The organism is Kribbella sp. NPDC104218 (genome assembly GCF_055584105.1).
Window position 1 is genome coordinate 1,114,829 of sequence record NZ_JBVJMQ010000001.1, and the last position, 450,078, is coordinate 1,564,906.

The window sequence follows — 450,078 nt, forward strand, 5'->3', positions numbered from 1 at the left end:
CGAACGGCCAGCCGGGTCTGGTCGCCGCGCATTTCGAGACGCCGGGCGGCGTCGTCCGGATCTAATGAATGTTCTCGAGCTCGGTCAGGGCCGTCTCGAGGTGGGTGAGTAGCCGCTGCAGATGCGGGACGGTACGGCGGCAGCCGACCAGACCGAAGTGCAGCTGGTGGTCGTAGCTGGTGACGCTGATGTTCAGCGCCTGGCCGTTCATGACGATGCTCGCGGGGTACATGCCGAGCAGCCGGGAGCGGTTCCAGTACAGCGGGCTCTGCGGCGGGCCGGGGACGTTCGAGATCACCAGGTTGTACGGCGGCGCCGTGTGCCCCGCGACCCCCGGGACCACCGCGCCCGGGCCGGCCACCGCGAAGCCGAGCGCGCCGAGCATCAGGTTCTGCAGCGGGCTCAGCTCCGACAGCACGCCCTTGCTGTACGCCGTCGACGCCATGATCCGCCGGATCCGCAGCTCCGGATCCGGCTCGTCCGTCGCCAGATCCGCGATCAGCGTCGACAACGCGTTCCCGCCGCCCGGAGCGTCGTCCCTCCCGCGCAGCGACACCGGCACCATCGCCGTCAACGCCTTGTCCGGCAACGCTTTCTGCTCCAGCAAATAGTTGCGCAAGGCCCCCGAACACATCCCCAGCAACACATCGTTCAACGTGGCGCCGGTGATCGCCCGCACCTTCTCCAACCGCTCGATCGGCCACGACTGCGCCGCAAACCGCCGCGCCCCCGTCACCGGCCCATTGAAAATCGTCCGCGGCGCCCGAAAAGCCACCGAAGAATGCTCATACCGCAAGCTCCGCAGCAGCCCCTTGAGACCGACAGGCGTGAGGCCCGCCAGATCCCCCAGCACCTGCGCCGCCCCACCCACAGCGTTGGCGGCACCCCCAAGGGCCCGACCCGGCGCCCGGCCAACGGCCGCCAGCAACTCCCCCACCGTCGGCATCCCGCCGACCCCCGGCACCCACGGGGAACCCGTCACACCGGAGACGCCAGAACCGGCCACCCCGCCAAGCTGTCCACCCTCATCCCACTCGCCACCTCGCACTCCACCCGCTCCCGCGGGGAGCGCGTAGGTGGCGGGCATGTTTTCGCGGGTGGGGTCCGTCGTCAACGTGTCTTGCATCCACTTGAGGGCGGTGACGCCGTCGATCATGGAGTGGTGGATCTTGGAGTAGACGGCGAAGCGACGGCCCTGGACGCCTTCGATGAGGTGGATCTCCCAGAGCGGGCGGTGGCGGTCGAGGAGGGTGCCGTGCAGGCGGCTGGTGAGCTCGAACAGTTCGCGGTAGCGGCCCGGGCGGGCGAGGCCGGAGAGGCGGACGTGGTACTCGAGGTCGATGTCGTCGTCGTGCTCCCAGGACCAGTAGCCCAGGTCGACCGCGCGATTGCGGACGCGCCGGGCGAACACCGGATTGATCGCCGGCGCGTCCAGCACGTCGTGGTAGAGCCGGGAGACGAAGTCCCGGGTCCCCTCGGGAAAGACCTGATCGCGCCCGGCGCCCTCGGGCAGCTCGAAGAGCATCAGCCCGCCGACGTGCATGGGCTGTTCCCGGCTCTCACCGAGCAGGAACATCGCGTCCAGTGGACCCACTGCGGTCATTTGCGCGCCTCCGCTCCCCGTCTATCCCAGCTAACAGTGCCGAGGGGAGAATTGTTATCCCCTCAGCAACTGAAAGCTCAGGAAAGATCAGTCCAACGGGCGGTAGTTCACACCCAGAGCCTCGATCCGCGCCAGGTGCGGGCGGAGGCGACCGAGGAACTCGTCGTACGAGACCTTCGGTGAGCCCCAGGCGCGCTCGGCGAGGGCGCTGACCCGCGGGAGCAGCATGTAGCCGACCTGCTCGGGGTCTTCCATGTACTCGGTCCAGACGTTGCACTGGGCGCCGATGATCAGCGCGGCCTCGCCGTCGGACAGGCCGGCCGGGACGACGTCGAAGTCGTAGACCTTCTCCAGCGGGATGAAGCCGCCGATCGCCAGCGGCTCGGTGGCCGGGTCACCCTGGTAGTAGTCGAAGTAGACCGATTCACACGGCGTCATGACCGTCTGGTGGCCCGCCTTGACCGCGATCTCGCCGCGCTCGGCGCTGCGCCACGCCATGATGACGGCGTCCTTCGGGCAGTCGGTCTCGACCATCTCGTCCCAGCCGACCAGCCGCCGGTCGTACTCGGTCAGCACGGTCGCGACCTGCTCGGTGAACCAGCCCTGCAGCTGACCGGCGTCGTCCAGCCCGAGGTCGGCCTGGCGCTTCTGCGCCTCCTCCGCGGCCCGCCACTGCACGGTCGGGCACTCGTCGCCGCCGAGGTGGACGTACTGGCTCGGGAAGATCTCCAGCACCTCGCGCAGCACGGTCCGGACGAACTCGACGGTCTCGTCGTTCACGTTCAGCACGTCGTCGCTGATGCCCCAGTACTGACGGACGGTCAGCTGCTGGTCCGGGTAGTTGCCCAGCTCCGGGTACGCCGCGATCGCGGCCTGCATGTGCCCCGGCAGGTCGATCTCCGGGACGACGGTGATCCCGCGCTCGGCGGCGTACGCGACGATCTCGCGCAGGTCGGCCTTGGTGTAGAAACCGCCGTGCCGGACGCCGTCCCACTCGAATTCGGTCTGGCCGTGCGACATCTTGCCGACCATGGTCTCGGTCCGCCACGCGCCGACCTCGGTCAGCCGCGGGTAGGCCTCGATCTCGACCCGCCAGCCCTGGTCGTCGGTGAGGTGGAAGTGCAGCGTGTTCAGCCGGTGCAGGGCGAGCACGTCGATCACCTTGAGGACGAAGTCCTTCGGCATGAAGTGCCGGGCGACGTCCAGCATGACGCCACGCCAGGCGAACCGCGGCGCGTCCGCGATGTGCACCGCGGGCACTGCGACCTGACCGTCCGCGGCCGGCTCGGCGGCGTCCAGCAACTGCCGGTACGTCGTTTCCGCGTGCCGCAGCGCGTCCTCGGAGCCGGCCGTGAGACGTGCGCCGTCCGCGGTCACGTCGATCCGGTACTCGGTCTCACCGAGGTTCTCGACCACATCCCGGATCGCCTCGGCGAGGGGGTCGGAAGTGACCCAACTGCCGTCGCCGGCAGTCAGCTCACGCGGTGCAGGGACGATCGCGATCTCGGGCATCCGGACTCCAAAGAAGACAGGGGAGGATTTATGCAACCCTATTCTAAAATTCCGGCGGCTGCTTTGTCAGGTAGATGAGAGAGTGACCTCGTGACCGCCTCCCTGCAGCAGACCACCGTCCGGGTCCTGGTAGCCGGAAACGTGCTGGGCGGTGTTGCGATGGCCAGCGGCTTCGCCGTCGCCGGTCTGCTCGCCGAGCGCATCTCCGGCTCCACCTCCATGGCCGGGCTCGTCGCCACGTCGACCACGCTCGGTGCGGCCGCCCTCGCCGTACCGCTCGCTCGGCTCGCCCGCAGCCACGGCCGCCGGGTGTCCCTCGCTGTCGGCTATGTGATCGGTACGGCGGGCGCCGTCCTGACCATCGTCGCGGCCCAGGTCAGCTCCCTCGCGCTGCTCCTGCTGGCCGGTTGTCTCTTCGGTAGCGGCACTGCGGCCAATCTGCAGTCCCGGTACGCCGCCACCGACGCAGCGGACCCGGAGCACGTCGCCCGGGCCCTGTCCTTCGTCGTCTGGGGCACCACGATCGGAGTGGTCGTCGGGCCGAACCTGACCGGCGCTGGCGCCACAATCGGCGGCTCACTCGGCATCGTGCCGTTGGCCGGGCCTTACGTGTTCTCCGTAGTCGCGCTGGCGCTCAGCCTGGTCACTGTCTGGCTGGGCCTCCGTCGGCTCCCCCGCCCGACTCACACCACAGTCGAGCGGCAGCCGCTGCTGCAGACCTTCCAGCGAGTGCTGTCCATCCCGCACGCCCGGCTCGGTCTGCTGTCGATCGCTACCGCACACGCAGTGATGGTCGGCGTGATGTCGATGACCTCCGTCCACCTGCAGCACCACGGCGCCTCGCTGACCATCGTCGGCTTCGTCATCAGCGGGCACGTAGCCGGCATGTACGCACTGTCGCCGGTGATGGGCTGGCTGACCGACCGGCTCGGCCGCATCCCCACAGTCGGCATCGGCCTCGCCGTACTGGCTCTGGCGATGACAGTCGCGGCGGTCGCCCCGGACAACGCGCATGGCCTGACTGCGACCGCGCTGGCGCTGCTGGGCCTCGGTTGGTCCGCAGTACTGGTAGCCGGCTCCACTCTGCTGTCGCACTCGGTTCCGGACGACATCCGGACGTCGGTCCAGGGCCTCTCCGATCTGACCATGGGCGCACTGGCGTCGATCTCCGGGACGGCGGCCGGGCCGATCCTTGCGGCGCTCGGCTTCCACTGGCTCGCCGTCCTCTGCGGCCTGCTGCTGATCCCGGTCGCCCTGCTCGCCGCCATGACCAAGCAGTCCGTAGGGTCGGCTGTGTGAGCATTGCGGACGGCGGGATCCCGAGCCCGAACATCTGGCACCACCCGCAGGTCTACGAGGTCGAGAACCGTGCCGTCGACCCGAACGGCGTGATCGCGCCGGCCATGCGCGCCATCCGGGACTGGACCGGCGCGAACGTCCTCGACATCGGCTGCGGGACCGGATTCCACCTGCCGATGTTCGCCGCGACCGCTGCCCGGGTGGTCGGCGTCGAACCGCACGGCACACTGGCCGAGGCCGCGCGCCGCCGGACGAAGGACCTCCCGAACGTCGACGTCCGGCAAGGCACCGCGCAACGCCTCCCGATTCCGGACTCGTCGGTCGATGTGATGCACGCCCGCTGGGCCTACTTCTTCGGCCCCGGCTGCGAGCCCGGCCTGGCCGAGCTCGACCGCGTGATGCGCCGCGGCGGAACCGCCTTCGTGATCGACAACGACGGCAGCCGATCCACCTTCGGCCGCTGGTTCAGCGCGGCCTACCCGATGATCAAAGCCCCCGAAGTCGAGCGCTTCTGGGCATCGAAGGGCTGGCGCCGAACCCCCCTCGACATGGGCTGGCGCTTCACCACCCGAGCCGACCTCGAATCCGTCGTCCGCATCGAGTTCGCCCCCGCCGACGCCGACCGCTTCATCGCCTCCCACACCGGCCTCGAAGTCGATTACGCCGTCAACCTCTGGTCCCGCACCTTCTGAGTTTTGTCCGTGCCGGGCTATAGGTTGGCGGGCATGGCGAAGGTGGCTACGGCTAAGGGGAAACCGGCGTACGCGTGCTCGGAGTGCGGGTGGACTTCGGCGCGCTGGATCGGGCGCTGCGGCGAGTGCCAGGCCTGGGGGACGGTGGCCGAGGTCGGGCAGGCGAAGGCGGCCCGGATCACGGCCGGGCCGGTGACGTCGCCGGCGATGCCGATCGCGAAGGTGTCGGCGATCGAGGCCGAGTCGCGGCCGACCGGGCTCGGCGAGCTGGACCGGGTGCTCGGGGGCGGCGTCGTCCCGGGCGCGGTGATCCTGCTCGCAGGTGAGCCGGGCGTGGGTAAGTCGACGCTGCTGCTGGAGGTCGCGGCGCAGTCCGCGCGCAGCGGCCAGCGCACGCTGTACGTGTCGGGTGAGGAGTCGGCGGCCCAGGTGCGGCTGCGCGCCGGCCGGACGGACGCCCTCGTCGACGAGCTGTATCTGGCGGCCGAGACCGATCTGGGCGCGGTCGTCGGCCAGGTCGACGCGGTCGAGCCGGCCTTCCTGGTGATCGACTCGGTGCAGACGATGGCGCATCCGGAGGTGGACGGCGCTCCCGGCGGCGTGACGCAGGTCCGCGAGGTGACCGGCGCGCTGGTCCGCCTCGCCAAGGAGCGGCACATCGCGGTCGTCCTGGTCGGTCACGTCACCAAGGAGGGCGCGATCGCCGGTCCGCGGATGCTCGAGCATCTGGTCGACGTCGTCCTCGCGTTCGACGGCGACCGGCATTCCGGCTTCCGGATGGTCCGCGCCACCAAGAACCGGTTCGGCCCGTCCGACGAGGTGGGCTGTTTCGACATGGTCGACACCGGCATCGTCGAGGTGACCGACCCGACCGGCCTGTTCGTCTCCGAGCACGCCGAGCCCGTCGCGGGGACGTGCGTGACCGTGATGATGGAGGGCCGCCGGCCGCTGCTCGCCGAGGTCCAGGCGCTGGTCGGCCCGTCGGCGGCGCCGCAGCCCCGGCGGACGACGTCCGGTCTGGAGTCGCAGCGGGTGGCGATGGTGCTCGCCGTCCTCGGCAACCGCGCCGGGCTGAAACTGCACGACCAGGAGGTGTACGTCGCCACCGTCGGCGGGGTGAAGATCACCGAGCCGGTCGCCGACCTGGCGGTCGCGATCGCGGTCGCCTCCTCGGTGATGGACCGGCCGATCCACCCCGGGCTGGTCGCGATCGGCGAGGTCGGGCTGGCCGGCGAGGTGCGCCGGGTCGGCGGTCTGGAGAAGCGGCTGGCCGAGGCGGCCCGGCTCGGGTTCACCAAGGCGATCATCCCGGCCGACGTCCCGAACCGGAGCAAGGACCTGAAGCCGATGGACATCCAGGCCAAGTACGGCCTGCGCACGTTCGCCGCCCCCGACCTGCCGTCCGCCCTGCTCGCCGCCGGGCTCGCCTGACCGGGTTGTGTTCCTGACCACACGCCTACGCCGGGCGTGAGACGCGGGATGCCCAGCCGGTACGACGGGAACGTACTCTGGGGTAGCCCCCTTCGGGTTCAGCGCCGAACCCCGTGACCCCGCCCGGCGTACGCCGGTTGACCGCAGGAGCACCAGATGACCGGATCCAAAGTTGTCGCGCTCGGCCACTACCAGCCCGAGCGGGTGCTGACCAACGCCGAGCTGGCGACGATGGTCGAGACCAACGACGAGTGGATCCAGAGCCGGGTCGGGATCCGTGAGCGCCGGATCGCCGCACCGGACGAGCAGGTCGACGAGATGGCCTGGCGGGCCGCCGACAAGGCGATCGCGAACGCCGGCCTGGACAAGACCGAGATCGACTACGTGATCGTCGCCACCTGTACGGCGCTGGACCGGTCGCCGAACATCGCCGCCCGGGTCGCGGCCCGGCTCGGCCTGGGCAGCCCGGCCGCCATCGACGTGAACACCGCCTGCTCCGGTTTCGCGCACGCGCTGGCCACCGCCGACCACGCGATCCGCGCGGGTGCGGCGTCCAAGGCGCTGGTGATCGGCGTCGAGAAGCTCAGCGACTTCACCGACTGGACCGACCGGACGACGTGCGTGCTGATCGGCGACGGCGCCGGCGCGGCGATCGTGGTCGCCAGCGACGAGCCGCAGATCGGCCCGGTCGTCTGGGGCTCGGTGCCGGAGATGTCGGACGCCGTCCGGATCGAGTCCCCGGCGAACAAGTTCGCCCAGGAGGGCCAGAGCGTCTTCCGCTGGACGACCACGCAGCTCCCGGTGATCGCCCGGCAGGTCTGCGAGAAGGGCGGCGTCACCCCCGAGGAGCTCGGCGGCGTCGTCCTGCACCAGGCCAACCTGCGGATCATCGAGCCGCTGGCCAAGCGCCTCGGCGCGGTCAACGCGGTGATCGCCAAGGACGTCGTGGAGTCCGGGAACACCTCGGCCGCCAGCATCCCGATCGCCTGGTCGAAACTGGTCGAGAAGCGCGAGATCCCGTCCGGCGCGCCGGTGCTGTTGTTCGGTTTCGGCGGCGGTCTGTCGTACGCCGGGCAGGTCGTCCGTACCCCCTGACGCGGCAGCGGACGGCATTGTCTCGGAGTGTCCGCCCGCTCACCGGAGCCTGTTCGGACGGGAATCCGGAACTGCACGGTCCGGATGCACGGGCGCGTGCACGCGCACCTGCAAGGTCTGACCGGCCGGAGCCGCCCCTACGGGGGTAGCGGGCGGACTTCGCGCCCACGACTCGCGGACAACCGCATAGACTCAGCTTCCGTGGCCCCGAACGACAAGAACAGCACTGGCGCCCGGATGCGCGCGACGCTCGCCGCCGTGGCGCCCGGCACCGAACTGCGCGAAGGCCTGGAACGGATCCTGCGGGGGCGCACCGGCGCCCTGCTGGTCCTGGGCCACGACAAGACCGTCGACTCGATCTCGACCGGCGGCTTCGAGATCGGCATCGAGTTCTCCGCGACCGGACTGCGCGAGCTGAGCAAGATGGACGGCGCGATCGTCCTCGACCGCGACGCCACCCGGCTGATGCGGGCAGCCGTGCACCTGATGCCGGATCCGTCGATCCACACCGACGAGACCGGCACCCGGCACCGGACGGCCGACCGGGTCGCCCGGCAGACCGGTTTCCCGGTCATCTCGGTCTCCCAGTCGATGCACATCATCGCGCTGTACGTCGACGACCAGCGCTACGTCCTGGAGGACTCCGGCGCGATCCTCTCCCGGGCGAACCAGGCGCTGGCGACGCTCGAGCGCTACAAACTGCGCCTCGACGAGGTCTCCGGCACGCTGTCCGCGCTCGAGATCGAGGATCTGGTCACCGTCCGCGACGTCGCCGCGGTCGCCCAGCGCCTCGAGATGGTCCGCCGGATCGCCACCGAGATCGACGGGTACGTCGTCGAGCTCGGTACCGACGGCCGGCTGCTCACCCTGCAGCTCAACGAGCTGGTCGCCGGCGTCGCCGGTGAGCGCGAGCTCGTCGTCCGTGACTACCTGCCGCCCGCGGCCGGCCGCAAACCCAAGACCGCGGACGACGTCCTGTTCGAGCTGGACGCCGTCAGCCCCACCGACCTGCTCGACATCGCGCAGGTCGCGCGCGCCCTCCAGCTCGGCGGCGCCGAACAACTCGATGCTGCCGTCACCCCGCGCGGCTACCGCCTGCTGGCCAAGGTCCCGCGCCTGCCCGGCGCCGTCATCGACCGCCTGATCGAGCACTTCGGTCACCTGCAAAAGTTGCTCGCGGCAAGCATCGACGACCTGCAGACCGTCGAAGGCGTCGGCGAGAACCGCGCTCGCACCGTCCGCGAGGGCCTCTCCCGCCTGGCCGAGTCCAGCATCCTCGAACGCTACGTCTGACCCCGTAGTCCCCAGCGGCTCCCGCCTCCACCCGAGGCCGGGGGCCGCTTGCATTTGCCCTCGATGTATTTGATGCTCCTGGCATGGCATCCACGCGGGAAGATGCGAGGCCGTGGCCGGCGCTGTGGGCCCTGGTGGTCGGGTTCTTCATGATTCTGGTCGACTCGACGATCGTGTCGGTGGCGACGCCGGCGATCCTCGAGGACTTCGATACCGATGTCGGCAACGTGATCTGGGTGACCAGCGCGTACCTGCTCGCGTACGCCGTCCCGCTGCTGGTGACCGGGCGGCTCGGCGACCGGATCGGGCCGAAGAAGATGTACCTGACCGGGCTGACGGTGTTCACGCTGGCGTCGTTGTGGTGCGGGCTGACGTCGTCGATCGCGATGCTGATCGTGGCCCGGGTGGTCCAGGGGCTCGGCGCGTCGATGGTGACTCCGCAGACGATGGCGGTGATCACCCGGATCTTCCCGCCGGACCAGCGCGGTAAGGCGATGAGCCTGTGGGGCGCGGCGGCCGGCGTCGCCATCCTGGTCGGCCCGATTCTCGGCGGCGTCCTGGTCGACGGGCTGGGCTGGCAGTGGATCTTCTTCGTGAACATCCCGGTCGGGGTGATCGGGTTCGTGCTGGCGCTGCGGCTGGTGCCGGATCTGCCGACCCAGCGGCACAAGTTCGACCTGCTCGGCGTCGCGCTGAGCACGATCGGGCTGTTCCTGCTGGTGTTCGGCATCCAGGAGGGCCAGAAGTACGACTGGGGCACGATCAACGGGCCGATCTCGGTCTGGTCGCTGATCATCGCCGGCGTCCTCGTGATCGGGTTGTTCGTGCTCTGGCAGGCGCGCAACGGCGACGAGCCGTTGTTGCCGTTGGCCCTCTTCAAGGACCGCAACTTCTCCCTCGCGAACATCTCGATCACCACGGTCGGGTTCGCGGTGACGGCGCTGGCGTTCCCGTTGATGCTGTACGCGCAGGCGGTGCGCGGGCTGAGCCCGACCGAGGCGGCCCTGCTGCTGGCGCCGATGGCGATCATCTCCGGCATCCTCGCGCCGTTCGTCGGGCGGCTGGTCGACACGACACCGCCGCGGTTCATCGCCGGGTTCGGTCTGTTGTGCGAGGTGGGCGCGTTGTTCTGGCTGAGCCAGATCATCTCGCCGGAGCTGCCGATCTGGCAGTTGCTGCTGCCGATGGCGCTGATGGGCGTCGCGAACGGCTTCATGTGGGCGCCGCTCGGGAGCACCGCCACCCGGAACCTGCCGATGCACCAGGCCGGCGCGGGTGCCGGCGTCTACAACACGACCCGGCAGGTCGGTGCGGTGCTGGGCAGTGCGGGTATCGCCGTACTGATGGAGTCGCGGCTGGCGCACAACCTGCCGGCGATGGCCGGTGGCGTTGGGGCGAGCGAGGGTGCGGCCGTCGGCGGCCATCTGCCGGAGCCCCTGCGCCAGGGGTTCAGCGATGCGATGGCGCAGTCCTTGCTGCTGCCGGCCGGCGTTCTGCTGATCGGGCTGGTCGCGGCCTTGCTCTTCACCAAGCCCGTACGCCGGGCGCCGCAGCGGCAATCAGGAGATCTGGAAGGCCTGCGCGGCTGACTCGCGACCGGCGAACTCGGCCTGGACGACGTACGTACCCGGTTTGGCCACCGGCTGACCAGGAAGGCAGCCGGGGCCGGACCGGAACCCGTTCCAGGGCACGGTACTGACACCCTGCTTGCCTTTGGCAACAATCAGCGTGGCGCGCTGGATCGCCTTACCGCAGTGGGCCGACGTCCAGATCTGATCGGTCCCGGAGGTGACGGTGACGGTCAGCGAGTCGGCGTCGACACCGGCCTTGCACTCGTCGGCGACCGCGTCGAGTTTGACCAGGAAGTTGAGCGTCGCGCCGGAGGCGATCCGCCGGACGGCGGGCTGGACGTCGACGCGGACGTTCGACCCGGTGCACTCGACGTCCTTCGGCGGCGTGCTGGACGTCTTCTCGGTCGGTTTCGTCGTGGTCTTCTCGGTCGGCTTACCGGTCGGCTTCGGCGTGGGCGTCGACGTACTGGACGGCGTCTCGGTCGGCTGCGGACCGGCGGCCGCGGAGTTCTTCGGATCGCCGCCGCCCGGGAAAAGCTGCAGGATCAGGAAGAAGAGCAGCGCCAAGACGGCGAGGACCAGTCCACGACGGAACCAGTACACGCTGGCGGGCAGGTGCCCGACCGGATGGAGCAGGCTGCTCATAGTCGCATCCTAAGATCGGGGCTGTGCTCCACCAGTCAGGCTCGCCGCTCCATGCCCCCGTTCTGCAGTGGTACGACGCCAACGCGCGCGTACTGCCCTGGCGCGACCCCACCGCGAGCCCCTGGGCGGTCATGGTCAGCGAGTTCATGCTGCAGCAGACACCTGTCGCGCGCGTGCTCCCGGCGTACGAGCGCTGGCTGGAGAGGTGGCCGACTCCGGCAGACCTGGCCGCGGAGCCGCCAGGAGAGGCCGTACGGGCCTGGGACCGGCTCGGCTACCCTCGGCGCGCGCTGCGCCTGCACGCGGCGGCACAGGCGATCGTGGAGCGGCACGGCGGCGAAGTGCCGGACGACCACGCCGCTCTGCTCGACCTCCCCGGCGTCGGCACCTACACCGCCGCGGCCATCGCCTCCTTCGCCTTCGGCCAGCGGCACGCCGTCGTCGACACCAACGTCCGCCGAGTCCTGGCCCGCGCCATCACCGGCGTCGCCCAGCCCACCATCTCCCCCACCGCGGCCGACCAGCGTCTGGCCGTCAGCGCCCTGCCCGACGACGTCCCCACCGCCGCCCGCTGGGCAGTCGCCGTCATGGAGCTCGGCGCCCTCGTCTGCACCGCCCGCATCCCACGCTGCGCCGACTGCCCCATCCGCCCCCAGTGCGCCTGGGTCCTGGCCGGCAGCCCGCCGTACGACGGCCCACCTCGCCGCGGCCAGACCTACGAAGGCACCGACCGCCAAGCCCGTGGCCGCCTCCTCGCCGTCCTCCGAGCCTCCAACACCCCGGTCCGCAAACAACAACTGGACGCCACCTGGCCCGACCAGTCCCAACGCGAACGAGCCCTCGACGGCCTGGTAGCCGACGGCCTCGTCGAACCCCTCCCCCAAAACCGCTACCGCCTCCCCGCCTGACCAGCAACAACCCGGCCTCGGTGGAACTCCCTCCCCCCGAAGGGGTGGGGTAACAGCAAAAAGCCGGTCCGAGGTGTCGGACCGGCTTTTTGCAGGGTTTTTCAGTTCTTCTTGCCGGCGTCCACTTCTTCGTCGTCGGCGAGGAGGTCGAGCGGCATCGCCGGGGAGCCGGACAGCGTCGCCAGCATCTGGCGGACGTTGGTCAGCTGCGCGTTGATGCTGTCGCGACGCTGGGTCGCGGCCGCGAGCTCACGCTCGGACTCGGCGCGGATCCGCTCGCTCTTGTCCTTGGCGGCGGCAACGATCTCCTGGGCCTGACGGTTCGCGTCGGCCAGCTGCTGCTGGGCCAGGCGCTCGGCCTCGGAGCGAGCCCGGTCGGCCTCGCGCTGCACCTGGGCGGCGCGGTCGGTGACGGCGGCCAGCTGCTGCTCGGCCAGCGCGGTGCGCGCGGCGAACTCCTGCTCGACCTTGCCGCGGCGCTCGGCCAGGGTGGTCTCGAAGGCGGCCGCGGCCTGCGCGGACTTGGCGCGCTCCTGCTCGTACAGCGCCTGCGCCTCGGAGCGGCGGGCGGTCGCGTCGCGCTCGGCCTCGTCCCGCATGTCGTCGGCCTGCGTCCGGGCCTCCTCGAGGATGCGAGCCGCCTCCGCGTCGACCTCGCTCTTCCAGTCGAGGGAGTACTGCTCGGCCTCCTTGCGCACCTTCTTGGAGTGCACCTCGGCGTCGGCGACGATCGCCTCGGCGTCGGTGCGCGCACGGGTCACCAGGTCACGGGCCTCGTCGTCGGCCAGCGACAGGATCTTCGCCACCCGCTCACCGAACTCGGTGAAGGTCGGAGTGCGGTCCTTGTTGTCCTCCTGGGCGGAGATGACGGCCGATTCCGCGGCGTCCGTGCGCTGCTGCAGCTCCTGGACGTGCCGCTGGAGCTGCTCGGACTGCTGCTGCAGCGCGGTCAGCGAGGTGGTCAGCTCACGGATGTGCTGGTCCACCTGAGCGGGCTCGTAGCCACGCAGAACGGTACGGAACGGGGTTGGGCTTTCACTGCTCATGTTTTCCGATACTCACTTCGATGGGTGGGTGGATCACACATTGTCACTGACAAGGATCTGACTGTCACGTCCTCATCCTGATTCCCCCGTGGAACCTTCACTGGAGGACATTCCACCACCTGGGCGGAACCCCGGTACAGCGAGTGCCTCGATCACACCCGAGAGCTGGGTGAGCTCCTTGGTGATCTCGTCGCGACGCTGGTTCAGTGCCGCGACTCTCGCCTCGGCATCGGCGAGAAGTTTACGGGCTTGCGCACGCAGCTCGTCCGCGTGTTCGCGGGCCTGGGCCTCCAGCTGCTGCGCCTCGGCGCGGGACTTGCGAATCAGCTCGTGCGACTGGCGCTGCGCGTCGGCCAGGTCGTTGGCCGCGCGCTCGCGGAGCACCTGGACGCCGGCCTGCGCCTCGGTCTCGCGGCGCTTGGCGCGCTCGACGATCTCCTTGGCCTCGGTCTCCGCGGCGAGTTTCTGCCGGTCGACCCGGGTCTGCGCCTGGACGGTCACCTTGGCCGCCTCCGTGCGCGCGGCGGTCAGCGTCGCCTCCGCCTGCTCGGACGCCGTCGTCAGCGTGGTCTCGGCCAGCTCGGTGAGCTCGGCGTTCTCCTTGGCGATCGCGTCCTGGGTCTGCTTGAGCCGGCTGGTCGAGCGCCCGACGACGCGGCGCAGATGCGCCCGCTTCTGCCGGAGCAGCTCGCTCGCCTCGGCGGCGGCCCGCTCCCGGATCGACTGCGCCTCCGACTCGGCGGCGCCGATCAGGTCGTCGACGGTCTTCTTGCTCCACAGCGTCTGCTTCTCGGCCTCGGCCAGCGCCGTCTCGGCCGCCTTGTTCGCGTCGTCGACGATCCGCTGCGCCTCGCCGGTGGCGGCCCGCCGGTCCGCCTCGATCGAGTCGACGACCAGCTTGGCCTGGGCGCGGGCGTCGGCCATCAGCTGCTCGTTGGCCAGCTCGGCCTCGGCCTTGCGCTCGGCCAGCTCGGCGACCGCCTCGGCGCGCAGCTTGTCCACCTCGAGCGAGATCGCGGCCAGCTTCGCCCGCTCGGTCTCCTCCAGCTCCGCAGTCCGGCGCTCCAGCTCGGTGCGGTTCTCGCCGCGCAGCCGCTCGATCTCGGCATGTGCCTCGGCGATCTGGGCCCGCGACTTCTCCCGCGCGGCCTCGACCTCGAGCTCGACGGCGGCCCGCAGGTCACCGGCCTCGGACTCCGCGCGCTGGATCAGATCGGCCTCGTTGCGGACGGCGGCCTGCGACACGAGCGCGGCCTGCTCACCGGCGTCGGCGACCAGCTGCTGCGCCTCGCGGCCGGCCCGGTCGACCATCTGCTCGGCGGCCTCCCGGACCCGGCGCGCATCCGCGAGCAGGTCGTCGGCCTCTTCCTTCAATCGGCCGGCTTCGGCCTCGGCCGCGGCGATCCGGCGGTCGGCGGCAGCCTGGGAGTCGGCGCGTAACCGATCCGCGGTCGCCTGGCTCTCGGTGCGCAACTGCTCGACGGCGGCCTCGGTCTCCGCCCGCCGCTTACCGACCTCGTCGGCCACGGTCGCGCGCAGCTGCTCGGCCGCGCTCTCCGAGCTCGCCTTCAGCCGCTCCGCCGTCGTGGTCGCCTCGTGGCGGACCCGCTCGGCCTCGGTGGTCGACTCCGCCTGCAGCTTCGCGGCCGCTTCAGCCGCCTCCCGACGTACCCGCTCGGCCTCGGCCGTGGACTCGGCCTGTAACCGCTCGGCCGCCTCGTCCGCCGCGGCGCGAACCCGCTCGGCCTCGGCCTCGGACTCGGCCCGCAGCTGCTCGGCCGCGCGCTCGGCGTCGGTCAGCAGCCGTTGCGCGGACGACGTCGCATCCGCGCGAAGCTTCTGCGCGGCGGCCTCGGCCGTCGCCTGGAGCTGCTCGTTCTCGGCGCGGACGCGCTCGGCCTCCTCGCGGGCGAGGTCGTTCTCGTACTCCGCCTGTTCGCGCAGGGTGTCCGCGATCCGCTGCGCGCGCTCGAGCACTCCGCCGGCTTGCCGCACGCCAAAGGAACCGGTGTCAGCGACCGGTTCCTGGGTCAGCGGCAGACGCGGCGCGTCCATGCGACGAGATGATTCCATCCCCGGCCCCCTTTCCGACAGTCCGGGTCCCATCAACGTGGTCACAGGGTTACAACGCGAAACCTAGGTGCCAGGTAACTGACTTTTCCAGTCGCGTGCGTGTCCAGCACAGCCTGTGAGATCCGGCCGGACCAGAACCCCGAATCAGCCGTGCGAACTCACCGACTGTGATTGGAACACCGTTCGTCAGCTCGGCAGCGCGGTCGGCGTCAGACGCTGCTCGACCCGGGCGGCCAATGCCGCGTGGCCCGAACCGGCGGCCTGGGCATGCGCCTGGCGCAACAGCCGGACGGCGCGGACCCGGTCCGGCGTGCAGTCGGCCAGACCGGTCAACGCCTCCACCATGCCCGGCGTGTGGTGGCCGTCCTGAGAGAGCCGGAGCGCCAGGTCGTACTGCGCCGTCGCCGCGTCAGGTCGCTGCGCAGTGCGCAGACTGCGCGCCAGGTGGAGGCGGGCGTCGATCTCGTCCAGATGGGTGCAGTTCTCGATCGCCAGTGTCAGCGCCTGCTCGTGGATCTCGACGGCGAGCTTCGTCCGCCCCATCCGCCGGTAGGCCTCGCCCTGGTGGCAGAGGGCGTAGCTGAGCGAGAAGTCCAGCGAGTGCGTCGCTGCGAGGCGCTGAGCGGCCCTGGTCGCTTCGAGCGCCGGAAGCGGCTCGTCATCGGCGAGCCGGCAGACGGCGATCCCGTTCAGCAGTTCGGGCTCGAGGCGTTCGTCGCCGAGCTCCCGGGCCAGGTCCAGCGCGCGTTCGTAGTACTCGAGCGCACGCGTGAACTCCTGCTGCCGGACGGCTAGCGCAGCGAGCCGGCCCAGCGTCTCGACGACCGCGCGCTTGTCCCCGGCGAGCTGTCCGAGGCGCAGCGACGTCCGCAGCAGCTCGCTGTGGTCGGACGCCGGCTCCTGCGTGCCCAGTGTGTAGCCGAGCGAGCCGAGAATGCGGGCTTGCAACCCCGGCGCGGTGTCCGGCGCCAGCTCGGCCGCTCGCCGGAGGTCCGTCACACCCTTGTCGCCGCCACACCGGAACTGCCAGATGTGCCCTTGCAGGTACAGCAGCCGCGCCTCCCCTTCGGCGTCCTGCGCACGCGCGGCTGCCGCCAGCCCGGCCGTCAGCACATGGTCGATCTCCTCCAGCCGACCACGCGTATGCAGGTACGGCGCGAGTACCAGAGCCAGCCGGACGACGGCGTCGTGCCACTCCTGCGTGACGGCGACATCCAGCGTGGCCAGCAGATTCGCTCGCTCCAGATCGGCCCAGGCCAGATCCAGCTCCGCGCCGCCGACGTCCAGATAATGCTCGATGACGCGCAGCACGCCGCCGACGTGGTTGGCGTCGGTGACCTCGGCGGCGTACCCGCGCAGCAGGTCGTGGAACTCGTACCGGCCCGGCCGCAGCTCCAGCAGGAGCGAGGCGTCGACCAGCTGGTCGAGCAGCCGCTCGGCGTCCGCAGGCTCCAGACCGGCGAGTGCAGCGGCGGCCGCGGCGTCGAAGTCCTTACCAGGAAAGGACCCCAGGCAGCTGAACAGCAGGCCTTGGTCCGCGGGCAGATGCTCGTACGACACCGCGAACGCCGTCCGGACGCCGTTCGCGTCGCCGTCCAGCTCGCGGAGCCGGCGCGAGCCCTGCAGCCGCTGATTCAGATGCTGCACAGTCCAGGCGGGCCGGTGCCGCAATCGGGCGCCGGCGATCCGCAGCGCGAGCGGCAACCGGCCGCAGAGCTCCGCCAGCTCCCGGACGACGGTCTCGTCACCACGTCCCGGACCGGCCAGCTCGGCGAGCAGTGCGACCGCGTCGTCCATCGGCAACAGCCCAAGACCCAAGCGACGCTTGGCATCCAGCTCGACCAGCAATCGCCGGCTCGTCACCAGCACAGCGCATTCCGGTGCCCCCGGCAACAAAGGCCGGACGGTCGCGGCGTCCGGCGCGTTGTCCAGGACGACGAGCAGCCGCAACCGCGCGGACCGCGAACGCCACAACGCGTACCGCTCTTCGAGACAGTGCGGAATCTTGTCGGCCGGTACGCCGATGCCGCGCAACAGATGGTCGATCGCCTGCTCGCTGCCCAGCGGCGCGCGCCCGGGCGTGTGCCCATGCAGGTCGACGAACAACTGACCATCCGGGTAATGCGTCGCGAGTCGATGCCCGGCCTGGACCGCGAGCGCGGTCTTGCCGATCCCGGCCATCCCGTCGATCGCCAGCACCGGCGGCGCGGAGCCCTGACTCGGACGCAGTGCGGCCACGACCTCGGCGAGCTCAGCGGACCGACCGGCGAACGCAGCGCCGCCGTACGGCAGCTCGTTGCGGACGGGCGCCGCCGGGGCCGGGTCGACGCGCAACAAGGCCTGCTGAGCGGCGCGCAGCTCCGGACCGGGCTCGATACCGAGCTGCTCGACCAGGGTCCGGCGGACGCGTTGATAGGTGTCGAGCGCCTCAGCCTGCCGGCCGCTCCCGGCGAGCGCGTTCATCAACAGGACGGCGAAGCGCTCGTCGAAGGGATGATCGGCGACCAGGCTGATCAGCTCGGGGATGGCCTCGACATGCCGCCCGGCGGCGAGCTGCAACTCGATGCGCGCACCGAGCGCCTTCTCCCGGCGCTCCGCGATCCGGCGTCGCTGCCCGGCCAGGTACTGCCCGGGCAGGCCGCTGAGCGGCTGACCGCGGAACAGCGCGAGCGCCTCGTCGTGCATCGCCAGCGCCTGCTCCGGCGTACCGACTCGACCGGCCGCCGCGATCAGCGTCTCGAACCGCTCCAGATCCAGGACGCCCGGATCGAGCCGCAGGATGTAGCCGGCCGTCGTCCGCTCCAGCCGGACGTCGTCCGGGAGCGACTTGCGGATCCGGTACACGTAGGTCGGAACGACCTTGATCCCGCTCGGCGGCGGATCGTCGTCCCAGACCAGGTCGAGCAACTGCTCCGGCGTCAGCACCCGGTCGGCGTTCAGCGCGAGCACCGCGAACATCGCCTGCTGCCGGAGCGGACCCACGGACAGCTCGGCCGGACCGCTGCGAACCGCAAGCGGTCCGAGCAGATCGATCCGGAGCCCCGACGGCATATCCGCAGTGTAGGAGCGACCGAGTCGCGCCGCGCGAATGCGGACACTTTTCGATCAGGATCGAATACCTTGCCGATCGGCTGCGGGAAAACCTGCGCATCGTCCCGGGGTTCGGACACGTAAAAGGCCCCACACCGAAGTGTGGGGCCTTTTACTACTTACCAGGTCTTACGAGTCCTGGACGCCGGTGCCCCCGGCGGCCAGATCGGTCAGCTCCAGGTCGGAGGCGCCGGCTTTCGGCGTTCCGGTGAAGGTGAAGTACTCACGCAGACCGTCTTCGTTCACGGTGCCCTCCGGGGCGACATCGACCAGGACGATCTGGCCGGGCCGCAGCTCCCCGAACAGGATCTTCTCGGCCAGCACGTCCTCCACGTCACGCTGCAGCGCGCGACGCAGCGGGCGAGCGCCCATCACCGGGTCGAACCCGCGATCGGCGACCAGCGCCTTCGCGGCCGGGGTGAGCTCGATCCCCATGTCCTTGTCCTTGAGCCGCTCCTCCACCTGGGTCAGCATCAGGTCGACGATCTTCACGATGTCGTCCTTGCTGTGCTGGCGGAAGACGACGATCTCGTCGACGCGGTTCAGGAACTCCGGCCGGAAGTGCTGCTTGAGCTCCTCGGTGACCTTCGACTTCATCCGCTCGTACGAGCCCTGGCCGTCGCCACCCTGGGAGAAGCCGAGGCTGCCCCGCGAGATGTCCTTGGTACCGAGGTTCGTGGTCATGATGATGACGGTGTTCTTGAAGTCGACCACGCGGCCCTGGGCGTCGGTCAGGCGACCTTCGTCCAGGATCTGCAGCAGCGAGTTGAAGATGTCCGGGTGGGCCTTCTCGACCTCGTCGAACAGCACCACCGAGAACGGCTTGCGGCGGACCTTCTCGGTCAGCTGGCCGCCCTCTTCGTAGCCGACGTACCCAGGAGGCGAGCCGAACAGCCGGGAGGCCGTGTGCTTCTCCGAGTACTCCGACATGTCGAGGCTGATCAGCGCGTTCTGGTCGCCGAACAGGAACTCGGTCAGCACCTTCGACAGCTCGGTCTTACCGACACCGGACGGCCCGGCGAAGATGAACGAGCCGCTCGGGCGGCGCGGGTCCTTCAGACCGGCGCGGGTCCGGCGGATCGAGCGCGACAGCGCCTTCACCGCGTCCTCCTGGCCGATGTACTGCTTGTGCAGCACCTTCTCCATGTCGAGCAGCCGCGAGGACTCCTCCTCGGTCAGCTTGAAGACGGGGATACCGGTCGCGGTGCTGAGCACCTCGGCGATCAGCTCCTCGTCGACCTCGGCGACGACGTCCATGTCGCCGGCCTTCCACTGCTTCTCGCGCTCGGCCTTCGCGTTGATCAGTTTCTTCTCGTCGTCGCGGAGCCCCGCGGCGCGCTCGAAGTCCTGCGCGTCGATCGCCGACTCCTTCTCCCGGCGCACGTTCGCGATCTTCTCGTCGAACTCGCGCAGGTCCGGCGGAGCGGTCATCCGGCGGATCCGCAACCGGGCGCCGGCCTCGTCGATCAGGTCGATCGCCTTGTCCGGCAGGAACCGGTCGGAGATGTACCGGTCGGCCATCTGCGCGGCGTTCACCAGGGCGGCGTCGGTGATCGTCACCCGGTGGTGCGCCTCGTAGCGGTCCCGCAGCCCCTTGAGGATCTCGATCGTGTGCGCGATCGAGGGCTCGGCCACCTGGATCGGCTGGAAGCGGCGCTCCAGCGCGGCGTCCTTCTCGACGTACTTGCGGTACTCGTCGAGGGTGGTGGCGCCGATGGTCTGCAGCTCACCGCGGGCCAGCATCGGCTTCAGGATGCTCGCCGCGTCGATCGCGCCCTCGGCCGCGCCGGCCCCGACGAGGGTGTGGATCTCGTCGATGAACAGCACGATGTCACCGCGGGTGCGGATCTCCTTCAGCACCTTCTTCAGGCGCTCCTCGAAGTCACCGCGGTAGCGGGAACCCGCCACCAGGGCGCCGAGGTCGAGGGAGTAGATCTGCTTGTCCTTGAGCGTCTCCGGGACGTCACCGCGGACGATCTGCTGAGCCAGACCCTCCACGATCGCGGTCTTGCCGACACCCGGCTCACCGATCAGGACGGGGTTGTTCTTGGTCCGCCGGGACAGCACCTGCATGACCCGCTCGATCTCGGTCTCGCGCCCGATCACCGGGTCGAGTTTCGCCTCCCGAGCGGACTGGGTGTAGTTCCGGCCGAACTGGTCGAGCACCAGGGAGCTGCTCGGCGCACCTTCGGTGGTGGCCCCACCGGCGGTGGTCGGCTCCTTGCCCTGGTAGCCGCTCAGCAGCTGGATGACCTGCTGCCGGACCTTGTTCAGGTCCGCGCCGAGCTTGACCAGGACCTGCGCGGCGACGCCCTCACCCTCGCGGATGAGGCCGAGCAGGATGTGCTCGGTGCCGATGTAGTTGTGGCCCAGCTGCAGGGCCTCGCGCAGGGAGAGCTCCAGCACCTTCTTGGCGCGGGGGGTGAACGGGATGTGCCCGCTCGGTGCCTGCTGCCCCTGGCCGATGATCTCCTCGACCTGCGAGCGGACGGCCTCGAGCGAAATTCCCAGGCTCTCGAGAGCCTTGGCGGCGACACCTTCACCCTCGTGGATCAGGCCGAGCAGGATGTGCTCGGTCCCGATGTAGTTGTGGCTGAGCATCCTGGCCTCTTCCTGAGCCAGGACGACTACCCGACGGGCGCGGTCCGTAAATCGTTCAAACATCGCCAAAGCGCTCCTTGCCTCAGAGGAGTCGGACGTGCCGTGTGGGCCGACCCCCGTACATGCATGCTAGTCCCCGGCGCCGACAAGCTCGCTGTGGGCGAACAAACAATCACTGTTCGATCGGACACCCGGGCGGCATCACAAGGGAACAACCGCACCGATCTCCAGGGTGTTCCCGCCTGACCACGATCGGACAGCGTGTTCGCCACCAGCGAATTTCCGCTGGTGGCTGCCTTGTCAGGCACCATCCGATCATGTTGTCCGCATCCTGAAACAACCGGAATGCGGACGGTCCCGATACCCCAAGGGTACCGGGACCGCGAGAGCCTGAGGAAATTACTTGGCCTCGTTGTACGCCGCGCGTACCTCGGCCGAGATCCGGCCCCGCTCGCTGACCTCGTAGCCGTTGTCCTTGGCCCAGGCCCGGATGTCGGCGGAGTCCGACGCCGAACGGCCGCGGCCGCGCGCGCGTCCGGCCGCACCCCGGCGGCCGGCGACCCGGCGGGCCGAGCCGACGTACCCGGCGAGGGCGTCGCGCAGTTTGGCGGCGTTCTTCTTGGACAGGTCGATCTCGTACGTCGTCCCGTCCAGCCCGAAGGTCACGGTCTCATCGGCTTTACCGCCGTCGAGATCGTCCTCGAGGACCACCTGCACCCTTTGCGCCATCGATGACGTTCCTTTCCGCGCCCGGCACCGGGCACAATCCCCTGCTGAATTGTTCGCACCTGATTTGTACCGTACAAACACCCTGCTTGTCATTCATCTCGGGGAATGAGCCGAAAGATGTGACGGCCGACTCGTGACCTTACGTATTCGAAAGGACCCGGGAAATGAAGCGGGTCGCGCCTGTGCTATGCAGCAGTCGCGACCCGTTCAAGAAATCACCCCGGCCTCACTCCGGGCGCAGCAAGGGGAAGAGAATCGTCTCCCGGATACCGGCCCCGGTGTACAGCATGATCAGCCGGTCCAGGCCCATTCCCATACCGCCGGCCGGCGGCATCCCGAACTCCATCGCGCGCAGGAAGTCCTCGTCCAGATCCATCGCCTCGGGATCGCCGGCCGCGGCCAGCAACGACTGCTCCACCAGGCGATCGCGCTGGATCACCGGGTCGTTGAGCTCCGAGTAGGCGACCCCGAGCTCGACGCCGTTGACGAACAGATCCCACGCTTCGACCAGGCCCGGGATTTCCCGGTGCGGCTTGGCCAGCGGCCGCGCCGACTCCGGATAGTCACGCACAAAGGTGGGCTGGATGAGCGTGTGCTCGCACAGCTTCTCGAACAAGTCGACGGCGATCTCGCCGGCATTCCGGCCGGGCTGCAGCTCGATCTCGTGCTGCTCGGCCAACTTCAGCAGCGCGGGCAGGTCGGTGGTCTGGTCGACGGCCTCGCCGACCGCTTCCGAGAGCAGCCCGAAAAGCGTCGCGTGCCGGAACGGCGCGGTCAGATCGATCTGCGAACCGTCGCGCGCGGTGACGACCGTGCGGCCGATCGCGCGACCGGCGTTCCCGATCAGCTCCTGGATCAGTTCGGCCATCGTGTCGTAATCGCCGTAGGCCTGGTACGCCTCGATCATCGAGAATTCCGCGGCGTGGGTGGAGTCCAGCCCCTCGTTGCGGAACGTCCGGCCGATCTCGAAGACCCGGTCGACGCCGCCGATCATCGCGCGCTTCAGATCGAGCTCGAGCGCGATCCGCAGCTTCATCTCCTGGTCGAAGGCGTTCAGGTGCGTGTTGAACGGCCGAGCCGCGGCGCCGCCGTTGGTCAGCTGCAGCACCGGCGTCTCGACCTCGATGAAGTCGTGCGCGTCGTAGGTCGCGCGCAGCGACTTCAGGACGGCGGCCTTGATCCGGACCATCTCCCGGGCCTCGGGCCGGACGATCAGGTCGACGTACCGCAGCCGGACGCGCGCCTCCTCGTTGAGGGGCTTGTGCTCGTTCGGCAGCGGGCGCAGCGTCTTGGCGGCCATCTGCCAGCCGGTCGCCTGCACGGACAGCTCGCCGCGCCGGCTCGTCACGACCTCGCCCTGGACCGCCAGCAGGTCGCCGATGTCGACCAGCTGCTTGAACCGGGCCAGCTCCTCCTCGCCGACGTCGGCCAGTGACAGCATCACCTGCAGCTCGGTCCCGTCCCCCTCCCGGAGCCGGACGAAGCAGAGCTTGCCGGTGTTGCGCAGGAAGATCACCCGGCCGACCACGGAGACCTGCAGGCCGGTCTTGGTGTCCGGCTCCAGCTCCTGGGCGTCGTACGTCGCCCGCAGCTCCTTGAGCAGGTGCGTGCGGGGCACGGAGATCGGGTAGGGCTGCACCCCCTCCGCCAGCAGGCGGTCACGCTTCTCCCGGCGGACCCGCAGCTGCTCGGGCAGGTCGTCCTGCCCGTCGTCGGGGTTCGTCGGGTTCACGGGTGCGTCAGTCATGGGACAAAGGCTAGTGACTCAACACCTTGACAGCCGAATCGTTTGTCGGCCGGCTGTCCGGCGCGCGGAAAGTGACAATCACTCAGTGTGATGGATCGCAGCCGGCCGTGGCCGCCTCAGGACCCTGGATTTCCCCCGAAGTTGCTCCCGAATCAACTAATAGCTTGCCGGGTGATGTAACTATGGGTACATGGGGGAAGCGCTTGCGATTGGGATTCCGACCGGCGGTCTGGCAGTTCTGGCGTATCTGGTGGTGGGGCTCGTCATCGGCGTCGAGAGCATGGGCGTGCCGCTGCCGGGCGAGACGACGCTGATCGCCGCCGCATTGCTGGCCTCCCAGGGCGACCTGCGGCTGGAGTTCGTGATCGGCGCCGCCGCGACGGGTGCGATCATCGGCGATTCGGTCGGGTACTACATCGGCCGCCGCGCCGGTCGCGGCCTGTTCGACCGGCTCGGCCGCCGGTTCAAACACTTCTCCGCCGACCGGATCGAGCGGGCCGAGAAGTACTTCCACCGGTACGGCGTCTGGACGGTCTTCTTCGGCCGGTTCGTCGCGCTGCTGCGGATCTTCGCGGGCCCGATGGCCGGCACGCTGCGGATGCCGTACCCGAAGTTCCTGATCGCCAACGCGACCGGCGGGATCGCCTGGTCGACGACGATCGGCATCGTCGCCTTCCACATCGGCGACAACGCGGACAAGATCTTCGGCCAGCTGTCGATCTGGGCGCTGGTCGTCGTCGCGCTCGGCGCGATCGCGGCGTACACCTACGTCCGGATCCGCCGCCGGCACCGGCCGGCCGAGCTGGAGCCGACGTCCGCCGAGGCCTAGGGGCGGATGCGCAGGTTGATCGCCGGCGTGGTCAGGCCGCTCATGTTCCGGCCGCCCTGCGCCGCCGGCGGGAAGACCCAGCGGTACTGATACGTCCCGGCCGCGCCGGCCTTGAAGGCGAACACGGCCTGCCCGCGGTTCAGCGCGACGAACTTCACCAACGCCCACTGCCGGGTCTGCCGGTTCCAGACCTGTAGCCGCGCGACCGAGGTGTACGCCGGCGCCACGCGCGCGAACGCCGTCACCGTTTCACCGCTCTTCTTGCTGTTCCCGCCGAGGTAGCCGGCCGCCAGCACGCGCACCACACCGCGGGTGAACACCGGCGGACTAACCGAAGCACCGGTCAGGAACCCCGGCCGCGCGTACTGGTCGACGACGACCTTGTACGGGCGACTGCCACCGACAATGACCGGGATGTCGTAGTGCCCGCCCGCGGTGGTCTTTCCGCGGGCCAACGGCGTCCAGCGCGCCTTCGGCGTGACCTGCGTGAGCACTGTCAGCGGTACGCCGGCCGAGGTGAGCCGCCGCTGGTCGCACAGGGACTCCGCCGCGCAGAACGTCTCCTGCTGGATGACTCGGCCACGCACCCGCATCGCCAGGCTGAACTGCCCGTTCGGCGGTGCGAACGCCGTCACCTCGCTGGTCAGCCCAGCGACCTGACCGCCGAGGTTGCTGCCCCATTCGTTCTCCGTACGGAGCTGGAACAGGAACGGCGGCTTGATGCTGTTGATGACGTGCCGGGTGGAGGTGGTCGCCGGAGCGATCTGCTGCAGCAGCTCACCCGGCCGACCGACCATCGGCACATACTTCTGCGTCTTCGTCCCCTCCACGTCCAGCGGGTCGTTGGGAGTGAAGTCCTGCGGCGCGGACGGCACCGCCCAGCGGATCAGCACTCCACGCCCCTGCGCGGCCACATTGGCCGAACTCGGCCGTACCGGACCGTCGGTGTCGAAAACCGGCGACCGCGCCAGTTTGCTGGTCACACCGGTCTCCGTCGTCCCGATTCCGACCGCCACCCGGTAATTGCCGTCCGGCGGAAAAGCCGACGTCGGAATGTCCCAACTGTTCCCCGCCGTGGCCGGCAGGTAATGCACGTACGACGGCCCTTCGCTGAGCACACCCTCGATCGTGAGCCGGTTGGGCGCATTGTCGTCCTGCCAGGTCACCCGAACAGCCGTCCGGCCAGGCGCCCACACGACACCGACGTCCTCGGGCACCGGATCGCTGGAGCACGCGGTCAGCAACGACGCGCACGCCACCACGCCCAGCGTCCCGGCGAGCACCCGCCGCACTCGGACCACCCCGTCTCAGCTGCCTCACAACCGACGCCGAAACCCTATACCGGAAGAGTTGTACGACGCCCGATCGAGTCCTAGGAGTGGTTACGGGCGAAAGCCTGGTACAGCCCGCGCAGGGGGAGTAGCGGCTCGTGCTGGACCGGTGTCGTGAGGTCGCGGCGCAGTAGGGGCGCGAGAGCGCCGGTCAGCACGACGGGGATGTCCGGGGCGAAGGACTGGTCTGCGGTGATGCGGGCGACCAGACCGTCCACCAGGGCGGCGAAGCCGTGGACGGCGCCGGACTGGAGGGCCTCGACGGTGTTCTTCGCCACCAGTGTGCGAGGGCGGAGCAGCTCTACGCGGCGTAGTTGGGCTGCGGCGTCGCCGAGGGCGTCGGTCGACGTCTCGATGCCGGGAGCAATGACTCCCCCGGCGAAGGCTCCGGCTGCGTTCACCACGTCGATCGTGATCGCCGTCCCGACGTCGACGACGAGGCAGGGCGCGCCGTACAGGTGGACGGCGGCCAGCGCGTTAGCGATCCGGTCTGTGCCGACTTCGCGCGGGTTGTCGACCAGAACGGGCAGACCGGTCTTTACGCCGGGCTCTACGACCACACTGGGCACGTCACCGTAGTAACGCGCCACCACGTCCCGCAGCTCGTGCAGCACCTGCGGTACGGCGGAACAGACCGCGATGCCGGATACCGGCGCCTCACCTGCCAGCAGCCCCTGTAGGAGCACTGCCCACTCGTCCGCCGTCCGTCGGGAGTCGGTGCTCACCCACCAGTGCCGTTTGACCGTGCCCTCGAACACCAGGCCCGCAAGGGTCCTGGTGTTCTCGACGGCGACGGCTAGCAGCATCAGGCGTCTCGCAGGTCCAGCGCGATGTCGAGCACCGGAGCGGAGTGCGTGAGCGCACCGACAGCCAGGTAGTCGACGCCGGTCTCGGCGACCTCGCGGGCCCGCTCCAGCGTCAGACCGCCGGACGCCTCCAGCTTGGCCCGGCCGGCCACCTTCTCGACCGCCTCCCGCAGCAGCGGGACGTCCATGTTGTCGAGCAGGATCAGCTCGGCTCCGACCTCCACCGCGATCAGCGCGTCCTCGATCGTGTCCACCTCGACCTCGATCCCGATGTTCGGGAAGGCCTCCCGGACCAGCCGGAACGCCGGTGCGACGCCGCCGGCCGCGAGGACGTGGTTGTCCTTGATCAGCGCGGCGTCCGACAGACCCATGCGGTGATTGCGGCCCCCGCCCGCGCGGACGGCGTATTTCTCCAGCGATCGCAGCAACGGCATCGTCTTGCGGGTGTCCCGAATGACTGCGCCGGTGCCGTCGACGGCGTCCACCCAACGCCGGGTCAGCGTCGCCACCCCGGACAGGTGGCAGAGCAGGTTCAGCATGGTCCGCTCGGCGGTCAGCAGCTGCCGAGTCCGGCCCCGCACGGTCATCAGCACGTCACCACGCCGTACGGCGGCGCCGTCACGGACCAGATGCTCGATGTCGACGGACTCCGGCTCTGCGACCTGCCGGGCCACCAGCTCGGCGATCTCGAGCCCAGCGACCACTCCGTCGGCTCGGGCGACCAGCTCGGCCACCGAGACCTGATCGGCGCCGATGGTTGCCGTGGTGGTCACATCGACCCCACCGGCCAGGTCCTCGGCGATGGTTGCCCGCACCAGCTCCTCGACCTGTTTGCGGTCGACGGTGTCATCCATTCCGGTGGCTCTCCTCGGCTTGCGGTACGAACGTCGTCCCCGGACGGGCGCGGTCGCCGTCCGCGGGCAGTGTCAGGTCCAGATTGCCCGACCACTGTTCATCGTCGCGATCTGGGTGGTCCTCGCGCCAGTGCGAGCCGCGGCTCTCCTCGCGGACCGTTGCAGCAGCGACCAGCGCGGAGGCGACAGTCACCAGGTTGGTCGCCTCCCAGCCCGGAGTCCCCGGCTCACCGGCCGGAAGCTCGATCAACTTGCCGAGCGCGGCTCCTGCCTCGTCCAGCCCGGTAGCGCTGCGAATGACGCCCGCACCGACCGTCATGATCCGCTGCAGCTCCGGTACGACGTCCGGGTCGACCAGCCCGGGGATGCGGGTGTCGACGACCGGCTCCCGCCATTCCGGCAGCCCCTCGGCCAGCTGGGCAGCGATCCGCCGCGCGAAGACCAGACCTTCGAGCAGTGAGTTCGAGGCGAGGCGGTTCGCACCATGGACGCCGGTGCACGCAACCTCACCGCAGGCGTAGAGACCGGGCACGGAGGTCTGCCCGTTCAGGTCGGTCCAGACGCCACCGGAGGAGTAGTGGCAAGCCGGTGCAACTGGAATCAGCTCCCGGACCGGATCGATACCGTGCGACCGGCAGGACGCCAGAATGGTCGGGAACCGCACCCGCCACTTCTCGTCGCCGAAGTGCCGCGCGTCCAGATAGACGTGATCCTTGCCGGAGGCAAGCATCTGTCGCATGATCGCCTTGGCGACGATGTCACGCGGCGCCAGGTCGGCCAGCTCGTGCTGCCCCTGCATGAACCGGTTGCCCTCGTGGTCGACCAGGAACGCGCCCTCGCCGCGGACAGCCTCGGAGACCAACGGCTGCTGGCCTTTCGCGCTCTTGCCCAGCCACAACACGGTCGGGTGGAACTGCACGAACTCCAGGTCGCGCACCTTCGCGCCGGCTCGCAACGCCAGCGCCATGCCGTCACCGGTGGAGACGCTGGGGTTGGTGGTCGCGGCGTACAGCTGGCCGAGTCCGCCGGAGGCGAGAATGACGACGCGGCTACGGATCGCGCCGATACCGTCCAGCTGACCCTCACCCATCACGTGCAGCGTGACGCCGGCGATCGCGCCGTCCGCTGCGGTGAGCAGGTCGATGACCAGCGCGTGCTCGATGAGCCGGATGTCCGGCGCCCGCTTCACCGCGGCGACCAGCGCGCGCTCGATCTCCGCGCCCGTAGCGTCGCCGCCGGCGTGGGCGATTCGGTTGCGGTGGTGGCCACCCTCACGGGTCAGTGAGATCTCTCCGTCGGCCAGAGTGTCGAATCGCGCACCCAGCTCGATCAGATCGCGGACGGCGTCCGGCCCCTCGGTCACCAACGCCCGGACAGCCTCCGGGTCGCACAGACCAGCACCGGCGACCAGAGTGTCGTGCAGATGGTCCTCCGGGGAGTCCTCCGGGCTGAGAGCCGCGGCGATCCCGCCCTGCGCCCACTGGGTCGATCCGGAAGCGACGACATCTTTCGTCACCACGAGCACGGTGCCCAGCTCACGGGCCTTCAGAGCAGCGGTCAGCCCGGCAATACCGGAGCCGATCACCACTACGTCAACAGTGTCGGTCCAGCCCGGCTCCGGTGCGGACAGCCGTTGTGGGACTGCGGGTGCGGTCATTTGTTGACCGTATCAACCAGGTTCATCGCAAGGTGATGGAAATGTTGTCGATGAGACGGGTCTGGCCGACGCGGGCGGCGATCAGCATCCGGGCCTCGCCGGGGCCGATGACCGGGCCGAGATCGGGGGCGCGGAGCGCGAGGTAGTCGAGTTTGACCGACGGGACGGCCTCCAGCTCGGCCTGGGCCGCGGCCATCACGGCGTCCGGGCCGTTCATCCCGGCCTTGGCGCCGGCGGTCAGCGCCCGGTACAGGACCAGGGCCTCGTCACGCTCGGTCTCGTCGAGGTAGCGGTTACGTGACGACAGAGCGAGACCGTCGGCCTCGCGGACCGTGGGCACCGGGACGATGTCGACGTTCCAGTCCAGGTCGCAGACCATCTCGCGGATCAGCGTCAGCTGCTGGTAGTCCTTCTCGCCGAACAACGCCAGATCGGGCGCCGTGAGGTGCAGCATCTTCGACACCACGGTCAGGACGCCGGTGAAGTGTCCCGGTCGGACCATCCCCTCCAGCTCGTCGGCCAGCGGCCCGGGGTGCACGGTGATCGACGGCTCGTTCGGGTAGAGCTCGTCGCGGGAGGGGTTGAAGACCAGGTCCACCCCCTCGTTCTTGGCGATCGCGAGGTCGCTGGCCAGCGTGCGCGGGTAGCGGTCGAAGTCCTCGGTCGGGCCGAACTGCAGCGGATTCACGAAGATGGTCAGCACCACGCTGCCGTCCGGACCGACCCGCTCGCGCGCCTCGGCCAGCAACGCCGCATGGCCTTCGTGCAGCGCGCCCATGGTCATGACGACCGCTCTGGGCCGCACCGCCGTGGCCGCTCGCAGCTCGGCCTTCGTCTGCGTCAGTCTCATCGCGGTGCCTCCCCTGTCCGATACCGCTCCACCAGGTGCCCGTCCAGCAGGCCGCCGAAGCGGGCCGCCTGATCCGGATCCAGCCGTCCGTCCGCCGCCGCCAACTCCACGGTCGCGTGCGCCAGCTCGGCGTACGTGCTCGCGGTGCGGCCACGCAGTACCGAGAGATGTGCTGCCACCGTGTCGACATCGCCCCGGGCGATGGGCCCGGTCAGCGCATGATGACCGGATCGCAGCGTGTTGTCGAGGGTTGCCGTCAGGAGTGGCCGGAGTGTTGCCGAAGGATTCGAAACCCCGGCCTCCCGCAGTACTGCGAACGCCTGCGCGAGCAGTGTGGTGAGGTGGTTCGCGGCATGCACGACACCTGCGTGGTAACGCGGACGCTCCGCGTCGTCCACCCACTGCACCTCAGCGTCGAGCGCCTGCACCAGCCGCGCCACCAACGCCCGCGCGGACTCCGGAGCGGTCGCCGTGAACACCAGCCCGCGCAGATCCGGCAGGTCGCCGGTGAACGTCATCGGCGGATGCAGCGCTACCGGAACGGCCGGAACACCTCGCAGCGGCGCCAGCCCGTGCGCCCCGGACAGATGGACGACGTACTGCGCCTCGGTCAGCGGCAGCTCCTGGACGACGGACGCGATCACGTCATCCGGCACCGCGACCACAACCACCTCGGCGCGCGCAGTCACCTCAGCGGGCGACAAGACCGGCACATGCGGCAGCCACCGGGCGGCGCGCTCCTGCGACGCACTCGACCGTGCCGACACCCCGACCAGGGAATACCCGACTCCCGCCAAGGCTGCTCCCAAGGCGGTCCCGGCCCGGCCGGCTCCAACCACGCCGATCCGTTCCATACCCACTCTCTTCGTTCCAGTCCCGCACGGGGTACCAGACGATCTCCCGGCCAGCCTAGGCGATGAACTCACCCCATGGTGGCGATCCTGCTCACAGTCACAGGTAGGGCGAGGCGTCGTCGGTCTGGCCGGGCAGGTTTCTGGGCAGGTCGGCCCGGGTGAGAGCGCGGATCTGGTCGGGAGTGGGGTTGGGGAGGGCGGTGATGCGCGTGGCCTGGCGAAGGATGGTCTTCTCGAAGGCGGTGCGGGCCAGCCGGCCGTTGCCGAAGCCGCGGGTGCCCCGGAAGGGCTCGATGAGGCTGCTGACCGCGGAGAGCATGCCGGGCTCCAGCGTGTACCCGGAGGTGCCGGCGAGGCCGCTGTAGATGGTCTCGAGCTCGCCGCGGCTGTAGTCGGGGAAGGTGATCGTGGTGGGGAAGCGGGAGCGGAGTCCGCTGTTGGCGTCGAGCAGGCCCTGCATCTCGAGCTCGTAGCCGGCCATCACCACGACCAGCTCGTCACGATGCTCCTCGATCTCCTGGACCAGGGTCGAGATCGCCTCGGCGCCGTACCCCTGGCGGTCGTTCAGCGTGTAGGCCTCGTCGATGAACAGGACGCCGCCGAGCGCTCGCTGCACCACCTTGCGGACCCGGGGCGCCGTCTGACCGAGGTACTGCGCGACCAGGTCGGTCCGGCTGACCTCGATCAGCTGCCCGGCGCCGAGCAGACCGAGGTCACGGTAGATGCCGGCCAGGATGCGGGCGACTGTGGTCTTGCCGGTCCCCGGGTTGCCCAGAAAGACCAGATGCCGAGTGCGGTCGGTCGGCGGCATACCTGCGCGCATTCGGAGTACTTCGGCTTTCGCCTCCGCCGCCAACTCACGGGCGACCTTCTTCACCTCGGCCAGGCCGACCAGCCGCTCCAGCTGCGCTTCGGGTGCCACTCCATGGACGGCGCCGCCACTCGCCAGCTCAGAACCGGACAGCGGTGGCAGGTCGGCGGTCAGCAACGCTCTGACCACCTCGGGCTCCGGGTCGGTCAGACCGGCGATACGGACCGCCTGGCGCGCTGACATCTGCTCCAGCAGTGACCGCACCGCACGCCCGTTTCCGAACCCAGGTGCGCGCGGCAACCGCCGCAGCGTCGACGTGACCTGCTCAGCCGTCTCGGCCGGTACGTCGAAGCCGGTGCGGCTCGCCAGCAGCCGGAAGATCTCGATCAGCTCGTCATCGGAGTAGTCCGCGAAATGCAGCGTTCGGCCGATTCGGGAGCGCAGTCCGGGATTCTGCTCGATCATCGTCGCCATCTCGCCGGGGTACCCGGCCATCAGGACGACCAGGTTCTCCCGGTGGTCCTCCATCGCCTTGACCAGTGCGGCCAGGGCCTCGTGACCGTAGTCGCGGCCGCTGGCCGACCCGAGCGAGTAGGCCTCGTCGATGAACAGCACACCGCCGAGCGCCCGCTCCACGGCCGCCTCCACCAGGGGAGCCGTCTTTCCGATGTACTCACCGACGAGGTCCGCCCGGCCGACCTCGACCACGTGTCCCGAGGTCAGTGCGCCGTACTTGCGGTAGATGTCGCCGAGCAGCCGCGCGACGGTCGTCTTACCCGTCCCCGGGTTGCCGGTGAAGACGAGGTGCCGACTGGGCGCCGGTGGGCGCACTCCGGCCGCTGAGCGAAGTCCGGCGACCTTGGCCTCGGCCACCAACTCCGCGACCTGCGCCTTGACCGCCTCCAGACCGATGAGCTGGGCCAGCTCGTGCTCCGGATCGGCCTCCGGCTCCAGTACCTCGACGGCTGGGGTCGTGGGGATCGGACGGGGTGTGCTGACGTGTGGCCGCAGGTCGTGCACGGCACGCAGGGAGTCCATGAAGCCGGAGACCATGTTCAGCTCGGTCGGCTCCACCGCTCGGTCAGGTAGCCCTTCCAGCACGCCGCCGAGAAGGTAGACCGACGCCAGCCACTCCTCCCCCAACCGCGCGGCACCGGCCTCGACTGCGCGGGCCAGCCAGGCTTGGTGGCGTTTCCGCCAGGCCTTCCGATCAACAGCATCCGTCTGCTGCTCGAACAGCCGCTGCACCTCCGCAGCGCCGTCGCTGCCGAGCACGGTGTACGACAAACCGGCAGGCACCTCGGTCACCTTGACCTGATGGATCAGCGAAGCCAGCGTCTCGGCAAAGCTACGGTCGTTCTCCGGCGTCACTCCTGCGATCGCAGTGTGCGCCGCTTCGAGACGTGCGACCGCGACCCGCAACAGGTTGAGCGGGCTGGGCGTCTGCTCGGGGAACTGCGCGAACGCCGCGTCATCCGCGAAGAGCTCGGTCTGCCACAACGTGATCAGGTCACTTCGGGAAGCCGTCCGGTGCGCCGACCACAGCCGCTCGTCCCGCTGTACGCGACCCCACAGGTCACTCAGCACCTTCCGCCGCGGCTCCAGCGGCGATACGCCCTCGAACAGCTTCAGGGCGGCTACGTAGAACTCGACCAGCCGCTCGCGCTGCAACGCGTTGCCCTCGACCGTGGTGAATTCTTGCGGCGGCGTCGACGTACCGAGGTTGTTACTGGTCCAGCTGCGGTACGGCTTGACCAGCGTCGGCTGCTTCGTCAGATACGGACCGGTGCACTGGCTGTACAGATCGCGGCCTGGCCCGACCATTAGGGCCAACGGAGGATGAAGCGTCCAGACCAGGTCGTAGAACGCGCTGGCGAGCATCGGCAGTGGTGTGACGAACGAGCCCTTGCGGGTGGTGAACACCTCGGCGAACGCCGGCGTCCGGATCAGCTCGTGCGCCTTGGCCCGCGTCTCCTCCAGCCAGCCCTCCGGGTACTGCCAGGGGTCGCCCACGCCGAAGATGTGCAGAACCGGCGCACCGGTGAAGAGAACGTCCAGCTCGGCAGGCAGTCGCGACATAATGGTCGATCCTAGGATCAGCCTGGTCCACGTCGAACGGCAGCTGATGACCGACACCTTCCGCACCGCCTGGCAGCACGCCCTGTACGGTCCGGACGGCTTCTACCGCCGCGAACGCCCCGCCGCCCACTTCCGGACGTCGGTGCACGTGTCGCCGCTGTTCGGCCAGGCCATCGCTCGACTGGCCCGCCAGGTCGGCGCCGCCCAGGTCACCGATATCGCCTCCGGCTCCGGTGACCTGGCCGCCGTACTGCGCGCCGAAAGCTTGCAGGTACGCGAGATCGAGCTGGACGACGAGCTGCCCGACCAGCTCACCGGTCTGGTGATCGCCAACGAATGGCTCGACAACGTGCCCTGCGAGCTGGCCGAGTGGGACGACGACGGCGTACCGCGTTATCTGACGGCCGAGCTGAGTCTTGGTGATGTTGTCGAGGGCAACGACCTGGAGTGGTTGCGGAAATGGTGGCCTGGTGAGCCGGGCGACCGCGCCGAGATCGGCTTGCCCCGCGACACCGCCTGGGCCGAGGTGGTCGCTCGACTCGACGGCGTCGCCGTGGCGATCGACTACGGCCATACCGCGGCGGACCGCCCGCCGTACGGCACTCTCACCGGCTTCCGCGCCGGCCGCGAGTGCCCACCGACTCCTGACGGCACCTGCGACCTCACCGCCCACGTAGCCCTGGACTCACTCGCCGAAGCCGTCAACGGCCGTCTAGTGACCCAGCACGATGCCCTCACCCAGCTGGGTGTCTCCGCTCGCCGTCCGCCCTTGGAGCAAGCCACCACGGACCCGCACGGCTATCTGACCGCTCTGTCCGCAGCCGGTGAGGCGGCCGAGCTACTCGACCGCGCCGGCCTCGGCCACTTCGGCTGGGTCGTTACCGGCTACTAGGAGTCGTGCGGGCGGGTGGTCTCGATCGCTTGCCGCGCCTGGCGGGCCTGGTTCGACTGGGCGTCGGTGAGCCAGGCAGCCTCGTTGACATCGCGATGCAGCGCGACAGCGTTCGTCGGGCCCAGCGGGGTGTCGATGTGCACGTCGGCCAGGTTGAGCTTGCGCTGCAAGGGCCCCTGCGCGAGGCGGACGGACTGCGTCTTGTGGTGCAGGACGATCGACGTCCGGCGGCTCACCCAGCCGGAGGTGGTGAGGAAGACCTGGTCGTCGGCGCCGTAGGCCAGGAACCGCCAGCCGATCGGCCGCAGCCATTTGGCCCGCTCAGGAGCGCGCTGCAGCTGGATGGCGTCCAGGTTGAAGCCGGGGAGGACACGGGCGAGGACTGCGGCCACTTCGGCACGTTCGCCGACCGGGAGCAGCTGCGCGCCCTGGAGCTCGTCTTCGCCGTCGTCCTTACCTGCGACGCCGGCGATGTCCAGCTCGACGCGGGACCAGCCCAGCAGCCGCCAGATCAGCGGTTCGGTGATCAGCAAGCCTTGGACGCGGCCCGGTGGGATGGTCTGGCGCTGGACGTCGAACAGGCCGCGCTTGGTGCGCAGCCCGTGGTCCGTCTGGGAGAGCGTGAAGCCGTGGTTGCCGACGACCTGCTTCCAGATCGGCTGCACGACACCGAGCAGCAGCGGCAGACCGGCGAACAGACCGATGTGGAAGTCGAGCACCATGGTCGCGACGATCAGCCAGATCAGCGCGCCCGCGCTGCCGATGACCGTGGAGGACAGTAAGGTCGCACCGAGCAGCCGACTGGTCGGAACGACCAGAAGCGCCTCCGGCTCCGGCTGCTCGAGCTGCTGCTCGGCGACCTGCTCGCCCTTGGCCCGGACCAGCAGCAGCGTGCGGAGCTCGCCCGCCTCGGCGTACCGGAAGTAGCTCAGTTTGCCATCGCTCTTACCGCCGCCGGCGACGTCCATCCGCAGCTCGGCCATACCGAAGATCCGGGCGACGAACGGCTGCGCGACGTCGATGGCCTGGATCCGGTCGAAGCGGATGATCCGCGTCCGGCGGAACAGAAAGCCGCTGTCGACCCGGATCGCGTCGTTGGTCAGCTGCCACTTGGTGAACCACCAGGACAGCGCGCCGAGCGCGATACCGCCGAGCAGGACGCCGAGCAGACCGATCCCCGCGATCTCCAGATTGCTCCGCAGGCTCTCGTTGTTCACCAGGATCAGGCCGCCGCCGACGAAGTACCCCCAGCCCTTCACGAACGGCGTCAGCGGATGCAGCCGCGCGCCGGTCGGCTCCAGCTGAGCCGGCGGCATCGGCTCCGGTGTCGGCGGTTGCGGGGTCGGCTCGGTCACAGGCCCCACGCCTGCGCCTGGCCGAGGGCGGACAACCGGTCACGCAGGCGGCTCGCCTCGTCCGGGTGCAGGCCGGGAATCTTCGCGTCGGTGGCCGGCGTCGCGGTGTGCAACTCGACCGTGGCGATCCCGTAGGCGCGCTCCAGCGGCCCGGCGGTGACGTCGACGAACTGCATCCGCCCGTACGGCACCACGATCAGCTCCCGGAACAGGACCCCGTGGCTGACCATCAGCTCGTCGTCGCGCTCGGCGTACTTCCAGGAACGCTGGTTGCGGCCGATCAGCACCCACGACCACACGAACGCCGCCGCGACCACCACAACCGCCAGCCCGCCCCACAGCCAGCTCAGCGTCAGCCCGAGCGCCAGCAACGCCACGATCGCCAGCAGGCCGTACATGATCGCCGCCGTCACGCGACGAACGGTCGCCAGCTGCGGTGAGACCGGCGTCCAGCTGACATCGGAGGGTGCGAAGAGGTCGTCCACGCCCCAAGCCTGTCACGATAGTGGTCATGAGCGTGGAACGAGTGGTCGGCTTGGGCGCGGGAGCGGCTGGATTCGACCCGGCGTACGAGCGGGGCGGGACGGGGAGCGGCTCGCAGCTGGCGACCACGGACATGGTGCTCAACATCGGTCCGCAGCATCCGGCGACGCACGGCGTCCTGCGGCTGCGGCTGACGCTGGACGGCGAGCGGATCGCGGGCTGCGAGCCGATCGTCGGCTACATGCACCGGGGCGCGGAGAAGCTGTTCGAGGTCCGCGACTACCGGCAGATCATCGTGCTGGCGAACCGGCACGACTGGCTGTCGGCGTTCGCCAACGAGCTCGGCGTGGTGATGGCCGTCGAGCGGATGATGGGGCTGGAGGTGCCGGTCCGCGCGGTCTGGCTGCGCACCCTGCTGGCCGAGCTGAACCGCATCCTCAACCACCTGATGTTCCTCGGCTCCTACCCGCTGGAGCTGGGCGCGATCACACCGGTGTTCTACGCGTTCCGCGAGCGGGAGACCGTTCAGGCCGTTCTGGAGGAGCTGTCCGGCGGCCGGATGCACTACATGTTCAACCGCGTCGGCGGCCTCAAGGAGGACCTGCCGCAGGGCTGGCTCGGCCGGACGGCGCAGGCGTCCGCCGCCGTCCGCAACCGGCTGCCCGATATCGAGAACCTCGTCCTCGGCAACGAGATCTTCCGCGCCCGGACCGTCGGCGTCGGCAAGCTCTCCCCCGAGCTCGTCGCCCAGTACGGCGTCTCCGGCCCGATCGCCCGGGCCTCCGGCGTGGACGCCGACCTGCGCCGCGACGAGCCCTACCTGGCCTACGGCGAGCTCCAGGACGTGCTTCGGGTCGTCACCCGGCCGGACGGCGACTGCTACGCCCGGTTCGCCGTCCTGCTCGACCAGGTCAAGGTCTCCCTCGACCTGGTCGACGCCTGCCTGGACAGGCTGGCCGCGATGCCGGCCGGCCCGGTCAGCACCCGGCTCCCCAAGATCCTCAAGGTTCCCGAGGGCCAGACCTACGCCTGGACCGAGAGCCCGCTCGGCATCAACGGCTACTACCTGGTCTCGCGCGGCGACAAGACCCCGTGGCGGCTCAAGCTGCGCTCGGCGAGTTTCAACAACATCTCCGCCCTCCCCGCGCTGCTCCCCGGCACGATGATCCCCGACATGATCGCCATCCTCGGCAGCATGTTCTTCGTCGTCGGCGACATCGACAAGTGACGAGCTAGAACTGGCGGTCGCGGACCGGCGGGCGGTGCGCGGCGGCGATCAGCTTCTCGATGTCGGCGGCCGGTGCGGGTGAGCCGGCGTCCTGGGCGCCGCCGATCAGGTCCTGGAAGGTGACGCCGGCGCCGAGGTAGGGATCGACGTAGACGCCGGTCTCGGGCTCGTGCCGCCAGCTCTCGGTCAGCGGGCCGACGTCGACGGCGTCCCAGCCCAGCTTGTCGAGCAGCTCCACCACGGTCGCGCGCGCCTGCGGGTCGTTGCCGGACAGCGGCAGCGCGCTGCGGTCGGCAGCGCCGGCCGGACGCGGGAGCGACTCCAGGTGGACGGAAGTGATGTTGTTGAAGGTCTTGACCGTGCGGGAGTCCTTGAGGTGCCGCTGGACGAGCTCGGCGGTCGTCGTCGCCTCGTCGTCCAGCTCGGCGATCCGGCCGTCCCGGCTCGGGTAGTAGTTCAGCGTGTCGATCACGACCTTGCCGGCCAGCTGCTCGGCCGGGAGTTCGGCGTACCGGCCGAGCGGAATCGACACCACGACGATGTCCCCTGCTTCGGCGGCCTCGACCGCCGTACCGGCCCGGACGCCGAGCTCGGCCGCCTTCTCGCGCAGGCTCTCCGGCCCGCGCGAGTTCGCCAGCACCACGTCATATCCGGCCGCGACAGCCTGCTTCGCGACAACCGTGCCGATGTTGCCGCTGCCGATGATTCCCAAAGTAGTCATACGAGAGGACAACCGGCGGGGTGCCTCCGCTATTTCGGTTTCGGCGAATCAGATACCGCGGACTCCGGATCGCGCGATCAGGTCGGTGAGCTCGGCGGCCAGGCCCGGCGCCACCGCGAACGTCCCGCGGGAGGCGGGCGAGTGCTGCGTGCCGTCGAGGTCCAGGACCTGCAGACCCGCCTCCCGGCAGATCGCGACGCCGGCCATCGTGTCCCACGGCTTGTTGGAGTACATGATCGTGGCGTCGAAGAAGCCGTTCGCGGTCCAGGTCAGCGCGGTCGCCGCCGTCCCGATCATCCGGAGCCGCTGGACCCGCGGGACGAGCAGGTTGTGGAGCTCGGTCCGCGCCGGGTTGTGGTCACCGGCGTGCGGGCCGATCGCGTAGTCGCCCATCGCGATCAGGGACTCGTTCAGCGTGGTCGCCTGACTGCCCTGGATGGGTTTGCCGTTACAGGTGACCCCGACGCCCTCGGCCGCGGCGTACCGGGTGCCGAGCGGCGGGTGGTCGATCACACCGGCCACCGCGCGGTCGTCGACGATCAGGCCGAGCGAGATCGCCCACAACGGCGTCCCGTGGACGAAGTTCACCGTGCCGTCGATCGGGTCCAGGACCCAGCGGGTGCCCTCGGTCGGGCCGCCCTCCTCCTCGCCCTGGATACCGATCTGCGGCGTCTCCCGCTCCAGGAACTCGCGGATCTTCCGCTCGACCGCGAAGTCGACCTCGGAGGCCATGTCCCGGTCGCCCTTGAAGGTGAGCTCCCCCGGGCCCCGGGAGTCCGTCACGGTCCGTCCCTGGTCGACGGCGGCCTGGGCGACGCTCAGCAGCTGAGAAAGGTCCACGCCCCAGAACCTACCTGAGTCACGGAACGCGTTTGCCGAGTCTTACGAGGCGGCTAGACCACGCAGCTTGAGATCGACCACGGTGGGTGCGTCGGCCTGGGAGTGTTTGTCGCCGGCGGCAACGACCGTGGCGACCTCCTCGTCGATCTTGTCCAGCCGGGCGTCGATCTTGTCCAGGCGGCGCTGCATCAGGTCGACGAACTCGGCGTTCTCGACGACGCGGGCGCTGGTGATCCGCGAGTACTCCTGCGCGACCTGCACACGTTCGTCGGCGTGGGCCAGCCGCTCGACCAGCAACTGGTGGCGGAACAGCACCGAGGCGGCAACGGCCACCGCGACGGCGGCGATCGCCGCGCCACGGAGAACCCAGGTGTTCTGCGTGAACAGCGCCACGCTGACACCGAGACTGACGACGATCAGCAGCGCGTTGGCGACGGTGAGAACGGTGGTCCTGGTTCGACGGCGGCTACCCCTTGACCCCATGGACCGTCATGTTAGGCGGTCTCGTCGGGGTCCTCGGGAATACGACACGCACGTTCCAGCAATAATCCGGCCGTGACGACCAGCACCGAGATCACGGCGGCGAGGCCGGCCATGATCACTCTGTTACGAGGTCCGGAGGCGCTCACGCCTCTCAGGAAGCTTAACGCGAACCCTGCGTACACACCGGTGCACAACGCGCCGACGAAAGCGCTCGCCTTTCCGATCAGCAACAAGAACACGGCGCGGGACGCCTCGACCCGCTCCCGCCGCACCTGCACCCGCTGATGGGTGTTCCGCGCCGCCGCGAACAGCAGCGCGGCCAGGAAGGCCCACGCGAACAGCGTCAGCCAGGAGACCGCCGGCGCGACGCCGCCGCCGGCCTCGATCGCCCGCACCAGCGTGAAGCCGATCGCCGTGCACAGGACGGCGATCGCGACCAGCAGCCGGCGCGACGTCGGCCGTACCGAGCCCGGGCGGGGCGGCTCCTTACCGGAACCAGGCGCCCGGCCGGACTCGGGACCGCCGGTGGCCACTACTGGAGCTCGAGGTCGAGCTTGGACACCCCGTCGGTGCCGACCTTGCCCAGCAGCTCCGCGACCGGGCCGTGCCCGGGCAGCTCGGCGTCCGGCTCGATGTCGAGCCACGGCGCCAGCACGAACGCGCGCTCGTGCGCCCGCGGGTGCGGGATGGTCAGCTCGTCGGACTCGATCGTCTTCTTGCCGTAGGTGATCAGGTCGACGTCCAGCGTCCGCGGCGCGCCCTTCACGCTGCGCTCCCGGCCGAAGGCCTGCTCGACCGCGTGCGCGCGGTCCAGCAGCAGGTCGACCGACAGCGTGGTGTCGGCGAGCAGGACGATGTTCAGGTACGGGCCGGACTCCTCCGGACCGCCGATCGGCTGCGTCTCGTAGACCGGCGAGACATCGACGACGACGACGTCCGGGGTGTCCCGCAGCGCGTCGATCGCGCCCTGCAGATTCGCCTCACGGTCGCCGAGATTGCTGCCGAGCGACAGGATCACCTGGCGGATCGGCTTGAGGCCACCGCTCAGGGTGTCCGCGTCGATGACGTAAGGACTTGGGGTCTCGGTCACGAGGATTCTCCGGCTCTGCGCTGCACGGTCAGGACAACGTCGTCGAACGGCACCGAGATCGGCGCCGAGGGTTTGTGGATGGTCACCGCGGTCGCTGTCACCCGCCGGTCGGCGAGACACAGGTCGGCGATGCGCTGGGCGAGGGTCTCGATCAGATCCACCGGGTCGTTCTCGATCGCTTGGTGCACCTGCTCGGCGACCACGCCGTAGTTCACGGTGTCGGCCAGGTCGTCGGAGGCCGCCGCGGGCCGGGTGTCCAGCTCCAGCCGGACGTCCACGACGAACTCCTGCCCGTCGGCCCGTTCGTGCTCGAAGACCCCATGGCGCCCGAACCCTCGGATACCACGGATCTCGATCACGTCAGGGGAGGCCAAGGGCCCGCTCATTCCGCCTCCTCCTGTTGACCCCCAGACGACAGTACCGGGGAGGCATGGTGGATCCACAACCGCCAGCCGGACGAAGTTCTGCGGAAGACGTTCGTCGCGAGCGCCTTACCCCCCGCGAATCCTTCCTCGGGGGCGCCTTCACCCGACGACAGGACATTCTCCGTACACGTGACGTACGCCACGTCTTCATCCACCCGTACCGAGATATCGGTCAGGAAGAACTGGATGTACGGCGTGTTCGCGAAGATCATCGCCCAGGCCCGCATCATCTCCGAGTAGCCGGAGATGGCCGCGTTCCCCGGATGGATGCAGACCGGGTCGGGCTCCGGCAGCCAGACGGCCGCCATCAGATCCAGGTCGCCGGCCTCGAAGGCGTTGTAGAACGCGGTGTTCGCGTTCAGCACGACGTCCTCGACGGTCGCACCGCGCGCGCCGTCACCCGGCCGCGGGTTGGCGGACCCTTCCGTCATACGGTTCCCCATCTCTTCGCCACCCGGACCGCGTCCACGCTCGGCGCCACGGCGTGGGCCCGGACACACCAGGCTCCTGCCGCGGCGGCCAGGGCGGAAACAGCCGCGCTCGCATCGTCTCGTCGGACGGCGGGCCTGGGCTCGCCGGTCTGCTCGTCGGCCAGCAGCCTACCCAGGAACGCCTTCCGGCTCGCACCGATCAGTAACGGCCGTCCCAGGACGCCGAATTCCCGCAGCCGGCGCAGGATCTCCCAGTTGTGGTCGGCGTTCTTCGCGAATCCGAGGCCCGGGTCCAGCGCGACGCGGCCCAGGTCGACGCCGGCCGCCCGCATCGCGGTGATCCGGTCGGCCAGCTCCGCGATCACCTCGGCGACGACATCGCCGTACTCGGCCTGGTTCTGCATGTCGATCGAGTGCCCTCGCCAGTGCATACAGATGTACGGCGTCCGGCGCTCGGCGACCAGCGCGAGCATCTCGGGATCGGCCTGGCCGCCGGACACGTCGTTGATCACCGCGGCGCCGGCGTCCAGCGCGAGGGCCGCGACCTCGGAGCGCATCGTGTCGACCGAGATCAGCGCGCCCTCGGCGGCCAGCGTCTCGATCACCGGCAGCACCCGGCGGATCTCCTCGGCCGGCTCCGGCCGAGCTGCCCCAGGGCGGGTCGACTCGCCGCCGACGTCCAGCAGGTCGGCGCCCGCGGCCAGCAGCTCCCGGCCGTGCTTGATCGCGGCGGCCGGCTCGAACCACTCGCCGCCGTCGGAGAAGGAGTCCGGCGTCACGTTCACCACGCCCATGACGAGACACCGGTCCAGTACCGGTAATCCGTCCACCTGACCCCGCGAGCCGATTCCCACCCGCCCACCGTAGTGGGCGGCTGGGACACTGGCGGAATCAGCTACCCGGAACGCGGCGTCAGCTGCCGAGGACCAGCTCGGACTGGGTGGCCTGCAAGGCCTCGCCGATCGGCTGCGCGTAGGACTCGTTGGCCCGGTCGTACTGGTCCAGACACTTGCCGTCGATCAGCGCGGCGCCGCTGGTGATGCCCTGCGCCCAGTTCCCCGTCATGGTCGCGCCACCGGAGTCACCCGACTTCACGCACGCGGTGTGCTGGAAGAGGCCGCGGACGACCTTGTTGTTGCCGTAGTTGACCGTGACGTTGCGGGCCACGATCCGGCCGCAGGACCAGCCGGTGCTCTTCCCCGATTTGCAGACCTCGGCGCCGACGGTCGCGTTGGTGTAACCGTGGACGGCGATGTTGCCGCGGCCCCAGCCCTCGATGTAGCCCTGCTGGTCCCAGCCCTCGATCACGTCGACCGAGCCGTAGTCGTTCCCCGGGAAACTCGAGGTGAGCGTGTTGCCGAGGATGTAGCCGTTGCGGGAGAAGGAGGGTTTGCCGGAGGTGCAGTGGCCGGCGGTCAGGAAGATCCGGGTGCCCTTGCTGTTCCGGGCGTTGAAGCCGAGCGAGCAGACGTAGCCGGTGTTCTTGTCGACCTGGAAGCCGCCGCGCAGGCTGAAGTCGTCAGCCGTCGGCACCACCTTGCCGTACGCCGTTCGCACGGTGACCTGGTCGCCGTACTCCTTGGCGCGGCGCAGGAATCGCTCGGTGAAGACATCCCGCGCGCCCTTGGGCACGCTGACGACGACCGTTCCGCTGATCGGATCGACGTACCAGGAGCGGACCTTGCCGGCCGTCTGCCGGTCGGCGAGCTTGTTCAGCGCGGCCTGGACGGCGCCCAGCTCGGCCGCGGTGTGCCGGACCAGCTTCGGCACCGCGCCGGCCGCCCGGACCAGCTCCGCGGTCGCGGCATCCGACACCGCGACGACGAGCTCACCCGTGGAGTCGTAGTACGTCCCGACCGCCCGCTGCCCGACCTGCGCCTCGACCGCGTCCGCGGCCGCCAGCGGCGACTTCCCGACCAGTTTGGTCGGCTCCACCCGCGGCGCGGCCGCGGTACCTCGATCATCAGCGGTGGCCCAGCTCGCGGCCACCAACCCCGCCGCGGTGAGTACTGCAGCGCCGGCGAGTGCGGCGCCGACCCGGTAACGCCCCGACATTCCTTGTCCTCCTCACGGCCGGCGCCCGGTCCCCGTCGAACGAACGCCCCTACGGAAAGTAACGGCAACGCAACGGAATGTCCACAGCCACCAGCTCACAATCCCCAACGATCGAGGTCCGGTGCGGGCTACGGCCGGAACTCAGCCGACGATGAGGCTCATGGCTTCGGCGCGGGTGACGGGGTTGCGGAGCTGGCCGCGGACGGCGGAGGTGATGGTCTTGGCGCCGGGTTTGCGGACGCCGCGCATCGTCATGCAGAGGTGTTCGCACTCGATGACGACGATCACGCCGCGGGGTTCGAGGAGCTCGACCAGGGACTCGGCGACCTGGGTGGTCAGGCGTTCCTGGACCTGGGGGCGCTTGGCGTAGACGTCGACGAGGCGGGCCAGTTTGGACAGGCCGGTGATGCGGCCGTCGCGGTTCGGGATGTAGCCGACGTGCGCGACGCCGGTGAACGGCACCAGGTGGTGCTCGCAGATACTCCACACCTCGATGTCCTTCACCAGGACCATCTCGTCGTGCTCGAGCTCGAAGGTGGTGCTCAGCACGTCCGCGGCCCGCTGGCCGAGCCCGGCGGTGATCTCGGCGTACGAGCGGGCGACCCGGGCCGGGGTGTCCCGCAGCCCGTCGCGGTCCGGGTCCTCGCCGATCGCGAACAGCAGCTCCCGGACGGCCCGCTCGGCCCGCTCGTGGTCGAACCCAGGCGACGTCATACGGCCACCCTAAACAACAGCGCCGCCATCACTTGGATGGCGGCGCTGTCGGTGGTGATCGGTCTTACTCGTTCGGCGAGGGCGGCGTCGGCCCGCTGCCGTAGTTCGGCGGGAGGACGTTCTCGTCCGGGCCGACGGTGCCGCCCGGCAGGACGTCGCTCAGCGAGCCGTTCGGCGAGCGGGCCGGCAGCGGCATCACCGGCGGCTGGTCGGACGGGATCCGGGTGGACGAGCCCGTCCAGGCCGGTCGCCGGTCGCGCTTGACCACGGGGACGAAGATCTCGGCGATCTGCGCCTTGTCCAGGGTCTCCTTCTCGAGCAGCTCCTCGACCAGGTGGTCGAGCACCGCGCGGTTCTCGACCAGGATGTCGAAGGCCTCCTGGTGCGCGTTCAGGATCAGGTTGCCGACCTCCTCGTCGACCGCCGCGGCGATCTCCTCGGAGTAGTTGCGCTGGCTGCCGAAGTCGCGACCCAGGAACGGCTCGCTGCTGTCGGAGCCGAACTTGATCGCGCCCAGCCGCTCGGTCATGCCGTACTGGGTGACCATCGCGCGGGCCAGCGCCGACGCCTTCTCGATGTCGTTGCTGGCGCCGGTGGTCGGGTCGTGGAAGACCATCTCCTCGGCCGCCCGGCCGCCGAGCATGTAGGCCAGCTTGTCGAGCATCTCCGACCGGGTGGTCGAGTACTTGTCCTCGTCCGGCAGGACCATCGTGTACCCCAGCGCGCGGCCGCGCGGCAGGATCGTCACCTTGTGCACCGGGTCGGAGTGCGGCAGCGCGGCGGCGACCAGGGCGTGCCCGCCCTCGTGGTACGCCGTGAGCACCTTCTCCTTGTCGGACATCAGGCGCGTCCGGCGCTGCGGGCCCGCGATCACGCGGTCGATCGCCTCGTCCAGCGCGTTGTTGTCGATCACCTGCATGTTCGAGCGGGCGGTCAGCAGGGCCGCCTCGTTCAGCACGTTGGCCAGGTCAGCGCCGGTGAACCCCGGCGTCCGGCGGGCGACCGCCGTCAGGTCGACGTCCTGGGACATCGGCTTACCGCGGGCGTGCACCTTGAGGATCTGCTCGCGACCGGGCAGATCCGGCGCGTCGACGGCGATCTGCCGGTCGAAACGGCCCGGGCGCAACAGCGCCGGGTCGAGGACGTCGGGCCGGTTGGTGGCCGCGATCAGGATGACGCCGCCGCGGACGTCGAAGCCGTCCATCTCGACGAGCAGCTGGTTCAGCGTCTGCTCACGCTCGTCGTGACCGCCGCCCATGCCGGCGCCGCGGTGCCGGCCGACGGCGTCGATCTCGTCGATGAACACGATCGCCGGGGCGTTCGTCTTGGCCTGCTCGAACAGGTCCCGGACCCGGGACGCGCCGACGCCGACGAACATCTCGACGAAGTCCGAACCGGAGATCGAGTAGAACGGGACGCCGGCCTCCCCCGCGACCGCGCGGGCCAGCAGGGTCTTACCGGTACCGGGCTGGCCGTAGAGCAGCACGCCCTTGGGGATCTTGGCGCCGACGGCCTGGAACTTGCCCGGCTCCTGGAGGAACTCCTTGATCTCGCCGAGCTCCTCGATCGCTTCGTCACAGCCGGCCACGTCGGCGAACGTGGTCTTCGGGGTGTCCTTGGTGATCAGCTTCGCCTTGGACTTCGCGAAACTCATCACCCGCGAGCCGCCGCCCTGCATCGAGTTCATCAAGAAGATGAAGACCACGGCGATCAGCAGGAACGGGATCAGCGTCTGGAACACCTGGCCGATGAAACTCGGCTTCGGGTTCTCGACGTTGTACTTGTCGACCTTGCCGTCCTGGTACAGCTGCTGCAGCTGGGTGCCGAGCGCGTTGGCCTGGCCGTCGACCCAGAAGGCCCGGATCTTGGTCCCGTCGGTCTTCTCGAGCCGGATCTCCTGGTTCGGGTCGATCAGGGTGATGTTCTTGATCACCTTCTGACCCGCCGGGGCGTCGGTAGCCTGCTTGATCACCTTGACGACCTCACCGGTCGGCTGGGCCTTGAATCCGGACGAGCCGGTCAGGAGCTGCCCGATCACCAGCACGCCCAAGAAGGCGATGACGATCCAGAACAGGGGTCCGCGGAAGATACGCTTCACGTCCATGATCGAGGCCTACGCCCCGTCCCTCCTAGCTCGGCAGGCCCGGGTTTCGCGGGCTTGAGACGGTAACACCAGTCCAAGTGTCTCGTGTCGCACAAGACAACACGGCACGAGGGTCAGGATTGGACGGTACGACCTGTTGTACAGGCTGTCACCAAGTCCGCCGGAGCAGGGTGCTCAGGAGTAGACGTGCGGCGCCAGCGTGCCCACGCAGCGCAGGTTCCGGTACTTCTCCGCGTAGTCGAGCCCGTACCCGACGACGAACTCGTCCGGCAGGTCGAACCCGACGTACTTCACCGGCAGCGCCATCTTGGCGGCCGCGTCCGGTTTGCGGAACGCGGTGCAGATCTCGACCGAGGCCGGGCCGCGGGACTGCAGGTTGCTGACCAGCCAGGTCAGCGTCAGACCGGTGTCGATGATGTCCTCGACGATCAGCACGTGCCGGTTGTTGATGTCGGTGTCCAGGTCCTTGAGGATCCGGACCACCCCGGAGGACTTCGTCCCCGAGCCGTACGACGAGACGGCCATCCAGTCCATCTCGACGTGCCGGGTGAACGAGCGGGCCAGGTCGGCCATCACCATCACGGCGCCCTTCAGGACGCCGACGATGAGGAGGTCCTTGCCCTCGTAGTCCTGCTCGATCCGCGTGGCCAGCTCCTGGAGCTTCCCCAGGATCTGCTCCTCGGTGTAATGGATCTGAGCCAGGTCCTTCTCGATGTCCGAAGCATCCACGGGGTTCAGCCTGTCACATCCGCGCCCAGGATTATGAATCCGCCCCGGCGGACGGCGCGGACTCCTTGGGGGAGGTCGATCCAGCGCTGGCCGCGCCAGTCGGTGACGAGCGCGTCGACGGCGGCGACGTGGCCGGCGGTGAGGTCGGTGGCCTTCGAACCGGCCTCCAGGGCGGCCTGGCGCAGTACGCGGGTGCGGAGCGCAACAGGCTCGTCGGCGAGCGCCCCGACCTCACAGTGCACTTCACCATCGGTACGGCGTACTGCGGTCTCGGCGAGGTCCGCAGCGAGCTGGTCGAGCGCATCGGCGTCCGCTCGGAGGAGGCCGGCCGTACGGGCAAGCGCCTCGACCACACCGGGCCCAAGCGCCTCTTCGAGCACCGGCAGCACCTCGTGACGCACGCGCACTCTGGTGTACGTCGGATCGTCGTTGTGCGGGTCGTGCCACGGGCGGAGCCCGGAAGCGATACAGGCAGCGGCCGTCGTCGAACGCGGCACCTCCAGCAGTGGACGCCGGAGCAGACCAGCCACCGCCGCCATCCCAGCCAGCGACCGAGCACCCGAGCCCCGCCCCAGCCCGAGCAGAACGGTCTCAGCCTGATCGTCCCGGGTATGAGCGAGCAGGACGACGTCCGCCCCGAACTCATCGGCAGCCGCCCGCAGCGCGTCGTACCGGGCCGTCCGGGCGGCCGCCTCCGGTCCACCCTCGCTGCCGACCTCCACCGCGCGCACCTGAACCGGGTCGAGACCCAGCCCGCGACACTGCTCGGCCGCGATCTCCGCCGTCCGTGCGGAGTCCGGCTGCAGGCCGTGGTCGACGATCACCGCCCCCGCTCGCACCCCAAGCTTCGGCGCTGCGAACGCGGTAGCGGCAGCGAGCGCCAGCGAGTCGGTGCCACCGGAGCAGGCGACCAGAGCCGTCGTCCCAGCCGGCAGATCGGCCAGCGCGGTCCGCACGGCCTCCCGAACCCGAGCAATCGCCGGATGCAGCCGCCCCCTCCGCTCTCCAGCGACGTCAGCCGTGGAGTCGGGTGATCCAGGCATCGGGATTCGCGATCTCGTTCTTGGTCGGGAGCGTGTTCGGGCCGGTCCAGACCCGGTTGAACCCGTCCATACCGACCTGGTCGACGACCCGCCGGACGAACGCGGCGCCGTCCTTGTACTGCCGCAGCTTCGCGTCCAGACCGAGCAGCTTCTTCAGCAGCTGGTCGACCGGGTTCCCGCTCTGCCGCCGCGAGGTGAACTTGGACCGGATGGCGTCCACGGTCGGAATGACCGACGGCCCGACGCCGTCCATCACGAAGTCCGCATGTCCTTCCAGCAGCGACATGACCGCGGTCAGCCGGTCCAGCACGGCGCGCTGCTCCGGCGACTGCATCAGGTCGACCAGGCTCAGCTCGGCCTCACCTCGGACCGAACGCCCCAGCCGCTGCACGGCCTCCCGGAACATCGCGGCGTACGCCGAAGCGTCCAGCTCGGCCTGGTCGAGGAACAGCCCGATCTCGGAGCGCAGGTGGTCCCGCAACCACGGCACCGCGGTGAACTGCACCCGGTGCGTCTCCTCGTGCAGACAGACCCACAACCGGAAGTCCCGCGGTACGACGCCCAGCTCGGACTCCACGTGCATCACGTTCGGTGCGACGAGCAGCAGCCGCCCAGTAAGCCCAGGGCGCGTCGGGTCCGGCTCAGCCGGGTAGAACGGGTCGAACTGACCCAGCACCCGAGAGGACATGAACGCGAGCAGAGCGCCCGCTTCGATCGCTGTCACCCGCGACCCGACCGCTGACGACAGACCGTTCGTCCGGTCGGCCTTCTCGCGCAGCTTGTCGGTCAGCGGCTTCAGCACGGTCCGGAAGCCGTCCGCGTTCGCCTGGACCCAGCCGGGCCGGTCCACGATCACAACCGGCGCAGTGGCCGACGTGGCCTGCAGACCGGTGAACTCACGCACGTGATGCTCGGAGTCGGCCGCGAACTGCCGCAGCTCGGCAACTACCTGCTCTGCCTCGGCGCGGCTGACCACCGGCCCCGGACGCAGCAGCCGTCGGGCCACACCGGTCGCCAGCTGCCAGTCGACCATCTCAGCCGCTGTATCGCCTTCCGCCGTACTCATACGTCGACACTAGTCGCAGGAACAAGCCTCGGCAGCTAGGTCAGCACCCACAAGCGGCCAACGCGGCTGCCGCACGGTCCAGCGCAGCACGCGCATCGAGCGTTTTCGGCACCGGAACGCTGTCACTGGCCACAGCGAAGGCCAGCACCGTCCCGCTGCGCGTCCGGACCATCCCGGCCAGACTGTGGACGCCGGTCAGCGTCCCGGTCTTCGCACGGACCAGACCGGTCCCAGGGCCGGCGCCACCGGAGCCGAAGCGCTCCTCCAGGCTCCCGGTGAAGCCGGCGACCGGAAGCCCGGTCAGCAGATGCCGCAGCTCCGGGTGGTCCTTCGAAGCCGCCACTCGGACCGCACCGGCCAGCACGTCGAGCGTGACCTTGTTCGTCCGGGTCAGCCCGCTGCCGTCGTAGATCGAGGACTTGTCGACGTCGAGCCCGAGCTTGGTGAGCGTCTGCTCGACCCCTTTGGCGCCACCGGTGTACGAGCCGCCGTTCTTGGTCGCCAGCCCGACATGACGGAGCAGAACCTCCGCACCGTCGTTGTCACTGTGCAAGTTCACGTATTCGACGATCTGACCGACAGTCGGCGACGCCACCCGCGCCAGCGCCTCCGCACCGGCCGGTGCGGTCTTCGGCTTGGCCGTACCGGTGACCTTGATGCCGTTGCCGATCAGAAGCTTGGCGAACCACCCAGCCGCCGCCTGCGCCGGCGACTCGGATCGCTTGGCCATTCCGCGCGCGATCCGACCCTCGTCGACCCACAGCGCCGACGTCCGGGCCGCGATGCCCTCCGGCAGGTAGTTGGGCTCCCAGCGCGCGTTCCCGGCCGGACCGGTGAACAGCGAGGCGTCGTACCCGAGGGAGACGGTGGTCGTCCCCTCGGCCTTCAGCGCCTTCGCCGTGCTGGCGGCCAGGGCCTGCAGGGTCGACCGGGTCGGATAGCCGTCCTTCGCCGATGACTTCACCGTCAGCAACGGGTCACCACCGCCGACCAGCACGATCGAGCCCTTGCCACCGCTGACCACCTTGGTGCTGAACCGGTGCTCCGGACCGAGCGTCGCGAGCGCCGACACCGTCGTCAGCAGCTTGAGGGTGGACGCCGGGGTGTACGGAGTCGATGCTCCGGTGGCGTACACCACTTTCTCCCGGGCGACGTCGTACACGTAGACGCCGCGGTGCTTGCCCAGCGCCGGGTCCGCGAGGATGGCGGCCAGCGCCTTCTGCACACCGAGCGCAGTCGGCGCGGCACCCTCCGCCGTCGCCGGAGCGAGGACAGGCGGCGCGGACTGCACAGATCCGGGTACGGCGCCCGCTCCGCCCGCCAGGCCGAGACACAAGGCCGAGGCGAGCAGCGTGACGAACACCGCACGAGGAGGACGGGCCACCGGGCTGCTCCTGTCATTTGGTCGGTCCGAACCGTGACAGTATCTGCCGTATGGAGTTCGACGTCTTCATCGAGATCCCCAAGGGCACCCGCAACAAGTACGAGCTGGACCACAAGACGAACCGGCTGCGGCTCGACCGCACCCTGTTCACGGCCACTCAGTACCCGTCCGACTACGGCTTCATCGAGGACACCCTGGGCCAGGACGGCGACCCGCTGGACGCGCTCGTCCTGCTGACCGAGCCGACCTTCCCCGGCTGCCTGATCAAGGCCCGGGCGATCGGCATGTTCCGGATGACCGACGAGAAGGGCCCGGACGACAAGGTCCTCTGCGTCCCGGCCGGCGACCCGCGCCAGGAGCACCTGCGCGACATCCACCACGTGCCGGAGTTCGACCGCCTGGAGATCCAGCACTTCTTCGAGGTCTACAAGGACCTCGAGCCGGGCAAGTCCGTCGAGGGCGCGACCTGGGTCGGCCGCTCGGACGCCGAGGCCGAGATCAGCGCCTCGTTCGCCCGGCTCAAGACCGAGGGTCACTGACCCCAGCGACTACCAGCCGACCAGGGAGTACGACGCGTACTCCCGGTCGTCGTTGCTGTCGGCAATGACCGGCGGCGCGGGCGCCGGGGCCGGTAGCGGCGCTCTGCGCCGGAGGCCCGGGCGGAGCCGGGAGAGCGCCGCGGTCCACACTGCTCGGTTGCGTTTCGTCACGTGCATCCCCGTCCTGCGATGGTTCGGTCCCGCGGTGCTTCAGGGCCGGCCGAAGAAGTCCGGCGGCTCCCAGTAGTAGACGCTCTGGATCTGGACCGGCTTGCCCGAGCGAGGGGCGTGGATCATCCGGCCGTCGCCGAGGTACATCCCGACGTGGTGGATGGTGGCCGGGTTGTCCGGGTCGATCGACCAGAAGATCAGGTCGCCCGGGCGCAGCTCGTCCTCGTCGATGTGCCGGGTCTGCTCGTACTGGGCGACGCTGTAGTGCGGCAGCTGGACGCCGGCCCGCTTCCACGCGCCCATCATCAGGCCGGAGCAGTCCCAGCGGGACGGGCCCGTGCCGCCCCAGAGGTACATGTCGCCGCGCTGCGCGAGCGCGAAGTTGATCGCCGCCTGAGCGCCCCGGCCGTGACCGCCGTTGCCGCCGCCGGGACGCTCCTTCCGCGGCTTCTTCTTACCGGGCTTCTTGCCCTGTTCGCGCTCCTCGCGCTCTTCACGGGCCTTCTCGGCCGCCTCGCGGGCACGCTCGGCGGCCTCCCGCGCGGCGATCTTGCGCCGTAGCTCGGCGGCCTTCTTCGCGGCGAGAGCGGCGGCGCGCTGTCGCGCAAGCTCCTCGAGCCCCCGCTGCCGCTGCGCGGCCACCTGGACGGACGTGTTCTGCAGGACGGCGAGCTGGGCGATCGACTTCTGTCGCTGGACGCCCATCGCGGTGACCGCCGCGGACTGCGCGCGCTCGGCCGCCTCGGCCGCCTGCTTCGCCTTCGCGGCCTCGTCGGTCGCGTGCTTCACCTTGACCACGGCCTGATCGGCCTGGACCTTGAACAGATTCGTGACCACCTGGGACGCCGAGTAGCGCAGGTACGAGCCCTGCATCGCGGACGACACCGAATGCGCGGCGCCGGCCGAGTCGAGCAGCTGCTGCGGCCCGTCGGCGGTGAAGAGCGGGCCGAGTTTCGCGATATCGCCGCCGCCTTGGTACGACGCCGCCGCGAACCGGCCGATCTGCTGTCGCTGCTCCGTCAGGGTTTTCTGGGCTTTCGCGGCCCGCGCCGCCGCCGCGGCGGCGTCCTTACGAGCCTGCTCCAGCCGATAGACGGCTCCGTTGTACGCCTCGGCGGCGATCCCGGACTGGATGCCGAGCCGCTCCAGCCGGGCCTCCGCCGCGGCCAGTTGCTGCTCGATCGCCTTGACCTGACCGGCCTTGTCGGCGGCGGCCTGTTTGGCCCGCTCGACTGCTGCCTTGGAAGGAATCACCGGCGGCTCCGGCTTCGCCTGCGCCGTCACCGGCACGATCGTCAGCGAACCGGCCAGACAGACCGTCAACACACCCGGGAGCAGTGTCCGCATGAGGTCGTCCCTTCCGCCAATTGGCCCTCCTGGACCACATACGTGACACTAGTTGCCCTGAGCCCCATTGGGAACAGTTTTCACACAAGTATCTTTGTTTCACCTGCGTGTCGACTTGACAAACTACAAGCTTGTAATTCCAAGAAAACGGCGCCCGCCAGCCTGAGCTGGGGGCGCCGCGATGCTGAATCGAGGTTCAGCGAAGGTTGAACGAGGCAACGACCGGCAGGTGGTCGGAGGCCGGGCTGACCGGTACGGAGGCCCGTAACGGCCGCAGTTGCCGGCTGTGCAGCTGGTAGTCGATCCGGGCCGTGGCGTTGTCCGCCGGGCTCGTGTACCCAGGCCCGACGCCGACCTCGGTCCAGGTGTCGGCCAGGACATCGGTCAGCGTCTCGAGCTCGGGCGTATCGGGCCGCGCGTTCAGATCGCCGACGAGCAGCGTCGCCCGCTTCGGCGTCCCGAGCAGCTCGACCACCTTCTGCGCCTGCTCCAGCCGCTCCGGCGGGTTGATGTTGGTCAGGTGCGTGTTCGCGAACCGCAGCTCGGCGCCGCGAACCTTGAGCGTGGCGACCGCGAGCCCGCGCTGCTCACTGCCCGGATACAACGGCAGCGGCGTGTTCTGGAAGTTCTTGATCGGGAACTTCGACAAGATCGCCGTCCCGTACTGACGCCGCGGCTCCCCCGGGTTCAGCGGCGGCAGGTCGAGGTTGGCGGCGTACGCGTAGTGCATCTTGAGCCGCTTCGCGAACCAGGCGGGCTGGTCGACCCAGTTGCTGCGCTCGCTCCAGTGCCGATCGACCTCCTGCAGCCCGACGACGTCCGCGCCGTTCTGCTCGATTAACGCGGCGATCCGCTCCAGATCGAGGACGCCGTCCGTACCGGCGCCGTGGTGGATGTTGTACGACATCACGGTCACCGACCGGCTGCGGTCCGGCACAGCGGACGCCGTCATCGGTACAGCCATCAGCACAGCAACCAGCAATACCAGCGCCCGCTTCATCGTCCGACCTCCAGTCGTGCAACCGCACCCTTGGCGCCGGAAGCCCAGCACCCTGCCCGTACGCCGTGCCCACCGCACTCGACGCTGTCGAAGCTGCCGTCGTAGAACTGCTTCCAGCTCCGGCCGCCGTCCCGGCTGACATCACTCCCGGACGGCCCGACCGCGATCACCGTTAACGGCGACCAAGGCACGTACGTCGATCCGCTCCGGTAGCCCTTCGGCGCCTTCGCGGCCGGAACCAGCTTCCAGGTGCGGCCGCCGTCGTACGTGATCGAGGCGGCCTTCACGGCTTCGGTCGGCTTCTCGAAGTCACCGCCGACGGCGACGCCGAACAGCGAGTTGCGGAAGGTGAGGCTGAAGATGCCGGCCGCGGCGCCGCTGGCCATCGGCGAGTCGGTGACCGACCAGCGCCGGCCGCCGTCCGACGTCCGGAACACCCGCGGCCGGTCGCCGCCGCCGGTCGCGAACCACGCCGTCCGGCCGCGGCCGGCGACCAGGCAGGTCCCGCTCGCGGCGAAGGCGAACTCACCGGGCAGCGCGGCCGGCATCCCGGCATTCGGCTGCACCTTCCAGGACCGGCCGCCGTCCGCGGTCGCGGCGATCCGGAACTTGCCGTCGACCGGGTCGCTGAGCGCGAGGCCGTTGCGGTCGTCGTTGAAAGCGAGGCAGTCGTAGAACGCGTTCGCGTCCGGGTTGCGGAACGTCTCGGTCCAGCTCTTGCCGCCGTCCGCCGTCCGGTAGACGCGGGAATCGGTACCGGTCCCGATCGAGAGGATCACGGCCCGCTTGGCGTCGAACGCGTGCACGTCGCGGAACTGCAGCGCCTCGGCGCCGGGCGGGCTCACGTTCTGCCAGTGCCGACCGCCGTCCAGCGTGCGCAGCACTTGTCCTTGGGAGCCACCGACCCAGGCGATGTCCTTGCTGACCGCCGACAACCCGCGGAACTGCGCCGTACTCCCCGTAGGCGTCAAGTTCCATCGGTACGACGGTCCGCCACTCGCCTGGGCCGGTGACAGCTGTGTCACCACCATCAGACCTCCTGCCGCGATTGCGGCCACACGCAGGAATCTCATGGGCCGCAATCTACGCAGGTGTCAGGCCGCCGTCAGCTTGAACGACTGGGCCGCGCTGCCATTACAGGTGGATTGGACTAGCTGGGTTTGGTCAGCGGTCGAGCCGCCGGGGACGGTCAGGCACTTGCTGGTGTGCCGGACGACGAAGTGGAAGTAGCCGCCGCCTTCGGAGACCGCCTGCCACTGCTGGTTGCCGCCGTTGCTGTACGTCCACAGCTGCAGACCCGCGTTGTCGTTCGTCGCGACGCCGGCCACGTCGATCGCCTTGGTGGCGTCGTTGCGGTTGTTGACCCGGTTGAAACCGTCCGACGTCGGCTGGAACTGGAAGTGCTGCGCGGTCGTCGAGTTGCAGCTGTACTGCTGGACGACCGTGCCGTTCGTCGTACCGGCGGCGCGGGCGTCGACGCACTTGCCGTTGGCCTTGTTCGCGACCGAGTACCAGGCGTTCGGCGTCGGCTGCTCGACCGGCGGGACCGTGCCGCCGCCACCGCCGAGCCACTTCAGCGCGTCCATCACGAACTGGTTCTGCGCGGGGCTGTCGAAGGTGGACGACGTCCGGGTGTTGGTCTGGTAGTTCATCGCGTTGTGGCCGAAGTTCGCGTAGATCATCTTGAAGTTCTTGTTGGCCCAGATGATCGGGTAGTAGCCCGACGTCCAGATGTTCCCCTGCTGGTTGCCGACCGGGAAGCTCGACGGGTCGATCGAGGCGAGGACCTGGATGTTCGGGTTCTGCCGCAGGTCGTACTGCCAGCTGTACCACTCACTGGTCGCGGAGCGGAACGTCGCGCCGGTGTTCACCAGCGACGGGTGCGACCGGTTCTCGGTCCGCAACGTCACCGGCGACGGGAACCAGGTGTTGGACACGAAGCGGCCGGTGCCGAGCAGCGTGTTGTTGAACCACGGCCAGCCCTGGTTGGCGTCGTTGTAGTTGGTGACGTGCCAGCCGAAGAAAGCGCCGCCGTTCTCCATGTAGCGCTGGAAACCCGCGCGCTGCGACTGGACCCACACCGTGTTGTCCAGGAACATCACGACCTGGTACTGCGAGGCCTGCAGGTTGTTCAGCCGGCTCCAGTCGTTGGTCGCGGTGTAGGTGAAACCGTTCTGCGCGCCGAACTGCGGGAACCGCTCGTTGGCCTCCTTCACCCAGTCGTTGTGCGCGGCGTCCTGGGTGTTCCCGCTGTAGAAGGCGAGCACGTTGAAGGTCGCTTGAACTTTCGCGGTCGCGGCCGAGGTCAGGCCGACGACGATGGCGAGGATCGCGAGCAGCAACGCGGGCAGGCGTAAGCGATCGGAAGGCATGGGGCGGTCCTTTCCGCGGGGGCGGGGTCCGAAGTCCGGGAATGGGCTTTCCGGACTTCGGGACTTAAATTAACTCCCGGCGAAAGTCCTGTCCAGAGCTCATCGCCTGGCTCCCCAAAACGCCGAGCAACCGCAGCTTCTCCGCGCTCTCGCTGCCCGGCTCGGCGGTGAACACGACCAGGGTCTGCTGCTGGTCCCGGTTGTCGATCACCTCGCAGTACAGGTCCAGGTCGCCGACGACGGCGTGCTGGAAGTGCTTCGTCCGGCTGTGCGCGGGCACCACCTCGTGCAGGTCCCAGATCGCGCCGAACTCTGGGCTCAGCTTGCGCAACTCGCGGACGAGGACGGCGGCGTACGACTTGGGGCCGTCGGCGGTCGCGGTCATCCGCAGCAGCGAAACGAGCAGCCGGCTGTGCCGGTCGGCCTCGGCGTCCTGGTAGAGGAGCCGGGTCTCCGGGTGGGCGAACCAGCGGTAGACCTCGCTGCGCTCCATGCCCTCGAAGTTGGTCTGCTCACCGGCCAGCGCGACATGCGCCGGCGTCTGCGCGAGGGTCTCGCCGCAGCGGTTGATCAGCAGCGCCGGGGTGTCCTGCAGCCGGTCCATGATCCGGAGCATGCCGGGGTCGACGTGACAGGCGCGCGTCGTCCGCGGCGGCGTACCGTGCCCGGCGAGGACGAAGAGGTAGTCGCGCTCCTCCATCGTCAGCCGGAGCGCGCGGGCGATCGAGCCGAGCATGTCGACCGACGGCTGCGGGCCGCGGCCGCCCTCGAGCCGGCTGTAGTAGTCGGTCGACATCGAGGCCAGGACGGCGACCTCCTCACGCCGCAGACCCGGCGTCCGGCGGCGGCGTCCGCGTGGCATGCCAACGTCCTCGGGCTGCAGGGCTTCGCGGCGTTTGCGGAGGAAATCGGACAGGTCGGCGTACTCCATGTCTCCAGTGTGCTCGCCCGGCCGGAGTTATCCACTGCCTGCCGAGCAGTGGCTGCACCGAGCCTGGTTGCCGACGGCATCCGGTTCGAGGCTGGAGCCATGAAAACGACTGGCAACACGATCTTCATGACCGGCGGCACCTCGGGGATCGGCCTCGAACTGGCCCGCCGCTTCCGCGACCTCGGCAACACCGTGATCATCAGCGGCCGCCGCAAGGAGCTGCTCGACCGGATCGCCGCCGAGGACGGCATCCAGGGCGTCGTCCTGGACGTCGCCGACCCGGCCGCGCTGGAAGCTCTCCCGGCCCGCTTCCCCGAGGTGAACGTCCTCGTCACGATGGCCGGCATCATGCGCGACGAGGACCTGCGCGCCCCCGACCTGGCCACCGCCGAGGAAACCGTCACGATCAACCTGCTCGGCACCATCCGCGCGATCGCCGCCTTCACCCCGCAGCTCCGCACCCGCCCGGACGCCGCCATCGTCACGGTCTCCTCCGGCCTCGCCTTCGTCCCGCTGGCGATCACCCCGACCTACAACGCCACCAAGGCCGCCGTCCACAGCTACACCCAGAGCCTGCGCCTCCAGCTCGCCGGCACCGGCATCCAGGTCATCGAACTCGTCCCGCCCGCCGTCCAGACCAACCTCCTGAACGGCGCCGCCCCCGACCCCACCTGGATGCCCCTCGCCGACTACGCCGACGAGTCCATCGCCCTGCTCCAACAACACCCCGAAGCCGACGAGATCCTCGTCGACCGAGTCCACTTCCTCCGCGCCGCCGAACGCGAGAACCGCCACCCCGCCGCCCTAGCCGCCCTCAACTCACTCGGCTAACGCCTGCTCGATCCGCTCCACCTTCGCGGTCAGCTGGCCCGTGAACCCCGGCCGGATATCCGCCTTCAGCACCAGGCTGACCCGCGGCGAGACTGCCGCCACCACCTCGACGGCCTCCTTCACCACCGCCATCACCTCGTCCCACTCGCCTTCGATGTTGGTGAACATGGCGTTGGTCTCGTTGGGAAGGCCGGAGGCGCGAACGACGCGGACGGCCGCGGCCACCGCTTCGCTCACGCCTCCGGTCTCGTCACCTGACAACGGGCTGATGCTGAATGCGACGATCATGCGTCCAGTTTGTCAGTCTCCTCGGTGGCGAGGCGCTCGGTGGCGGTGGTGGTGAGGAGGGGTTTCTCCTTGATGAAGAGGACGGCGACGAGGGCGAGGACGGCGAAGGGGACGGAGAGCATGAAGAGCTCCGCGGTGGCGACGCCGTAGGCGTTCTCGACGGCGGCGCGGGCCGCGGGCGGGAGTTCGGCGAGGTTGGGGACGGCGCCCTCGCCGGCGCCGCCGGCGCCGCCGAGTTCTTCGACGACGCGGTTGGCGAGGATGGCGCCGAGGACGCTGACGCCGATGGTGCCGCCCATCGAGCGGAAGAAGCTGACCGCGGAGGTGGCGGCGCCGAGCTCACGGGCCGGGACGTCGTTCTGCGCGGCGAGCACCAGGTTCTGCATGACGAGACCGATGCCGATACCCAGGACGAGCATGAAGGCCCAGAGCAGGTACTTGGACGTGTGCGCGTCGATCGTGCCGAACAGGCCGAGGCCGATCGGGAGCAGCACGCTGCCGATGACCAGGTAGATCTTCCACTTGCCGTACTTCGTGATCAGGCCACCGGCCACCGTCGAGGCGCCCATCATGCCGATGATCAGCGGCAGCCCCATCAGCCCGGCCGCGGTCGGCGAGTAGCCCTGCGCGATCTGGAAGTACTGCGCGAGGAACACCGAGCCGCCGAACATCGCGACACCGACGAGCGCGCTGGCGACGATCGCCAGGGTGACCGTGCGGTTGCGGAACAGGTCCAGCGGGATGATCGGCTCCGGGTGCCGGCGCTCGACGAACACGGCGGCGACCAGCGCGAGGACGGCGACGCCGACGAGCAGGAAGCTCCAGCCCGAGACCCAGTCGTACTTCTTACCGGCGAACGACGTCCAGACCAGCAGCGTGCTGACCCCGGCGGTGATCAGGAAGGCGCCCCACCAGTCGATCTTCACCTCGCGCCGGACGGTTGGCAGGTGCAGCGTGCGCTGCAGCAGGAAGATCGCGACCAGGACGAACGGGACGCCGACCAGGAAGCAGGCTCGCCAACCCAGCGGCGAGTCGACCAGGAAGCCGCCGAGCAGCGGACCGCCGACGGTCGCCGACGCGAAGACCGCGCCGAAGATGCCGGAGTAGCGGCCGAGCTCCCGCGGCGGGATGATCGCGGCCATCACGATCTGCACGAGCGCGGTCAGACCGCCGCCGCCCAGCCCCTGCAGGATCCGGCTACCGAGCAGCACCTCGATATTCGGCGCGAACCCGGCCACCAGCGAGCCGACCACGAAGAAGCCGAGCGAGAGCTGGACGAGCAGCTTGTTGTTGTAGAGGTCGGCGAGCTTTCCCCACAACGGCACGGTCGCCGTCATCGCGAGCAGCTCCACCGTCACGACCCAGGTGTACGACGACTGGCTCGCCTGCAGATCGCTGATGATCCGCGGCAGCGCGGTCGACACCACGGTGCCGGCCAGGATGGCGACGAACAGTCCCATCATCAGACCGGACATGGCCTGCACGGTCTGCCGCGGCGTCAGCGCCGCGACCGAACCGGTCCCCTCGGCCGAGGTGGTCGTCATGAGTGACCTTTCTGATAGTCAGGGTCGATGCCCTGGGCAAGTAGTTGCAGGGCGGCGTCGACGAGGTCGGCGGGCGCGGTGTCCGGGGTGTCCTTGTGCAGCTCGATGGCGATCCGGCAGGCGGCGCCGGCGCTGGTGACCACCAGCCGGGCCCGGAGCGGATCCCCGATCCGCTCGGTCAGCGCCTCGGACAGCTGACGCTCGTCGTCCATACTCGAGAGCATCAGGTGGTACAGCAGGCTGGGCGAGCCCATGATCAGCTCGCCGCGGCGGGACAGCTCACCCTCGCTGATCAGCTCCCGCAGCACCTCGTGCACGATCTGCCGCATCGTCGTCATCGGCGACTGCTCGGCCGGCGCGCTCGCGATCAGCTCGAGCGCGCGCTCCAGATGGGCCGGATTCCGCCCGAGGATCGCGTACTCCTTGTGCGGGAAGTAGTTGAAGAAGGTCCGCACCGACACGTCCGCCGCCGCGGCGATCTCCTCGACCGTGACGTTGTCCGCGCCCTTCGCGAACGCCAGCCGCAGGGCGGCCTCCGTCAGCGCCGCCCTGGTCTGGAGCTTCTTCCGCTCCCGTAGCCCACCCTCGCCCTGTGTCACCCGACCAGAGTAGGCAGATTTTTGCACTCACTGCAAATTAATTATGAGTGCAATTTTGCAGCCCTGCACGAAGAGACAGACAGCGGCTACCGTCCGTTCGGGCGCCGGACGAACTGCGGCATCGCGAGGATGTTGTGCGGGTACGGCAGCGGTCCGTCGCCGGCCTCGGTCAACCGCCGCAGCTGCTCCGCGTCGAGCTCCCAGCCGACCGCGCCGAGGTTGTCGGCGAGCTGCTCCGGCGTCCGGGCGCCGATGATCGGCGCCGTCAGTCCGGGCCGCTGCAGCACCCAGCGCAGCGCGACCTGAGCCGGCGTCTTCCCGATCTCCGCCGCGACGGTTCGCAGTACGTCGAGCACTCGCCAGGTCCGGTCGTTGTCGTGCGCATCCCAGTCGGCCTGGCTGCTCCGACTGCCCGCGGGCGGGCCACCGGCGTCCTTGCTGTACTTGCCCGACAACCAGCCGCCGGCCAGCGGGCTCCAGGCGATCACGCCGACGCCTTCGTTCTGCGCGACGGGGATGAGGTCGAGTTCGGCGTCCCGGTCGAGGAGGTTGTAGAGCGGCTGCAGGCTGACGTACGGCTCCCAGCCGCGGTGGTTCGACAGGTCGATCGCCTTCTGGAGCTGCCAACCGGCCAGGTTGCTGGCGCCGATGAAGCGGACCTTTCCACTGCTGACGAGCGCATCCAGCGTCGACAGCGTCTCCTCCAGCGGCGTCGCGTCGTCCCAGACGTGGATCTGGTAGAGGTCGATGAAGTCGGTGCGCAGCCGGCGCAGGCTGGCGTCGACCCCGGCCAGGATGTGTTTGCGGCCCGCGCCGCGGACGGGCAGGCCGGGCCCGGCCTCGCCGTACACCTTGGTCGCGATCACCAGGTCGTCCCGGTTCTGGCGTTGCAGCCAGCTGCCGATGATCTCCTCGGAGACGCCGCCGGAGTAGGTGTCGGCGGTATCGACGAAGGTGCCGCCCGCGGCGACGAACTCGTCCAGGATGCGGTGCGCCGTCGATTCGTCGGTCCCCGGCCCGAACGTCATCGTGCCGAGGCAGAGCTCACTGACCTGCAGGCCGGTCCGGCCGAGAAAGCGCTTGTCCATGACGGGCACGCTAGCCGCGCGCAGGGCGACATGCCGGGGCCGCTGCGCGCGGGTAATTGGTCAACTACGGTGCGTCAGGTGACTTTCGAGACCATTCCGTCCGCAATGACTCGTCGCCGCTTCGCCGGCCTGACCGCCCTCACCGCGGCCGCCGCGACCGGCCTCACCCGCATCGGCCCGGCCGAGGCCGCGACGCCGTACGTCCCCGCCCTCGTCGTCGGCACCGGGTACGGCGCCGCCGTCACCGCGCTGCGCCTGGGCGCCGCCGGGGTCAAGACCACCATGATCGAGATGGGCCAGCTCTGGAACACCGCCGGCCAAGACGGCAAGGTCTTCTGCTCGACCCTGAATCCCGATCGCCGTTCGATGTGGTTCCACCGCCGGACCGCGGCGCCCCTCGACACCTTCCTCTGGCTGGACGTCGTCAACCGCGACCTCGGCCGCCCGTACGCCGGCGTCCTGGACCGGATCGACTTCCCGAACATGGGCGTGTACGTCGGACGCGGCGTCGGCGGCGGTTCGCTGGTGAACGGCGGGATGGCGCCGACGCCCGACCGCGCGTACTTCGAGAAGGTCCTGCCGCAGGTGGACGCCGACGCGATGTACCGGCGGTACTTCCCGCTGGCGCGGCGGATGCTCGGCGTGAACACGATCGATCCGCGCTACCTGGAGCAGACGCCGGTCTACAAGTACGCGCGAGTCTCCCGGCGGCAGGCGCACCAGGCCGGCTTCCGGACGAGCGTCGTACCGAACGTCTACGACTTCAACTACCTGCGCCGCGAGGAGAAGAAGCAGGTCCCGCGTTCGGCGCTGGCCGGCGAGGTCATCTACGGCAACAACCACGGCAAGCTGTCACTGGACAAGACCTACCTGGCCGATGCCCTCGGCACCGGCAACGTCACCATCCGCACGTTGACCCGAGTGACCACGATCCGCCGCCACGGCAAGGGATATCTGGTCGGGCTCGAACAGATCGATGCCTGGGGCAAGGTCATCCGCCGGAGCGAGCTCGCCTGCCGGTACCTGTTCCTGGGCGCCGGCAGCGTCGGCACCACCGAACTGTTGCTCCGGGCAAGGGAAACCGGCACCCTGCCCGACCTCCCGGCGGCGATCGGCCGCGGCTGGGGCACCAACGGCAACGTGATGACCGCGCGCGCCAATCACCTCTGGGACCCGACCGGCACCCTGCAGTCGACCATCCCGACCCTTGCCATCGACAACTGGCGACACCCCAAGTACCCCGCCTTCGCCGAGATCGCCCCGCTCCCGGTCGGCCTCGAGACCTGGGCCAGCCTCTACCTCGCGATCACCGTCAACCCCGAACGCGGCCACTTCACCTACAACCACGCCACCGACCGCGCCGACCTGCACTGGTCCGCCGCCCAGAGCACCCCCTCGATCCGCTCCGCCCAGTACCTCTTCGACAAGCTCAACAAAGCGATCGGGACGACGTACCGCCGCGACCTCTTCACCGGCAACCGCCCCTTCGCCGCCGACTTCTGCTACCACCCCCTCGGCGGCGCCCTCCTCGGCAAAGCCACCGACCCCTACGGCCGCGTCCGCAACCACCCCAACCTCTACATCACCGACAGCGCCCTCATCCCCGGCACCCTCGGCGTCAACCCCTTCGTCACCATCACCGCCCTCGCCGAACGCAACATCGCCCACATCCTCCCCAAAGACCTCAACCGCCGATAGAATCAGTGCAAAGCCTCCGCCGCCGTCCGTGCGCGCGGAGGCTTTCGCGTATGCCCGTTCTCTACCGAGCCGCCATCGACGATCTCCGCGGCACTCACCTCCTGCCCCTCAACCACCTCCGCGCCGACCACCCCGACCTGTACGAACGCGAACTCGCCAAGTACGGCACCCACCCCACCTACCCGGTCCACCCCCTGAACTGCACCTGGGCCGACGTCGTCTTCCTCTCCCCGGTCCACCCCGCGCCGATCTTCCAGGCCCTGCACGAATCCGGCCGCATCCCCGCCGTCGTCCCCGCCTACTGGACCCTGGACGCCGCCCTCCTCGACCCCGCCACCACCTGCATCCTCCTCAAACGCCACAACGCCGGCCCCCAGCCCCCCGAGGACTTCCTCCCCTACTCCCCCGAAACCGTCGCCACCCTCACCGAGCCCTCCCCGAAAGCCCTACACCGCCTCCGAACCCTCACCCCCACCGAACCGCTCTACCCCTGGGCCGACATCCCCCACATCCTGCACCGCGGCCCCCTCCCCCGCTCCTGGTTCCACTGACACCAGCACCGCGTAATACCCCTCCGGATGCGGCTCGCCGACAGGCTTCCCGCCGGCCTCCACCCACGCATGCGCCCCGAACGGCGGATGCTTCCGCACCCCCACACACCAAACCGGCCACTGCCCCCGCACCCGGCACAACAACGCCACCGCAACCGACCGCGGCAAACACCCCTGCGGCCCCGAACACTGCATGCTCACCGCAACAACCGCAGCCCGCGCCTGCTCAACCAACCCCACCTCAGCCGGCCGAGCCCCCCGCGCCAACCGCTCCATCATCCCCCGCAACCCCTCCGGCGACCGCCTAACCAAAACCCGAGCCACCGGCACCACACACCAAACCCCCACCCGCCACCGCCACGAAACCGACTTCGGATCAAAGGTGATGGCGCCCGTAACACTCATCGAACAACCAGTTTCGCCTGCTGGAGCTCATGAATCAGCTCGTCGACATCAGCGCGTGCGGTGGCGGCGTCCACGGCGTACTCGTCAGTGATCGCCGCGACCGCCTCGTCGGCGCCCCCACCGTCGAGCATTGCCCGCACCGCCAACACACCAGACGGGTTGAGGCTGAAGAACCCGCCGGCCGCTTCATCCAGCAACACCCAGCCGTAGTCCGTCTCGACCATAGTCACCTCGGGCTTCAGCTTCATCGCAGTCCTTTCAGCCAGCCTTCGATTTCGAGTACCCGTTCCACCGGGGCACAGGTCGCTTCGTGATGCGGTCCCTGGCAGATCCGCCGGACGGCGGCCACATCCACCAGCCCCAGCCGCCCGAGCTCGGAGTCGTCGAGCAGCGCAAGGAGTTCGCCGCGGTGCTTGCTCCAGCCGTTGGCGACCGCCATCGAGGTCTCGCCCTTGTCGGCCCGCTGCAAGGTTCGCTCCGGCAACGCACCCGCCATCGCCGTTGTCAGCAACGGCTTGTACCGGCGCGGGTCAAGCACTTCCTCAGGCCGCACCGCGAGGCAGGCCTCCAGCACGCCGTCATCCAGAAAGGGCAGTGCGACCGGCACGCCGTCCGCCTCGCCCTGCTGCGCCACATGCCGCGCGGCGGCCGCTCCGACATGCACCGATTCGAGCGTCGCATGGATTCCGCGCGTCGGGGCCAGTGGTTCGACTTCTTCGCCGAACGCCGCCCGCGCAAGAGCCTTGGCATCAGCCGTCAGCCACTCGGGCAACTGCAGCGGATTGCCCCACGTCAGCAACTCCTGTTGCCCGCCCGGCGGACGATCCAAGCTGGTCGCGAACCAGGCGGCGTACGTCGTCCGATCGGCCAGCACACTCGCGAGCGCACCGGCTGACAACCGATACTTCGCCTGGATCTGGCGCGCGAGCCGAGCGGCGCGAACCGGACTCCGCCGAACCAGGTCCGTCAACCAAGCCGGTGGCGGCAACAGCATCTCGTCGGCTCCGTGCCCGGCGAAACGCAGCTCGGCCTCGTGCCGGATCGCCCGCGCGCTCACCGACTCGAGCAGCCCTCGGTACAACAAGATCGACGTCGGCTCGTCGAACGGACCAGGCGCCATCCCCTGGAACGGCAGCGGCGCGGCCGAGAGCACGTCATGGTCCGCTCCGAAGCTGTCCGCCAGGTATCTCGCGGCGGCGGCATCGCCGTCCATCGGATCGTGGCCCTCGACAGTCAGCCCGACGACCGGCCCGCCACGCGCCGCGATCCCGAACAGCGAGCTCGAGTCCAGCCCGCTGAGATCACTCGCCACCTTCCGTCGACCCAGCTGGCGATTCCGGACGGCGGTCTCCAGCGCCGCACGCAATCCGGCGGCAGCCTCCGCCAGGGGGAGTTCGGGCGCCGGCGGCGTCCACCACCGCTCGACCCGACCCGAACCCAGTTCTACCCAGTGCCCGGGAGCGACCGCAGTCACTCCCGACCACACGGAACGCCACGTCAGCGGCGGCGGCGCACTCGGCCACAACAACCGCACCGCCAGCCCGGCCGGGTCCGGAACGGCGCCCAGAAGTTCTGCCAGCACATCCGCACGATCCGACACGACGCCGACTCCGTCCACGCGGGCATGAAACACCCGCCGCAGCCCGGACGCCGTACCGCGAACCTGCACCTGCTGACCGACGGATTCCACCACGTGTGCGCTGAGCCCGATCTCGCCGATCTCGACCTGCGCTCCACGCTCAACAGAATCGGTCCAGCACCCGAGGACGAACGGCCGCCCGGACGGGTAGCTGACGACCCGCTCCGCGACGCCCCGAACCCGGTCGGCCACGGTCCGCGCCGCCTCCACATCCGGCAGCACGACGAACCACGAGCGCGCCGGAGCAGCCCGCCCGGTCTCCCGGACGGACTGCCGATCGGCTTTGGGGCGCAGCGTCAGAGCCTCAGCTGCGCGATCGACTCGCGGTACTTGCCGCGGCCGCCGGCAGTCACCTGCCGGAAGTCGCCTTGGCGGGTGAGGGTGGGGCGCTCGTACTGCTTCTTCTCGGTTTCTTCGCGCATGGGGATCTCCACATCTCCGCGGATATGACGGGCTCGTTGTACCTCGCGGGTGGAGATCTGCGAAGGGCCTTTCGATGGGGGTCGAAAGGATTGTCAGGTGGGGACGTGCCAGGTGCGGGCTGATAGTTGGGCTTGCCACAGGTGGGCGTAGCGGCCGGTGGGGTCGGCGAGGAGGTCGGGGTGGGGGCCTTGTTGGGTGATGGCGCCGTTCTCGAGGACGACGATCTGGTCGGCGCGGACGACGGTGGAGAGGCGGTGGGCGATGACTACGACGGTCTTGCCTTGGACGAGGTGGTCGATGGCTTGCTGGACGACGACCTCGGACTCGGTGTCGAGGGCGGCGGTGGGTTCGTCGAGGAGGACGACGGGGGCGTCCTTGAGGATGGCGCGGGCGATGGAGATGCGTTGCCGTTCGCCGCCGGACAGGGCGGAGCCGATCTCGCCGACGCGGGTGTCGTAGCCGTGCGGCAGGCGGTCGACGAAGGTGTGGACGTTGGCGGCGACGGCGGCTTGCTCGATCTCGGCGTCCGTGGCGTCGGGGCGGCCCATGGCGATGTTGGCGCGGATGGTGTCGTCGAACAGGTAGACGTCCTGGAAGACGACCGCGACGTGCCGGAGCAACTCGGTCGGCTCCAGGGTCGTCAGATCCACACCGCCGAGCCGAACCGCTCCCTCCTGCGGGTCGGCGAAGCGGGTGATCAGTTTGGTGATGGTGGTCTTGCCCGAGCCCGACGGCCCGACCAGCGCGGTCAGGCTGCGTTCGGGGATGACGAGGTCGAGCCCGCGCAGCAACGGCTCCTGGCCGTCGTAGCCGAACGTCACGTTCTCGAAAGTGATGTCGTACGCCGTTGGCGTCGTACCGCCCGGCCGGACCGGCATCGGCTCGGCGGCGAGCAGGTCGCCGACCCGGCTGAGCGCGGCCTCCGACATCTCGAACAGCTTGACCATCACCGCCGCCATCGCGAGCGGCTCCGCGAACCGGGCCGCGGCGATCACCACCGCCACCACCAAGGCCAGCGACAGCTGCGCATCGACGACCAGCGCGGCGCCGAGGACCACGAGCGCGACGATCGCCAGCTGGACCAGGAGTTGTACGCCGGCCACCGGCGCCGTCGCCGACCGGTTTGCCGTGGACTGCGTGTGCTGCTGGTGCTTCAACACCTCGACGAGCCGTGGCGAGTCCGCACCCGCCTGTCCAGTTGCCTTGAGCACCGGCAACCCCTGCACGTACTCGACGATCCGATCCGCCGCGGCCGCGTCGGCCTGGTCGACTGCCCGGAAGCCGCGGTTCGACAGCCGCTGGATCCGCCGCACCAACGGAACCGCCGCCACTACTGCGATCGCGAGTACGACGCCGAAGCGCCAGTCGACCGCGAAGATGACCACCGCGAGCACCGCCGGGACAGTGACCACCCGGATGAACAGCGTCGACATGGTCGAGATCGCCGTCGCAGCGCTGGTTGCGTTGCTACCGACGACGGTGGTTAGATCGCCGGCCGCACGGCGTCCAAGCTCCTGTTGCGGCATCGCGCGCAGCCGCTCGCCCAGCCGGAGCCGCGTCGACTGGGTCACATACGGCCAGGTGTCGAAACTGAACGCCATCTCCCGCACCCGCAGGAAACCCTCCACGACGACCAACCCGGTGAGCACGAGCACCCACTCCCAGGCCCGCCGACTCTGGACCGGATCGGCTGCCAGCGCCGCGAGCAACGGAATGAAGACCGCGTACGCCGCCGCCTGGACGATCGTCGCCGCGATGGAGTACCGCAACGTCCGCCGATACTCGGCCGTATAGGGGCCGGCGGCAATGAACATCAGCCGCAGTATTCGTCTCATCGAACGACCTCCTCGGCCTTCGTCCCCGACAGCCCCCAGCGCGCTGCCTCTTCGTGCCGAGCCCACAGCGCGGCGTACCGGCCGCCGGCCGCGACCAGCTCGGAATGCTTGCCGCGCTCGGCGATCCGACCCTCGTCGATCACGACGATCTGGTCGACGTCGACGATCGTGGCCAGCCGGTGCGCGATGATCAGCACGGTCCGGCCCGCGGTCAGCCGCGCGATGGCGTTCTGGATCAAGACCTCGTTCTCCGGGTCCGCGAACGCCGTGGCCTCGTCGAGGACGACGATCGGCGCACCGGACAGAATCGCCCGCGCGATCGTGATTCGTTGCCGTTGGCCACCGGACAGCCGGCCACCCCGTTCGCCGACCTGCGTCGCGTACCCGCCCGGCAGTTCGCCGACGATGAAGTCGTGCGCCGCGGCAGCCTCGGCCGCTTCTTGTACTTCGAGGTCCGTCGCCGCCGGCTTCGCCAGCCGGATGTTCTCCGCGATCGTGCCCTGCACCAGGAACGGATCCTGGAAGACCAGCGCGACCTGCTGCAGCAGCACCGGCGAGCTGATCTCCCGGACGTCGACGCCGCCGACCTGGACCGAACCGCTCTGGACGTCGTAGAAGCGCGGAATCAGCCGAGCGACCGTGGACTTCCCGCCACCCGAAGGACCGACGAGCGCGCAGACCGTCCCAGCCGGGATGTCCAGATCGATGCCGTCGAGCACGAGCCGATCGCCGTCGTACCCGAAACTCACGTCCGCGAAGCGGATCGAAGAGTCCGCCGGCAGTCGCGGCGCGACCGGCTCCGGCAGCTCAGGCACGGCCAACAGCTCCTGCAGCCGGACCGCACCCGCCTTGGAATCGTTGATGTAGTTGGTCAAATGCATCAGCGGCGCAACCGCTTCGATCGGCATCGCGCCGATCAGCAACGCGACCATCAGCTCCGGCACCGAGACCCAGCCCGCGGAGAGCATCGGTACGCCGGCCGCCGCGACCAGCAGCAGCGTCGGCAACGGGACGATGAACAGGTGCGTCAGCAGACCGGACGAACGGGACGTCGCCGACCAGGCCGCGACCGCTTCGGTGAAGACGTTCACCCGATCGGAGAACCGGCGGAACGACACCCCGCCGTCGTCGAACGTGCGCACCACCGGCATCCCCTGGACGAATTCGACCAGCGCCGCGTTCACGTCCTCGTTGGCCTGGTTGTAGCGGTCCCGCTGAACGCTGTAGTCCTTCGCCATCAGCGACATACAGATCATCGCGATCGGGGCCATCAGCAACACGACGATCAGCAGCTTCCAGGACACGATGCCCAGGGCAACCAAAGCCGCGATCGGCTGCGCGATTCCCGAACCGAGGAACGGCAACGCGTCCGCGACGACGTTGTGCAGCGCGCGGACGTCGTCCTGCATGATCTTCTTGATCCGCCCCGAACCGAGTCGTTGCACCGCCCCCAGCGGCATCCGGGCCAGCGCGTCGGCGATCCGCCGGCGCAGCACCACCTCGAACTCGAAGCTGGCCTCGTGGGCCAGGTGGTCGGCCGTCAGCCGGAGGACGAACCCGCCCGCCAGCCCGGCCAGCGCTCCGGCCGACCACCACCACACCGGCCCCAGCTCGGGATCGGGACCGACCAGCGATCCGACGGCGAAGGCCACGCAGACGAACCCGGCGACCCCGCTGACACTGCCGAGCACCGCGATCCACAACGCCCTCCCCAGCCGCCGCCGGATCGCCGGCGCCAGCCGAACCAGGTCGGCCACCTGAGCCAACCCGCTCCGCTCTCCCATTCCGCACCCCACTCGTCACGATGTTTAGGTCAACCTAACTTCTTGTTGGACAGTGTGCAACAGTCGTCGGTCGTGGAATCATGCAGCCATGTCGAAATCGCACGCGGCCACGGGGATGACGGCCGCGAAGATCGCCGCGAAGGCGACCGAGCTGACCGCGCGCTCCGGGCTCGACGGCTGGAGTATCCGGGAGCTCGCGGCGGAGCTCGACGTCCGGACGGCCGTCATCTACCACCACATCGGCGACCGGGAGGCGGTCCTGCGCGCGGTGACCGAGCGCGTGGTCGCGCAGATGCCGTGCCCGTCGGCCGACCTGCCGTGGCAGGAGTGGTTCACCGAGTTCCTCTGGGCCGGCCGCGCCGTCGTCCGCCGCTACCCCGGCGTCGCGCACCGGATCGCGATCGCCGGCCCCACGGTCCCCTCGGCCCTGCGGATCATCGACCGCGGCGTCACCGTGCTGCAGCGGGCCGGCTTCGGCGCGCAAGCGGTCGACATCTACGTCTTCCTGGTCGGCACGGCGTTCCTGCACGCCCAGGTCGAGTCCGATCGGCGCGAGCGGGTGGACGAACGCATGGCCGCGCGCGACGTCTTCGAGGCCAACCGCAAACGCCAGGACGCCCCCGGCCTGGTCGCGATGGCCGACCAGCTCACCGCCGCGGGCCGCGGCGCCGACGACCTCGAGGACAGCGACACCCACATGTTCCGCACGGTCGTCGAGCTCTGCCTCGCCGGCGCCGCCACCCGCCTGCCCTGACCACCCGTGACGCGCTTCACGGCTCACCTCGGTAGAGATGCATAGCATTCCTATGTATATTCAGAGCTGTGGAGCTGAACCAGCTGGGTGTGGATGTGGTGGTCGCGGCGGCGCGGTTGACGCGGCTGGCGAGCCGGGATGTGAGCGCGTTGCCGCATGCGGCGATGCGGTTGCTGGGGCGGCTGGACGAGTTGGGGCCGACGCGGATCAGTGAACTGGCCAAGGCCGATCGGTGCTCGCAGCCGACGATGTCCACGCTGGTCCAGCGGCAGGAGGAGCAGGGATGGGTACGGCGGGACGCCGACCCGGCCGACTCCCGGGCCAGCCTGATCAGCCTCACGGCGGCCGGTCTGGCCGAGTTGGAGCGCGCCCGCGCGGAGGCGGGTGCGGCTGTCGCCGCCAGGTTGCGGCAGCTACCGGCGAGTGACGTCGCGACCCTCGCGGACGCCGTCGCCGTCATGCACAGGATTCTCACTTTGGAGGAAACACACCGGTGAGCGGTACGTCGGCATTGCTGAAACAACCCAAATCCGTCTGGGCGGTCGCGTTCGCGTGTGTGATCGCGTTCATGGGGATCGGCCTGGTGGACCCGATCCTGAAGCCGATCGCCGAGCAGCTGCACGCGAGCCCGTCCCAGGTCTCGTTGCTGTTCACCAGCTACATGGCGGTGATCGGCATCGCGATGCTGATCACCGGCGCCGTCTCCAGCCGGATCGGCGCGAAGCGCACGTTGCTGATCGGTCTCGCGATCATCGTCGTGTTCAGCGCGCTGGCCGGGCTGTCGGACTCGATCGGGATGATCGTCGCGTTCCGGGCCGGTTGGGGGCTGGGGAACGCGCTGTTCATCGCGACCGCGCTGGCCACGATCGTGAACTCGGCGTCCGGATCGGTCGCGCAGGCGATCATCCTGTACGAGGCCGCGCTCGGCGTCGGGATCGCGGCGGGGCCGCTGGTCGGCGGCGAGCTCGGCACGATCTCGTGGCGCGGCCCGTTCTTCGGCGTCGCCGTCCTGATGACGATCGCGCTGGCCGCGACCGCGTTCCTGCTCCCGTCGACACCGCCCGAGGCGCGCCGGACGTCGATTCTCGAACCCCTGAAGGCATTGCGGCACCGGTCGCTGGCGACGGTCGCGATCACCGCGCTGCTGTACAACTTCGGCTTCTTCACGCTGCTCGCGTTCACGCCGTTCCCGCTGGCGATGTCGGCCCGGCAGATCGGGCTGATCTTCTTCGGCTGGGGCATCGGGCTGGCGATCACCTCGGTGTTCGTCGCGCCGCGCTTGCAGCGCCGCTTCGGCACGCTACCGGTGGTGATGACCGCACTGCTGCTGTTCGGCGCCGACCTCGCCGTGATGGGGATCTTCGCGCACCACAAGGCGGTGCTGGCGGTCGGCGTCGTCGTCGCCGGGCTGTTCCTGGGCGCGAACAACACGCTGATCACCGAGGCCGTGATGGGCGCCGCTCCGGTCGAGCGCGGGACGGCGTCCGCGGCGTACTCGTTCGTGCGTTTCTCCGGCGGCGCGGTGGCGCCCTGGCTGGCCGGCAAACTCGGCGAGGAGATCAACGTCCAGCTGCCGTTCTACGTCGGCGCGTTCGCGGTGGTGCTCGCGGTCGGCGTCCTGGCCACGGGCTGGAAACCGCTGTCGCACCTGCGGGTTCCGGTCAACCACTCGAAGGGCGAGGCCGAGGCGCTGACCGTCGCCGACGCGTGATTGGTCCACGAAACCGGAGCAAAAGTCCATTCCCCGGCAGGGGCCGCGGCGTCTAGGGTCGATGAGTATGACGACCTCGCCGTGGCCCCTGCTCCGTTCGTACACCGGTCGCCGGCTCCGGCGGATCGCGCTGCCCCTCGGCGGTATCGGCACCGGAACCGTCAGTTTCGGCGGCCGCGGCAACCTTCGGGACTGGGAGGTCGTCAACCGCCCCGCCAAGGGATTCCACCCCGGGACGGCGTTCTTCGCGATCCGCACCGAGACGGCCGACGGCACGGTCAGCACCCGCGCCGCCGAAGGCCCCCTCGACTTCGTCGACTACGAAGGCGCCCACGGCAGCCCCGCCCAGTCCCACGGCCTGCCCCGCTTCCGCGAGGCCACCTTCAGCACCGCCTACCCGTTAGCCCAGCTCGACCTGCAGGACGACGGCGTCCCGGTCACGCTCACCGTCCAGGCCTTCACCCCGTTCGTCCCCACCGACGTCGAAGCCAGCTCCTGGCCGGTCGCCGTCCTCCGCTACGCCGTCACCAACCCGACCGACTCCCCCATCACCGTCTCCCTCGCGGGATCCGTGCAGAACTTCATCGGCCGCGACGGCACGATAGATATTGCCGAAGGCAACTACAACACGCTCGCCGACTCGAACGGCGTGCTGCTGCGCAGCCGCGGGGTCGCGCCGGACGCCGAGCAGTTCGGATCGCTGGCGCTGGCGGTGCTGGACGGCGTGGACGTTACTCGGCGGACGGGGTGGGCCGATCGCAGCTGGGGCGACAGCCTGCTCGACTTCTGGGACGACTTCGGCGCGGACGGGCGTCTCGACGAGCGGGTCAGCGCATCGGCGACGCCGGTCGCGTCAGTTGCGGATCGCCGGACGGTGGCGGCCGGGGCGACCGAGAGCTTCACGTTCTTACTCGGTTGGCATTTCCCGAATCGACTTGCCTGGGACAACAAGCCCGAGATCGTCGGCAACTACTACACGACATTGACGGACGATGCCTGGACGACGATCTGCCGGTTCGCGCCGCAACTGGACGACCTGGAGCGGCGTACCGTCGGCTTCGTCACCGACTTCTTGGGCAGCGACTTACCGGAGCCGGTGAAAGAGGCGGCGCTGTTCAACCTGAGCACGCTGCGCACGCAGACCGTGTTCCGGACGCCGGACGGGCGGTTCTTCGGCTGGGAAGGCTGTTCGGACCACGAAGGCAGCTGTTTCGGCAGCTGCACCCACGTCTGGAACTACGAACAGGCGACGCCCTTCCTGTTCGGTGAGATCGCCCGCTCGCTGCGCGAGGTCGAGTTCGGCCACGCGACCGACGACCAGGGCCTGATGAGCTTCCGCGTCCGCCTACCGCTGGAGACCCGCGCGCAGGACTTCCGGGTCGCAGCCGCCGACGGCCAGCTCGGCTGTCTGGTGAAGCTGTACCGCGACTGGCGACTCAGCGGCGACGACGAGCTCCTGCAGGCGCTCTGGCCGGCCGCCCGCCGCACGCTGGAGTTCTGCTGGATCCCCGGTGGCTGGGATGCCGACCGCGACGGAGTCCTGGAGGGCTGCCAGCACAACACGATGGACGTCGAGTACTACGGACCCAATCCGCAGATGCAATCCTGGTATCTGGCTGCGCTGCGCGCGTCCGAGGAGATGGCACGCCATGTCGGCGCGGACGAGCTGGCAGACGACTGCCGCCGCCTGTTCGAACAGGGCAGCGCCTGGACGGACAAGAACCTCTTCAACGGTGAGTACTACCGGCACGAGATCCGACCGCCGGCCTCCGCAGCCGACATCGCGCCCGGACTGCGTGAAGCCATGGGCGCCGCCGACCCGACCCACCCTGAGCTACAGCTAGGCGACGGCTGCCTGGTCGATCAGCTGGCCGGCCAACACCTCGCACGGATCGCCAACCTCGGCACGCTGCTCGACTCGACCCAAGTCACCACCACGCTGCAGAGCATCCTGCGCCACAACCGGCGTACTGGGTTCCACGACCACTTCAACCACATGCGCAGCTACGTGCTCGGCGACGAGACCGCGGTCCTGATGTGCAGCTACCCGCGCGGCAACCGCCCGGAGCGCCCCTTCCCGTACTTCAGCGAGGTGATGACCGGCTTCGAGCACCTCTTCGCCGTCGGTCTCATCCAGGAGGGCCTGGTCGACGAGGGTGTCCAGGTCATTGCCGACATCCGCGCCCGGTACGACGGCGAACGCCGCAACCCGTATGACGAAGCCGAGTGCGGCCATCACTACGCCCGCGCCATGGCCAGCTGGGGTGCGGTCGTCGCACTGAGCGGCTTCGACTACGACGGCCGCACGGGCGCTATGCGCTTCACCACTCCCGGCACGCACTTCTGGTCCACCGGCAACGCCTTCGGCACCCTGGACGCCGACGGCCTGCACGTCCGCGAAGGCAGCCTCTACCTGACGTCGCTCAGCCTCCCCGGCAGCCCGCCGGTCACTGTCACCGCCGGCACGCTCACCGCGGGCTCGTCGCTGCCACTCGACTAGAGCATACCGAATGGTATGGTACGGTGGCTGCACACCGGACGAGGAGTGCCGCGATGATCGCCCTTCCTGAACTCGACGACCTGCTGCCGACCGCCGACGAGATCGACATCAAGACGTTCCGCGGGCCGGTGACACTGCGGGAGTTCACCGCGGGCTCGCTCGGCTACAGCCCGGTCTGGGTCAAAGGACTGTTCGCCGTCCGGATCGCGGTCGCCAAGGCGCTGCGACTGAACACCGTGGGTGTTCCCGGGGCCCACCGGCTGCGGCCGGAGACGGTCAGCTTCACCCCTGGCGACCCGGTCTCGTTCTTCACGGTCGAGCGCGGCGAGGAGGACCACTACCTGCTGCTGAAGGTGACCGACAACCACCTGGTGGCCTACCTGGCGATCCTGACTGACAACGCCAAGCCGGAGGCGTCATTCACTGTCGTCACTCTCGTCCGCTACCTGCGCCCGGCCGGTCGGTTCTACTACAACCTGATCCGCCCATTCCATCACCTCGTCGTCCGCAGCATGTGTCATGCCGGTCTGAGGTCATCCGCGGGCCGCGAGCAGGGCAACCGGCCGTAACTTCGTCGCCTGATGGGCGGTGGCCGCAGCAGCCGCTCCGACCACCAGCAACGCCAGACCGAGGATGAGGCCGAGCAACTGCCACGGAACGGCCACTGCGGCGAGGCCGTACGGACCGGCGGCGATACCGGCGAGCGCAGCCGCAGCCACCAGCCCACCAAGCAGTACGCCGACCAGGACGACAGTCGCCGACTCGACCAAGGCGACGGCAATCACCTGGAGCCGAGTGAGGCCGGCCATCCGCGCTAGCGCGAACTCACGCCGCCGGTCCGCGGTCGACATCACCACTGCGTTGACCACAGCGACCGCGGTGAAGATGCCGGCCAGTCCCATCAGCGCCGCGAACAGTCCGGTGTTGCCGCGCATTTGCGCCGCGCCACGCGCCGCTGCCCACTCGGCGACGGTCTGCGCACCAGGCAGGACCTTCTGCGGGTCATTGCCAGCAGCAACCTTTACCAGGGTCTCGGTGCGCCCACCGGCCGGGAGCATCGAGTGCGGCACGAAGAAGTTCTCACTCACGTCGAGCGTCTCCGGCATGATCGCGACCACGGTCGCGGTGACCTTCCGCTTCCCCATCGCGACCGTCACGGTCGACCCCAGCTTGTAGCCCTCGGCCGACATCCCCGGCCCGATCGCGATCGTCCGGCCGGTCAGCCGGTCCAGCGAGCCCTTGCGCGGGCGAAGCCGATGCGTCTGCTGGTACGCCACTGGGTCGATTCCGACCGCTTCGGAGTACACAGTCTTCTTTCCACGCGTGACTACGACCGGTACGGCGGTCTGCACCGAGGCGGCCGCGATCGTCGGCCCGACGGTCACTGGGCCGTCTACGACGAGGTCCGCGGTGATGAGGCGTTCCTGTTCGACTCCGACCGCCTTGGCCTGTGAGCCGAAGATGCCCCACAGTCCGACGACCAGACCGACCAGGACTATCAACGGCGCCGCAGTGGCCGCGTTTCGGCGTACGGCATGTAGAACACTCGCGCGGGCCAGGTCGGCGACCAGATGGCCACGCAGTACAACGGCCGGGAGGCGACCCGCGATCGGGACCACGATGGGGCTCAGCTGACTGAGTGCGACCGATCCGCTGATCAGTACGAACAAGCCAATCATCAGACCGGCAACGAGATCCCGTGCGGCCTGTGCGGCGATCACCATCAACACAGTGCCCGCAGCCGCCGACAGCCCCCAGAACCAGCGCCACACCGTCATCACCCGCTGCGCCGCCCGCGATTCGGCGAGTGCTTCGAGCGCATTGATCCGGGACGCCCGCCACGCCGCCGCCAGGACGCCGGTGAGCGCCGTGCCGATACCGATCAGCATGGCGGCCCACATCGCGCCCTGGTCCCAGGGCGCCTCGAACCAGGACGGCAACATGCCCAGCCGCATCATCAATGCGGATTGCGCCCAGGTGGCCAGCAGTCCGATCGGTACGCCGAGCACCGTCCCGAGCATTCCGAGCAGTCCGGCCTCACAGACCAGCATCAGGCACAAGTAGCCGCGCTGCGCGCCTACCAGCCGCAGCAATCCCAGCTCCCGGCGACGCTGGACCACAATGAAGCCGAACGTCGTACTGACGATGAAGACGGTCAGAAAGACCGCCAGCAGGACCGACATGCCCAGCAATGTCGCAGCGCCGACGTACCCCTCACGGACGCGCGCACGGTCGTACGCCGACAGTCCGGGCGGGAGCACCGGCGGATCGCTCGCCGCGAGCATCTGCAACCCGGACTGGACCAGACCGACTCCCAACGCCACTGCAACCACCGCACCGGCGAACAACTGCCATCTGTCCCGAATGGCACCGAACGACAAGCTGAGCATGTTCACCAGCCAACCGGTCGGACTGCGCCGCCGCCCTGGCCTCCGCACTCCACCGGGGGTAGCCCAGGCGCTACCGCAGTACGTCGAGGAGCGCGGCGATGTCAGCCTGGTCGACCTCGCGAGCGCCGATCAGGCCCTGCATCAGCAGGCCGTCCAGCGCCGCCACGAGCAGCTGGGCCTTGCGCGGCTCTGACGTGAACGCTCGGGCTATCTCGGTCAGCGGCTCCAGCCAAGCCGCGGCGGCCGGCCGAAGCTCGGGCCGGCGAGCGGCGTACAGGTAGAGCTCGTAGAGGGCCAGCGTCCGGCTGCGGCGGCGGACCAGGCTGTGCTCGATCAGCCGGGCCAGCTCGTCGGCCGGTCGCGCGCCGAGCTCGCTGCCGCGTCCGTGCAGCTCGGCGGCCAGATCCTCGGCGGCTCCGGTCAGGGTCGCGATCAGCAACTCGTCCAGCGTCGCGAAGTGGTAGGTGATCGACGCGACCGACACCTCGGCCCGCGCGGCCACCGATCGATGGCTCACACCTGCGACTCCGTCGCATCCGATCACCTCGACGACGGCGTCCAGGATCGCGCTCCGGCGCTGCTCGCCGCGGACCCGGCGACCGTCCCTGACCTGCATGGATCGCAAACTACCAGGACATTCGTACGGATTGTTTTTGGTCCCCGAAACCGCGGGATCGGGCCCGTTGGGCGGCCTAGGCTTTGGTGACGTGACAACCAACGAGCTGAGTACGGCGATGCGCCGCGCGCTGAAGCGGGCCGACGACGGCAAGACCCTCGACCCGGCCGAGGTGGAGGTGCTGCTGACCGCCTCCGGCGACGCGCTGACCGCGCTGATGGCGACCGCCGCCCGGGTCCGTGACCAGGGGCTGGCCGACGCCGGCCGACCGGGGATCATCACGTACTCGAAGAAGGTCTTCATCCCGCTGACGCGGCTGTGTCAGGACCGCTGCCACTACTGCACGTTCGCGACCACGCCGGGCCGGGTGCACGCGCCGTTCATGTCGCCGGACGAGGTCCTGGAGGTCGCGCGGCAGGGCGCGGCGCTCGGGTGCAAGGAAGCGTTGTTCACGCTCGGCGACGCGCCGGAGAAGCGCTGGGACGCGGCGCGGATCTGGCTCGAGGAAGCCGGGTACGACAGCACGCTGGACTACGTGCGGGCGATGTCGATCCGGGTGCTCGAGGAGACCGGCCTGCTGCCGCACCTGAACCCGGGCGTCATGTCGTGGCAGGACCTGCAGCGGCTGAAGCCGGTCGCGCCGAGTATGGGCATGATGCTCGAGACGACGTCCCGGCGGCTGTTCGAGGAGAAGGGCCAGCCGCACTTCGGCTCCCCTGACAAGGACCCGGCGATCCGACTGCGGGTGCTGGAGGACGCCGGGCGGTCGAACGTCCCGTTCACCACCGGGCTGCTGATCGGGATCGGCGAGAACCTCACCGAGCGCGCCGATTCGATCTTCGCGCTGCGCAAGATCGCGCGGCAGTACAACGGCATCCAGGAGGTCATCATCCAGGGCTTCCGGGTGAAGCCCGACACGGCGATGCGCAACGACGCCGACGTCCCGCTGGACGAGTGGCTGGCCGCGATCGCCGCGACCCGGATCGTGCTCGGCCCGCGCGTCCGCGTCCAGGCCCCGCCGAACCTGGTCGACCTGGCCGAATGCCGCGCGCTGCTGGACGCCGGCGTCGACGACTTCGGCGGCGTCTCGCCGCTCACGCCCGACCACGTGAACCCCGAACGCCCGTGGCCGATGATCGACGACCTGGCCAAGGTCACCGCCGACGCCGGGTTCGTGCTGCGCGAGCGGCTGACCGCGCACCCGGAGTACCTGCGGGAGCCCTGGCTCGACCCGCGGCTCATCTCGCACGTCGAGGCTCTGGTCGACCCGGCCACTGGGCTCGCCAACGAGGACGCGAAGCCGGTCGGCCTGCCCTGGCAGGAGCCGGACGGCGGCTGGGACTCCGTCGGCCGCACCGATCTGCACACCGCGATCGACACCGAGGGCCGTCGTACCGAGACCCGCTCGGACTTCGACGCGGCGTACGGCGACTGGGACGTCGTCCGTGAGGACGTGGCCGCCCGCCGCGCCGCGGGGACCTCGCTCCCGATCACCGGGAGCTCTGCACCTGTCCGTCTGGATGCGGATGTGAAGGCGGCGCTGGCTGCTGCGGAGGACGACCCCGCCGGCTTGTCGGACGCTCAGGCGCTCACGCTCATCACCACCACCGGCCCGGCCCTCGACGAACTCGCGCGGATCGCGGACGACCTGCGGAAGGAGGTGGTCGGGGACGACGTCACGTACGTGGTGAACCGGAACATCAACTTCACCAACGTCTGCTACACCGGCTGCCGGTTCTGCGCGTTCGCCCAGCGCCGGACGGACGCCGACGCGTACTCGCTGTCGATGGACGAGGTCGCCCAGCGCGCCGAGGAGGCGTGGGTGATCGGCGCGACCGAGGTCTGCATGCAGGGCGGTATCCACCCCGACCTGCCGGGGACGGCGTACGCCGATCTGGTCCGCGCGATCAAGGAGCGCGTGCCGCAGATGCATGTCCACGCGTACTCGCCGATGGAGATCGTGAACGGCTCGGTGCGCACCGGGCTGTCGATCGAGGAGTTCCTGATCTCGGTCAAGGAGGCCGGGCTGGACAGCATCCCCGGCACCGCGGCCGAGATCCTGGACGACGACGTCCGCTGGATCCTGACCAAGGGGAAGCTGCCGACCGCCTCGTGGATCGAGGTCATCTCGACCGCACACCAGGTCGGCCTGCCGTCCAGCTCGACGATGATGTACGGCCACGTCGACGCGCCGCACCACTGGGTCCAGCACCTGCGCACGATCGCCGCCGTCCAGGACCGGACCGGCGGTTTCACCGAGTTCGTCCTGCTCCCGTTCATCCACCAGAACTCGCCGATCTACCTGGCCGGCGTCGCCCGCCCCGGCCCGACGTACGACGAGAACCGCGCCGTCCACGCGATGGCGCGGATCATGTTGCACGGCCGGATCGACAACATCCAGTGCTCCTGGGTCAAACTCGGCGCCGACGGCTGCGTCGCCGTCCTCAACGGCGGCGTCAACGACATCGGCGGCACCCTGATGGAAGAAACCATCAGCCGGATGGCCGGCTCCAAACACGGCTCCCGCAAGTCCATCGAAGAACTCACCGCCATGGCCACCGCCGCCAACCGCCCCGCCCGCCAACGCACCACCACCTACGGCCAAGTCCCCCACCGCCCCAACACCCTCCTAGAACTCGCCTAACCGCGACCTTCACCACCCACCAACATCGCCGAACGACCGGCCGCCCGGCCCGTCCAGGCGTACAGCCGGCCCCGGCCGACAAGTTGGTGGGTGGTGGCGGTCGGCCTACCGGACGACCAGAACCGCCGTCCGACGCACGCCGTTCACGTCAACGGTCACCCACGCTTCGCCTCGACCGAGCGCGGTGATCGTGCCGGTGCTCGCGTCGTACTTCAGGTTTCGGCTGGTGGACCAGTCGGCGCTTACGGGGTAGGCGACGGGGACCTGGCGGCCGGCTTGGGTGAGGGTGGCTTTCACCTGGGCGGACTGGCCGCGTTTCAGCGTGGCGGGGACTTCCAGCGTGAGCCCGTCGACGTGCGGGCGGATCTGGGCGGAGAGCCAGTCGCGACCGTGGCGGTCGACGCCCAGCAGGGTCCAGCCGGTGAAGCCGCCGTCCTCGGGTGGGGTGGCGGGGGCCTTACCGGAGTTGCCGTTGATCAGGTAGGGGATGCCGTCGACGTGCGCGGCGCTGAAGGTGCCGACGTGACCGCCGATGAAGGCGGCGCCCTTGCCGGTGCGGTGCTGGAAGTCGGCGAGCCACTTCTCCAGCAGCGCCGCTTCGTGCCGGTCGGCGAGCTGGCTGTTCTTGGCCGGCGTCGGGTCGCGCGGCGGGTGGTGCTCGATCACGACGACCGAGTTGATCGCGCGGTCCCGCGCCGCGGCGTCGAGGGCGCCGCGCAGCATCGCGATCTGGTCGAACCCACCGCCGCGCAGCGTCCCGGACGACGAGTCGAGCGTGACGAACCGGGTCCCGCGATGGTCGAAGGTCCGGTGCGCGGCGCCGAAGTACTTCTGGAAGTTGGTGATCGCGGCGCCCATCACCTCGTGGTTGCCGGGCACGTAGTAGTACGGCACCGACGTCCCGATCTCCTCGTCCAGCACCCGCTTGGCGAGCTGGAAGTCCGCCTCGGTCGCCTCGTCGACGAAGTCACCGGCGATCACGAAGAAGTCCGGCTTCGCGGCCTTGATCTCGCGGAGCGTCCGCCGCGCGGCCTGCACGAGCGGGGACTCCGGGTCCCGCGCGACGAACTGCGCGTCCGACATGACGGCGAACCGCCAGTCCCGTCCGTCCACCGCTCGCGCGGTCTGGATCAACGGATCCCGCACCTTCGCCGGCGCCGGTGCGCTGACCGCCGGCGCGGCCTTCACATAGGCGTTGTCGATCACGAGCTCACCCTGGTACTGCGCGGCCGCCTTCGTCTCCAGCGCGTACACCCGCCGCAACCGAACCGGCTGCGGAAGCCCTTCCGGGACAGGGAGTTCGACCGTCTGCCACCCGTTCCAGGTCACGTTCGGCCCGTACACCGCGGTCAGTTTCCCGGTCGCATCGACCAGCCCGAACGCCGTCCACTCCCCCTTGCCCTGCCCGAAGATCGACACCCCGAACGCCCGCGCCTGCTCCGCGTCGCCCAGCGGCGCCGGGGCGATCGCGATCGCGTTCCGGGTCAGCGTCGACTGGCCGAAGTCGTAGCTCAGCTTCAGCCCGGGACCGTCCTGACCGTCCGGCGTCTTACTCACCGAAACGGTCGCGCGCGCCGATCCCGACGTCCACTGCTCGGCTTGGTCGAAGGTCTCGATGATCCGCTTCTCGACCCCGACCGACACCGCGATCGCCGCCTGGGTCGCGCCGATCCGCGCGGTCACCACGGTCGCGCCGGACTCCCGCTTCGGCGTCACCCCGAACCGCCCGTCGGACGTCGGCGCGATCGTCAGCAGACTAGCGTCGTAGGACAGCTGGACGTCCCGCGGCTCCACCGGCGCCGAGTTGCCGAAGGCATCGAATCCGACCAGGCCGAAGGTGCCGGCGCCGGTCAGGTTCAAGGTCGTGCTGGTCGGCGCGACCCGGGTCAGCGGACCGAGCACCTCGAGCTCCGTGCTCCCCTGCCCGCCGGCCGTGATCGCCCGGACGGTCGCCTTCCCCGGCGTCCGCGCGCGGAAGACGCCGTCGCGGACGGTCCCGTGTGAGCCGAGCCAGGCCACCCGCGGCTGCCGCTTGACCGGACCGAAGCTCTCGTCGTATGCCGAAGCGGTCAAAGTCCGGGTGGTGCCCGCGAACACGCGGTCCGGCCGTCCGCCGGGAACCGGCGCGTCGCCGGGGGCGGTCCGGCCGTCGGCCGCGGTCTCGACCCAGAGGCCGTGCACACGCCCGCTGCCCTTCGGAGCCATCACGGCCAGGCCGTTCGGCACGGGACGGACGGCGCCGTCGCCGGGCACGTTGTCGACCTGAACCTTCGCCGCACCCGGTCGCCGCGAGACCAGAGTCGTCGAGCCACCGCCGTCCAGCTCGACGCCGACGTACGCGCCCCGGGCCGCGAGCAGCTTGCCCATCTCGGCCAGCGTCGCACCTCGGCTGTGCGTCACGCGGTTGCTGTCGATCGAGACGACGATCAGCTTCTTGCCGTCCGCGGAGAAGCCGAGGGCGGTGCGTCCGGCGTACACGACGTCGTCCACGGCCTGCGGTTTGCCCTGGTCGACGAGTAGCGCGTGGACGCCGACCGCGGTGCGGATCGGGCGGCCGTCGGAGGCACGTGGTTTCAGCGAGATCGGGAGTTTGTCGCCGACCTTGAGCCCGGCGAGATCGTCGGCCCCCGCGTCGCGTCCGACCAGAATCGTCGTCCCGGCTGGGATCTCACCGGCGCCGGGAGTCGGGTTGATCGCGGTGACGGTCTCGCCGGTGACGACGACCTCGATCGACTTCGTCGCACCGGCGACGGCGGACGCGCGCGAGTAGCTGCCCCACAGCGTGGTGAACGCGCCGATCTCGTCCTTGCCGATGATCGGGCTGTTCAGCCGGTCGAGCGTGTGCGGTCCCGCCGTCCCGTCGAACAGCACCTCGAGAATCCGCCCGGCGCCACGCTGGTCGAACGCGACCGCGCGATACGGATCCTCCGACTGCGACTTCACCACCTGCCCGTCCGCCACCGCCGGCCCGAGCGGCGCACCCGAGTTGTTGATGTCAAAGAAGTCCGCATTCACCGCCGCGACCGCACCGGCCTCGTCCGCCTGCCGATCGATCCCCTTGGTCGCACTAACCTTTCCCGCCGACAAGTAATCGATCCGCGCCCCCTTCGTCAGATCAACCGTCAACGTGTTCCCCTGCTGCCACCCCCGCGCATCAAACGTCTCCACCGCCCCCGCCACCACCCCAGGCGCCACCGGCCGGCTCCGCTCATACGTCTGCACCTGCCCAGCCGCCGGAACACCCGCGACCTGCTGGGCACTGGCCCCGCCCACCCCCAGCGCAGGCCCGACCAGCCCAGCCGCCAGAACAATCCCCACCACCGACAAGGCGCGCACAAGACCTCCACCAGTCAACAGTTGACCAGAACAGTCAACCGTCCGGTGAGATGTTTACGCCAGGGTTTCCACGGTGAACGAACCCCAAACAGCAAGCGCGGTGCACCGGCCCCCAGTTCCGCCGGTCCACCACGCAACAAGAAACGCGGTCGCAGGTCCCCAGTCACACCCGCGCTCGCATAAGAAACGCCGGCCGCGCCCGGTGTCGGTCGCCACCTCACTGGCGACCGGCACCGCAAGTGGCGCAGCCGGCGTCCTGCTGTTGCCCCGAGAGGGCATTCGGCCCGAAGGAGGGCGGTCACCGTCTCATTCCGTAACCGGCAGGGGAGGTGCAGTCCGGTCGCGGACGGGAGTACAGCGATCCACCTGGAGCCTTTGTCGGCGACCCGTCCGTCGCTGACAACTGAACGTTGTCACGGGAGCACAGGACGGGGCCATGATCGGCATCAAACATTTGCATTGCCTTTGAACAAGACAACGCTGAGTATTTCTGCAATTACACAGCGTCGATAAGTTGCCTGCCGCAACAACTAGTCAACTGGTCAGAAATCGACCGCACCCAACGCGGCGCTCAACGCCGCAAGGGCCCCGCTCCACGCATGCTGTGGTGGCGCTCCGTACCCGAGGACGAGCGCGGGCGACAGCCCCGCGCCGAAGCGCGACAAGCCGTAGGTGACGATATCGTGCGCCGCGAGCGCCTGCAGGGCCGAGGTTTCGTCCAGGTTCGGCAGATCGAGCGTGAGCTGAATCCCAGCGGCGATCCCACGGACCGAGTGGTTGCCGAGAGCACGGATGAGGTCGTCCCGCCGACGCCGGTAGCGCAGCCGAGCGGCCCGCACGTGCCGGTCGTACGCCCCGGAGTCGATCAGCGCGGCCAGCGTCAGGTGAGTCAGCGAGTCGCTGTGCCGATCACTCCACGCCTTCTCCTCGATCACCGCAGCCACCAACCGCGGCGGCAGGACCAGCCACCCGAGCCGCAGCCCAGGCGCCAGCGTCTTACTCGCCGAACCGGCGTACACGACGACGTCCGGCGCCAACCCCTGCAGCGCGCCGATCGGCTGCCGGTCGTACCGGAACTCGCCGTCGTAGTCGTCCTCGAGCACGAACGCCCCACTCGCCCGCGCCCATGCCAACACCTCGGTACGCCGATGCGGCGTCAACGGCACCCCCGTCGGGAACTGATGCGCCGGCGTCAGCACCACCCCCGCGGCGTCCCCCAGCTCCCCGACCACCGCGCCGTACGCATCAACCGGAATCGGCCGCGCCTCCAGCCCAGCACGCTGCAACTGCCGCGGAATCGCTGGTTGGCCAGGGTGTTCATGCCCAAACGACGTCGCGCCCAAGCTCGCCACAGCACCCGCAACCAACGCCGAAGCCTGCCGAAAACCACTACACAGAACGATGTTCTCGGGTTGCGCCTGCACACCGCGCGCCCGATACAAGTACCCCGCGAGCACCTCCCGCGCGTACGCCGGACCCTGCGGATCGTCGTACCCCAACGCCTCGCCGGGCCGCGACTCGAGCACCCGGCGTGCGGCCGCATTCCACGCCGGTACAGGGAAACTCGAGATATCCGGCCGCCCCGGCCGCAGGTCATGCACCGCCGGCGCACCGACACCCCTCCCAACCACCGGCACCTGGGCCGGCGCGACCGCCGCCGTCCGTGTGCCCGCGCCACGGTCGCCGCTGAGGTACCCCTCCAGGACCAGCTGGCTGTAGACCTCAGCCACGGTGTTGCGCGCTACCCCGAGGTCGATCGCCAACGCGCGCGAGGAGGGCAGTCGCGTGCCCACGGGAAGCTCCCGAATCGCGGCCCGCAGCGCTTGCTCAACCCCGGCCCGGACCCCGCGACTGCGGTCGACGATCAGATGCAGCTCCGACATGGCCCAGGATTCTAGGCGATACTTGGACCAAATCTCCGGGTCAAGTCACCTCTAGCGTTAACTCACGTGAAGTACTCGACCCTGCTCCTCCTCGCCCTCGTCGGCCGCTGCGGGCTAGGCCTGGCGGCAGGCCTGTCCGTCCTCTACCTGACCCAGGTGATCGGCCTCTCCGTCGCCGCCGTCGGCATCACGCTGACCGCCACCGCCGCGGTCGCCGTCGTAGCCAGCATCTGGCTCGGCCATCTGGCCGACCGGCTCGGCGCCCGCGAGGTGTTCGCCGCGATGGCCGGCGTCCAGGCCCTCGCGACGGCCGGCACCCTGCTCGTGCACGACCTTCCGGCGTACGTCGTCGTCGCACTCGCCCTCGCGCTGGCCGACCTCGGCTACCGCAGCGCGTACGGCGCGGTCGTCTTCGCCGTGGTCGAACCCGAGGAGCGGCTCCCGGTCCGGGCCAAGGCGCGGGTCGCGTCGAACCTCGGTTTCGCGGCCGGCGCTGGACTCGCGGGGATCGCACTGGCCGTCGGCGAACCGGCGGCGTATCGGATCGGGCTGGTCGGCAGCGCACTCCTAATCGCGGCCGCCGGCGTCCTCACCTTCCGGCTGCCGCGGATACCGCGCGTCCACAGCCGCACGGTCGGGCCGTGGGCAGTACTGCGGGATCGTCCGTTCGTCGGATTCGTCGGGCTGAACGGCGTCCTCAACATCCACAACACGATGATCAAGGTCGCCATCCCGCTGTGGATCGTCACGCGCACGGATGCGCCGCACTGGCTCGTCTCGGTCGTCCTGATCCTGAACAGCGCGGTCGTCGTCCTCTTCCAGGTCCGCCTGAGCCGCGGCACCGACCACCTCACCGGCGCCGCCCGCGCGGGACGCCGCTCCGGTCTCCTGCTCAGCCTCGCCTGCATCGTCCTGGCCTGCACCACCCAGACCTCGACCGCGCTGACCATCGGGCTGCTGCTCGCCGCGACCGTCTTCCACGTCGTCGGCGAGATCCTCGAATCGGCCAGCGGCTGGGGCACGAGCTTCGCGCTCGCCCCACCCGGTCAAGTCGGCCAGTACCAAGGCGCCCAAGCGATGGGCCGCGGCCTCGGCGACCTCGTCGGCCCCGTACTGATCACGACCGTTGCCCTCCCACTGGGCTCCCTCGGCTGGCTGCTCACGGCCGCCCTCTTCACCACCGCCGCACTGCTCATCCCCGTCGTCCTACGCCGCGCACAAGGAGCCTCCACCGATGACCAACTCCCCCGACCAGCCGCTGGAGTTCCGGCCGGCTCGCGCGGACGAAGCTGACCAGATCCTCGAGTTCTGGGCCGAGTCCGCCGAGGACGCCGACCGCCCGGCCGACACCACCGCCGCCGTCCGCCGCCTCATCCTCCGCGACCCCGACGCCCTCATCCTCGCCCTCGACGGCCCCCAGATCGTCGGCTCGATCATCGCCGGCTGGGACGGCTGGCGCTGCCACCTCTACCGCCTAGCCATCGCCCCCACCCACCGCCGCCGCGGCATCGCCACCACCCTCATCACCCAAGCCCAACACCGCCTGACCACCCTCGGCGGCACCCGAGCCGACGCCATGGTCCTCAACACCAACACCAACACCGAAGCCCACCCCACCTGGCAAGCCGCCGGCTACACCCCCCAACCCACCTGGTCCCGCTGGACCACCCCCCTCCCCCCGCCCCACCCCACCACCCCCGACGCCGCAACCTGGTAACCCCCACCCACGCCCCAAGTGAACGGGCAGGGCTGGCAACACCAGCCGTTAGCCCGGCGCACACAGGCGAACGGGTGGATTGCAGCGCATCGGGGCGAGGCACGGCGACACCGTTCGACAAGCTCGCGCGGGCAGGACAACCGCGAACCGGGCGCAAGAACGACGCGGGCTGTCGGATCAGGTTCAGGACCTGGGCGCGGACCGAGACGTCGAGAGCGCTCACCGGCCGGGAGCTGGACGCGGTCGATGCGCAGGCGGGTGGAGCGAGGAGCGGCGGGGTGCCACCTGGTTGGAACGCGCAGGCGGGCGGAGCGGGAGCGGCGGGGCGCCACCTGGTTGGAATGCACAGGCGGGCGGAGCACGAGAGGCACGGCGGCCACCGCCTAGTTGGAATGCGCGGGCGGGCGGAAGGAGCGGCGGGCCACCGCCTGGTTGTTGGACGGCGCGGGCGGGCGAAGGTGGGTTGGCCCACCCGCCGGCTGCGGCGTGGGGCGGGCCGGGGCTGGTTGGACTGCGCACACCCGCGAGAGAGCGTGAGCAGAGGTGGGCCCGCCCTTACACCGGGTGGACGGGCGGGGTTGGCAACACCAGCTGTTGGACGGCGCACACAGGCGGATGAGTGGGCTGCCGGCTCATCGGGAGTTGGGAGCCGAGCCGGGCCCTCGGCCAGCTCGCGTACAGGGCAGGGAACCACGAACCGGGGTCGCGGGAGCGAGGCGGACGCAGCGACGCGGGGACGACGCGGGTTGTTGAAATGCGCAGGCGGGCGGAGCGCGGGAAGCACGCGGGCGCTACCTGGTGGGAATGCGCGAGCAGGCGGAGCGCGAGAGAAGCCGGCGGGGTGCCGCCCGGTTGTTGGACGGCGCGGGCAGGCGTAGGCCGGTTGGCCCACGCACCGGCTGCGGCGTGGGTCGGGGCGAGGCTGGTTGGACTGCACACCCGCGAGAAGGCGAGGGCAGAGGTGGGCCCGCCCTTACACCGGGTGGACGGACGGGGTCGGCAACACCAGCTGTTCGACGGGCGCACACAGGCGGATCGGCGCATCGGGAGTTGGGGGCCAGGCGACAGCGTTCGGCCAGCTCGCGTATGGGGCAGGGGAACCGCGAGCCGGGGTCGCGGGAGCGAGGCGACGCGGCAACGCGGGGACGCGGGTTGTTGGAATGCGCAGGCGGGCGGAGCACGGGAGGCACGGCGGCCACCGCCTGGCTGGAATGCGCAGGCGGGTGGAGCACGGAGAAGCGCGGCCGGGGCGCCGCCTGGTTGTTGGACGGCGCGGGCGGGCGAAGGTGGGTTGGCCCACGCACCAGGCGCACCCGGGAATCGCGCGACGAAGCTGGATTCCCGGACCACGCAGTCGGGCGAAACGGCGACGGCAGGTTGGTCTGCCGGTGTGGGGTGGTTAGTAGGGGTAGGTGTCGTCTCGGCGGGTGGGGTCTAGGTCCCAGAGGGAGAACTCGACGATTTTGTGGGACTCTTCGCCGCCGGCGGGGACGAGGCCGAACTGGTCGTAGTCCTTGGAGCCGAGGCCGTCGAGGTAGCAGAGGAGTTCGAAGGCGGACTGGGCGTCTTCGATGTCGTCGACTACCTCGTCGTTCTGGGCTTCGTGGGCGCGGGAGCGGACGTAGGCGATGAAGGCTTCGGGGTCGGTGACGACGTAGTCGTAGCGGGCCTGGTAGCTGAGGCGGACGCCGTCTTCGGGGAGGAGGGACTCCTCGAGCTCGAGGTCGTCGATGCTGTTGCCCTCGACGAGTTCGCGGTAGTCCTCGGGGTCGTCGAAGTCGTCGGGGCCGAGGGGGAGGTCGTCCAGCTCGTCGGGATCGTAGGAGTCGATCCCGAGGAAGATGTCGCCCCAGCCGCGCTCGTTGACGGCGTCGGCCAGGACGCGGGCCTGGACCCGGACGTTCTCGATGGCGCCGGTGGCCCGCAGGTCGTGCAGGTCCAGAGCGTCGGCCTGCTCCAGCAGCACCCGGGCGAGTTCGCGGGCGGCGTCGGCGGCCGACGCGGGTTCGATCGACTCACTCATGCTGTGACCGTACAACCATGGGCACCTCGACCGCCGCGCCCGGTACGCCGAACGCGTCCACGAGGTCGACCGCGGCCGGCCGGACGGCGGCGCACAGCTCGTTGACCAGGGCGGTGATCGCCTTGGACCGGCTCGGGGACAACCGGCCGTGTTCGAGGTACCAGGCCCGCTCACCCTCGATCGTCGCGAGCGCGTGCAGGTCGTAGACGTCCTTCAGCACCGGCTGGATCTCCTCCGGCGCCGACGCGACCCCGGCCTGGAACGCTTCGAGGACGACGCGGTCCACATGCGCGCGCCCGGCCGCGATGACGTGGTCCTGGCAGCGGTTGAAGACGTCGAACGCGTCGTCCCCCGCGTCGATCCCGGCCTTCAGCCGGCGCGCGACCCCGGACAGCATGTGCTGCTCGCGGAACCGGAGCAGCCCCGAGTGGTACGCGTCGTCGCGCAGGCCGGCATCCGGGTCGTTGGCGTCGTTCCGATTCGGGACGGCGTCGCGCAGCCGATCGATCAACGGTCGTAGCGCGGCCTTCTCGACGGCGATCTCGACCGCCTGCGCCGCGATGAAGCGGGCCGTCCCGAGCGGGTCGAGTTTGCCGAAGGACTCGCGGTAGTCGGTCAGCAACCCCTTCGCCACCAGCTGGAGCAGCACGGTGTTGTCACCCTCGAAGGTGGTGAAGACGTCGGTATCGGCCTTGAGCGTGGCCAGCCGGTTCTCCGCGAGGTACCCCGCGCCGCCGCACGCCTCGCGGCACATCTGGATCGTCTCGGTCGCATGCCACGTGCCGAGGGCCTTCGTCCCGGCGGCCTGCGCCTCCAACGCGCGCTGGTCGTGTTCATTGCTGCGATCCGCGCTGACCCGGACGAACTCGTCGACGAGCGCACCCTGCGCGAAATGCATCGCGTACGTCCGCGCGAGCAGCGGCAGCAACCGGCGCTGGTGCATCCGGTAGTCGAGCAGCACGGTCTCCTCGGCGCTGCCCGGCGCACCGAACTGCCGCCGCTCCGCGCCGTACTTGATCGCGATCGCCAGCGCGACCTTACTCGCGCTGATCGCCGCGCCGCCGACCGACACCCGGCCCTGGACCAGCGTGCCGAGCATGGTGAAGAAGCGCCGGTCCGGATTCTCGATCGGGCTGGAATAGTTGCCCTCAGCATCGACTTGGGCGTACCGGTCGAGGAGCGCCGACCGCGGCACCCGCACCTGGTCGAACACGATCCGCCCGTTGTCGACGCCGTTCAGCCCGAGCTTCGGCCCGCAGTCCGACAAGGTCACCCCAGGCAGCGCCGACCCGTCCTCGGCGCGGATCGGGACCAGCAGACAGTGCACCCCGTGCCGCTCGCCGCCGACCACGAGCTGCGCGAAGACCGCCGCGAGCCGGCCATGCCGCGCGGCGTTGCCGATGTAGTCCTTCCGGGCGGCCGCATCCGGCGTGTGGACGACGAACTCACCCGTCGCCGCGTCGTACGTCGCCGTCGTCCCGAGCGCTTGGACGTTGGAGCCGTGGCCGGTCTCGGTCATCGCGAAACACCCGAGCAGCCGGCCGCCGATCGCGTCGGCGAGGTACTGCTCGTGGTGCCGCTCGGTGCCCAGATGCAGGATCGCGCCCGCGAACAACCCGAACTGCACCCCGGCCTTCACCATCAGCGAGAGGTCGCCGAACGCGAGCGTCTCGAACCCGGCGATGAACCCGCCCAGATCCCCGCCGCCGCCGAACTCCTTGGGGAAGCCGCGGGCCGGATGCCCCTCGGCCGTGATCGCGCGCAACATCTCCAGCACGCTCTCCCGGTACTCGTCGCGCGGCTGCCGCACGGCGAACTCGAACAGCTCCGCGTTCGCCGCCAGACCGGCGCGCACGACGTCGCGGGCCTGCTTGTGCGGCCCGTCCAGATGGTCCCGAATCCCCGATGCGCTCATACCTTCAACATATGCGGATTCGCACCCACTGTCTGTGACGGATTACGGCTTGTGGACAACCTGAGACAGAGCTGGTCAGGACCCGCAGGTGCGGTTGTATTCTGTCGACCGTGCCGAATTTGCGGATCAATGAGGCGGCGGCGCTCCTCGGCGTCAGCGATGACACCGTCCGGCGCTGGATCGATCAGGGCCGGTTGGACGCCGTCCAGGACGGCGGCCGGATGGCGGTCGAGGGGCGTGCGCTGGCCACCCTCGCCCAGCAGCTGGCGGAGTCGCCCGAGCCGGGGAACACGACCGCGGCCTCGGCGCGGAACCGGATGCGCGGGATCGTCACCCGCGTCGTCAAGGACGGCGTGATGGCGCAGGTCGAGATGCAGGCCGGCCCGTTCCGGGTCGTGTCACTGATGAGCCGCGAGGCCGCCGACGAGCTCGGCCTGGAGCCGGGCGTCGTCGCGGTCGCCTCGATCAAGTCCACCCATGTCGTCGTCGAAATCCCGGAGGCCTGATGTTCCGCCGTACCGCGCTCGCCGCGCTGACCGCCGTCGCCGCGCTGACCCTCGTCAGCTGCGGGAACGACCAGCCGGCCGCTTCCGACAGCCCGAGTCCGTCGACCGTCAGCGGGACGGTCACCGTCTTCGCGGCGGCGTCGCTGACCGGCTCGTTCACCCAGCTGGGTAAGGACTTCGAGGCGGCGAACCCGGGCACCAAGGTCGTCTTCAACTTCGCCGGCAGCTCGGCGCTCGCCCAGCAGATCAACCAGGGCGCCCCGGCCGACGTGTTCGCCTCCGCAGCGCCGAAGAACATGGATCAGGTGACCGACAAGGGCACCCCGACCACCTTCGCGCAGAACACGCTGGAGATCGCCGTACCGAAGGGCAACCCGGGCAAGATCGCCGGCCTGAAGGATTTCACCGACCAGAGCAAGAAGATCGCGCTCTGCGCGGCCCAGGTGCCGTGCGGCGCCGCGGCCGAGAAGGTGTTCAAGGCCGTCGGCCTCACCCCGCAGCCGGACAGCCTGGAGCAGGACGTGAAGGCCGCGCTGACCAAGGTCAGCCTCGGTGAGGTCGACGCCGCTCTGGTCTACAAGACCGACGTCCTCGCCGCGAAGGACAAGGTGGACGGCATCGAGTTCCCGGAGGCGGACAAGGCGATCAACGAGTACCCGATCGCCACGCTGACCAAGGGGTCCAACGCGGCCGGCGCGAAGGCCTTCGTCGAATACGTCCTGTCCGACAAGGGCAAGGCCGTCCTCACTGCCGCAGGTTTCGCCGCACCGTGAGTCGCCGGAGCAGGAGTACCACCGGGCGACTGCCTCTGGTGCTCCTGCTGCCTGCCCTCCTCGGTCTGGCCTTTCTGCTTGTTCCTCTGATCGGTCTGCTGGCCAAGGCACCCTGGTCCACACTGCCGAGCCGGCTGTTCAGCGCAGACGTCTGGACGGCGCTCAGGCTCTCGCTGGTCTGCGCAACCGCCGCCACGCTCATTTGCCTACTGCTGGGCATCCCTCTGGCCTGGCTACTGGCCAGAGGCAACCTTCCCGGCAGAGGACTGCTCAGAGCGCTCGTGACGGTTCCGTTGGTGCTGCCACCAGTAGTAGGAGGCGTTGCGCTTCTCCTAGTACTCGGTCGGCGCGGCCTGATCGGCCAGCACCTCGATGCCTGGTTCGGCATCTCACTACCGTTCACAACAGCCGGAGTCATCGTCGCGGAAGCGTTTGTCGCGATGCCCTTCCTAGTCATCTCTGTAGAGGGCGCACTACGAGCCGCAGACCCGCGCTTCGAGGAGGCGGCCGCAACACTCGGCGCCAGCCGCTGGCTGACCTTCCGGCGCGTGACTCTGCCGTCGATCGCGCCCGGCGTGGTGGCAGGCGCCGTACTGTGCTGGGCCCGGGCATTGGGCGAGTTCGGCGCGACCATCACCTTCGCCGGCAACTTCCCCGGCCGTACGACGACCATGCCGCTCGCCGTCTACCTGGCGCTGGAGACCGACCCGGATGTCGCCGTGGTCCTGAGCATCGTGCTGCTGCTGGTCTCCGTCGTCGTCCTGGCGTCGCTGCGCGAGCGCTGGCTGAGTGGGCTGCGATGACTCTGTACGCCGACCTCAAAGTGACCCGAGGCGCATTCGACCTCGACATCGATCTCACGATCGCTCCCGGCGAGGTGGTCGCGCTGCTCGGCCCCAACGGCGCCGGCAAAACCACTGCGCTGCGTGCCATCGCCGGTCTGCTCCCGCTCAGCACCGGCAGCATCGCCCTCGGCGATGACCAGTGGGACGTACCGCCGAGAACCTTCCGGACGCCGGACCGGCGCCCGATCGGCGTCGTCTTCCAGGACTACCTGCTCTTCGACCACCTCTCCTGTCTGGAGAACGTCGCGTTCGGGCTCCGGGCGCGCGGCGTCGACAAACAGGTGGCCCGCACCGAAGCCGCCCGCTGGCTCGAGACTGTCGGCCTTGCCGAGTACGGACGCCGTCGTCCACGCTCGCTCTCCGGCGGACAGGCCCAGCGCGTCGCGCTGGCACGGGCTCTCGCGACCAGCCCCGACGTACTACTCCTCGACGAACCACTCGCCGCTCTTGACGCCAGTACGACGCTCCACGTGCGCGCCGAGCTCGGACAGCACCTCCAGCGGTTCGCAGGCCGCACCCTGCTCGTCACCCACGACCCGCTCGACGCCATGGTGCTCGCCGACCGTCTGGTCATCATCGAGGCCGGTCGCATCGTTCAGGACGGGACGCCCGCCGAGATCGCCCGCCGGCCCCGCACCGAGTACGTCGCGCAGCTCGTCGGCCTCAACCTGTACCGCGGCACCGCAACCGGCACCAGCGTCTTACTCAGCGACGGCGGTCGCATCACCCTGGCCGAACCCGCCGACGGCCCGGTCCACGTCGCCTTCCCGCCCACTGCGGTCAGCCTCTACCCAGAGCCGCCGTCCGGCAGCCCACGCAACACCTGGCCCGCCACCGTGACCGGAATCGAGCAGCACGCGCACACCGTCCGGCTGACCCTGGACGCCGCACCTGTCGGCCCCGCAACGCTCCTGGCCGACATCACCCCCGCTGCCCTGGCCGACCTGCACCCGACGCCCGGCCAGGTTCTGCACGCCACGCTCAAAGCCACCGAGGTCACCAGCTACCCCACCTGATTGCAGCAACCGGCAAGCCGCTTGCCGGTGACCCTCTGTATATGGCTGGATGCATCTGTGAAGACGACGGGGGCGATTGTGCTGGCGGTCTGCTGTGTGACCGCCTGCTCATGGGGCGACGGTCCACTGCAGGTCGGCGACGGCCACATGACGGTCTGCCAGCCACAAGCGGCGAAGAACGTCGACGCGACGCTTGGCAACGACATCATCACCAACACCGGCAAGGACGCGATGGTGATCAAGAAGGTCACCACGGTCGAGGCCATCGGCCTCAAACTGGCCGATGCGGTCGTCCTGCCGATCCAGGACCAGACTCTGGTCGGAGTGACGAGCAGCTGGCCGCCGAAACAGGCGGCCGGTTGGGGCGCCCAGCAGCCGGCCGTCGGGTACAGCGTGCCGCCGAAGAGCGAGATGAACCTGGTGGTGCACCTCGTCCGCGACCAGACCGTCACCCAGGCAAGTCTCAAGTCGCTGCGCGTCGAGTACACCGTCGGTCACCGTTCGTATCAGCTGGAAACCAACACCACGCTGAATCTGCGGCCGAGGTGCTCCTAGCCCGGAAATGTCCCCTACGGGCGGTAGCGTCTGCTTGTGGATGATGGGGAGCGGATTCAAGAGCTGGCGGGGCGGATCGTCGAGTGGCGCGACTCCTACTACCGGGGTGAGCCGGTCGTGGCGGACGCGGAGTACGACGCCGTCGAGGACGAGCTGCGTGCGCTGATCGCTGCGCATCCGGAGCTGACCCCAGTGCCGAACCCGCTGGACCAGGTCGGCGCGCCGACGGTGCTGCACGCGCCGATCCGGCACTCCAGGCCGATGCTGTCGCTGGAGAAGGCCACCAAGCCCGAGCAGGTGGAGGCGTTCTTCGCACGGTTCCCGGGCCAGCCGGTCGTGGTGATGCCGAAGCTGGACGGCCTGTCGCTGGCGCTGGTCTACGAGGACGGCCGCTTCGCGCGAGCGATCACCCGCGGCGACGGAACGACGGGTGACGACGTCACGCCGCTGGTGCGCGCGCTGGCGGACGGCGTCCCGCAGAAGCTCGACGCTCCGGGCCGGGTGGAGGTCCGCGGTGAGGCAGTCATGCTGCGCTCGACTTTCGCCGCCTACAACGCTGCCCACCCGGACAAGCCGCTGATCAACCCGCGCAACGCCGCAGCGGGCACACTGCGTGCCAAAGACCCGGCCACGGTCGCCGAGCGCCGGCTGCAGTTCCTGGCGTTCGATCTGCAGACCGACCCGGACAGCACCGAGGCCGACCTGGAGCAGGGCCTGCAGACGCTCGGCTTCACCGCAGCGGACATGCGGCACTGCGACGACGCCGCAGCGGCCCAAGAGGTCATCACAGCGATCGAGCAGCAGCGCAACGACCTCGACTACGACCTCGACGGCGCCGTCCTCCGGCTCGCGGACCGCGACGCGTTCGCCGCCGCCGGCACCCGTTCCAACTCGCCCCGCGGCGCCCTGGCGTTCAAGTTCGCCGCCGAGGAGAAGACCACGATTCTCGCGGACGTCGTCTGGGACGTCGGCAAAACCGGCAAGATCGCTCCGGTCGCCTGGCTGGAGCCGGTGTTCGTCGGCGGTACGACGGTCACCCGCGCCACGCTGTCCAACCAAGAGGTGATCCGGGCTCGCGACGTCAAGATCGGTGACACCGTTCTGGTCCGCCGGGCCGGCGATGTGATCCCGTTCGTCGCCGGAGTGCTCGACGCGTCACGGCGTACCGGCGAAGAGCGCGACATCGTCCCGCCGACGCACTGCCCGTCCTGCAGCGAGCCGCTGACCGAGCAGGGCAACAGCCGGGAGCTGTTCTGCACCAACGTCGCCTGCCCGGCGCAGACGGTCCGCCGGCTGATCCACTGGGCCTCCCGGGCCGCGGCGGATATCGACGCCGTCGGCGGAGTCTGGATCGAGCGGCTGGCGGAGGCCGGCATCCTCGAGCACCCGTCGGACTTCTACGGCCTGACCAAGGAGCGGCTGCTCGAGTTCGACCGGATCGGCGAGGTCTCCGCGACCCGGATGATCGAGTCGATCGACACCAGCCGCCAGGTCGGGCTCCGCCGGGCGCTGATCGGGCTCGCGATCCCGATGGCCTCCGAAGGCACTGCCAGCCGGCTCTGCCGGGCCGGCTTCGCGTCGCTGGAGGCCGTCCTCGAGTCAGGTGTGGACGGCGTCGTCGCAGTCGACGACATCGGTCCCAAGGTGGCCACCTCCCTGATCGAGCACCTCACCCGCCTCACGCCCGAGCTGGAGCGGCTGCGCGCGGCAGGCGTCTCCCTCGACGTCCGCGAGGAGGACCTGCCGCCGGTCGTCGCAGCAGGCGCGCCACTGGCCGGCAAGACGGTCGTCGTCACCGGCTCCATCAGCGACCCGCGGACCGGTGAGAAGGTCGCCCGTCCGGTCTTCCAACGGCTCTGCGAGAAGGGCGGCGCGACGATCGCGTCGTCCGTCTCCGCCAGTACCGACATGCTGATCACCGGCGCGGACGTCGGCGCCGCGAAGATCACCAAGGCCGAGAAGCTGGAGGTCGCCGTGGTGGACCAGTCGGAGATCTGGTCCCAGCTACTCGCCGCGGGGGTCACTCCCTAGGGCTTCATGCCTGGATCGAAGAGATTGCTGCCCGGACGGCGAACGATCAGGCTCGACGCACTGTCGAAACTGATCGAGGTGGATTTGTGCGCAAGACAGCAGTACTGATCGCATTCGGGCTCGCAGCGACCGCGCTGGGCGTTCCAGTGCAGGCAACCGCCAAACCGACGGCGGACTGCGTGGCCACCGTGTTGCCGTTCCCACCAGGGATGCCAACCGGTAGCCGGACCGATGTGACGAAGGCCGACGACACCGGCCGGTACATCGTCGGCCGCGTGCTCTCGGACGAGGACACCTGGCCGGTGCTCTGGACGGACGGCGTCGCCCGGCTGCTCGAAGACGCACCGGGGTCGGACGCAAGCGTCGTGGATGTGAACAGCAGCGGCACAGTGCTCGGAGTGAGCCTGGCCAAGGACGGTACGACGCTGCCGTGGGTGTTCGCCAACGGCGTCTACAAAGAGCTGGTCCAGCCGGACTACATGGGCGGTACGACCAGCCCGACGGCCATCAACAACCGGGGCGACGTCGTCGGAGCCGGTATGAGCACAGTGACGGACGCACTGGCGTCGCTGGTCTGGCCGGCCGATGGCCCGGCGCGGGTGCTGTACACACCGGACGACGAGCCGTCGTTCGTCACCGACATCAACGACGCCGGTGTGGCCATCGGGTCGACCAAGATCGTCATCGACGGCTTCCCCTACGACACCGGCGTCCGCTGGACGGACTGGAGCCAGCAGGGCGAGTACGTCTACGGCCAGAACAAGAACCTCAGCCAACTCGTCGAGATCCGCGGCAGCTACACCGGCGGCAACCAACGGTCCATCGAGACCGGCGACTTCGGCGGTCTGGTCTGGGACGACCTGCGCGAGCGGTTCCATTCACTGTCCAGCGCCACGGGCGCGATCAACAGCAGCGGGGACGCCGTCGCGATCGCCGAGGACGGCACCGACCTGGTGGTCGCCTTCGACGGGACGAAGCGCTGGACGTTCCCGCAGCGCACCCGGATCGCGACGCTGATGGACCGGACCCGCGCGCACGGCCCGCAAGCCGCCGGCACCACTGGCGGATTTGGCGCCGAACGGGCCGTGCGCTGGCACGGTTGCACCGACGCGATGCGCTGATCCAAACGGTTGAATCCACTGCTACGAGGCAGGTCAGGCGAAGTTACGGCTTGTGACGGCACTGCGACGGATTGACATCATGTCTCAGCCGATTTCGCGCTCGGAACGCTCGAAAACGTAACGAAGAGTGTTTACTTACCCACTCGTAGTATGTGGATTCTTCACACCAGAGTGATGACATCGTGCACTACGCCACCCTCTCCCGCGGCGCCCAAGATGTTCCGGGGCAACCACGGAAGGGGGGTCGAACAGTTATGCGTGACGAAGCGCAGAGTTACGAGTTTTACTGCCTGGCAGATCGGACTTTCTACGAGACTCCGACCAACCGTGGCGCCGAACACCCGGACTTCGAGCCCGCCACCCGGCCGGTGCCGGCCGGCTGGCAGCACGCCCCCGGCGAGACCTGGATGCACTACGCGCCGGAGGGTCTGCAGCTGCCGCAGCAGGGCTGGAAGATCCACGTGTCGGCCCGCCTGGCGGATGTCGAGCGGACGCTGGAGACCGTGTGGGCGTACTGCGTCCCGCGCGGGATCGCGTTCAAGTTCCTCCGCAACGAGGCCGTCCTGGTGATGGCCAACTCCAAGGCCGCCCCGCGCGGTTCCAGCGGCAAGCTGGTCACCATCTACCCGGCCGACGAGGCCCAGCTGGAGCTCGTGCTCAAGGAGCTCGACGACCTGCTGGACGGCGTCCGCGGGCCGTACATCCTGAGCGACCTGCGCTACGGCGAGGGCGCGCTCTTCGTCCGGTACGGCGCCTTCGTCAGCCGGTTCTGCCTGTCGCCGACCGGTGAGCGGGTGCTCGCGCTGGAGGACGACCGCGGTCAGCTCGTACCGGACCATCGCGGCCCGACGTTCAGCATGCCGCCGTGGGTGGCGCTGCCGCCGTTCCTGCAGCCGCATCTGGAGGCGCGGAACGCCGTCACCACCAACGAGCTGGCGTACTCGATCGAGAGCGTCATCCAGTTCTCCAACGGCGGCGGGGTCTACCTCGGCCACCACAACGAGACGGGTGACCGCGTCGTCCTCAAGGAGGGCCGGCCGCATGCGGGGCTGGACATCTCCGGCCGGGACGCCGTCGCCCGGATCGCCCACGAGCACGAGATTCTCGAGCGCCTGCAGGGCCTCGACGTTGTCCCGAAGACCTACGAGCACCTCGAGCTCGGCGAGCACCACTTCCTCGTCCAGGAGCACATCGACTCGGTGTCGCTGCAGCGCGAGCTGGTCAGCCGCTACCCGCTCAGCCGCCCCGACGCGACCGAGGCCGACCGGGCCGCGTTCGCCGAGTGGGCGACGCAGGCCGTCGAGCAGGTCACCCAGGCCGTCGGCCAGCTGCACGACCGGGGCGTCGTCTTCTGCGACCTGCACCCGGACAACGTGCTCCTGGACGCGAACGGCCGGATGGTCCTGATCGACTTCGAGGTCGCCACCCTCGCGAAGGACAAGGCGCGCTCCACGCTCGCCCATCCCGGGTACGCCGCTCCGGCGGACCGCCAGGGTGTCGACGTCGACCGCTACGCGCTGGCGTGTATCACCCTCGGCGTCTACGCGCCGCAGACGACCATCCTGCTGAACTTCCATCCTGGTAAGGCGTTCCAGCTCGCCGACATGATCACCGAGACCTTCCCGGTGCCGAGGGCGACGATCGACGCCGCCGTGCGCACGGTCGTCGGCCCGGATGTCACGAGCGATCCCGAGATGGTCGATCTGGCCCTCCCCGGCAAGGCCGGGTGGAGCGACGTCCGCGCCGCGCTGACGAAGGCGATCACCGCCTCGGCGACGCCGGAGCGCACCGATCGGCTGTTCCCCGGCGACATCGCGCAGTTCCGCTCCGGCGGTGGCATCAACGTCGCCACCGGCGCGGCCGGCGTCCTGTACGCGCTGGCCAAGACCGGCGCGGGCCGCTTCCCGGAGTACGACGCGTGGCTGCGCAAGCAGAGCCTCGACACCGAGGCCGGGCCGGGTCTGTACGACGGCCTGCACGGTGTCGCCCACGTGCTCGACGAGCTCGGCTACCGGCAGGACGCGCTCGACCTCGTCGACCGCACGCTGGCCGACGACTGGAGCACCCGCGAGCTCGGGCTGCACTCCGGCCTGGCCGGGATCGGGCTCAGCCTGCTGCACTTCGACACCGAGCCCGCCCTGCGGGCCCAGGCGGTCCGGGTCCTCGACCTGGTCGCCGAGCGGCTCGGCGACATCGACGACGTCCCGGAGCTCAGCGGCGGGCAGTTCCCGCGGGCCGGGCTGATGTACGGCTCCTCCGGCCCGGCGCTGCTCTTCCTGGAAGCCTTCGAGCGGCTCGGCGACACCGGCCTGCTCGATCTGGCCGAGATCGCCATCCGGCAGGATCTGCGGCGCTGTACGCCGACGCCCGAGGGCATGATCCAGGTCAACCAGGGCTGGCGGACGCTGCCGTATCTCGAAGAGGGTTCGGCCGGCATCGCCCTGGCGCTCCAGCGGTACCTGCGCCATCGGCCGAGTGACGAGCTGGCCGCGATCCTCGCGCAGCTCGAGCGGGTCACCCACTGTTCTTTCTACGTCCAGCCCGGCCTGTTCATGGGTCGCTCCGGTCTGCTCCTCACCGCCGCGGCAGTCGGCGCGGAGCAGGCGACGGTCGACGACCTGATCTACGGCCTCGGCTGGCACGCGATGCCGTACTCCGGCGGCCTCGCGTTCCCCGGTCAGCAGCTGCTCCGGCTGTCGATGGACCTGTCGACCGGATCGGCCGGCGTCCTGCTGGCCCTGGGATCGGCGCTGCACTCGGCGCCCGTGTCCCTCCCGTTCCTCGGACCTCCCCAGTGGTCCGAGTCAACATCCCGACTATTCGCATCGAAGGAGGTGTAGACAATGGCACTTCTCGACCTTCAGGGTCTGGAGACCCCGGGTTACGGCGGCGGTCACCACCACGGCGGCTCCACGCTGACCGTGCTTGGCTGCGGTTCGCAGCGCCCGAGCAACCTGAGCCTTCTGCTCTGCCACTGATCGATTCCTGGGTAACCAGGTTCTCGAAGGCCCTGGGTGGGCGGCATACCCACCCAGGGCCGAACCTGTCTCCGATCAACCGAAGGAGATGTGTTGTTCGATTCCGTGCAGTCCTATCCATGCGCCGAGCGGCTACCGCTCGTGGAGCAGGTGCACGGCCACAGCGTCGCGGATCCCTACCGAAGCCTGGAAGACGCCGAGTCCGACGCGACCCGGCAGTGGCTGGCGGCCCAGGACGAGCTCTGGCTGAACCACGCGGCCGGCCTACCCGGCCGATTCCGCTTCCGCACGCGCGTCAAGACCCTCTCGAACGTCGGCACCGTCTCCGCCCCGTCGTGGCGTGCCGACCGCTGTTTCACGCTCCGCCGCGAGCCCGGCCGGCAGCATCCCGTGCTGTACGCCGACCAGCGCGCGATCCTCGACCCGATGGCGATCGACCCGTCCGGCAGCACTACGCTGGACGCCTGGCAGCCCTCCCCCGACGGATCCCTGGTCGCGTACCAGCTTTCCCGCGGCGGCTCCGAGGAGTCCGTCCTGCACATTCTGGACGTCGACTCCGGTGAGCTGATCGGCGAGCCGCTCAACGGCTGCCGCTACTCACCCGTCGCCTGGCTCCCGGACGGCAAATCCTTCTATTACGTGCGTTTCCGGCAGGTCCGCCGCTACCACCTCGACCTCGCCGCCGACGTCACGATCCTCGCGACCGAGGCGTCGTACGGGCTGGAGCTCAGCGCCGACGGCCGCTGGCTGACCATCTCCGCCGCGCGCGGCCCCGCGAACGACCTCTGGCTGCAGGACCTCGAGAGCGGCGCACCACCGCGGCCGATCCAGCAGAGCATCGACGCGCTGACGATCATGTCGGTCGGCCCCGACGGCCGCCTGTACGTCGTCACCACCAAGGACGCCCCGACCGGCCGCGTCTGCGTCGGCGATCCGGGCAACCCACTGCTCTGGCGAGACCTCGTCACGCCGGAGTCGCCGCTCACCGGCCTCGCGATCCTGAGCGACGTCCTCCTCGTCGGCACGCTGCAGGGCATCGACGTCCACGACCTGGCCACCGGCGCGCGCCTCGGCGCGGTCGAGCTGCCCGGCGTCGGTTCGGTCGGCGAGCTCACCGCGCGGCCGAGCGGCGGGTCCCAAGCCTGGTTCAGTTACACCGACAGCGTCACCCCGGCCGCCGTGTACTGCTACGACCACAGCACCGGCCGGACGTCGCTCTGGTCGCAGGCGCCCGGCGTCGTCGCCGAAGCCGAGTCGCACCAGCTCGTCGCCACCAGCCCGGACGGCGCCGAGGTCGAGCTGCTCGTGATCAGCAGGCCCGGCGACCAGGGCCCGCGACCCGCGCTCCTGTACGGGTACGGCGGTTTCGGCCAGACCCTGACGCCGACGTACTCCGCGTTCGCGCTGGCCTGGGTCGAAGCGGGCGGCATCTTCGTCACCGCGACCCTCCGCGGCGGCGGTGAGCGTGGCGCGGAGTCCCATCGCGCCGGCATCCTCGATCGCAAACAGCGCGTCTTCGACGACTTCATCGCCGCGGCCGAGGAGCTGATCGCCACTGGTTGGACGACGTCCGAGCAGCTGTCCCTGTGCGGTGAGTCGAACGGCGGTCTACTGGTCGCGGCGGCGGTGACCCAGCGGCCCGAGCTGTTCGCGGCCGCGGTCTGCTCGGCGCCGCTGACGGACATGGTTCGCTACGAGCTGTCCGGCCTGGGCGAGCGCTGGGTGCCCGAGTTCGGCTCGGCGGGCGACCCCGCGCAGTTCGAGACGCTGCTGGCTTACTCGCCGTATCACCGGGTGGCCGAAGGGGTGAAGTATCCGGCGGTGCTGCTGACGGCCTTCGGCAACGACACCCGGGTCGATCCGCTGCACGCGCGCAAGTTCTGCGCCGCGCTGCAGCATGCGACTGCCGGGCCGCGTCCCGTCGTCCTCCGGCTCGACCCGGATGCCGGCCATGGGAGCGGCGCGGCCGGCAAGGGCATCAGCCTCGCGGCCGACATGCTGGCTTTCCTGGCCGCCGAGACCGGCCTGGTCTCATGAGCACCTTCGGCGAGGTTGCGAAACACGGACGCGGCTGGCTGCCGCTGATCGGGCTCAACGCGCTGATCGGCAGCGCGGTCACATTGGCGCTGCCGACGATCCTCGGCCGCTCGGTCGACTCGATCGTCGCGGGGTCCGGCTACAGCCGTTGGCTGATCATCGCCGCGGCGCTGATCGGGCTCGGCATCGTGGCCAGCATCATCGACGCCTTCGCGGGCGCCGCCTGCGTGGCCGCGACGACCGCCTGGCTGCGGCACCGGCTGGTCCGGCAGGTTGTGCACGGCGGGCCCGAGGGCGCGCGCGGCTTCGAGACCGGCGATCTGGTCACCCGGGTCTCCGCTAACGCGAACGACGCGGCTCAGGCCGGTCCGGCCGTGGTCACCGCGCTGGCCGCGATCGCGCCGCCGGTGGGCAGCCTGGTGCTGTTGGCGCTGATCGACCTCTGGCTCGCGGCCGCGTTCTTCGGCGGCGTCGTCCTGGTCATGCTGGTCCTGCTCGCCTTCGCGAAACGGACGGCGGACGTCAGCCTCGCCTACCAGGAGACGCAGGGCCGGATCGCCTCTCGGCTGGCCGAGTCGCTGACCGGTATTCGCACGATCGCCGCCGCCGGGACGACCGCCCGCGAGGAGCGTCGCATCCTCGGTCTGCTCCCCGAGCTGCACAAACACGGCGTGGTCACCTGGCGCATCCTGGCCCGCTCCGGTGCCCAGGCGGCCGTGGTCGGCCCGCTGGTCCTGGTCGCGGTCCTGGCCGTCGGCGGCGTGCAGCTGGTCGCGGGCAAGATCACCGCGGGTGAGCTGTTCGCCGCGTCGCAGTACGCCGTCCTCGGTGCCGGCCTCGGCACGCTGACCGGTGTGATCGGTGAGATCGCCCGCGCGAAGGCCGGCGTCCAGCGGGCTGCCGAGGTGCTCGCGATCGACACCGTCCCGCACGGCTCGATGGCGCTGCCGGGCGGATCGGGTCAGCTCACCTTCGACCATGTCACTGTGGTTGCTGATGGCAACGTTTTGCTCGATGACGTGAACCTCGACCTGCCCGGCGGGCTGACCGTCGCGGTGGTCGGGCCGAGCGGCGCCGGCAAGTCCGTGCTCGCGGCGGTCGCCGCCCGCCTGCGCGATCCGTCCACGGGTCATGTCTCGCTGGACGGCGTACCGCTGCAGGCCGTCAGCCGGCATGCGTTGCGGCGCGCGGTCGGCTGCGCGTTCGAGCGGCCGCAGCTGGTCGGCCGGACGATCGGCGAGGCGATCGCGCCCGAGGCCGTCAGCCCGGTCCGGACGCTGGCCGCGGCCCGCGCCACGCACGCCCACGATTTCGTCAGCCGACTGCCCGACGGTTATCTCACCTCGCTGCGCCGGGCGCCGATGTCTGGTGGCGAGCGCCAGCGCCTCGGGCTGGCGCGAGCCTGGCCCGCGCATCGCCTGCTGGTGCTGGACGACGCAACCTCGAGCCTCGACACCGCGACCGAGCGTCAGATCGGCCGCACGCTCACCGAGGACCGGCACCACCGCACCCGCCTGATCGTCACGCATCGCCCCGCCACCGCGGCTCGCGCCGATCTGGTCGTCTGGCTCGACCGCGGCCAGGTCCAGGCTGTCGCGCCGCATGCGGACCTGTGGCACAACACGTCGTACCGGGAGGTCTTCGGGTGACCTGTCCCGTCTTTCCGCGAGCCCGGCGCATCACGCGTCGGGCTCTTGGGGCGTGGGCGGGATGAAGCGCGAGCTGACGTACGGCGCGCAGTCGTTGCGGAGCCGGGCGACGGTCAAGCTGGCGGTCTGGTCGGTGCCCGAGATCTTGCCGACCGCGATCTACGGCATCGCGGTCGCGAAGGCGACCGACAGCTTCCTGGCCGGCCAGCTCTGGCAGGGCATCGGCTGGCTGGGCGGGCTGATCGCGGCGGCCGGGTTCGGCGCGGTAGGCGCTCGCCAGGTGTACGGGCGGCTCGGCGACCTGGTCGAGCCCGTCCGGGACGATCTGGTTCGCCGGGTGGTCGGTGGCGCGTTGCGCAGCGGGGACGACAGCGCTGTCGCGCGGCTGAACCGGCAGGTCGAGATCGTTCGGGACACGTTCGCCGGGCTGGTGCTGGTGATTCGGAGCTTCGGCGTCACGCTGTTCGGCGTCCTGGCCGGGTTGTTGTCGCTGGCGCCGCTGGTCGCGGCGTTCGTCGTACCGCCGTTCCTGCTCGGGTTCGCGCTTTCGCTCGCCGTCCTCGGGATGGCGGCGGACCGGGTGCGCGCATCACTCCAGGCCGATGAGGAGCTCGCCGCGTCGGCGGGGATGGTGTTCAGCGGCGTCCGCGATCTCACCGCGACCGGCGCCGAGGAGTACGCCGAGCAGCTGGTCGGCGAGCCGATCGAGGCGCATGCGGCGGCCGAGCGTGCGCTGGCCAAGGTCGGGGCGCTGCGGACGCTGTGCTTCGCCGTCGGCGGCTGGTTGCCGCTGCTGATCCTGCTTGCGGCCGGGCCGTGGCTGATCGGGCGCGGTGTCAGCACCGGCACGCTGCTCGGTGGGTTGACCTATGTGCTGATCGGGCTGCAGCCGGCGCTCGGCACGGTGATGGGCGCGCTGGGCGACAGCGGGCTGCGCTTCGTCATCACGCTGGGGCGGATCCTCGACAGCACTCAGCAGAGTGAGCCGGAGCGGCCGCTCGACAACGCGCACGGGCATCGGGTCGAGGCGCACGGGCTGACCTTCGCGTACGGGCCGAAGGCCGAGCCGGTGCTGGACAACCTCGACCTGAGCATTCCCGAGGGCGACCACCTCGCCGTCGTCGGCCCGAGCGGGATCGGTAAGTCGACGCTCGCCGCGCTGATCTGCGGGATGCTGACGCCAACCGGCGGCAGGCTCTCCCTGGGCGGCGTCGCGCCGACCGAGCTGAGTACGTCGAGTCTCGCGGAGACTCGGGTGCTGATCCCGCAAGAGGCCTACGTCTTCACCGGAACCGTCCGCGAGAACCTCGTCTACCTACTCCCCGACGCCACCACCACCGAAGTCGACGCAGCAGTCGAGGCAGTCGGCGCAACTGCGCTGATAGTCCGCATAGGCGGCCTGGAGGCAACCGTCAAACCCGCCGACCTATCAGCCGGCGAACGCCAACTCCTCGCCCTAGTCCGCGCCTACCTCTCCCCCGCCCCCCTCGTAGTCCTAGACGAAGCCACCTGCTTCCTGGACGCCGACTCCGAGCGCCGAGCCGAAGAAGCCTTCGCCCGCCGCGGCGGCACCCTCATCGTCATCGCCCACCGCATCACCTCAGCCCTCCGCGCCCGCCGCATCCTCGTCCTAGACGGCACCCAAGCCGCCCTAGGCACCCACCCCCACCTCCTCCAAACCTCCCCCCTCTACCAAGACCTCCACGGCAACTGGACCCCCACCCACCCCACCCCACCAGCCTCCACGGCTCCACACCCCCAGCCGCCCGCCACCACCCCGCCGACCGCCTCGACCGCTGGAAGCGTCTCGACGGCTCCTCACCACAACCTCGCGGCCGGTGAATAACCACACCAAGCAAACGCCCCGGCCGCCCGCGGCAGACGCGGGGACAGGTGGATCCACCGACAGGTTGCGGGGAACCGCGTGGGGTTAGATCCAGCCGGCGTCTTGGGATTTGCGGATGGCTTCGATGCGGGAGCGGGAGTTGGTTTTGGTGAGGATGCGGGAGAGGTAGTTGCGGACGGTGCCGGCGCTGAGGCTGAGGGTGCGGGCGATCTCTTGGGCGGTGGCGCCGGTGGTGACTTGGCGGAGGACTTCGCATTCGCGGTCGGTGAGGGGGTTGTCACCGGCTTTGAGGGCGGCGACGGCTAGGCGGACGTCGACCACGGGGAGGCCCTTGGCGACGTCGCGGACGGCTTGGACCAGCTGGTCGGTGGTCGAGTCGGTGGCGATCAGGCCGATCCGGGGCGCCTGTTTGACCAGGGCGAGGCTGGTGGCCGCGATCGCCTCGTGGTCGATCAGGACCAGGACGCCCGGGCCGGTGAGTTTGCGGCAGAGCTCCTCGATCCGGATCCGGCCGGGCAGCTGGGCATCCAGCAGCACGACATGCGGCCGTCGGCCGGCGACCTGGAGGACGTCCTCCGAGCGGTCCAGCTCGGCCACCATCTCCAGGTCGTTCTCTCTTGCCAGCACCGCGGCCAATGCGCCTCGCACCATCGTGCCGCGGTGACCGAGAGCCACTCGGATCACCGCATGCCCCCATCACATCCGTCGCCTCATCTGCCGGCCAGCCGCCGCCACGACGGCAGTATCAGCTGCCGGACGGCGGTGCCCGTGTTTCCCTCAACGAGCGAACTCCGCCGAGGGCACGGGGAATACCGATCAACCTGGTTCCGGAACCGGAATCCACGCGTATAAACCGATCAGTTTCTCAGCAGAAAATCCCCCGGAAACCGTTCTGTTGTTGAGCTTTCGGTACGTCAAGGGGCAGAAAAATTCGGGGCAGATTCCGATCTGGCCTTGCGCTCCGGGCGTCGTTCGCACAGGATGACTCACGTCGCGCCGTTACCATGGCGTGATCATCCGGATCTCATTTCGTGACCTGGTCCGGGTGCCCCCTCCCCTGCCTGGGGGGCTGGTGTGCTTCACCATGCCCAAGCTCACGAGGAGCGCCTTACCGATGTCCAAAGCCCGACATGCGCGCCCCCGGCGAAGTACTCGCCGGGTGGTTCGGACCCTCTCCGTCGCCGGTCTCGGCGCCGGGATCACCGTCGCCGCGACCGGAGCGGCCTTCGCCGCCGACTACAAGGTCAAAGCCGGTGACACCCTCTCCGAAATCGCTCAGGCCAACGGCGCCGACTGGCACCAGCTGGCCGAGCTGAACAACCTGAAGGACCCCGACCTCATTCTGATCGGTCAGACCCTCAAGCTCGACGGTGTGAAGACGGCCACCGCTCCGAAGCGGGTGACCCCGAAGAAGGTCGAGACGAAGAAGGTCCGCAAGGCCACCACCGAGCGCAAGACGCGGACCAACCGCTCCGCGGAGCGCCCGGCGGCCAACAACGGCGGCAGCGTGAGCATGAGCGCCGCCTGGCGCAAGGTCGCCAACTGCGAGTCCAGCGGCAACCCGCGGGCCGTCAGCCCGAACGGCAAGTACTTCGGCCTGTTCCAGTTCGACAAGCAGACCTGGCGCAGTGTCGGCGGCAGCGGCAGCCCGGCGAAGGCCTCGGCCGCCGAGCAGCTGATGCGCGCGAAGAAGCTGTACGCCCAGCGCGGCAACCAGCCGTGGCCGGTCTGCGGCCGCTTCCTGCCCTGATCCACCCCGGCCGGCGCGGCGGCGGACCGTCCCGCTGCCGCGCGGCCGGGCCCCTCAGGCCTCCAGGCCCCTCAACTCCGGGTGATGACGAGCATCTCGTCCGCCCCGACCTGGAACTCGTACGGCACCTTGCGAATCTCCCAGCCGACGCCGTCGAGCTGGTCGAGGACCTCCGGCAGGAACGGCACCGGCTCCCCCGCGCCCTGGACGACGAGCGGGAACACCCGAACCTCCGCGCTGCTGACGCGAATCAGCTCCCGCAGCGCGGCCAGATGCCAGTCCCGGTCGAACTTGTCGGCCCAGGTGAACAGCAGATGCGAGCAGAGCACCAGCTCGAAGCGCCCGTCCTCGAACGGCAGCTCCGGCAGGCTGCCCGCGACGTACCGCTCCGGCGTCTCGCCGATGTCCTGCAGGAAGCGGTCGGCGGCCTCGAGCCGCAGCTCGTCGCGCCGCTCCGGCGTCCCGTACCAGCTCCAGACGAACTTCGCCTCGTGATCGTCGATGATGCCGGTCGTGGCCGGCAGGCTGCGCCGGACCGTGTCGACCAGCTCGGCCATCGACAGCTCGTACGCCGGGTCCAGCGCGACGACGTCGACCCCGCGCGCAGCCGCCTCGGCGGTGAAACTCGACCCGCCGGCCGAACAGTCCAGCACGGAGCCGGGTAACGCGGTCAGGTCGAACATCGCTTCGTACTCGGCGTACGAGCGTGATGTCACCAGCAAGGTCTTACCTTTCGACGGTCGTCCGGATCCGGCGATCCAGGGCGGTAGCCCCGGCCGCCAGAGCCAGGAACAGTACCGCGACCAACAGACAGTTCCGCAGAACCTGTCCATATCCGTGCTCGCTCACATCCACGAACGGATACGGATAGAAGCCGACGAACGCGCCGCGGACGAGCGTGAATCCCAGCCACAGCAGGGGAAACACGATCGACCACCGGACGATCCGCCAGTCCGTGGCGCCGCGCGGCCCGAACAGCAGCCAGCCGAGGACGCCGAGCAGCGGCGCGATCGTGTGCAGCAGGAAGTTCGCGACCCAGGCCCAGCCGGCCGGATCGTCCAGCCCGGCGAGCACCGCGTGGTAGACGATTCCGGTGACGGCGATACAGAGGACGCCGTTCAGCCGCAAGGTGCGGAACAGCGTGCCCTGTGGTCGATCCGGGCGGAGCGCGAGTAGTAGCGCCGTCGCCCCGAGCAGCAGATTCGATTGAATCGTGAAGTAGGCAAAGACATTCAGCACCCGGTCCGGATTGGCCGGGAAGAAGCCGCCGGTCCCGTTCGCCGTGACGAAGAGCTGGATGACGATCCCGGCCGCGACCGCCACCGCCGTACCCCAGGCCCAGCCCCGCCCGATCGTCGTCATGGTCGCAATCTACGACGAACGGGCGGGCCGGTCCGGGAGGTCAGGCGACCGAACGCAGGTTCGAGGCCGGGTTCTCCTGTTTCGGGTCGTCCTCGTCACCGTCGAAGGTGTAGCTGAACGAGACGACCGCGTCGATGATCAGCACGATGGTCCACGTCCAGGCCGGGCCGAGCAGAGCGTCGTACCCCTGGCCGGAGAGCAGCCCGAGCGCGATCATGATGCCGACGCCGACGCCGTACGCGAACAGGTGGCGGTACCAGCCGGCGCGCTCGCGGCGGGCCCGCTCCCGGCCGCCCTTGCGCGGCTTGACCGGCCGCGGCGCGCCGGCGAACTTGTACGCCGCCCAGCCGTCGGCCCACTTCAGCGTCTGGTGCCCGAACCCGACGCTGACCCCGATGAAGATCGCGGCCAGCGAGTGCTTGAACGACGGGTCTCCGCCGCGCTGGATGTCGAGCACGCTGGCGACCAGCATGATCACGTCCACCAGCGGCACCATCAGCAGCAGGACCATCCCGGCCTTGGGCATCCGGAGCAGGTAGCGCGTCGCCATGCCGGCGGCGAGCAGCACCCAGAAGCCGATTTCACACGCGGCGATCACAGCGAGCAGCACGATGTTTCCTTCCTGAGATTTATTTAGTACGACCGTGTTGTGAAACGAACATAACACAGGTGTGCTAAAAAGGATACATGCCCAAGATCGTTGATCACGACGCCCGCCGCGAGGAGATCGCCCAGGCCCTGTGGCGAGTGGTTCGCCGCGACGGCATCCGCGCCGCCTCGGTCCGTACCGTCGCCGCCGAGGCCGGCTGGTCGGCCGGCGCGGTGCGCTACTACTTCCCCGACCAGGACGGCCTGCTCAGCTTCGCCATGGAGCTGGTCTCCCGCCGGGTCGGCCAGCGCATCACCGCGCTGACCGAGCGCGGCGGCGCCAAAGGCAACGCGACCACGGTGGCGCTGCGCTATCTGGAGGAAGCACTCCCCCTCGACGAGGAGCGGATGTCCGAGTTCGACATCTGGCTGTCCTTCATGGCCCAGGCACAGGCCGAGTCCGGCGTCGGGGCGCTGCAGGACACCGTCGAGGACGTGCACAACGGGCTGCGCGAGCTCTGCACGGAGTTGATGCACGCGCTGTACTACGCGGGCTCGGTCCGCGAAGGCCTGGAGCTGCACCGCGAGGTGGAGCGTTTGCATGCCCTGATCGACGGCCTCGCGCTGCACGCCGCCATCCAGCCCGCGCACACCACGCCGGCCCGGGTGCGGCAGCTGCTCAGATACCACATCGATTCGCTGCTGACCGAAAACGCCTTACAAACCAAGGATTTCTCGGCAATCGAGGAACAAGTTCACCAGAAACCGGACTAAAACTTGGTCTGTGGTGGCACGATCACACCCATGGAATCCGAGGGCGTGATCGTCGTCAGCGGAATCATGGCGGCCGGGAAGACCGCGGTCTCCCATCTGCTGGCCGAGCGGTTCCAGTACGGCGTCCATCTGCCGGGCAGTCTGTTCCGCCGGATGATCGTCAGCGGGCACGCCTCGATGGCCGAGGACCCGGCCGAGGCGCAGCGCCAGATGCAGCTCGGGTTCCGGCTCGCCTGCACGGCCGCCGACGGGTACGCCGAGGCCGGTTTCACCGTCGTCCTGCAGGACGTCGTGATCGGCGAGCTGCTCCGCGAGTTCCTGGACGGCATCCGGACGCGCCCGCGCTACCTCGTCGTCCTGACCCCGCGGCCGGATGTCATCTCCGGGCGGCTCGGCGGATCGCACCACCTGGTCGACGAGCTCGACTACGAGCTGCACGCGTTCAGCCCGCGGCGCGGCCTCTGGCTGGACAACTCCGACCTGTCCGCGGCCGAGACCGTCGACGCGATCCTCGGCCGCCTCGACGAGGCGCGCTTCGAGTGATGGCGAGCCACGCTACCCGGGGGTAGTTTGGCTGGATGGCGACCACGGTACGGCGGACCTCGTGCAACCTGTGTGAAGCGATCTGCGGTGTGCTGGTGACGGTCGAGGACGGCCACGTCACCGACATCCGGGGTGACGAGTCCGACCCGCTGTCCCGCGGGCACATCTGCCCGAAGGCGGTCGCGCTGCGCGATCTGCAGGACGACCCGGACCGCTTGCGGACTCCGGTCCGCCGGACGGCGAACGGCTGGGAGCCGATCGGATGGACGGCGGCGTACGCGCTGATCGTCGACAAGCTGACCGCGATCCAGCGCGCGCACGGGCGGAACTCGGTCGGCGTCTACCTCGGCAATCCGAATGTCCACAGTCTCGGCGCGCTGACGCATATGCCGACGCTGGTCCGGCAGCTGCGGACCCGGAGCAAATTCAGCGCGACGTCGATCGACCAGCTGCCGCAGATGCTCGCGTCGTACCAGCTCTACGGGCATCAGCTGATGATCGCCGTCCCGGATATCGACCGGACGTCGTACCTGCTGATGTTGGGAGCGAACCCGCTCGCCTCGAACGGGAGCATGATGACGGCGCCCGGGTTCGCCCGGCGGCTCAAGGACGTCCGCAAACGCGGCGGCAAGGTGGTCGTCATCGACCCGCGGCGGACGGAAACCGCCGCGGTCGCCGACGAGCACCACTTCGTCCGGCCGGGAACGGATGCGGCCTTCCTGCTCGCGCTGATCCACGAGGTGATCGCCGAGGGGCACGCGCGGCCGGCGGCGTACGTCGACGGGCTCGCCGCGGTGGAAGCCGCGGTCGAGGAGTGGACGCCGGAGCGGGCGGCCGCCCTGACCGGGATCGACGCGGCGGTGATCCGGCGGACGGCGCGCGAGTACGCGACGGCCGGCCGGGCCGCGGTCTACGGGCGGGTCGGGGTGTCGACGCAGCAGTTCGGCGCGCTGTGTCAGTGGGCGATCCAGGTGCTGAACATCATCACCGGGAATCTGGACCGGCCGGGCGGGACGATGTTCGCGCGGCCCGCGGTGAACACCTTGCTCGGGCTCGGGCGCGGGCACCTCGGGGTCTGGTCGAGCCGGGTGCGCGGGTTGCCGGAGTTCGGCGGGGAGCTGCCGGTGTCGGTGATGGCGGAGGAGATCCTGACGCCGGGCGACGGACAGATCCGGGCGATGGTGACGATCGCGGGGAACCCGGTGCTGTCCACCCCGGACGGGCGCAAGCTCGACGAGGCGTTCGAGTCGCTGGAGTTCATGGTCGCGGTCGATCCGTACATCAACGAGACCACTCGGCACGCGGACGTGATCCTGCCGCCGGCGCCACCGCTCGAGCGCGAGCACTACGACGTGGTCTTCCACCAGCTCGCCGTCCGCAACACCGCCCGCTGGAACGACGCCGTCCTGCCGAAGCCGGCCGACGCCCGGCACGACTGGGAGATCTTCCGCGACCTCGGCATCGCACTCGCCCGCCGGACGCCGCTCAGCCGCAAGCGGCTCCTGGTCGAGGCGCAGCTGCGGCTGCCACCGCGTCGCGTCGTGGACGCCGGGCTGCGGATCGGCCCCTACAAACTCTCGCTCCGCGCGCTGCGCAAGGCACCCGGCGGCATCGACCTCGGCCCCCTTCAGCCCGCTCTCCCGCGAGCGCTCTTTCACAAGACCAAACGCATCAACCTCGACCAGCCGCTCTTCCTCGCCGACCTCCCCCGGCTGGCCGCACTCCCACAGGTCGCCGACGATCAGCTGCTCCTGATCGGCCGCCGGCACCTCCGTAACAACAACTCCTGGATGCACAACTCCGCTCGCCTCACCAAAGGCAAACCCCGCCACCACCTCCTCATGCACCCCGACGACCTCGCGTCGCGAGACCTCACCGAGGGACAGCTGGTGACGATCACCTCCGCGGCCGGCGCCCTCGCGGTAGAAGTTGCCTCCAGCAACGACATGATGCCCGGCGTCGTGTCCCTCCCACACGGCTTCGGCCACAACCGCCCCGGCGTCCAGCTCCAAGTAGCCGGCCGCCTCGCCGGCGTCAGCCTCAACGACCTCACCGACGCCACCCGCACCGACGCCGTAGCCGGCACCGCCGCCGTGAACGGCGTCCCCGTAACCGTCACCGCCACCTGAGCCTCCCCAGACCGGAACAGGCGGCTGCCCCTCCCACCCCACCTGTGGCGGGAGGGGCAGCGACCCGGCTCAGGTGGTGTGGTGAGGGCGAGGCGCGTAGCGCGGGGGGCGGTCGCAGCGGGAGGGACAGGTCGCGGGTGGGCCGGAGCTCTCGCGGACTACGAGGAGGCGGGTGGAGTAGAGGTGGGATTCGGGGGGTGCGCCGTCCAGAAGGTTGAGGAGGCGATGGGTGACCTCGGCGCCGTAGCCGATGATGTTGTGGGACATGGCGGTGAGGCGCGGGTGGGTGATGCGGCAGAGAGTGGAGTCGTCCCAGGCGACCAGGGTGAGGTCGTCGGGGACGACGGCGCCCAGGCCTTGGGCGACGGAGAGGCCGGCGACGGCCATCAGGTCGTTGTCGTAGATGACGGCGGTGGGGCGCGGGTCGGCGGCCAGCAGGTCGCGGGTCGCGGCGGCGCCTTGGTCGGCGGAGTAGTCGGTGTGGACGAGGCTGACGTCGAGGCCGAGCGAGCGTGCGGCGCTGAAGAAGGCGCGGTCGCGGATCCAGACGTCGCCGTACTCCGGCGGTCCGGCGACTCTGGCGACGCGGCGGTGCCCCAGTGCTGCCACGTGTCCCAGGGCCGCGTTCATCGCGGCGGCGGCGTCGGTCCAGACGCAGGGCAGGCCGTCGGCCAGCTGCGGGTCGCCGACCAGGACGGCGGGCAGCCCGAGCTTGCGCAGCAACGGGATCCGCGGGTCGGCCATTCGCAGGTCGACCACGATGACGCCGTCCACGCGGCGCTCGGCCGCCCATTTCCGGTACGTCGCGAGCTCCTCGTCCAAGCTGGACACCACCTGAAGGGCCAGCGCGTACGAGCGATCGGCGAGCACGGACTCCACGCCGGCGACGAAGCCCAGGTAGAACGGCTCCTCGGTCAGCGTCTGCGCCGTCCGGGCCAGGACCAGCCCGAACGTCTCACTGCGCGCCGCGGACAGCTGCCGGGCGGCGCGATTCGGTACCCACTCCAGTTCTTCGGCGACTCTGAGAACCCGCGCACGGGTAGCCGCGGACACTCCGGGCTGGTTGTTCAGCGCGTAACTCACCGCGCCTTTGGAGACGCCGGCGCGGCGTGCGATCTCCTTGATGGTGACTCGGGGCACAACAAACTCCTCACGGGCGGCCGGACCGCTGACGGTCGGTCCGGAATCCTCTAGTGTGCGCCGATTACCACACCGTGTCACCAAGTGAGAGCGGAAAGTGACTTTTTTGATCACATATCGGAACTCGCCGGTTCCGGTCGCAATCGGCCGAGGTGTGGGCGGACCCTAGTCGAGGCGGTTCCGGGTGGGATACGGTTGCCGCTGTTACTTAACCGGTTCGGCACGCAGGTCGGCGACGGCTCCCAAGGGCAGCGGGTCCGCCGCCGGTCACCACAACACCTCATGGAGAAAACCATGGTCGCAGTGGACAACCTGTCCCTCCAGTTGTACACGGTCCGCTACAAGCTCGAGGAGGACTTCGACGCCACCCTGGCCCGGATCGCCGAGATCGGCTTCACGAAGGTCGAACCCTTCGGTGTGCCGGGCGCGGCGGACAAACTGGCCGAGGCGCTGCCCAAGCACGGCCTGACGGCACCGACCACGCACGCGGGCCTGCTCCGCGAGGACGCGGCCCCGATCTACGCGGCCGCGCAGCGGCTCGGGATCGGCACCGTCATCGAGCCCTACATCGACCCGGCCCGCTGGACGTCGGCGGACGACGTCAAGGCCACCGCCGAGGCGCTCAACCAGGCCGCGGTCGAGGCGGCCGAGCACGGCATCACGGTCGGTTACCACAACCACCACTTCGAGTTCGAGAACAAGATCGACGGCGTGCACGCGCTGGAGATCTTCGTCGACCACCTGAGCGACGAGGTGATCCTCGAGGTGGACACCTACTGGGCCGCGGTCGGCGGCGCCGACGTCCCGGCGATCCTGCGCAAGTGGGGCAACCGGGTCCAGGCGCTGCACGTCAAGGACGGCGACGGCACGCTGAACAACAAGGCCCAGGTGGGCGTCGGCGACGGCCAGATCGCCGTCCGCGACATCCTCGCCGCGGCCCCGCACGCGCTGCGCGTCGTCGAGCTGGACGACTACGAGGGCGAGATCTTCGACGCCGTCCAGGCCAGCTTCACGTTCCTGACCGGAGAGGGCGCGCCCGAATGAGTGCTGTCGGTGTAGGTGTGATCGGCGCCGGGGTCATCTCCGACGCGTACATCAAGAGTATGCAGAGCTTCCCGGACCTGAAGGTCGTCGCGATCGGCGACCTGCGCCCGGAGGCCGCCAAGGACAAGGCGAGCGAGTACGGCATCGAGGCCCACGGCGGCCCCGAGACCGTGCTGAACCACCCGGACGTCGAGATCGTGGTCAACCTGACCATCCCGATCGCGCACGTCGAGGTCGCGCTGGCAGCCGTTGCCGCCGGCAAGCACGTGTGGAGCGAGAAGCCCTTCTCGCTGGACCAGGACAGCGGCCGCAAGCTGCTGGCGACCGCCCAGGACGCCGGCCTGCGTCTCGGCTGCGCCCCGGATACCATCCTCGGCCCGGGCCTGCAGGAGTCGCGCCGCATCATCGAGCGCGGTGACATCGGTACGCCGTTGACCGCGCTCACCCTGATGCAGTCGCCCGGTCCCGAGTCCTGGCACCCGAACCCGGCCTTCCTGTTCCAGGAGGGCGCGGGCCCGCTGTGGGACATCGGCCCGTACTACCTGACCACGCTGGTCCAGCTGTTCGGTCCGGTCGCGGCGGTGGCCGGGATCGGCTCGAAGTCGCGCGAGAAGCGCACGATCGGCTCGGGCCCGCTGGCCGGGACGGACTTCGACGTGACCGTGCCGACCCATGTCAGCGCGATCGCGCGGTTCGAGTCGGGGCAGTCGTCGCAGAGCATCTTCAGCTTCGACTCGCCGCTGTCGCGGGCCGGGTTCGTCGAGATCACCGGCTCGGAGGCGACACTCGCCGTCCCGGACCCGAACGCGTTCGACGGCGACATCAAGATCCGCCGCCGCGGCACCGAGGACTGGGAGACGCTGACCACGACGAAGGCGACCGCGCAGCGCGGCACCGGCGTCCTGGAGATGGCGCGCGCCATCCGCGCGGACCGGCCGCACCGGGCCAGTGGGGCGCTCGCGTTCCACGTCGTCGACGTGATGGCCTCCATCACCGACTCGATCGACACCGGCGCGTTCGTGGACGTGACCAGCACTGTCGACGTCCCGCCGGTCCTCCCCGAGGACTGGGACGTGCACGCGGCGACGCTATGACGGCCAAGCTCAGCTTGGATCCCCGGTGGACCGTCGTGTTCGCCGGGGATTCCGTCACCGACTGCGGACGCCGGGACGACCCGGCGCAGCTCGGCGACGGTTACGTCCGGGACCTGTACGACGACTTCGGGGCCGACCGGCCGCGGGTCGTCAACGCCGGGATCAGCGGCAACCGCACGGTCGACCTGGCCGCGCGGTGGTCCGCCGACGTCCTGGCCCACCAGCCCGATCTGGTCTCGATCCTGATCGGGATCAACGACACCTGGCGGCGCTACGACAACGCCAACGACCCGACCACACCGGAATTGTTCGAGAAGTCATACCGCGAGTTGCTCGCGCCGCTGACCTGCCCAGTGGTGCTGATCGAGCCGTTCGTGCTGCCGGTCGACCCCGGTCAGGAGACCTGGTCGGAGGATCTCGATCCGAAACTCGAGGTCGTCCACAAGCTCGCCGCGGAGTACAACGCCATCCTGGTTCGGGCCCAGACCGAGCTCAGCCGGCAAGCCCTGACCGTCGGCGCGGACACCCTCGCGGACGACGGCGTCCACCCGACGGCCGCGGGGCATCGCGCCCTGGCCGATCTGTGGCGCACGACCGTTCTCTGAACTACAGCTCCCCTGACCTCACGGGGGAGCTGTAGTTTGTCCTGACTAAACCGGTTCACGCTCTCTGGAGATTCCGTTGAACACTCTTTCGCTGACCACCGAGGGTGGCGCCAGCTGGACCGTGCAGGCCATCGCCGGGCCGGTGCCCGCGGACGACAGCGCGCTGCTGGGTACGCCGATCGCCGCGACCGTGCCCGGTGAGGTCCACACCGACCTACTCGCGGCCGGCGCGATCCCGGACCCGTTCGACGGGGACAACGAGAGCAAGCTGGCCTGGATCGGCAGCACCGATTGGGTCTACCGGACGACGTTCGACTGGGCGACCGACGGCCACGCCGTCCAGGAGCTGGTTGCCGATGGCCTGGACACCGCCGCCACGGTGACCCTGAACGGCCGGCAGATCGCGCAGACCTGTAACCAGCACCGCAGCTACCGCTTCGACGTCACCGGCCTCCTGGTTGCCGAGGGCAATGAACTGGTAGTCGAGTTCGCGTCGCCGGTCGAGACGGCGAAGAAGCTGGCCGAGACGCTCGGGCTCTGGCCGCACACGAACAAGCACGCCTACAACGCGATCCGGAAGATGGCCAGCAACTACGGCTGGGACTGGGGTCCGGATCTCGCGACCGCGGGGATCTGGAAGCCGATCCGGATCGAGTCCTGGTCCGGCGTCCGGATCGCGAGCGTCCGCCCGCTGGCCGATGGCAACGGCGTCCTGACCGCACACGTCGAGCTGGCCTGGTCGGACGCCGCGACCGAGACGACGGTCGCCTTGGCGGTTGGCGGCCAGACTGTCAGTGAAACGGTTGCCGCAGGCACTCCCGCAGTGGCGCTGACGGCAACAGTTGCCGACGTCAACCTCTGGTGGCCGCGGGGCTACGGCGATCAGCCGTTGTACGACGTGAGCGTGACGGTAGCCGACGACAACTGGACCGGCCGGGTCGGCTTCCGCGATGTCACGATGGATGTTGCCCCGGACAAGGACGGCGGCCCGTTCGTCCTGTCGGTGAACGGCCGGCCGATCTACGTGCACGGCGCGAACTGGATCCCGGACGACGCGTTCGTCACCCGGCTGAACCGGGCGACGTACGAGACGAGCATCCAGGACGCGCTCGACGCCGGGATGAACCTGCTCCGGGTCTGGGGCGGCGGCATCTACGAGACCGACGACTTCTACGACATCTGCGACGAGCAGGGCGTCCTGGTCTGGCAGGACTTCCTGTTCGCGTGCGCGGCGTACTCCGAGGACGAGCCGCTGTGGAGCGAGGTCGAGGCGGAGGCCCGGGACGCCGTCACCCGGCTGAGCAAGCACGCCAGCCTGGCGGTCTGGAACGGCAACAACGAGAACATCTGGGGTTACGTCGAGTGGGGCTGGCGCGCACCGCTGGCCGGCCGCAAGTGGGGCGAGGGCTACTACTTCGACCTGCTGCCGCGGATCGTCGCCGAGCTGGACCCGCGGACGCCGTACTCGCAGGGCAGCCCGTACTCGTACGACCACTTCATCCACCCGAACGACGAGCGCAACGGGACCATGCACGTCTGGGACGTGTGGAACCAGGTCGACTACTCGACGTACCGCAAGTACAAGCCGCGGTTCGTGTCGGAGTTCGGCTTCCAGGGCCCGCCGGCCTGGTCGACGCTGACGTCGGTCGTGCACGACGTCCCGCTCGATCCGTACGGCGAGCAGATGCTCGTGCACCAGAAGGCGTACGAGGGCAACCTCAAGCTGGAGCGCGGTCTCGGCGACCACTTGCCGTTGTGGAAGAACATCGATGACTGGCACTGGACGACGCAGCTGAACCAGGCGCGGGCGATCATCTACGGGATCGAGCATTTCCGCAGCCTGTTCCCGCTGAACACCGGCGCGATCATCTGGCAGCTGAACGACAACTGGCCGGTGGTCTCCTGGGCCGCTGTCGACGGGCACGGGATCCGCAAGCCGCTCTGGTTCGCCTTGAAGCGCGTGTACGCCGACCGCTTGCTCTCCGTGCAGCCACGGGATGAGGGTCTGGTTGTGGCCGCTCACAACGACTCCGACGAGGTCTGGACGACGCAGCTGCTGCTGGCCCGTCGTGCGACCGGTCAGGGCGGTGAGACCTTCGCTCGGGAGAGCATCACCCTGGAGGTACCGGCCCGTTCGGCGGTCACGCTTCCCGTGCCGGCGGCGCTCGTCTCTCTCGACTCGACGCACGAGTACCTGGAGGTCCGCGGCGGCGACGGCTCCACCGCGTTCTGGTACTTCGTCGAAGACACTGCGTTGCTGCTGGCACCTGATGCGTACACGTCGTCCGTCACCCCGACCGACGATGGCTACGACGTCACCGTCACCGCGACCGCATTGGCCAAGGACTTGGCGCTCTTCCCGGACCGCCTCGACCCGGCAGCCCGTGTGGACTCCTGTCTGGTCACCCTGGCCGCCGGTGAGCAGCACACGTTCCACGTCACCGGAGCGGCTGCTCCGACCGAGGTCGGCGTACCGGTCCTGCGGTCGGCGAATGACCTGGTGAGCTGAGCAGAAGGCATACTGGTCCCCCGTGACTGGGGCACGGGGGACAGCGCTGCTGCTGGCAGCTGTACTGATGGTGGCTGGGTGCGCGGAACAAGAGCCGTCGACCGGCGTCGTCCCCCAGTCCGCGCCGACGACGCCGACGCCCGCCCGGACGACTGCGACACCGCCGCCGACCAGCTCGACTCCGCGGCCACCAGCCACGTCGGCTCCCGTCGTCCGGCCCGGCCAGTCGGACAACAAGAACCTGATGCCGGTGATCGACCACGGGCCGCGGGACAAGAAGCAGGTGGCGTTGACCTTCGACGCCGACCTCACTGCGGCCATGCGAAAGCGGCTGCTCAGCGGCAAGGTGTCGTCGTACTACAACACCGCTCTGATCGCGGAGCTGCGCCGACTGAAGGTTCCGGCGACTCTGTTCCTCACTGGGATGTGGATGGAGCAGTACCCCGAGGTGACGCGCGAGCTGGCGGCTGACCCGCTCTTCGAGCTCGGTACGCACAGCTATGACCACAAGGCGTTCACCAAGAAGTGCTACACGCTTGGGACCGTTCCGCGCGCGGACATGCGAGCCGACGTCCAGCGGGCTGTGGTGCAGCTCGACCAGCTGGATCCGCAGGCCACGCGGTGGTTCCGGTTCCCGGGCGGTTGCTACGACGGTACGGCGCTGCACGAGCTCGCACCCACCGGTGTGACGGCCGTGGGGCTCGACTGCCCGGGCGCTGACGGTTTCGCGAAGTCACCGAAGCCCGTCATCAAGCAGGTGCTGTCGACCGTGCAGAACGGGTCGATCGTGGTTCTGCACATGCACGGCGGTGACAACGCGCCGTACACCGATGAGGCGATCGGACCGATCGTGAAAGAGCTACGTACACGCGGTTACCAGCTGGTGACAGTGACACAGCTCATGCACGGGAACCGCTGACATGACTGCAGCGTCAGCCAACACATGACCAACAGGCGGATGCGCAGTGCCGGCATCACGCTCGGCCTCACGGCACTGGTCGCCGCAGCCCTCACCGGTTGCTCCAGCGACGACGACCAACCCGACTACGCGGCCATCTGCGTCGAACCGCAGACCCAGACCCGAGTCGATGACGACGAGTGCAAGGACGAACGTGACTACCAGGGCTCGGGGGCGGCCTTCTTCTGGTTCTACATGGCCACACGGGGTGGTGCGCACGTGCCGGCGGTAGGTGCTCGCTACGCGATGAGCCAGGGCACCTACACCACGCCGCAACGACGAGACGAGTCGTCTGGTGGCGGTAGCGGTTCACCGAGCATTCAGCGTGGCGGACTGAGCAAGAATGGTGGGGACATCGGCACGATCAGCCGTGGTGGATTCGGCCACTCCGGCAAGGGGAGCTCTGGCGGTTGATGTGGCGGCACGCGATCAAACCACGCGAGAACTGGCGCAAGAAGGTCGTTGAGCAGGGCCTGGTGTTTCCGATGACCGACATGCCGGACGGCTCGGAGCGCCCGTACTGGAACGAGAGCGCCTGGTACGAGGTGACCATGGACGAGGTGCTGCACCTCGAACGCGTCACCGAGGAGCTCTACGAGATGTGCCGGCACGCCGCCCGGGTGATGGCGACCGGCGGCAACTTCTCGGACGCCGAGCTCGGTCTGGCGCCCGGCACACTCGCACTGGTCCAGCAGTCCCTGCGACGTGACGACCTGTCCGTGTACGCCCGTTTCGATCTGGTCTGGAGCGGCACCGAGCCCAAGATGCTGGAGATCAACGGCGACACCCCGACCGGTCTGGTCGAGTCCGCAGTGATCCAGTGGAACTGGCTGGAGGATGTCTTCCCGGACGCCGACCAGTGGAACTCGGTGCACGACCGCCTGGTCCAGTGGTGGACGCAGCAGCTCGCGGCCGGCCGCTTCCCGGGGAACGAGGCGCACTTCTTCAACTCCGGCCAGGAGCGGTCCGGTGAGGAGGAGATGACAGTCGCGTACCTGCGCGACACGGCGGCCATGGCCGGACTGGCGACGTACGGGCACGAGATCGAGGACGTCGGCTGGGAGTCGACCCAACGCGCTTTCGTCGACTGGGGCCGGCGTCCGATCCGGACGGCGTTCAAGCTGTACCCCTGGGAGGACATGCTCGACGAGGCGTTCGGCAAGTTCATCCTGGCCGGCACCGAGCGGCAGCCGGTCCAGTGGATCGAACCGGTCTGGAAGACGATGCTGTCCACCAAGGCGATCCTCCCGGTGCTCTGGGAGCTCTACCCCGAGCACCCGAACCTGCTCCCGGCCTACTTCGGCCACCCGGGCGACCTGACCGAGTGGGTCGCCAAACCGCTGCACGGCCGCGAGGGCAGCAACATCGTCATCCACACCGCCGACCAGGACCACACCCAGGACGGCCCCTACGACACGGACGCCATGGTCTACCAGCAGTGGTGCCCGCTCCCCTCCTACGACGGCAACCAGGCCGTCATCGGCAGCTGGATCGTCGACGGCTCGGCCGCCGGCATGATGGTCCGCGAGTCCGACGGCCCCATCACCGACTACTACGCCCGCTTCGTCCCGCACGCCATCGGCACCAGCCCCCGCCCGGACGCCGAAACCGTCCAGCGCTGGCTGACCGAATAGCTAGACGTTGATGGCGACGTACTTGACGTTCAGGTACTCGTCGATGCCGACGGTGCCGCCTTCGCGGCCGAGGCCGGACTGTTTGACGCCGCCGAAGGGGGCGGCGGGGTTGGAGACGATGCCCTGGTTGAGGCCGATCATGCCGGTCTCGAGGCGTTCGGAGATGCGCAGGGCGCGGGTGAGGTCGTTGGTGAACAGGTAGGAGACCAGGCCGTACTCCGTGTCGTTGGCCATCGCGACCGCCTCGTCCTCGGAGTCGAAGGCGGTCAGCGGGGCGACCGGGCCGAAGATCTCCTCCTTCTGCAGCCGCGCGTCGCGCGGGACGTCGGCGAGTACGGTCGGCGGGTAGAAGTAACCGTTGCCATCAGCAACTGATCCGCCGACCAGGGCGCGGGCGCCGCGGGTGATCGCGTCGTCGACCAGCTCGGCGACCTTGCCGCGTTGGGCGCCGTCGATCAGCGGGCCGACGTCGACGCCGTCCTCGGTGCCGCGCCCGACCTTCAGCGCGGCCATCCGCTCGCTGAGCCGCCGGGAGAACTCGTCCAGGACGGGTCGTTCGACGTAGATCCGGTTGGCCGCGGTGCAGGCCTCGCCGCCGTTGCGCATCTTGGCCAGCATCGCGCCCTCGACGGCCTGGTCCAGGTCGGCGTCCGCGAAGACGAGCAGCGGCGCGTTGCCGCCGAGCTCCATGCTGGTCCGCAGGACCTGGTCGGCGGCCTGCTCGATCAGCTTGCGGCCGACCTGGGTGGAGCCGGTGAAGGACAGCTTGCGGGCGCGGCCGTCGCGGATCAGCGGCTCCATCACGCCGCCGGAGTCGCTGGTGGTGATGACGTTCAGGACGCCGGCCGGCAGCCCGGCCTCGGTCATCAGCTCGGCCAGCTTGAGCATCGACAGCGGCGTCTGCGCCGCGGGCTTGATCACCATTGTGCAGCCGGCCGCGACCGCTGGGCCGATCTTGCGCGCACCCATCGCGGCCGGGAAGTTCCACGGCGTGATCAGCAGACAGGGACCGACCGGCTGCCGCATCACGAGGAAGCGGCCCTTGCCATTCGGCGCGACCTGGTAGCTGCCCTCGATCCGGACCGCCTCCTCGGCGAACCAGCGGAAGAACTCGGCGGCGTACGCGATCTCGCCCTTGGACTCCGCGACCGGCTTGCCCATCTCCAGCGTCATCAACAGCGCCAGCTCGTCGACCCGCTCGGTCATCAGCTCGTACGTACGGCGCAGGATCTCGCCGCGCTCCCGGGGCGGCGTCGCGGCCCACTCGGCCTGAGCTGCGACGGCGGCGTCCAGTGCAGCCTTCCCGTCAGCCGGACTGGCGTCAGCTACCTGGCAGAACGTCGTACCGGTGGACGGGTCCTCGACGCCGAGCGTTCGGCCACCCTCCGCCGGCTGCCACTTGCCCCCGATGAAGAGGTCGGTCGGACACGCCTCGACGACTGCCTGCTCACGCTGCTGGTCCATATGACCACCATAGGTCGCTGTCAGGCGGTGGCAATGAGCGGCGGAGCGTGCCGCGGCACAGTGCGGATTGTGCGGGTCAGACCGGCCGCAATGGTCCGCAGGATCGACGACCGGACGAGTCCGTCGAATGCGAGCGGAACGAGCATGACCTCGTCGGCTGTCGTTTCTGCGACCAGTCCGCCGAGTGCTGACACCACCGAGGTCCGGGAGCCGACGATGTGGCCGGGGTCGTCCAGGAGGCGTTCGGCGCGGCCACGCTCGCGGCCGGTGAGCGGAGGCTCGAGTAGCGCCATCAGCTCCGCAGTCGTCGCCCGCGGTGGCGCTACCCGCAGCCGGCTCTTCACCCGGACGTACTCAGCGAAGCGCACGATCGCCTCCGCCTCGGTATCCGCTGCGACCACTCCGACCGTCACGGCTAGGTAGGGCTTCACAGTCGGCCCGCTCGCCTCGAAATGATCTCGGTACGCCGCCACGGCCGCACTGGTCATCGCAGTCGCACTGTGGTGCTGGACTACGACCGGCAGCCCGCGCACGGCCGCGATCGACGCCGCACCGGGATGGTCAGCCGACACCAGGACAGGTGGCGGCAGTCCGGCCAGTGACAGCCGCACTTCACCAACAGGCGCACGACCGGGCAGGCCGTCGCGTAGGAACCCGCACAGCTCGTCGAGCCGCTGCGGGAACGTGTCCCGGGCGCTACCGCCGAGTGCGGCCGCCGTACTGGGCGCGTGGTTGAACTGCTGGCCCACGCCGAGATCGATCCGGCTCGGGTACGCCGCCGCCAGCGCGGCGAACTGCTCGGCGATCACCAGCGGCTGATGGTTGGTCAGCAGGACGCCGCCGGCGCCCAGCCGGATCCGGTCGGTGCGCGCAGCGAGGACAGCTGCGAGGACGGCGGGCGCCGCGCTGCCGACGCCTCGGACGCCGTGCTGCTCCCCCAACCAGAACCGGCGGAAACCGAGGTCGTCGGCAGCCTGTGCGACCTCTGCCGTCTCCCGGAGTGCGGCCGCAGCCGACTGACCGGGCAGCTGCGGAACGGTGTCGAGCACCGAATGCGCCGATACCGGCAGACCAGGAGAGACAGGCGATAGCACCCGTTCACCGTCGCAGCGCCGCGCAGTCCGCACATGGGGGTGACACCCCCATGTTTTGGTCGGGGTGCCCCCATGGTTCAAGCCCTCGATCACCGCCTGAATTTGGGTAATCGGAGCCCTTGCCGCGTCCCTGCGAGGTCAGGCATCGTTCCCGGCGTTCCTTCCAGATTTCGCGGACAGAGGAGGCCGAAGACGAGTGCACACCATGAGCTGGGAGCCGTAGCGCTCCCCACCTGAGCCGGTTCGGGCTTCCACCAAAGACCGCACCGGCCGGGCGTTGCTGCCGCGGGTCGATCAACCCCCAGTCGTCGTCCCGCGGCAGCTACCCCCGTTGTGCCGCCACCCTGTCCGCGACCCAGCTGAGAAATATGGGGGCTCGATACCCATGTGGGGGACCGCGGGCCGATGGCAGCCTGATCGCGTGCTCAACTCACTGACCTCCGGATCGCCCCGGACCGCTCAGCGCGCAGCCGCCGCCTGGTGGTCCGCAGCGCTGCGTCCGGACGAGCGGCCGGATGTCCCGCCGGCCTGGGCACAGTACGTCGACCGCGGCCGGTCGATCCGCCTGGACCCGCCTGTCGCCGGTCCCGACAGTGACTGGCGGCAGGCGTTCATGCGGTGCTTCGGGCCGCTGCTCGCCGTCGCCCGGGCCGACCTGGCCGCCGCCGGGCACACCGGCGTCCTGGCCGAGCAGTTCCTGCAGCGACTCGGACGGCGGCTCGTCCGGCTCGCCTCGCGCACGCTGGTGCTGGAGCTGGCCCGCTCCCGCGACCGCGGCGAGCTGGCCGGCGGTACGTCGGCCGCACGTTTTCTGAACTTCACCCACCGGCTCGACGGAGGGAGCGAGCTGGCGGGGTTCTTGGCCGCATATCCGGTGCTGGCCCGGGTCCTGGGCGAGTCGTGCCGACAGAGCGTCGAGGGACACCTCGAGCTGCTGGCACGACTCGCCGAGGACCGTGAGTCGCTCGTGACCGGATTGTTCGACGGCCGCGACCCCGGCGAGCTGACCGCCGTGGACCCCGGAGGCGACCCGCACCGGGGCGGGCGCTGCACGACGATCCTCACCTTCGCCGGCGGGCAGCAGGTGGTCTACAAACCGCGGCCGCTCGACCTGCACAGCCACTTCAACGGCTTCGTCGGTTGGCTGAACGGCAAAACCGGTCTGGACCTGCGCACTGTCCGGCTCGTCCGCCGCCCTGACCACGGCTGGATGGAGTACATCACCCCCGAGCCGTGCACCGATATGAGCGCCGTCCGCCGCTTCTACCACCGGCAGGGCGCGCTGCTGGCCCTGCTGTACGTCCTCGACGGCACCGACGTGCATTTCGAGAACCTGATCGCCGTCGGCGAGCAGCCGGTACTCGTCGACGTCGAAACGCTCTTCCACCCGACCCATCTGCCCCCGGGCAGCCTGAGCCGCGACCCGGCGTACCGGACGCTGATGAGCTCGGTCTACCGGACCGCGTTGCTGCCGCTGCTGGTCGCCGGTGAGCACGGCGTCGCAGACATGTCGGGTCTCGGCGGGGACGCCGACGAGACGACTCCGATCGACGTCGTCGATTGGGAGGACTGCGGCCTGGACACCATGCACCTGGTCCGTCGGCCCGGAACGACCCGCGGCGGGCAGAACCGACCGCGGCTGGACAACCTCGCCGTCGAACCGCGGGACCACGAGCTCGCTGTCCTGACTGGGTTCCAGGCGGCGTACGAGGCGATCTCCTGGCACCGCAACGAGCTGCTCGGACCGGACGGTCTGCTCGCTCGCTGCGCTGATGCGACCGTGCGCTTCGTACCGCGAAACACCAACCTGTACACGGGCTTGCTGGACGAGGCGACGCATCCGGACGCGCTGCGCGACGCAGCCGGCCGCAGCGGGCTGCTCGACCTCCTGTGGGAGGCCGACGCAACCTTGAACGCGCTGGTCCCGCATGAGCTGGATGACCTGTGGGCCGGCGACGTGCCGCTCTTCACCGTCCGGCCGAACAGCCGGGACGTGTGGGCCTCCGATGGGACTCGCGTCCCAGGTGTGCTCGCTGCCGAGGGACTGCGCACAGTCGAGGCGAAGCTGCTCGCACTGAGCGATGTGGACGCCCACCGGCAGAAGTGGCTGATCTCCGCGACGCTGGCGACCCGGCCGGAGCGGATCGTGCACCTCAGCACCGCCAGCCGTCCCGGGCTCGGCACCGCGGACGCCGACCCCAGCAGCCTGCTCGCCGCCGCAACGGATATCGCCGACGAGATCGTCGCCCAGGTGATCAGCGCCCCGGACGGCGCCGCCAACTGGCTGGGCCTCGAACTGCTCGACGACCACCACTGGGCGGTCCGCCCGATGGGTGGCGGTCTCAGCAACGGCTACCTCGGTACGGCGCTCTTCCTCGCCCAGGTCGGCAATCTGACCGGCGAGAGCAAGTACTGCGAGCTCGCGTGGGACGCAGTCCGCCCGATGCCGCAGCTGCTCGAAGCCCTGGCGTCGGACGCCGAATCGGCCAGCCTGGTCGGCCCTGGCTTCCACGGGCTCGGTGGCATCAGCTACGGCCTGCACCGCCTCTCCGGTCTGCTCAGCGACAGCGCCATCACCGGCTGGCTGCACACCGCGCTGGAAGTGACGTCCGGGATCAAGACCAACCCGACTGACTTCCCGACGTACGCCGAAGGCGCCGCAGGCGGGCTGGCCGCGATGCGATCCCTCGAAGCCATCCCGGCCGCCGCTGCGATCGCGCAGCGGTACGCCGACGACCTCGTACGGGCCGTCGAGCATGGCGTCCGCAGCTGCCGTCCGGCAGCGCACCCAGGCTTCGCCCGCGGCTACCAGGGCGTCGCGTGGGCCCTCGGCCAGTACGGCGTCCCGGGCGACAAGTACCTGGACGCCGCACGGATGGCGACCGATCTGGACCGGAACGGCCAATCGGCCGGCCACAGCTGGTGTTCCGGCGACGCCGGCACCGCACTGGCCCGGCTGGCCGCCGGAGTACCCACGGACCTCGACTCCTACCTGAGGGCCGCAACAGAACGTCCGGTGCTCGCAGACCTGAGTCTGTGTCATGGCGAGCTCGGCGCGGTGGAGCCACTGACGTGGCTCGCCGACAGCGATCACGAAGCTGTTGAGGGGGTTCGGCAACGCCGGACCCGGCTCGTGGTCGCCGCAGTAAGGCAGTACGGACCACAGTGCGGCACACCCCGTGCGGTTCCATCTCCAGGTCTGCTGACCGGTCTGGCGGGAATCGGCTACGGGTTGCTCCGGCTGGCGTTCCCCGAACGCGTCCCGTCCGTGCTGTTGCTCGAAACAACCACCGGGGGGAAGCGCGTTCCGCGCTGACCACAGCACAGGGGAGAACCACCATGACCGCCCAGCACCACGACGACCAGCACAGCCCGCCCACCGAAGCCTGTCCGGATCCGCTCGGCCCGATTACGCTGCCGACGCGCAGCAAGATCGGCGCCCGGGCCTTCGCGCTCGTCGGCACCTTCGGCATGACCGCCTTCGCGGTCGCCGCGGTGGCCAACGACGCGTGCAGCACGTGGCCGACGATCGACAGCCACTGAGAGCCGGGGGAACAAGATGAACCACGAAGAGCCGAACACCCAGCAGGACCTGGACGCCGCGGACCCGCTCGGTCCGATCACGTTGCCCAAGCGCGGCAGGATCGGCGCCCGGGCGATGGCCCTGGTCGGCACCGTTGGCATGGGCACCTTTGCCCTCGCCGTAGCGGTGGAGGACACCTGCAGCACCTGGCCGACCATTCATCACTAACGGTCGTTCCAGCGAGCGTTTGATCGGCGCGGCCCGCACTACTGGCCGCGCCGATCCGCTGCGCGCTCAGCAATCCGTAGTTACAGTTGCGCCTATGCAGACCCGTTCGCCCAAAGTGGTCGGCAGAGACGGGGAGATCGACGGACTCCACCGCCTGCTCACCTCGACCCGTTCGGGACACGGTGGTGCGATTTTTCTGGTCGGCGAGCCGGGAATCGGTAAGAGCAGGCTGGCCGCGGTCGCGACCGCACAGGCTCAGGACGACGGGCTCGCGACGCTCCGTGGCCGCGTCGGCGCGCTCGGTGCAAGTGTGGCCTTCCGGCCGCTGACCGAAGCCCTGCTGTCGTTGATCCGGCGCGGTGAGATGCCCCCGCCGGAGAGCCTCGGCCCTTACCAGCAAGTGCTTGGCCGCCTCGTCCCCGATTGGGACGACGGCCGCTCGCACGACACCGCGACGTCCGCGGTCGTGCTCGGTGAGGCCGTCTTGCGGTTGCTGACGCTCGTCGGCGCGGACCGTGGGTGTCTGCTGGTCCTGGAGGATCTGCACGGCTCCGATCCCGAAACGCTCGCAGTCCTCGAGTACCTGCTCGACAACCTCGAGGAACAACCGATTGCTTTGGTCATCACAGTCCGGTCGGAGAGCAGCGCTGCGCTCGAGCTGGCCCGGCTGTCCGCCCAGCGCGGTACCGCGGGCCTGATCGATCTCCAGCCGCTCAACCACGCCCAGGTGGGTGAGCTGGCTGCCGGGTGCCTCGAAGTACCGGCGGACAGCGTGCCGTCGACGCTGGTCGACCGGCTCTGGCAGGACAGCGCCGGCATCCCTTTCATCGTGGAGGAGTTGCTGCAGGAGGCCAGCCGAACCGGCCAGCTGATGTCCAAGGAGGACGGCAGCGTCCAGGTCGTCGACGGCCTGCACACCAACGTCCCGGCCGCCGTCGTCCGCAGCATCAGCAGCCGGACCAACCAGCTCGGCCCGGAGTCCCGCGACCTGCTGGTGCTGGCTGCCGTGATCGGCCACCGCTTCCCGCTGAGCGTCGTCCGCAAGGCCACCGGCACCGATGAACGGTTGCTGTTGGCCACTTTGCGTGCCGGCCTCGCAGCCCAGCTGGTCGGCCCGGACGAACCCGTGCCGGACTGGTACGCCTTCCGGCATCCGCTGACCGCTGACGCGCTGCTGGCCGGTCTGACGCCGCCCGAGCGGGCGACGTTGGCTCGGCGCTGCGCCGACGCGATCGAAGAGCTACACCCGGGCCTGCCCGGGGAGTGGTGCCCGATGGTGGCCGAGCTGGCCGAGACCGGCGGCGACCACACCAGGGCCGGTCGGCTCTTCGCCGAGTCCGGACGCCGTTCCTTCGACGAGGGCTCGATGGCGTCCGCGGTCAGCCTGCTGCGCCGGGCCAACGGCCTGCTGAGCGGCGAGCCGGACACGGCGTACCGGGCCGAGGTGCTGGGGTCGTTGCTGATCTGTCTGAGCGAGACGGGCCAGTTCGAGGGCAGCACGGAGCACCTCCAGACGATCGAAGAGATGGCCGACCGCGGCCTCGACAGCCGGAAGGTCGCCGCGCTGCACGTCCAGCTGGCCAATCTGGAGCACATGGCCGGCCGCTGGTCCGCTGCGCTGACGCATGTCGCCACCGCTCGTTCGCTTCTCGGGGTGGACGCCGGCGACTCCGACCTCGCTCCGGTCGACGCGATCGCCGCCCACCTGGAGCTGGCCCGTTCCAGCCCAGGCCGGCTGCGAGCCGCCACCGAGCTGGCGACCCGGGCCGCGGCGGCCGCCGAGCGAGCCAAACTGCCGGCCGTAGCCTGTGATTCGCTGCAGCTGCTGGGGATTCTGGCCCGCGAGCACGACCTCGATCAGTCGATCGACTACTTCCATCGGGCCCGGCTGGTCGCCGAAGAGCATCAGATGACGTTCCTGCGGGTCTGCTCGCACATCTACCAGGCCGGCACGATCTGCCTGGCCACCGGCAGCATCACCGAGCTGGAGCGGGCCCGGCAGCAGGCGCTGCGGATCGGCGCCATCCCGCTGATGTACGAGGTGGACGGCATCCTCGGCCAGCAGGCGATCCTGCGCAGCGAGTACGAGCGGGCCGCGGCCCTGATCGACGAATGCCTCGAAGTGACCCGGCGGCTGCGGCTCGGCCGCTCGACGTCGTACTTCCTCGCCACCAAGGCGATCCTCGAAGCGCACCAGGGCCGCCGGGCCGCGATGGAGCAGACGCTGGCCGAGGTGGCCCGGCTGGCCGGTGAGCGCGCGTCGTACGAGCTGCCGTACTCCTACGGCCTGGCCCGGACGTTCTGCGCGCTGCTCGAGGAGAACCGCGAGCTGGCGGACTCCGACCTCGCACAGGCGCTGGCCTTCGACGCGCAGAACCCGACCACCTTCCACACCTCCGGAAAGCACGGTCTGGCGCTGCTGCTCGGCGTCCTGTCCGGGCGGAACGGCTGGGCGCATTTCGAGGCGATCGTCACGACCGCCGCGGCCGGCATGCGCTGGAACCGGCAGTTCGTCCAGATGGCCCATGCGATCCTGCTCGGCCGCGACGGCCAGCACGACGCGGCCAACGCGAAGATGACCGAGGCGATGGAGTCGGCGTCCCTGTACCCGATGGCGCGGCACCTGGGCATGCGGCTGGTCGCCGAACCCGCCCACGCCGACGGCTGGGGCGACCCGATCGCCTGGCTGCGCCAAGCCGAGGACTACTTCCACAACGCGGAGATCCCGGCGGTCGCCGGCGTCTGCCGGAGCCTGCTGCGGCAGCTCGGCGCGACCGTCTCCCAGCGCCGGACCGGCAGCGACCAGGTCCCCGCTCACCTGCGTCAGCTCGGCATCACCACCCGCGAGTACGAGGTCTGCCGCCTGCTCGTGGACCGGATCGGCAACAAGTCGATCGCCTCCCGGCTGCACATCTCGCCGCGGACCGTGGAGAAGCACGTCGCGAGCCTGATGACGAAAACACAGCAGCCCGACCGGGAGGCGTTGAGCAGTTTCGCCCGGACGGTACTGCAAGACTGACCCCTACATTCCCGCCGTCCGAAACGAGACGCGCAGGGGAAGCAATTTATGAACACTCGCTCTGTATATATTGGGCGGGTGGCAGGCAAGGGGTCGGACATGGGCAAGGGAACGGTCGGCGGCGGCGGTACGACGATGCTGCGCCGGATCAACGTGGCCGCGGTCCTGGACGCGGTCCGCCGCTCCGCGCCCGCGCCGCTGCGCGTCGCCGAGCTGGTCGAGCGCACCGGGCTGGCCAGACCGACCGTCGCGCAGGCCGTCGACGAGCTGCTGGACGCCGGCTGGCTGCAGCAGCACGGGCCGGATTCGGCGGACCGCTCGCTCGGGCGACCGGCCATCCGCGTCTCGCTGCGCGGCCGCGCCGCGCCGGTGCTCGGCCTGGACGTCGGCCCGCACCGGGTCACCGTCGGGGTCTCCGACCTCGCCGGCCGCAAACTCGCGCTGGTCCGCCGCTCGGGCCCGGGCTGGACCGCCCAGGAGCTGCTCGGCGTCATCAGCGAGGTGATCACCGAGGCGCTCGCGGAGGCCGAGGTCCCGGCCGACGACATCGCGGCCGCCGTCGCGGCGAGCCCCGGCATCGTGGACGAGCACACCGGCCGGGTCCAGCTGGTCCCGAGTGTGCCGGGCTGGTCCGCGATCGACCTGACCAAACACGTCCGGAGCCTGCTCGACTGCCCGGTCATCCTCGACAACGACGCCAACCTGGCCGCCCTGGCCATCGCCGCGGCCCGCGGCGGCACCGGCACCCTGCTGGCCGTCCAGTGGGGTGAGCGGCTCGGCGCCGGCATCGTGATCGACGGCCGACTGCACCGCGGGACGGGAGCCGCCGGTGAGATCGGCTTCATCGCCACCGCGCCGGACGACGTGATCAACCCCGAGGACAGCCGCGGCCCGCTGGAGCGGGCGGTCGGCTCCGAGGCGATCGCCGCGCTCGGCCGGCAGGCCGCGCTCGACCACCCGGAGTCGCGCCTCGCCGAGCTCGGCGGGGACCAGCTCGACACCGCCGACGTCTTCGCCGCGGCCGCCGAGCGGGACCCGGTCGCCCAGGCCGTCGTCCAGCAGGTCGCCCGGGACTTCGCCCGCGCGCTGGCCCCGGCCGTCCTGGTCCTGGACCCGACGGCCGTCGTCATCGGCGGCGGTGTCGCCCGCGCCGGCGCCGTCCTGCTCGACGCGATCTCCGATCAGCTCCGGCTGCTGACGCTGAACCACCCGAAGCTGGAGCTGTCCGCCCTGGCCGAGGACGCCGTCGTCACCGGCGCGATGCGGATGGCCCTCGACGAGGTCTGGCAGCGCAAGCTCCCGACGCCGGCGCTGACCAGCACTACCTGATCGCGGCGGCGATCGCATCCGGCCGGTCGATGTGTACGAGGTGCGCCGAATCCGGTAGCACCTCGACCGCGCCACCCAAAGCCGTCGCCAGCTCACGCTGCCCGGCGAGCCAGCGGTCGGCGGCGCGGCGCGAGCTCTCACCCGTTGCCACCAGCAACACCGTGGGAACCTTGCCCGCGGCCCCTTCGAGCAGTCGGCCGACCTCGCCGGCGGCCACCCAGCTCGCGGTCAACTCGTCCCAGAACCGTTGCCAGGAACGGCTTTGGCCATAGCGCTTCCTTGCAATTGCCTTGGGCAACGGATCTTTCCGGGTCACGGTACCGAAGCGCACGGTGAAGCTTCGAAGCGTCGGCCCGAGCAGCCTCGGCAATCCGATCAGCCCGACCAGACGCAGGGCCGCGCGGACGACGCGGTCGCCCGTCGTCCCCGGATAGAACCGCTCGTGGCCGGTCTCGGTCGGCAACGTCGAGTCGACCAGCACCACCTTCGCGACCGGCGCCGTCAGCGCCCAGCGCAACGCGGCCAGCCCGCCGATCGAGTGACCGATCAGCCCGACCTCGGCGTCCGCAGGCACCCCGGCGGCAGCCCGCAGTACGGCGGGATCGGCGTGCACCGGGGTCTGCCACGGGTCGATCACCCGGATGTCGGCGTCCGGCGCCAGCTCCAGGACGCGGGCGAACTCCTCGGGCGTCTCGGCCATGCCGGGCAGCAGGATCCAGGTAGTCATCCCCGCAAACCTTGCCGCAAGGCGGGGAGCAACAGCCCCAGAACCAGGCAGACGCACAGGACGGCGATCCGCTGCAGGATGCCGACCGGGTACAGCGCGCTCCCGGTCAGGGCCTCGGTGACCATGTTCACCGAGATCACCGCGTTCGTCACGATGACGCCGGCCGACAGGACCGTGACCGCCTTACCGAGCGCGCCCGCCCCGCCGATCCGGCGGATCACCAGGATCGCGAAGACGCACATCACCAGCGTGCCGAGCCAGGCGACCGACGACGTCACCTCGTGAATCACCAGCCCGGTGCCCTGATGGCCTTTCGCCTCGACCTCCCGGCAGGCCGCGCTGGCCGTCGGCGAGCAGTCCATCGGCCAGAACGAGTCGAACAACGTGCCCAGCCCGAAGATCGCCGTCCCGATCAGCAGCCCGGCCACGTCGCGGTGCATCCGGGCCGCGGGACGCGCGAGGATCGCCGCGATCAGCATCAACACGCTGGCCGCGAGATCCGTCGTCCGCGCGTACAGGCTGGTCGCCTGGTCGCGGGCGCCGAGCTCGCTGAGGAAGGACGTGTGGATGTCCAGCGGGTAGCCGGCGACGGCCTCCAGGAGCAGGCTGCAGTACAGGATCCCGGCAACAATCATCATGTTGCGGGTCAGGCGATACGGAAACCCGGCGGGCACGGCGGACATGACGCCAACCCTCGCACACCGACCAAGGGCTTGGCTGTCGCCTCAGGTATACCCCTTTGGTGGAGCTAGCCCGACCGAAAGTCGGCGCCCGGAGTGGGATGATCGCAAGGTGTCCTCCGAACAGACGAAGGTGATTCCCGCCTGGCAGCAGCGCGCGGCCGTGTGGGTCGGCCGGGTCGTCGTCCTCGCGGCGGCCTGGTCCTTCATTGCGATTCCGTTGCATCTGGCCGCGCCGACCCTGGTGAAACGGGTCGACCAGGGCTTCGATTTCTTCGGGATCCCGGCCGGGCACACGTTCTTCCCGGCGGTCTACCTGGCCGTCGTCGGCAGCGCGCTGCTGCGCGGGAAACGGGCCGCGCTGCTCTGGGTGCTTTGGGTCTTCGAAGGGCTCTGGCTGCTCGGCCTGATCGCGTTCGTCGCGTTCAGCAGCGTCCAGCTGAGCAATCCGGAGTCCGCGCTCGTCGACGACCTGGACCGGATCACGGTCAAGGATCTCGAGTTCGGCATCCTGCAGGTCGTCGTGGTGGCCGCGCTGATCGTGCTGCTGTGGAAGATCCGCGGCGCGTTCCCGGCCCGGCTCGCCCAAGGGAGCCGGCGGCTCGCGATCGGGACGCTCGTCACCGGCATGCTGCTGTCGGTCGCGGTCAGCATCACCCTCACCCAGGTCTTCCCGAAGACGCTGACCGGCCAGCGGCAGAAGATCGGCTGGGCGGTCGGCGCCGCGTTCGGCCAGCCGCACAACAAGATGGACGGGCACGGCGGGCACGCCTGGGTCGGCCTGATCGTCAGCGCGATCTCGGCCGCCTCGCTGATCATCGCGTTCGCGATCTTCCTCCGGTCGGCGCGCCGGGTCCGCTACCTGACGCAGTCCGAGGAGCTCGGCGTCCGGCGGCTGCTGCTCGAACACGGTGAGCGGGACTCGCTCGGCTACTTCGCCACCCGCCGCGACAAGGCGGTCATCTTCAGCCCGGACCAGGACGCCGCGATCGCCTACCGGGTGGTCAACGGGGTCAGTCTGGCCAGTGGCGATCCACTCGGTGATCCGGTGGCCTGGCCGGGTGCGATCGAGGCCTGGCTGGCCGAAGCCCGGACGTACGGCTGGTCGCCGGCCGTGATCTCGGCCAGCGAGGAGGCCGCGCGCGCGTACGTCGACGCCGGCCTGCGCGCGTTGGCGATGGGCGACGAGGCGATCATCGACGTCGCCGACTTCAGCCTCGAGGGCCGGACGATGCGCCCGGTCCGACAGGCCGTCACCCGGGCCCAGCGCGCGGGCTACCGCGCCGAGGTCGTGCGGCACGGCGACCTCTCGCCGGCCGACCTGGCCCAGTACGTCGAACTCGCGGAGAAGTGGCGGGGCGCGCAGACCGAGCGCGGCTTCTCGATGGCGCTCGGCCGGCTCGGCGACCCGACCGACGGCCGGTGCGTGATGGTCATCGCCCGGGACGACGACGGCCACGTCCGCGGCCTGCTGTCGTTCGCGCCGTGGGGTCTGCGCGGCGTCTCGCTGGATCTGATGCGCCGCGACCCGGAGTCCGTGAACGGCCTGATGGAGTTCATGGTCGCGGCGCTGGTCGAGGCCTGCGGTGACATCGGCGTCCACCGGATCTCACTGAACTTCGCGATGTTCCGGGAGATCTTCAGCGACGCCGAGCGGGTCGGCGCCGGACCGGTGCTGCGGCTGACGAACGCGCTGCTCACCGCGGCGTCCCGCTTCTGGCAGCTGGAGAGCCTGTACCAGTCGAACGAGAAGTACCTGCCGCGGTGGTCGCCGCGGCTGATGTGTTACTCCCGCGGCGCCTCGCTCGCGCAGGTCGTGCTGGCGGCCGGGACCGCCGAGGGCTTCCTGCCCGCGCCGCGGCCGTGGACGCGCGTCGACAGCGCCGAGCAGGATCCGCACGGGATGCACGTGATCCACGCGAGTGACGGCGACACATTCGCGGCCGCCGTCCACGCACAGGAGGATGAGCTACTGCGGCCGGCGCTGCCGGAGCGCAACCTGACCGAGCAGGAGCGGATCCGGCGGACCAAACTGGTCGAGCTCGTTGCCGCGGGCATCGATCCGTACCCGGTGTCGGTGCCGCGGACCGAGACCCTGGAACGGATCCGCGAGCTACACCAGAACTTGCCGGCCGATCACCGCACCGGACACACGGTTTCGGTCACCGGGCGCGTGCTGCGGATGCGCAGCCATGGCGGGCTGGCGTTCGCCCAGCTGCAGGACGGATTGGTTCAGCTGCAGGTGATGCTGACCGCCGAGGCGTGCAGCGAGACCGCGCTCAAGCACTGGCGGCATCTGGTCGATATCGGCGATCACGTCAGCATCACCGGTGAGGTCGTGACGAGTAAGCGCGGTGAGCTGTCGATCGCCGCGACCGAGTGGGCGATGGCGGCCAAGTGCCTGCATCCGTTGCCGGACAAGCGCAAGGGGTTCACCGATCCGGAGTCCCGGGTCCGGCAGCGGCACATCGACCTCGTGATGAACCCGGAGTCGCTGCGGATGATGCGGCACCGCAGCGCCGCCGTCCGGGCGATGCGCACCGGATTCGAGAGCCGCGGCTTCATCGAGGTCGAGACGCCGATGCTGCAGGCCGTCCACGGCGGCGCGAACGCGCGACCGTTCCAGACCCATATCAACGCCTACGACACCGACCTGTTCCTGCGGATCGCGCCGGAGCTGTTCCTGAAACGGCTGAGCGTCGGCGGGCTGGGCAAGATCTTCGAGCTGAACCGCAACTTCCGCAACGAGGGCGCCGACGCGACCCACAACCCGGAGTTCACCTCGGTCGAGGCCTACCAGCCGTACGCCGACTACCACGTGATGCGCGAGCTGACCCGGGAGCTGCTGATCGAGGCCGCGACCGCGGTCTTCGGCAAGCCGGTGGTCCAGCGGCCGGACGGCGAGATCGACATCTCCGGTGAGTGGCCGGTGGTCACCGTGCACGACGCGGTCGCGCGGGCGGCCGGCGTCCCGGTGAATCCCGACACGTCGACCGAGGCGCTGCGGGAGCTGTGCGCGGAGCACGGCGTCCACACCCGGATGGACATGTCCGCCGGTGAGCTCGTCCTGGAGTTGTACGACGAGCTGGTCGAGCCGCACACCACGCTGCCGACGTTCTACACCGACTTCCCGCTGGAGACGTCGCCGCTGACCCGCACGCACCGCAGCGAGCCGCGCCTGGCCGAGCGCTGGGACCTTGTTGCCTTCGGCGCCGAGATCGGGACGGCGTACTCCGAGCTCGTCGACCCGGTCGAGCAGCGGCGCCGGCTCACCGAGCAGTCGCTGAAAGCGGCCGCCGGCGACCCGGAGGCGATGTCCCTCGACGAGGACTTCCTCAGCGCGCTCGAGTACGCGATGCCGCCGACCGGCGGGCTCGGCATCGGCGTCGACCGGGTGATGATGATGCTGACCGGCCAGAACATCCGCTCCACGCTGGCGTTCCCGTTCGTCCGTCCGGCCCAGCGGAGCTGATTCTTAACGTAGAGCTGGTTCGTTTCTCGGTGGGTCCGCCCGTACCGTTGGAGTGCGCGGGGTTGGGGCTACTGGGGTGGGTGGAGCGGTGCGGCTCGGGGTGGTTGTGGTGTTGCTGTGCGTGCTCGCGGCATGCGCGCCGGCGCCTGTTGCGGGCGGGCGTGAGCCGACGCCTACGCAGGGCACGTCGGCCGTGGGGTCGGCTCCGGCCCGTGGCCCGCTGGACCAGGCGGCGTACCAGGCCGAGCTGGTGAAGATCGAGAAGGGCCTCGGCGGGAACCTGCGCGCGCTGGCTCGCGCGCAGACGGCCGAAGGGCTCGCGCAGGCGATGGGTGATCTGTCGAAGGCGCTGAACAAAGCGTCGGGTCAGTTGGCCGCGATCACGGTCGCCGCGCGGCTGAGCGGCGTCCATCAGCTGTTGCAGGATCGGATCGGGGTCGCCGCGTACCGGCTGGCCGATTCGGAACAGGCCGAGCTGGATGCGCGCTGTGGTGGCGGCGCGTACACCTCGGAGAAGGTGCAGCGGCAGCTGCGGGCCGATCTGCAGCCCGCGTTCAAGGCGCTGACGGCGCGCGAGCTGGTCTTCGGCGGCAGCCTGCCGAACCCGGGGAAGGCGCCGGTGGCCGAGCGGCCGGCGAACGGCGCGACCGTCGTCCGGCGCGGCGAGGCCGGGACCGGGCGGCTGGAGATCACCAACGGGACGTCGAAGGATGTCGCGATCTCGGTCGTCTCGGACGGGAAGCCGCCGCGGGAGCCGCACGTGATGACCTACATCCGGGCCGGGAAGGCGGCCGCGATCACGCGGATCGGCGGGCCGTACCACCTGTATTACAAGAGCGGCGCGGAGTGGAGCTCGGAGCGGCGGCAGTTCGCGACCGGGTGCTCGTTCCAGAAGTTCGAGCAGGCGTTCGGCGCGGACAAGTCGTGGAAGATCGACCTGCAGCGCACCGTCTCCGGTAACGCGCCGACCAAGTCGGTGGAAGCGTATTAGGGTTATGTGACATCGGCCATGTCACGATGACAGGACGCCGTCCCGCGGTCACGATGAGGTCATGAGCGCAACCGCGACGGTCACCGTGGCCGGGGTCCCTGGGGTCGAGGTCGCCTACCACCGCAAGGGCGCCGGCGAACCGCTGGTGCTGCTGCACGGGATCGGCCACCACTGGCAGGCCTACGACCCGGTGATCGACGAGCTGGCCGAGCACCACGACGTGATCGCGCTCGACTTCCCCGGTTTCGGCGCCTCCCCCGACGTCCCGGACGGCGTCCCGGACGAGCTCGACAGCTTCGCCTACACCGTCGACGCGCTCTGCCGGGCCCTCGACGTCGATCGGCCGCACGTCGTCGGCAACTCCCTCGGCGGCCTGGTCGCGCTCCGCCTCGGCCAGCTCGAGCTGGCCCGCACCGTCACCGCGCTCTCCCCGGCCGGCTTCTGGTCACCCCGCGAGAACCGCTGGGCGATCAGCCTCCTCACCAACCTGCGCCGCGTCGCCCGCCGTACCCCCGAACCGACCGTACGCCGCCTCTCCCGCACCCCCGCCGGCCGCCGCGTCCTCACCGGCACCATCTACCACCGCCCGGCCCTCCGCGCCCCCGAAGCCGTCGTCGCCGAATCCCGCGCCCTCCGCGACGCCCCCGCCTTCGAACGCGTCGCCGCTCACGCCCGAGCCGGCGAAACCTTCCACGGCGACGTCCCCGCCGTCCCCGTCACCATCGCCTGGGGCACCCACGACCGCATCCTCCTCCCCATCCAAGCCGCCCGAGCCCACCTCCAACTACCCAAGGCCCGCTCCGTCCCCCTCCTCAACTGCGGCCACGTCCCCATGAACGACGACCCACCCCTGATCACCCGAACCATCCTCGAAACCACCAAAGGCTGAGGATCAGCACTCGATCACGTTGACGGCGAGGCCGCCGCGGGAGGTCTCCTTGTACTTGATCTTCATGTCGGCGCCGGTTTCGCGCATGGTCTTGATGACTTTGTCGAGGGTGACGACGTGGACGCCGTCGCCGTGCATGGCCATCCGGGCGGCGTTGATGGCTTTGACCGAGGCCATGGCGTTGCGTTCGATACAGGGGATCTGGACGAGGCCGCCGACCGGGTCGCAGGTGAGGCCGAGGTTGTGTTCCATGGCGATCTCGGCGGCGTTCTCGACCTGTTCGGGGGTGCCGCCGAGGACTTCGCAGAGGCCGGCGGCGGCCATCGAGCAGGCCGAGCCGACCTCGCCCTGGCAGCCGACCTCGGCGCCGGAGATCGAGGCGTTCTCCTTGTAGAGGACGCCGATCGCGGCCGCGGCGAGCAGGAAGCGGACGACGCCGTCCTCGGTCGCGCCCGGCACGAAGCGGCGGTAGTAGTGCAGGACGGCGGGGATGATGCCGGCCGCGCCGTTGGTCGGGGCGGTGACGATGCGGCCGCCGGAGGCGTTCTGCTCGTTGACGGCGAGGGCGAACAGGTTCACCCAGTCCATCACCTTGAGCGGGTCGACCGACCAGGGGTCGCGGGTGAGCTTGGTGTGCAGCAGGTGCGCGCGCCGCGGGACCTTGAGCCCGCCGGGCAGGACGCCCTCGGTCTCACACCCCTCCTGCACGCAGTCCTGCATGACCTGCCAGATGTGCAGCAGGCCGGCGCGGATCTCCTCCTCGGTCCGCCAGGCGAGCTCGTTGGCGAGCATCACCTCGCTGATCGACAGCCCGGACTCGCGGCACCGGTCGAGCAACTCCGCGCCGGTCCGGAACGGGTACTTCAGCACGGTCGTGTCCGGGACGATCCGGTCCCCCGCGGCGGCGTTCTCGTCGACGACGAACCCGCCGCCGACCGAGTAGTACGTCCGCTCCCGCAGGACGGCGCCGTCGGCCCCGCGGGCCAGGAACGACATCCCGTTCGGGTGGTACGGCAGGGCTTTACGCCGGTGCATGATCAGGTCGGTGTTGTCGTCGTACGCGATCTCGTGCGTCCCGTTGAGCCGCAGCCGGCCGCGCTCGCGGATGGTCTCCACGCGGGCGTCGACGGAGTGCGTGGCGACGGTCTCCGGGTCCTCGCCCTCGAGACCGAGCAGCACCGCCTTGTTACTGCCGTGGCCGTGCCCGGTCGCGCCGAGCGAGCCGAACAGCTGCGACTCGACCCGGGTGGTCGCGGTCAACAGGCCGTCGGCCACCAGCCCGTGGACGAACGTCCGGGCCGCTCGCATCGGGCCCACGGTGTGTGAGCTCGACGGGCCGATCCCGATACTGAACAGGTCGAAAACACTGATCGCCATCCGTGTGGAGGTCCCTTCCGGTCGTCGTTGACCGAGTGGTGTCCTCCCCACTCTGTTGGACCGATGTCCTCCAGAGGTGCCTCGCCCGTACGGTGAAGGTGCCTGAGAGATTCTTGGGGAGAGTTGCTCCTACGGCGCCCGGGTCGAGCCCAGGTCTCTCCCGCACGGGTTCATGCGGCTGTTGAATTAGCTTCCGCACGCGACGGTACGGCGGCCTGCTGGCCGCCGTCAATCCGGCCGGTCCGCACTGCCCAGATCTCGAAGAACCAGGTGAACAGCGGCGGAACACTCGCGGCCAGCGCGACCAGCGTGACCGGCCAGGACCAGCGCAGCGGGCCGCGGACGAGCAGCACCGTGAGCACGTAGACGACGAAGATGCCGCCGTGGATCGGGCCGAAGATCTTGACCCCGATCTCGTTGTCGGACAGCACGTACTTGAACAGCATGCCGATCAGCAGGCCTGTCCAGGAGACCGCCTCGGCGATCGCCACCACCCGGAACCACCGTGAGTGTGTCATCGCGCCCGACCCTAACAAGCCCCTCAAACGACAACCGGGGTGGTCCAGGGGGCGTTCCCCGATGCCCGCGAGCAAGCGATTACCGAAGACTCGAGGAAATGAGACCCAGAGCACTCGCGTGGACTGTCGCCCTGACCGTCGCCGCTTCCAGCCTCACCGTCCTCCCGGCCTCGGCCGCCGTGCAGTGGAAGGACTGCGTGGCCGAGGGCAAGGACGACCCCGCGGTCGTCCAGGGTTCCGAATGCGCGACGCTGCGGCTGCCGGTCGACTGGCGGAACCCGAACGGTCCGACCTTCGGGTTCGAGATCGCCCGCCGGACGGCGAAGCAGCAGCGCCTCGGCGTCCTCGTCTTCGGGCCCGGCGGCCCAGGGGACTCCGGCGTCGACCGGATCAAGACCGGGATCAGCCGCTTCAGCCCGCAACTGCAGGACCGCTTCGACATCGTCAGCTTCGACCCGCGCGGCATCGGCCGCAGCAACCCGGTGAAGTGCTCGGCCGAGCTGATGGCCGCGATGCCGTCCCCGATCATCAAGAGCGCCGCGGAGTTCACCGCGACCCTCGACTTCAACCGCCGCCTCGCCGCCGACTGCCGCGAGCACACCGGCCCGCTCTACGACCACGTCGACACCTGGCAAACCGTCCGGGACGTCGACGCCATCCGCCGCGCCCTCGGCGAACGCCAGATCTCCTTCCACGGCAGCTCGTACGGGACCCAGCTCGGCGCCCAGTACGCCGAGACCTACCCGCGCAACGTCCGGGCGATGGTCCTGGAGAGCGTGCTCGACCACAGCCTGGCCGGGCCGCGCCAGTTCCTCGACGTCCAGGCCGCCGGCGTCCAGGACTCGTTCGACGAGTTCGTGAAATGGTGCGACCGGACGCCGTCCTGTGCCCTGCACGGTCAGGACGTCCGGGCTGTCTGGGCCGATGCGCTGGCCCGGGCCGGCAACCCGTTCCAGCTCAGTTTCAGCACCTTCCGGATGCTTTACGGACCGCAGTGGAACGCTCTCGCCGACTCGCTGAAAAACCTTGCCCTCAGCAAACAATCCGCCGCGCTGACCGCGCACACTTTCATCCCGTTCTGCCAGGACTGGAACCTGCGCGTCACCAACTACCGCGACTACGCGAGGCTGCTGAACCGGATCGCCGACAAGAACCCGGACATGCCGTACCCCGGCCAGCTGATGGCCGTCTCGGTCTGCCTGGGCGCACCCAAGGCCAACAACCCGCAGCATCGCCTCAACGTCCGCAACCTGAGTACGCCGATCCTGCTCGCGAACGCGTTGCACGACCCCGCGACGGCGTACCCGATGGCCCGGAGCGTCGAGCGCCAGCTCGGCCGGCACGGCGTCCTACTCACCTACGCGGGCTGGGGACACGGCAGCTACAACAAGAGCGCGTGCATGCAGTCGGCGGTCGACAGCTACCTCATCGATCGCACGGTGCCGAAGCGGGGGACGACGTGTGCCGCCGTCCAGCCGACCGGCTGAACCTCAGACCGCGACGCCGGTGATCTCGAGAACCCGGTGCAGGTGATCGCCCCGGCGAGCGCGCTTCGACAAGGCGCTCAGCTCGGTGCAGGCGGCGTCGAGCGCCTGGGCCTGCGTCCGGCAGCGATCGACATACCAGAACGGATCGTCGGGCTGCGGGTCGTCCGCGTCGTCGATATCGGCGTACCAGTGCGCCGGGCCGTAGTGGACGACTCGCACTCGTAGGTTCATCACGGCTCCCCCGTTGGATCTCCCCTGATCCGGAATCCGAATCCGGCCGGCGCGTGACCGCGGCCCCCCACTGTCACGCGCCGGGCCGAGTTCGACCCTCCCCGACGACTACATCGTGCGGCGACCGGTTTGCGTTACCGCACGTGACTACTAATTTTAAGTGATCGATTGACTACTGTCCGTTAAGACACTGCTTGGTCCACGCCTCGAGCCCGTCGGTGGTGATCGGCAGCGCCTCGGTGAGGATCTCCAGCCGGTCGGAGTGCACGACGACGTTGTCCTCGATCCGGATCCCGATCCCGCGCAACTCGGGCGGGACGGTCTCGTCGTTCGGGTGGAAGTACAGCCCCGGCTCGACCGCGAGCGCCATCCCGGCCTCGAGATCACCGGCGAAGTAGGTCTCCGGGCGGGCCGCGTCGCAGTCGTGGACGTCGAGGCCGATGTAATGCCCGGTGCCGCAGACGATGAACCGGCGGTGCTGCTGGCCGTCCGGCCCGAGCAGCTCGTCGATCGACACATCGAGGATGCCCCAGTCCCGCAGTCCTTCGGCCAGCACGACCATCGCCTCGTACTGGAAGGCCCGGTACGGCGCTCCGGCCTTGACCGCGCCCAACGCCGCGAGCTGCGCCTTGTGCACCAGGTCGTGGACCTGACGTTGGGCCGCGGTGTACTCGCCGGTCGCCGGGAACGTCCGCGTCACATCGGCGGTGTAGAGCGTGCGGGTCTCGACACCGGCGTCCAGCAGGATCACGTCGCCCTCGTTGACGGCGCCGTCGTTCCGCACCCAGTGCAGCACCGGGGCATGCTTGCCAGCAGCAACGATCGAGGCGTAGCCGACGCCGTTGCCCAGCGTCCGGGCGCGCCGGTCGAAGGTGCCTTGCAACCAGCGCTCGCCGCCGCCGCGAATCGCCTCCGGCAGCTCGCGCGCGACGTCCTCGAAGGCGACCACGCTAGCCGCCACGGCCTCGCGCAGCTGTTCCAGCTCCCAGTCGTCCTTGATCCGGCGCAGCTCGGCCAGGCTCTGGCGCAGCGCGTTCCCGTCGTACGGCGACGTCTGCACGAGCGCATCCAGCATCGGCTCCACGCCGGGCACCGACAGCATGTACGGAACCGCGCCGCGGACAGCCGAGGCCAGCTCCTCGATCGGCCGGCAGGCGATCTGCAGCGCGTCCGACCAGTCCTTCAGGCCGGGCACCGGGCCGATCCAGAGCTCGCCGTCCCGCGCGTTCGCGAAGAAGTCGGCCTCCTCCGGCCCGGCGGTCTCGCGCAGGTACAGCGTCGCGTCGCCGTCGGCCGACAGCACCAGGACGGCGCCCTCGGCCTGGCACCCCGTCAGCCAGACGAAATCGCTGTCGGCGCGGAAGTCGTAGTCGGTGTCGTTCGAGCGCACCGGCGCCCGGCCGGCCGCGAGCGCGATCCGCCGGCCCGGCAGCGCCGCACTGAGCCGGCGCCGGTGCTCGGCGGCTGCCTCGGCCAGACCGGCGGGCACGCTGATCGAGCGATCGACCGGCCCCCAGCCGCGCGCGATGGACTCGCGGAAACCCTTGGCGTCGATCGGGCGGTAGGACTTGGGCGTCGGGTCGGTCCGCTCTTCCTCGGTCATGCGCTGCGCTCCCCTGGGCTGCTGACGGCTGTACACCTCATCAACGCAGGTCCCGGCGGGCGAAAGCAAGCCTTTAACGGCTTCGGAACGCAGCCAGGATGGCGACCTCGGAGTCGGTCAGGTACTGGTGCAGCTCGGTGGCCGCTTCGGCGTACTTCCGAGCCTCCAGCAACTCGAAAAGCGCACGGTTACGGGCGATGTACGGCTCGTGCAGCTCGCGCGGCGCGGCGATCACGTGGAAGAGCAGCCGCAGCTCGGCGAGCAACCGGCCGGTCATCGCGTCCATCCGGGCGCTGTCGGCCAGCCCGATCAGGTGCTGGTGGAAGCGCATGTTCGCCGTGCCGACGGCGGCCCAGCGGTCGGCGAGTGCGGCGGCCTCGGCGGCTTCGACGTCGGCCAGCAGCGGCTCGAGCCGCGCGGCCGGCAGCTCCGGCTCGCGGTCGGCCAGGCCGCGGACGACGTCCACCTCGAGCACCCGGCGCAGCCGGTAGAGGTCGACGACGTCGTGCTCGTCGAGCTCCGGGACGAACACGCCGCGGTGCAGCTTGTAGATCAGCAGACCCTCGTGGGTGAGCAGCCGGAAGGCCTCGCGCAGCGTGTTCCGGCTGACCTCCAGGACCTCGGTGAGCTCGACCTCGGACAGCTGGGCGCCGGGCGGCAGCGCACCTTCGGTGATACTGCGGCGGAGGATGTCGGCGGCGCGCTCCGCGGAACTGCTGCGATCCAGCCGGGCCACATCGGCGGCCACCGTCCGCAGCCACGTCTGGCGGCTCTCGTCCACCTCACCGGTGCTCATGGGCCGAATCATAGAACAAACCTCTTGCAGGATTGTTCAACAATCTTTTAGCATGGCGTATGGATCTCAACGCGGATCTCGGTGAAGGTTTCGGCTCCTGGCCGATGGGCGACGACAGCGCGCTGCTGGACGTCGTCACGAGCGCGAACATCGCCTGCGGATTCCACGCCGGCGACCCCTCGATCATGCGCCGGGTGACCGGTCTGGCGGCCGAGCGCGGCGTCGCGATCGGCGCCCATGTCGGGTACGCGGACAAGGCCGGCTTCGGCCGCCGGTTCGTCGACATCGAGCCGGCCGCGCTACGCGACGAGGTCGTCTACCAGATCGCCGCGCTGGACGCGTTCGCCCGGATCGCCGGGGCCCGCGTCCGGTACGTGAAGCCGCACGGCGCGCTCTACAACACGATCGGCCACCACGAGGCCCAGGCGGCCGCCGTCGTCGGCGCGGTCGCCGACTACGACCGCTCACTGCCGGTCCTCGGCCTCCCGGGCTCGGCGTGGCTCCGGCTCGCGGCAGAGGCCGGGTTGACCGTCGTCCACGAAGCGTTCGCGGACCGCGCCTACACCTCGGAGGGGACGCTCGTCTCCCGCCGCGAGCCGGGCTCGGTGCTGCATGACGGCGACGCGATCGCGGCCCGCTGTACGGCGATGGCAACCGGCCGGCCGATCAAGGACCACACCGGCGCCGACCTGACCGTCGAGGCCGCCTCGATCTGCGTACACGGCGATACCCCGGGCGCGGTCGACATCGCGCGCCGCGTACGGACGGCGTTGACGGACGCCGGCGTCCAGCTGAGTCCGTTCTGATGCGCATCCTGCCCGCGGGCGACCAGGCGCTCCTGGTCGAGCTCGACGACCTCGACGAAGTCCTCGGGTACTACGCCGCGCTGCTCGCCGACCGTCCCGCGGACGTCGTCGACATCGTCCCCGCGGCGCGGACCGTCCTCGTCACCACGACCGGCGCGCTGGAGCCGCTGAACCGGCATCTCCGCGGCGTCCGGCCGACGAAGACCGCCCGGGACGCCGGTGATCTGCTGGAGGTCCCGGTCGTGTACGACGGCGCCGATCTGGCCGACGTCGCCGAGCTGCTCGGCTGCAGCACCGCCGAGGTCGTCGCCCGGCACACGACCGAAGAATGGACGGTCGCCTTCTGCGGCTTCGCGCCCGGCTTCGGCTACCTGACCGGGACGGCGGACTGGAGCATCCCCCGCCGCTCGTCACCGCGGACCAAGGTCCCGGTCGGCGCGGTCGGGCTGGCCGGCGAGTTCAGCGGCGTCTACCCGCGCGAATCCCCCGGCGGCTGGCAGCTGATCGGCCGGACGTCGTTGCGCATCTTCGACCAGACCCGCGATCCGGCCGCGCTCTTCCACCCCGGCCGCCAAGTCCGTTTCGTGGACGCCGAATGCTGACCATTCTGGAAACAGGGCCGTTGGCAACAATTCAGGACCGCGGCCGGATCGGCCAAGCAGCGTTGGGGATTCCGACCTCCGGCGCCTGCGACCCCACGTCGTACGCGCTCGCCAATCGCCTGGTCGGCAACCATCCGGGTGCGGCCGCGGTCGAGCTCACCTTCGGCGGTCTCATCCTGCACGCGGATGCCGATCTGACCATCGCCGTCACCGGCGCCCCCTGCTCCGGCGTCCCGCTGAACGCGCCGTCCGTCGTCCGCGCCGGGACCGTCCTGCGCTTCGGCCCGCCCCGCTCCGGGCTGCGGACGTACGTCGCCGTCCGCGGCGGTATCGACGTACCGGCCGTGCTCGGCTCCCGGTCGACCGACCTGCTCTCCGGCCTCGGCCCAGAGCCGTTGCAGGCCGGCCAGTCCCTGGCGATCGGCCGCGACTGCGGCCCGATGCCGGGTGTCGACCTTGCCCCGGTCGCCGCCCCGGCCACCGGCAAGGTCGACATCCGGGTCACCCCCGGCCCACGCCGGGACTGGTTCACCGACGCGGGCTGGGAGTCCTTCCGCAGCCAGACCTACACCGTGAGCACCAACAGCAACCGCGTCGGCGCCCGCTTCGACGGCGCCCCGCTGGAGCGCTCCCGCACCGGCGAGCTCTCCAGCGAAGGCATGGCCCTGGGCGCCATCCAGATCCCGCCCTCCGGCCTCCCCGTCGTCTTCCTCGCCGACCACCCCGTCACCGGCGGCTACCCCGTCATCGCCTACGTCACCGGGAAATCCCTACCTGCCTGCGCCCAACTCCGCCCGGGCCAGCCGGTCCGGTTCACTACTTGAACCGCCACTCGTAGTAACGGCACGGCGGCAGCGTCGACTTGCCCGACGGCTTGGACTCCCACTTGTGGCCGTTCGGCAGGGTCCCGCTGGTCGGCCTGATCTTGATGAAACAAGGCTCCCGCTGAGGCGGCTTGCTGCTGTCGAACACCAGCTTGCCGTTCGCGTCGTAGCCCCGGACCACGGAGCTGGTCTTCTCCGGATCGTCGGCGTCGTACGGCCCCCAGCCGACCCGGCCGACCGTCGGCGCGAAGTAGAGCCCGTTCGTCAGGTACGCCGTGACCTCGGCCCGATTCTTCAGCTGCACAGTCACCCGCTCGACCGGACCGGCATAGACGCCGAAGTTCCGGGTGATCCGCCAGACCGGGTCCGGAAAGCCTCCTTCCTCGGCCTCCGTCATCCGGACACTCGACTCGCTGATCTTGCCACCGGCCGTCCGGCCGCAGAGCCAGTACTGGGGTTTCGGCGGCAGCTCGATGTAGCCCGCCGGCACTGGATCCGGCGTCCACTTGTCCTCCATCCCCTTGGCGATCAACCAGGTGTTGACGACCTTCGGATCCTTCACATCGGTGAGCTGGAAGGCCCTGATCGGCTGGTGGCCGCGGAACGGCTTCGGCAACTCCTTGAACGTGACCCGATCGGCCTCGGTCAGGCATTCCTTCTGCAGCTGGGCCGTCTCCTCCGGCGTCAAGTCGCGGACCTGGACACCACCGGCGGCCGGCGTATCGGAGTCGTTGTTCCGCAGGGCCGGCACGGCGATGGCGAGGCCGCCGACGACTGCGACAACAGCCGCCGCGGCGACGATCGGGACGAGCGCCCGGCGCTTCGGCCGGACTTCGTCCGCTTCGAGCGCGTCGAGCAAGTCGGCGCGGTGCTGGTCGTGGCTGGGCAGCGGGCGGTCGGGGCGTCGGTTGAGGAGTTCTCTCATGACAGGTTCTCCAGGGACTGGGTGCTGACGACGCTGAGGTCGCGAAGACGTTTGCGGGCGCGGGAGAGCCGCGACTTGACGGTGCCGAGCGGGATGTCGAGCGCTACGGCAGCGGACTGCGCGTCCAGGCCGCTCCAGAAGCAGAGCTCGACGATCTCCTGCTCGTGTTTCGGCAGTTCGCGCAGGAGCGCGCGGAGGCGCTGGGCCTCGCGCTCGTCGTCGATCCGGGCCGCCACCCCTTCGGCGTGATCCGGCTCGTCGACCGCCGTCTGCCGGAGCAGGTTCAGCCGCCGGAAGCGCTGCCGCCGGAATTCGTTGCGCAGCACATAGTCCGCCGTCCGCAACAGCCACGGCAACGCCGAGTCGTGCACCAGCTCGACCTCGGACCGCCGCCGCCAGCCGTGCAGGAAGACCAGCGACGTCAGGTCCTCGGCGTCACTCCAGGACGCCGTCCGCCGGAACAGGAAGTTGTAGACGGCGGTGGCGTGGCGGTCGAACAGGGTGCCGAAAGCCTCGGTTTCCCCGTCGACCGCCCGCCGCCACAACTCCTGGTCACTCATCGTCGCAGGCAACCCCTCTGGTCCGCCCTGTCTGGCCGCAAGGACCATCACGTCACCACCTCCAGATCGTCCCCCGTGAGGGGGTCTCACTGGATATATGTCGTGAGCAGCGAACCGGGATCCCTCAGTACACCGCGATCTCGTCCACGAAGGCCCAGTCCGCGGCGTTCCCCTGGGCGTACTTCTCGTATTCGACCTGGACGTACCGCGCCGTGGCCTGCACCGGCAGCCGGAACCACTGGGCCGACGAGACCGAGGTCGCCGCCAGCTCGGTGAGCGCGGTCGGGCTGTTCCCCACCGAGATCCGGACGACGTCCGGCGAGTACTTGGTGACCCCGTCGTAGTTGTCGTGGACCTCGACCCGGCTGAACGACTTGGCGGCGCCGAGGTCGACCAGCACCTTCACCCGCCCCGTCGTCCCGACTCCGTACCTGAAGCCGTAACTGAGCGCGTCGTCGTGGTGACCGGCGATCACTCCGTCGGTCGACTCCTTGTTCCCCGTGTCGGGATAGCCCGCCTCGGGCATCGCGGACTTCGTGTACGTCGCTCCGGCCGCCAAGCTGGCCGGCCCGGTCGTCGAGTACGCCTCCAGCTCGTCGATCAGCATCACGCCCGCGTCACCGCCGTACGTCTTCTGCAGCGTGAAGCGGATATAACGCGCACTCGTCGGCGGGAAGTCGAACTCGAACCAGACCCCAGTCTGATCATTGATTGTCCCCGGCAAGAATCCGCGCTGGGTCCAGTTGTTGCCATCGGCACTGGTCGAGACCGTGATCCGATCCGGACGGTACGCCGGGTACTCCTCGTAGGCGTGCACCCGGGCCGAGTCCACCCGCTGGGTCGCTCCGAGATCGAACGTGACGGTCGCCGTCGGCTGCCCGGCCGCGAACCCGTACGTCCGCCCGTCGTCGTGCGCGTCCGCGAGGACGCCGTCCGTGGACTCGAAACCGCTGTCCGGCTTGTTGTTCGGCGCCGGGCTCACCGTGTAGCTCCGCCCGCCGAGCACATTCGCCTTCGCGAGTTTGGCGCCCGCGACCTCGATCCCCTTCAGCGCGTACGGCGTACTCCCGTCGAACGTGATCCGGACCGACCGGGCCTTGCCGTTGATCCCGGCGAAGGCGCCACCGCCGCCGGAGTACGCCGTCGTCCACCGGCTGCCGTTGTAGGAGACCTGCACCGTGTAGTTCGCGGCCGGGGCCCCGGCCCAGTTCAGCCGCAGACCGTCCAGCTGGATCTGGTGATCGAAGGTCAGCTGCAACCACTGGCCGCCCGGAGTCGCCGGCTGCCAACTCGTGCTGTCGTTTCCGTCGATCGCGGCGGCCGCGTTTCCACTCGAGGCGCTCACCTCGGCAGTCCGGGCCAGGTCACCGGCGATCGGCCTGCCGGCCGCGGCGTCCAGCGCGAGCTTGCGGATACGCGCCTGATAGCCGGTGTCGGCGCTGTACTTGTCGGCCGTCTGAGTCAGCGCGGTGGCCAGATCCCTGGCCAGCTTGGGATTGGTCTTCCCCAGGTGGTTGAGGACCTCGTAGTCCTCGATACCGTCGCGCAGGGATTCGTAGCGGATCGAGGACTGGATCGTGTTCCGGTCCTCGTCCGGCCAGACGATGTAGTGGTCGCCCTTCGACTCGGTCAGGTTCAGGTCGGCCAGCCAGCCGCTCATCGAGTAGTGCAAGTAGCCGTTGGCCCCGCGGGAGTAGGCGTACCAGGGGGTCAGCCGCTGGTTGAACTGCGGCTGGTCGATGAAGCGGTTGAGGAAGTTGCCGACCGGGATGTTGCAGTTGTAGAAGTACAGATCCTTGCCCTGGGCCCGCATCTGGTCGTAGACGGCGCGGTTGGCGTCGTAGTTGAGCAGGTTCGGGATGACGACCGCCATCTCCTTCGACACATTCGCCGCGACCGGCTCGTGGAAGGCCGCGTCACCGACCGGGACGGTCGGCCACTTGGTCCGCATCCGGGCCAGGATCCCGCGCCAGGCCGCCTCCTCCTCTCCGCCTTCGATGCCGGGCTCGTCGCCGACGTGCATCCAGTAGTCGAGCCCCGTCGTCCAGCCCTTCGCGTCCAGGTGCTGTTTGAGCGCGGGGATGAACTGGTCGATGAAGTTCTTCGCCTTCGGCGAGTCCCAGTTCACGTAGTTGCGCTGCCCCTTGCCGCCGAGGCCGTCGATGATCTCGACCTCGCGGATGTCGTCCTGCGGCCGGCCCCAGTTGTAGGTGTCGGCCGAGACCCAGAACCCTTCCAGCCGCTTCACCACGCCCCACGCGACCATGAACTCGACGATCTGGTCGATCCGGCTCCAGTCGAAGGTGTAGACGCCGGTGGCGTTGCTGTTGTTGGTGACGGTGGTGTTGCCGTCGATCAGCAGGTTCACCAGCGGCAGCGTGAGCGTGTTCGTCCGGTGCCGCTTCATCTGCTCCGCGACCCGCTCCAGCAACTCCCAGTACTCCGGGGTGTACCGCTCGTACTCGTAGGTCTCCTCGACCGTCCGACCCTCCGGCGCCCAGGACAACTCGCCGAAGAAGGTGTTCCACAAGGTGGTCTCGAAGGTCTGGTCCTTCGGGTCCGGCAGGGTCACCGGCCGGACGTCGATCGAGATCGGCACCTCGATCGGGCCCTTGTTCGTGACCACCTTCACCGTGCCGGCGTACACCCCGGCGGTGGTGCCCTTGGGAACGGCGGCCGTCACCCAGATCGACAGCGACGTCCGCGGCCCGACACTCGCCGTCCGATCGTTGGACAACGGGTCCGGGAAGTCGCCCGGCGCCTTACGGACCGCCGGATACATCTGCTGGGAGCCGAACCGCGTGTTCGCGTTCAGGTACTTGTACGTCACGAAGTTGTACGACAAGTTGCTCGCGGCAATCGACTTCGCGCCGCTGGTCAGCGCCGAGAAGTCGACTCCCTGCACGGTCAGGGTCGAGGCGGAGCGGACGACGATCTGCGCGCTCTCCTCCTCGTTGATCGCGGCATCGAGTGTGATCGCGCGGCCGGACTGCTTGCTGGGCAGGGTGTCCCGGAACACGCTCGTACTCGACGGCTCGGTCCAGTAGTCGACTCCGGGCGCGGCCTGCGCGGAGTGGGCCGACGGCGGTGCCGTGCCGGCCTGGGCTTGGGGGGCGAACACCATCGCGGCGACCACCGCGGCGATGGTGAGACGGCGCATCGTTGGCATAGAGCTGGTCCTCTCCGGGGTGGTGAGCGGCCACCTGATGCTCACCACGATCGGCGTCCGGCGCCGAGCGGTCCAGCAACTCGCTTAGACCATTACCGGTCTAGACCATTGTGTTTCTAGACCACCGTGGCGAACCGCCGTCGGTACTCCGTCGGTGTGGTCCTCAACTGGCGGGCGAAGGCACGCCGCAAGGTCTCGTCGCTACCGAGGCCGCTGAGCTGCGCCGCGAGGGTGATGCTGTGGCCGTCCAGCAGGAGTTGCTGGGCGCGGTCGAGCCGGACGCGCTCGATCCATCGGCCCGGCGTGGTGTGCAGTTCGGTCTGGAACAGCCGGGTCAGGTGCCGGGGGCTGACAGCGGCCAAGGCAGCCAGCGTGGGCAGGCTGTGATCGGCTGCCGGATCGGCGACCACTGCAGCCGTTGCCGTCCGCAACGGATCGCTCCGGGCCGGTGGGGTGGCGATCGCGGTGGAGAACTGCGACTGCCCACCGGGCCGCTGCATGAACACGACCAGCTCGCGCGCGACCTCCCGAGCCGCCTCGGCGCCGTGATCGGCCTCCACCAGCGCGAGTGTCAGGTCGATCCCGGCGCTGATCCCGGCGGATGTGAGGTAGCGGCCGTCGGTGACGTGCAATGCGTCCGGCTCGACCTCGACCTTCGGGTAGCGCCGCGCGAACACCTCCGCATGCCGCCAGTGGGTCGTCGCCCGCCGACCGTCGAGCAGGCCCAACTCGGCCAGGACGAACGCACCGGTACACACCGACGCGACCCGCTGCGCGCGTTCCGCGAGGACGGCGACCGTCGTCCGGACGTCCTCGGGGACCCGCTCGGCCAGGTGGTCCGCGCCGGCGATCAGCACCGTGTCGATCGGGCCGGCCGCGGCGGGCGCGATCGTATCGGCCAGCGTCACCCCGGATGCAGCCGACACCGATCCGCCGGCCGGCGAGACGAGGACCGGCTCGTAGCGCGGAGCCGCCCGGTTCGCCTGATGCAGGACTTCGAGCGGCCCGGTGACATCGAGCAGCGTGACGCCGTCGTACACGACGAACGCGACCCGGCGTGTCCGAATCTGTGGTTGATGCGGCCTCTTGGACATGTCGCCAGCGTAGCCCCGCGGACCACCCTGGAGACATGACCGAAGAGATCGCCGGGATCAAGATCCCCGACAGCGCGCTCGCGCGCGAAGCCACCGAGCTGGTCCGCGACGCCGCGACCGACCTCGTCTACCACCACTCCCGCCGGGTCTACCTATTCGGCGCGCTCCGCGGCCAGGCCGACGGCCTCGCCTACGACCCCGAGCTGCTCTACGTCGGCGCGCTCTTCCACGACCTCGGGCTCACCGAGCGGTACCGGCGAACCGACCAGCGCTTCGAGATCGACGGCGCCGACGAGGCTCGCCGCTTCCTGCACGCCCACGGCGTCCACCCCCTCGACGCCGACAAGGTCTGGACGGCGATCGCCCTGCACACCACGCCGGAGATCCCGCTGCACATGGCGCCCGAGATCGCCCTCGTCACCCGCGGCGTCGAGTTCGACGTCCTGGGCCTCGGCTACGACTTCCTCCCCACCCCGCAACGCGAAGCCGTCACCGCGGCCCACCCGCGCCCCAACTTCAAACCGCAGATCCTCGCCGCCTTCACCGAAGGCCTCGTCGACCGCCCCGCCACCACCTTCGGCAACGTCAAGTCCGACGTCCTCCGCCACTTCGTCCCGCACTTCCGCCCGACCGACTTCGTCGAGATCATCCAGAACTCCCCCTGGCCGGAGTAGCCGACCGTAAGGACAGGAGGTAGTCCTACCTCCTGTCCTTAGCGCATGTCAGCTCCCAGTCGCACGCCGCCGCAACACCGTCGTCGCACCGATCGCCACCGCGAACAGACCAAGCCCAGCCAGCAACCGCAACCAGCTACGCCCACCCTCGCCACTCGCCCCCGCCAACTTCAGCGAGTACGCCGTAGCCCCAGTCGCACCCTCAGGCGCACCGAACGGCATCGACTCCGCCTTAGCCCGCTGCGCGGACGCCGACAACATGCTGTACCGCCGCCCAAAATCAAGCGCCGTCTCGTTCCCCTTCTTGGCCAACGTCTGAGCACCCTCAGCAGACAACCGCCGCGCCCCATCCGGAATCGCCTTGGTCCCCTCAGCAGCCGTGTTCAGCCCTTCAGCCAACTTCCCCGACCCCTCAGCCGCCGCCGTAATCCCACCCGACAACTCCTTGGACCCAGCAGCCAACTTCTCCGACCCGTCCTTGGCCTTCCCAGCCCCATCCGCCAGCTTCCCAGTCCCCTCAGCCAACAAGAACAACCCGTCATCCAACTTCCCAGTCCCATCCGCAAGAACCCCGACCCCGGCTCCGAGGCGGCCCGTTCCAGCGGACAGTTTGTTGGCGCCGTTGCTGAGGAGGCCGGTTCCGTTCGCGAGGACGCCGACGCCGTACTTGAGTTGCCCGGTACCGGCGAGCAGCGCGGCCGCGCCGGTCTGTACCTGCCCGGCACCAGCCGCCAACGTGCCCGTACCTGCCTGTAGTTGACCGGTGCCCTTCGCCAGGTCACCGGCGCCGGCTGCCAACTGGCCAGTGCCGTTCGCCAAGTCGCCTGCGCCCGCCGCCAGCTGCTCAGTGCCCTTCGCCAGGTCACCCGCACCAGCGGCCAACTGCCCCGTCCCAGCAGCCAGTTCACCCGCGCCGGTCTTGAGCTGTCCGGTTCCGACCACCAAGTTGCCTGCACCGGTGTCGAGCTGGTCGGCGCCGTCCGAGAGCAGGTTCAACCCGGTCAACAGGTCCTGGCCGCCCTTCTGGATCTTCGCGACACCGTCCTGCAGCCCGTTGACGCCACCGCGCAGGGACTTGCTCGCGGGAGTGTCGTTCTCAGTACCGATCGCACCCTGCACGTCCTGCACCACGTTCGACACCAATTGGCTGATACCGGCGTCCACCGCCTGAAGACCTTGCGCCAGGCCAGGCTTCGAATCCGGGCAACCGGAGACGCGATTGTCCAGCCCGCACTGCACCTGCTCGATCCCGGGAACGGCCCGCTGCGTCAGCCGGCCCTTGAGGTAAGCGAGCGCCTCCTGCAAGGTCGCCGAGTCCGGCAACGGCCTGTCGAGGTTGGGCGGATTCCCGGGCTCGCCCAGCCTGGTCAGCGCCGCGTCCAAGATCATCTTCTTGACCGCGTTCGTCTCCGGCTCCAGGTTCGCGTCGCCTGCCGCACCGTTCAGCGCCGCGGCTGCGGCGCCGTAGCACTCCTCGCTGTAGCCCTTGTTCGGCTTACCCCTGCTGACGGCCTTGATCGCGTCCTCAAGACAGGTGGCGCCGCGCCGCATCTTGTCGATCCCCGGACCGGAGGCCTGAAGCTGCTGCTTGATTTCCTGCAGCCCGCCGAGCAGGGTGCTGCCGTCGCCGACCGAGCCGATCCCGGCCCGGAGCTGCTGAATCCCCGCATGGAGTGGCTTGGCCTCCTCGGGCAGCTGCCCGATACCGCCGTACAGGAACACGAGCGCGTCTTCGAGGTTCTTGAGGCCACCGCTGACCTGGTTCAGGCCGTCGATGAGGACGGGCGCCTTGCCGGTTGCGTCGGTGAGCCCGGCGGAGAGCTTGCCCGCGCCTGCCTTCAGCTGTCCCGCTCCGGCGTCCACGCCGGTCGCTCCGGTGGCGACCTTGCCCGCACCCGCGTTGACGCCGGTCGCTCCGGTCGCCAGCTTGCCGGCCCCCGCGTTCGCGGTCTTCGCGCCGACGGCGAGCTTGCCCGCCCCGGCGTTCGCGTCCTTCGCGCCCTTGGCCAGCTTGCCCGCGCCCGCATTCACATCCTTGGCGCCCTTCGCCAGCTTCCCGGCGCCGGCGTTCAGGTCCTTGGTGCCCTTGGAAAGACGGCCTGCGCCACCCTCGAGGTCACCGGCGCCCTTCTGCAGCTTGCCGACCCCCGCCTTCGCGTCCTTGAGACCCTTCGCCAGCTTGCCCGCGCCCGCGTTGAGTTCGTTGGCGCCGGCTTTGAGTTGGCCGGCGCCGGCGTTGAGTTTGTCGGCGCCGGCGGCGGCTTCGCCGGTTTTGGTGCGGAGGAGGGAGGCGCCGGTGTCGAGGTCGGCGAGGCCGCCGGCTAGTTGGGCGGCGCCGGAGGAGAGTTGGGTGGCGCCGGGGGCGGCTTTGCCGGCCAGGCCCTCGTTGAGGGTTTTGGCGCCGGCGTTGAGTTGGAGGAGGCCGCTGAGGAGCTTTTGGCCGCCGTCGCGGAGTTTGATCAGGTTGGAGTCGAGGGTGTTGCCGCCCTCGACGAGGTCGACGCCCTTCTCGGCGCCGGTCTGGTAACCGGAGACGGCGGTCTTGAAGGTCGGGCTGTCGAGTGGGCTGACCGGGAGCGCGGTCAGCTCGGCCTCGGGGACGACGGCGTTGTCGACCTCGGCCGACCAGCCGAACTCGGCGGTGGCGGCGCCGACCGGCGGGAAGAGCGTGACGGTGAAGCTGAGCTTCGTGCCGCCCTTGCCGTCACCGGCCTTGTTCGCCTCGTTCGACTGGACGTCGCCGAACTCCGGCGGCAGCACGGTCGTCAGCTGGCCGACCATCGGGATGACGACGTCCGCCTGCTCAGTGACCTTGCGGCCGTAGCCGTCGGTGATGGTCACCGGCTGGGACTTCCCGGAGTTGTTCTCGACCAGGTAGTGCGCCTCGAGCCGCCCCTTCTTGCCGACCGCGTCACTCGGCTTCTTCAGCTTCTTGCCGTTCAGCGTGTACGTGACCGCGACCGTGATCGGCAGCTTCTTCTTGTCGTAGTCGCTGACGGTCCGCAGCCGCTGCTCGCCGTGCACCGAGGTGTCGACGGTCATCTTGCCGTCCTTGACCGAGAACCCGCCGAACCCGTCGAGGTTGCGCAGGCCGTCGGTCGAGACCGGGTTGTCGAGTTTGACCTTGCCGTTGCCGATCAGCGCGAGCTGCTCGTAGACGCGGGCGCCCTCGACCTTGCCGCTGGCATCCAGCCGGGCCTGCACGGTCTCGGTGTTGGTCACGACGACCGGGTCGGCCGTGACGGCCCCCGCCGTCGCCAGGGCTTGCGAGGTGGACAGGGCAAAGGCGATCGGGACGGCGACGCCGACCGCGAGTCCCCGGGTGATCCGTTGGGCGGTCACGGACGCTCTCCTTCGACGGTGGCGAACTCACGGGTCTCGCTGGGCGGAAGCTCTTCGGTCGGCGTGCTGTCCGGTGGCGGCACCGCGGTGCGGTCCTCCGGCTCGGCCGGCGCCTCTGGGCGCGGCCGCTGGATCGACGTCGCCAGGAACCCGATCCCAGCCGCGAGCAGGACGCCGGTCGCCGCGGACGGCGACTGCGCCAGGAACGCCGGACTGTCGGCCGTGTAGGTCTCCTCGTAGACGGCGACCATCGCGGCCGCGCCGAGCAGCAACGTCCACAACGGCAACCGGTTCGCGGAACCGGCCGCGAACAGTACGCAGACGGCGACCACGAGCACCGCCGCGACCGCCCGTCCGGACGCCGAATCGGGCAGGTAAAGCGCCCGGACGGCGAAGCCGAGCCAGGCGACGAAGAGTCCGATCACGAAACCGGCGGCCCGCTGAGCCGGGGTGCGTTCCTGCACCAGCCCCACCACACCCCCCAGGGCCCCGCCGACCAGTGCCACGTGCTGCGTGTCCAGACCGAGGGCTTCCCCCACCAGACACAACAGACCCGCGACCACGGCCAGCAGAGCACCGCATAGCAAGGTACTGCGCTGCATATGAGTCCTCCACCTCACTGCGGATCCCGGGACCCCCTCCGGAAAATCCAAGTTTCATGTACTTGAACTACTGTTCAGTACAAAAGCTGAAGGACGTTCGTACCAGGCGGTAACCTCGGCTTCAAGACCGGAACGGTACCGACTCGGAAATCGCCGGTTTTCAAGTGTTTGAAGGGCTTTCCGCGGCCTGTTTGCCAGGACATAGGATGCCGGTATGACGCAGAATCCTGGGATCGACAGCACGGTTCCGCCGAGCGGCACCGGCTGCGCCGAATGCCTCGACCACGGCGGCTGGTGGTTCCACCTGCGCCGGTGCGCGCAGTGCGGCCACATCGGCTGCTGCGACTCCTCCCCGGCGCAGCACGCGTCGGCGCACGCCGAGGAGACCGGCCACCCGATCGTCCGCAGCTTCGAGCCCGGCGAGGACTGGTTCTGGCACTACGGCGAGTCCCAGTACTACGAGGGCCCGGCGCTCGCGCCGCCACAGGCCCGCCCCGACGACCAGCCGGCGCCGGGCCCGGCCGGGAACGTCCCGGCCGACTGGCAGCAGCACCTCAACTGATCAGAGCACGAAACCGGCCGGGAACGGGTCGTCGGGGTCGAGCAGGTAGTTCGCCGTCCCGGTGATCCAGGCCCGGCCGGTGATGGTCGGTACGACGGCGTCGTACGGGCCGACGGTTGTCTGCTCGATCAGGCGGCCGGTGAAGCGGGTGCCGATGAACGACTCGTTGACGAAGTCGGTGTGCAGGGCGAGCTCGCCGCGGGCGTGCAGCTGCGCCATCCGCGCCGACGTCCCGGTGCCGCACGGGGAGCGGTCGAACCAGCCGGGGTGGATCGCCATCGCGTTCCGCGAGTCGGCGCCGTCCAGGCCCGGCGCGGTGAACTGGACGTGTTTGCAGCTGTGGATACTCGGGTCCAGCGGGTGGACCGGCCGGTCGGTCGCGTTGATCGCGGCCATGATGTCGAGGCCGGTCCGGAGGATCTCGTCCTTGTACTTGCGGTCGAAGCCCCACGCGATCCGGCTGATCGGCAGGATCGCGTAGAAGTTGCCGCCGTACGCCAGGTCGTACGTCAGCTTCCCGTAGCCCGGGACGTCGACCACGGCGTCCAGCGCATGGCTGTACGACGGGACGTTCCGCAGTGTCACGTGCTCCGCACGACCGTTGCGCACGGCAACCTCGACGACGACCAGGCCGGCCGGGGTGTCGAGGCGGACGACCGTGACCGGCTCCTGGACCTCGACCATGCCGGACTCGACGAGCACGGTCGCGACGCCGATCGTCCCGTGCCCGCACATCGGCAGGCAGCCGGACACCTCGATGTAGAGCACGCCCCAGTCGGCGTCCGGGCGGGTCGGCGGCTGCAGGATCGCGCCGCTCATCGCGGCGTGGCCGCGCGGCTCGTTAATCAGGAACTGCCGGAGGCCGTCGAGGTGCTCGACGAAGTACTCGCGCCGCTCGGCCATCGTCGCACCGGGGACGACGCCGACTCCGCCGGTGACGACGCGGGTCGGCATCCCCTCGGTGTGCGAGTCGATCGCCGTGATCGTGCGGACCGATCTCATCGCAACGACTCCACAGCCTTCTGCATGTCCAGCTCCAGTTGGGCGAGGTGTTCTCCGACGAGCGGGCCGCGCGGCGGGCGGCACGGGCCGCCGTACCGGCCGACGTAGTCCATCCCGTACTTGATCGCCTGCACGAACTCCACCCGCGAGTCCCAGCGGAAGGCCGCGACCAGCGGCTCGTACAACGCGCGCGCCTCCTCCAGCTTGCCCTGGACGGCGAGGTCGAACAAGCGCACCGACTCGGCCGGGAACACGTTCGGGAAGCCGGCGAACCAGCCGGTCGCGCCCATCAGCAACGCCTCCAGCGTGAGGTCGTCCGCGCCGGCGACGACGGTCAGCTCCGGCGCGGCCTCGCGAATCTCCAGGATCCGCCGGACGTCGCCGGAGAACTCCTTCACCGCGACGACGTTCTCGATCTGCGCGATCTCCGCCAGCAAGCCCGGCGTCAGATCCACCTTCGTGTCGATCGGGTTGTTGTAGACCATCACCGGCAACCCGGCCTTCGCCACCTCGGCGAAGTGGTGGAGCACCTCACCCCGGTTGGCCCGGTACATCGTCGGCGGCAGGCACAGGACGCCGTCCGCCCCGTCCTCGGCCGCCCGCTCCGCCCAGGCCCGCGCCTGATGCGCACCCACCCCGTGGACGCCGACCACCACGACCCCATCGTTGCCCACAGCATCAATCGCCGCCCGGGCCACCGCCCGCCGCTCCTCGTCACTCAGCGACGAGTACTCCCCCAGCGACCCATTCGGCCCGACCCCACGACAGCCGTTGTCCACCAGCCACCGGCAGTGCTCCTGATACCGATCCAGATCCACCCGCAACCCCGCCGGCGCCGCCGCATCCTCCAGGTACGGCAACGCCGTCGCCACAATCACGCCGTCCAACGTCTCACTCACAGCTCTCTCCCTCATCACTCGCCAAATCACCCAACCGAACCGGCACCGCAACCACCCGCTTCACCACCTCGCCCCCCAAACAAACCCGCCCCTGACACATCCCCAACCCCACCCGGCTCCCCAACCGAAACACCCGCCCCTCCCCCTCAACCCCCGCCAACTCCCCACCCCGAACCTCCTCACACCGACAAACCACCGTCTCCCCCCGAACCCACCCCCCAACCCCACCCCCCACCGGATAGGCCCGCCCCAACACCCCGACCACCCGCTGTAGTTTCTTCAACTGCTGTTGAGGAATCGGGCTGGAACCGCTGACTACGTACCGGGCGGCTGCGGTTCCGGCTTGGTGGCCTTCGGCGGCGGCGAGGGGGGCGCCGCCGATGCCGGTGAGTTCGCCGGCGGCGAAGAAGCCGGGGGTGGTGGTTTGCTGGTGAGGGTCGACGCGGACGACGCCGTCGGACAGCTCGCAGCCGGCGGCGATGGCCAGTTCGAGGTTGGGGGTGAAGCCGTGTGAGACGCAGACGGCGTCGCAGGGGAGGCGGCGGTGGGTGCCGGGGATGGGGGTCCAGGTGGAGTCGAGGCGGGCGACGGTGACGGAGTCGACGTGATCGGCGCCGTGGGCCTCGATGACCGTCCAGCCGTGGCGGACGGGGACGCGGCGCCGAGCGAGCGCACCGGCGTACTTGAGGAACTCGGGGAGCTTGCCTAAAGCAACCAAAGGTTCGGCCGACCAACCACGCCCGATCGTGCGCAGGGTGTTGGCTTCGAACACCCCCGCGACCCCGGCGCCGACGTCCAGCAACGACTCGGCGACAGGTAACAGGAACGGCCCGGTGCCGGCGACGACGACTCGGCGTCCGACGGCGATCCGCTGACCTTTGGCCAGCGCCTGCGCCGCGCCCGCGCTGTAGACCCCCGGCAGATCCCACCCCGGAAACGGCAACACCCGGTCGTAAGCACCAGTCGCCAGCACCACAGCCCGCGCGTCAACCGTGAAGACAGCCCGCCCCGGCGCATCCGCCGCCCCGCGCTGCACCCACAGCCGCTTCCCCTCCAGCGCCCACACCGAGCTCTCCGGCAACCACTCGACCCGCTCGTGCGCCAACAACCGCTCCCGCAGAACCGCAAACCCCTTCGCCGGCCGCCGCACCCCCACCTCAGCCTGCCGGTGAAACTGCCCGCCCACCTCCCGCCCCGCATCAATCAGGACGACGGACGCACCCGCCTCAGCCGCCGCCAGCGCAGCCGCCATCCCACCCGGCCCAGCACCCACCACGACCACATCACCAACAACCCCTGGCCCAGCAACAGAGCCGCCGGCCGCGGACGTCGGGAGCACCGCACCGCGTTGAGTCGCAATCGCATCACCAGCCACGACAGCTCGTTGACAAGCCCGGACATCCGGGATGCCGTTGACAACCACCAAACAGTCGAAGCAAGCACCGATACCGCAGAAGACTCCGCGCGGCCGGTTGTGCACGCGAGTGGTCCGCCAAGTGTCGCGTCCAGTCGCGAGCAGGACGGCGGCAACAGTCTGACCGGCCACCGCAGGAACCGCGCGACCGTCGACGGTGACCGGGATCGGAGTCCCCGGCGTGGAGTCGGCCAGATAAGACGTCATCCGCCGATCACCGCAGGCCGGTCGACGCGGAACGGATGCGGATCCACATGCGGGGATCCCGCCAGCATGAGCTCAGTGATCAACCGCCCCGTGGCCGGAGCCAACCCGATGCCCGCACCTTCGTGGCCGGTCGCGTGCCACAGCCCCGGCACCCGAGGGTCAGGCCCGATCACCGGCAAATGATCCGGAGCGTACGGCCGAAACCCGCCGTACGCGCGCAGCACCGGAACCGCCCGCAGAAACGGGAACAGCCCAACCGCCTTCGCGGCCAACTCACGCAACACCCGCACCCGCAGGCTCTCGTCGAACCCGATCCGCTCCCGGCTCGACCCGATCAACACCGTCCCGGCCCGCGTCGACTCCACCACGGTCGACGTCTGGAGATCGGCGTCCGCACTCCCGACCGCGCCCACGTAGTCCGCGTCGTACACCTTGTGCCGCACGCAGGCCGGCAGCGGCGCCGTCACCAGGATCATCCCCCGCCGCGGCAAGATCCGGATCGGCGCACCAGCCGCCTCCCCGAACGCTCCAGCCCAAGGACCACAAGCATTCAGGACGGCGTCGCACCCGATCGCCCCGGCGTCGGTCTCCACCCCGACCACCCGCCCGGACGCCGACCGCCGGACGCCGAGCGCCTCGACCCCGGACAGCACCGTCCCGCCCCGCGACCGCACCGCCGCCAGCAAAGCCGTTGCCGCCAGCACCGGTTGTAGCTGCGCGTCGTCCGGGTAATGCACCCCGACAGTCACCCGCCGCGTCAGCAACGGCTCCAGCTCGAAGACGTCAGCCGGCGTAAGCACCCGCGCGTCAACCCCCGCCGCAACCTGCGCAGCCGCGAACGCCGTCAGCGCGGCCGGATCCCCCGTCCCCACGACAACGCCGCCCTTGGCGTCCCACTCCACCTCGGCGCCCGGCAACCGCCCGAGCACCGTCTCCCACTCGGCCCGCGAGGCGATCGCCAGGTCGAGCTCCGCGCCCGGCCCCTTGTCCGACACCAGCACGTTGCCCTCACCGGACGCCGTCGTCCCGCCGGCCGGCCCGCCGCGATCGAGCACCGTGACGCGTACTCCGGCGAGCGTCAGCGCCTCCGCGCAAGCCGCGCCGACAATGCCCGCGCCGACCACGACCACCTCGGCACCGGCCACGAGCCCTCCACAGATCGTTCATTAAATTGAACGATCCGAGCGTACGACGCCCCCCAGCCTCAGGTCAACGGGTGCGGACCGGGCCCGCCCGGCGCCGCGTCCGGCGGGTACTCCAGCAGCAGCACCGACCGCACCGGCCCGTCCACCGCCGCATACTCGTGCGGCCCGGCCGCACGGAAGGCGAGATAGTCCCCCGGCCCGAGCTCCTCGCTCCGCCCATGCGAGGTGACCCGCAACCGACCGCTCAAAACAACGTGATGTTCGATGCCAGGATGCCCGTCGGAATGCTGGACGGCGTCCGGTCGCACGTCCTGGGTGTAGATCTCGAACAGCCCGCCCGCCGGCTCGACCCGGCGCAGCATCCGCAGGTCGATCGCGTCCCCGGACAGCACGCCGGTCTCCGCACCCCGGACCACGACCAACTCGGCCGTCGGCGCCTCGTTCAGCAGAGCGGACACCGGCACCCCTAGCGCGTTCGACAGACTGAACACTGTCTCGATCGTCGGATTCCCGCTCCCGGACTCGAGCTGCGACAGCGTGCCCTTCGCGATCCCCGACCGCCGGGCCAGCTCGGACAGCGAGATGCCCTGCTCGTCCCGCCGGGCCCGCAAGTTCGCCCCCAGCACCCGCCCCGCACTCATAGCCCCGGAGCATGCCACATCACTCAGGGAATGACCCGCTGCCGCCGGAGCTCCGCGAAGATCCCGAAGAACATCTCGTCGGTCGCCACGTACTCGTGGAACCCGGCCCGCCGGATCTTCGACGAGTCCGCGAAGAAGTCGTAGTCCCAGCCGAAGACGAAGTCGGCGAACGGCCACGACGAGACCTCGGCGTACGGCGTCGCCGTCAGCCCGTGCACCGCCTGCAGCCGTTTCCAGGCCGGCTCCTTGTCCGCCATCACCTCGGCCAGCGACATCCGCAGCGGCGGCGCGACGTCCATCCCGAACCAGTCGGCGATCCGCGGCCACAGCTCGTTCCACCGGAACAGATCGCCGTTCGCGATGTTGAACACCTGGTTGGCCGCGGACGGCGTCGTCGCGGCCCAGACCGTCGCCTTCGCGAGCAGCCCGGCGTCGGTCACCTCCAGCAGCGCGTCGTACGCCCCCGGCTTCCCCGGGAACCGCAGCGGTACGCCGAACTCCTTCGCCAGCGACGCCTGGACGGCGATCGCGACCGCCAGGTTCATCGGGTTGCCGAGGGCAACACCGCCGACCACCGACGGCCGCAGCGCGGACCACTCCCACGCCTTACCCAGTTGACGATCCGCCAGGAACCGTTGCTGATCGAGGTTGAACTCCGGCGGCAGGATCGGCGGATCGTCCTCCCGCGCGGGCGTCTTGAACGGCCCGAGATGCGCGCCATACACCTTGTAGCCCTGCATCAGGCTGATATGCCGCAGGCCCTTCGCGACCGGCTCGATCGCGTCCACGACGTTGACCAGCATCGCCAGATTCGGCGCGACCAGCTCGGCCCAGCTCGGCCGGTCCTGGTACGCCGCATAGAACACATGGGTCACCTCGGTCAGCCCGGCGAGTTTCGCGCGGGCGTCGTCCGGATCGAGCAGATCGACGGCGACCTGCCGCACCCGGCCCGGCACCTCGACACCGCCCCGCCGCGACAACCCGATCACTCGCCAGTCCCCCGACGCCGCCAGCTGATCGACCAACTTGGACCCGATCACACCCCGCGCCCCCACCACCAACGCCACTTTCGTCATACCGTCGAGCCTGCCTGAGCTGCGGATATAACTCCAACGCATACTCATAAGCGGTCCCATAAACTGTACTCATGACGACGCTGCGGCAGCTCGAGTACCTGGTCACGGTCGTCGACGCGGGCTCGTTCACGAAGGCGGCCGAGCTGCTGCACGTGACGCAGCCCGCCCTCTCGCACCAGATCCGGGCGCTCGAACGCTCGGCCGGCGGCCCGCTGCTGGAGCGGCTGCCGCGCAACATCCGCCTGACCTCGACCGGTCGCGCGATGCTCCCGCATGCTCGCGCCGCGCTCGCCGACGCCCAGCGCGCGGCCTGCGCCGCTCGCCAGGCGGCCGGGCTCGAAGTCGGCGAGCTGCAGATCGCCACCCTGTACTCGATCACCTTGGGCGTCCTCCCAGCAGCGCTGCGCCGCTGGCGCCAGGACCACCCGGACGTCGGCATCCGCCTCTACGAGCACCGGCACACCGATGAGCTGGCCGAGGCGATGAACGCCGGTGAGGCCGACCTCGCGATCGGTCCGGAGCCGGCCGGCTGGTCAGGCGTCGTCCGCCCGATCAGCGTCGAGGAGTTCGTCGTCGTGGTCGCGGCCGACGACCCGGCGGCGTCCGGCGACCGCATCCGGCTGCAGGACCTCGCCGATCGCGCATGGGTCCACTACGCGCCGACGCACGGGTTGGCCGCCGTCCTCGATCGGGCTTGTGCACAAGCAGGTTTCGAGCCGTTCGTTGCCGTCCGCACCGAACAGACCGCCGCCGCGCCAGCTCTCGCGGCAGCGGGCCTGGGCCCGGCGCTCGTCCCCGACAACATCCTCCCGGCAGGCTTCGAGGGGCACGTCCTGCACCTCGATCCGCCGGTCCGCCGTCAGCTGACGGCGTACACCCGCGGCGAGCCCGACCCGCTGGCCGCCGCGTTCATCGCATCGCTCAGCTGACCGGCATCGGCAGCTTGTCCAACGCGTCGACCAGCGGCGCCAGCTCCGGCACCTCGGTCGCCGCGCGCAATGCCGCGGTCAGGACGGCGTCGTGCGTCGGCTGCGCCTCGTCGAGCAGATCGCGGCCGGCCTTCGTCACCTCGGTGTAGATACCGCGGCGGTCGGTCGGGCAGAGATAGCGCTCCAGCAGTTTGCGGTCCTCCAGCCGGTTCACCAGGCGCGTCGTCGCCGACTGACTGAGGACGACGGCGTTCGACAGCTGGTTCATCCGCAGGTGGTGCTCGTCCTGCCGGGCGAGCACATCCAGGACGCCGTACTCACTCACGGACAGCCCGTGCTGCTTCTGCAGCGCGCGCTCCAGCTCGTCCTCGATCCGGGCATGCAGAGCGGCCAGGGTCCGCCACCCTTGCGCCCGCGCCTCGGCGGCGTCATCCGGTAGTCCCATGGCTCCTCCACTTGAACTTCACGATTGCATGCGCAATCATAGCGCTTGTGCAATAGCCCGCGTCTGCAACTATCGCGGACGCCGGTAACAGGTCTAAGACTACATTCGAAGGAGCGCCGAACCCATGCCCGCGATCGAACCCAGCCCCGGAGCGCAGCGAAGGGTCGCCCTTTTCGCACTCGCCATCGGCGCGTTCGGGATCGGAACCACCGAGTTCGTCATCATGGGCCTGCTGCCCGAGGTCGCCACCGACTTCGGCGTCAGCATCCCGTCCGCCGGTCTGCTGATCTCCGGTTACGCGCTGGGGGTGGTCGTCGGCGCCCCGCTGCTGACCGCGCTCGGCGCCAAGATCTCCCGCAAGACCGTGCTGGTCGCGCTGATGGGCGTGTTCATCGCCGGCAATCTGCTCTCGGCCCTGGCCCCGACGTACGGCGTCCTGATGACCGGCCGGATTGTCGCGGCGCTGGCGCACGGCGCGTTCTTCGGCGTCGGCTCGGTGGTCGCCGCCTCGCTCGTCCCCAAGGCGAAACAGGCCGGCGCGATCGCGCTGATGTTCACCGGTCTGACGGTCGCGAACGTGTTCGGCGTCCCCGGCGGGACGGCGCTCGGTCAGCAGTTCGGCTGGCGGTCGACGTTCTGGGCGGTCACCGCGCTCGGCGTGATCGGGCTGCTCGGCATCGTCTTCCTGGTCCCGCGGCAGGACACCGTCGAGGGCCCGGGTCTGCGCGGCGAGCTCGCGGTCTTCAAGGACGTGCAGGTCTGGCTGGCGCTGGCGATGACCGCGCTCGGCTTCGCGGGCGTCTTCGCGTCCTTCACCTACATCGCGCCGATGATGACCGAGGTCGCGGGCTTCTCCGCCGGCGCCGTCACCTGGCTGCTGGTGCTGTTCGGCGGCGGGCTCGTCGTCGGCAACCTGCTCGGCGGCAAGGCGGCCGACCGCTCGCTGATGCCGAGCCTGTACCTGATCCTCACGCTGCTGGCCGCCGTCCTGATCGTGTTCGCCTTCACCGCGCACGCCAAGTTGCCGGCGGCAATCACCATCGCGCTGTTCGGCGCCGCCGGATTCGCGACCGTCGCGCCGCTGCAGAAACGCGTACTGGACAAGGCGTCCGGAGCACCGGCGCTGGCCTCCGCGGCCAACATCGCGGCCTTCAACCTCGGCAACGCGGCCGGCGCGTACCTCGGCGGCCTGACCATCGAGCGCGGGCTCGGTTACACCGCCCCGAACTGGGTCGGCGCCGCGCTGGCCGCCTCCGGCCTGATCGTCGCGATCACCTCCGGGGTACTGGACCGCAAGCGCACCCCTGTTCTCGTCACTGCCTGAACTCTGCAAAGGAAGAGCTTTCTGATGATCCCCACCGTGAAACTCAACAACGGCGTCGAGATGCCGCAGCTCGGCTACGGCGTCTTCCAGGTCCCGGACGCCGAGACCACGCCCGCCGTGGCGGCCGCCCTCGAGGCCGGCTACCGGAGCATCGACACCGCGTCGATCTACGGGAACGAGGCCGGTGTCGGCAAGGCGTTGCATGCCTCGGGCATCGATCGCTCCGAGCTGTTCGTCACCAGCAAGCTGTGGAACGCCGACCAGGGCCACGACGCGACCCTGAGGGCCTACGACACCAGCCTGGCGCTGCTCGGCCTGGACTACCTCGATCTCTACCTGATCCACTGGCCCACCCCCGAGCGCGATCTGTACGCCGACACCTGGCGAGCCCTGGAGAAGCTGGCCGCCGACGGCCGCGTCCGCGCCATCGGCGTCTCCAACTTCCAGCCCGAGCACCTGGACCGGCTGGCCGAGACCTCCGGGATCACCCCGGCCGTCAACCAGGTCGAGCTGCACCCCTTCCTGCAGCAGGACGCCGTCCGCAAGTACGGCGCGGACTTCGGCATCCGGACAGAGGCCTGGAGCCCGCTGGCCAAGGGCGGCTCGCTGCTGACCGACCCCGTCGTCGTGGCGCTGGCCGAGAAGCACGGCCGGACGCCGGCGCAGGTCGTACTGCGCTGGCACCTCCAGCTCGGCAACATCGTCATCCCGAAGTCGGTGACGCCCGCGCGGATCAAGGAGAACCTGGACGTCTTCGGCTTCACGCTGTCCGACGACGACCTCGCCACGATCACCCCTCTGGACCGTGGTGAGCGCACCGGGCCGGACCCGGACACGTTCAACGCCGCGTGAGATAGCAGTCCGCGACGGCATGGAAGGACTTCTTCGGCTCCCAGCGGTACGGCGACGCGGGGTCGTCGGAGTCCTTCCGCAGCACCTTGACCAGGCTGTACGACGCGATGTCCTCGTCGTGCGGCCGGTCCCGCGGGCGGTGTGGAGCGTCCGGTGAGATGAACGTGTACATCGACGCGCCGAGCATCCCCTCCGCGGTGAACACCTCGAGCATGTTCACCAGATGGTCGGCCTGGGCCTGCTCGTCCCGCACGTACTGCGGCGGGATCACCGGGACGTCGCCGCTGTAGTCGACGATCTCCCAGCCCATCCCGCCGAGCTCCGGCGCCCCGGTGAACGTGCAGGAGCCGAACTCCAGGATCAGGATCGGCTTGCCCCACCGGCGGAACGGCGCCAGCTCCTTGGTGTGACCGGCCGGGTCCTCGTGATAGCCGTAGTAGTCCAGCCCGACGATGTCGAACAGCGACCAGTCGACGTTCTCCAGGTCGTGCGCGGCGCCGTAGCTGATCCGGCCGTTGAAGTGCCGCCGGGCCACCTTGACCATCTGGGCGGTGAAGACGCGGAACTTGCGCTGCAGCTCGGGCATGTCGAACTCCCCGGCCGTCAGGTACTCGACCCGCTCGAAGAAGTTCGCACCGGGGATGATGCCCGGCGTGAACAGCATGAATTCGCAGCCGACCACGAGGATCACCTCGCGGTCGTGACGCCGGCGAAGCCGCTCGGCCTCGATCGCGACGGCGCGGAGCTTCGCCAGCTGCGCCTCCTGCGGCTCGTCGAACGCGCGCGGCTGGATCGACACCGTCAGACCTTCGTCGAGTGCCGCTTTCGCCGTCTCGGTGAGGCGGCGGACGTCGCTGCCGTAGATGCTCACCCAGTTGGCGTGCAGCCGGTGCCGGATCGCCCGGATCTCACCGCGCATCACCTCGTCCCGCCACCAGAGCCGGCCGTCCTCGCCGAGGAAACCGGTGCCGACGTCGTACGCGACGCCCTTCAGGGACAGCCGGCGCCGTCGTGGCGCTGCCGCCGCCGAACCGGGAAACGCGGTCAGTCCTGCGGTGCCGGCCAGCAATCCGAGCCCGGCCGTTCGCCGCAGGAACTGGGCTCTGTCGATCTCCGATGCGTTCATGAACCGAGTGTTCGCTCCCGCGACCGCGGATTCGTCGTACCTCCGTCCCTCCTGGCTACGACTTTGGTCGCTAACACAGTGTGCTCCGATCTGACACACTGTTTCAGTGCGAGCTGCAGATGAACCGACGGCGCTGGGCTCGGTCTGGCTCCGGACCGAGGCCGAGGCGACCCGGGCGCCACTGACCCGGGAGCGGATCGTGACCACGGCGATCACGCTGCTGGACGACGAAGGCCTGGACGCGTTCTCGATGCGACGAATGGCGGCCGCGCTCGGCACGGCCGCGACGTCCGCGCTGTACTGGCGAGTGGCGAACAAGAACGACCTGCTCGAGCTGGCCGTCGACGAGATCCTCGGGACGGCGGTCGTCCAACCGGCCGCGGGGGACTGGCGCGACAAGCTGACGGAAGTGGCGACAGCGGCGTACCGGGCCTTGTGGGAGCACCCCTGGGCGCCGCAGCTGCTGGCGACCCACGCCGGGCTCGGTCCGAACTACCAGGCGCTGACCGACCAGTTGGTCACTTTGCTGATGGGCGCCGGCTTCAAGGGCGTGCACCTGGATGCGGCGGTGTCGGCGGTCTTCCACTACCTGATCGGCTCGGCCGTGACCGACTCGGCGTGGTCGGCGATGGTCCGGCGCAGCGGGCTGACCGAGCGGCAGTGGGCGCGCCGGGCCGGTGACCAGCTCGGCGTCGGCGCGGAGAGCCTGGCCGCGTACCTGAACCGGGCCGACCACGCCGGGCCGGAGGCGCGATTTTCCTCGGGACTCCGGGTGATTCTGGTCGGGTTGCGCCCTCGTCAACTCACCTGATCACTCGTGACACAGGGATGACCCGTCACCGATGTGCCCGATCAATCGCTTGCACACGGACCGTCGCCGTACGACTCTTCACGGTTATGGAGCCGCTCCGCCCTGCGGCCCCCTGAGACCACCCTGGAGTGTGAGGCATGACAGGAAAGCTCAAGCTCGCCCGCGCCGCGTTCGCCGCAGTGATCCTGCTGACCGCGTCGGTCGGAGCGGTCGCGCACGCGCAGGCCGCCAAGCCGAAGCCGAACCCGAGTATCGTCGGCGGCACGCTGGGCAGCACCGCGCAGACCCCGTGGGCGATCGCGCTGAACAACAGCCGGTCCCCGGTCCCGAGCGGGCAGTACTGCGGCGCGACGCTGGTCAAGGCGAACAAGATCGTCACCGCGGCGCACTGCGTCACGCAGCCGATGAGCACCTACACCGCGATCCAGGGCCGCGACGACCTGCGGACCTCGGCCGGTAAGACCTCGAAGATCTCCAAGATCTGGAAGGACCCGCTGTACGGCCGGCAGCCCGGTCACGACGTCGCCGTCCTGACGCTTGCCACGCCGTTCACCGGGGTGCCGACGCTGGCACTCGAGTCCAGCACCGCGGCGGACGCCGTCGGCGCGCAGTCCACCACCTACGGCTGGGGCAACACCGAGGGCACCGGCCCGGCGGACCGCTTCCAGAAGGTGCTCGTCCCGGTCCTCGGCGACTCCTACTGCAACCAGGTCTACGCCGGTGAGGGCTACGTCTCCAACGGGGAGATCTGCGCCGGCTACAAGAACGGCGGCAAGGACTCCTGCCAGGGCGACTCCGGCGGCCCGCTCGTCCTGAACGGCCGCCTGTTCGGCGTCGTCTCCTGGGGTATCGGCTGCGCCGACGCCGGCAACCCGGGCGTGTACGCCGAGGTCGCGACGTACTACACGGCGCTGACGCAGCAGATCAACAACTAGGCCGGGTTTCGGGTGGCCGGTCCACGGGGATCGGCCACCCGTTCCTTTTGTTTCAGAGGTCGGCCAGCACCGAGCCGGGGTTCTCGAAGGCGTCGGCGACGAAGCGCAGGAAGCCGGCCGCGGTGCCGCCGTCGCAGACCCGGTGGTCGAAGACGAGCGACAGCTGCGTCAGCTTGCGGACCGCCAGCTCGCCGTCCACGACCCACGGGCGATCGATGATCCGGCCGACGCCGAGGATCGCCACCTGCGGATGGTTGATGATCGCCGCGCTGCCGTCGACGCCGAAGCTGCCGTAGTTGTTCAGCGTGAACGTGCCGCGGTTTAGCTCTTCGGGGGTCAGTTTCCCGAGTCTGGCCGACTCGGTCAGCGCGCGGATCTCGACGTCCAGCTCACGCGCCGTCAGCCGATGCGCGTTCGCGACGGCCGGCACCACGAGCCCACGCTCCGTCTGCGCGGCCAGCCCGAGGTTGACCCCGTCGTACTGGACCAGCTCGTCCCCGTCGACGAACCCGTTCAGCTCCGGGTACTTCACCAGCCCCGCAACGACGAATCGGCCCATATAGGCCAGCAGCCCCGGCCCGTCCTTCGTTGCCTTGCGCAACTCGATCAACGCGGTCGCATCGACATCCACCCACGTCGTAGCCTCCGGAATCTCGGCCCGGCTCCGGCTCAACGTCGCCGCAACCACCTTCCGGAACCCACTCATCCGCTCCCGCCGCAACTCCGGCAGCCCCGTCCGCTCAACCACCTTCGGAGCAGCCAGCACCCCCTCGACATCACGCCGCACGATCAACCCACCAGGCCCACTCCCCCGGACCGCCCGCAGATCAACCCCACCCTCCTTCGCCATCCGCCGAACCAACGGCGAAACCACCCGAACGACACCAGCGCTCTGCACCGGCTCAGCACTTCGCGCGGCCTGCTCGCGTGGCGCGGCGCTTTGTGGCTGCTCCAGTTGCGTGCTTCCCCCACCTCGCACGTGCGGGCGCCGCCGGCGACCTGCCCCGCCGTCCGCCGTCCCATAGCCGACGAGCACATTCCCTGACCCCGCGCGCTCTTCCTCGCGGTACGTCTCACCGGCCGATGCTTCCGCCGCGATGGTGATCAGCGGCTTACCGACCGGAACGACCGTCCCGACCTCACCGTGCAGCTCGGCGACCACACCGGCGTACGGCGACGGCAACTCGACGACGGACTTGGCGGTCTCGACCTCGGCGACCGGGGTGTCGATGGCAACGACGTCCCCCGCGGCGACCAGCCAGCGCACGATCTCGCCCTCGGTCAGCCCCTCCCCGAGATCCGGCAGCAGGAACGTGTTCACGAGTCCTCCCACTGAAGGTTGTCGACGGCATCGAGAATGCGATCGACCCCCGGCAGCTGGTGCTTCTCCAGTTTCGGCGGCGGGTAAGGGATATCGAACCCGGTCACCCGCCGGATCGGCGCCGCCAGCGAGTGGAAACACCGCTCGGTGACCCGCGCGACGATCTCCGACGACACACTCGCGAACCCGCTCGCCTCGGCGACCACGACCGCCCGTCCGGTACGCCGGACCGCCGCACACACCGTCTCGTCGTCGAACGGCACGATCGACCGCAGATCCACGACCGTCAGCTGCCGCCCCTCGGTCGCCGCGACCTCCGCCGCCTCCAGCGCGACCGGCACCGACGGCCCGTACGCGATCAGGGTCGCGTCCGCGCCCTCCCGGCGTACGACGGCCTTGCCGATCCCGGGCTGGTCCTCGGTGAGGTCGACCTCGTCCTTGGCCCAGTAGAGCTTCTTCGGCTCCATGAACACGACCGGATCCGGCAACTCGATTGCCCGTCGCAACAACGTGTACGCGTCGGCGACGGTGCTCGGGGCAACGACCGTCAGCCCGGGCGTGTGCGCGTAGTAGCTCTCCGACGAGTCGCAGTGGTGCTCGACCCCGCCGATGCCACCGGCGTACGGCATCCGGATCACCATCGGCAGCTGGACGCGACCGCGGGTGCGGTTCCGCATCTTGGCGACATGCGACACGATCTGCTCGAACGCCGGGTACCCGAACGCGTCGAACTGCATCTCGACGACCGGCCGCATCCCGTTCATCGCCAGCCCGACGGCCATCCCGACGATGCCCGACTCGGCCAACGGGGTGTCGAAGCAACGATCCTCGCCGAACTCCGCCGTCAGCCCGTCGGTGATCCGGAAGACGCCGCCGAGCGGGCCGACGTCCTCACCGAACATCAGCACCGTCGGGTCGGCGTGCATCGCGTCGCGGAGCGCCTGGTTGAGCGCCTGCGCCATCGAGATCTTCACGTGGGTCATGGCTTCAGGCCTCCTCTCGCGACAGCTCGTCGCGCAGGAACGCCGCCTGCTCGGCCAGCTGCGGCGTCTGTTCGGCGTACAGGTAGGCGAACAGGTCTTCGGGGTTCACACTCGGCTCCGGCATCAGGCCGTCGCGCAACTGCTGGGCGACCTCCGTCGAGACCTGCTCGGCGCGCTGCTTCAGCTCGTCGGTCAGCAGGCCGTTATGGGTCAGATAGGTCTCCAGGCGCTTGATCGGGTCGCGCTGCAGCCACGGCGTGACCTCGTCGTCCTCGCGGTAGCGCGTCGCGTCATCAGCGTTCGTGTGCGCCTGGACGCGGTACGTGTGCGCCTCGACCAGCTGCGGACCCTCACCCGCACGTGCTCTCTCGACGGCCTGCCCGAGAATGGCGAGCAGCCCGGCGAGGTCGTTGCCGTCGGCACGTTCACCGGGGACGCCGTACCCAATGCCCTTGTGTGCAAGGGATGGCGCGACAGTCTGCTTGGACAGCGGGACCGAGATCGCGTACTCGTTGTTCTGCACGAAGAACACGACCGGTGCGTGGAAGACGGCCGCGAAGTTCAGCGCCTCGTGGAAGTCACCCTCGCTGGTGGCGCCGTCACCGCAGAGCGCCATGACGACGGTGTCCTCACCCTTGAGCCGCGCGGCGTGCGCGACGCCTACGGCGTGCGCCAGCTGGGTCGCGAGCGGCGTGGCCTGCGGCGCGACGTTACGCGCGTACGGGTCGTAGCCGGAGTGCCAGTCGCCGCGCAGCAGCGTCAGCGTCTCGATCGGGTCGACGCCGCGGCTCACGATCGACACCGTGTCGCGGTACGTCGGGAACAGCCAGTCCCCATCGCGCAGCACCATCGTGGCGGCGACCTGACAGGCCTCCTGACCGTGCGACGACGGGTAGACGGCCAGCCGGCCCTGCCGGACCAGCGCACTGGCCTGATCGTTGATCCGGCGACCCTTGACCAACTCGACGTAACCGTCGGTCAGGGCCTGCGCGGCAGGCAGCTCGTACGACGGGTGTTCGTGCGGAACGCCGTCCTGGTCGATCAACCGGACAGGTTCGGCGGAGGGGAGCAAACGCTCCTCGACGGTGGTCATGGACCCTCCAGCGCGGGGGAGACGGACGGTGTCCATATCGTCGTCGTTCTGGCCATTCGGATCCATAGCTGGGAGAATTGCTGGACGTTTGGTTCAGTTCTATGGCCTTTGGAGTTCTGTATGTCTGACGACGAGATCCCACATCAGGCCGGTCCTGGACGGATGGTCGTGGCTCCGGCGCTGGACGAGACGGACCGGCAGATCGTCGAGGCGCTCGGCCGGGACGGACGGCTCTCGATCCGGGCCCTGGCCGACCTGGTGCACATCTCCCGCGCGAACGCCTACGCCCGCGTCGAGCGCCTCACCACGACCGGTGTCATCACCGGCTTCACGGTCACGGTCGACCCACTCAAACTCGGTCTCGCGACCTCGGCGTACGTCACGCTGAGTCTCCGCCAGAGCTCCTGGCGGACGCTCCGCGAACAGCTCCAGGCGATCCCCGAGGTCAAACACATCGCACTGGTCGGCGGCGACTTCGACGCGATCCTGCTCGTCCGCGCCGCCGACAACGAGGGCCTCCGCCGCGTCGTCCTCGAAAAGCTCCAGGCCATCCCCGAAGTCCTCGCCACCCGCACCGCCCTCATCTTCGAGGACCTGGGCACCCTCTAACACCCACAGGACCGTCGCACGATCAGCTCCGCCGGATACGCGATCGAATGCGGCACAGTCCCCTCGTCCAACTGCCGCACCACCTCCGCAGCCATCACCTCCACCGGCTGCCGCACCACAGTCAACGGCGGCCAGCAGTACTCCGCCTCCGGCGTCCCGTCGAACGCCACCACCGCAATCTCCACCCCCGCCTCATGAAACGCCCGCAACAACCCCACCCCCTGCAAATCCGACGAAGCAAACACCGCAGTCACCCCCCGCCGTCGCTCAACCAACCTCTTCCCCGCCTCATACCCGCCCTCCCGCCCAAACCCCACCCGCTCAACCACCCGCCCCCGAACCCCCGCCTCCCCCAACGCATCCCGCCACCCCCTCTCCCGCTCCGCCCCGCCCACGCCTACTACCAGTGCGATGTTCTTGTGGCCGTGCCAGAGGAGGTGTTCGACTGCCGCCCGGGCGCCCTCGCGGTACTGCGGGCGTACTGAACTCACCCCCGGGAGAAGGCGATTGACGGCGACGACCGGCACATCGGCTCCCCCGAGCTCCGGTGCCTCCGAGGGTGTCACCAGCACCAACCCACTCACCTGCCGCGCAAGCAGCTCAGCCACCTTGGCACGCTCGGTCGCCGGATCGCCGTCCGTGCTCGTCTGGAGTACGACGTACCCACGCTCGGCCGCCGCCCGGTCGATCGCCTTCGCCAGCTCCGCGAACAACGGATTCCCGCCGTCAGGCGTGATCAACCCGAAGGTCCGCGTCGATCCGACCTTCAGCGCCCGCGCCGTCGCGTTCGGCCGATAACCCAGCACCCGGATCGCCTCGAGCACCCGCTCCCGCGCCGCCGGCGACACCGGCCGCGGCCCGCCGTTCACGACGTAACTGACCACCGCCGTACTGACCCCGGCGTACTCCGCGACCTGATTCCGAGTGACCGTCGACATACCCCGATGATACAGTCTACACGAGTAGATCTACACGAGTAGAAAGGTCCGCCCGTGACCCGCAGATATGCCGTCGCCGGGACCGGCTCCCGCGCCCGTGACTACGTCCGCGCGATCTTCCAGGACCACCCCGCGGACGCCGAGCTCGTCGCCCTCCTCGACCCGAACCCCGGCCGCCTCGCCTTCCACCAGCAGTACATCGCCGAGCTGGGCGGCGGCCCGCTCCCGCAGTACGGCGCCGACGACCTCGAGCGGATGGTGCAGGAGCAGTCCGTCGACCGCGTCATCGTCACCAGCCCCGACTACACGCATGCCGCCGTCGTCTCCCGCCTGCTCCGCGCCGGCGCCGACGTCATCGTCGAGAAGCCGCTGACGATCGACGCCGAGGGCACACGAACGATCGCCGCCGCGATGGCGGAGTCCGGCAAGTCCGTCGTCGTGACCTTCAACTACCGCTACTCACCCCGCAACAGCGCGCTGCGCCAACTCATCGCGGACGGCGCCATCGGCACCGTCACCAGCGTCGACTTCCAGTGGGTGCTCGACACCCGCCACGGCGCCGACTACTTCCGCCGCTGGCACCGCGAGAAGCAGAACTCCGGCGGCCTCCTGGTCCACAAGGCGTCCCACCACTTCGATCTGGTCAACTGGTGGATCGCCTCCGAGCCGACCCGCGTCTTCGCCTCCGGCGGCCTGTCGTTCTACGGTGCCGACAACGCAGCCGCCCGCGGCCTCGGCCCACGCCCCGAGCGCGGCACCATCGACAACTCCGCCGACGACCCCTGGCTGCTGGACCTCCGCGACAACGACGCCAACCGCCGCCTCTACCTCGACAGCGAGCAGTACGACGGCTACCGCCGCGACCAGGACGTCTTCGGCCCCGGCATCACCATCGAGGACAACCTCGCCGTCCTGGCCGACTACGCCAACGGCGTCCGCCTCAGCTACTCCCTCAACGCCCACTCCCCCTGGGAGGGCTACCGCGTAGCCGTCAACGGCACCGAAGGCCGCGCCGAACTGGACGTCGTCGAACGCGCCGCGGTCCTCGACGCCCACATCGACCCCAGCTACCCGGCCGGCAACGTCATCACCGGCGCCATCCGCTCCGACGGCGAACGCCTGGTCCTCCAGAAGCACTGGTCCGCAGCCGTAGAAGTACCAATCCCCCAAACCACCGGCGGCCACGGCGGCGGCGACGCCCTCCTCTACAAAGACCTCTTCCAAGGCCCCACCCAAGACCCCCTAGCCCGCGCCGCCACCCTCCGCGACGGCATCAACGCCGTAGCCCTAGGCATAGCCGCCAACAACTCCCTCCAATCCGGCCACCCCACCCAAGTAACAGCCCTAAACCTCGGCTAGCCCGCTGTCCCGCAGGATCAGCTGGACGGTCGCCTCCAACGAGCTCTCCGCCCCGATCACTCGCTCCACCGGCTGCCCCAGCAGGTCCCGCTCCCGGTACCACTCCGCCATCTCCGCGACGCCAAACGCAGCAGCCTTCTCCCGAGTCGCGTGCCGCCGCACCGTCTCCTCGAACGGCACATCCAGGTAGTAGAAGTACGCCGCCTCTTCGCACTCCGCAGCCAGCTCACCCAACATCCCGCCGTATCGCACCGCCAGCAGAATCCCCTCCACAACCACGTGGAACCCGCGTCGCAACGCGAACCGAGCCATCACGCCGATCAGCTCGATATTCGCCCCGTCGGGCTCAGCCAGCTCCTGAAACACACTGCGCCGCACATAGTCCTGCTCAATGACAGCCACCCCACGCCCGTACGCCGCCCGCACCCCCTCAACCACCGAACTCTTCCCGGCGCCAGAGTTCCCACGCACCACAATCAAACGCGGCTCCATCACAAGCCGCGGAGGTGGTTGGTCAGGTCGCCGGTGAGGCGGATTCGTACGATGCGCTCGACGAAGCGCCAGCTGTGGTTGTGGCGTTCGAAGGTGTCCAGGTAGCGGCCGGTGGCGATCAGCTGTGGGGCTGCCTCGGGTAGTGCTTGGACGACGGTCACGTACGAACGGGCCGCGGCGACGTCGCCGTCCAAGTCGATGGCGATGTTGGTGGTGGCGTGGTGGGTCCGGGGTGTGCCGTCGCCGTAGACGATCAGATGCTCGCGAAACCACTGCTCGATCGCGGACCGCCCCACCAACGGCTCGCCGGCACCGCGGTACGTCGCCGCGGCGAACAGCTCACCGACGCCTGCGAAGTCACCGTCGTCCACGAGCTCGGCGTACCGAGCGATCAGATTCTGAATCTCCCGGTACGAGTCCGCGTCCACGGGTTCGGACTGTACTACCAGTCGGTCGGCTGGCCGGGGCGGTGCGTGCCGAAGGTCCACTCGTACCCCTCGACGTCAGCGACCCGACACCGGTAGTTGCCCCATTCACTCTCTTCAGGCTTCCAGACCGACTCCGCGCCCGCAGCGGTCGCAGTCCGGTAGATCGCATCCACTTCGGCCCGTTCGTCCAGTGCGACGTAGGCACCGTGCCCGACGGTGTCGCCCTTCCGCGCCGGCCGCTCGTAACCCACTTCGTCGGTGAAGAGCGTGAACGCAACCCCGCCGTACCGCACCTCGGCATGCGAGATCCCGCCGTTGCCGTCCGGCACCTCCATCGTCGTCTCGAACCCGAAAGCCTTCTCCAGCCAGCGCAGCGCACCAACTGCATCGCGGTAACCGAAGTAGGCATGGAATGTCGCGGTCACACCGCTGCTCTGACTCATACCTCCAGCATCGCCCCAGTAGCGGACACCTGCCGTCCGCTACCCGAGCGCACTCGGACGACGGGCAGCCCGCTGCCTGCGGAACCAGATGAACAGCGCAACGCAGGGCACGAGCAGACCACCGATACCGAGCACGAGAAAGTCCCACTCCGCACCGATGTGGTCGACCAGCCACCCGAAGTTCTGGCCGAAGAAGCCAGTGACAAAGGTCAACGGGAGGAAAACAGTCGCCAGAATCGTCAGCTGCTCGATCGTCGCGTTCTGCCGGACACTCACCTTCGTCTGCTCGACAGAGATGACCGCCATGTTCGCCTCGAGAACCGTCGCCAACAGATCGCGCTGAGCGGCGACCTCCTCGTTCACCAGCACCAGGTGGTCGTGGACGTCGCGGAAGTACGGCAGCAGCTCAGTGTTCCGCGCACCGCGCTCGATCGTCGCCAGCACAGCGAGCAGCGGGTGCACGGCCCGGTAGAAGTCCGTCACCTCCCGCCGCAGAAAGTAGATGCGCTCCGTCGGCGCGACCGCACCGGCGAAGACCGTCCGCTCCACCTCTTCGATGTCCCGCTCCAGCTCCGCCACCACCGGGCCGTACCCGTCGACGACCTGGTCGAGAATCGCCCACAGCACCGAGTTCGTACCGGCCTCGAGCAGCTCCGGTCGCTGTTCCAGCCGGATCCGCGCCCCGTGCAGATCACTCGCCACCCCTTGCCGGACGGTGATCACGAACGCCGGCCCGACGAACACGCTCACCTCGCCGAACTCGACCTCCTCACGTTGCTCGTCGTACCGGGCCGTGCGCAGAATCACGAGCCGGATGTCCCCCTCGTACGGCTCGACCTTGGGCCGCAGGTGGAACGTCTGGGCGTCCTCGACCGCCAACTCGTGCAGCCCGAAACTCGCACTGACCTGCCGGAGCTCCTCGGCCGTCGGATCGAACATGCCGAGCCAGACGAAGCCGCTCTTCGAACAGTGCGCGGCCGCGTCCTGGACCGACATCGTCCCGACGTGCTGGCGGCGCCCGTCCTGGTAGTACGCGCAGTCGATGATCATCGTTGCCTCCCTGCTCCGATCGTCGTCCACGCAGTGCGACCGAGACAGGGGCGGACAGATGAACTTCGCGCGGGTTCCGGTCGAGTTCCGGCCAGGTTCCGGAAAAGTGCCGGACGGGTTCCTGGTCCGGGTCGAACCCGTCGACAAGAATGTGCGCATGGGACAACCAGTGGTGCTGATGCCGAAGCCGATGCACGCCGCCGTCGCCGCGGGGCTGAGCGGTCACTGTGAGCTGATCAAACTCTGGGAGGAGAGCGATCCGGACGCCGTCCTGGCCGCGCGCCGCGACGAGATCGTTGCCGTCGCCACCGGCGGCACCCCGATCGACGGCCCGTGGCTGGATCAGCTGCCCGCGGTCAAACTCGTGGCGAGTTTCGGCGTCGGTTACGACCACATCGATGCGGTCGCCGCCGCCGAGCGCGGTGTCGTGGTGACCAACACCCCCGGCGTCCTGGACGACGAGGTCGCCGACACGGCCCTCGGCCTACTGCTGATGACCGTCCGCGAGCTGTCCCAGGCCGAGCGCTACCTCCGCGCCGGGAAATGGCAGCAGGAGGGCGCCTATCCGTTGACCAAGGCAACGATGAACGGACGCCGGCTCGGCATCCTCGGCCTCGGCCGGATCGGCCAGGCGATCGCCGACCGGGTGCAGCCGTTCGGCGTCTCCGTTGCCTACCACAACCGACACCCGAAGGACGTCGACTACCCGTACTACGAATCCCTGGTCGAGCTGGCCCGGGCCGTCGACACGCTGATGATCGTGATCCCCGGCGGTGACTCCACCCGGCACCTGGTGAACGCCGAGGTGCTGGCGGCCCTGGGGCCGGAGGGCATCGTCATCAACGTGGCCCGCGGCTCGGTCGTCGACGAGCAGGCCCTGGTCGACGCGCTGCGCTCCGGCGCGATCCAGGCCGCCGGGCTCGACGTCTTCGAACACGAGCCCGAGGTCCACCCCGATCTCCTCACCCTGCCGAACGCCGTCCTGCTGCCGCATGTCGGCTCGGCCACGGTCGCGACCCGCACCGCGATGGGCAATCTCGTCGTGGAGAACGTCGTCAACTGGCTGAGCTACGGAGCACCGCTGACCCCGGTGCCGGAGTCCGTCGGCCGCTAGCCTCCGCGCGGATGCCACGGAGGTGATGTACATTGAGGTTATAAAAACACGATCGTATGAAAAACGGGGACGATGAGCAGACCACTGGCGATTGCGATGACCACACTTCTCACGGCGGGCCTCCTGGTCAGCTGCGGGAGCTCCGACCGATCGACACCCAAGTCGTCGACCAGCTCTTCGGCGGCGGGCTCGACAGCCGGCGCCGCTCCGGCCTGGAAAGCTTGTGGGGTCGAGGTCCCGAGTGAGGTTGTCGCCGGGCTCGACGAACGGCGGGCGGCCGCGGTGCGGGCGCGCGAGTGCGCGACCATCACGGTGCCGGTCGACTACGGCCGGGCCGAGGGCCCGACGATCCAGCTCGCGATCACCCGGGTCCGCTCAGCAGACGAAGGCCGACGGCTCGGGTCCGTCGTCTACAACCCGGGCGGCCCGGGGGCGTCCGGTCTGGATACCGTCGCCGGGATGACGAGCCGGTATCGCGATCTGCTGGACCGCTACGACCTCGTCAGCTGGGATCCGCGCGGCGCGGGATCGTCGGCCCCGCTGACCTGCGGGAGTTCAGGCGACAGCGCCGACGCGTTACCGCCCGGCGTCCCGACAACCGACGCGCAGTGGGCCGCGCTCGGAGCCGCGGCCCAGCAGTTCGGCCGGCAGTGCGCCGAGTCGGGTGGCGAGCTGCTGAAACACCTCGGCCTGTTCGACTCGGCGCGGGATCTCGACCAGGTCCGGGCCGCGGTCGGCGACGACAAACTCCACTACGTCGGCGTCTCGTACGGCGGCCAGCTCGGAGCGGCGTACGCCGAGCTCTTCCCCGATCGCGTCGGGCGAATGGTGCTGGACGGTCCCGGAACACCGGCCCGGACGTACGAGCAGACCTTGCTCGACCAGGCCGCCGGCGCCGAGCTCGGCTTTCGGCAGCTGGTGGCCAGCTGTCTGACCAAGCCACCGTGCGCGCTCGGCCGGGATCTCCCCGATGCCAAGGTGAAACTCGCGTCCTTCCTGACCAAACTCGACGCGAAACCACTGCCGACCAAGCAAGCCCAGCAGCCACTGACCCGTGTCGGCGTCGTCTCCGGGATCAGCACCGGGATCGCGGATCCGCCGCTCTGGCCGCAGCTCGCGCAGTCGCTGGCGGCGGCGTACCGGGGTTCGGGTGACGAGTTGCTCCTGTTCGCGACCGCGATCGGACGCCGCCCGGATGGCTCTCGCTCGAATCTGCCGACGATCAACTCCGCGGCGAACTGTCTCGACCATCCCGGTGCGATCACCGTCGAGAAGGTCCGCGCGGCGCTGCCCAAGTTCGCGCAGGTCTCGCCGCTGTTCGGTCCGGTCACCGCGCTCCGCCTGCTCGAGTGCGTCGGCTGGCCGGAGCCCGGCGTCGGCCGGGAGCGCCCGATCGACGGCGAAGGCGCCGCGCCGATCGTTGTCGTCGGCAACACCGGTGATCCACTCGGCCGCTACGAGTGGGCGCAGGAGCTCACGACCATGCTCCGCTCGGCCAAGCTCCTCACCTGGCAGGGCGAGGGGCACGGCGCCTACGGCCGGATCAACGTCTGCGTCGACAAGGCCGTCAACAGCTACCTGCTCACCGACGAAACCCCAACCACCCAGACCTGTCCAGGTCGCTGATCGGAGGTGACAGCCATGCCAGGCGACGTATCAGGTCGTCGGGAGATCCCAGATCCGCTCGGTCTCCCAGGCGTACTCCCACGCCTGGATATCCGGCGGCTCGATCCCGAGCCCGGTCAGGATCGCGCAGACCTGCTCCCGGTGGTGGTTGGCATGGTTGATCGCCTGCGCGATGAAGATGCCGACCCGGGTGCCGCGGGTGTTGTCGTCAACGATGATCACCCGCTCGACCTCGATCGGCCCGTCGAGAAAGGTCTCCCACAGCGCCCCGGCCTCGTCGTTCCACCGCCCGATCAGCTCGAGATCCGCGCGCTCGCCGCTGTCCACGAAGTCGAGCGGCCGGTCCGCGATCCGGCGCAGGTAGCTGCCGTCGCACCGGACGATGTGGTCCAGCGTGGAGAGGATCCCGCCGTAAGTTCCGACGCCGGTGACTTCGAGCTGATCGGCCGTCAGCGCCTGCTGCCGGCAGAAGCGGACCAGCTGCCCGGTCGCCCAGTTGTTGTGCCGGATCGGATCACGCAGCACGTCATTGGCACTCATACAACTCAAGCTAGCCAGCCGGCAGCGCCCGGCGACACCGGATTTCCCGCACTCCGCCGGGCCGCTGCCGATCCGGGGCCGTCAGGAGCCGGCGATATTCGCCAACCAGCCGATGCCGAACTTGTCCGTCACCATGCCGAACTCGTCACCCCACATCTGCTTCTCCAAGGGGACGGTCACCTTGCCGCCCTCGGACAGCTTGGCGAACCAGGCGCGCAGGTCCTCGGCGTCGTCACCGCTCAAGCTGACGGCGACGTTGTCGCCGGGGTTGTACGGCATGCCCTCCGGGGTGTCCGCCGCCATCAGCGTGAACCCGCTCGGAGTCTCGAGCTGCCCGTGCATGAGCAGGTTCTCGTCGTCCGGGCCGTGCCCCGCCCCGAACTCCCCGAACGTGCTCACCTGCAGCTCCCCGCCGAAAACCTCGCGGTAGAACTCCAGCGCCGCCCGCGCGCTCCCGTCGAACTGGATGTAAGGATTCAGCCGAGATGCCATCAGATCTTCCTTTCCCCCTGCGAGAACCACCCTGTGGCCGCACCCTAGTCCCGGCTCCGGACACCTGGCGAGACTCCGGCCCCGCCGATCCCGCACGGTCATCGCCCGGACGCCGTCCGTTCGCCCGTCCGGCCGTCTCTTCGTTTGCCTCTTCGTTCGCCCGTTCGCCCGCCCGTCCGATGGGCCGGGCCCTGATTAAGGTCTGAACATGATCCTGCGACACATCACGATCGATGCCGAAAATCCGTACGAGCTCGGGCAGTTCTGGAGCACGGTGACCGGCTGGCCGCTCGGCGACGGCGACGAGCCCGGTGACGACGAGGTCCTGGTGGAGGCGCCCGCGCCGGTGCCGGGCCTGCTGTTCATCCGCGTGCCGGAGAAGAAGTCGGTGAAGAACCGCGTCCACGCCGACTGGGTGCCGACCGAGCGCACCCGCGACGAGGAGGTCGAGCGACTGCAGAGCCTCGGCGCGACCGTTCACGACGACCACCGCAAACCCGACGGCCGCGGCTGGGTCACCATGCTCGACCCCGAGGGGAACGAGTTCTGCGTCGAGCGCAGCGAGGCCGAGCGGTCCACCTGATAGCCAACACTCCGCTTCGTTGACCCAAGCAACCTTTTGGCCCCCGAAATGCCTTTAGTGCCCCAGTGGCGCGCAAAGATGGCCTCGATCACGGACACGTTCCGTGATCGAGATCATACTTTCGGAGATTTTCACCGCGCCGCGCAACTTCTCTGATGCCACCCGCATCGTCGGAAGTGTCAAGGGCTAACGGCGCTGCCAACGGCAGCAGGAGCTGGGGGATTCTGGTGTTCACACGGGTACTTTCACTTGCGCTGATCACAGCGAGCGTGAGCGGGACGGCCCTGCTGGCCCCGGCCGCGAACGCCGCCACCACCGGTCCGTCGACGGCCGTTGCCACGGGCACCTACCCGTGCCCCGGCTACAGCACGATCGACGACGCGGTTCCGCTGAAGTCGGTCATGAACGACACCTTCATCTGGAGCAAGTTCAAGCCGACCAAGGTCGGCAACGGGAAGGGCAACATCAACTGGAAGGCCAACCCGTACAAGAACCCGAGCTGGTACATGTGGCTGCACTCCCTGCGCTGGATCGGCCAGGGCATCACCGCCGGCAGCAACGGCGACAAGGCGGCGCTCGCGCACGTCACCGCCATCACCCGGGACTGGGTCAAGGACAACCCGTACTCCTGGAAGGCGAACGCCGGCGCGCACGAGGCCACCATGCACCGGACGAACGTCCTGCTCTGCCTGCGGCAGGCCGTGCTGAAGAGCCTCAAGGTCACCAAGCTGCCGAGCAGCTACGCCTGGCTGGACGCCGCGCTGATCAACCACGCCAAGTTCATGGTCGCCAACTGGGGCGGCCCGGGGAACCACGGCACCGACGAGAGCATCGCTCTGTTCGGCGTCGGGTGCACGCTGAACCGCAGCGACTACAAGAAGACCGCTCAGGACCGGCTCGCCAAGGGGATCACCACGGCGATCGACGCCCAGGGCGCGACCAACGAGCAGGCGACGGGTTACGCGCAGTTCAACTACACCCTCTGGGGCCGCGCCGAGGCCGCGTTGCAGAACTGCGGCGTCAACCCGGGCACGACCATCAAGGCCCGCCGCGCGCTGCTCGGCACCTTCATCGCCCACGCCACCACCCCGCTGGGCATGCTGCACCAGATCGGCGACACCGAGTACGTGAAGACCAACAAGGTCGCCGGCTCGGCGTTCGAGCACGCCGCCACCCAGGGCAAGGTCGGCAAGGCGCCCGCCGACCGGGTCAAGATCTACTCGGCCGGGTACGTGTTCGGCCGCTCGGGCTGGGGTTCGGCCCAGACGCCGTTCGCGAGTGAGTCGGCGTACAGCCTGCGGTTCGGCCCGAAGCGCGCGCTGCACGGCCACAGCGACCACACGTCGCTCACCTACCAGGCCCGCGGCCGCGACATCCTGATCGACCCCGGGTACGCCGGCTACGCGAACAAGACCTGGCGCGCCTGGCTCACCGGCCCCGCCGCGCACAACGCGATGGTCACCCCGAAGCTGGCCGACACGAACCCCGTCACCAAGCTGACCCGCTCCGCCGTGAAGCCGACCGCGGACTTCTACGAGCTGAGCGACGCCCCGGCTGCCGGTGTGACCCGAGTCCGTTCCGTCCTGGTCCTGCGCAAGCCCGACGTCCTCGTCACGCTCGACCGCGCCACCGCCAAGACCTCCCAGCAGTTTCAGACCCTCTGGCACCTCCCGGCCGACCAGCGCGCCACCGCCTCCGGCCGCGGCGGCGCCGTAGCCACCAAGTCCGGCGACAACAACCGCACGGTCCTCATCCAGCTCCCCTACCGGGGCGCACTCCCCGCCGGCGCCACCCAGGTCAAAACCGGCCAGAACAACCCCATCCAGGGCTGGCACCTCCCCCACATCACCACCCGCAAAGCAGCCTCGACCGTCATCTTCAGCCGCGCCGGCAAGTCCGTCGCCATCCTCTCCCTGGTCATCCCCACCCGCGCCAACGGCGCCGTCACCTACAAAGTCCGCTCCGTCGGCACCACCTACGTCGTCGACCTCACCGTGGACGGCGTCAAGGCCTCCTTCGGCATCACCGGCGGCGGAACCCTCCACCGCCGATAGCCGCAGCGGCTGTCTTAGCTGCGGAAGCCTCCGGCACGGTAAGTTGGGAGGGTTCAGGCGGAGCGGTGGAGGGGTGACTTGAGTCGTCGGGAGGCGGGCCGCGAGCTGTTCGTCGGTCCGTGGAGGCTCATCACCGGGCGCTGGATGCTGCTGAGCGGGTCGCTGACCGCGCTGGCGCTTCTGGGCGGTACGACGGTCGCAGTGGTCGGCTCTGTGCGGGAGGAACGGCCGATTGCGAGCGCGGCGGGCGGTGCGCCGACGGCGGCGCCGGCTGACGACAGTACGCCGAAGCCACAGCCGACTCCGGGCCAGGCGTTGCCCTCGGCGACCGCACGGCCCACCCAGCCTGGACGGTCGGACTCCGGGCGGCTGGGACCGTGGGAGAACCTGAGCCACCGCATCTCCAGTCCGGCGAAGATCCGGGCCGCGGTGCGTGGTGACGGCGTGTTCCTATTCGGTGACAGCATCTCCGTGCAGGACGGTCCGGCGCTCGAGAAGCTGGTGACTGCTCAGACCGGCGCCCCGGTCGCCGTCCACGACTGGTCCGGTCAGCCGACGTCAGCCGCGGTCGATGCGCTTGCGGACTGGTCGCGCAAGTACGGGCTGTCCCGGCGGATCGTGATGGCGGTCGGCAGCAATGACATCTTCGACCCGGCGGCGTTCGCGGCCGAAGTCGAGCAGGCGATGGAGCTCGCTGGGCCGGAGCGGACGGTCTACTGGGTGAACGTGCACGCGAACCGGTTCGGAGTTCCGGAGCGAGTGCGGAGCGCTGACCGGGCCAACAGCGCGTCGATCAACCAGACTCTGGATCAGGCGGCCGCACGGCATCCCAATCTGCGCATTGTGCGCTGGTCCGAGTTCCTTGCGGCACGGCCGGGGCAGGTGGCCAAGTATCTCCGTGACGGCATCCACACCACCCAGCCCGCCGGCCAACGCGCTCGGAACGCGCTGATCTCACAGGCGTTGAAGAGCGGCGAATGAAACGCCTGGGGCCCGCTCTGGTCGCTGGTGCGGTGCTGATTGGCACGCTGCTGGTTCCAGGTCGGGTCTCGGAGTCCGAGCCCGGTCCGGTGCCACGGGCGGAGGCGCCACAACCACACTCCGCTCCGACGGCCAAAGCGATGGGAGCGACGTACACCTGCCCGTCGTACTCCGGGATCGACCGGCCGAACCCGGTGCGCGACCTCTACCGGGACAGATTCACCTGGGGAACCGCACCGGCGTACCAGGTGGGCGACGGGCGCGGAAACATCAGCTGGCAGGACAACCCGACCGGAAACCCCAGCTGGTACATGTGGCTGCATTCGCTGCGCTGGCTCGGGCAGGGCATCCGGGCGGCCGGTAGCGGGGATTTGCGCGCGCTGCAGCGCGTGGACGCGATCGCTCAGGACTGGGTGCGCGACAACCCGTTCCCATGGCGGGACCACGCTGGCGCGGCGGAGTCGACCATGCATCGGACGAATGTGCTCATCTGCCTGCGGCAGGCCGTGCTGTCCGGACGACGCACCACGCGGCTCCCAGCGGCGTACGGCTGGATAGACAAGGCCTTGGCGACGCATGCGCGCTTTCTGCAGCTGCACTGGAGTGGCGGCTGGAACCACGGCACTGACGAGAGCCTGGCGCTGTTCGGCGTCGGCTGCACGCTCGGCCGCGCGGAGCTGAAGCAGGTAGCGGTTGATCGGCTCGCCGTTGGGCTTCGGACCTCAATCGACGGCCAGGGCTCCACGAACGAGCAGGCCACGTCGTACGCGCAGTACAACTACTCGCTGTGGGGACGGGCGATCGACGTCCTCACCAGGTGCGGCGTCGACCCCGGTCCGGCGATTCGGGCGCGCCGGAAGCAGATGGCGAGCTGGCTGGCGCTGGCGACCAATTCACTCGGCTACCTGCATCAGATCGGGGACTCCGAGGTCGTGCGGACCACTCCGGTCGCCGGTACGCCATTGGAGTACGCCGGAACGCTCGGACGGCGCGGAGCCCGGCCTCAGCAGCGCGTAGGGATCTTCGCCGCCGGCTACGTGTTTGGCCGGACGGGGTGGGGTGAGCGGCGCGCGTTCGACCAGGAGTCGACGTACAGCATCCGGTTCGGCCCGCAGCGCCGGCTGCACGGGCACGACGACCACATGTCGGTCACCTACACGTCGCTGGGGCGGGACATCCTGGTGGACGGCGGCCACCCGGGCTACGTCGCGAACGCCGCGCGCACCTGGGCCGGCGGGCGGACTGCACACAACGTGATGACAGTTTCGGGGACCGCACCGGTGGGCCCGGCCACGAAGCTGGTCAGGTCGATCGTGCGCGACAACTCGGAGTACTACCGGCTGACTGACACGCTCGGCGGCGTCCGCACGCGCGACGTACTGGTGCTCAAGGACCCGGACCTGATGGTTGTCCTCGACCGCGGCACTTCCAAGGTCAGCCGCACGTGGGAGACGCTCTGGCACCTGCCTGCCGACCAGCAGGTCACCCCACTGGACCGCTACTCGGCAGTGGCCCGCCGTCCCGGCGACAACCGCCAGACGCTCCTTCTACAACTCGGCCCATCGAAAACGCCTGCCCAACTCACCTCCGCCTGGCACTACCGAACGATCGACCACAGCACCGCAGCGCCCGTCCTGAAGCTCAAACGCTCCGGCCGCAGCGCCTCCATCCTGACCGCCATCGTCCCCACCCGCACAGGCACTCCAGTCACACACAAGCAGTCCGCAACCAGCCTGACCCTCACCATCGGTTCCGCAACCGTGCACATCGCCATCGCCCCAGACGGCACACTCCGCCGCGTACGCTAACCAAATGGCCCAGGTGGCTCTACGAGCCGGCATCCACACAGACCACACCCCAGTCCGCTGGCACAACTTCACCGAAGCCCTGCGACAGGTGTCATGAGCGGCTGGCGGTTCGGTGGGGTGGTGGCTGCGCGGGGCGAGTTGGTGGCGTTGGTGCTGGACGACTACAAGGGGTGGGGGAAGCCGCACTGGAGTCTGCCGAGTGGGCGGATCGAGGAGGGGGAGTCGCCGGAGGCGGGGTCGGTGCGTGAACTGCGCGAGGAGACTGGCCTGGTGGTTACCGAGACGGCGCTGCGGCTCGCATGGCGCACGGTAGTCGTCGTGGACGGCGTACCAGCTTCGGAGTGCTGGAACTACGTCGCGTCCGCGGAGGACGGCGTCCTGCAGGTAGATGACCCCGATCTGACCATTCTCGAAGCCCGCTGGTTCTCCCGGTCCGAGGCCACCGAGCTGCTCGAGCAGCTCCCCTACCCGCCCCTCGGCGTACCGGCTGCCGCCTATCTGAAGAATGGCGAGCCGCTCACCTGGACCTTCACCTCAACCGACGGCAACTGGACCTGGCACTCGACTCCACTCATATAGACCTACGGAAGCCACCCGGTCCGCTCATACACGTTCCGATCCCCAAGCCAGGAACGGAAACCGGCGTAGTCGACCACACCGCCGTCCAACACCGCCTGGTACAGCCAGTACCCGTACGCGCGTCCCCCGACCGCAGCCGCCTCCTCCTTGATCGCGAGCACCCGCTCACGCGCCTCCGGCGTCAGCGCCCGCCGTACAGCAGCCGCCAACGCCGCCCCACCAGTCGGCTGCGGACTACCCGCAAACACCCAGGTGTCCACAGTCCAGGTCTCATCCGCCGACAGCTCATACTCCAGCTTCCAGTACTGCCCGCGCTCATGCCGGTCCCGCGCATCCAAGTACGTGACTCGGCGTACCCGAGGCAGCTCAGCCAACGCCCCCACAACAGCGAACCCATCCGCCACCCGCGGCACCGCCGAATAAACCTCCAGATCGATGTCAGGAGCAACCACCACCCCGATCCCCACCGACCCAACCACCACCGGAACGCCGTACCCACCCCACCGCTCCAACAACTCGAGCTCCCGCAAAATCCCCTCCGCCACCCGCAACCGCCCCTCCGCCCGCTCCCCCAAACCCCGAATCACCATCCCCCGAACCTAGCCGCGCAAGCGCTCACTCAGCGTCCTCGTCCGCTCAGCCGGCAGCCGAAGCCGTCGCAACAGCTCACGGGTCGCCGACACATCGACTGAGCCAAGGGTGTCGAACGCCGCGCCCTCCAGCGCCTTCAGCACCGCCTCGTGCCATTCGGACCGATCGCCGAGGCGCTCGAGCAGCGGCGCCTTGACCTCCCACGGCACCGGCCCGGAGACATCCAACACCCGTCGCAGCCGCAGCCCAGTTGCTCCGTCGGTTACCTGGCGCCAGGCGTTGCGAGCTGTGGCCTGCTCGAACGGGCCGCACCACAGCCAGTACGCCATGGGCACGGCGAGGCGGTCGTCAGGGTTGTCCAGCAGCGACCGGACCTCCGCCCAGAACGCCTCATCCTGTGGCTCGAAACCGACGTACATCAGTACGGCGTAGCACGGCATCGCTCGGTACAGCGCGAACCCGAGCGCCGGGTCCCCGTCGAGCAAGTCCGACACCTCGTGCGGGACCTGTGCCTCGTCGTCCGGCCACGCCATCCCGCCTGAACGGCCTGTCTGTGCAGCAGTGGCCCACGCCGTGGAGCATGCGCGTCGGAACAGCTCCGGGCCGACCAACTCGGCCAACTCATCAACAGTCATTGGACTCCGCCCGCAACTCCTTACGCATTTGGGCGCACATGGTTTCGTATCGGGTGATCGAGCCGTCCGGGTTCTGTTGGTCCCAGGCTTCGAGGCGTTCGTCGTACGCGATGTAGCCCAGGCGCTCGTACAACGCGCGGGCCCGCGGGTTGTCCAGCTCGACGCCCAGTTCGGCTCGGCTCAGGCCTCGGGCCACGATTCGCTGCTCGGCGGCCGTGATGAGAAGCGTGCCGATGCCGCAGGACTGCAACGCCGGGTGGACCGCCAGCTGCCATAGCGAACCCGCACCGGGATGTGGCGCGTAGTCGACGCCGCCGATCGCCACCGGCAGATCGGTCTTGGTACAGACAGCCAGATAGTCGATTTCCCCACGCCGCGCCCGCACGAGCTCCCCAGCGACCTGCCTGAGATGCAGTTCGGTGCCGGCGAACCCGCACGCGGGCAGATCGGCGTCCGTCAGATCCCTCACCGTCAGCTCGAGTAGGACCGCACTCATCCACACCACCTCCCCCCGCAGCCTCGTGCGTGACCGCCGAACCTGACAACCGAGTTACGCGCCGAACCTCGGTCTTTGCCGGATCATGGCGAGGACAGGTACCATGTCTTGCATGGTACCTGCGAGCGTAGCGACCCCGTCACAGCGAGGGACGCCGACGCACGCTGTTACAGCGAGAACCCCGTTACGGTTTCGGATTGGTCAAGGCACCCAGCGAGACCAACGGACCGACACCCACTGACGACACGATCTACCCCACCGCTCGGGCGCCCACCCCGCGCCGACCTGAGGCCGAGCGCTGCCCACCCGACGAACTGACGACGACCCGCGCGTCAGTCACCAAGACCTTGCACAGTAGGAGACAGGATGAACCTGGAGACGCCTAGCGGCGCGACCCTGCCGGCCGTCGAACCGCGCCTGCGCCCCCGCGACTGGATCGCCCTCGCCCTCCTGGCGTTCGGCCCGTTCCTCCTCCTGATCGGCTGGGCCGCCGGCGCCTTCCTCCTCTGGACCTCGAACCGCTGGTCAACCCTCTGGAAGATCATCGGCATCGCCGCCTGGCCCATCAGCATCCTCGCCGCCATCGGCGCTGACGCCCTCCACTCCCCCCTCTGGCTGACCATCTTCATCGCCGGCGTCATCGAGCTGGCCATCTACCTCGCCCTCATCCGAGAAGCCCGCTCCTGACCCACCCCCAAGAACCCCAGCTCACGCCACGGTGACCTGGGGTTCTTCACGTTTCCACCCGAAGTCGCCACAGGCACGCCGGCGTCGGCACATTCGCGCCGCGACTGCTCGCTTGATTCAGTCCTGGACCAAGCGACTCAGTAAGTCCAGCAGGGTTTTCCGTTCAGCTGCGGTGAGTGGTTCGAGCAGTTCCGCCTCGGCGGCGAGGATCAACTGATCCAGTTCGGTCAGCAGCTTCCCGCCTTCGGGGGTGATCGCGACGATGTTGCGCCGGCGGTCCGTCGGGTCGGTCCGCCGGACCAGGCACCCGAGCCGCTCCAGCTCGTCGAGCACCGAGACGAGATCGCTGCGATCGAACGCGATCCGGTCCGCCAGCGCAGCCTGCGTCGCCTCGCCGTCGTCCGCGAGACTGGCGAGCACGTGGTAGTACTGCGTGCGCACCTCGGCCGCCGCCAGCTCACGCCGAGCCAGCCGCTGCCACTGCTGGCTCGCCCTGGCCAACTGCCAGACGACCCGACCCGCGAGACGGTGCTGGGACGACTTCACCCTGCTCACTCTAGAGCGGGCGATCGGGCTTCCGTTATCGTAGGAACATCCCATAATTTACTTCTCCCATGATTTGGACAGCAGATGCGCGCGATCCGGTACTACCGTCACGGCGACCCCGACGTCCTCGAGCTGGTCGACCTCCCGGCTCCCGAGCCCACCGCCGGCCAGGTGCTGATCGAGGTCGAGGCGATCGGCGCGAACGCCGTCGACACCACCTTCCGCCGAGGTGACGGCCCGTGGAAACGCCCACTGCCCGGCGCGCTCACCGGTGATGTAGTCGGCCGGATCACCCATCTCGGCGCGAACGTGCCCAGCGGCGTACGGATTGGTCAGCGGGTCGCCGCACTGTCGGAGGATGCCTTCGCCGAGCAGGTGGCCGTCGACGCCGAATGGCTGGCGCCGATCCCCGAGGACACCGACGCCGGCGCCGCGACCACCCTCTCGATGCCGGCGCCCCTCGCGCTCCGGCTGCTCAAAGCCGGGCGCCTCTCCCCCGGCGAGACCGTCCTCATCCAGTCGGCAGCCGGCGGTATCGGGCACCTGGCGGTCCAACTGGCCCGCTCACTCGGCGCCGGAACCGTCATCGGCACCGCATCCTCCCCCGACAAACTGGACTTCATCCGTGCGCAGGGCGCCGATCTCGCCGTCGACCTGAGCGACCCCGACTGGCCGGAGCAACTCCCACCGGTCGACCTCGTTCTCGACTCGGTCGGCGGCAAGACCTTCGACCAAGGCCTGCAAGCGCTCGCGCCACTCGGGCGGATGGTGACGTACGGCGCGATCAGCGGCGAACTCCCGACCGTCTCCGCGAGCAGCCTCTTCCGGCTGATCTCCGTCACCGGCGTCTCCATGCTCGGCTGGCGAGCCGCCCGCCCAACCGAGGCGCGCGCCGACATCACCGAAGTCACCCGCCTACTGCAGGACGGCGAACTCCGCCCCGCCACCAGCACCAGCTTCCCGCTCGCCGACACCCACCGCCTGCACCAAACTCTCGACGCCCGCACCAACCTCGGCCGCCTGATCGCAACACCCTGACCCCCACGCCCTCCGGACATGCAAAACCCCAGGTCATGTAGCCCGTGACCTGGGGTTTCTCGGTGCTCCTGCGTGGAGCCGCCTGTCGGAATCGAACCGACGACCTTCTCATTACGAGTGAGACGCTCTGCCGACTGAGCTAAGGCGGCGGGTGCCGGGGAAGAGTGTAGCGGGCGGGTGGGGGTGAGATCTAATCGGATGTGGGGCGGGGGTGGTGGGGTGGGGGCTACGGGGGTTGGGGGGTGGGGCGGCGCGGTGGAAATTGGTTGCGGGGAATGGGTTTGGGAAATGCGTTGACTTTGTTGGGTCGGGTGGGTGAAACTATTGCCCGCAAGGTACCGAGACGAGGAGAGATCATGCGCGGCAGGATCAACGAGACGAAGGCGTGGCGGCAAAGCCCCATGGCTTTGTCGGCGTGCCTGCGAAGCGGGCGCCTGGATGAGGTTCAGTACCCGTTTCACGCCGAGCTTTCCGTGTGCCCAGGCGGGCCACCTGGCTGATCTCCAGCGGGAGATCGTCCCAGCAGCCGTCTGAGCCGGAGGTCCGGCGCAGGCGGCTCTTTTGTTTGTCCGGCTGCTGAGTGCGGTTGGCCGTCGTCGGTGCGCAATGGTTGCGGACCGGATTCCAAACCCGCGTCAAGAGGGTTCGATTCCCTCCACCGATGCAATTCGGGCATTTACGGATGCCTATTCGAAGAATGACAATTACATGGAATTTTCCAGCCGTGGGCCAGTGGTAGGCCACCTCATTTGGGATGAGGGGGACGGGGGTTCGAGTCCCTCCGGCTGGACCAGGCGCCCGCAGGATGCTTGCTACCGGCCGAGCGGGCGCCCCAGACGTGCCCTGCGCCGGAAATCCGCACCACATCCGGCGCAGGGCGCTGAACGCTCGTGGCTCAACCGGAGAGAGCACCTGCCTACGAAGCAGGAGGTTGCAGGTTCGAATCCTGCCGAGCGTGCTGTGTCCGAGGCCGAAGCGGTCGAGGCGCCGGGATGTGAGCCCGGAAGAAGCGGGTTCGAGCCCCGCCGGACACCCTGCGTAGATGTTTGCTCGACACAACGTAGTACCGGCGTACCGGCCGACACCAAGACAACCGACCTGACGTGGTGGCGTCGGGCACACTGGAGGGGAGGAGGAAGCGCATGAGCGGTGTGATCGTTCTCAACGCCTCGTACGAGCAGCTGCATGTCGTGTCGATCCAGCACGCCATCCGGATGCTGGTGCGCGAGGTCGCCGTCGTCGAGGAAGCGCATGACGGCGCCAGCATCGGACCGTTCCCCCTCCCCCGCGTACTGCGTCTCGTGCGCTATGTCGTCACCAAGTGGCGGTATGCGTCCGGGCGGCTGCAGTACACGCGTTCCGGCGTACTGAAGCGTGACAAGTACACCTGTGCGTACTGCGGCCAGACCGGCGCCACCACGATGGACCACGTCGTACCGCGGTCTCGTGGTGGACGTGGTGAGTGGCTGAACGCCGTTGCCGCGCATGCGAAGTGCAACGAGAAGAAGGGCTCGCGTACGCCCGATGAGGCCGGCATGCCGCTGTTGTGGCAGCCGTGGATCCCCTCACGCGCGGAGTTATCGCTCTGACGTGACACCTACCTGGTGTCGCGTTGGAGCGCGATGCCAGGTGGGCGACGGCGTCCCACCCTCGGTTCTGACCCGAGGTCTCGCAGGTTCGACTCCTGCCCTGGCAGCGTCGGCATGTCGCGGTACGACGTGCCTGCAGCTGAAGTTGCCAATCAAGAAGAGGTGGGGAGATGAACGCGGAGTTTCCGATCGAGCTGAGTGGAGCCAAGAACTCCACGCTCATGTGGGCACACGAACACGAGGTCGGCGCACAGGCGCTGCAGCAGCTGCGGAACATCGCGGCGCTGCCGTGGGTGCACGGCGTCCGGGTGATGCCGGATGTGCACCTCGGCAAGGGTGCGACCGTTGGATCTGTCATCGCGATGAAGCAGGCGGTATCGCCGGCCGCGGTCGGCGTCGACATCGGGTGCGGGATGGAGGGTGTGCTGACGTCGCTGACGGCAGCGGACCTGCCCGACGACCTGTCGGCGATCCGCTCGCGGATCGAGGCCGCCGTACCGGTCGGGTTCCGTGCGCACGAGGACCCGGTGAGCGTACGGCGACTGGGGCTGAACCCACGGGCGTGGGAGTGGCTCTGGGGTTCGTTCACGAGCCTGCACGACGGGGTGCAGGACCGGGAGCGGAAGGCCAAACAGCAGATGGGCTCGCTCGGTGGGGGTAACCACTTCATCGAGGTCTGTCTGGACGACGAGGACCGGGTGTGGCTGATGCTGCACTCCGGTAGCCGCAACATCGGCAAGGAACTTGCCGAGCGGCACATGAAGATCGCCCGGGAGCTGCCGCACAACGCGGATCTCCCGGACCGCGATCTGGCCGTGTTCCTCGCCGGTACGCCGCAGATGACGGCGTACCGGCGGGACCTCACCTGGGCGCAGCAGTACGCATCCCGCAACCGTGCGGTGATGCTGGCCCTGGTGATGCAGGCGATGCGTGAGTCGTTCCCCCAGGAGATCACCTTCGACGAGCCGATCTCGTGCCACCACAACTACGTGGCCGAGGAGCGGATCGACGACGTCGATCTGCTGGTCACCCGCAAGGGTGCGATCCGGGCCGGTCTGGGCGACCTCGGGCTGATCCCGGGGTCGATGGGCACCGGCTCGTACGTCGTCCGCGGGCTCGGCTCGGAGCGCTCGTTCTACTCGGCCTCACACGGGGCGGGCCGACGGATGAGCCGCAACGAGGCGAAGCGCCGGTTCACGGTCGAGGACCTGATCGCCCAGACCGCCGGGGTCGAGTCTCGTAAGGACGCCGGTGTGCTGGACGAGCTGCCGGCGGCGTACAAGGACATCGAGTCGGTCATCGCCGCCCAGTCCGACCTGGTCGAGGTCGTCGCCCACCTCAAGCAGGTCATCTGCGTCAAGGGTTGACATGGTCTGCCGTGCTCAGGGGACACGGCAGACCGAAGCATCCATCACAAAACTAGTTGAGAGGAGGACCGGCTGTGGCCGACGTCAGGAAGAAGAAGGTGCCGGGTGGGCGGAGCGGTTCTCCGGTGCGGCAGGGGCATGCGATGCGGCAGGTGCTGCTGGCTTGTGGGCATGTGCAGCGGGATCGGTTGGCGCATGCGGGGGATCACGTGTGGTGTGAGACCGGGTGCTCGGACTGGGTTCGGGTGGCTTCGGTCAAGGAGTAGATGAGGGGGCGCCGTCGGGCGGAGTGGGTCGGCGGCGCTTCGTTTCGTCTGCGAGGGTTGGGTCGTAGTGGGTGGTTAGGGTGACTTCGGCGTCGGCTCGGGTTGCGAGGAGGCGGACGCGGACGGCGTCGGCGGTGAGCGGGGGGTCGAGGGGGAGCAGGCGGCGGTGGCCGATGGTGGTGCCTTCGGCGATCTGTGACCAGGCGCCGGCGACGAGGGCGTCGACGGCGAAGGACTCGACCTGTTGGCCGTTCTCGATGTTCTCGCGGAGGTCGAGGACGTTGATGGTTGCCGGGAGCACCAAGTCGGTCGAGTAGTGGTCGCGGACGGCGGCGCCGAAGGCGGCCAGGGCTTGGACGTCGGGGTCGGCGAAGCGGCCGCGGCGGTCGGGTGGGATGTTGAGCAGGAGGACGGCGTTGCGGCCGACCGAGCGGCGGTAGATGTCGAGGAGCTCGGGTAGCGACTTCACCGCGGTGTCTTCGGTTGCGTGGTAGAACCAGCCGGGGCGGATCGAGACGTCGACCTCGGCGGGGTACCAGCGGAGTTCGTCGGCGGCGGCCAGTTCGGCGGGGCCGGCGACCGAGGGGGCGGTTTCGGGCGCGACCATGCGGCCGTTCGCGAAGGGGACGACGCTCCACTCGGTGTCCCGGGCGAAGCCGTCCTCGTTGCCGACCCAGCGGACGTCGGGGCCGCCGATGGCGATGGTGGCGTCGGGGGCGAGGCGGCGGATCAGGTCGAACCAGGCGTCGTAGGCGTAGGCCTGGTCGGTCGAGGTCGGGTTCGCGCCGTCGAGCCAGACTTCGGCGATCGGGCCGTACTGCGTGAGCAGCTCGTGCAGCTGGTTCAGGTAGAAGCGGTTGTAGTCGTCGACCTCGTAGCTGAAGTCGCCGATCTGCGACACCACGGCCGGGCTGCCGTTGCCGTAGTAGCCGCCTGGGGCCTTCTCCTGATAGAGGTCGGCGGGCGACAGGTAGAACCCGAATCCCAAGCCCGCTTCGGCGCACGCGCTGGAGAGCTCGCGGACGACGTCGCCGTCGTACGGCGAGGCTTCGACGGTGTGCGGCAGGAAGCGGCTCGGCCAGAGGCAGAAGCCGTCGTGGTGCTTGGCGGTCAGGATCACGCTCTTGAACCCGGCATCGACCAGGCATCGCACCCACTGCGCGCAGTCCAGCTCCGACGGGTCGAAGACCGCCGGATCGTCGATCCCGGTCCCCCACTCGAGATCCGTGAACGTGTTCACGCCGAAGTGGATGAACGCCGTCAGCTCCTGCTGCTGCCAGGCGAGCTGTCGCGCCGAGGGGCGCACCTTCGAGGCATCCATCTAACGCAGTACCTTTCCCGGGTTCAGTAGACCGTGGGGATCGAACGCCGCCTTCACGCGCCGATGGAGGTCGAGACCGACCGCGCCCAGCTCGTCCTCGAGCCAGCGCGCCTTGAGCAGGCCGATCCCGTGCTCGCCGGTGATCGTCCCGCCCAGCGCGAGGCCCAGCTCCATCACCGCGCCGAACGCCTCCAGCGCTCGCTCCTGAGCCGCTGGGTTGTCGCGTTCGAAGATGACCGTCGGATGCATGTTGCCGTCGCCAACATGCCCAGGGCAACAAATCAGCACCTGGTACTTCGAGGCGATATCGGCAATCCCGCGCAGCAGCTCCACCAGCCGGGACCGTGGGACGGCGACGTCGTCCACCAGCGTGATGCCGAGCGGCTCCAGCGCCGGGTTCACCAATCTGCGGGCCTCGAGCAACATCCGCGACTCCTCGGCGTCCGAGGCCTCGGCGACCTCGACGGCGCCGTGGGCGGTGCAGATCGCGGCGATCTGGGCGACGTCGTCCGCCGCGCGCGGCCCGCGATCGGACTGCGCGATCAGCAGCGAGCCCACGTCCGCAGGCAGACCCATATCGCGGTAGTCCTGAATCGCCCGCGCGGTCGGACCGTCCAGGAACTCGAGCAAGGACGGGCGTAGTCCGGACGCCATGATCGCCGCCGCGGCCGCGATCCCGTCCTCGATCGACAGGAACGTCGCCGCCGCGGTCAGCGCGGCCTCCGGCGCCGGGCGGAGCGTCAGCGTCGCCTCGGTCACTACCCCGAGCGTCCCCTCCGACCCCACGATCAGCCGGGTCAGGTCGTACCCGGCCACACCCTTCGCCGAACGCCGGCCGGTCCGCACGACCTCCCCGGAGGCAAGCACGACCTCCAGCCCACGGACGAAGTCCGCCGTGACGCCGTACTTCACACAGCACAATCCGCCCGCGTTGGTCGCGATGTTCCCGCCGATCGTGGACATCTCCCAGGACGACGGGTCCGGCGGGTAGAAGAGCCCCTGCTCCAGCACGGCTCGCGACAGCTCGGCGTTCACCACGCCCGGCTGGACGACGGCCACCTGGTCCTCGGCCGAGATCTCCAGGATCCGGTTCATCCGCGCGGTCGACAGCAGAATGCACCCGTCGATCGCGTTCGCCGCGCCCGACAACCCCGTCCGCGCGCCTTGGGGCACGACCGGGACACCGAGCGCGCCCGCGATCTTGAGCACCTCGGAAACCTCGGAAGTCGTCGACGGCCGGACCAGCACCGCCGGTACGCCGGCCGCGCAGAACGTCGCGTGGTCGTTGCGATGGGTCGCCAGTACGTCGGAATCGTCGACGACGGCCGAGTCGCCGAGCACCGATCGAAGGCGGGTCACCAGATCCGTCATAGCGCTTCGTCCTGTTCGTCCAAGAGTCGCAGAATCAGCTCGGCGCGGCGGACCCGCTCCCGCCCCAAAGCCTCGGCGGTCGCCATCAAGTGTGCACCGACCGGGTAGATGTTCGGCGCGTTCCGCAGCCCCATTTTCAGGTACACCGGCGCGGCCACCTTCACGATCTCCGGGACGTCGTAGAACCGCACGTGCCCGCCCTGATCGTCCGGCACCTCGATGTACATGTCGATCGGCACCGATGTCACCGACCGGATCTCCGCCAGCACCGGCACCGGCAGGTCGGTCGACACGTTCAAACTCGTCGCCCCCAACCGCTCGTACAACCGAGCAGTCGGTGCGTTCGGCAACGGCATCAGCACCGACGTCTTCAACACCAGATCCGCCGGCAACGACCCGTCGACCTTCAGCTGCCCCAGCAACTCCAGTACGCCGAGGTCCCCGACGAGCAGACTGCGGACGCCGAGCTCCACCGCGCGGAACGCATCACACAGCGACGCGGCAACCATCTCGTTGCCACGCGCAACCCCACCGACGGCGGTCGATACCTTCGCCTGCCCGCCGATGTCCCAGGCGCCCCGCGGCCCGAGGAACAGGCACACCTCGACCCCGGCCGAGGCGCCGAGCGCCAGCATCTCCTCGATCTCGGCGTCCGTCAGCATCATCACACCGCTGCCCTGCGAGACCCGATCGATGGTCACGCCACGCGCGGCCGCGTCTTCGAGCACCGCGGTCAGCACCCGCGGCCCTTCACAGGAAGGGATTTCGACCTTGTACGCCGATCCGTCAGCGAAGGTCCGCGTGGACGCGTCACCCGGGCGAAAGCCCCGATCCGCCAGTAGGGCACGAGCTTCGCGAAGGTTCATTCCACACTCCACGGTCCGAGCTGTCCATCGGTCGTCAGGTCCCGCGCGGCGCCGGTGATCTCCAGATCGAACCGGTCGCCCGCCTCGGCGAGCAGAGCGGGCGTGACCAGCAGCTCATGCGGCGTCAGCGTGTCCTTGATTCGTGCGAGCCGCAGCTCCGACCAGTCCCGTCGTCCGCACATCGTGATCGCGGCCAGGACGGCGGCCTCGTCGTCCGCCATCACCATCGGCAGCCGGGAACGTCGCGCTCCCCCGGCGCCCGAGGTCAGTGCGTTCACGTAGCTGGCCTGCAGGTCGATCTGCGAGAGAATTCGCGCCGGCATCACGTCGGCCAGGCCGAGCCCGGAGGCGTTCCCGTGCGACGCCGGCGACAGCGAGTGCACGGTGATCGCCGCGATCGACGGCGACTCGAACTCAGGAATGCCATGGACCCAGCAGCGCCCGATGACGTTGGTATCCATCCCCGCGCCGGACTTGTCCTTGCCCAGTTCGTCGACCACCAACACGTCCAGCGACTCGAACGGCAGCCGCCCGAGCAGACTGTTTGCCCGCTGCAACAACGCGTGTTCAGCCGCGCCCGCGATCCCGGCGGAGTCGACCAGCTCGACCGCCGCGGTCTGGTCGACAGCGTTCTCCAGAATCGCCAGCCCGCCGAGGATCTTGCCACCAGCAACGACCATGCGCGCCGAGGCTTCGATGTTGCCGCCGAGCGTCGGGATGCCGCCCGCGTGCAGGGCCGCGGCGCCGGCATGGTTGCCGAGCCCGATCGCCAGGATCTTCGCCAACCCGCTCTCGATCGGTCCACGGAAGTCGGTGTGCGGTTTGATCCGGTTCACCAGCAGGACGCCGTCCGCCGCGGCCGCGAGCGCGTCGTGGTGTACCGGCGTCCCGTCGTCGAGGTGGCCGACGACAACTGTCTCCATAGTTGCCTCGACGCGGCAACCAATTGTCTCGGCGGTGATCCCCAGCCCAGCAAGCATTTCCTGCTGACCGTCGGCCGTAGCACCGCCGTGCGAGCCCATAGCAGGCACCACGAACGGATCTGCCCCGACCGAAGCCAGCCAGCTGACAGCCGCGCGTACGACGGGTACCAAATCGTGGATGCCGCGACTCCCCGCGGTCACGGCGATCCGGGCACCAGCAGAGATCTGACCGCGCAACGGCTCGAGCGCCGCTCGAGTCGCGGTAACCGGATCGACGGTCGGCAGGTCGGGCAGGAGCCGACGGATCGGCGTCACCTGCGGAATCACCCCGGCCGGCCGGAACCCGCGCACGGCCTCGAACGGCCCCCACCCAGCTGACGACGCCGTCATCAGTGACTCTGCCGAGCCACGGCGGATCCGGTCCGCCCGACGAGGAAGTCGAGGTCGCAGCCCTTGTTCGCCTGGGTGACGTGATCGACGTACAGGCGGGCCCAGCCGCGATCCGTCGGCGGCGCCGGCGGCTGCCAGTCGGCCCGGCGCTTCGCCAGCTCCTCCTCCGAGACGTCCAGGTGCAGGCTGCGGGCGGCGACGTCCAGCTCGATCCAGTCACCGGTCCGGACGAACGCGAGCGGCCCGCCGACCGCGGCCTCCGGCGTCACGTGCAGGATGACCGTGCCGTACGCCGTCCCGCTCATCCGCGCGTCGGAGATCCGAACCATGTCGTCGACGCCGATCGCGGCCAGCTTGCGCGGGATCGTCATGTTGCCGACCTCGGGCATCCCTGGATAACCCCGCGGGCCCGAGTTCTGCAGGACGAGCACGGTGTCCTCGTCGACGTCCAGCTCCGGATCGTCGACCGCCTTGTCGTACTCCTCGATGCTGCTGAAGACCAGCGCCTTCCCGCGATGCCGCAGGAACCGCTCGGACGCCGCCGACTGCTTGATGACCGCGCCGTCGGGTGCGAGATTGCCCTTCAGGACGGCGGTGCCCGCGCCGCTGCCGAGCGGGTTGCCGACCGGCCGGATCACCTGGATCGCCGGCTGCCCTTCCTGGCCGGACCAGTCGATCCGCTCGGCGTTGGCGACGTTCTCACCCATCGTCCGGCCGGTGACGGTGATCGCGTCGGTCTTGATCAGCGGCAGAATCTCGCGCAGGACGGCCGGCAGACCGCCCGCGTAGTAGAAGTCCTCCATCAGGTACTTGCCGGACGGCTGCAGGTCGACCAGCCACGGTACGCCGCGCGCCCACTCGTCCATGTCGTCGAGGGACAGTTCGACGCCGACCCGGCCCGCGATCGCGAGCAGGTGGATGACGGCGTTCGTGGAGCCGCCGATCGCGGCGTTCGCGCGGACGGCGTTCGCGAAGGCGTCCCGAGTCAGGATGTCGGACGGTTTGAGGTCCTCCTGGACCATCTCGACGATCCGGCGGCCGGCCTGCTGGGCGATCGAGTACCGGCGCGAGTCGACGGCCGGGATCGCGGCCGAGCCGGTCAGCTGCAGGCCGAGCGCCTCCGCCATACAGGCCATCGTGGACGCCGTGCCCATCGTCATGCAGTGCCCGTTGCTCCGGGACATCCCGGACTCCGCCGCCGCATAGTCCGCCTCGGACATCCGGCCGGCGTTGCGGTCCTGGGTGAAGCGCCAGACCGCCGTCCCGGAGCCGATGTCGCAGCCGCGGAACTTGCCGTTCAGCATCGGGCCACCGGTGACGACGAGGGTCGGGAGGTCGACGCTGGCGGCGCCCATGATGGAGCCGGGCGTGGTCTTGTCGCAGCCGGTGAGCAGGATGGTGCCGTCGATCGGGTTGCCGCGCAGCGACTCCTCGACGTCCATGCTGAGCAGGTTGCGGAACAGCATCGCGGTCGGGCGCAGCATCGTCTCGCCGAGCGACATCACCGGGAATTCGAGCGGGAACCCGCCGGCCTGCCAGACGCCGCGTTTGACCGACTCGGCCACCCGGCGCAGGTGCGCGTTGCACGGCGTCAGCTCCGACCAGGTGTTGCAGATCCCGATCACGGGCCGCCCGTCGAACACCTCGTCGGTGAACCCCTGCGCGCGCATCCACGACCGGTGGATGAACCCGTTCCGCCCCTCCTCACCGAACCAGTGCTCGTAGCTGCGCAGGTCGCTCGATGACCGCGGCGGCGCCTCGGAGCCCTTCTCCGGCGTCGGCTCCCCCGAGGACGGCGGTACGTCGAGGTCACGCGGGTCGTCGGTCGGCGGTAGGTCGGTCATCGTTTCACCTCACCTGTGCTGATGGCTCCGTCGACTCGGCGGCTGATGCCGAGGGGGTTGGCGTCGCGGAGGACGGCGGGCAGGACGGCGTCCGGCGCGTCCTGGTAGGCGACCGGGCGCTGGAAGCGGCGGGCCGCGGTGACGCCGACGCTGGTGTGGATCGAGCCGACCGTAGAGGGGAACGGGCCGCCGTGGTGCTGGGCCCACGAGACCGCGACGCCGGTCGGCCAACCGTTCCAGAGCACGCGGCCGGCCTTTGCCGTCAGCAACGGCAGCAGCTCGGTCGCGAGGTCGTTGTCGGTCTCCTCGGCGTGCAGGGTCGCGGTCAGGTTGCCGTCGAAGGCGGCGATGGCGGACCGCAGCTCGTCGACGCCGTCGTACTCGACGACGATCGAGACCGGGCCGAAGCATTCCTCGAGGATCTCGTCGCGACGCGCGAGCAGCTCGCCGACCGTTGTCTGCAGCAACGTTGCGGCTCCGGAGCCCCAGACGCGAACGCCTTCGACCTTCTCCAGCCGGGTCAGGCCGGTGTCGAAGCTCTCCTTGATCCGCTCGTTCAACATCGTTGCCTCGGCCACCCCGCCGACGGCCTCGGTCAGCGCAGCCTGCAGGCCGTGACCGACCGGCAGGAAGAGCAGGCCGGGCTTGGTGCAGAACTGACCGACGCCAAGGGTGAACGAGCCGACGTAACCGGTCGCGATCTCCTTGCCGCGGGCATCGATCGCGGCCTGGGTGACGAAGACCGGGTTGAGGCTGCCGAGCTCGCCGTAGAACGGGATCGGCTCCGGTCGGGTGACCGCGATCTCGTGCAGCGCCTTACCGGCCGGCACGGATCCGGTGAAGCCGGCGGCGGTGATCCGCGGGTCCTTCAGCGCGATCACGCCGACGTCGAAGCCCTGGATCAGCCCGAACGCGCCGTCCGGGGCGCCCGCCGTCCGCAGGGCCTCGATCATCACCTCGGCCGTCCGGACCGAAAGCTCCGGGTGGCCCGGGTGCGCCTTCACGATCACCGGGCAACCGGCGGCGAACGCCGACGCGGTGTCGCCGCCGCAGACGCTGAACGCGAACGGGAAGTTGCTCGCCGCAAACACCAGGACCGGGCCGAGCGGGACGAGAACGCGCCGCAGATCCGGTCGCGGGACCGGCTTCGCCGCGGCGTCCGCGGTGTCGATGACGACCTCGAGCAACGATCCCTCGACCAGGACGTCGGCGAACAGCCGCAGCTGCCCGGTGCTGCGCGCGACCTCGCCGCGCAACCGGGCCTCGGGCAACGACGACTCCCGCATCGCGATCGGCACCAGCTCGTCCGCAGCCGCGTCGAGCGCTTCGGCGACAGCGCGAATCCACCCGGCCCGGACGGCGGGCTCCGCGGCGCCGAACGCCGGAGCGGCCGCCGCCGCGGCGGCCAGGGCCTGCTCGAGCTCGGCGGGCGTGGTGTCGGGGGTCATCGGTTCTCCTCAAGATTCTGGGCGGCCAGGAACGCGAACGGCTCCCGTCCGGTGGCCACGGTGTTGGTCAGCGTCCCGAGCTCGGCGATCGTGATCGTGATGACATCGCCCTCGGCGAGCGCGAAGTCGAGCTCCGGCACGATGCCGGTCCCGGTCGCCAGGATCACGCCGTCCGGGAAGTCGTTCGGCAGGAACAGTACGTCGATCAGGTCCGGCAGCTCGCGGATGAGCTTCGCGGTGGACGTCGTCCCGGTGAATACTTCGGCGTCGCCGCGCCGGATGACGAGGTCGATCGCGAGGTCCTTGGCGTCGGCGACCTCCCAGACCGGGCGGACGCCGGTCGCGAGCGCGCAGCCGCCCGCGAAGAGCTTGGCCTGCGGGACGTAGAGCGGGTTGACGCCTTCGATCGAGCGCGAGCTCATGTCGTTGCAGATCGTGTAACCGACGATCTCACCGTGGCTGTTGGCAACGACCGCCAGCTCGGGCTCGGGGACGTCGTGGCCGGAGTCGGCCCGGATGCCGACCGGTTCGCCGTCCGTCACGACCCGCCAGGCGGGCGCCTTCTGGAACAGCTCGGGGCGGTCCGCGCTGTAGACCTTGTCGTAGACGGACTGCTCGGTGCTCTCCTCCATCCGGGCGCCCCGCGATTGCTCATATGTCACGCCGGCGCACCACACCTCGCCGCGACCGTCGAGCGGCGGCAGGAAGGTGAGCCCCTCGACCGGTACCGATGCGCCGGTCTTGGCGACGGCGGCGCGGAGCTCGTCGAGGGTCAGCCGGAGCAGCTCGGCGAAGCTCGCGATGCCTTCGATCGGCGCGACGACGTCGTCGGTGCGGACGCCGACGACCGGACGGCCGTCGTCCGGGGAGCGGTAGCGGACCAGGTGCATGGGTGACCCTTTCACATCGAGGTGCCGAGCAGGCCGCGGGTGATCTGGAAGCCGATGTTGCGGGAGGCAACGGCTTTCGGGACTAGTTGGCGGCTCGCGACTAGGGCGATCGTCTCGAGGGCGATGCGGGCTTGGTCGGCGACGTCTCCGGTGGCGACGGCGTCCAGGTCGTCGCCGTACGTCGCGACCGTTTCGGGGTCGTTGCTGATCTCGACGACGGGGACGAAGCGTTGCGCTGACAGGGTGCCACCGGCGACATGCGCGAGGATTTGCTGGACGCCGGTTGCGCCGAATCCGGTCGCGGTTTCCATCCAGTCGGTGCCGGGCATCCGCATCACGTGCCAGCCCGGGGCGGTGAGCTGCTGGCCGTGAGCGACGGTCGGGCCGACGTCGGCCGGCGTACCGAATGCCGTCGTCCGGAATCGTTCGTGTGCCAGCAGGGCGCCGCGGGAGGACAGGACGACGGAACCGCCGGAGCCGACGATCTCTTGGCCGACCAGTGCGAGGGCCTCGGCGGTCTGATCCGTGAGGCGGCCGCGGGCCTCCAGCCCGAGGGTGAGGGCGCCGAGGTTGCCGGTTTGCTCGGCGGGGGCGGGGAGGTTGAAGCTGCGGAACCAGTCGTGGACTTTGTTGCTGACGGCATCGAGGCCGCCGTCCGCCTGGATGCTGGCCCAGCCGAAGCGGGCCGGGTCCTTGCCAGCGTCGGCGAGTCGGGAGCGGAAGTAGTCGTTGTGGGTCTTTTCGCAGCCGTGTTCGAGGAGCAGGGCGATGCGGGTGTTGGGGTGCAGGAGGTAGCCGAGCATGATCCGGGCGAATGTTTCTTCGGAGGCGCCGCCGCTGCTGCCGCAGCCTTCGGTGTGCGGGAGCGCGACCATCCTGGTGACGGCGTCCCCGGCCCAGTGCTCTTGTTCTGCTTGGGCTGCGAGCCGCAGGGCGATCTGGCCTGAGCAGAGGCTGGTCGGGAGGATCAGGCCGACGGCTTCGGGGAGCAGACGGTCGTCGACCTGCAGAAGTCGGGCGGGGGTTGTGGAGGTCGAGGTGCGGCCGGTCAGGGGGAGGCCGTTGAGGGGTGCGTCGCGGAGGTCGGCGGGGAGGTCGGTCAGGGCGCGGCTCATCCGGCCGTCGGTGCTGACTGAGATGCCGTCGCGTGGGCCTTGCTGTTTCCAGTTCCGCCAGATCGACACCTGGCTGTGGCCGGCTCGCTCCCCCGCACTGGGCTCGCCGGAGGCGACCCGGACGGTGAGGTCGAAGGTTTCGGCGGTGAGGTCGGCCATCGGTGTTCCGGTCAGGTAGCGGCCGGCGTCGACGTCCATTTCGGCGTGCAGGTGTTCGTAGCGGGCGCTGGTGGTGACGAACTTGAGTGTCGGGACGAACGGGAAGTTGGTGATCGAGCCGTTGCCGGTGGTGAAGAAGATCAGGTTGCAGCCGCTACCGATCTGGCCGGCGACCGACTCGAGGTCGTTGCCGGGGCTGTCCATGAAGACGTAGCCGTTGCCCGGGAGCGGTTCGCCGTAGTCGATGACGTGGTCGAGGCGGACCTCGCGCGGGAGCTTGCGCGCGGCGCCGATCGACTTCAGGACGATGTTGTAGAGGCCGCGGTAGACGTTGCCGCCCGATGGGTTGCCCTCGGCGGTGTGGCCGTGCCAGCCGACGCGTTCCTTGAACGAGCGGATCGTGGCGAGGAAGCGGCGGGCGGTGGCCAGGTCGCGGACGTTCTTCAGGACGTACGGCTCGGCCCCGATCAGCTCGTCGGTCTCGGCGAGGACGGCCGTGCCGCCGTGTTTGATCACCTCGGCGCCGACCAGGCCGGAGAGCGGGTTGGCCGAGATACCGGAGAAGGCGTCGGAGCCGCCGCACTGCAGGGCGATCTTCAGGTCGGCGAGCGGGACCTCGGTGCGCTGCTGGGCGTCGACGATCGGCAGCCAGGGCTCGATCAGGGCGCCGGCGGTGGTCAGGTCGTGTTCGAAGCCGGCCCGGCGGGTGAAGAAGGCGTGCGGGACCTGGATGTCGGGGTAGCCGTGGCCGGTCATGAAGTCGCGGATGGCTTCGCCCGAGACGACGTCGTCCGCGGTGTCGACGATCAGGACGGCGCCGACGTTCGGGTTCAGGGTGAAGCCGGCCAGGGTGGCGAGCAGGAAGTGCAGGTTGTTCGGGGCGTCGTCCTCACCGCCCTCGGTGTGGGCGACCGGGACGACGCCGTCCCCGGCGGCCGCGCCGTCGAACCGGCGGGCCAGCTCGGTGACGAAACCGGAGCTGCGGGAGCTGGTCGCCAAGATGACGACGTGGTTGCGGGTGCCGGCGGCGCCCTGCTCGCGGGGGTAGCCGAGGAAGGTGCCGGGCTGCTCGACGCTGGTGACCTGTTGGCCGAGGTGAAGGGCTTGCTCGTCCAGCTCGTACGGGTCGAGGGGCTCGTTGGTGGCCGACGGCTCCGCGGGGAGGCCCTGGACGCCGCGGTCGGTGACTGCTTTGAGGCTGGTCGGCGTACAGACGTAGTCGCCTGGCAGCAGGTCGCGGGTGGCGCGGGCGAAGGGCGTGGTCCAGGAGGTGATCGCGGCACCGCGCGGGATTCGGCGTACGACGAAGCGGTGGCCTTCGAGGACGGTGTGCGGGAGGGTGACCTCGACGCCGTCCAGCTCGATCCGGGTACCGGCGTCCAGGCGGCGGGAGCAGATCGCGGCATTGTCGCCCGGCTCGGGGAGCACCCCGATCTCTTCGAACCTCACCATCGTTGTCGGCCTCCAGTAAATCGTGCATGATGCATGATTACGGGTTCCACCCTGCCGAAGACGACCGGCGGGGTCAAGGCCGCGATCAGGATCCGGAGGTGGTGGGCGTGGACACGGTGGACCGGCGGGTGCTGCGGCGGCAGATGCTCGCCGACGACGTGTACGAGGCGATCAAGACGATGCTGATGGACCACGTCATCCGGCCGGGCGCCCGGATCTCGATCGACGGGCTGGCGCGGGAGTTCCAGGTCTCGTCGACGCCGGTCCGGGAGGCGCTCGCGCGGCTGGAGTCCGAGGGGCTGGCGATCAAGGAGCCGCTGAAGGGCTACCGGGCCACCGCGCTGCTCACGCTCGACGAGTTCGACGACCTCTACCGCTTCCGGCTGCTCATCGAGCCCTGGGCCGCCCACCGCGCCGCCGAGCTCATCGACGACGAAGGCCGGCACCGCCTCCAGGCCGAGCTCGCCACCGCCGTCGAACCCACCGCCGTCGACTACGCCGGCTACAAATCCCTCACCGTCCACGACAACCGCTTCCACACCCTCATCGCGGCCCTCTCCGGCAGCGACCAGGTCCGCTCCGCCTTCGAGCGCACCCACTGCCACCTGCACATCTTCCGCCTCCACTACGACCGCGACATCGGCCCCGAAGTCCTCACCGAACACCACGCCCTCGCCGCCGCCATCGCCTCCGGCAACCCCACCGCCGCCGCCTCCGCCATGACCACCCACCTCCAAAACTCCATGCACCACCGCCTCCGCAAAATCTACGAGTGATCCCTTTCCCACTGGAGATCCCTCCGATCCTGCGGCCGTACATCCTGGAGTTCCTGTGGGACGTGTCGAAGCTGCACGCTCTCGCCCTGCCGGTGGACGAGCTGCCGATCTCGGAGCTCGCCGGGCATCTCGAGCTGCCGTTCTGGGCGTACGACGGCCGCCCGTTCCAGCTGACGCCACGCGAGGTCGCTGCTGACCCAGTGCGTTTCCACGTCCAGTACGCGCGGACGCTCGCGGCCGACCTCGCTTATCCGATCGACGTCGTACGTCGTCCCGATGGGCGCAGCACTGTCCTAGACGGCGTACATCGCCTGTTGCACGCCGAGCTGGACGGGCGGACTGCGCTCGCCGTTCGCGTCCTCGACTGGGAGCGGCTAGGCGAGATCGCTGTCTAGTGGGGGGCCGCCGTAGGAGAGTTCGTTGCCGTCGGGGTCGTGGAAGGTGGCGTGGCGGACGCCGTTGGGGTAGGTCTCGCGGGTGGTGGGGTGGAGGCCTCGGGTGGCGATGGCGGTGAGGGTGGCTTCGAAGTCTTCGATGAAGAGGGTGTGTTGGGCGTGGCCGGCGTGGTCGGGGACTACCTCGATGTAGAGGTAGCGGTGTTCGGCGAGCTCCCAGACGGCTTCGATGTCGTTGGGGAAGAAGGCGGGCGGGGCGCCGAGGAGCTGTTCGTAGAAGGCGACGGCGGTTTCGTAGTTGCTGACGGAGATGCCGGCGAAGAGGTCCATGGTCCACCTTAAGGACAGGAGGTAGTCGCTGGTGGCGACTTCCGCGGGCGCTCGTTGAGCGTGCGGCGGGGCGGCCGGGCGGACTACCTCCTGTCGTTGGCGTCAGGCGGGGGCGTCGCCGTGGTCGGGGATCTCCAGTTGGACGCCGCCTTGGAGGGCGGACTGGTGGGCGTAGATGCCGGGGAGGGTGTAGCGGGCGGCGACCCAGGCGTTGACGGGTGGGAGGGTTTTGGTGGTGACGGCTTGGACGAAGTCGTCGGCGAGGAAGTGATGGGAGCCCTCGTGGCCGTTGTGGAGGCCGTCGAACTCGCGTGGGAGGCGGCTGCGGTCGTGGACGGGTGAGAGGCCGGAGCGGAAGGCGTCGCGGAGGGCGGGGTCGACGTTCGCGAGGTCGTCGTCGTTCAGGTCGCTGCTGGGGGAGGTGCGCATGAGGTCGGTGATGTCCTCGACGCCCTCCTTGTTCTGCCAGACGGTGGTGGTGGCGAGCTGCTCGAAGCTGCCTTCGGTGCCGAAGACGCGCAGGCGCGACTCGCGGATGTGCGAGGGGTAGCCGACGCGGCGCATCTCGTTGGTCCGCATGACGCCGCCGTCCGCGAGTGTGAACAGGGCGGTCGCGTTCGAGAAGTCGTTGTCGAACTGGCTGATCTCCTTGTCGAAGACGCCGTCCCCGCGGTCGTCCTTCACACCCACGCAGGAGACATGGGTCGCGTGCTGGCCGGTCACCGACAAGACGTTGCCGACGGCATGCGTCGGGTAGAGCATGGGCGGGAACGACGCGGTCTTCTTCCAGTCCTCGCCGCCGCTGTACTGGTACGCCGCGTAGAACCCGAGATCCATGTCGTGGACGTAGTCGCCCTCGCTGTAGAACACCCGCCCGAAATCACCCGCGGCCAGCCGCTGCCGGCAGTACACCGACGACGGGTAGTAGAAGCTGGTCTCACCCATCATGTACGTCAGGCCGGTCTCCTTGACCAGCTCGATGATGCGCGCGATCTGGTCCGCCTCGATCGCCATCGGCACCGTCGAGTACACATGCTTCCCGGCCTCGAGCGCCCGGATCGCCATCTCCCCGTGGAACCACCGCTGGGTGAAGATCGCCACCGCGTCCACGTCGGATTCGAGCATCTCCTCGAACGACTGGTACGTCACCGCGATCCCCTGCTTGGCCGCCATCTCCGCCGTCCGCTCCGGCAGGACGTCGGTCAACCGCACCTCCGTCACCTCCGGATGCGCCGACCACAACCGCAGGAACGAAGGAGCGAACTGTCCGGCCCCGACCACACCGATGCTGATTCCCATGCCGCACAGGCAATCACACATTTTTGTTTCATGGAAGAACAAATTCACACGTCGGAACGTGTGAGGTACGCCTCGACGGCTTGGGTGGTGAGGGTGGCGGCTCGGTGGGCGGTTTGGCGGGTGGCGCCGGCTAGGTGGGGGGTGAGGGTGAGGTTGGGGGTGGTGTGGAGGCGGGAGGTCGGGGGGAGGGGTTCGGTGGGGTAGACGTCGAAGGCGGCGGCGGAGAGGTGGCCGGAGTCGAGGGCGTCGGCGATGGCTTCGTAGTCGAGGAGGGCGCCGCGGGCCGAGTTGACCAGGACCGAGCCGCGGGGCATGAGGGCCAGCTGGGCGGCGCCGATCAGGTTGCGGGTTTGGGGGGTCAGGCGGGCGTGGAGGGTGACCACCTGGGAGCGGCGGAGGAGGTCGTCGAGGTCGGTCAGCTCGATCGGGGCGGGGACGTCGGTGACGTAGGGGTCGGCGACCAGGACGTGGGCGCCGAACGCGAGCAGGACGCGGGCTACGCGTTGGCCGATGGCGCCGTAGCCGACCAGGCCGACGGTGGCGCCGTCGAGCTCAGAGCCGCAGTCGTCGTAGGAGTAGAGATCGCTGCGCCACTCGCCGTTCACGACGGTGCGGTGGAGTTGAGGGATCTTGCGGAGCGCCGCCATCATCAGCGCGATGGTGTGTTCGGCGGCGGCGGTTGCGTTGCGGCCGGGGGTGGCGGCGACGGTGATGCCGCGGGCGGCGGCGGCTTCGAGGTTGACGTTGACCGGGCCGCCGCGGCAGACGACCAGATGGCGCAGGTCGGGGGCGGCCTCGAGGACTCGTTCGGTGAACGGGCCCATCTGGGTGATCGCCAGCTCGACGCCGGGGAGCGCGGCGATCAGGTCATCCTCGGCATCCGATGCCTCATCCACCTCACCGACCGGGCCGTACGGTGTCAGCGGCCACGGCAAGGTGAGTTCGCGGACGTCGAAGCGCGCGTCCAGCGGCTCCAAAGCCGCAGCCAGTAAGGAGTTCCGGACGAAGTGGTCGCCGGCGAGCAAGGTCTTGACGATTCTCATCGAGCTCCTGACGTAGGCGCCGGATCGGCCCAGCGCGGGCGAGCATGCGCGATCCGCCGCAGATAATGGGCGTATCCCTCGGCATAGAAGGCGGCCCGCCCCGGATCCGGATCGACCTGCCGAGTCGGCGCCGCCCATTCCGGGCCGACCAGCCGCCGGGCGCAGATCACCGCACCGCGCGCGGCGACCTGCTCGCCCGCGGTCGTGTGCAGCGGCGTATTCAGCACATCGGCCAAGATCTGCGTCCACTCGGCACTCCGAGCCCCGCCACCGCACATCGTCACCCGCCCGGTCCATCCGGCGGCCTCCAGGCAGTGCCGGGCGGCGTACGCAATCCCTTCACAGGTTGCCCGAACCAGATCAGAGGTTGCCGTCGACAACGAAATCCCGTCGATCGTCCCCCGCGCCCGGGTATCGACGAACGGCGCCCGCTCCCCCGCCTCCGACAGGTACGGCAACACCGTCACGCCCCGAGCTCCCGGCGGACTCTCGGCCAGCATCCCCGGCAGCTGACCGACGTCGGCGCCAACCAGCGCGAGGATCCGATCGAGCGCCGCCGTCCCCACCATCGCCGGCATCGCCCGCAACCACACCCCCGGCGTCCACGTCCCGAGCAGCAACCCAGCAGGCTCGCCGTCCACCGGCAGCTCCCGCGTCACGACCTGACAGGCCAACGTCGTCCCAACGGTCAGCAACGCATCGCCAGGCTCGACAACCCCAGCACCAGCCGCAGCGGCCGGCAGGTCGTACGGCCCAGCCGAAACCCGAGTCCCACGAGCCAGCCCGGTCGAGTCATCCCGCAACTCACCCACCGGCCCGTCGACCACGACCGGCGCCAACAGCTCCCGCAGCGACGCCAACCCAGTCGCCGCCAACGCACGCTCGTCATAGTCGCCGGTCCGCGGATCCAGGAACGGCGCCGATGCGTCCGACACATCCGTCGCCCGCACCCCGGTCAACGCCTGCATCACCACGTCCTTGCAGTACGCCGCCGTCGCGGCCCGCTCGACAACGGCAGGCTCCTCAGCCAGCACGGCGGCCAGCAGCGGCCCGGATGCCCCCGGAAACATCCGATTCCCCGTACGCCGAAACACCTCGGCCGCGACCCCATCCGCAGTCCACCGGTCCAGCACCTCGCTGCTCCGCGCATCCAGCCAAGAGATCGCGGGCCGAACCGCCGCACCCACCGCATCGACCAGCCACAACCCATCACCCTGGCCGGTAATCGCCAGCACCCCTGGCCGATCCCCCACCACAGCAGCAAGTTCCCGCACCACCTCGTTGACCGAAGCAACAATCTCGGGGACGTCGTGCTCGAACCGCCCAGCCGCCGGCCGGACCAACCGGGTCGGTCGCGACGCCTCGGCCAGTGGGCGGCCGTCCGCATCGAAGGCGACCGCCTTGGTCACGGTCGTGCCGACATCAACACCGATGTCCATGCCGAACCCTTCTAGAACGCCGCGACCTCCACGGTGACGCCGTGGTCGCGGAGCGGGCGGATGAGGTCTTCCGGGGTCTTCTCGTCGACCACGACGAGGTCGAAATCGCCCAGCGGCGCGAGCCGGTGCAACGCCGTCCGCTGCAGTTTGGCGTGGTCGACGAGCAGCACCTTGGTCTTCGCGGCGCGCAGCATCGCACGCTTCACCAGCACGATCTCCTCCTCCTGGTGGAACGCGTGCGTCGGCGAAACCGCGGAGACCGAGCAGAACAACAGATCCGGATGCAGCGCCTCGACCGCCTCCGCGCACGGGACGCCGCCGAACGAGTCGTGCGTCGGCGAGTAGATCCCGCCAAGTGCGAGCAGGGTGATGTCGCGCCGCGGGGTCAGCCGGGTGATCGCCGGCAGGAAGTTCGTTGCCACGGTCAACGGGGTGATGTCGTCGAGCAGCTCGACCAGGCCGAACGCGCTGGTCGAGTCGTCGAGCATGATCGACATCCCGGGCTCGATCAGCGCGCGGGCATGCCGGGCGAGCGCGGCCTTCTCGGTCTGCGCGGTGGTCAGCCGGTAGGCGACGTTGCTCTCGAAGACGCTGGTCGGCTGCGCGCTGACCCCACCGCGGTACTTGCGGACGACGCCCTGCCGCTCCAGCTCGTCCAGATCGCGATGCACCGTCATCACGCTGACGCCGAAGGCCTCGACCAGGTCGCCGGCCGAGACCGAGCCGTGCTCGACGACGTACGCCGCGATCTCGGCCTGGCGCCGGGCCGGGCGGCTCAGCTCGCCGGCGTCACCGACATCCGCTGTCATGGTGTCTCCATTCGTCCTGCGGGAACGTTGTACGCCTCGAGCCCCACTGTGCCGTCCTGGTGCCGGAAACGCACGAGCGCCGCGGGACCGAGTGCCGGTAGCAGTCTGCGGTAGTCCTCCAAACGCAGCCCGAGCAACCGGCACACCAGCAGCCGAATGAGCGTGTTGTGCGCGACGACCAGTACCTTCCCGCCTTCGTGGGCCCGAGCCACCGCGTGGAAGCCCTCGACCGCCCGTTCGGCTGCCGCGACCGGATCCTCGCCGCCGGGGAAATGGTTCCGGACCGGGTCCAGCTCGAACGCCGTCGCGACCGCGGCCGGCAGCTCCACCAGCCGCTTCCCCTCGGCCGATCCGAAGTCGACCTCCCGGAACCGCGCATCCAGCACCGGCTCCAGCCCGAGCGCCGCGGCGGTCGGCGCGATCGTCTGCCGAGCCCGCAGCAGCGGCGAGCACCACAACGCATCCGGCGCGAAGGAGACCGCGAAATCCCTGACCTGCAAGGCCTGCTGGACGCCGACCTCGTCGATCGGCAGGTCGGACGAACCGGTGTACCGGTTACCGTGATGCCATGCGGTCCGCCCATGCCGCGCCAGCACGATCGTCGTCCTCATCCGCGACAACCCCGGGCGTCGAGTTCCGCGACAAAGGCGGCGTACAGGTCGTCGAGCCCCGACGGCCGCGGTTCGAGCACCCGATCGACCCGGACCATCCGCCGCGCGGTCTCGGTCACCGATCCGCCCCTGGACGCCGCGAGCACCGCCATCCCGTACGCCGGATCCGGCACCGCCGGGAGCTGCACCGGGACGCCGAGCACATCCGCGCGAAGCTGATTCCAGTACGCACTCCGGGTCGCGCCACCGGTCAACGACACCGTCCGAACCGGCTCCGCGCCCAGCCCGGCAAGGTGCTCGAACGCCAACCGCTCGACAAACGCCAGCCCTTGCAGGACGGCGGCATACGTGTCCAAAGGTGTCTCGACCCGGCCGATGGTGAACCGCGCAGCCGTCGGCGCGATGAACGGGAACCGCTCCCCCGGCTTCGACAACGGATAGATCGCCGCCTCGACCGGATGAGCCAGCTGATCGAAGACCGCCAGATCCGCCCCCGGTAGCAACACATTCAGCACGCCGGCGCCACTACTCGAAGCCCCGCCCGGCAGCCACCCGCCGTCCGGATGCCGATGGCTGTACACCGCGCCAGTGGGGTCGTCGAGAAGCTCCGCACTCACCCCCTTGAGCACGAGCGTCGTCCCGAGCACCGAATTCCAGGCCCCCGGGCTGAGCGCGCCGGCCGCGATCTGCGCGGCGCAGCCATCCGTCATCCCGGCGTACACTGGCACGCCGGACGGCGTTCGCCCCAGCTCGGCACCGGGACGCACAACAGCCGGGAACGCCGACAGCGGCAGACCCAGCTTCTCGAAGGCGGCAACCGGCCAGGCATCAGCGACCAGGTCGTATCCGGTCTTCAGCGCATGGCTGGTATCGGTCGCGACCGGCCGCCCGACGAGGTGCGCCGCGACGAAATCGGCGCTGTGGACGACGCGCCGGTCGTCACCCTCGGCAATCAGGTCGAGCACCTTCGGCAGCGCCCAGGTCGGCTGCATCGAGGTCGCCCAGCGGTCCGGGTCGGCGTCCACGATGTGGACACAACGGGCGGTCGACCGGGCGTCGTCGTACATCAGCGCGGGCGTGACCGGGCGCCCGGCGGCATCGGTCAACAGGAAGGTGCCGGACGTCGAACAGATCGCGATGCCCTCGACGGCGGACGCCGGCAGCTCGGCCAGGCAGCTGTCGACGGCGGCCAGCCAGGCCTGCGGATCCTGCTCGTGCCGGACGCCGTCGCGCCGGCTCGTCAGCGGTCGCGCGGACCGGGAGAGGACGGCGCCGGCCGGATCGACCAGCACCGCACGCACGCTCTGCGTGCCGAGGTCGATGCCGATCCAGCCCATCGCACACTCCTGCCGAGGTGTTATCGATGCCGGGAAGATAACACCAGAAGATGTGAAATGAGTCGGCTCCCATCACCGTGAGGGTGACAGGAGCCGGTTCGCCGCGACCGACTGCGCCTGAGCGTCGGGGCGGTGATCCAGGAACTCAGGAGTGCATGAGGACGAGCGCGGGATCCACGATCGCCAGCTCGACCCGGCCGGCGTCGACGGCTCCGAAGGCGCCGATCGGCCCACTGGCCGGGCGACCGGTGCGGCCGACCCAGAACCCCCAGTCGGCCGGGGCCTCCGGCCAGGCGGGGTCGGGCTCCCAGCCGAGCGGCGGCCGCCAGGTATCACTCGGCGGCTCGGGCCATTCAGGTGGCGGATTGAAACGGTACACGGGCGGTCCTTCCCAGATTCCCCAGCAAATCTGTGCCAGCGATCCGCGGTCTGCGAACTGTCTGACATCTCAACGACCTGGCGCGCCGAACGTCACGATCAAACCTTCGTAAAGTTTTTCGGCACCGAGCGATTCCACCACCAGACGCCGGGGACGGCAAGGAGCGGCTCAGCAGGCGGACTGCACATGCAGGTGCGGACGCGTTGAAAAGCGTTGAAAACAAGGCAGTTCGTTGCCTACGGAAACGAGTCGCCCGATCACGCTGCGTTGATGATGGATCGGTTCAGAGATCGGCGAGGCGGTCCCGGACCCGGTGGTGCGAGGTGAGCGATTCGGCGAGGGTGTAGCCGAGCTCGCGGTAGGCCTCGAAGTCCCACTCGTCGTAGAACTGGTCGCTGGTGGTCCGCCGCGGGAAGTCGGAATGGCCCATCGCGTACTGCTCGAGATCCCAGCCCAGCTGCCCGGCCAGCACGGCCTTCACCAGGAAGATCTCGGTCTTGTACGGTTTCGGCTCGCCCGCGGCCTGCGGATGCGTCGCGATCCCGTAGGTCCAGGCCCGGTCGGCGCGCGGTTTGGAGCCGCGGCGCATCGAGCTCGGGTCGATGTCGACCTCGATCCCGTGGTCCATCCGGGCGGTGGCGATCGCCTCGGCCAGCGCGTTGAACCGGTCCTCGGCATCGTTCGAGGCGTCGATCACGATGACCTGCGCGGGCTTACGGCGCAAGGCCTCGACCAGCCCGAGGTTGTCGTAGTGGCCGCCGTCGGTCACGTAGATCCGCCGGTCGTACATGGACGGCGACCCGATCGCCTCCCGCAGCAGCCGATACGGACCAGGTTTGTCGATCACGCTGCCGACGTACCGGCGGATCTTGGCGACGGCGCCGTGCACCTCGGGGAAGGTCGGCTCGGAGCGGTTGTTCCAGTACGGGTTGGGCAACCAGACGCCGAGCCGCGCGTTCAGGACGGCGAGCAGCAGCCGGATCGGCCTGGTCCGCCCGTTGACGCGGCCGGTCAGCGGGCTGACCGCGGCGCCGCTGATCGCCATCGCCGCCGGCACGGTGACCTCGCGCAGCAGCATGTCCGCCTCGCGCTCGTAGTCGTCGGTCCGCCGGCGCCCGCCGTCCGGCAGGGAGCGGTCGCCGACGATGCCGATGCGCTCGGCATCGAACACGAACGGCACGCAGTCGCGCTGGGTCGGGACGAAGTCGGCGTCCTCGACATTCGCGACGCCGGCGATCACGAGCTGCGGACCACCGCTGTCCGGCTTGGCCCACTCGGAGTAGCGCAGGCGTTTGTAGTAGTCGAGCGAGGCCGCGGCGCCGTTCGGCTTGCGGGTGACCAGGAACGCGCGCGACAACCGCTCGCGGTAGAACGAGTGCAGCGACGTCCGGTTCGCGTCGGTGAAGAGTTTGATCGCGGCGGCGATCGCGGCCAGGACCAGCGCGACGCTCCAGTCGTCCGGGCGCAGGTTCTCGCCGATCGCGTACCCGCCGGTCCAGCGCAGCAACACGATGACGGACGCGAGCACGATGATCGCCGTCCCGGCCCAGGGCGCGAGTTTGGTCTGCGCGAACGCGAGCAGCCGGTCCCGCAGCTTGTTCGACTCCTTGCCCTCGGCGGACAACCCGTTCCAGACCGCGCGACCGAGGCCGATCAGGACGACGACCAGCGCGCTGAACGACGCCACCCCTTGTTTGGTCGGGTCGACCAGCGCCAGCAGCTCCGACGGCAGACCGGTGTCGCCCGGCAGTTTGCCCAGCAGATAGAGGCCGCCCGGGACGCCGAGCAGCAGGACGGCGACCGGGACGCCGTACAAGAGCGACACGCTGCCGAGGGAGTTGAGGATCCGGCGGACGACGTCCGGCATCCGCGCCCAGCGGTCCCAGACCTTCTCGACCACGAAGGTCGCCGCGCTGATCCCGAGCAAGGCGGTCGCCGTCAGGAGGAACGTCCAGGAACCACCCGGCAGCAGGCTTACCTGGACATCGGCGAACCCGCGCACGACCACCTCCTGATCGGCGAGGTACCAGCCGAGCACCCAGGCGATCGCGCGCAACATGATGCCGATCAGCAGCAGGTTCACGACCAAGCCGAACAGGACCGACAGCCCGGCCCGGAAGATCGCTGGGCCGCCTTGGAGCAGGTACCGCGTCTGGCGGCGCAGCCGGGCAAGCTCGGGTGAGCCCTGGGCGAACGGGTCGGGGCAAGCGCGCCGCAGGACGTGGAACGCGGCCGCCATGTAACCGCCGCCGCTGACGCCGATCACCGTCGACGCCTTGTCGTACAGCCCCTGCTCCCGCAGGTGTTGCAACGCACCGAGGCAGAACGACGCGGATCGGATCCCGCCACCCGAGCAGGTGATGATGAGCCGGCCCGCGTCGACGCCCGCGTCGCCGTCCTGGGTGAAGGTGGCCGGCGGGTCCAGGCGGACGCCGTACAGCTTGCGCTGGCCGAAGCGGCTGGTGGCGAAGTAGCAGACCGCGAGCACGACCGCGCCGAGGACGCCGACACCCCGCATCACCCAGCTGAACGCACCGGTCGAGAGGTCGGCGCAGGAACCGGCGAACTCAGGCCAGAGCCGGACGTTCTCGATCACGTCCAGGACGGCGGCGGCGCAGACCAGCCAGGAGCCGACGGCCGCGATCTTGTGCCAGGACTGGCGGTTCAGGAACTTCACGTACTTGTACGCGCGGTAGGCCGCGTAGACGTAGGCCATGATGAACAGGCCGTCGACGAGCAGCGACAGCCGGCCCGGGACCTCGCACACCGTCGCGGCACTGGCCACCGCGGCCCGCATCGGCGACTGGACGACGACCAGCACGATCGCGAGCTGCAGTGTTCTCGTGAAGGTCCGGCGCCGCCCGATCTGCTCGATGGTGGCGTCGCCCTTGGTGCCTTCCGATTCCCCCAACATCGCCCCATGATGACGCCGCGTGATCAGGTCGTACCAGCTCTCGGTGGTCTCGATCCGGCCACACCCACCCGCGGTGATCACGTTTCGATCCTGGTGTGAGCTGTTTACAACGTCGTACTGGGCCCGGTACAAGGGTATCTACAACGTTGGCACAGCGGCTCGGAAGAGGTCTTGCCATGAGGTTCGCCCGCCCCATCCTCAGCGTTCTGGTCGCCGCGGTCCTGACCGGCACGCTGGCCGGCCCCGCGCCCGCTGCCGAGCCGTCGGAGGTGACCGCGATGTCGCAGACGTTCCGCAACCCGGTGAACCCGTCGGCCGACCCGTCGCTGATGTTCCACAACGGCAAGTACTACGTCGCGACGACCCGCGGCGACCGGATCGGGATCTGGTCCTCGCCGAGCCTGGCCACCTTGATGGCGCAGCCCGAGCAGGTCGTCTGGCGGGACAGCAATACCAGCCGCAACACCCAGATGTGGGCGCCGGCGTTCCGGCATGTCGGGAACCGCTGGTACATCTACTACACGGCCTCGGACGGCGTCGACGCCAACCACCGGATGTACGTGCTGGAGTCCGCGGGCGACGACCCGCTCGGCCCGTACTCGTTCAAGGCCAAGATCGCCGACTTCGGCGAGTACGCGATCGACGGCGAGCCGATCACGGTCAACGGCCAGCAGTACTTCGTCTGGACCGGTCCCGGCCGCGGGATGGGCGGTCCGCAGCAGCTCTACATCGTCCGGATGAGCAACCCGTGGACGGCGACCGGCGGGCGGGTCGCGATCCCGGCCGACGGCGGGTGTCACGAGGTCCGCGAAGGGCCGACGCCGATCTACGGGAAGAACCGGATCTTCCTGACCTACTCCACCTGTGACACCGGCAAGCCGGACTACCAGCTGTGGATGAAGAGCCTGGCCAACAACGCCGATCCGATGGTCGCGGCGAACTGGCAGCAGCACCCGGGCCCGATCTTCTCCCGTAACGACAGCACTGGTGTCTGGGGCCCCGGCCACCACTCGTTCTTCAAGTCGCCGGACGGCACCGAGGACTGGATCGCCTACCACGGCAAGAACACCAGCACCTACACCTACGACTTCCGCACCTCACGCGCGCAGAAGCTGACCTGGAACGCCGACGGGACGCCGAACCTCGGCAGCCCGCTGGCCGCCGGCGCCACCCAGTCCCTGCCGTCGGGAGACCCCGGCTCGTCGAACTACTGGATCAACGACTTCGACGCCGGCACCGGGATGAACCAGGTCGAGTACGCCGGGAACTGGAGCTCCGGATCCGGATGCGGTAACCAGTGCTTCTGGAGCAACGACCACTGGAGCAACGCCGTCAACGCCACCGCGACGATCCGGTTCACCGGCACCAAGGTCGCGCTGCTCAGCGTCAAGGACCGCGGGAACGGGATCGCCGCGATCTCCATCGACGGCGGGCCCGAACGACGCGTCGACTACTACAGCTCGATCCGCGTCGGCGAACAGCTCACCTATCTGAGCCCCACCTTGGCCCCCGGCCCGCACACCCTCCGCATCCGGGTCACCGGCGAGAAGAATCCGTCGTCCACCAACACGGTCATCAGCCTGGACCGGATCGAGGTCTACTGAGCAAGACCTGAGAGTATGGCTGGGTGAAGCGATTGCTACTGGGCGTCGGGCTGCTGCTCGTGGTCGCAGTAGGCGGCGCCGGCGGCTACCTCGCCGGCGACAGCTGGCCGCAGCGGACGACGTCGTCCGGAGACGCCGCTCCGCTCGAGCCGATCACCGTCGTACCGGTCAAGAAGCCGCTGCCGGTCAAGACGCCGGTGCCGAGCGACATCCCCGCTCTGCAGGCGGGGCTGGAGTATTCACGGCACAGCTTCACCGTGACGCCGGGCGGTCAGCAGGTCCGGCTCGCGCTGGAGACGCCGGACGGCTGGAAGCTCACTCGCGACCCGAAGTCGCCGGGTGAGGTGAAATTCCTGGAGCCCGGTCGGGAGCGCGGGATCCGGGTCGAGGCGGTCGAGCCGGCGACCCAGACCACCGCCCAGATGCTGGCAGCGCTCGAGATCGGCCTGAAGCAGAGCCAGCCGCCGGAGAACGACATCCGCATCGTCGGCAAGACCACCGACCGGCTGCGGACCGACGACGGCGAGCGGACCGTTTCGACGCTTACCTACACCTACATTCCGAACCAGACGCTCCGGATGGTCATCGTGCGCTGGGTGGCGACCGGCGACGATGACCTCGCCACCGTCGAGATGAGTATCTCCGGTCTCCCGCAGGACGCCGCGGCCCTCAAGGAAATCGCCTCGAACGCGACTCGGTCCGTCCGGCCGACCGGTTGAGATTCTGCACCGGATCCACACCGTCGCCCCGATAGGCTGTGCACTTCGCGATCGAGGTGAGGAGGGACGTGGCGAAGACCTGGACCAGGCGCGCGCTGCTCGGGTCGGGGCTGGTCGTGCTGACCGGTGTCGGCGGCGGGGGCGGCTACGTCCTCGGCGAGCTCCTCGACAACGAGGCGACCAGTATCTCCGACGCCGCTCTCCCGGCTGTGCCGCCCAAGGGCGCGCGCTCGTCGTCCTCGACACCGCCGAAGAAGGTGGTGCCCGACACGACCAGGGCGCTGGACGCGGACGGCCTGAGCTACAAGACGCGGGAGTTCGTTGTCACCGACGCGGTGAAATCCGCCGTCCGGGTGCGGGTTCCGTCGAACTGGTCGTACACGTTGCCGGAGCCGAAGGTCGGGCGGTTCACCGATCCGACCGGCCGGCGGTACATCCGGATCGGGGCCGGCTTCGCGCTGGACCGCTCGCCGGAGCAGCGGATGAACACCAAGATGTCGGACCTGAACTCGGTCCCGGCCGACCAGATGCTGACGATCAAGGCCTCGGACGTCGATCCGCAGACCAAGTCGGCGACGCTCGTCTACACCTTCGTGCCGGAGAACGTCGTCCGGCACGTCATCGTCCGCTGGGTGGCGAACGGCAACGGGGACTGCATGTTCGAGCTCGCCGTCACCGGCCTGCCGCAGGACCGGGTCGCCCTGGAGGCCATCCTGAAACAGGCCGAGGAGTCGGCCTTCCGGGAAGATTCCGACCTCTAGCGCCGTCTTCACGAAACTGTTACCCGGTTGACGCAACCGGACGCCGGCCCAGCTAGTCCTTGTTTATGACTGGGGAGGTGGGGCAGGTATGGCACGTCGGGGGACGGCTTTACTGGCATCCGGGCTGATGGCGATCGTCGCCCTCGGCGGCGCGAGCGGGTACGGGATCGGCTGGCTGAGCTCCTGGGAGCGGTCGGCCCAGGCGTCGCCGTCCGGGACGGCGCTGCCGATCAGCCGGCCGGGTGCGCCGAAACCGCCCGCGGGCTCGACCACCCCGACGCCGACGCCGTCCACTACGCCCAGCGGTCCGCTGCGCAAGATCGTGCCGGACGACACGGCGGCGCTGCCGGTCGGCGAGCTGAACTACAAGACCCGGATCTTCAGCGTGCAGAAGGTGCTGAAATCCAAGCTGATCGTGAAGGTGCCGGCCGACTGGACGTTCTCGCAGCCGGACCCGCCGGTCACCGGGCGGTTCACCGACCCGACCGGTAAGCGCTGGATCCGGCTCGAGGCCGGGTTCACCATCGAGCGGCCGCCGGCCGACTCGATGGCGCAGCGCGAGGCGCAGCTGGCCGGGAACCGGCAGCTGACGATCGTCTCGAAGACCGTCACGCAGAACTCCGCGACACTCGTCTACACCTATGTGCCACCGGCGGCGCAGGCGCCGATCGCCAACCTGCGCTACGTGATGGTGCGCTGGATCGCCGACGAGAGCGGGAACGTCGCCGTCGAGATGAGCTCCACCGGGCTGCCCCAGGACAAGGCGGCCCTCGCGGAGGTGCTCGACAAGGCGACGGACACCGTCAGCCGGCGCGACGGCGCGCTCTCGCCGTCCTGAGCGTCGCGCCGGAGTCGGTTGTGCCGGATATCGTTGCGCCGGATTTGGTTGCGCCGGGCATCAATTAGCTGACGACTCAGCAATCAGCGGGCCAGATGGCGCGGAAGATCTGGTAGCGCAGGCGGTAGAACCGGCGGCGGGTGGACTGGATCAGGGCAGGGGACGGCCGGAGCCGTTCCGTGGGGATGCGCACGGGATTCCTCGGACTTACTCGTACAACTGGGCAGGAAGCCCATCCGCCCGAGGTCAGCCGCCGGTCTTCACCGAATTCGCGATCTCGACCGCGCGGTCGCGGTCGTCGCTCGACATCAGGATCTGGATGAGCATCGAGTTGTTGGTCCCCGTCGCCAATACTCGTTGGAGGAGCATACCCTTTCCGCCGCCACACTCTGTCGAGATCTGGTCACGGACGTTGTGACCGTCGGCATCGGTGCCGGTACTCGGCGGCTCGATCCGGCCGCACTGGAAGTTGGGCGACGTACCGAACTGGACCCGGTCGTACCGGGCGCCGGTGTAGCCGAGGAAGATCCCCGAGCCGACCCCGCTGCTCCAGTCCTCGCTCTCGCTGTACCGGATCGCCGGCAGCGCCTTGCCCCCGCCGCCCGGCGGCTCCCATTGCGACTCGGCCCGCGACTGCAGCCAGCCGCGCGGCACCTTCAGCGTCAGATACCCGGCGTTCGACATCACCAACTGCCGGTCCTGCACGTAGTCCTGCGCACGCTGCCCTCCGAACCCGGCGCCCGCCCCCAGCACCAGCGCAGCCAAGCCCACCAGCACCCGCCGCCCCCAACGCCGCTTCTTCTTGGTCGGCGCCGCGGCCGACCCCGACTCCGCAGCCGCGGGCGTTGTGGAGTCAACAGCCCCCATCCCCGCGACAAACCCAACCGCAGAACCCGGCCCAGCAGCCGAACCGTCGACTGGTTCGGTAGTCGCCCCAGCGGTTTCCTCGGTGGTCGAGCCACTGGTCGGTCCGGCGGATGCCTCGGTGGTCCCGGAGGCTCCCCAGGCAGTCGTGCCAGCGGCGTCCCCGACAGTCGATCCAGTAGCCGACTCGGTGGTTCCCTCGGCCGTCGCGTCGGCGGGCGCGCTGGACCCGCCGGAGGCGGACTCGGTCAGCCCAACGGGCGCCCCGGCGGCCGCGCTGATCGCGCCGACTCCCTCGGTGGTCGCGTCAGCGGACGCGCTGGTTGTTTGGGGGGTGGCGGGGGGTTGGGTGGTGGGTTTGGGGAGGGTGGGTTGGTTGGCGTCGGAGAGGGCGGTGGGTTGGCCTTCTTCGGGTGGGGTGGTGAGGGTGATCGGGGTGGCGAAGCCGTGGGTGGTCTCGTCCAGGGCGCCGACGAGTTCGCGGGTGAAGGACTGGACGTCGGGCCAGCGGTTCTCCCGGTTGGGGTCGAGCGCGCGGACGATCGCGGCGTCGATCTTGTCCGGGACGGCGAAGCCCAGTGAGCTCGGCGGCTGGGCGGCGGCGACGCGGCCGGCGGCGCCGAGGCCGTCGACCTGATGCGGCGAGCGGCCGGTCAGGGCGGCGTACGCGACGGCGCCGAGGGAGTACTGGTCGGCGCGCTGGTCCAGCCGCTCGCCGAGCGCCTGCTCGGGGGCGACGTACGACGGGGTGCCGCCGGGGAGCGTGATCCGGGACACCTCGTCCAGCGACTTGCCGAGGCCGAGGTCGGACAGGACCGCGCGCTCGCCGTCGTCGTCGGTGCTGCGGAACAGCACGTTGGCCGGCTTCACGTCACGGTGCAGCAGCCCGCGCCGGTGCAGCGCCTGGAGACCCCGGCCGACCTGGACGACGACGTCCACCGCGACGGGCAGCGGCAGCGGCTCCGTCTTCAGCCGGTCGGCCAGCGTGCCGCGGTCGGCGTAGGTCAGGACCAGGAAGGGGCGGCCGTCCTCCAGCTCACCGACGTCGTGCACCTGGACGACGTGCTCGGACTCGACCCGGCGCAGGAACCGGCCCTCCTCGAGGAACCGGCGCCGGACCGAGTCGTCGTGCCCCCAGTTGTCGGCGAGCACCTTGATCGCGACCTCGGCGTCCAGTTGCTCATCGTGAGCGAGCCATACCGTAGCGAAACCGCCTGAGCCCAGGCGTCGGCGCACGACGTATCGGCCAAGTCTGGTTGGGACCCCCATACAAGGCATTATGTAGTACAGGGAGTCCCTGCCCGGGGCCGATCGACAGCAAAGGCGCAGATGAGCGAGAGCACCAGCCCGACCGACGACCTCGGAGTCCTGGCCGAGCGGGCCAAGGACGGCGACCGGAACGCGATGGACGACCTGCTTCGCCAGGTGCACCCGCGCGTCCTGCGGATCTGCCGCAGCGTGCTGCCGTACTCCGCGGACGCCGAGGACGCCGCTCAGGAGGCGCTGCTCAACATCGCGACCAAGATCCACACCTACTCGGGCCGGAGCAGCTTCTCGACCTGGGTGCACTCGGTCGCGGCCAACTCGGCGCGCTCGACGTACCGCAAGCTGAAGCGCACCGCGCAGGCCGCGCACAACCCCGAGACGATGGAGAAGCCGGACCCGCGGACGACGTCCGTCATCGCCGGCACCCGCCTGGACCTCCTGGAGGCCCTGGAGACGCTCGAGCGCGACCGGCCGCAGATGGTCACCCCGCTGGTCCTGCGCGACGTCTACGGGCTGTCCTACGAGGAGATCGCGGCCGAGGTCGGTGCCCCGCTCGGCACGGTCAAGTCCCGGATCCACGACGCCCGCGAGGTCGTCCGGCCGCTGCTGCGCCCGAAAGACTGACCGCCCGCGGCCTGCTGCGGAACAGCGACTACCTGAAGCTGCTCAGCGGCCAGACGATCAGCTCGGTCGGCTCGGCGATGAGCGGCTTCGTCTTCACCCTGCTCGCGCTGTCCATCACCGGCTCGACCGTCCAGGCCGGGCTCGTCGGTACGGCGTCCGCACTCGGCGGAACCCTGATGGCGCTGCCCGGCGGCGCCTTGGCCGACCGGGTGAACCGCCGCGCGCTGATGCTCGGCTACAGCGCCGCCGGGACGCTGCTGTTCGGCTCGGTCGCGGTCGCCGGGTGGCTCGACGTCCTGACGCTGCCGCACCTGATCGCGGTCGCCCTGCTGAACGGCGCGGGCTACTCCGTCTTCATGCCCGCCGAGACCGGTGCGCTGCGGCAGATCGTCGAGCCAGCCCACCTCGGGACGGCGCTCGCGGCGAACAACGGCCGTGAACACGCGGCCGGGCTGATCGGCGCTCCACTCGGTGGCCTGCTGTACTCGATCGGCCGGACGCTCCCGATCGCGGTCGACGCCGTCTCCTACCTGGTGATGACGTTCCTGCTGGCCTCGATCCGGCACCCGCTCCCGGCCGTGCGGCCCAGCCGCCCGGAGCCGATGCTCGCCGCGATCCGCTCCGGCCTGAGCTGGCTCTTCCGGCAACCTGCGCTGCGGACGATCGGGATCGTCTCGACCGTGCTCAACTTCGCCGGCACCGGGATCCTGTTCGTCCTGATCGTGAGCATGCAGCAGCGCGGCGTACCGGCGTCCGTGATCGGGCTGCTGACGACATCGATGGGCGTCGGCGGCCTGCTGGGCGCGATCGCGGCGCCGAAACTGCTCGCGGTGTTGCCGGTCGGCCGGATCGCGCTCGCCGGCGGCTGGGTGGTCGCGATCGCACTGGGCGCCACGGCGTTCAGCACGGATCCGGTGCTGCTGATCGCGCTGCCGGCGTTCGGGTTCTTCCTGCTGCCGGCGGTGAACTCCGGTCTGTTCGGTTACCAGATGCTGACTACCCCGGACGAGCTGCAGGGTCGCGCCAAGAGCGCGGTGATGTTCCTGGCGAACGGCGTCAACCCGCTGGCGCCGCTGCTCGGCGGGGTCCTGCTCGGCGCGGCGGGTGCGCGCGCGGCGCTGCTGGTCTTCGGGGCCTTGTTCGTCGCCGGTGCGGTACTGCTCACGTTCAGCCGGTCGATCCGAAAGATCCCGTTGCTCTCGACCGTGAGCGATGCTCAGATGGGGGTATGAAGAAGCTCATCAACGACCCTGCCGATGTTGTGAGTGAAGCGCTGCTCGGGATGGCGGCCGCGCACCCGGACCGGCTGCGGGTGGACCACGAGAACCGGATCGTCTACCGCAAGGCCGAGCCGCGACCGGGGAAGGTCGGGCTGATCTCCGGCGGCGGATCCGGGCACGAACCGCTGCACGGCGGGTTCGTCGGGCTCGGGATGCTGGACGCCGCCTGCGCGGGTGAGGTGTTCACCTCCCCGGTGCCGGACCAGATGATGGCCGCGACCAAGGCGGTGGACGCGGGCGCCGGCGTCCTGCACATCGTGAAGAACTACACCGGCGACGTGATGAACTTCGAGATGGCCGCCGAGCTGGCCGCCGCGGACGCCGGGACGGAGGTCCGGTCGGTGGTGACGAACGACGACGTCGCCGTCCAGGACAGCCTGTACACGGCCGGGCGGCGCGGTGTCGGGGTGACCGTGCTGCTGGAGAAGATCGTCGGCGCGGCCGCCGAGGAAGGGCGCTCGCTGGCCGAGGTCGCGGACCTCGCGCAGCGGGTGAACGACAACGGCCGCAGTATGGGGATGGCGCTCACGTCGTGCACGGTCCCGGCCGCGGGGAAGCCGACGTTCGACCTGGCCGAGAACGAGATGGAGGTCGGGATCGGCATCCACGGCGAGCCCGGCAGACAACGGTTGCCACTGGCCCCCGCGCGCGAGGTCGCCGCACTGCTGGTCGACCCGGTGCTGTCGGATCTTCCTTACCAGCAAGGCGATTCGGTGATTGCCTTCGTCAACGGCCTGGGCGGGACGCCGTTGCTGGAGCTCTACCTGATGTACAACGAGGTGGCGCAGCTGCTCGATCGGGCCGGGATCACCGTGGCCCGCTCGCTGGTCGGCAACTACATCACCTCGCTGGAGATGGCCGGCTGTTCGGTGACGCTGCTGAAAGCCGACGACGAGTTGGTCCGGTTGTGGGACGCGCCGGTGAACACTCCAGGGCTGCGGTGGGGCGCGTGATCGATAAATTCGCCGCCTGGCTGCGGGATTCCGCGCAGGTGCTGCACGAGAATGCGGCGTACCTCACAGAGCTCGACTCGGCGATCGGGGATGCCGATCACGGCGCGAACCTGGATCGTGGATTCGGCGCCGTCGTGGCGGTGCTCGACGAGACCTCGTTCGGGTCCGTCGACGAATTGCTGAAGAAGGCCGGGATGACACTGGTGAGCAAAGTCGGTGGGGCGAGCGGGCCGTTGTACGGGACGTTCTTCCTCCGCTTCGGTACGGCGCTCGCGGGCGCCGAGCTGACACCTTTGTCGATCGGCGTGGGACTGCGGGCCGGCGTCGAGGGGATCCTCGCGCGCGGCAAAGCCGAACTGGGGGACAAAACCATGTACGACTCCTGGGCGCCGGCCCTCGACGCGTATGACGCTTCGGTCGCGAGCGGCGGTGATCTCGGGGCGGCCCTGACCGCTGCCGCCGAGGCCGCCGCCAAGGGGCGGGACGCGACCGTGCCGCTGGAGGCCCGGAAGGGCCGCGCGAGCTACCTCGGCGCGCGCAGCGTCGGCCATCAGGATCCGGGCGCGACGAGCACCACCCTGCTGCTCGAGTCGGCCGCGCGGACGCTCGCATGATCGGCATCGTGGTGGTTTCGCACAGCCGCGCGCTGGCGACCGCGGCGGTCGGGATGGCATCCGAAATGGTTGCGGACGGCAATCGGCCGGTGATCGTGGTCGCGGCCGGGCTGGACGAGACGACCTTCGGCACGGACGCGGTGGCGGTCTCCGAGGCGATCGCGGCCGCGGACTCGGCGGACGGCGTCCTGGTCCTCCTGGATCTGGGCAGCGCGGTGCTGAGCGCCGAGCTGGCGCTGGAGTTCATCGATCCCGAGTTGGCATCGCGGGTGCGGTTGACCAGCGCGCCGCTGGTCGAGGGGCTCGTCGCTGCGGCGGTGACGGCTTCGACCGGCGCAGCGCTGGACGAAGTGGCTGCTGAGGCGGAGCGCGGGCTGCTCGGTAAGCAGGAGCACCTCGGTGCCGGCCCCGCGCCATCGGAGCCTGCCGCCGTCGAGGGCGGGCAGTCCGTTGAGGTTGTCGTGAGCAACCAACATGGCTTGCATGCGCGTCCGGCGGCGCGCCTGGTCGGGCTGGTGAACGGGTTCGACGCCCGGGTCACAGTCACGGACGTGGACACCGGGCACGGGCCAGTCGACGCCGGCAGTCTCAGCATGGTCGCGACGCTGAATGCGATTCGCGGGCACTTGCTGCGGTTCACCGCCGAAGGTCCGGAGGCAGAGGCGGCCCTGGCCGCCATCCAGGAGCTCGCCACGGAGAACTTCGGCGACGACGAGCCCGCCCGCTTCCCGGCCCGCCTGAGCGCGCCGACAGAAGGCGACAACGGCGGGTCCGGGCTGGACGTCGCGTTCGGCCCGGCCGTGCTGGCCAGCGGCCTCGTCGACGTCAGCGGATATGTTGCCGGTGACAACGAGTCCGCGCGCCTGGATGCAGCGGTCGAGGCGGTCGCCGAGGAGCTGCGGAGGTTGCGCGACGCGAGTCCCGACCTCGCCGGGATCTTCGAGGCACAGCTGGCGCTGCTGACCGATCGCCAGCAGTTGAAGGAGATTCGCGAGGTCCTGGACCGCGGCGCGTCGGCGGTGAATGTCTGGCAGCTGGTCTACGACCGGCTCGCGCAGCGGTTCGAGGAGCTGCACGACGCGTACCAGCGGGAGCGCGCACAGGATGTCCGGGCCGTTCGTGATCGCGTCCTGCGGCATCTGACGGGCACCACGGAGGACAGCCCGATCGAGGTCGAGACCGATCAGCCCGCCATCCTCGTCGTACCGGAGCTGGATGCGGCGACGGCCGCCATGCTGAACGGTCAGCGTTTCGCCGGCGTCGCAGTCCGGGCGGCTGGGGCGACTGGGCACGGAGTGATCGTGGGCCGGTCGCGCGGGATTCCGCTGATCACCGGGATCGGCGACGTCGAGGTGCCGGCCGGTGCGATGGTTGCGTTCGATGCCCGCAAGGGCTCGTTCGAGATCGAGCCCGACGTGGCGCAGGTCCGGGCGACGATCGCGGAGCGGGTGGCCGAGCAGGAGCAGGCAGCCACGGAGGCGGAGTTGCCGGCCGTGACGGTCGACGGCCGCCAGGTCGCCGTCCTGGTGAACGTCGGAACGGTGCACGACGCGCTCGCGGTGCGGGGCGCGGAGGGGTCCGGGCTGGTGCGGACCGAGCTGCTGTTCGGGGATCGGCGTACGGCGCCGTCCGTCGCCGAGCAGGTCGAGGCCTTCCGGGCCGTGGCCGCGGCGCTGCCGGGCAAGCCGATCACCATCCGGACCTGGGACGTCGGCGGCGACAAGCCGTTGCCGTTCCTGCCGCAGGAGCAAGAGGCGAACCCGTTCCTCGGCGAGCGCGGGCTACGAGCGTTCCGGCGCCAGCCGGAGCTGCTCCGCGACCAGCTCGAGGCAGTCCGGCAGATCGCGGCCGAGATCCCCGTGCAGGTGATGTTCCCGATGGTCACCACCGCCGACGAGGTCGCCTGGGCGCTGGACGAGCTCGGGCCGCGCCCGGAGGGTCTGAAGGTCGGCATCATGATCGAGGTGCCCGCAGCAGCCTTGCGGGTGGCCACGCTGACCACTGGCCTGGACTTCGTGAGTATCGGGACCAACGACCTGACGCAGTACGTCACCGCGACCGACCGGACAAATCCGGCGGTGGCTGCGCTGGCGGACGGGCTGGACCCGGCTGTGCTGCAGCTGGTCGATCACGTCGTCCGCAATGCCGGCGTCCCGGTGGGAGTGTGTGGCGACCTGGCCAGCAACCCGCAGGCCGCCGTCATCCTGGCTGCGCTGGGTGTGCACTCGCTGAGTGCTATCGCGCCGCAGGTACCGCTGGTGAAGGCCAGACTGCGGGAGGCCGATCTGAGACTGATCGACACCGCCGCAGTGCTGGCTGCGCGTGACGGGGATCAGGTACGCGGCTTGCTGTAGTAACGCAGCTCGACCAGGTTGAAGCCGGATGTGCGCTCGGGCTTGGCGGGGAGCGTGTAGCTCTCGCCAGGCTCGAGGTAAGTCACATCCGGGTTCGCCAGGTCGAGGTCGACCACCAGCGCCGGGTAGCCGCCGGTGCGCCAGGTGTAGGACTCCCCCGCGTCCGGCGTCACATGCTGCACCCGGACGTCGTCCTCGTCGACAACCACCTTCGTCGGGACCTCACCCACCTGATCGAACCCGGCCTCGGCGGTGGCTGTGACGCCGTACGGCTCGCCGGAGGCCTCCTCGCCCAGGTCAAGGAGCTCGATCAGCCGGTTCAGGTACAGCGCGCCGCCGTCGTTGGTAAGCATGTGCACCGGCGACACCGGCCGGTAGACCGAGCCGCCCACTGTCTCGCTCAGTTCGCGCGCTGGGCTCCCGTCGAGCCAGTCCATGTGACACGGCGAGGTGGACAGGCACAGGACGACGTACGGGTTGTGGTGCAGGTGCCAGCCCTGCGCCTCGCCCGGCGCCAGCTGCACCTCCCACACGCGGACGCGGGAGTTCTTCAGCAGCACTCGGGTGCCGATCTCACCGAGAACGACCTCGGTGCCATCGGGCGCGGTGACGGCGGTGCCTGCGGTCATGCGGTTTTCTCCTCGATCGCTCGTTCCATAGCGACACCGGCCAGCTTCACGCCGTCCGGCATCGGCAACTCGGCAGTCCCCACCTCGACAAACCCAAAAGCCCGGTAGAGCGGCACTCCGGGCAGTGTGGCCATCAGCGCCAGCCGAGTGAACCCCTCGGCCCGCGCCGCGTCCGTACAGGCCGTCAGAATCGCCCGAGCCAGCCCGCGCCGCGTCCAGTCACTCCGGACGAACATCGCCCGGATCCGCGCCGGCTCCGTCGCCGGATCCAGCAGCCGCTCGTCAGCCCCCGCCGTACTCGCGTTGAACAGCTTGTTCCGCCGGCTCCACCCACCGCACGCCACAATCTCCCCACCGACCTCATGCACGTAATACGTGCCGTCCGCGATCAGCGCCGGGTCCAGCCTCGTAATGTGCTCAGCCGCGCTCGCAGTCTCCACAGCATCGTGAAACGCCGGAAACAGCTCCAGCACCGACGCCCGCCCCAACGCCGCCACCGCACCACTGTCCGCAGCCACCGCCAACCGCAACACAGGCTCCACACCCCCAGGCTATTTCACGACCCTCAGCACGGGTGAAATGGAGGGACCGGCTGCCGGACATCTCCTTGGCATGACGGTGACATCGATTGAGGCTCGGAACGGGCCATGGCAGGAGGGGCTCGTGGTGGGTGCACGGCCTCGGGAGCGGTTCGAGGAGCTGTTCGGAGCGCATCGGGAGGCCGTGTTCGGCTATCTGCGGCGCCGAATGAACAGCGGGGACGACGCGGCTGATGTGCTGGCTGACACGTTCCTGGTCGCCTGGCGGCGGCTGGACGACGTCCCGGACGGGCCACAGACCAGGGCCTGGCTGTACGGCGTAGCGCGGCGGGCGTTGGCCAATCACCGCCGCGGCGAGGGCCGGCGGCACGCGCTGAGCGAGAAGCTGCGGCTGGAGTTCAGCCAGCACGCCGAGGTCGACACGTCGCTGCCGGACAGCTCGGCGGCTGCGCGGGCGTTCCGCGCGCTTCCCGAGCCGGACCGGGAGCTGCTGTCGCTGGTCGCGTGGGAGGAGCTTGACTCCGCGCAGATCGCGACTGTCCTCGACATCTCCCGCAACGCCGTCCGCATCAGACTCCACCGGGCCCGGAAGCGCTTCACCAAGCTGCACGCGGCCATTTCCACTAGCGAGGTTTCCTATGAAGACGCCTGAGGTCGACGCCGCAGTTCGCGGTCTCGCCCCCCAGCACACCGGCACGATCAGCAACGCCGCTTGGGCCGAGCTGGCCGACACTGTGACGAGTACCGACGCCGCTGCCGGCACGGCACCGAGCCGGCGAAGGCCACACCTGCTGATCGCAGCGGCCGCCGCACTGCTGGTTGTCGGCCTGGTCGGTGCCGCCATTGTCAGCCGGCCTGGGCAGGACCAGCCGCAGGCACTGTCGTTCACCGAGCGCGGCGACAAGATCATCGTCCGCGTGGTCGACTTCGAGGCTGACGCCGACCGCTACAACGCGGACTTCAAGCGGATGGGCCTGGACATCAAGGTCAAGGTCGTCCCCGTCAGCCCGCCATTCGTGGGGCAGCTGTCCAGCTTCAGCGGCCGGAACGAGCAGGACACGTCTCAGCTCCGCCTAGTGGCAGCGGGCGAAGCCTGCACTGGGACGCTGACAGCTGCTGACCCCGGCTGCCAGGAGGGGCTGGAGGTGCCGAGGAACTACACCGGTACGTCGACCGTCGAGTTCGGCCGCGCCGCGAAGCCCGGTGAGGACTACTACCACTCCTCGTCGAACGCCACCGACAAAGGCGAACTGCTGGAAGGTCTGAAGCTGGAAGGTCTGACGGTCGGCAACGCCGTCCCACTCATCAAGACGCGTTCGGTGCAACGGATCAGCTATCTCGTCGAGGGAGCGCCCTCGAGGTTCGACACCCGCCAGAGCGTGCCCGGGGACTGGTACGTCCACGGCACCCAGACCTTGCGCCCAGGTGAGGTCAGTGTGTACGTCGGCCCTCGGCCGTCCTGAGCTCAGATGCGGGAACCGCGGCGGGCCCAGGACCAGGCGAAGTAGTTCCAGACGAGGGCGCCGCCGCCGCAGAAGAGGCCGAAGAGGACGTTGTCGAGGTCGCGGGGGTTGGTGAGTAGGCCGTAGCCCATGAGGAGGAAGGGCACGGAGCAGGCGACGGCGATGCCGAAGCCGACCCAGCGCCAGGGGACGCGGCCCGGGGGCGTGGGCGCGGTGGGCGCGGCCAGCTGGTCGAGCGGGGGCATCGGTAGTCCGTCGAAGACGACTGCGAGCTCGGCCCGTGTGGTGGCGGCCTGCAGTCGGACGCTGCGACGCTGGAGCTCGTTGGTGTCGAGGCGGCCGATGCTGAACTGCTCGGCGAGCGCCGCCGAGCATGCTGACCGCTCCGGGTCGCTGAGGCGCAGCTGCTGCAGGTGCTTCTCCCGGCGGATGACCGGTCGCCGCCGCTGGGTGAGAGCCTCTGCAGTCACTTGACCCAGCGTGCTCCAGGGAGCCGCCTGAAATCGCCGGACCAGCTTCAACCGGCCGATACCGGCCTCGGTGAGCCCGTACTCGGTTGGCAGGCCGTCCTGCAGGTAGCTGGCGACGAAGGTCTCCGAGATCAGCTTGTCGAGCAGCTCCTGGACCTTCCGCTCACCAGCCCCCACCCGTCGAGCCACCTCGGCCCGGCTCAGGTCACTGTGTTCCATCGCCTCGAGCATCTGGTGCTCCAGCTCGCCGGTCTGCGGCGGCTCGACGAAACCCACCACAGGCTGCCGGCGCGGAACGTCCTTGAGCCGCTGGACCGGTTCGTCGAGCGGAGCCTTGCGCCACTCGCGCGTCCGCTGCTCCTCCGAGGTGCCACTGCGGTCGCGCAGCTGCTTGATCCCGCGGACGGTGAGGCTGTAGCTCGTCGGCTCGGGCGGCCGCGGCAGCGCGTGCACCAGGGCTCGGGCGACGAATGCGTCGAGCACCTCCTGTACGGAGCGCTCGGACGCACCCGTCCGCCGAGCCAACTCGGCGCTGATCAGCGCCGAGTCTTCGAGATGCGCGAGTACTGCCAACTCCAGAGCCGAATCCCCCACCGGAGAATTATCGCCCGGCTACGGAGAGCTAGTCGAATGTCAATTGCAGCAAACCGCCGGAGTACGTCGGGCGGAGTACAGCCTCCACCCGGACGTGCTGTGCTCGGACCGGCGCGAAGGGCGTGGTGTTGAACCGGTCACGAGCCACGTCGTACGCCGAAGCCGCGCTGACCGGCCGCCACGTCGTACCGTCCAGCCAGAGCACTCGCCAGGAGGCTGGTACCCGGCACTGCCCGAAGCCGGTGTCGTCGAACCAGTACGCCGATACCTGCTTGAGCTCGCGGACTTCGCGCAGGTCGTACTGGATCCACTCGGTCGTGCCGCGCCGGTCCCACCAGGTGAAGCGCGGGATCGAGGTGTCGGCGGACGACGATGGCAGCCGTCCGTCGTCCGCTGCCTCGAGTGAGTCGCCGTCCCAGACGTGGGACGCCGTGACGCGCGTACGCCGGAACCACTGCTGGCCTTGCGCCGCGACCTGCGGGAAGGAGCTCACTCGCAGCCGGGCGGAACCCATGGGGATCAGAGTGACCGTTTCGACCGGCTGAACCGAGCGGGCCGGGCTCTGCTGCAAGAGGCCGACCACGTCCTCGCTGTCGGTCTCCCACTCGGGGATGCGCCGAGCTTGCGTGGTCAGGGCGACCGGAACGCCCGCGGCCGTGAACGGATCCGCTCCGGCGTCCGTGCGTCGGCGTACCGGCTTGAACTGCGCGTCGCGGACCAGACCGTAGTTCCAGGGGGACTCCGGATGGACTGCGAGCTCAGGCCACTCCGCCGTACCGCCGATCTGCTCGTAGCGCTCGTCAATGGCCAGCGAGTAGGTCAGCGGACCCCGGTCGACGGATACCGAGTCCTGGTTGGCGTCCCAGACCCTGGTGCGGACTTCCATCGGGAGCACGAGCCGCACCCGGTCGTTCGTCCGCCACTGCCGGTCCAGCTTGATCCATCCGGCCTCGGAACGGACCCGCTGCCGCTCTCCGTTCACAGCGACGCTGAAGCTGTCTGCCCAGCCAGGAACCCTTAAATACAAGGGGAACCGACCAGCGCCCTGCACAGTGAGGTTGATGGTGTCGCCGAACGGATACTCCGTGTCCTGGACGATGCTGACGGTCTGACCGCCGGCTACCTTGGCCGTCACCTTGCTGGCGGCGTACATGGAGGCGGCCAGCCCGTTGTCGGTCGTGGCCAGCCACAGCTCCTGGACGTAGTACGGCCAGCCCATGCCGTAGTTGTGCGGGCAGCAGCGGTACTGATGTACGCCGTACTTGTAGGCCTGCATGGCGAAACCGTTCTGGAACTGGCCGTGCTTGACCCGGTCGTCCAGGTCCACGCTGTTCGCACAGGTGATGTAGTGCATGACCTGCTGCTGCGGGTCGTACGAAGCCGGCAGCGAGTTGAACGCGAGCTCCTCACACCGGTCCGCCCACACCGGCTCACCGGTGAAGCGGGTCAGCATCTCGAAGCTGTGCATCAGCTCGACGATCCCGCAGGTCTCGAAGCCCTGCCGAGGGTCACCGAAGCCGGGCCGTGAGTTCTCGTCCCCGGCGAACCCACCACCCGGGAACTGGCCGTACTGGCCCATCACGGTGGCGTAGTTCCGGTACGTCGCCGCCCGGTGCTGCTCGTCGCCCGACAACAGCCAGTACTGCAAGGGCTCCCGGAAACCCTGTGCCAGGTTGACGTTGTGCCAGGTGGGGATGCCGTTGACGTAGTCCGCCGAGCCGGAGTGCATCTTGTTGACCAGGTCGAGCAACCACTGGTCACCAGTGCGGTTGTACAGCCAGTACGCACTGTCGATGTTGTCACCCCAACGGAACGCACCCCACGACCGGTTGAACACCTCAGCCGGCTGCGTGTTCTGGAACCGCAGGTACTTCGTCATGAACGGGATGACGCGGTCGTCGCCGGAGTACTCATGCCAGGAGCGGAACGCACCTAGCAACGGCATGCCCGGCCAGAAGTCCGGTCCGCTCTCCAACGACGCCCGTAGCCGCTCTGGGCCGAACCATCCATCTGCGGCTTGGGTACGCAGGATGCCGTCGATCCAGCGGTGCGCACGCGTCAGTACGCCGGAGTCCCCGGTGACGTAGCCGAGGTCGCCGAATCCGCGCAGCCAGTACGGCAGCTCCTCCCAGGCGCCCTTGGCCGGGTCGACCCAGCCGTTGGTGTCGTAGACCAGGAAGTCGGAGATCTCGTCGTACCGGCCGCACAGCCCGCGGACCTGCAGGTCCAGCTGCTGGGCCAGCCAGCCGCGCGGCTCGATCGCGCCGGGCGGCAGCTTCTGGAACGGCACCGGACGCAGCGGGGAACGCTGCGGTACGTAGTGACCACCGCGGCCGGCAGGCGGTGCGAAGGCGGTGGCAGCTTCGGCGGTGGTCGGCTCGAGGGCGCTCACGGCAGCCGCCGCGGCCAGGGTGACGCCAAGGAATTCACGGCGCGGAAGTCCCTTCGATGGGGTCATGACAGGACCTGCTTTCGGGTGATTCGGGGGCGGACGAACACACCGGCACGGAAAAACGGCACACGTTTTCCGTGCTGTTAAGGTAGCACCATGAAGCGGCCGGCGGTACGGATCACGGATGTCGCCGCGTTGGCCGGAGTCTCCGCCGGGACGGCGTCCAAGGCGCTGAACAACACCGGGCAGCTCAGCCAGGACACGCGCGCCCGGGTGCAGCGGGCGGCCGCGCAGCTGGGCTTCACACCGGATGCGCGCGGGCGGGCGTTGTCGTCCGGCCGGACGTACACGGTCGCGTTGCTGACCACCGACAGCTCAGGGCGATTCAGCATCCCGATCATGCGCGGCGTCGAGGACGTCCTGAGCGCGGGCCAGCTGGCGACGGTCCTCTGCGACACCCGCGACGACCCGCTGCGCGAGCAGAGCTACCTGCGGTCGCTGGTGGCCCGCGGGGTCGACGGCATCGTCGTGACCGGCCGGCGGACAGAGCCGCGGCCGCCGATCGACGTACCGCTGCCGGTCGTCTACGCGATGGCGGCGTCTGCGGACCCGCAGGACGCGTCAGTGATCGTGGACGACGCAGCCGGCGCCGCTGCGGCAGTTACGCACCTGCTCGGCCTCGGGCGGAGCCGCATCGCGCACATCACCGGGCCAGCCGACCATCGGTCAGCGGTCGAGCGGGCGCAGGCGGTGGCGGCCACGACCACGCTGGTAGGTGCGCCACTGTTCGGCGAGTGGAGCGAGCAGTGGGGTCGCCAGGCGACGGACGTCGTCCTGCGTACGCACCCGTCGGTCGATGCGATCACCTGTGGCAGTGACCAGATCGCACGCGGCGTCTGCGACCGGCTGCGTGAGCTGGGGCGCGCTGTGCCGTCCGAGATCGCAGTGACCGGCTACGACGACTGGCCGGTGATGGCGCTGGCCAGCCGGCCGCCGCTCACCTCAGTCGACCTGCGGCTCGAGGAGCTCGGACGCCGAGCCGCGCAGCTGCTGCTCGACGCGATCGCGGGCCGCCCGCAGCACGGCGTCCTCGAACTGCCGGCAGTCCTCGTCCCACGGGAATCGACGCTGGGTAGCTGATTGTTGGTCGGAGTATGAGCCTTCCAGGACGTGCGTTGATTGTCGGCGGTAGTGGCGGCCTCGGTCGGGAGATCGCCCGGCATCTGGTCGAGCGCGGCGACGAGGTGATCATCACCAGCCGCTCGGCCGAGCGTGCGGAGTCCGTGGCGGCCGAGCTGGGCGCGCGCGGGCTGGCCATCGACCTCACCGCGCCGGAGACGATCGAGAAGGCGCTGACCGACGTCGGCGAGCTCGACTCACTCGTCGTCACGGCGATCGAGCAGTACAGCAACACCGTGCAGGACTTCAGCATCGAGGACGCCATCCGGGCCTCGACGGTCAAGCTGGTCGGCTACACCGAAGTCGCCCGCGTCCTGCGGCACCGCTTCCGCCCCGGCGCGAGCATCGTCCTCTTCGGCGGTCTGGGCGCCGTCCGCCCCTACCCCGGCTCCACCATGATCACCGCCACCAACAGCGCCGTCTCCGGCGTCATGCGCACTCTCGCCGTCGAACTCGCCCCCGTCCGCGTCAACGCCCTCCACCCCGGCGTCGTCGGCGACAGCCCCGCCTGGCGCGACCGCGACCTCACCCACATCACCGCCCGCACCCCCACCGGCCGCCCCACCACAACCGCCGAAATCGTCGACGCCACCGACTTCCTGCTCCGCAACGGCGCCGCCAACGCCATCGACCTACACCTGGACGGCGGTACCCGAGTCCTCTAGTTCGTCGTGCCCCGCCGGGCCCAGCGGAAGGCGACGGCCGTCCAGAGCAGCGCCGGCACGCCGAAGACGGCCGCAGCCACTTCACGGCCGAAGACCAGGAAGACCAAGCCCAGCAGGAAGAACGGCGCGGCGACCCAGACGGCGCCCACGAAGGCGGCCCAGCGCCAACGGCCGGTCGGGCGGCGGGTGGGCTGGTAGAGGGAGGGTGTGGGGAGGCCGGCGAAGGCCTGCTGGAGGTGGGCGTGGGTGATCGCCTCTTGGACCAGGTCTACGCGGCGGTGGAGTTCGTCCTCGTCCAGCCGGCCCAGGGCGAACTGTTCGGCGAGTTCGTCGATGCCGATTCGGCGCTCTTCGTCCGTCAACCGAATGTTGGCCACCCGCCGCCGAGCGGCCACGACGCGCGCCTCCTGCCCCGCTGCCGCAGCCATCCCCATCAGATCCGCCGGCTTGACCGGACGCCGCTCCACCATCCACCTCCCCTCACACTCTCCCTACGAGTGTGCCAGACACCCAAGCTCGGGTACCGTCTGAGCGGACCACTGCGGCTGGTGAGACGGGGGCTCGTGTGAGTTCAGCGCGTGCGTTGCAGATCCGCCTGCTCGGCCCGCTCGAAGTCCTGGCCGATGGCATCCCGGTGCCGGTGCGCGGCGGCCGTGCCAGAGCGCTCCTGGCCGTACTGGCGTTGTCCGCCGGTGAGCCGGTCTCGACCGAGGCCCTGATCACCCGCGTCTGGGGCGATGATCCGCCGACCGACGCGAGAGGCAGCCTCTACACCTACGTCCGCCGATTGCGGGCAACGCTCGGCCCCACCACGATCGCCAAGACCGCCGGCGGCTACATGCTCGACCTGGCCCCTGGCTGCGTCGACGCCTGCCGGTTCCTGACACTGCTGGACGAGGGCGACTACGAGCACCTGGATGAAGCGCTGCAGCTGTGGCGCGGCGTACCGTTCGGCGATCAAACAGAGTGGCTGAGCCGCTACCAGGCACCACGATTCACCGAGCGCTATCTGACCGCAGTGGAACGCCGTGCGGACCTCGAGCTCGCCGCGGGCCGCCACGCCGAACTGGTAGCAGAGCTGCGCGAGCTGACTACCCACCACCCGGTTCGCGAACCGCTCTGGGCCCGCCTACTACTAGCGCTGGACCGCTCCGGCCGCCCGGCCGAAGCCCTAGAGGCGTACGAGACCGTACGACGTCAGCTGGCCGAGGAGCTAGGCACGGACCCGTCTCTCGAGCTGCAGCAGATCCATGCCGATCTGCTGGCCTGCGCTGTCCGCTCCGAGCCTCAGAAACGCCCGGTACCGCACCAACTCCCAGCGGACCTCCCCCGATTCACCGGCCGAGCCGCAGCCATGACAGCACTCGACGCCCTGCTCAACAGCACCGAAACACCACCCGTCTTCGCACTGCACGGCGGAGGCGGGACGGGGAAGACCACGCTGGCCGTGCATTGGGCGCACCAGGCCGCACATCGGTTCAGCGACGGCCAGCTCTTCGTCGACCTGCGTGGATACGGCCCAGGCCGTCCGACTGACCCATCCGAAGCCATGGACGGCATGCTCCGCGCACTTGGCGTCTCCGGGGAGCAGATCCCGGACGGCGTCGACGCCCGAAGCGCCCTGCTCCGCAGCACCCTGGCCGACCGTCAGGTGCTGATCATCCTGGACAACGCGCGGGACGCGGAGCAGGTCCGCCCATTGCTCCCCGGCGCAGGCCAAACGGCCGTACTGATCACCAGTCGAAGCCAGCTCCGCGGTCTGGCCGCTCGCGAAGGCGCACAGCGCATCGCAGTCGGGACTCTCACCCCCCAAGAGTCAGTCGCGTTCCTAGGACGCCAGTTGAACACCGGGCCGGACGAGGCGTTCGCCGCCCTGGCTGACCTCTGCGGCCACCTGCCACTTGCCCTGGCGGTGGCTGCCGAACGCGCGAGCCGATGTCCCGGCAGCACACTCGAAGACCTGATTCGGGAGCTCCGCGCAGAGCGGGACCGCCTTCAGGTCCTCGAATCCGGTGAGGACACCTCCAGCAACCTCCGGTCGGTCTTCTCCTGGTCCTACCTCGCTCTGGCGCCCGAGTCCGCCCGAATGTTCCGGCTGATCGCGCTGCTGCCCAGCAACCAGTTCAGCACCCCTGCGGTCGCAGCCCTCGCCGGCTGCACCACACCGGCCGCGGCCGGTTGGTTGGACCGGCTGGTGGAGACGAACCTGCTCCAGACTGCCGCGACCAACCGGTATGCGATCCACGATCTGCTCCGGGACTACGCCACCGAGGTCGCGGGAGCATCGTCGTACGCCGAGGAGCGGGCAACTGCGATCGCGCAGCTCGACAGCTGGTACCTGCACACGGCGGCCAACGCACGCAGCATCCTGAACGGTCCGGCGACGTCCATCGAGCTGGAACCAGCGGTGCCCGGCGTACAGCCGATGGAGTTCGCGGACCATCATCAGGCCCGGCAATGGTTCGCCGACGAGAGTGTCGCGCTGTTCGCCCTGGTCCACGCCGGTCTCCGGGACGGGCGATACATGACGACCAACAGGCTCGTTCGGCTGATGTACCGGTACCTGGATCACATCCACGGGCACGCCGAGGCGATTGTCCTGTGCAAGCTCGCGATTGCGGCCGCACAGGCGGCCGGTGACCGTCTGGCCGAGGCGTCCGCGACCAACCAGCTGGGTCTGTCCAACCTGCAACGGGGAAAGTATGCCGAGGCGGCCGTCATCGTCGAGGCGGCGTTGGAGCTGTACCGCGAGGTCGGCTACCGCAGTGGCGAATGCCGCGCGATCGGCGACCTCGGTCTGCTGTGCACGCTGACCGGTGACAACGACCGGGCGGCGGTTCTGCTCGAGCAACAGCTCCAACTGGCGCAGGAGCTGGACATCCCGTTCTACGTGAGTCACGCGCAGAACAACCTCGCCCGCGTCTACGACGATGTCGGCCGTCCGGCGGACGCCGTCCGCGTGGCCCGGCAGGCAGTCGGCGGACACCGCGCCGCAGGACAACAGATGAACCTGTGCATGGCGCTCGACACGCTCGGCACCGCCCACCTTGGCAACAACGACCCGGACGCCGCGACCAGCTGTTTCGCCGAAGCGCTCGGGATCGCCCAGGAGTTCGGCAACCGCTGGGCAGAGGGCATGATCCTGCGCAATCTCGCCGAGACGCTCCTGCACGCCGGTCGGCTGCGGGAAGCTCAGGACGCCGTCGACGAGGCACTCGGCATCCTCGACGAGCTCGGGGTCGATGACAGCGCGGAGCTGCATCGCAGCGACCTGCTGGACATCCAGCATCGGATCAACGCGCTGCCGAGCCATTGAGCAGCGTCTGACCCAGGAGTGATGCTCGGTGGACGACAGCCTTGCCGTGTTGATCGCTGAGGATCAGCCCGGCCTCCCGCAAGATGCGGGTCTGCTGGCTCGCCGACGCCGGTGACAGACCGAGCTGGCCGGCCAGGTCGGTCGTCGTCCGGGCACTGGTCGCCAGCAACTCCAGTGCGTGTGACCTGGTCCGTCCGATCAGCGCGGCCAGCTGATGCCCGTTCGGCAACGCAGACGACGACCAGTCAAGGCGGTGCGGCACCGGATACGCCAGTACGACGGGTTGGCCGGGGACTTGCAGCACACTGACATCGCCGTACGCGAAGAAGGACGGCTGCAGGATCACCCCACACCCACCGGGACTGATGTCACGCTGCCCGGACTTACTAGTGATCAACACATCCGACCCAGCACGCTGGAGGAGTGGCGAGACTTCCGACAGCAGCTGCTCCACACCGCCTCGTGCGAGCTCCTGACTGCACCGGAGCAGTTCTTCGTTGATCTGAGCGTGCACCTGCGGCCAGTACGGCGAGAGCGCGAGCCGGTAGTACCCGTACATCGAAAGCCCCAACTCTCGCAGCGTCTCCGGCCGCCCGGCCGCAAGCGCACCGACCCACGACGGCAACTTGCGATCAGCGGCCAATCTCCGCACGTCGTCCGCAAGCTGTTGCCGAGGTGTTCGCAGGACTGCTTCGACCCCTGCGCCCAACTCGGTCGATCCCCCAGCCGGAGTGAGGAAATCCGGCGAGTACCCCTGACTCGGCGCCACCGTCAGCAACGCATCCAGCCGCCGAATCGATTGCTGCCGGCAACGACGTCGCCAGGCTCCGAACAGCACCTCCCCGAACGACCCGCCGAGTACATGCGCGCTGTGCAGAATCTCCCACAGCGGGTCCGCCCCCCGTGCCAGGCGGACCCGCCCCACGTCGTCCCCACTCAGCTGAATCCGCCACATCCGGAAACCCCCGTCCCCGTCGACTGTCGGCGACGCTACGGCTCCCGTCTGACACTTACCTGACGGAAATCTGACAGCCCGTGCGGATCAGCAGCTCGTCGACCACTTGTGCGAGCTGGCGCGGTTGTCCTTCGACGAGTGCGCCTGGTAGATCTTGCCGCCCACGATCAGGCACCACAGCTGCGTCCCGTAATTGGTGTCCGCGTAGACCCGGACCGCGGACGGCGCGGACGGGTAACCGGCGTTGCGGAACGACGTGCCCTTGTTGTTGATCGTGCTGCCCCAGCTGGAGTCATTGCCTCCCCAGCGCACTCGGTCGCCCGTTCCGCCCGCGCCGGTCCAGGCGCAGAAGAAGCCCGCATCACACGGCATCGCCGGCGCCGCGGCAGCCGTCCGGTCCGGAAGGTCGGAGGCGGCGGCGAAGGTGGGGGTTGCGAGCGGGATCGCGAGAGCGAGAGTCCCGATGGCGGCCAACGCTGTCTTACGCATGGTGATTCCTTTCTGGAGGGTTTACTCCGCTGCGAGAACGGAGCGGGCTCGCGGCAGCGCATCGCGCTCGCCACGCTCGAGGGTTCGGATCTCCTCGAGGTACTGGGTGCGCACGACGGTCCGCGCGCGCTCTTCCTCTTGCCGGGCAACGACGATCAGCCCGGTGCGCTCGGCGCAGACGGCCTCGGCCACCGCCAGCCGACGCTCCAGCGCACGAGTCGATGCCGTGTCCCGCTCACCGGTCTTCTTGGCGAACGCGGACCGGAGACTGTCCGGGCTCGCAGCCGGGTGTCCCGATGCCGTCATGCAGGTCGACCACGGGTGCAAGGCGCGTCGGTAGGTCTTCGACTCGATGACTCGGCGCTGGATCTGCGGCGTCAGGTTGTCGACCAGGACGCGGGCGCGGACCCAGGCGGCGTAGTCGCCGTACAGCTGGGTCCGTGCGCTCGCACGGCAGCCACCCGCGCTCAGCTCGATCCGGTAGTCCCCGGGCAGCGGTACAGTCACGACCGGTTCATCCGGCCGTCCGTTGAGCGCGGCGTCGAACGCCGCCCGTTCGGCATCGGTCAGGTGGTCGTCAGCAGGTGCCGACGCGCTGGGCTCCGGCTGGCCACTGAAGCCGTACTTCGCGGCCCGGGCCGGGTCGTCGAGCCCGTACGGCGAATCGGCCGGTTCGTCAGGTGTTGCGGCCGGCGGCGCCGGTACGACGTACCGGAAGCCGCGGGCAGCCATGCAGTCGCGGATCAGCAGCTGCTCAGCCTCGGCGACCACCGTGCGGGGGTCGCCGAGGGCGGGGGCAGTTGCGTTGCTGCAGCCGGCCAGCAACGCGACAGCCAGTGCTGTGAGCGCCGTCGTCTTCATGACGACGGACGCTATTCATCGGGTTCGGGAACTCCCGAACGTTTTGGTCACAGCTGAATCGAGCACGCTCAGTTCAGGGCGTTCGGGAGGGTTGCGGTCCAGGCTTCGCGGAGGTCGGTGAGGGGGAGCTCGAACTGGTCCTGGACGTCGAGGGTGTCGCCGGTGATGACGCCGATCTTGGTGTGCGGGAAGCGGCGTGCGGTGCACATGTCGGTGAAGCGGACCTCTTCGGTGCGCGGGACGGCGACGACCGCGCGGCCGGCCGACTCGGCGAACAGGAAGAGGAACGGGTCGAGGCCGTCGGGGGCCCAGACGCGGGCGCCGACGCCGCCGCGGAGGGCGGACTCGACCAGGGTCTGGGCGACGCCGCCGTCGGAGACGTCGTGGGCGGCGTCGATCAGGCCGTCGCGGGAGGCGTTGATCAGGATGTCGGCCAACTGCTGCTCGGCGGCCAGGTCGACGGCCGGCGGGCGGCCGCCGAGGTGACCGTGGACGACGTGCGCCCACTCGGAGCCGGACAGCTCCTCGGCGGTCTCACCGAGCAGGTAGAGCTGGTGCCCCTCCATCGCGGCGGTGAAGCCGATCGGCGTCCGCCGGGTGACGTCGTCGATGACGCCGAGGACGCCGACCACCGGCGTCGGCAGGATCGGGGTCTCGCCGGTCTGGTTGTAGAAGGAGACGTTGCCGCCGGTGACCGGCATGCCCAGCTCCTTGCAGCCGTCGACCAGGCCGCGGATCGCCTCGGTGAACTGCCACATGACGGCCGGGTCCTCGGGGGAGCCGAAGTTCAGGCAGTCGGTGACGGCGACCGGGCGGGCGCCGGTGGTGGCGACGTTGCGGAAGGACTCGGCCAGCGCCAGCTTGGCGCCGGTGTACGGGTCGAGTTTCGCGAAGCGGCCGTTGCAGTCGGTGGAGACGGCGACGCCCAGGCCGCTGGTCTCGTCGACGCGGATCATGCCGCTGTCCTCGGGCTGCGCGAGCACCGAGTTGCCGAGTACGTAGCGGTCGTACTGGTCGGTGACCCAGGACTTGTCGCACAGGTTCGGCGAGGCGACCAGCTGCAGCAGGGTGTCCCGCAGTTCCTCGGCGGTCTTGGCGCGCGGCAGCTTCTCGGCGCCGTCGGCCTGCAGCTCGTCCTGCCAGGACGGACGCTCGAACGGGCGGTTGTAGACCGGGCCGTCGTGCGCGACGCTGCGCGGCGGCACGTCGACGACACGCTCGCCGTGCCAGTCGATCTCCAGCTTGCCGGTGGCGGTGACCTCGCCGATCACGTCCGCCTGGACGTCCCACTTGGCGCAGATCTTCAGGAACGCCTCGACGTTGTCCGGCGTGACAACCGCCATCATCCGTTCCTGCGACTCGCTCATCAGGATCTCTTCCGGCGCGAGCGACGCGTCCCGCAGCGGCACCTTGTCCAGTGAGACGTGCATCCCGCCGTCACCGGCGCTGGCCAGCTCGGACGTCGCGCAGGACAGCCCGGCACCGCCGAGGTCCTGGATCCCCTCGACGACCTTGGCCTGGAACAGCTCGAGCGTGCACTCGATCAGCAGCTTCTCCATGAACGGGTCGCCGACCTGGACGGCCGGCCGCTTGGTCGGGCCGCCCTCCGCGAAGGTCTCGGACGCGAGCACCGACACGCCGCCGATCCCGTCGCCGCCGGTCTTGGCGCCGTACAGGATGATCTGGTTGCCCAGGCCGGTCGCGTTCGCCAGGTGCAGGTCCTCGTGCCGCATGACGCCGACGCAAAGCGCGTTGACCAGCGGGTTGCCGAGGTAGGTCGAGTCGAAGACGACCTCGCCGCCGATGTTCGGCAGGCCGAGGCTGTTGCCGTAGCCGCCGACGCCGGACACGATCCCGGGCAGCACGCGCTTGGTGTCCGCGGCGTCCAGCGGGCCGAACCGCAGCGGGTCCATCACCGCGACCGGGCGGGCGCCCATCGCGAGGATGTCGCGGACGATGCCGCCGACGCCGGTGGCCGCGCCCTGGTAGGGCTCGACGTACGACGGGTGGTTGTGCGACTCGACCTTGAAGGTGACCGCGTAACCCTCGCCGATGTCGATGACGCCCGCGTTCTCACCGATCCCGGCCAGCATCTTCCCGGCCGGCGTCTCCTGCGGGATCTCGCCGAAGCGCTTCAGGTGCACCTTGGACGACTTGTACGAGCAGTGCTCGCTCCACATCACCGAGTACATGGCCAGCTCGCAGCTGGTCGGACGCCGGCCCAGGATGTCGCGGATCCGCTGGTACTCGTCCGGCTTCAGGCCGAGGTCCGCCCACGGCTGCTCGACGTCCGGGGTGCTCTCGGCGTTGGTGACGGTGTCAGTCGACACGATGGGACTCCTGCACTAGGTGGGACTCAGGTGGAACGGTAACCGGCGACGCGAGGAGGTGCGCCACCAGCAGCGGTACGGCGAAGCCGGTCATGATCGCGGGCAGCGCGACCCCGGCGTCGTTCAGGAGCATGCCGACCAGACCACAGGTCGACAGCGCCAGCAGAGTCGGCCGGATGATCGGCAGACTCGAGTAGAAGGCCCGGTACGCCGGGAACGGGACGCGGCCCGGGAACACGGTGGCCAGCATCGCGACCACGACCCCGGCGAGCATCGCCCAGCCGGACACCCCGTAGAAGAACTGGACCGCCATCTGCAGCTTGCGGATCAGGACGTCGCTGACGTCGCCGTCCAGGAGGCGGGCGAAGAACGTGCCGAAGTGGCTGCGCTCGTCCTCAGGGCGCAGGTAGTCGAGGTAGGCGACGCCGGTCACGGCCAGGACGCCGGCTGCGCCCACACCGACCAGCGCACGGAACGAGATGCTCCCTCGCCAGGTCAGCCAGGCCATCAGGAGGACGGCGGGCGTCAGCGCGATGATACCGCCGAAGTCCGTCCCCCAGCCCGGTCGGCCGTCCACCACGATCGCAGCGCCGCCAATCGCGAGTACTGCGAGCGCGGCCTGCACACGGCTCTTGCTGACCAGCCGCTGCGCCGCCCAGCCGGCCACAACGAGCGCAGCGACCGCCAGAGTGGCGAACGTCGAGTTGCCGAAGCCGTAGAAGCGCCCACCGATCACAGGGCCGTCGGTGAACATGCTGCCGAACTGGAGCGGCGTACCGAGCACGCCGTCGATCAGCAGGATCACGTACGCCGCCAGCGCGATCCCGAGGAACGCATAGCGCTTCAGGAACACGTGCGCGAGCCCTGCCAGCAGCGCACTGATGCCCAGCACCACGCAGTACAAGGAGAACCCGGGCGCCGGCCAGCGCCACCAGGAGGTGATCGTGGACAGGAAGACCGCAATGAAGAAGCCGGCCTGGGTGAGCAGTGCGAACGTCGCTGCGGTGCGAGAGCGCGGCGTACGCCGCAGCCAGAACCACGCCACCGCCAGCAGCTCGGCCACCAGGATAGTCATCGACACCACGATCAGCATCGGCCGCGGCTGCTCGAACCGCTGGTTCGTGTCCAGCCGCTCTTCGATGACCGAGGCGGCGTCGCCGTGCCGATCACCGTCGACGCGGATCGATGCGCCATCGATGGGCCCGACATCCGCCGGCGACGGGTTGACGAGGATGCGGCTGCCGCCGAGCAGCGTGGCAGTCACATCGGTGAGCTGGATCAGCCGGGGCCGCCGCGTCGATTCACTGGTCAGCCACCGCCCACCGCCGTCGGCGGGGAACTGCATCGCGACCAGGGGCTGCTGGTGTGCGTTCGCCAGCTCTTGGGCGACGCCGACCAGCAGGACCCGGCTGTCGGTCGCCATGGCCTGCTTGACCAGCTCAGCGACCTTCAGACGCGCTTCCTTGCGACCTTCCCGCGGAGGCATTGCCCCGGCGTCGACGATGGCATGAGCGCAGTCTTCGCCGACCACCTTGGCCGGGTCGAACGTCGGGAACCAGTTGGCGACCGAGCCGTCCTTCTTGGCCACCGCCAGCGCGGCGCCCGGACCGAACCCGCAGACGCCGTCCTCCCAGGCGGCCAGCCGACCCAGGCTCGCGTCGGTGTGGCGCTTGGTCTGGAGGTCGACGAAGGACTGCCAGCCGGGGATCTTGCCGTCGACGACCTGCGGCAGCTCACACGGACGGTCGGGGTCGCTGGCCCAGGCACGGGTGCCGGCGCTGAGGGTGAGCCAGCCGTCGACCGGGCAGGTGTGCGGACCGGCGGTCTTGACGGTGATCGACCCGACATCGGCCTGGTCGATCAGCGCGGTCAGCTCGGGGGACGCCTGGACGTCGGCCCAGGTCAGCCCGGGCACGCCGATCACCACGACCTTCGGCGTCACCGCCGCGTGCGCCGTACCGGCTCCGGCGCAGGCCAGCAGACCCGCGACGGCGACAAAGAGGGTGCGGAGCAGGAGGCGCCGCAGCCCTGAGAGGGTCATCAGGAGGCGACGACGGCCTTCAGCACCGAGGTGAAGAAGCCGAGGCCGTCCGTGGTCGGTCCGGTGAGGGTCTCGACGGCGTGCTCCGGGTGCGGCATCAGGCCGACCACGTTGCCCCGCTCGTTGGTGATCCCGGCGATGTCGCGGTACGAGCCGTTCGGGTTGCCGAGGTAGCGGGCGACGATCCGGCCCTCGCCCTCCAGCCGGTCGAGCGTCGCCTCGTCGGCGACGAACGAGCCGTCCTGGTTCTTCAGCACGATCGTGATCTCGTGGTTCGCGTCGTAGTCGCTCGTCCAGGCGGTGGTGTTGTTCTCGATCCGGAGCCGCTGGTCCCGGCAGATGAACTTGCGCTGCTGGTTCTTGATCAGGGCGCCGGGCAGCAGGTGCGACTCGCAGAGCACCTGGAAGCCGTTGCAGATCCCGAGCACCGGCAGACCCTCGCCCGCCTTCTTGATGACGGTCTCCATCACCGGGGCGAACCGGGAGATCGCGCCCGCCCGCAGGTAGTCGCCGTAGGAGAAGCCGCCGGGCAGGACGACCGCGTCCACGCCCTTCAGGTCGGCATCGCCGTGCCAGAGGGCGACCGCCTCGGCGCCGGCCACGGCCGCGGCGCGGCGGGCGTCGGCGTCGTCCAGCGAGCCCGGGAAGGTGACGACCCCGATCTTCACTGCGCGTCGCTCTCGACGTGCAGGGTGAAGTCCTCGATCACGGCGTTGGCCAGCAGGGTGTCCGCGGCCTTGCGGATCTCGGCGACCCGCTCCTCGGTCGCCTCACCGTCCAGGGTGATCTCGAAGCGCTTGCCCTGACGGACATCGGCCACGCCGTCGAAGCCGAGCCGGCCGAACGCGCCGTGCACCGCCTTGCCCTGCGGGTCGAGGATCTCGGGCTTGAGCATGACGTCGACGACAACGCGAGCCACTGACTACTCCAGGTCTCGTTCCGGGGTGACGCACCGAATCCTACCGACCGCCTCCCGGATCGCCCCAATCCGGACTATTCACTCAGTACATACACTCAGTGTATAGTCACCCTATGGCAACCGCTGAACTCGTCCTCGGACTGCTCTCCGGCGGGCCCGCGCACGGGTACGACGTCAAACGCGGTCACGACGCGTGGTTCCCGGACAGCCGGCCCCTGGCGTTCGGGCAGGTGTACACAACGCTCGGGCGGCTGGAGCGGGACGGGCTCGTCGAGGTGGTCGAGAAGACCTCCGGCGGCGGCCCGGACCGGACCGTCTACGCACTGACCGCCAAGGGCCGCGAACACCTGTCCGACTGGCTCACCGACCCGGTCGCACCGGCTTGGGGAAACGCCGACGAGATGCTGCGCAAGCTGGTCGCCGCCGTCCGGACCGGGGGTGACGCCGCGGCGTTCCTGGCCCGGCAGCGGGCCAGTCACCTGCGCCGCATCCGCGAGCTGCAGGACAACCCCGCCGAGCAGGACCCGACCTCACCGATCGTTCGCGACTACATCGTCGCGCACCTGGACGCCGACCTGCGATGGCTGGACGGCGCCCTGGACCGCATCTCCCAGCAGGAGGTATCCGAATGACCGCCCCAGCTCTCGAGCTCACCGACATCGAGTACGCGTACCGCCGCAACGTGGCACTGCGTGGCATCTCGCTGCAGATCAACGCCGGGGAGATCGTCGCCATCACCGGCGCCAGCGGGTGCGGCAAGTCCACACTGCTGCACTGCGCGGCCGGCATCCTCACTCCGGACGCCGGTTCGGTCCGGGTGAACGGCGTCGACCTGACGACCCTGTCGGCGGACAGCCGTGCGGCGCTTCGGCGTACGGCGGTCGGTGTCGTGCTGCAGTTCGGCCAGCTCGTTCCGGACGTGAAGCTGATCGACAACGTCGCCCTGCCGCTTCTCCTGGCCGGCCACGCACGCCGGGAGGCGCACGTACAGGCGCTGGAGTGGCTGAAACAGGTAGGGATCGAGAGCGAGGCGGACGCCGTCCCGTCCGAGCTGTCCGGCGGTCAGAACCAGCGAGCCGCCGTCGCGCGTGCCCTCGTCACCGGCCCGTCCGTCGTGCTCGCCGACGAACCCACCGGCAGCCTGGACAGCCGTGCGGGCAAGGAGCTGCTCGAAGTACTCGTCCAAGCGGCCCGCTACCGCGGAACCGCCTTGGTGATGGTGACCCACGACAACCTGGTCGCCGCCTCCGCCGACCGAGAGATCCGGCTCCGAGACGGCGTCGTCCAACACGAGGTGGTGCTCTGATGACTATCGAATCTCTGGTCCTACTAGCTCGGTCCCGCACGCCGGCGGACCGCAGCCGGATCCGGCTGACCGTTGCGGCGCTGGCGCTCAGCGGCACGTTCCTGCTCGGCGCGCTCCGGGTAATGACCCTTGGCGGCGGCACGTTGTCCGCCGACGTCTACAGCAACTATCTGGCCGAGCCAGGGCTGCGGAGCGGCCTGAGCACGGTCCTGGTCATCCTGGCCGCACTGACCGCCGGTCTGGCCGTACAGGCCTTCCGGCTCGGCACGGCGGCGCGGGAGCGGCGGCTGACTGCGCTCCGGCTGGCGGGCGCATCCGACAAGCAGGTGCGGCGGTTGTCCGCGACAGACGCGGCCGCGGCGGGGTTGGCCGGCGGTCTGATCGCGGGGCCGGTCTATCTAGTGCTCAGCTTGCTGCTGGGTCTCCTGCCGCGGATGGCTCGAATTCTGCCCGGCGCCCAGCTTCTGGACTTGGCGGCGTGGGCCGCGGTCGCTGTGGTCATGACTGGGGTCGGCGTCCTGATCGCGGTCATTCTGCACCGGGATGATCTGACACCTCGCCCCGAGCGCTCGCCGGCCCGGCCGGGGAAGATGCGTCTCTGGATCGGGCTCGTTCTGGTGGCTGTCGGCGCGCTGGCGGCACCTCTGTTCGGCCCGCTCGCCGCGGCCGTGGGTCTCCTCGGCGTCGCGCTCGCGATGCTCACTGGATCGACGGCGTGGATCCAGTCGGTCGGGCGCCGCCTCACCAAGTCGGGCGATCCCGTTGGGCTACTGACCGGTGCGCGCCTCCTCACCGAGTCACGGCCGGCCGCTCGGATCGGCGCGATGCTCGGCTGCTGCGGCGTACTGCTCGGAGCGACGGTCAACGCACTGATGGGCGTGATCCGGTCCGACCGGAACAGGTACGACCTCGAGTTCTACGGAACCGGGTTCGGGCTGGGCATCCTCGCGCTGCTCCTCGTGGCAGCCACGGTGCTGGCTGCCCTGGTCGTCGGCGTCGCCGACCAGTTGGTCGATCAGCGTCGGCAGCTCGCATCCCTGACCGCGTTCGGCGTCGACGAGCCCTTCCTGCGCCGCGTCGTCCAGCGACAGCTTGTTCTGGTCGCCGCTCCGACACTGGGGATCGGAATGGCCGCCGGGATGCTGCTGTCACTCGGCCGGCTCGTCGGTGGCGGCAGGCAGTCGTACGACCCGATCTTCATCGCACTGGCTCCGGGCATGCTCCTGACCGGCGGACTGCTCGCGGCAGGCGGTGCGATGCTGGCCGGCTTCTTACTGCGGAACCAGCTGAGGGATGCGCTGCACCCGGAAAACCTCCGGGCCGCCTGATGCAGTCGTGCTACGCCCCGGCATGGGACTGGGGCTAGGACTACCGACACCGGCTGCCGACTCCACATACGCTCGGGGCATGTGGGTTTGGCAGCTGGTGCTGGCGATCGGGTTCGGGATCGGGTCCGCGATCGTCCCGGTCCTGAACGCCGAGGCGTACGTCCTCGGGGTGGGCGTCTCCGGCAAGCTCGACCCGGTGGTGGCCGCGATCGGCGTCTCGGTCGGGCAGACGATCGGCAAGGTCGCGATGTTCCTCGCCGTCCGCTACCGGCCCGGATACGCCGACCGGAAGTCCAAAGAACCCAAGCCGGTCAATCTGGACAGCCGCTGGGGCCGGTTCGTGCAGTGGAACCGAGACGTCAGCAAACGCCTTCTGGACGCGATGAGCGACCGGCGCTGGGGCATCCCGGTCACACTGCTCAGCTCGTCCGTCGGCATCCCTCCGCTGTACGGCGTCGCCCTCATCGGCGGCGCCTCCCGGATGGGTGTGCTGACGTTCAGCCTGTCCGTGCTGGTCGGCCGGGCCGCCCGCTTCATCCTGCTGGCGCTCGGCGTCGGTCTGTTCTAGGCGGTGAAGGTGTTGCCGGTCAGCTGCTCGTAGGCGGCGATGTACGCCGACCGTGTGCGCTCCACGACCTCGTCGGGCAGCCGGGGCGGCGCCTCGCCGGAGTGCCGGTCCCAGCCCGAGTCGTACTGCAGCCAGTCCCGGATGATCTGCTTGTCGTACGACGGCTGCAGCCGGCCCGGCTCCCACTGGTCGGCCGGCCAGAAGCGGCTCGAGTCCGGAGTGAGGACCTCGTCGGCCAGCACGATCGTCCCGTCCGGCCGGGCGCCGAACTCGAACTTGGTGTCGGCCAGGATGATGCCGCGCTCCTCGGCGGTGGCCCGGGCCCGGGAGTAGATGTCCAGCGTCGTGGCCCGCAGCGCGGCCGCGGTCTCCGCGCCGACCTTCGCCACGACGGCGTCGTACGAGACGTTCTCGTCGTGCTCACCCAGCTCGGCCTTGGTGGCCGGGGTGAAGATCGGCTCGTCCAGCCGGGACGCCTCGACCAGACCGGCCGCCAGCTCGACCCCGCAGACGGCGCCGGTCGCCTGGTAGTCCAGCAGCCCGGAGCCGGTCAGGTAGCCGCGGGCCACGCACTCGACCGGGAACATCGCCAGCTTCTCGCAGATCACCGCGCGCCCGGCGACCTCGGCCGGGACGTCGGTGGACACGATGTGATTCGGCACGCCGAGGTGCTCGAACCACCACAGGCTCATCGCCGTCAGGACCTTGCCCTTGTCCGGGATCGGCGTCTCGAGGATCCAGTCGAACGCGCTCTGCCGGTCGCTCGCGACCATCAGCAGCTCACCGGACTCGAGCTCGTACAGGTCCCGGACCTTGCCGGAGTGGATGTGCTTCGCACCGGGGATCACCGGGGCCTGCGGAGGTGTGGTCACCCGCCGATTGTTTCAGCGGACCGCCGGCGCTTCACAACCGCCTCCGTCAGCGGCTGCCGAGCGTGGGCTTTCGGGCCTGCCGCCATTTGTGTAGCGCTGCAGCTCCGCGCACCGCCATTCCCCCGACCCACATCGCCCCGTCCCGCAGCCAAATCGCCGCCGGGTTGTCGAGCTGGCCGACCTGGCCGATCTGCCGGGAGCGCTTCACCAGCTTGGTGGCGATCGGACGCCGTTCGGCGTCGTACTGCGCCAGCGCGACGACCGGGTCGGGGGTTGCGCGCAGGTGCCGGGCGAGCGCACCGGCGTCCTCGATGGCTGTGCAGGCGCCGCGGCCCAGGTTCGGTGTCATGGCGTGGGCGGCGTCGCCGAGGAGGGCGATCCGGCCGGTCGCGAACGGGACCAGCGGCAGCGGCAGGTCGTAGATGTCGTTCTGCAAGGTGGCCGACGTGTTGGCCAGCAGCGCCGGGATGGGGTCGTGCCAACTGCCGTACCGGCGAATGACCGCCGCCAGGTCGCCGCCTTGCCCAGGGGGCTGGTTGGCAGTCGCGTACCAGTACGTACGGCCGTCGATCAGCTGGGCGATCCCGAAGCGCTGCGCCGGCCCCCAGGTCTCGCCGCCACTGTTCGCCGGGACGCCGGCAATGCCACGGAATGCTGTGTAGCCGGAGTACTGCGGACCGGCGTACTGCGGGTGGAGCGCGCCGCGGACCACACTCCACAGCCCATCCGCCGCGATGAGCAGGTCAGCGCGCAGACTCCCGTCGACGAGGACGCCGTCGTCGTCCTGCGTGACCGTAGCGACCTTGTAGCCCGTCCGGACCTTCACGGCCGGACCGAACTCAGCCGTGATCAGCTCATGCAGCTGTGCGCGGTGGATCATCACCGGCAGCTCCACGCCCAGATCGGGCGCAGCGACGACCCAACTGCCGCGCGGCTTCCGCAGGCCGGTCGGACCGGACAGCGCGGCCGACTTGTCGATCCCCGTCACGCCGAGTTCGTTGAGAACGGCGACCGCCCCCGGCCAGACCGAGATCCCCGCACCGACCTCTCCCAAGGCCGGTGCGCGCTCCAGGACCGTGACCCCCCAGCCACAGCTCTGCAGCGCGACGGCCGCGGTCACCCCGCCGATCCCTGCTCCCACCACGATCGCCGTTCTCATGACCGATACTCTACATCTGTAGAGGACGCCGCGGAAGTGCGAGGATGATCGCCGTGACCAAGCAGGTGCCACTGGGGCCGGATCGCCGGGACGCGATCGCCGACGCCGCGATCCGGCTGGTGGCCGAGCGCGGGTTGCGCGGGCTGACGCACCGCGCGGTGGACTCCGAAGCCGGCCTGCCGCCGGGCTCCACGTCGTACTACCTGCGGACGCGCAGCGCCCTGCTGACCGCCTGCGTGAATCGGATGCTCGATCGCGACCTGACCGTGGTCGCGCCACCGGACACCACCCTGCCGCCGGTCGACCTGGTGACCGCGATGGTCGTCGGCCTGGCCGCAGAGCGGCCGGCGGACCTGCTCGCCCGCTACGAGTTGTCGCTGGAGGCCAGTCGGCAACCAGAGCTGCGGACGGCGATCGACACCGCCGGCCGGCAGCTCCGCATCCTCCTCGGCCAGCTACTCGCCCACCTCGGCGTACCGGACGCCGAAGCCGCCGCCTGGCCGCTGGCCGCGATGCTGGACGGCCTGCTCTACGACCGCGTCGCCGGAGCCGGCACCACCCTCTCGGACGAGGCCTTCACCACCGGCGTCCGGCGTACGGTCGCCGCCGTACTGGACGGGCTGGTCAGCGGCGCCCCGTCACGCTGACCCAGGCCGACATGCGCCGGAGGGCAGGAACCAGGCAGCCGACTTAAAGTCGAACAACCGTCATTTCTGCCCTGGGGGGACACCATGGTCGAGTCGGCTGCGCAACGCTTCGCCCGGATCACCAGCGCGGAGCGGCCGAAGGACAACCGGATCCTGATGGAGCGCGCGGTCGTGCTCGGCGCGAGTATGGCCGGCCTGATGGCGGCGCGGGTGCTCAGCGATCACGCGGACGAGGTGCTGATCGTCGAGCGCGACACCACCGGCGATTCGACCGAACCGCGACCCGGCGTACCGCAGGGCAGTCAGGTGCACGCGTTGCTGCCGGCCGGGCAGGCGCAGCTCGACCGCTGGTTCCCCGGGTTCACGAGGGAGGCCCTCGACGCGGGCGCGACCAATCCGCCGCCCGAGGAGAGCCGCAACTACGTGAACGGCGTACGGCGGCCGCTGCCGCCACCCGACAGCGTCGGCTCCGCCCTGGTCAGCACTCGGCCGTTCCTGGAGTCGATGGTCCGCCGGCGCACGTTGGAGATCGGCAACATCCGCATGGTGCACGGCCGCGCCGACGGGATCGAGATCACCGACGACCGGGTCACCGCGGCGCGGTACCAGCCGGACGGGACCAGCGGCCCGGAGTCCGTCGTCACCGTGGCCGCCGACCTGGTCGTCGACGCGACCGGCCGATCCAGCCGGCTGAGCGACTGGCTCGGCGCAGCCGGGTGGCCGCAGCCGCCGATGCAGCGGATGCCGATCAAGCTCAACTACGCCAGCGCGCTGTTCCGGCGCGATCCGAAGATCTCCGACATCGGCGTCTCGATCGCCTCGAACCAGCCCGGTAGCGGCCGGCCGCTGCGGCAAGGCGGCATCCTGGCCGTCGAGGGCGAGCGCTGGCTGGTCCTCGTCGCCGGGTACGCCGACGACCGGCCGACCCGCGATATCGAGGATTTCCGGCAGCGCTGCCGCAACGACTACCCGCCGGACTTCGCGGAGATCGCCGACCACGGCGAGCTGCTCGGGGACGTGATCACCTGCCACCAGGCCGACAGCCGACGCCGCGACTACCACCTGCTCGACCGGATCCCGGCCGGACTGATCGTGGCCGGTGACGCGGTCGCGTCGTTCAACCCGATCTACGGCCAGGGCATGACGTCGGCGACCCTGCACGCGTCCTGCCTGTCGGCGTACCTGCGCTCGAACCCGCCCCTCGAGTACGCCGCGCGCTCGTACTTCAACGACGTCAGCGTGGTCGTCGACGTCGCCTGGCAACTCTCGACCGCGGCCGATCTCTCGCTGCCGCACGTCGACGGCCCGTACCCGCGCGGCTATCGGCTGACGCAATGGATCTCGGCGATGATCTACGACGCCACGGCCAAGGACCAGACGCTCAACGCCCAGTTCAACCGGGTCGTCACGATGCTCGACCACCCGAGCAAACTCGCCGCTCCGCAGAACCTGCTGCGGGCGCTGCGCTGCAAACTGCTACCGGGTACGACGTAGCCAGAGCAGCCCGAGGATCGGCAGGACCAGCGGCACGAAGCCGTACCCCTGCCCGAAGTGCGACCACACGGTCGCGTCCGGGAAGTCCTCCGGGACGGCGTAGCTGAACGCGCCGATCCCGATCACGCCGACCAGCTCGATCACGATCGCGATCGTCGCGACGCGGCGGGAGAGCACGGTCGCCTTGGCCAGCGCGAACGTCGCGGCGCAGTAGATCACCGCGGCGAGCGCCGACAGCAGGTACGCGATCGGCGCCTCGTCGAACTGCGTAGCGATCTGGACGCCGGCCCGCGCGGTGGCCGCCAACGCGAAGACGCCGTACACGAGGACGAGGATCCGGCCGGGGCCCTGGCGCGTGGCCTCCGGCGTACTCACGCGGCCCAGACCTCGTACAACCGCAGCTCCAGCACCGGGACGACGAAGCAGGCGACGGCGAGCGCGCCCGCGCCCCAACGGCTGCTCTCGGCGAGCGCCCACAGCGTCCCGACGGGCAGCACGAGCAGGGCGCCGATCAGGTAGCCGACGAAGTACGGGCCGGAGACGTCCCGATCGGTGCCGACCAGCTGGATGATGCCGACGACCAGCTGACCGAGCAGCGCGACCTCGATCACGCCGACCGCGCCGAGCAGCGGCCAATCGATCCGCTTGTCCCGAGCGGCCAGGACGACGGCGTACGCCATCGCCAGCAGGCTGAGCGCGACCAGGACCCAGGTGAGCGGTTCGTACACGTTCTAGAGGATGTCACCCGGGGTGTAGGCGGCCGCTTCGGGGTGGCGCTTGGCGAGCTCGTCGATCCGGCCGACGACGGCGTTCACCTGGGCGACGGCCGCGCCGGTGAAGGACAGCGGCTCGCCGACGATGCCGACGATCTGCTCCTCGGTGAGACCGAGGCGACCGTCCGCGCCGAGGCGGTGGAAGAGGTCGTTCCCGGCCAGGCCCCTCCGCAGGTCGAGCGCGGTGGCGACCGCGTGCTCCTTGATCACCTCGTGGGCGGTCTCGCGGCCGACGCCGTTCTTCACGGCGGCCATCAGCACCTTGGTGGTGGTCAGGAACGGCAGGTACCGCTCCAGCTCGCGGCTCACGACGGCCGGGTAAACGCCGAACTCGTCGAGCACGGTCAGGAACGTCTCGAACAGGCCGTCCAGCGCGAAGAACGCATCCGGCAGGGCGACCCGGCGGACGACGGAGCAGAAGACGTCGCCCTCGTTCCACTGGTTACCGGCCAGCTCGCCGGCCATCGAGGCGTACCCGCGCAGGATGACGGCCAGCCCGTTCACCCGCTCACAGGACCGGGTGTTCATCTTGTGCGGCATCGCGGAGGAGCCGACCTGGCCCTCCTTGAACCCCTCGGTGACCAGCTCGTGCCCGGCCATCAGCCGGATCGTGGTCGCCAGGCTCGACGGGCCGGCGGCCAGCTGCACCAGCGCGGAGACGACGTCGTAGTCCAGCGAGCGGGGGTAGACCTGGCCGACGCTGGTCAGCGTGTTGCTGAAGCCGAGGTGCTGGGCGATCTCGCTCTCCAGCCGGTCCAGCTTGGCGGGGTCGCCGCCGAACAGGTCCAGCATGTCCTGCGAGGTGCCGACCGGGCCCTTGATCCCGCGCAGCGGGTAGCGCTCGATCAGCTCCTCGAGCCGGGCGACCGCGACCAGCAGCTCATCGGCCGCCGAGGCGAACCGCTTACCGAGCGTCGTCGCCTGAGCCGCGACGTTGTGCGAGCGGCCGGTCAGCACCAGCGCCGCGTGGTCGGCCGCGAGCTGCCCGAGCCGGACGGCGGTCGCGACCGCGCGATCGCGGACCAGCTCCAGGCCGGCCCGGATCTGCAGCTGCTCGACGTTCTCCGTCAGGTCCCGGCTCGTCATGCCCTTGTGGATGTGCTCGTGCCCGGCGAGCGCGCTGAACTCCTCGATCCGCGCCTTCACGTCGTGCCGGGTGACCCGCTCCCGGGCCGCGATCGACTCCAGGTCCACCTGGTCGACGACCCGCCGGTAGTCCTCGATGACGCCGTCCGGGACGTCGACGCCGAGCTCCTTCTGGGCCGTCAGCACCGCGAGCCACAGCTGCCGCTCGAGCACGATCTTGTGCTCCGGCGACCACAACTTCGCCATGCTCAGGCTGGCGTAGCGCGACGCGAGAACGTTGGGGATCCGGGGCTTCACAGGGCTCGACACGCCACCATTCTCCCAGAAGCTCAGACGGTGATTTCTCCCCGGGCGGCCTTCAGGGCGATGTCGGTGCGGTGCTGGGAGCCCTTGATCCGGATCTGGCCGACGGCGGCGTACGCGCGCTGGCGGGCTTCGTCGAGATCCTTGCCGGTGGCGCTGACCGCGAGGACGCGGCCGCCGGCGGTGACGAGCTCCTCGTCGGCGAGCGCCGTACCGGCGTGGAAGACGCGGACGTCGTCGCCTTCGGCCTGGTCGAGGCCGGCGATCGCGTCGCCGCTGCGCGGGCTGGCCGGGTACTTCTTGGCGGCCAGGACGACGGCGACCGCGGAGCCGTTCTTCCAGCTCAGCTTGTCGTAGTCGCCGAGCTTCCCGGTGGCCGCGGCGAGCAGCAGACCGCCCAGCGGCGTCTTCAGCATCGGCAGCAGGGCTTGGGTTTCCGGGTCGCCGAAGCGGCAGTTGAACTCGATCACCCGCAGGCCGCGCGAGGTCAGCGCGAGACCGGCGTACAGCAGACCGCTGAACGGCGTCCCGCGGCGGCGCATCTCGTCGACCGTCGGCTGCAGCACCTTGTCGGTGATCTCGGCAACCAAACCGTCCGGTGCCCAGGGCAACGGCGTGTAGGCGCCCATGCCACCGGTGTTCGGGCCCTCGTCGTTGTCGCCGAGCCGCTTGAAGTCCTGCGCGGGCTGCATCGGCAGCACCGTCGTCCCGTCGGTGATCGCGAACAGCGAGACCTCCGGGCCGTCGAGGAACTCCTCGATCAGCACCTGCTCGCAACCGGCCGCGTGCGCCAGCGCCTCGTCCCGGTCCGACGTGACCACGACGCCTTTACCGGCGGCGAGCCCGTCGTCCTTCACGACGTACGGCGGCCCGAACGCGTCGATCGCCTCGGCCGCCTGCTCGGGCGTCGTGCACACGTAGGCCCGCCCGGTCGGCACGCTCGCGGCCGCCATCACGTCCTTGGCGAACGCCTTCGAGCCCTCGAGCTGCGCGGCGTCCTTGGACGGCCCGAAGACCGCGATCCCGGCCGCGCGGAGCGGGTCGGCCAGCCCGGCGACCAGCGGCGCCTCCGGCCCGACGACGACCAGATCGACCCCGATCTCGGTCGCCAGTGCGACCACGGCCTCGTGATCGGCGACGTCCACCGGCCGGCAGACGATCGTCTGCCCGTCGTACGCCGGGTGCAGCGCGGCGATCCCCGGGTTACCCGGCGCCGCCACCACCTCTTCGACGTCGCCATCCTGCGCCAGCGCCCACACCAGCGCGTGCTCGCGGCCGCCCGTACCGATCACCAAGACCTTCACGGGCGCTCAGCCTAGCGTGCTTTGTCCGGCGGCGTGCCGTCGTCCCGATGCCGGGGCGGAGCCTGCGGCCGCCGGTGCGCCCAGACCACCCCGACCACCAGCAGCACGAACGCCAGCACCACGCCGACCGTCGCACCGACCTCGGGCCGACCGAACAGGTACCCGAGCAACGCCCCGCCGGCGCCGAGCAGCATGATCGCCACCCAGCCGAGGGCTAATGCGTCGCCGCCCGTGCCGAGGTCGCGCAACCGCTTCTCCAGCGAACGTCCGCGGCTGGTGAACATCAGTACCTGCAAGCTGATGATTGCTGCTAGCAACAAAAGCAGCAGGTAGCCGATCACCCCGGGTAATGCCAGTAATAGCGGGCGTTCGCCGTCCAGGTGACCGGGAAGGTGGTGTGGTTGGTGAAGGCCGGGCCCTTGCCGCGGGCAAGTTCCAGAGTGCGAGTGAGCTGCAGGGCGAACGGGTGCTGGTTGTCGTCCCACCACTGCTCGAACTGGGTGATGCAGGTCTGGTTGGTGAAGTACGGGTTGGAGCAGGAGTGCGGCGGCGACCACTTCTGCAGGTGCCGGAAGTTGACCTTGCCGCCGATCGTGCCGCGCGCGTCCAGGCAGTAGCCGGTGGCCGGGATCGTCCAGCGGACGTAGTGCTGGCGGCCGCCGTTCGACGGGATCGGGGTGAGCTTTCGGCAGTTGGCGTCGCCGATGTACTCCGACGTCACGCGCTGGACGCCGGTGACCGGGCGCCCCGGGCCGTCGCTGTATCCCTCGAGCATGACCCAGTCGCCGTCCCGGACGAACCGCTCGGCCGACTTCGGCGGCCAGGGCTTCGGGTCACCCCAGGAGATGTCCGAGGTGGTCGCGTTCTGCGGCGCCCAGGCCCACTGCCCGGCCGCGGAGTCACCAGCCCAGTACTGACCGGCGGCCTTCTCGAACATCAGTGAGTACTGCCCGTAGTTCTCGGGCGCGGCGGTGGCGGTCGGGGCGCTCAACGACGCCGCCAGGACCGCCACCACCACGACGAGCAATTTCATCCGCATGAGATTCCACGCTAGCCCAGAATCGGGTCTACCCGCCGAGCACCTCGTGCAACTTGACGGCGAACTCGGCAGGCTGCCCCGGCATCCCGTATTCGTCGCCGAGGAACCCGCCGTGGTTGCTCGGGAACGTCACGACCTCGAGCCCGAGCCGCTCCGCGACACCCCGCCCGGCGCGCCCGGCCAGCTGATTCGCGGACTCCTCGCCGACGCCGATGATCAGCAGGTCCTTGACGTCGGCCAGCGCCGCGAAGTCCGGCTCGTACGACGTCGTCCCGCGAAGGTTCTGCGCGAGCAACGCGTCGTCGCGGGAGCCGTCGTCCTCGGTCGGCAGCCCGAACATCGCCGGGTCCGGCGCCGGCTGCTCGGTGTAGTCGGCGGACAGCTCGCCCTCGAACCCGACGATCGCGATGAACTTCGCCATCCCGGCGCCCATCCCGTCGCGGTAGTAGGTCTGGTAGATGTCCTCGGTCGCGGCGGTGACGGCCTCGCGGTCCGGCAGCACACCGACCAGCGGCGGCTCGTGAGCCACCAGCAGATGGATCAGATCCGGCCGGGTCGCCGCCAGTGCGAGCCCGTTCACCGCGCCGCCGCTGCTGGCGAAGATGTCCACCGGGCCGGCGCCGAGCGCCTCGATCAGCGCGACCAGATCGGCCGCGTGGATATCCGGGTTCAACTCCCCCGAGTCCGTCCGCGTGCTCCGCTCGACCCCGCGCGGGTCGTACGTCACCACGGTCCGATCGGTGAAATGCGACGCCAGCGTCGGGAATCCGCTGGCCCCCATCGGCGTCCCGATCATCAGCAGCACCGGCCGCTCCCGATCGGTCAGCTCCCCGCGCACGTCGTACACCAACGTCGCGCCCTCAACCTCGAGCTCCGGCATGTGCCCTCCTCCACTGAGACCTGGTGCTCGCGACCTTAGCCGCCGACCCGCCGGCCGAGGCTCAGGCGCGGGGGCGTTTGAGGAGGACGGCGACCTCGATGGCGGCGCCGGGGGCGACCGAGCCGACGGCTTCCCAGCCTTCGCGGCCGAGGGCGTTGAGCTGTTCTTCGAGTTGCTCGTACTTGAAGCCCTTGAGACCGATCTGCAGTTTCAGCGCCTTGTATTCCCACTGGGTGACCATGAGTCACATGGTGCCGCGTTCCGGGCGTGCGGGTCCGGCGACCCGCCTGGTGGTGGGGGGTGGGTAGCGGCAGGGTGCGGGCTGCTTAAGGTGGGGGGCATGACTGACAAGCCAGAGATCGACTTTCCGGACGGGCCGCCGCCGGCGGATCTCGAGATCACCGACATCACCGTGGGCGACGGCGACGAGGCCAAGGCCGGCTCGCGGGTCAACGTGCACTACGTGGGCGTCGCGCACTCGACCGGCGAGGAGTTCGACGCGTCGTACAACCGCGGCGCGCCGCTGGGCTTCCAGCTCGGCGTCGGCCAGGTCATCCAGGGCTGGGACACCGGCGTCCAGGGGATGAAGGTGGGCGGCCGCCGCAAGCTGGTCATCCCGCCGCACCTGGGGTACGGCGACCGCGGCGCGGGGAACGCGATCAAGCCCGGCGAGACCCTGATCTTCGTGGTCGACCTGCTCAGCGTCGGCTGACACCGGTTCGGCGTACCGCCGAGAGCCCTCGCGATCCGTCACACTGACGAGGATCGCGGGGGCTCTTCGCGTAGTTGTACTCATCCGCCACGCCCAGCGGTCGATTTGACTGAGAGGCATGACGACGATGGCGACAACGACGGCCGCGCGGACCGACTGGACGCGGTACGCCGCACTCGGCGCGAAGGTGCTGATGTTCGCACTGCTGCTGACCGCGCTGATCTGGCCCGACCTGAGCGGGATCAAGGGCAAGGCCTCCACCGCCCGGCTGATCGTGTACCCGATCGGCGCGATGGTGTTGCCGCTGTGGTGGTGGGCCTACGGGCGCGCTCGCAGCAAAATGCACGACTCGTTCCCGTGGCCGGCCGACCTGCTGCTGACCCTGCCCTGGCTGATCGACCTGCTCGGCAACCGGCTCAACCTCTTCGACACGGTCACCTGGTGGGACGACGCGATGCACTTCGTCCTGTGGGGCTTCCTGACCGCCGGCGCCCTGCTCGCCTTCGCACCGCGCAACCTCTCCCGCGGCCTGACCGCCTTCGTCGCCCTCGGCTTCGGCGCCACCGCCGCGGTCATCTGGGAACTGGGCGAGTACGTCGCCTTCGTCCGCAACTCCCCCGAGCTCCAGACCGCCTACACCGACACCCTCGGCGACCTCACCCTCGGCACCCTGGGCGCGCTCATCGCCGGGCTGGTCCTCCACCGCTGGACTTCCACCACCCACTAACCGGCCCGGGCGCCCACCGCGACCGCTCAACATCGGCCGCCGCTCCGCCCTTGGTCGGTGATGCCGGTCGGCCAGGCCATCACAATCGGGGGCTGCGGCCGGCCTCAGGCGGGGCCGCCCGCCGCGGCGGTCATTGTGATGGCGTGGCGGATCGCACTCTCAGCGGTCGGTCGGGCGGCAGACGCCGGTTGCGGCGGCGGAGGCGGCGAGGGCGGCCGCGGCTGTGTTGGCCGCGACCTCGGAGACGCGGTCGGTGCGGGTGGTGTGCCGGCCGATCGGGACGACCATCGGGGAGCCGGCGACCGGGTCCGGGATGATCTTGACCGAGAGGCCGAAGACGTCCTGGACGACGGCCTCCGTGATCACGTCGCTCGGGTTGCCTTCGGCAACGATCGCGCCGCTCTTCATCGCGATCAGGTGGTCGCCGAATCGGCAGGCCTGGTTGAGATCGTGCAGCACCAGCACGATCGTCCGCTGGTCCCGCTTGTTCAGGTCGACGAGCAGGTCGAGGACCTCGAACTGGTGGGTCAGGTCGAGGAAGGTGGTCGGCTCGTCGAGCAGCAGGATGTCGGTCTCCTGCGCGAGCGCCATCGCGATCCAGACCCGCTGCCGCTGACCGCCGGACAGCTCGTCGATCGGCCGGTCCGCGATCGACAGCACGTCGGTCGACGTCATCGCGTCGGCGACCGCCTCGTCGTCCGACTTCGACCACTGCCGGATCCAGCGCGTCCGCGGGTAGCGGCCGCGGCCGACCAGGTCGGCGACCGTGATGCCCTCGGGCGCGGTCGGCGACTGCGGCAGCAGACCGAGCTTGGTCGCGACCTCACGGGTCGGGATCGACTGGATGCTCTTGCCGTCCAGCAGCACGGTGCCCTTCGACGGCTTGAGCAGCCGCGCGAGCGTCTTCAGCAGCGTGGACTTGCCGCAGGCGTTGGCGCCGACGATGACCGTGATCTTCCCGGTCGGGATCCGTACCGACAGGTCGTCGATGATCTGCCGCTGGTCGTAGCCGACCGCGAGGCCCTCGGCCGCAAGACTGTGCTCCACAAGGTTCTCCATCTCAGCCGCCACTTCCCACCCGGTTGGCCCGAGCCAGCAGGAACATCAGGTACGGCGCGCCCACGACGCCGGTGACCACACCGACCGGCAGCTGCGTCTCGCCGAAGGCGTGCTGCGCGATCAGATCCGACAAGGCGATCACCAGCGCGCCGATCAACGCGGACGCGATCATCGCCGGCCCCGGCGACCGGGTGATCCGGCGCGCGATCGGCGGTGCGACGAACGCGACGAAGCCGATCGGCCCGGCGGCCGCCGTCGCGACCGCGGCCAGCAGGACGCCGACCACGATCAGCCCGAGCCGCGAGCTCTCCACCTTCAGGCCGAGCCCGTACGCCGTCTCGTCGCCGAGCTGCAGGATCCGCAGCCGCTGGACCAGGATCACCACCAGCGGCACCGTCAGCACCAGCGTGATCGCCATCGCCCGCACGTTCGTCCAGTCGCGGCCGTTCAGCGAGCCGGTCAGCCAGATCAGCGCCTGCTGGGCGATCTCGACCCGCGCCTTGGTCAGCAGGAACGACGTGATGCTGGTCGCGATCGCGCCGATCCCGATCCCGATCAGGATCAGCCGATAACTCGACACCCCGTGCCGCCAGGCCAGGACGTACATGGTGAAGGCGGTCAGGATCGCACCGACGATCGCGAGCCCGGAGACCGCGGCGCCGGTCAGCCCGAGCGTGACGATCGCGAAGACGGCGAACGCGCTGGCGCCGTACGTGACGCCGATGATGTCGGGGCTGGCCAGCGGGTTGCGGGCGATGCTCTGGAAGATCGCGCCGGACATCCCGAGCGCGGCGCCGACCATCAGGCCGGTCAGGGCCCGCGGCAGCCGGAGCCGGTTCACGATGAACTCGGTCGCCTTGTCGCCGCCGCCGAACAGCGTCTTCACGACATCGATCACCGGGATCTTGAAGTCACCCAGCGACAGCGAGACGCAGAAGGTGGCGAACACCAGGACCGCGAGAACGATCAGGACGACGACGTTGCGCGCGTGCCGGGCCGCGCGGGCCCGGGTGATGAGCTGGACTGCTTCGGCCGTGGTCGTCACAGGTCTGCCAACTTCCGTCGCCGGACCAGCGCGATGAAGAACGGCGCGCCGATGACCGCTGTCACGATGCCGACCTGCAGCTCACCGGGCAGCGCGATGACGCGGCCGATCACGTCGGAGCCGAGCAGCAGGATCGGGGCCAGCAGCATCGAGTACGGCAGGATCCACCGGTAGTCGGGCCCGGTGACCAGGCGCGCGATGTGCGGGATGGTCAGCCCGATGAAGCCGATCGGCCCGGCGGCCGCGGTCGCGGCGCCACACAGCAGGACGACGACGACCGCGACGAACAGCCGGGCGAGGCCGACGCGCTGCCCGAGCGACTTCGCGACCTCGTCACCGAGGGACAACGCGTTCAGGACGCGGCCGGAGATCAGCGCGAGCGCGATCCCGACCAGGACGAACGGCGCCACCTGCTCGGCGATCTCCGCGCCGCGGCCGGCCAACGAGCCGACCGACCAGAACCGGAACTGGTCGAAGGTGTTCACGTCGCCGATCAGCAGCGCGGTGGTCAGCGAGCCGAGCATCGCCGTCATCGCGGCGCCGGCCAGCGCGAGTTTGACCGGAGTCGCGCCTTCGCGGCCGAGCGAGCCGAGGAAGTACACCGCCACCGAAGCCGCGGCCGCGCCGACGAACGCGAGCCAGACGTACGCCGTCAGGCTGGACAGCCCGAAGAAGTAGATGCCGCCGACAACGAAAAGCGCGGCGCCGCCGTTCACCCCGAGGATGCCGGGGTCGGCGAGCGGGTTCCGGGTGACGCCCTGCATCAGCGCGCCGGACAGGCCGAGCGCGGCGCCGACGAGCAGGCCGATCACCGTCCTGGGCACGCGGAGTGAGTGCACGATCACGTGATCGGTGTTCGACTCGTCGTAGTGGCGCAGGGCATCGATCACCGTCGACAGCGGGATCTGCTTGGAGCCGATCGCGATACTGAGCAGGGTGATCAGCGCCAGCAACGCGACACAGACGACCAGCCCGAGCACCAGCGTGGCCCTCCGGGTCCGGCGTGGACGCGGCGGCGCGTCGGCAGCGGTCGTGTCACGACCGGCCGAATCGACAGCGGCACTGGGCGGTGGCATAGGGGTTTCGGAATCCTCTTAGGTAAGGCTAACCTGCAGGTGCCTCAGAATAACCCGGTCGTCCATCGGCCCGCACCTGAGTCCGCCATGCACTGTTGGGGAGAACCGGAATGACCGCTGTCGTCGACCAGCCGATCGTGTTCGATTCGCTGTTCGTGACCGTGTCCGCGATCGAGGATCTGAGCCCGCACCTGCGGCGCGTGACGTTCGTCGCACCACGGCTGACCGAGGCGGTCACCGCCGGCCCGGACCAGCGGATCAAGATCCTGCTGCCGCCGCCGAACGGCGCCCGGACGAAGCTGCCGTCCGGCCCCGAGTGGTACGCCGAATGGTGCGCCCAACCCGTCACGGACCGTTTCATCATGCGTACGTACACGATTCGCGCGCTGCGCCCCGCGGCCGGCGAGATCGACATCGAGTTCGTCCTGCACGGCGTCAACGGGCCGGCTTCGGCCTGGGCGACCGGCGTCCAGCTCGGCCAGGAGATCGGCATGCTGCTGCCGTTCGCGGTCGACACCACCAGCCGCAAGGGCCTGTTGAACTCCGGCGTGGACTACGTGCCCCCGGCGTCCAGTCTGCATCGGCTCCTGGTCGCGGACGAGACCGCGCTCCCCGCGCTGACCGGCATCCTCGAGCAGCTGCCGGCCGACGTCCATGCCACTGTGTTCGCGCAAGTACCCGACCAGCGCGACATCCGCCGGATGCCGACGCCCGGCACCGCTGACATCAGCTGGATCACCGCGCCCGCGGACGAGTCGATTCCGTTGCTGGCGGCACTCGAGTCCGCGGAGCTCGCCGGGAGTCTGGACTTCGCCTGGGTGGCCGGCGAATCCGCGATGATCAAGGCGGTCCGCCGGCATCTGGTCAACGTGGTCGGGTTGCCGAAGTCCGCGATCTCCTTCCAGGGTTACTGGAAACGCGGCGAGGCGATCGACGACTGACAGGCGGTCCGGAGGAGCCCGTAGCTCCTCCGGACCGCCTGGAGCGTCCTGAGTCTGCTACCTCAGGACGGGTTCTCCGCGTGGGTGAGCGTCTCCCACGCGACGAACAAGGCGTTCGTCCCGGCCGGACGGCGTGATTCGGTGATCGCCTGGGTGTTCGCCATCGCGATCCCGAGCCGGGTGTGCAGCGCGTTGTAGCCGACCTCGGTGGTCGGGCCGAGGCCGCGCTTCAGCGCACCGCCGCAGAGCCAGGACGGCACCGGCTCCAGGTTGCGCTCCCACTTGGACTGGAAGCCGAGCGCCTGGCGCAGCCGCTCGCCGTACTCCGGGTACATGTCGATGCCCTGGATCCGGGCGGTCTCCAGCACGTGCGAGATCGACGAGATGCCGTAGCCGGCATGGGTGAAGTCGCGACAGGTCTCCTGAGTCAGACCGGTGACGAACGTGCCCTGCTTCTGCCAGTACTCGACGATCTTGGCGCGGGTGTTCAGGTTCTGGCTCGGCACCGTCCGCGGCAGCGCGCCGTCGGACTCCAGGTACACGTACGCCGGCGCCCGGTTCGCGAACAGCGAGATCGCCTTGTCATAGATGGCCCGATCCTCCAGGAAGACGCCGATTCCCTGCAGCGCCTCGATGATCACCAGTTCCCAGTTGCCGTTGGAGTTCGAGCCGTTGATGATCTCGGGCACGTAGACGTTGCGCAGCATCGTCCCGAACCGGCCCGAGTTCGGCCAGTTTCCGTAGGCGTGCTTGATGATCTCGGCCGCCTTCGGCCAGGACGCGGCCGACCAGCCGGTCTGCAGCGGCGCGTTGCTGTTGGTGTGATCGCGGATCGTCGCCGACCACGCGTCCATCAGCTGGATCGACTTCTGCGCGTACCGCACGTCGCCGGAGATGTACCAGACCAGCGCGGTCGTGTACGCCGCGATCGCGTCCTGCCGCTCGTCGGTGCAGCCGTTGTTGGGGTTCGAGACCGGTCCACACTCGACCACCGCGCGCGGCTTCGGCGTCCGCGACAACGAGCCGTAGGCGCTGTTCCGGGCCTGGTTGTAGGCGTTCGTCCACGGCTGCGCGCCGGCCTGCACCTTCGCCTTCACGAAGTCCAGCTGCGCCCGGCTGACACCGACACCCGGATGCGCGAAAACAGCCGGCGCCTCAGCCGGCGCTGCTTCCACGGGCTTCGCAGTTGCTGGGCTGCTCAGAGCGCCGGCCGCCAGGCCGGCACTCACCACAGCCACGAGAAGAGCCTTCACTCTCATGGGCGGATTCCTTGTTCTCGGGGGCGGAAGGCTCTGCGGCTCCCCCCAGAATCCGCAGAGTCTTTTCGGAAGTTTGACGACGGACGGTAAGCACGTCAACATCTCAGCAGGCATTACTTCACGCTGGAACGATTGACCGTTTCTTCCCAGTTCAGTGGAACAAAGTGAGGATTTGTCCCATGAAAAGACGTCAGTTCCTGACCGTTGGAACCGCAGTCGTGGCCGCCCCGGCACTACCCTCCGTAATCACCTCCGCCGCCGCGGCACCGCCGCCGAGCAGCCTGCCGTCGCGGGCCTCGATCGTTGCCGTGGTCCGCCGGGTCGCGGATCACTGGATCGCCACCCACAGCAACTCCGGCGACAACGGCTGGGCGCGCGCGACCTTCTTCAGCGGCCTGATGGCCGCACACAAGCCGACCGGCGAGGTGCGCTACCTGAACTACGCGCGCGCCTGGGCGGAGCGGCACAACTACGGCATCCCCGGCGGCGTCAGCACCCGGCACGCCGACAACCACAACTGCATCCAGACCTACCTGGATCTCTACGATCTCGAGCCCTCGGCGAACAAGTTGACCGCGGCAACGGAGACGCTGAGCCGGATGGTGAACAGCACCAAGATCGACGACTGGTGGTGGTGCGACGCACTGCACATGGCGATGCCGCCGTTCGCCCGGATCGGCCGGCTGCGCGGCGATCCGGCGTACTGGCGGAAGGTCTACCAGCTCTACAACCACAGCAAGCGGAACCGGAAGCTGTGGATCCCGTCGAACGGCCTGTGGTACCGCGACGAGCGCTTCCTGCCGACCGGAATCCTGTCCCCGAGCGGGAAGCCGGTGATCTGGTCGCGGGGCGACGGCTGGGTCGCGGCCGGTCACGTGAAGACCCTGAAGGCGCTCCCGGCCGATCAGGCCAATGTCGCCGAGTACAAGACCGGCCTGACGCAACTGGTGGGTTCGTTGCGGTCGATCCAGCGCTCGGACGGCTTCTGGAACGTCAACCTGGCCGACCCGCAGCACCTCCCCGGTCCGGAGACCAGCGGGACGGCGTTCTTCGCGTACTCGACGGCGTACGCCGTCCGCGCCGGGTTGTTGCCTTCGGTCACCTATCTGCCGATGGCGGCCCGGGCCTGGAACGGGATGGTCGAGACCGCGGTCCACCCGGACGGGTTCCTCGGGTACGTGCAGAAGGTCGGCGACCGGCCGGAGTCGAACCAGCCGGTCAACTACGAGTCGACGGCGGACTTCGGCGTCGGCGCATTCCTGCTCGCGGGCGCGGAGCTCGCGTTGCTGACGAACTGATCCCGCGGGGCCCAGGTCAGGCCTGGGCCCCTACGGGTGCCCGAGTTGTTTGGTGATCCGCTCGACGACGACGGCCACGGCGTACCGCGGGGTGCCCGGCGGCTCGACGTCCGCCCAGTCGCCGACATACTTGGCCGCGATCGCCTTCTCCAGAGCCAACTCCGGGTCGGGGGTCAGCTCGTCGATCCGGCCGCGCAGCTCGAGGTAGTACGTCGGCCGGGCCGGGTCGACGATCAGCACCGAGATGGCCGGGTTCCGGCGCAGGTTGCGCAGTTTCTGCCGGCCCTCGACCAGGCTGATCCGGACCTGTTCGCCGTCCCAGAGGAACCACTGCGGCGTGATCTGCGGCTCGCCGTTCTTGCCGATCGTGCCGACCACCGCGATCGCGGTCGAGGTCAGCAGGTCGTTGAATTCAGCCGGGATCTCCACAGCGCGAGACACTACCCCCGGCTCAGTTCAGCTGGGTCGCCAGCTCCGGAGCGCGGACGCCGGCGGCGTCCAGCAGGGCGCCCGCCGTCCGGACGCCGATGCCGCCGAGCTCCTGGGCCCGGACGACGGCCCGGGCGGCACCGCCGTCGTAGATCAACGTGAGCTGGATCGCGAGCGTGGCCGCGTCGTCAGCACCGGCCATCAGCAGCTCCCGGTGGAAGAAGTCGGTCAGCTGCTGCTTGAAATGCCGCGCGACCACCGACCCCGGGTGTTCGGGATCCTTCAGCTCGACCGCGGTGGCGACGTACGGACAACCCAGGAAATTGCCTTCGGCAACAATCTCGTCCTGGCGCTCGAAGACCGCGAGGATCCGGTCCCGCGGCGGGCGGTCGTCGGCCGGGCCGGGGCGCAGCATCGCCTCGTACTGCGGGCCGCGATTGGCCAGGCTCTCGGCGATCAGCTCGTCCTTGGAGCGGAACAGCTGGTACATCGACTTCTTCGAGACCCCGGCGGCCTTGCAGAGCGCATCCACACCGATGTTCACGCCGTCGCTGTAGAAGAGATCGCCCGCGGCCTCGAGAAGACGTTCGCGGGGTGTCGCCGAAGTGCTCATACGACGAGGGTACCGGGTCGATTTGAAGTTTGAAACCGATCGGTTTACGTTTGTGGAAACAGATCGGTTTCTAGCTTGGGAGATGTTCGGAATGACCTCACTCGAAGGCGCCGTCGCGCTCGTCACCGGTGGTCAGCGCGGGATCGGCGAGGCGCTGGTCGCTGGGCTGCTCGCCCGCGGCGCGGCCAAGGTCTACGCGACCGCCCGGACGCCGCGGCCGAGCGCGGACCCGCGCGTCGTCCCGCTACCGCTGGAGGTCACCGACGCGGCCTCGATCGCGGCGCTGGCCGCGGCGGCGCCCGATGTGACCGTGTTGATCAACAACGCCGGCGCGGGCGCGCCGGACACCTACCTGGGCGCCACGACCGACGACGTCCGGGCCGTCTTCGAAGCGAACTTCATCGGCCCGCTCGAGGTGACCAGGGCGTTCGTCCCGATCATCGAGCGCAACGGCGGCGGCCACATCCTGAACGCGCACTCCGCGCTGTCCTGGATCGGCCGGCACGGCGCGTACTCGGCGACCAAGGCCGCCCTCTGGCTGCAGACGAACGGGCTCCGGCTGGAGCTGCTCGACCGTGGCATCGCTGTCACCGGACTGCATATGGGGTACGTCGAAACCGACATGACCGCCGGCCTCGACGTCCCCAAGGCGCTGCCGGCCGACGTCGCCCGGCAGGCCCTCGACGGGATCGAATCCGGAGCGTACGAAGTGCTCGCGGACGACACCGCGCGCGGAGCCAAGGCGCTGGCTTCCCGCGACCTCGCCGAGACTTATCCAGAGCTCCTGCGGAACTGACAACGTATGTCCACTGGGCGCACGGTTGGGACCGCTGACCGCAGGACGGCGGTCCCAGTGGAGCGGTCGGGTGCCGGTGTGACCTACCAAGGTGCCTGACATCCCGCCGCCCCCGGAGGTCCGCCCATGCCCCGCCGTTTCGCATCCTTGGTCGCGATCGGAGCGACAGTCGTCGCTTCGGTCGCCACAGCGCACGCCGTCCGGCCCCCGTCACCAGCTGCGGTCCTGGCTGATCCGGGAGCCGGGTGCGCTACTCAGACCGCCGGCTTCACCCCAGTGCTGCAGATCGACCTGCCGGAGCGCGCCGGTTGGCTCGACAGGGAGCTGCCGTACACACTCGACCGGCGCGCCGAGATCGGCTCGAACTTCGACCGGGTCGGCTACTGCTTGGAGCTGAACGGGCCGGACGGCCTGCAGCGGGTCTGGACAGCGATGGAGCCGTTCTCGACGGACGCGCGGGCGATCGGCGTACCGACCAGAACCGGGCAGCTGGTCCGGCAGCGGGTCGACGACCTCGATGTGGCGTCCAACGTGCCGAACGTGACCAGTGGGGCCGGCCAGACCGGCTACCTGGAGATGTGGCCGAACACGTACGCCGAGAACAGCAGCACCCAGGTGGCGAACAGCTCCCCGATCACGTTCGACAGCGACGACAGTCCGACCAACGGCGCGTACGGGTCGTTCCAGATCGCACAGGTCGGGCCGGGACGTCCGTCCAACGTCGCAGCGAAGACCGTGCTCGGGATCAACTCGTTCACGCAGGGCTCCGACGTCCCGCTGTCGATCGGGATCGGTACGAATGCAGCCGGCCAGCCGGACTGGACGTTCGCCAACAATGCCAGCCGGTACAGCCAGCGCAAGCTGACTGCCTTTGTGCGGACGTCGGTGGTGTCGTTGAGTGAGGCGCCACAGGACAGGCAGCTGGTACCGCGGGACGGCCAGAACGGCGCCAACGTGCCAGTGGCCGGGCGGATCACCAGTGCGCAGGTCAGTGAGGTCCAGCTGCGGGTCAGCAGCAATGGGCGCACCGACACCTACACCTCCCGTAGCCGCGACTTCCGGTTCACTCCGCGGATCAACGCGGCGCTGCAGGAGTACACCTTCGAACTGCGCGCAGTCGGCACCGGCTTCAACCGTGTGGTGGCTCGGCGTACCGGTGTGGTGTCTGGTGACGTCTTCGTCGTCCAGGGGCAGTCGAATGCAGAGGCGGCTCGATTCAACGGCGTCGCGAACGCCGAGGAGTCGCCGTACCTACGCAGCTTCGGGACGCCGACGTCCGACGGGAACATCTCCGGTGCGGACCGGGCGTGGCACTACGCGACTGGTGACGTGACGAACCAGTCCGGCTCGGTCGGTCAGTGGGCGATCCGGATGGGACGGCGCATCGTCGACACCTACAAGGTGCCGGTGGCCATCGTCCAAGGCGCGCATGGCGGCCAGCCGATCAGCTTCTTCCAGCGGAACGACGGTAGCCCGGACGACCTCGGTACGAACTACGGCCGGCTGCGGCAGCGGCTCAAGGCCGCCGGTGTGATCAGCCAGGTGCGTGGAGTGCTCTGGTACCAGGGCGAAAGCGACAACGACAACGCAGCGGTGCATGTGAACGGCTTCCGCGCGCTGCTGGCGGACTGGCGGGCCGACTTCGGCACTGCGGCGCGCTACTACGTACACCAGGTGCGGACGTCGCCGTGCGGCAACTCGACCAGCATCAACCTGCGGGAAGCGCAGCGCGCCCTCGGCGACACCGACAGCGTCACACTGCTCTCCACCAACGGCCTACCTGGTCACGACGGCTGCCACTACGCCTACATCGGCGGCTACCGCGATCTGGGCGACCACAACTTCGCAGTCGTCGCCCGCGACCTGTACGGCGGCCCCTCGGCCGGAGTAGCCGCTCCGAACCCGACGTCCGTTACTGCGAACGGCTCCCAGCTCATCGTGAAGCTGCGCTCCACCGACGCTCTGACCGTGCCTAGCGGCGCAGCCGCCAACTTCCGCGTCGAAGGCTCTGCAGTCACGGTGTCGTCGGTCGCGTACCAGTCCGGCAACTTGGTGCTCACGCTGTCCGGCCCAGCCACTGGGGTGACCGCGCTGAGCTACTTGAGCCACAACGGCGCCGGCCCGGCCATCACCAACGCCATCGGTACCGGACTGCTCGCCTTCAGACTGCCTGTGTGATCAGCACATCGCGGTCACGGGTGTACTCCATTGTGGCCGCGATGCCGTCTGCTGTCTGGACGCCGTACTCGCGCTCGACGACGTACAGCGCCAGGTCGATACCGGCCGTGATGCCACCGGACGTCACGACGTCGCCGTCATCGACCACCCGGTTCTGTCGGACGTCGGCGCCGTACGTCGCCAGCTCGTCCCAGGCGCTGCGGTTCGTCGTGGCCGGTCGTCCCGTCAGCAGACCGGCCTCGGCGAGCAGCATCGACCCCGTGCACACCGAACCGATCCAACGCAGTCCCGGCGCCAGCTCGGCGATGCGCTTGGGCAGCTGACCGATGCGCGCTTCGGCCCAGGCCCCCTGCTCGGCGCGGTTCATCCAGCCGCCGCCCGGGACGAACAGCGCGTCCGGAGTACTCAGTCCGCTGGGTGCCCGAAACTGCAGACCGTGCATACCGGTCACCTCCTGCGGGCCGTCCGCACCGACCAGAGCCAGCTCGAGGCCGGTGCGCTTCGCGGCGTGACTCCACACCTCGAACGGACCCATCACGTCCATCTCGTCGACGCCGTCGAAGACCACGATCTCGATTCGCATGCCTCCACCCAACGCGGCCGCCGCGTCACGGGCCAGCGGCCGGATGGCCGACATCCGTCAAGATGTGGCCAGGACGTCGGTGGCGCGGTGCGACCGGTCGACGCCTTCGACGATCATCGCGACGCCGTCGGAGTTCGCGGTGCGCAGCGGCAGGATCGCCTGGTAGGCCGCGGACTCGTACCAGCCGCGCACACTGGCCAGGTCCGGGAACTCGATCACGATCAGCGTGCCGTCCCACTCGCCCTCCAGCGGCTCCGGCTGGTGGCCGTGGACGACGAAGTGGCCGTCGTACGGCGCGAGCGTCGCGTCGATCCGCTCCAGGTACTCGACGATGTCCGCGCCGACGACGACATTGCGCAGGTTGGCGATCGCGTAGTGGGTCATTCGGGCCCCTCCTCGGTGGTTGGTGTCACCAGAGTCGGTCGCGGAACGCGTTTCGGCGATTACCTCCGACGTCATGAGGTCCCGATTGGTCTGCTGCCGACGTACAGTCGATGGCATGTCAGTCACAGGGGGACCGTCGTCTTCACCTGTCGAGAAGGTGGAGGAACGGGTCGGCCCGTACCGGTTGATCCGTCGGCTCGGCCAGGGCGGGATGGGTGTCGTTTACCTGGCCGAAGGGCCGGAGCGGCAAGAGGTGGCGCTCAAGGTGCTGCGTCCGCACGTGGCCCACGACGAGACCGCCCGTGCGCGGTTGCAGCGCGAGGCCAGCACACTGCAGAAGGTGAGTCACCCCGGTGTGGCCGGCATCCTCGACCACGACCTGGAGGGCGACCGCCCCTACCTGGTGACGCGCTTCATCCCCGGCCGCCCGCTGGACGAGCAGGTCGACGACCGCGGCCCGCTGACCCCGCGCAAGTGGCTGCCGCTGGCCGGCTGCCTGGCCGAGTCGCTACAGGCGATCCACGCCGTCGGTGTGATCCACCGCGACCTCAAGCCCGGCAACGTGATGATGCTGAACGGCAAGCCGGTGATGATCGACTTCGGCATCGCCCAGGCCGCCGACGACCTGCGGCTCACTCAGACCGGTCTGGTGATCGGGACGCCGGGCTACCTCGCTCCCGAGCTCATCGAGGGTGAGAACGTCTCGGAGTCCGCCGACTGGTGGGGCTGGGCCGCTACGGTCAGCTTCGCCGCCACCGGACGCCGTCCGTTCGGCAAGGGTCCGTTCGAGGCCGTGCTGCACCGCGTCCACACCGGGCAGGCCGACCTCGACGGCGTCGACCCGCGTCTCAAGGCTCTGCTGGCCGCCGCCCTCGCACCGAAGCGGGCCGACCGTCCGACGCAGGACGAGATCATGGCCGGCCTGAGCCGGTATGCCGAGGGCCGGGACGCGCTGCCTCCCCGTGAGGCGGCGACTACTACTGTCGCGGCGCATCCTCCGACGCGGCAGATGACGCGCGTCCTGCCCACCTCTTCCCCGGACGACGCCGTCACCGAGATTGCGACGCCGACAACGCCGCCCGAGCCCAGCCCGACCGAGGTGGCCAACCTCGTCCCGCCGGTCATTCCGCCGCTGTCTGCCTTCGCACCGCTCGCCGACAAGGTCCGCGACGTCGCAGCGCAGCGCAAGGCCGCGAAAACCGCCGCTGCCGGTGGAGCCGTTGCGGGCGGAGCTGCTGCCGGGGCTACGCTCGGCGCCCATCCGGCGACGTACAGCCCCTCGCCTCTCGCGGCCGCCCCACCCGCGATGCCGCTGCCCTACCAGAGCAACCCGCAGCCGTACCAAACCACCGCACAGCCCTATCAGCCGGTGGCTCAGCCCTACCAGCCTTACCAGTCCCCGGTGGGTACGCCGAAGGCCGTAGTCCCCTACGAGCAGCGCGCAGTCGAGCCGAAACCGGCAGAGCGAGCCCCCGCGACCGGACGCCGTACCGCGGTCGTCGTCGGCTTCATGATCGCCCTGTCCGGCCTCATCGCACTCTTCCCACTAGCCGGCTCGCTGGTGGCCGCCGTCTTCCTAGTAGTGGCCCGCACCGTCGACCGCGGCAGCACAGCCCTGATGCGCCGTCGCCAGGTCCGCGGCCGCGCCGGCAAGTCCGACGGCGTCGTAGCCGTCGCCTCCTCACCAGCCCAACTAATAGCGGCCGCCCTGATCACCCTGGTCTGCCTACTGCTCCCCCTCATCGTGGGCGCCGTAGTAGGCAGCATCGTCACAGCCATCGCCGCCACCGCCCAAGGCCTCGACTGGCGACCCCTCTCCGCCGTCGGCTTCGGCGCCGCCGCCCTGACCGCCCTCTTCACCGCCTGGTGGGGCCCCGGCGGCAGCTCCCTCCGCCGCGGCGCCCACATCACCGCCCGCAACCTCTTCCGCCCCCGCTGGCTGGCCTCCGCCATCGCCGTCCTACTCCTGGCCGGCGGCGCCTGGTCCTTCTACGAAGCCACCCAAGGCGCCGGCGACCCCTGGGCCCGCACCCCCGTCAAAACCCCCCAATTCGAACGCCCCACCTTCTCCGACCTCCGCGAGGCCCCCCTGATCCGCGACCTCCCCATCATCGGCATCAGGTGAGCGCAGCTGTCACAGCGAGATGATCGGCAACTTCCACCGGGTGTTGCCGCGCCAAGCGCCGGTTCGGGCCGCCTCGGCCAGATGAGCAATGTCGCCGCGATCCGAGGTCACACAAGTCGCCGCCTGCTGAAAACAACAGACGACCACGTGGGCATCGACAACATCCGCCCGGCCGGCAACCGCCAGCAACTCGCCTACCCAGGTGGCCGACTCCTGCGTCAACGGCACGACCTCGCAGCCCGCGATCAGCCGTTGCAGGCTGTGCTGCTGCCCCCGCCAAACCTGCGCCAGGACAGCCGCCGGCACCGTCGGCTCGATGCCGCGCGTCAACGCGCGCAGATGCATCGCCCACAAGCGCGAGTCGTTCCGCTCGGCCGCGATCAACGCGCCGGCGTCGTACACCAATCTCGTCACGCCTGAGGGTCTCCAGGCGAGAGGCGGTCGTCAGCCTCGCGTTGCGCATCGGCCAACGCCTTGTCGGCCCACGCGAGATCATCTGCCGTGAGCTCGCCGTGCTCGCCTTCCCAGACCGATACGGCTTCCAGACCGCGGTACAGCCGCTCACTCTTCTCGATCAGCTCGTTGACGTACGCCGACGGCGTCGTGTGCGCGGCGCGAGCGCGTCGTTCGACGGCCGACCAGGTCTCCTCGTCGAACGACAGCGTCTTCTTCTTCACGGCCATGGCGCGAGTATAGCGCGATGGTATGACCGCGGTATGACCATCGGCTGCCGGTGGTCGGCAGCCGATGGATCACCTCAGAGCTGGACCATTTGGGTTCGTTCGGGGCCTACGCCGACGGCGGAGATGGGGGCGCCGCTGAGGGACTCGACGGCGCGGACGTAGGTCTGGGCCTCCTTGGGGAGGTCGTCGAAGGAGCGGCAGGCGGTGATGTCGTCGGACCAGCCGTCGAACTCCTCGTAGATCGGCTTCGCGTGGTGGAAGTCGGTCTGGGTCATCGGCATCTCGTCGTGGCGGGTGCCGTTGACGTCGTAGGCGACGCAGACCGGGATCTTCTCGCGACCGGTGAGGGTGTCGAGTTTGGTGAGGACGAAGTCGGAGACGCCGTTGACGCGGGCGGCGTACCGGGCGATGACGGTGTCGTACCAGCCGCAGCGGCGCGGGCGGCCGGTCGTCGTGCCGAACTCGAAGCCCTGCTGGCGCAGCCACTCGCCGTCGGCGTCCAGCAGCTCGGTCGGGAAGGGGCCCTCGCCGACGCGCGTCGTGTAGGCCTTCACGACCGCCATCACGCGGTCGATCCGCGTCGGCGGGATGCCGGTGCCGGTGCACGCACCCGCGGAGATCGCGCTGGACGACGTGACGAACGGGTAGGTGCCGTGGTCGACGTCCAGCAGGGTGGCCTGTCCGGCCTCCATCACCACGGTCTTGCCGTCGTCCAGCGCCTTGTTCAGCAGGAGGCTGGTGTCGGCGACCATCGGGCGCAGGCGCTCGGCGTACTGGAGCAGCTCGTCGACGACCTCGCGAACCTCGACCGCGCGCCGGTTGTACACCTTCACGAGCAGCTGGTTCTTCTGCTCGAGCGCGCCGGCGACCTTCTGCTCCAGGATCTTCTCGTCGTACAGATCCTGGACGCGGATGCCGATCCGGTTCATCTTGTCGGCGTACGTCGGCCCGATCCCGCGGCCCGTCGTCCCGATCTTGCGGCTGCCGAGGAACCGCTCGGCGACCTTGTCGAGCGTCCGGTTGTACGGCGGGATCAGGTGCGCGCTGGCGCTGATCACGAGCCGGGACGTGTCGACGCCACGGGCCTGGAGCGCCTCCAGCTCCTCGAACAGCACACTGAGGTCGACGACGACCCCGTTGCCGATCACCGGCGTCACGCCGGGGGTCAGGATCCCGCTCGGCAGCAGGTGCAGCGCGTACTTCTCGCTGCCGATCACGACCGTGTGGCCGGCGTTGTTCCCGCCGTTGAACTTCACCACGTAGTCGATGACCGCACCCGTGTTGCCGAGCAGATCGGTCGCCTTGCCTTTGCCCTCATCGCCCCACTGGGCGCCGACGAGCACGATTGCGGGCATTTCAGCCCTCCTCTGAAACGGTGAAGCCCGGAGACGTTCACCGATCGTTCAACCGGCAACGCTTCCAGGCTCTTGCGACCAAAGCCTACCGGACGCCGGTCCACCCACCCGTTTCCTTGTCCACAGCCCTGGAACGATCACTTCAAGTAAGTGTTTCATCACTTGACGGCTTGCGGATCCGGGTAATCACGTGCACACTCTTAGTCAGCGGCCCGCCGAAACTGCCGCAGGGGACGGTTCCGGCGGGCCGCTTCCTCATGTGCCCAGGTCTCAGGCCTGCAGCTCGTCGGGGTTCGAATCAAGCCATTCCTTGACCCGCCGGTCGGCCTCCTCCGTCGAGACGTCCTCGACCTTGGTCAGGATCGCCCAGCGATGGCCGAACGGGTCGATGACCGTGCCGTACCGGTCGCCGGTCATGAACGTCGACACCTGCTCCACCGGCTTCGCACCGGCGGCGACCGCCTTGGCGAACACCGCATCGACGTCCGGCACGTAGTGCACGAGTGACGAGTGCACCCACTCGCCGGTCGGCGCCCGCAGCCCGAACTGCGGCATCTGGTCGCTCAGCTGCAGCATCGAGTTCCCGAACCGCAGCTCCGCCTGGCCGACGCGTCCGTCCGGCAGGTCCTGCCGGCTGACCACCTCCGCGCCGAACACGTCCTGGTAGAACGCGATCGCCGCCGGGCCGTCGGGCACGGCCAGGTACGGCGTGAGCGAGTGATAACCGTCGGGGATGGGGTTTACCGTGTTCTGCGTCATGTCCTCAGTCAATCTCTCGACCGCTCTGCCGGTCTTGTAAGAAAGCGACAGCCGTTGACGCAGCCGCCGGACAGCGAGAAGGGCATCCTGCATCCGCAGGAGCAGGCCCGGCATCGGACGCTGCAGCGGCTCGCGCCCGGCCCCGACGCGGCCCGGTTCGTCGAGTGGTACTGGATCGTCGAGTGGGAGCTGGACGCGCCGTACACGGCCGAGGTGCTGCCGTACCCGAGCGTCAACGTCACCTTCGAGCAGCCGGGCGGCGCCTTCGTGAACGGCGTCTGCACCCGCAAGTTCGAGCGGCAGCTGGTCGGCCGGGGCCGCGTGTTCGGCGTCAAGTTCTGGGCCGGCGGCTTCGGTGCGATCACCGGGCTGGACGTCGGCTCGCTCAGCGACCAGGTCGTCCCGCTGACCGAGGTCTTCCCGGACGGCGACCGCCTCGCCGATCTGATCTTCGCGGAGGAGTCCGACGTCCGGCGGCGCGCGGTGTTCGAGGCCTTCCTCCGCGACCACCTGTCACCGCCGGACGCGTCGTACGAGCTGGTCCGCGCCATCGTCACCGCCATGGCCGCCGACCGCAGCCTGACCCGCGTCGACGAGATCACCACCCGTTTCGACGTCCCCATCCGCACGCTGCAACGCCTCTTCCGCCGCTACGTCGGCGTCGGTCCCAAATGGGTCCTCCAGCGCTACCGCCTCCACGACGGCGCCGAACTGCTCGCCCGCGGCGCCGCAGCCGAGTTGGCCGAGCTGTCGACCGCACTCGGCTACTTCGACCAGGCCCACTTCTCCAAAGAGTTCAAACAACAGATCGGTCTAACCCCAGCGGAGTACGCTGCGCGAACTTCACAGTCAGCCCCATCAGTACGCAGGTGACGGCGGCGGTCAGGGCGACTGCGAAGCCGTAGTGCGGGTTGTGGGCGTCTACTACGCGGCCGGCGAAGGCTGCGCCGAGTGCTATGCCTGCTGCGGCGCCGGAGTTGAGCCAGGTAAAGGCTTGAGTAAGTACGGCCGGTTGGACCGAGGACTCCGCGAGGACGGAGGACATGGTCTGGAAGGGCGCGATCGCCAAGCCTGGAAGGGCTAAAGCGATGCCGACCGCCCACGGGTGCTGCACGATCAGCAGTGGGGTCGTGGTGATGGCCAGGACGCTCAGGGCGAGCACGAACTGGTTTGGAACCGGCATCCGCCAGCGACGGGCGCCGTACGCGAGACCGGCGAACAGACTGACCAGACTGGTGATGCTGTAGAGCGGCCCGGCGAGGGACGGCGTACCGCGGCCGACGGCGTACGCCGTCACTGAAACCTGCATGCTGCCGAAGAAGAGGCCGATGCCGATGTTGGTGCCGACCAGGGCGAGGAATCGCTTGTGTAGCAAGTGACTTGAGCTGATCTGCTGCCCGCGTTGGACGGGTGGTGGTGCTGTACGCCGTTGTGCGGCGAGAGCGAAGCCACCGGTCAGGACCAAGCTCGTAGCGAGCACGGAACCGGCTACTGGGCTCCACAGCGAGCTGACGGTACCGGTGAGGAGTGGGCCGACCATGAAGGAGATGCCTACGCTCAGCGACTCCAGTGCGAACGCAGACGACAGTAGCGGTGAGCCGCTCAGCGCATAAGCCCAGCGCGCGGAGGTCTGCGCGCCTACCTGCGGCAGCGAGGCGCCGGCAAGCACACCGGCCGCTATGAGTGCCGAAAGCGGCGCCTGCGAGACGGTGAGCCCGATGAGTAGTGCGACGGTCGCAGCGTGGATCAGCAACGTGATCGGCAGCATGCAGGTCTGGCCGAAGCGGTCGATGAGTCGGGCGACCTGTGGTCCGGCGAGGGCTTCGGCGACGGCGAAGCCGCCGGTCACGCTGCCGGCGACGGCGTACGAGCCGGTGGCGCTGTGGACCAGCCAGACGATGCCGAGGCTGGTCATGGCGATACCGATACGGGCCGGTGCGGCCGCGAGGTAGAACTTCAACGCTCCGGGAGTACGCAGGACTTCGGCGTACGTGGGCGTGAGGATCCGTCCGGTGAGAGCCGGCACGGTAGGGCCTTCCGCTGCCCGCCGGGGCGGCGACACGGCCGTGGGCGTCCTGCTTCACCGGCCTGTCGATCCACCGACAACCGTCCATATCTCGGGCAGGAAGCGGGGACGCACGCCGCCTGCCGGCTATATCAACGGGCAGAGATCTTGTTCGTTCAGGTTGACCGGAACATCGTACCGTCCTGGAGCACCGGTACGGAGTGGCTCTCGTCGAGCTCAGCCGCGATCCGGACGTCGTCGGCGTACCCGAGCTCGGTCAGCTCGCGACCACCGGCACACTCGGGCAGCAGCGTGGAGAGCTCATCCGCGACGGCGTCGTACGCCGCTACGGCCGCTCTGGCCTCAGGAGACAGGTCAGTACGCCGCAGCGCGCTCAGAAAACCGCCTGCGCCCCATAGGTCCTCTACTGCTGGTCTGAGTGTCCCGCCGGGCCACCGCTCACCAGCTGCGATCGCAGTGACCCGAGCCTCGGGCCGCTGCCGCACCCACTCGGCCGCGGCGAGCCGGTTGCGGAGCGACACCGCAATCACGGTCGCACCGGAGGCGCTGAGCTGCTGGGAGATCGTCGAGCCGTTGGGTGAGGGGAGAACCAGCCGCTGGAGGCCAGGCGCCCGGCGAATAGTCACCGGCGACAGGCTGACGCCGTCCGGACCGGCCTTGGAACGGCCGACGGCGAGGGCAGCGTGGTGTTGCTCGGCGTACGCGACCGCCGTCTCGTCGCGCCAGCGGTACGGGTAGACGTCGATGCCGAGGTCGGCCGCGACCGTCACCGCAGTGGTGAAGGACAGGACGTCGACCACGGCCACGATGTCGCCAGGGACGGCGTCCGCCCCGGTCGGGCCCCAGTCGAAGCCGACACCGAAACCATGTTGCGCGTACGGACTGGTCACCCGCGCATCCTGCGGGCGGGCGACCAGACCGGGCAAGCGGATTTCAGGCCAGGACGTCGGCGGCCGTGGGCGACGAGTCGCGCAGGAAGGTGGCGCAGCGCTCGGCCTCCTCCTTCTCGTCGATCAGACCGGCAGCCTTGCCCAGGACGGCGAGGCAGCGCAGGAAGCCGCGGTTGGGCTCGTGCTCCCACGGAACCGGGCCGTGGCCCTTCCAGCCGTTGCGGCGGAGCAGGTCGAGGCCGCGGTGGTAGCCGGTCCGCGCGTAGGCGTAGGCCTCGATCGTCCGGCCCCCTTCCAGGGAGGCCTCGGCCAGCGTCCCCCAGGCCAGCGAGGACGCCGGGAACTTGGCCGCGACGTCGGTCGCGGAGACCCCGGCGGCGAGTTCCGCCGCGGCCGGGTCCACGGGGAGTAGTGTCTCGGGTGGACCTGAGAGCAGATTGTTCAATTCCATAAGCACATCTTCGCTGATCGCGCATCCGGCTCGGCACGTGACCGTCTGACGAAATCCGTTGACCGTTCACCGACCGGCCACGGATGCTTGAGACCCTGCGTCAAGACCGCCGTGGTTCCCAGCTACGGCCCAGTTGGAGGCACCGGATGAGCGTCATTGTTCTGAATGCGTCGTACGAACCGCTGCACACCGTCTCGATCCAGCACGCCATCCGGATGCTGGTCCGTGAGGTCGCGGTCGTCGAAGAGGCGCACGGCGGCCGAACCATCGGCCCGTTCCCGGTCCCCCGGGTCCTCCGCCTGGTCCGCTATGTGGTCACCCACTGGCGCTACGCCGCCGGCCGGATGAAGTACTCCAAACACGGCGTCCTGCGGCGCGACAAGTTCCGGTGCGCCTACTGCGGTCTCGACAACGCCGACACTATGGACCACGTCCATCCCCGCTCCCGAGGCGGCCGTACCGAGTGGCTGAACGCCGTCGCCGCCCATGCCTCCTGCAACGAGCGCAAAGGCAACCGCACCCCCGGCGAGGCCGACATGCCCCTCCTATGGCAACCCTGGGTACCAACCAGAGCCGAGCTCGTCATAGTCACATGACGAGCCTTTTTTATGCCCGCTGACCCGCTGCCGCCGCTCGAGATCAGCACCGTCGCCGACCGGCCGCAGCTCGCCGGCGCCGATCTCGACGCCGGCGACTGGCCGGAGTTCATGCGCCACAACCGCGTCTCCGAGGCGTACTTCTGGCGCACACTCGACACCTTCCCGGGCACCTGCCTGGTCGCGACCGCCCCCGACGGCACAGTGGTCGCCGACGCCCACGCCGTCCAGCTGGCCGCCCGGCCGGTCCTGCCGACCGGCGGCTGGGAGCAGACCGCGGTCTGGGCCTTCGCGGACGCCGACCGCGGCGTCCGCCCGGACACGACCTGCGCCCTCGACATCAGCGTCGCGCGGCCGTACCAGCGTCAGGGCGTGGCGGCGGCCATGCTCGCCGCGCTCCGCAAAGCCGCCGCCGAGCTCGGCCACCAGACTCTGCTCGCGCCGGTCCGCCCGACCCGCAAGGCCGCCGAGCCGCACACTTCGCTGCGTGCGTACGCCGCGCGTACCCGAGCGGACGGGCTGCCCGCCGATCCTTGGCTTCGCACCCACGTCCGGATGGGCGGCGAGATCGTCGGCATCGCGCCGACGTCGTGGCTGATCGCCGGCTCACTCGACGAATGGCGTCGCTGGACGTCGTTGCCGTTCGACACCACCGGACCGATCGACGTCCCGGGCGCGTTGGTTCCGGTGCAGTGCGACCTGGCGACGGGGACGGCGACCTACACCGAGCCGAACGTGTGGGTGCGGCACCGGCTCTGAAAGTTCTCCACAGGTTGGAAATCGGTCGCGGAATCGGGGGTCGAACGCGGCAGGTTCTAGGGCATGAATGCTCAACTTGCCGTGATGGCCGCGATTCGCGGCGGTGTGTTCACCCGAGCCGATGCCCGGGCGTGCGGATATCACGAGGCGGATATCGACTACTTGCTGCGCGTCGGCGGCTGGTGGCGGGTTCGCCACGGGAAGTACGCCGTCCATCGACTGCTCAGCGTGGTCACCGAGGAGGATGCGTACGTCCGTCGCGTGGCCGCCGTCCTGCGCGCCGGTGGGCCGGCGATCCTCGCCAGCCACCAGTCGGCGGCCGTGCTGCACGGCCTACCCGCCTGGGGTCTCGACCTGACGGCGGTTCACGTCACCTCGCCGTACGACTCGGGGTCTCCACCGGGCGTTCACCGACATGTCCGTGATCCCGTCGGGCCCGGCGTCTTGACCTGGAACAAACTCCGCATGGTCTCGCCGGCCCGCGCCGTCGCCGAAGTTGCCGCCACGGCCGCCACCGTCCCCACCATCGCCCTCATCGACGCCGCCCTGTACTCCGGCCTCGTCACCCCACGCACCGCCGCCCGCGCCGTCAGCCTGCTCCCCCACGACACCGACCGAGCCGCTCATCTCCTCGACCGCCGCACCGGGGCCGCCTCGGTCGCCGAGACCCGTCTCCGCCTCATCCTCACCAAGGCCGGCCTGCCGGCTCCGATCCCACCTCCGCCCTCCGACCCCGAAGCCCCCACCGGAGGCATCTTGTGGTTCCCCGAGGAACGCACCCTCGTCGAGTTCGAGCTACGCCGTCCCTACTGGCGCGAGGAGTACGAAACCGACGACGACCCCGAGCCACCCACCGCCCCCGAACCAGCCGACGCCCCCTATCCGGTCGAGACCTGCTGGGTCTCCTGGTCCGACCTCGACCACCCCCAACTCGTCACCGACCGCCTCCGCACGACCTTCGCCCTGGCCCGCCGCCGCTCCGGCGTCCGCCCCTTCACCCGCATCCGCGCTCGCACCTGACCCAAGGGCCGAATCACCCGTCCGAGCTAGCCGTTTCGCTCGCCGGAGGGATCTACCGCGCGCCCGGATCGACCAGGTTGGTCGCAGAATCCGAAAGCAAAGGAGCCAACCAGTGTTGTCCGCCCGACAGAGAATTTTTCGCATGACCGCCGGTGTCGCCGTCCTCGCCGTGCTGGCCGGCACGCCGTCGTTCGCCGCCGTCGAGCCCACCCGGCAAGCTGCGGCGATGGAGGTGAAAGGCAAGGCCGGTGGAGTTCTCGGCAAGGAGTTCGGGCCGGAGAACGAAGGCGACCCGGTGAGTTTCGAGGTCGATGCCCAGGGCGACAATCCGCTGAATCCGAGCGGCACCTTCCATGTCACCCACCGCAACGCGGACGGGAGCTTGGTCGCCGACTTCAGCGGCAAGGTCACCAGCCTCTACGCCATCGACGAGGTCGGCATCGTCACCGGCACGATCGAGCGCGCCGACAACCCCGGCGTCCCGCTGGAGCTCGTCGGCAAACAGATCTCGCTCACCGTGTACGACGGTGGCCGGAAGGATCGGATCGGCTGGGTGTGGGGCTTCTTCGGCGCCCCGATCAGCCGCGTCCAGGGCACCGCGCCGCACTTCCCCGTCACCTGGGGTGACTTCCGCGTCCGCGGTGACGCCGGTCAAGGGGCATCTGCCGCCACGTCCTCGTCCGAACGGGTCGACCTGAAGTCGGGCGCCACCGGAACCAACGTGCTCGCCGTCCTCGGCGGCACCAGCAAGACCCCGCAGTTCTTCGGCGATCCGCTCCGCTTCACCGTCGCTGCCCGGGTCGCGCCCGGCGGCAACGCCAAACAGGCGAAGGGCAACTTCCACGTCACGCACCACAAACCCGACGGCAGCGTGGTCGCCGACTTCCAGGGCCGCATCACCTGCCTCGCCACTGGCGGCCCGGTCGGCGTCGCCACCGGCATCGTCACCAAGTCCGTCGACGCAAGCCTCGTCGGCAAACCCGTCTCGTTCTCCTTCAAGGACGGCCGCACCGACCGCCTCGGCTGGCTCTGGGGCTTCTCCGCCACCGACGAACCCATCAACGACTGCCAGTCGATCACGCCGTTCTACGCCCCCGACTGGGGAGGCCTGCTTGTCCGCTGAAACCACAACGGACCCGCTGCCCAGGCAGCGGGTCCGTGAGGGGGCGCCGGCAGCTGATGCCGCGGCGCGATCGAGCTCTTGCTCAGGCGTTCAGCGAGGTGCCGGTGGAGCGGAGGCTCTCGCAGGCTTCCTTGACGCGGTCGGCCATGCCGGCCTCGGCGGCCTTGCCCCAGGCGCGCGGGTCGTAGGCCTTCTTGTTGCCGACCTCGCCGTCCACCTTGAGGACGCCGTCGTAGTTGCCGAACATGTGCGCGACGACCGGGCGGGTGAAGGCGTACTGGGTGTCGGTGTCGACGTTCATCTTGATGACGCCGTGGTCGACGGCGGCGCGGATCTCCTCCAGGGTCGAGCCGGAGCCGCCGTGGAAGACCAGGTCGAACGGGCGCTCCTTGCCGATCTTGGCGCCGACCGCGTCCTGGATGTCCTTGAGGATCTCCGGGCGCAGCTTGACCGAGCCCGGCTTGTAGACGCCGTGCACGTTGCCGAAGGTCAGCGCGGTCAGGTAGCGGCCGTGCTCCCCGGCGCCGAGCGCCTCGACCGTGGCCAGGCCGTCCTCGACGGTGGTGTAGAGCTTGTCGTTGATCTCGTTGGCGACGCCGTCCTCTTCGCCGCCGACGACGCCGACCTCGATCTCGAGCACGATCTTGGCCGCCGCGGCCTTGGCCAGCAGCTCCTTGGCGATCTCGAGGTTCTCGTCCAGCGGGACGGCCGAGCCGTCCCACATGTGCGACTGGAACAGCGGGTTCTCACCGCGGGCGACGCGCTCGGCGGAGATCTCCAGCAGCGGCCGGACGAAGCCGTCCAGCTTGTCCTTCGGGCAGTGGTCGGTGTGCAGCGCGATGTTCACCGGGTAGTGCTTGGCGACCTCGTGCGCGTACGCGGCCAGGGCGACCGAGCCGGTCACCATGTTCTTGACGGTCGAGCCGGACAGGTACTCCGCACCGCCGGTGGAGACCTGGACGATGCCGTCCGAGCCCGCCTCGGCGAAACCGCGGATCGCGGCGATCAGCGTCTGCGAGGAGCTGACGTTGATGGCCGGGTAGGCGAAGCGGTTCTGCTTGGCCTTGTCCAGCATCTCGGCGTAGACCTCAGGGGTGGCAATAGGCATGTCTCGCGGTACTCCTCACAACAAAATTCCTGTGGGTTGAGCTCCAGTATCGCCGCCCGGCACTTCGTCGTACCGGGCGGCCCGCCTGCTGACCGGCCAGGTGACCGGGGAGCGAACAGCAGCAGAACAGACCAGTTGGTGACAGGATCGGTCCAGTCGCCCGGACCGCTGCCGTCAGGCCGACCCGGATCGCGGGCCGCGCGGGGTGAGGGCCATGTGCAGCCGGTACCGGTCGGCCCGGTAGGCCGACCAGGACAGCTCGACGACCTTGCGGCCGGCGAAGGTGGTGCGCTCGAGGACCAGCAGGGGTGCCCGCCTGGCCACGCCGAGAACCCGGGCCACATGACCGTCGGCGTTGTCCGCCCGGACGGTCTGCTCACCGGAGGTGACGACGACGTCGTACTCACTCGCGAAGACGTCGTACAGGGTACCGAGCTCGCGGCCGAGCAGGCCGGGGAACAGCGCCGACGGGTAATAGCCGACCTCGTAGGCCATCGGCGAGGCGTCCGCGGTGCGCAGCCGCTCGACGCGGATCACCTTGGTGCCCTTGGCGACCCGCAGGCCCTTCGCGGTCTCGTCGGAGGCCTCGATCTCGGTCGCCGACAGCACGACCGTCCCGGGCTCCAGGCCGCGGGCCCGCATCTCCCGGGAGAACGAGGTGAGGTGCAGCTGGGAGTCGACCTGGGGGCCGGTGACGAAGGTGCCCTTGCCGTGCACCCGCTCCAGCGCGCCGGATTCGACCAGGTCGCTGATCGCCTGCCGCACGGTCACGCGGGACACGTTCAGCTTGTCCACCAGGGCCCGCTCCGAGGGGATCGGATCCCCCGGGTGCAGCTCGACGTCGATCAGTCGTTCCAGCACCGATCGGACCTGGGCCCGCTTCGTCGCCACCATCGCTTCTCGATCCTCCAGACCTGGGCGGGCCTCGGGGGTGCCCCGGGACGCCGCTCACTGCTATCGTGCGCAGCATACCTGTTAAGACCAGATAGGACCAGTGATCGCAGTGGTGTCTGTCCCCGTTCCGGAAACCCAGATGGCGCGCGAGATCGCCGAACAGCCGGCCGCCCTGGCCGCGACGTTCGAGCACGTGCTGCCGCTGCGGCACGACATCACGCGGCTGGCCGCGGGTCGCCGCAACGTCATCTTCGTGGCCCGGGGATCGTCCGACAACGCCGGCGTCTACGGCCGCTACCTGACCGAGATCCACGCCGGCCGCCAGGCCTCGCTGGCCGCGCCCTCGGTCGCCACCCTGTACGGCGCCAACCTCGACCTGTCCAACTCGCTGGTCGTGGCGGTCAGCCAGTCCGGCGCGACCCAGGAGATCGTCGACACCGCGGAGTGGGCCAAGCGCAACGGCGCCGCGATCGTCGGCATCACCAACGACGGCGACAGCCCGCTGGCGTCGACCGCCGACGTCGCCCTGATCACCCAGGCCGGCAAGGAGCTCGCCGTCCCGGCGACCAAGACGTACACCACCCAGCTGGCCGCGATCACCGTCGCCGTCGACGCGCTCGCCCAGAAGCCGGGCACGCTGGACGCCGATATCGCCCGCGTCCCGGCTGCGGCCGCGCAGATGCTCGAAGGGTCCGTCGAAGCGGCCGCCGAGTTGCTCGCCGGCGCCCACGACGTCCTCGCGAGCGGCCGCGGCCTCACCTTCGGCACCACGCTGGAGGTCGCCCTCAAACTCGAGGAGACCTGCCTGCAGCCGGTCCGCGGTCTCTCGTACGCCGACCTCAAGCACGGCCCGATCGCCGTCGTCGACGCCGACCTGGTCACCATCCTGGTCGCCGCCGGCGAGGGCCCCGCGCTCCCCGGGATGACCGAGCTGGCCGGCGTCGTCCGCGAGAAGGGCAGCAAGATCCTCGGCATCGGCGGCGACCCGACCTTCGCCGCCCGCTGCGACGTCAACCTCCCGGGCCCCGACCTCCCCGAGACCCTCGCCCCGCTCGCCCTCGTCATCCCCGCCCAGCGCGCGATCGAGTCCCTCGCCCGCAAACTCGGCCTCGACCCCGACGCCCCCCGCGGCCTCCGCAAGGTCACCCAGACCGACTGATCCCACTCACCCGCGCCCGGCCGGTCGTCCGGTCGGGCTGGTTGAAGCGGTGCTGGTACCGGGGATCAGCACCGCCCCGGGGCGCGCGTCAGTCGGCGCGGGCCTCGTCGTATGTCTGCTGGGCGGCGAGGATGCCGGGCATGCTCGTCGTCAGGTAGCCGATCAGGTCTAGCAGTTTCGCCGCGAGGACGGCGCCGGTCGGCGTCAGGCTGTACTCGACCTTCAACGGAAACGTCGACTGGACGTCGCGATGCACGAGCCCGTCCCGCTCCAATGCCTGCAGGGACTGGGCGAGCATCTTCTGACTGACGCCGTCGACGTGCCGGCGTAGCTCGTTGAAGCGCAAAGGGCCATCGGCCAGCGCTCCGAGCGCGAGCGCACCCCAGCGCCCGGTCACGTCCTCCAGGACCGGCCGGGACGGGCAGGAGGACGAGAACACGTCGTACTCGAGGTCCTCGCTCACGTCTCCAGTGTACGGAGACCAGGTACTTGAGGGTTGTAGTATCTGATGGTAAGCAGTATCTAGCAGATACTACAGAGGGAGATGGACGATGACGATCGATCGGCGTTCTCTGATCAGGAGCAGCGGCGCGGCCGGGTTCGGCGCGCTCGCGCTGGCCGCGGTGAGCAGCGGTACGGCGCTCGCGTACGGCGACTCCGGCGACGCGCAGCGCGGAGCGGGGCATGGCGGCGACGGCCTGCCGCCGCACCTGTCACCCGACGAGCGGCGGCACCTGCGGATCTTCGACGAGCTGGACTTCGAGATCTTCACCGGCCAGAAGTGGAACCGGCTCGACGAGAGTCACGCCCGGAACATCCGCGTGCACTGGCCGGACGGACACTTCACCGACGGCATCGACAAGCACATCGCGGATCTGAAGGCGATGTTCGTCTGGGCGCCGGACACCCGGATCCAGCAGCACCCGCTGCGGCTCGCGACCAACGAGCTGACCGCGGTCACCGGGATCATGGAGGGCACCTTCACCCGCCCGATGCCGGATGGCAAGGGCGGATTCATCAAGCCCACCGGCAAGGCCTACAAGATCTCCATGGCCACGGTCGGCATCTGGAACCGCCGGCACACCATGGACGAGGAATACCTGTTCTGGGACAACCAGTCCTTCAACACCCAGATCGGCCTCGGCTGATCCAGCGCGCGATCGGCGTCCGGCCAGGCTCAGGAGCCGGACGCCGATTCGGCGTACTCGCTGCATTCGGCGCAGCGGGTGAGCAGGTCGTGCTCGCAGCCGATGACGTGCACGAGGAAGCGCTCGGCGTTCGCCAGCTGGTCGCGCTGGGCGCGGATCCACTGCAGGCGGCGCTCGATGACGCCGGTCCGATGCGGTTCGGCGCGGTGCAGCACCTGCTGGATCTCCGGCAGGCTCATTCCGACGGCCTGACAGGCCTGCAGGACGCGCAGGCGATAGAGGTGGTCCTCGGTGTACGAGCGGTGGCCGGTCGCCGTCCGATCGGGGACGACGACGCCGGCGTCGTCCCAGTGCCGGAGCACATGCGTCGCGACCCCGAGCTGGTGGGCGACCTCGCCGATCCTCATCCGGCCATCTTGCCTTCAGGTCGACCTGAAGTTCTAGCGTCGGCGGTATGGAGCCTGAGTACGGCGAGATCGGTGGGGCGCGTGTCGCGACCTACATACTGACGCCGGACGGGACGCCGGCGGGCGACATCGTGCTCTGCCACGGGACGCCGTGGTCCGCGCAGGTGTGGGCCGAGGTGGCGCCGCAGCTGAGCCGCACCCATCGGGTGTTCCTCTGGGACATGCCTGGTTACGGGCGCTCCCCGAAACACGTCCCGGTCGACCTCCGCACGCAGATGGACCGCTTCGCCGCGCTGGTCTCGCACTGGGGACTGGACCAGCCGCACGTCGTCGCCCACGACATCGGCGGAGCCGTTGCCCTCGGCGCCCATCTGCTCCACCACGTCGACTACGCCACCCTCTTCCTCTGGGACGCCGTCGTCCTCGAGCCCTGGGGATCGCCGTTCTTCCGGCTGGTCGCCCAGCACGCCGACGTCTTCGCCCAGCTCCCGGCCGCTCTCCACACCGCCCTGCTCGACGAGTACATCTCCAGCGCAGCCAACGGCCGCCTCCCCCTCCCTTGGCTGGACCACCTGACCCGCCCTTGGCGCGGCGCCACCGGCCAGCCCGCCTTCTACCGCCAGATCGCAGCACTCCACCCCGACCACACCCGCCCAGTCGCCAACCGCCTCTCAGCCGTCCGCTGCCCGGTCCGCATCGGCTGGGGCGCCGAAGACCCCTGGCTCCCCCTCACCCAGGCCTACCAACTCCAGTCCCACCTCCCCCACACCCCCACCGTCATCGAACTCCCATCCGTCGGCCACCTAACCCCCCTCGAAAACCCCACCGCAGTAACCAAAGCCCTAACCACCTGGCTCGCCCCACCCCACAAACCCCAAGCAAGTAAGCCCCGCGGGAGGGGTTAGAGGTGGCCGCGGTGGGTTAGGGCTGTGGTGATTTGGGTGGCGGCTTGGTGGAGGTGGGGGAGGAAGTCGCGGCAGAGGGAGGTGGGGGTGGAGCGGGAGGCGTGGGCGGAGACGTTGAGGGCGGCGATGACGCGGCCGCGGGAGTTGTGGATGGGGGCGGCGATGGAGCGGAGGCCTTGTTCTAGCTCTTGGTCGACCATGGAGTAGCCGTCGGCGCGGGTTTGGTCGATGGCGGCGCGGAGGGCTTCGGGGTCGACGAGGGTGCGGTCGGTGAGGGGTTCGGCGGTCAGGGCGGTGAGGTAGGCGTCGAGGTCGGCGGGCGGGAGGCCGGCCAGGAGGACTCGGCCCATCGAGGTGGGGTACGCCGGGAGGCGGGCGCCGACGCCGAGGGCGACGGTCATGATGCGGCTGGTGGGGACGCGGGCGACGTAGACGATGTCGGGCAGGTCGAGGGTCGCGATCGAGCAGGACTCACGGGTCGCGACGCTGAGCTCCTCCATGAAGGGGCCGGCCAGCTCGCCGAGGTCGAGTGACGACAGGTAGGCCCAGCCGAGCGCGAGGACGCGCGGCGTGAGCGAGAACTGCCGGCCGTCGGTTCGCACGTAGCCCAGCTGCTCGAGCGTCAGCAGGATCCGCCGCGCGGTCGCCGGCGTGATGCCGACCTCGCGCGCCACCTCGCTCAGCGTCAGCGCCGGAGCGGACGCCGAGAACGCGCGAATCACCGCGAGCCCGCGCTCGAGCCCCTGCAGAAAGGTCCCGCTGGACGCCTCACCGGCCATCGACTACCCTACTTTTCGTTGAAAGAAGAACTTTTCGCTCAGCGAAATCATAGTGGAGCTGCGGATGCCCCGTCCAGTACCTCTCGACGAAGCGATAGCGACCCACGTCCGGGACGGCGACACCGTCGCGCTCGAGGGCTTCACACACCTGATCCCGTTCGCCGCCGCGCACGAGATCGCCCGCCAGGGCCGCCGCCACCTGAAGCTCGTCCGGATGACGCCGGACGTCGTCTACGACCAGCTGATCGGCCTCGGCGTCGCCGATGAGCTGGTCTTCTCGTACGGCGGCAACCCGGGCGTGGGCTCACTGCACCGCCTCCGCGACGCCGTGGAGAAGCACTGGCCGCACAAACTCGTTGTGCACGAGCACAGCCACGCAGGTCTCGCCAACGCGTACGTCGCCGGCGCCGGCCGACTCCCCTTCGCCGTCCTCCGGGGCTACCGCGGCACCGATCTGGAGCAGCAGAGCGACATCATCAGCCGCGTCACCTGCCCGTTCACCGGCGAGGAGCTGGCCGCGGTGAAGGCCGTCAATCCGGACGTCACCGTCATCCACGCGCAGCTCGCCGACCACGACGGCAACGTGATGCTGTGGGGTCTGACCGGCGTCCAGCGCGAGGCGGTCCTCGCGGCCGACCGGGCGATCGTCACCGTCGAGGAGATCGTCGACGAGTTCCCCGAGCGGACCGGCGCGGTGGTCCTCCCGGAGTGGGCGCTGGCCGCGGTCAGCGTCGTCCCGGGCGGCGCCTGGCCGTCGTACGCGCTCGGCTACTCGACCCGCGACAACGACTTCTACCAGCAGTGGGACGCCGTGTCGCGCGACCGCGGCGCCTTCCTGGCCTGGGCCAAGGAGAACGGACTGGAGGCGGCCGCAGATGCCTGAGACCTACGACAGCGCCGACATGATGAACGTCGCCGCCGCCCGCGAACTGCATGACGGGGATGTGTGCCTGGTCGGGGTCGGCCCGCCCAACCTCGCGGCGAACCTGGCCAGGCACACGCATGCGCCGTCCTGCCGGCTCGTCTACGAGTCCGGCGCGATCGACGCCAAACCGCGGCGGCTGCCGCTCTCGATCGGGGACGACGACCTGGCCGCGACGGCCACGTCCGTGGTCTCGGTCCCGGAGATGTTCAACTACTGGGTCGGCGCCGGCCGGATCGACGTCGGCTTCCTCGGCGCCGCGCAGATCGACCGGTTCGGCAACATCAACACGACCGTGATCGGTCCGCACGACAACCCGAGGACCCGGCTGCCCGGCGCCGGCGGTGCGCCGGAGATCGCGGCCAACGCCGGCCGGGTGATCGTGATCGTGAAGCAGTCCCCGCGGACGTTCGTCGAGCGCGTCGACTTCGTCACCTCGGTCGGCTACGGCCCGACCGGCCGCGAGCGGCAGGCCCCCGGTGCCGGTCCGACGCTGGTGATCACCGACCACGGCGTCCTCGAGCCCGACCCGGAGACCAACGAGCTGACGATGACGCGGCTGCATCCCGGTGTCACTGCCGAGCAGGCGCGCGCGGCGACCGGTTGGGAGCTCAAGCTCGCGGCCGACGTCCAGGAGGTCCCGGCGCCGACCGAGCTGGAGCTCGACATGCTCCGCCGGCTCCGCGCCCGGGAGGTCATCGATGACTGAGCACCGCGAATGGGGTGGTTGGGAATGAAGTTCGTCCACACGTCCTTCCCCAGCCGGGTCGTCTTCGGCGCCGGCAGCCGGCGGCAGGTCACAGCCGAGGCCGAACTGCTCGGTGTACGCCGGGCGCTCGTCATCGCGACCGGATCGGCGCAACAAGCAGCCGACCAGGTCCAAACCGATCTGAACGAACTCTTCGCCGGACGCATCGACGGCGTCCGGCAGCACGTCCCCACCGAGGTCGCCGAGGCCGCCCGCGCCAAGGCCCGAGAAATCCAAGCCGACGGGGTCATCGCGATCGGCGGTGGATCCGCCGTCGGGCTGGCCAAAGCGATCGCGCTGACCGACGACGTCCGCATCATCGCGGTGCCGACGACGTACGCCGGGTCCGAGATGACGCCGGTGTGGGGTGAGACCAGCGGCGGCAGCAAGACGACCGGCACCGACACCAGGGTCTTGCCGCAAACGGTCCTCTACGACCCCGAGCTGACGATCGGCCTGCCGATCCACACGACCGCGGCAAGTGTCGCCAACGCGCTGGCCCATTGCGTGGAAGCAGTCTGGACCGCCAAAGCCAATCCGATCACCGAGAACACCGCCGTGGAAGCGACGCGGGCATTGAGCGCAGGCCTCCGCGCAGCCGTCGCAGAGCCGAGCGATTTAGATGCCCGCAGCAACCTTCTCTACGGCGCTTGCTTGGCCGGTTCCGCACTCGCCCAGGCCGGCACCGGCGTCCATCACAAGCTCTGCCACCTGCTCGGCGGCAGCTACAACCTCCCGCACGCCGAGACGCATGCCGCGGTCCTCCCCCAGGTGGCCCGCATACAGGCACCGAACGTACCGAAAGCCAAAGCCCGCCTGGAAGACGCGCTTCAAACCGACGACCTGGCGACCGGTCTGTTCGACCTGTTCCAGCAGGCGAACATCCCGACCAGCCTCCAGCAGCTCGGCCTCACTCAGGAGCAGGCCGCGGACGCCGCCGCCCGCTTCCCCGACGACGTCGACGAGATCCTCACCAGAGCGTGGGCCGGGACGCGGCCCGAAGGAGCAGCACGATGAGATCGGCCTACCTGCTGGACGCCGTCCGCACCCCGGTCGGCAAACTCGGCGGCGCACTCGCGGGTGCCCGCCCCGACGACCTCGCCGCCGTCACGCTGCAAGAGCTGGCGCGACGCACCGCGATCGATCCGGGCCAGCTGGACGACGTCGTCCTCGGCAATGCGAACGGCGCCGGTGAGGAGAACCGCGATGTCGCCCGCATGGCCGCGCTGCTGGCCGGCTTCCCGACCAGCGTCCCCGGGACGACGGTCAACCGGCTCTGCGGGTCCGGGCTCGAAGCCGCGATCCAGGCAGCCCGCGCGATCGAGACCGGGGATGCGAGCCTCGTCATCGCGGGCGGTGTCGAGTCGATGAGCCGCGCGCCCTGGGTCCTCCCCAAACCGGACCGCTCCTACCCGCACGGCAGCCTGCAGGCCGAGTCGACCTCGCTCGGCTGGCGCTTCATCAACCCCCGGATGCCGAAGGAATGGACGGTCTCGCTCGACGAGGCGACCGAGCAGCTCGCCGAGAAGTACGGCGTCACCCGCGAAGCCCAGGACCTGTTCGCCCTCGCCTCGCACGAGAAGGCCGCCAAGGCCTGGGCGGCCGGCGCCTTCGACGACGAAGTCCTCCCCTGGGATCGCCTCACCGCCATCCTGCCCGCGAAACACACGCCGCTGACCCGCGACGAGTCGATCCGCGACGGCAGCACGCCCGAGCTGATGGCCAAGCTCAAACCGGCCTTCCGCGACGACGGCACCGTCACCGCCGGCAACGCCTCCACCCTCAACGACGGCGCGTCCGCCGTCCTGATCGCCGACGAAGCCACCGCGCAACGACTCCAGCTGACCCCGCTGGCCAGAATCGTCAGCCGAGCGGTCCACGGCGTCGAGCCGCAGTACTTCGGGATCGGCCCGGTCGAAGCGTCGAACAAGGCGCTCGCCAAGGCCGGTATCAGCTGGAACGACCTCACCCTGGTCGAGCTCAACGAGGCGTACGCCGCCCAGAGCCTGGCCTGTCTCGGGCAGTGGCCCGACCTCGACCCCACCAAGGTCAACGTGAACGGCGGAGCGATCGCCCTGGGCCACCCCCTCGGCAGCTCCGGCACCCGCATTCTCACCACCCTCGCGCACGAGCTGAAGCGGCGCGGCGGCGGCTACGGACTGGCCACCCTCTGCATCGGCGTCGGGCAGGGGCTGGCCATGGTGATCGAAGCATGAAAGGCAGCCCAATGGACCTGCACGGAGACGAGCTGACGGACGCGGTGGTGACCAGCTTCGACGGGAGCCTGGCGCCGCGGACCAAAGAGGTGATGAGCGCGCTGGTGCGGCATCTGCACGCCTTCGCCCGCGAAGTGAACCTCACCGAGGAGGAGTACTTCCTCGCCATCGACTTCCTGACCCGGACCGGTCAGATCTCGAACGACAAGCGCCAGGAGTTCGTCCTGCTGGCCGACACCCTCGGTCTGTCGATGCTGACCGTCGGCCTCGGCAGCCCGGACGCCGACGGCGCGACCGAGTCGACCGTCTTCGGACCGTTCTTCGTCGAGGGTTCGCCGGAGGTCAAGAACGGCGACGACCTCGCCAACGGCGCGCCCGGCGTACCGTGCCTGGTCAGCGGCCGGGTGCTGACCACCAAGGGCGAGCCGATCGCGGGCGCGACCGTGGAGACCTGGCAGGCCGACGAGGACGGCTTCTACGACGTCCAGAAAGACGGCCTGACCGCGCCACAGAACCGCGGCCACCTGAAGACCGATGCTGAGGGCAACTACTCGTTCTGGGCCGTGAAACCGGTCGCCTACCCGATCCCCGTCGACGGACCGGTCGGCGAGATGCTGCGCGCGGCCGGCCGCGGCTGGATGCGCCCCGCGCACATCCATTTCATGGTCACCGCACCCGGCTACCACCGACTGATCACCCATGTCTTCGAGTCCGGAGACCCTTACCTGCAAGAGGATGCGGTGTTCGGCGTCAAGGACTCGCTCGTCACCGAGTTCACCGAACACCCTGATGGCCACTACTCCGTCAGCTACGACCTGGTGCTCGCCGAGGAGTCGCAATGATCACGACCGAGGTGCTGATCGTCGGCAGCGGCCCAGCCGGCGGCGCCGCGTCCCTGTTCCTGTCCACGTACGGCGTCGACAACATCGTCCTGACCCGCTACGGCTGGACGGCGAACACACCGCGCGCCCACATCACCAACCAGCGCACGGTCGAGCTGATGCGCGACATGGGCATCGAGGACCAGATCACCGACAAGGGCACCGCCCATGAGCTGATGGGCCAAACCGCGTTCTGCACCAGCCTCGCCGGTGAAGAGATCGGCCGGATCCGCACCTGGGGCACGCATCCGCGCCGGCTCGCCGACTACACCGAGGCCAGCCCGACCCTCCCCTGCGACCTGCCCCAAACCCTCTTCGAACCGATCCTGGTCAGTACGGCGGCCGCCCGCGGCGCCCGGCTGCGCTTCGACACCGAATACCTCTCGCTGGAGCAGGATGACGACGGCGTCACCGCCACCGTCCGCGATCGACTGTCCGGCGAGACCTACCAGATCAGGGCGAAGTACCTGATCGGCGCGGACGGCGGCCGTAGCAAGGTCGCTCAGGACATCGGGCTGCCGATGGCCGGCGCGATGGACGTCGAAGGCTCGATGAACATCGTCTTCGAGGCGGATCTGGCCAAGTACGTCGCACACCGCCCGAGCGTCCTGTACTGGGTGCTGCAGCCCGGCGCGCAGATCGGCGGGATCGGCGCCGGTCTGATCCGGATGGTCCGGCCGTGGAACGAGTGGCTGATCGTCTGGGGTTACGACATCACCCAGCCCGCGCCAGTGGTCGACGAGGCGATGGCGACCGAGATCGTGCACAACCTGGTGGGTGACGACACGATCGACGTGAAGCTGAAGGGCACCTCGGTCTGGAGCGTCAACCACATGTACGCCGAGCAGGCGTCCAAGGGGCGCGTGTTCTGTATGGGCGACGCGATCCACCGGCACCCGCCGAGTAACGGGCTCGGCTCGAACACCTCGATCCAGGACGCCTACAACCTGGCCTGGAAGCTCGCCCTGGTCCTGAAGGGCCAGGCCGCGCCCGAACTGCTGCAGACGTACGACGAGGAGCGGACGCCGATCGCGCGGCAGATCGTCGACCGGGCGAACAAGAGCCGCACCCAGTTCGGCCAGATCTTCAAGGCGCTCGGCATGACCCCGGACGCGCCCGAAGGCCGGACGATCGAATCCCGCAAGGACGACACCCCCGAAGGCGCGGCGCAGCGCGAGGAGCTGCGGCAGGCGATCGAGCTCAAGGACTACGAGTTCAACGCGCACGGCGTCGAGCTCGGTCAGCGCTACCGCTCGGCGGCCGTCATCCCGGACGGGACGCCGGAGCCGGCGTACGAGCGGGATGCGGAGCTGTACTACCACCCGACCACCTGGCCGGGCGCGCGGATCCCGCACACCTGGCTGACCCGCGGCGACGACACCGTCAGCACCCTGGACGTCGTCGGCAAGGGCCGTTTCACGCTGCTCACCGGTATCGGCGGCGGCGCCTGGGTGAAGGCAGCGCAGACCGTCGCCGAGCGCATCGGCGTACCGCTCGAAGCACTCGTGATCGGGCCCGGCCACGAGCTGCAGGACCTGTACGGCGACTGGGCGCGCGTCCGCGAGATCCCGGACGACGGCTGTCTGCTGGTTCGCCCGGACGCGCACATCGCTTTCCGCGCGTCCGAGCTACCTGCCGACCCGACCGAGACCCTGCAGCAGGCCGTCAGCCGGCTACTAGGCCGCTGACGACTGCTGGGCCTCGCGCAGAATCTGCTCGAGAATCGCCGAGATCTCCGCGGTCTCGGCGTCCAGCAGCGTGATCAGCGCGACCCGGGACGTCTCCGAGCGCGCCTGTAGAGCCGCCGCGCTCAAGGCGCGCACGGTCCCCAATTCGTGGATCAGCTCATCCCACAACGAACTCACCGCAACCCCCTGTTCCCGTCACAAACCCAGCAGGCGCGTGTGAGGACGCGCCGGCCCCGCCCGAGGGGTCTGACTTTGTTTCGAGAAGCCTCACTTCTGTCGCACTCTTCAACGGACGAGGACGCAGGTGAGTTACGCGTCAGGTATCGACTGGCCGAACGTGTGCCGCCGGATCCACCCGTGCATCGCGATCGCGGCGGCCGCGCTGGCGTTGATCGAGCGCGTCGATCCGAACTGGGCGATGGACAGCACCGCCGTACAGATCGCATGCGCCTCGTCGGTCAGGCCGGGGCCCTCCTGGCCGAACAGCAGCACGCAACCGGCCGGCAGGTCGAAGGTCTCCAGCGGGACCGAGCCGGGCAGGTTGTCGATCCCGATCACCGGCAGGTCGCGCTCGGCGGCGTACGTCGCCAGGTCCGCGAGCTGGGGGTGGTGGCGGACGTGCTGGTAGCGGTCGGTGACCATCGCGCCACGGCGGTTCCACTTCCGGTTACCGACGATGTGCACCTCGGTGGCCAGGAAGGCGTTCGCCGTCCGGACGACGGAGCCGATGTTCAGGTCGTGTTGCCAGTTCTCGATCGCGACATGGAACGGGTTCCGCTGCTCGTCCAGGTCCGCGACGATCGCCTCCAGCCGCCAGTAGCGGTACTTGTCGACGACGTTGCGCCGGTCACCGGCGTCCAGCAGCTCGGGGTCCAGGCGGGGGTCATCCGGGCGCTCACCCTGCCAGGGGCCGACCCCGACCTCGTTCGGGCCGACCACGTCGGTCCCGCGGAGGTCCGTCTCATCGCGATTGAGCTCTTGCACAGGTCGGGACGCTACCCTGTGCCGGTGCTTGTACAACTCGCGATGCTGATGCCCAACTGGATGGACCCCGAGTTCCTGCTGAACTGGCTGGGCGATTGGGCACTGTGGGGCACGCTGGCCGTGATCTTCATCGAGTGCGGGGTGCTGTTCCCGATCCTGCCCGGTGACTCGCTGCTGTTCGCGGTCGGCCTGTTCATCGCGCGGGACTCGATCGGCGTCCCGCTCTGGCTGGCCTGTGTACTGCTGACCGTCGCGGCCTTCCTGGGCAACGTGTCCGGCTACTACATCGGCCGGGTGCTCGGGACGTCGCTGTTCACCAACCCGAACGCGCGCTTCCTGAAGCCGAAGTACATCGAGCAGACGCACGAGTTCTTCGAGCGGTACGGCCCGCGCGCGCTGGTGCTGGCCCGGTTCGTGCCGATCGTCCGGACGTTCATCACGATCGTCGCCGGCGCCGGCAAGATGAGCCCGAAGAAGTTCTTCCTGTGGACCGGGATCGGCGCGATCATCTGGGCGCCCGGGATCACCCTGCTCGGGCACGCGCTGGGCAACGTGGAGTTCATCCACGCCCACCTCGAGTCGGCGCTGATCCTGCTGGTGCTGGTCTCGCTGATCCCGATGGTCGTCGAGTTCGCGCTGGCCAAGCGCCGCAAGGCCGCCGCGCTGCTCGCCGCCGCGGATGCGCCGACCGTCGTCGACTGAGCGTCACTGCCCCAACGGGAACACCGGGTCGGTCCAGACCCAGTCCGTGCTGAGGTCGGCGAGCATCGCCACCGCCACCGGACCGCCGACCAGCGGGCCGACCACCTGACCGGATCCGAGTGCAGATGCCACCCGGATCCGGTCTGCCGCCTGGTACCAGACCAGCGCCCCCCGTGGCGCCGTCCCTTCGTGCAGAAGGGAGTGATGGTCGAGCCACCGCACTGCGTCGGCCGCGTCCTGCCAGCCGCTGTCCTGGGCATAGCCGAAGGCCATTCGCTGGAACTTCAACGGCCAGTCCTGCCAGGCCGTCGACCCCACCCGTTCCAGCTGCCAGTCCAGCGCCGCTTCGGTCCCTCGTGGATTCCCCACGTGGAATCGACGCTCCACAGCTTCCGCGACCTCCCCCTGGGCCATAGGTATCCCCCGATCCCCGTAGTACCGTCCGGCCCTTCTTTGCCGTGGTACCAGCAATACTGAGGTGTTGCGATACAGCGGGCGTACATTCAGCCCGCGGCGGCGCTTTCGAAGCCGGCGAGCTCCAGACGGCAGGCGGCGGCGCGGCTGTCGTTGCCGGCCTGCTGCCAGACCCGGGCGGCGCGTTCGAAGGTACGGCGAGCCCAGTCGAGGTTGCCGGTGGTCAGGTAGAGCCGGCCGAGGTCCTGAGCGGCGCGGCCCTCGACACTGCGATCGCCGAGCCGCTGGCCGATCTCCACGGCGTCGATGAGCATCTTGCGTGCCGCTGCGAGCTCACCGCGCTCCATCAGCGCGTGGCCGAGCTCAGCGCGCGCGTGCGCGGCGCAGTGGTCGTCACCCAGGTCGGTGAAGATGGCCAGCGACTGCCGCAACTGCCGGACCGCCTGATCGTGGCGACCTTGGTGCAACCGCAGACCGGCGATCCGGCGCCGTACTTTGGCCACCCGGTGCGCGTCACCGAGCCGGACGCCGAGCAGGTAGGCCTGGGCCAGGTAGCGCCCGGCCGTGACGGTGTCGTCGCGGGACAGCCAGACGGACGCCGCCGCCGTCCGCGCGACCGCCTCGGCATTCGCGTTGCCGACCTCGACAAACGCCTCGATCGCGTTCTCGAACTGGGTCAACGCGTCGTCACGGCTACCGCGTTCGCGTAACCAGGTGCCCATCCCGACCGCGGTGATCCCGGCGCCGAGCCGATCACCGACCTCAGCGAACACCGGCGCCGCCTGGTCGAAGTGCGCCCGGGCGGTCGCCCAGTCGTCCTGGTAGACGGCCAGCTGCGCGAGGTTGCGATGCATGATCGCCTCACCCCACCGGTCCGCGCATTCGATCGCGCTGCGCAGGCCCTGCCGATGCGACTCACCCCAGTCGTCGAACCCGGCCCGCATGTCCAGGTACGGCGACCAGGCGGACGCGATCCGCCACGCGTAGTCGTGCAACCCGTTCTGAGCGGCCGCCCGGATGGCCGGCACGAACGTACTGCGCTCGCTGTCGAACCAGGCGATCGCATCGGTCTCGGTGAACGGCTGCGGATCCGGTGACGTCAACGGACCCGAGTGCTCCAGGACGCCGAAGTACTCGACGCTCAACGCCGCATTGGCCCGGCGGATCTTGTTCAGGATGGCGTCGACCACCGTCGCGACATCCTTGACCGCCTCGGCCCGCTGGCTCTCGTCACCGACGCCGATCGCATGCAGCCGAAGCAGGTCGTGCATCCGGTAGCGGGCCGTCCCGCGGTGGTCGATCGAGCTGATCCGGACCAGGTTGACCTCGATCAGCCGGTCCAGGCTTCGGCGTACCGATGCGGGTGACGCCATCGCCTCCAGAGCGCGCGCGGAGAAGACGCCGACGGCGAAGTGCCCGATGAGCCGGTACAACCTGGCCTCGTCAGGGTTCAGCGCGTCGTAGCTCAGGTCCGCGCTGGTCCGGACGGCGAGCTCGCCGATACTCAGCTCGTCGAGCCGGGAGCTCTCGTCCCGCAACCGGCGGGCCAGCTCGCCAGGGCTCAGGTCCGGGCGCTGGGCGAGCCGGCTACCGACGATCCGGATCGCGAGCGGCAGGTTCCCACAGGCGGTCAGGATCTCTTCGGCGGCGGACGTCGTCCGGTCGACCCGGCCGGCGCCGGCCACCGACTCCAGCAGGGCTGCGGCCTCACCGTCGTCGAAGGTGTCCAGCGGCAGGCTGTCCGCGCCGGCCAGGTCCATCAGCCGGTTCCGGCTCGTCACGACGACAGCTGAAGCACCGGTCCCTGGCATCAGCGGTGCGACCTGGCTGGCCGTGGCGACGTCGTCCAGGATGATCAGCACCCGGCGGCTGGCCAGCTCGGACCGCAGCATCGCGGAGCGGCGTTCGGGGTCGGTTGGGATCGCATAGTCGGGCAGGTTCAGGCTGAGCAGCAGATCGGTCAGCGCTGCGGCCGGATCGCGCGGCTGGGTGGCGCCGTGCATGTCGAGGTAGATCTGCCCGTCCGGAAAGGAGTCCCGGACCAAATGGCCCAGCCGAACAGCCAGAGATGTCTTGCCCGTGCCAGGGGCGCCGGACACAACGGCGATCGGCGGCCGGACTGGGTCGCGCCCACAGACCAGATCCCGCAGCTGCTCCAGGTGGATCTGCCGGCCGCTGAAGTCCGGCAGGTCGAGCGGCAGCTGGCTCGGCGGACGCCGGGTCTCGGTCAGCTCCGGCGCGGCCATCGGGCCCGGTGCGGCCTCGGCCGTGAGCCCCTCCATCGCACGATCGGCCGGGATCCCCGGGTTCGGCCAGTTGGCGGAGCGGCCGTTCTCGGCGCGTACGCCGGCGGCCTCCAGCTCGGGCCCCGGCTTGATGTCCAGCTCGTCGGCCAGGGTCTGCACGGCCTTCTGGTACGCCGCACGCGCCTCGCCGACCCGACCGGCCGCGAGCAGCGCGTCAACCAAGCGACGCCAGAGCTGCTCGTCGTACGGGTCGTCCGTGAGACGCGCACTGAGGAGGACGGCGGCGCCACTGGCATCGCCGTACGCCAGCCGCAGATCGAGGAGGGTGTCGACCAGGCCGCGGTGCTGGGCCTCGAGCCGACTGACCGAGCCCTCCCAGGCGGCCGGGATGATCAGGTCCTCCAGCGGGCGGCCGCGCCACAACGCGTAGGCCCGCGAGAACGCCTGCATGGCCTGCTTGCCATCGCCGGCGTCGCGGAGGTGACCGCCCTCGGCGAGCAGCGACTCGAACAGGCTGGCGTCGAGCTCGTCGACGCCGACCTCGATGCTGTAGCCGGCCGCGGAGGTGTCGATCGGAGCCGACAGACCGGCGTCCTGGAGCACTCCGCGCAACGCGCGGACGTAGGTGCGGATGTTCGCGGTCGCGGAGCGTGGCGGAGTGCCTTCCCAGAGTGCGTCCGCGATCAGGTCGGTGGAGACGAAGCGGTTCGGGTGCAGCAGCAGGGTCGCCAGCAACTGCCGCGGTTTCGCGGCCCGTAGCGGCTGCCCCTGGACGTGGCTGAGACGCAAGGGCCCGAGGATCCCGTACCTCGGACTGTCCACTCGCCTACCCTCTCCACTCTCGAACCGCCCCATCGTGGCATCCCGCCGTACCGCGCGGGAAGGCCGATGTACGCCGGATGTATCTCACTCGGGCACTGTTGACACCGGTACCGGGGGGAGGCAGGGCCCGGGGTACGGCGACCGACCGCCGCCGCACCCCGGACCCGGCACTGGTAGGAGTTCGGGATCGGGGGTCCTGAACCACGGGAAACCGGTGCCGAAGGAGTGCCCGCCAGGCACTCCGTGGGACCGGCTCCGGCTGGTCTCAGTGGCCGCCGGTGAAGGGCGGCTGTCCGTCCTGCGGGCTGGGGGAACCCGCAGGCGGGCCGCCCACCGGCGGCTGCGCGCTGTAGCCGGGCTGGGGCTGGTAGTTGCCCTGCGCACCCGGGATCTGCGGGTGGACCTGCCCCGAGGAGACCTGACCCGGCTGCATCTGCGGCGGCGCCTGCTCCCCCGCGACCGAGCCGATCGTCCCGAACGAGACCTGCGGGACGGCGCGGACCTGCTCGTCGTTCACCTCGAAGTAGCCGGCCTTCTCGAACTTGAAGGCGCCCGCGACGACATTCGACGGAAACGCTTCGATCCGGGTGTTGTAGTCCCCGACGTTCGCGTTGTAGAACCGGCGGCCGGCCGCGATCCGGTCCTCGGTGTCGGTCAGCTCGCGCTGCAGGCCGAGGAAGTTCTGGTTCGACTGCAGCTGCGGGTACTGCTCGACCGAGATCATCATCTGCCGCAGCGCGCCGGACAGCTGACCCTCGGCCTGCGCCCGCTGCTCCGGGGTCGCGCCCTGGACGTTGACCGCCTGGGTGCGCAGCCGGGCGACCTCCTCGAACACGTGCCGCTCGTGCGCGGCGTACGCGCGCACCGTCTCGACCAGGTTGGGGATCAGGTCGTACCGGCGGTGCAGCTCGACGTCGATCTGCCGCCAGGACTCCTGAATCAGGTTCCGCTGCTTGACGAACCGGTTGTACGACGTGATCAGCGCGATGCCGAGAATCACGACGACCACCACGATCGCGATGATGACGAAGGTCATTGCCTTGCTCCCGAGTGTTGGCGATGCTGGGCCCTGACTCTACGGGTTGCGGAGTTCTACCCCTGCGTAGTCACGCCAGACGTACGGCGGGACGTGGGCGACGACCAGCTGGAGCAGTTCCAGCCGGCGCAGCACCTCGGTGGGGTCGTGCGGGCCCGGGTCCCAGCCGATCAGCGAATTGCCCTCGATCCGCCAGCCGATCTCGCCGCGCGCCAGCAGCAACTCCATCAGCTGCGGCGTCACCACGGCATGCCCGAAGCGGTTGTCGCCGGCCTTGACCCGGAACGTCCGGTTGAACTGCTCGCTCTCGAACTCCAGGTCCTGGAAGCCGAAGGCGTTCGCGACGGCGCCGCCGAAGATCCCCTCGTGGGTGACCTCCAGGTGCGGCAGCGCGCCGGGCAATTGCAGGACGACGACGCCGAACTTGTGCGTCGTCGTCCGCCGTCCGCCGCGTCCATTGGAGCTGTGCGTCTGGTAGCTGTAGTCGAAGGCAACCATCTGGTGCCCGTTGAACAGCCCGGACAGGACGTTCAGCACCCGCCAGTTGTCACCGGTACGGAACGGCGTCCCCTGCCAGTTGCCCGACAGCGCGTGGTTGTGCGGCTGGTACGCCCAGCCGTAGTGCGCGGCGAACCCGGCGAACAGCTCCCGGCGCTTCTTCGCCTGATGGCGGAGGAACAGGCCGATCACGACACCGGACCCGATGATCAGCAGCAGGAACAGCAGGAAACTCGGCCCGAAGCGCATTTACAGTCCCAGGTCGTCGAGGCCGAACACGGACAGGTACGTCAGGCCCTCGGCCTCGACCTTCTCCTGCGCGCCGGTCGCCCGGTCGACGATCACGGCCACACCGACCACCTCGGCGCCCGCCGCGCGCAGCGCCTCGACCGCGGTCAGCACCGAACCGCCGGTGGTGGAGGTGTCCTCGACCGCGAGCACCCGCCGGCCCTTGACGTCCGGCCCCTCGATCCGCCGCTGCAGGCCGTGCGTCTTCTCCGCCTTGCGGACGACGAACGCGTCCAGCGCCCGGCCCTGCTGCGCGGCCGCGTGCAGCATCGACATCGCGACCGGGTCGGCGCCGAGCGTGAGCCCGCCGACGGCGTCGTACTCGAGGTCCTTGGTCAGCTCCAGCAGCGCCGGGCCGATCAGCGGCGCCGCGGCCGCGTCGAGCGTGATCCGCCGCAGGTCGACGTAGTAGTCGGCTTCCTTACCCGACGCCAGCATCACCTTGCCGTGTACGACGGCCTTCGTCCTGACCTGCTCCAGCAGTGCGTCCCGGTCGTAGCTCATGAGGCCACAGCTTAGAGGGCGCTCAGGCCTTCTTGCTGACGCGGACCAGCTGACCGAAGGCGACCGAGCGGTCCGGGGAGTGGAAGAGGTCCTGACAGGTGGTCAGGGTGATGATCGACTTGGTTGCCGTCTCACGCGGTTTGCCGGGGACGGGCTCGAGGACCCAGTTGTCGGTGGGTTTCACGGTCAGGTCCTTCGGGGAGCCGTCGAGCTCGTAGGTGTAGATCGCCTCCGCGGTCTCGACGATCACCTGGTCGCCCTTGCGCAGCTCGAGCAGCTTGCGGAACGGCGAGCCGTGCGTGACCCGGTGCCCGGCGATCGCGAAGTTCCCCGGCTGACCGGGCAGCTGGGTCTGCGGGTAGTGCCCGATCCCGCGGGAGAGCTCCCCCTTGCCGACGCCCTCGATGACCGGCTTCTCCCAGTCGTCGCCGAACTTCGGGATCCGGATCAGCACCACCGGATCGCCCGCCGCCGGTTTGGCCGCCGTCGGCTTCTTCCACTGCTCACGCAGCGCGTTCTCCGCCTCGCCCATCTGCTGGTTCGAGGTGATCCCGGTCCCGAAGTACTGCCACCCCACCCAGCCGAGCAGGCCGACCCCGGCCAGCAGCAGGACAATCCCCAGACCCCTGATCACTCCCCGCATGCCGACAAGTATGCAGTTCAACTGCAAAGCCTGTGTACGACGTGTCGATGGACGCCGGGTATTGCCCGGGACGACGATGTGGTCGGTCCTTACGACGGAGGTGTGCAGGTGAAGGCGCTGGTCAAGGCCGAGGCGAAACCCGGTCTGTGGTTGCAGGACGTTCCGGAGCCGAAGATCGAGGCCGACGAGGTCCTGATCAAGGTGTTGCGAACGGGGCTGTGCGGGACCGACCTGCACATCCAGAGCTGGGACGCCTGGGCGCAGAAGAACGTGCCGGTGCCGATGGTGACCGGGCACGAGTTCGTCGGCGAGGTGGTCGAGATCGGCGTCGGCGTCCGGGACGTCGCGGTCGGCGACCTGGTCAGCGGCGAGGGGCACCTGGTCTGCGGCCGCTGCCGGAACTGCCGGGCCGGCCGCCGCCACCTGTGCATCAAGACCCGCGGGCTCGGCGTCCACCACCCGGGCGCGTTCGCGGAGTACGTCGCGCTGCCCGCCGGGAACGCCTGGGTGCACAAGGACCCGGTCGACCTGGACGTCGCCGCCGTCTTCGACCCGTTCGGGAACGCCGTCCACACGGCGCTGTCGTTCCCGCTGGTCGGCGAGGACGTTCTGATCACCGGCGCCGGGCCGATCGGCGTGATGGCCGCGGCCGTCGCGCTGCACGCCGGCGCCCGGAACGTGGTGATCACGGACCTGTCGGAGTACCGGCTGGACCTGGCCCGCAAGATCGGCGTCACCCGCGCGGTCAACATCGGGTCCGAGACGATCGCCGAGGCGCAGCAGAGCCTCGGGATGCGCGAGGGTTTCGACGTCGGGATGGAGATGTCCGGGCAGCCGGCCGCGCTGCGCGACATGCTCGCGAACATGAACCACGGCGGCAAGATCGCGATGCTCGGCCTGCCGGCCGACGAGATCGCGATCGACTGGAGCACCGTCGTCCTGAACATGCTGACGATCAAGGGCATCTACGGCCGGGAGATGTTCGAGACCTGGTACTCGATGTCGGTGATGCTGGAGCGCGGGCTGGACCTGACGCCGGTGATCACGCACCGGTTCGGGTACGGCGATTTCGAGCGGGCCTTCGACGTCGCGCGGGCCGGGCAGTGCGGCAAGGTGATCATGGACTGGACGAGCGAGACCCTGGAGGAGAAGCACTGATGTTCGGGCGGATGCGGGACGACCTGACGGCGACGATCGGCGAGATCCGGGACGCCGGGCTGTACAAGTCCGAGCGGGTGATCACCTCACCGCAGCAGTCGCTGATCTCTGTTGCCTCCGGCAATGAGGTGCTGAACTTCTGCGCCAACAACTACCTCGGCCTGGCCGATCACCCCGAGGTGGTCGCGGCCGCCAAGGACGCCCTGGACCGCTGGGGCTTCGGCCTCTCCTCGGTCCGGTTCATCTGCGGCACCCAGCAGATCCACAAGGATCTCGAGGCCGCGCTGAGCAGCTTCCTCGGCACCGAGGACACGATCCTCTACAGCTCCTGTTTCGACGCCAACGGCGGCCTGTTCGAGACGCTGCTCGGGCCGGACGACGCGATCATCTCCGACGAGCTCAACCACGCCAGCATCATCGACGGCATCCGGCTGTCGAAGGCCAAGCGGTACCGCTACAAGAACCGCGACCTGGCCGACCTCGAGGCCCAGCTCAAGGACGCCGCCGACGCCCGCTACCGGCTGATCGCCACCGACGGCGTCTTCTCGATGGACGGCTACGTCGCCCCGCTGGACGAGATCTGCGACCTGGCCGAGCGGTACGACGCCCTCGTCATGGTCGACGACTCGCACGCCGTCGGCTTCGTCGGCCCGGACGGCGCCGGCACCCCGTCGCTGTTCGGCGTCCAGGACCGCGTCGACATCGTCACCGGCACCCTCGGCAAGGCCCTCGGCGGCGCCTCCGGCGGCTACGTCTCCGCCCGCCGCGAGATCGTCGAGCTGCTCCGCCAGCGCTCCCGCCCCTACCTGTTCTCCAACTCCCTGGCCCCCTCGGTCACCGCGGCCTCCCTGAAGGCCCTCGAACTGATCGCCACCTCCAGCACCCTGCGCGACCAGCTCGCCGCCAACACCGCCCTGTTCCGCGCCAAGATGACCGAAGCCGGTTTCGACATCCTCCCCGGCGACCACCCGATCGCCCCGGTCATGATCGGCGACGCCGCCCAGGCCGGCGTCCTCGCCGACAAACTCCTCGACCTCGGCATCTACGTCATCGCCTTCTCCTACCCCGTCGTCCCCCACGGCAAGGCCCGCATCCGCGTCCAACTCTCCGCCGCCCACACCACCGCCGACGTCCAACGAGCCGTCACCGCCTTCACCGAGGCCCGCGGCTGACCCCGCCGCACTCGGCACCACAGTCGGTACCACAGTCGGTACCGAGTGCGGTACCATCGCATCATGGCGATGAACCTGAGGCTCGACACCGAGGCGACCGTGGCCCTCCAGGCCGAGGCCGAGCGCACCGGCCGGTCCCAGCAGGAGATCGTTCGGGAGGCCGTCGCCCAACATCTGCATCTGGTCGACCACGAGGCGCCGCTGACCGACCGGGAGCGGGCTTGGGCCTCGGGCCTGGTCCGCCCGGCCCGGGTGCCTTATCGGAGGGTGACACCGAGCCTTCGGCTGCCCGCGGGGATGGACAGCCTCGACCTGCTCGATCGAGACGATCGGTTCTGATGCACGTCTACGTGGACAGCAGCGCCCTGATCAAGCGCGTCGCCGCCGAGAAGGAATCCACTGAGCTGCTGAGCTTTCTCGACGCGCACTACCAGCGAGACGATGTGCTCGCGACTTCTTCCCTCGGCCTGATCGAGGTGTCGCGGGCCATCCTCGCCCGCTCGACGTCGCGGATCGCCGCCGGCGACCTGATCGACGAGGCGATGTCCGGGATCGACGAACGCCCGATCACGATCGAGATCGCCAGCGTCGCGCGGCGCCTCGAACCGATGATCCTGCGCAGTCTCGACGCCATCCACCTGGCAACGGCGGTGTTGATCGATGCCGATGTCGTCGTCACCTACGACGAGCGGCTCGCCGACGCCTGCCGCCGGAACTCGCTCGCAGTCGCGACCCCAGGCCGCGGCTAGGGCGTAGCCCATCCACTTTGTCGGTGGGGTGGGTGAGGATGCGGGTATGGCGGTGATGGGTGCGCGGGCGGTTAATCGGGCGACGTTGGCTCGGCAGATGTTGTTGGTCCGGGCCGAGGTTTCGGCGGGGGCGGCTGTGCGGGCGTTGGCGGGGATGCAGGGGCAGGAGGCGAAGCATCCGTACGTCGGGTTGTGGACGCGGGTGGCGGGGTTTGCGGAGAGCGACCTGGATGCGGCGGTCGAGCGTCGGGAGATCGTCCGGGGGACGTTGTTCCGGGGGACCTTGCATTTGGTGACGGCGGCTGACTATCTGCGGTTCCGGGTCACGGTGGGGCCGGTGCTGGAGGCCGGGTTACGGCTGTTGAAGGAGCGGGCGGAGGGGATGGAGCCGGCTCGGGTGGTCGCGGCGGCGGAGCGGATTCTGCGCAAGGAGCCGATGACGTTCACCGAGGTGCGGGACGCGTTGCAGGTTGAGTTTCCGGCTGTGAACGAGCGGGCGCTCGGGTTCTGCACGCGGATGCTGGTGCCGTTGGTGATGTTCCCCACCGGCGTGCGCTGGGGGTGGCCCGCGAACGCGCGGTTCACGCCGGCCGAGGAGTGGATCGGGGCGAAGCTGCACGCGAAGGAGGAGGCGGCCGAGCTGGTGCTGAGGTACCTGGAGGCGTTCGGCCCGGCGACCCCGGCCGACTTCCAGACGTGGTCCGGCCTACCAAAAGCCAAGCCGTTGTTCGACAGCCTCGATCTCGAGGTGTTCACCGACGAAGCGGGGAAGAGCTTGTACGACGTCCCCGGCGGGCCGCGCCCCGATCCGGACGCTCCGGCGCCGGTTCGGTTCCTGCCCGAGTTCGACAATCTGCTGCTGGCACACGCGAAACGCGGGCGAATCATCGCCGACGAACACCGCCCGGCCGTCTTCACGAAGAACTTACGCGTCAAGGCGACGTACACCGTTGACGGCCTGGTGGCCGGGTTGTGGACGGTCGCGACCAAGCGCGGTGTGGCTACTCTCACGCTGACGCCATTCGGGCGGCTGACGAAGCAGCTACGCGGCGAGCTCGAGCGTGAAGCGACCGCCCTGCTGGGGTTTCTGGAGCCGGATGCGCAGACCCACGAGGTGGTTACGGGCAGTTGATGAGGTTGTTGTCACACATCAGATGACTGGGCCAGACCCCGGTTGACCGGTGGAATGGACAGATGAGCACAGTCCCCTCCATCACTCTGGACAACGGCGTCGAGATCCCGCAGCTGGGCCTGGGGGTCTGGCAGGTCGACGACGCGCTCGCGACCGAGGTCGTGTCGACGGCGTTCGAGGCGGGTTACCGCCACGTCGACACCGCGGCGGCGTACGGCAACGAGCCGGGCGTCGGGCGCGCGATCGCCGCGTCCGGCCTGTCCCGCGACGAACTCTTCATCACCACCAAGCTGCAGAACGACGACCAGGGCTACGACAGCACGCTGGCCGCGTTCGATGCCAGCGTGGGCCGGCTCGGTCTCGACTACGTCGACCTGTACCTGATCCACTGGCAGTGCCTGAAGAAGGACAAGTACGTCGAGACCTGGAAGGCGTTCGAGAAGTTGTACGCCGACCAGCGGATCCGCGCGATCGGCGTCTCGAACTTCCACGAGCCCGCGCTGCGCCGGATCTTCGACGAGACCGCGATCCGCCCGGCGGTGAACCAGATCGAGCTGCACCCGGCGCTCCCGCAGGACGAGCTGCGCGCGTTCAACGCGGAGAACGACATCGCCACCCAGGCCTGGAGCCCGCTGGCCTCAGGTGAGCTGATCGACAACGAGACGCTGGCCAAACTCGGCGCGAAGTACGGCAAGTCGGCGGCCCAGGTGATGATCCGCTGGCACCTGCAGCTCGGCAACGTCGTCCTGCCGAAGTCGGTCACCCCGAGCCGGATCCGGGAGAACATCGACGTCTTCGACTTCCAGCTGGACAACGACGACATGGCCGCGATCGCCGATCTGGAGACCGGCGTCCGGACCGGCGGCGACCCGGACACCCTGGGTTAGAGCAGCTCCAGGAACCGCGCCAGGACTGGCGAGCGGTTGTCCGGCGACCAGGCGACGGAGAGTTGCCAGGGTGGTAGGTCGTCGGACAACTCGCGGTACACGACGGCGTCCGGGTTGGACGGCGGCGTCGGCCCGATCAGCAGCGAGACGCCGATCCCGGCCGCGACCAGCGACACGATCGTCTGGACGTCGGCCGCCTGCTGCTCGATCCGCGGCGTGAACCCCACCGCCCGGCAGAACCCCACGATCGTGTCGTGTACGACCGGGCCGCTCGGCCGGTTGTAGAACACGAACGGCTCCTCGGCCAGCTCCGCCAGCCGCAGCCGCTTGCGCCGGACGAACCGATGCCCAGCAGGCAAAGCGACCACCAGCGGATCCGACGACACCACCCGCGAATCGAGCCCCGGCGCCATCCGGACGACGGTCGTCGCGCTGGCCCCGACCGCAGGCGCACTCGGCCGCAGCAGGCCGACGTCCGCGCGTCCGTCGAGCAGCTCTTCCGTTTGGCGCAGCGTGGTCAGCGACTCCAGATCGAGGACGACCTCCGGGTACGCCGTCCGGAACGCGCCCAGCAACCGCGGTAGCGCCTCGAACGTCGCCGACTGGACGAACCGCAGCCGCAACGTGCCCAGCTCCCCGCGTTGCGTTCGCTGCGCGGCCCGAACAGCCTCATCCGATCGCCGCAGCAAATCCCGCGCCTCGGCCAGGAACGTCTCACCCGCCGCCGTGAGGAGGAACCGCTTCTTCACCCGGGCGAACAACTCGACGCCGAGATCACGCTCCAGCGCCGCGATCTGCCGGCTCAACGACGGCTGGGTCAGATGTAACCGCAGCGCCGCCCGCCCGACGTTCAGCTCCTCGGCGACCACCACGAACGACCTCAGCTGGCGCAGCTCCATACGACAGATCATGCACCAGATGCATCAACTACGCGAAGAACTTTCATTGGACGTATCACTGCCGCGATTCTTACCGTCGAAGACATGAGTTACATCCCGTTCTCCGTCATCAAAGCGATCCACGACGACATCCACTCCGCCGAGCCGGACGCGCCCGTCCGCCCGCACCGACCGGCCCGCGACCGCCGGGTGATCCGCTTCATCCGGCGGCTCTTCGACCTCCAGGACGAGGTCGTGTGCCAAGCTGAGGACCGTGATCGAGGTACGACGGCTGCGCGTCCTGCGCGCGCTTGCTGATCACGGCACCGTCACCGCGGCCGCCGAGGTCCTGCACCTGACGCCCTCGGCGGTCTCGCAGCAACTCGCGGCCCTGGAGTCCGAGGTCGGCCAGGAGCTGCTCGAACGCCGCGGCCGCCGGGTCGCGATCACGTCCGCCGGCCGGCTGCTGCTGACCCACACCGACACCATCCTCAGCGAGGTCGAGCGCGCCGAGGACGCGATGCGCCTGTTCGCCGACGGCAGCACCGGCGAGGTCCGCGTCACCGCCTTCGCCACCGCCATCAGCCTGCTCGTCGCCCCGACGCTGACCCGCCTGCGCGAGACCACCCCCGGCCTGCGCCTCGTCGTCCGCGACGCCGAAGGCCACCAGGGCATCACCCAGCTCCTGGACGGCGACGCCGACCTCGCGATCGCCGTCGAGCACCGCGGCTCGCCGCGCCCCGACGACCAGCGACTGACCCGAATCCCCTTGTACGCCGAGCCTTTCGTCGCGGTCCTCCCGTCGACGCATCCGGCCGCGGACGCCGGCGTCCTCGATCTGTCCATGCTCGCCGGCGACGACTGGGTGATGACCGCGCCGGGCAACCCGATCCGCGACGTCGTCCTGTCGGCCTGCGAGCAGGCCGGCTTCCAGCCGCGCGTCGTCCATGAGTCCGACGACTTCCGCGCGGTCGCCGCGTTGGTCGCCGCCGGAGCCGGGGTGTCCCTCGTCCCGCGGCTCGCCGCGCCCACCGAGGCCGTCGTCCGCCCGCTGCTCGACCCGGCGCCGGCCCGCCGCGTGTACGCCGCCGTCCGCAGCAGCCGCGCCGACCACCCGCTGATCACCGCCATCCTCAAGGCCCTGACCGAGGTCGCCGAGACTGTTGTGACCTAGGTCACTCCACCGCCCCGTGGCTCGACGGACCCGGCGAAGGGGACCGGCGAGCCGCTGCGGTGATCAGGGCAGTTTGGCGGCGGCCGCGCGGGTCAGCGCTTCCCAGCGGGCCGGGGCGACGCCCTTGCCCATCTCGCCGAAGGCGAGGACGGAGACGATGGTTCCCTTGCGGGTGACGGCGTACGGGAAGCCGCCGTCCTCGCTGCCGGGGTCGTTGGGCAGCGGGTAGGTGTACCAGCGCAGGATCGCGGTGGCGTCGCCGACGGCGAGCGTGCGGTTCTCGGTCAGCTTCCGGGCGTGGGTCGGGCCGGGCTTGAGCGCCTTGCAGGACTTGATCGTCGCGAGGATGCTCTCGTACGCCGCCTTGGCCGCGGCCGGGCTCTGGTACCGGGTCAGCCACTGGCCGCCGGACGCGTCCAGCTCGGTGGTGTAGTAGCGGGTCAGGTTGCCCTGGACGCCGCCGCCGCGGGTGGACATGGTCCCGCAGATCGCGCGGTTACCGCTGCCGGTCGCGATCCAGCCGCGCTTGGGGTCGGCCTTGGCGACCTCCTTGCCGGTCAGCAGCATCGCGTTCGCGAGCCGGACGGTCGGCGGGTTGGTCGGCGTCGGCTTGGTCGTCGGCGTCGGCTTCCCGATCGGCGTGGCCGTCGCCGTCGGTGTCTGGGCGACCGTCGGGGGCGTCGCCGTCGCGCTGGGCGGCGGCGTGACCGGCGCCGAGGCGGTCGGCGTACTGGGCGGCGGCGTAGTCGCGGCGCCGCCGCCGGTCGGCGCGGCTTGGTTGCCGCAGGCTACTAATGCGAGGGCGGCGACCGCCGGCCCTGCGATTGCCGCGATGCGGCGGGATCCCCGAGTGTTCATGGCTCCAACCCTCCCGTTTCGGTACCAGGTTGGACGCGGAACCGGGCACTGCGGTTGGGACACGAGTTGGTTACAGCACCGCTACGTACGCCGGCGTCCGTCCAGCCCGACCGTCGACAGCCGCGCGATCAGCGTCCGCGGGGTGTAGCGCGCGGCAGCCGCGATCAGCTTGTAGCGCAGGCTCGGGATCGACACGGCCTGGCCGCGCATCAGGTCCTTCCAGGCGGCGTCGACCAGCTCGGTCGCGTCCAGCCACATGAACGACGGGATGATCGTCTTGTCCATCCCCATCCGCTCGTGGAACTCGGTGTGCACGAACCCCGGGCAGAGCGCCATCACCGCGACGCCCTTGGCGTGCAGCTCGATCGCGAGCCCGGCCGAGAAGTTCGTCACCCAGGACTTGTGCGCGCTGTAACTCCCGCGCTGCAGGAACCCGGCCACCGACGACACGTTGACCACCGCGCCCGACCCGCGCTCGATCATCGGCAACACCGCCGCGTGCGTCAGCCGCAGCACCACCCGAACCAGCAGGTCGAACTGCCGCTCCTCAGTCTCCACCGGATTCGCCCAGAACGGCTTCTTCTCCCCGAAGCCGGCATTGTTCACCAGAACCTCGATCGGCCCGCTGCGGAACCGCTCCTCGACCCGCGCCAGCTCCTCGCGGTCGACCAGATCCGCCGCCAGCACCTCACACCCGACGCCGTACCGCTCCGCGATCTCCTCCGCCACGACCTTCAACCGGGCCTCGTCCCGCGCCACCAGCACGAGGTCGTACCCCTCCCGAGCCAGCTTCTCCGCGAAGGCCCGCCCGATCCCCGCCGTCGGCCCGGTGATGAGTGCAGTCGCCACGTCGTCCTCCCATCGATCCAGCCCCCAGTCTGTCACTAGTCTGACGTCGTACTGACCGCGGTCGGCCGGCGCTCCCACCAGCAGCCGGCCGGCACTTCTGCAGCTTGTGACATCTGATGACTGGATGGTTTGACTCGCTATTTGGGGTGGATTAGGCCAATCTGGTGGGGAGTGGTCTGAGGACTTAGGAGGTTGGGGATGGCGGCGACGGATACGGCGCTGGCTGGGCTGCGGCAGATGATCGCGTCCGGGGCGTTGGGGCCGGGGGCGAAGTTCCCGCCGGAGCCGGAGTTGTGCGAGCGGCTGGGGGTTTCGCGGAGCTCGTTGCGGGAGGCGGTCCGGTCGCTGGCGGCGCTCGGCGTGATCGAGTCGCGGCACGGGTCGGGGACGTACGTGTCCGCGCTGGATCCGGCCGAGATCATCAGCCGGTTCTCCCTGTCGGTGCAGCTGATTCCGCTCGAGGGCGTGCTGCAACTGCTCGAGGTGCGCCGGGTTCTGGAGGCGCATGCGACCGCCGCGGCCGCCGCTCGGCAGGACGTCGATCTCGCGCCACTGCTCGACAAGATCCTCGAGCAACTCGAAGCGACCACCGACGCGGCCGAGATCCAGCGCCTGGACGCCGAGTTCCACGACGCCATCTGCGCCGCCGGCGGCAACCCGACCGTGACCGCGCTGACCGCCGTCATCCGCGGTCGCGGCGGCCACTACCGGATCTTCGAGCCCGGCTCCGAGTTCGACGCCATCAAACAGACCAGTGACCGCGGCCACCGCGCCATCCTCGCCGCCATCACCCACCGCGACCCCGCGGCCGCCGCCACCGCCGCCTCCGCGCACATCGCCCAGACCGAGCTCTGGCTGCGCGCCCTTCGTCCCGAACCCCAACCCGACTGACAGCAATTTTCTCAATCCTGTCCAGATCTTGCGGACGGGTGGTCTACTGCATAACCTCCAGGCAGTTCGTCTGGAGGGATCCGCCAATGTCCCGAACACCCCTGCGCGCCCTGGCCGTCGTCGTCTCGAGCGCCCTGCTCACCGGCCTGCTGATCGCACCCGCATCCGCCACCCGCCCGGCGCCGAAGATCACCCGCGCCGGGCTCGACCCCGCGCTGGTCGCCGGCCGCGGCGCGACCGTCCCGTTCGTCGAGCAGGAGGCCGAGAACGCCTTCTCGAACGGCGAACGGATCGGCCCGAGCCGGGAGGCCTACACGCTCCCCGCCGAGGCCTCCGGCCGCACCGCCGTCCGCCTGCTCCCCGAGCAGTACGTCGAGTTCACGCTGACCGAACCGGCGAACGCGCTCACCGTGCGCTACAGCATCCCCGACGCCCCGACCGGCGGCGGCATCCGCGCGCCGCTCGACCTCACCGTCAACGGCAAGCGCAAGCAGACCCTGACGCTGACCTCGGAGTACGCCTGGCTCTACGGGATGTACCCGTTCTCCAACAACCCGGACGTCGACCCGATCCCGGGCTGGTGGAAACCCGAGCCCGACCCGGTCGCCAAACCCTTCCGCCCGAACCACTTCTACGACGAGCAGCGCGTCCGCCTCGACCGGACGTACCGGGCCGGCGACCGCGTCCGCTTCACCGTCCCGAAACGGACGAACGCCGCCTGGACCGTCCTCGACGTCGCCGACTTCGAGCTGGTCAAGGCTCCGCTCCGCCAGCCCGCGCGGTCTCTCGACGTCCGCCTGTTCGGCGCCGACCCGACCGGACGCCGGGACGCCGCGCCCGCCATCGACCGGACGATCGCCACCGCGAAGAAGCTCGGCTGGTCGGTCTTCATCCCGGCCGGCACCTACCAGGTCAACCGGCACATCGTCGTCGACAAGGTGACCGTCCGCGGCGCCGGTAACTGGCACACGATCATCAAGGGCAAGGTGCTGCCACTCGCCGAACCCGCGCCGGACAAGTCCGTCCACAGCGCGCCCGGGTTCTACGGCAAGTACGCCGACGCGGGCGGATCCACCCGCGTGCACCTGGCCGACTTCGCGATCGAGAGCGACGTCCGGGAGCGGATCGACACCGACCAGGTGAACGGGATCGGCGGCGCGATCGGCGGCGGTTCGGTGATCGAGAACCTCTACCTGCACCGGACCAAGGTCGGCATCTGGCTGGACGGCCCGATGGACGGCCTGCTGATCCGCAACAACATCATCACCGACGCGATCGCCGACGGGATGAACCTGCACCTCGGCGTCTCGAACGTCCGCGCCACCAACAACTTCGTCCGCAACAGCGGGGACGACGGCCTCGCGATGTGGTCGGAGAAGAACGACGCCGGCCTGGTCAACCGCGACAACGTCTACGACCACAACACGGTCCAGACGCCCGTCCTGGCCAACAACATCGCCATCTACGGCGGCCGCGACATCGCCGTCACCGACAACCTGGTCGCCGACCCGATCCGCGAGGGCAGCACACTGCACGCGGGCTCCCGGTTCAACTCGACGCCGTTCGAGGGCACGCTGACCTTCGCCCGGAACACCACCGTCCGCGGCGGCCCCCGGGACCTGAACTGGAACATCGGCCTCGGCGCGATCTGGCTGTACGCGCTGCAGTCGACGATGTCGGCCGATCTCCGGATCACCGACAGCAGCTTCCTGGACTCGACGTACAACGCCGTGATGTTCGTCGTCGACTGGCCGGTGAAGGACACCTACGCGATCGAGAACGTTGCCGTGAGCAACATCAAGGTGGACGGCACCGGGACGAGTGTGGTGAACGCCCGGGTCGGCGGCTGGGCGACGTTCGAGAACGTCGACGCCCGGAACGTCGGCGCGCCGTTCGTCAACAACTGCGGCACGTTCCAGTTCAACGGGCCGCCCGAGTTCGACGTCCGGCTGCTGTCCGGGAACGACGGCAACTGGTTCGGCGCCAGCTGGTGCGAGGACCGGCCGGCCGTCGTCCCGCCGCCGCCCCCGGCGCCCTGGAACTGACCGTCGTCCGCGCATGCTCCCAGGTAAGGTCGGGGGCATGCGCGGACACGCTGAGCGGTTGAACGGGCTGGGTACGACGATCTTCGCCGAGATGTCGGCGCTCGCGGTGGCGACCGGGTCGGTCAACCTCGGGCAGGGCTTCCCCGACACCGACGGGCCGGATTCGGTCCTGGAGGATGCGATCGCGGCCATCCGGGCCGGCGCCAACCAGTACCCGCCCGGGCGCGGCATCCCCGCGCTGCGGCAGGCGATCGCCGACCACCAGCAGCGTTTCTACGGCCTCTCGTACGACCCCGACACCGAAGTCCTGGTCACGACCGGCGCGACCGAGGCGATCGCGGCCGCCCTGCTCGCGTTCGTCGAGCCGGGTGACGAGGTGATCGCCCTCGAGCCGTACTACGACTCCTACGCGGCCGGCATCGCCTTCGCCGGCGGACGCCGTGTCCCGGTGACGCTCCGGGCGCCGTCGTACCGGCTCGACCTCGACGAGCTGCGCGCCGCCGTCACCCCGCGCACCAAGGTCCTGCTGATCAACTCCCCGCACAACCCGACCGGCACCGTCCTCACCGACGAAGAGCTCCGCGGCATCCGCGACGTCGCCGTCGAACACGACCTGACCGTCATCACCGACGAGGTCTACGAGCACCTCGTCTACGACGACCACCGGCACCTCCCGCTGGCGACGTACGACGGCATGCCCGAACGCACCATCTCGATCAGCAGCGCCGGCAAGACCTTCTCCGTCACCGGCTGGAAGATCGGCTGGGCCACCGGCACCCCCGCCAACATCACCGCCGTCACCACCGCCAAACAGTTCCTCACCTACGTCTCCGGCTCCCCCTTCCAGCCCGCCGTAGCCAACGCCCTTGCCCTAAGCAACGACTACTACGACACCCTCCGCGCCACCCTCCAATCCCGCCGCGACCTCCTCGCCGACGGCCTCACCACCCTCGGCCTCGACGTCCACCGCCCCGCCGGCACCTACTTCATCACCACAGACATCCGCCCCCTAGGCCACACCGACGGCATCGACTTCTGCCGCCTCCTCCCCCAACGCACCGGCGTAGTAGCCATCCCCACCCAGGTCTTCTACGACCACAAACCCCTAGGCCAACCCCTAGTCCGCTGGGCCTTCTGCAAAAAACCGGCCCTACTCCAAGAAGCCCTGAACCGCCTCCAAAAACTCTGAGCACCCCCACCCCTCACCTCGTACACTGACCCCAGCTCGCCACGCGCCGCTTGGTGAGAAGTGAAGCTGGGATTCCCTCCGGATGAAGGGGCCCAGCTTTCGCGCTTTATCGGGTGCCGCCGCCGACAAACCAGCTTTTGCCCCAGCCCGGCCTGTGCGATACTTGCCTCAGCTCGCCACGCGCTGCTTGGTGAGAAGTGAAGCTGGGATTCCCGCCGGAATGACGGGCCCCAGCTTTCGCGTTTCCGGGCCCTTGACGCTCAGCGGACCGTCACCCGATGGATGCTGACCACGCTCGCCATCGCCCGCAACCACCGGCCGTCGCCGAGGATGTCCGCCGACATCGCACCCGCGACGGCGTCCGGCAGCCAGAGCATCGGCTCCCCGCCGGGTTTCGCGAACCCGACCAGCAGCTCACGCGGTATCAGCCCCTTGCGCCGCGCGCTGTCCACCAGCTGCCGATCGCGCCGATCCTGTGCCGCGGTCCGTGACTCCAACCAGACGTCGGACACTTCCAGCTGCGCCAGCTCGTGCAGGAGCCGCTCGAGGCAACACCTCCGCGCCCGCTCCTGCCGGGAGCGTTCCATCGGCGCACCGACGGTCACGATCGCGGCGATGTCCATCTGACCGACTGCCGTCGAGATCAGCTCGCGGCGTTTGTCTGCCTCACCCCGCCAGTGCAACCGAACTCCGGGCTTGATCGCGAGCCCGAGCAGCTCATGCCGCAGGTCGTCGCAACTCGCGACGTCGGCGACAACCGCCGCCATCGTGTAGGTGCCCGTCCCACCCGCGGGTCCGACGATGACGGATTCGTCGACCCAGGCAGACAGGATGAAGTGGTGACTCGGCATCCCCGAATTCTTCCGGACCGACTGCCTGCGACACGCGGTTATCCACAGGGCATCGTGGGGCAGGGCGGGGCAGATGGGTCAGGGGAGGAATTGGGTCAGGGATTCGGGGTCTCGGGTGATGGCGGTGGTTTGTTCGGTGGTGATGATGGGGCGTTGGATGAGGATGGGGTGGGCGACGAGGGCGGCGATCCAGTCGGCGCGGTGGGCGGGGGTGCGGGGGAGGTTGGCGAGGGGGGCGGCTTCGGGTTCGTTGGGGCGGAGGAGGTGCCAGGGGTCGAGGTTGAGGCGGGTTAGGAGGGTGTCCAGCTCGGCGGGGGTGGGTGGGTCGTCGAGGTAGCGGCGGACGGTGTAGTCGACGCCGGCGGCGTCGAGGGTGTCGGTGGCCGCGCGGCATTTGGAGCAGGCGGGGTTGATCCAGATCTCCATCAGCGGAACCAGCGTTTCGTGGTCGGGTGCAGCATCAGCACGAGGAGGCCGGCGTGGACGACGAAGCCGAGCAGACCGGTGGGGAAGGCGAGCAGGCCGGCGACGATGCCGACGACGGCGATCGCGATGATCAGGTAGCGCGCCCACGGTCGGCGTTTGCGCAGGTAGAGCGCGGGGAGGACGTAGAGGACGGCGCCCGCCAGGGCCGCCAGGCCGACCACGCCGGCCGATCCCTTGGCGCCGAGCACGATCTCGGAGATCTGGTCGCCGGCCGAGGTGAGCGCCATCAGCCCGAGGAGCAGGTAGAGGACGCCGAAGCCGAGGACGACGACGGTCGCGACCGTCACCTGGCGCGGCACCTCCGGGCTGTACGACGCCGCTCCGAACGCCCCCTGGTACCGCCCAGGCGGACGTTCGTCGTCGTACGGCTCGCTCACGCCCCGATCCTCGCAGACAACCCAAGCCGGGCCGGTCATTGCGACCGGCCCGGCTTCGGGTTCAGGCGGTGACGTCCAGCGCGTCCTTGGCCTCGTTGAGGGAGACCCGGACGGTTTCGCCGTCGCGGATGCTGCCGTCGAGGAGGCCGCGGGCGAGCTCGTCGCCGATGGCGGACTGGACGAGGCGACGCAGCGGCCGGGCGCCGTAGACCGGGTCGTAGCCGGTCAGGGCGAGCCATTCGAGAGCATCCTCGCCGACGTCGAGGGTGATCCGGCGGTCCACCAGCCGACGCTGGAGCGCGGAGATCTGCAGGCCGACGATCTGGGTGAGCTCTTCGCTGCCGAGCGCGTCGAAGAGCACGAGCTCGTCGAGCCGGTTGATGAACTCGGGTTTGAAGGACTGCCGGACGACGGCCAGCACCTGGTCGCGTTTGACCTTGTCGTCGAGTGACATGTCGGCCAGGTACGCCGAGCCGAGGTTGCTGGTCAGGATCAGGATGACGTTGCGGAAGTCGACCGTCCGGCCCTGGCCGTCGGTCAGCCGCCCGTCGTCGAGGACCTGGAGCAGGATGTCGAAGACCTCCGGGTGCGCCTTCTCGACCTCGTCGAGCAGGATCACCGAGTACGGACGCCGCCGCACGGCCTCGGTCAGCTGACCGCCCTCCTCGTAGCCGACGTACCCGGGCGGGGCGCCGACGAGCCGCGAGACGCTGTGCTTCTCGCTGTACTCCGACATGTCGATCCGGACCATCGCCCGCTCGTCGTCGAACAGGAAGTCGGCCAGCGCCTTGGCCAGCTCGGTCTTACCGACGCCGGTCGGACCGAGGAACAGGAACGAACCGGTCGGCCGGTCCGGGTCGGAGATACCGGCCCGAGCCCGCCGGACGGCGTCGCTGACGGCCTTGACCGCCGTCCGCTGGCCGATCAGCCGGCGACCCAGCTCGTCCTCCATGCGGAGCAGTTTGCCGGTCTCGCCCTCGAGCAGCCGGCCGGTCGGGATCCCGGTCCACATCGCGATCACCTCGGCGATCTCGGTCGGGCCGACCTCCTCGTTGACCATCGCGTCCGGCCCGTCGGTGACCTCGGGCTCGGCCGCGGCGGCCTCCAGCTCCTTGGTCAGCTGCGGGATCTCGCCGTACAGGATCTCGGAGGCGCGCTGCAGCTCGCCGTCGCGCTGGGCGCGCTCGGCCTGACCGCGCAGCTCGTCGATCCGCTCCTTGATCTCGCCGACCCGGTTCAGGCCGGACTTCTCCTTCTCCCAGCGGGCTTCGAGCGCGCGCAGCTCCTCCTCGCGGTCGGCGAGGTCGGCCCGCAGCCGCTCCAGCCGCTCCTGCGACGAGGCGTCCTCCTCCCGCGACAGCGCGAGCTCCTCCATCTTCAGCCGGTCGACGGTACGCCGAAGCGAGTCGATCTCAACCGGGGACGAGTCGATCTCCATCCGCAGCCGGGACGCCGCCTCGTCGACAAGGTCGATCGCCTTGTCGGGCAGCTGCCGACCGGTGATGTACCGGTTCGACAGCGTCGCGGCCGCGACCAGCGCGCTGTCGGAGATGGCCACCTTGTGGTGCGCCTCGTAGCGCTCCTTCAGCCCGCGCAGGATGGCGATCGAGTCCTCCACCGAGGGCTCGCCGACGAAGACCTGCTGGAAGCGCCGCTCCAGCGCCGGGTCCTTCTCGATCCGCGTCCGGTACTCGTCGAGCGTGGTGGCGCCGATCATCCGCAGCTCACCACGCGCCAGCATCGGCTTCAGCATGTTGCCCGCGTCCATCGCGCCCTCGCCGGACGCACCGGCGCCGACGACGGTGTGCAGCTCGTCGATGAACGTGATGACCTGACCGTCGGACTCCTTGATCTCGGTCAGCACCGCCTTCAGCCGCTCCTCGAACTCACCGCGGTACTTCGCCCCCGCGACCATCGCCCCGAGATCGAGACTGATCAGCCGCCGGCCGCGCAGCGACTCGGGCACGTCACCGGCCACGATCCGCTGGGCCAGCCCCTCGACGACGGCGGTCTTGCCGACGCCGGGCTCACCGATCAGCACCGGGTTGTTCTTGGTCCGCCGGGACAGCACCTGCACCACGCGCCGGATCTCGGAGTCCCGGCCGATCACCGGGTCGAGCTTGCCGTCCCGGGCGCGCTCGGTCAGGTCGACGCCGTACTTCTCCAGCGTCTTGGTCGTCCCCTCGGCCTCCGGCGAGGTGATCCGCCGGTTGCCGCGCATCTTGTCGAACGCCTGCAGCAGCGCCTCCGGCGTGACCGCCAGCGCGGTCTTGGCCGGGCCGTCGACCGTGGCCAGCGCGATCAGCAGGTGCTCGGTGGAGACGAACTCGTCCCCGAGCCCCAGCGCGCGCTGCTCGGCCTGCGCCAGCACCTCGGCCGTCTTCGGCGACAGGCTGGGCGCCTGCACACTGCCTCCGCTGGCCTTGGGCAGCCGGCTCGCCTGCTCGGCCGTCCGCCGGCGGACGCCGTCCAGCTCACCGCCGGCGGCCTCGAGCAGGCCGGTGGTGGCCCCCTCGGGCTGCGCGAGCAGCGCGGACAGCAGATGAATCGGTTCCACGGTCGGGTTGCCCGCCGCGGAGGTCTGACGGATGGCGACCGACAGCGTTTCCCGGGCCAGCGTCGTCAACCGCTGAACATCCATATCTCAGCCTTTCGAGTCCAGACAACAACGTCACTCGGTACAACTTATCCAAAGTTGAGTCCATTCCACTCAACTCTACAAAATCCCAGGGACAACTCAGGGTCGCCAACCTTTCGGGCCGCCATCTCGTACCTCACGGGGACAGCCGCTCTCCCGAGGAGGACCCCTGTGCGCTCTGTGGCAGCCCTGATCGCCCTCACGCTCAGCACGCAAACCGTCACCAGTACGGCAGCGCCCCCACCCGCCAGCACGCCACCGAACCCCACGACCGCGACCGTCACCCTCGTCACCGGCGACTCCGTCCGCATCACCCGGGCGCCAGGTCAGCCCGACCGGACGACGTTCCTGCCCGCCCCGGGCACCCCCGAACAGACCGTCCGCACCACCCGCCGCAACGGCCACACGTACGTCGTCCCGGCGTCCGCGCAGGCCGAGGTGGACGCCGGCCGCCTCGACCCGACCCTCTTCGACGTCACGACCCTGTTGGCCGAGGGCGTCACCGACAGCGTTCCAGTGATCATCCGGTACGCCGAAGCCGCCATAACCGCGGCCAGTTCCGCACTGCCCGGCACCACCGGCGGCCGGGTCCTGAACAGCCTCGACGCCCGGGCGACGCGCGTCCGGCCCGGTGCGTCGTTCTGGAACGCCGTCGACGACTCCGCCGCGGTCGCCAGGATCAGCCTCGACCGCCGGGTGAAAACCAGCCTCGACCGGAGCGTCCCGCAGATCGGCGGCCCGGCGGCCTGGCAGCGCGGCCTGACCGGCAAGGGCGTCAAGATCGCCGTCCTCGACACCGGCATCGACCCGACCCACCCGGATCTCACCGGCCGGATCACTGCCGCCCAGGACTTCATCGGCGCCGGCGACCCGATCGACCGCAACGGCCACGGCACGCACGTCGCCGGGATCGCCGCCGGCAACGGCACGGCGTCCGACGGCAAGTACCGCGGCGTCGCGCCCGACGCGACGTTGCTGAACGCCAAGGTGCTCGGCGACGACGGCGCGGGCACGAACTCCAGCGTCATCGCCGGGATGGAGTGGGCCGCCGCCCAGGGCGCGTCCGTCCTGAACCTCAGCCTGGCCGGCGGCGAGAGCGACGGCACCGACGAGCTCTCCGAGGCCCTCAACCGGATCAGCCGGCGGACCGGCGCCCTGTTCGTGGTCGGCGCAGGTAACTGCTACGGCGGCGCGCCCTGGTCGCCGAACACGGTCACCGCCCCCGGCGCCGCCGACGAAGCTGTTGCTATTGGCAACCTTGTCGACGACGGGAGCGTCGCCGAAGACTCCTGTCGTGGACCCCGAAAACTCAACGGGGCCTTGAAACCCGACCTCGCCGCACCCGGCACCGACATCGTCTCCGCCCGCGCCGCCGGGACCGACCTCGGCACACCGGTCGGCGACAGCTACAGCAGCCTGTCCGGTACGTCGATGGCCACGCCGCACGTCGCCGGGACCGCCGCGCTCCTCGTCCAGCAGCACCCGACCTGGAAGAACGCCGCTCTCCGCGCCCGGCTGATCTCGACCGCGGACCCGCAGCCCGGCAGCGCCGTCGCCGCGCAGGGCGCGGGCCGCGTGGACGCCGACCAGGCCACCGCCGACGGCCCCACCGCCGACGGCATCAGCGTCGACGCCGGCCAGCTCGACCTGGGCCTGCGCACCTGGCCACACCCGCCGACCGACGTCGTCACCCGCGACCTGACCTACCGCAACCCGACCGGTACGCCGATCTCCCTGCAACTCGCCGTCGACTTCGAGCAGCCCGCCGTCGCCCCGCGCTTGAGCGCGGCGCAGGTCGTCGTACCGGCCAACGGCGAGGTCAAGGTGACCGTCGCGGCCGACCGCTCAGCAGGCGGCGTCGGCAACTTCGCCGGCCGAATCACGGCCACCGCACCCGGCGCGGATCCGCTCGTCACCGTCATCGGCTGGTACGCCGAACCCGAGCGCTACGAGCTCACCTTCACCGGCACCACCCGCGACGGATCACCCGTCCCGAACGCCGAGGTCACCCTGCAGCGACTGGACGGCGACCAGCCCGACCTCGGCCCGGACGACGTCGTCCGGATCGTCAACGGCACCGCCAAGCTGCGGCTACCGCCGGGCCGGTACGACGCCGCCGCGTTCATCGACTCACCGGACCGGTCCGACCTCGTCCTGAGCGGCGAGTTCGATCTCCGCAAGAACACCACGCTGACCCTCGATGCCCGCAAGACCCAGGCCGTCGATCTCACCGTCGACGCCGCTGCCCGGCTGCACGGCTCTCAGCTCACCTACGTCCGCGACCTGCCCGAGGACAACGCGTCCATCTCGATCAACACCGGCCCTGAGCCGCATGCCTTCGGTGCGACCCGCACCTCGGCCGGCCCGACCATCGGCGCCGCCGAGACGAGCTTCTCGCGCCGGTTCGAGAGCAAGGACACCGTCTACGACCTGCTGGTCCCGTGGCCGAACAGGCTGCCGAAGGACACCACGCTCTCGTTCAAGCGCAACCAGTTCGCAGTCGTCGACGAATCCTTCGGAGCCCACGTCCCCAGCACTCCGGTCGTCGAGCGGCGGCTCGGTCTCACCCCGGCCAGCGCCATGCACTACCCCGGCGCCGCGGCGGAGCTCACGGCCCCGGCCCGGCGGACGTCGTACGTGCTGGCCAACCAGGCCAGGTGGAGCAGCAGCGTCGTCCTCGACGAGGCGTCGTACCTGGTCCTGTTCGCACCGACCCGCAGCTACCGCGCCGGCGTCCGCACGGCCGAGCGCTGGATGACGTCGGTCCTGAACAGCGGCCTACCCGGTGCGGACGGCGAGGAGCCTGCCGCTGTCGTCCACGATCAGGGCTTCCTGGCCGTGTCGTTCGCGCCCTTCGCCAACAGCACGAGCTATCTGACCCCCTGGACCGGGAGCGGCACTCACCAACTCGAGGTGACCCGCAACGGCGAACAACTGATCTCTACCGACGCTCCCACCGGCTACGGCCGACCGACCGATAACGACCCGGCCAACTACACGATCGATCTCACCAGCAGCCCGGACCCGAAGTACTACCGCTACTCGACCAAGGTCACCTCGCACTGGGCCTTCCGCTCCCTCGGCGGCGAAGAGGAACGACTGCCGCTGGTCCTGGCGGACGTCGCCGTACCGCAGGCCGACCTGCTCAGCCAGGTCCGGACCGGCCGCCCGAGCAGCATCGAGTTGACCCTCCGGCATCAGCTCGGCTCGACGACGACGGCGAAATTCACCAAGCCGAAGCTCGAGCTCTCCTACGACGGCAAGCGCTGGACCGACCTCCCGCTGACCGAAACCGGCAGCAAGTACGTCGCCGAACTCGTCCACCCGACCACGGCCGCAGGCGGATCTCCGTCGCTCCGCCTCACGGCGAGCGACACCGCCGGCAGCACCCTCACCCAAGAGATCACCGCCGCTTACCGCCTCAAGTAGGCCCGCGCCCGCCTTTCGATCGGGTTCGAAAGGCGGGCGGGGCGTCATCCAAGGGGCCTGGCCAAGTGGTTCCCCCGACGAGACCACCCGCCTGGATCAGGAGGATCCTTTGCAACCGACCCGCTGGACAGTGCCCCTCGTGGCGCTCAGCCTGACGCTCGGCGCCGCTCCGGCCGCCGCGTCCCCATCCGGGCCGCCGCCCGCCCGGCCCAAGAATGCCCCGACCGTCTCGACGGTCACGCTGATCACCGGTGACTCGGTCCGAATCACCAGCCGACCCGGCAGCCGGGACCAAGTCACCTTCCAGCCCGGCCCGGGCAGCACTTCGGAGTCCGCGCGGACGACGATCACGAACGGGCACACGTACGTCGTCCCGTCCGCCGCTACAGCCGAGGTCGCCGCGGGCCGCCTCGACCGGACGCTCTTCGACGTCACCACGCTGATCGCCGAAGGCGCGACCAAGAGCACCCCGGTCATCGTGCGCTACTCCGGTAAGAGCGCCGGCAGCCGCGCCCGGTCCGCGATCGCCGGGACGACGGGCGGTCGCGCCCTGACCAGTCTCGGCGCCCGCGCGACCAGGGTGGAGCAGGGGACGACGTTCTGGCGGTCCCTGACCACTGGCGGCGGCGTCGCGAAGGTCAGCCTGGACCGCCGGGTCACGGCGAGCCTCGACCAGAGCGTCCCGCAGATCGGCGGCCCGGCCGCCTGGCAGCGCGGATTCACCGGCAAGGGCGTCAAGATCGCCGTCCTGGACACCGGTATCGACCCCGAGCACCCGGACGTCACCGGCCGGGTCGACGCCGCCGAGAACTTCACCGAAGCCGCCGACAGCATCGACCACCACGGCCACGGCACCCACGTCGCGAGTATCGCGGCCGGCAACGGCGCCGCGTCCGGCGGCAAGAACAAGGGCGTCGCCCCCGAGGCCACCCTGCTCAGCGGCAAGGTCCTCGACGACAGCGGCCAGGGCTACAACTCCAGCATCATCGCCGGCATGGAGTGGGCCACCGCCCAGGGCGCCAAGGTCGTCAACCTCAGCCTCGGCGGCGGTCCGAGCGACGGCACCGACGAGCTGTCCCAGGCGGTCAACCGGATCAGCAAGCAGACCGGCGCCCTGTTCGTCATCGCGGCCGGTAACTGCCGGTTCCCCAACGACGGCCCCGGTAACGTCAGCTCCCCGGCGGCCGCCGACGAAGCCCTTGCCGTTGGCAACCTTCAGCGCGACGGCGCGACCAACGCCGGCTCGTGCCAAGGACCACGCCGCGGGGACGGCGCCCTGAAGCCTGAGCTCTCCGCACCGGGCACCGGCATCGTCGCGGCCCGGGCCGCCGGTACCGGTCTGGGCGATCCGGTCGACGAGCACTACACCTCTCTGACCGGGACGTCGATGGCCAGCCCGCACGTCGCCGGCACCGCCGCGCTGATCGCCCAGGCACACCCGCAGTGGAAGGCCGACGCCCTCAAGGCCCGACTCATCTCGACCTCCGACCCGCAGCCGAACGACCCGATCGGCAAACAGGGCGCCGGCCGCGTCGACGCCGATCAGGCAACCGCGGCCGACGTCACGGTCGACGCCGGTGAGCTTGAACTCGGCGTCCTGGCCTGGCCGTACCCGGCGTCCGACGTCGTCACTCGGGAGCTGACCTACCGCAACCCGACCAGTACGCCGGTCACGCTCGAACTCGCCGTCGACCAGCAGTCCACGAAGCTGAGCGCGGAGAAGCTCGTCGTCCCGGCCGAGGGCGAGGCCAAGGTGACGGTCAGCGCCGACCGCGCCGCCCAGGGCACCGGCAACTTCGCCGGCCGGATCACCGCGACGGCCGACGGCTCCGACCCGCTCGTCACCACGATCGGCTGGTACGCCGAACCCGAGCTCTACGACCTGACCATCACCGGCGTCGCCCACAACGGGAGCCCGGCGTGGGGCGAGTTCGCGCTGAACCGCCTCGACGGCCCTCAGCTCGACCCCTTCGGGACCGTCGTGCCGATCATCGACGGCACCGGCAAGATCCGCGTCCCACCGGGTAAGTACAGCGGCTCGACGGTGTTCTTCACCGCCGCCGTGGACGGCGTCCCCGGACGCGCCGACGTCGTCGTCGCCAATGACTTCGAGGTTCGCAAGCAGACCGCGATCACCCTCGACGGCCGGACGACGCAACCGGTCGATCTCACCGCCGAGGGGCAGCCGGCCATCGCGACCGACCGCGAGACCAGCCTGATCTACGTCCGCACCGCCCCCGGGCTCGCCCACCAGGACGGGCTCAGCAGCATCGGCTCCCGGAGCGTCCACGCGACCAACCGGACCGCGGAGCCGACGGTCGGTACCGCTGAGGTCAGCTTCAGCAAACGGGTCGAGCACCCTGCCTACCAGGTGAAGATCGCGGGCGGCCCGGCCGTCCCGGCGCTCGACTTCTACTTCGGCCCGCGCTTCACCGGCCGCAAGGACCTGCAGGTGTACGACGGCGGCGCCGGTTCACCGGCCGAGCTGGCCGGCGCCAAGGGCAAGGTCGCGATCATCCGGTACGAAGGCGACGCCCTGAACGGTCAGCTCGCGAAGAACGCGGAGGACGCCGGCGCGGCGGCCGCCATCCTCTACAACCCGGCAGTGGCCGGGGACGGCGGCGTCGGCGGCTGGTGGGCGATCGGCGGCACGGACGGCGCGAAGCTGCCCACGCTCCGGGTCTCCCGGGTCAGCGCAAAGAAGTTGCTGGCGGCAACTTCGCTCCGGATCACCGGCCAGGCCGCGACGCCGTACGTCTACGACCTGGCGGTCCCCTGGGCGAAGCGGATCCCGGCCGACACGACCCTCACCGTCAAGCGCGACCAGCTCGCGACGGTCTCGGAGAGTTTCGGCGCCCACGCCGCCGGTCTGGCCACCTCCGAGGTCCGCAAGGCCTACACCCCGGCAGGCGCCGAACTGGGCGGCTTCCTGTGGCCGATCTTCAGCGCACCGGCCCAGCGGACGTCGTACGTCCAGGGCAACCAGATCAAGTGGGGTAGCCAGCTCGTCTTCGACAACGGAAATGCCAATGTCTTCGGGGGTTCCGAGCCGCGGACCTATCGACCGGGATCGACGACCGTCGAGCGTTGGCTGGCGCCGGTGCAGAATGCGAGTCTGCCCGACGCGGCGAACTCGTGGCATCAGGTCGCTCGGGTGGACGGCAGCCTGCACATCTGGCTCCGCCCGACCGGGCAGGGGCCGTCGCAGACCTCCATCGAGCCCGGCGGCAGCCATGAATTCACCGTCACCCGCGACGGGGCCGAGCTCTACACCGGCGACTACCCGGCGGTCTGGCTCGACGTACCGGCCGAGGCGGCCGACTACACGATGAAGCTGACGAGTACGGCTGAGCCGCGGGTGTTCCGCTACTCCACCAGGATCGACTCGCAGTGGAAGTTCCGTTCCAAGGGCGATGAGACCGAGCGGATGCCGCTCGTCCTCGCGGATCTCGACGTCCCGCAGGCGGATGCGGCGAGCCAGGTGCCGACCGGGCAGCCGATCACCATCGACCTTGCCCTGCGGCACCAATTCGGCTCCGGCAGCACGGCCAAGTTCACCAAGCCCAAGCTGCAGCTGTCCTACGACGGCAAGCAGTGGACCGACCTGCCGCTCACGGCCACCGGCACCGCGAAGTATGCCGCGAAGGTCACCCACCCGGCCTCGGCGGCCGGCAAGTCCCCCGCTCTCCGCCTCACCGCGGCCGACACCGAAGGGAGCACGCTCACCCAGGAGATCACCGCCGCCTACGGCGTGAAGTAGGCGACCGCCGGGGGAGACCTTTCCATCAGGATCGAAAGGTCTCCCCCGCCGTGAACCGGATTCCCTCGCCCACCATCACGGAAGTGAAAGGACCCGGCTCAGGAGGTACCCCGTGCACCCGATTCGCTGGCTCGCGCCCGTCGTGAGCCTCAGCCTGACCCTCGGCATCCCGGCCGTGGCGACCGCGGCACCGCCGTCCCCGCAGACCCGTCCACAGACGACGGAGTCCCTGGTCACCTTGATCACCGGCGACCAGGTCCGGGTGACGAGCAGCCCCGGACGGCCGGACCGCGCGACTTTCCTCCCCGGCCCCGGCAGTACGTCGGACGCCGCGCTGACCAGCAGCGTGAACGGACACACGTACGTCGTACCGGTCGCGGCCCAGCCCGACGTCTTGGCGGGACGGCTCGACCGATCCCTGTTCGACGTCACCACATTGATCGCCGAAGGCGCCGCTGAACGCCCGCCGGTCATCGTCCGGTACGCCGGCGCCGCGAAAACGGCCCTCGGTCGCGCGCGATCCGCCGTCCCGGGGACGCGCGGCGGCCGGGTCCTGAACAGTCTCGGCGCCCGCGCGACCCGGGTCGAGCACGGTTCGGCCTTCTGGAAGTCCGTGGCCACGACGTCCGCCGTCGCCAGGATCAGCCTCGACCGGCGGGTCACCGCGAACCTCGAGCAGAGCGTCCCGCAGATCGGCGGGCCCGCGGCCTGGCAGCGCGGCTTCACCGGCAAGGGCGTCAAGATCGCCGTCCTCGATACCGGCATCGACCCGAACCACCCCGAACCACCCCGACCTGGCCGGCCGGATCGCCGCCGCCGAGAACTTCAGCGAGGCCGAGGACGCCGTCGATCGTCACGGTCATGGCACCCACGTCGCGAGTATCGCGGCCGGCAACGGGACGGCGTCCGGCGGGAAGAACAAGGGCGTCGCACCCGAGGCCACGCTGCTCAGCGGCAAGGTGCTCAACGACAACGGACAGGGTTACGACTCCGGCATCATCGCCGGGATGGAGTGGGCCACCGCCCAGGGCGCGAAGGTCGTCAACCTCAGCCTCGGCGGCGATGCCACCGACGGGACCGACGAGCTGTCCCAGGCGGTCAACCGACTCAGCGCGGAGACCGGCACGCTGTTCGTCGTTGCGGCCGGCAACGTTCGTCCGCCCGACACGTCCTGCCGGATCAGCAGTCCGGCGGCCGCCGACGAAGCGCTTGCTGTTGGCAACCTTCTGCGCGATGGCTCGACCAGCGCCCGTTCCTGCCGCGGCCCACGCGTGGGTGACAACGTCACGAAGCCGGAGCTGTCCGCGCCGGGCACCGGGATCGTCGCCGCCCGCGCGGCCGGCACTGAGCTCGGCGAGCCGGTGGACGACAACTACACAGCGGCCTCCGGTACGTCGATGGCCAGCCCGCATGTCGCCGGCGCCGCCGCGCTGATCGCCCAGGCGAATCCGGGGTGGAAGGCCGACGCCCTCAAGGCCCGACTCATCTCGACCGCCGATCCGCAGCCGAACAACCCGCTGACCGGGCAGGGCGCGGGCCGCGTGGACGCCGACCAGGCGACCGCGACCGGCCCGTCGGTCGACCTGGCCGAGCTGGACCTCGGCGCGATCACCTGGCCGTATCCGCAGACCGACCCGGTCACCCGCGAACTGAAGTACCGCAACCCGACCGCGACGCCGGTCACTCTCAGCCTGGCCAGCGATCTCCCCGCAGTCCGGTTCAGCAGCACGAGCCTCGTCGTCCCCGCTCAGGGTGAGGCCGCCGTCACTGTCACTACCGACCGCGCTGCCGCCGGCAGTGGTGCGATCGCCGGGCGCATCACCGCGACCGCGACCGGCGCGGATCCGCTCGTCACCGTTGTCGGCTGGTACGCCGAACCCGAGATGTACGACGTCACCTTCACTGGAATCGGACCCAACGGCGGACCGGCCGATGGCGAGCTCGGCCTGAACCGGCTGGACGGCGAGCAGCCCGATCTCGAGAGTCCGCAACTCGTCGACGGGACGGCGACGGTTCGCCTCGCCCCCGGCCGGTACGACGTGTCGTCGCTGTTCATCACCGACGCGACCGACGCCGCGCCCGGCCGGTTCGATCTGGTGCTGAGCGAGGAGTTCGTGGTCCGTCGCTCCGCAACGGTGACGCTCGACGCCCGTAAGGCCCAGCCGGTGGACGTCGGCGTCCAAGGGCAGGGTGCGGCGACTGCGCGGATGACTGAGCTGTCCTACGTCCGCGAGCTGCCCGGCCTGCGGCGTACGAACGGCGCCAGCGCAAGTGGCGCACGGCGAACCTTCACCGCGACCAGGACGGCCGCGCCGACGGTCGGTTCGGCGGAGATCGCCATCGGCAAACGGCTGGAACAACCGCCGTACCACGCCGAGATCGTCGGCGGACCCGCGTTCACCGCCCTCGACTTCCACACCGGCCCGCGGTTCACCGGTCGCAAGGACCTGCGGGTTTTCGACGGCGGAGCCGGTTCACCGGCCGAGCTGACCGGTGTCAAAGGCAAGCTGGCGCTGATCCGGACCGACGGAAGCCTGCCCAGCGGCGAGCTGGCGAAGAACGCCCAGGACGCCGGCGCGGCCGCCGTCATGCTCTACCGGCCGGACCGGGCCGGGGACGGCGCAGTGTTCAGCTTCTGGGCCACCGGCGAGAACGGCGAGGCGACGCTGCCGACAATGCGAATCTCCCGGATCAGCGCGCAGTCCCTCCTCAAGGGCTCGGTCACCGTCCGCGTCACCGGGCAGGCCGCGACGCCGTACGTCTACGACCTGGTCGTACCGTGGCGCAATCAGGTACCGGCCGACTCCGTCGTGGCCATCCGCCCCGCCGAACTCGCGACGGTTGACGAGACCTTCGGCACCCACGTCCGCGGCGCCCAGGTGTCGGAGTCGCGGAGCGGCACGACCCCAGCAGGCTCGACGCTGAACACCTTCCTCCCACCCGAGTTCCCGACCCCGGGCAAGCGCACCGCCTACGTGCTGGGCAACGACGTCCAATGGTCGAGCGTGGTGTCGTTCCAGGGCGGCACGACCATGCATCTGACCAACACGCCACGGGCCTACCAGCCAGGGGCGAAGACGGTCGAGCGCTGGATGACCGCCGTCCTGAACAGCGGTCTCCCCGATGGCCCGTCCGGCCCGTCGACTCAGGTCGGCCGCATGGAGGGCGGCCTCGGCCTGTCCTTCAGCGCCCTCAGCCGCGGCAGCCAGTACCTCCCGCACATCTACGCCGGCGGCGAGATCAAGGTCAGCCGCAACGGCCGCGAAATCGCCAACGAACCCGGCATCGGCGTCCTCCCCGACGTACCAGCCGACGCCGCAACCTACACCGTCGACCTCACCGCAGCCTCCGACCCCGACGTCTTCCGCTACTCCTCATCCGTCAAGTCACACTGGAAGTTCCGCTCCAAGGGCGGCGCCACCGAGCTGATGCCACTGGTACTGGTCGACCTCGACATCCCCCAGTCCAACGCCCTCAACCAGGTCCCCACCAACCGCTCCATCACGATCGACCTCGGCCTCCGCCACCAACACGGCTCCGGCAGCACCGCGGCCTTCACCAAGCCCAAGTTGGAGCTCTCCTACGACGGACGCCATTGGACGTCGCTGCCGATCACCGGCACCGGCGCCAAGTACGCGGCCACCGTCACCCACCCGGGTTCCGCCGCCGGCAAGGCACCCAGCCTGCGCATCACAGCAAAAGATGCCGATGGCAACAGTTTGAAGCAGGTGATCACCGCGGCCTACGGCGTGCGGTAGGCCGCCTGGCGGGGGTGGCAGTCAGCCACCCCCGCTCACGCCAATACCGCCGTCGCTTCGATCTCCACCAGGTGCTCCGGGACATCCAGCGCCGCCACGCCGATCAGCGTCGCCGGCGGTGCGTCCGTGATGCCCAACCCGGTCCTCGCCCGGTCGATACCGGCGAGCAGGGCGGGCATCTTGTCCGGCGTCCAGTCGACGGCGTAAACGGTCAGCCGGACGACGTCCGCGAACGTCCCGCCCGCCGCCGTCACGGCAGTGTTCACATTGCGGTAGGCCTGCTCGACCTGGGCCGCCAGATCACCCTCGCCAACAGTCTTCCCTTCGGCATCCCACGACACCTGGCCCGCAACGAACACCATCCGACTGCCGGTCGCCACGGCGACCTGATGGTAGACGTCGACGGCCGGCAGTGCGTCCGGATCGATCATTGTGCTCGGCATGGTTTCCCCTCGTGCTCTCTTGTGGTTACTCAGGAACCATAGGAGAGTGTGGAGCAGGACGGAAGAAGGCACTTTTCGGTGATCGGGGAACCAGATGGGAACCAAGCAGGTCAGCGGCCTGTCGGCGGCTGAGCAGGCCGACCTGAGTCGGGCCGATTCGCTGGCGCGGGAGATCTTCTCGGATGTCGCGAACAAGTGGGCGTTCCTGATCATCGAGACGCTCGGCGACGGCACGCTGCGGTTCAGCGAGTTGCGGCAGCGGGTCGGGGGGATCAGCCACAAGATGCTCACGCAGAACCTGCGGATGCTCGAGCGCAACGGGCTGGTCGGACGGACGGTGTACCCGACCGTGCCGCCGAAGGTGGAGTACACGTTGACCGAGGCGGGGCAGGGGTTGCGGGTGACCGTCGACACTATGTGCGCGTGGACGCACAAGTACTTCGCGCAGATCGAGAGCGCTCGGCAGAGCTTCGACCAGGGCTAGCGGCCGGCGGTGACCAGGCCGGCGTCGTAGGCGAGGATGACGGCTTGGACGCGGTCGCGGAGGCCGAGTTTGCTGAGCATCCGGCTGACGTGGGTCTTGACGGTGTGTTCGGTGAGGTGGAGTTCGTCGGCGATCTCGGCGTTGGAGTTGCCTTTGGCAACGAGGACGAGGACTTCGCGCTCGCGGGCGGTCAGGACGTCGAGGCCGGCCGCGACCGTCGGGTCGAGGCGGGTGTCGGCGAAGCGGTCGATCAGGCGGCGGGTGACCGGGGGCGCGAGCAGGGCGTCGCCGCCGGCGATCACCCGGACGGCGTTGATCAGCTCGTCCCGGGAGGACCGTTTCAGCAGGAAGCCGCTGGCGCCGGCGCGGAGCGCGTCGTACACGTACTCGTCGAGGTCGAAGGTGGTCAGGATCAGCACCCGCGGGCCGCCGGCCAGCTGCCGGGTCGCCTCGATCCCGTCCATCACCGGCATCCGGACGTCCATCAGGACGACGGCCAGGTCCAGGATCGCGGCCGCCTGCCGGATCGCGTCCGCGCCGTCGACGGCCTGGGCGACCACCTCGATATCCGGCTGACCGTCCAGGATCATCGCGATCCCGTCCCGGACCAGGTCCTGGTCGTCGACCACCATCACCTTGATCGGGCCGGTTCGGAGGTCGTTCACCGGCTGCCGCCGACCGGGATCCAGGCGGCGATCGTCGTCCCCGCGCCCGGCGTACTGCGGATGTCGAGCGTGCCGCCCTCGATCCGGACCCGCTCGCGCATCCCCGGCAGGCCGTGCCGGTTCCCACGACCGGCCGCCGCGACGTCGAATCCGCTCCCGTCGTCGGTCACCTCGACCCGCAAACCCGCCTCCTTGATCCGCACGGTCACCCGGACGGCGCTCGCCTTCGCATGTTTGACCACGTTCGTCAGCGCCTCCTGGACGAGCCGGTACGCCGTCACCTGCTGGCCCTCCGGCGGTGCGCTCAGGTCGCCGTCCAGATCGAGCTCGATCGTCAGGCGCTCGTCCGAGACATCCGTGACCAACTGTGACAGATCGGCCAGCCCGGGCTGCGGAGCCAGCTGCGGGTCCGGGATGCCGTCTTCGTCACGAAGCGCGGAGAGCAGTCGGTCCAGCTCGCTCAGCGCGCGCCGGCCGGCGTCCCCGATCCGCTGGAAACCGGCCAGGACGTCGTCCTCTCCGCGCCGGATCAGATCCGGACCGGTCTCGGCCTGGATCACCATCAGGTTCACCGCGTGCGCGACGACGTCGTGCAGGTCGCGGGCGATCACGGCCCGCTCGGTCAGCACGACCTGCTCGGCCTCGCGGACCTCGACCTGCTGCTCCAGCTCCGCCTCGCGCTGCGTGGCGACCCGATTCCGCCGGTAGAAGCGCGTCGCGATCCCGGCGGCGATCGGCAGCAGGAACAGCAGCGAGTACGTCAGCGGCCAGCGGTTGTCGACCAGCCCTTCGTACGTGACGTTGTGCGCCCCCGAGCTGTCGAAGGCGAACGGCAGACCGTCGCTCCGCAACCGCGGGAAGATGTACTGCATCACGACGAACCGCATCCGCCAGGTGATGATCGGCAGGATCACCAGGACAGCGACCGCGGTCGGCACCGTCCAGCGCACCGACCGGTCCTGCCGGGGCGTCACGATCAGCCAGTAGAGCGAGAGCGCGAAGGTGGCGTAGTAGGCGTAGATCGGCGACGACGCCTGGTAGTTCACGATCAGCGCCCCGGCCGCGAGTACGACGACCGGGACCACCGGCCAGCGGCGAAGCACGAGCACGAACGCGGCGGCCGCCAGCCCGTAGGGCATCCAACCTGGCGCACTCCACCAGTTCCCGCGGAAGACGTCCTGCGCGAGCTCGGTCAGGGTGAGCGTCGCGAACCCGGCGGCCAGCAGGGTGGTCCGCAGCAGGTCGGCCGGCCCGCGCAGGAACGCGCGCAACTCCAGCCACTGCTCGCCGAGCGACGACGTCTGCGCCCGGCGCCGCCGGATCAGCAGGAACAGCACCACGACCACGACAATCAGCAAGATCTGCCAGCGCGGCCAGTTCCGCCCCAGCAGTACCTCGCGGAAGTACTCGCTGATCCCGCGCCCGCCGACGGCCAGCGGCGGGCCCTCCGACTGCTGCCAGGTCCAGTTGGGATACGGGTAGACGAGCTCGATCAGCCGGTTCCGGTTGACCTCCAGCAGCAGGATCAGGGCGGCCGTCGCGCCGGTCACCGACAGCGCGGTCGGCACCCGGCAACGCCCGGCGAGCGACCATAACGCGAGTACCACGCCGCCGAGCAGAACCCACTTCGGCTGGTTCGCGATCTCCGCCAGGTAAGCGCCGAGCATCAGCCCCGGCACCGCGATCGCCGGCGTGATCCGGCGGATGGCGATCAACAGCGGCAGCACCATCAGCAGCAGCTTCAGCCACAGCGGCAGGAACGGCCAGCCGGCGTTCGTGGAATCGAGGGCACGGTGCTGCAGACTCGCCACGCCCACGACGGCGATGACGGCGTCCACCCAGAGGGCGCGACGCTCGGTCCACAGTTCCTTCACTCGCCCATTGTTGCGCCGCGAGCACCCGAAAGCCGTCACTCTCAGGAGTGACACCCGGGTCACTCCTGAGGACTCGACCGGCGCCGGGATCTCGCTCGCCCCGGCGACCACGGTTGGCTCTCAGCGGCGATGTGGTGACCAGGGGTGCACCGGGATCGTCGAGAACATGACGATCGAGCTGGATACACCGAAGATTCGGCGCCGGGTGCCGACCGGGATTCTGGTGCTGGCGGCAACCATGCTGCCGGTGCTGTGTCTCCTGGTCTGGCATCCCTGGGCGTCCGACATGGGGGATTTGCGGGTGTACTACGCGGCGGCCAAGGGGCTCGTCGACGGGGACGACATCTACACCGTGCACCGGAACTACCCGGGGATGGGACTCGGCTTCACCTACCCGCCGTTCGCGGCGCTGGTGTTCGCGCCGTTCGCGATCGGCCAGGAGTTCGCGCGAACCCTGATCACGCTGGCCTCCGCGCTGTCGCTGCTGGTGATCGGCTGGGCGACGGCGAAGAAGCTCGGCTGGCGGCGCGAGTACGGCGTCCTGCTGGCCTTCGCCGCACTGCTGTTCGAGCCGGTCCGGTCGACGCTCGGCCTCGGCCAGATCAACCTGATCCTGCTGGCGATCCTGATGGTCGACCTGCTCGGCCTGACCCCGCGCAGGTTCCGCGGCGTCCTGGTCGGTGTTGCCACCGGCATCAAACTGACGCCGGGGATCTTCATCGTCTTCCTGATCGTGACCAAGCGCTACCGGGAGGCGGTCGTCGCGAGTGTGACCACCGCGCTCACGATGGTGGTCGCGTTCCTGGTGACGCCGAGCTCGACGATCGACTTCTGGACGAAGTACATCTTCGACCCGGGCCGGGTCGGCCCGCCGCACTACATCGGCAACCAGTCGATCCGCGGCGCCGTCGTCCGGCTGACCGAGAACATGCCCTGGTCCGGGCCGTTCTGGTTGCTGCTGGCAATCACCGTCGGCATCGCCGGCCTGTACGTCGCCCGTCGCCTGCACGATCGTGGATTCGGCTTCGAGGCGGTCGTGGTGACCGCGTTCACCGGGCTGGCCGCCTCCCCGATCTCGTGGTCGAACCACTGGGTCTGGGCCGTTCCCGCGGCCGCGCTCGCCTGGCACCACCGCGGCAAACTGCTCTCGCTGCGGACGGCGCTGGCCGCGGGCTGGACCGCGATGTTCGTGCTCGGTCTGCCGTGGTGGCTACCGTTCGCCCACGACCAGGAGGTCCACTACAACGCCCTGCAGACCCTGGTCGCGGACTGCTACCTGATCGGCGCGCTGGCGCTGATCGCCTTCGGCTACCGGCTGCCTCAGCTGCTGAACTCCGATGCGCGGATGCGGTAGACCTGCAGGTTCAGGTCGTAGTACTTGTCGGTCTCGCCGACCCACTCCATGCCGAGGCGAGCGGCGGTCGCGATGGCGCGCTTGTTGTTCGGGCGCGCCACCGCGAACAGCTCGTCGACGTCGTGGGTGTTGAACGCCCACGACATCAGGGCCCGGCTCGCCTCCACGGCGTACCCGTTCCCCCAGGCGCTCGGCCGCAGCTGCCAGCCGATCTCGAGATCCTCCTCGTACGGCGGCAGCAGCCGGATCAGCAGCCCGCCGACCACCTCGCCGTCCTCGGCGCGCACCACCGCGAAGCGGCCCGCGGGGACGACGAAGTTCGGCTGGGCCTCGATCCAGGCGGACAGGATCATCCGCATCGTGGTCACGTCGGTCACCTTGTCGATGGCCGGCGAGAGCCACTGCGCCACATCGGGCGACCCGTAGATCTCCAGCGCGGCCTCGGCGTCGGTCTCTTCCCAGTCCCGGATCAGTAGCCGGTCGGTCTGCAGGCTCAGCGTCACCTTGCCAGCGTACGTCGGGTTCGCGGTCGATCGGATGGCCGGAAAATGAAGAAACCGCAGGGTGGTCCTCGAAGGGACCACCCCGCGGCGCCGAAGAACACCCGGGGGAGGGTGGTACTTCGGCCGTGGAGACGCCGAGGGGGGATTCGACGGTCTCCACCGGATCCGGAGGCCCCGAGGGGTGGGGTTCGAGAACCTCCGGTGGTTCAGCGTGAGCCCAGCTCCAGCGGCTGGGTCCGGATCCATCGGGTGGTCGTCTGCTGGCGGCCCATGGCGATCACGTCACCGGCCGGCCCAGCCGAGAAGACCCGACTTGCGGTACTGCGTCGCGAGACGCCGACACCGCGCTGCACTTCGGCCAGGAGCTGGTTCAGCTTCGAGCGCAGCTCCTCCACCTCCGACTGTAGCGCGAGGATGTGCCGAATACCCGCGAGGTTCACCCCCTCTTCCTGCGAGAGGTGCTGGACGTAGCGCAGCCGCGCCACGTCGTACGCCGAATACCGCCGGCCACGGCCGGACGCCCGGCTCGGCACCACAAGGCCGAGCCGGTCGTACTGCCGCAGCGTCTGCGGATGCATCCCGGCCAGTTGAGCCGCCACCGAGATCACGTAGATCGGGGTGCGGTCGTCCCAGGTCGGCACCTGGCTGAACGGGCGGCTCCTCGGTCCTGAGGTCATCAGGAACTCCCGAACAACCCGGAGCGCAGATCAGGCTGGTCGGACGCCGAGTTGAACTCCTGCAGCTTCGCGCGCTGCTCGTCGGTCAGCTCGTGCGGCACCTGGACCTGCAGCGTGAGCAGCAGGTCGCCCTTGGTGCCGTCCCGCCGGGCGGACCCCTTACCGCGGACGCGCAGCTTGCTGCCGTTCGCCGTACCGGCGGGGATCCGGACCGTGACCGGGAGGCCGTCGAGCGTGGGGACCTTGATCTCCGCACCCAGCGCCGCCTCGGTGAAACTCACCGGGACGTTCAGCGTCAGGTGCTCGCCCTGACGACCGAAGATCCGGTGCGAGTGGACGTGCACGGTGACGTAGAGGTCGCCCGCGGGGCCGCCTCGCTCACCGGCCGCGCCCTTGCCCTTGAGCCGGATCCGCTGGTTGTCCTGGACCCCGGCCGGGATCCGGACCTGCATGGTCTTGCTCGACTGGCCGCGGCCGGAGCCGTGGCAGGTCTCGCACGGCTGGTCGACGACCAGGCCGCGACCCTTGCACTCGGTGCACGGCTCGGTCATCGCGAACACACCGCCCTGGACCGAGGTCTGCATCCCCGTGCCTTCGCACTTCAGGCAGACCTTCGGCACCGTGCCGTACTTCGCGCCCGTCCCCCGGCAGGTCTTACAGGGCTCGTCGCTGGTCATCCGCAACGCGACGGTGACGCCGTTCACGGCCTCGCCGAACTCGATCGTCGCCTCGGTCTCGATGTCCTGACCGCGCCGCGGCCGCGCCGTCGACGTACTGGTCGACGAGCGACCGCCGCCGCCGAACATGCCGCCCAGGATGTCGCCCAGACCGCCGGCCCCGGCGGCGCCGCCCTGGCCGCCGCCGCGGTTGAACAGGTCACCGACGTCGAAGTTGAACCCGCCGCCGCCCTGACCACCGCCGCCCGGCATCCGGAAGCCGCCGCTGCCGAACAGCCGCCGCGCCTCGTCGTACTCCTTGCGCTTCTTGGCGTCCCCGACGACGTCGTACGCCTCGGAGACCTCCTTGAACTTCGCCTCCGCGGAAGCGTCACCCTGGTTGGAGTCCGGGTGGTACTTCCGCGCGAGCTTGCGGTACGACTTCTTGATCTCGTCCTGCTCGGCGGTCTTGGAGACGCCGAGAACCTTGTAGAAGTCCTTCTCGAGCCAGTCCTTCGTACTCACTCGACGCCTCCCCTCCCGCTACTCCGCGGTGTTAGCCGCGTCTTCATCCGGTGCGCTCTCCGCCGGCTTGTCCGGCAGTTGCTCGGTGGGCTCCGAGACGGCCACCCGGGCCGCCCGCAGGATCCGCTCGCCGTGGCGGTAACCCGGCTGCATCACCATCGTCGCGGTCGGGCCGTCGACCTCGTCGGAGTAGTTGTGCAGCAGGGCCTCGTGGATCCGCGGGTCGAAGGCATCGCCCTTCTCGCCGAACTTCTCCAGGCCGAGCTTCTCGGTGGCCCGCTCCAGCGACTCGGCGACCGCCTTGAACGCGCCCTCCAGCTCACCGGCCTCGCGGGCCCGGCCGACGTCGTCCAGGATGCCGAGCAGCTCGGTCAGCACCGAGCCGGTGACCAGCTCGCGGCTGGCCTCCCGGTCCCGGTCGACGCGGCGCTTGTAGTTCACGTACTCGGCCTGCAGGCGCTGCAGATCCGCCGTCCGCTCGGCGAGGGCCTCGGTGAGCAGCGCCTCCTGCGCGGACGGACCGATCAGGTCGGACGGATCGGCGTCGCCGCGCGGCGGCTGACCCGCGGGAGCCGCGTTCGGCTCCCGCACGTCACCGGTGTCCGGGTCGATCCGGCGCTTGTCCCGGACGACGGGCTCGCCGTCGCCGAACTCGCTGCCAGTGGGTCGATCCGTCACTTGTCCTCCGTCTTGTCCTGCGGGCGGTCCTCGTCCACGATCTCGGCGTCGACGACGTCGTCGTCATTGTCGGCCTTGGTCTCGCCGTCGGCCTGCGCGTCACCCTCGGCGCCGCCCGCGGCCTGGGCGTTCGCGTACATCGCGGCGCCCATCTTCTGGCTGGACTGCGCGAGCTTCTCGGACGCCGCCTTGATCGCGTCGTCGTCGGTGCCCTCGAGCGCCTTCTTCAGCTCCGCGACGCCGTCCTTGACCTCGGTCTTCACGTCGTCCGGGATCTTGTCCTCGTTCTCGGACAGGAACTTCTCGGTCTGGTAGACGAGGCCCTCGGCCTGGTTGCGGGACTCGACCGCCTCGCGGCGCTTGCGGTCCTCCTCGGCGTACTGCTCGGCGTCCTTGACCATCTGGTCGATATCGGTCTTCGGCAGCGCGGAGCCGCCGGTCACCGTCATCCGCTGCTCCTTGCCGGTGGCCAGGTCCTTGGCGTTGACGTGCACGATGCCGTTCGCGTCGATGTCGAAGGTGACCTCGATCTGCGGCACGTTCCGCGGCGCCGGCGGCAGGCCGGTCAGCTCGAAGTTGCCGAGCGACTTGTTGTCGCGGGCCATCTCGCGCTCACCCTGGTAGACCTGGATCATCACCGACGGCTGGTTGTCCTCGGCGGTGGTGAAGATCTCCGAGCCCTTGGTCGGGATCGTGGTGTTCCGCTCGATGATCTTGGTGAAGACGCCGCCCTTGGTCTCGATGCCGAGGCTCAGCGGGGTCACGTCCAGCAGCAGGACGTCCTTGACCTCACCCTTCAGCACACCGGCCTGCAGGGAGGCGCCGACCGCGACGACCTCGTCCGGGTTGACGCCCTTGTTCGGGTCCTTGCCGCCGGTCAGCTCCTTGACCAGCTCGGCGACCGCCGGCATCCGGGTGGAGCCGCCGACCAGGATGACGTGGTCGACCTTGGAGACGTCGACGCCGGCGTCCTTGATGACGGCCTTGAACGGCGCGCGGGCGCGCTCGAGCAGGTCGGCGGTGAGCTTCTGGAACTCGGCCCGGGAGAGCTTCTCCTCCAGGTGCAGCGGGCCGGAGTCGGTCAGGCTCAGGTACGGCAGGTGGATGCTGGTCTCGGCGGCGCTGGAGAGCTCGATCTTCGCCTTCTCCGCGGCCTCCTGCAGACGCTGCATGGCCATCTTGTCACCGGACAGGTCGGTGCCGTTCTTGTTCTTGAACTGCGTCACCAGCCACTGGACGATCCGCTGGTCCCAGTCGTCGCCGCCGAGGTGGTTGTCACCGGAGGTGGCCTTCACCTCGAAGACGCCGTCGCCGATCTCCAGCAGCGACACGTCGAAGGTGCCGCCGCCGAGGTCGAAGACCAGGATGGTCTGCTCGGCGCCCTTGTCCAGGCCGTAGGCCAGCGCGGCCGCGGTCGGCTCGTTGACGATCCGGTGCACGTTCAGACCGGCGATCTCACCGGCCTCCTTGGTCGCCTGGCGCTGCGCGTCGGAGAAGTAGGCCGGCACGGTGATGACCGCGTCCGTGACCTGCTCCCCGAGGTACGCCTCGGCGTCCCGCTTCAGCTTCTGCAGCACGAACGCGCTGATCTGCTGCGGGGTGAACTTCTTGCCGTCGATGTCGACGTTCCAGCTCTCGCCCATGTGCCGCTTGACGGAGCGGATCGTCCGGTCGACGTTCGTGGTGGCCTGGCGCTTGGCCACCTCGCCGACCAGGACCTCGCCGTTCTTGGCGAAGGCCACCACCGAGGGCGTCGTCCGCGCTCCCTCGGCGTTGGGGATGACGGTGGGCTCGCCACCTTCCAGTACGGCGATGACGGAGTTCGTCGTACCGAGATCGATACCGACCGCGCGGGCCATGCTTTACCTCCACGAGTTGAGTGATACAGACTCAATGTTGCCGTTCGGTCGCTCCGGTTTCAAATCCGTGACTGAACAAACTTGAGTTCACTGGACTCAACATTGCACACCGCCCAGGTCATTCCCAAGGCGTACCCCGGATTTCGGGGTCGGGACCGGGGTCGCACCAGGGTGCCCCCTCCCGGGGAAAGGGCTTACCGTGCGACGCTGATCACGTGAGACTCCGCCCCCTGACACCCGCTGACTACGCCGCGGTGCTCGCCCTCAACGAAGCCGCGGCCGGCCAGGTCGACCCGCTCGGACTCGACCGCCTCGACTGGCTCCGCCTGATCGCCGCCCACGCCGTCGTCGTCGAACAGGACACCCGCCCGATCGGCTTCGTCCTCACCTTCACCCCCGGCTCCGCCTTCGACGGCCTCGAGTTCACCTGGTTCACCACCACCTACGCCGACCGCTTCCTCTACATCGACCGCATCGTCGTCGACGCCCCACACCGCCGTCTACCGAGCCATCGAACGCGCCGCCACCCCCTTCGACCGAGCCGTCACCCACCACCGCACCCAAACCCCCGACCCCGCCGCCCCCGCCTTCCACCAATCCCGCGCCTACACCCCCCTGACCACCCACCACCGCCCCGACGGCACCGAAGTGACTCTCCTAGAGAAGCAACTCGGGTAGGGCCCGTTCCGCCAGGCCATTGCAATCGCGGTGCGGCGGCCGCGCGCCGCGGGGCGCGGCCCTCTGCGGCGCATTGTGATGGGCCGGCGATCCGGCTGTGGATAACCTCCCCGCCGCGCGCCGCTGATCCGTCAAGCTCGGTGCATGCCTGGTATCACCGACCTGCTGCGCCGGCGCGGCGGCGCCGCGACCTTCGGGCAGCTCCGCGCGGTCGCCTCGGGCCGCGCGATTCGTGCGGCGCTGACGGCCGGAGACATCCGGCGGATCGCGAAGGGCGTCTACGCGCTACCGCCACTCCCCGACCCACTCGCCGCGGCCCGCGCCCAAGGTGGTTTGGTATCGCATTCGAGCGCCGCACTCGAGTACGGCTTCGCGGTCCTCGACCTGCCCGACCAGCCGCAGGTCACGGTGCCGCGCGGTCAGCACCGACGGCTCAGCCCGATTCCTTGCGAGCTGCACTGGGCGGACGACGTTCCGTCCGACGACTGGTACACGACCAAACTCCGAACCGTGCTCGACTGCGCCCGTACGCTGCCGTTCGCCGCGGGCCTCGCCGTAGCCGACTCCGCGGTGCGGTGCGGCGCCGTCGACCGATCTCAACTCCGCGTCGGGGCCGCTGACCTCGTCGGCCCCGGCTCCCGGCGAGCGCGCCGCGTCGCGGCGGCGGCCGACGGCCGGGCCGAGTCGCCGTTGGAGTCGGCCCTCCGCGCAACGCTGATCGAGGCACGGATCGACGGTTTCGAACCGCAGCTCGTCGTCCGCGACGGCGCGTTCTACGCCCGCCTCGACCTGGGCCACAGCCGGCTCCAGGTCGCGCTCGAGACCGACGGCTTCGGTTTCCACAGCAAACGCGCGGACCTGGCCCGGGACTGCCGCCGCCACGTCAACCTCACGATCCGCGGCTGGCGCCTGCTCCGCTTCACCTGGGAGGACGTGATGTTCGACTCGACCTGGGTGATCGCCGCGGTCCGAGCAGCGATTGCCGGACCGCCAGGCCATCACAACGCGATCGACGTCGGCCGCGGCACGCTCACCGCACTGGCCGGCTGACCATTGTGATGGCGTGGCGGTGCAGCTCGGGCTAGAGGGGGCGGCCGGTGGTGAAGGTTTGGGTGATGAGGGGGACGCCGGGGCGGTAGGGGAGGTGGAGGTAGGAGGGGGCGTAGAGGACGGCGAAGTCGGCTTGGGCGCCGGGGCGTAGGTGGCCTATGTCGGTGCGGCGGAGGGCGGCGGCGCCGCCGGCGGTGGCGGACCAGAGGGCTTCTGCGGGGGTCAGGTGCATTTCGCGGACAGCGAGGGCGATGCAGAAGGGCATGGAGGAGGAGTAGCCGGAGCCTGGGTTGCAGTCGGTGGCCAGGGCGATGGTGACGCCGGCGTCGAGGAGGCGGCGGGCGTTGGGGTACGGCGAGCGGGTGGAGAACTCGATGGCGGGGAGAAGGCCGGCGACGACGCCGGACTGGGCGAGGGCGTCGACGTCTGCATCGGTGAGGTAGGTGCAGTGGTCGGCGGCCGCGGCGCCGACTTCGGCGGCCAGCTGGACGCCGGGGCCCTCGCCGAGCTGGTTGGCGTGGATGCGGGGCTGCAGACCGCGGGCCTGGCCGGCTTTCAGGATCGTGCGGGCTTGGTCGGCGTCGAAGGCGCCCCGCTCGACGAAGACGTCGATCCACTTGGCGTGCGGGGCGACGGCGTCCAGCATCGGGCCGGTGACGAGCTCGACGTACGCCGCGGGGTCGTCGGCGTGGTCGGCAGGGACGACGTGCGCGCCGAGGTACGTCGTTTCGTCGGTGAACTGCCGCGCGATCTCCAGCGACCGGGCCTCGTCGGCCACGCTGAGGCCGTAGCCGGATTTGATCTCGACCGTCGTCGTCCCCTGGCGGCGCATCTCGGTGACCAGGCGGGCGACGTTCGCGGTGAGCTGTTCGTCGGTGGCCTGGCGGGTGGCGGCGACCGTCGTCCGGATGCCGCCGGCGGAGTACGGCGTCCCGGTCATCCGGGCCGCGAACTCGGCGGCGCGGTCACCGGCGAAGACGAGGTGCGAGTGCGAGTCGACGAAACCGGGGATGACCGCGCGACCGCCGACGTCGATCGAGGTGTCCGCCGCGGGGGCCTGCAGGCGCGGGCCCGTCCAGGCGATCTTGCTGCCGTCGACGACGAGCGCGGCGTCGGTGAGCTCGCCGAGCGGACCGCCGTACGCCGGGTCGTTGGTCACCAGCGAGCCGATCCCGGTCACCAGAAGCGAGGTCATGCGGTCACGGCTCCGATCGAAGCGGCCAGCTCGGCGGCCACGTCCAGGTCATTGTGTTTGCCTTCGGCAACCAAATGGCGGCCGCCGGAGATCACGTCGGTGACATCGGCCGCGGAGGCGGCGAAGACCGCGGTCTCGGCGCTGCCGCCGGTGCCCGCGGTGCGAACGCTGTCGAGGCGGACGGCGACCAGGTCGGCGCGGGCGCCCACCTCGATCCGGCCGGCGTCGGGGAAGCCGATCGAGCGGTGGCCGTCGACGGTCGCCGCGGCCAGCAGCTCCGGCGCCGACCAGTGGCCGCGCTCCTGGGAGGCGAGCCGCTCGTCGAGCTCGACCGCGCGCATCTCCTCGAAGAGGTCGATGACGGCGTGGCTGTCCGAGCCGAGGGTCAGGCGGGAGCCGGCGTCACGCAGGGCGACGGACGGGCCGATCCCGTCGGCCAGATCGCGCTCGGTGGTCGGGCAGAAGCAGGAGTACGTCGCCGAGCTGCCGAGCAGGCCGATGTCGACGTTCGTCAGGTGGGTCGCGTGGACGGCGCTCGTCCGGCCGCTGAGGAAGCCGACCTCGTCGAGCACCTGGGACGGCGTCCGTCCGTAGGCCTCCAGGCAGGCGGTGTTCTCGGCGACCTGTTCGGACAGGTGGATGTGCAGCGGGACGTCGGGGAACGCGGAGGCGACCGCGCCGAGCTGATCCTGCGGGACGCCGCGGACCGAGTGCGCGGCCGCGCCGATCACGACGTCGTCCGAGCCCTTCAGCTCCGACACGCGCCCGGCCCAGCGCGCAGCGTCGCCGTCGCTGAACCGCTGCTGGACGTCGTTGAGCGGCTGGTCGATGCCGCCGGCGAGGTAGCAGGTGTCGAGGAGGGCGATCCGGACGCCGACGTCCTGGGCGGCGGCGATCAGCGCCGCGCCCATCGCGTTCGCGTCGTCGTAGCTGCGGCCGCCGGGAGCGTGGTGCAGGTAGTGGAACTCGCCGACCGCGGTGATGCCGCTGAGCAGCATCTCGCCGTAGACGGCGCGGGCGAGCTGGTAGTACGTGTCCGGGGTGAGGCGAGAGGCGACGGCGTACATCTGCTCGCGCCACGTCCAGAAGGTGCCGCGCTCGGTCTGCGTCCGGCCGCGGAGGGCGCGGTGGAACGCGTGGCTGTGGCAGTTCGCCAGGCCGGGCAGGACGAGCCCGGCGAGCCGGATCGCGTCACCGGCGGCCGCGTCGGTCTGCACCGACGCGATCCGGCCGTCGGCGACGGTGATCAGGACGCCCGCGGCGACGCCGGTGGGCAGGAGAGCGGTCGAGCACCAGTACGACGTCACTTCGCGAGGTCCTTCAGTACGGCGGCCAGCGCCTCGACACCGGCCAGACAGTCATCTTCTTCGGCGAACTCGGCCGGTGAGTGCGAGACCCCGGTCGGGTTGCGGACGAACAGCATCGCGGTCGGGATCCCCGCCGCCGAGAACACGCCGGCGTCGTGCCCGGCGCCGGTCGGCAGCACCGGCGCGCCGTCGAGTACGTCGACGATCCGGTCCCGCAGCCCGGCCGGGAAGTCCACGATCGGCGACACGGACTCCGGCGTCACGACCACCGTCGTCCCGTCCCGCTCGGCTCGCTCGACGGCCTGCCGGGTAATTGCCGCCAGCAACGACTCCAGCGTCGCCGTGTCGGCCGCCCGCGCATCCAGCCAGGCGGTCACCGTGGACGGGACGGCGTTCGTCCCGTTCGGCTCCACCGACAACCGCCCGAACGTCGCCCGCGCGCCCGCCAGCCGGGCCTGCTTGTTCGCGGCCAGCGCCGTCATCGCGTACGTGAGCATCGGATCGTGCCGGTCCTCCATCAACGTCGTCCCCGCATGATTCGCCTCACCGGTGAACGTGAACCGGTACCGCCCGTGCGGCCAGATCGAACTGGCCACCCCCACCGGCGCCGTCAACCCGCGCCCCTGCTCCACATGCAACTCGACGAACGTCCCCATCTTCGCCAGTAACGGCGACGGCCCGACCCCAGCCGGATCAACCCCGTCCGCCTCCAGCGCGGCCCGCAGACTGACCCCCTGCCGATCCGTCAGCCCCAGAGCCTTCTCCGCCGGCAACACCCCCGCCGCCACCCGAGACCCCAAACAAGGCATCCCGAACCGAGCCCCCTCCTCCTCCACGAACGCCCCCACCCCGATCGGCACACCAGGCGTAAACCCCTCCGCCCGCAACCGATCAACAGCCGCCAACGCAGAAACCACCCCCAACGGCCCATCAAAAGCCCCACCATCAATCACCGAGTCCAAATGACTCCCGGTAACAACCCCCCGGCGTGCAGCCGGCCCCCCGGCCGGCTCCCCGCCGGGTGCGTGGAGAGATGAGCCCGCGCCGTGCCCGGCGGAGCCGGATCCACGAGCGCCGGACCCGGCGGAGCCGGACGTGTCGGGGCCGTACCCCGGGACTCCGGCGGAGCCGGGGGCACCACCGGTGGGGTCCCACCAGGCGATGAGGTTGCCGATGCCGTCGGATTCGACGGTGAGGTCTCGGGTGGCGCATTCGGCGAGGAACCAGTGGGTGGCTTCGCGTTCGGTGGGGGTCCAGCCGCCTCGGGTGTAACCGCCGGTGTCGGGGTCACGGCCGATGGCGGACTGGGTTGCCCACAGGGATTCGAAACTCAAGGTCAGGCCAGCGGGTTCTTCGACAGCCAGTCCTTGGCGACCGCGTCCGCGCTCTCCTTGCCGACGTCGATGCGCTTGACCAGGTCGGTCAGGCCCTCGGTGGTGAGCTTGGCCTGGACGGCGTTCAGGGTCGAGGCGACGTCCGGGCTCTTGTGGTCGGTGCGGATCAGCGGAACGATGTTGTTCGGCAGGTGGATGTGCTCCGGGTCCTCGAGCACGACCAGGTTGTTGTCCTTGATCACGGACTGCGTGGTGAAGAACTGGGTGACCTGGACGGTGTTGTCGAGCAGCGCCTTCAGGCTCAGCGGGCCGCCCGGGTCGAGCGACTTGAACTCCTTGAACTCGATCCCGTAGACGTCCTTCATCCCGGCCACGCCGGCCTTGCGGGTCTTGAACTCGGGACCGCCGCCGGCGACCAGCTCCTTGCCGACCGGCTTCAGGTCGGCGATCGACTTCAGCGAGTACTTGTCCGCGGTCGCCTTGGTCACGACGATCGCGTCCTCGTCCGCGGCGGCCGACTTGTCCAGCACCTCGAGGCCCTTCGGCAACGCCGGCTGGATCGCCTTGTAGACGGCCTCGGCCTCGTTCTCGGTGGCGTCCTTCTTGAAGTAGACCAGCGTCGCGCCGGTGTACTCCGGGAGCAGGTCGATCGACTTGTCCTGGATGGCGGCCATGTAGACCTCACGGGCGCCGATGTTGAGCTTCTTGGTCACCTTGATGCCCTTGGCCTCCAGCGCCTGGGCGTAGATCTCGGCGAGCACCTGGCTCTCGGCGAAGTTCGCCGACCCGACCGTGATCGAGTCGACCTTGTCGGGTGCGGCGCCGCCGGCGTCACCGCCGCTCGACAGCGGGTCACCACCACCCCCGCAGGCCGCGAGGGCGAAAACCGCCGACGCGGCGATGGCGCTACGGATGAAGGTTCTTCTGAACACGGGGTCCTCCAGGGTCCGTTCTCAGTGCGCGCCGGCCGGTGCCGGTGCGGTCGAGTTCTTCTGGGTCTTGCGAATGCGCCCGGTCAGCCCGGCCGAGACGGCGTACCGCCCGATGAAGGCGAAGGCCAGGTCGAGCACGATCGCGAGCAGTGCGACCAGCACGGCGCCGGCCAGCATCTGCGGGAAATCACGGACCCCCAGTCCGTCGATCACGTAGCGCCCGAGCCCGCCGAGCGCGACGTACGCCGCCACGGTCGCGGTGGACACGATCTGCAGGGTGGCGCTGCGCAGCCCGGAGATGATCAGCGGCAGCGCGATCGGGATCTCCACCTTGGTGAGGATCTCGCGGCCGGTCATCCCCATCCCGCGGGCGGCGTCGATGGTCGCCCGGTCGACCCCCGCGACCCCGGCGTACGTCGAGGCCAGGATCGGCGGGACGCCGAGCACCACCAGCGCGATGATCACCGGCACCTGCCCGATCCCGATCAGCAGCACGATCAGCGTCAGCAGGCCGAGCGTCGGCAGCGCGCGCCACGCGTTCACCGTGTTGATCGCGACGAACGCGCCGCGCCGGGTGTGGCCGATCAGCAGCCCGACCGGGAACGCGATCAGCGCGGCGATCGCGAGCGACAGGAACGTGTAGCCGAGATGCTCGGCCAGCCGGACCGGGATCCCCTCCGAGCCGGACCAGTTCACCGAGTCGCCGAGGAAGTCGAAGAGCCCCTGGATCATGCGATCGCCTCCTTCACCGGCGCGATCGCGCGCGCCCACGGCGTGAGCAGCCGCTGCAGGCCGACCAGCGCGACGTCACAGATCAGCGCGAGCGCCAGCGAGAGGACGACGCCGACGATGATCGGGGTCAGGAAGTCCTGCTGGAAGCCCTGGGTGAACAGCTCGCCCAGGCCGCCGACGCCGATGATCGCGCCGACGCTGACCATCGAGATGTTCGCGACCGTGACGACGCGCAGCCCGGTGAAGATCACCGGGATCGCGATCGGCAGGTCGATGGTGAGCACCCGGCGCAGTGTGCCGTAGCCCACCGACACTGCCGCCTGCAGAACCTCTTCGGGCACCGAGCGCAACCCGTCGATCACGTTCCGGATCAGCAGTGAGACGGCGTAGATGGTCAGCGCGACGATGATGTTGACCGGCGAGAGGATGCCCGTCCCGAGGACGGCCGGCAGCACGATGAACAACGCGATCGAGGGCAGCGAGTAGAGCACCCCGCCGAGCGCGACCAACGGGTTCGCCAGCCAGCTGTACCGCGTCGCGACGTACCCCAGCGGCAGCGAGATCAGCAGCCCGAGCACCATCGGAATCAACGCCAGATAAAGATGCTCGCGCAGTTGCTCCCAGATCAGAGCGGAATTGTCGCCGATCCAACTCATGAGCGAATCGCTTCGGCGAGGGCGGCGTACTCGAGGACGCCGACGACCTTGCCGGTCTCGTCGACGCAGACGCCCTTGCCGACCGGGGAGGTGAGGACGGCGTCCATCGCGGCGCGCAGCGAATCGCCGCGCTGGAAGGTCGCGCCGATCGGCTCGAGCTCACCTGAGCCGTTCGCCCAGCCCTTCGGCGTACCGTCCTCGGCGCGGGCCAGCTCCCCCGGGACGTCGGTCAGCCGCAGTTTGTCGGCGGTGACGAACGTGAGGGCGCGGTAACCGCGGTCCTTACCGATGAAGCTCTCGACGAACTCGTCGACCGGGTTCGCGAGCAGCTCGGCCGGCGGGGCGAACTGGGCCAGCTTGCCGCCGACGCGCAGGACGGCGACGTTGTCGCCGAGTTTGACCGCCTCGTCGATGTCGTGGGTGACGAAAACCATCGTCTTACCGATGTCGCGCTGCAGCCGGAGCAGCTCCTCCTGGAGCTGGTTGCGGACGATCGGGTCGACCGCGCTGAACGGCTCGTCCATCAGCAGGATCTTCGGATCGGCCGCCAGCGCCCGCGCGACGCCGACTCGTTGCTGCTGGCCACCGCTGAGCTGGGCCGGGTAGCGATCGGCGAGTTTGAGGTCGAGACCGACCCGCTCGAGCAGCTCCAGCGCCGTGCTGCGGGTCTTCGTCTTGTCCCAGCCGAGCAGCTTCGGGACGGTCGCGACGTTGTCGAGCACGGTCTTGTGCGGGAACAGGCCCGCGTGCTGGATGACGTACCCGATCCCGCGCCGCAACTGGACGGCGTCCTGGGAGTTGATGTCCTCGTCGTCGATCGAGATCGTCCCGCTGCTGCGTTCGATGGTGCGGTTGATCATCCGCAGCGAGGTGGTCTTACCGCAGCCGGACGGGCCGACGAATACGGTGATCTGGTGGCTCGGGATCCGCAGGGACAGGTTGTCGACGGCGACGGTGCCGTCCGGATACCTCTTGGTGACGTCCTTGAACTCGATCATGGCGCCCTTTCGCGCTTGTCGTCGGTCGCCCGATTGACCCTAGCGGACCGAGCCCCCCAAAACAGGTGATCGGGGGTAATCTCGGTCCGCGGGAAAGTGCACCATAACGGTAGGGAATGAGCCGGTCGCAGCCGGTACTCAGGACTCCTGCATCGGAACCCGCACCCCACGCTCGGCGGCGACCCGCTCAGCAATGTCGTACCCGGCGTCGACATGGCGGATCACGCCCATGGCCGGATCGTTGGTGAGCACCCGCTCCAGTTTCTGCCGGGCCAGATCGGTGCCATCGGCAACCGATACCTGACCGGCGTGGAGCGAGCGGCCGATCCCGACGCCGCCGCCGTGGTGGATCGACACCCACGACGCGCCGGACGACACGTTCACCATCGCGTTCAGCAACGGCCAGTCCGCGATCGCGTCCGAGCCGTCGAGCATTCCTTCGGTCTCGCGGTACGGCGAGGCCACGCTGCCGGTGTCCAGGTGGTCCCGGCCGATCACGATCGGAGCCTCGAGCTCACCCGAGGCGACCATGTCGTTGAACCGGACGCCGGCCTTGTCCCGCTCACCCTGGCCGAGCCAGCAGATCCGGGCCGGCAGGCCCTGGAACGCGACCCGCTCGCCGGCCATCTTGATCCAGCGACTGAGGTGCTCGTTGTCCGGGAACAGGTCGAGGATCGCCTGGTCGGTCTTGGCGATGTCCTTCGGGTTCCCCGACAGCGCCGCCCACCGGAACGGGCCCTTGCCCTCGCAGAACAACGGCCGGATGTACGCCGGGACGAACCCGGGGAACTCGAAGGCGCGCGCGTACCCGGCCTTGCGGGCCTCGTCGCGGATCGAGTTGCCGTAGTCGAACACCTCGGCGCCGGCGTCCTGGAAGCCGACCATCGCCTCGACGTGCCGCGCCATCGACTCCTGCGCGCGCTCGGTGAACCCCTTCGGGTCCTTCTCCCGCGCCGTCGTCCAGTCGTCGAAGTCGACGCCCACCGGCAGGTACATCAGCGGGTCGTGCGCCGACGTCTGGTCGGTGACGATGTCGATCGGCGCGCCGCGCTGCAGCAGGTCCGGGACGATCGTGGCCGCGTTGCCGAGGACACCGATCGACAGCGGACGCCGGGCCTTGCGCGCTTCCTCGGCCAGGCTCAGCGCCTCGTCGACGGACGACGCCCGGACGTCGAGGTAGCGGTGCTCGATCCGGCGGTCGATCCGGGACGAGTCGACGTCGATGCAGATCGCGACGCCGTCGTTCATCGTGACGGCCAGCGGCTGCGCGCCGCCCATCCCGCCGAGGCCGGCGGTCAGCGTGACGGTCCCGGCCAGCGTGCCGCCGAACTTCTTCGCGGCGACCGCGGCGAACGTCTCGTAGGTGCCCTGCAGGATGCCCTGCGTCCCGATGTAGATCCAGGAACCGGCCGTCATCTGGCCGTACATCGTCAGCCCGAGCGCCTCCAGGCGGCGGAACTCCTCCCAGTTGGACCAGTCGCCGACCAGGTTCGAGTTCGCGATCAGGACCCGCGGCGCCCACTCGTGCGTCTGCATGACCCCGACCGGACGGCCGGACTGGACCAGCATGGTCTCGTCGGCCTTCAGTGTGGTCAGCGTGCGGACCATCGCGTCGAAGGAGTTCCAGTCCCGGGCCGCCTTGCCGGAGCCGCCGTACACGACCAGCTCGTCGGGGTGCTCCGCGACCTCGGGGTCGAGGTTGTTCTGCAGCATCCGCAGCGCGGCTTCCTGCTGCCAGCCTTGGGCGGTCAGCGTCGTACCGCGAGGGGCGCGCACGGGACGGGGTCCGGAGGACATGGGGTGATCCCTTCTAGAGGAGCGGGCCGGTGACGGCCTCGGCAGTGTGCAGATAGGTGCCATCGGCAACCAGACGGACCGAGTGCTCGATCTCCGGGGCCAGATGGCGGTCGGCCCCCGGGCCCTCGACGTACGTCCGGAGGGCATTCCGGACGGCCGCCGTGGCCGGGGACGGCGTGAGCGGGGCGCGCAGGTCGAGCGCCCGCGCGGCGGTCAGGATCTCGATCGCGAGAACGCGCTGCAGCCCGTCGATCGACTTGCGCAGCTTGCGCGCGGCGGACCAGCCCATCGAGACGTGGTCCTCCTGCATCGCGCTGCTCGGGATCGAGTCGACGCTGGCCGGGACGGCGAGCCGCTTCAGCTCCGAGACGATCGCGGCCTGCGTGTACTGCGCGATCATGTGCCCGGAGTCGACGCCGGGATCGTCGGCCAGGAAGGCGTTCAGGCCGTGGTTGCGCGCGACGTCCAGGAAGCGGTCGGTCCGTCGTTCGCTGATACTGGCCAGATCCGCGACGGCGATCGCGAGGAAGTCGAGGACGTAACCCACCGGCGCGCCGTGAAAGTTGCCGTTGGACTCGACGCGGCCGTCCGGCAGGACGACCGGGTTGTCGATCGCCGCGGCGAGCTCGCGATCGGCGACCGTGGCCGCGTGGACGGCGGTGTCGCGGACGGCGCCGTGCACCTGGGGTGAGCAGCGCAGCGAGTACGCGTCCTGGACGCGGTTGCAGTCCGGGCCGCGGTGGCTGGCGACGACGCCGCTGTCGGCGAGGATCGTGCGCAGGTTGGCGGCCGCCAGACCTTGCCCGACCTGGGGACGAAGCGCGTGCAGGTCGGCGGCGAAGACCCGGTCGGTGGCGAGCTGGCCCTCGACGCTCATCGCGGCGGCGATATCGGCGGTCTTCACCAGGCGATCGAGGTCCGCGAGCACGAGCACCAGCATGCCGAGCATGCCGTCGGTGCCGTTGATCAGCGCGAGCCCTTCTTTCTCGGCCAGCGTCACGGGCTGCAGACCGTTGGCCCGCAGCGCCTCGCCGGCGTCCCGAAGGTTGCCGTCGGCATCGCGAACCTGACCTTCGCCCATCACCGCGAGCGCGACATGCGAGAGCGGCGCGAGGTCGCCGGAGCAGCCGAGGCTGCCGTACTCGTGGACGACGGGGGTCAGCTTCGCGTTGAGCAGACCGGCGTACGCCTGTGCAGTCTCGACCTTGACGCCGGTGCGGCCGGTGGCGAGCGTGGAGAGGCGGAGCAGCGCGAGAGCGCGGACGACCTCGGTCTCGACCTCGGCACCGGATCCGGCGGCGTGCGAGCGGACCAGGCTGCGCTGCAGCTGGGCGCGGAGTTCGGGCGCGATGTGCCGGGTCGCGAGCGCACCGAAGCCGGTCGAGACGCCGTAGTGCGGGGTGTCCGCGTGGGCGAGGGCCTCGATGGCGGCGCGCGATTTCGCGATCTCCTCGAGCGCCTGGTCGCTGATCCGGACCTGCGCGCCGTCCCTCGCCACCGCGACGACCTCGGCCGCGCTCAGGGGGCCGACTCCGACGATCACCGTGCTGCTGGTCTGTTCCACTCGCTCATTGGACCGCTTGTCGGCACCCGAAGTAAGTCGCTGACACGCCGATTCTGTCTCGAATCTGAGACATCCGCTGGCCCCACACGCGCACTAGAGTCGGCGTATGGGGTTCGAAATTCGGCCGGCGACGCCGGGAGACGCGGCGGGAATCGCCCGCGTGTGGGCGGCGGCGATGCCGCATCTGGTGCAGACGGCGCGGGCGATCGAGGCGGGTCTGCGGACGAATCCGAACCGGGTGGTGCTGATCGCGCTCGTCGACTCAGCGGTGGTCGGCTACGGCAACGTCTACCTGCCGGAGCCGGACGAGTCGGCGCCCCGCGTCCGGATCACGGTGCACGTGTCCCCGGCGTACCGCGGGCAAGGGATCGGCTCGGCGCTTGCTACTCGCATCGAGGCGGCGGCCGCCGAAGCAGGTGCGGCCTCGCTGTTGATCGTGGTGTCGGACGACGAGGCGTCGCGGCGGTTCAGCGCGGCCCGCGGGTACACGCTCGGGCGCGAGCTGAGCCATTCGGCCGCCGATTTGAGCGCCGTACCGGATGCGCCGGCGGCGCCGGAGGGTCTGCGGGTGGCCGATTTCGACGCTGTTGAGCCGCGAGCGCTCTGGGAGGCGCTCGCCGCGACCGCGGACGACGACCCGAGCGGGCTGTCCGAAGCGCCGCCGTACGAGGACTGGCTCGCCAGCGAGTGGAACCACCCGGACCTGCGGCGGGACCTGAGCGTCGCCGTCCTGGACGGCGACACCGTGCTCGCCTTCACCACCACGACGGCCGACCCGGAGCGTCGAGTCACCTGGTCGGCGTCCACCGGTAGCATCCCGGCGGCGCGCGGGCGCGGGCTGGCGAAGCTGGTCAAGGCGGTCGCGCTGAGCCGCGCGCGGGACGCCGGGCTGCTCAGCGCCTTCACCGGGAACGACGCGAACAACAAGCCGATGCTCGCGGTCAACGAGTGGCTCGGGTACCGCGTCGCCGGGACGGCGTGGACCGCGGAGAAGACCCTGTGACCCGGTTGGCGCTGTCGCTGCTGTTCTTCCTCGGGCTCGCGCTGGGGATCGGCTATCTGGTGTCAGGTGACGACTACTTCGACTGGCCGGTCGCGGGCGGTCTGTTCGCGGTCGCTGTCGTCGGCGAGTTGATCCGCTGGCGCCTCCGGCGGCGTCCGGCGAAGAATTCGCCTCGTCAATCGTCCGGAATCTGAGACGGGGCAGTTACCCTGCCGTTGTGAGCGGCAACGTTCCGGCCTCGACCCGCACCCTGCGGGTGCTGACTTTCCTGGCGACCCAACCCGGCCCCGTACCGATGGAGCGCATCGCCTCCGCGGTCGGTCTGCCACGCTCCTCGACGTACCACTTGCTGCGCGCAATGATCGAGGAGGCCTTCGTCGTCCACCTCCCCGAGGAGAAGCGCTACACCCTCGGCGTCGCCGCCTTCGAGATCGGCTCGGCGTACCTCCGCCACGACCCCCTCGAACGCCTCGCCCGCCCACTCCTCGCCCAACTGGTCGCCGAGATCGGCCAAACCGCCCACCTCGGCGTCCTCCACGGCCGTGAACTCGTCTACCTGCTCAAAGAACAACCCCCACGCCCGGTCACCCTCGTCACCGACGTCGGCGTCCGCCTCCCCGCCACCCTCACCGCCTCCGGCCGGGCCCTCCTCGCCGAACTCCCCCCGGCCCAGGTCCGCGCCCTCTTCCCCACCCCCGACTCCTTCGTCCGCCGCACCGACAAAGGCCCCGAGTCCCTCACCCAGCTCCGCCGCCTCCTCGCCGACGAAAAACGCCAGGGCTACGCCTTCGAAGAAGGCCACATCACCCCCGGCCTGGCCTCCCTCGCCACCGCCGCCCTAGACCACGCCGGCCACCCCGCCGCCTCCATCTCCATCACCTTCCGCACCGACACCCTCACCCCCGCCGACCACCCCGCCCTAACCCACCGCCTCCGCCAAGCCGCCACCGCCCTAACCAGACGCCTCCACGGCTGAGGAAGTCCGGTTCCACAGGCCATCACAATGGCGGCCTCGGGCGGCCTTCAGGCGTAGGCCAGGTCGCCGTAGCGGATTGTGATGGGCTGGGCGTCCGGGCCCGAGCCGGTGGGGCGGGTCTGAACGTACGACGACCCTCCGGGCCACCTGAGCTCGGAGGGTCGTCGTCGGCCGCGGCATCCACGTCGCGGCGGGTTCGGGGGGTTACCAGGAGGACTTGGTGATGCCGGGCAACTCGCCGCGGTGCGCCATCGTGCGGAAGCGGACTCGGGAGATGCCGGCCTTGCGGAGGTAGCCGCGGGGGCGGCCGTCGGCCACGTCGCGGTTACGGACCCGGATGGGGCTGGCGTCGCGGGGGAGCTTCTGCAGCCGCAGTTGGGCGGCCTCGCGGTCGGCGACCGGGGTGGTCGGCGCCGCGATGATCCGCTTGAGCTCGGCCCGGCGCTCGGCGTACAGGGCGACGACGCGTTTGCGCTGCTCGTTCTTGGCGATCTTGCTGGCCTTGGCCATCAGCGCTCTTCGCGGAAGTCGACGTGCTGCCGCAGCTTCGGGTCGTACTTACGGATGACCAGCCGGTCGGGATTGTTCCGGCGGTTCTTCCGCGTTACATAGGTGAACCCCGTGCCCGCCGTACTGCGGAGCTTGACGATCGGACGGAGCTCGTTGCTCTTGGCCATACTGTTCCTTTCCTCAAGTACGCGGTTCAGTGTACCTTGTAGTGGTAATCATTTTCAATAAGGCGGGAGTGCGGATGCTGCCGGTGACCTTGCTGACCGGGGTCGACGAGGATTTTCGCGGGACGACAGGGGCCGGCCTGCTGGCCACCGCCGGGCCGACCGGTGTCCTGGTCGAGTACGACGTCCGCGACCTGCCCAAGGGTGAGGTCGTCCGGATCGCGCGGACGGCGACCGGCGTGATCGACCGCGAGGTGATCACGATGGGCCACCCGTGCGTCTCGTGCGCCATGCGCGGCACGCTGGTCCAGCTGCTCCGCAGCATCGCGGCCGTCGATCGGTACGCCGTCGCGATCGTGTCGGTCCCCGGCGCCGGGGACACCCAGGCCCTGGCCGAGGAGATCGCCCGCGACGGCGGCGGCGACCTCCGGGTGGACGCCGTCATCACCGCGATCGACACCGCGACCGTCGTCGTCGACCTGACCGGTGAGGAGCTGATCCAGGACCGCGGGATCGCCACCGCCGCCGAAGACGGCCGCGCGATCGCCGAGGTCGTCGCCCGCCAGGTCGAGTACGCCGACGCCGCCGTCCTGAGCTCGGATGACGAGACCACGCGGGCCCTGGTCCAGGCGATCAACCCGCAGGTACGCGTCCAGACCACCCCGGCCGGCCTGCTCGCCGTCCGCCTGCACGACCCGGATGCCGCCGAGACCAGGACCGAGCCCGGCTCGATCACCGCGCCGATCCACCAGGACGGCCCGGTCCGGACGCTGGTCTGGCAGTCCCCTCGCCCGTTCCACCCCGAGCGTCTGTACGACGTCCTCGAGGAGCTCGTCGCCGGGACGGCGCGCGGTCGCGGGACGGTCTGGATCGCGACCCAGCACCGCAGCCGGCTCAGCTGGGACAGCTTCGGCACGAATATCGCGATCGGCGTCCTCGGCCCCTGGCTCGCCGACCTCCCGGCCGACCGCTGGGCGAGTGTCGGCCAGCAGCACCAGGCCCGCTCGGCCCTGGAGTGGCACCCCGAGCACGGCGACCGCGGGTCGTACCTGTCCATCACCGGCGTCGGCCTCGACGTCCGGGAATTAACCGACCGCCTCGACGGTTGTGTCCTGCGTGCGGACGAAGCGGTTCATCCACTGACCGATCCGTTCGCCCCTTATCTGGAAGGAAGTACCGCAGCATGAAGAACGGCATTCACCCCGACTACCGCCGGGTCGTCTTCCGGGACAAGTCCGGCAACTTCAGCTTCCTCACCGGTTCGACGCGCGAGAGCAGCGAGACCATCGTCTGGACGGACGGGAACAGCTATCCCGTCATCGACGTGGAGATCTCGTCGGCCAGCCACCCGTTCTACACGGGTCAGCAGCGCGTGATGGACACGCAGGGCCGCGTGGAGAAGTTCAAGAAGCGCTACGGCCAGTCGTAACCCCCAGAACTGCGGAAGGGCTCACTCGGGGCGGAGTGGGCCCTTTCGCATGTCCGGACCGATCTGTCTCGGATCTCAGACGCCGATCCGGGCGCGGCGGCTGCCAGGCGAGGCCTACCGGTCGCACACTGGGCCAATGGAGCCGGTGGAGCTTTCCGGGGTTGGATTGGCGCCGTTGGACGCCGTCGCGCTGGCGCAGCGGCGGACCGCGGTGCGGCTGGGTGACGAGGCCCGGAAGCGGATGCAGGAGTCCGCGAGCGCGGTCGCGGAGGTGGCCCAACGACAGCCCGTGTACGGGCGGACGACGGGTGTCGGCGCCAACCGCGACGTCCTGACCGCCGACCCCGAACACGGCGCCCGTCTGCTCGGATCGCACTCGACGACCGGTACGACGTCCTATCCGAACGACGTCATCCGCCTCGGCCTCCTGATCCGGGTGAACCAGCTCGCCGCCGGCGGCTCCGGGCTCGAGCCCGAGGTCGCCGACGCGATCATCACGCTGCTCAACGACGGCGACCTGCCCGACCTGCATCGCGGCGGCGCGATCGGCACCGGCGATCTCGGCCCGCTCGCCGAGCTCGGCCTCGCCCTCGGCGACGTCATCGACGGCACCAGCGCCCTACCCCTGCTCTCCAGCAACGCGCTCACCCTGGCCGAGTGCTGTCTCGCGTACGTCGAGGCCGCGACGCTGATCAACGTCGTCCCGATCGTCGGCGCACTCTCGCATGTCGCGCTGCGCGGTAACGCCGAGGTGTACGACGTCCGCGTGCACGAAGCGCGTCCGCAACCGGGCCAGGTCCGGGTCGCGCGCCGGATGCGCGGGTTGCTCGAGGGGCTGCCGCTGCCGCCGGCCCGGGTCCAGGACCCGTTCGGACTGCGCGCCTTCGCGCAGGTCCTCGGCCCGGCCGTCGACCATGTCGATGCCCTTGGCAACAGTCTTCGCATCGACATCAACGCCTCGGCGGAGAACCCGCTGGTCGCCGGGGACACCGTTTTGCACAACGGCAACTGGCACGCGATGCCGATCGCGCTCGCCCTCGACTCGCTCCGCCTGAGCCTGCACAGTGTCGCGACCCTCTCGACGTCCCGCGTCGCGAACCTGGTCGACCCGGACTTCACCGGCCTCAGCCGCTTCCTGGCCAGTGGCGCCGAGGCCAGCTCCGGCGTGATGATGATCGAGTACGTGGCCCACGACGCGCTCGCCGCCGTCCGATCCGCCGCGCAGCCCGCCACCCTCGGCACCGCGACGCTGTCCCGCGGCGCCGAACACCACGCGAGCTTCGCCCCACAGGCCGCCGTCCTCACCGCCCAGCTCCTCGACGCCCTCCGCGAGGTCATCGCCAGCGAGCTGGTCACCGCCGTCCGCGCCACCCGCCTGGCCGGCCTCACCCCCGAAGCCCTGGCCCCCGCCGCCATCGCCCCCTGGCTCGCCGACGCCCTCGCCGCCCTCCCCGGCGACCTCACCGACCGCTCACTCCGCGAAGACCTCGAGATCGCCCGCGGCCTGTTGACCCAGTGGGGCGACCGCCAAGTCGAACACCCAGCCGAGTCCGCCTAGAAGGCGGACCGCCAACACTCACCAACCTCCGCAGCGCGCGGTCCGGCACGCTCAGCCGACCCCCGAAAACCCCCGTCGGAAGCAGTTGGTGAGTGGGAGCGGTCCGCCCCTTCGGATCAGAGCCGTCCGTAGGCCTTCAAGGTGCGGAGCGCACCGACGGTGACGATGCCGCGGTACTCGAGCGTCGCCGCCTGCCCCGGCGGCTCCCAGGTGATGGCCCAGCCGCCGTCCTCCTGCTGGTCGGCGATCAGCCGATCGAGATGCGCCTCCAGGTCGGCCTCGGTGAACAACCCGGCCCAGACGCTGTCCGGAGTCGGCGCGAGGTGCAGCGGCGTCACGCCGTACGACGGGTCGGCGGCGTCAGCCCGGAAGTAGGAGAGCTTCGGCAGCCACTCCCGAACCCGATCGAGCTCGACCGAACCGGCGTACTCCAAGTACTCCAACGACTCATGCAACGAATGCGCCTCGGTCGGCAACCCATTACGCAGCTGCTCCGCACACCAGGCCCCAGCCAGCTCGACCCACGGGTGCTCGACACCCAACTTCCCCAACCGGCCAACCAACCCAGCAGTGGGATTGAGACTCGGTTCGTAGGTCCACTCGCTCATATGCGCCGCCCGCGGGTAGCCCTCGATCACCGGCGCCGCGAGCGAAACCGCCCCCTCGGCCGTAGCCACCGACGCCAGCCACTCAACGGCCCGCCCGACCATCTCGGCATCCCGAGCCCCGGCCGCCAACAGGATGTCGAACGCCGTCTCGACGTCCAGCCCCAAGCTGTCCGGACACCGCTTGTCCGGCTCCAGCCCATGCCCGAACCCGCCGTCCGCGTTCTGGTACCCGCGCAGCGCGTCGACCACCCCCGCCGGCTCAGCCCCCTCGAAAACCGTCGCGAACAACCGATTCTCGACCAGCCGCGCCTCACGCCGTACGAAATCCCGCCCTGCGCCCAAAATGTCCATACCCATCACCCTCCACTACCCGAGCCGCCCAGGTCTTGAACGAATCGGACGTCAGTGCTCGGGGGCCCAGCCGACGGCTTCCACCCAGAAGCGGGCGAGGAAGGCGCCGGGGTCGGTGGACCAGGTTTGCCAGGCTTGTTCCATCTCGTCGACTTCGGCGGCGGTGGCGATCTGCTGCTGGACGATCAGGTCACGCTGGCCGGAGATCAGGCCGGCGGTGAAGGCGCCGACGCCGGCCACCTCGTCAGCGGTGCCGTGGTGGACGACGCGCGCGTAGGACTCGCAGTTCACGAAGCCGGCCTCGGTGAGGAGGGCGCGGAGTTGTTTGCCGACGTACGGCGAGGTGCCGGCGCGGAGCCGGCGCATCACCTCGAAAGATGCCTCTAGCAACGGATTTACCGGGTGCAGCAACTGGCCGTCCCAGTCGGCGTCGACGAGGCCGACGACGGCGCCGGGACGGGTGACGCGGCGGATCTCCCGCAGGACCGCCGACGGGTCGGGAAGGTGTTGCAGCAGTGCACTGGAGAAGACGGCGTCGAACGAGTCGTCCTCGAACGGCAGCCCTTTGGTCACGTCACCGGCGACCAGCTCGACGGCGTTGTGGTCGGCTCCATCGGGCAGGCCGGGGTTGAGGTCGAAGCCGGTCGCCGGCCCCGGATGCACTCGCTCGGCCAGCCCGATCGTGATGGATCCCGGCCCGCAGCCGAGGTCGAGCAGACTGATCCCCGGACGCAGATGTCTGGTGAAGAAGGCCGCCTGCGTCTCCGCGGTCCGGCGTGCGTAATTGACCCGTCGTGGATCCCCCGTTGTCGTCACGGTTCGAAACGGTAACCCATCCCCGGCTCGGTCAACAGGTGTTTCGGACGGGCTGGATCGAGCTCCAGTTTGCGCCGCAGCTGACCCATGTAGAACCGCAGGTTGCCGCTCGCGTTCTCGTACCCCGGACCCCAGACCTCGGTCAACAGCTGGCGTTGTGACATCAACTTCCCCGGGTGCCGGACGAGCACTTCGAGCAGGTGCCACTCGGTCGGCGTCAGCCGGATGTCCTCGCCGCCGTCCGGGGTCACGCGCTTCGCGGCCAGGTCGACCGTGATCGCACCGACGGTGACCACCGGCTGCTCCTGGACCTGGCCGCTGCGCCGCAGGACGGCGCGCATCCGGGCCAGCAACTCGTCGATCCCGAACGGCTTGGTCACGTAGTCGTCGGCGCCGGCGTCCAGCGCCTCGACCTTGTCGGTCTGGTCGGTCCGCCCGGAGAGCACCAGGATCGGCGCCTCCGTCCAGCCGCGCAGCCCGCGGATCACGTCGATCCCGTCGAGATCCGGCAGGCCGAGGTCCAGGATCACCAGCTCCGGCGGGTGCTGCGCAGCGACCTTGAGCGCCGCCGTCCCGCTCCCGGCCAGATGGACTTCGTACCCGCGCGCCTTCAGGTTGATCTGCAGCGCCCGCACGATCTGCGGCTCGTCGTCGACCACCAGCACTCTCGTCATGCCGTCTCCCCGTCGGATCGCTCCCGTGCCCCCGGCACCGGTACGTCGGTCGCCCGCAGCACCGCAGTCGGCAGCGAGATCACCATCGTCAAACCACCGCCCGGGGTGTCCTCCGGCTGGACTGTCCCGTGCATGGCCTCGGCCAGCCCTCGCGCCAGAGCCAGGCCCAGCCCGACCCCGACCGTGTTGTCGGTGTCACCGAGCCGCTGGAACGGCGCGAACACCCGGTCCCGCTCGGCCCGGGGAATGCCCGGACCACGATCGATCACCCGGATCTCCACGGTGTCACCGAGCACGCTCCCGGTGACCAGCGGCCCCTGCTCGGCGGGCGAGTAGCGCAGCGCGTTGGCGACCAGGTTCGCGATGACCCGCTCGATCAGCGCCGGATCGGCCTCGATCAGCGGCAGCGTGTCCGGGATGTCCACGACCACCCGCTGCCCGTCGTCCCCCAGCTCGCTCAGCACGCCCGGAATCACCTCGTCGAGCGCCATCGGCCGAGTGAAGACGGGGAGGACGCCGGCCTGCAACCGACTCAGATCGAGCAGGTTGTCCACGAGCCGGGAGAGCCGATCGAGCGACTCGTCGGCGTTCTCGAGCAGCTCGGCGCGCTCCTCCGCGCTCCACTCGACGTCCTCGCTGCGCAGACTCGTCACGGACGCCTTCGCCGAAGCGAGCGGCGACCGCAGATCGTGACCGACCGCGCGCAGCAGCGCCGTCCGCAGCTTGTCCGCCTCGGCCAGCGGCTTCGCCTCCGCCGCGGCCTCGCTCAGCCGGGCCCGGTCGACCAGCGCGGCCGCGTGGGCGGCGAAGGCGCCGACCAGACGGCGTTCGTCCGCGGCCAGCCGGCGGCCCTGCAGCACGAGGACCAGACCCTCCCGGCCGGGGATCTCCGCGTCGCCGTCCTCGGGCCGGCGGCAGGTCGGCGTGCCGGCGGACGCGATCGGCCGCCAGACCTCCGTCAGCTCGTCGTCGTCCACCCGCTCCATCAGGCAGGCGCTCGTCATCCCGAAGGCTTCGCGGACCCGCTCGAGCAACGCCGGCAACGCCGTCTCACCGCGCAACACCGAACCGGCCAAGGTCGCCAGCGTCTCTGACTCCGCGGCGGATCGGGCCGCCTGTCTCGTACGCCGAGCCGCGCGGTCGACCACCGAGCTGACCAGCGCGGCGACCAGGATGAAGATGAACAGGGCCAGCGCGTTGTTCACCTCGGCGATCGTGAACGCCCGCGTGGGCGGTGTGAAGAAGTAGTTGATCACCAGCGAGCCGCCGATCGCGGTGACGAGCGCCGGCCAGAGCCCGCCGACCAGGGCCACCACGACCACGGCCAGCAGGAAGGCGAGGACGTCGCTGGTCAGGTTCAGCCGGTCGCCGCCAAGATCCAGGGCCAGCGCCAGAATCGGCTGCAGCAGGATCGACAACAGGAAGCCCTGGATCTTCCGCCGCCGCGACAAGCTCCCGCGCAGCCGCGGCAACCGGCCGCGGCCCATCTGCGCGTGCGTGACGATGTGGACGTCGATATCGCCCGACCCGCGGATCGTCGACGCACCGATCCCCGGCCCGGTCAGCGCGGACAGTCGCGAGCGCCGCGACCCGCCGAGGACGAGCTGGGTCGCGTTCTCCGCGCGGGCGAAGGTCAGCAGCGCGGCCGGGACATCGTCCCCGACCACCTGGTGATAGCTGCCACCGAGGGACTCGACCAGATTGCGCTGCTCGGCCAGCCGCTTCGGATCGGCGCCGGTCAGCCCGTCGGAGCGGGCGACATGGACGGCGAGCAGATCGCCGCCGGCCGAGCGCGCGGCGATCCGGGCCGCCCGCCGGATCAGCGTCTCCCCTTCGGGGCCGCCGGTGAGCGCGACGACCACGCGCTCGCGCGCCTCCCAGGTCGAGTCGATGTCGTGCTGGGCGCGGTACTGCTGCAGCCCGGCGTCCACCCGATCGGCGAGCCAGAGCAACGCGAGCTCGCGCAGCGCCGACAGGTTGCCGATCCGGAAATAGTTGCCCAGGGCAGCATCCACCTTGTCGGCGGCGTACACGTTGCCGTGCGCCATCCGGCGGCGCAGCGCCTCCGGCGTCATGTCGACGAGCTCGACCTGGTCGGCGGCCCGGACGACGCGATCCGGCACGGTCTCCTGCTGCGGTACGCCGGTGATCTTCTCGACCACGTCGTTGATCGACTCCAGGTGCTGGATGTTGACCGCCGAGATCACGTCGATCCCGGCGGCCAGCAGCTCCTCGATGTCCTGCCAGCGCTTCTCGTTCCGGCTGCCCGGAACGTTGCTGTGCGCAAGCTCGTCGATCAGCGCGACCTCGGGCCGGCGGGCGAGGACGGCGTCCAGGTCCAGCTCGGTGAAGCTCGCGCCGCGGTGGTCGATGATGTGCCGCGGTATCACTTCCAGCCCGTCGAGCATCGCGGCCGTGTGCGGGCGGCCGTGGGTCTCGACGAACCCGACGACCACATCGGTCCCCCGGGCCAGCCGCCGCTGGCCCTCGCCCAGCATCTTGTAGGTCTTCCCCACACCGGGCGCGGCGCCGAGATAGATCCGCAGTTGGCCGCGATGCTTCATACAGCGATCATGCCAGCGCCGCGTTGAGCGTGACGACATTGACGTACGGCTCCCCCAGGAAGCCCAGCGCCCGCCCGTGCGTGTGGTCGCGAACCAGCCGCTGTACGTCGGCCACCGACAGCCCACGTTCGCGCGCGACCCGGTTGACCTGCAGGGCGGCGTACGCCGGGCTGATCGCCGGATCGAGCCCGCTGCCGCTGGCCGTCACCGCATCCGGCGGGACCTGCGCCGGGTCCACCCCTTCCAGCTTGGCGATCTGGTCACGCCGTTCGTTGATCAGCTTGAGCAGATCGGCGTTGTTCGGCCCGTACTGCGAGGCGGCGCTCGCCTTCCCGTCGTACTTCGCCGCGGACGGGCGGGAGTGGAACCACTGCGGGCCGTCGTACTGCTGGCCGATCAGGTCGGAAGCGACCTCCTTGCCGTCCACCTTCACGATCGAGCCGTTCGCGTTCCCCGGGAAGAGGAGCTGCGCGACCCCGGTCATCGCCAGCGGGTAGGCGATCCCGAGTACCACCGTGAACACCAGCAGCACCCGCGCTGCGACCACGAACTGCTTCACTGTCTGGCCTTTCAGCTGAGACCGGGGATCAACGAGATCACCAGGTCGAGAAGTTTGATACCGAGGAACGGCGTGATGAGCCCTCCGACGCCGTACACCAACAGGTTGCGGCGCAACATCGCCGAGGCGGACGACGGCTTGTACCGGACGCCGCGGAGCGCCAGCGGGACCAAGGCAACGATCACCAGCGCGTTGAAGACGATCGCCGAGATGATCGCGGTCTCGGGCGAGTGCAGCTGCATGATGTTCAGCTTGTCCAGGCCCGGGTACGCGGCCGCGAACAGGGCCGGCAGGATCGCGAAGTACTTCGCCACGTCGTTCGCGATCGAGAACGTGGTCAGCGAACCGCGGGTGATCAGCAACTGCTTGCCGATCTCAACGATCTCGATCAGCTTGGTCGGGTTGGAGTCGAGATCGACCATGTTGCCGGCTTCCTTGGCCGCCGACGTCCCGCTGTTCATCGCGACACCGACATCGGCCTGGGCCAGCGCCGGCGCGTCGTTCGTACCGTCACCGGTCATCGCGACCAGCCGGCCGCCCTCCTGCTCCTTCTTGATCAGCGCCATCTTGTCCTCGGGCGTCGCCTCGGCCAGGAAGTCGTCGACGCCGGCCTCCTCGGCGATCGCCTTCGCGGTCAGCGCGTTGTCACCGGTGATCATCACGGTCCGGATACCCATCGCGCGCATCTGGTCGAACCGCTCCCGCATCCCGGCCTTGACGACGTCCTTGAGATGGATGACGCCGAGCGCGCGGGCCTTGCCGTCGACGGCCTCGGCCACGACGAGCGGCGTACCGCCCGAGGCCGAGATCCCGTCGACGAGCTCACCGAGTTTCGCGTCCGTCGACCCGCCGTGCTGGGTGATCCAGGCGTTGACGGCGCCGGCCGCGCCCTTGCGGATCTGGCGATCGTCGACGTCGACGCCGGACATCCGGGTCTGCGCGGTGAACTCGACGAAGGTTGCGTGCGGCAACTCGCCGGTGTGGCGCTCCCGCAGTCCGTAGCCGTTCTTGGCGAGGACGACGATCGATCGGCCCTCCGGCGTCTCGTCGGCCAGGCTGGACAGCTGTGCGGCGTCGGCCAGCTCGGTGTCGGTGACGCCGTCCACCGGGAGGAACTCGGCGGCCTGCCGGTTGCCCAGCGTGATGGTGCCGGTCTTGTCGAGCAGCAGGGTGTTCACGTCCCCGGCGGCCTCGACCGCGCGGCCGGACATCGCCAGCACGTTGCGCTGGACCAGCCGGTCCATCCCCGCGATCCCGATCGCCGACAGCAGTGCGCCGATCGTGGTCGGGATCAGGCAGACCAGCAGGGCCACCAGGATGACCACGCTCAGGTCGACACCGGCGTACGTCGCGAACGTCGGCAGCGTGATCGTCGCGATCAGGAAGACGATCGTCAGGCTGGCCAGCAGGATGTTCAGCGCGATCTCGTTCGGCGTCTTCTGCCGGGAGGCGCCTTCGACGAGCGCGATCATCCGGTCGATGAAGCTCTCGCCGGGACGGGTGGTGATCTTGACGACGATCCGGTCCGACAGGACCTTCGTGCCGCCGGTGACCGCGCTGCGGTCGCCACCGGACTCGCGGATGACGGGCGCCGACTCACCGGTGATCGCCGACTCGTCGACACTCGCGACGCCCTCGACGACATCGCCGTCCCCGGGGATGATCTGCCCGGCCTCCACGACGACCAGGTCGCCGAGCTGCAGCTGCGTCGCCGGGACGGCCTCCTCGGCGCCGTCCGCGGTCAGGCGGCGGGCCGTGGTCTCGGTCTTGGCCCGGCGCAGCGTCTCGGCCTGGGCCTTGCCGCGTCCTTCGGCGACGGCCTCGGCCAGGTTCGCGAAGATCACGGTCAGCCAGAGCCAGACCACGATCCACCAGACGAACACGCTGGAGTCGGCGATCGCGATCACCGTCGTCGCGACCGCGCCGACCTCGACCACGAACATCACCGGGTTCTTCACCATCACCCGCGGATCGAGCTTGCGCACCGCGTCCGGTAGTGAGGTGACCAACTGCGTAATCACAATCCCTCCGCGAGGGGTCCGAGAGTGAGGGCGGGGAAGTAGGTCAGGCCGGTCACGATCAGCACGACGCCGATCAGCATCGCGACGAACAGGCCCTTGTGCGTGGGCAGCGTGCCCTGGGTGACCGGGACCGGGTGTTGCTTGGCGAGCGAGCCGGCCAGCGCCAGCACGAGGATGATCGGGACGAACCGGCCGAGCAGCATCGCCAGGCCCAGAGCCGTGTTGTAGAAGGGGATGTTGGCGCTGATCCCGCCGAAGGCGGAGCCGTTGTTGTTCCCGGCCGAGGTGAACGCGTAGAGCACCTCGGAGAACCCGTGCGGGCTGTCGGTGTTGAAGATCGACGCCCGGGCGGTCGCCAGACCCATCGCGATCGAAGCGCCGACCAGGACGACGGTCGGCGTGGTCAGGATGTACAGCGAGACCAGCTTCATCTCGCGGGCGGTGATCTTCTTCTTCAGGTACTCCGGCGTCCGGCCGACCATCAGGCCGGCGACGAAGACGGTCAGCACGGCGAGCACGAGCATGCCGTACAGACCCGAACCCGTACCCCCGGGTGTCACCTCGCCGAGCATCATGTGGAAGAGCGTCGTCCCGCCGCCGAGTGGGGTGAACGAGTCGTGGGCCGCGTTCACCGCGCCGGTCGACGTCCCGGTCGTGGAGCTGGCGAAGAGGGCCGAGGCCCATTCCCCGAAGCGGGTCTCCTTACCTTCCATGGCCGTGCCGGCGGCCTGCGTCGCCGTCCCGGCGCCCTGGTTCTCGAAGAAGGTGGCGGCGAAGGTGAAGGCGGCCCAGAGCGTGGCCATCACGCCGAGGATCGCGTACCCCTGGCGCTTGTCCTTGACCATCAGGCCGAAAGTGCGGGTCAGGCAGACCGGGATGAGCAGCAGCAGGAAGATCTCGAAGAGGTTCGACAGGCCGTTCGGGTTCTCGAACGGGTGGGCGGAGTTCGCGTTGTAGAAACCGCCGCCGTTGGTGCCGAGCTCCTTGATCACCTCCTGGCTGGCCACCGGGCCGCCGGGGACGGTCTGGGTCTGGCCGACGACCGAGGTGACCTCGTGACCACCGGAGAAGTTCTGGACGACGCCCAGCGCGACCAGCGCGAGCCCGCCGAGGACGGCGAGCGGGAGCAGCACCCGCAGTACGGTCCGGGTCAGGTCGACCCAGAAGTTGCCGAGCCGGTCGGTCTTGGCGCGGGCGAAACCGCGAATCAGCGCGATGGCGACCGTCATCCCGACGGCCGCGGAGAGGAAGTTCTGGACGGCGAGGCCGGCGAACTGGACCAGGTGACCCATGGTCGCCTCGGGCGAGTAGGACTGCCAGTTGGTGTTCGCGACGAACGACGCCGCCGTGTTGAAGGCCAGGCCGGACTCGACGTTCGGCAGGCCGAGCGAGAGCGGCAGCCAGTGCTGGAGGCGCTGCAGTAGATAGAGCGCCAGCAGGCTGATCGCGGAGAACGCGAGTACCGAACGGCCGTACACGGCCCAGGTCTGCTCGGTCCGCGCGTCGACGCCGAACAGCTTGTAGAACCCGCGCTCGACCTTGAGGTCCCGGTCGGTGGTGTAGACCCGGGCCATGTAGCCGCCGAGTGGCCGGTAGACCACCGCCAGGCACACGATCAGGAAGCCGACCTGCAACAGGCCGGCAGCGGTGTCGGACATCAGAACCTCTCGGGGAAGATCAGGGCGGCGACCAGGTAGATGACCAGGGCGGCGGCCACGACCAGGCCGGCGATGTTCTCGGCGCTCACAACTTCTCCACTCCACGCAGCGCGCACCAGACGGCCGCGAACACGACGACGCCGACGGCCAGGTAGATCACGTCAGCCACGACTGCACCTCACGGGTTTGTTGCTCATGCCCTCAACTGCACACCGCTCGCTGCCTGGTCAGGAGGGTTCTCACAGCTCTCTCACACCCGCCTGCGGACCTCTCACACGTCTCTCTCATACTTACGGCTGGCAATTGCCCCACCGACTGAGGAACAGCCTGTGACCGATTTGGACATCACCGCCCCCACCGAGCAGTTCTTCTCCGCCGAGAGCCGCGAGGCGCTCGCCGAGGCCAGCCGCAAGCTCGCCGAGCGTCTGCAGGCCCACACCGACGCCCTGCTCGCGATGAACGCCGACGACCAGACCGCGCTCGACGAGCAGAACGCCGCGCTCGAGGAGCTCGTGACCGACTGGAACGACGCCGTCTTCGAGCACACCGGCAGCACCCCGCTCCTGCTGGACGACGACGCCGCGGAGCCCACCGAGGACGACGACCTCGAGCAGGACCACATCCTGTCCGTCGTCTCCCGCTTCGACCTGCGCATCACCGACCTCGACGCCCTCCTCGAAGCCGGCCGCGCCGCCCAGGAGCGGCACCCCGCCGAACTCGAGGACGCCCTCGAACCCGACCCCGTCGACACCGCCGAACAGGCCATCTTCGAGATCAGCCGCGAAGTAGGCGAAGCCTGGTTCGAACTCCCCGGCACCGAACTCCTCGCCGGCGCCCGCGCCTACGTCCTCCCCGAACCCCCCTTCGAGCCCCTCGACCCCGACGCCGAAGACGTCGTCACCGAACTCATCGCCCCCAACGGCACCCCCACCCACGCCGAAACCTGGGCCTGACAACAACCCGAAGGACAGGAGGTACGCCCACCGGCGTGCCTCCTGCCCGCCGCCCACCTGTGCGGCAGCCGCACCCCGAGCGAACTACCTCCTGTCCTTCGTGCCGATCAGTCCCGCTGGCCGATACCGAAGAGGAGAGCGCTGGTCTGGACCAGCTCGGGGTAGTTGTCAGCCAGACGGCCGAGGAGGTCCTGAACCCGGGCCAGCTCCAGCCGCCCCTTGATCGTCGAGCCGAGCCGGCCCGCTTCGTCGTACCGCTCGGAGTAGTGCGCTTCGAGCTCGTCATGAATCGTCATGACAAGCGAGTCTCAGCACAAAACCGCGCCGCGGGGAGGCCAGATCGCGGGGCAGATCGATCTGCCCCGATCTGCCCCGGGGCATGCCCCGACCTGCCCCGGGCTGCCCGGGTGGCGGGTGGTCAGTCGATGGGGCGGAGTTCGTCGGCGTAGGAGACGGAGACTCGGCGGAGGACGTTGTCCTTGACGGAGTACTGGCCCATGCGCCAGAGCGGGGGGCTGTAGGCGTGGACGCTGACGGAGCCTTTGTCGAGGCCGACCATGCGGTGGATGTGGTCGGGGCCGAAGCCGTAGACGGCGCCGGCGGGGACTTCGGTCTCGAGGGAGTCGGCGCCGATGGCGAGGTTGTGCTCGACGAGTTTGCCCTTGGCGACGGCCACGGCGCCGGAGGAGGTGTCGTGGTCGTGCCAGCCGGTGTCGTTGACCGGCGTCCAGCAGATCAGCCAGACGTCGACGTTGGCGTCGCGGTGCAGGGAGGCGTAGACGCGCTCCTCGTCGCTGTAGGCGACCTTGTCCTCCCACAGGTGCGGCTGGGCGGCGATGGACGACGCCAGCTCGGTGAGCTCCTGGATGGTGAGGTCGCGGCCGGGGAGGTTGTCCAGCGACTGACAGTTGTTGAGATCCACCAGACGGCTGGGCTGACGAGCCGGGACGACGGGTGCGTCGATGGGCTGAGCAGTCACTGCACTCTCCTCTCAGGAGACGGACGGCCGGCGCTGGGGTCGCCCCCGAAGAAGAGCCGGTTCGGATTGTCGTGGCGGATCACCGCGGTCGCGGCGTCGCCTTGGCGGAGCTCGGTGACCCCGGCGTACGGACGGTCGGTGCCGTGCACGACCTGGTCGATCCCGAGGACTCGCGCCACCGCGTCGATCCCCTGCGGGCCGTAGCTCGAGGTGTCGACGTACAAGTTGGTGTCGATGGTGCCGAGCCGGCCGCCGCGGGCGGCCAGCCGCTCGTGGTGCACCGGGGCAAGGCCCGCCGCGGCCACGAAGCAGACCCGCAACCGGGGGAACTCCCGGCGGCCGCCGTACGCGTGCCAGGCCCACCAGGCCGCCTGCAGCTGCGCGCTGTAGTCGACAACCGGAACCCACCAGCCCGGTACGCCGGACGTCGGCTCCGCCACCCCGGGGTGCACGAGGACGGGCCGGTCGAACCCTTCGGCGACCGCCAGCACCTCGGCGTACGCCGACCACCCGGCCGGCGTGGCCAGCATGTGAGCCGGCAGCTGGACACCCAGAAACCCCTTGTCCAGCAGGGCTTTCAGCCCGACCAGATCGGGCTCGGGCAGGCGCACCGACGCCCAGGCGCGGAACGGCGCCGGTAGCGCGGCCGCGCCGTCATGCCAGGCGTCGAGCAACGCGGCGTCGCCGAGCGACTCGATCCCGAGCGGGCTGGACAGCGAGACGGCGGCCAGCGTCGTCCCGAGCTCGAGCTCGATGGCAACGCGTCGGTCGACGTCATGCGCGGCCGGGTCGACCTCGTACGGCGCCTCGGTCGCGGTGTGCAGCGTCCAGCCGTCGAGGTACGGCGCCGCCCGGCGGGCGCGGAGCCGGTCGAGGAAGGACTCCGGCCAGAGGTGCTGATGGACGTCGATCACAGCTCCTCCTCACGGGCCGGAATTTGATCAGATTGAAGCGCTTCACTTACGGAACAGTGAAGCGCTTCAAAGCCAGCCTTGTCAAGTTTTTGTCCACGCCGCGGGCTAGGGTGCTGAGCATGTCCGGTACCGGCCGACGGCCAACCCTGAAGGACATCGCCGCGGACACCGGCCTCTCGATGGCGGCCGTGTCCTACGCGTTGCGCGGTCTGCACGGCACCCCCGAGACCCGGCAGCGGGTCCAGGAGGCGGCCGAGCGGCTCGGCTACCAGGCCGACCCGGTGGCCCGCGCGCTCGCCTCCGGCCGCAGCGGGTCGATCGGCGTCCTCTGCGCGTCGCTGGAGGATCTGTGGCAGCAGCGGCTGGCCGCCGCGCTCGGCCGCGAGCTCCTCGCGCCGGACCGGAACGCCTGGATCATCGACTCCGCCGGGGACGCCGCCCGCCAGCTCGAGCTCGCGCAGCATCTGGTCGACCACCGCGCCGACGCGATCGTGGTGATCCCGATCGACCCGTCGGCGAAGGGCTGGGCGCAGATCGCCGACCAGGCGCCGGTGATCGCGATCGGCGATGCGCTGCCCGGTGCGAAAGCGAAGTCCGAGGTGGTCTTCGACAACGAGGCCGGCGTCAGTACGGCGTTGCGCCGGCTCGCGGACGCCGGTCACCGCACGGTCGCGGTGCTCAGCCCGACGCTGCGCTCCGAGATCGACCGCCCGGCCGAGGAGATCGCCCAGCGCGTCGCGCGCGATCTCGGGCTCCGGATCCGGATCACCCAGTGCCCGCACGACCTGGCCGGCGCCACCGAGGTGGCCCGCGGCCTGCTCAGCAGCACGCCGCGACCGACCGGCATCCTCGCCCTGGCCGACTCGATGGCCTTCGGGGTGTACGCCGCCGGCCGTGAGCTCGGCCTCCGCGTCCCCGAGGACCTGTCCCTGCTCGGCTACGACGACCAGCCGATGTCCCAGCTGCTCACGCCGCCGCTGTCCACCTTCCACTGGCCCCTCGACGACCTGGTCAGCCATGTCGTCGACCGCGTCACCTCCGCCGTCGACACCAACCGCCGCGTCCGCCGGACGACCGTCGTCCCCACGCTGATCGAGCGCGGCTCGGTCGCCGCTTCGCCCACCTGAGCGAAGCGGCGACCGGCCACTCTCTGCATCCACCCCTCGAAACTAAACCAACTCAGTAGACTTAATTGCCGCGTCCCACTATCTGGATAGCCGGCAACGAACCCGTGCGCGCCGGCGTCAGACCAGATCTCCCGAGCAAAGGGGCTGGTGCGATGAAGGTTCTGCTGGCGGTCGCGGGCGTCGTCGCGATCTGGGGGACGGCGACCGTCCTGGTGGTCGACAAGTTGCACGGCCCGGCCGGCGCCGAAACCCCGCAGGCGGCCGCGGACCACGCCCTCCGGGCGATCTCACAACAGGACAAAGGCAGCCTGCTCGACGTCGCCGACCCCGAGTTGCACGGCCGTGAGGCCGCCGCCGAGCGCCTGATCGACAGCTGCCGCGGTGCGGACTTCGACGGCGCGCGAGCCGGTGTCCCCAAGCTCAACCCGACCGCCGACCACCACGCGACGACCATCATCGTCGTCCCCCGCGGCCACGGCGAATGCCGTACCTTCCCGGTGTCCCTGCAACAGCGCCAACGCGGCTGGTTCGTCTCGCTCTCCACCCCCAACCCGAACCGCGCCCCGATCCCCACCGCGGCCACCGACCGCTGACAACGAAACGGCGGCCACCCCGCGCAGGGGGTGACCGCCGTTCGTCGGTGCTGAGCTACTACTTCTTGCCGAAGACCTGGATCTCGGTGAAGTCGGTGTACTGGCAACCACCGAACGGCCCCGGGCACGCGGTCGGGAAGTTCGGCACCTGCGGGCTGAGCAGCCAGACGCGGACGTACTGGACGTTCGCGGCGTTACCGGTCGGGGTCAGCACGTTGTACTTCCCCCGGTTCTCGGCGGTGAAGGTGCCCTCGTTCGCGGTCGCCCAGGTGGCGCCGTCGGCCGACGTCTCGATCCGGTACTGGCCGGTCGACGAGCTGCCCGGGTCGCCGCAGATGTTCGACGGGTCGACCTTGAACGACTCGATCGTCACCTTGGCCGGCAACTTGACGTCGATGTGCTTCGGGATCATCGTGCCGGTCGGCGTCCCGGCGTCGTCACCGGTGGTGCTGCCCCAGCCGGTGCCCTGGGCGCCGTCGATGGCCGCGGCCGGGCCGCAGCCGAAGTCGCTCAGGTCCGGGCCGTTGAAGGCCGCGATCGTGCCGCCACCGGACGCCGCCGCCCAGTTCCGGCGGACGGCGTAGTTCGCCGCGGCGCCGACCTTGACGGTGACCGGGTTGACGGCGAGCTCGTAGCCGGGGGAGGCCACCACGAACTTCGGGTAGGTGCCGGGGGCGACCTTCGAGATCGTGTACTTGCCGTTGGCGTCGGTCGTGGCCGAGTAGTCACCGGCGAACCCGGAGGAGTGACCGCCGATGTAGACGAGGGCGCCGGGCAGCGGAGCGCCGGTGTCCTTGTCGGTGATCGTGCCGGACAGCGCGGTGGTCTTACCTGTCGGCGGCTTGTGGAAGTCCTCCGCCGGGTAGGAGTCGCCCGCGTCGATGACACCGGCGTACCAGCCCATGCCGCGGTTGGCGAAGACCTGCCAGATGACGTCGGCGTTCTTGCCGCCCTTGGCGACCAGGTCGGCCTGGACGATCGCGTTGCGCATGTCGAGCATCGTCGGGTCGGCCGGTGACAGCTCCATCGCGCGGGTGATCAGGCTCAGCGCGTACTCGCGACCGAACCGCTCCCGCAGGTCCCACAGCGTCTGGGCCCAGACCTCGCCGGAGGCGTGGACGGCGGGGGCGCCGCCGATGGTCGGGAAGTCGCCGTAGGTGTAGCCGCCCTTCGACCCGTCGAGGCCGACGCACTCCTTGCTGACGGCCTTCACCCGGCAGTCGATCGCCTGGGTGCGGAACGGGCCGCCGTGCGCGACGTACTTGGCCACCCGGATCTCGCCGGGGGCCGTGGTGTCCTTCTCCAGGTTGTGCGCGACGAGGTAGTCGAGCGCGTAGAAGTCGCTCCACGCCTCGCCCATCGCACCGGCCTGGATGCTGTTCAGCGTCGAGTTGCCGGTCGCGTCGACGACCAGGCGGTTCGACAGGCCGTGGGTGTACTCGTGGTACAGGATGCTCGCGTCGTTCGACGAGCTGCTCGGGACGTAGTCGCTGGCGTCGTCACCGGGCGCGCGGAACAGGTACATCTGCATGGTCGGCGGGGTGCCGTCCGGCGGGGTGTTCATGTTCGCGTTGTCGACGTGGTTGGCGTCCGGGCCCCCGTCGGCGCCGGTCGCCGCGCCGTCCAGCGCGTTCAGCAGGACGGGGTCGCCGCCCGCGGCGTCGAACGAGCCGGCCGCCGGGGTGAAGCTGATCGGCTTCTTGGCCAGCCAGTCGTGGAAGTTGCTGGCCAGGTAGAAGCCGTTGGTGACGTCCTGGTTCAGGTTCGTCTTCCAGGAGTCCGGCTTGGCCGGGTCCCAGGTGCAGATGAACGCGGCCGAGCAGAACGCCGACGCGCTCTGGAACGGCACGATCTTGTGCTGGCCGCCGGTCGCCGTCCCCGGGACGCCGACCGTCTCGCCCGCGTTCGGCTGGTTGTCGTCGTTGACGTCGGCCCAGGCCGAGACCGAGGTGCCCTCGAGCAGCGACTTGGCATTCTTCGGCAGCCACTTGTTGTAGACCAGGTTCTCGACCCGCTGCGTTCCGCCCTTGGCGGCGCCGGGGTAGTTGTCCTGGACCAGCGCGTCGCCGTGACCGGCGCTCGACAGGTCGCGGCGGTAGAGCAGACCACCGGTCTGCGCGTCGACGACGTGGGTGTAGATCTTCGTCCCGCCGCCGTTGACGTACGTCGACCAGCCCTTGCGCAGCCCGTCCGCGGTGTGGAACCAGACCAGCTTGGCGGTGTCGCCGCCGGCCCACTTCACCGAGTTGCCGGTGGTCTTCGCGGCGCCGTCGTGGGCCTTGCCGTCGATGTCCTTCAGCGCGGTCTCGCGGGCCTTGCCGGCGTCCACGGCCGGCGCGGCCGACCGGGTCTGGGCTTGCGCGGTCAGACCGGCGACCGGCGAGCCCATGATCGAGATCAGCTGGCCGTTCTTGGTGACGTTGCCCTTCAGGCCGTTGCCGAAGACCTCGATCCCGTCGACCACCTGCGACCAGAACACGTGGTGCGTGCCGAGGTCGTCGACGTAGTCCTTGCGCAGCTTCAGCGTCGCCAGGTCGGCGTCGGTCAGCTTGAAGAGCTCCGGGTGCGCCTTGACGTAGTTGAGGACGACGTCCTGGGCCTTCTTGGCGCTCTTCTGCGTCAGGAAGCCGTCCAGCTTGGTCACCTGGGCCGGCGTGCCGGTGTTCGGGTCCAGCTCGACGACGCCCTGGGTACCGAGCGAGTTGCGGAACTTCTCCGACGCGTCCGACTCCTTGCCGGCCACCTTGGCGGCGCGGTTGTACGTCGTCTTCGCGTTCGGCGTCCGGGCGTCGAAGTTGCCCTTCCGCTCCTTGTCGTCATGGCTCTTGGCCTGGGGCGCCGGAGCTTCGTCCGGGCCGGCGGCCGGCGCGGCCGTCGCGCCACCGGCGAGCGAAACGCCCAGCAGGCTGACAGCGGAGACGGCGGTGACTGCGAGGAGCCCCCGTCGTCTGCGTGATGTGGTCACAGCAACGCTCCATCAAAGTTTGTCTGCGCGGGTCGCCCTCCACGCCCCGTCCGGGCCCGACCTTAAGCCTGCCCAGACACTCCGGGGAAGGGATCTCACCGGTTCGGCGCGGAGTCGAGGGTTGTCCTTCGTACCCGGCACAGTACTCAACGCAACCGCCATTGGTTGCACCCAGCCACCGTTTCATCACCCAATGTGCCTGTTTTACACAGGGGAGTGCCGGCCGCCCGGCAACGCCACCGGACGGTCGGCACTCGCTTCAGAGGAGTCCGAGGGCCTCGGACTCCTGGTCGGTGAAGAGGCGGGAACGGATCAGGAAGCGGACGCCTTCCGGCGCCTCGACGGAGAATCCGCTGCCGCGGCCCTTCACGACGTCCACGGTGAGCTGGGTGTGCTTCCAGTACTCGTACTGCGCGGCCGACATCCAGAAGCCGATCGGCCGCTCGAGCCCCTCGACCATGAGGTCGCCGAGGTGCACGTCCGCCGGTCCGGTCCGGAACTCGCCGTCGGGAAAACACATCGGCGAGCTGCCGTCACAACACCCGCCCGACTGATGGAACATCAGCGGGCCGTGGATCTCGGTGAGGCCGCGGAGCAACTCCTCCGCGGCCGCACTCAAGACAACTTTCGCGACCACGATCAGAAGAACCCGAGCTTGTTCGGGCTGTAGCTGACCAGCAGGTTCTTGGTCTGCTGGTAGTGGTCGAGCATCATCTTGTGGTTCTCGCGGCCGATGCCGGAGTTCTTGTAGCCGCCGAACGCCGCGTGCGCCGGGTAGGCGTGGTAGCAGTTCGTCCAGACCCGCCCGGCCTGGATCTCCCGCCCGGCCCGGTACGCCGTGTTGATGTCGCGCGACCAGACGCCGGCGCCGAGCCCGTACAACGTGTCGTTCGCGATCTTCATCGCGTCCGCGTAGTCGTCGAACCGGGTCACCGAGACGACCGGACCGAAGATCTCCTCCTGGAAGATCCGCATCTTGTTGTCGCCCTCGAAGATCGTCGGCTGGATGTAGTAGCCGCCGGCCAGGTCGCCGGACTGCTCCAGCCGGTCGCCGCCGGTGATCACCTTGGCGCCCTCGGCCTTGCCGATGTCGATGTAGGACAGGATCTTCTCGAACTGGTCGTTACTCGCCTGGGCGCCGATCATCGTGTCGGTGTCCAGCGGGTTACCGGTCTTGATCGCCTCGGTGCGCGCCTTCGCGTCGCCGAGGAACCGGTCGTAGATCCCGGACTGGATCAGCGCGCGGGACGGGCAGGTGCAGACCTCGCCCTGGTTCAGCGCGAACATCGCGAACCCCTCGAGCGCCTTGTCGTAGAACTCGTCGGTGGCGGCCGCGACGTCGTCGAAGAAGATGTTCGGGCTCTTGCCGCCGAGCTCCAGCGTGACCGGGATGATGTTGTCCGAGGCGTACTGCATGATGAGCCGGCCGGTCGTGGTCTCACCGGTGAACGCGACCTTGGCCACTCTGTTGCTTGAGGCAAGCGGTTTGCCGGCCTCGACGCCGAACCCGTTGACGACGTTCAGGACGCCGGGCGGGATCAGGTCCGCGATCAGCTCGATCAGCACGTGGATCGAGGCCGGGGTCTGCTCGGCCGGTTTCAGCACGACGGCGTTCCCGGCGGCCAGCGCGGGCGCCAGCTTCCAGGTCGCCATCAGGATCGGGAAGTTCCACGGGATGATCTGCGCGACCACGCCGAGCGGCTCGTGGAAGTGGTAGGCGATGGTGTCGTCGTCGATCACCGACACGGACCCCTCCTGGGCCCGCAGCGCGCCGGCGAAGTACCGGAAGTGGTCGATCGCGAGCGGGATGTCGGCGGCCAGCGTCTCCCGGACGGCCTTGCCGTTGTCCCAGCTCTCGGCGACCGCGAGCAGCTCGAGGTTGGCCTCGATCCGGTCCGCGATCTTGTTCAGGATGTTCGCCCGTTCGGCCGGCGAGGTGCGGCCCCAGGCGGGCGCGGCACCGTGGGCGGCGTCGAGGGCGCGCTCGACGTCGTCCGCCGTCCCGCGGGCGATCTCGGTGAAGTTCTCGCCGGTGACCGGCGACGGGTTCTCGAAGTACCCGCCCTTGGCCGGCGGGACCCACTCGCCGCCGATGTAGTGCTCGTACCGCGATTTGTAGGTGACCGGGCTTCCATCCTGCCCAGGAGCTGCGAAGATCGTCATAGGTCCTCCTCGGGATACCTGACGGTGGACCGGAATCTACGGAGTGCGACGTTGCACGGACGTTGCAGCGCGAGGTGAGGCGATGGACGCGGCAGAGCAGGCGCGCCGGCTCAGTGAGCTGTACGACGAGGTGCTCGGTGGCGCCCGCATGCCGGGCGTGCCGCGGCCGCTGGTCGCCGCGTCCTGGCAGCGGTCGCTCGCGGCCGCCGTCGACCCCGAGCTCGACGCGCCGCCGGTCGTCGTCGGGGACGACGTCCTGGCCGCGACCCGGGAGAGCCACCCGCTGCACGCCGTCCTGCCGGTGTTGCGGCAGACGCTGACCACGATCGCCGACGAGGCGACGCACATCATGATCGTCACCGACGCCCAGGGCATGATCTTGTGGCGCGAGGGTTCGGCCGCCGTCCGGCGGCAGGCGGACCGGATCGCGTTGTCGGAGGGGGCGGTCTGGTCGGAGGACCAGATCGGCACGAACGGGATGGGGACGGCGCTCGCCGTCGGGCAGCCGGTCCAGATCCACTCGGCCGAGCACCTCGTCCGGCGGATCCACGAATGGACGTGCGCGGCCGCGCCCGTCCACGATCCCGACACCGGCAAACTGCTCGGCGCGGTCGACGTCTCCGGCCCGCTGCGGACCGTCCACCCCGCGATGGTCGCGCTCGTCACGGCCGCGGCCCAGCTCGCCGAAGGCCAGCTCCGGGTCCGGATGGCGGCCGCCGACGAGAAGCTGCGCGCCCGGAACATGCGCCATCTGATGGCACTGGGCGACTCTCCCGGCGCGCTGCTGACGCCGTCCGGCCGGGTGCTCGCCGTCCAGCCGCTCGAGTGGCTGCCGGATCGGCTGATCGTGCCGCCGCACACCGACCGGATCAACCTCGGCGATGGCCGCGAGGGCCTCATCGAGCCGCTCGACGAGGGCTACCTGCTCCGCATCCCCGGTACGCCGCTTCGGCGTACGCGACCGTCGTTGCGGCTGAAGCTGCTCGGGGAGGGTCAACCGATCGCCGTCGTCGGTGGTCGCGGGATCGCGCTCACCTTGCGGCGCGCCGAAGTCCTGACGCTGCTGCTCTTGCACCCGGCCGGTCTGACCGCCGAGCAGCTGATGCTGCAGCTGTACGGCGACGAGGGCAACCCGACCACCGTCCGGGCCGAGATGCATCGCCTGCGAAACCTGCTCGGCGGCGGCGTCCTGGACACCAAGCCCTATCGCATCATCGCCGACGTGACCGGGGACATCACCGATCTGCACACCGCACTTCGCCAGGGCGATCTCCGCGCGGCGCTCGACCTCTACTCCGGTCCGCTACTCGCGCGCTCCGATGCGCCGGCCGTGCGCGCCGAACGCGACGAGGTCGATGCCACCCTGCGCCGCGCCATCCTGACCACCGCGGACGCGGACCTGCTCTGGCGGTTCGCGCAGACCCCGACCGGCGCCGAAGACCTGGAGGTGTTCGAGGCGCTCGCCGTCGCGTTACCCGCCGACGACCCCCGCCGTCCGGCAGCCGCCGCCCGGCTCGATCGCCTGACGGGGTAACGTGAGACGAAACACGCGGGCGTGATCATGACCGCATCGACATGACTCACCAGTAACCAACCAATAACATCGCTGGTATGCAGATCCTCGCCATCATCGTCTCGCTCGCGATCGCCGCGGTCGGCATCGCGTTGTTCGGCAAGACGATCGGGCACCTGGTGTCCGTCATCAAGCTGGGTCAGCCGACGGCCGGGCGGACCGATCAGCCAGGTCAGCGAAGCCTTACCTTAGCCAAGGAAACCCTTGGCCACACGCGGATGTTGCAGTGGAGCCACATCGGCATCCTGCACTGGTTCGTCGCGTTCGGCTTCCTCGGTCTGGTGCTGAGTCTCGTCACCGCGTTCGGGCAGCTCTTCGACGCGCACTTCGCGTTGCCGATCATCGGCCACTGGTTCGTCTTCGAGTGGGTCAGCGAGTTCCTGACCTGGACCGGCCTGATCTCGATCATCGGGTTGATGGCGATCCGGCTGCGGCATCTGCCGAGTGGCTCCGAGGGCCGGTACAGCCGGTTCTTCGGCTCGCGCGGCTGGCAGGCGTACTACGTCGAGTACACGATCCTCGGCGTCCTGATCTGCATCGTGTTGCTGCGCGGGCTGGAGTACGCGCTCGGCGCGGGCAGCAAGTTCCACTTCCCGAGTACGTGGTTCGTCGGCGACGCCTTGTTCGGCGGCCTGTCCGAGCACGCGCTGGAGAACACGGTCTACCTGGTCGCGATGATCAAGATCATCATCTCGTTCGCCTGGATGATCACGATTTCGCTGAACGCGACGATGGGCGTGGCCTGGCACCGCTTCACCGCCTGGCCGAACATCTGGTTCAAGCGCGAGGCGACCGGCGGGACGGCGCTCGGCGCGCTGCAGCCGATCATGGTCAAGGGCGAGCCGATCGACTTCGAGAACATCGACGAACTCGACGAGGACGCCGCACTCGGCGTCGGCAAGGTCGAGGACTTCACCTGGAAGGGCCTGCTCGACTTCACGACCTGCACCGAGTGCGGTCGCTGCCAGTCGCAGTGCCCGGCCTGGAACACCGAGAAGCCGCTGTCGCCGAAACTCGTGATGATGAACCTGCGCGAGCACGCGTACGCCAAAGCGCCGTACCTGCTGGCCTCCTCCGACGACGAGCGGAAGTCGCTGTCGCAGCTGGTGCTCGACGAGCAGGAGAAGCCGCTGGTCGGCGCGGCCGATGTCGCCGTCATCGACGAGGAGGCCCTGTGGGCCTGTACGTCGTGCGGCGCGTGCGTGCAGCAGTGCCCGGTCGACATCGAGCACGTCGACGCGATCATGGACATGCGCCGCTACCAGGTGCTGATCGAGTCGTCGTTCCCGTCCGAGCTGAACGGGCTCTTCAAAGGCCTGGAGAACAAGGGCAACCCGTGGAACATGAGCCCGTCCGGCCGGATGGACTGGGCCAAGGACCTGCCCTTCGAGGTCAAGCAGGTCGGCTCGGACGTCGAGACCCTCGAAGAGGTCGAGTACCTGTTCTGGGTCGGTTGCGCCGGCGCCTACGAGGACCGCGCGAAGAAGACCACGCAGGCCGTCGCCGAGCTGCTGAACATCGCCGGCGTCAGCTTCGCCGTCCTCGGTGACGGCGAGACCTGCACCGGCGACCCGGCCCGCCGCTCCGGTAACGAGTTCGTCTTCCAGCAGCTCGCCATGCAGAACGCCGAGGTCTTCAAGGAGACCGGCGCCAAGAAGGTCGTCTCGACCTGCGCGCACTGCTTCAACACCTTGAAGAACGAGTACTCCCAGCTCGGCGTCGAGCTCGACGTCATCCACCACACCCAGCTGCTGAACCGCCTCGTCCGGGACGGCAAACTCACCCCGGTCGCCCCGGCCGAGAGCTCACTCAACGGCCAGAAGATCACCTACCACGACCCCTGCTACCTCGGCCGCCACAACCAGGTCTACGACGCCCCGCGCGAACTGCTCGAGATCATCCCGGGCGCGGAGTACGCCGAAATGCCGCGGAACAAGACGAAGTCGTTCTGCTGCGGCGCCGGCGGCGCCCGGATGTGGATGGAAGAGAAGATCGGCAGCCGCATCAACGTCAACCGCACCACCGAAGCCGTCGAGACCGGCGCCGACAAGATCGCCACCGGCTGCCCCTTCTGCCGCGTCATGCTCTCCGACGGCCTCACCGCCAAACAAGCCGACGGCTCCGCCCGCGAAGAAGTAGAAGTCCAGGACGTCGCCCAACTCCTCCTCGCCGCCGTCAAGCGGGGGTAGTTGCAACAAGGTGCAAAAACCTTCCGCCTCAGGTGGTACGGACCATAAGATCCACCGTCTTGTACCACCTGGGGAGGAAAGCACCATGAAGTTCCGCGCCGCCGTCGCCACGGCCGCAGCACTGCCGCTGACCCTCGGCCTCGCCGCCTGTGGCGGCTCCGACAAGCCGGCCGCCACTGGCCCGGCCGCGAGTGTGCCGGCCACCTCGCAGCCCGTCGCCGAACCGCAGAAGGTGGCTGAGCCGGTTCGGCTGAATCGGGTTACGTTCCTGCCGGCGATGAACTCGGCGCTGACCAAGCAGAAGTCGTGGCGGACGGTTGGGAAGATGACGGTCGCCGGTAAGCCGGCGCTGACGATCAGCGGCGTCCAGACGGTGGAGCCGTTGGCGCTGTCGTTGCAGCTGGCTGGGCCGTTGTTCGGTGAGCAGCCTGGGCAGGTGATCGTGACCAAGGGCTTGCTGTATGCCTCGATGCCGGGCGTGACCCCGCCTGGCAAGTGGGTGCAGAGCAAGGCCGGTGGCTCGGCTGAGCTGGAGCAGCTGTTGGAGGGCGGTGACCCGACCAAGATCTTCAAGTCGTTCGACAAGTCCATGGTCGACGTGAAGTTCGTCCGCACCGAGAAGGTGGCCGGTCAGCAGCTCAACCGCTACACGGTCACCGTCGACACCGCCAAGGCCCTCAAACTCCAGGGCAAGAAGCTCCCCACCGGCGTCAAGGCGAGCGACCTCCCCAAGACCCTCGCCTACACGATGTGGATGGACGACGCGGACCGCGTCCGTCGGCTCACCTTCACCTTCAGCGGCGTCGCGATGGAAATGACCCTGTCTGACTACAACAAGCCCATCACCATCACCGCACCCCCGGCCAACAAGATCCTCAAGCAGCCGGCGCGCTAGTCGACGAGGCCGGGTGCGCCGTACCCGGCCGGACGTCGATCTGAAAATCGTTGCCCACAGCAACGCCGCGTCGGTGGTGCAGGCAGTCCACGACGGCGAATTCGCGGCCCTGGACCGGCTCAGTGGAGGTAGCTGGCGCCGTTGAAGTCGAGGACGGCGCCGGCGGCCCAGCCGGCTGGGGTGGAGGCGAGCCAGTGGATGGCGGCGGCTACTTCTTCGGGGGTGGCGGTGCGGTTGAAGGGGCTCTGGGCGCGGATGGCGTCGCCGGCCGGGCCTTCGAGCATGGCGGCGGTGAGCTCGGTGGCGATGAAACCGGGGGCTATTGACGTCACGGTGATGTCATGGGGCGCCAGCGAGACGGCAAGGGACTGGCTCATCGAGTGGACGCCGGCCTTGGCGGCGCCGTAGCCGGGCATGTCGGGCTCGCCGCGGTAGGCGCCACGGGACCCGACGTTCACGATCGCGCCGCGCCGGACGCCGTCCGCCGGAGCGACGTCCAGCATCTGGCGGGCGACGCACCAGGTGACGTGCGCCGCCCCTTCGAGGTTCACCGCGAGCGTCCGGCGCCAGACCGAGACCCAGTCCTCGTACGACGTGTCGGCGAGCGGATGACCGATCCGGCGGGAGCCGGCCACCGGTTCGGCGACGAACAGCGCGGCATTGTTGACCAGGACGTCGATCCGGCCGAGCAAGCGAGCCGCTTCGTCAACCAGGACAGGGATTGCGGCCGCATCACCGAGATCTGCCGAGAGCACCGCATGCCCCTCGCCGGGCAACCCGGCGCGGACCTGCTCGGCTTCTTCGACGGCGCCACGGCAATGCAGGACGACTCGGTCGCCGCCCGCTGCGAAGGCAGCCGCGGCTGCCGCTCCGACACCGCGTGACGCCCCGGTCACGAGTACACCTCTGGACACAAGTTCCTCCCGGTCTCCGAGTCTCCCATCCTGGTCCCCGACGGGGTCATGACGGCATCGGGGTTGACAGTGACGTCACAATGACGTCATAGTTGGCGTCATGGAACTCGACTTGTACCTCGAGTCGGTCCGGCGGAGCGTCGAGAACGCCACCGCCCTGGCCGACGACCAAACTCGCTCCGTGGCCCAGCGCCTCGGAGCCACGCTGGATGACGCGGGCCGCCTGGCCCTCATCTCAGCCCTGTCCGATGCCGCCGGGGAGATCAGCCGCGAGCTGTCCCCCGGGTCGGTGGAGCTCCGGATGGCCGGCGGCCGTCCCGAGTTCGTGGTCACGCCGGCGCCGAGCCAGCTGACCGGCCCCGACGAGGTGGACGACGAAGAAGAAGAAGACGACAACGACTCCGAGGTCACCGACCTGGCCCTGGACGCCGACGAGCCGACCGCGCGGATCACGCTGCGGCTGCCGATGTCGGTGAAGAACAAGGTCGACGAGGCCGCGAATGCCGAGGGCATCTCCTCGAACGCGTGGCTGATGCGCACGGTGATGACCGAGCTCAGCGAGAGCGGCCGCGGCCGTCGCGGCCCGGGTCGCCCGCCGCGGCCACCGCGTCCTCCGCGCGGCGGCGGCGTGTTCGGCCCGGACGGCCCGCTCGGCCCGAACGGTCCCCTGGGACCGGACGGCGTCTTCGGACCGGACGGCGTGTTCGGCCCCGACGGCCCCTTCGGCGAGGAGGGCGTGTTCGGCTCCGAGCGCGGCCGACGCGACCGGGACCGCGATCGGGAGGGTCGCCGCGGCGACCGGGACCGGCGGCGGGGCGACCGAGAGCACCGGCGCGGCCAGCACGGCCCGGGCCAGAGCTTCACGGGGTGGGCCGAATGAGCGGCTTCACCAGCAACCTGACCGGTGAGCTCACCCGAGCCCGGATCGACATCGGCTCCGGCACGGTCGAGCTGGTCCCGGCCGAGGGCGCCGAGACTGACGTCACTCTCGAGGTCGAGGGCGGCGTCGAGGACGACGTCCGCTTCGGCATCGAGGACGGCGAGCTGATCGTCGAACAGCGCAAGGACCGTCGGCACGCCACCCGGCGTGGTCCGGAGATCCACGTCCGGATCGCCACTCCGACGGCCTTGGAGCTGCGGGTCCAGACCGGCTCCGGCGACCTGTCCGCCCGGGTGCCGGTCGGCACGACCCGGGTCGTCACCGGCTCCGGCGACGTCCGTCTGCAGAACGTCGAGGGCGACCTCGCGGTCCGCACCGGCAGTGGCGACGTCCGCGTCGGCGCCGTCCGCGGGACGGCGAAGGGCACCACCGGCTCGGGGGCGATCGACATCGCCGCGGCCGGCGCGGCCCTCGGGCTGAGCACCGGCTCCGGTGACGTCCGGGTCGGCGACGCGGCCGGGCAGGCCAGTATCAAGGTCGGCTCGGGTGACATCACCATCGAGCGGATCCGCGATCACTCGATCGCGACCTCCGGCTCGGGTGACGTCGTCGTCGAGGTGGCCGACGGGCCGAGCATCCAGGCCGAGACCGCGCGTGGCGACGTCCGGGTCGGCGTACCGGACGGCGTACCGACGTACCTGGACCTGAAGACGGTCACCGGGCGGATCCGGTGCGAGCTGCAGCCGGGCCAGAAGCCCGCCGGCGACGAGCGTTCGCTGATGCTGCGGGCCCGCACGGTCTCCGGGGACATCACCGTCGTCAAGGTCTGACCAGATTCCGCACGGGGAACACCGAGGGGAGCACGACATGATCAGCGAACAGCAGGAGGTCGCGCGCTACCGCGTCGCCGACCAGATCCGGGCCGCCGAGGCCCGGGCGGCACACCAGGAACGCCCCGCCGACAGCGGCGCCCGGCACGGTCTGGCCATCGCCTTGCGGCGGCTGGCCGACCGGCTGGAGCCGCTCACCGAGCCCGCCGTCCGCCCCCGGCACGCGCGTCCGAACCAGGCTCGTCCGGGGCTGTCCGTCGTCCGCTGAGGCGTGGTGTTGCAGCTTCGTGCAAATGCCTGTGGATAACTACCGACGGCGACCATCGACACTGCTAGGTTTTCAAGCGATCACTTCGGTCGACCTCGGGAGAGAGCAGCACCATGCAGCGTCCGACAGCCAAGGCCGTCGCCACCGCCGCCACCCTGATCGTCCTGCTCGCCGGCTGCGGCGGCGCGGACGACAAGGGTTCCGGCGGCGACAACAAGAGCGGTGACACGCCGACCAGCCCGCCGGCCCCGCAGGTCGCCGCCTTCGACCCGCCCAAGGACTTCACCGCCGCCTCCGCCTTCGGAGCGCCCGACGTGACCGGCGTCGAGGACATGTACTCCTACAAGTCCGGCATGGTCGGCCAGACCGCGCTGCTCTCGGGGAACGGCGGCCTGAAGGGCTACCACATCGCCGCCCAGCGCGAGCCGTGGACGACGCCGTCCACCGACTCGCCGGACACGATCAAGACCACCAGCCACAGCCGGCCGATGCCGCTGCAACTCGACGGCAAGGATGTCGTCGGCATCGTGTACAGCCAGTCCAACAGCGGCGGCGGCACCCAGAAGGCGCACGGCCAGGTGCTGTTCCAGTGGCTCGACGCCGTCGACGGCAAGAAGGTCGCCGAGGCGACGTTCGATGCCAGCAGCATCCTCGGCCCGGGCGGTCAGACCGCCAACATCTACACCGAGGCGTACGACGCCGCGACCGGCCAGATCGCGATCGGCGTCGACCCGCAGGGCGGCAGCAAACCGCTGGACGCGCTGACGGTCTTCGCCGACCCGAAGACGCAGAAGGCGACCGGTATCCCCGGCGTCGCGGCCGGCGGCGTGCTGAACGGCGTCGTCGTCGCGGGTAAGTCCGCGGGCGCGACGAACGCGACCGACAGCGCGATCGTCGTCGCCGACGGCGCGACCGGCAAGGTCAGCAAGACGATCCCGACCAAGCAGAACGAGTTGATGTTCGCCGGGCACGGCGCGAAGCGGGCCTACTTCAGCGGCACGACGTACCAGTCGGATCCGAAGACCGCGGCGACGACGTACAACAACGTGCTGTACGCCGTCGACATCGCGACCGGCGCCGTCGTCGAGACCAAACCCGCGCTGGCGAACACCAAGAAGTACTACTTCAAGTGCCTCGGCGACCAGGCCGCCGCGGTCGTCTGCTCGACCGGCGCGAACGGCGGTACCGACGAGATCGTCGGTCTCGACGACAGCACCGGGAAGAAGGTCTGGGGCTACACGTCCGAATCGGCCAGCCGGGTCGTCCCGATCGTGAGCGCGGCCTTCCACGGCGTCATCTACGGCCAGGCGCAGAACCAGCCGATCGCGCTGACCGCGACCGATGGTCAGGACATCCCGTTGGCGAAGGTGCCCGGCGCGAGCTCGACGCCGACCCCGTCGTCCTCCGGCGGGACGTGGTCCCCGACTCCGGACGCCACCACCAGCGCGCCGACCATGGACCCGGCCACCGACCCGGCCGTCGCCTGGGGTTCGGATCTGTCGCTCTACAACAACCAGCTCGGTGTGCGGACTCCGGATGCCGTCACGCAGTACGGCGGCGTCTACCTGCAAAGTGCCGGAGGCAACGACTTCAAGAACGAGAAGATCCTCGTCACGCTGAAGCCGACCGCCTGATTTCTTGACAACTGACAAGGCCCCCGGGTGTTTCCCGGGGGCCTTCGTCGTTCCGGCTCAGATGTCGGTGCGGTGGAAGTTCTGGTGCGAACGGGACGGCGTCGGGCCGCGCTGACCCTGGTAGCGCGAGCCGTACTTCGCGGAGCCGTACGGGTGCTCGGCCGGCGAGGAGAGCCGGAAGAAGCAGAGCTGGCCGATCTTCATCCCCGGCCAGAGCTTGATCGGCAGGGTGGCGACGTTCGACAGCTCCAGCGTCACGTGCCCGGAGAAGCCGGGGTCGATGAAGCCGGCGGTCGAGTGCGTCAGCAGGCCGAGCCGGCCCAGCGAGGACTTGCCCTCGAGCCGGGCGGCCACGTCGTCGGGCAGCGTCACCAGCTCGTACGTCGAGCCGAGCACGAACTCACCCGGGTGCAGGATGAAGGGGTCCTCCCCCTCGGGCTCGACCATCCGGGTCAGGTCGGGCTGTTCCTCGGCCGGGTCGATATGCGGGTACTTGTGGTTCTCGAACACCCGGAAGAAGCGGTCGAGGCGGACGTCGACACTCGACGGCTGCACCATCGCGGCGTCGAACGGATCCAGCTGGACGCGTTTGGCGTCGAGCTCGGCCAAGATGTCACGGTCGGAGAGCAGCACACCGGTACGGTAGCAAGCGCGCCGGTCGCGCTCCTGTCACCGCCCGGCCCGCGGCCGGTGACAGGGATCTGGTGGTGGATCGTCCGGGGCCCTCAGCTCCCCGGCGTGACACACCACCAGACCTGTTCCTCAGCCGCCCGGAACCCCGGGCCTGAGGCAACGAACTCCTGCTCAGGCCAGCTTGTTGAACTTCGACACCTGGGTGGCGAAGGTCTTCACCTGCGCCGGCGACCAGTCCTTGAGCAGCTCCTCGATCACCTTGTGCCGCTTCTTCCGGGCCGAGGCCAGCTTGCGCTTACCGGCCGCGGTCAGCGTCAGCAGGGTCGCCCGCGCGTCGGTCTTGTCGGCCGCGCGCTTCAGCAGTCCCTCCTCCTCGAGGCGCGCGCAGGCCCGGCTGACCGGACCCTTGTCGACCTCGAGCGCCGCGACCAGGTCGGCCATCCGCACCGGCGCCAGCTCTTCGACGTGGTTGAGCAACGCGTACTGCGCCGGCTCCAGATCCGGATGCGCCTCGTCGGACAGCGTCCGCTGCAGACCACGCAGCCGGCGCGCCAACGTGACGAGCTCCTTCTCCAGGTTCTCCAGCGCGTCACTTGCGTCTGTTGCCACCGTTCACCCCTTCATCCAGTTGCCCCGCAACCATCTTGTCCGGTCCCGGCAAGGACCGCATCCTCACGTTGCGTCAAATGTTGCCCCCGGCAACGCGTTCTAATCTGCCAGAAGATGCCGGGCCTGCCCAGTCCCTGGGCGGACCCTTTGTGGAAAACTGCCCCGGAACCCCCGGCGCAAACCGCTCCCGGCCGCCTTTTCGATGCATTCGGCATCTTCCTGCCGACCGACTCCTGACCGCGCAACAACCCGGCCGGGACCAGCACCCCGCCGTCCCCGGACGCCGACCGGGCCGGATCGGCCGACTTCCACCCGCCGCGCCGGACCCGGCGCGCCCGCGCCCCCACCGATCGGCTATGCTCTTCCCTGCTCGCCCAAGTGGGCGGCACGCGGGTGTAGTTCAATGGCAGAACATCAGCTTCCCAAGCTGACAGTGCGAGTTCGATTCTCGTCACCCGCTCCGTGTTTGTCAGCACAAGTTGGGCCCGGTCCGAAGTTTTTCGGTCCGGGCCTTTTTGCTGGTCAGCGGCTGGTTCAAACGATTGACAGATTAATGCAGCGACTCTCAGTTAGTGATCCAGTCGTAACAGATTCGTAGGGGATCAGTTAGTCAGGACAGCGGGTGGAGTACGGGGCCCCGACCGGCCCCGCGGCCGAGCTCGTTGTCCGGTCCACCCGTCCGTGACCGGGCTCGTCGTACAACGGGAGCCTTTTCATGCGTTTCGCCCGCACCGTCTTGGGCCTGCTGCTGACCCTGATCGGCCTGTTGGCCACCGTGGCCGGAGCCGCGGCCGCGTTCTGGCTGATCGGCCCGGACAACACGATCTCCACCGGCGACCGGGGCCTGAGCAGTTCCGGCCTGGCCGTCGTCACCGCCCCCGAGCTGATCGACCGGCACGGCCCGGTCCTGCATGTCGACGTCACCGGCGCGAAGCCGCTGTTCGTCGGGATCGCGCAGGACCTCGACGTCACCGACTACCTGGCCGGCTCGGCCACCACCCGCGTGATCCGGTACGACGCGCCGTCCACGATCAGCACCCAGACCATGCGCGGCCTGGAGAACAAGCTGACCCCGCCGGGCGAGCTCGACTGGTGGGTCGCGAAATCCGGCGGCGCCGGTGCGCAGTCGATCGCCTGGCCGATGCAGGACGGCCGGTACTCCGTCGTCGTGATGAACGCCGACGGCAGCCCCGCCGTCGACGCCGACGTCCGCTTCGGCATCGAGATCCACCGCTCCTTCGGGATCAGCCTGCTCGTCTTCGGCGCCGGCCTCGTCGCCCTCACCCTCGGCATCGCCCTCGCCTTCCGCCGCGCCCCCCGCGCCGCCGACGAGCCCACCGCCGCCCCAGTCCCCACCCGCGCCGTCCTCACCACCCCCACCTCCCCCTTCGCCCCCACCTCCCCGCAGTCGAACACCCCCTCGGCGTCCAGTTCGGCGCGAGCCGTGCCCGAAGCCAAGACTCCGATGCGGGCGGCGCCCGAGGACGTACCTGCCTACCGTGCGCCAGTTGACGAGCCGCCGGCCGTCGATCCGGCTCCGGCGACGCCTGCTGACCGCGCCCCGCTTGACGAGCCCGCGGTGCCGCTTGCTTCGCCGATTCCGGCGGCGCCGATGTTCATGTCCGCCGCCGCGGTCGCCCGGGCCAAGTCCCGCGCCGCGCTGACCGCGCCTGCTACCGACGTACCGGAGGCTCGTACGAGCGCCGACCTGCCGGGGGCTGACGGGCCGGCTGTGGGGGAGACGCCGTTGCCGTTGCAGGAGTCGCCGGAGTTCGTGAAGAGCGACGAGGCGATGAAGCGGACGGCGGCGCTGCTGGCGAGTGGGGCTTTGTTGCTGACAGCAACGAGCTGCGGGTTGATGCCGCCGAAGAACAGCCTGAGCACGGTCGACCACCGGCCGGCCATCACGGTCGCCGACGCGCAGGCCGTGGTCGCGAAGTACAACGAGCTGAACAACAAGGCGAACCAGACCCGCGACGACAAGCTGGCCGCGACGATCGAGGCCGAGCCGACGCTCGCGCAGACCCGCGCCGGCTACCAGATCGGCCGCAAGCTGGACGCCGCGCGCAAGGTGACCGAGAAGCCGTTCGCGTTCACTGACCCGCAGGTCGGCGCGCCGGAGTTCACGGCGTACCCGATGCGGTTCGTGGTCGCCTCGGGGGTCTCGGGCGCCCCGGACACCCGCCAGCTCGGCGTCTGGGAGCGCGACAGCGCGGGCGCGCCCTGGCTGCTCACGCACTCGGTCTACCCGGGGAACACGATCGACCTGCCGTCGCTGACCGGCCTGCGCGCCCCGACCAAGGCGGATCTGGCGAGCCTGGCGACGCAGCCGTCCGCGGTCGGCGCGACCATGGCGGCGTACCTGACGGGCGGCGCCAAGTCGGCGCAGTCGAAGCTCTTCATCCCCTCCCCGGGGACGACGAAGCTCCTCGACCTGCGCGCGAAGTCGAAGGTCTCCGATGTCGCCGAGCCGTATATCGCCGGTGCGACCGACACGTTCCGGTCGACCGGCCGGCAGACGGCGTTCATCACCGGCGACGGCGAGGCGCTGGTCTTCCTGACGCTGACCGAGCAGTACCTGCAGCGCGTCGAGCCGGGCTCGAACGCGTACTGGACCAGCGGCGAGGCGACGGCGTTCAGCAGCATGGTCAAGTACACCCAGACGCTGCACCAGGACTACCTGCACCAGGTCGCGCTGATCATCCCGGCCAAGTCGACCGGCGGCCCGATCCGGATCCTCTCGATGGACGGTCAACTGGTCGGCGCCGGCGGCACCTGAGTCGCTGTAAGCGCTTGCCGAAACTTAGTGACGGCTGATTGACTCCCAGGGTGAGGTTTTTCCCCTTCGCCCGGGAGTACCAGTGCAGATCAGCCGCCGCCACCTGCTGTCCTTCGTCCCCGCCACCGCGCTGTTGAGCGCGGTGCACCCCGTACGCCCCGCCCGTGCCGCCACCGACGCCCCGGGTGGGGCCGGGCTGTTGCTGAGCAACGCGATCGCGATCTACGCCGGTACGGCGGCCTCGAACACCAGACCCGAGGTCGCCGCCAAACTCACCGCGCTGGACGCCACCGCCCGGACGTGGCTGACCGCGATGGACCGCGCCGGCTCCGGTGAGCTGTTCGCCGGCCTCCCGCTCGGGACCAGCGACCCCAACCTGAGCGCGTCGTTCCAGCACCTCTACGAGCTGGCGCTCGCCTTCCGCCGCCCCGGCCCGGCGTCCGAGCTGCAGGGCAATGAGCAACTCCGCGCGCGGATCGCCGACAAGCTCGCCTGGCTGCATGCGACGTACTACGGCGACCAGTCCCGCGGCTACTACGGCAACTGGTTCACCTGGGAGATCGGCATCTCCACCTTCGTCTCCAAGACTCTCGCCCTGATCGACGCCCCGGCCGAGCTGATCAGCCGATACGTCGGCTCGATGGACGCCTACCTCCGCAACGGGACGAACGGCGACGTCAACCTCGACTCGCGCTTCCACACCGGCGCCAACCTGGTCGACATCACCGCGAACCGTGTCCTCCAGGGCGCGCTGCTCGGCGACGACGCGCGGATCCAGAAGGCCCTGCAGGACCAGTTCACCGTCTTCGCCACCGTCGATCCGTACAACCTCCAGCACGGCGTCACCGATGGGTACTACGCCGACGGCTCGTTCATCCAGCACGCCTCGGTCGCGTACACCGGCTCGTACGGCAAGGCGCTGCTCAGCCGCGTCGTCCAGACGATCAAGGTGCTCGACGGGACGCCGTACGCACGCACCGACGACCTGGTCGGCGTCGTCCAGGGCTGGGTCGAGCACGGTTTCGCGCCGCTCATCTTCGAGGGCTGGATGATGGAGATCGTCAAGGGGCGCGCGGTCTCCCGGCCCGGCACCGGGTACGACGACGTCGCCGTGATCGTCGAGGCCGTCGTCGATCTGGCCGACTACGCGACGCCGGCCGACGCGACCCGGCTGAAGGCGTTCGCGAAGTTCACCGCCCGGCCGACGATCAACCCGAACACCTTCGTCTCCCCGGTCAGCATCGCGCGCTTCGCCGACCTCAAGGCCGACCCCGCGATCGTCCCGGCCGATCTGAACCCGCCCGCGAGCAGCACGGCGTACAACGCGATGGACCGGACCGTGCACCGCCGTCCCAGCTACGCGTTCGCGCTGGCGCGCAACTCGGAGCGGATCAGCAAGTACGAGTACATGAGCGGCGAGAACCTGCTGCCCTGGTTCCAGGGCGACGGCGCCCACTACCTGTACCTCACCGGCCAGGACCAGACCCGCTCATACGGCGTCGACTACTTCACCACCGTCTCGCCGTACGCGCTCGCGGGTGTCACCGCGCCGGTCGAGACCCGGCGCTCGATCCCCGAGCTCTACGGGACGGCGTACTACGACCGTCCGCCGGAGTTCACCCCGTCGTCCGAGGCGCAGAACACCTACGTCTACTTCCCGACCGGCACCAACGCGTACTCCGGCGGCGCGACCCTGGGCACGTACGGCGTTGCCGGCTGGGTCCAGTCGGACGACTATGCCTACGCCCACCGCGCGGACCTGCCCGAAGACTTCGTCAGCTACCGCAACGCGTCGGCGACCAAATCCTGGTTCCTGTTCGACGACGAGGTCGTCGTCCTGGCGGCCGGCGTCGGGGACGACGACCGCCCGGTCACCACGACCCTCGACACCCGGATCGCGGCCCCGACCGCGGCCGTCACGATCGCCGGCGGACGCCGAAACGGCGGCAGCTGGTCGGGAGTCGGGGCGGTCGACCCGCGCTGGCTGCGCTACGCCGACGACAATGTTGCCGTCGGCTACTACTTCCTGCAGCCGGGTGAAGTGCACGTGAGCTTGCAGTCGGTGACACGGAGCCGGCGCGTGATCCGGACGTCGAACCCGGACACCCAGGTGACCAAGCAGGTCTTCGGGTTGACCGCGACCCAACCGGCGGGGGCGACCCGGGCTCTTGCCTACGCATTGGTGCCCAACGCAACAGAGTCCGCGCTCCAGGCCTATCGGCACGGTCGGCTCGGCGTCCTCGCGAACACCACTCGGATGCAGGCCGTACAGCACCTCGGGCTGCGGCTGACCGCGGCGAACACCTTCACCCGAGGGCAGCATCACCTGCCCGGGATGAGTATCGACGGCCCGGCGTCCGTGCTGGTACGCCGGGGCGCCGGTGGTCAGGTCGAGGTCGCGGCGTCCGACCCGACCACGGCGCGCGACACGATCTCGGTGACGCTGTGGGCGCAGTACTTGCGCGCGGCCGCGCCGACGCCCGGCGTCCAGGTCGTGCGGACGTTGACCGGGACGCGGCTGACGTTCGCGACCCGGCACACCTACGGCGCGAGCCTGCCGATCAAGCTCCTTCGAGCTTGGTGATCAAGGCCTGCATGGTGGCGAGCGTCGTCCGCAGGTCGTCGACGTCGACCGCGGTGCTCAGCTCGGCCGCCCACGGATGCTGGGCGACCGAGACCTGGCGGATCGCCCAGTAGCCGGCCTCGGTACACGCGAGCAGCTTGGCGCGGCGGTGCGCCGGGTTCGCCCGGTACTCCGCCAGGCCGCGCTCGACGAGCAGGTCGGCGATCCGCTGCACCCCCTGGCGACTGACCCCCATGATCCGGCCGACGTCCGCGACCGAACGCGGCTCGTCGAGCACGCCGCCGAGGACCTGCCACCACGCGGCGGTCAGCTCCCCGTGCGCGGCCAGCTCCTGCGCGGCCTCGAGCAGCCGCGCATTCAGCCGGAACGTGGCGAGGATGACGTCGGTCAGCGCCGCGCCACCCGCCGTCTCCGCAGCAGGCTCCGGCCACTCCGCCCGCGGTGGAACAGTCATCAGCCGACGAGCCCGGCGTACGCCGATGGGTCGGCCCGGTGGAAGACGCCTTCGTACGCCTCGAGCTTGGCCTCATCCGCCAGCCCCAGCCGCGACAGCACCGCCCGCGCGAACTGCACCGGCGAATCCGGCCCGGCCGTGATCAGATCGCCGTCCACCACCGCCCGCGCGTCCACATAGTTGTCGCCACCCGCGTACCCAGTGGCCAACAGATACTCCTTCACCGCACTGGTGTGCTTGCGCTCGTCCAGCAACCCACCCCGCGCCAACCCAGCCGTAGCCCCGCAAATAGCCGCCACCGGCGTCCCAGCCGCCAAGAACCGCCCAGCCAACTCCACAAACCCGTCGCCACCCCCGGCGTCCCACTCCGCCGACCCAGCCAGCACCAGCAGATCCCCACCCCGAACCTCACCCAGCGCCACCTCCGGCACCACCCGCAACCCACCCATCGTCACCACCGGCTCAACCGTCTCCCCCACGGTCACCACCCGCCACTCCTCACCCGTGAACCGCCCCGTCCGCAACTCGACCAGCAGATGCCCGATCTCCCAGTCCGCCCACGTCTCGTAAACACCCACATACGCCGTCTTCGTCATAGACAACATACTGTCATCAAGACAACATGTTGTCAATGCGTCACGACGGCATCTGCACGCCGAGGCCTGCCTCGCGAGCAGCATCGGCCAACCGCTTGTCGTAGGTGACGAACGCATCGAGCCGCTCGATCCGCAGCGCGGTGGCGAGATGGATCGCGTCAAGACTGCGGACGGTCGCCGGCTTGACGGCTTGGGCGAGGATCCGAACCCCGGCGTCGATGTCGACCAGCTCGACGAGATCGAGCACCAGCTGCAAGCGGGGAACCGCCGTCGGGACGTACCGGGCGAGCGCCCGAACCGACTCGACCTCCGCCAAGGCCGAGCTGATCCAATCGAGCTCGGCTCGCTCGTCGAGCCAGTCCCGGAGCGCCTGCGACTCGGACTCGGCGTGCGCCAGCTTCACGATGGCCGCCGAATCGAGGTAGATCATCAGCGCTCAGCCTCCCGATCCCGAGCCAGCTCAGCCCCGACATCCACGCCGTCGGGCTCCCCGAGCGGCATCCGCAACACCGCCCGCCGCATCGCCGCCGCACGCTCTTTTCGCAACGCGGCCTCGATGACAGCCTGCCGAACGGCAGCCGACCGCGAGCCACCGCCATGGGTCAGCACATCGAGCGCGTGCTCGGTTTCAGCATCCGTGCGGATCGTGATCGTCTCTGCCATGAGACAAGTGTAAGACAAATCGTCTTACACATCCCTCGGCTAGCCGCGGAAGCGGGTCCAGAGGTTGAGGGTTTTGCCGAAGCGTTCGCCGCGGATCCAGTCGAGGATGGAGCGGGCGCAGCGTTCGGGGGCTACGTCGCCGCGGACGGAGCGGGGGACGTATTTGCGCATCTCTTCGGCGTCGGCGACGGCGTCTTCGATGCGGGCGGGCGGCCAGCCGCGGTTGGCGAGGCGTTTGCGGCGGACGACGTCCGGGCAGTCGAGGTGGAGCCAGCGGCCTTCGGGGAGTTCGCTGGGTAGGCCGGGGGTGAGGAGGAGGACGGGGATGCCGGAGCGGCGGATCAGCTCGGTGATGCGCAACCAGAGTGCGTTGTACGCCGGCCAGATCGGCGCCGCCGTCGCGCTGGCGATGCTGATGCCGAGCAGGCGGCCCTGATCGTCGAGCAGCTCGTCCATGTCCATCACCACCAAGTTGCCCGGATTCAGCCGGACCAGCTCCGGAACCACGGTCGACTTCCCGGATCCGGGCGCACCTGTCACCACGAACAGCCTCGTCACGAGGACTAGTGTGGCGCGCGGTCGATCAGAAGGCTCGCGGGCGGGCGAACATCGGGCGAGACGTGCGGCACACCGGCGAGGCCGGGGGTGATCGATCCGAGCACGCTCGAGTGCCGCGCGCCGGTGCAGCTCGGGACTGTCCCGCTCAGGCCGTGCAGGGTGAGGAAGCCCAGGACGGCGAACGCGTACGCCTCCTTGGCCGCGGACGGCAGCCCCAGCTCGTCGGTGCTGCGGACCGGCACCGGCCCTAGCTCTGCAGCCAGCATGCGCAGCAACGCCGGGTTGCGTGTGCCGCCGCCGGAGGCGATCACCTCCGTCCCGCCGTGCGAGCGGACGGCGTCCGCGACCGTACGGGCCGTCAGCGCGGTGACTGTCGCGACCAGATCGTCAGCTGGGATCTCCGGCAGCCCTTCCAGCACCCGCGCGAGGTAGGCGAGGTTGAACAGCTCCTTGCCGGTGCTCTTCGGCGCGGGCAGCGCGTAGTACGGCTCGGTCAGCAACCGCGAGAACAGCTCTGCGTGCACCTGGCCGCGTGAGGCCAGTACGCCGTCCGCGTCGAACCCGAGCCGCCCAGCGGTCAGCTCCGCGACGACGGCGTCGATCAAGGCGTTCGCCGGGCCGGTGTCGAAGGCCAGCGGCTCGCCTGCCAGGACTGTCACGTTGGCGATCCCACCGAGGTTCAGCGCGATCGGTACGCCGGGCCGCCCGCGCAACCAGAGCACGTCGAAGGCGCTCACCAGCGGCGCCCCCTGACCGCCGGCCGCGACGTCCCGCGTCCGCAGGTCCGATACGACGGTGACACCGGTCGCCTCGGCGATCCAGGCCGGCTGCCCGAGCTGCAGCGTCCCGTGGACGGCTCCGCCTTCCACCCAGTGGAACACCGTCTGCCCATGCGACACGATCAGATCGGCGTACCCGCCCGTGAGCTGCTCGACCGCCTGCCGCGCGACCCGGGCGAAGGCCTGCCCGATCCCGGTGTCCAACCGGCAGACCTGCTCGAGCGTCGTACTTGCCGGTGGCAAGGAAGCGGCCAACGCCCGGCGCAGCTCGTCGGGGTACGGCTGGCTCAGCATCCCGAGCGGGGTCAGCACCAGCTGGTCCCCGTCCAGGCGCAGATCGGCCGCCGCCGCGTCGATCGCGTCGTACGACGTCCCGGACATCAACCCGATCACTCGCATAGCGGTTCAGCATCTCCTGAGGTCGGCGGACGACTCAACCTTCCGGACCTGCCCGGTGTCATTCTCGGTACCAGAACAGCTCACCAGGAGGGTAGACGGGTGACTCGCGGAAGCGAATTCGACGACTTCGTCCGCGGCAGCGCGACCCGGCTGCTGCGGACCGCAGTCCTGCTGACAGGAGACCGGGCCGCGGCCGAGGATCTTGTCCAGGAGATGTACGAACGGGTCTACGTGCACTGGCGCCGGATCAGCACCGGCGCCCCCGAGGCCTACGCCCGCAAGACGCTGGCCAACCTGGCCGCGAACCGCTGGCGGACCAAGGGCCGCAAACCCGAGGTCACGCTGGCCGACCACCACGACCGCGGCGCCCCGGACGGCTCCGACGCGTACGCCGTCCGCGACCAACTGCTCTCCGCCCTGCAGGAGCTCCCGCCGCGGCAACGCGCGGTGATCGTCCTGCGCTTCTACGAAGACATGACCGAGGCCCAGACCGCCGACGCGCTGAACTGCTCGATCGGCACCGTGAAGAGCCAGACCTCCCGCGGCCTCGACCGACTGCGCCTGATCACCGAACCCGCGCTCCTGGAGGGACTGCGATGACCGAGACCGAACTCCACCAACGCCTGCGCCTCTCGGTCGACGACGTGCACGCCGATGACGACCTGATCATCCGCGCCCGCCAGGGCGGCTCCCGCCGGCTCCGCCGCCGGCGCCTGACCACCGCCGGGATCAGCGCGCTCGCCGTCCTGGCCGTCGGGGCGGTCGCGGTCGCCGGGCCGGCCGTCTACAACAGCCTCGCCGACGCCCCGGTCGCCGGCGAGACCGCCACGAGCGACCCGTACAGCTTCCTGCTGAAGGGCGAGACCCGCGGCGACCTGGCGAACGACGAGATGATCGCCAAGGCGCTGGATACCTGGAAGAAGACCCGCGACAGCTCCCAGCGCAACGGCGCGGGCCTGTTCAAGGACCTGCAGGGCGAGCCCAAGGTCTACTGGGTCGGCACCACCGCGAGCGGACCGGCCGCGATCGTCGCTCAGCGGGCGAATCTGCGCAACGGAAACGGCCTCAAACTCGAGCGCGAGGGCGTCCACACCGTGGTCGGCTTCATCGGGGCCGACGTCCGGGACAAGTTCCACGTCCTGACCGCGCGGTACGCGGCCGCCGGGACGCCGCTGACCACCGGCTTCATGGCCGGGATGGACGATCCGCAGAGCCTCGTCGTCCTGGACGTCGGCAAGAAGACCGGCTGGTCGCCGCGCCGGGTGTACTCCGCCGACGGCTCCAGCAGCAGCCGCGAGTTCGCGCCGGTGACCTTCAAGGACGGCGTCGGCGTGATCGCGCTACCCAAGGGCACCGTCGAGGAGGACCTGTCGATCGCGACGCTCCCGGCCACCGGCCCGTCGGACCAGCGGATCGCGTTCACCGGCTACGTCACCCCGGAGGACAGCAAGGGCCCGTTCGAGATCGACCGGCGGATGTGGGTCACCTCGAAGCCGGAGTACTGGACGATGTCGCCGGGTGCCGAGGGGGTGCGGGCCGGTGCGCGGGCGAAGTTCGAGGACGGGCTCGCCAGGGCGAAGTTCTGGCCGTACTTCGCCGAGCAGAAGGGCACCTGGGTCGGCTACGGCAGGACCGCCGACGGCACCGAGGTCTACCTCGGCCAGCGCCAGCTGGACGACGAGGCGACCCGGCCGTACGCCGTCGTCGTCCCGAAGAACGGCCCGTCGAAGGTCGTCTCGGCGGAGATGGGCAAGGACGTCACCCCGATCCGGATCAAGCTGCCGGACAACCTCGGCTGGGTGATCGCGCAGAAGGACGGCGTCCTGTCGTACCGGGTCGGAACCGGGCCGTGGAGCGCCGGGAGCGCGAACGCCCTGCTGGTACCGCCGGGGGCGAACGTCGAGGCGCGGACGAAACTCGAGGACTCGTTCCTTCCCGTCACGCTGCCGTGACCCCTTGACACCAGGTTGGGCTCGATCCGATGATCGGTCCGCTATACCGGTTTAGTTCAGCCGGTGTGGCGGACCGCCCACCCTTGACAAGGAGTCGATCGAATGAGTTCTGAGCTCATGCGGAGAAGGACCCTGCTGTCAGCTCTCGCCGCCGGTACGGCGGTGGCCGCGACCGGCGCGTCGGTACTGCCGGCGAACGCCGCCTGCCGGGCCGCGAAGAAGCCGACGCTGATCGCCTATATCGAGGTGAACGACCACAGCATGCTGAGCGCCGGCAAGTACAAGCTGGCCAGCACCGGCGCCCCGGCGATCGACGTCGCGATCATCTTCGCGGCGAACATCAACTTCAACACCACCACCCGGAAGGCGTACCTGCACTTCAACCAGCAGGTCACCAGCGTCCTGAACAACCGGCAGACCCAGATCAAGCCGCTGCAGGACAAGGGCATCAAGGTCGTCCTGTCGATCCTCGGCAACCACGAGGGCGCCGGCTTCGCGAACTTCCCGGACAAGGCGTCGGCCGACGCGTTCGCCCAGGAGCTCGCGAACGCGGTGACGACGTACGGCCTGGACGGGATCGACTTCGACGACGAGTACGTCGAGTACGGCAAGAACGGCACCGGCCAGCCGAACGCCTACTCGTTCGTCTACCTGGTCCAGGCGCTCCGCGCGAAGCTCGGCCCGGACAAGCTGATCACGCTCTACGACATCGGCCCGGCGTCCGACCGCCTGACCTACAACGGCCAGAGCATCGCCAACACCTTCAACTACTCCTGGAACCCCTGGTACGGCACCTGGAACGACCCGAGCGGCCCGACCTCCAAGGCCCTCCGCTCCCCCGCGGCCGTCTCCTACACCGCCACCAGCCAGTCCACCGCCGCCTCCCTCGCCCAGCGCACCAAGGACGAAGGCTTCGGCGTCTTCCTCACCTACAACCTCACCGAGTCCAACACCTCCACCTACCTCTCCGCCATCACTCAGAAGCTCTACGGCACCAACACCATCTACACCCCCTAGAGCTCGTACTCCCACCCCGGTCGCCAGTCGAACGGCGCCTCGATCAGCTCCGCCAACGGCGCTCCATCACCCACCAGATGCTGGAGCGCCCACCGCTGAGCCGAGTGCGCCACGACCAGCACCACGCACCCGCCGTACCAGCGCCTGACATCGTCGAGGAACGACGCCATCAGCTCGACGGCGTCGGCGTAACTCTGGCCACCGGGATACGCCGTACGGACGCGCTCGGACCTGACCCCGAGCGCGTCCACCGGCGCACCGTTCAGCTCCCCGTAGTCACACTCCCGCAACCGCCAGTCCCGCAAATACGGCACACCGAGCCCCGCCAGCTCCACCGTCTGCACGGCTCGCCGCAGGTCCGAGCTGAAGACCACGTCGGCGTCCCGTCGCCGCCGGCCCAGCTCGACGGCCTCCCGCCGCCCGCGCTCGGACAACTCCCCCGGCAACCAGCCCGTCGCGACGCCGTTCTCGTTGTCGAGCGTCGTGGCGTGCGTCTCGTAGATCAACCGTGTCCCCATTCGTGACAGTCAATCCGCTTTGCCTTCGTTACTGGTCGGTATATACTTTTGTTACTGGCGAGTAAAGTTGTCGAGCGAGGTAGGGGAACTCTGTGAGCCACTACAAGTCGAATCTGCGGGACATCGAGTTCAATCTGCTCGAGGTTCTGGGCCGGGGCGAGGTGCTCGGGCAGGGGCCGTATGCCGAGATGGACGTCGAGACGGCGCGTGAGGTGCTCGGGGAGATCGACCGGCTGGCCAAGAACGAGGTGGCCGCGTCGTTCGAGGACGCCGACCGGAACCCGCCGGTGTTCGACCCGGAGGCGCACGAGGTGCGGATGCCGGAGGCGTTCAAGAAGAGCTACCACGCTTACATGGACGCCGAGTGGTACAAGCTGGAGCTGCCGCCGGAGCTGGGCGGCCAGCCGACGCCGCCGTCGCTGCGCTGGGCCGCCGCGGAGATGATCCTGGGCGCGAACCCCGCCGTCCACATCTACGCCGCCGGGCCGAACTTCGCGCACGTGTTGTGGCGGAACGGCATCGACCGGGACAAGAAGATCGCCCAGCACATGATCGACCGCGGCTGGGGCGCGACGATGGTGCTGACCGAGCCGGACGCCGGCTCCGACGTCGGCGCGGGCCGGACCAAGGCCACCTTGCAGGACGACGGCAGCTGGCACATCGAGGGCGTCAAGCGGTTCATCACCTCGGGTGAGCACGACATGACCGAGAACATCGTGCACCTGGTGCTGGCCCGCCCGCAGGGCATCGAGGGCGTCGGCGGCCCGGGCACGAAGGGGCTCAGCCTGTTCGTCGTCCCGAAGTTCGACTTCGACCTGGAGACCGGTGAGCTGACCGGCGAGCGCAACGGCGCCTTCGTCACCGGCGTCGAGAAGAAGATGGGGATCAAGGTCTCCACGACCTGCGAGCTCACCTTCGGCGACGGCGTCCCGGCCAAGGGCTGGCTGCTCGGCGAGGTGCACGACGGGATCGCGCAGATGTTCCAGGTGATCGAGTACGCGCGGATGATGGTCGGCACCAAGGCCATCGCGACGCTCTCGTCCGGCTACCTGAACGCGCTGGACTACGCCAAGGAGCGCATCCAGGGCGCCGACCTGACCAACCCGGCCAAGGACGCGCCGCGGGTCACGATCACCCACCACCCCGACGTCCGCCGCTCGCTGCTCACCCAGAAGGCGTACGCCGAGGCCCTCCGCGCGCTCGTGCTGTTCACCGCCACCTACCAGGACCGCGCCGAGCAGGCCCGGTACGCCGGTGACCACGACGCGGTCGCCGAAGGCGTGAACGACCTGCTGCTGCCGCTGGTCAAGGGCTACGGCTCGGAGAAGTCCTGGACGCTGCTCGGCACCGAGTCGCTGCAGACATTCGGCGGCTCCGGCTTCCTGCAGGACTATCCGATCGAGCAGTACGTCCGCGACGCCAAGATCGACACCCTGTACGAGGGCACCACCGCGATCCAGGGTCAGGACCTGTTCTTCCGCAAGATCATCAAGGACCAGGGCAAGGCCCTCGGGCACCTGGCCGAGCAGATCCAGGCCTTCGTCGCCTCCGAGGCCGGCAACGGCCGCCTGAAGGAGGAGCGCGGTCTGCTCGCAAAGGGGCTCGAGGACACCCAGAAGCTGCTCGGCATCATGGGCCAGGCCCTGATGGCCAGCAACCCGCAGGCCGAGAACGGCGACCCGCGCAACGTCTACAAGGTCGCGCTGAACACCTCGCGGCTGCTGTTCGTCCTCGGTGACGTCGTCTGCTCGTGGCTGATGCTGCGGCAGGCCGAGGTCGCGCTGGAGAAGCTGGGCGGCGAGCTCTCGCCGGCCGACCAGGACTTCTACACCGGCAAGATCGCGGCGGCCCAGTGGTTCGTCCGGTCCACGATGCCGTCGGTCCGGGCCGAGCGGATCAAGGCCGAGCTGACCGATCTCGACATCATGGACCTGCCCGAGTCCGCGTTCTGAGGAATCCCTTACCTGTCAGGGTTTCGGGGCATCGTGGGGCAGATCGATCTGCCCCACGATCTGGCCTTCCCCTGGACCGGTTCCGTGTAGCAGCGTTTCTGCCGTGTGGATAACACCGCGACCCTGGCTTGGCTTCCCCTGTCCTCGCCAGGGTCGCGTCACGTCCGGAACCGGATCGGCCGGTGCTGCGTCCGTGTGGACATGTCCGGACCATCGCCACGTAGGGTGTCGGCGATGCCCGCCCGCCTCGCCACCGCCCTGTTCGCCGTCCTGGCGTTCCTCCCGGCCGTCCCCGCGCACGCCGCGGCGCCGGAGGTCCCCGACCGGATCGTCGCCGCGTGGCGAGCCGACCGGCTGTACGTCGACGAGCGGCTCGCGATCCCCGATTCCGAGCTGGACCGGATCCGCGCGACGGCCAAGACAGCCGATTTCCCCGTCTACGTCGCGCTCGTGCCGCAGACGCCGTACCTGCGCAAGGTGCAGTACGACCTGCCGACGCTGCTCCAGGCGCGGACCGGGCAGCCCGGGCTCTACGTCGTCCAGGTCGTCAGTGACGACTACTGGAACGGGATCGAGGAGCTCTATCGACCGGGTGGGCTGAAGGGCAAGTCGCTGGTCAGCGTGATCTCGGCCGACAAACAGCGCCTGGACATCGTGAACGACCGGCCCGCGCCGCAGGTCGTCCGGACCATCCAGCAGGCGCAGACGGCGTACGACGGCCGTCCGCTGCCCCCGGTCGCCGCGGGGGACCTGGAGCCGGAGCGGCCCGCGCGCGGTCGGTCGGTGACCGATCAGGCGGATCGGGCGGCGATGATCGGGCTCGGGATCGGCGCGTCGATCGGCTTCGTGCTGACGCTCGTCCTCGTCTTCCGCCGTAAGCGCCGGCCGCGCGTCAGCAGCCGGCCGGACAGCTACGTCACGGAGATTCGCCGCCAGGCCGATCTGGGCATCCGGAAGGCGGCGCAGGCCGTCGCCCGGCTGGAGGGCAAGGCCCGGCCCACGCTCGAGCAGCTCGACCGGCGCGACGACGCCAACCGCCGCCTCGCCGCGGCGCGCGTACTCCGCGAAGACGGTCCGGACGATCTGCTCAAGGTCGCCGGCGCCCTCTTGCTGAGCCGGCAGGCGCAGCGGGCCGCCAACGGCGCCGAGGTACTACCGCCGTGCTTCTTCGACCCGACGCACAACTTCGGCACCACGCGCGTCAACTGGGACGACGTGGAGGTGCCCGCGTGCAAGCTGTGCGCGACGCGGATGGCGAACGGCCGAACTCCGCGCGGTCTACGCGTGAAGTCGGTGCTGTACTGGACGCTCGATCCGAAGGACAGCCCGATGGTCGCGACCGGCTTCGGCGCGCTCACCGACGACCTGTCGGAGCGCGTCACCGGACGATTGGACGACGCCCGATGAAGCGGTTCCTGATGTTGCTACTGGCAACTGTCGTGGTGTCGGCGCTCCCCGCGGCCGCCGCGACTCCGACCGATCCGCGGATCACCGCCGCCGTCCAGGCCTGGCGGACCACACCGCTGTACGTCGATCCGGAGTTCGCCGCGATCGCCGACGAGGAGCCGATGCTGGCGGCGATCCGGGACGCGAAGGTGCCGGTGTTCGTCGCGGTCGCGCCGACCGGCGAGTGGTTCCAGGAGAAGGGGGACGCCGCGCTGCTGGCCGGCTGGCTCGCCCACGCCAACGGGCGGCCCGGCCTGTACATCGTCATGGACCGCAACACGACGAACGGCGCCGAGCACGAGCTGGCCGCCTCCGCCGCCGGGCGGACCTGGGCGCGCGACTCGGATCAGCCGCTGAGCGCCCAGCTTCGCGAGTACCTGGACGGCGTCCGCGTCGGCGACCGGTACGAGGCCGAGCCCGCGCGGACGACGCCGTACAAGCGGGAGCCGCGGCCGGAGTCCGAGCCGGAGCGATTCACGGTCGGCAAGGCGATCGGGAACGGTATCGGCGGCGGCGTACTGGGATTGCTGGGCGGCGCGCTGCTGGCCGGCGTGGTGGTCGCGGTCGCCGCGCTCACCGGACGGGGAGGCAAGTCATGAGGTTGCTGTCGATGCTGGGCGCGGTGACGATGCTGCTGGCGACGTCCGTCATCCCGGCGTACGCGCAGACGCCGGCCGAGCGGGCGCAGGAGATCGCGACCGCGCTGCAGAAGGACCGGTTGTACGTCGATCCGGCGTACGGCTCGGCGCTGCCGGAGAAGCAGCGCGCCGACGTCCGCGCGAAGGCCGAGGCGCTCGGCTTCCCGGTGTACTCGATCGTGTTGCCGCTGACGGCCGGGGACGCGTTCCAGGGCAAGGAGCGCAACGCGCTCACGCTGATCATCGACGCGCTCCGCAAGCCGGGTCTGTACGTCGTCGTGAACGGCGGCTCGCGCTTTCCCTGGTACGAGGCTCATGAGCTTTCGCAGGTCAGCGACGACAAGCTCCGCGCGGCCCGGCAGCGGGCGCTCGACGACACCGACTACGACGCCGGGCCCACGCAGGTGCTCGCCCGGATGTACCAGGTACTCGCCGACCCGTCGCTGCCGGTGCCGACCAAGCCGACCCGCCCAAGCCGCACCGAACCCGACCGCGACGACGAATCCTCGGCCGGCAAGGTCGTCGTGTACGTCGTCCTCGGCCTGGCGGCCTTGGTGGGCCTTGGCCTCGTGATCGGGCGGATTCGGTCGGGGCATGGCCCGAAATCGGGGCATGGCCCACGGTTGGGGCACGGGTCCCGGGGAGGGAAGCCCTTCGCCATCCCGCCGCACGTGGCCGCCACCGTCGCGGCCGAGCAGCGCCGGCAGCTCACTCGCGAGGTCAACCGCGAGCTGACCACGCTCGGCTCGCAGCTGGCCGCCCTCCCCGACGCCCGCGGCCTGGCTCTCCGTCACCAACAGTCCGCCCTGGACGCCCACCACGCCGCCGCCAAGGTCCTCGACTCCTCCGAGGACCTTCTCGACGTCGTCGGCGCCAAAGTCCTCCTCGACCAGGCCCACCGCTCGTACGACGCCGCCGTCGCTGTCGCAGCCGATCGCCCGATCCCCGACGTCCCCGGCCTCTGCGCCTTCAACCCCCTCCACGGCCGCGCCGCGGCCACCCCCACTCAGGTCAAGTCCGACGGCGCCACCGTCACCCTGCCGCTCTGCTCCACCTGCCGCCAAGCCCTCAAACGCGGCAAAGCCCCCGCCTCCCTCCCCGGCGAAGACGGCCCCTACTGGCACGACACCGACCTCTGGGCCCGCACCTTCTACGGCGCCATCGGCGACGACCTCGCCGCCGCAGTAGCCCGCGGCGAACACCGCGGACACAAGAACGGGTAGTAGTCCGCCCGGCCCACCGCGGCCCCGCCATCGGCGGCTCGCCCGGAGCCACCTCTACCCGTTCGTCCGTACGTCCCCGGGTTCGGCCAGGGGTGTTCCCGGGGGTCTGCCGGATCCTCGGGACCGTGCGGCCGCCGTACGGTCGTCGCAGGCTAACGGTGGAGGCGGACGATGGAGAGCAAGAAGCTCGGGGTGGCGGTGCTGGTGATCGCGGCCGGATTCGGGTTGTGGCAGTTCGGCGGGCGGGACAAGAACGACGAGCACCGGGTGGACGCGAAGATCGACACCGTGCAACTGGCGGCGGACCGGGCCGACATCAGCATTCGGGTGTCGGACGACGAGCGGACCGTCGTCCGGGAGAAGCGGCGCTTCTGGTTCTTCAATCGGGACGACGCGTACTCCGTCGACGGCAGCACGCTCAAGCTGGACGGCGACTGCGGCTGGAACTGCAGCTCCGACTTCGAGGTGACCGTGCCCAAGGGCACCAAGGTGATCGGCAAGAGCGGCAGCGGCGATCTGAAACTCGTCGGCGTGGCCGGGGTGGACGCCGACGCGCGCTCCGGGGACGTCGAGCTGACGAACGTGAGCGGGGACGTCGATCTCGACCTCACCTCCGGCGACGTCTCGGTCCACGACCTGAACGGCCGGCTCACCGTGAAGGCCAACTCGGGTGATATCGAGGGCAGCGGACTGCGCGGCGGCGCGGTCGCCGTCGAGACCACGTCGGGCGACATGGAGCTGCACCTGACCGAGGCGAACGACGTCCGCGCGAAGGGCACCAGCGGCGACATCGAGATCACCGCCCCGGGCGACGGCTACCGCGTCGACACCAAGACCCGCAGCGGCGATATCGAGAACACCTTCGGCAGCGGCGCCTCCGGCTCCCGCTCGCTGAGCGCCGAAACTGTCAGCGGCGACATCGAGCTGCAACGCAACTGACCGTTTGCCGAGGGGTACTAGAGCCCAGTCAGAGCAATCGGCTGGGAGGCCCTGAGATGAGTATCGGTGTTGGGATCTTCTTGATGGTGGTCGGCGCGATCTTCGCGTTCGCCGTCCGGGACAGCTGGGACGCGGTCAACCTGACCGTGGTCGGCTACATCCTGATGTTGGCGGGTCTGGCCGGGATCGTCCTCTCCTTCTACATCACCAACCGGCGTCGCCGCGTCGAGACCGACGCGATCGACCCGGCGATCGAGGAGGAGTACCGGGTGGTGGAGGAACACCACCGCGACGTCAGGGAGTAGCCGCTCCCGACAGCACCAGCTCCAGACGGGCCGGCCCGTCCGCGCTGACGCGGACGGGTACGCCCCAGTCCTGCCGGTGCATGTGGCAGGCCGGGAACTCGACCGCATCCGAGTCGTCACAGGACGCCGCCTGAACCGCCACGTGCAGGACGCCGTCCCCCACGCGCTCGTCAATCACCAACCGCCGAACCAGGTCGGTCGAATCGCCGGAGCCCTCCTTCAAGAGCCCCTCCGGCGTCGACGACACCAGCAGCCGCGTCGACGGGCCGTAGCGGTGGTCGAGTTTCTGCCCCGGCGGCGGCGTGAAGACCACCTCCAGCGTCACCGCACCGCCGGCGATCTCCATCGGCGGCCGCTGCGTCCGCGTGCTGAACTCGGACGCCGTCGCCGACGCGCCCAGCGGGATCCGGGTGATCCGGTGCGCGGCCGACTCGACCACGAGCAGTTCGTTGCCCACGACAACGGCACCGCTCGGCTCGGCCAGGTCGGTGGCCATGGTGTCGACGGTCTCGGTCCGCGGGTCGTACCGGCGGACGGCGCCGTTGTAGGTATCCGCGATCGCGATCGATCCATCCGGCAGCACGGTCACACCGAGCGGATGCTGCAGCAGCGCCTCGCTCGCCTTCCCGTCCCGCAGGCCGAAGTCGAAAAGCCCTGTACCGACAGCGGTGTGGACGTCGGTGTCGACCCAGCGCAGCGCGGAGATCTCGGAGTCGGCGAGCCACAACCGATCGCCGTCCGCCGCGAGCCCGCTGGTCTGCGCGAACCATGCCGCCCGCGGGTCGCCGTCCTTCAGTCCCTCGTTCGTCGTCCCGGCCGCGACCTCGGTCACCTTGCTGATCGGGTCGTACGTCCACAACTGATGGACGCCGGCCATCGCGATCCAGACCTTGCCGCCCCACCAGGCGACGTCCCACGGCGAGCTGAGGACGTCGGTGCTGTCGCCGTCCATCCACTGCTTGCCGGTGCCGACCAGCGTGGTCACCGCGCCCGACTCCAGCGACACCCCGCGCAGCGCGTGATTGACCGTATCGGCGACGACGACGTCGTACCCGACCTGCGCCGCGAGCTCACTCGGCAGCAGCGTCAACCCGTTCGGCTCCGAGAAACTTGGCGTCGCGCCGTCCGCGAACCCCCGCTGCCCGCTCCCGATCCGGCGAACCAACGTCTCCGCATCCGGCCCCAACTCCGCCAGGCTGTGATTCCCGGCGTCGGCGACCAGCAGGTTCCCATTGCCCAGGGCAATGACCTTCGCCGGGAACCGCAGCTCCGACCACTCCGGCTCCGGGGCGACGTACGGCGATTGCCCGCGCGTCAGCGTCCCCGCGGCCTCGTGCTCCGCGATCAGCTCGGCCAGCAACGCGTCCAGCGCATGCGCGTGCCCCTCCCCCGAGTACTGCGCCACGATGTACCCGTTCGGATCGACCAGCACCAACGTCGGCCAGGCCCGCGCCGTGTAGTTCTGCCACGTCACCAGCTCCGGGTCGTCCAGCACCGGATGCCCTACCTCGTACCGCTCCACGGCGGCCCGAACCGCCGCCTCCTCCCCCTCATGCGCGAACTTCGGCGAATGCACCCCCACGATCACCAGCGCATCGCCGTACTTCTCCTCCAACGGCCGCAACTCGTCCAGCACATGCAGGCAGTTGATGCAGCAGAACGTCCAGAAATCCAGCAGCAGGAACCGCCCCCGGAAGTCCGCGAGCTTCAGCTCCCGTCCCCCGGTGTGCAACCATCCACGACCCTTGAGCTCCGGCGCGCGCACATGCATACCGCCATTGTCCGCCTCGCCGCCAACCGGCCGGCCCGCGGCCCGGGATGCGAGAACTAGCGGGGGAGGATGAGGGTGTCGGTGAGGAGTTTGGCGGTTTTGCGGAGGGTGGCCGGGGAGGAGGCCAGGTCGGTGGCCAGCGCGTAGGGGGTGAGGGGTTCGCCGGGGCCGACCAGGCGGTGGCGGTGGGCGAGGAGCCAGACGATGGCTCGGGGCCAGGTGGAGAGGCGAGCCTTGGCGAGCAGGTCGGGGGCGTCGCGGACGAGGCGCTCGGCGATGTCGAAGGCATCCGGAGCGTAGGCCGTGCCGAGGGTTTCGCCGGCCATCAGCCAGGCATGCGGGGCCAGGACGGACAGGGTGGCGGCCTGGGACTTGTCGAGGCCCTGGAGGTCGGGGCGCGGTGGGGAGCCGAGGCCGGAGAGGGCTCGGTAGGCGTCTTCGAGGTCGTTGGTGGTGTCGTCGAGGAGGACCCGTTCGCCGGGCGGCTCGATGATCGCGGCGGCGTCCAGGGCCGGCGCCCAGATGTCGACGGCGTCGACGGCCTCGTCGATCACGTCGAGGGCGAGCTGGGTGCGATCACCGGCGTACGCCAGCCAGGCCTTGACGACGGGCGGGACGGCGGCGAAGTAGGTGCTGTCGGCAAGGATCTTGCGCGGTAGCCAGTGCGCCAGGAAGAGCTCGGCGAGGACGGCGCTGACCCGCAGCGGGCCGCCGACGGTGTGGTCGACCGCGTGGTCGACCCAGAGCCGGACGATATCGGCGGCGTCCTCGGACAGGCCGGTCGCGAACTCGGAGCCGAGGAACTCGTCGACCAGTTGATCGCGTTGCCGCGGCGAGAGCAGCGGCCGGATCGGCGGGCGGACCGGGCGCTCGGGCAACTGGGTGAGCCGATTCACCAGCAGGGCCGAGAAGAACTCGAAGTCCTCGCTGACGGGCGGGTCGTCGTAATCGTTGGTCTCGCCGAGCGCCTGCAGGATGATGCCGGCGGCGGTCGCCGGGCGCACCGTGCGGATCGTCACCCGGCCGCCGCGCTGGTACGCATCCAGGACGCGGTCGACCGGCGGGCCGACGAACACGTCCTTCACGATCGCACCGATGTTGTTGTCGATGAACACGACCACGGTGTGCGGATGCTGCTCGTCGTCGTAGTCCAGGACGACGCTCAACCCGTCGCCGGTGATGTCCTCGGAGACGATCGCGCTGGTCAGCCGGAAACCGGCGATCCGGGTCACCCAGTCGGGGACCTCGGCCTCCGTCCGCAGGCGGGACAGGTGGGCGCGCTGCAACGGCAGCCGGCCGGCCGGGCCGACCGTCCGCGCGAGCGAGGTGAGCAGCAGGAAGGACTCCGGGTCCCGGCGTTCGCCGAGCACCCGCGCGGCGTCCGCCCAGAAGAAGCGCTCGACCTCGCCGATCTCGTCGGGGCGACCGGCCGGCCAGAGCTGGTCGGCGAGCATCGCGGCGGAGCGGGCGACCGAGGCCTCCGCGATCGCCGGGTGCAGGCTGCGCGGCGCGGCAGCCAGGTCGAGCGTCAGCGTCTCCAGCAGGGTTTCGAGCACGGCGACACTCGGCGTGGTGTCGACATCGACACCAGCGGCCGGGCCGTGGGTCTGGTCCGGGCTCGAATCGACGAGCCGCAGGTGGCTGCGTCGTCCGTCTCGCCCTCGGGGTGACTTGGTCACGTCCGTGAGATTACCGCCCAGTCCCAGCCCGCCGCAGGCCCCTGCGCGCGTCCTGTGGACAACTTTACGGACACGGCGTGAGCAGCTGACGACGGCCCGTACACATTCCCGCTCGGAATGTCTACGGGCCGTCACCACGAATCAATTCAGCCCTTCAGGGCTCCGGCCATCAGACCGCCGATGAACCAGCGGCCGAGCACGATGTAGACCAGCAGCGTCGGGAACGACGTGATCAGCGCCCCGGCCATGCTGGCCGCGTAGTCGACCTTCTGCCCGCCCGACAGCGCCGCCAGCCCGAGCGTGACCGGGCCGTTGTTCTGCTGGGTGAGGAACAACGCGAACAGGAAGTCGTTCCAGACCGAGGTGAACTGCCAGATCAGCGTCACCACGAACCCGGAGATCGAGATCGGCAGGATGATCCGCGCGTAGGTCTGGACCAGCCCGGCGCCGTCCACCCGGGCCGACTCGATGATCTCGGTCGGGACGACGGTCGCGTAGTAGTTGCGGAAGATCAGCGTGCAGATCGGGATGCCGTAGATGACGTGCGCGATCAGCAGCGTCGGCACGCCCCGGGTGACGTCCAGCTCGGTGAACGTCGTCCGCAGCGGCAGCATCACCGCCTGGTAGGGGATGAACATCCCGAACAGGATGAACGCGAAGACCAGGTTCGCGCCCGGGAACCGCCAGCGGGCCAGCACGAACCCGTTGGCCGAACCGATCAGCGACGAGATGATCGCGGCCGGGACTGCCAGCGACAGCGACCGGATCATGTACGGCTGCAGCACTTCCCACGCCTTGCGCCACGGCTCCAGCGTCCAGGTCTCCGGTAACGACCACTGCGCGGCGGCGGTGGTGTCGGCGGAGGTCTTGAAGCTGGTGATGACGACGACGTACACCGGCGTCAGCACGAACAGCAGGAACAACAGCAGGAAGACGTAGCGGACGGTCCGGCTCGTCCGGGTCGATCCGTCCCCGATCAGGCCGCGGCTCTTCGGCGTACGGCGGATCGCGGCCGCGGCCGACCCGGTGGCATCAGCGGCGCTCACTCTTCGGCCTCCTGCCGGACGGTGTACGCGACGTACGGAATCACCAGGACGGCGACCACGGCCAGCATCACGATCGCAATCGCGGCGGCCTTCGCCTGGTCACTGCGCAACAACGTGTTCCACATGTAGACCGCGGGCACCTCGGTGCGGAACTGGTTCGGCCCGGTGATCGCGTAGATCAGGTCGAACAGTTTCAGCGACATGTGCCCGAGGATGATCAGCGCCGAGAGCGCGATCGGCGACAGCTGCGGGAACAGCACGTGCCGGTAGAGCTTGAACTCCGAGGCGCCGTCCACCCGGGCCGCCTCGCGCAGCTCACCGGGGATCCCCCGGAAGCCGGCCAGGAACAGCGCCATGATGTAGCCGGACAGCTGCCAGACGGCCGGTAGCGCGATCGACGCCATCGTCGTCCAGCGGTTGCCCGCCGTCCACCACGGGTTCTCCAGGAACCCCAGGTGCAGGTTCTCGAAGAGGCGGTTCAGGCCGCGCGCGTCCTCACCCTGCGACGGGTTCAGCAGCCAGGCCCACACCACCCCGGACGCGATCATCGAGATCGCCATCGGGAACAGGAAGACCGACCGGAAGATGCTCTCGCCCGGGACGCCCTTCTCCAGCAGCAGCGCCCAGAGCACGCCGAAGATCAGCGTGCCCACGATGAACGCCACCGTGAGCACGCCGAGGTTCTTCAGCGAGTTGAGGAACCGCTCCTCACCGAACAGATTCACGTAGTTCTCGAACCCGACGTAATCGGCCGGGCCCTTGCGGGCCGTGTGCCGATCGGTCAGCGAGGTGTTGAAGGACCACGCGATCAGCCCGTAGACGAAGTACCCGAGCAGCAGCACGGTCGGCAACAGCACCAGGGCGCCAGGGCCCCAGGTCCGGATTCGCCCGTGCACGCTCAGGTCTCCGTCTCGGCAGCGGTCCGCAACCCGCGCATCAGCTCGTCTTCATCGCGGCGCCGAGGGCGGTCTGCAGCTTCGCGACGTCCTGGGCGCCGCTGAACTGGCTCAGCGCGGACAGGATGTCGTTGTTCTGACCCGCCGAGCAGCTCGAGCCGTGGGCGCAGGAGCCCGCGATCTTGTTGCTCTTCCAGTCGGCCATCGCGACCTGCTGGTACTTCGGGTAGTCGGCCGGGCTGGCGTCCGAACGCGCCGGGATCGAGCCCTTCTTGGTGTTGAACGCCTTCTGGCCCTCGGCCGAGCCGACGGTCTTCAGCCAGCACTTCGTACCCTCGGGGTTCTGCCCGTTGGTCGGCAGCGTGAACGAGTCGGCCAGGAACTGGAACGTGCCCGCGGTACCCGGCGACGGCCAGTAGGTGTACGCCGAGTCCGGCACCTTGTCGGCGAGCTGCTGCGCGGCGACCCAGTCGCCCATCAGCGTGTAGCCGGCCTGACCCTTGTTGACGTAGCCCAGCGCGTCCGGCCAGTCGACCGTCTCGCGGTCGGCGTTCGTGAAGCTGAGCAGCGTCTTGTACTTGTTCAGCGCGGCCGTCACGTTGGCGCCGGCCCAGTCGGTCTTACCGTCCCACAGACCGTTGAAGGTGTCGGTGCCCAGCTCGCCGAGCAGCACGGCCTCGACCAGCATCTCCTGGGCGAACCCCTTGGAGATCGCCAGCGGCGCCTTGACGCCGGCGGCCTGCAGCTTCTGCAGATCGGCGATCCACGCGTCGACGTTGGCCGGCGCCTTGGTCGCGTCGATCTTCGCCTTGCCGAGGACGGCGGGGCTCGCCCAGACCACGTTCGCGCGGTGCACGTTGGCCGGGATCGAGTAGATCTTGCCGTCGACCGTCAGCTGGTCGATCAGGTTCTGCGGGAAAGCCTTGTCCAGCCCGAAGTCCTTGTACAGACCGCTCACGTCGTCGACCTGACCGGCGTTGATGTAGTCCTTCAGCTCGGCGCCCGCGTGCGCCTGGAAGGTGGACGGCGGCTTACCGGCCTGCAGGTCGTTGGCCAGCACCTGCTTGGCATTCGACCCCGCGCCGCCGGCGACCGCCGAGTTGACGAAGTTGTAGTCCTTGCAGTCGGTCTTGAACACCGAGACGAGACCGTCCAGACCGGCCTTCTCGCCGCCGTCGGCCCACCAGGTGAAGACGGTGACGTCCTTGGTGGCAGTGTCTCCGCTGCCGCCGCTGTCGCTGTTACCGCAGGCGCTGACCGCGAGAAGACCCGCTGCGCCCAGCACCGCGAAGGTCTTGCTCAGACCACCACGCATTTTCCACTCTCCGATCGGTCGTGTGGCGCCGCCGTGACAACGATGCCCCCTTGACACCGCCCCACTCTGGGCACCGGGCGAGGCACTGTCAACGCTGTGCGCAAGCGCGTTGCGCAACCGTCACCGCGCCGCGCGGCAGCTGTGAGAGCGAGAACATCTGAGCGGTTACGCGCGGTTTTGTTTGTTACTGATTGTTGACTGAGAGTTACGGACGGAGCAGAACCTTGATCGCCCGGCGCTCGTGCATGGCCGCGTAGCCGGCCGCGACCTCGGCCAGCGGAAGCTCCAGATCGAACACCTTGCCCGGGTTGATCGCACCGGCCAGGACGTCGGCCATCAGCTCCGGCAGATAGGCCCGGACCGGCGCCATCCCACCGGCCAGCCCGACGTTGCGCTGGAACATCTTCCGGATCGGCACCTCGACCCCGTGCGGTACGCCGACGAACCCGACCGTGGCCCCGGCCCGCGCGACGTCGAACGCCGTCTCCATCGACTGGCCCGTACCGACGCACTCGAGGACGGCGTCCGCCCCGACTCCGCCGGTCAACTCCAGGACGGCGTCCCGCGCGGCCTCGCCACGCTCGGAGATGACGTCGGTGGCGCCGAACTCGACCGCCAGCTGCTGCCGCGGCTCGTGCCGCGACATCGCCACCACCCGCTCGGCGCCCATCCGCGCCGCCGCCAGGACGCCGGACAACCCGACCGCTCCGTCGCCGACCACGACGACCGTGTCACCGGCCTTGACCCGCGCGGCCCGCGCCGCATGCCACCCCGTGCCCATCACATCGGAGAGCGTCAGCAGCGACGGGATCATCGCCTCGTCCGGCTGCTCCGGCGTCGCGACCAGCGTGCCATCGGCGTACGGGAGTTTGACGTACTCGCCCTGCCCGCCGTCCGCCCGCGAGCTCCCGTAACCGACCAGGTTCTGACAGGCGGTCTGGTAGCCGGCCCGGCAGTGCGCGCAGGTGCCGTCGCTGACCACGAACGGCGCGATCACGAAGTCCCCCGGTTTCACGGTCCGGACGTCGGCGCCGATCTCCTCGACGATCCCGACGAACTCGTGCCCGATCCGGCTCCCCGGTTTGATCTTGCTCTCGCCCCGATAAGGCCACAGGTCCGACCCGCAGATACACGAGGCGACGACCCGGACGAGCGCATCCGTCGGCCCGTCGAGCTTCGGGTCCGGAACCTCGCTGAGCTGAACTTCGTACGGCGCGTGAATCGTGGTGGCTCGCATGACTTCACAGTACGAGAAACACCGCGCACCCCGGAGCAGCTGCGGCGAACTCGTCCGGGAACGCGCGCAAGACCGTCTCCCGGAGCGCCGGATCGGTCACCGGCTCCAGCCCCACCCGGCTGCCTGGGCGTGATCGCCGAGATCACCACCGCGGTGGTGCGGTTCCAGAACGCGACCGAGCGGGTGGACGCGGCGGCTGCGGCCGCGCTCGGGATCAACCGCACCGATCTGGCCTGCATCGGCCTACTGACCATCAGCGGCGGGATGACCGCGGGCCAGCTCGCGACCGAGGCGGGCTTGAGCCCGGCGGCCACGACGACCGTGATCGAGCGGCTGGAGGCTGCGGGGTACGCCGTCCGCAGCAAGGACGGCGCTGATCGGCGCCGTGTCGTCGTCACCACGACTCCGCTGGCCGAGGAGCGGATCGAGCAGGTGTACGGGCCGGTTCTGCCCGCGGGGACGGCGTTGCTGTCGCGCTACACCCGCGTGGAGCTGGAGACGATCCAGCGCTTCCTGACGCAGGGCGAGGAGCTGCAGGATCGCCAGGCGGAGCGGATCCGGAGTCAGAGGACGGTGTAGCGGCCGCGGCGATGCACAATCGGCGGGACGTCGTCCGGGGCGAGTTCTACGTGGGCGATCTCGAGCTGGACCTGGAGGGCCCAGCCGACCTCGGGCGGGTCGGGGTTGACGAGGGTGCAGCCGGCCCAGGTGCTGACGCCGGCCGGGGCGGGGCCCCAGTCGGTGTCGATCCAGTCGATCATCCGGAAGGGGCCGCCGGGGGCGGGGGCTACGTAGCCGAAGGCGTCGGCGAGTTGCTGGTGCGGTTGGCCGAGTAGGGCGACGACGGCGGTTCTTGCCTGGTGCAACAGTTCCCAGAGGTCGGAGTCCGGGTCGATCAGGCCGATCACGGACCCGGGCTCACCGTCGGCGATCAGCATCGACGAGACGGTGAGTCCGGCGCGCTTCCCGGCGGACGCCGTCGTCCACAGGCCCACCGGGGACGGCAACCGCCCGCGCAGCCGGCGGACCGGGCTGCGCTCGGACTCGGGCGGCAGGAACGGGTGGTCGCCGTGGATCGTCACGCCACGACAGTAGCCCGCTCAGACGTGCCGACGGGACTGGATGACCCGGAAGCGGCTCGCGACGTACGCGCCGTCGGTGTAGGTGGCGTTGGCGGCCGGGTTCGCGCCGGTGCCGTGGAAGTCGCTGAACGCGGCCGACTGGTTCACGAAGACCGGGCCGGTCAGGTTCTCGGACAGGGCGACGCCGGCGTCGAGCGCGGCCTCGCGGGCCTGGTCGAGCACCTTGGCGTCGGTCGAGTAGATCCCCGCGGTCATCGCGCCGCCCGCGGTGACCGTGCGGCCGAAGGTCTCGATCGCCTCGGCGGTGTCGGCGGTCCGCACCAGGAACGACACCGGGCCGAAGCACTCGCTGCCGTAGACGTCGGTCGCGGCCGCGTCGAGCGCGACCAGGAGCGGCGTCCGGACGACGGCGTCCGGGAATGCCGGGTGCGTGATCGCGCGCGACTCCAGGACGACGTCGCCGTACTGCGCGGCCAGGTCGAGCCGGTTCACGACGGCCTGGTTGACGATGCCGCCGAGGATCTCGACCGCGCGGGCGTCGTCCCCGAGCAGTTTGCCGAGCGCGCCGGCGATCCCCGCGCCGACCTCGTCAAAGGTCTTGTGTCCCTCGTCGGTCTCGATGCCGCCGGCCGGGACGAAGATGTTCTGGGTGGTCGTGCACATCTGGCCGGAGTACAGGGCCAGGGTGAAGGCGAGGTTCCCGCAGAGCGCCTTGAACGCGTCGGTGGAGTCGATGATGACCGCGTTCACGCCGGCCTTCTCGGTGAAGACGGTCGCCTGGGTCGCGTTCTGCTCCAGCCAGTCGCCGAACTCGGTGCCGCCGGTGAAGTCGATCAGCTTCACCTCGGGCCGGGTCGCGAGCGGCTTGGCCAGGCCGTCACCGGCGCGCTCGACGGCCAGGGTGACCAGGTTCGGGTCGAAACCGGCCTCGGCGAGCACCTCCCGGCAGACGTCGACGGTGATCGCGAGCGGCAGCACGGCCAGCGGGTGCGGCTTCACGACGACGGCGTTCCCCGTGACCAGCGAGGCGAACAGACCGGGCCAGGAGTTCCAGGTCGGGAAGGTGTTGCAGCCGATCACCAGCGCGACGCCGCGGCCGGTGACGGTGAAGGTCTTCTGCATCCGGATCGGGTCGCCCTTGGCCGGCTTCTCCCAGAGCGCCTCGGCCGGGTAGCGGCTCATCTCCTCGTGCGCGTAGGCGACCGCTTCGAGCGCGCGGTCGAGCGCGTGCGCGCCACCGGCCTGGAACGCCATCACGAACGCCTGACCGCTGGTGTGCTGGACGGCGTTCGCCAGCTCGAAGATGCGCTTGTGCAGCCGGTCCAGGATCTCCAGAACGACGCCCGTCCGCCCGTCGATACCGGCGTCCCGCCAGCCGGTCAGGCCCGCGCGGGCCCCGGCCAGCAGCTCGTCGAGGCCGTCCTCGACCGTGCGCGGGTAGGCGACGTTCAGCTCGATGCCGTACGGCGACTCCTCGGTGACGACCGTGCCGCGGGCGCCCGGCGTCCCGGCGGCGTACTCCTGGCCGAGGTGCGCCTCGAAGGCCGCCTTGCCGTCGGCGGCCGCGTTCTCGCCGTAGACGCGCGGGCTGGGGGACTCCGGGAAGGCGGAGTGGTAGCCGCGGGTGCGAATCGCGGTCAGAGCGGCGTCGAGACGGTCACGATGAGCGGCCAGCAGATCGGTCATGGCTGCGATGTTACAGTCGATGGCGTAATCGGGGCTAGGGTGTCACAAGCACTCTTCCTGAAGGGGCAGCACATGGGCGACGATCTGGCCACCCGGGTGGCCGCGGCGATGTGGGCGGAGGACCCCGCCAGCGCCGGTCTCGGGATGCGGCTGGTCGCGGTCGGCGACGGGACGGCGCAGCTCGAGATGCCGATCCGCGCGGATATGGTGAACGGGCACGGGATCGCGCACGGCGGGTTCGTCTTCACGCTGGCCGACTCGGCGTTCGCCTTCGCCTGCAACTCCCGTAACCAGGTCACCGTCGCGCAGGCCTGTGACATCGTCTTCGTGGCGCCCGCCCGGCGCGGTGACGTGCTCGTCGCCACGGCCGCCGAGCGGACGACGTTCGGCCGGAACGCGATCTACGACGTCACCGTCACCCGCGGCGCCGACGTGATCGCCGAGTTCCGCGGCCGCAGCCGTCAGTTGTCCGGCACCATCGTTGAGGAGAAGGCATGAACGAGGCGTTCCTGGTCGACGGCGTCCGGACCCCGATCGGCCGGTACGGCGGCGCGCTCGCCGCGGTCCGGCCCGACGACCTCGCCGCGCACGCCATCTCGGCGCTACTCGCGCGACACACCTTCGAACCAGGGCTGATCGACGACGTCGTCCTCGGCTGCGCCAACCAGGCGGGTGAGGACAACCGCGACGTGGCCCGGATGGCGGCGCTGCTGGCCGGGCTGCCGGTCGACGTCCCGGGGACGACGATCAACCGGCTCTGCGGCTCGGGCCTGGACGCCGTCGCGTACGCCGCTCGGTCGATCATTGCCGGGGACAACGAGATCGTGATCGCCGGCGGGGTCGAGTCGATGTCGCGGGCGCCGTTTGTGATGCCCAAGGCAACTACCGCGTTCTCGCGGCAGGCCGAGGTCTTCGACACGACGATCGGCTGGCGGTTCGTGAATCCGCTGCTGCAGGCGCAGTACGGGATCGACTCGATGCCGGAGACCGCGGAGAACGTTGCCGCCGACTACGAGATCTCCCGGGAAGACCAGGATCTGTTCGCGTTGCGGAGTCAGCAGCGGGCGGCCAAGGCGCAGGCGAACGGACGGTTCGCGGAGGAGATCGCGCCGGTCTCGATCCCGGGTAAGCGCGGCGCGGTCACGGTCGTGGAGGTCGACGAGCATCCGCGGGAGACCTCGCTGGAGGCGCTCGCCGGGCTCAAGACGCCGTTCCGGACGCCGGGGACGGTCACCGCGGGCAACGCGTCGGGTGTGAACGACGGCGCCGCCGCACTGCTGGTGATGAGCGGCGCGATGGTCGAGCGGCTGGGCCTGACCCCGCTGGCGCGGATCGTCGGGACGGCGACGGCCGGCGTCTCACCGCGGGTGATGGGGATCGGCCCGGCGCCGGCGACCCGCAAACTGCTCGACCGCACCGGGATCGAGCTGCGCGACATCGGCGTCATCGAGCTGAACGAGGCGTTCGCCGCGCAGTCCCTGGCTGTCCTCCGCGAGCTCGGTCTCCCGGACGACGCCGACCACGTCAATCCGAACGGCGGCGCCATCGCCCTGGGTCACCCCCTCGGGATGTCCGGCGCCCGCCTCGCTCTCACCGCCGCCCTCGAGCTTCGCCACCGCGACGCCGGGCACGCGCTGGCCACCATGTGCATCGGAGTCGGTCAGGGCATCGCGACCCTGCTTGCTCGCCCTTAGGAGGTTCTTCGTCGTGTTTGGGGACGCTTGCCCTGAAGAGTTGCGGGACGCCGGGGAGCGGTTGTCCGTCGACGAACTGCGCGCGCGGCAGCTGTCGTTACTGCAGTCGACCGTGCGAGCGGCGTACGAGAATGTGCCGCATTACCGCGCGGCGCTGGATGGGGTCGGCTTCGCGCCGGGTGATCTGCGCGAGCTGTCGGATCTGAGCCGGCTGCCGTTCACAACGAAACAGGATCTGCGGGGCAACTATCCGTTCGGGATGTTCGCCGTCCCGCGGACGTCGGTGGCGCGGGTGCATGCCTCGTCGGGGACGACCGGGCAGCCGACCGTCGTCGGGTACACGCAGCAGGACCTGGACACCTGGGCCGATCTGATGGCGCGCTCGATCCGCGCGGCCGGTGGGCGGGCCGGGGACGTCTGTCATGTCTCCTACGGGTACGGGCTGTTCACCGGCGGGCTCGGGGCGCATTACGGCGCCGAGCGGCTCGGGTGCACCGTCGTACCGGTCTCGGGTGGGATGACCGAGCGGCAGGTCGACCTGATCCGGGACTTCGGGGCCCGGATCATCATGGTGACGCCGTCGTACTTCCTCTCGATCGTCGACGAGATGGAGGCCCGCGGTCTCGACCCGCGCGACACCGCGCTCCGGATCGGGATCTTCGGCGCCGAGCCGTGGACCGAGCAGATGCGGGCCGAGGTCGAGCAGCGGACCGGCATCCACGCGGTCGACATCTACGGGCTGTCGGAGGTGATGGGCCCGGGCGTCGCACAGGAGTGCGTCGAGACCAAGGACGGTCTGCACATCTGGGAGGACCACTTCTATCCCGAGATCATCGACCCCGTCACCGGCGAGGTCCTCCCCGACGGCGCCGAGGGCGAGCTCGTCTTCACCACCCTCACCAAACAGGCCTTCCCCGTCCTCCGCTACCGCACCCGGGACCTCACCCGCCTCCTCCCCGGCACCGCCAGACCAGGCCTGCGCCGGATGCAGAAGATCACCGGCCGCACCGACGACATGATGATCATCCGCGGCGTCAACGTCTTCCCCACCCAGATCGAGGAGCAGATCCTCCTGGTCGACGGCCTCACCCCGCACTACCTCTGCATCCTCACCCGCCCCCACAACCTCGACGAACTCACCGTCCAGGTAGAAGCCGCCCCCCACCTCACCAACCACCCCACCGCCGCCCGCCAACTGGCCGACCGCATCAAATCCCGCATCGGCATCACCGCCACCGTAGAAGTCCTCCCACCCCACGCCCTCGAACGCTCCCTGGGCAAAGCCAAACGCCTCAAAGACACCCGCCCCAAGTAACCCGAAAACTGATTGCGGGGAGGTTTGGGGTGTGGGACGGTGTGGGTCGAGCGGAGGGAGGTGAGCACGGTGTTGTATCGGCCTGTTGTGCTGTCCGTCCGCCGTGCTCGCGGCTGAGGGCAGCTCTCGTTCTTGGAGCTGACTGATGAATGAAGTACCACGTCCGCCGCTGGCCGCGCCTGAGCGGGTGCAGTTGGTTGGATGGCTTGACCACCAGCGTTCTTTTGTTCGGATGAAGTGTGCGGGGCTGTCCGAGGCGGATGCGCACCGGGTAGTGGTGCCTACGTCGCCGTTGATGACGCCGGCCGGGATCGTGGCCCACCTCAGGTGGAACGAGTACAGCTGGTTCCAGCTGAATGTGCTCGGGGTGCCCGACACCGGGCAGACGCCGTGGACGGAAGACGGGCATCCGGACGCCGAGATGTTCGTGGACGACGTACCGATCGCGCAGTTGCTCGACGAGTACGACGCCGAGTGCGCGCGCTCGAACGCGGCGATCGCCGACCTGTCGCTCGACACCCTCGAACGCGGCACCTACGCGATTCGCGGCGAGGCCGCGTCGTTGCGGTACGTGCTCTGTCACATGATCGAGGAGACCGCGCGGCACGTCGGCCACCTCGACATCATCCGCGAACTCATCGACGGCCGGACGGGGTACACGCGGCTGGAGTGATCGTGGATAGGATGTCCGGGATCTGACACGGGGTAGCGACAAGAGGTGTGATGAGGGAACCCTCCGTACGCCGTTATTCCGGGCGGTCGGTCGAGGAGTGGAAGGCTGCGCGCCGCGAGCGGCTGCTGGCTGCCGCGCTGGAGCTGTTCGGGACCGAAGGGTACCCGGCGACATCGGTGGAACGCCTGTGCACACAGGCGAAAGTGTCGACCCGGCACTTCTACCACGAGTTCCAGAACAAGGAAGCCGTGCTGCTCGCGGTGCACGCCGAGGTGATCGAGTTGACCGTGCGCAACACGGGTGACGCGATCCGGGACAGCGTCGATCGGCCGGTCCGCGAGCGGGTCACGGCGGCCGTCGACAGCTACCTGCGCTCGATCATGGCCGACCTGCGCCGGGCGCGGATCTCGTTCGTCGAAGTGGTCGGCACCAGCCCGGCCGTCGAGGAGCAGCGGATCGCCTTCCGCGATCTGCTGATCGGGTTCGTCCGCGACCTCGGCGACACCGCCGCCGCGCGCGGCGAGATCGCCGACCGCGACTTCCGGTTCGTCGGCCTGAGCTTCTTCGGCGCGGTCAACGCGGTCGTCCACGACTGGATGCTGACCGAGCCGCGACCACCGGAGCAGAAGGTGCAGAAATCCCTGCGGGAGCTGGCGGTTCAGCTCATCACGAGCTGAACCACTTCCCCAGTTCGGCGAGGGCGTCGTCGCGGCTCACGGCCGCGCCGGCGCCGTACGCCGTCTCGAACGCCGCCGCGCCCAACCTCGCGCGGAGCTGCTCGGTGAGGGCGCGGACGTCGGCGTCCGGCACCGTCCGCATCCCGCGCAACGCGGCCGCCAGACCGAGGGTCCGCGCGGCCTTCCCGGCCGCGCCCGCGGCCAGGTCGATCTCGGCGATCGTCTCGACGATCATCGACGTGACCGGCATGTCCGAGCTGGTCAGCGCGACCTGCACCGCCCGCCGGCTCGCGGCCAGCGCCGCCGCCAGATCCCCTTGCCGGACGGCGATCCGCCCGACCTGGGCATGCATCATCGCCGCAGCCTGCGGCGCGATCCCCTGACCGTTCGGCCCGAGCATCTCCTCGGCCCGCTCGACCAGTCGCTTCGCATCGTCGAGCTCCCCCGCGCGGACCTCGATCCGCGACAGCCCGAACAACGCCATCGCCTCCCCTTCGCGCGAGCCGTTCTCCTCGGCCATCCGCAACGCGAGCCGCTGGTCGTCGCGCGCGCCGTCCAGGTCGCCCAGCTCGGCCCGGCTGATCGCCGCGGCGCCGAGGACCCGCCCGACGCCGTCGGTACTGCCGAGCTCCGCGGACAGACTCATCGACTCCTTGAGCGAGGTCAGCGCGGCCGAGTGATCACCGCTGACCGCCTGATAACTCGCCAGCCCCTGCAGCGCCAGCGCCAGCCCCCATCGATCGCCGACGCCGCGGAACCCGTCGATCGCGACCTGCAGATCGGCGGCCATCTGCTCGGCGCGGCCCTCGTTGTCGTGGAGCATCCCGAGTAGCAGCGCGGCCATGTGCCGGGTCCACGGATCCGGCAGCTCGCGCGCGTGCTCGAGCTCCGTGAACGCCGCCGCGTCCCGCCGCAGCGCCGCCCACATCGCGTTCGTGAAGCGGCCCACGGCCGAGTTCAGCACCTGCTGATGCCGGCGGCCCAGCCACCGCACCTCGGCCAGACAGCGCATCGCTTTCGCGACCGTCGTCGTCTGGTCGCCCTCGAGCGACATGGTGCCGAAGGCAAGCATCATCAACGTCGTCGCCCGCTCGACCGGCACACTCGGCCCGGGGACGGCGAGCGCCGCGCGCATCCAGCCGACCGCCTCGGTCGGGCGGCCGCTCATGTTCCAGAACTCGGCGAGCACCGACACCATCTGCACCGACGTCCGCGCCGAGCCGGCGTCGACCGCGCCGCGCAGCGCGTCGGTGAGGTTGTCGTGGTCGGCCTTCAGCCGGGCGATCCACTCGATCTGCGCCGCGGTCCGCAACCGCGGCGACGCCTGGCGCAGCAAGCGGCTGAAGTACTCCGTGTGCTGCCGCCGGAATCGCTCCCGCTCCCCCGCCGCGTCGAGCTGCTCGGCGCCGTACGCGCGGACCGTCTCCAGCATCCGATAGCGGACCGAGCGCTCCCCGGCGACCGCCTCGACCAGCGATTTGTCGACAAGAGACGCCAGTACGCCGAGGACGGCGTCCGCGGGCAGCTCGTCGTCGCGGCAGATCTGTTCGGCGGCCTCCAGCGTCGCGCCGCCGGAGAACAGCGCCAGCCGCCGCGCGACCGCCTGCTCGTCGGCGTCGAGCAGCTCCCAGCTCCACTCGACCACTGCGCGCAGGGTCTGGTGCCGCGGCAACGCCGTCCGCGATCCGCTGGTCAGCAGGCGAAAACGATCGGTCAGCCGATCCACGATCTGCATCGGGGTCAACGCCCGCAGCCGCGCCGCGGCCAGCTCGATCGCCAACGGCATCCCGTCGAGGCGTCGGCAGATCTCGGCGACGGCTGTCCGGTTCGCGGTGGTCAGCGCGAAGTCCGGGCGGACGGCGCGCGCCCGGTCGACGAACAGCTGCACCGACGGATACTCGTCGTTCGCCGCGTCCTCAGGCGGCAGCCCCAGCGAGCCGACCGGGTGCAGATGCTCGCCGGGGATACTCAGCGGCTCGCGGCTCGTCGCCAACACCCGCAGCCGCGGGCAGGCCGCCAGCAGCGAATCGACCAGCCCGGCGACCTCCTGCACGAGGTGCTCGCAGTTGTCGAGGACCAGCAGGATCCGCCGATCGCCTATCACCTCGACCAGTCGCTCGGTCGCTGCCCGGCTGGTTCGCAACTGCTTCGGCACCAGGACGGACGGCGGCGTCGCGTCCACGAACTCGGACGCCCCGAGCGCCGACAGGACGGCGGGAGCGACGTCGGCAGCGTCGCTGAGCGGCGCGAGCTCGACCAACCAAATGCCGTCACCACTCTGCTCGACGAGTGTCCGGCCGGTCTCCGTCGCGAGCCGCGTCTTACCGGCGCCGCCCGGCCCGACCATCGTGACGAGTCGTGTGCCGTTGCCGAGCAGTCGGCTCAGCTCAGCAACGTCGTCCCGGCGTCCGACGAAGCTGGTCAATGGCGCCCGCAGGTTGCTCCGCGGCTCAGAGCGCGGCGCGGCCGGCGGCGCCGTCACTGGGTCGACCGCGTCACCCCGCAGGACGGCGAGGTGCACCTCACGCAGCCGCGTCCCGGGATCCGCTCCGAGCTCGTCGGCGAGCGTCGTCCGCACCCGTTCGTACGCCGCGAGGGCTTCGGCCTGGCGGCCATCGGCGTACAAGGCCCGGATCAGCAGCTCATGCAGCCGTTCGCGCAGCGGATGCGCACCGGCCAGCTGCTCGAGGTCGGTGGTCAGCTCACGGGCTCGGCCGCAGGTGATCGCGGCCTCGGCGAGATCCTCGACGGCGCCGAGGCGGAGCTCGGACAACCGGTCCGCCTCGCCGGCCGCGAACGGCAGGTCGCGCAGGTCGACGAGCGCCTCACCCCGCCAGAGCCGCTCGGCCCGCGCAAACAGTGCATGTGCCTGCTCCGGGTCACTCGCGAGCACCGCGCGCCCGCGGCGGACCAGCTCCTCGAACTGCAGGACGTCGACGCAGTCCGGCTCGATCGTCAGCGTGTAACCGGCCGGCCCGGACTGCACCGCGATACTCGACTCCGTCGCGGGCAGGCTCGATCGCAGCCGCGAGACCAGCGACTGCAACGCGTTCGCGCTCGGCGCCTCGCTCCCCCACAACCCGTCGACCAGGGTCTCGACGCTGACCGGCCGCCCGGCGCTCAGCGCCAGCCGCGTCAGCAATCCGCGCAGGCGAGCGCCGCGGATGTCGAGCGGAGACCCGTCGGCCGCCCACATCGCGAGAGGTCCGAGCACCGCTATGCGCACACCCCAGCCTGACACATGGAGGCGACCACAACCCCCTGCCTTTTGTCATCGCCGTCACCTATTGTCGGACGACGTGACCTCTATCGATGCGCAGACGCAGACCGCCCTGACCCGACTGGTGGCCGAACGGCAGGCCAAGGGCAGGGTGCCCGGCGTGGTGGGCGCCGTGGCCCGGGCCGGGAGGCTGGCCTGGTCGGGCGGCGCGGGCGCGGCCGATCTGGAGACCCCGGGGACGCCGCCGACCGCCGACTCCCAGTTCCTGATCGCCTCGCAGAGCAAGACGCTGACGGCCGTCGCGATCATGGCCCTGCGCGACGAGGGCAAGCTCGGTCTGGACGACGTCGTCGAGAAGTTCGTCCCGGAGAGCAAGCACGCCGGGGTGACCGTCCGGCAGATGCTCAGCCACGCCAGCGGGATGCAGCGCGAGCCGGTCGGCGACGTGTGGGACCTGATGAAGTTCCCGGACCGCGCCGAGCTGGTCGCCGGCTGGAACGAGGCCGAGCGGGTCGGCAAACCGCATCACCGCTTCCACTACTCGAACCTGGTCTTCTCGCTACTCGGCGAGATCGTCGCCCGGCTCGACGACAAGTCCTGGTACGACGCGATCAAGGCCCGCATCCTCGACCCGCTGGAGATGCGCCGGACGACGGTCGGTATGGACGGCGGCCCGGCCGCGACCGGGTATTACGTGCCGCCGTTCTCCGACGTCCCGGTGCGCGAGCCGCTGCTCGACATCAAGGCGATGGACGCCTGCGGCGGCCTGGCGAGCACGGCCGAGGACCTGGCCAAGTGGGCGATGTTCGTGGCGGACCCGATCGACGAGATCCTGTCCAAGGACACCCTGGACGAGATGTGCCAGGTGCAGATCATGGCCGACACCGCGCGCTGGCAGCTCGCGTTCGGCCTCGGTTTCATGTTGTTCCGCCGCGGCGACCGGGTCTTCGTCGGCCACGACGGCGGGATGCCCGGCCACATCACCTCGACCTTCGTGCACCGCGAGTCCGGGACGGCGGGGATCGCGCTGCAGAGCTCGACCTCGGCCCCCGCGCCGGCGCTGCTCGCGACCGATCTGCTGATCGCCGCCCTGGAGGGCGACCCGCTGCCGATCGACCCCTGGACGCCCGGTACGGCGGTGCCCGACGAGCTCACCGGCGTCCTCGGGACGTGGTTCTCCGAGGGCCAGCCGTTCGTCTTCTCGGTCAAGGGCGGCGCGTTGCAGGCGAAGTCGCCGGCGGCCGCCGAGCACCTGGCCCCGGCGGTCTTCGAGCGGATCGCGCCCGACACCTATCGCGGCGTCTCCGGCCGTGAGGTCGGCGAGCTGCTGCGGATCACCCGCGCCGCCGACGGCGTCCCGGTGAAGTTGCACTGGGCAACTTACTTGTGCACCCGGGAGCCGTTGGCGTTCGCGCAGCTCTGAGCCTCAGGTGCGGCGGCGGTAGGCGCGGATGGCGAGTGGCGCGAAGATCGCGACCAGTCCGACCATCCAGGCCAAGGTGACCAGTAGCGGTTTCTGGATCGCCCCGCCGCTCATCAGGGCACGCTCGAGATCCACCAGGTAAGGGATCGGGCTGACCTTGGCGAAGGCCTGCAGGAATCCGGGCATCGTGCTCGTCGGCGCGAAGATGTTGCTGCCGAAGGTGAGCGGGAACATCACCAGGATCGCGATCCCCTGGACGCCCTGCGCGGTTTTCATGGTCAGCCCGAGCCAGACCCAGATCCAGCACATGGACAGGGCGAAGCCGAGCACGATCAGCAGCCCCAGCAGGCCGTAGCCGATCCCGTTCTCGAACCGGAAGCCGAGCGCGAAACCGCTGACCATCAGGATCACGATCGACACCGTGTAGCGGACGGCGTCGCCGAGGACCGCGCCGATCAGCGGGGAGATCCGCGCGATCGGCAGACTGCGGAAGCGGTCGAAGACGCCTTTGGCGAAGTCGTCGTTCAGGCCGACCCCGGTGCCCAGCGTCGCGAACACGACGGTCTGGACGAGCAGGCCGGGGAGCAGGAACGGCAGGTACCCCCGCCAGCCCGCGCCCTGGGCGATCGCGCCGCCGAAGACGAACACGAACAGCACCAGGAAGATGATCGGCTGGAACGTCACGTCGGCCAGCGCTTCGGGGTTCTGCCGGATCCGGACGATGTTGCGCCAGGCCAGCGTCAGGCTCTGCTGGACCCAGGCGAACGGCCGCTGCTTGGGCCGCTCGAGGACGGCGGTCGTCATCGGGCCGCTCCTTCCAGTACGGCGTCCGTCGGACGCTCTTCGGCGGCGTGGCCGGTCAGCGCGAGGAAGACCTCGTCCAGACTCGGCAGCCGCAGGGACAGTTCGGTGACGACGATTCCGGCCTCGTCGAGGCGGCGGACGACGACCGGCATCGAGGTGCCGTCGCTGACCGGTGCGCTGACGAGGGTGTTCACCACGTCGACACTCGGCCGGACGCCGACGGCCTCGGCCACGATCGCGGCGACCCGCTCCAGATGCGCCGGCTCGGCCGGACGGACGTCGAGGGACTGCTTGCCGGCCTGGGCCTTCAGCTCGGCCGGTCGGCCAGAGGCGACCACGCGGCCCTTGTCGATGACCATCAGCGAGTCGGCCAGGGCGTCGGCCTCTTCCAGGTACTGAGTGGTCAGCAGGACCGTCGTCCCGTCGAGGACCAGGTCGCGGATGGTCTCCCAGACGCCGTTGCGGGCGTGCGGGTCCAGGCCGGTGGTCGGCTCGTCCAGGTAGAGGATGCTCGGGTGGCCGACCAGGCTGGCCGCCAGGTCGAGCCTGCGGCGCATGCCGCCGGAGTACGTCTTGGCGACCCGGTCACCGGCGTCCACCAACTCGAACCGCTCCAGCAGCTCTTCGGCGCGATCCTTGGCCTGCGGCCGGGAGTACCCGAGCAGGCGGCCGATCATCGCGAGGTTGCGCCGTCCGGACATGTCCTCGTCGACCGAGGCGTACTGCCCGGTCAGCCCGATGATCTCGCGAACCTTGCTCGCCTCGCGGACGACGTCGTACCCGCCGACCGTCGCGTGCCCGGCGTCCGGCCGTAGCAGCGTGCCGAGGATCCGGACCGCTGTCGTCTTCCCGGCGCCGTTCGGGCCGAGGACGCCGAGCACGGTCCCGGTGGGGACGGTCAGGTCGACCCCGGCCAGCGCGGTCGTGGCGCCGTACTTCTTGACCAAGCCGACCGCCTCGATGGCGACCTGATGCGATGTGGTCATCAGTTCCTCCCAGTTGGATTACTGAGAGGAGCGTCCATCGAGGCGCTGGCACGGGGCTGGCGCGGCTCTGGCAGGGCGCTGGTTCAGCCCTTCAGCGGGACGACCTTGTTGGCCAGCAGCGCCTGGTACGCCTCCGGGTTGTACCGGGCCAGGTGGCCGCGGGCGCGGCGGCGGTACTTGAGGATCTGCCGGATGCCGATCGCCCACAGCACGTACTGGAAGGCCAGCGCGTACTTGAAGTCGCCGATCGTCTGCGGAGCGCCACCGGAGGAGACATCCAGCAGGATGCCGACCATCCCGATGCAGATCAGCGTGGCGATGAAGCCGCCGGTGTTGACCATGCCGTTGGCCGCCCCGAACCGGGTCGCCGGGTTGAACGTCCGTGCGTAGTCCAGGCCGAGCATCGAGCCGGGCCCACCAGCCGCCTGGACGACGATCAGTAGTAGCAGCACCGGCAGCGGCGCCTGGCCCGGCCAGAGCAGGACGACGGTCCACATCAGCACGGAACCGGCGATGACGGCCAGCACGATCCAGGAGCGGTAGAACGGGAACTTGGCGGCGTACCGGCCGACCAGCGGGCCGTAGCAGAGGCCGGCGAGGACAGGCACGACCAGCATGGCCGCAGCGGTGGCCGGCGGGAGGCCCTGCCCCTGGACCAGGAACGGGAAGCCCCACAGCAGACCGAACGTGCTGCCGGAGAAGCTGGTGGTGAAGTGCGTCCACAGCCCGAGCCGCGTGCCCGGCTCACGCCACGCACGACGCAGGTTCCGCCGGACTTCGCTCAGCGGCTGTTTGGCCCGCTTGAGTGGCTCGTCGTACGGCGTGTCCTTGATCAGGAACAGCACGGTCAGCAAGGCGACCAGGCTGAGCACACTGGCTCCGGCGAACGTCGGCGTCCAGCCGAAGGTGTGGAACGCCGCAGCCATCGGAACGGTCGACATGATCGCGCCGAGGCCACCGAGCATTCCGGTTGCCTGCGACATCACTGGCTGCCGTAGCGCCGGGAACCAGGCCATGACGACCCGCAGCACGCTGATGAAGACCAGCGCGTCACCCACGCCGAGCACCGCGCGCGCAGCGAGCGCGGCCGGGTACGAATCGACCAGACTGAACGCGGACTGCGCCAGAAACAGCAGACCGGACGCCGCGATCAGCAGCCGCTTCGAACCGTACCGATCGAGCAGTACGCCGACAGGCACCTGCATCGCGGCGTACACGGTCAGCTGGACGACGGTGAAGCTGGCCAGCGCCGATGCGGAGATGTCGAAGCGCTCGGCGGCCTGTAGGCCTGCGACGCTCATCGAGCCGCGGTGCAGCACAGTGATGAGGTAGGTGAAGACAGCAGCGGTCCACACCGCCCAGGCACGCCGTCCGCCCAGGGGGAAGAGGAGCTCGGTCACCGAGTGCCTCGCAGGTCCGCCGCGGCGGAATCGATGTGGGCGACGACCAGCTCGCGGAAGCGCTTGACGCTGTTCCCGCCGAGGGCGTCGATCATCTCCTGGTGCGCGGTGATCGACTTGTCCATCCGCGCGGGCTGGACCTCGATACCGGGCACGCCCATCCGGACCTGGCGGTCGCGGAGGCTGTTGTAGAGCTTGGCGAGGATCAGGTTGCCGGCGGCACCGACAATCGCCTCGTGGAAGGCCCGGTCGGCCTCCAGGAACAGTTTGGCGTCACCGGCCTTGCGGTGCGCGCGCATCTCGTCGACCCGCTGCTCGAGCTCCTCGATCAGCCGCTTGCGGCGCGGCCAGACCTTGGCGGCCGCGTGCACCTCGATCAGCTCGCGGGCCTCCAGGACGTCGTCGATCTCCTGCGGCAGCACCGGCAGGACCAGCGCGCCCTTCTTCGGGTACAGCTTGACCAGGCCGGACTCCTCCAGCCGGAGCAGCGCCTCCCGCACCGGCGTCCGGGACACCCCGACCGCGGTGGCCAGCTCACCTTCGGTCAGCAGCTCACCGCCCGGGTAGGTCCGGTCCAGAATCGCTGCCTTCACGTACGCGTACACCCGCTCGGCGGCCGGGATCTTCTCGACCCCCGGCGCCGCCTCGACCACCACGCGGGCGATCTCCGCGGTCTCTTCCCCCAGTTCGAAGCTCACTACCTCACCCATACGACTAGTATCTCTGTTGTATCTATCCTACACCCACAGGAAATCCACCGACTGTCCCCAGCTTCTCCACGAGTTATCCACAGGTCTGTGCACATGATGTGGGTAACTGAGCGTGAATTGATCAACCCTGAGTAGTGACAACCGCAGGGTTTCCCGTGTCTTGTGGACAACTTCTGCGCCACTGCCGACTTCGGATCTAGAGTCACCGGAATGAGCCTGGACCGCCCGTAGCCAGGCCCGCCCTTCTGGAGGCAGCGTGACCCGAACGTCTCGTCCCCGCCGGCTGACCGCCGGTCTGGCCACCGCCGCGCTCGCGCTGACCGCGATCAGCGCCGCCGGCGCCGCGTACGCCGTACCGGCCGCGAGTCAGGCCGAGCCCGGCCCGCTGATGAACTACGTGGTCAACACCAAGGCCTCCCCCGGCCACGTGCGCAAGGTCGAGAAGGCGGTCGAGGCCGCCGGCGGCACCGTCCTGGTCGGCTACGCGCAGATCGGCGTCGTCGTCGCCCAGTCGACGAACCCCGGCTTCAAGGCCGCCGTCCGCTCCGGGAAGTACGGCCGCGAGGTCCAGTCGGTCGGCGCCACCCGGACGGCGCCGGTGTCCGAGGGCCCGGCGACCGCGACGGCGTCCAAGGGGATGGCGGCCGACAGCGCCGCCGCCCCGACGCCGGATCCGCGCGAGAACGAGCAGTGGGATCTGGCCCAGATCAAGGCCGACCAGGCGCACAAGATCTCCGAGGGCTCCCGCCGGGTGCTGGTCGGGATCAACGACAGCGGCGTGGACGACGCCCACCCCGACCTCGCACCGAACTTCGACGCCAAGAACTCGGTCAGCTGTATCAAGAACGGCGTCGCCGACCGGACGGTCGGGGCCTGGCGCGCGACCGGCGCCCACGGCACGCATGTGGCCGGTACGGTCGCCGCGGCCCGCAACGGCGTCGGCATCGTCGGCGTCGCGCCGAAGGTCCGGATCGCCTCGGTGAAGGTGGTGAACTCCGACGGTTTCATCTACCCGGAGTACGCGATCTGCGGTTTCATCTGGTCGGCCGAGCGGCACATGGATGTCACCAACCACAGCTACTTCATCGACCCGTTCGAGTACTGGTGCAAGGACGGCGGTGACCAGGGCGCCGTCCAGGAGGCCGTCAGCCGTGCGGTCGCCTACGCCACGGGTCGCGGTGTGCTCGCGGTCGCCGCGGCCGGCAACTCGAACTACGACCTGGCCAACAAGACCGTCGACAACGGCAGCCCGAACGACTCGACCCCGGTGTCGCGGCAGATCAACAACAACTGCCTGAACATGCCGACCGAGCTCCCGCACGTGGTCACCGTCGCCAGCACCACGCAGGCCGGCGTCAAGAGCGGCTTCTCGAACTTCGGCCTGAACAAGATCGACGTCGCCGCCCCGGGCAGCGGCATCCTGTCCACCGTCCCGAACAACGACTACGCCTCCTTCAGCGGGACGTCGATGGCGTCGCCGCATGTCGCCGGTGTCGCCGCGCTGATGAAGTCGGCGCACCCGCACTGGGGCCCGCTGCAGCTGGAGGCCGCGCTGCGCAAGCAGGCCACCGACACTGCCTGCCCGACCACGCCGGACGCGCGCTGCACCGGCACCACGAAGAACAACGCGTTCTTCGGCGAAGGCATCACCGACGCGCTGGACGCCGTCAAGCGCGGTTGGTGATCCCCTGACCGAGTGGGGGTCTCCCGCCCGAGGCCCCCACTCCACTTACCCCGCGCTGATCAGCACGATCCCGGCGACCACCACGGCCGCCGCCATCGCGCGCCGCGGGCCGAATCGCTCACCGAAGAAGGCGGCGCCGATGATCGCGCCGAAGATGATGCTGGTCTCCCGCAGCGCCGCCACGGTCGCGAGCGTGCCGCGAGTCTGTGCCCACAGCACCAGCCCGTAGGCGACCATCGACACAACCCCGCCGGCCAGCCCGGTCAGCACAGCCTTCTTCGGCAGCCGCAGTACCGCCGGCCCACGCCAGGCGAGGACAGCCAGCGGCAGCACGAAGCCCTGGAGCATGAACACCCAGCCCATGTAGGTCAGCACCGGCATCCGGTGCACCGCGAGCCCGTCGACGACCGTGTAGGCCGCGATCATCAAGCCGGTACCCGTCGCGGCCGCCAGCGCAGGGACCTGCCGTCGCCCCGGCCTGCCGATGAAGACCAGCGCGATCAGCCCGGCCGAGATCAGCAGAATCCCCGCCAGCTCGACCACCGCCAACTCCTGCCCCAGCACCAGGATCGACACCAGCGCCACCACCCACGGCGACGTCCCCCGCGCCAGCGGATACATCTGGCTGAACTGCCCCAACTCGTACGACCACAACAGCCCGCCCAGATACGCCAGGTGCAGAACCGCGGACGCGATGATGAACCCCCACGCCCCCGCCGGCGGCAACCCCTGCACCACCACCATCCCCAGCCCGATCACAAAGGCCGAAACCTCCAGCAACGCCAGCCCCGCGGCCCGATCCACCGCCCCATGCGCCATCGCATTCCACAACGCATGCAACACCGCCGCCGCCAACACCACCCCCAAAACCACCACACCCCACCCTCTCACGCCCACCCCATTGGTCCGGACCACCCCTGCCTGCCCGAGAACGGGTCGGCCCACCGTTGGGCGCGAGGAACCGAGGGGGCGCGAGCGGGCGCCGGAGCCGGAGCGGGAGCCGGGAGCGGGAGCCGGCGCCAGGTGCGCGGCGGGAGCGCGGCTGGGGCGGGAGCCGTAGCGGGAGCCGGGGGCGGGAGCGGGAGCGGGGAGCGGGAGCGGGGAGCGGGAGCGGGGAGCGGGAGCGGGAGCAGGGAGCGGGAGCCGGAGCCAGGAGCGCGGCGGGAGCGCGGCGGGAGCGGGAGCGGGAGCAGGGGGCGGGGAGCGGGGAGCGGGGTGGGGTTAGGTGCAGGTGATGAGGGGGGTTAGCCAGTTGGCGTGGTCGTAGTCGGGGGAGCCTTGGGTGTCGAGGCGGAGTTCGAGGGTTGTGATGTTGGTGAGGGTGGCGGTGAGGGGGAGGGCGGGGGCGGAGCCGGTCGCGTCGGTTTGGGCGAGGCGGGTGGTGTCGCCCCAGATCTCGAAGCGGACTTGGCCGCGGTCGCCGACCTCGTCGTCGATGCCGACCTTGGTGGTGAGGGTGGTGCAGCGTTTGCCGAGGTGGAAGGTGATGGAGCTGTTGGCGTGGGCGCCGAAGCCCTTCGGGTAGACGGTGCCGGCGACGGTGAGGGGGTTGCCGTCACCGGCGGGCTGCTCGCCGACGCTGCGGTCGCGTTCGACCGGGCCCCAGCCGTTGGTGGCTGAGATCCACGGGCGGTCGGAGAGTGGCGTCGTACCGGCTGGGGGTGGCGTGCCGTGGCAGGTGAGCTCGGGCGTGAGCCAGTCGGCATGGTCGTAGTTCATCGTCTCGAGCGGGTCGACGTGCAGTTCGAGGACTTGTACGCCGGTCAGATCAGCGCTGAGCTCGACGGCGCCGCCTGCGCCGGTCGCGGTGGCCTGGGCGCGGCGCGTCCCGTCACCCCAGATCTCGAACCGCACCTGACCTTGGTTACCGACCTCGTCGTCGATGCCGGCCTTCGTCGTCAGCCGGGTGCACTGGGCGTCCAGGAAGTAGCCGACCTGGCCGGGCGCGTGCATACCGAGGCCCTTCGGATAGACCGTGCCGGCAACCGTCAGCGGCTTGCCGTCACCAGCGGCCTGCTCACCGACACTACGGTCACGCTCAACCGGACCCCAGCCGTTCTCCGCGAACGCCCAGGTCTGATCCGACAACGCCGTCCGCCCGATCGGCGGCACGGTGGCCACGGTGAAGCGACCGACTCCGCTGCCGGACTGGCTGGCGCCGTTCCATTTCCAGCTGCCGTTGGCTGCCAGCTGGACTGGGCCGAGCGGCGGGTTCGTCGCCGCGAGGCGGTACTTCAGCGCACCGGTCTGACCAGCCGCGATCGTTCCGAGCTGCGGCGAACCATCCGGCGTCGCCGTCCAGCCAGTCGGCGCAGTCAGCGTCACCTCAGCCGCAGTCAGCGTGGCCGGCCCGTCGTTGTGGATCTGCGCCTGGACGTCGATCCGCCCCGCGTTCGTCACGTACGCCTTCTCCGGCGTCGCCTCCACCAGCACCATCGGCGCCAGCTCGCTGCTCGCTCCCGGCGTCACCCGGAACATCACCGCGTCATGCGACGGCACCTGCGCCCGCACCGCCCCCGTCGACGCCTTAGTCGTGCTGCTCCACAGATCCTTCACCGCGTACGCCGAAGCCGCAGGCAGCCCGAGCGCGGCGGCCGTCGTACCGATCGTGGCTGGGCTGGACCCGCGGTTGAACAGGACGACGGCGGCCGAGCCGTCGGACAGCTTCTTCGACCACACCTCCAGGTCGCCGTCGTCGCGTAGCTTCGCGCCCTGACGACCCGCCCAGTCCTGGTTCACCGCCAGGACGTCGGGGTCGGTGAGCAGATCGCGAGTCGAGGCAGGCATCGACCGCAGGTCGTTTCCGGCGATCAGCGGCGCGTTGAGGATCGCCCAGAGACTCATGTGCGCACGGCTTTCGCCGTACGTCAGCCCGCTGTTGCCGACCTCGAGCATGTCGGGGTCGTTCCACGCGTTAGGCCCGGAGTACTGCTCCAGACCAACCTGCTGGTCGAGCAGCCCGACCACGCTGGACCAGTTGTTCTCGATGTCACCGGTCGTGCGCCACATGTGTCCACCGGTCTCGGCACCCCACAGCCACGGCTGGTTCTGACCCCACTCGCAGATGCTGTAGAGGATGTCGCGACCGCTGGCCTGCAGCGCGTCCGCCATCCGCTTGTAGCGCGTCTGGGCCGGGATGCCGTCCTGCTGACCGCAGTTGTCGTACTTGAGCAGGTCGACGCCCCAGCTCGCCCAGGTCTGCGCGTCGGTCGTCTCGTGGTAGAGGCTCGCGGGCAGGCCCTGGCAGGTGTGCGAACCGGCCGACGAGTAGATGCCGAGCTTCAGCCCACGTGCGTGCACGTAGTCCGCGATCGCCTTGATCCCGCCGGGGAAGCGCACCGGATCCGGCTGGAGCCGGCCGGCGCCGTCCCGCTGTCGCGCCATCCAGCAGTCGTCGATGTTGACGTACTTGTAGCCCGCGGCGGCCATCCCCGAGGACACCATCGCGTCCGCGGTCTGCTTGATCAGGTTCTCGTTGATATCGCAGTGGAAGGTGTTCCAGCTGTTCCACCCCATCGGGGGCGTCGGCGCCAGATTCGGTTTGGCGGCGGGCCGCGCGGACGCGGTCGGCACCAGGACCGCGGACAGGACCAGCGCGAGCAGCACAGCGAGCAGACGGCGCATGAGAACTCCCTGGAGGGCGGTTCAGGGTCGGCTCATCGGACGCTATCCGCCGGACCGGACGGCGGCAATCCCCACGGTCTGGACCAGTGCGCGAAGAACCCGGGCGGTGGTCCACCCGGGTTCTTCGGCGTCCTACGTCAGAACATCAGCGCGCGGGCCGGGTCCTCGAGGATGCTCGCGACGTCGGCGAGGAAGATCGAGCCCTTCTCGCCGTCGATCAGGCGGTGGTCGAAGGAGAGCGCCAGCGTGGTGATCCAGCGCGGGACGATCTCGTCGTTCACCACCCACGGCTGCTTGCGCACCGCGCCGAAGGCGAGGATCGCGGCCTCACCCGGGTTGATGATCGGCGTCCCGGCGTCGACGCCGAAGACGCCGACGTTGGTGATCGTGAACGAGCCGCCGGCCTGGTCGGCCGGCGACGTCTTGCCCTCGCGGGCGGTGGCGACCAGGCCGTTCAGGGCGCCGCACAACTCGGGCAGCGTGAGCTGGTCGGCGTTCTTGATGTTCGGCACGATCAGGCCGCGCGGGGTGGCCGCGGCGATGCCGAGGTTGACCGCGCCCTTGTAGACGATCTCCTGGGCCTGCTCGTCCCAGGCCGCGTTGATCACCGGCGTCCGCCGGGCCGCCAGTGTGACCGCCTTCGCGACGATCAGCAACGGCGACACCCGCAACTCGCGGAACGCCTTGTCCGCCTTGAGCCGCTCCACCAGCTCCATCGTCGCGCTCACGTCGACCGTGATCCACTCGGTCACGTGCGGCGCCGTGAAAGCACTGGCCACCATCGCCTGGGCCATCACCTTCTGCACGCCCTTCACCGGCACTCGAGTATCCCCACGCCCGGCAACCACAACAGCCGGCTCAACCGCCGGCGCCGGCGCGCTCACGTGGTTCTCGACATCAGCCCGGGTGACAATCCCACCCGGCCCGGTGGCAGCAACCGCCCCGAGATCAACCCCCAGATCCTTCGCCAACTTCCGCACCGGCGGCTTCGCCAGCACACGAACGTTGCCTCCGGCAACGGAGAGGGAGGGGGCGGCGGCCGCACCGTCAAGCGCCGCAGGCGCGGCGGCTGCTCCGGGGTGTTGCCCGGGCACGCCCGCAGGCTGAGTAGGAGCCGAGGCGGGAGCCGGCCGGGGGCCGGCGAGAGCCTCGGCGGAGGTACCGGACTTGCGGGGGCGGCGTTTGGCTTCGGTGGTGCGGGGGCCGTAGCCGACGAGGACGGCGGTGCGGCCTTCGTCGGCGGGGGTCTTGGGGGCGGGGGCGGGCTCGTCGGGGGCGTCGGTCAGGACGGCGATGATCGGCGTGCCGACGTCGACCGTCTGACCTTCGGGGACGAGCAGCTCGTGGACGGTCCCGGCGAACGGGACCGGGAGCTCGACGAGCGACTTGGCGGTCTCGATCTCGACGACGGTGTCGTTGAGTTTGACCGTGTCGCCGGGTTTGACCTTCCAGCTGACGATCTCGGCCTCGACGAGACCTTCGCCGACGTCGGGGAGGCGGAACTGCTGGATGCCCATCAGTACTCCATCACGCGGTCGACGCCGTCCAGCACCCGGTCCAGATCGGGCAGGTAGTCCTCTTCCATCCGGGACGGCGGGTAGGGGGTGTCGAACCCGGTGACGCGCAGGACCGGCGCCTCCAGGTGGTAGAAGCACTCCTCCGAGATCCGGGCCGCGAGCTCCGACCCCGGCCCGAACGACAGCGTCGCCTCGTGGACGACGACCGCCCGCCGGGTCTTCTGCACCGACGCGAAGATCGTCGCCAGGTCGAACGGCGAGATCGTCCGCAGGTCGACGACCTCGAGGTTGCGCCCGTCCTCGAGCGCGGCCGCCGCGGCCTGGACGCAGGTCTTCACCATCGGCCCGTAACACAGCAGCGTCGCGTCGGTCCCTTCGCGGACCACCTTCGCCTGGTGCAGCGACAGCGCCGGCGGGACGGACTCGTCCAGCTCGGCCTTCTCGTGGTAGCGCCGCTTCGGCTCGAAGAACACCACCGGGTCGTCCGAGGCGATCGCCTGCTGGATCATCCAGTACGCGTCGACCGGGTCGCCGCAGGTCACCACCTTGAGCCCGTTGACGTGCGCGAACAGCGCCTCCGGCGACTCCGAGTGGTGCTCGACCGCGCCGATCCCGCCGCCGTACGGGATCCGGATCACGACGGGCATCTTGATCTTGCCCATCGACCGGTAGTGCATCTTCGCGACCTGGTTGATGATCTGGTCGTACGCCGGGAACACGAACCCGTCGAACTGGATCTCGCAGACCGGCCGGTAGCCGCGCAGCGCGAGGCCGACCGCCGTCCCGATGATGCCGGACTCGGCCAGCGGGGTGTCGATCACCCGGTCCTCGCCGAAGTCCTTCTGCAGGCCCTCGGTGACCCGGAAGACGCCGCCGAGTTTGCCGATGTCCTCACCCATGATGACGACCTTGGGGTCGGCCTCCATGGCCGCCCGCAGACCGGCGTTGATGCCCTTGCCGAGAGTGATCTTGGTCATCGCTCAGCCCTCCCCGTCGAACGAGGCCGCGTAGGCGGCGTACTGGGCACGCTGTTCGGCCAGCTGCGGCGTCTCCTCGACGTACACGTGCTGGAAGAAGTCGGTCAGCTGCGGCTCCGGCAGCGCGAGGCAGCCGGCCCGGAGCTCCGCGGCGATCTTGTCGCCCTCGGCGTCGATCTCCTCGAAGAAGTCGTGGTCGACGCCGGCATGCCGGGTCAGGTAGGCGTGCACGCGCTCGATCGGGTCCTTGAGCTTCCAGTGCTCGAGGTCCTCGTTCAGGCGGTACTTGGTCGGGTCGTCGGACGTCGTGTGCGCGCCCATCCGGTAGGTGTAGGCCTCGATCAGCGTCGGGCCGCTGCCCTCGCGAGCGCGTTTCAGCGCCTGCTGCGAGACGGCGTACGTCGCGAGCACGTCGTTGCCGTCGACGCGGACGCCGGGGAAGCCGAAACCGGCCGCGCGCTGGTACAGCGGGATCCGGGTCTGCCGGTCGATCGGCTCCGAGATCGCCCACTGGTTGTTCTGGCAGAAGAAGACCACCGGCGCGTTGAAGACCGAGGCGTAGATGAAGGCCTCGTTCACGTCGCCCTGGCTGCTGGCGCCGTCGCCGAAGTACGCGATCGTGGCCTCGCCGGCGTCGTCGCCGCCCAGCACGCCGTCGCGCTGCTGGCCCATCGCGTACCCGGTCGCGTGCAGCGTCTGGGCGCCGATCACGATCGTGTACAGGTGGAAGTTGTTGTCCTTCGGGTCCCACGCGCCCTGGTCGACGCCGCGGAACAGGCCGAGCAGGTTCAGCGGGTTGACCCCCTGGCACCAGGCGACGCCGTGCTCGCGGTAGGTCGGGAAGACCATGTCCTTGGCGTTCAGCGCGCGGCCGGAGCCGATCTGCGCGGCCTCCTGGCCGAGCAGCGAGGCCCACAGGCCGAGCTCGCCCTGGCGCTGCAGGGCGGTCGCCTCGGCGTCGATCCGGCGGACCAGGACCATGTCCCGGTAGAAGCCCTTGATCGCTTCGTCGTCGAGGTCGAACGAGTAGTCCGGATGCTCGACGCGCTCACCTTCGGGTGTCAGCAACTGGACGAACTCGACCTCTTCGGGAGGCTGAGCGGGACTGACCGGCACCTCGACGGGCGCGAAAACTTCCGGGGGAGTCCCCGGCACCGACTCACTCACATGCACTCCTCGGGTTCGAGCGCGGGATCGCCGCGACCGCAACGTTGCACGGGGCCCGGCCCATCCGCCGGGTGAGGCTTCGCAGGCAGGACCGCGTGGATCCAGGGTTGATGCACCACTTTCCGCACACCGTACCGAGCAGGTGCCTGATCCGCTAACAGTCTGGACGCCGACGCGTACGGCGGTACCGAAATTGGTCTCGACACGAGACACCAGTCCATCCACTGGTCAGGTTTCCCGCGCGGCGGCCCGGGATCCGGGTGCCGGAGGGCCGATGTGACATGTGTCTCTATGTTGTTCACCCCTGGCAGGAAAACCCTTGCGCTCCCCGCCGGGCAGTTCTAGCGTAATGACTGTCTTTGCATAACACCCCTGACGCCCGGAGGTACTTCATGGCCGCTCCCGCCCCGGTCGCCGCCCCCGCCACCGGCAGCCGGACGGCGTCGGCGGCGATGATCTGGACCGCGCTGACGATCGTGTACGTCGTCTGGGGGTCGACCTACCTGGCGATCCGGATCGTGGTCGAGGCGGAGATCCCGCCGCTGCTCGGGATGGCCGCCCGGTTCCTGGTGGCCGGCGGCCTGCTGGCGCTGATCCTCGGCCTGACCTCGGGCTGGAGCCGGCTCCGGATCACCCGCCGCGAGGCGGTCGGCGCGGCCGTCGTCGGGCTGCTCCTACTTGCCTTCGGCAACGGCGCGGTCGCGATCGCGGAGCAGACGGTGCCCTCCGGGCTGGCCGCGCTGCTGGTCGCCGCGACGCCGCTGTGGCTGATGGCGTTACGCGTCGGCGGCGGCGAGCGGCCCCGGCTGCTGACCTGGCTCGGCGTCCTGATCGGCTTCGCGGGCGTCGCCGTCCTGGCACTGTCCGGCGGCGGCGACACGACGGCCAAGCCGCTGTCGATCGCGCTGATCGTCTTCGGCACGATCTCCTGGGCGACCGGATCGCGCTTCTCGCCGCGGCTCGGCCTGCCGAAGGACCCGCTGGTGACTGCTCTCTACGAGATGCTCTTCGGCGGGACGGCGATGCTCCTGCTCGGCACGCTCCGCGGCGAACCCGGCGACCTGCACCTCGACCGGATCCACACCAGCGGCTGGCTGGCACTGATCTATCTGGTGTTCTTCGGGTCGCTACTGGCCTACTCGGCGTACTCCTACTTACTGGCGAACGCGCCGATCTCGTTGATCGGGACGTACGCCTACGTGAACCCGGCGGTCGCGGTGCTGCTCGGCTGGCTGATCCTCAGCGAGCCGGTGACATGGCAGATCCTCGCGGGCGGCGCGGTCATCATCTGCGGTGTCGCGCTGGTGGTGACGGCCGAACGCCGGCCCCGAACGATCAGCGCGGAGAAGTAGGGAAGGAAGGACCCGGGCCCGAAGGACCCGGGTCTCCCACCGCTGCCGATGCGCGCGGCAGCGGGCCATGGTGCCGGTCGCGCGCCCTGCCCCGAAAAAACACGGCGCGAAACTCCGGCAATGGTTCCGACGATTCCGAATCTTCGTGGTATTGCCTATTCGGTGGCCACCGAGCCCGCCGAAACAATCTTCCGAATCATCGGTTTTTCCGTCACCCGCGCTCACTCAACGAGGCTCCTGACCAGGCGTTACGGCCGCTTCCACTACAACTTTCCCGCAACTTCTCCTGCTTTGTCAGCGATCTCATTACAGCTGAACTATGACTTCGATAGTTGACGAAAAAGTTTGTAACCGGGCCCGACAGGTGTCGTTACCTCTAAGACGAATCCGTCAAACCCGAAAGGAAACCTGGCAAAATGCAGGTAACTCGTAAGATCGCCGCTGCCGCGGCCGTGGCGACCGTCGCCACCCTCGGCCTGGCCACCGTCGTCAGCGCCAACATGCTCGACGGCGCCACCAAGGGCGCGGACCTGGCCGACGCGGCGTCGGTTGCGTCCGCCAAGGGCTACGCCGGCAAGCTGTACTGGATCAAGAAGAGCGGCTCGCTCGTCGCGATCGATGGCAACTCCATCGGTCCGGTCCAGGCCTGCGACAACTTCGTTCCGGTCAACGGCGTCGGCGGCCAGGTTGTGGCCCACGACATCGTCGGTCTGATCGGCGTTGACCAGAAGGGCAACCAGGCCACCGCGGTCAAGACCTGCGAGACCGACTCGAAGAACAACGGCAAGTGGTACCGCGCGAGCAACGGCATCATCTCCGTGAGCGACAACGCGGTCGGCCCGGTTCAGGCCTGCCACAACACCGTTCCGGTCAACGGCGTCGGCGGCCAGGTTGTGGCCGACGGCCTCAACGGCCTGCTGGGCCTGGGCCAGCACGCGAACTCGGTCGACTCGCTGAGCACCTGTGAGCTCGAGTCCGAGAACAACTGACCCCTCCCTGGTCAGTGATGCAGGACCCGAAAGAATCAGCTCGGTGGGCTGATTGATTCGGTAGTAACACCGGCGGCGCCGGGAGAAAGCCTCACTCCTCCCGGCGCCGCTTCTCACGTCCCGGCCCTCGTCCCAGCGAGGGCCGGATTTTTTATGTCGTCAGCGTGCGCAGATCGACGCAGGACCCGTTCGGCAGCTCTCGGTCCAGCAGGGACCAGATGCCGGCGGCGGCGTCCGCGGGCGCGGTGAGCTCACCGGCGCCGAACAAGTCGTGGAAGCGCTGCACCGCCGGGAAGTCCCGCTCCGAAGTGCCGCGGATCTCGGCCTGCATGGCGGTGTCGACGACCCCCGGCGCGACCGCGAGCACCTGACAGCCGCCGTTCGCCTCCTGCTCGGCGCCGACGGTGCGCACCCAGCTCTCCACGGCCGCCTTCCCCGCTCCGTACGACGACCAGCCGGCGTACGCCTTAGTCGCAGCGCCCGACGACAGCATCACCAGCTGCCGATCGACGTCCAGCGCGGCGGTCGCGCGCAGAAAGGCCCGGCCGAGGATCTGCGGCGCCGCGGAGTTCAACAGGACGGCGCGCTCGTACGCCGAGCCGTCGACGGCGTCCGCCGGCCCGATCGGGGTCACCGTCCCGGCGTTGTGGATGAACACCACTCGCTCACCGGCGAATCCGGCGAGCTCGCGGACGAAGTGCTCCTCGACCCCCGTCCAGTCGGCCGGATCGGACAGGTCGGCCCGGAAGTGCTCGGACGCCGGACCGCCGCCGCGCCGGGACAGATCGATCACCCGGGCCTCGGGGAACGGGACCGCGGCGGCCAGCGCCGCCCCGATCCCGGCCGAGGCCCCGGAGATCCAGACGAGTGCGGTCACCGGCGCCAGGCGCAGGCGACCTGGAGGAAGAGGTCGTTCGCGGCCCGCTCGCCGATGCTGACCCGGACGCCCTCACCCGGGAACGGGCGGATCGAGACGCCCTCGGCCTGGACCGCCGCGGTGAAGTCGAGGGCTTCCTCGCCCAGATCGAGCCAGACGAAGTTGGTCTGGGTGTCCGGCACC

The 450,078-nt window shown here is 69.6% G+C and carries 415 protein-coding genes, 7 tRNA genes, 1 pseudogene and 1 riboswitch (2 of these 424 only partly in view); of the genes and pseudogenes, 185 read left to right on the top strand and 238 right to left on the bottom strand.

Annotated features, from left to right (window positions below; all coding sequences use genetic code 11):
• Positions 1-65: the 3' end of a VOC family protein gene (locus tag ACZ6ZD_RS05300; protein WP_465668556.1), read on the top strand. 568 nt of this gene lie to the left of the window's left edge; 65 of the gene's 633 nt are visible here — the last part of the coding sequence; its start codon lies off the left edge, out of view; it ends in the stop codon at positions 63-65.
• Here ACZ6ZD_RS05300 and ACZ6ZD_RS05305 read toward each other — a convergent pair.
• Positions 62-1,603, bottom strand: a complete 1,542-nt coding sequence (locus ACZ6ZD_RS05305) for a WS/DGAT/MGAT family O-acyltransferase (RefSeq protein WP_465668557.1) — start codon at positions 1,601-1,603, stop codon at positions 62-64. The two genes, ACZ6ZD_RS05300 and ACZ6ZD_RS05305, sit on opposite strands and share 4 nt — an antisense overlap.
• An 87-nt stretch (positions 1,604-1,690) precedes the next feature.
• Positions 1,691-3,115: a beta-N-acetylhexosaminidase gene (locus ACZ6ZD_RS05310; RefSeq protein WP_465668559.1), complete on the bottom strand. Its 1,425-nt coding sequence runs from the start codon at positions 3,113-3,115 to the stop codon at positions 1,691-1,693.
• Positions 3,116-3,205: 90 nt separating this feature from the next.
• Here ACZ6ZD_RS05310 and ACZ6ZD_RS05315 point away from each other — a divergent pair, with 90 nt between their 5' ends.
• The 6 genes from ACZ6ZD_RS05315 to ACZ6ZD_RS05340 all read left to right on the top strand — a co-directional run bounded on the left by ACZ6ZD_RS05315 (position 3,206) and on the right by ACZ6ZD_RS05340 (position 10,514).
• Positions 3,206-4,414 (top strand): MFS transporter, encoded by a 1,209-nt coding sequence (locus tag ACZ6ZD_RS05315; protein WP_465668561.1) that lies wholly within the window; start codon positions 3,206-3,208, stop codon positions 4,412-4,414.
• The gene (locus ACZ6ZD_RS05320) at positions 4,411-5,106 is read left to right on the top strand and encodes a class I SAM-dependent methyltransferase (RefSeq protein ID WP_465668562.1); all 696 of its coding nucleotides are present in this window, start codon (positions 4,411-4,413) and stop codon (positions 5,104-5,106) included. Before ACZ6ZD_RS05315 ends, ACZ6ZD_RS05320 begins: the two co-directional genes overlap by 4 nt.
• A gap of 42 nt (positions 5,107-5,148) precedes the next feature.
• A complete protein-coding gene (gene radA / locus ACZ6ZD_RS05325) occupies positions 5,149-6,537 on the top strand; it encodes a DNA repair protein RadA (RefSeq protein WP_465672626.1) in 1,389 nt (462 codons plus the stop codon).
• A gap of 156 nt (positions 6,538-6,693) precedes the next feature.
• Positions 6,694-7,632 (top strand): beta-ketoacyl-ACP synthase III, encoded by a 939-nt coding sequence (locus ACZ6ZD_RS05330; protein ID WP_171675081.1) that lies wholly within the window; start codon positions 6,694-6,696, stop codon positions 7,630-7,632.
• Positions 7,633-7,833: 201 nt separating this feature from the next.
• Positions 7,834-8,925 (top strand): DNA integrity scanning diadenylate cyclase DisA, encoded by a 1,092-nt coding sequence (disA, locus tag ACZ6ZD_RS05335; RefSeq protein WP_465668564.1) that lies wholly within the window; start codon positions 7,834-7,836, stop codon positions 8,923-8,925.
• 83 nt (positions 8,926-9,008) lie between these two features.
• Positions 9,009-10,514, top strand: a complete 1,506-nt coding sequence (locus tag ACZ6ZD_RS05340; protein WP_465668566.1) for a DHA2 family efflux MFS transporter permease subunit — start codon at positions 9,009-9,011, stop codon at positions 10,512-10,514.
• On the opposite strand, the gene ACZ6ZD_RS05345 is transcribed toward ACZ6ZD_RS05340, so the two are convergent.
• Complete coding sequence (locus ACZ6ZD_RS05345) at positions 10,485-11,141, bottom strand: hypothetical protein (protein ID WP_465668568.1); 657 nt, start codon at positions 11,139-11,141, stop codon at positions 10,485-10,487. The two genes, ACZ6ZD_RS05340 and ACZ6ZD_RS05345, sit on opposite strands and share 30 nt — an antisense overlap.
• 23 nt (positions 11,142-11,164) lie before the next feature.
• On the opposite strand from ACZ6ZD_RS05345, the gene ACZ6ZD_RS05350 reads away from it, so the two are divergent.
• Complete coding sequence (locus ACZ6ZD_RS05350) at positions 11,165-12,049, top strand: HhH-GPD family protein (RefSeq protein ID WP_465668570.1); 885 nt, start codon at positions 11,165-11,167, stop codon at positions 12,047-12,049.
• Positions 12,050-12,150: 101 nt separating this feature from the next.
• Here the strand turns inward: ACZ6ZD_RS05350 and ACZ6ZD_RS05355 are convergent, their stop codons facing one another.
• The 6 genes from ACZ6ZD_RS05355 to lysS form a co-directional block, all read right to left on the bottom strand.
• Positions 12,151-13,095: a DivIVA domain-containing protein gene (locus tag ACZ6ZD_RS05355; RefSeq protein ID WP_465668572.1), complete on the bottom strand. Its 945-nt coding sequence runs from the start codon at positions 13,093-13,095 to the stop codon at positions 12,151-12,153.
• A 72-nt stretch (positions 13,096-13,167) separates the two neighbouring features.
• Positions 13,168-15,150 (bottom strand): kinetoplast-associated-like protein, encoded by a 1,983-nt coding sequence (locus ACZ6ZD_RS05360; protein ID WP_465668574.1) that lies wholly within the window; start codon positions 15,148-15,150, stop codon positions 13,168-13,170.
• Between the two features lie 204 nt (positions 15,151-15,354).
• Positions 15,355-18,219 carry an AfsR/SARP family transcriptional regulator gene (locus ACZ6ZD_RS05365; RefSeq protein ID WP_465668576.1) on the bottom strand — a complete coding sequence of 955 codons (2,865 nt, stop codon included), beginning with the start codon at positions 18,217-18,219 and terminating at the stop codon, positions 15,355-15,357.
• 168 nt (positions 18,220-18,387) lie between these two features.
• Positions 18,388-20,922: an ATP-dependent Clp protease ATP-binding subunit gene (locus ACZ6ZD_RS05370; RefSeq protein ID WP_465668578.1), complete on the bottom strand. Its 2,535-nt coding sequence runs from the start codon at positions 20,920-20,922 to the stop codon at positions 18,388-18,390.
• Positions 20,923-21,258: 336 nt separating this feature from the next.
• Complete coding sequence (locus ACZ6ZD_RS05375) at positions 21,259-21,588, bottom strand: histone-like nucleoid-structuring protein Lsr2 (protein ID WP_171675089.1); 330 nt, start codon at positions 21,586-21,588, stop codon at positions 21,259-21,261.
• A 226-nt stretch (positions 21,589-21,814) separates the two neighbouring features.
• Positions 21,815-23,335: a lysine--tRNA ligase gene (lysS, locus tag ACZ6ZD_RS05380; protein WP_465668580.1), complete on the bottom strand. Its 1,521-nt coding sequence runs from the start codon at positions 23,333-23,335 to the stop codon at positions 21,815-21,817.
• A 190-nt stretch (positions 23,336-23,525) separates the two neighbouring features.
• On the opposite strand from lysS, the gene ACZ6ZD_RS05385 reads away from it, so the two are divergent.
• Positions 23,526-24,164 (top strand): DedA family protein, encoded by a 639-nt coding sequence (locus ACZ6ZD_RS05385; protein WP_465668582.1) that lies wholly within the window; start codon positions 23,526-23,528, stop codon positions 24,162-24,164.
• Here the strand turns inward: ACZ6ZD_RS05385 and ACZ6ZD_RS05390 are convergent.
• The 7 genes from ACZ6ZD_RS05390 to ACZ6ZD_RS05420 form a co-directional block, all read right to left on the bottom strand.
• The gene (locus ACZ6ZD_RS05390) at positions 24,161-25,456 is read right to left on the bottom strand and encodes a hypothetical protein (protein WP_465668584.1); all 1,296 of its coding nucleotides are present in this window, start codon (positions 25,454-25,456) and stop codon (positions 24,161-24,163) included. The genes ACZ6ZD_RS05385 and ACZ6ZD_RS05390 overlap by 4 nt on opposite strands.
• An 80-nt stretch (positions 25,457-25,536) precedes the next feature.
• Complete coding sequence (locus ACZ6ZD_RS05395) at positions 25,537-26,301, bottom strand: type III pantothenate kinase (protein ID WP_465668586.1); 765 nt, start codon at positions 26,299-26,301, stop codon at positions 25,537-25,539.
• The gene (gene nadC / locus ACZ6ZD_RS05400) at positions 26,301-27,155 is read right to left on the bottom strand and encodes a carboxylating nicotinate-nucleotide diphosphorylase (RefSeq protein WP_465668588.1); all 855 of its coding nucleotides are present in this window, start codon (positions 27,153-27,155) and stop codon (positions 26,301-26,303) included. The genes ACZ6ZD_RS05395 and nadC overlap by 1 nt, the downstream gene beginning before the upstream one ends.
• The gene (locus tag ACZ6ZD_RS05405) at positions 27,148-28,812 is read right to left on the bottom strand and encodes an L-aspartate oxidase (RefSeq protein WP_465668590.1); all 1,665 of its coding nucleotides are present in this window, start codon (positions 28,810-28,812) and stop codon (positions 27,148-27,150) included. Before ACZ6ZD_RS05405 ends, nadC begins: the two co-directional genes overlap by 8 nt.
• 22 nt (positions 28,813-28,834) lie before the next feature.
• The gene (gene panC, locus ACZ6ZD_RS05410; protein WP_465668592.1) at positions 28,835-29,662 is read right to left on the bottom strand and encodes a pantoate--beta-alanine ligase; all 828 of its coding nucleotides are present in this window, start codon (positions 29,660-29,662) and stop codon (positions 28,835-28,837) included.
• Entirely contained in the window at positions 29,659-30,516 is an 858-nt protein-coding gene (locus ACZ6ZD_RS05415) for a Rossmann-like and DUF2520 domain-containing protein (protein ID WP_465668594.1), read from the bottom strand. The genes panC and ACZ6ZD_RS05415 overlap by 4 nt, the downstream gene beginning before the upstream one ends.
• Before the next feature lie 97 nt (positions 30,517-30,613).
• A complete protein-coding gene (locus ACZ6ZD_RS05420; protein ID WP_465668596.1) occupies positions 30,614-33,406 on the bottom strand; it encodes an AAA family ATPase in 2,793 nt (930 codons plus the stop codon).
• Position 33,407: 1 nt separating this feature from the next.
• On the opposite strand from ACZ6ZD_RS05420, the gene ACZ6ZD_RS05425 reads away from it, so the two are divergent.
• The gene (locus tag ACZ6ZD_RS05425; protein WP_465668598.1) at positions 33,408-34,298 is read left to right on the top strand and encodes an SAM-dependent methyltransferase; all 891 of its coding nucleotides are present in this window, start codon (positions 33,408-33,410) and stop codon (positions 34,296-34,298) included.
• Here the strand turns inward: ACZ6ZD_RS05425 and ACZ6ZD_RS05430 are convergent.
• Positions 34,295-35,653: a PH domain-containing protein gene (locus ACZ6ZD_RS05430; protein WP_465668600.1), complete on the bottom strand. Its 1,359-nt coding sequence runs from the start codon at positions 35,651-35,653 to the stop codon at positions 34,295-34,297. The genes ACZ6ZD_RS05425 and ACZ6ZD_RS05430 overlap by 4 nt on opposite strands.
• A complete protein-coding gene (locus tag ACZ6ZD_RS05435; protein ID WP_465668602.1) occupies positions 35,650-36,138 on the bottom strand; it encodes a PH domain-containing protein in 489 nt (162 codons plus the stop codon). The genes ACZ6ZD_RS05430 and ACZ6ZD_RS05435 overlap by 4 nt, the downstream gene beginning before the upstream one ends.
• A 26-nt stretch (positions 36,139-36,164) precedes the next feature.
• Between ACZ6ZD_RS05435 and ACZ6ZD_RS05440 the strand changes: the two genes are divergently transcribed.
• Positions 36,165-37,364 (top strand): NADH-quinone oxidoreductase subunit D, encoded by a 1,200-nt coding sequence (locus ACZ6ZD_RS05440; RefSeq protein WP_465668604.1) that lies wholly within the window; start codon positions 36,165-36,167, stop codon positions 37,362-37,364.
• Positions 37,365-37,368: 4 nt separating this feature from the next.
• Here the strand turns inward: ACZ6ZD_RS05440 and ACZ6ZD_RS05445 are convergent, their stop codons facing one another.
• From ACZ6ZD_RS05445 to dacB, 15 genes are all read right to left on the bottom strand, one after another.
• A complete protein-coding gene (locus ACZ6ZD_RS05445; protein ID WP_465668606.1) occupies positions 37,369-38,085 on the bottom strand; it encodes an NADPH-dependent F420 reductase in 717 nt (238 codons plus the stop codon).
• Between the two features lie 48 nt (positions 38,086-38,133).
• Complete coding sequence (locus ACZ6ZD_RS05450) at positions 38,134-38,925, bottom strand: inositol monophosphatase family protein (RefSeq protein ID WP_465668608.1); 792 nt, start codon at positions 38,923-38,925, stop codon at positions 38,134-38,136.
• A 42-nt stretch (positions 38,926-38,967) separates the two neighbouring features.
• Positions 38,968-39,408: a hypothetical protein gene (locus ACZ6ZD_RS05455; protein WP_465668610.1), complete on the bottom strand. Its 441-nt coding sequence runs from the start codon at positions 39,406-39,408 to the stop codon at positions 38,968-38,970.
• Between the two features lie 11 nt (positions 39,409-39,419).
• The gene (locus ACZ6ZD_RS05460) at positions 39,420-39,941 is read right to left on the bottom strand and encodes a DUF3180 domain-containing protein (RefSeq protein WP_465668612.1); all 522 of its coding nucleotides are present in this window, start codon (positions 39,939-39,941) and stop codon (positions 39,420-39,422) included.
• On the bottom strand, positions 39,941-40,498 hold the full coding sequence (gene folK, locus ACZ6ZD_RS05465) for a 2-amino-4-hydroxy-6-hydroxymethyldihydropteridine diphosphokinase (protein WP_171675108.1): 558 nt from the start codon (positions 40,496-40,498) through the stop codon (positions 39,941-39,943). Before folK ends, ACZ6ZD_RS05460 begins: the two co-directional genes overlap by 1 nt.
• A complete protein-coding gene (gene folB, locus ACZ6ZD_RS05470) occupies positions 40,495-40,884 on the bottom strand; it encodes a dihydroneopterin aldolase (RefSeq protein WP_171675109.1) in 390 nt (129 codons plus the stop codon). Before folB ends, folK begins: the two co-directional genes overlap by 4 nt.
• Positions 40,881-41,354: a nuclear transport factor 2 family protein gene (locus ACZ6ZD_RS05475; RefSeq protein ID WP_171675110.1), complete on the bottom strand. Its 474-nt coding sequence runs from the start codon at positions 41,352-41,354 to the stop codon at positions 40,881-40,883. Before ACZ6ZD_RS05475 ends, folB begins: the two co-directional genes overlap by 4 nt.
• On the bottom strand, positions 41,351-42,148 hold the full coding sequence (gene folP / locus ACZ6ZD_RS05480) for a dihydropteroate synthase (protein ID WP_465672628.1): 798 nt from the start codon (positions 42,146-42,148) through the stop codon (positions 41,351-41,353). Before folP ends, ACZ6ZD_RS05475 begins: the two co-directional genes overlap by 4 nt.
• Positions 42,149-42,266: 118 nt before the next feature.
• Positions 42,267-43,409: a S1 family peptidase gene (locus ACZ6ZD_RS05485; protein ID WP_465668615.1), complete on the bottom strand. Its 1,143-nt coding sequence runs from the start codon at positions 43,407-43,409 to the stop codon at positions 42,267-42,269.
• A 141-nt stretch (positions 43,410-43,550) separates the two neighbouring features.
• Positions 43,551-44,123, bottom strand: a complete 573-nt coding sequence (gene folE / locus ACZ6ZD_RS05490) for a GTP cyclohydrolase I FolE (protein ID WP_465668616.1) — start codon at positions 44,121-44,123, stop codon at positions 43,551-43,553.
• Between the two features lie 64 nt (positions 44,124-44,187).
• Positions 44,188-46,227, bottom strand: coding sequence for an ATP-dependent zinc metalloprotease FtsH (ftsH, locus tag ACZ6ZD_RS05495; protein WP_465668618.1), 2,040 nt, complete (start codon positions 46,225-46,227; stop codon positions 44,188-44,190).
• 174 nt (positions 46,228-46,401) lie between these two features.
• Positions 46,402-46,956: a hypoxanthine phosphoribosyltransferase gene (hpt, locus tag ACZ6ZD_RS05500; protein WP_465668620.1), complete on the bottom strand. Its 555-nt coding sequence runs from the start codon at positions 46,954-46,956 to the stop codon at positions 46,402-46,404.
• Positions 46,957-46,961: 5 nt separating this feature from the next.
• Positions 46,962-47,912 (bottom strand): tRNA lysidine(34) synthetase TilS, encoded by a 951-nt coding sequence (gene tilS / locus ACZ6ZD_RS05505; RefSeq protein ID WP_465668622.1) that lies wholly within the window; start codon positions 47,910-47,912, stop codon positions 46,962-46,964.
• A 58-nt stretch (positions 47,913-47,970) separates the two neighbouring features.
• On the bottom strand, positions 47,971-49,065 hold the full coding sequence (locus ACZ6ZD_RS05510) for a zinc-dependent metalloprotease (protein WP_465668624.1): 1,095 nt from the start codon (positions 49,063-49,065) through the stop codon (positions 47,971-47,973).
• Positions 49,066-49,105: 40 nt separating this feature from the next.
• Entirely contained in the window at positions 49,106-50,449 is a 1,344-nt protein-coding gene (dacB, locus tag ACZ6ZD_RS05515; RefSeq protein WP_465668625.1) for a D-alanyl-D-alanine carboxypeptidase/D-alanyl-D-alanine endopeptidase, read from the bottom strand.
• Between the two features lie 50 nt (positions 50,450-50,499).
• Here dacB and ACZ6ZD_RS05520 point away from each other — a divergent pair, with 50 nt between their 5' ends.
• Complete coding sequence (locus ACZ6ZD_RS05520; RefSeq protein WP_465668627.1) at positions 50,500-50,988, top strand: inorganic diphosphatase; 489 nt, start codon at positions 50,500-50,502, stop codon at positions 50,986-50,988.
• A 9-nt stretch (positions 50,989-50,997) separates the two neighbouring features.
• Here ACZ6ZD_RS05520 and ACZ6ZD_RS05525 read toward each other — a convergent pair whose 3' ends face one another.
• The 6 genes from ACZ6ZD_RS05525 to ACZ6ZD_RS05550 form a co-directional block, all read right to left on the bottom strand.
• Complete coding sequence (locus ACZ6ZD_RS05525) at positions 50,998-51,159, bottom strand: hypothetical protein (protein ID WP_465668629.1); 162 nt, start codon at positions 51,157-51,159, stop codon at positions 50,998-51,000.
• Between the two features lie 39 nt (positions 51,160-51,198).
• A complete protein-coding gene (locus tag ACZ6ZD_RS05530) occupies positions 51,199-52,506 on the bottom strand; it encodes a C40 family peptidase (protein WP_465668631.1) in 1,308 nt (435 codons plus the stop codon).
• Positions 52,507-52,702: 196 nt separating this feature from the next.
• The gene (locus ACZ6ZD_RS05535; RefSeq protein WP_465668633.1) at positions 52,703-53,506 is read right to left on the bottom strand and encodes an endonuclease/exonuclease/phosphatase family protein; all 804 of its coding nucleotides are present in this window, start codon (positions 53,504-53,506) and stop codon (positions 52,703-52,705) included.
• Positions 53,503-54,579: a WD40/YVTN/BNR-like repeat-containing protein gene (locus ACZ6ZD_RS05540; RefSeq protein WP_465668634.1), complete on the bottom strand. Its 1,077-nt coding sequence runs from the start codon at positions 54,577-54,579 to the stop codon at positions 53,503-53,505. Before ACZ6ZD_RS05540 ends, ACZ6ZD_RS05535 begins: the two co-directional genes overlap by 4 nt.
• Before the next feature lie 21 nt (positions 54,580-54,600).
• Positions 54,601-55,878, bottom strand: a complete 1,278-nt coding sequence (locus ACZ6ZD_RS05545) for a ThuA domain-containing protein (protein ID WP_465668635.1) — start codon at positions 55,876-55,878, stop codon at positions 54,601-54,603.
• Positions 55,879-55,942: 64 nt separating this feature from the next.
• Positions 55,943-56,809 carry a helix-turn-helix transcriptional regulator gene (locus ACZ6ZD_RS05550; RefSeq protein ID WP_465668636.1) on the bottom strand — a complete coding sequence of 289 codons (867 nt, stop codon included), beginning with the start codon at positions 56,807-56,809 and terminating at the stop codon, positions 55,943-55,945.
• 99 nt (positions 56,810-56,908) lie between these two features.
• Between ACZ6ZD_RS05550 and ACZ6ZD_RS05555 the strand changes: the two genes are divergently transcribed.
• A complete protein-coding gene (locus tag ACZ6ZD_RS05555) occupies positions 56,909-57,640 on the top strand; it encodes an SDR family oxidoreductase (protein ID WP_465668637.1) in 732 nt (243 codons plus the stop codon).
• Here ACZ6ZD_RS05555 and ACZ6ZD_RS05560 read toward each other — a convergent pair.
• The 4 genes from ACZ6ZD_RS05560 to ACZ6ZD_RS05575 form a co-directional block, all read right to left on the bottom strand.
• Positions 57,629-57,928, bottom strand: coding sequence for a thiamine-binding protein (locus tag ACZ6ZD_RS05560; RefSeq protein ID WP_465668639.1), 300 nt, complete (start codon positions 57,926-57,928; stop codon positions 57,629-57,631). The genes ACZ6ZD_RS05555 and ACZ6ZD_RS05560 overlap by 12 nt on opposite strands.
• Complete coding sequence (locus ACZ6ZD_RS05565; RefSeq protein WP_465668641.1) at positions 57,925-59,472, bottom strand: MFS transporter; 1,548 nt, start codon at positions 59,470-59,472, stop codon at positions 57,925-57,927. The genes ACZ6ZD_RS05560 and ACZ6ZD_RS05565 overlap by 4 nt, the downstream gene beginning before the upstream one ends.
• Positions 59,469-60,071, bottom strand: a complete 603-nt coding sequence (locus ACZ6ZD_RS05570; RefSeq protein WP_465668643.1) for a TetR family transcriptional regulator — start codon at positions 60,069-60,071, stop codon at positions 59,469-59,471. The genes ACZ6ZD_RS05565 and ACZ6ZD_RS05570 overlap by 4 nt, the downstream gene beginning before the upstream one ends.
• An 86-nt stretch (positions 60,072-60,157) precedes the next feature.
• Positions 60,158-61,159, bottom strand: coding sequence for an aldo/keto reductase (locus tag ACZ6ZD_RS05575; RefSeq protein WP_465668645.1), 1,002 nt, complete (start codon positions 61,157-61,159; stop codon positions 60,158-60,160).
• Positions 61,160-61,237: 78 nt separating this feature from the next.
• On the opposite strand from ACZ6ZD_RS05575, the gene ACZ6ZD_RS05580 reads away from it, so the two are divergent.
• Complete coding sequence (locus tag ACZ6ZD_RS05580; RefSeq protein ID WP_465668647.1) at positions 61,238-62,857, top strand: GMC oxidoreductase; 1,620 nt, start codon at positions 61,238-61,240, stop codon at positions 62,855-62,857.
• Between the two features lie 50 nt (positions 62,858-62,907).
• Positions 62,908-63,408 carry a hypothetical protein gene (locus tag ACZ6ZD_RS05585; RefSeq protein WP_465668649.1) on the top strand — a complete coding sequence of 167 codons (501 nt, stop codon included), beginning with the start codon at positions 62,908-62,910 and terminating at the stop codon, positions 63,406-63,408.
• Here the strand turns inward: ACZ6ZD_RS05585 and ACZ6ZD_RS05590 are convergent.
• From ACZ6ZD_RS05590 to ACZ6ZD_RS05615, 6 genes are all read right to left on the bottom strand, one after another.
• Positions 63,304-63,813: a lasso peptide biosynthesis B2 protein gene (locus ACZ6ZD_RS05590; protein WP_465668650.1), complete on the bottom strand. Its 510-nt coding sequence runs from the start codon at positions 63,811-63,813 to the stop codon at positions 63,304-63,306. The genes ACZ6ZD_RS05585 and ACZ6ZD_RS05590 overlap by 105 nt on opposite strands.
• Positions 63,810-64,061, bottom strand: coding sequence for a lasso peptide biosynthesis PqqD family chaperone (locus tag ACZ6ZD_RS05595; protein WP_465668652.1), 252 nt, complete (start codon positions 64,059-64,061; stop codon positions 63,810-63,812). Before ACZ6ZD_RS05595 ends, ACZ6ZD_RS05590 begins: the two co-directional genes overlap by 4 nt.
• Complete coding sequence (locus ACZ6ZD_RS05600; RefSeq protein WP_465668654.1) at positions 64,058-65,674, bottom strand: asparagine synthase-related protein; 1,617 nt, start codon at positions 65,672-65,674, stop codon at positions 64,058-64,060. Before ACZ6ZD_RS05600 ends, ACZ6ZD_RS05595 begins: the two co-directional genes overlap by 4 nt.
• Positions 65,675-65,748: 74 nt before the next feature.
• Positions 65,749-65,874, bottom strand: a complete 126-nt coding sequence (locus tag ACZ6ZD_RS05605; protein WP_465668656.1) for a keywimysin-related RiPP — start codon at positions 65,872-65,874, stop codon at positions 65,749-65,751.
• 93 nt (positions 65,875-65,967) lie between these two features.
• Positions 65,968-67,710 (bottom strand): ABC transporter ATP-binding protein, encoded by a 1,743-nt coding sequence (locus ACZ6ZD_RS05610; RefSeq protein ID WP_465668658.1) that lies wholly within the window; start codon positions 67,708-67,710, stop codon positions 65,968-65,970.
• Entirely contained in the window at positions 67,707-69,494 is a 1,788-nt protein-coding gene (locus tag ACZ6ZD_RS05615; protein ID WP_465668660.1) for an ABC transporter ATP-binding protein, read from the bottom strand. The genes ACZ6ZD_RS05610 and ACZ6ZD_RS05615 overlap by 4 nt, the downstream gene beginning before the upstream one ends.
• A gap of 88 nt (positions 69,495-69,582) precedes the next feature.
• Between ACZ6ZD_RS05615 and ACZ6ZD_RS05620 the strand changes: the two genes are divergently transcribed.
• The 5 genes from ACZ6ZD_RS05620 to ACZ6ZD_RS05640 all read left to right on the top strand — a co-directional run bounded on the left by ACZ6ZD_RS05620 (position 69,583) and on the right by ACZ6ZD_RS05640 (position 75,028).
• A complete protein-coding gene (locus tag ACZ6ZD_RS05620; RefSeq protein WP_465668662.1) occupies positions 69,583-70,248 on the top strand; it encodes a TetR/AcrR family transcriptional regulator in 666 nt (221 codons plus the stop codon).
• 68 nt (positions 70,249-70,316) lie between these two features.
• Positions 70,317-70,745 carry a MarR family winged helix-turn-helix transcriptional regulator gene (locus ACZ6ZD_RS05625; protein ID WP_465668664.1) on the top strand — a complete coding sequence of 143 codons (429 nt, stop codon included), beginning with the start codon at positions 70,317-70,319 and terminating at the stop codon, positions 70,743-70,745.
• On the top strand, positions 70,742-71,959 hold the full coding sequence (locus ACZ6ZD_RS05630; RefSeq protein ID WP_465668666.1) for an MFS transporter: 1,218 nt from the start codon (positions 70,742-70,744) through the stop codon (positions 71,957-71,959). The genes ACZ6ZD_RS05625 and ACZ6ZD_RS05630 overlap by 4 nt, the downstream gene beginning before the upstream one ends.
• Positions 71,960-72,026: 67 nt before the next feature.
• On the top strand, positions 72,027-74,459 hold the full coding sequence (locus tag ACZ6ZD_RS05635) for a GH116 family glycosyl-hydrolase (RefSeq protein WP_465668668.1): 2,433 nt from the start codon (positions 72,027-72,029) through the stop codon (positions 74,457-74,459).
• A gap of 53 nt (positions 74,460-74,512) precedes the next feature.
• On the top strand, positions 74,513-75,028 hold the full coding sequence (locus ACZ6ZD_RS05640) for a DUF2867 domain-containing protein (protein ID WP_465668670.1): 516 nt from the start codon (positions 74,513-74,515) through the stop codon (positions 75,026-75,028).
• On the opposite strand, the gene ACZ6ZD_RS05645 is transcribed toward ACZ6ZD_RS05640, so the two are convergent.
• Positions 74,993-76,849 carry an FtsX-like permease family protein gene (locus ACZ6ZD_RS05645; protein ID WP_465668672.1) on the bottom strand — a complete coding sequence of 619 codons (1,857 nt, stop codon included), beginning with the start codon at positions 76,847-76,849 and terminating at the stop codon, positions 74,993-74,995. The two genes, ACZ6ZD_RS05640 and ACZ6ZD_RS05645, sit on opposite strands and share 36 nt — an antisense overlap.
• Before the next feature lie 70 nt (positions 76,850-76,919).
• On the bottom strand, positions 76,920-77,465 hold the full coding sequence (locus ACZ6ZD_RS05650; RefSeq protein ID WP_465668674.1) for a TetR/AcrR family transcriptional regulator: 546 nt from the start codon (positions 77,463-77,465) through the stop codon (positions 76,920-76,922).
• Between the two features lie 91 nt (positions 77,466-77,556).
• Here ACZ6ZD_RS05650 and ACZ6ZD_RS05655 point away from each other — a divergent pair, with 91 nt between their 5' ends.
• Positions 77,557-80,109, top strand: a complete 2,553-nt coding sequence (locus ACZ6ZD_RS05655; RefSeq protein ID WP_465668676.1) for a bifunctional FO biosynthesis protein CofGH — start codon at positions 77,557-77,559, stop codon at positions 80,107-80,109.
• A gap of 105 nt (positions 80,110-80,214) precedes the next feature.
• Here the strand turns inward: ACZ6ZD_RS05655 and ACZ6ZD_RS05660 are convergent, their stop codons facing one another.
• On the bottom strand, positions 80,215-83,445 hold the full coding sequence (locus ACZ6ZD_RS05660; RefSeq protein WP_465668678.1) for a phosphodiester glycosidase family protein: 3,231 nt from the start codon (positions 83,443-83,445) through the stop codon (positions 80,215-80,217).
• Positions 83,446-83,987: 542 nt separating this feature from the next.
• A complete protein-coding gene (locus ACZ6ZD_RS05665; protein ID WP_465668680.1) occupies positions 83,988-85,328 on the bottom strand; it encodes an aminotransferase-like domain-containing protein in 1,341 nt (446 codons plus the stop codon).
• 66 nt (positions 85,329-85,394) lie between these two features.
• Here ACZ6ZD_RS05665 and ACZ6ZD_RS05670 point away from each other — a divergent pair, with 66 nt between their 5' ends.
• Both ACZ6ZD_RS05670 and ACZ6ZD_RS05675 read left to right on the top strand, forming a co-directional pair.
• Complete coding sequence (locus ACZ6ZD_RS05670) at positions 85,395-86,621, top strand: MFS transporter (protein WP_465668681.1); 1,227 nt, start codon at positions 85,395-85,397, stop codon at positions 86,619-86,621.
• The gene (locus ACZ6ZD_RS05675) at positions 86,563-87,045 is read left to right on the top strand and encodes a GNAT family N-acetyltransferase (RefSeq protein ID WP_465668683.1); all 483 of its coding nucleotides are present in this window, start codon (positions 86,563-86,565) and stop codon (positions 87,043-87,045) included. Before ACZ6ZD_RS05670 ends, ACZ6ZD_RS05675 begins: the two co-directional genes overlap by 59 nt.
• A gap of 1,399 nt (positions 87,046-88,444) precedes the next feature.
• On the opposite strand, the gene ACZ6ZD_RS05680 is transcribed toward ACZ6ZD_RS05675, so the two are convergent.
• Together ACZ6ZD_RS05680 and ACZ6ZD_RS05685 are read right to left on the bottom strand one after the other, a co-directional pair.
• Positions 88,445-89,068, bottom strand: a complete 624-nt coding sequence (locus ACZ6ZD_RS05680) for a hypothetical protein (protein ID WP_465668685.1) — start codon at positions 89,066-89,068, stop codon at positions 88,445-88,447.
• Complete coding sequence (locus tag ACZ6ZD_RS05685) at positions 89,061-90,983, bottom strand: acyl-CoA dehydrogenase family protein (protein WP_465668687.1); 1,923 nt, start codon at positions 90,981-90,983, stop codon at positions 89,061-89,063. The genes ACZ6ZD_RS05680 and ACZ6ZD_RS05685 overlap by 8 nt, the downstream gene beginning before the upstream one ends.
• 110 nt (positions 90,984-91,093) lie before the next feature.
• On the opposite strand from ACZ6ZD_RS05685, the gene ACZ6ZD_RS05690 reads away from it, so the two are divergent.
• The 12 genes from ACZ6ZD_RS05690 to ACZ6ZD_RS05745 all read left to right on the top strand — a co-directional run bounded on the left by ACZ6ZD_RS05690 (position 91,094) and on the right by ACZ6ZD_RS05745 (position 106,340).
• The gene (locus ACZ6ZD_RS05690) at positions 91,094-91,489 is read left to right on the top strand and encodes a TOBE domain-containing protein (protein WP_465668689.1); all 396 of its coding nucleotides are present in this window, start codon (positions 91,094-91,096) and stop codon (positions 91,487-91,489) included.
• Complete coding sequence (modA, locus tag ACZ6ZD_RS05695; protein WP_465668691.1) at positions 91,489-92,262, top strand: molybdate ABC transporter substrate-binding protein; 774 nt, start codon at positions 91,489-91,491, stop codon at positions 92,260-92,262. Before ACZ6ZD_RS05690 ends, modA begins: the two co-directional genes overlap by 1 nt.
• Before the next feature lie 38 nt (positions 92,263-92,300).
• The gene (gene modB / locus ACZ6ZD_RS05700) at positions 92,301-93,065 is read left to right on the top strand and encodes a molybdate ABC transporter permease subunit (RefSeq protein WP_465668693.1); all 765 of its coding nucleotides are present in this window, start codon (positions 92,301-92,303) and stop codon (positions 93,063-93,065) included.
• A complete protein-coding gene (locus ACZ6ZD_RS05705) occupies positions 93,062-94,123 on the top strand; it encodes an ABC transporter ATP-binding protein (RefSeq protein ID WP_465668695.1) in 1,062 nt (353 codons plus the stop codon). The genes modB and ACZ6ZD_RS05705 overlap by 4 nt, the downstream gene beginning before the upstream one ends.
• Positions 94,124-94,180: 57 nt before the next feature.
• The gene (locus tag ACZ6ZD_RS05710) at positions 94,181-94,678 is read left to right on the top strand and encodes a hypothetical protein (protein ID WP_465668697.1); all 498 of its coding nucleotides are present in this window, start codon (positions 94,181-94,183) and stop codon (positions 94,676-94,678) included.
• Between the two features lie 36 nt (positions 94,679-94,714).
• Entirely contained in the window at positions 94,715-96,709 is a 1,995-nt protein-coding gene (gene ligA, locus ACZ6ZD_RS05715) for an NAD-dependent DNA ligase LigA (protein WP_465668699.1), read from the top strand.
• 86 nt (positions 96,710-96,795) lie between these two features.
• Entirely contained in the window at positions 96,796-97,830 is a 1,035-nt protein-coding gene (locus tag ACZ6ZD_RS05720) for a hypothetical protein (protein ID WP_465668701.1), read from the top strand.
• A 254-nt stretch (positions 97,831-98,084) separates the two neighbouring features.
• Positions 98,085-100,670, top strand: coding sequence for a class III lanthionine synthetase LanKC (gene lanKC / locus ACZ6ZD_RS05725; RefSeq protein WP_465668703.1), 2,586 nt, complete (start codon positions 98,085-98,087; stop codon positions 100,668-100,670).
• 3 nt (positions 100,671-100,673) lie between these two features.
• Positions 100,674-100,808 carry a SapB/AmfS family lanthipeptide gene (locus tag ACZ6ZD_RS05730; RefSeq protein WP_171673791.1) on the top strand — a complete coding sequence of 45 codons (135 nt, stop codon included), beginning with the start codon at positions 100,674-100,676 and terminating at the stop codon, positions 100,806-100,808.
• A gap of 93 nt (positions 100,809-100,901) precedes the next feature.
• Positions 100,902-102,845: a prolyl oligopeptidase family serine peptidase gene (locus ACZ6ZD_RS05735; protein ID WP_465668705.1), complete on the top strand. Its 1,944-nt coding sequence runs from the start codon at positions 100,902-100,904 to the stop codon at positions 102,843-102,845.
• Positions 102,842-104,494, top strand: a complete 1,653-nt coding sequence (locus ACZ6ZD_RS05740) for an ABC transporter ATP-binding protein (protein ID WP_465668707.1) — start codon at positions 102,842-102,844, stop codon at positions 104,492-104,494. The genes ACZ6ZD_RS05735 and ACZ6ZD_RS05740 overlap by 4 nt, the downstream gene beginning before the upstream one ends.
• A 61-nt stretch (positions 104,495-104,555) precedes the next feature.
• The gene (locus tag ACZ6ZD_RS05745; protein WP_465668709.1) at positions 104,556-106,340 is read left to right on the top strand and encodes an ATP-binding cassette domain-containing protein; all 1,785 of its coding nucleotides are present in this window, start codon (positions 104,556-104,558) and stop codon (positions 106,338-106,340) included.
• Between the two features lie 84 nt (positions 106,341-106,424).
• On the opposite strand, the gene ACZ6ZD_RS05750 is transcribed toward ACZ6ZD_RS05745, so the two are convergent.
• Positions 106,425-107,024 (bottom strand): response regulator transcription factor, encoded by a 600-nt coding sequence (locus ACZ6ZD_RS05750; RefSeq protein WP_465668711.1) that lies wholly within the window; start codon positions 107,022-107,024, stop codon positions 106,425-106,427.
• A 475-nt stretch (positions 107,025-107,499) separates the two neighbouring features.
• Between ACZ6ZD_RS05750 and ACZ6ZD_RS05755 the strand changes: the two genes are divergently transcribed.
• Positions 107,500-108,090 (top strand): transglycosylase family protein, encoded by a 591-nt coding sequence (locus ACZ6ZD_RS05755; protein ID WP_465668713.1) that lies wholly within the window; start codon positions 107,500-107,502, stop codon positions 108,088-108,090.
• A gap of 71 nt (positions 108,091-108,161) precedes the next feature.
• Here ACZ6ZD_RS05755 and ACZ6ZD_RS05760 read toward each other — a convergent pair whose 3' ends face one another.
• The 3 genes from ACZ6ZD_RS05760 to ACZ6ZD_RS05770 are packed head-to-tail and all read right to left on the bottom strand — an operon-like array spanning position 108,162 to position 110,062.
• Complete coding sequence (locus ACZ6ZD_RS05760; RefSeq protein ID WP_465668715.1) at positions 108,162-108,806, bottom strand: class I SAM-dependent methyltransferase; 645 nt, start codon at positions 108,804-108,806, stop codon at positions 108,162-108,164.
• 10 nt (positions 108,807-108,816) lie between these two features.
• Complete coding sequence (locus ACZ6ZD_RS05765) at positions 108,817-109,452, bottom strand: Pr6Pr family membrane protein (RefSeq protein WP_465668717.1); 636 nt, start codon at positions 109,450-109,452, stop codon at positions 108,817-108,819.
• Between the two features lie 40 nt (positions 109,453-109,492).
• Positions 109,493-110,062 (bottom strand): 2TM domain-containing protein, encoded by a 570-nt coding sequence (locus ACZ6ZD_RS05770; protein ID WP_465668719.1) that lies wholly within the window; start codon positions 110,060-110,062, stop codon positions 109,493-109,495.
• A gap of 77 nt (positions 110,063-110,139) precedes the next feature.
• Between ACZ6ZD_RS05770 and ACZ6ZD_RS05775 the strand changes: the two genes are divergently transcribed.
• Genes ACZ6ZD_RS05775 through ACZ6ZD_RS05785 form a run of 3 tightly spaced genes read left to right on the top strand, consistent with a single transcriptional unit; the run spans position 110,140 to position 113,486 of the window.
• On the top strand, positions 110,140-110,814 hold the full coding sequence (locus ACZ6ZD_RS05775; protein ID WP_465668721.1) for a TetR/AcrR family transcriptional regulator: 675 nt from the start codon (positions 110,140-110,142) through the stop codon (positions 110,812-110,814).
• A 30-nt stretch (positions 110,815-110,844) separates the two neighbouring features.
• The gene (locus ACZ6ZD_RS05780) at positions 110,845-111,357 is read left to right on the top strand and encodes a nucleoside/nucleotide kinase family protein (RefSeq protein WP_465668723.1); all 513 of its coding nucleotides are present in this window, start codon (positions 110,845-110,847) and stop codon (positions 111,355-111,357) included.
• A gap of 35 nt (positions 111,358-111,392) precedes the next feature.
• A complete protein-coding gene (locus tag ACZ6ZD_RS05785; RefSeq protein ID WP_465668725.1) occupies positions 111,393-113,486 on the top strand; it encodes a molybdopterin-dependent oxidoreductase in 2,094 nt (697 codons plus the stop codon).
• Between the two features lie 69 nt (positions 113,487-113,555).
• On the opposite strand, the gene ACZ6ZD_RS05790 is transcribed toward ACZ6ZD_RS05785, so the two are convergent.
• Positions 113,556-114,626, bottom strand: coding sequence for a LacI family DNA-binding transcriptional regulator (locus ACZ6ZD_RS05790; RefSeq protein WP_465668727.1), 1,071 nt, complete (start codon positions 114,624-114,626; stop codon positions 113,556-113,558).
• A 294-nt stretch (positions 114,627-114,920) separates the two neighbouring features.
• On the opposite strand from ACZ6ZD_RS05790, the gene ACZ6ZD_RS05795 reads away from it, so the two are divergent.
• The 7 genes from ACZ6ZD_RS05795 to ACZ6ZD_RS05825 all read left to right on the top strand — a co-directional run bounded on the left by ACZ6ZD_RS05795 (position 114,921) and on the right by ACZ6ZD_RS05825 (position 122,470).
• The gene (locus tag ACZ6ZD_RS05795; RefSeq protein WP_465668729.1) at positions 114,921-115,670 is read left to right on the top strand and encodes a sugar phosphate isomerase/epimerase family protein; all 750 of its coding nucleotides are present in this window, start codon (positions 114,921-114,923) and stop codon (positions 115,668-115,670) included.
• Complete coding sequence (locus ACZ6ZD_RS05800) at positions 115,667-116,764, top strand: Gfo/Idh/MocA family protein (RefSeq protein WP_465668731.1); 1,098 nt, start codon at positions 115,667-115,669, stop codon at positions 116,762-116,764. The genes ACZ6ZD_RS05795 and ACZ6ZD_RS05800 overlap by 4 nt, the downstream gene beginning before the upstream one ends.
• Positions 116,761-117,369 (top strand): SGNH/GDSL hydrolase family protein, encoded by a 609-nt coding sequence (locus ACZ6ZD_RS05805; protein WP_465668733.1) that lies wholly within the window; start codon positions 116,761-116,763, stop codon positions 117,367-117,369. Before ACZ6ZD_RS05800 ends, ACZ6ZD_RS05805 begins: the two co-directional genes overlap by 4 nt.
• Positions 117,370-117,445: 76 nt before the next feature.
• Positions 117,446-119,878, top strand: a complete 2,433-nt coding sequence (locus ACZ6ZD_RS05810; RefSeq protein ID WP_465668735.1) for a glycoside hydrolase family 2 protein — start codon at positions 117,446-117,448, stop codon at positions 119,876-119,878.
• Between the two features lie 22 nt (positions 119,879-119,900).
• Positions 119,901-120,797, top strand: a complete 897-nt coding sequence (locus ACZ6ZD_RS05815; protein ID WP_465668737.1) for a polysaccharide deacetylase family protein — start codon at positions 119,901-119,903, stop codon at positions 120,795-120,797.
• Positions 120,798-120,821: 24 nt separating this feature from the next.
• A complete protein-coding gene (locus ACZ6ZD_RS05820) occupies positions 120,822-121,250 on the top strand; it encodes a hypothetical protein (protein WP_465668739.1) in 429 nt (142 codons plus the stop codon).
• The gene (locus ACZ6ZD_RS05825) at positions 121,250-122,470 is read left to right on the top strand and encodes a glutathionylspermidine synthase family protein (protein ID WP_465668741.1); all 1,221 of its coding nucleotides are present in this window, start codon (positions 121,250-121,252) and stop codon (positions 122,468-122,470) included. Before ACZ6ZD_RS05820 ends, ACZ6ZD_RS05825 begins: the two co-directional genes overlap by 1 nt.
• Here ACZ6ZD_RS05825 and ACZ6ZD_RS05830 read toward each other — a convergent pair whose 3' ends face one another.
• Together ACZ6ZD_RS05830 and ACZ6ZD_RS05835 are read right to left on the bottom strand one after the other, a co-directional pair.
• The gene (locus ACZ6ZD_RS05830; RefSeq protein ID WP_465668743.1) at positions 122,471-123,934 is read right to left on the bottom strand and encodes an NAD-dependent succinate-semialdehyde dehydrogenase; all 1,464 of its coding nucleotides are present in this window, start codon (positions 123,932-123,934) and stop codon (positions 122,471-122,473) included. It abuts the gene before it with no gap.
• 20 nt (positions 123,935-123,954) lie between these two features.
• Entirely contained in the window at positions 123,955-125,028 is a 1,074-nt protein-coding gene (locus ACZ6ZD_RS05835; protein WP_465668745.1) for an MsnO8 family LLM class oxidoreductase, read from the bottom strand.
• A gap of 421 nt (positions 125,029-125,449) precedes the next feature.
• On the opposite strand from ACZ6ZD_RS05835, the gene ACZ6ZD_RS05840 reads away from it, so the two are divergent.
• The 5 genes from ACZ6ZD_RS05840 (at position 125,450) to ACZ6ZD_RS05860 (ending at position 133,127) form a co-directional block, all read left to right on the top strand.
• Positions 125,450-128,344 carry a type 2 lanthipeptide synthetase LanM family protein gene (locus tag ACZ6ZD_RS05840; RefSeq protein WP_465668747.1) on the top strand — a complete coding sequence of 965 codons (2,895 nt, stop codon included), beginning with the start codon at positions 125,450-125,452 and terminating at the stop codon, positions 128,342-128,344.
• A gap of 23 nt (positions 128,345-128,367) precedes the next feature.
• Complete coding sequence (locus ACZ6ZD_RS05845) at positions 128,368-128,571, top strand: hypothetical protein (protein WP_465668749.1); 204 nt, start codon at positions 128,368-128,370, stop codon at positions 128,569-128,571.
• A 16-nt stretch (positions 128,572-128,587) separates the two neighbouring features.
• Positions 128,588-128,779 carry a hypothetical protein gene (locus ACZ6ZD_RS05850; protein WP_465668751.1) on the top strand — a complete coding sequence of 64 codons (192 nt, stop codon included), beginning with the start codon at positions 128,588-128,590 and terminating at the stop codon, positions 128,777-128,779.
• Between the two features lie 94 nt (positions 128,780-128,873).
• Positions 128,874-131,798 (top strand): ATP-binding protein, encoded by a 2,925-nt coding sequence (locus tag ACZ6ZD_RS05855; RefSeq protein ID WP_465668753.1) that lies wholly within the window; start codon positions 128,874-128,876, stop codon positions 131,796-131,798.
• A gap of 78 nt (positions 131,799-131,876) precedes the next feature.
• The gene (locus ACZ6ZD_RS05860; RefSeq protein ID WP_465668755.1) at positions 131,877-133,127 is read left to right on the top strand and encodes an ROK family transcriptional regulator; all 1,251 of its coding nucleotides are present in this window, start codon (positions 131,877-131,879) and stop codon (positions 133,125-133,127) included.
• Here the strand turns inward: ACZ6ZD_RS05860 and ACZ6ZD_RS05865 are convergent.
• Both ACZ6ZD_RS05865 and ACZ6ZD_RS05870 read right to left on the bottom strand, forming a co-directional pair.
• Positions 133,120-133,854: an alpha/beta fold hydrolase gene (locus tag ACZ6ZD_RS05865; RefSeq protein ID WP_465668757.1), complete on the bottom strand. Its 735-nt coding sequence runs from the start codon at positions 133,852-133,854 to the stop codon at positions 133,120-133,122. The genes ACZ6ZD_RS05860 and ACZ6ZD_RS05865 overlap by 8 nt on opposite strands.
• Complete coding sequence (locus tag ACZ6ZD_RS05870; RefSeq protein ID WP_465668759.1) at positions 133,851-134,537, bottom strand: DUF998 domain-containing protein; 687 nt, start codon at positions 134,535-134,537, stop codon at positions 133,851-133,853. Before ACZ6ZD_RS05870 ends, ACZ6ZD_RS05865 begins: the two co-directional genes overlap by 4 nt.
• Positions 134,538-134,646: 109 nt before the next feature.
• Here ACZ6ZD_RS05870 and lysX point away from each other — a divergent pair, with 109 nt between their 5' ends.
• From lysX to ACZ6ZD_RS05885, 3 genes are all read left to right on the top strand, one after another.
• Positions 134,647-138,006, top strand: coding sequence for a bifunctional lysylphosphatidylglycerol synthetase/lysine--tRNA ligase LysX (gene lysX, locus ACZ6ZD_RS05875; protein WP_465668761.1), 3,360 nt, complete (start codon positions 134,647-134,649; stop codon positions 138,004-138,006).
• A gap of 88 nt (positions 138,007-138,094) precedes the next feature.
• The gene (locus tag ACZ6ZD_RS05880; protein ID WP_465668763.1) at positions 138,095-138,997 is read left to right on the top strand and encodes a hypothetical protein; all 903 of its coding nucleotides are present in this window, start codon (positions 138,095-138,097) and stop codon (positions 138,995-138,997) included.
• A 61-nt stretch (positions 138,998-139,058) separates the two neighbouring features.
• Positions 139,059-139,886 (top strand): alpha/beta fold hydrolase, encoded by an 828-nt coding sequence (locus tag ACZ6ZD_RS05885; protein ID WP_465668765.1) that lies wholly within the window; start codon positions 139,059-139,061, stop codon positions 139,884-139,886.
• A 3-nt stretch (positions 139,887-139,889) separates the two neighbouring features.
• On the opposite strand, the gene ACZ6ZD_RS05890 is transcribed toward ACZ6ZD_RS05885, so the two are convergent.
• Positions 139,890-141,263 (bottom strand): L-serine ammonia-lyase, encoded by a 1,374-nt coding sequence (locus ACZ6ZD_RS05890; RefSeq protein WP_465668767.1) that lies wholly within the window; start codon positions 141,261-141,263, stop codon positions 139,890-139,892.
• 80 nt (positions 141,264-141,343) lie between these two features.
• Positions 141,344-141,436, bottom strand: a riboswitch (glycine riboswitch).
• Positions 141,434-141,781: a DUF3817 domain-containing protein gene (locus tag ACZ6ZD_RS05895; protein WP_465668769.1), complete on the bottom strand. Its 348-nt coding sequence runs from the start codon at positions 141,779-141,781 to the stop codon at positions 141,434-141,436. It overlaps the preceding riboswitch by 3 nt.
• 98 nt (positions 141,782-141,879) lie before the next feature.
• On the opposite strand from ACZ6ZD_RS05895, the gene ACZ6ZD_RS05900 reads away from it, so the two are divergent.
• Positions 141,880-143,268, top strand: coding sequence for an alpha/beta fold hydrolase (locus tag ACZ6ZD_RS05900; protein WP_465668771.1), 1,389 nt, complete (start codon positions 141,880-141,882; stop codon positions 143,266-143,268).
• 3 nt (positions 143,269-143,271) lie between these two features.
• On the opposite strand, the gene ACZ6ZD_RS05905 is transcribed toward ACZ6ZD_RS05900, so the two are convergent.
• The 3 genes from ACZ6ZD_RS05905 to ACZ6ZD_RS05915 all read right to left on the bottom strand — a co-directional run bounded on the left by ACZ6ZD_RS05905 (position 143,272) and on the right by ACZ6ZD_RS05915 (position 145,898).
• Entirely contained in the window at positions 143,272-143,499 is a 228-nt protein-coding gene (locus tag ACZ6ZD_RS05905) for a hypothetical protein (protein ID WP_465668773.1), read from the bottom strand.
• Positions 143,500-143,671: 172 nt separating this feature from the next.
• Positions 143,672-145,102, bottom strand: a complete 1,431-nt coding sequence (locus tag ACZ6ZD_RS05910; RefSeq protein WP_465668775.1) for an aminopeptidase P family protein — start codon at positions 145,100-145,102, stop codon at positions 143,672-143,674.
• A 73-nt stretch (positions 145,103-145,175) separates the two neighbouring features.
• Complete coding sequence (locus tag ACZ6ZD_RS05915) at positions 145,176-145,898, bottom strand: GntR family transcriptional regulator (protein WP_465668777.1); 723 nt, start codon at positions 145,896-145,898, stop codon at positions 145,176-145,178.
• Between the two features lie 59 nt (positions 145,899-145,957).
• On the opposite strand from ACZ6ZD_RS05915, the gene ACZ6ZD_RS05920 reads away from it, so the two are divergent.
• Genes ACZ6ZD_RS05920 through ACZ6ZD_RS05930 form a run of 3 tightly spaced genes read left to right on the top strand, consistent with a single transcriptional unit; the run spans position 145,958 to position 148,130 of the window.
• Positions 145,958-146,704 (top strand): LamB/YcsF family protein, encoded by a 747-nt coding sequence (locus tag ACZ6ZD_RS05920; RefSeq protein ID WP_465668779.1) that lies wholly within the window; start codon positions 145,958-145,960, stop codon positions 146,702-146,704.
• Complete coding sequence (locus ACZ6ZD_RS05925) at positions 146,704-147,306, top strand: 5-oxoprolinase subunit B family protein (protein ID WP_465668781.1); 603 nt, start codon at positions 146,704-146,706, stop codon at positions 147,304-147,306. The genes ACZ6ZD_RS05920 and ACZ6ZD_RS05925 overlap by 1 nt, the downstream gene beginning before the upstream one ends.
• A complete protein-coding gene (locus ACZ6ZD_RS05930) occupies positions 147,300-148,130 on the top strand; it encodes a 5-oxoprolinase subunit C family protein (protein ID WP_465668783.1) in 831 nt (276 codons plus the stop codon). Before ACZ6ZD_RS05925 ends, ACZ6ZD_RS05930 begins: the two co-directional genes overlap by 7 nt.
• Here the strand turns inward: ACZ6ZD_RS05930 and ACZ6ZD_RS05935 are convergent.
• The 4 genes from ACZ6ZD_RS05935 to ACZ6ZD_RS05950 form a co-directional block, all read right to left on the bottom strand.
• Entirely contained in the window at positions 148,123-149,055 is a 933-nt protein-coding gene (locus ACZ6ZD_RS05935) for a hypothetical protein (protein ID WP_465668785.1), read from the bottom strand. The two genes, ACZ6ZD_RS05930 and ACZ6ZD_RS05935, sit on opposite strands and share 8 nt — an antisense overlap.
• Positions 149,052-149,615 carry an RNA polymerase sigma factor gene (locus ACZ6ZD_RS05940; RefSeq protein ID WP_465668787.1) on the bottom strand — a complete coding sequence of 188 codons (564 nt, stop codon included), beginning with the start codon at positions 149,613-149,615 and terminating at the stop codon, positions 149,052-149,054. Before ACZ6ZD_RS05940 ends, ACZ6ZD_RS05935 begins: the two co-directional genes overlap by 4 nt.
• Positions 149,616-149,739: 124 nt before the next feature.
• Positions 149,740-152,775, bottom strand: a complete 3,036-nt coding sequence (locus ACZ6ZD_RS05945) for a glycoside hydrolase domain-containing protein (protein ID WP_465668789.1) — start codon at positions 152,773-152,775, stop codon at positions 149,740-149,742.
• A gap of 125 nt (positions 152,776-152,900) precedes the next feature.
• Positions 152,901-153,878, bottom strand: coding sequence for a GlxA family transcriptional regulator (locus ACZ6ZD_RS05950; protein ID WP_465668791.1), 978 nt, complete (start codon positions 153,876-153,878; stop codon positions 152,901-152,903).
• Between the two features lie 35 nt (positions 153,879-153,913).
• On the opposite strand from ACZ6ZD_RS05950, the gene ACZ6ZD_RS05955 reads away from it, so the two are divergent.
• Positions 153,914-154,552 carry an HD domain-containing protein gene (locus tag ACZ6ZD_RS05955; protein ID WP_465668793.1) on the top strand — a complete coding sequence of 213 codons (639 nt, stop codon included), beginning with the start codon at positions 153,914-153,916 and terminating at the stop codon, positions 154,550-154,552.
• Positions 154,553-154,600: 48 nt separating this feature from the next.
• On the opposite strand, the gene ACZ6ZD_RS05960 is transcribed toward ACZ6ZD_RS05955, so the two are convergent.
• The gene (locus tag ACZ6ZD_RS05960; RefSeq protein WP_465668795.1) at positions 154,601-157,894 is read right to left on the bottom strand and encodes a phage tail family protein; all 3,294 of its coding nucleotides are present in this window, start codon (positions 157,892-157,894) and stop codon (positions 154,601-154,603) included.
• Positions 157,891-158,496 carry a hypothetical protein gene (locus ACZ6ZD_RS05965; RefSeq protein WP_465668797.1) on the bottom strand — a complete coding sequence of 202 codons (606 nt, stop codon included), beginning with the start codon at positions 158,494-158,496 and terminating at the stop codon, positions 157,891-157,893. The genes ACZ6ZD_RS05960 and ACZ6ZD_RS05965 overlap by 4 nt, the downstream gene beginning before the upstream one ends.
• Before the next feature lie 214 nt (positions 158,497-158,710).
• Here ACZ6ZD_RS05965 and ACZ6ZD_RS05970 point away from each other — a divergent pair, with 214 nt between their 5' ends.
• On the top strand, positions 158,711-159,058 hold the full coding sequence (locus tag ACZ6ZD_RS05970) for a UBP-type zinc finger domain-containing protein (RefSeq protein ID WP_465668799.1): 348 nt from the start codon (positions 158,711-158,713) through the stop codon (positions 159,056-159,058).
• Here the strand turns inward: ACZ6ZD_RS05970 and ACZ6ZD_RS05975 are convergent, their stop codons facing one another.
• Genes ACZ6ZD_RS05975 through ACZ6ZD_RS06000 form a run of 6 tightly spaced genes read right to left on the bottom strand, consistent with a single transcriptional unit; the run spans position 159,059 to position 165,442 of the window.
• Positions 159,059-160,060 (bottom strand): proline racemase family protein, encoded by a 1,002-nt coding sequence (locus ACZ6ZD_RS05975; RefSeq protein WP_465668801.1) that lies wholly within the window; start codon positions 160,058-160,060, stop codon positions 159,059-159,061.
• A complete protein-coding gene (locus tag ACZ6ZD_RS05980; RefSeq protein ID WP_465668803.1) occupies positions 160,057-160,959 on the bottom strand; it encodes a dihydrodipicolinate synthase family protein in 903 nt (300 codons plus the stop codon). Before ACZ6ZD_RS05980 ends, ACZ6ZD_RS05975 begins: the two co-directional genes overlap by 4 nt.
• Positions 160,952-162,580: an FAD-dependent oxidoreductase gene (locus tag ACZ6ZD_RS05985; protein ID WP_465668805.1), complete on the bottom strand. Its 1,629-nt coding sequence runs from the start codon at positions 162,578-162,580 to the stop codon at positions 160,952-160,954. The genes ACZ6ZD_RS05980 and ACZ6ZD_RS05985 overlap by 8 nt, the downstream gene beginning before the upstream one ends.
• A complete protein-coding gene (locus tag ACZ6ZD_RS05990) occupies positions 162,577-163,725 on the bottom strand; it encodes an NAD(P)/FAD-dependent oxidoreductase (protein WP_465668807.1) in 1,149 nt (382 codons plus the stop codon). Before ACZ6ZD_RS05990 ends, ACZ6ZD_RS05985 begins: the two co-directional genes overlap by 4 nt.
• A gap of 59 nt (positions 163,726-163,784) precedes the next feature.
• Positions 163,785-164,366, bottom strand: coding sequence for a helix-turn-helix domain-containing protein (locus tag ACZ6ZD_RS05995; protein ID WP_465668809.1), 582 nt, complete (start codon positions 164,364-164,366; stop codon positions 163,785-163,787).
• A 23-nt stretch (positions 164,367-164,389) separates the two neighbouring features.
• On the bottom strand, positions 164,390-165,442 hold the full coding sequence (locus ACZ6ZD_RS06000; protein WP_465668811.1) for an SDR family oxidoreductase: 1,053 nt from the start codon (positions 165,440-165,442) through the stop codon (positions 164,390-164,392).
• A 71-nt stretch (positions 165,443-165,513) separates the two neighbouring features.
• Here ACZ6ZD_RS06000 and ACZ6ZD_RS06005 point away from each other — a divergent pair, with 71 nt between their 5' ends.
• On the top strand, positions 165,514-166,371 hold the full coding sequence (locus ACZ6ZD_RS06005) for a LysR family transcriptional regulator (protein ID WP_465668813.1): 858 nt from the start codon (positions 165,514-165,516) through the stop codon (positions 166,369-166,371).
• Here ACZ6ZD_RS06005 and ACZ6ZD_RS06010 read toward each other — a convergent pair.
• Positions 166,364-166,816 (bottom strand): MarR family winged helix-turn-helix transcriptional regulator, encoded by a 453-nt coding sequence (locus ACZ6ZD_RS06010; protein ID WP_465668815.1) that lies wholly within the window; start codon positions 166,814-166,816, stop codon positions 166,364-166,366. The two genes, ACZ6ZD_RS06005 and ACZ6ZD_RS06010, sit on opposite strands and share 8 nt — an antisense overlap.
• Before the next feature lie 124 nt (positions 166,817-166,940).
• Between ACZ6ZD_RS06010 and ACZ6ZD_RS06015 the strand changes: the two genes are divergently transcribed.
• Together ACZ6ZD_RS06015 and ACZ6ZD_RS06020 are read left to right on the top strand one after the other, a co-directional pair.
• Positions 166,941-168,140, top strand: coding sequence for an MFS transporter (locus tag ACZ6ZD_RS06015; protein WP_465668817.1), 1,200 nt, complete (start codon positions 166,941-166,943; stop codon positions 168,138-168,140).
• A 21-nt stretch (positions 168,141-168,161) separates the two neighbouring features.
• Positions 168,162-168,992 carry an aldo/keto reductase gene (locus tag ACZ6ZD_RS06020; RefSeq protein WP_465672630.1) on the top strand — a complete coding sequence of 277 codons (831 nt, stop codon included), beginning with the start codon at positions 168,162-168,164 and terminating at the stop codon, positions 168,990-168,992.
• Here the strand turns inward: ACZ6ZD_RS06020 and ACZ6ZD_RS06025 are convergent.
• The gene (locus tag ACZ6ZD_RS06025; RefSeq protein WP_465668819.1) at positions 168,979-170,118 is read right to left on the bottom strand and encodes a hypothetical protein; all 1,140 of its coding nucleotides are present in this window, start codon (positions 170,116-170,118) and stop codon (positions 168,979-168,981) included. The genes ACZ6ZD_RS06020 and ACZ6ZD_RS06025 overlap by 14 nt on opposite strands.
• A gap of 106 nt (positions 170,119-170,224) precedes the next feature.
• Between ACZ6ZD_RS06025 and ACZ6ZD_RS06030 the strand changes: the two genes are divergently transcribed.
• Together ACZ6ZD_RS06030 and ACZ6ZD_RS06035 are read left to right on the top strand one after the other, a co-directional pair.
• Entirely contained in the window at positions 170,225-170,929 is a 705-nt protein-coding gene (locus ACZ6ZD_RS06030; protein WP_465668821.1) for a TetR/AcrR family transcriptional regulator C-terminal domain-containing protein, read from the top strand.
• A gap of 137 nt (positions 170,930-171,066) precedes the next feature.
• The gene (locus tag ACZ6ZD_RS06035; protein WP_465668823.1) at positions 171,067-171,864 is read left to right on the top strand and encodes a S1 family peptidase; all 798 of its coding nucleotides are present in this window, start codon (positions 171,067-171,069) and stop codon (positions 171,862-171,864) included.
• Positions 171,865-171,916: 52 nt separating this feature from the next.
• Here ACZ6ZD_RS06035 and ACZ6ZD_RS06040 read toward each other — a convergent pair whose 3' ends face one another.
• Genes ACZ6ZD_RS06040 through ACZ6ZD_RS06050 form a run of 3 tightly spaced genes read right to left on the bottom strand, consistent with a single transcriptional unit; the run spans position 171,917 to position 175,261 of the window.
• Positions 171,917-173,185 (bottom strand): dihydrolipoamide acetyltransferase family protein, encoded by a 1,269-nt coding sequence (locus tag ACZ6ZD_RS06040; protein WP_465668825.1) that lies wholly within the window; start codon positions 173,183-173,185, stop codon positions 171,917-171,919.
• Positions 173,182-174,168, bottom strand: coding sequence for an alpha-ketoacid dehydrogenase subunit beta (locus ACZ6ZD_RS06045; RefSeq protein WP_465668827.1), 987 nt, complete (start codon positions 174,166-174,168; stop codon positions 173,182-173,184). The genes ACZ6ZD_RS06040 and ACZ6ZD_RS06045 overlap by 4 nt, the downstream gene beginning before the upstream one ends.
• Before the next feature lie 4 nt (positions 174,169-174,172).
• Positions 174,173-175,261 carry a thiamine pyrophosphate-dependent enzyme gene (locus tag ACZ6ZD_RS06050; RefSeq protein ID WP_465668829.1) on the bottom strand — a complete coding sequence of 363 codons (1,089 nt, stop codon included), beginning with the start codon at positions 175,259-175,261 and terminating at the stop codon, positions 174,173-174,175.
• Between the two features lie 120 nt (positions 175,262-175,381).
• Here ACZ6ZD_RS06050 and ACZ6ZD_RS06055 point away from each other — a divergent pair, with 120 nt between their 5' ends.
• Positions 175,382-175,870, top strand: coding sequence for an Lrp/AsnC family transcriptional regulator (locus ACZ6ZD_RS06055; protein ID WP_465668831.1), 489 nt, complete (start codon positions 175,382-175,384; stop codon positions 175,868-175,870).
• Here ACZ6ZD_RS06055 and ACZ6ZD_RS06060 read toward each other — a convergent pair.
• Positions 175,867-176,808 carry a LacI family DNA-binding transcriptional regulator gene (locus ACZ6ZD_RS06060; protein ID WP_465668833.1) on the bottom strand — a complete coding sequence of 314 codons (942 nt, stop codon included), beginning with the start codon at positions 176,806-176,808 and terminating at the stop codon, positions 175,867-175,869. The two genes, ACZ6ZD_RS06055 and ACZ6ZD_RS06060, sit on opposite strands and share 4 nt — an antisense overlap.
• 54 nt (positions 176,809-176,862) lie before the next feature.
• Between ACZ6ZD_RS06060 and ACZ6ZD_RS06065 the strand changes: the two genes are divergently transcribed.
• Complete coding sequence (locus ACZ6ZD_RS06065; RefSeq protein WP_465668835.1) at positions 176,863-178,167, top strand: Gfo/Idh/MocA family protein; 1,305 nt, start codon at positions 176,863-176,865, stop codon at positions 178,165-178,167.
• Here ACZ6ZD_RS06065 and ACZ6ZD_RS06070 read toward each other — a convergent pair.
• The 4 genes from ACZ6ZD_RS06070 to ACZ6ZD_RS06085 are packed head-to-tail and all read right to left on the bottom strand — an operon-like array spanning position 178,153 to position 180,580.
• The gene (locus ACZ6ZD_RS06070; RefSeq protein ID WP_465668837.1) at positions 178,153-178,659 is read right to left on the bottom strand and encodes an AAA family ATPase; all 507 of its coding nucleotides are present in this window, start codon (positions 178,657-178,659) and stop codon (positions 178,153-178,155) included. The two genes, ACZ6ZD_RS06065 and ACZ6ZD_RS06070, sit on opposite strands and share 15 nt — an antisense overlap.
• Positions 178,659-179,087 carry a nuclear transport factor 2 family protein gene (locus ACZ6ZD_RS06075; protein WP_465668839.1) on the bottom strand — a complete coding sequence of 143 codons (429 nt, stop codon included), beginning with the start codon at positions 179,085-179,087 and terminating at the stop codon, positions 178,659-178,661. The genes ACZ6ZD_RS06070 and ACZ6ZD_RS06075 overlap by 1 nt, the downstream gene beginning before the upstream one ends.
• Before the next feature lie 14 nt (positions 179,088-179,101).
• A complete protein-coding gene (locus ACZ6ZD_RS06080) occupies positions 179,102-179,530 on the bottom strand; it encodes a VOC family protein (RefSeq protein WP_465668841.1) in 429 nt (142 codons plus the stop codon).
• 39 nt (positions 179,531-179,569) lie between these two features.
• Complete coding sequence (locus ACZ6ZD_RS06085; RefSeq protein ID WP_465668843.1) at positions 179,570-180,580, bottom strand: magnesium and cobalt transport protein CorA; 1,011 nt, start codon at positions 180,578-180,580, stop codon at positions 179,570-179,572.
• Between the two features lie 157 nt (positions 180,581-180,737).
• Here ACZ6ZD_RS06085 and ACZ6ZD_RS06090 point away from each other — a divergent pair, with 157 nt between their 5' ends.
• Together ACZ6ZD_RS06090 and ACZ6ZD_RS06095 are read left to right on the top strand one after the other, a co-directional pair.
• Positions 180,738-181,694 carry a 2-hydroxyacid dehydrogenase gene (locus ACZ6ZD_RS06090; RefSeq protein WP_465668845.1) on the top strand — a complete coding sequence of 319 codons (957 nt, stop codon included), beginning with the start codon at positions 180,738-180,740 and terminating at the stop codon, positions 181,692-181,694.
• Between the two features lie 96 nt (positions 181,695-181,790).
• A complete protein-coding gene (locus ACZ6ZD_RS06095; RefSeq protein WP_465668847.1) occupies positions 181,791-183,320 on the top strand; it encodes an alpha/beta hydrolase in 1,530 nt (509 codons plus the stop codon).
• A 30-nt stretch (positions 183,321-183,350) separates the two neighbouring features.
• On the opposite strand, the gene ACZ6ZD_RS06100 is transcribed toward ACZ6ZD_RS06095, so the two are convergent.
• Together ACZ6ZD_RS06100 and ACZ6ZD_RS06105 are read right to left on the bottom strand one after the other, a co-directional pair.
• Positions 183,351-183,860 carry a DinB family protein gene (locus ACZ6ZD_RS06100; protein WP_465668849.1) on the bottom strand — a complete coding sequence of 170 codons (510 nt, stop codon included), beginning with the start codon at positions 183,858-183,860 and terminating at the stop codon, positions 183,351-183,353.
• A gap of 81 nt (positions 183,861-183,941) precedes the next feature.
• On the bottom strand, positions 183,942-184,352 hold the full coding sequence (locus ACZ6ZD_RS06105; protein WP_465668851.1) for a VOC family protein: 411 nt from the start codon (positions 184,350-184,352) through the stop codon (positions 183,942-183,944).
• 208 nt (positions 184,353-184,560) lie between these two features.
• Between ACZ6ZD_RS06105 and ACZ6ZD_RS06110 the strand changes: the two genes are divergently transcribed.
• The 5 genes from ACZ6ZD_RS06110 (at position 184,561) to ACZ6ZD_RS06130 (ending at position 190,357) form a co-directional block, all read left to right on the top strand.
• Positions 184,561-184,935 (top strand): VOC family protein, encoded by a 375-nt coding sequence (locus tag ACZ6ZD_RS06110; protein WP_465668853.1) that lies wholly within the window; start codon positions 184,561-184,563, stop codon positions 184,933-184,935.
• 269 nt (positions 184,936-185,204) lie between these two features.
• Entirely contained in the window at positions 185,205-186,989 is a 1,785-nt protein-coding gene (locus ACZ6ZD_RS06115) for a heparinase II/III domain-containing protein (protein ID WP_465668855.1), read from the top strand.
• A 78-nt stretch (positions 186,990-187,067) separates the two neighbouring features.
• Positions 187,068-187,970 carry an SGNH/GDSL hydrolase family protein gene (locus ACZ6ZD_RS06120; protein WP_465668857.1) on the top strand — a complete coding sequence of 301 codons (903 nt, stop codon included), beginning with the start codon at positions 187,068-187,070 and terminating at the stop codon, positions 187,968-187,970.
• Entirely contained in the window at positions 187,967-189,778 is a 1,812-nt protein-coding gene (locus ACZ6ZD_RS06125; protein ID WP_465668859.1) for a heparinase II/III domain-containing protein, read from the top strand. Before ACZ6ZD_RS06120 ends, ACZ6ZD_RS06125 begins: the two co-directional genes overlap by 4 nt.
• A 93-nt stretch (positions 189,779-189,871) precedes the next feature.
• Entirely contained in the window at positions 189,872-190,357 is a 486-nt protein-coding gene (locus ACZ6ZD_RS06130; protein WP_465668861.1) for an NUDIX hydrolase, read from the top strand.
• Between the two features lie 2 nt (positions 190,358-190,359).
• Here ACZ6ZD_RS06130 and ACZ6ZD_RS06135 read toward each other — a convergent pair whose 3' ends face one another.
• The 3 genes from ACZ6ZD_RS06135 to ACZ6ZD_RS06145 form a co-directional block, all read right to left on the bottom strand.
• Entirely contained in the window at positions 190,360-190,947 is a 588-nt protein-coding gene (locus ACZ6ZD_RS06135; protein ID WP_465668863.1) for a hypothetical protein, read from the bottom strand.
• Positions 190,948-190,956: 9 nt separating this feature from the next.
• Positions 190,957-191,481, bottom strand: a complete 525-nt coding sequence (locus ACZ6ZD_RS06140; protein ID WP_465668865.1) for a hypothetical protein — start codon at positions 191,479-191,481, stop codon at positions 190,957-190,959.
• A 91-nt stretch (positions 191,482-191,572) separates the two neighbouring features.
• Positions 191,573-192,079, bottom strand: coding sequence for a GNAT family N-acetyltransferase (locus ACZ6ZD_RS06145; protein WP_465668867.1), 507 nt, complete (start codon positions 192,077-192,079; stop codon positions 191,573-191,575).
• Positions 192,080-192,445: 366 nt separating this feature from the next.
• Here ACZ6ZD_RS06145 and ACZ6ZD_RS06150 point away from each other — a divergent pair, with 366 nt between their 5' ends.
• Entirely contained in the window at positions 192,446-192,766 is a 321-nt protein-coding gene (locus ACZ6ZD_RS06150) for a hypothetical protein (protein ID WP_465668869.1), read from the top strand.
• 117 nt (positions 192,767-192,883) lie between these two features.
• Here the strand turns inward: ACZ6ZD_RS06150 and ACZ6ZD_RS06155 are convergent, their stop codons facing one another.
• On the bottom strand, positions 192,884-193,312 hold the full coding sequence (locus ACZ6ZD_RS06155; RefSeq protein WP_465668871.1) for a MarR family winged helix-turn-helix transcriptional regulator: 429 nt from the start codon (positions 193,310-193,312) through the stop codon (positions 192,884-192,886).
• Positions 193,313-193,396: 84 nt separating this feature from the next.
• Here ACZ6ZD_RS06155 and ACZ6ZD_RS06160 point away from each other — a divergent pair, with 84 nt between their 5' ends.
• Positions 193,397-194,350 (top strand): quinone oxidoreductase family protein, encoded by a 954-nt coding sequence (locus ACZ6ZD_RS06160; protein WP_465668873.1) that lies wholly within the window; start codon positions 193,397-193,399, stop codon positions 194,348-194,350.
• Between the two features lie 73 nt (positions 194,351-194,423).
• On the opposite strand, the gene ACZ6ZD_RS06165 is transcribed toward ACZ6ZD_RS06160, so the two are convergent.
• Positions 194,424-194,499: transfer RNA gene (locus tag ACZ6ZD_RS06165), tRNA-Thr, on the bottom strand.
• 445 nt (positions 194,500-194,944) lie between these two features.
• Between ACZ6ZD_RS06165 and ACZ6ZD_RS06170 the strand changes: the two genes are divergently transcribed.
• The 8 genes from ACZ6ZD_RS06170 (at position 194,945) to ACZ6ZD_RS06205 (ending at position 197,572) form a co-directional block, all read left to right on the top strand.
• A tRNA-Trp gene (locus ACZ6ZD_RS06170) sits at positions 194,945-195,016 on the top strand.
• Positions 195,017-195,068: 52 nt separating this feature from the next.
• Positions 195,069-195,143 (top strand) — tRNA-Pro (locus ACZ6ZD_RS06175).
• 91 nt (positions 195,144-195,234) lie between these two features.
• Positions 195,235-195,308 (top strand) — tRNA-Arg (locus ACZ6ZD_RS06180).
• A gap of 2 nt (positions 195,309-195,310) precedes the next feature.
• Positions 195,311-195,384: transfer RNA gene (locus ACZ6ZD_RS06185), tRNA-His, on the top strand.
• A 108-nt stretch (positions 195,385-195,492) separates the two neighbouring features.
• Complete coding sequence (locus tag ACZ6ZD_RS06190; RefSeq protein ID WP_465668875.1) at positions 195,493-195,939, top strand: HNH endonuclease; 447 nt, start codon at positions 195,493-195,495, stop codon at positions 195,937-195,939.
• A 34-nt stretch (positions 195,940-195,973) separates the two neighbouring features.
• Positions 195,974-196,046 (top strand) — tRNA-Gln (locus ACZ6ZD_RS06195).
• Positions 196,047-196,109: 63 nt separating this feature from the next.
• Entirely contained in the window at positions 196,110-197,306 is a 1,197-nt protein-coding gene (locus ACZ6ZD_RS06200) for an RtcB family protein (RefSeq protein ID WP_465668877.1), read from the top strand.
• Positions 197,307-197,380: 74 nt separating this feature from the next.
• Positions 197,381-197,572 carry a hypothetical protein gene (locus ACZ6ZD_RS06205; protein WP_465668879.1) on the top strand — a complete coding sequence of 64 codons (192 nt, stop codon included), beginning with the start codon at positions 197,381-197,383 and terminating at the stop codon, positions 197,570-197,572.
• Here ACZ6ZD_RS06205 and ACZ6ZD_RS06210 read toward each other — a convergent pair.
• From ACZ6ZD_RS06210 to ACZ6ZD_RS06245, 8 genes are read right to left on the bottom strand one after another with little or no spacing between them, the layout of a single operon-like run.
• Positions 197,562-198,893 (bottom strand): alpha-L-fucosidase, encoded by a 1,332-nt coding sequence (locus ACZ6ZD_RS06210; RefSeq protein ID WP_465668881.1) that lies wholly within the window; start codon positions 198,891-198,893, stop codon positions 197,562-197,564. The genes ACZ6ZD_RS06205 and ACZ6ZD_RS06210 overlap by 11 nt on opposite strands.
• Complete coding sequence (locus ACZ6ZD_RS06215) at positions 198,894-200,264, bottom strand: FAD-binding oxidoreductase (RefSeq protein WP_465668882.1); 1,371 nt, start codon at positions 200,262-200,264, stop codon at positions 198,894-198,896.
• A complete protein-coding gene (locus tag ACZ6ZD_RS06220; protein ID WP_465668884.1) occupies positions 200,261-201,130 on the bottom strand; it encodes a U32 family peptidase in 870 nt (289 codons plus the stop codon). The genes ACZ6ZD_RS06215 and ACZ6ZD_RS06220 overlap by 4 nt, the downstream gene beginning before the upstream one ends.
• Entirely contained in the window at positions 201,127-202,443 is a 1,317-nt protein-coding gene (locus ACZ6ZD_RS06225; protein WP_465668886.1) for a nickel pincer cofactor-dependent isomerase, group 22, read from the bottom strand. Before ACZ6ZD_RS06225 ends, ACZ6ZD_RS06220 begins: the two co-directional genes overlap by 4 nt.
• The gene (locus ACZ6ZD_RS06230; RefSeq protein WP_465668888.1) at positions 202,443-204,287 is read right to left on the bottom strand and encodes an IlvD/Edd family dehydratase; all 1,845 of its coding nucleotides are present in this window, start codon (positions 204,285-204,287) and stop codon (positions 202,443-202,445) included. Before ACZ6ZD_RS06230 ends, ACZ6ZD_RS06225 begins: the two co-directional genes overlap by 1 nt.
• Positions 204,284-205,735, bottom strand: coding sequence for an aldehyde dehydrogenase (NADP(+)) (locus tag ACZ6ZD_RS06235; protein WP_465668890.1), 1,452 nt, complete (start codon positions 205,733-205,735; stop codon positions 204,284-204,286). Before ACZ6ZD_RS06235 ends, ACZ6ZD_RS06230 begins: the two co-directional genes overlap by 4 nt.
• Positions 205,732-206,625: a fumarylacetoacetate hydrolase family protein gene (locus tag ACZ6ZD_RS06240; RefSeq protein ID WP_465668892.1), complete on the bottom strand. Its 894-nt coding sequence runs from the start codon at positions 206,623-206,625 to the stop codon at positions 205,732-205,734. Before ACZ6ZD_RS06240 ends, ACZ6ZD_RS06235 begins: the two co-directional genes overlap by 4 nt.
• An 11-nt stretch (positions 206,626-206,636) precedes the next feature.
• On the bottom strand, positions 206,637-209,351 hold the full coding sequence (locus ACZ6ZD_RS06245) for a UxaA family hydrolase (RefSeq protein ID WP_465668894.1): 2,715 nt from the start codon (positions 209,349-209,351) through the stop codon (positions 206,637-206,639).
• 107 nt (positions 209,352-209,458) lie between these two features.
• On the opposite strand from ACZ6ZD_RS06245, the gene ACZ6ZD_RS06250 reads away from it, so the two are divergent.
• Together ACZ6ZD_RS06250 and ACZ6ZD_RS06255 are read left to right on the top strand one after the other, a co-directional pair.
• Positions 209,459-210,127, top strand: a complete 669-nt coding sequence (locus ACZ6ZD_RS06250) for a GntR family transcriptional regulator (RefSeq protein ID WP_465668896.1) — start codon at positions 209,459-209,461, stop codon at positions 210,125-210,127.
• Entirely contained in the window at positions 210,124-210,522 is a 399-nt protein-coding gene (locus ACZ6ZD_RS06255; RefSeq protein ID WP_465668898.1) for a hypothetical protein, read from the top strand. The genes ACZ6ZD_RS06250 and ACZ6ZD_RS06255 overlap by 4 nt, the downstream gene beginning before the upstream one ends.
• Here the strand turns inward: ACZ6ZD_RS06255 and ACZ6ZD_RS06260 are convergent.
• The 9 genes from ACZ6ZD_RS06260 to ACZ6ZD_RS06300 form a co-directional block, all read right to left on the bottom strand.
• On the bottom strand, positions 210,502-210,852 hold the full coding sequence (locus ACZ6ZD_RS06260; RefSeq protein WP_465668900.1) for a VOC family protein: 351 nt from the start codon (positions 210,850-210,852) through the stop codon (positions 210,502-210,504). The genes ACZ6ZD_RS06255 and ACZ6ZD_RS06260 overlap by 21 nt on opposite strands.
• A gap of 102 nt (positions 210,853-210,954) precedes the next feature.
• On the bottom strand, positions 210,955-212,151 hold the full coding sequence (locus tag ACZ6ZD_RS06265; protein ID WP_465668902.1) for a Gfo/Idh/MocA family protein: 1,197 nt from the start codon (positions 212,149-212,151) through the stop codon (positions 210,955-210,957).
• A gap of 44 nt (positions 212,152-212,195) precedes the next feature.
• Positions 212,196-213,194, bottom strand: coding sequence for a 2-hydroxyacid dehydrogenase (locus ACZ6ZD_RS06270; RefSeq protein ID WP_465668904.1), 999 nt, complete (start codon positions 213,192-213,194; stop codon positions 212,196-212,198).
• Positions 213,191-214,633 carry an FGGY family carbohydrate kinase gene (locus ACZ6ZD_RS06275; RefSeq protein ID WP_465668906.1) on the bottom strand — a complete coding sequence of 481 codons (1,443 nt, stop codon included), beginning with the start codon at positions 214,631-214,633 and terminating at the stop codon, positions 213,191-213,193. Before ACZ6ZD_RS06275 ends, ACZ6ZD_RS06270 begins: the two co-directional genes overlap by 4 nt.
• Before the next feature lie 11 nt (positions 214,634-214,644).
• Positions 214,645-215,442, bottom strand: coding sequence for a DeoR/GlpR family DNA-binding transcription regulator (locus tag ACZ6ZD_RS06280; RefSeq protein WP_465668908.1), 798 nt, complete (start codon positions 215,440-215,442; stop codon positions 214,645-214,647).
• On the bottom strand, positions 215,439-216,053 hold the full coding sequence (locus tag ACZ6ZD_RS06285) for a histidine phosphatase family protein (protein ID WP_465668910.1): 615 nt from the start codon (positions 216,051-216,053) through the stop codon (positions 215,439-215,441). Before ACZ6ZD_RS06285 ends, ACZ6ZD_RS06280 begins: the two co-directional genes overlap by 4 nt.
• The gene (locus ACZ6ZD_RS06290; RefSeq protein ID WP_465668912.1) at positions 216,050-217,390 is read right to left on the bottom strand and encodes an FGGY-family carbohydrate kinase; all 1,341 of its coding nucleotides are present in this window, start codon (positions 217,388-217,390) and stop codon (positions 216,050-216,052) included. The genes ACZ6ZD_RS06285 and ACZ6ZD_RS06290 overlap by 4 nt, the downstream gene beginning before the upstream one ends.
• A gap of 145 nt (positions 217,391-217,535) precedes the next feature.
• A complete protein-coding gene (locus ACZ6ZD_RS06295; protein ID WP_465668914.1) occupies positions 217,536-217,769 on the bottom strand; it encodes a hypothetical protein in 234 nt (77 codons plus the stop codon).
• A gap of 283 nt (positions 217,770-218,052) precedes the next feature.
• The gene (locus ACZ6ZD_RS06300) at positions 218,053-220,764 is read right to left on the bottom strand and encodes a hypothetical protein (RefSeq protein WP_465668916.1); all 2,712 of its coding nucleotides are present in this window, start codon (positions 220,762-220,764) and stop codon (positions 218,053-218,055) included.
• 95 nt (positions 220,765-220,859) lie between these two features.
• Between ACZ6ZD_RS06300 and ACZ6ZD_RS06305 the strand changes: the two genes are divergently transcribed.
• From ACZ6ZD_RS06305 to ACZ6ZD_RS06320, 4 genes are all read left to right on the top strand, one after another.
• On the top strand, positions 220,860-222,287 hold the full coding sequence (locus ACZ6ZD_RS06305; RefSeq protein ID WP_465668918.1) for a family 43 glycosylhydrolase: 1,428 nt from the start codon (positions 220,860-220,862) through the stop codon (positions 222,285-222,287).
• Between the two features lie 23 nt (positions 222,288-222,310).
• Complete coding sequence (locus ACZ6ZD_RS06310; RefSeq protein WP_465668920.1) at positions 222,311-223,006, top strand: hypothetical protein; 696 nt, start codon at positions 222,311-222,313, stop codon at positions 223,004-223,006.
• 68 nt (positions 223,007-223,074) lie between these two features.
• Positions 223,075-223,767 carry a hypothetical protein gene (locus ACZ6ZD_RS06315; protein WP_465668922.1) on the top strand — a complete coding sequence of 231 codons (693 nt, stop codon included), beginning with the start codon at positions 223,075-223,077 and terminating at the stop codon, positions 223,765-223,767.
• Between the two features lie 88 nt (positions 223,768-223,855).
• The gene (locus ACZ6ZD_RS06320; protein WP_465668924.1) at positions 223,856-224,605 is read left to right on the top strand and encodes a hypothetical protein; all 750 of its coding nucleotides are present in this window, start codon (positions 223,856-223,858) and stop codon (positions 224,603-224,605) included.
• A 246-nt stretch (positions 224,606-224,851) separates the two neighbouring features.
• On the opposite strand, the gene ACZ6ZD_RS06325 is transcribed toward ACZ6ZD_RS06320, so the two are convergent.
• Complete coding sequence (locus ACZ6ZD_RS06325; protein WP_465668926.1) at positions 224,852-226,705, bottom strand: protein kinase domain-containing protein; 1,854 nt, start codon at positions 226,703-226,705, stop codon at positions 224,852-224,854.
• A 93-nt stretch (positions 226,706-226,798) separates the two neighbouring features.
• On the opposite strand from ACZ6ZD_RS06325, the gene ACZ6ZD_RS06330 reads away from it, so the two are divergent.
• From ACZ6ZD_RS06330 to ACZ6ZD_RS06355, 6 genes and pseudogenes are all read left to right on the top strand, one after another.
• Positions 226,799-227,359, top strand: a complete 561-nt coding sequence (locus tag ACZ6ZD_RS06330) for an RNA polymerase sigma factor (RefSeq protein ID WP_465668928.1) — start codon at positions 226,799-226,801, stop codon at positions 227,357-227,359.
• Positions 227,360-227,397: 38 nt separating this feature from the next.
• Positions 227,398-228,591 carry an MFS transporter gene (locus ACZ6ZD_RS06335; RefSeq protein WP_465672632.1) on the top strand — a complete coding sequence of 398 codons (1,194 nt, stop codon included), beginning with the start codon at positions 227,398-227,400 and terminating at the stop codon, positions 228,589-228,591.
• Entirely contained in the window at positions 228,588-229,592 is a 1,005-nt protein-coding gene (dhaK, locus tag ACZ6ZD_RS06340; RefSeq protein WP_465668930.1) for a dihydroxyacetone kinase subunit DhaK, read from the top strand. Before ACZ6ZD_RS06335 ends, dhaK begins: the two co-directional genes overlap by 4 nt.
• Positions 229,580-230,206 (top strand): dihydroxyacetone kinase subunit DhaL, encoded by a 627-nt coding sequence (gene dhaL / locus ACZ6ZD_RS06345; RefSeq protein WP_465668932.1) that lies wholly within the window; start codon positions 229,580-229,582, stop codon positions 230,204-230,206. Before dhaK ends, dhaL begins: the two co-directional genes overlap by 13 nt.
• Positions 230,203-230,604 (top strand): annotated as a pseudogene (gene dhaM, locus ACZ6ZD_RS06350) (dihydroxyacetone kinase phosphoryl donor subunit DhaM); the annotation flags it as partial. The gene dhaL and the pseudogene dhaM, both read left to right, overlap by 4 nt.
• Entirely contained in the window at positions 230,581-232,560 is a 1,980-nt protein-coding gene (locus tag ACZ6ZD_RS06355; protein WP_465672634.1) for an HPr family phosphocarrier protein, read from the top strand. The pseudogene dhaM and the gene ACZ6ZD_RS06355, both read left to right, overlap by 24 nt.
• Here the strand turns inward: ACZ6ZD_RS06355 and ACZ6ZD_RS06360 are convergent.
• Together ACZ6ZD_RS06360 and ACZ6ZD_RS06365 are read right to left on the bottom strand one after the other, a co-directional pair.
• Positions 232,539-233,189 (bottom strand): cupin domain-containing protein, encoded by a 651-nt coding sequence (locus tag ACZ6ZD_RS06360; RefSeq protein WP_465668934.1) that lies wholly within the window; start codon positions 233,187-233,189, stop codon positions 232,539-232,541. The genes ACZ6ZD_RS06355 and ACZ6ZD_RS06360 overlap by 22 nt on opposite strands.
• Positions 233,186-233,731: a GNAT family N-acetyltransferase gene (locus ACZ6ZD_RS06365; protein WP_465668936.1), complete on the bottom strand. Its 546-nt coding sequence runs from the start codon at positions 233,729-233,731 to the stop codon at positions 233,186-233,188. The genes ACZ6ZD_RS06360 and ACZ6ZD_RS06365 overlap by 4 nt, the downstream gene beginning before the upstream one ends.
• A gap of 124 nt (positions 233,732-233,855) precedes the next feature.
• On the opposite strand from ACZ6ZD_RS06365, the gene ACZ6ZD_RS06370 reads away from it, so the two are divergent.
• Both ACZ6ZD_RS06370 and ACZ6ZD_RS06375 read left to right on the top strand, forming a co-directional pair.
• Positions 233,856-234,380, top strand: coding sequence for an RNA polymerase sigma factor (locus tag ACZ6ZD_RS06370; protein ID WP_465668938.1), 525 nt, complete (start codon positions 233,856-233,858; stop codon positions 234,378-234,380).
• On the top strand, positions 234,367-235,191 hold the full coding sequence (locus ACZ6ZD_RS06375; protein ID WP_465668940.1) for a hypothetical protein: 825 nt from the start codon (positions 234,367-234,369) through the stop codon (positions 235,189-235,191). The genes ACZ6ZD_RS06370 and ACZ6ZD_RS06375 overlap by 14 nt, the downstream gene beginning before the upstream one ends.
• 2 nt (positions 235,192-235,193) lie before the next feature.
• Here ACZ6ZD_RS06375 and ACZ6ZD_RS06380 read toward each other — a convergent pair whose 3' ends face one another.
• Both ACZ6ZD_RS06380 and ACZ6ZD_RS06385 read right to left on the bottom strand, forming a co-directional pair.
• The gene (locus tag ACZ6ZD_RS06380) at positions 235,194-236,255 is read right to left on the bottom strand and encodes a DUF1707 SHOCT-like domain-containing protein (protein ID WP_465668942.1); all 1,062 of its coding nucleotides are present in this window, start codon (positions 236,253-236,255) and stop codon (positions 235,194-235,196) included.
• 28 nt (positions 236,256-236,283) lie between these two features.
• The gene (locus ACZ6ZD_RS06385) at positions 236,284-238,713 is read right to left on the bottom strand and encodes a beta-L-arabinofuranosidase domain-containing protein (RefSeq protein ID WP_465668944.1); all 2,430 of its coding nucleotides are present in this window, start codon (positions 238,711-238,713) and stop codon (positions 236,284-236,286) included.
• Between the two features lie 90 nt (positions 238,714-238,803).
• Here ACZ6ZD_RS06385 and ACZ6ZD_RS06390 point away from each other — a divergent pair, with 90 nt between their 5' ends.
• Both ACZ6ZD_RS06390 and ACZ6ZD_RS06395 read left to right on the top strand, forming a co-directional pair.
• The gene (locus ACZ6ZD_RS06390; RefSeq protein ID WP_465668946.1) at positions 238,804-239,787 is read left to right on the top strand and encodes a LacI family DNA-binding transcriptional regulator; all 984 of its coding nucleotides are present in this window, start codon (positions 238,804-238,806) and stop codon (positions 239,785-239,787) included.
• 14 nt (positions 239,788-239,801) lie between these two features.
• Positions 239,802-240,491 carry an SDR family oxidoreductase gene (locus ACZ6ZD_RS06395; RefSeq protein ID WP_465668948.1) on the top strand — a complete coding sequence of 230 codons (690 nt, stop codon included), beginning with the start codon at positions 239,802-239,804 and terminating at the stop codon, positions 240,489-240,491.
• Here ACZ6ZD_RS06395 and ACZ6ZD_RS06400 read toward each other — a convergent pair.
• The gene (locus tag ACZ6ZD_RS06400; protein WP_465668949.1) at positions 240,488-240,961 is read right to left on the bottom strand and encodes a DUF1707 SHOCT-like domain-containing protein; all 474 of its coding nucleotides are present in this window, start codon (positions 240,959-240,961) and stop codon (positions 240,488-240,490) included. The genes ACZ6ZD_RS06395 and ACZ6ZD_RS06400 overlap by 4 nt on opposite strands.
• Positions 240,962-241,056: 95 nt before the next feature.
• Between ACZ6ZD_RS06400 and ACZ6ZD_RS06405 the strand changes: the two genes are divergently transcribed.
• Complete coding sequence (locus ACZ6ZD_RS06405; protein ID WP_465668951.1) at positions 241,057-243,807, top strand: AfsR/SARP family transcriptional regulator; 2,751 nt, start codon at positions 241,057-241,059, stop codon at positions 243,805-243,807.
• Here ACZ6ZD_RS06405 and ACZ6ZD_RS06410 read toward each other — a convergent pair.
• The 7 genes from ACZ6ZD_RS06410 to purS all read right to left on the bottom strand — a co-directional run bounded on the left by ACZ6ZD_RS06410 (position 243,785) and on the right by purS (position 251,402).
• Complete coding sequence (locus ACZ6ZD_RS06410; RefSeq protein WP_465668953.1) at positions 243,785-244,762, bottom strand: ArsR/SmtB family transcription factor; 978 nt, start codon at positions 244,760-244,762, stop codon at positions 243,785-243,787. The two genes, ACZ6ZD_RS06405 and ACZ6ZD_RS06410, sit on opposite strands and share 23 nt — an antisense overlap.
• Positions 244,763-244,849: 87 nt before the next feature.
• Positions 244,850-245,251, bottom strand: a complete 402-nt coding sequence (locus ACZ6ZD_RS06415) for a peptidase inhibitor family I36 protein (protein ID WP_465668955.1) — start codon at positions 245,249-245,251, stop codon at positions 244,850-244,852.
• Between the two features lie 21 nt (positions 245,252-245,272).
• On the bottom strand, positions 245,273-246,112 hold the full coding sequence (locus ACZ6ZD_RS06420) for a hypothetical protein (RefSeq protein WP_465668957.1): 840 nt from the start codon (positions 246,110-246,112) through the stop codon (positions 245,273-245,275).
• Between the two features lie 68 nt (positions 246,113-246,180).
• Positions 246,181-248,442, bottom strand: coding sequence for a phosphoribosylformylglycinamidine synthase subunit PurL (gene purL, locus ACZ6ZD_RS06425; RefSeq protein ID WP_465668959.1), 2,262 nt, complete (start codon positions 248,440-248,442; stop codon positions 246,181-246,183).
• Positions 248,432-250,483 (bottom strand): hypothetical protein, encoded by a 2,052-nt coding sequence (locus ACZ6ZD_RS06430; protein ID WP_465668961.1) that lies wholly within the window; start codon positions 250,481-250,483, stop codon positions 248,432-248,434. Before ACZ6ZD_RS06430 ends, purL begins: the two co-directional genes overlap by 11 nt.
• Positions 250,483-251,151, bottom strand: a complete 669-nt coding sequence (gene purQ / locus ACZ6ZD_RS06435; RefSeq protein WP_465668963.1) for a phosphoribosylformylglycinamidine synthase subunit PurQ — start codon at positions 251,149-251,151, stop codon at positions 250,483-250,485. Before purQ ends, ACZ6ZD_RS06430 begins: the two co-directional genes overlap by 1 nt.
• Positions 251,148-251,402, bottom strand: coding sequence for a phosphoribosylformylglycinamidine synthase subunit PurS (gene purS, locus ACZ6ZD_RS06440; protein ID WP_465668965.1), 255 nt, complete (start codon positions 251,400-251,402; stop codon positions 251,148-251,150). The genes purQ and purS overlap by 4 nt, the downstream gene beginning before the upstream one ends.
• A 113-nt stretch (positions 251,403-251,515) precedes the next feature.
• Between purS and ACZ6ZD_RS06445 the strand changes: the two genes are divergently transcribed.
• The 4 genes from ACZ6ZD_RS06445 to ACZ6ZD_RS06460 all read left to right on the top strand — a co-directional run bounded on the left by ACZ6ZD_RS06445 (position 251,516) and on the right by ACZ6ZD_RS06460 (position 254,604).
• A complete protein-coding gene (locus ACZ6ZD_RS06445) occupies positions 251,516-252,034 on the top strand; it encodes a PadR family transcriptional regulator (protein ID WP_465668967.1) in 519 nt (172 codons plus the stop codon).
• On the top strand, positions 252,031-252,708 hold the full coding sequence (locus ACZ6ZD_RS06450; RefSeq protein WP_465668969.1) for an ABC transporter ATP-binding protein: 678 nt from the start codon (positions 252,031-252,033) through the stop codon (positions 252,706-252,708). Before ACZ6ZD_RS06445 ends, ACZ6ZD_RS06450 begins: the two co-directional genes overlap by 4 nt.
• Complete coding sequence (locus ACZ6ZD_RS06455; protein WP_465668971.1) at positions 252,708-254,036, top strand: ABC transporter permease family protein; 1,329 nt, start codon at positions 252,708-252,710, stop codon at positions 254,034-254,036. Before ACZ6ZD_RS06450 ends, ACZ6ZD_RS06455 begins: the two co-directional genes overlap by 1 nt.
• A gap of 79 nt (positions 254,037-254,115) precedes the next feature.
• Positions 254,116-254,604, top strand: a complete 489-nt coding sequence (locus ACZ6ZD_RS06460) for a hypothetical protein (protein WP_465668973.1) — start codon at positions 254,116-254,118, stop codon at positions 254,602-254,604.
• On the opposite strand, the gene ACZ6ZD_RS06465 is transcribed toward ACZ6ZD_RS06460, so the two are convergent.
• Entirely contained in the window at positions 254,601-255,476 is an 876-nt protein-coding gene (locus ACZ6ZD_RS06465; protein WP_465668975.1) for a phosphoribosylaminoimidazolesuccinocarboxamide synthase, read from the bottom strand. The two genes, ACZ6ZD_RS06460 and ACZ6ZD_RS06465, sit on opposite strands and share 4 nt — an antisense overlap.
• Before the next feature lie 46 nt (positions 255,477-255,522).
• Positions 255,523-256,635: an FAD-dependent monooxygenase gene (locus ACZ6ZD_RS06470; protein WP_465668977.1), complete on the bottom strand. Its 1,113-nt coding sequence runs from the start codon at positions 256,633-256,635 to the stop codon at positions 255,523-255,525.
• A 53-nt stretch (positions 256,636-256,688) separates the two neighbouring features.
• Here ACZ6ZD_RS06470 and ACZ6ZD_RS06475 point away from each other — a divergent pair, with 53 nt between their 5' ends.
• Together ACZ6ZD_RS06475 and ACZ6ZD_RS06480 are read left to right on the top strand one after the other, a co-directional pair.
• A complete protein-coding gene (locus ACZ6ZD_RS06475) occupies positions 256,689-257,282 on the top strand; it encodes a TetR/AcrR family transcriptional regulator (RefSeq protein WP_465668979.1) in 594 nt (197 codons plus the stop codon).
• Positions 257,283-257,366: 84 nt separating this feature from the next.
• Positions 257,367-258,776, top strand: a complete 1,410-nt coding sequence (locus tag ACZ6ZD_RS06480) for an FAD-dependent oxidoreductase (protein ID WP_465668981.1) — start codon at positions 257,367-257,369, stop codon at positions 258,774-258,776.
• Here ACZ6ZD_RS06480 and ACZ6ZD_RS06485 read toward each other — a convergent pair.
• The 8 genes from ACZ6ZD_RS06485 to ACZ6ZD_RS06520 all read right to left on the bottom strand — a co-directional run bounded on the left by ACZ6ZD_RS06485 (position 258,759) and on the right by ACZ6ZD_RS06520 (position 264,402).
• Complete coding sequence (locus tag ACZ6ZD_RS06485) at positions 258,759-259,151, bottom strand: hypothetical protein (RefSeq protein WP_465668983.1); 393 nt, start codon at positions 259,149-259,151, stop codon at positions 258,759-258,761. The genes ACZ6ZD_RS06480 and ACZ6ZD_RS06485 overlap by 18 nt on opposite strands.
• Complete coding sequence (locus ACZ6ZD_RS06490; protein WP_465668985.1) at positions 259,148-259,504, bottom strand: hypothetical protein; 357 nt, start codon at positions 259,502-259,504, stop codon at positions 259,148-259,150. Before ACZ6ZD_RS06490 ends, ACZ6ZD_RS06485 begins: the two co-directional genes overlap by 4 nt.
• A gap of 3 nt (positions 259,505-259,507) precedes the next feature.
• Positions 259,508-260,944 carry an adenylosuccinate lyase gene (gene purB, locus ACZ6ZD_RS06495; RefSeq protein WP_465668987.1) on the bottom strand — a complete coding sequence of 479 codons (1,437 nt, stop codon included), beginning with the start codon at positions 260,942-260,944 and terminating at the stop codon, positions 259,508-259,510.
• 20 nt (positions 260,945-260,964) lie between these two features.
• Entirely contained in the window at positions 260,965-262,242 is a 1,278-nt protein-coding gene (gene purD / locus ACZ6ZD_RS06500; protein WP_465668989.1) for a phosphoribosylamine--glycine ligase, read from the bottom strand.
• Between the two features lie 11 nt (positions 262,243-262,253).
• A complete protein-coding gene (locus tag ACZ6ZD_RS06505) occupies positions 262,254-262,526 on the bottom strand; it encodes a hypothetical protein (RefSeq protein WP_465668991.1) in 273 nt (90 codons plus the stop codon).
• Between the two features lie 53 nt (positions 262,527-262,579).
• Entirely contained in the window at positions 262,580-263,281 is a 702-nt protein-coding gene (locus ACZ6ZD_RS06510; RefSeq protein WP_465668993.1) for a hypothetical protein, read from the bottom strand.
• 28 nt (positions 263,282-263,309) lie between these two features.
• Positions 263,310-264,161: an alpha/beta fold hydrolase gene (locus ACZ6ZD_RS06515; RefSeq protein ID WP_465668995.1), complete on the bottom strand. Its 852-nt coding sequence runs from the start codon at positions 264,159-264,161 to the stop codon at positions 263,310-263,312.
• Between the two features lie 61 nt (positions 264,162-264,222).
• Positions 264,223-264,402, bottom strand: a complete 180-nt coding sequence (locus ACZ6ZD_RS06520; RefSeq protein WP_465668997.1) for a DUF4177 domain-containing protein — start codon at positions 264,400-264,402, stop codon at positions 264,223-264,225.
• A gap of 99 nt (positions 264,403-264,501) precedes the next feature.
• On the opposite strand from ACZ6ZD_RS06520, the gene ACZ6ZD_RS06525 reads away from it, so the two are divergent.
• Both ACZ6ZD_RS06525 and ACZ6ZD_RS06530 read left to right on the top strand, forming a co-directional pair.
• Positions 264,502-264,873 carry an FKBP-type peptidyl-prolyl cis-trans isomerase gene (locus ACZ6ZD_RS06525; RefSeq protein WP_171673932.1) on the top strand — a complete coding sequence of 124 codons (372 nt, stop codon included), beginning with the start codon at positions 264,502-264,504 and terminating at the stop codon, positions 264,871-264,873.
• Positions 264,874-264,991: 118 nt separating this feature from the next.
• Positions 264,992-265,600 (top strand): DUF2238 domain-containing protein, encoded by a 609-nt coding sequence (locus tag ACZ6ZD_RS06530; RefSeq protein WP_465668999.1) that lies wholly within the window; start codon positions 264,992-264,994, stop codon positions 265,598-265,600.
• Between the two features lie 159 nt (positions 265,601-265,759).
• Here the strand turns inward: ACZ6ZD_RS06530 and ACZ6ZD_RS06535 are convergent, their stop codons facing one another.
• From ACZ6ZD_RS06535 to ACZ6ZD_RS06545, 3 genes are read right to left on the bottom strand one after another with little or no spacing between them, the layout of a single operon-like run.
• Positions 265,760-266,659: an ABC transporter ATP-binding protein gene (locus ACZ6ZD_RS06535; RefSeq protein ID WP_465669001.1), complete on the bottom strand. Its 900-nt coding sequence runs from the start codon at positions 266,657-266,659 to the stop codon at positions 265,760-265,762.
• Position 266,660: 1 nt separating this feature from the next.
• A complete protein-coding gene (locus tag ACZ6ZD_RS06540) occupies positions 266,661-267,704 on the bottom strand; it encodes a FecCD family ABC transporter permease (protein WP_465669003.1) in 1,044 nt (347 codons plus the stop codon).
• Positions 267,701-268,780, bottom strand: coding sequence for a FecCD family ABC transporter permease (locus ACZ6ZD_RS06545; RefSeq protein ID WP_465669005.1), 1,080 nt, complete (start codon positions 268,778-268,780; stop codon positions 267,701-267,703). The genes ACZ6ZD_RS06540 and ACZ6ZD_RS06545 overlap by 4 nt, the downstream gene beginning before the upstream one ends.
• A 110-nt stretch (positions 268,781-268,890) precedes the next feature.
• Between ACZ6ZD_RS06545 and ACZ6ZD_RS06550 the strand changes: the two genes are divergently transcribed.
• Positions 268,891-269,721: a siderophore-interacting protein gene (locus ACZ6ZD_RS06550; RefSeq protein WP_465669007.1), complete on the top strand. Its 831-nt coding sequence runs from the start codon at positions 268,891-268,893 to the stop codon at positions 269,719-269,721.
• 62 nt (positions 269,722-269,783) lie between these two features.
• Here ACZ6ZD_RS06550 and ACZ6ZD_RS06555 read toward each other — a convergent pair whose 3' ends face one another.
• Positions 269,784-270,980: an alginate lyase family protein gene (locus ACZ6ZD_RS06555; protein ID WP_465669009.1), complete on the bottom strand. Its 1,197-nt coding sequence runs from the start codon at positions 270,978-270,980 to the stop codon at positions 269,784-269,786.
• A gap of 179 nt (positions 270,981-271,159) precedes the next feature.
• Here ACZ6ZD_RS06555 and ACZ6ZD_RS06560 point away from each other — a divergent pair, with 179 nt between their 5' ends.
• Positions 271,160-272,278, top strand: coding sequence for a glycoside hydrolase family 88 protein (locus ACZ6ZD_RS06560; protein ID WP_465669011.1), 1,119 nt, complete (start codon positions 271,160-271,162; stop codon positions 272,276-272,278).
• A gap of 30 nt (positions 272,279-272,308) precedes the next feature.
• Here the strand turns inward: ACZ6ZD_RS06560 and ACZ6ZD_RS06565 are convergent, their stop codons facing one another.
• Both ACZ6ZD_RS06565 and ACZ6ZD_RS06570 read right to left on the bottom strand, forming a co-directional pair.
• On the bottom strand, positions 272,309-272,707 hold the full coding sequence (locus ACZ6ZD_RS06565; RefSeq protein ID WP_465669013.1) for a PPOX class F420-dependent oxidoreductase: 399 nt from the start codon (positions 272,705-272,707) through the stop codon (positions 272,309-272,311).
• A 22-nt stretch (positions 272,708-272,729) separates the two neighbouring features.
• Positions 272,730-273,320: a TetR/AcrR family transcriptional regulator gene (locus tag ACZ6ZD_RS06570; protein WP_465669015.1), complete on the bottom strand. Its 591-nt coding sequence runs from the start codon at positions 273,318-273,320 to the stop codon at positions 272,730-272,732.
• Between the two features lie 91 nt (positions 273,321-273,411).
• Between ACZ6ZD_RS06570 and ACZ6ZD_RS06575 the strand changes: the two genes are divergently transcribed.
• Together ACZ6ZD_RS06575 and ACZ6ZD_RS06580 are read left to right on the top strand one after the other, a co-directional pair.
• Complete coding sequence (locus tag ACZ6ZD_RS06575) at positions 273,412-274,116, top strand: SDR family oxidoreductase (RefSeq protein WP_465669017.1); 705 nt, start codon at positions 273,412-273,414, stop codon at positions 274,114-274,116.
• Between the two features lie 126 nt (positions 274,117-274,242).
• Positions 274,243-276,294 carry a sialate O-acetylesterase gene (locus ACZ6ZD_RS06580; RefSeq protein ID WP_465669019.1) on the top strand — a complete coding sequence of 684 codons (2,052 nt, stop codon included), beginning with the start codon at positions 274,243-274,245 and terminating at the stop codon, positions 276,292-276,294.
• Here the strand turns inward: ACZ6ZD_RS06580 and ACZ6ZD_RS06585 are convergent.
• Positions 276,278-276,877, bottom strand: a complete 600-nt coding sequence (locus tag ACZ6ZD_RS06585; protein ID WP_465669021.1) for a DJ-1/PfpI family protein — start codon at positions 276,875-276,877, stop codon at positions 276,278-276,280. The two genes, ACZ6ZD_RS06580 and ACZ6ZD_RS06585, sit on opposite strands and share 17 nt — an antisense overlap.
• A 57-nt stretch (positions 276,878-276,934) precedes the next feature.
• Positions 276,935-277,261: a DUF1330 domain-containing protein gene (locus tag ACZ6ZD_RS06590; RefSeq protein WP_465669023.1), complete on the bottom strand. Its 327-nt coding sequence runs from the start codon at positions 277,259-277,261 to the stop codon at positions 276,935-276,937.
• Positions 277,262-277,376: 115 nt separating this feature from the next.
• Between ACZ6ZD_RS06590 and ACZ6ZD_RS06595 the strand changes: the two genes are divergently transcribed.
• Positions 277,377-279,386, top strand: coding sequence for a protein kinase domain-containing protein (locus tag ACZ6ZD_RS06595; protein ID WP_465669025.1), 2,010 nt, complete (start codon positions 277,377-277,379; stop codon positions 279,384-279,386).
• Between the two features lie 9 nt (positions 279,387-279,395).
• Here the strand turns inward: ACZ6ZD_RS06595 and ACZ6ZD_RS06600 are convergent, their stop codons facing one another.
• The 4 genes from ACZ6ZD_RS06600 to ACZ6ZD_RS06615 all read right to left on the bottom strand — a co-directional run bounded on the left by ACZ6ZD_RS06600 (position 279,396) and on the right by ACZ6ZD_RS06615 (position 282,183).
• Complete coding sequence (locus ACZ6ZD_RS06600) at positions 279,396-279,800, bottom strand: PIN domain-containing protein (protein ID WP_465669027.1); 405 nt, start codon at positions 279,798-279,800, stop codon at positions 279,396-279,398.
• On the bottom strand, positions 279,797-280,069 hold the full coding sequence (locus ACZ6ZD_RS06605; RefSeq protein WP_465669029.1) for a hypothetical protein: 273 nt from the start codon (positions 280,067-280,069) through the stop codon (positions 279,797-279,799). Before ACZ6ZD_RS06605 ends, ACZ6ZD_RS06600 begins: the two co-directional genes overlap by 4 nt.
• 74 nt (positions 280,070-280,143) lie before the next feature.
• Positions 280,144-281,424 carry an adenylosuccinate synthase gene (locus tag ACZ6ZD_RS06610; protein ID WP_465669031.1) on the bottom strand — a complete coding sequence of 427 codons (1,281 nt, stop codon included), beginning with the start codon at positions 281,422-281,424 and terminating at the stop codon, positions 280,144-280,146.
• Positions 281,425-281,694: 270 nt separating this feature from the next.
• Complete coding sequence (locus ACZ6ZD_RS06615) at positions 281,695-282,183, bottom strand: VOC family protein (RefSeq protein WP_465669032.1); 489 nt, start codon at positions 282,181-282,183, stop codon at positions 281,695-281,697.
• A 54-nt stretch (positions 282,184-282,237) separates the two neighbouring features.
• On the opposite strand from ACZ6ZD_RS06615, the gene ACZ6ZD_RS06620 reads away from it, so the two are divergent.
• On the top strand, positions 282,238-283,056 hold the full coding sequence (locus ACZ6ZD_RS06620; RefSeq protein ID WP_465669034.1) for an AraC family transcriptional regulator: 819 nt from the start codon (positions 282,238-282,240) through the stop codon (positions 283,054-283,056).
• On the opposite strand, the gene ACZ6ZD_RS06625 is transcribed toward ACZ6ZD_RS06620, so the two are convergent.
• From ACZ6ZD_RS06625 to ACZ6ZD_RS06635, 3 genes are all read right to left on the bottom strand, one after another.
• Positions 282,980-284,209, bottom strand: a complete 1,230-nt coding sequence (locus ACZ6ZD_RS06625; RefSeq protein WP_465669036.1) for an MFS transporter — start codon at positions 284,207-284,209, stop codon at positions 282,980-282,982. The two genes, ACZ6ZD_RS06620 and ACZ6ZD_RS06625, sit on opposite strands and share 77 nt — an antisense overlap.
• Before the next feature lie 155 nt (positions 284,210-284,364).
• Positions 284,365-285,099 (bottom strand): 2-phosphosulfolactate phosphatase, encoded by a 735-nt coding sequence (locus ACZ6ZD_RS06630; RefSeq protein ID WP_465669038.1) that lies wholly within the window; start codon positions 285,097-285,099, stop codon positions 284,365-284,367.
• A 43-nt stretch (positions 285,100-285,142) separates the two neighbouring features.
• Positions 285,143-285,550 carry a DUF3151 domain-containing protein gene (locus ACZ6ZD_RS06635; protein ID WP_465669040.1) on the bottom strand — a complete coding sequence of 136 codons (408 nt, stop codon included), beginning with the start codon at positions 285,548-285,550 and terminating at the stop codon, positions 285,143-285,145.
• 146 nt (positions 285,551-285,696) lie between these two features.
• Between ACZ6ZD_RS06635 and ACZ6ZD_RS06640 the strand changes: the two genes are divergently transcribed.
• The 4 genes from ACZ6ZD_RS06640 (at position 285,697) to ACZ6ZD_RS06655 (ending at position 289,048) form a co-directional block, all read left to right on the top strand.
• Positions 285,697-286,146, top strand: a complete 450-nt coding sequence (locus tag ACZ6ZD_RS06640) for an HNH endonuclease (RefSeq protein WP_465669042.1) — start codon at positions 285,697-285,699, stop codon at positions 286,144-286,146.
• A gap of 12 nt (positions 286,147-286,158) precedes the next feature.
• Positions 286,159-286,905: a GNAT family N-acetyltransferase gene (locus ACZ6ZD_RS06645; RefSeq protein WP_465669044.1), complete on the top strand. Its 747-nt coding sequence runs from the start codon at positions 286,159-286,161 to the stop codon at positions 286,903-286,905.
• A 63-nt stretch (positions 286,906-286,968) separates the two neighbouring features.
• Complete coding sequence (locus tag ACZ6ZD_RS06650) at positions 286,969-287,925, top strand: type IV toxin-antitoxin system AbiEi family antitoxin domain-containing protein (protein WP_465669046.1); 957 nt, start codon at positions 286,969-286,971, stop codon at positions 287,923-287,925.
• A 142-nt stretch (positions 287,926-288,067) separates the two neighbouring features.
• Positions 288,068-289,048 (top strand): hypothetical protein, encoded by a 981-nt coding sequence (locus ACZ6ZD_RS06655; RefSeq protein ID WP_465669048.1) that lies wholly within the window; start codon positions 288,068-288,070, stop codon positions 289,046-289,048.
• 82 nt (positions 289,049-289,130) lie between these two features.
• Here ACZ6ZD_RS06655 and fbaA read toward each other — a convergent pair whose 3' ends face one another.
• Complete coding sequence (fbaA, locus tag ACZ6ZD_RS06660) at positions 289,131-290,156, bottom strand: class II fructose-bisphosphate aldolase (protein ID WP_465669050.1); 1,026 nt, start codon at positions 290,154-290,156, stop codon at positions 289,131-289,133.
• A gap of 174 nt (positions 290,157-290,330) precedes the next feature.
• Positions 290,331-291,050 carry a GntR family transcriptional regulator gene (locus ACZ6ZD_RS06665; RefSeq protein WP_132156117.1) on the bottom strand — a complete coding sequence of 240 codons (720 nt, stop codon included), beginning with the start codon at positions 291,048-291,050 and terminating at the stop codon, positions 290,331-290,333.
• Positions 291,051-291,189: 139 nt separating this feature from the next.
• Here ACZ6ZD_RS06665 and ACZ6ZD_RS06670 point away from each other — a divergent pair, with 139 nt between their 5' ends.
• Positions 291,190-292,209: an SIS domain-containing protein gene (locus tag ACZ6ZD_RS06670; RefSeq protein WP_465669052.1), complete on the top strand. Its 1,020-nt coding sequence runs from the start codon at positions 291,190-291,192 to the stop codon at positions 292,207-292,209.
• Between the two features lie 88 nt (positions 292,210-292,297).
• Here the strand turns inward: ACZ6ZD_RS06670 and ACZ6ZD_RS06675 are convergent, their stop codons facing one another.
• Entirely contained in the window at positions 292,298-292,672 is a 375-nt protein-coding gene (locus tag ACZ6ZD_RS06675; RefSeq protein ID WP_465669054.1) for a winged helix-turn-helix transcriptional regulator, read from the bottom strand.
• 88 nt (positions 292,673-292,760) lie between these two features.
• Here ACZ6ZD_RS06675 and ACZ6ZD_RS06680 point away from each other — a divergent pair, with 88 nt between their 5' ends.
• Positions 292,761-293,357, top strand: coding sequence for an ester cyclase (locus tag ACZ6ZD_RS06680; protein ID WP_465669056.1), 597 nt, complete (start codon positions 292,761-292,763; stop codon positions 293,355-293,357).
• A 29-nt stretch (positions 293,358-293,386) separates the two neighbouring features.
• Here ACZ6ZD_RS06680 and ACZ6ZD_RS06685 read toward each other — a convergent pair whose 3' ends face one another.
• A complete protein-coding gene (locus ACZ6ZD_RS06685; RefSeq protein WP_465669058.1) occupies positions 293,387-293,764 on the bottom strand; it encodes a helix-turn-helix domain-containing protein in 378 nt (125 codons plus the stop codon).
• Positions 293,765-293,811: 47 nt separating this feature from the next.
• Between ACZ6ZD_RS06685 and ACZ6ZD_RS06690 the strand changes: the two genes are divergently transcribed.
• On the top strand, positions 293,812-294,669 hold the full coding sequence (locus tag ACZ6ZD_RS06690) for an alpha/beta fold hydrolase (protein WP_465669060.1): 858 nt from the start codon (positions 293,812-293,814) through the stop codon (positions 294,667-294,669).
• Here the strand turns inward: ACZ6ZD_RS06690 and ACZ6ZD_RS06695 are convergent.
• Positions 294,666-295,448, bottom strand: a complete 783-nt coding sequence (locus ACZ6ZD_RS06695) for an IclR family transcriptional regulator domain-containing protein (RefSeq protein ID WP_465669062.1) — start codon at positions 295,446-295,448, stop codon at positions 294,666-294,668. The genes ACZ6ZD_RS06690 and ACZ6ZD_RS06695 overlap by 4 nt on opposite strands.
• Before the next feature lie 64 nt (positions 295,449-295,512).
• On the opposite strand from ACZ6ZD_RS06695, the gene ACZ6ZD_RS06700 reads away from it, so the two are divergent.
• Genes ACZ6ZD_RS06700 through ACZ6ZD_RS06725 form a run of 6 tightly spaced genes read left to right on the top strand, consistent with a single transcriptional unit; the run spans position 295,513 to position 301,903 of the window.
• Positions 295,513-296,331, top strand: a complete 819-nt coding sequence (locus ACZ6ZD_RS06700) for a CoA transferase subunit A (protein ID WP_465669064.1) — start codon at positions 295,513-295,515, stop codon at positions 296,329-296,331.
• A complete protein-coding gene (locus ACZ6ZD_RS06705) occupies positions 296,324-297,079 on the top strand; it encodes a CoA-transferase subunit beta (RefSeq protein WP_465669066.1) in 756 nt (251 codons plus the stop codon). Before ACZ6ZD_RS06700 ends, ACZ6ZD_RS06705 begins: the two co-directional genes overlap by 8 nt.
• A 24-nt stretch (positions 297,080-297,103) precedes the next feature.
• Positions 297,104-298,135, top strand: coding sequence for a maleylacetate reductase (locus ACZ6ZD_RS06710; RefSeq protein ID WP_465669068.1), 1,032 nt, complete (start codon positions 297,104-297,106; stop codon positions 298,133-298,135).
• Positions 298,132-299,334, top strand: a complete 1,203-nt coding sequence (locus tag ACZ6ZD_RS06715) for a thiolase family protein (protein WP_465669070.1) — start codon at positions 298,132-298,134, stop codon at positions 299,332-299,334. Before ACZ6ZD_RS06710 ends, ACZ6ZD_RS06715 begins: the two co-directional genes overlap by 4 nt.
• Positions 299,331-300,176 carry an intradiol ring-cleavage dioxygenase gene (locus ACZ6ZD_RS06720; protein WP_465669072.1) on the top strand — a complete coding sequence of 282 codons (846 nt, stop codon included), beginning with the start codon at positions 299,331-299,333 and terminating at the stop codon, positions 300,174-300,176. The genes ACZ6ZD_RS06715 and ACZ6ZD_RS06720 overlap by 4 nt, the downstream gene beginning before the upstream one ends.
• Positions 300,173-301,903: an FAD-dependent monooxygenase gene (locus ACZ6ZD_RS06725; RefSeq protein ID WP_465669074.1), complete on the top strand. Its 1,731-nt coding sequence runs from the start codon at positions 300,173-300,175 to the stop codon at positions 301,901-301,903. The genes ACZ6ZD_RS06720 and ACZ6ZD_RS06725 overlap by 4 nt, the downstream gene beginning before the upstream one ends.
• Here the strand turns inward: ACZ6ZD_RS06725 and ACZ6ZD_RS06730 are convergent.
• Both ACZ6ZD_RS06730 and ACZ6ZD_RS06735 read right to left on the bottom strand, forming a co-directional pair.
• Entirely contained in the window at positions 301,892-302,080 is a 189-nt protein-coding gene (locus ACZ6ZD_RS06730; protein WP_171673970.1) for a hypothetical protein, read from the bottom strand. The genes ACZ6ZD_RS06725 and ACZ6ZD_RS06730 overlap by 12 nt on opposite strands.
• 132 nt (positions 302,081-302,212) lie before the next feature.
• Positions 302,213-302,887: a TrmH family RNA methyltransferase gene (locus ACZ6ZD_RS06735; protein ID WP_465669076.1), complete on the bottom strand. Its 675-nt coding sequence runs from the start codon at positions 302,885-302,887 to the stop codon at positions 302,213-302,215.
• A 24-nt stretch (positions 302,888-302,911) separates the two neighbouring features.
• On the opposite strand from ACZ6ZD_RS06735, the gene ACZ6ZD_RS06740 reads away from it, so the two are divergent.
• The gene (locus tag ACZ6ZD_RS06740) at positions 302,912-303,589 is read left to right on the top strand and encodes a DedA family protein (RefSeq protein WP_465669078.1); all 678 of its coding nucleotides are present in this window, start codon (positions 302,912-302,914) and stop codon (positions 303,587-303,589) included.
• Between the two features lie 3 nt (positions 303,590-303,592).
• Here ACZ6ZD_RS06740 and ACZ6ZD_RS06745 read toward each other — a convergent pair whose 3' ends face one another.
• From ACZ6ZD_RS06745 to ACZ6ZD_RS06770, 6 genes are all read right to left on the bottom strand, one after another.
• Positions 303,593-303,958: a hypothetical protein gene (locus ACZ6ZD_RS06745; RefSeq protein WP_465669080.1), complete on the bottom strand. Its 366-nt coding sequence runs from the start codon at positions 303,956-303,958 to the stop codon at positions 303,593-303,595.
• Between the two features lie 134 nt (positions 303,959-304,092).
• Positions 304,093-307,071 carry an AfsR/SARP family transcriptional regulator gene (locus ACZ6ZD_RS06750; protein ID WP_465669082.1) on the bottom strand — a complete coding sequence of 993 codons (2,979 nt, stop codon included), beginning with the start codon at positions 307,069-307,071 and terminating at the stop codon, positions 304,093-304,095.
• 265 nt (positions 307,072-307,336) lie between these two features.
• The gene (locus ACZ6ZD_RS06755) at positions 307,337-308,107 is read right to left on the bottom strand and encodes a LemA family protein (RefSeq protein ID WP_465669084.1); all 771 of its coding nucleotides are present in this window, start codon (positions 308,105-308,107) and stop codon (positions 307,337-307,339) included.
• A gap of 39 nt (positions 308,108-308,146) precedes the next feature.
• Complete coding sequence (locus tag ACZ6ZD_RS06760; RefSeq protein ID WP_465669086.1) at positions 308,147-308,854, bottom strand: hypothetical protein; 708 nt, start codon at positions 308,852-308,854, stop codon at positions 308,147-308,149.
• On the bottom strand, positions 308,855-309,397 hold the full coding sequence (gene pyrE / locus ACZ6ZD_RS06765; RefSeq protein WP_465669088.1) for an orotate phosphoribosyltransferase: 543 nt from the start codon (positions 309,395-309,397) through the stop codon (positions 308,855-308,857).
• Positions 309,398-309,419: 22 nt separating this feature from the next.
• Complete coding sequence (locus ACZ6ZD_RS06770) at positions 309,420-310,040, bottom strand: class E sortase (RefSeq protein ID WP_465669090.1); 621 nt, start codon at positions 310,038-310,040, stop codon at positions 309,420-309,422.
• 108 nt (positions 310,041-310,148) lie between these two features.
• Here ACZ6ZD_RS06770 and tdh point away from each other — a divergent pair, with 108 nt between their 5' ends.
• The 6 genes from tdh (at position 310,149) to ACZ6ZD_RS06800 (ending at position 315,138) form a co-directional block, all read left to right on the top strand.
• Positions 310,149-311,198 carry an L-threonine 3-dehydrogenase gene (tdh, locus tag ACZ6ZD_RS06775; RefSeq protein ID WP_465669092.1) on the top strand — a complete coding sequence of 350 codons (1,050 nt, stop codon included), beginning with the start codon at positions 310,149-310,151 and terminating at the stop codon, positions 311,196-311,198.
• Positions 311,198-312,370, top strand: a complete 1,173-nt coding sequence (locus ACZ6ZD_RS06780; protein ID WP_465669094.1) for a glycine C-acetyltransferase — start codon at positions 311,198-311,200, stop codon at positions 312,368-312,370. Before tdh ends, ACZ6ZD_RS06780 begins: the two co-directional genes overlap by 1 nt.
• 63 nt (positions 312,371-312,433) lie before the next feature.
• Positions 312,434-312,709: a ribbon-helix-helix protein, CopG family gene (locus ACZ6ZD_RS06785; protein WP_465669096.1), complete on the top strand. Its 276-nt coding sequence runs from the start codon at positions 312,434-312,436 to the stop codon at positions 312,707-312,709.
• Positions 312,709-313,119 (top strand): type II toxin-antitoxin system VapC family toxin, encoded by a 411-nt coding sequence (locus tag ACZ6ZD_RS06790; protein WP_465669098.1) that lies wholly within the window; start codon positions 312,709-312,711, stop codon positions 313,117-313,119. The genes ACZ6ZD_RS06785 and ACZ6ZD_RS06790 overlap by 1 nt, the downstream gene beginning before the upstream one ends.
• A 46-nt stretch (positions 313,120-313,165) precedes the next feature.
• A complete protein-coding gene (locus tag ACZ6ZD_RS06795; protein ID WP_465669100.1) occupies positions 313,166-314,251 on the top strand; it encodes a winged helix DNA-binding domain-containing protein in 1,086 nt (361 codons plus the stop codon).
• A 62-nt stretch (positions 314,252-314,313) separates the two neighbouring features.
• On the top strand, positions 314,314-315,138 hold the full coding sequence (locus ACZ6ZD_RS06800) for an aldo/keto reductase (protein WP_465669102.1): 825 nt from the start codon (positions 314,314-314,316) through the stop codon (positions 315,136-315,138).
• Here ACZ6ZD_RS06800 and ACZ6ZD_RS06805 read toward each other — a convergent pair.
• Positions 315,135-316,037 (bottom strand): LysR family transcriptional regulator, encoded by a 903-nt coding sequence (locus tag ACZ6ZD_RS06805; protein WP_465669104.1) that lies wholly within the window; start codon positions 316,035-316,037, stop codon positions 315,135-315,137. The genes ACZ6ZD_RS06800 and ACZ6ZD_RS06805 overlap by 4 nt on opposite strands.
• Positions 316,038-316,121: 84 nt before the next feature.
• Between ACZ6ZD_RS06805 and ACZ6ZD_RS06810 the strand changes: the two genes are divergently transcribed.
• Both ACZ6ZD_RS06810 and ACZ6ZD_RS06815 read left to right on the top strand, forming a co-directional pair.
• Positions 316,122-316,334 (top strand): hypothetical protein, encoded by a 213-nt coding sequence (locus ACZ6ZD_RS06810; protein ID WP_465669106.1) that lies wholly within the window; start codon positions 316,122-316,124, stop codon positions 316,332-316,334.
• Positions 316,291-317,190, top strand: a complete 900-nt coding sequence (locus ACZ6ZD_RS06815) for a LysR family transcriptional regulator (protein ID WP_465669108.1) — start codon at positions 316,291-316,293, stop codon at positions 317,188-317,190. The genes ACZ6ZD_RS06810 and ACZ6ZD_RS06815 overlap by 44 nt, the downstream gene beginning before the upstream one ends.
• 63 nt (positions 317,191-317,253) lie before the next feature.
• Here the strand turns inward: ACZ6ZD_RS06815 and ACZ6ZD_RS06820 are convergent, their stop codons facing one another.
• Both ACZ6ZD_RS06820 and ACZ6ZD_RS06825 read right to left on the bottom strand, forming a co-directional pair.
• The gene (locus ACZ6ZD_RS06820) at positions 317,254-318,048 is read right to left on the bottom strand and encodes a hypothetical protein (RefSeq protein ID WP_465669110.1); all 795 of its coding nucleotides are present in this window, start codon (positions 318,046-318,048) and stop codon (positions 317,254-317,256) included.
• An 81-nt stretch (positions 318,049-318,129) separates the two neighbouring features.
• Entirely contained in the window at positions 318,130-318,897 is a 768-nt protein-coding gene (locus ACZ6ZD_RS06825) for an SDR family NAD(P)-dependent oxidoreductase (RefSeq protein WP_465669112.1), read from the bottom strand.
• A gap of 198 nt (positions 318,898-319,095) precedes the next feature.
• Between ACZ6ZD_RS06825 and ACZ6ZD_RS06830 the strand changes: the two genes are divergently transcribed.
• The 3 genes from ACZ6ZD_RS06830 to ACZ6ZD_RS06840 all read left to right on the top strand — a co-directional run bounded on the left by ACZ6ZD_RS06830 (position 319,096) and on the right by ACZ6ZD_RS06840 (position 323,022).
• Positions 319,096-319,788, top strand: coding sequence for a FadR/GntR family transcriptional regulator (locus ACZ6ZD_RS06830; protein WP_465669114.1), 693 nt, complete (start codon positions 319,096-319,098; stop codon positions 319,786-319,788).
• Between the two features lie 86 nt (positions 319,789-319,874).
• On the top strand, positions 319,875-321,833 hold the full coding sequence (locus ACZ6ZD_RS06835) for a glycosyl hydrolase family 28-related protein (protein WP_465669116.1): 1,959 nt from the start codon (positions 319,875-319,877) through the stop codon (positions 321,831-321,833).
• Between the two features lie 37 nt (positions 321,834-321,870).
• Positions 321,871-323,022: a pyridoxal phosphate-dependent aminotransferase gene (locus ACZ6ZD_RS06840; RefSeq protein ID WP_465669118.1), complete on the top strand. Its 1,152-nt coding sequence runs from the start codon at positions 321,871-321,873 to the stop codon at positions 323,020-323,022.
• A 260-nt stretch (positions 323,023-323,282) separates the two neighbouring features.
• Here the strand turns inward: ACZ6ZD_RS06840 and ACZ6ZD_RS06845 are convergent, their stop codons facing one another.
• From ACZ6ZD_RS06845 to clpB, 4 genes are all read right to left on the bottom strand, one after another.
• Positions 323,283-323,873, bottom strand: a complete 591-nt coding sequence (locus ACZ6ZD_RS06845; protein ID WP_465669121.1) for a hypothetical protein — start codon at positions 323,871-323,873, stop codon at positions 323,283-323,285.
• Between the two features lie 78 nt (positions 323,874-323,951).
• Positions 323,952-324,299: an ArsC/Spx/MgsR family protein gene (locus ACZ6ZD_RS06850; RefSeq protein ID WP_465669123.1), complete on the bottom strand. Its 348-nt coding sequence runs from the start codon at positions 324,297-324,299 to the stop codon at positions 323,952-323,954.
• Positions 324,299-324,736 (bottom strand): hypothetical protein, encoded by a 438-nt coding sequence (locus ACZ6ZD_RS06855; protein ID WP_465669125.1) that lies wholly within the window; start codon positions 324,734-324,736, stop codon positions 324,299-324,301. Before ACZ6ZD_RS06855 ends, ACZ6ZD_RS06850 begins: the two co-directional genes overlap by 1 nt.
• A 61-nt stretch (positions 324,737-324,797) precedes the next feature.
• A complete protein-coding gene (clpB, locus tag ACZ6ZD_RS06860; RefSeq protein ID WP_465669127.1) occupies positions 324,798-327,377 on the bottom strand; it encodes an ATP-dependent chaperone ClpB in 2,580 nt (859 codons plus the stop codon).
• A 168-nt stretch (positions 327,378-327,545) separates the two neighbouring features.
• On the opposite strand from clpB, the gene ACZ6ZD_RS06865 reads away from it, so the two are divergent.
• Both ACZ6ZD_RS06865 and ACZ6ZD_RS06870 read left to right on the top strand, forming a co-directional pair.
• Positions 327,546-330,803 carry a S8 family peptidase gene (locus ACZ6ZD_RS06865; RefSeq protein ID WP_465669129.1) on the top strand — a complete coding sequence of 1,086 codons (3,258 nt, stop codon included), beginning with the start codon at positions 327,546-327,548 and terminating at the stop codon, positions 330,801-330,803.
• A 139-nt stretch (positions 330,804-330,942) separates the two neighbouring features.
• A complete protein-coding gene (locus ACZ6ZD_RS06870) occupies positions 330,943-334,563 on the top strand; it encodes a S8 family peptidase (protein WP_465669131.1) in 3,621 nt (1,206 codons plus the stop codon).
• Between the two features lie 75 nt (positions 334,564-334,638).
• Here ACZ6ZD_RS06870 and ACZ6ZD_RS06875 read toward each other — a convergent pair whose 3' ends face one another.
• On the bottom strand, positions 334,639-335,304 hold the full coding sequence (locus tag ACZ6ZD_RS06875; protein WP_465669133.1) for a hypothetical protein: 666 nt from the start codon (positions 335,302-335,304) through the stop codon (positions 334,639-334,641).
• Between the two features lie 65 nt (positions 335,305-335,369).
• On the opposite strand from ACZ6ZD_RS06875, the gene ACZ6ZD_RS06880 reads away from it, so the two are divergent.
• Entirely contained in the window at positions 335,370-338,321 is a 2,952-nt protein-coding gene (locus ACZ6ZD_RS06880) for a S8 family serine peptidase (RefSeq protein WP_465672636.1), read from the top strand.
• A 35-nt stretch (positions 338,322-338,356) separates the two neighbouring features.
• Here the strand turns inward: ACZ6ZD_RS06880 and ACZ6ZD_RS06885 are convergent, their stop codons facing one another.
• Entirely contained in the window at positions 338,357-338,764 is a 408-nt protein-coding gene (locus ACZ6ZD_RS06885; protein ID WP_465669135.1) for a RidA family protein, read from the bottom strand.
• A 94-nt stretch (positions 338,765-338,858) separates the two neighbouring features.
• Between ACZ6ZD_RS06885 and ACZ6ZD_RS06890 the strand changes: the two genes are divergently transcribed.
• Positions 338,859-339,248: a winged helix-turn-helix transcriptional regulator gene (locus tag ACZ6ZD_RS06890; RefSeq protein WP_465669137.1), complete on the top strand. Its 390-nt coding sequence runs from the start codon at positions 338,859-338,861 to the stop codon at positions 339,246-339,248.
• Here the strand turns inward: ACZ6ZD_RS06890 and ACZ6ZD_RS06895 are convergent.
• On the bottom strand, positions 339,245-339,913 hold the full coding sequence (locus ACZ6ZD_RS06895) for a response regulator transcription factor (RefSeq protein ID WP_465669139.1): 669 nt from the start codon (positions 339,911-339,913) through the stop codon (positions 339,245-339,247). The genes ACZ6ZD_RS06890 and ACZ6ZD_RS06895 overlap by 4 nt on opposite strands.
• Positions 339,910-341,787 carry a sensor histidine kinase gene (locus ACZ6ZD_RS06900; protein WP_465669141.1) on the bottom strand — a complete coding sequence of 626 codons (1,878 nt, stop codon included), beginning with the start codon at positions 341,785-341,787 and terminating at the stop codon, positions 339,910-339,912. The genes ACZ6ZD_RS06895 and ACZ6ZD_RS06900 overlap by 4 nt, the downstream gene beginning before the upstream one ends.
• Positions 341,788-341,953: 166 nt before the next feature.
• Between ACZ6ZD_RS06900 and ACZ6ZD_RS06905 the strand changes: the two genes are divergently transcribed.
• Positions 341,954-343,141, top strand: a complete 1,188-nt coding sequence (locus ACZ6ZD_RS06905; protein ID WP_465669143.1) for a glycosyltransferase 87 family protein — start codon at positions 341,954-341,956, stop codon at positions 343,139-343,141.
• Here the strand turns inward: ACZ6ZD_RS06905 and ACZ6ZD_RS06910 are convergent.
• The 6 genes from ACZ6ZD_RS06910 to ACZ6ZD_RS06935 form a co-directional block, all read right to left on the bottom strand.
• Entirely contained in the window at positions 343,108-343,644 is a 537-nt protein-coding gene (locus ACZ6ZD_RS06910) for a GNAT family N-acetyltransferase (RefSeq protein ID WP_465669145.1), read from the bottom strand. The two genes, ACZ6ZD_RS06905 and ACZ6ZD_RS06910, sit on opposite strands and share 34 nt — an antisense overlap.
• A 206-nt stretch (positions 343,645-343,850) precedes the next feature.
• Positions 343,851-344,321, bottom strand: a complete 471-nt coding sequence (locus tag ACZ6ZD_RS06915; protein ID WP_465669147.1) for a heat shock protein transcriptional repressor HspR — start codon at positions 344,319-344,321, stop codon at positions 343,851-343,853.
• The gene (gene dnaJ / locus ACZ6ZD_RS06920; protein ID WP_465669149.1) at positions 344,321-345,502 is read right to left on the bottom strand and encodes a molecular chaperone DnaJ; all 1,182 of its coding nucleotides are present in this window, start codon (positions 345,500-345,502) and stop codon (positions 344,321-344,323) included. The genes ACZ6ZD_RS06915 and dnaJ overlap by 1 nt, the downstream gene beginning before the upstream one ends.
• A gap of 18 nt (positions 345,503-345,520) precedes the next feature.
• Positions 345,521-346,180 (bottom strand): nucleotide exchange factor GrpE, encoded by a 660-nt coding sequence (grpE, locus tag ACZ6ZD_RS06925; RefSeq protein ID WP_465669151.1) that lies wholly within the window; start codon positions 346,178-346,180, stop codon positions 345,521-345,523.
• Positions 346,177-348,039 carry a molecular chaperone DnaK gene (gene dnaK, locus ACZ6ZD_RS06930; protein WP_465669153.1) on the bottom strand — a complete coding sequence of 621 codons (1,863 nt, stop codon included), beginning with the start codon at positions 348,037-348,039 and terminating at the stop codon, positions 346,177-346,179. Before dnaK ends, grpE begins: the two co-directional genes overlap by 4 nt.
• 194 nt (positions 348,040-348,233) lie before the next feature.
• The gene (locus ACZ6ZD_RS06935) at positions 348,234-348,533 is read right to left on the bottom strand and encodes a hypothetical protein (protein ID WP_465669155.1); all 300 of its coding nucleotides are present in this window, start codon (positions 348,531-348,533) and stop codon (positions 348,234-348,236) included.
• A gap of 328 nt (positions 348,534-348,861) precedes the next feature.
• Between ACZ6ZD_RS06935 and ACZ6ZD_RS06940 the strand changes: the two genes are divergently transcribed.
• Positions 348,862-349,767 (top strand): DUF559 domain-containing protein, encoded by a 906-nt coding sequence (locus ACZ6ZD_RS06940; RefSeq protein ID WP_465669157.1) that lies wholly within the window; start codon positions 348,862-348,864, stop codon positions 349,765-349,767.
• Positions 349,768-349,798: 31 nt separating this feature from the next.
• Here the strand turns inward: ACZ6ZD_RS06940 and hutI are convergent, their stop codons facing one another.
• The 9 genes from hutI to hutH form a co-directional block, all read right to left on the bottom strand.
• The gene (gene hutI, locus ACZ6ZD_RS06945; RefSeq protein WP_465669159.1) at positions 349,799-350,962 is read right to left on the bottom strand and encodes an imidazolonepropionase; all 1,164 of its coding nucleotides are present in this window, start codon (positions 350,960-350,962) and stop codon (positions 349,799-349,801) included.
• Positions 350,959-352,269 carry a formimidoylglutamate deiminase gene (locus ACZ6ZD_RS06950; protein WP_465669161.1) on the bottom strand — a complete coding sequence of 437 codons (1,311 nt, stop codon included), beginning with the start codon at positions 352,267-352,269 and terminating at the stop codon, positions 350,959-350,961. Before ACZ6ZD_RS06950 ends, hutI begins: the two co-directional genes overlap by 4 nt.
• Complete coding sequence (locus ACZ6ZD_RS06955; protein WP_465672638.1) at positions 352,266-353,222, bottom strand: allantoate amidohydrolase; 957 nt, start codon at positions 353,220-353,222, stop codon at positions 352,266-352,268. Before ACZ6ZD_RS06955 ends, ACZ6ZD_RS06950 begins: the two co-directional genes overlap by 4 nt.
• A 383-nt stretch (positions 353,223-353,605) precedes the next feature.
• Positions 353,606-354,535, bottom strand: a complete 930-nt coding sequence (locus ACZ6ZD_RS06960; RefSeq protein WP_465669163.1) for an ABC transporter substrate-binding protein — start codon at positions 354,533-354,535, stop codon at positions 353,606-353,608.
• Between the two features lie 21 nt (positions 354,536-354,556).
• On the bottom strand, positions 354,557-355,267 hold the full coding sequence (locus ACZ6ZD_RS06965) for an ABC transporter permease (protein WP_465669165.1): 711 nt from the start codon (positions 355,265-355,267) through the stop codon (positions 354,557-354,559).
• Positions 355,264-355,923, bottom strand: coding sequence for an ABC transporter permease (locus tag ACZ6ZD_RS06970; protein WP_465669167.1), 660 nt, complete (start codon positions 355,921-355,923; stop codon positions 355,264-355,266). The genes ACZ6ZD_RS06965 and ACZ6ZD_RS06970 overlap by 4 nt, the downstream gene beginning before the upstream one ends.
• Positions 355,920-356,921, bottom strand: a complete 1,002-nt coding sequence (locus ACZ6ZD_RS06975; protein WP_465669169.1) for an ABC transporter ATP-binding protein — start codon at positions 356,919-356,921, stop codon at positions 355,920-355,922. Before ACZ6ZD_RS06975 ends, ACZ6ZD_RS06970 begins: the two co-directional genes overlap by 4 nt.
• Before the next feature lie 138 nt (positions 356,922-357,059).
• Positions 357,060-358,718 (bottom strand): urocanate hydratase, encoded by a 1,659-nt coding sequence (hutU, locus tag ACZ6ZD_RS06980; protein ID WP_465669171.1) that lies wholly within the window; start codon positions 358,716-358,718, stop codon positions 357,060-357,062.
• A 13-nt stretch (positions 358,719-358,731) separates the two neighbouring features.
• Positions 358,732-360,282 carry a histidine ammonia-lyase gene (gene hutH / locus ACZ6ZD_RS06985; protein WP_465669173.1) on the bottom strand — a complete coding sequence of 517 codons (1,551 nt, stop codon included), beginning with the start codon at positions 360,280-360,282 and terminating at the stop codon, positions 358,732-358,734.
• A gap of 106 nt (positions 360,283-360,388) precedes the next feature.
• On the opposite strand from hutH, the gene ACZ6ZD_RS06990 reads away from it, so the two are divergent.
• From ACZ6ZD_RS06990 to ACZ6ZD_RS07000, 3 genes are read left to right on the top strand one after another with little or no spacing between them, the layout of a single operon-like run.
• A complete protein-coding gene (locus tag ACZ6ZD_RS06990) occupies positions 360,389-361,285 on the top strand; it encodes a GNAT family N-acetyltransferase (RefSeq protein WP_465669175.1) in 897 nt (298 codons plus the stop codon).
• The gene (locus tag ACZ6ZD_RS06995; RefSeq protein WP_465669177.1) at positions 361,282-361,479 is read left to right on the top strand and encodes a hypothetical protein; all 198 of its coding nucleotides are present in this window, start codon (positions 361,282-361,284) and stop codon (positions 361,477-361,479) included. Before ACZ6ZD_RS06990 ends, ACZ6ZD_RS06995 begins: the two co-directional genes overlap by 4 nt.
• Before the next feature lie 23 nt (positions 361,480-361,502).
• Positions 361,503-362,261 carry an IclR family transcriptional regulator gene (locus ACZ6ZD_RS07000; RefSeq protein WP_465669179.1) on the top strand — a complete coding sequence of 253 codons (759 nt, stop codon included), beginning with the start codon at positions 361,503-361,505 and terminating at the stop codon, positions 362,259-362,261.
• A gap of 204 nt (positions 362,262-362,465) precedes the next feature.
• On the opposite strand, the gene rpsN is transcribed toward ACZ6ZD_RS07000, so the two are convergent.
• Both rpsN and rpmG read right to left on the bottom strand, forming a co-directional pair.
• A complete protein-coding gene (gene rpsN / locus ACZ6ZD_RS07005) occupies positions 362,466-362,771 on the bottom strand; it encodes a 30S ribosomal protein S14 (RefSeq protein WP_465669181.1) in 306 nt (101 codons plus the stop codon).
• Entirely contained in the window at positions 362,771-362,938 is a 168-nt protein-coding gene (gene rpmG, locus ACZ6ZD_RS07010; RefSeq protein WP_171674025.1) for a 50S ribosomal protein L33, read from the bottom strand. Before rpmG ends, rpsN begins: the two co-directional genes overlap by 1 nt.
• A gap of 74 nt (positions 362,939-363,012) precedes the next feature.
• Here rpmG and ACZ6ZD_RS07015 point away from each other — a divergent pair, with 74 nt between their 5' ends.
• The 3 genes from ACZ6ZD_RS07015 (at position 363,013) to ACZ6ZD_RS07025 (ending at position 365,922) form a co-directional block, all read left to right on the top strand.
• Positions 363,013-364,122, top strand: coding sequence for a CobW family GTP-binding protein (locus tag ACZ6ZD_RS07015; protein ID WP_465669183.1), 1,110 nt, complete (start codon positions 363,013-363,015; stop codon positions 364,120-364,122).
• Entirely contained in the window at positions 364,119-364,364 is a 246-nt protein-coding gene (locus tag ACZ6ZD_RS07020) for a type B 50S ribosomal protein L31 (protein ID WP_465669185.1), read from the top strand. The genes ACZ6ZD_RS07015 and ACZ6ZD_RS07020 overlap by 4 nt, the downstream gene beginning before the upstream one ends.
• Before the next feature lie 136 nt (positions 364,365-364,500).
• Positions 364,501-365,922 (top strand): aromatic amino acid lyase, encoded by a 1,422-nt coding sequence (locus ACZ6ZD_RS07025; RefSeq protein WP_465669187.1) that lies wholly within the window; start codon positions 364,501-364,503, stop codon positions 365,920-365,922.
• A 116-nt stretch (positions 365,923-366,038) separates the two neighbouring features.
• Here ACZ6ZD_RS07025 and ACZ6ZD_RS07030 read toward each other — a convergent pair whose 3' ends face one another.
• The 8 genes from ACZ6ZD_RS07030 to kdpF are packed head-to-tail and all read right to left on the bottom strand — an operon-like array spanning position 366,039 to position 375,262.
• Positions 366,039-366,881, bottom strand: coding sequence for a hypothetical protein (locus tag ACZ6ZD_RS07030; protein ID WP_465669189.1), 843 nt, complete (start codon positions 366,879-366,881; stop codon positions 366,039-366,041).
• 51 nt (positions 366,882-366,932) lie between these two features.
• Positions 366,933-367,697 (bottom strand): methyltransferase domain-containing protein, encoded by a 765-nt coding sequence (locus ACZ6ZD_RS07035; RefSeq protein ID WP_465669191.1) that lies wholly within the window; start codon positions 367,695-367,697, stop codon positions 366,933-366,935.
• On the bottom strand, positions 367,694-368,371 hold the full coding sequence (locus ACZ6ZD_RS07040; protein ID WP_465669193.1) for a response regulator: 678 nt from the start codon (positions 368,369-368,371) through the stop codon (positions 367,694-367,696). Before ACZ6ZD_RS07040 ends, ACZ6ZD_RS07035 begins: the two co-directional genes overlap by 4 nt.
• Positions 368,368-370,935 (bottom strand): sensor histidine kinase, encoded by a 2,568-nt coding sequence (locus ACZ6ZD_RS07045; protein WP_465669195.1) that lies wholly within the window; start codon positions 370,933-370,935, stop codon positions 368,368-368,370. The genes ACZ6ZD_RS07040 and ACZ6ZD_RS07045 overlap by 4 nt, the downstream gene beginning before the upstream one ends.
• Positions 370,936-370,942: 7 nt before the next feature.
• Complete coding sequence (gene kdpC, locus ACZ6ZD_RS07050) at positions 370,943-371,494, bottom strand: potassium-transporting ATPase subunit KdpC (protein ID WP_465669197.1); 552 nt, start codon at positions 371,492-371,494, stop codon at positions 370,943-370,945.
• Between the two features lie 11 nt (positions 371,495-371,505).
• Complete coding sequence (kdpB, locus tag ACZ6ZD_RS07055; RefSeq protein ID WP_465669199.1) at positions 371,506-373,515, bottom strand: potassium-transporting ATPase subunit KdpB; 2,010 nt, start codon at positions 373,513-373,515, stop codon at positions 371,506-371,508.
• Complete coding sequence (kdpA, locus tag ACZ6ZD_RS07060; protein ID WP_465669201.1) at positions 373,512-375,173, bottom strand: potassium-transporting ATPase subunit KdpA; 1,662 nt, start codon at positions 375,171-375,173, stop codon at positions 373,512-373,514. The genes kdpB and kdpA overlap by 4 nt, the downstream gene beginning before the upstream one ends.
• Positions 375,173-375,262 carry a K(+)-transporting ATPase subunit F gene (kdpF, locus tag ACZ6ZD_RS07065; RefSeq protein WP_465669203.1) on the bottom strand — a complete coding sequence of 30 codons (90 nt, stop codon included), beginning with the start codon at positions 375,260-375,262 and terminating at the stop codon, positions 375,173-375,175. The genes kdpA and kdpF overlap by 1 nt, the downstream gene beginning before the upstream one ends.
• 240 nt (positions 375,263-375,502) lie before the next feature.
• Between kdpF and ACZ6ZD_RS07070 the strand changes: the two genes are divergently transcribed.
• Entirely contained in the window at positions 375,503-376,126 is a 624-nt protein-coding gene (locus ACZ6ZD_RS07070) for a hypothetical protein (RefSeq protein ID WP_465669205.1), read from the top strand.
• A 107-nt stretch (positions 376,127-376,233) separates the two neighbouring features.
• Here ACZ6ZD_RS07070 and ACZ6ZD_RS07075 read toward each other — a convergent pair whose 3' ends face one another.
• The 3 genes from ACZ6ZD_RS07075 to ACZ6ZD_RS07085 form a co-directional block, all read right to left on the bottom strand.
• Positions 376,234-376,422 carry a hypothetical protein gene (locus ACZ6ZD_RS07075; protein ID WP_465669207.1) on the bottom strand — a complete coding sequence of 63 codons (189 nt, stop codon included), beginning with the start codon at positions 376,420-376,422 and terminating at the stop codon, positions 376,234-376,236.
• Positions 376,423-376,544: 122 nt separating this feature from the next.
• Positions 376,545-377,105 (bottom strand): cysteine dioxygenase, encoded by a 561-nt coding sequence (locus ACZ6ZD_RS07080; protein ID WP_465669209.1) that lies wholly within the window; start codon positions 377,103-377,105, stop codon positions 376,545-376,547.
• A complete protein-coding gene (locus tag ACZ6ZD_RS07085; RefSeq protein ID WP_465669211.1) occupies positions 377,102-378,019 on the bottom strand; it encodes an amidohydrolase family protein in 918 nt (305 codons plus the stop codon). The genes ACZ6ZD_RS07080 and ACZ6ZD_RS07085 overlap by 4 nt, the downstream gene beginning before the upstream one ends.
• Before the next feature lie 119 nt (positions 378,020-378,138).
• Between ACZ6ZD_RS07085 and ACZ6ZD_RS07090 the strand changes: the two genes are divergently transcribed.
• Entirely contained in the window at positions 378,139-379,146 is a 1,008-nt protein-coding gene (locus ACZ6ZD_RS07090; protein ID WP_465669213.1) for a LacI family DNA-binding transcriptional regulator, read from the top strand.
• Between the two features lie 152 nt (positions 379,147-379,298).
• Positions 379,299-379,739 (top strand): hypothetical protein, encoded by a 441-nt coding sequence (locus ACZ6ZD_RS07095; RefSeq protein WP_465669215.1) that lies wholly within the window; start codon positions 379,299-379,301, stop codon positions 379,737-379,739.
• 58 nt (positions 379,740-379,797) lie between these two features.
• On the opposite strand, the gene ACZ6ZD_RS07100 is transcribed toward ACZ6ZD_RS07095, so the two are convergent.
• From ACZ6ZD_RS07100 to adh, 3 genes are all read right to left on the bottom strand, one after another.
• Positions 379,798-382,704, bottom strand: a complete 2,907-nt coding sequence (locus ACZ6ZD_RS07100; protein ID WP_465669217.1) for a M36 family metallopeptidase — start codon at positions 382,702-382,704, stop codon at positions 379,798-379,800.
• Positions 382,705-382,963: 259 nt separating this feature from the next.
• Positions 382,964-383,341, bottom strand: coding sequence for a DUF779 domain-containing protein (locus ACZ6ZD_RS07105; RefSeq protein WP_465669219.1), 378 nt, complete (start codon positions 383,339-383,341; stop codon positions 382,964-382,966).
• A gap of 2 nt (positions 383,342-383,343) precedes the next feature.
• Positions 383,344-384,867, bottom strand: a complete 1,524-nt coding sequence (gene adh, locus ACZ6ZD_RS07110) for an aldehyde dehydrogenase (RefSeq protein WP_465669221.1) — start codon at positions 384,865-384,867, stop codon at positions 383,344-383,346.
• A gap of 82 nt (positions 384,868-384,949) precedes the next feature.
• On the opposite strand from adh, the gene ACZ6ZD_RS07115 reads away from it, so the two are divergent.
• The 3 genes from ACZ6ZD_RS07115 to ACZ6ZD_RS07125 all read left to right on the top strand — a co-directional run bounded on the left by ACZ6ZD_RS07115 (position 384,950) and on the right by ACZ6ZD_RS07125 (position 389,524).
• The gene (locus ACZ6ZD_RS07115) at positions 384,950-386,401 is read left to right on the top strand and encodes a GAF domain-containing protein (protein WP_465669223.1); all 1,452 of its coding nucleotides are present in this window, start codon (positions 384,950-384,952) and stop codon (positions 386,399-386,401) included.
• Positions 386,402-386,478: 77 nt separating this feature from the next.
• Positions 386,479-388,629: a (Fe-S)-binding protein gene (locus ACZ6ZD_RS07120; protein WP_465669225.1), complete on the top strand. Its 2,151-nt coding sequence runs from the start codon at positions 386,479-386,481 to the stop codon at positions 388,627-388,629.
• Positions 388,630-388,714: 85 nt separating this feature from the next.
• Positions 388,715-389,524, top strand: coding sequence for an SCO4651 family lipoprotein (locus tag ACZ6ZD_RS07125; RefSeq protein ID WP_465669227.1), 810 nt, complete (start codon positions 388,715-388,717; stop codon positions 389,522-389,524).
• A 119-nt stretch (positions 389,525-389,643) separates the two neighbouring features.
• On the opposite strand, the gene ACZ6ZD_RS07130 is transcribed toward ACZ6ZD_RS07125, so the two are convergent.
• Positions 389,644-390,420 carry an SDR family NAD(P)-dependent oxidoreductase gene (locus ACZ6ZD_RS07130; RefSeq protein ID WP_465669229.1) on the bottom strand — a complete coding sequence of 259 codons (777 nt, stop codon included), beginning with the start codon at positions 390,418-390,420 and terminating at the stop codon, positions 389,644-389,646.
• A 118-nt stretch (positions 390,421-390,538) separates the two neighbouring features.
• On the opposite strand from ACZ6ZD_RS07130, the gene ACZ6ZD_RS07135 reads away from it, so the two are divergent.
• From ACZ6ZD_RS07135 to ACZ6ZD_RS07150, 4 genes are all read left to right on the top strand, one after another.
• Positions 390,539-391,318: a hypothetical protein gene (locus ACZ6ZD_RS07135; RefSeq protein ID WP_465669231.1), complete on the top strand. Its 780-nt coding sequence runs from the start codon at positions 390,539-390,541 to the stop codon at positions 391,316-391,318.
• Positions 391,315-392,148, top strand: a complete 834-nt coding sequence (locus ACZ6ZD_RS07140) for a DUF4097 family beta strand repeat-containing protein (protein WP_465669233.1) — start codon at positions 391,315-391,317, stop codon at positions 392,146-392,148. The genes ACZ6ZD_RS07135 and ACZ6ZD_RS07140 overlap by 4 nt, the downstream gene beginning before the upstream one ends.
• Before the next feature lie 37 nt (positions 392,149-392,185).
• A complete protein-coding gene (locus ACZ6ZD_RS07145) occupies positions 392,186-392,416 on the top strand; it encodes a hypothetical protein (protein WP_465669235.1) in 231 nt (76 codons plus the stop codon).
• Between the two features lie 113 nt (positions 392,417-392,529).
• On the top strand, positions 392,530-394,050 hold the full coding sequence (locus ACZ6ZD_RS07150; RefSeq protein ID WP_465669237.1) for a hypothetical protein: 1,521 nt from the start codon (positions 392,530-392,532) through the stop codon (positions 394,048-394,050).
• A gap of 57 nt (positions 394,051-394,107) precedes the next feature.
• Here ACZ6ZD_RS07150 and dcd read toward each other — a convergent pair whose 3' ends face one another.
• Together dcd and ACZ6ZD_RS07160 are read right to left on the bottom strand one after the other, a co-directional pair.
• On the bottom strand, positions 394,108-394,683 hold the full coding sequence (dcd, locus tag ACZ6ZD_RS07155) for a dCTP deaminase (protein WP_171674053.1): 576 nt from the start codon (positions 394,681-394,683) through the stop codon (positions 394,108-394,110).
• A gap of 171 nt (positions 394,684-394,854) precedes the next feature.
• A complete protein-coding gene (locus ACZ6ZD_RS07160) occupies positions 394,855-395,292 on the bottom strand; it encodes a MarR family winged helix-turn-helix transcriptional regulator (protein ID WP_465669239.1) in 438 nt (145 codons plus the stop codon).
• A 389-nt stretch (positions 395,293-395,681) separates the two neighbouring features.
• Here ACZ6ZD_RS07160 and ACZ6ZD_RS07165 point away from each other — a divergent pair.
• The 3 genes from ACZ6ZD_RS07165 to ACZ6ZD_RS07175 all read left to right on the top strand — a co-directional run bounded on the left by ACZ6ZD_RS07165 (position 395,682) and on the right by ACZ6ZD_RS07175 (position 400,655).
• Positions 395,682-395,752 (top strand) — tRNA-Gly (locus ACZ6ZD_RS07165).
• A 255-nt stretch (positions 395,753-396,007) separates the two neighbouring features.
• Complete coding sequence (locus ACZ6ZD_RS07170) at positions 396,008-398,071, top strand: DUF8094 domain-containing protein (protein WP_465669241.1); 2,064 nt, start codon at positions 396,008-396,010, stop codon at positions 398,069-398,071.
• Positions 398,072-398,153: 82 nt separating this feature from the next.
• Complete coding sequence (locus ACZ6ZD_RS07175; protein WP_465669243.1) at positions 398,154-400,655, top strand: polysaccharide lyase family 8 super-sandwich domain-containing protein; 2,502 nt, start codon at positions 398,154-398,156, stop codon at positions 400,653-400,655.
• Here ACZ6ZD_RS07175 and ACZ6ZD_RS07180 read toward each other — a convergent pair.
• From ACZ6ZD_RS07180 to ACZ6ZD_RS07205, 6 genes are read right to left on the bottom strand one after another with little or no spacing between them, the layout of a single operon-like run.
• On the bottom strand, positions 400,633-401,109 hold the full coding sequence (locus ACZ6ZD_RS07180; protein WP_465669245.1) for a MarR family winged helix-turn-helix transcriptional regulator: 477 nt from the start codon (positions 401,107-401,109) through the stop codon (positions 400,633-400,635). The two genes, ACZ6ZD_RS07175 and ACZ6ZD_RS07180, sit on opposite strands and share 23 nt — an antisense overlap.
• The gene (locus ACZ6ZD_RS07185; RefSeq protein WP_465669247.1) at positions 401,109-401,705 is read right to left on the bottom strand and encodes a DJ-1/PfpI family protein; all 597 of its coding nucleotides are present in this window, start codon (positions 401,703-401,705) and stop codon (positions 401,109-401,111) included. The genes ACZ6ZD_RS07180 and ACZ6ZD_RS07185 overlap by 1 nt, the downstream gene beginning before the upstream one ends.
• Before the next feature lie 40 nt (positions 401,706-401,745).
• Entirely contained in the window at positions 401,746-402,135 is a 390-nt protein-coding gene (locus ACZ6ZD_RS07190) for a type II toxin-antitoxin system VapC family toxin (protein ID WP_465669249.1), read from the bottom strand.
• Positions 402,135-402,368 carry a hypothetical protein gene (locus ACZ6ZD_RS07195; RefSeq protein WP_465669251.1) on the bottom strand — a complete coding sequence of 78 codons (234 nt, stop codon included), beginning with the start codon at positions 402,366-402,368 and terminating at the stop codon, positions 402,135-402,137. Before ACZ6ZD_RS07195 ends, ACZ6ZD_RS07190 begins: the two co-directional genes overlap by 1 nt.
• A 39-nt stretch (positions 402,369-402,407) precedes the next feature.
• On the bottom strand, positions 402,408-402,926 hold the full coding sequence (locus ACZ6ZD_RS07200; protein WP_465669253.1) for an AAA family ATPase: 519 nt from the start codon (positions 402,924-402,926) through the stop codon (positions 402,408-402,410).
• A 5-nt stretch (positions 402,927-402,931) separates the two neighbouring features.
• Positions 402,932-404,104, bottom strand: coding sequence for an anhydro-N-acetylmuramic acid kinase (locus tag ACZ6ZD_RS07205; RefSeq protein WP_465669255.1), 1,173 nt, complete (start codon positions 404,102-404,104; stop codon positions 402,932-402,934).
• Between the two features lie 99 nt (positions 404,105-404,203).
• On the opposite strand from ACZ6ZD_RS07205, the gene ACZ6ZD_RS07210 reads away from it, so the two are divergent.
• The 3 genes from ACZ6ZD_RS07210 to ACZ6ZD_RS07220 all read left to right on the top strand — a co-directional run bounded on the left by ACZ6ZD_RS07210 (position 404,204) and on the right by ACZ6ZD_RS07220 (position 407,073).
• Complete coding sequence (locus tag ACZ6ZD_RS07210) at positions 404,204-404,704, top strand: SigE family RNA polymerase sigma factor (protein WP_465669257.1); 501 nt, start codon at positions 404,204-404,206, stop codon at positions 404,702-404,704.
• The gene (locus ACZ6ZD_RS07215; protein ID WP_465669259.1) at positions 404,701-406,056 is read left to right on the top strand and encodes a hypothetical protein; all 1,356 of its coding nucleotides are present in this window, start codon (positions 404,701-404,703) and stop codon (positions 406,054-406,056) included. The genes ACZ6ZD_RS07210 and ACZ6ZD_RS07215 overlap by 4 nt, the downstream gene beginning before the upstream one ends.
• A 102-nt stretch (positions 406,057-406,158) precedes the next feature.
• On the top strand, positions 406,159-407,073 hold the full coding sequence (locus tag ACZ6ZD_RS07220) for an endo-beta-N-acetylglucosaminidase H (RefSeq protein WP_465669261.1): 915 nt from the start codon (positions 406,159-406,161) through the stop codon (positions 407,071-407,073).
• Here ACZ6ZD_RS07220 and ACZ6ZD_RS07225 read toward each other — a convergent pair.
• Complete coding sequence (locus tag ACZ6ZD_RS07225) at positions 407,070-407,591, bottom strand: histidine phosphatase family protein (RefSeq protein WP_465669263.1); 522 nt, start codon at positions 407,589-407,591, stop codon at positions 407,070-407,072. The genes ACZ6ZD_RS07220 and ACZ6ZD_RS07225 overlap by 4 nt on opposite strands.
• Positions 407,592-407,683: 92 nt before the next feature.
• Between ACZ6ZD_RS07225 and ACZ6ZD_RS07230 the strand changes: the two genes are divergently transcribed.
• From ACZ6ZD_RS07230 to ACZ6ZD_RS07255, 6 genes are all read left to right on the top strand, one after another.
• A complete protein-coding gene (locus tag ACZ6ZD_RS07230) occupies positions 407,684-409,543 on the top strand; it encodes an acyl-CoA dehydrogenase (protein WP_465669265.1) in 1,860 nt (619 codons plus the stop codon).
• Positions 409,544-409,777: 234 nt separating this feature from the next.
• Complete coding sequence (locus ACZ6ZD_RS07235; RefSeq protein WP_465669267.1) at positions 409,778-410,950, top strand: hypothetical protein; 1,173 nt, start codon at positions 409,778-409,780, stop codon at positions 410,948-410,950.
• Positions 410,947-411,588 (top strand): hypothetical protein, encoded by a 642-nt coding sequence (locus ACZ6ZD_RS07240; RefSeq protein ID WP_465669269.1) that lies wholly within the window; start codon positions 410,947-410,949, stop codon positions 411,586-411,588. The genes ACZ6ZD_RS07235 and ACZ6ZD_RS07240 overlap by 4 nt, the downstream gene beginning before the upstream one ends.
• A complete protein-coding gene (locus tag ACZ6ZD_RS07245; protein ID WP_465669271.1) occupies positions 411,585-412,850 on the top strand; it encodes a hypothetical protein in 1,266 nt (421 codons plus the stop codon). The genes ACZ6ZD_RS07240 and ACZ6ZD_RS07245 overlap by 4 nt, the downstream gene beginning before the upstream one ends.
• Positions 412,851-413,021: 171 nt before the next feature.
• Positions 413,022-413,789, top strand: a complete 768-nt coding sequence (locus ACZ6ZD_RS07250) for a DUF4097 family beta strand repeat-containing protein (protein WP_465669273.1) — start codon at positions 413,022-413,024, stop codon at positions 413,787-413,789.
• Between the two features lie 56 nt (positions 413,790-413,845).
• Entirely contained in the window at positions 413,846-414,094 is a 249-nt protein-coding gene (locus ACZ6ZD_RS07255; protein WP_171674070.1) for a DUF6458 family protein, read from the top strand.
• On the opposite strand, the gene ACZ6ZD_RS07260 is transcribed toward ACZ6ZD_RS07255, so the two are convergent.
• The 6 genes from ACZ6ZD_RS07260 to ACZ6ZD_RS07285 form a co-directional block, all read right to left on the bottom strand.
• Positions 414,084-415,865, bottom strand: coding sequence for an NHL domain-containing thioredoxin family protein (locus tag ACZ6ZD_RS07260; RefSeq protein ID WP_465669275.1), 1,782 nt, complete (start codon positions 415,863-415,865; stop codon positions 414,084-414,086). The two genes, ACZ6ZD_RS07255 and ACZ6ZD_RS07260, sit on opposite strands and share 11 nt — an antisense overlap.
• A gap of 56 nt (positions 415,866-415,921) precedes the next feature.
• On the bottom strand, positions 415,922-417,544 hold the full coding sequence (locus ACZ6ZD_RS07265) for a hypothetical protein (protein WP_465669277.1): 1,623 nt from the start codon (positions 417,542-417,544) through the stop codon (positions 415,922-415,924).
• A gap of 146 nt (positions 417,545-417,690) precedes the next feature.
• The gene (locus ACZ6ZD_RS07270; protein WP_465669278.1) at positions 417,691-418,590 is read right to left on the bottom strand and encodes a carbohydrate ABC transporter permease; all 900 of its coding nucleotides are present in this window, start codon (positions 418,588-418,590) and stop codon (positions 417,691-417,693) included.
• Positions 418,587-419,486, bottom strand: a complete 900-nt coding sequence (locus ACZ6ZD_RS07275; protein WP_465669279.1) for a carbohydrate ABC transporter permease — start codon at positions 419,484-419,486, stop codon at positions 418,587-418,589. Before ACZ6ZD_RS07275 ends, ACZ6ZD_RS07270 begins: the two co-directional genes overlap by 4 nt.
• A gap of 40 nt (positions 419,487-419,526) precedes the next feature.
• Positions 419,527-420,801 (bottom strand): ABC transporter substrate-binding protein, encoded by a 1,275-nt coding sequence (locus ACZ6ZD_RS07280; RefSeq protein WP_465669280.1) that lies wholly within the window; start codon positions 420,799-420,801, stop codon positions 419,527-419,529.
• A gap of 205 nt (positions 420,802-421,006) precedes the next feature.
• Entirely contained in the window at positions 421,007-422,038 is a 1,032-nt protein-coding gene (locus ACZ6ZD_RS07285) for a zinc-dependent alcohol dehydrogenase family protein (protein WP_465669282.1), read from the bottom strand.
• Positions 422,039-422,167: 129 nt separating this feature from the next.
• On the opposite strand from ACZ6ZD_RS07285, the gene ACZ6ZD_RS07290 reads away from it, so the two are divergent.
• The gene (locus ACZ6ZD_RS07290) at positions 422,168-422,617 is read left to right on the top strand and encodes a MarR family winged helix-turn-helix transcriptional regulator (protein ID WP_465669284.1); all 450 of its coding nucleotides are present in this window, start codon (positions 422,168-422,170) and stop codon (positions 422,615-422,617) included.
• Here the strand turns inward: ACZ6ZD_RS07290 and ACZ6ZD_RS07295 are convergent.
• Positions 422,602-423,120 carry a flavin reductase family protein gene (locus tag ACZ6ZD_RS07295; protein WP_465669286.1) on the bottom strand — a complete coding sequence of 173 codons (519 nt, stop codon included), beginning with the start codon at positions 423,118-423,120 and terminating at the stop codon, positions 422,602-422,604. The genes ACZ6ZD_RS07290 and ACZ6ZD_RS07295 overlap by 16 nt on opposite strands.
• Positions 423,121-423,138: 18 nt before the next feature.
• Entirely contained in the window at positions 423,139-424,806 is a 1,668-nt protein-coding gene (paaN, locus tag ACZ6ZD_RS07300; RefSeq protein WP_465669288.1) for a phenylacetic acid degradation protein PaaN, read from the bottom strand.
• Between the two features lie 72 nt (positions 424,807-424,878).
• Between paaN and paaI the strand changes: the two genes are divergently transcribed.
• From paaI to ACZ6ZD_RS07325, 5 genes are all read left to right on the top strand, one after another.
• Positions 424,879-425,304 (top strand): hydroxyphenylacetyl-CoA thioesterase PaaI, encoded by a 426-nt coding sequence (gene paaI / locus ACZ6ZD_RS07305; protein WP_465669290.1) that lies wholly within the window; start codon positions 424,879-424,881, stop codon positions 425,302-425,304.
• A complete protein-coding gene (gene pcaF, locus ACZ6ZD_RS07310; protein ID WP_465669292.1) occupies positions 425,301-426,500 on the top strand; it encodes a 3-oxoadipyl-CoA thiolase in 1,200 nt (399 codons plus the stop codon). Before paaI ends, pcaF begins: the two co-directional genes overlap by 4 nt.
• A 13-nt stretch (positions 426,501-426,513) precedes the next feature.
• Positions 426,514-427,815 (top strand): phenylacetate--CoA ligase PaaK, encoded by a 1,302-nt coding sequence (paaK, locus tag ACZ6ZD_RS07315; RefSeq protein WP_465669294.1) that lies wholly within the window; start codon positions 426,514-426,516, stop codon positions 427,813-427,815.
• A 145-nt stretch (positions 427,816-427,960) separates the two neighbouring features.
• Positions 427,961-428,488: a DinB family protein gene (locus ACZ6ZD_RS07320; RefSeq protein WP_465669296.1), complete on the top strand. Its 528-nt coding sequence runs from the start codon at positions 427,961-427,963 to the stop codon at positions 428,486-428,488.
• A gap of 50 nt (positions 428,489-428,538) precedes the next feature.
• On the top strand, positions 428,539-429,165 hold the full coding sequence (locus ACZ6ZD_RS07325) for a TetR/AcrR family transcriptional regulator (protein WP_465669298.1): 627 nt from the start codon (positions 428,539-428,541) through the stop codon (positions 429,163-429,165).
• Here the strand turns inward: ACZ6ZD_RS07325 and ACZ6ZD_RS07330 are convergent.
• Positions 429,155-432,379, bottom strand: coding sequence for an AfsR/SARP family transcriptional regulator (locus ACZ6ZD_RS07330; protein WP_465669300.1), 3,225 nt, complete (start codon positions 432,377-432,379; stop codon positions 429,155-429,157). The two genes, ACZ6ZD_RS07325 and ACZ6ZD_RS07330, sit on opposite strands and share 11 nt — an antisense overlap.
• An 85-nt stretch (positions 432,380-432,464) precedes the next feature.
• Between ACZ6ZD_RS07330 and ACZ6ZD_RS07335 the strand changes: the two genes are divergently transcribed.
• The gene (locus ACZ6ZD_RS07335; protein WP_465669302.1) at positions 432,465-433,808 is read left to right on the top strand and encodes a serine hydrolase domain-containing protein; all 1,344 of its coding nucleotides are present in this window, start codon (positions 432,465-432,467) and stop codon (positions 433,806-433,808) included.
• A gap of 3 nt (positions 433,809-433,811) precedes the next feature.
• Here the strand turns inward: ACZ6ZD_RS07335 and ACZ6ZD_RS07340 are convergent, their stop codons facing one another.
• From ACZ6ZD_RS07340 to ACZ6ZD_RS07355, 4 genes are all read right to left on the bottom strand, one after another.
• The gene (locus tag ACZ6ZD_RS07340) at positions 433,812-434,612 is read right to left on the bottom strand and encodes an ABC transporter permease (protein WP_465669303.1); all 801 of its coding nucleotides are present in this window, start codon (positions 434,610-434,612) and stop codon (positions 433,812-433,814) included.
• On the bottom strand, positions 434,609-435,598 hold the full coding sequence (locus ACZ6ZD_RS07345; RefSeq protein ID WP_465669305.1) for an ATP-binding cassette domain-containing protein: 990 nt from the start codon (positions 435,596-435,598) through the stop codon (positions 434,609-434,611). Before ACZ6ZD_RS07345 ends, ACZ6ZD_RS07340 begins: the two co-directional genes overlap by 4 nt.
• A gap of 83 nt (positions 435,599-435,681) precedes the next feature.
• On the bottom strand, positions 435,682-436,998 hold the full coding sequence (locus ACZ6ZD_RS07350; protein ID WP_465669307.1) for an MFS transporter: 1,317 nt from the start codon (positions 436,996-436,998) through the stop codon (positions 435,682-435,684).
• Positions 436,995-437,708: a GntR family transcriptional regulator gene (locus ACZ6ZD_RS07355; protein WP_465669309.1), complete on the bottom strand. Its 714-nt coding sequence runs from the start codon at positions 437,706-437,708 to the stop codon at positions 436,995-436,997. Before ACZ6ZD_RS07355 ends, ACZ6ZD_RS07350 begins: the two co-directional genes overlap by 4 nt.
• A 256-nt stretch (positions 437,709-437,964) precedes the next feature.
• Between ACZ6ZD_RS07355 and ACZ6ZD_RS07360 the strand changes: the two genes are divergently transcribed.
• Positions 437,965-439,392, top strand: coding sequence for a S8 family peptidase (locus ACZ6ZD_RS07360; RefSeq protein WP_465669311.1), 1,428 nt, complete (start codon positions 437,965-437,967; stop codon positions 439,390-439,392).
• 45 nt (positions 439,393-439,437) lie between these two features.
• On the opposite strand, the gene ACZ6ZD_RS07365 is transcribed toward ACZ6ZD_RS07360, so the two are convergent.
• From ACZ6ZD_RS07365 to pdhA, 5 genes are all read right to left on the bottom strand, one after another.
• Positions 439,438-440,268, bottom strand: coding sequence for an EamA family transporter (locus ACZ6ZD_RS07365; RefSeq protein WP_465669313.1), 831 nt, complete (start codon positions 440,266-440,268; stop codon positions 439,438-439,440).
• Positions 440,269-440,613: 345 nt separating this feature from the next.
• On the bottom strand, positions 440,614-443,016 hold the full coding sequence (locus tag ACZ6ZD_RS07370; RefSeq protein ID WP_465669315.1) for an NPCBM/NEW2 domain-containing protein: 2,403 nt from the start codon (positions 443,014-443,016) through the stop codon (positions 440,614-440,616).
• Positions 443,017-443,153: 137 nt separating this feature from the next.
• Positions 443,154-444,533 carry a dihydrolipoamide acetyltransferase family protein gene (locus ACZ6ZD_RS07375; protein WP_465669317.1) on the bottom strand — a complete coding sequence of 460 codons (1,380 nt, stop codon included), beginning with the start codon at positions 444,531-444,533 and terminating at the stop codon, positions 443,154-443,156.
• A complete protein-coding gene (locus ACZ6ZD_RS07380; protein WP_465669319.1) occupies positions 444,533-445,510 on the bottom strand; it encodes an alpha-ketoacid dehydrogenase subunit beta in 978 nt (325 codons plus the stop codon). Before ACZ6ZD_RS07380 ends, ACZ6ZD_RS07375 begins: the two co-directional genes overlap by 1 nt.
• A gap of 3 nt (positions 445,511-445,513) precedes the next feature.
• Positions 445,514-446,677, bottom strand: a complete 1,164-nt coding sequence (pdhA, locus tag ACZ6ZD_RS07385; RefSeq protein ID WP_465669321.1) for a pyruvate dehydrogenase (acetyl-transferring) E1 component subunit alpha — start codon at positions 446,675-446,677, stop codon at positions 445,514-445,516.
• Positions 446,678-447,069: 392 nt separating this feature from the next.
• Between pdhA and ACZ6ZD_RS07390 the strand changes: the two genes are divergently transcribed.
• From ACZ6ZD_RS07390 to ACZ6ZD_RS07400, 3 genes are all read left to right on the top strand, one after another.
• Positions 447,070-448,029, top strand: a complete 960-nt coding sequence (locus tag ACZ6ZD_RS07390) for an EamA family transporter (protein ID WP_465669323.1) — start codon at positions 447,070-447,072, stop codon at positions 448,027-448,029.
• A gap of 120 nt (positions 448,030-448,149) precedes the next feature.
• Positions 448,150-448,365: a hypothetical protein gene (locus tag ACZ6ZD_RS07395; protein WP_465669325.1), complete on the top strand. Its 216-nt coding sequence runs from the start codon at positions 448,150-448,152 to the stop codon at positions 448,363-448,365.
• Between the two features lie 80 nt (positions 448,366-448,445).
• Complete coding sequence (locus ACZ6ZD_RS07400; RefSeq protein ID WP_465669327.1) at positions 448,446-449,018, top strand: hypothetical protein; 573 nt, start codon at positions 448,446-448,448, stop codon at positions 449,016-449,018.
• A gap of 151 nt (positions 449,019-449,169) precedes the next feature.
• On the opposite strand, the gene ACZ6ZD_RS07405 is transcribed toward ACZ6ZD_RS07400, so the two are convergent.
• Positions 449,170-449,895, bottom strand: coding sequence for an SDR family NAD(P)-dependent oxidoreductase (locus ACZ6ZD_RS07405; protein ID WP_465669329.1), 726 nt, complete (start codon positions 449,893-449,895; stop codon positions 449,170-449,172).
• Positions 449,892-450,078, bottom strand: partial view of a histidinol-phosphate transaminase gene (gene hisC / locus ACZ6ZD_RS07410; protein ID WP_465669330.1) — the 3' end only. 914 nt of this gene lie beyond the right edge of the window; 187 of the gene's 1,101 nt are visible here — the last part of the coding sequence; the start codon falls outside the window, past its right edge — the gene reads right to left on this strand; its stop codon occupies positions 449,892-449,894. Before hisC ends, ACZ6ZD_RS07405 begins: the two co-directional genes overlap by 4 nt.

What these genes read in the sequence shown, in the direction of transcription:
- ACZ6ZD_RS05305 (WP_465668557.1), bottom strand. Translation starts at nt 1,603, where the DNA reads ATGACCGCAGTGGGTCCACTGGACGCGATGTTCCTGCTCGGTGAGAGC.
- ACZ6ZD_RS05310 (WP_465668559.1), bottom strand. Translation starts at nt 3,115, where the DNA reads ATGCCCGAGATCGCGATCGTCCCTGCACCGCGTGAGCTGACTGCCGGC.
- ACZ6ZD_RS05330 (WP_171675081.1), top strand. Translation starts at nt 6,694, where the DNA reads ATGACCGGATCCAAAGTTGTCGCGCTCGGCCACTACCAGCCCGAGCGG.
- ACZ6ZD_RS05340 (WP_465668566.1), top strand. Translation starts at nt 9,009, where the DNA reads ATGGCATCCACGCGGGAAGATGCGAGGCCGTGGCCGGCGCTGTGGGCC.
- ACZ6ZD_RS05345 (WP_465668568.1), bottom strand. Translation starts at nt 11,141, where the DNA reads ATGAGCAGCCTGCTCCATCCGGTCGGGCACCTGCCCGCCAGCGTGTAC.
- ACZ6ZD_RS05355 (WP_465668572.1), bottom strand. Translation starts at nt 13,095, where the DNA reads ATGAGCAGTGAAAGCCCAACCCCGTTCCGTACCGTTCTGCGTGGCTAC.
- ACZ6ZD_RS05360 (WP_465668574.1), bottom strand. Translation starts at nt 15,150, where the DNA reads ATGGACGCGCCGCGTCTGCCGCTGACCCAGGAACCGGTCGCTGACACC.
- ACZ6ZD_RS05365 (WP_465668576.1), bottom strand. Translation starts at nt 18,219, where the DNA reads ATGCCGTCGGGGCTCCGGATCGATCTGCTCGGACCGCTTGCGGTTCGC.
- ACZ6ZD_RS05370 (WP_465668578.1), bottom strand. Translation starts at nt 20,922, where the DNA reads ATGTTTGAACGATTTACGGACCGCGCCCGTCGGGTAGTCGTCCTGGCT.
- ACZ6ZD_RS05375 (WP_171675089.1), bottom strand. Translation starts at nt 21,588, where the DNA reads ATGGCGCAAAGGGTGCAGGTGGTCCTCGAGGACGATCTCGACGGCGGT.
- lysS (WP_465668580.1), bottom strand. Translation starts at nt 23,335, where the DNA reads ATGACTGACGCACCCGTGAACCCGACGAACCCCGACGACGGGCAGGAC.
- ACZ6ZD_RS05385 (WP_465668582.1), top strand. Translation starts at nt 23,526, where the DNA reads ATGGGGGAAGCGCTTGCGATTGGGATTCCGACCGGCGGTCTGGCAGTT.
- ACZ6ZD_RS05395 (WP_465668586.1), bottom strand. Translation starts at nt 26,301, where the DNA reads ATGCTGCTAGCCGTCGCCGTCGAGAACACCAGGACCCTTGCGGGCCTG.
- nadC (WP_465668588.1), bottom strand. Translation starts at nt 27,155, where the DNA reads ATGGATGACACCGTCGACCGCAAACAGGTCGAGGAGCTGGTGCGGGCA.
- ACZ6ZD_RS05405 (WP_465668590.1), bottom strand. Translation starts at nt 28,812, where the DNA reads ATGACCGCACCCGCAGTCCCACAACGGCTGTCCGCACCGGAGCCGGGC.
- panC (WP_465668592.1), bottom strand. Translation starts at nt 29,662, where the DNA reads ATGAGACTGACGCAGACGAAGGCCGAGCTGCGAGCGGCCACGGCGGTG.
- ACZ6ZD_RS05415 (WP_465668594.1), bottom strand. Translation starts at nt 30,516, where the DNA reads ATGGAACGGATCGGCGTGGTTGGAGCCGGCCGGGCCGGGACCGCCTTG.
- ACZ6ZD_RS05420 (WP_465668596.1), bottom strand. Translation starts at nt 33,406, where the DNA reads ATGTCGCGACTGCCTGCCGAGCTGGACGTTCTCTTCACCGGTGCGCCG.
- ACZ6ZD_RS05425 (WP_465668598.1), top strand. Translation starts at nt 33,408, where the DNA reads ATGGTCGATCCTAGGATCAGCCTGGTCCACGTCGAACGGCAGCTGATG.
- ACZ6ZD_RS05440 (WP_465668604.1), top strand. Translation starts at nt 36,165, where the DNA reads ATGAGCGTGGAACGAGTGGTCGGCTTGGGCGCGGGAGCGGCTGGATTC.
- ACZ6ZD_RS05445 (WP_465668606.1), bottom strand. Translation starts at nt 38,085, where the DNA reads ATGACTACTTTGGGAATCATCGGCAGCGGCAACATCGGCACGGTTGTC.
- ACZ6ZD_RS05455 (WP_465668610.1), bottom strand. Translation starts at nt 39,408, where the DNA reads ATGGGGTCAAGGGGTAGCCGCCGTCGAACCAGGACCACCGTTCTCACC.
- folB (WP_171675109.1), bottom strand. Translation starts at nt 40,884, where the DNA reads ATGAGCGGGCCCTTGGCCTCCCCTGACGTGATCGAGATCCGTGGTATC.
- ACZ6ZD_RS05475 (WP_171675110.1), bottom strand. Translation starts at nt 41,354, where the DNA reads ATGACGGAAGGGTCCGCCAACCCGCGGCCGGGTGACGGCGCGCGCGGT.
- folP (WP_465672628.1), bottom strand. Translation starts at nt 42,148, where the DNA reads ATGGGCGTGGTGAACGTGACGCCGGACTCCTTCTCCGACGGCGGCGAG.
- ACZ6ZD_RS05485 (WP_465668615.1), bottom strand. Translation starts at nt 43,409, where the DNA reads ATGTCGGGGCGTTACCGGGTCGGCGCCGCACTCGCCGGCGCTGCAGTA.
- folE (WP_465668616.1), bottom strand. Translation starts at nt 44,123, where the DNA reads ATGACGTCGCCTGGGTTCGACCACGAGCGGGCCGAGCGGGCCGTCCGG.
- ftsH (WP_465668618.1), bottom strand. Translation starts at nt 46,227, where the DNA reads ATGGACGTGAAGCGTATCTTCCGCGGACCCCTGTTCTGGATCGTCATC.
- ACZ6ZD_RS05510 (WP_465668624.1), bottom strand. Translation starts at nt 49,065, where the DNA reads ATGAGTACGGCGGAAGGCGATACAGCGGCTGAGATGGTCGACTGGCAG.
- ACZ6ZD_RS05520 (WP_465668627.1), top strand. Translation starts at nt 50,500, where the DNA reads ATGGAGTTCGACGTCTTCATCGAGATCCCCAAGGGCACCCGCAACAAG.
- ACZ6ZD_RS05530 (WP_465668631.1), bottom strand. Translation starts at nt 52,506, where the DNA reads ATGCGGACACTGCTCCCGGGTGTGTTGACGGTCTGTCTGGCCGGTTCG.
- ACZ6ZD_RS05535 (WP_465668633.1), bottom strand. Translation starts at nt 53,506, where the DNA reads ATGAAGCGGGCGCTGGTATTGCTGGTTGCTGTGCTGATGGCTGTACCG.
- ACZ6ZD_RS05540 (WP_465668634.1), bottom strand. Translation starts at nt 54,579, where the DNA reads ATGAGATTCCTGCGTGTGGCCGCAATCGCGGCAGGAGGTCTGATGGTG.
- ACZ6ZD_RS05545 (WP_465668635.1), bottom strand. Translation starts at nt 55,878, where the DNA reads ATGCCTTCCGATCGCTTACGCCTGCCCGCGTTGCTGCTCGCGATCCTC.
- ACZ6ZD_RS05550 (WP_465668636.1), bottom strand. Translation starts at nt 56,809, where the DNA reads ATGGAGTACGCCGACCTGTCCGATTTCCTCCGCAAACGCCGCGAAGCC.
- ACZ6ZD_RS05555 (WP_465668637.1), top strand. Translation starts at nt 56,909, where the DNA reads ATGAAAACGACTGGCAACACGATCTTCATGACCGGCGGCACCTCGGGG.
- ACZ6ZD_RS05560 (WP_465668639.1), bottom strand. Translation starts at nt 57,928, where the DNA reads ATGATCGTCGCATTCAGCATCAGCCCGTTGTCAGGTGACGAGACCGGA.
- ACZ6ZD_RS05565 (WP_465668641.1), bottom strand. Translation starts at nt 59,472, where the DNA reads ATGACGACCACCTCGGCCGAGGGGACCGGTTCGGTCGCGGCGCTGACG.
- ACZ6ZD_RS05575 (WP_465668645.1), bottom strand. Translation starts at nt 61,159, where the DNA reads ATGGACAAGCGCTTTCTCGGCCGGACCGGCCTGCAGGTCAGTGAGCTC.
- ACZ6ZD_RS05585 (WP_465668649.1), top strand. Translation starts at nt 62,908, where the DNA reads ATGCCCGTTCTCTACCGAGCCGCCATCGACGATCTCCGCGGCACTCAC.
- ACZ6ZD_RS05590 (WP_465668650.1), bottom strand. Translation starts at nt 63,813, where the DNA reads ATGAGTGTTACGGGCGCCATCACCTTTGATCCGAAGTCGGTTTCGTGG.
- ACZ6ZD_RS05595 (WP_465668652.1), bottom strand. Translation starts at nt 64,061, where the DNA reads ATGAAGCTGAAGCCCGAGGTGACTATGGTCGAGACGGACTACGGCTGG.
- ACZ6ZD_RS05605 (WP_465668656.1), bottom strand. Translation starts at nt 65,874, where the DNA reads ATGCGCGAAGAAACCGAGAAGAAGCAGTACGAGCGCCCCACCCTCACC.
- ACZ6ZD_RS05610 (WP_465668658.1), bottom strand. Translation starts at nt 67,710, where the DNA reads ATGAGACGAATACTGCGGCTGATGTTCATTGCCGCCGGCCCCTATACG.
- ACZ6ZD_RS05615 (WP_465668660.1), bottom strand. Translation starts at nt 69,494, where the DNA reads ATGGGAGAGCGGAGCGGGTTGGCTCAGGTGGCCGACCTGGTTCGGCTG.
- ACZ6ZD_RS05620 (WP_465668662.1), top strand. Translation starts at nt 69,583, where the DNA reads ATGTCGAAATCGCACGCGGCCACGGGGATGACGGCCGCGAAGATCGCC.
- ACZ6ZD_RS05635 (WP_465668668.1), top strand. Translation starts at nt 72,027, where the DNA reads ATGACGACCTCGCCGTGGCCCCTGCTCCGTTCGTACACCGGTCGCCGG.
- ACZ6ZD_RS05640 (WP_465668670.1), top strand. Translation starts at nt 74,513, where the DNA reads ATGATCGCCCTTCCTGAACTCGACGACCTGCTGCCGACCGCCGACGAG.
- ACZ6ZD_RS05645 (WP_465668672.1), bottom strand. Translation starts at nt 76,849, where the DNA reads ATGCTCAGCTTGTCGTTCGGTGCCATTCGGGACAGATGGCAGTTGTTC.
- ACZ6ZD_RS05650 (WP_465668674.1), bottom strand. Translation starts at nt 77,465, where the DNA reads ATGCAGGTCAGGGACGGTCGCCGGGTCCGCGGCGAGCAGCGCCGGAGC.
- ACZ6ZD_RS05665 (WP_465668680.1), bottom strand. Translation starts at nt 85,328, where the DNA reads ATGTCGGAGCTGCATCTGATCGTCGACCGCAGTCGCGGGGTCCGGGCC.
- ACZ6ZD_RS05675 (WP_465668683.1), top strand. Translation starts at nt 86,563, where the DNA reads ATGACCAACTCCCCCGACCAGCCGCTGGAGTTCCGGCCGGCTCGCGCG.
- ACZ6ZD_RS05680 (WP_465668685.1), bottom strand. Translation starts at nt 89,068, where the DNA reads ATGAGTGAGTCGATCGAACCCGCGTCGGCCGCCGACGCCGCCCGCGAA.
- ACZ6ZD_RS05685 (WP_465668687.1), bottom strand. Translation starts at nt 90,983, where the DNA reads ATGAGCGCATCGGGGATTCGGGACCATCTGGACGGGCCGCACAAGCAG.
- modA (WP_465668691.1), top strand. Translation starts at nt 91,489, where the DNA reads ATGTTCCGCCGTACCGCGCTCGCCGCGCTGACCGCCGTCGCCGCGCTG.
- ACZ6ZD_RS05705 (WP_465668695.1), top strand. Translation starts at nt 93,062, where the DNA reads ATGACTCTGTACGCCGACCTCAAAGTGACCCGAGGCGCATTCGACCTC.
- lanKC (WP_465668703.1), top strand. Translation starts at nt 98,085, where the DNA reads ATGCGTGACGAAGCGCAGAGTTACGAGTTTTACTGCCTGGCAGATCGG.
- ACZ6ZD_RS05730 (WP_171673791.1), top strand. Translation starts at nt 100,674, where the DNA reads ATGGCACTTCTCGACCTTCAGGGTCTGGAGACCCCGGGTTACGGCGGC.
- ACZ6ZD_RS05740 (WP_465668707.1), top strand. Translation starts at nt 102,842, where the DNA reads ATGAGCACCTTCGGCGAGGTTGCGAAACACGGACGCGGCTGGCTGCCG.
- ACZ6ZD_RS05745 (WP_465668709.1), top strand. Translation starts at nt 104,556, where the DNA reads ATGAAGCGCGAGCTGACGTACGGCGCGCAGTCGTTGCGGAGCCGGGCG.
- ACZ6ZD_RS05765 (WP_465668717.1), bottom strand. Translation starts at nt 109,452, where the DNA reads ATGACGACGATCGGGCGGGGCTGGGCCTGGGGTACGGCGGTGGCGGTC.
- ACZ6ZD_RS05775 (WP_465668721.1), top strand. Translation starts at nt 110,140, where the DNA reads ATGCCCAAGATCGTTGATCACGACGCCCGCCGCGAGGAGATCGCCCAG.
- ACZ6ZD_RS05780 (WP_465668723.1), top strand. Translation starts at nt 110,845, where the DNA reads ATGGAATCCGAGGGCGTGATCGTCGTCAGCGGAATCATGGCGGCCGGG.
- ACZ6ZD_RS05785 (WP_465668725.1), top strand. Translation starts at nt 111,393, where the DNA reads ATGGCGACCACGGTACGGCGGACCTCGTGCAACCTGTGTGAAGCGATC.
- ACZ6ZD_RS05795 (WP_465668729.1), top strand. Translation starts at nt 114,921, where the DNA reads ATGGTCGCAGTGGACAACCTGTCCCTCCAGTTGTACACGGTCCGCTAC.
- ACZ6ZD_RS05800 (WP_465668731.1), top strand. Translation starts at nt 115,667, where the DNA reads ATGAGTGCTGTCGGTGTAGGTGTGATCGGCGCCGGGGTCATCTCCGAC.
- ACZ6ZD_RS05805 (WP_465668733.1), top strand. Translation starts at nt 116,761, where the DNA reads ATGACGGCCAAGCTCAGCTTGGATCCCCGGTGGACCGTCGTGTTCGCC.
- ACZ6ZD_RS05820 (WP_465668739.1), top strand. Translation starts at nt 120,822, where the DNA reads ATGACCAACAGGCGGATGCGCAGTGCCGGCATCACGCTCGGCCTCACG.
- ACZ6ZD_RS05825 (WP_465668741.1), top strand. Translation starts at nt 121,250, where the DNA reads ATGTGGCGGCACGCGATCAAACCACGCGAGAACTGGCGCAAGAAGGTC.
- ACZ6ZD_RS05830 (WP_465668743.1), bottom strand. Translation starts at nt 123,934, where the DNA reads ATGGACCAGCAGCGTGAGCAGGCAGTCGTCGAGGCGTGTCCGACCGAC.
- ACZ6ZD_RS05845 (WP_465668749.1), top strand. Translation starts at nt 128,368, where the DNA reads ATGACCGCCCAGCACCACGACGACCAGCACAGCCCGCCCACCGAAGCC.
- ACZ6ZD_RS05850 (WP_465668751.1), top strand. Translation starts at nt 128,588, where the DNA reads ATGAACCACGAAGAGCCGAACACCCAGCAGGACCTGGACGCCGCGGAC.
- ACZ6ZD_RS05855 (WP_465668753.1), top strand. Translation starts at nt 128,874, where the DNA reads ATGCAGACCCGTTCGCCCAAAGTGGTCGGCAGAGACGGGGAGATCGAC.
- ACZ6ZD_RS05865 (WP_465668757.1), bottom strand. Translation starts at nt 133,854, where the DNA reads ATGACTACCTGGATCCTGCTGCCCGGCATGGCCGAGACGCCCGAGGAG.
- ACZ6ZD_RS05870 (WP_465668759.1), bottom strand. Translation starts at nt 134,537, where the DNA reads ATGTCCGCCGTGCCCGCCGGGTTTCCGTATCGCCTGACCCGCAACATG.
- ACZ6ZD_RS05885 (WP_465668765.1), top strand. Translation starts at nt 139,059, where the DNA reads ATGAGCGCAACCGCGACGGTCACCGTGGCCGGGGTCCCTGGGGTCGAG.
- ACZ6ZD_RS05890 (WP_465668767.1), bottom strand. Translation starts at nt 141,263, where the DNA reads ATGGCGATCAGTGTTTTCGACCTGTTCAGTATCGGGATCGGCCCGTCG.
- ACZ6ZD_RS05895 (WP_465668769.1), bottom strand. Translation starts at nt 141,781, where the DNA reads ATGACACACTCACGGTGGTTCCGGGTGGTGGCGATCGCCGAGGCGGTC.
- ACZ6ZD_RS05900 (WP_465668771.1), top strand. Translation starts at nt 141,880, where the DNA reads ATGAGACCCAGAGCACTCGCGTGGACTGTCGCCCTGACCGTCGCCGCT.
- ACZ6ZD_RS05905 (WP_465668773.1), bottom strand. Translation starts at nt 143,499, where the DNA reads ATGAACCTACGAGTGCGAGTCGTCCACTACGGCCCGGCGCACTGGTAC.
- ACZ6ZD_RS05910 (WP_465668775.1), bottom strand. Translation starts at nt 145,102, where the DNA reads ATGACCGAGGAAGAGCGGACCGACCCGACGCCCAAGTCCTACCGCCCG.
- ACZ6ZD_RS05915 (WP_465668777.1), bottom strand. Translation starts at nt 145,898, where the DNA reads ATGAGCACCGGTGAGGTGGACGAGAGCCGCCAGACGTGGCTGCGGACG.
- ACZ6ZD_RS05920 (WP_465668779.1), top strand. Translation starts at nt 145,958, where the DNA reads ATGGATCTCAACGCGGATCTCGGTGAAGGTTTCGGCTCCTGGCCGATG.
- ACZ6ZD_RS05925 (WP_465668781.1), top strand. Translation starts at nt 146,704, where the DNA reads ATGCGCATCCTGCCCGCGGGCGACCAGGCGCTCCTGGTCGAGCTCGAC.
- ACZ6ZD_RS05930 (WP_465668783.1), top strand. Translation starts at nt 147,300, where the DNA reads ATGCTGACCATTCTGGAAACAGGGCCGTTGGCAACAATTCAGGACCGC.
- ACZ6ZD_RS05935 (WP_465668785.1), bottom strand. Translation starts at nt 149,055, where the DNA reads ATGAGAGAACTCCTCAACCGACGCCCCGACCGCCCGCTGCCCAGCCAC.
- ACZ6ZD_RS05940 (WP_465668787.1), bottom strand. Translation starts at nt 149,615, where the DNA reads ATGAGTGACCAGGAGTTGTGGCGGCGGGCGGTCGACGGGGAAACCGAG.
- ACZ6ZD_RS05945 (WP_465668789.1), bottom strand. Translation starts at nt 152,775, where the DNA reads ATGCGCCGTCTCACCATCGCCGCGGTGGTCGCCGCGATGGTGTTCGCC.
- ACZ6ZD_RS05950 (WP_465668791.1), bottom strand. Translation starts at nt 153,878, where the DNA reads ATGTCCAAGAGGCCGCATCAACCACAGATTCGGACACGCCGGGTCGCG.
- ACZ6ZD_RS05955 (WP_465668793.1), top strand. Translation starts at nt 153,914, where the DNA reads ATGACCGAAGAGATCGCCGGGATCAAGATCCCCGACAGCGCGCTCGCG.
- ACZ6ZD_RS05965 (WP_465668797.1), bottom strand. Translation starts at nt 158,496, where the DNA reads ATGCAGCGCAGTACCTTGCTATGCGGTGCTCTGCTGGCCGTGGTCGCG.
- ACZ6ZD_RS05970 (WP_465668799.1), top strand. Translation starts at nt 158,711, where the DNA reads ATGACGCAGAATCCTGGGATCGACAGCACGGTTCCGCCGAGCGGCACC.
- ACZ6ZD_RS05975 (WP_465668801.1), bottom strand. Translation starts at nt 160,060, where the DNA reads ATGAGATCGGTCCGCACGATCACGGCGATCGACTCGCACACCGAGGGG.
- ACZ6ZD_RS05985 (WP_465668805.1), bottom strand. Translation starts at nt 162,580, where the DNA reads ATGACGTCTTATCTGGCCGACTCCACGCCGGGGACTCCGATCCCGGTC.
- ACZ6ZD_RS05995 (WP_465668809.1), bottom strand. Translation starts at nt 164,366, where the DNA reads ATGAGTGCGGGGCGGGTGCTGGGGGCGAACTTGCGGGCCCGGCGGGAC.
- ACZ6ZD_RS06000 (WP_465668811.1), bottom strand. Translation starts at nt 165,442, where the DNA reads ATGACGAAAGTGGCGTTGGTGGTGGGGGCGCGGGGTGTGATCGGGTCC.
- ACZ6ZD_RS06005 (WP_465668813.1), top strand. Translation starts at nt 165,514, where the DNA reads ATGACGACGCTGCGGCAGCTCGAGTACCTGGTCACGGTCGTCGACGCG.
- ACZ6ZD_RS06010 (WP_465668815.1), bottom strand. Translation starts at nt 166,816, where the DNA reads ATGGGACTACCGGATGACGCCGCCGAGGCGCGGGCGCAAGGGTGGCGG.
- ACZ6ZD_RS06015 (WP_465668817.1), top strand. Translation starts at nt 166,941, where the DNA reads ATGCCCGCGATCGAACCCAGCCCCGGAGCGCAGCGAAGGGTCGCCCTT.
- ACZ6ZD_RS06025 (WP_465668819.1), bottom strand. Translation starts at nt 170,118, where the DNA reads ATGAACGCATCGGAGATCGACAGAGCCCAGTTCCTGCGGCGAACGGCC.
- ACZ6ZD_RS06035 (WP_465668823.1), top strand. Translation starts at nt 171,067, where the DNA reads ATGACAGGAAAGCTCAAGCTCGCCCGCGCCGCGTTCGCCGCAGTGATC.
- ACZ6ZD_RS06045 (WP_465668827.1), bottom strand. Translation starts at nt 174,168, where the DNA reads ATGACCCACGTGAAGATCTCGATGGCGCAGGCGCTCAACCAGGCGCTC.
- ACZ6ZD_RS06050 (WP_465668829.1), bottom strand. Translation starts at nt 175,261, where the DNA reads ATGACCACCGTCGAGGAGCGTTTGCTCCCCTCCGCCGAACCTGTCCGG.
- ACZ6ZD_RS06055 (WP_465668831.1), top strand. Translation starts at nt 175,382, where the DNA reads ATGTCTGACGACGAGATCCCACATCAGGCCGGTCCTGGACGGATGGTC.
- ACZ6ZD_RS06060 (WP_465668833.1), bottom strand. Translation starts at nt 176,808, where the DNA reads ATGTCGACGGTCACTCGGAATCAGGTCGCGGAGTACGCCGGGGTCAGT.
- ACZ6ZD_RS06070 (WP_465668837.1), bottom strand. Translation starts at nt 178,659, where the DNA reads ATGGAGCCGCGTTTGATTGTGGTGCGTGGGAACTCTGGCGCCGGGAAG.
- ACZ6ZD_RS06080 (WP_465668841.1), bottom strand. Translation starts at nt 179,530, where the DNA reads ATGAGTCAGAGCAGCGGTGTGACCGCGACATTCCATGCCTACTTCGGT.
- ACZ6ZD_RS06085 (WP_465668843.1), bottom strand. Translation starts at nt 180,580, where the DNA reads ATGATCATCGACTGCGCGTACTACCAGGACGGGCGCCGCCAGCACGTC.
- ACZ6ZD_RS06090 (WP_465668845.1), top strand. Translation starts at nt 180,738, where the DNA reads ATGGGACAACCAGTGGTGCTGATGCCGAAGCCGATGCACGCCGCCGTC.
- ACZ6ZD_RS06095 (WP_465668847.1), top strand. Translation starts at nt 181,791, where the DNA reads ATGACCACACTTCTCACGGCGGGCCTCCTGGTCAGCTGCGGGAGCTCC.
- ACZ6ZD_RS06100 (WP_465668849.1), bottom strand. Translation starts at nt 183,860, where the DNA reads ATGAGTGCCAATGACGTGCTGCGTGATCCGATCCGGCACAACAACTGG.
- ACZ6ZD_RS06105 (WP_465668851.1), bottom strand. Translation starts at nt 184,352, where the DNA reads ATGGCATCTCGGCTGAATCCTTACATCCAGTTCGACGGGAGCGCGCGG.
- ACZ6ZD_RS06110 (WP_465668853.1), top strand. Translation starts at nt 184,561, where the DNA reads ATGATCCTGCGACACATCACGATCGATGCCGAAAATCCGTACGAGCTC.
- ACZ6ZD_RS06125 (WP_465668859.1), top strand. Translation starts at nt 187,967, where the DNA reads ATGAAACGCCTGGGGCCCGCTCTGGTCGCTGGTGCGGTGCTGATTGGC.
- ACZ6ZD_RS06130 (WP_465668861.1), top strand. Translation starts at nt 189,872, where the DNA reads ATGAGCGGCTGGCGGTTCGGTGGGGTGGTGGCTGCGCGGGGCGAGTTG.
- ACZ6ZD_RS06135 (WP_465668863.1), bottom strand. Translation starts at nt 190,947, where the DNA reads ATGGTGATTCGGGGTTTGGGGGAGCGGGCGGAGGGGCGGTTGCGGGTG.
- ACZ6ZD_RS06140 (WP_465668865.1), bottom strand. Translation starts at nt 191,481, where the DNA reads ATGGCGTGGCCGGACGACGAGGCACAGGTCCCGCACGAGGTGTCGGAC.
- ACZ6ZD_RS06145 (WP_465668867.1), bottom strand. Translation starts at nt 192,079, where the DNA reads ATGAGTGCGGTCCTACTCGAGCTGACGGTGAGGGATCTGACGGACGCC.
- ACZ6ZD_RS06150 (WP_465668869.1), top strand. Translation starts at nt 192,446, where the DNA reads ATGAACCTGGAGACGCCTAGCGGCGCGACCCTGCCGGCCGTCGAACCG.
- ACZ6ZD_RS06160 (WP_465668873.1), top strand. Translation starts at nt 193,397, where the DNA reads ATGCGCGCGATCCGGTACTACCGTCACGGCGACCCCGACGTCCTCGAG.
- ACZ6ZD_RS06190 (WP_465668875.1), top strand. Translation starts at nt 195,493, where the DNA reads ATGAGCGGTGTGATCGTTCTCAACGCCTCGTACGAGCAGCTGCATGTC.
- ACZ6ZD_RS06200 (WP_465668877.1), top strand. Translation starts at nt 196,110, where the DNA reads ATGAACGCGGAGTTTCCGATCGAGCTGAGTGGAGCCAAGAACTCCACG.
- ACZ6ZD_RS06210 (WP_465668881.1), bottom strand. Translation starts at nt 198,893, where the DNA reads ATGGATGCCTCGAAGGTGCGCCCCTCGGCGCGACAGCTCGCCTGGCAG.
- ACZ6ZD_RS06215 (WP_465668882.1), bottom strand. Translation starts at nt 200,264, where the DNA reads ATGACGGATCTGGTGACCCGCCTTCGATCGGTGCTCGGCGACTCGGCC.
- ACZ6ZD_RS06220 (WP_465668884.1), bottom strand. Translation starts at nt 201,130, where the DNA reads ATGAACCTTCGCGAAGCTCGTGCCCTACTGGCGGATCGGGGCTTTCGC.
- ACZ6ZD_RS06225 (WP_465668886.1), bottom strand. Translation starts at nt 202,443, where the DNA reads ATGACGGCGTCGTCAGCTGGGTGGGGGCCGTTCGAGGCCGTGCGCGGG.
- ACZ6ZD_RS06230 (WP_465668888.1), bottom strand. Translation starts at nt 204,287, where the DNA reads ATGACCGACCTACCGCCGACCGACGACCCGCGTGACCTCGACGTACCG.
- ACZ6ZD_RS06235 (WP_465668890.1), bottom strand. Translation starts at nt 205,735, where the DNA reads ATGACCCCCGACACCACGCCCGCCGAGCTCGAGCAGGCCCTGGCCGCC.
- ACZ6ZD_RS06240 (WP_465668892.1), bottom strand. Translation starts at nt 206,625, where the DNA reads ATGCACCTGGTCCGCTACCGCTCCCCGGACGACGGCCGTCCGGTCGTC.
- ACZ6ZD_RS06245 (WP_465668894.1), bottom strand. Translation starts at nt 209,351, where the DNA reads ATGGTGAGGTTCGAAGAGATCGGGGTGCTCCCCGAGCCGGGCGACAAT.
- ACZ6ZD_RS06260 (WP_465668900.1), bottom strand. Translation starts at nt 210,852, where the DNA reads ATGGACCTCTTCGCCGGCATCTCCGTCAGCAACTACGAAACCGCCGTC.
- ACZ6ZD_RS06265 (WP_465668902.1), bottom strand. Translation starts at nt 212,151, where the DNA reads ATGGGAATCAGCATCGGTGTGGTCGGGGCCGGACAGTTCGCTCCTTCG.
- ACZ6ZD_RS06270 (WP_465668904.1), bottom strand. Translation starts at nt 213,194, where the DNA reads ATGAGAATCGTCAAGACCTTGCTCGCCGGCGACCACTTCGTCCGGAAC.
- ACZ6ZD_RS06275 (WP_465668906.1), bottom strand. Translation starts at nt 214,633, where the DNA reads ATGGACATCGGTGTTGATGTCGGCACGACCGTGACCAAGGCGGTCGCC.
- ACZ6ZD_RS06280 (WP_465668908.1), bottom strand. Translation starts at nt 215,442, where the DNA reads ATGACAGCGGATGTCGGTGACGCCGGCGAGCTGAGCCGCCCGGCCCGG.
- ACZ6ZD_RS06285 (WP_465668910.1), bottom strand. Translation starts at nt 216,053, where the DNA reads ATGAGGACGACGATCGTGCTGGCGCGGCATGGGCGGACCGCATGGCAT.
- ACZ6ZD_RS06290 (WP_465668912.1), bottom strand. Translation starts at nt 217,390, where the DNA reads ATGGGCTGGATCGGCATCGACCTCGGCACGCAGAGCGTGCGTGCGGTG.
- ACZ6ZD_RS06305 (WP_465668918.1), top strand. Translation starts at nt 220,860, where the DNA reads ATGAGGTTCGCCCGCCCCATCCTCAGCGTTCTGGTCGCCGCGGTCCTG.
- ACZ6ZD_RS06320 (WP_465668924.1), top strand. Translation starts at nt 223,856, where the DNA reads ATGGCACGTCGGGGGACGGCTTTACTGGCATCCGGGCTGATGGCGATC.
- ACZ6ZD_RS06330 (WP_465668928.1), top strand. Translation starts at nt 226,799, where the DNA reads ATGAGCGAGAGCACCAGCCCGACCGACGACCTCGGAGTCCTGGCCGAG.
- dhaK (WP_465668930.1), top strand. Translation starts at nt 228,588, where the DNA reads ATGAAGAAGCTCATCAACGACCCTGCCGATGTTGTGAGTGAAGCGCTG.
- ACZ6ZD_RS06360 (WP_465668934.1), bottom strand. Translation starts at nt 233,189, where the DNA reads ATGACCGCAGGCACCGCCGTCACCGCGCCCGATGGCACCGAGGTCGTT.
- ACZ6ZD_RS06375 (WP_465668940.1), top strand. Translation starts at nt 234,367, where the DNA reads ATGAAGACGCCTGAGGTCGACGCCGCAGTTCGCGGTCTCGCCCCCCAG.
- ACZ6ZD_RS06385 (WP_465668944.1), bottom strand. Translation starts at nt 238,713, where the DNA reads ATGACCCCATCGAAGGGACTTCCGCGCCGTGAATTCCTTGGCGTCACC.
- ACZ6ZD_RS06390 (WP_465668946.1), top strand. Translation starts at nt 238,804, where the DNA reads ATGAAGCGGCCGGCGGTACGGATCACGGATGTCGCCGCGTTGGCCGGA.
- ACZ6ZD_RS06395 (WP_465668948.1), top strand. Translation starts at nt 239,802, where the DNA reads ATGAGCCTTCCAGGACGTGCGTTGATTGTCGGCGGTAGTGGCGGCCTC.
- ACZ6ZD_RS06400 (WP_465668949.1), bottom strand. Translation starts at nt 240,961, where the DNA reads ATGGTGGAGCGGCGTCCGGTCAAGCCGGCGGATCTGATGGGGATGGCT.
- ACZ6ZD_RS06410 (WP_465668953.1), bottom strand. Translation starts at nt 244,762, where the DNA reads ATGTGGCGGATTCAGCTGAGTGGGGACGACGTGGGGCGGGTCCGCCTG.
- ACZ6ZD_RS06415 (WP_465668955.1), bottom strand. Translation starts at nt 245,251, where the DNA reads ATGCGTAAGACAGCGTTGGCCGCCATCGGGACTCTCGCTCTCGCGATC.
- ACZ6ZD_RS06420 (WP_465668957.1), bottom strand. Translation starts at nt 246,112, where the DNA reads ATGAAGACGACGGCGCTCACAGCACTGGCTGTCGCGTTGCTGGCCGGC.
- ACZ6ZD_RS06430 (WP_465668961.1), bottom strand. Translation starts at nt 250,483, where the DNA reads ATGACCCTCTCAGGGCTGCGGCGCCTCCTGCTCCGCACCCTCTTTGTC.
- ACZ6ZD_RS06445 (WP_465668967.1), top strand. Translation starts at nt 251,516, where the DNA reads ATGGCAACCGCTGAACTCGTCCTCGGACTGCTCTCCGGCGGGCCCGCG.
- ACZ6ZD_RS06450 (WP_465668969.1), top strand. Translation starts at nt 252,031, where the DNA reads ATGACCGCCCCAGCTCTCGAGCTCACCGACATCGAGTACGCGTACCGC.
- ACZ6ZD_RS06455 (WP_465668971.1), top strand. Translation starts at nt 252,708, where the DNA reads ATGACTATCGAATCTCTGGTCCTACTAGCTCGGTCCCGCACGCCGGCG.
- ACZ6ZD_RS06460 (WP_465668973.1), top strand. Translation starts at nt 254,116, where the DNA reads ATGTGGGTTTGGCAGCTGGTGCTGGCGATCGGGTTCGGGATCGGGTCC.
- ACZ6ZD_RS06470 (WP_465668977.1), bottom strand. Translation starts at nt 256,635, where the DNA reads ATGAGAACGGCGATCGTGGTGGGAGCAGGGATCGGCGGGGTGACCGCG.
- ACZ6ZD_RS06480 (WP_465668981.1), top strand. Translation starts at nt 257,367, where the DNA reads ATGGTCGAGTCGGCTGCGCAACGCTTCGCCCGGATCACCAGCGCGGAG.
- ACZ6ZD_RS06505 (WP_465668991.1), bottom strand. Translation starts at nt 262,526, where the DNA reads ATGTTCACCAGCCGCGGACGTTCGCTGGAGAAGCGGTTGCGCGACCTC.
- ACZ6ZD_RS06510 (WP_465668993.1), bottom strand. Translation starts at nt 263,281, where the DNA reads ATGCGGATGAAATTGCTCGTCGTGGTGGTGGCGGTCCTGGCGGCGTCG.
- ACZ6ZD_RS06515 (WP_465668995.1), bottom strand. Translation starts at nt 264,161, where the DNA reads ATGCCGGAGCTCGAGGTTGAGGGCGCGACGTTGGTGTACGACGTGCGC.
- ACZ6ZD_RS06520 (WP_465668997.1), bottom strand. Translation starts at nt 264,402, where the DNA reads ATGGTCACCCAGTGGGAATACAAGGCGCTGAAACTGCAGATCGGTCTC.
- ACZ6ZD_RS06525 (WP_171673932.1), top strand. Translation starts at nt 264,502, where the DNA reads ATGACTGACAAGCCAGAGATCGACTTTCCGGACGGGCCGCCGCCGGCG.
- ACZ6ZD_RS06530 (WP_465668999.1), top strand. Translation starts at nt 264,992, where the DNA reads ATGACGACGATGGCGACAACGACGGCCGCGCGGACCGACTGGACGCGG.
- ACZ6ZD_RS06535 (WP_465669001.1), bottom strand. Translation starts at nt 266,659, where the DNA reads ATGGAGAACCTTGTGGAGCACAGTCTTGCGGCCGAGGGCCTCGCGGTC.
- ACZ6ZD_RS06545 (WP_465669005.1), bottom strand. Translation starts at nt 268,780, where the DNA reads ATGCCACCGCCCAGTGCCGCTGTCGATTCGGCCGGTCGTGACACGACC.
- ACZ6ZD_RS06550 (WP_465669007.1), top strand. Translation starts at nt 268,891, where the DNA reads ATGACCGCTGTCGTCGACCAGCCGATCGTGTTCGATTCGCTGTTCGTG.
- ACZ6ZD_RS06555 (WP_465669009.1), bottom strand. Translation starts at nt 270,980, where the DNA reads ATGAGAGTGAAGGCTCTTCTCGTGGCTGTGGTGAGTGCCGGCCTGGCG.
- ACZ6ZD_RS06560 (WP_465669011.1), top strand. Translation starts at nt 271,160, where the DNA reads ATGAAAAGACGTCAGTTCCTGACCGTTGGAACCGCAGTCGTGGCCGCC.
- ACZ6ZD_RS06570 (WP_465669015.1), bottom strand. Translation starts at nt 273,320, where the DNA reads ATGAGCACTTCGGCGACACCCCGCGAACGTCTTCTCGAGGCCGCGGGC.
- ACZ6ZD_RS06575 (WP_465669017.1), top strand. Translation starts at nt 273,412, where the DNA reads ATGACCTCACTCGAAGGCGCCGTCGCGCTCGTCACCGGTGGTCAGCGC.
- ACZ6ZD_RS06580 (WP_465669019.1), top strand. Translation starts at nt 274,243, where the DNA reads ATGCCCCGCCGTTTCGCATCCTTGGTCGCGATCGGAGCGACAGTCGTC.
- ACZ6ZD_RS06585 (WP_465669021.1), bottom strand. Translation starts at nt 276,877, where the DNA reads ATGCGAATCGAGATCGTGGTCTTCGACGGCGTCGACGAGATGGACGTG.
- ACZ6ZD_RS06590 (WP_465669023.1), bottom strand. Translation starts at nt 277,261, where the DNA reads ATGACCCACTACGCGATCGCCAACCTGCGCAATGTCGTCGTCGGCGCG.
- ACZ6ZD_RS06595 (WP_465669025.1), top strand. Translation starts at nt 277,377, where the DNA reads ATGTCAGTCACAGGGGGACCGTCGTCTTCACCTGTCGAGAAGGTGGAG.
- ACZ6ZD_RS06605 (WP_465669029.1), bottom strand. Translation starts at nt 280,069, where the DNA reads ATGGCCGTGAAGAAGAAGACGCTGTCGTTCGACGAGGAGACCTGGTCG.
- ACZ6ZD_RS06610 (WP_465669031.1), bottom strand. Translation starts at nt 281,424, where the DNA reads ATGCCCGCAATCGTGCTCGTCGGCGCCCAGTGGGGCGATGAGGGCAAA.
- ACZ6ZD_RS06615 (WP_465669032.1), bottom strand. Translation starts at nt 282,183, where the DNA reads ATGACGCAGAACACGGTAAACCCCATCCCCGACGGTTATCACTCGCTC.
- ACZ6ZD_RS06635 (WP_465669040.1), bottom strand. Translation starts at nt 285,550, where the DNA reads ATGGAATTGAACAATCTGCTCTCAGGTCCACCCGAGACACTACTCCCC.
- ACZ6ZD_RS06640 (WP_465669042.1), top strand. Translation starts at nt 285,697, where the DNA reads ATGAGCGTCATTGTTCTGAATGCGTCGTACGAACCGCTGCACACCGTC.
- ACZ6ZD_RS06645 (WP_465669044.1), top strand. Translation starts at nt 286,159, where the DNA reads ATGCCCGCTGACCCGCTGCCGCCGCTCGAGATCAGCACCGTCGCCGAC.
- ACZ6ZD_RS06650 (WP_465669046.1), top strand. Translation starts at nt 286,969, where the DNA reads ATGAATGCTCAACTTGCCGTGATGGCCGCGATTCGCGGCGGTGTGTTC.
- ACZ6ZD_RS06655 (WP_465669048.1), top strand. Translation starts at nt 288,068, where the DNA reads ATGACCGCCGGTGTCGCCGTCCTCGCCGTGCTGGCCGGCACGCCGTCG.
- fbaA (WP_465669050.1), bottom strand. Translation starts at nt 290,156, where the DNA reads ATGCCTATTGCCACCCCTGAGGTCTACGCCGAGATGCTGGACAAGGCC.
- ACZ6ZD_RS06665 (WP_132156117.1), bottom strand. Translation starts at nt 291,050, where the DNA reads ATGGTGGCGACGAAGCGGGCCCAGGTCCGATCGGTGCTGGAACGACTG.
- ACZ6ZD_RS06670 (WP_465669052.1), top strand. Translation starts at nt 291,190, where the DNA reads ATGGCGCGCGAGATCGCCGAACAGCCGGCCGCCCTGGCCGCGACGTTC.
- ACZ6ZD_RS06680 (WP_465669056.1), top strand. Translation starts at nt 292,761, where the DNA reads ATGACGATCGATCGGCGTTCTCTGATCAGGAGCAGCGGCGCGGCCGGG.
- ACZ6ZD_RS06685 (WP_465669058.1), bottom strand. Translation starts at nt 293,764, where the DNA reads ATGAGGATCGGCGAGGTCGCCCACCAGCTCGGGGTCGCGACGCATGTG.
- ACZ6ZD_RS06690 (WP_465669060.1), top strand. Translation starts at nt 293,812, where the DNA reads ATGGAGCCTGAGTACGGCGAGATCGGTGGGGCGCGTGTCGCGACCTAC.
- ACZ6ZD_RS06695 (WP_465669062.1), bottom strand. Translation starts at nt 295,448, where the DNA reads ATGGCCGGTGAGGCGTCCAGCGGGACCTTTCTGCAGGGGCTCGAGCGC.
- ACZ6ZD_RS06700 (WP_465669064.1), top strand. Translation starts at nt 295,513, where the DNA reads ATGCCCCGTCCAGTACCTCTCGACGAAGCGATAGCGACCCACGTCCGG.
- ACZ6ZD_RS06705 (WP_465669066.1), top strand. Translation starts at nt 296,324, where the DNA reads ATGCCTGAGACCTACGACAGCGCCGACATGATGAACGTCGCCGCCGCC.
- ACZ6ZD_RS06710 (WP_465669068.1), top strand. Translation starts at nt 297,104, where the DNA reads ATGAAGTTCGTCCACACGTCCTTCCCCAGCCGGGTCGTCTTCGGCGCC.
- ACZ6ZD_RS06715 (WP_465669070.1), top strand. Translation starts at nt 298,132, where the DNA reads ATGAGATCGGCCTACCTGCTGGACGCCGTCCGCACCCCGGTCGGCAAA.
- ACZ6ZD_RS06720 (WP_465669072.1), top strand. Translation starts at nt 299,331, where the DNA reads ATGAAAGGCAGCCCAATGGACCTGCACGGAGACGAGCTGACGGACGCG.
- ACZ6ZD_RS06725 (WP_465669074.1), top strand. Translation starts at nt 300,173, where the DNA reads ATGATCACGACCGAGGTGCTGATCGTCGGCAGCGGCCCAGCCGGCGGC.
- ACZ6ZD_RS06755 (WP_465669084.1), bottom strand. Translation starts at nt 308,107, where the DNA reads ATGACCTTCGTCATCATCGCGATCGTGGTGGTCGTCGTGATTCTCGGC.
- ACZ6ZD_RS06760 (WP_465669086.1), bottom strand. Translation starts at nt 308,854, where the DNA reads ATGCGCTTCGGGCCGAGTTTCCTGCTGTTCCTGCTGCTGATCATCGGG.
- pyrE (WP_465669088.1), bottom strand. Translation starts at nt 309,397, where the DNA reads ATGAGCTACGACCGGGACGCACTGCTGGAGCAGGTCAGGACGAAGGCC.
- ACZ6ZD_RS06770 (WP_465669090.1), bottom strand. Translation starts at nt 310,040, where the DNA reads ATGCGGGGAGTGATCAGGGGTCTGGGGATTGTCCTGCTGCTGGCCGGG.
- ACZ6ZD_RS06780 (WP_465669094.1), top strand. Translation starts at nt 311,198, where the DNA reads ATGTTCGGGCGGATGCGGGACGACCTGACGGCGACGATCGGCGAGATC.
- ACZ6ZD_RS06785 (WP_465669096.1), top strand. Translation starts at nt 312,434, where the DNA reads ATGGCGATGAACCTGAGGCTCGACACCGAGGCGACCGTGGCCCTCCAG.
- ACZ6ZD_RS06790 (WP_465669098.1), top strand. Translation starts at nt 312,709, where the DNA reads ATGCACGTCTACGTGGACAGCAGCGCCCTGATCAAGCGCGTCGCCGCC.
- ACZ6ZD_RS06795 (WP_465669100.1), top strand. Translation starts at nt 313,166, where the DNA reads ATGGCGGTGATGGGTGCGCGGGCGGTTAATCGGGCGACGTTGGCTCGG.
- ACZ6ZD_RS06800 (WP_465669102.1), top strand. Translation starts at nt 314,314, where the DNA reads ATGAGCACAGTCCCCTCCATCACTCTGGACAACGGCGTCGAGATCCCG.
- ACZ6ZD_RS06805 (WP_465669104.1), bottom strand. Translation starts at nt 316,037, where the DNA reads ATGGAGCTGCGCCAGCTGAGGTCGTTCGTGGTGGTCGCCGAGGAGCTG.
- ACZ6ZD_RS06810 (WP_465669106.1), top strand. Translation starts at nt 316,122, where the DNA reads ATGAGTTACATCCCGTTCTCCGTCATCAAAGCGATCCACGACGACATC.
- ACZ6ZD_RS06820 (WP_465669110.1), bottom strand. Translation starts at nt 318,048, where the DNA reads ATGAACACTCGGGGATCCCGCCGCATCGCGGCAATCGCAGGGCCGGCG.
- ACZ6ZD_RS06830 (WP_465669114.1), top strand. Translation starts at nt 319,096, where the DNA reads ATGGCGGCGACGGATACGGCGCTGGCTGGGCTGCGGCAGATGATCGCG.
- ACZ6ZD_RS06835 (WP_465669116.1), top strand. Translation starts at nt 319,875, where the DNA reads ATGTCCCGAACACCCCTGCGCGCCCTGGCCGTCGTCGTCTCGAGCGCC.
- ACZ6ZD_RS06840 (WP_465669118.1), top strand. Translation starts at nt 321,871, where the DNA reads ATGCGCGGACACGCTGAGCGGTTGAACGGGCTGGGTACGACGATCTTC.
- ACZ6ZD_RS06845 (WP_465669121.1), bottom strand. Translation starts at nt 323,873, where the DNA reads ATGCCGAGTCACCACTTCATCCTGTCTGCCTGGGTCGACGAATCCGTC.
- ACZ6ZD_RS06850 (WP_465669123.1), bottom strand. Translation starts at nt 324,299, where the DNA reads ATGGAGATCTGGATCAACCCCGCCTGCTCCAAATGCCGCGCGGCCACC.
- clpB (WP_465669127.1), bottom strand. Translation starts at nt 327,377, where the DNA reads ATGGATGTTCAGCGGTTGACGACGCTGGCCCGGGAAACGCTGTCGGTC.
- ACZ6ZD_RS06885 (WP_465669135.1), bottom strand. Translation starts at nt 338,764, where the DNA reads ATGCCGAGCACAATGATCGATCCGGACGCACTGCCGGCCGTCGACGTC.
- ACZ6ZD_RS06890 (WP_465669137.1), top strand. Translation starts at nt 338,859, where the DNA reads ATGGGAACCAAGCAGGTCAGCGGCCTGTCGGCGGCTGAGCAGGCCGAC.
- ACZ6ZD_RS06905 (WP_465669143.1), top strand. Translation starts at nt 341,954, where the DNA reads ATGACGATCGAGCTGGATACACCGAAGATTCGGCGCCGGGTGCCGACC.
- ACZ6ZD_RS06915 (WP_465669147.1), bottom strand. Translation starts at nt 344,321, where the DNA reads ATGACCTCAGGACCGAGGAGCCGCCCGTTCAGCCAGGTGCCGACCTGG.
- dnaK (WP_465669153.1), bottom strand. Translation starts at nt 348,039, where the DNA reads ATGGCCCGCGCGGTCGGTATCGATCTCGGTACGACGAACTCCGTCATC.
- ACZ6ZD_RS06940 (WP_465669157.1), top strand. Translation starts at nt 348,862, where the DNA reads ATGCCTGGTATCACCGACCTGCTGCGCCGGCGCGGCGGCGCCGCGACC.
- hutI (WP_465669159.1), bottom strand. Translation starts at nt 350,962, where the DNA reads ATGACCTCGCTTCTGGTGACCGGGATCGGCTCGCTGGTGACCAACGAC.
- ACZ6ZD_RS06965 (WP_465669165.1), bottom strand. Translation starts at nt 355,267, where the DNA reads ATGATCCAGGGGCTCTTCGACTTCCTCGGCGACTCGGTGAACTGGTCC.
- ACZ6ZD_RS06970 (WP_465669167.1), bottom strand. Translation starts at nt 355,923, where the DNA reads ATGAGTTGGATCGGCGACAATTCCGCTCTGATCTGGGAGCAACTGCGC.
- ACZ6ZD_RS06975 (WP_465669169.1), bottom strand. Translation starts at nt 356,921, where the DNA reads ATGATCGAGTTCAAGGACGTCACCAAGAGGTATCCGGACGGCACCGTC.
- hutU (WP_465669171.1), bottom strand. Translation starts at nt 358,718, where the DNA reads ATGTCCTCCGGACCCCGTCCCGTGCGCGCCCCTCGCGGTACGACGCTG.
- ACZ6ZD_RS06990 (WP_465669175.1), top strand. Translation starts at nt 360,389, where the DNA reads ATGGGGTTCGAAATTCGGCCGGCGACGCCGGGAGACGCGGCGGGAATC.
- rpsN (WP_465669181.1), bottom strand. Translation starts at nt 362,771, where the DNA reads ATGGCCAAGGCCAGCAAGATCGCCAAGAACGAGCAGCGCAAACGCGTC.
- rpmG (WP_171674025.1), bottom strand. Translation starts at nt 362,938, where the DNA reads ATGGCCAAGAGCAACGAGCTCCGTCCGATCGTCAAGCTCCGCAGTACG.
- ACZ6ZD_RS07015 (WP_465669183.1), top strand. Translation starts at nt 363,013, where the DNA reads ATGCTGCCGGTGACCTTGCTGACCGGGGTCGACGAGGATTTTCGCGGG.
- ACZ6ZD_RS07020 (WP_465669185.1), top strand. Translation starts at nt 364,119, where the DNA reads ATGAAGAACGGCATTCACCCCGACTACCGCCGGGTCGTCTTCCGGGAC.
- ACZ6ZD_RS07025 (WP_465669187.1), top strand. Translation starts at nt 364,501, where the DNA reads ATGGAGCCGGTGGAGCTTTCCGGGGTTGGATTGGCGCCGTTGGACGCC.
- ACZ6ZD_RS07030 (WP_465669189.1), bottom strand. Translation starts at nt 366,881, where the DNA reads ATGGACATTTTGGGCGCAGGGCGGGATTTCGTACGGCGTGAGGCGCGG.
- ACZ6ZD_RS07040 (WP_465669193.1), bottom strand. Translation starts at nt 368,371, where the DNA reads ATGACGAGAGTGCTGGTGGTCGACGACGAGCCGCAGATCGTGCGGGCG.
- ACZ6ZD_RS07045 (WP_465669195.1), bottom strand. Translation starts at nt 370,935, where the DNA reads ATGAAGCATCGCGGCCAACTGCGGATCTATCTCGGCGCCGCGCCCGGT.
- kdpA (WP_465669201.1), bottom strand. Translation starts at nt 375,173, where the DNA reads ATGTCCGACACCGCTGCCGGCCTGTTGCAGGTCGGCTTCCTGATCGTG.
- ACZ6ZD_RS07075 (WP_465669207.1), bottom strand. Translation starts at nt 376,422, where the DNA reads ATGACGATTCATGACGAGCTCGAAGCGCACTACTCCGAGCGGTACGAC.
- ACZ6ZD_RS07090 (WP_465669213.1), top strand. Translation starts at nt 378,139, where the DNA reads ATGTCCGGTACCGGCCGACGGCCAACCCTGAAGGACATCGCCGCGGAC.
- ACZ6ZD_RS07095 (WP_465669215.1), top strand. Translation starts at nt 379,299, where the DNA reads ATGAAGGTTCTGCTGGCGGTCGCGGGCGTCGTCGCGATCTGGGGGACG.
- adh (WP_465669221.1), bottom strand. Translation starts at nt 384,867, where the DNA reads ATGACGATCTTCGCAGCTCCTGGGCAGGATGGAAGCCCGGTCACCTAC.
- ACZ6ZD_RS07115 (WP_465669223.1), top strand. Translation starts at nt 384,950, where the DNA reads ATGGACGCGGCAGAGCAGGCGCGCCGGCTCAGTGAGCTGTACGACGAG.
- ACZ6ZD_RS07120 (WP_465669225.1), top strand. Translation starts at nt 386,479, where the DNA reads ATGCAGATCCTCGCCATCATCGTCTCGCTCGCGATCGCCGCGGTCGGC.
- ACZ6ZD_RS07125 (WP_465669227.1), top strand. Translation starts at nt 388,715, where the DNA reads ATGAAGTTCCGCGCCGCCGTCGCCACGGCCGCAGCACTGCCGCTGACC.
- ACZ6ZD_RS07135 (WP_465669231.1), top strand. Translation starts at nt 390,539, where the DNA reads ATGGAACTCGACTTGTACCTCGAGTCGGTCCGGCGGAGCGTCGAGAAC.
- ACZ6ZD_RS07140 (WP_465669233.1), top strand. Translation starts at nt 391,315, where the DNA reads ATGAGCGGCTTCACCAGCAACCTGACCGGTGAGCTCACCCGAGCCCGG.
- ACZ6ZD_RS07145 (WP_465669235.1), top strand. Translation starts at nt 392,186, where the DNA reads ATGATCAGCGAACAGCAGGAGGTCGCGCGCTACCGCGTCGCCGACCAG.
- ACZ6ZD_RS07150 (WP_465669237.1), top strand. Translation starts at nt 392,530, where the DNA reads ATGCAGCGTCCGACAGCCAAGGCCGTCGCCACCGCCGCCACCCTGATC.
- ACZ6ZD_RS07170 (WP_465669241.1), top strand. Translation starts at nt 396,008, where the DNA reads ATGCGTTTCGCCCGCACCGTCTTGGGCCTGCTGCTGACCCTGATCGGC.
- ACZ6ZD_RS07180 (WP_465669245.1), bottom strand. Translation starts at nt 401,109, where the DNA reads ATGACTGTTCCACCGCGGGCGGAGTGGCCGGAGCCTGCTGCGGAGACG.
- ACZ6ZD_RS07185 (WP_465669247.1), bottom strand. Translation starts at nt 401,705, where the DNA reads ATGACGAAGACGGCGTATGTGGGTGTTTACGAGACGTGGGCGGACTGG.
- ACZ6ZD_RS07190 (WP_465669249.1), bottom strand. Translation starts at nt 402,135, where the DNA reads ATGATCTACCTCGATTCGGCGGCCATCGTGAAGCTGGCGCACGCCGAG.
- ACZ6ZD_RS07195 (WP_465669251.1), bottom strand. Translation starts at nt 402,368, where the DNA reads ATGGCAGAGACGATCACGATCCGCACGGATGCTGAAACCGAGCACGCG.
- ACZ6ZD_RS07205 (WP_465669255.1), bottom strand. Translation starts at nt 404,104, where the DNA reads ATGCGAGTGATCGGGTTGATGTCCGGGACGTCGTACGACGCGATCGAC.
- ACZ6ZD_RS07215 (WP_465669259.1), top strand. Translation starts at nt 404,701, where the DNA reads ATGACCGAGACCGAACTCCACCAACGCCTGCGCCTCTCGGTCGACGAC.
- ACZ6ZD_RS07220 (WP_465669261.1), top strand. Translation starts at nt 406,159, where the DNA reads ATGAGTTCTGAGCTCATGCGGAGAAGGACCCTGCTGTCAGCTCTCGCC.
- ACZ6ZD_RS07225 (WP_465669263.1), bottom strand. Translation starts at nt 407,591, where the DNA reads ATGGGGACACGGTTGATCTACGAGACGCACGCCACGACGCTCGACAAC.
- ACZ6ZD_RS07235 (WP_465669267.1), top strand. Translation starts at nt 409,778, where the DNA reads ATGCCCGCCCGCCTCGCCACCGCCCTGTTCGCCGTCCTGGCGTTCCTC.
- ACZ6ZD_RS07240 (WP_465669269.1), top strand. Translation starts at nt 410,947, where the DNA reads ATGAAGCGGTTCCTGATGTTGCTACTGGCAACTGTCGTGGTGTCGGCG.
- ACZ6ZD_RS07245 (WP_465669271.1), top strand. Translation starts at nt 411,585, where the DNA reads ATGAGGTTGCTGTCGATGCTGGGCGCGGTGACGATGCTGCTGGCGACG.
- ACZ6ZD_RS07250 (WP_465669273.1), top strand. Translation starts at nt 413,022, where the DNA reads ATGGAGAGCAAGAAGCTCGGGGTGGCGGTGCTGGTGATCGCGGCCGGA.
- ACZ6ZD_RS07255 (WP_171674070.1), top strand. Translation starts at nt 413,846, where the DNA reads ATGAGTATCGGTGTTGGGATCTTCTTGATGGTGGTCGGCGCGATCTTC.
- ACZ6ZD_RS07260 (WP_465669275.1), bottom strand. Translation starts at nt 415,865, where the DNA reads ATGCATGTGCGCGCGCCGGAGCTCAAGGGTCGTGGATGGTTGCACACC.
- ACZ6ZD_RS07280 (WP_465669280.1), bottom strand. Translation starts at nt 420,801, where the DNA reads ATGCGTGGTGGTCTGAGCAAGACCTTCGCGGTGCTGGGCGCAGCGGGT.
- ACZ6ZD_RS07285 (WP_465669282.1), bottom strand. Translation starts at nt 422,038, where the DNA reads ATGCGAGCCACCACGATTCACGCGCCGTACGAAGTTCAGCTCAGCGAG.
- paaN (WP_465669288.1), bottom strand. Translation starts at nt 424,806, where the DNA reads ATGACCGATCTGCTGGCCGCTCATCGTGACCGTCTCGACGCCGCTCTG.
- paaI (WP_465669290.1), top strand. Translation starts at nt 424,879, where the DNA reads ATGGGCGACGATCTGGCCACCCGGGTGGCCGCGGCGATGTGGGCGGAG.
- pcaF (WP_465669292.1), top strand. Translation starts at nt 425,301, where the DNA reads ATGAACGAGGCGTTCCTGGTCGACGGCGTCCGGACCCCGATCGGCCGG.
- ACZ6ZD_RS07320 (WP_465669296.1), top strand. Translation starts at nt 427,961, where the DNA reads ATGAATGAAGTACCACGTCCGCCGCTGGCCGCGCCTGAGCGGGTGCAG.
- ACZ6ZD_RS07325 (WP_465669298.1), top strand. Translation starts at nt 428,539, where the DNA reads ATGAGGGAACCCTCCGTACGCCGTTATTCCGGGCGGTCGGTCGAGGAG.
- ACZ6ZD_RS07340 (WP_465669303.1), bottom strand. Translation starts at nt 434,612, where the DNA reads ATGACGACCGCCGTCCTCGAGCGGCCCAAGCAGCGGCCGTTCGCCTGG.
- ACZ6ZD_RS07345 (WP_465669305.1), bottom strand. Translation starts at nt 435,598, where the DNA reads ATGACCACATCGCATCAGGTCGCCATCGAGGCGGTCGGCTTGGTCAAG.
- ACZ6ZD_RS07355 (WP_465669309.1), bottom strand. Translation starts at nt 437,708, where the DNA reads ATGGGTGAGGTAGTGAGCTTCGAACTGGGGGAAGAGACCGCGGAGATC.
- ACZ6ZD_RS07370 (WP_465669315.1), bottom strand. Translation starts at nt 443,016, where the DNA reads ATGCGCCGTCTGCTCGCTGTGCTGCTCGCGCTGGTCCTGTCCGCGGTC.
- ACZ6ZD_RS07375 (WP_465669317.1), bottom strand. Translation starts at nt 444,533, where the DNA reads ATGGGCATCCAGCAGTTCCGCCTCCCCGACGTCGGCGAAGGTCTCGTC.
- ACZ6ZD_RS07380 (WP_465669319.1), bottom strand. Translation starts at nt 445,510, where the DNA reads ATGACCAAGATCACTCTCGGCAAGGGCATCAACGCCGGTCTGCGGGCG.
- ACZ6ZD_RS07390 (WP_465669323.1), top strand. Translation starts at nt 447,070, where the DNA reads ATGGCCGCTCCCGCCCCGGTCGCCGCCCCCGCCACCGGCAGCCGGACG.
- ACZ6ZD_RS07395 (WP_465669325.1), top strand. Translation starts at nt 448,150, where the DNA reads ATGGTTCCGACGATTCCGAATCTTCGTGGTATTGCCTATTCGGTGGCC.
- ACZ6ZD_RS07400 (WP_465669327.1), top strand. Translation starts at nt 448,446, where the DNA reads ATGCAGGTAACTCGTAAGATCGCCGCTGCCGCGGCCGTGGCGACCGTC.